This window comes from Neobacillus phoenicis (genome assembly GCF_047302305.1).
Classification (GTDB): domain Bacteria; phylum Bacillota; class Bacilli; order Bacillales; family Cytobacillaceae; genus Neobacillus.
In genome coordinates, this window is sequence record NZ_CP154847.1 from 1,151,617 (window position 1) to 1,612,989 (window position 461,373).

430 protein-coding genes, 1 tRNA gene, 3 rRNA genes, 1 other RNA gene, 3 pseudogenes and 6 riboswitches (2 of these 444 cut by a window edge) are annotated in these 461,373 nt (G+C 40.0%); of the genes and pseudogenes, 310 read left to right on the top strand and 128 right to left on the bottom strand.

The window, feature by feature from the left end:
* On the top strand, positions 1–631 hold the 3' portion of the coding sequence (locus AA0X95_RS06110) for a prohibitin family protein (RefSeq protein ID WP_413306629.1). The gene continues 176 nt to the left of window position 1, outside the view; the window shows 631 of its 807 coding nt (coding positions 177–807); its start codon lies off the left edge, out of view; its stop codon occupies positions 629–631.
* 58 nt (positions 632–689) lie between these two features.
* Here AA0X95_RS06110 and AA0X95_RS06115 read toward each other — a convergent pair whose 3' ends face one another.
* The gene (locus AA0X95_RS06115; RefSeq protein WP_413306631.1) at positions 690–2,042 is read right to left on the bottom strand and encodes an MDR family MFS transporter; all 1,353 of its coding nucleotides are present in this window, start codon (positions 2,040–2,042) and stop codon (positions 690–692) included.
* Between the two features lie 292 nt (positions 2,043–2,334).
* Between AA0X95_RS06115 and AA0X95_RS06120 the strand changes: the two genes are divergently transcribed.
* The 7 genes from AA0X95_RS06120 to AA0X95_RS06150 all read left to right on the top strand — a co-directional run bounded on the left by AA0X95_RS06120 (position 2,335) and on the right by AA0X95_RS06150 (position 8,507).
* Positions 2,335–2,778 (top strand): VanZ family protein, encoded by a 444-nt coding sequence (locus tag AA0X95_RS06120; protein ID WP_413306634.1) that lies wholly within the window; start codon positions 2,335–2,337, stop codon positions 2,776–2,778.
* Between the two features lie 174 nt (positions 2,779–2,952).
* Positions 2,953–4,287 (top strand): ABC transporter substrate-binding protein, encoded by a 1,335-nt coding sequence (locus AA0X95_RS06125; RefSeq protein ID WP_413306638.1) that lies wholly within the window; start codon positions 2,953–2,955, stop codon positions 4,285–4,287.
* Between the two features lie 59 nt (positions 4,288–4,346).
* Positions 4,347–5,207 carry a carbohydrate ABC transporter permease gene (locus AA0X95_RS06130; protein WP_413306641.1) on the top strand — a complete coding sequence of 287 codons (861 nt, stop codon included), beginning with the start codon at positions 4,347–4,349 and terminating at the stop codon, positions 5,205–5,207.
* Positions 5,208–5,218: 11 nt separating this feature from the next.
* Entirely contained in the window at positions 5,219–6,040 is an 822-nt protein-coding gene (locus AA0X95_RS06135) for a carbohydrate ABC transporter permease (RefSeq protein ID WP_413306643.1), read from the top strand.
* 15 nt (positions 6,041–6,055) lie between these two features.
* Positions 6,056–6,904, top strand: a complete 849-nt coding sequence (locus tag AA0X95_RS06140) for a MurR/RpiR family transcriptional regulator (RefSeq protein ID WP_413306645.1) — start codon at positions 6,056–6,058, stop codon at positions 6,902–6,904.
* A gap of 13 nt (positions 6,905–6,917) precedes the next feature.
* Positions 6,918–7,589, top strand: a complete 672-nt coding sequence (locus AA0X95_RS06145; RefSeq protein ID WP_413306648.1) for an N-acetylmannosamine-6-phosphate 2-epimerase — start codon at positions 6,918–6,920, stop codon at positions 7,587–7,589.
* 12 nt (positions 7,590–7,601) lie between these two features.
* Positions 7,602–8,507, top strand: a complete 906-nt coding sequence (locus tag AA0X95_RS06150; RefSeq protein ID WP_413306651.1) for a BadF/BadG/BcrA/BcrD ATPase family protein — start codon at positions 7,602–7,604, stop codon at positions 8,505–8,507.
* Positions 8,508–8,562: 55 nt separating this feature from the next.
* On the opposite strand, the gene AA0X95_RS06155 is transcribed toward AA0X95_RS06150, so the two are convergent.
* The 4 genes from AA0X95_RS06155 to AA0X95_RS06170 all read right to left on the bottom strand — a co-directional run bounded on the left by AA0X95_RS06155 (position 8,563) and on the right by AA0X95_RS06170 (position 10,434).
* Entirely contained in the window at positions 8,563–8,781 is a 219-nt protein-coding gene (locus tag AA0X95_RS06155; protein ID WP_413306654.1) for a spore germination protein, read from the bottom strand.
* Positions 8,782–8,869: 88 nt separating this feature from the next.
* Positions 8,870–9,076 carry a hypothetical protein gene (locus tag AA0X95_RS06160; RefSeq protein ID WP_413306656.1) on the bottom strand — a complete coding sequence of 69 codons (207 nt, stop codon included), beginning with the start codon at positions 9,074–9,076 and terminating at the stop codon, positions 8,870–8,872.
* Between the two features lie 257 nt (positions 9,077–9,333).
* A complete protein-coding gene (locus AA0X95_RS06165; protein WP_413306659.1) occupies positions 9,334–9,639 on the bottom strand; it encodes an ArsR/SmtB family transcription factor in 306 nt (101 codons plus the stop codon).
* A 30-nt stretch (positions 9,640–9,669) separates the two neighbouring features.
* On the bottom strand, positions 9,670–10,434 hold the full coding sequence (locus tag AA0X95_RS06170) for an SDR family NAD(P)-dependent oxidoreductase (protein ID WP_413306661.1): 765 nt from the start codon (positions 10,432–10,434) through the stop codon (positions 9,670–9,672).
* Between the two features lie 296 nt (positions 10,435–10,730).
* Here AA0X95_RS06170 and AA0X95_RS06175 point away from each other — a divergent pair, with 296 nt between their 5' ends.
* Both AA0X95_RS06175 and AA0X95_RS06180 read left to right on the top strand, forming a co-directional pair.
* Complete coding sequence (locus AA0X95_RS06175) at positions 10,731–13,193, top strand: Hsp70 family protein (RefSeq protein ID WP_413306664.1); 2,463 nt, start codon at positions 10,731–10,733, stop codon at positions 13,191–13,193.
* A gap of 27 nt (positions 13,194–13,220) precedes the next feature.
* Positions 13,221–15,164 (top strand): NAD-binding protein, encoded by a 1,944-nt coding sequence (locus AA0X95_RS06180; protein WP_413306667.1) that lies wholly within the window; start codon positions 13,221–13,223, stop codon positions 15,162–15,164.
* A gap of 144 nt (positions 15,165–15,308) precedes the next feature.
* Here the strand turns inward: AA0X95_RS06180 and AA0X95_RS06185 are convergent, their stop codons facing one another.
* Genes AA0X95_RS06185 through AA0X95_RS06195 form a run of 3 tightly spaced genes read right to left on the bottom strand, consistent with a single transcriptional unit; the run spans position 15,309 to position 19,491 of the window.
* Positions 15,309–16,124, bottom strand: a complete 816-nt coding sequence (locus AA0X95_RS06185; protein ID WP_413306670.1) for an SH3 domain-containing protein — start codon at positions 16,122–16,124, stop codon at positions 15,309–15,311.
* A gap of 9 nt (positions 16,125–16,133) precedes the next feature.
* Positions 16,134–17,138, bottom strand: a complete 1,005-nt coding sequence (locus AA0X95_RS06190; protein WP_413306673.1) for a hypothetical protein — start codon at positions 17,136–17,138, stop codon at positions 16,134–16,136.
* Between the two features lie 7 nt (positions 17,139–17,145).
* Positions 17,146–19,491, bottom strand: a complete 2,346-nt coding sequence (locus AA0X95_RS06195) for a toll/interleukin-1 receptor domain-containing protein (protein WP_413306676.1) — start codon at positions 19,489–19,491, stop codon at positions 17,146–17,148.
* A 160-nt stretch (positions 19,492–19,651) separates the two neighbouring features.
* Here AA0X95_RS06195 and AA0X95_RS06200 point away from each other — a divergent pair, with 160 nt between their 5' ends.
* The 5 genes from AA0X95_RS06200 (at position 19,652) to AA0X95_RS06220 (ending at position 23,062) form a co-directional block, all read left to right on the top strand.
* On the top strand, positions 19,652–19,945 hold the full coding sequence (locus AA0X95_RS06200) for a RyR domain-containing protein (protein WP_413306679.1): 294 nt from the start codon (positions 19,652–19,654) through the stop codon (positions 19,943–19,945).
* A gap of 188 nt (positions 19,946–20,133) precedes the next feature.
* Complete coding sequence (locus tag AA0X95_RS06205) at positions 20,134–21,123, top strand: DUF3231 family protein (protein WP_413306683.1); 990 nt, start codon at positions 20,134–20,136, stop codon at positions 21,121–21,123.
* A gap of 130 nt (positions 21,124–21,253) precedes the next feature.
* Positions 21,254–21,754 (top strand): sigma-70 family RNA polymerase sigma factor, encoded by a 501-nt coding sequence (locus AA0X95_RS06210; protein WP_413306686.1) that lies wholly within the window; start codon positions 21,254–21,256, stop codon positions 21,752–21,754.
* The gene (locus AA0X95_RS06215) at positions 21,744–22,769 is read left to right on the top strand and encodes an anti sigma factor C-terminal domain-containing protein (protein WP_413306690.1); all 1,026 of its coding nucleotides are present in this window, start codon (positions 21,744–21,746) and stop codon (positions 22,767–22,769) included. Before AA0X95_RS06210 ends, AA0X95_RS06215 begins: the two co-directional genes overlap by 11 nt.
* A complete protein-coding gene (locus tag AA0X95_RS06220) occupies positions 22,754–23,062 on the top strand; it encodes a hypothetical protein (protein ID WP_413306693.1) in 309 nt (102 codons plus the stop codon). The genes AA0X95_RS06215 and AA0X95_RS06220 overlap by 16 nt, the downstream gene beginning before the upstream one ends.
* A 34-nt stretch (positions 23,063–23,096) precedes the next feature.
* Here the strand turns inward: AA0X95_RS06220 and AA0X95_RS06225 are convergent, their stop codons facing one another.
* Together AA0X95_RS06225 and AA0X95_RS06230 are read right to left on the bottom strand one after the other, a co-directional pair.
* A complete protein-coding gene (locus AA0X95_RS06225; RefSeq protein ID WP_413306696.1) occupies positions 23,097–23,660 on the bottom strand; it encodes a DUF6241 domain-containing protein in 564 nt (187 codons plus the stop codon).
* Positions 23,661–23,916: 256 nt separating this feature from the next.
* On the bottom strand, positions 23,917–25,569 hold the full coding sequence (locus AA0X95_RS06230) for a M20/M25/M40 family metallo-hydrolase (protein WP_413306699.1): 1,653 nt from the start codon (positions 25,567–25,569) through the stop codon (positions 23,917–23,919).
* A gap of 338 nt (positions 25,570–25,907) precedes the next feature.
* Positions 25,908–26,090: riboswitch (Lysine riboswitch) on the top strand.
* Positions 26,091–26,171: 81 nt separating this feature from the next.
* Here AA0X95_RS06230 and AA0X95_RS06235 point away from each other — a divergent pair.
* The 4 genes from AA0X95_RS06235 (at position 26,172) to AA0X95_RS06250 (ending at position 28,849) form a co-directional block, all read left to right on the top strand.
* Positions 26,172–26,969: an ABC transporter substrate-binding protein gene (locus tag AA0X95_RS06235; RefSeq protein WP_413306702.1), complete on the top strand. Its 798-nt coding sequence runs from the start codon at positions 26,172–26,174 to the stop codon at positions 26,967–26,969.
* Between the two features lie 61 nt (positions 26,970–27,030).
* Entirely contained in the window at positions 27,031–27,714 is a 684-nt protein-coding gene (locus tag AA0X95_RS06240) for an amino acid ABC transporter permease (RefSeq protein ID WP_413306704.1), read from the top strand.
* Entirely contained in the window at positions 27,711–28,433 is a 723-nt protein-coding gene (locus AA0X95_RS06245) for an amino acid ABC transporter ATP-binding protein (protein WP_413306707.1), read from the top strand. Before AA0X95_RS06240 ends, AA0X95_RS06245 begins: the two co-directional genes overlap by 4 nt.
* Positions 28,434–28,582: 149 nt before the next feature.
* Entirely contained in the window at positions 28,583–28,849 is a 267-nt protein-coding gene (locus AA0X95_RS06250; RefSeq protein ID WP_413306710.1) for a hypothetical protein, read from the top strand.
* A 238-nt stretch (positions 28,850–29,087) separates the two neighbouring features.
* Here the strand turns inward: AA0X95_RS06250 and AA0X95_RS06255 are convergent, their stop codons facing one another.
* Entirely contained in the window at positions 29,088–29,927 is an 840-nt protein-coding gene (locus AA0X95_RS06255; protein ID WP_413306713.1) for a bifunctional 5,10-methylenetetrahydrofolate dehydrogenase/5,10-methenyltetrahydrofolate cyclohydrolase, read from the bottom strand.
* Positions 29,928–30,139: 212 nt separating this feature from the next.
* Complete coding sequence (locus AA0X95_RS06260) at positions 30,140–30,679, bottom strand: helix-turn-helix domain-containing protein (RefSeq protein WP_413306715.1); 540 nt, start codon at positions 30,677–30,679, stop codon at positions 30,140–30,142.
* A 210-nt stretch (positions 30,680–30,889) separates the two neighbouring features.
* On the opposite strand from AA0X95_RS06260, the gene AA0X95_RS06265 reads away from it, so the two are divergent.
* Together AA0X95_RS06265 and AA0X95_RS06270 are read left to right on the top strand one after the other, a co-directional pair.
* Positions 30,890–31,675 (top strand): dioxygenase, encoded by a 786-nt coding sequence (locus AA0X95_RS06265; protein WP_413306718.1) that lies wholly within the window; start codon positions 30,890–30,892, stop codon positions 31,673–31,675.
* A gap of 27 nt (positions 31,676–31,702) precedes the next feature.
* A complete protein-coding gene (locus tag AA0X95_RS06270) occupies positions 31,703–32,134 on the top strand; it encodes a DoxX family protein (protein WP_413306721.1) in 432 nt (143 codons plus the stop codon).
* Between the two features lie 413 nt (positions 32,135–32,547).
* On the opposite strand, the gene AA0X95_RS06275 is transcribed toward AA0X95_RS06270, so the two are convergent.
* The 4 genes from AA0X95_RS06275 to AA0X95_RS06290 form a co-directional block, all read right to left on the bottom strand.
* The gene (locus AA0X95_RS06275) at positions 32,548–33,456 is read right to left on the bottom strand and encodes a DMT family transporter (RefSeq protein WP_413306723.1); all 909 of its coding nucleotides are present in this window, start codon (positions 33,454–33,456) and stop codon (positions 32,548–32,550) included.
* A 157-nt stretch (positions 33,457–33,613) separates the two neighbouring features.
* Positions 33,614–34,537 (bottom strand): LytR family transcriptional regulator, encoded by a 924-nt coding sequence (locus AA0X95_RS06280; protein WP_413306726.1) that lies wholly within the window; start codon positions 34,535–34,537, stop codon positions 33,614–33,616.
* 169 nt (positions 34,538–34,706) lie between these two features.
* Positions 34,707–34,844: a hypothetical protein gene (locus AA0X95_RS06285; RefSeq protein ID WP_335531814.1), complete on the bottom strand. Its 138-nt coding sequence runs from the start codon at positions 34,842–34,844 to the stop codon at positions 34,707–34,709.
* Positions 34,845–34,867: 23 nt separating this feature from the next.
* Positions 34,868–34,953: riboswitch (cyclic di-GMP riboswitch) on the bottom strand.
* A gap of 253 nt (positions 34,954–35,206) precedes the next feature.
* Entirely contained in the window at positions 35,207–36,256 is a 1,050-nt protein-coding gene (locus tag AA0X95_RS06290; RefSeq protein ID WP_413306729.1) for an EAL domain-containing protein, read from the bottom strand.
* Between the two features lie 228 nt (positions 36,257–36,484).
* Here AA0X95_RS06290 and AA0X95_RS06295 point away from each other — a divergent pair, with 228 nt between their 5' ends.
* Positions 36,485–36,904: a VOC family protein gene (locus AA0X95_RS06295; RefSeq protein ID WP_413306732.1), complete on the top strand. Its 420-nt coding sequence runs from the start codon at positions 36,485–36,487 to the stop codon at positions 36,902–36,904.
* A 56-nt stretch (positions 36,905–36,960) separates the two neighbouring features.
* Here AA0X95_RS06295 and AA0X95_RS06300 read toward each other — a convergent pair whose 3' ends face one another.
* The 4 genes from AA0X95_RS06300 to AA0X95_RS06315 all read right to left on the bottom strand — a co-directional run bounded on the left by AA0X95_RS06300 (position 36,961) and on the right by AA0X95_RS06315 (position 39,988).
* The gene (locus AA0X95_RS06300) at positions 36,961–37,389 is read right to left on the bottom strand and encodes a MarR family winged helix-turn-helix transcriptional regulator (RefSeq protein ID WP_413306734.1); all 429 of its coding nucleotides are present in this window, start codon (positions 37,387–37,389) and stop codon (positions 36,961–36,963) included.
* A 38-nt stretch (positions 37,390–37,427) separates the two neighbouring features.
* Entirely contained in the window at positions 37,428–37,922 is a 495-nt protein-coding gene (locus AA0X95_RS06305; RefSeq protein WP_413306736.1) for a glutathione peroxidase, read from the bottom strand.
* Positions 37,923–38,276: 354 nt separating this feature from the next.
* Positions 38,277–39,485 (bottom strand): aminotransferase, encoded by a 1,209-nt coding sequence (locus AA0X95_RS06310; RefSeq protein ID WP_413306738.1) that lies wholly within the window; start codon positions 39,483–39,485, stop codon positions 38,277–38,279.
* A complete protein-coding gene (locus tag AA0X95_RS06315) occupies positions 39,482–39,988 on the bottom strand; it encodes an Lrp/AsnC family transcriptional regulator (RefSeq protein WP_413306740.1) in 507 nt (168 codons plus the stop codon). The genes AA0X95_RS06310 and AA0X95_RS06315 overlap by 4 nt, the downstream gene beginning before the upstream one ends.
* Before the next feature lie 157 nt (positions 39,989–40,145).
* Between AA0X95_RS06315 and AA0X95_RS06320 the strand changes: the two genes are divergently transcribed.
* Positions 40,146–40,700: a GNAT family N-acetyltransferase gene (locus AA0X95_RS06320; RefSeq protein ID WP_413306743.1), complete on the top strand. Its 555-nt coding sequence runs from the start codon at positions 40,146–40,148 to the stop codon at positions 40,698–40,700.
* Between the two features lie 106 nt (positions 40,701–40,806).
* Here the strand turns inward: AA0X95_RS06320 and AA0X95_RS06325 are convergent, their stop codons facing one another.
* The 4 genes from AA0X95_RS06325 to AA0X95_RS06340 form a co-directional block, all read right to left on the bottom strand.
* Positions 40,807–42,753 carry an FtsX-like permease family protein gene (locus tag AA0X95_RS06325; protein ID WP_413306746.1) on the bottom strand — a complete coding sequence of 649 codons (1,947 nt, stop codon included), beginning with the start codon at positions 42,751–42,753 and terminating at the stop codon, positions 40,807–40,809.
* The gene (locus tag AA0X95_RS06330; RefSeq protein WP_413306749.1) at positions 42,743–43,504 is read right to left on the bottom strand and encodes an ABC transporter ATP-binding protein; all 762 of its coding nucleotides are present in this window, start codon (positions 43,502–43,504) and stop codon (positions 42,743–42,745) included. The genes AA0X95_RS06325 and AA0X95_RS06330 overlap by 11 nt, the downstream gene beginning before the upstream one ends.
* Before the next feature lie 248 nt (positions 43,505–43,752).
* Positions 43,753–44,751, bottom strand: coding sequence for a sensor histidine kinase (locus AA0X95_RS06335; RefSeq protein ID WP_413306751.1), 999 nt, complete (start codon positions 44,749–44,751; stop codon positions 43,753–43,755).
* Complete coding sequence (locus tag AA0X95_RS06340) at positions 44,748–45,440, bottom strand: response regulator transcription factor (protein WP_413306754.1); 693 nt, start codon at positions 45,438–45,440, stop codon at positions 44,748–44,750. The genes AA0X95_RS06335 and AA0X95_RS06340 overlap by 4 nt, the downstream gene beginning before the upstream one ends.
* Positions 45,441–45,575: 135 nt before the next feature.
* On the opposite strand from AA0X95_RS06340, the gene AA0X95_RS06345 reads away from it, so the two are divergent.
* From AA0X95_RS06345 to AA0X95_RS06375, 7 genes are all read left to right on the top strand, one after another.
* Positions 45,576–46,847, top strand: a complete 1,272-nt coding sequence (locus tag AA0X95_RS06345; RefSeq protein ID WP_413306757.1) for an MFS transporter — start codon at positions 45,576–45,578, stop codon at positions 46,845–46,847.
* 634 nt (positions 46,848–47,481) lie between these two features.
* Positions 47,482–48,390, top strand: a complete 909-nt coding sequence (locus AA0X95_RS06350) for a hypothetical protein (protein WP_413306760.1) — start codon at positions 47,482–47,484, stop codon at positions 48,388–48,390.
* A 38-nt stretch (positions 48,391–48,428) separates the two neighbouring features.
* Positions 48,429–50,117 (top strand): hypothetical protein, encoded by a 1,689-nt coding sequence (locus tag AA0X95_RS06355; RefSeq protein ID WP_413306762.1) that lies wholly within the window; start codon positions 48,429–48,431, stop codon positions 50,115–50,117.
* A gap of 204 nt (positions 50,118–50,321) precedes the next feature.
* Positions 50,322–52,310 (top strand): S9 family peptidase, encoded by a 1,989-nt coding sequence (locus AA0X95_RS06360; protein WP_413306765.1) that lies wholly within the window; start codon positions 50,322–50,324, stop codon positions 52,308–52,310.
* Positions 52,311–52,653: 343 nt separating this feature from the next.
* Positions 52,654–53,538 carry an ABC transporter ATP-binding protein gene (locus tag AA0X95_RS06365; RefSeq protein ID WP_413306767.1) on the top strand — a complete coding sequence of 295 codons (885 nt, stop codon included), beginning with the start codon at positions 52,654–52,656 and terminating at the stop codon, positions 53,536–53,538.
* 1 nt (position 53,539) lies between these two features.
* Positions 53,540–54,772 (top strand): ABC transporter permease, encoded by a 1,233-nt coding sequence (locus tag AA0X95_RS06370; protein ID WP_413306769.1) that lies wholly within the window; start codon positions 53,540–53,542, stop codon positions 54,770–54,772.
* Positions 54,773–54,834: 62 nt separating this feature from the next.
* Positions 54,835–55,437, top strand: a complete 603-nt coding sequence (locus tag AA0X95_RS06375; protein WP_413306772.1) for a DJ-1/PfpI family protein — start codon at positions 54,835–54,837, stop codon at positions 55,435–55,437.
* Here AA0X95_RS06375 and AA0X95_RS06380 read toward each other — a convergent pair.
* On the bottom strand, positions 55,416–56,144 hold the full coding sequence (locus AA0X95_RS06380) for a CAP domain-containing protein (protein ID WP_413309865.1): 729 nt from the start codon (positions 56,142–56,144) through the stop codon (positions 55,416–55,418). The two genes, AA0X95_RS06375 and AA0X95_RS06380, sit on opposite strands and share 22 nt — an antisense overlap.
* A 398-nt stretch (positions 56,145–56,542) precedes the next feature.
* Between AA0X95_RS06380 and AA0X95_RS06385 the strand changes: the two genes are divergently transcribed.
* The 7 genes and pseudogenes from AA0X95_RS06385 (at position 56,543) to AA0X95_RS06415 (ending at position 66,195) form a co-directional block, all read left to right on the top strand.
* Positions 56,543–57,013 carry a hypothetical protein gene (locus tag AA0X95_RS06385; protein WP_413306775.1) on the top strand — a complete coding sequence of 157 codons (471 nt, stop codon included), beginning with the start codon at positions 56,543–56,545 and terminating at the stop codon, positions 57,011–57,013.
* 99 nt (positions 57,014–57,112) lie between these two features.
* Entirely contained in the window at positions 57,113–58,087 is a 975-nt protein-coding gene (locus AA0X95_RS06390; RefSeq protein ID WP_413306778.1) for a ribose-phosphate diphosphokinase, read from the top strand.
* 348 nt (positions 58,088–58,435) lie between these two features.
* Positions 58,436–59,299, top strand: a complete 864-nt coding sequence (proC, locus tag AA0X95_RS06395) for a pyrroline-5-carboxylate reductase (protein WP_413306781.1) — start codon at positions 58,436–58,438, stop codon at positions 59,297–59,299.
* Between the two features lie 32 nt (positions 59,300–59,331).
* Positions 59,332–60,156: pseudogene (gene proB, locus AA0X95_RS06400) on the top strand (glutamate 5-kinase); the annotation flags it as partial.
* Between the two features lie 26 nt (positions 60,157–60,182).
* On the top strand, positions 60,183–61,445 hold the full coding sequence (locus AA0X95_RS06405) for a glutamate-5-semialdehyde dehydrogenase (RefSeq protein ID WP_413306783.1): 1,263 nt from the start codon (positions 60,183–60,185) through the stop codon (positions 61,443–61,445).
* A 131-nt stretch (positions 61,446–61,576) separates the two neighbouring features.
* Complete coding sequence (putP, locus tag AA0X95_RS06410; protein WP_413306786.1) at positions 61,577–63,049, top strand: sodium/proline symporter PutP; 1,473 nt, start codon at positions 61,577–61,579, stop codon at positions 63,047–63,049.
* A 164-nt stretch (positions 63,050–63,213) separates the two neighbouring features.
* Positions 63,214–66,195 (top strand): EAL domain-containing protein, encoded by a 2,982-nt coding sequence (locus AA0X95_RS06415; RefSeq protein WP_413306788.1) that lies wholly within the window; start codon positions 63,214–63,216, stop codon positions 66,193–66,195.
* A 36-nt stretch (positions 66,196–66,231) separates the two neighbouring features.
* On the opposite strand, the gene AA0X95_RS06420 is transcribed toward AA0X95_RS06415, so the two are convergent.
* From AA0X95_RS06420 to proV, 4 genes are all read right to left on the bottom strand, one after another.
* Positions 66,232–67,533 (bottom strand): NCS2 family permease, encoded by a 1,302-nt coding sequence (locus AA0X95_RS06420; RefSeq protein ID WP_413306791.1) that lies wholly within the window; start codon positions 67,531–67,533, stop codon positions 66,232–66,234.
* Positions 67,534–67,734: 201 nt separating this feature from the next.
* On the bottom strand, positions 67,735–68,628 hold the full coding sequence (locus AA0X95_RS06425) for a glycine betaine ABC transporter substrate-binding protein (protein ID WP_413306794.1): 894 nt from the start codon (positions 68,626–68,628) through the stop codon (positions 67,735–67,737).
* The gene (locus tag AA0X95_RS06430; RefSeq protein ID WP_413306797.1) at positions 68,628–69,479 is read right to left on the bottom strand and encodes an ABC transporter permease; all 852 of its coding nucleotides are present in this window, start codon (positions 69,477–69,479) and stop codon (positions 68,628–68,630) included. The genes AA0X95_RS06425 and AA0X95_RS06430 overlap by 1 nt, the downstream gene beginning before the upstream one ends.
* On the bottom strand, positions 69,449–70,735 hold the full coding sequence (gene proV, locus AA0X95_RS06435; protein ID WP_413306800.1) for a glycine betaine/L-proline ABC transporter ATP-binding protein ProV: 1,287 nt from the start codon (positions 70,733–70,735) through the stop codon (positions 69,449–69,451). Before proV ends, AA0X95_RS06430 begins: the two co-directional genes overlap by 31 nt.
* Positions 70,736–70,991: 256 nt before the next feature.
* Between proV and cudC the strand changes: the two genes are divergently transcribed.
* From cudC to AA0X95_RS06450, 3 genes are all read left to right on the top strand, one after another.
* Entirely contained in the window at positions 70,992–71,528 is a 537-nt protein-coding gene (gene cudC / locus AA0X95_RS06440; RefSeq protein ID WP_413306802.1) for a choline uptake/conversion transcriptional regulator CudC, read from the top strand.
* 99 nt (positions 71,529–71,627) lie between these two features.
* Complete coding sequence (locus tag AA0X95_RS06445) at positions 71,628–72,104, top strand: hypothetical protein (RefSeq protein ID WP_413306804.1); 477 nt, start codon at positions 71,628–71,630, stop codon at positions 72,102–72,104.
* Complete coding sequence (locus AA0X95_RS06450; RefSeq protein ID WP_413306807.1) at positions 72,002–72,652, top strand: hypothetical protein; 651 nt, start codon at positions 72,002–72,004, stop codon at positions 72,650–72,652. The genes AA0X95_RS06445 and AA0X95_RS06450 overlap by 103 nt, the downstream gene beginning before the upstream one ends.
* Positions 72,653–72,893: 241 nt before the next feature.
* Here the strand turns inward: AA0X95_RS06450 and AA0X95_RS06455 are convergent, their stop codons facing one another.
* Both AA0X95_RS06455 and AA0X95_RS06460 read right to left on the bottom strand, forming a co-directional pair.
* Positions 72,894–73,088, bottom strand: coding sequence for an EAL domain-containing protein (locus tag AA0X95_RS06455; protein ID WP_413309867.1), 195 nt, complete (start codon positions 73,086–73,088; stop codon positions 72,894–72,896).
* Positions 73,089–73,541: 453 nt separating this feature from the next.
* Positions 73,542–74,126, bottom strand: coding sequence for a hypothetical protein (locus AA0X95_RS06460; protein WP_413306810.1), 585 nt, complete (start codon positions 74,124–74,126; stop codon positions 73,542–73,544).
* Positions 74,127–74,328: 202 nt separating this feature from the next.
* On the opposite strand from AA0X95_RS06460, the gene AA0X95_RS06465 reads away from it, so the two are divergent.
* Positions 74,329–75,300, top strand: coding sequence for an efflux RND transporter periplasmic adaptor subunit (locus AA0X95_RS06465; RefSeq protein WP_413306813.1), 972 nt, complete (start codon positions 74,329–74,331; stop codon positions 75,298–75,300).
* Positions 75,301–75,569: 269 nt separating this feature from the next.
* A complete protein-coding gene (locus tag AA0X95_RS06470; protein ID WP_413306815.1) occupies positions 75,570–76,136 on the top strand; it encodes a PepSY-associated TM helix domain-containing protein in 567 nt (188 codons plus the stop codon).
* A gap of 46 nt (positions 76,137–76,182) precedes the next feature.
* Here the strand turns inward: AA0X95_RS06470 and AA0X95_RS06475 are convergent, their stop codons facing one another.
* Positions 76,183–76,335, bottom strand: a complete 153-nt coding sequence (locus AA0X95_RS06475; RefSeq protein ID WP_413306818.1) for a hypothetical protein — start codon at positions 76,333–76,335, stop codon at positions 76,183–76,185.
* A gap of 201 nt (positions 76,336–76,536) precedes the next feature.
* Between AA0X95_RS06475 and galE (AA0X95_RS06480) the strand changes: the two genes are divergently transcribed.
* The 11 genes from galE (AA0X95_RS06480) to AA0X95_RS06530 all read left to right on the top strand — a co-directional run bounded on the left by galE (AA0X95_RS06480) (position 76,537) and on the right by AA0X95_RS06530 (position 88,206).
* Positions 76,537–77,508, top strand: coding sequence for a UDP-glucose 4-epimerase GalE (gene galE, locus AA0X95_RS06480; RefSeq protein ID WP_413306820.1), 972 nt, complete (start codon positions 76,537–76,539; stop codon positions 77,506–77,508).
* 362 nt (positions 77,509–77,870) lie between these two features.
* Entirely contained in the window at positions 77,871–79,145 is a 1,275-nt protein-coding gene (locus tag AA0X95_RS06485; RefSeq protein ID WP_413306823.1) for a dicarboxylate/amino acid:cation symporter, read from the top strand.
* A 177-nt stretch (positions 79,146–79,322) separates the two neighbouring features.
* Positions 79,323–80,630 (top strand): putative bifunctional diguanylate cyclase/phosphodiesterase, encoded by a 1,308-nt coding sequence (locus AA0X95_RS06490; RefSeq protein ID WP_413306825.1) that lies wholly within the window; start codon positions 79,323–79,325, stop codon positions 80,628–80,630.
* A gap of 18 nt (positions 80,631–80,648) precedes the next feature.
* Entirely contained in the window at positions 80,649–81,482 is an 834-nt protein-coding gene (locus AA0X95_RS06495) for a YitT family protein (protein ID WP_413306827.1), read from the top strand.
* Between the two features lie 69 nt (positions 81,483–81,551).
* Positions 81,552–82,067, top strand: a complete 516-nt coding sequence (locus AA0X95_RS06500; RefSeq protein ID WP_413306829.1) for a GNAT family N-acetyltransferase — start codon at positions 81,552–81,554, stop codon at positions 82,065–82,067.
* Positions 82,068–82,096: 29 nt separating this feature from the next.
* The gene (locus AA0X95_RS06505) at positions 82,097–82,834 is read left to right on the top strand and encodes a hypothetical protein (RefSeq protein ID WP_413306832.1); all 738 of its coding nucleotides are present in this window, start codon (positions 82,097–82,099) and stop codon (positions 82,832–82,834) included.
* Positions 82,835–83,004: 170 nt separating this feature from the next.
* Positions 83,005–83,736 carry a sensor histidine kinase gene (locus tag AA0X95_RS06510; RefSeq protein ID WP_413306835.1) on the top strand — a complete coding sequence of 244 codons (732 nt, stop codon included), beginning with the start codon at positions 83,005–83,007 and terminating at the stop codon, positions 83,734–83,736.
* Positions 83,737–84,438, top strand: a complete 702-nt coding sequence (locus AA0X95_RS06515; protein ID WP_413306838.1) for a response regulator transcription factor — start codon at positions 83,737–83,739, stop codon at positions 84,436–84,438.
* 47 nt (positions 84,439–84,485) lie between these two features.
* Positions 84,486–85,811, top strand: coding sequence for a hypothetical protein (locus AA0X95_RS06520; RefSeq protein WP_413306841.1), 1,326 nt, complete (start codon positions 84,486–84,488; stop codon positions 85,809–85,811).
* A gap of 81 nt (positions 85,812–85,892) precedes the next feature.
* On the top strand, positions 85,893–86,798 hold the full coding sequence (locus tag AA0X95_RS06525; RefSeq protein WP_413306843.1) for an acetamidase/formamidase family protein: 906 nt from the start codon (positions 85,893–85,895) through the stop codon (positions 86,796–86,798).
* 16 nt (positions 86,799–86,814) lie between these two features.
* Entirely contained in the window at positions 86,815–88,206 is a 1,392-nt protein-coding gene (locus AA0X95_RS06530) for an APC family permease (protein ID WP_413306845.1), read from the top strand.
* Positions 88,207–88,260: 54 nt separating this feature from the next.
* Here AA0X95_RS06530 and AA0X95_RS06535 read toward each other — a convergent pair whose 3' ends face one another.
* The 3 genes from AA0X95_RS06535 to AA0X95_RS06545 form a co-directional block, all read right to left on the bottom strand.
* A complete protein-coding gene (locus AA0X95_RS06535; protein WP_413306848.1) occupies positions 88,261–90,297 on the bottom strand; it encodes a molybdopterin-dependent oxidoreductase in 2,037 nt (678 codons plus the stop codon).
* A 117-nt stretch (positions 90,298–90,414) separates the two neighbouring features.
* Positions 90,415–91,473, bottom strand: coding sequence for a DUF4030 domain-containing protein (locus AA0X95_RS06540; RefSeq protein WP_413306851.1), 1,059 nt, complete (start codon positions 91,471–91,473; stop codon positions 90,415–90,417).
* Positions 91,463–92,032 carry a sigma-70 family RNA polymerase sigma factor gene (locus tag AA0X95_RS06545; protein ID WP_413306854.1) on the bottom strand — a complete coding sequence of 190 codons (570 nt, stop codon included), beginning with the start codon at positions 92,030–92,032 and terminating at the stop codon, positions 91,463–91,465. The genes AA0X95_RS06540 and AA0X95_RS06545 overlap by 11 nt, the downstream gene beginning before the upstream one ends.
* A gap of 236 nt (positions 92,033–92,268) precedes the next feature.
* Here AA0X95_RS06545 and AA0X95_RS06550 point away from each other — a divergent pair, with 236 nt between their 5' ends.
* The 4 genes from AA0X95_RS06550 to AA0X95_RS06565 all read left to right on the top strand — a co-directional run bounded on the left by AA0X95_RS06550 (position 92,269) and on the right by AA0X95_RS06565 (position 95,441).
* Entirely contained in the window at positions 92,269–92,775 is a 507-nt protein-coding gene (locus tag AA0X95_RS06550; RefSeq protein ID WP_413306857.1) for a hypothetical protein, read from the top strand.
* A 71-nt stretch (positions 92,776–92,846) separates the two neighbouring features.
* Positions 92,847–93,524 carry a response regulator transcription factor gene (locus AA0X95_RS06555; protein ID WP_413306859.1) on the top strand — a complete coding sequence of 226 codons (678 nt, stop codon included), beginning with the start codon at positions 92,847–92,849 and terminating at the stop codon, positions 93,522–93,524.
* Position 93,525: 1 nt separating this feature from the next.
* Entirely contained in the window at positions 93,526–94,851 is a 1,326-nt protein-coding gene (locus AA0X95_RS06560; protein WP_413306862.1) for an ATP-binding protein, read from the top strand.
* A 149-nt stretch (positions 94,852–95,000) separates the two neighbouring features.
* A complete protein-coding gene (locus tag AA0X95_RS06565) occupies positions 95,001–95,441 on the top strand; it encodes a ferritin-like domain-containing protein (protein ID WP_413306864.1) in 441 nt (146 codons plus the stop codon).
* A 220-nt stretch (positions 95,442–95,661) separates the two neighbouring features.
* On the opposite strand, the gene AA0X95_RS06570 is transcribed toward AA0X95_RS06565, so the two are convergent.
* Together AA0X95_RS06570 and AA0X95_RS06575 are read right to left on the bottom strand one after the other, a co-directional pair.
* Entirely contained in the window at positions 95,662–95,985 is a 324-nt protein-coding gene (locus AA0X95_RS06570) for a hypothetical protein (RefSeq protein ID WP_413306866.1), read from the bottom strand.
* Positions 95,986–96,378: 393 nt separating this feature from the next.
* Positions 96,379–96,939 (bottom strand): glycerol-3-phosphate acyltransferase, encoded by a 561-nt coding sequence (locus tag AA0X95_RS06575; protein WP_413306868.1) that lies wholly within the window; start codon positions 96,937–96,939, stop codon positions 96,379–96,381.
* 374 nt (positions 96,940–97,313) lie between these two features.
* Here AA0X95_RS06575 and AA0X95_RS06580 point away from each other — a divergent pair, with 374 nt between their 5' ends.
* Both AA0X95_RS06580 and rbsK read left to right on the top strand, forming a co-directional pair.
* Complete coding sequence (locus AA0X95_RS06580) at positions 97,314–98,237, top strand: serine hydrolase domain-containing protein (protein ID WP_413306870.1); 924 nt, start codon at positions 97,314–97,316, stop codon at positions 98,235–98,237.
* Between the two features lie 19 nt (positions 98,238–98,256).
* Positions 98,257–99,180: a ribokinase gene (gene rbsK, locus AA0X95_RS06585; protein ID WP_413306873.1), complete on the top strand. Its 924-nt coding sequence runs from the start codon at positions 98,257–98,259 to the stop codon at positions 99,178–99,180.
* Positions 99,181–99,746: 566 nt separating this feature from the next.
* On the opposite strand, the gene zupT is transcribed toward rbsK, so the two are convergent.
* From zupT to AA0X95_RS06600, 3 genes are all read right to left on the bottom strand, one after another.
* Positions 99,747–100,556 carry a zinc transporter ZupT gene (gene zupT / locus AA0X95_RS06590; RefSeq protein WP_413306876.1) on the bottom strand — a complete coding sequence of 270 codons (810 nt, stop codon included), beginning with the start codon at positions 100,554–100,556 and terminating at the stop codon, positions 99,747–99,749.
* A 189-nt stretch (positions 100,557–100,745) separates the two neighbouring features.
* Positions 100,746–101,681: a LytR family transcriptional regulator gene (locus AA0X95_RS06595; RefSeq protein ID WP_413306879.1), complete on the bottom strand. Its 936-nt coding sequence runs from the start codon at positions 101,679–101,681 to the stop codon at positions 100,746–100,748.
* Between the two features lie 226 nt (positions 101,682–101,907).
* Positions 101,908–103,296 (bottom strand): trypsin-like peptidase domain-containing protein, encoded by a 1,389-nt coding sequence (locus AA0X95_RS06600; protein WP_413306881.1) that lies wholly within the window; start codon positions 103,294–103,296, stop codon positions 101,908–101,910.
* A gap of 211 nt (positions 103,297–103,507) precedes the next feature.
* Between AA0X95_RS06600 and AA0X95_RS06605 the strand changes: the two genes are divergently transcribed.
* The 4 genes from AA0X95_RS06605 to AA0X95_RS06620 all read left to right on the top strand — a co-directional run bounded on the left by AA0X95_RS06605 (position 103,508) and on the right by AA0X95_RS06620 (position 106,725).
* Positions 103,508–103,894, top strand: a complete 387-nt coding sequence (locus tag AA0X95_RS06605) for a VOC family protein (protein WP_413306884.1) — start codon at positions 103,508–103,510, stop codon at positions 103,892–103,894.
* Between the two features lie 492 nt (positions 103,895–104,386).
* Positions 104,387–104,659 (top strand): hypothetical protein, encoded by a 273-nt coding sequence (locus tag AA0X95_RS06610; RefSeq protein WP_413306886.1) that lies wholly within the window; start codon positions 104,387–104,389, stop codon positions 104,657–104,659.
* A 234-nt stretch (positions 104,660–104,893) separates the two neighbouring features.
* The gene (locus tag AA0X95_RS06615) at positions 104,894–105,550 is read left to right on the top strand and encodes a 5-bromo-4-chloroindolyl phosphate hydrolysis family protein (protein ID WP_308082425.1); all 657 of its coding nucleotides are present in this window, start codon (positions 104,894–104,896) and stop codon (positions 105,548–105,550) included.
* On the top strand, positions 105,547–106,725 hold the full coding sequence (locus tag AA0X95_RS06620) for a toxic anion resistance protein (protein ID WP_413306889.1): 1,179 nt from the start codon (positions 105,547–105,549) through the stop codon (positions 106,723–106,725). The genes AA0X95_RS06615 and AA0X95_RS06620 overlap by 4 nt, the downstream gene beginning before the upstream one ends.
* Before the next feature lie 108 nt (positions 106,726–106,833).
* Here AA0X95_RS06620 and AA0X95_RS06625 read toward each other — a convergent pair whose 3' ends face one another.
* On the bottom strand, positions 106,834–107,607 hold the full coding sequence (locus tag AA0X95_RS06625) for a D-alanyl-D-alanine carboxypeptidase family protein (RefSeq protein ID WP_413306892.1): 774 nt from the start codon (positions 107,605–107,607) through the stop codon (positions 106,834–106,836).
* A gap of 234 nt (positions 107,608–107,841) precedes the next feature.
* A riboswitch (cyclic di-GMP riboswitch) is annotated at positions 107,842–107,926 on the top strand.
* Between the two features lie 50 nt (positions 107,927–107,976).
* On the opposite strand from AA0X95_RS06625, the gene AA0X95_RS06630 reads away from it, so the two are divergent.
* Entirely contained in the window at positions 107,977–108,156 is a 180-nt protein-coding gene (locus tag AA0X95_RS06630; RefSeq protein WP_309859069.1) for a hypothetical protein, read from the top strand.
* 46 nt (positions 108,157–108,202) lie between these two features.
* On the opposite strand, the gene AA0X95_RS06635 is transcribed toward AA0X95_RS06630, so the two are convergent.
* Entirely contained in the window at positions 108,203–109,255 is a 1,053-nt protein-coding gene (locus tag AA0X95_RS06635) for a multicopper oxidase domain-containing protein (protein ID WP_413306895.1), read from the bottom strand.
* Positions 109,256–109,464: 209 nt separating this feature from the next.
* On the opposite strand from AA0X95_RS06635, the gene AA0X95_RS06640 reads away from it, so the two are divergent.
* From AA0X95_RS06640 to AA0X95_RS06675, 8 genes are all read left to right on the top strand, one after another.
* The gene (locus AA0X95_RS06640) at positions 109,465–109,608 is read left to right on the top strand and encodes a hypothetical protein (RefSeq protein ID WP_413306897.1); all 144 of its coding nucleotides are present in this window, start codon (positions 109,465–109,467) and stop codon (positions 109,606–109,608) included.
* 474 nt (positions 109,609–110,082) lie between these two features.
* Positions 110,083–112,161 carry a glycoside hydrolase family 3 N-terminal domain-containing protein gene (locus AA0X95_RS06645; protein WP_413306900.1) on the top strand — a complete coding sequence of 693 codons (2,079 nt, stop codon included), beginning with the start codon at positions 110,083–110,085 and terminating at the stop codon, positions 112,159–112,161.
* A 158-nt stretch (positions 112,162–112,319) separates the two neighbouring features.
* The gene (locus AA0X95_RS06650) at positions 112,320–113,222 is read left to right on the top strand and encodes an ABC transporter ATP-binding protein (protein ID WP_413306903.1); all 903 of its coding nucleotides are present in this window, start codon (positions 112,320–112,322) and stop codon (positions 113,220–113,222) included.
* Entirely contained in the window at positions 113,223–113,960 is a 738-nt protein-coding gene (locus AA0X95_RS06655; protein ID WP_413306906.1) for an ABC transporter permease, read from the top strand.
* 51 nt (positions 113,961–114,011) lie between these two features.
* Positions 114,012–115,094, top strand: a complete 1,083-nt coding sequence (locus AA0X95_RS06660) for a sensor histidine kinase (protein ID WP_413309870.1) — start codon at positions 114,012–114,014, stop codon at positions 115,092–115,094.
* A complete protein-coding gene (locus tag AA0X95_RS06665; protein ID WP_413306909.1) occupies positions 115,091–115,693 on the top strand; it encodes a response regulator transcription factor in 603 nt (200 codons plus the stop codon). Before AA0X95_RS06660 ends, AA0X95_RS06665 begins: the two co-directional genes overlap by 4 nt.
* 155 nt (positions 115,694–115,848) lie before the next feature.
* The gene (locus tag AA0X95_RS06670; RefSeq protein ID WP_413306912.1) at positions 115,849–116,661 is read left to right on the top strand and encodes a UTP--glucose-1-phosphate uridylyltransferase; all 813 of its coding nucleotides are present in this window, start codon (positions 115,849–115,851) and stop codon (positions 116,659–116,661) included.
* Between the two features lie 5 nt (positions 116,662–116,666).
* Positions 116,667–117,941: a UDP-glucose dehydrogenase family protein gene (locus AA0X95_RS06675; protein ID WP_413306915.1), complete on the top strand. Its 1,275-nt coding sequence runs from the start codon at positions 116,667–116,669 to the stop codon at positions 117,939–117,941.
* A 253-nt stretch (positions 117,942–118,194) separates the two neighbouring features.
* Here the strand turns inward: AA0X95_RS06675 and AA0X95_RS06680 are convergent, their stop codons facing one another.
* On the bottom strand, positions 118,195–118,821 hold the full coding sequence (locus tag AA0X95_RS06680; RefSeq protein WP_413306918.1) for a LysE family translocator: 627 nt from the start codon (positions 118,819–118,821) through the stop codon (positions 118,195–118,197).
* Between the two features lie 217 nt (positions 118,822–119,038).
* On the opposite strand from AA0X95_RS06680, the gene galE (AA0X95_RS06685) reads away from it, so the two are divergent.
* Positions 119,039–120,025: a UDP-glucose 4-epimerase GalE gene (gene galE / locus AA0X95_RS06685; RefSeq protein ID WP_413306921.1), complete on the top strand. Its 987-nt coding sequence runs from the start codon at positions 119,039–119,041 to the stop codon at positions 120,023–120,025.
* Positions 120,026–120,066: 41 nt separating this feature from the next.
* On the opposite strand, the gene AA0X95_RS06690 is transcribed toward galE (AA0X95_RS06685), so the two are convergent.
* Positions 120,067–121,134: a glycosyltransferase family 61 protein gene (locus AA0X95_RS06690; protein WP_413306924.1), complete on the bottom strand. Its 1,068-nt coding sequence runs from the start codon at positions 121,132–121,134 to the stop codon at positions 120,067–120,069.
* Between the two features lie 110 nt (positions 121,135–121,244).
* Between AA0X95_RS06690 and AA0X95_RS06695 the strand changes: the two genes are divergently transcribed.
* Positions 121,245–122,267, top strand: coding sequence for a glycosyltransferase family 2 protein (locus AA0X95_RS06695; protein ID WP_413306927.1), 1,023 nt, complete (start codon positions 121,245–121,247; stop codon positions 122,265–122,267).
* Between the two features lie 39 nt (positions 122,268–122,306).
* Positions 122,307–123,308 carry a glycosyltransferase family 2 protein gene (locus tag AA0X95_RS06700; protein WP_413306930.1) on the top strand — a complete coding sequence of 334 codons (1,002 nt, stop codon included), beginning with the start codon at positions 122,307–122,309 and terminating at the stop codon, positions 123,306–123,308.
* A 58-nt stretch (positions 123,309–123,366) separates the two neighbouring features.
* On the opposite strand, the gene AA0X95_RS06705 is transcribed toward AA0X95_RS06700, so the two are convergent.
* Positions 123,367–124,377, bottom strand: a complete 1,011-nt coding sequence (locus AA0X95_RS06705; protein WP_413306933.1) for a glycosyltransferase — start codon at positions 124,375–124,377, stop codon at positions 123,367–123,369.
* Positions 124,378–124,406: 29 nt separating this feature from the next.
* Positions 124,407–125,372: a GDP-mannose 4,6-dehydratase gene (locus AA0X95_RS06710; RefSeq protein WP_413306936.1), complete on the bottom strand. Its 966-nt coding sequence runs from the start codon at positions 125,370–125,372 to the stop codon at positions 124,407–124,409.
* Between the two features lie 76 nt (positions 125,373–125,448).
* On the opposite strand from AA0X95_RS06710, the gene AA0X95_RS06715 reads away from it, so the two are divergent.
* Together AA0X95_RS06715 and AA0X95_RS06720 are read left to right on the top strand one after the other, a co-directional pair.
* Positions 125,449–126,147, top strand: a complete 699-nt coding sequence (locus AA0X95_RS06715) for a glycosyltransferase family 2 protein (RefSeq protein WP_413306939.1) — start codon at positions 125,449–125,451, stop codon at positions 126,145–126,147.
* Between the two features lie 2 nt (positions 126,148–126,149).
* Positions 126,150–126,827 carry a glycosyltransferase gene (locus AA0X95_RS06720; RefSeq protein ID WP_413306942.1) on the top strand — a complete coding sequence of 226 codons (678 nt, stop codon included), beginning with the start codon at positions 126,150–126,152 and terminating at the stop codon, positions 126,825–126,827.
* A 49-nt stretch (positions 126,828–126,876) separates the two neighbouring features.
* Here AA0X95_RS06720 and AA0X95_RS06725 read toward each other — a convergent pair whose 3' ends face one another.
* On the bottom strand, positions 126,877–127,128 hold the full coding sequence (locus AA0X95_RS06725; protein WP_413306945.1) for a hypothetical protein: 252 nt from the start codon (positions 127,126–127,128) through the stop codon (positions 126,877–126,879).
* Positions 127,129–127,468: 340 nt separating this feature from the next.
* Here AA0X95_RS06725 and AA0X95_RS06730 point away from each other — a divergent pair.
* From AA0X95_RS06730 to rrf, 3 genes are all read left to right on the top strand, one after another.
* Positions 127,469–129,006, top strand: a 16S ribosomal RNA gene (locus AA0X95_RS06730).
* A 206-nt stretch (positions 129,007–129,212) separates the two neighbouring features.
* A 23S ribosomal RNA gene (locus AA0X95_RS06735) occupies positions 129,213–132,151 on the top strand.
* 79 nt (positions 132,152–132,230) lie between these two features.
* Positions 132,231–132,347: ribosomal RNA gene (rrf, locus tag AA0X95_RS06740) — 5S ribosomal RNA — on the top strand.
* Together the 16S, 23S and 5S rRNA genes form the textbook arrangement of a ribosomal RNA operon.
* An 88-nt stretch (positions 132,348–132,435) precedes the next feature.
* On the opposite strand, the gene AA0X95_RS06745 is transcribed toward rrf, so the two are convergent.
* From AA0X95_RS06745 to AA0X95_RS06775, 7 genes are all read right to left on the bottom strand, one after another.
* A complete protein-coding gene (locus AA0X95_RS06745) occupies positions 132,436–135,270 on the bottom strand; it encodes a hypothetical protein (RefSeq protein ID WP_413306948.1) in 2,835 nt (944 codons plus the stop codon).
* Entirely contained in the window at positions 135,267–136,535 is a 1,269-nt protein-coding gene (locus tag AA0X95_RS06750) for a TRAFAC clade GTPase domain-containing protein (protein ID WP_413309873.1), read from the bottom strand. The genes AA0X95_RS06745 and AA0X95_RS06750 overlap by 4 nt, the downstream gene beginning before the upstream one ends.
* Before the next feature lie 11 nt (positions 136,536–136,546).
* Positions 136,547–137,188 carry a beta-mannanase gene (locus AA0X95_RS06755; protein ID WP_413306951.1) on the bottom strand — a complete coding sequence of 214 codons (642 nt, stop codon included), beginning with the start codon at positions 137,186–137,188 and terminating at the stop codon, positions 136,547–136,549.
* Positions 137,189–137,229: 41 nt separating this feature from the next.
* Entirely contained in the window at positions 137,230–138,504 is a 1,275-nt protein-coding gene (locus tag AA0X95_RS06760; protein WP_413306954.1) for a vWA domain-containing protein, read from the bottom strand.
* 12 nt (positions 138,505–138,516) lie between these two features.
* Positions 138,517–140,874, bottom strand: coding sequence for a hypothetical protein (locus AA0X95_RS06765; RefSeq protein WP_413306957.1), 2,358 nt, complete (start codon positions 140,872–140,874; stop codon positions 138,517–138,519).
* Between the two features lie 128 nt (positions 140,875–141,002).
* Complete coding sequence (locus AA0X95_RS06770) at positions 141,003–144,395, bottom strand: tubulin-like doman-containing protein (RefSeq protein ID WP_413306960.1); 3,393 nt, start codon at positions 144,393–144,395, stop codon at positions 141,003–141,005.
* 264 nt (positions 144,396–144,659) lie between these two features.
* Positions 144,660–146,438, bottom strand: coding sequence for a VWA domain-containing protein (locus AA0X95_RS06775; protein ID WP_413306963.1), 1,779 nt, complete (start codon positions 146,436–146,438; stop codon positions 144,660–144,662).
* Positions 146,439–146,824: 386 nt separating this feature from the next.
* Between AA0X95_RS06775 and AA0X95_RS06780 the strand changes: the two genes are divergently transcribed.
* From AA0X95_RS06780 to AA0X95_RS06790, 3 genes are read left to right on the top strand one after another with little or no spacing between them, the layout of a single operon-like run.
* Positions 146,825–146,974 (top strand): hypothetical protein, encoded by a 150-nt coding sequence (locus AA0X95_RS06780; RefSeq protein WP_413306966.1) that lies wholly within the window; start codon positions 146,825–146,827, stop codon positions 146,972–146,974.
* Positions 146,967–147,923, top strand: coding sequence for a hypothetical protein (locus AA0X95_RS06785; RefSeq protein WP_413306969.1), 957 nt, complete (start codon positions 146,967–146,969; stop codon positions 147,921–147,923). The genes AA0X95_RS06780 and AA0X95_RS06785 overlap by 8 nt, the downstream gene beginning before the upstream one ends.
* Positions 147,916–149,700 (top strand): hypothetical protein, encoded by a 1,785-nt coding sequence (locus AA0X95_RS06790; protein WP_413306972.1) that lies wholly within the window; start codon positions 147,916–147,918, stop codon positions 149,698–149,700. The genes AA0X95_RS06785 and AA0X95_RS06790 overlap by 8 nt, the downstream gene beginning before the upstream one ends.
* A 53-nt stretch (positions 149,701–149,753) precedes the next feature.
* On the opposite strand, the gene AA0X95_RS06795 is transcribed toward AA0X95_RS06790, so the two are convergent.
* Positions 149,754–150,053, bottom strand: a complete 300-nt coding sequence (locus AA0X95_RS06795; RefSeq protein ID WP_413306975.1) for a hypothetical protein — start codon at positions 150,051–150,053, stop codon at positions 149,754–149,756.
* A 496-nt stretch (positions 150,054–150,549) separates the two neighbouring features.
* Here AA0X95_RS06795 and AA0X95_RS06800 point away from each other — a divergent pair, with 496 nt between their 5' ends.
* A complete protein-coding gene (locus AA0X95_RS06800) occupies positions 150,550–151,455 on the top strand; it encodes a CPBP family intramembrane glutamic endopeptidase (protein ID WP_413306978.1) in 906 nt (301 codons plus the stop codon).
* A gap of 249 nt (positions 151,456–151,704) precedes the next feature.
* Here AA0X95_RS06800 and AA0X95_RS06805 read toward each other — a convergent pair whose 3' ends face one another.
* Positions 151,705–152,313, bottom strand: a complete 609-nt coding sequence (locus AA0X95_RS06805) for a hypothetical protein (protein ID WP_413306981.1) — start codon at positions 152,311–152,313, stop codon at positions 151,705–151,707.
* 691 nt (positions 152,314–153,004) lie between these two features.
* Here AA0X95_RS06805 and AA0X95_RS06810 point away from each other — a divergent pair.
* From AA0X95_RS06810 to AA0X95_RS06850, 9 genes are all read left to right on the top strand, one after another.
* Complete coding sequence (locus AA0X95_RS06810) at positions 153,005–157,306, top strand: bifunctional 2',3'-cyclic-nucleotide 2'-phosphodiesterase/3'-nucleotidase (RefSeq protein WP_413306984.1); 4,302 nt, start codon at positions 153,005–153,007, stop codon at positions 157,304–157,306.
* A gap of 307 nt (positions 157,307–157,613) precedes the next feature.
* A complete protein-coding gene (locus tag AA0X95_RS06815) occupies positions 157,614–160,382 on the top strand; it encodes a cell wall-binding repeat-containing protein (RefSeq protein WP_413306987.1) in 2,769 nt (922 codons plus the stop codon).
* 94 nt (positions 160,383–160,476) lie between these two features.
* A complete protein-coding gene (locus AA0X95_RS06820; RefSeq protein WP_413306990.1) occupies positions 160,477–164,967 on the top strand; it encodes an endonuclease in 4,491 nt (1,496 codons plus the stop codon).
* A gap of 153 nt (positions 164,968–165,120) precedes the next feature.
* Positions 165,121–166,650, top strand: a complete 1,530-nt coding sequence (gene murJ / locus AA0X95_RS06825) for a murein biosynthesis integral membrane protein MurJ (RefSeq protein WP_413306992.1) — start codon at positions 165,121–165,123, stop codon at positions 166,648–166,650.
* A gap of 233 nt (positions 166,651–166,883) precedes the next feature.
* Complete coding sequence (locus AA0X95_RS06830) at positions 166,884–168,965, top strand: cell wall-binding repeat-containing protein (RefSeq protein WP_413306994.1); 2,082 nt, start codon at positions 166,884–166,886, stop codon at positions 168,963–168,965.
* A gap of 70 nt (positions 168,966–169,035) precedes the next feature.
* A complete protein-coding gene (locus tag AA0X95_RS06835) occupies positions 169,036–169,749 on the top strand; it encodes a hypothetical protein (protein WP_413306997.1) in 714 nt (237 codons plus the stop codon).
* 33 nt (positions 169,750–169,782) lie between these two features.
* Entirely contained in the window at positions 169,783–172,026 is a 2,244-nt protein-coding gene (locus tag AA0X95_RS06840; protein WP_413307000.1) for a SpoIID/LytB domain-containing protein, read from the top strand.
* A gap of 109 nt (positions 172,027–172,135) precedes the next feature.
* A complete protein-coding gene (locus AA0X95_RS06845; RefSeq protein ID WP_413307003.1) occupies positions 172,136–173,980 on the top strand; it encodes a cell wall-binding repeat-containing protein in 1,845 nt (614 codons plus the stop codon).
* A gap of 100 nt (positions 173,981–174,080) precedes the next feature.
* Positions 174,081–177,596, top strand: coding sequence for a cell wall-binding repeat-containing protein (locus tag AA0X95_RS06850; protein ID WP_413307005.1), 3,516 nt, complete (start codon positions 174,081–174,083; stop codon positions 177,594–177,596).
* 183 nt (positions 177,597–177,779) lie between these two features.
* Here AA0X95_RS06850 and AA0X95_RS06855 read toward each other — a convergent pair whose 3' ends face one another.
* Positions 177,780–178,163, bottom strand: a complete 384-nt coding sequence (locus tag AA0X95_RS06855; RefSeq protein ID WP_413307007.1) for a hypothetical protein — start codon at positions 178,161–178,163, stop codon at positions 177,780–177,782.
* 39 nt (positions 178,164–178,202) lie between these two features.
* On the opposite strand from AA0X95_RS06855, the gene AA0X95_RS06860 reads away from it, so the two are divergent.
* Together AA0X95_RS06860 and AA0X95_RS06865 are read left to right on the top strand one after the other, a co-directional pair.
* A complete protein-coding gene (locus AA0X95_RS06860) occupies positions 178,203–178,436 on the top strand; it encodes a hypothetical protein (protein WP_413307010.1) in 234 nt (77 codons plus the stop codon).
* Between the two features lie 23 nt (positions 178,437–178,459).
* Positions 178,460–178,603: a hypothetical protein gene (locus AA0X95_RS06865; RefSeq protein ID WP_413307013.1), complete on the top strand. Its 144-nt coding sequence runs from the start codon at positions 178,460–178,462 to the stop codon at positions 178,601–178,603.
* Between the two features lie 83 nt (positions 178,604–178,686).
* Here the strand turns inward: AA0X95_RS06865 and AA0X95_RS06870 are convergent, their stop codons facing one another.
* Positions 178,687–179,991 (bottom strand): UDP-glucose dehydrogenase family protein, encoded by a 1,305-nt coding sequence (locus tag AA0X95_RS06870; RefSeq protein WP_413307015.1) that lies wholly within the window; start codon positions 179,989–179,991, stop codon positions 178,687–178,689.
* Between the two features lie 239 nt (positions 179,992–180,230).
* Here AA0X95_RS06870 and AA0X95_RS06875 point away from each other — a divergent pair, with 239 nt between their 5' ends.
* The 9 genes from AA0X95_RS06875 (at position 180,231) to AA0X95_RS06915 (ending at position 190,932) form a co-directional block, all read left to right on the top strand.
* Complete coding sequence (locus AA0X95_RS06875; protein WP_413307017.1) at positions 180,231–181,334, top strand: glycosyltransferase; 1,104 nt, start codon at positions 180,231–180,233, stop codon at positions 181,332–181,334.
* 5 nt (positions 181,335–181,339) lie between these two features.
* Positions 181,340–181,825: a PssD/Cps14F family polysaccharide biosynthesis glycosyltransferase gene (pssD, locus tag AA0X95_RS06880; protein WP_413307020.1), complete on the top strand. Its 486-nt coding sequence runs from the start codon at positions 181,340–181,342 to the stop codon at positions 181,823–181,825.
* Positions 181,822–182,301 carry a PssE/Cps14G family polysaccharide biosynthesis glycosyltransferase gene (gene pssE / locus AA0X95_RS06885; RefSeq protein ID WP_413307023.1) on the top strand — a complete coding sequence of 160 codons (480 nt, stop codon included), beginning with the start codon at positions 181,822–181,824 and terminating at the stop codon, positions 182,299–182,301. The genes pssD and pssE overlap by 4 nt, the downstream gene beginning before the upstream one ends.
* A 96-nt stretch (positions 182,302–182,397) precedes the next feature.
* A complete protein-coding gene (locus AA0X95_RS06890; RefSeq protein WP_413307025.1) occupies positions 182,398–183,723 on the top strand; it encodes a hypothetical protein in 1,326 nt (441 codons plus the stop codon).
* 253 nt (positions 183,724–183,976) lie between these two features.
* Positions 183,977–184,744, top strand: coding sequence for an N-acetylmuramoyl-L-alanine amidase family protein (locus tag AA0X95_RS06895; protein WP_413307027.1), 768 nt, complete (start codon positions 183,977–183,979; stop codon positions 184,742–184,744).
* A 182-nt stretch (positions 184,745–184,926) separates the two neighbouring features.
* A complete protein-coding gene (locus AA0X95_RS06900; RefSeq protein WP_413307030.1) occupies positions 184,927–187,224 on the top strand; it encodes an Ig-like domain-containing protein in 2,298 nt (765 codons plus the stop codon).
* A 269-nt stretch (positions 187,225–187,493) separates the two neighbouring features.
* Entirely contained in the window at positions 187,494–188,474 is a 981-nt protein-coding gene (locus tag AA0X95_RS06905) for a glycosyltransferase family 2 protein (protein WP_413307033.1), read from the top strand.
* Between the two features lie 38 nt (positions 188,475–188,512).
* Entirely contained in the window at positions 188,513–189,484 is a 972-nt protein-coding gene (locus AA0X95_RS06910) for a glycosyltransferase family 2 protein (protein ID WP_413307036.1), read from the top strand.
* Positions 189,485–189,510: 26 nt separating this feature from the next.
* Complete coding sequence (locus AA0X95_RS06915; protein WP_413307039.1) at positions 189,511–190,932, top strand: lipopolysaccharide biosynthesis protein; 1,422 nt, start codon at positions 189,511–189,513, stop codon at positions 190,930–190,932.
* 72 nt (positions 190,933–191,004) lie between these two features.
* On the opposite strand, the gene AA0X95_RS06920 is transcribed toward AA0X95_RS06915, so the two are convergent.
* From AA0X95_RS06920 to AA0X95_RS06930, 3 genes are read right to left on the bottom strand one after another with little or no spacing between them, the layout of a single operon-like run.
* Entirely contained in the window at positions 191,005–191,352 is a 348-nt protein-coding gene (locus AA0X95_RS06920) for an EamA family transporter (protein ID WP_413307041.1), read from the bottom strand.
* Positions 191,349–191,723: a DUF2304 domain-containing protein gene (locus AA0X95_RS06925; RefSeq protein WP_413307044.1), complete on the bottom strand. Its 375-nt coding sequence runs from the start codon at positions 191,721–191,723 to the stop codon at positions 191,349–191,351. The genes AA0X95_RS06920 and AA0X95_RS06925 overlap by 4 nt, the downstream gene beginning before the upstream one ends.
* 34 nt (positions 191,724–191,757) lie before the next feature.
* Positions 191,758–192,456: a glycosyltransferase family 2 protein gene (locus AA0X95_RS06930; protein WP_413307047.1), complete on the bottom strand. Its 699-nt coding sequence runs from the start codon at positions 192,454–192,456 to the stop codon at positions 191,758–191,760.
* A 276-nt stretch (positions 192,457–192,732) separates the two neighbouring features.
* Here AA0X95_RS06930 and AA0X95_RS06935 point away from each other — a divergent pair, with 276 nt between their 5' ends.
* Together AA0X95_RS06935 and AA0X95_RS06940 are read left to right on the top strand one after the other, a co-directional pair.
* Positions 192,733–194,106: a DUF2142 domain-containing protein gene (locus AA0X95_RS06935; protein ID WP_413307050.1), complete on the top strand. Its 1,374-nt coding sequence runs from the start codon at positions 192,733–192,735 to the stop codon at positions 194,104–194,106.
* 258 nt (positions 194,107–194,364) lie between these two features.
* Complete coding sequence (locus AA0X95_RS06940) at positions 194,365–197,190, top strand: Ig-like domain-containing protein (protein ID WP_413307053.1); 2,826 nt, start codon at positions 194,365–194,367, stop codon at positions 197,188–197,190.
* Between the two features lie 275 nt (positions 197,191–197,465).
* On the opposite strand, the gene AA0X95_RS06945 is transcribed toward AA0X95_RS06940, so the two are convergent.
* Positions 197,466–198,509, bottom strand: a complete 1,044-nt coding sequence (locus AA0X95_RS06945) for an LCP family protein (RefSeq protein ID WP_413307056.1) — start codon at positions 198,507–198,509, stop codon at positions 197,466–197,468.
* Positions 198,510–198,877: 368 nt separating this feature from the next.
* Here AA0X95_RS06945 and AA0X95_RS06950 point away from each other — a divergent pair, with 368 nt between their 5' ends.
* The 10 genes from AA0X95_RS06950 to AA0X95_RS06995 all read left to right on the top strand — a co-directional run bounded on the left by AA0X95_RS06950 (position 198,878) and on the right by AA0X95_RS06995 (position 208,844).
* Positions 198,878–199,663, top strand: coding sequence for a glycosyltransferase family 2 protein (locus tag AA0X95_RS06950; protein ID WP_413307058.1), 786 nt, complete (start codon positions 198,878–198,880; stop codon positions 199,661–199,663).
* A 136-nt stretch (positions 199,664–199,799) separates the two neighbouring features.
* Positions 199,800–201,161, top strand: coding sequence for a hypothetical protein (locus tag AA0X95_RS06955; RefSeq protein ID WP_413307061.1), 1,362 nt, complete (start codon positions 199,800–199,802; stop codon positions 201,159–201,161).
* Positions 201,158–201,994, top strand: a complete 837-nt coding sequence (locus tag AA0X95_RS06960; RefSeq protein ID WP_413307064.1) for a glycosyltransferase — start codon at positions 201,158–201,160, stop codon at positions 201,992–201,994. The genes AA0X95_RS06955 and AA0X95_RS06960 overlap by 4 nt, the downstream gene beginning before the upstream one ends.
* A gap of 13 nt (positions 201,995–202,007) precedes the next feature.
* Positions 202,008–202,715, top strand: coding sequence for a glycosyltransferase family 2 protein (locus AA0X95_RS06965; protein WP_413307066.1), 708 nt, complete (start codon positions 202,008–202,010; stop codon positions 202,713–202,715).
* A gap of 123 nt (positions 202,716–202,838) precedes the next feature.
* Positions 202,839–203,711 (top strand): glucose-1-phosphate thymidylyltransferase RfbA, encoded by an 873-nt coding sequence (rfbA, locus tag AA0X95_RS06970; RefSeq protein WP_413307068.1) that lies wholly within the window; start codon positions 202,839–202,841, stop codon positions 203,709–203,711.
* A 20-nt stretch (positions 203,712–203,731) separates the two neighbouring features.
* Positions 203,732–204,292 (top strand): dTDP-4-dehydrorhamnose 3,5-epimerase, encoded by a 561-nt coding sequence (gene rfbC / locus AA0X95_RS06975; RefSeq protein WP_413307071.1) that lies wholly within the window; start codon positions 203,732–203,734, stop codon positions 204,290–204,292.
* Between the two features lie 10 nt (positions 204,293–204,302).
* Complete coding sequence (gene rfbB, locus AA0X95_RS06980; RefSeq protein WP_413307074.1) at positions 204,303–205,325, top strand: dTDP-glucose 4,6-dehydratase; 1,023 nt, start codon at positions 204,303–204,305, stop codon at positions 205,323–205,325.
* Complete coding sequence (gene rfbD / locus AA0X95_RS06985; RefSeq protein ID WP_413307076.1) at positions 205,325–206,170, top strand: dTDP-4-dehydrorhamnose reductase; 846 nt, start codon at positions 205,325–205,327, stop codon at positions 206,168–206,170. Before rfbB ends, rfbD begins: the two co-directional genes overlap by 1 nt.
* 375 nt (positions 206,171–206,545) lie before the next feature.
* On the top strand, positions 206,546–207,610 hold the full coding sequence (locus AA0X95_RS06990; protein ID WP_413307079.1) for a glycosyltransferase family 4 protein: 1,065 nt from the start codon (positions 206,546–206,548) through the stop codon (positions 207,608–207,610).
* Between the two features lie 169 nt (positions 207,611–207,779).
* Positions 207,780–208,844, top strand: a complete 1,065-nt coding sequence (locus AA0X95_RS06995; protein WP_413307081.1) for a glycosyltransferase family 4 protein — start codon at positions 207,780–207,782, stop codon at positions 208,842–208,844.
* Positions 208,845–208,938: 94 nt separating this feature from the next.
* Here AA0X95_RS06995 and AA0X95_RS07000 read toward each other — a convergent pair whose 3' ends face one another.
* The gene (locus tag AA0X95_RS07000) at positions 208,939–209,577 is read right to left on the bottom strand and encodes a YigZ family protein (protein WP_413307084.1); all 639 of its coding nucleotides are present in this window, start codon (positions 209,575–209,577) and stop codon (positions 208,939–208,941) included.
* 259 nt (positions 209,578–209,836) lie between these two features.
* Between AA0X95_RS07000 and AA0X95_RS07005 the strand changes: the two genes are divergently transcribed.
* From AA0X95_RS07005 to AA0X95_RS07040, 8 genes are all read left to right on the top strand, one after another.
* Entirely contained in the window at positions 209,837–210,979 is a 1,143-nt protein-coding gene (locus tag AA0X95_RS07005) for a sensor histidine kinase (protein ID WP_413307087.1), read from the top strand.
* Between the two features lie 59 nt (positions 210,980–211,038).
* Positions 211,039–211,725 (top strand): response regulator, encoded by a 687-nt coding sequence (locus AA0X95_RS07010; RefSeq protein WP_413307090.1) that lies wholly within the window; start codon positions 211,039–211,041, stop codon positions 211,723–211,725.
* A 229-nt stretch (positions 211,726–211,954) separates the two neighbouring features.
* On the top strand, positions 211,955–212,794 hold the full coding sequence (locus tag AA0X95_RS07015; RefSeq protein WP_413307093.1) for a DegV family protein: 840 nt from the start codon (positions 211,955–211,957) through the stop codon (positions 212,792–212,794).
* Positions 212,795–213,095: 301 nt separating this feature from the next.
* Positions 213,096–214,103 (top strand): nuclease-related domain-containing protein, encoded by a 1,008-nt coding sequence (locus AA0X95_RS07020; RefSeq protein ID WP_413307096.1) that lies wholly within the window; start codon positions 213,096–213,098, stop codon positions 214,101–214,103.
* Positions 214,091–215,578 carry a DEAD/DEAH box helicase gene (locus AA0X95_RS07025; RefSeq protein ID WP_413307099.1) on the top strand — a complete coding sequence of 496 codons (1,488 nt, stop codon included), beginning with the start codon at positions 214,091–214,093 and terminating at the stop codon, positions 215,576–215,578. The genes AA0X95_RS07020 and AA0X95_RS07025 overlap by 13 nt, the downstream gene beginning before the upstream one ends.
* Before the next feature lie 29 nt (positions 215,579–215,607).
* Entirely contained in the window at positions 215,608–216,324 is a 717-nt protein-coding gene (locus AA0X95_RS07030; RefSeq protein WP_413307102.1) for a ComF family protein, read from the top strand.
* Between the two features lie 254 nt (positions 216,325–216,578).
* Entirely contained in the window at positions 216,579–217,127 is a 549-nt protein-coding gene (gene hpf, locus AA0X95_RS07035; protein ID WP_413307104.1) for a ribosome hibernation-promoting factor, HPF/YfiA family, read from the top strand.
* Positions 217,128–217,287: 160 nt separating this feature from the next.
* The gene (locus AA0X95_RS07040) at positions 217,288–218,646 is read left to right on the top strand and encodes a DUF5667 domain-containing protein (RefSeq protein WP_413307106.1); all 1,359 of its coding nucleotides are present in this window, start codon (positions 217,288–217,290) and stop codon (positions 218,644–218,646) included.
* A 64-nt stretch (positions 218,647–218,710) separates the two neighbouring features.
* Here AA0X95_RS07040 and AA0X95_RS07045 read toward each other — a convergent pair whose 3' ends face one another.
* Both AA0X95_RS07045 and secA read right to left on the bottom strand, forming a co-directional pair.
* Positions 218,711–219,679: a phosphotransferase gene (locus AA0X95_RS07045; protein WP_413307109.1), complete on the bottom strand. Its 969-nt coding sequence runs from the start codon at positions 219,677–219,679 to the stop codon at positions 218,711–218,713.
* A 66-nt stretch (positions 219,680–219,745) separates the two neighbouring features.
* On the bottom strand, positions 219,746–222,256 hold the full coding sequence (gene secA, locus AA0X95_RS07050; protein ID WP_413307111.1) for a preprotein translocase subunit SecA: 2,511 nt from the start codon (positions 222,254–222,256) through the stop codon (positions 219,746–219,748).
* 531 nt (positions 222,257–222,787) lie between these two features.
* On the opposite strand from secA, the gene AA0X95_RS07055 reads away from it, so the two are divergent.
* The 7 genes from AA0X95_RS07055 to AA0X95_RS07085 all read left to right on the top strand — a co-directional run bounded on the left by AA0X95_RS07055 (position 222,788) and on the right by AA0X95_RS07085 (position 231,667).
* Positions 222,788–223,939, top strand: a complete 1,152-nt coding sequence (locus tag AA0X95_RS07055; RefSeq protein WP_413307113.1) for a cytochrome c3 family protein — start codon at positions 222,788–222,790, stop codon at positions 223,937–223,939.
* A gap of 154 nt (positions 223,940–224,093) precedes the next feature.
* Positions 224,094–225,254, top strand: coding sequence for a NapC/NirT family cytochrome c (locus tag AA0X95_RS07060; RefSeq protein ID WP_413307116.1), 1,161 nt, complete (start codon positions 224,094–224,096; stop codon positions 225,252–225,254).
* Between the two features lie 99 nt (positions 225,255–225,353).
* Positions 225,354–226,055, top strand: a complete 702-nt coding sequence (locus AA0X95_RS07065) for a tetratricopeptide repeat protein (RefSeq protein ID WP_413307119.1) — start codon at positions 225,354–225,356, stop codon at positions 226,053–226,055.
* A 16-nt stretch (positions 226,056–226,071) separates the two neighbouring features.
* On the top strand, positions 226,072–227,037 hold the full coding sequence (locus tag AA0X95_RS07070; protein WP_413307121.1) for a 6-bladed beta-propeller: 966 nt from the start codon (positions 226,072–226,074) through the stop codon (positions 227,035–227,037).
* A gap of 93 nt (positions 227,038–227,130) precedes the next feature.
* Positions 227,131–228,309 (top strand): cytochrome c3 family protein, encoded by a 1,179-nt coding sequence (locus AA0X95_RS07075; RefSeq protein ID WP_413307123.1) that lies wholly within the window; start codon positions 227,131–227,133, stop codon positions 228,307–228,309.
* A 133-nt stretch (positions 228,310–228,442) separates the two neighbouring features.
* Complete coding sequence (locus tag AA0X95_RS07080; RefSeq protein ID WP_413307126.1) at positions 228,443–229,675, top strand: cytochrome c3 family protein; 1,233 nt, start codon at positions 228,443–228,445, stop codon at positions 229,673–229,675.
* 198 nt (positions 229,676–229,873) lie between these two features.
* A complete protein-coding gene (locus AA0X95_RS07085; protein ID WP_413309876.1) occupies positions 229,874–231,667 on the top strand; it encodes a cytochrome c3 family protein in 1,794 nt (597 codons plus the stop codon).
* Between the two features lie 30 nt (positions 231,668–231,697).
* Here AA0X95_RS07085 and AA0X95_RS07090 read toward each other — a convergent pair whose 3' ends face one another.
* Positions 231,698–233,638, bottom strand: a complete 1,941-nt coding sequence (locus tag AA0X95_RS07090; RefSeq protein ID WP_413307128.1) for an SEC-C metal-binding domain-containing protein — start codon at positions 233,636–233,638, stop codon at positions 231,698–231,700.
* A 306-nt stretch (positions 233,639–233,944) separates the two neighbouring features.
* Here AA0X95_RS07090 and prfB point away from each other — a divergent pair.
* A protein-coding gene (prfB, locus tag AA0X95_RS07095) for a peptide chain release factor 2 (RefSeq protein ID WP_413307130.1) occupies positions 233,945–235,046 on the top strand; the annotation gives its coding sequence in 2 pieces (ribosomal slippage) (positions 233,945–234,016 and positions 234,018–235,046; 1,101 coding nt in all).
* 136 nt (positions 235,047–235,182) lie between these two features.
* Here prfB and AA0X95_RS07100 read toward each other — a convergent pair.
* Complete coding sequence (locus AA0X95_RS07100; RefSeq protein WP_413307132.1) at positions 235,183–235,599, bottom strand: hypothetical protein; 417 nt, start codon at positions 235,597–235,599, stop codon at positions 235,183–235,185.
* A 219-nt stretch (positions 235,600–235,818) separates the two neighbouring features.
* On the opposite strand from AA0X95_RS07100, the gene AA0X95_RS07105 reads away from it, so the two are divergent.
* The 8 genes from AA0X95_RS07105 to AA0X95_RS07140 all read left to right on the top strand — a co-directional run bounded on the left by AA0X95_RS07105 (position 235,819) and on the right by AA0X95_RS07140 (position 244,854).
* On the top strand, positions 235,819–236,685 hold the full coding sequence (locus AA0X95_RS07105) for a YitT family protein (RefSeq protein WP_413307135.1): 867 nt from the start codon (positions 235,819–235,821) through the stop codon (positions 236,683–236,685).
* Positions 236,686–236,737: 52 nt separating this feature from the next.
* On the top strand, positions 236,738–237,079 hold the full coding sequence (gene cccB, locus AA0X95_RS07110; RefSeq protein WP_413307137.1) for a cytochrome c551: 342 nt from the start codon (positions 236,738–236,740) through the stop codon (positions 237,077–237,079).
* Positions 237,080–237,358: 279 nt separating this feature from the next.
* Positions 237,359–238,045 carry a cell division ATP-binding protein FtsE gene (gene ftsE, locus AA0X95_RS07115; RefSeq protein WP_413307140.1) on the top strand — a complete coding sequence of 229 codons (687 nt, stop codon included), beginning with the start codon at positions 237,359–237,361 and terminating at the stop codon, positions 238,043–238,045.
* Positions 238,035–238,928 carry a permease-like cell division protein FtsX gene (gene ftsX / locus AA0X95_RS07120; RefSeq protein WP_413307143.1) on the top strand — a complete coding sequence of 298 codons (894 nt, stop codon included), beginning with the start codon at positions 238,035–238,037 and terminating at the stop codon, positions 238,926–238,928. The genes ftsE and ftsX overlap by 11 nt, the downstream gene beginning before the upstream one ends.
* Before the next feature lie 99 nt (positions 238,929–239,027).
* Positions 239,028–240,305, top strand: coding sequence for a murein hydrolase activator EnvC family protein (locus AA0X95_RS07125; protein ID WP_413307146.1), 1,278 nt, complete (start codon positions 239,028–239,030; stop codon positions 240,303–240,305).
* Positions 240,306–240,450: 145 nt separating this feature from the next.
* On the top strand, positions 240,451–241,905 hold the full coding sequence (locus AA0X95_RS07130) for a S41 family peptidase (protein ID WP_413307148.1): 1,455 nt from the start codon (positions 240,451–240,453) through the stop codon (positions 241,903–241,905).
* A 309-nt stretch (positions 241,906–242,214) separates the two neighbouring features.
* Positions 242,215–243,408 (top strand): PDZ domain-containing protein, encoded by a 1,194-nt coding sequence (locus AA0X95_RS07135; protein ID WP_413307151.1) that lies wholly within the window; start codon positions 242,215–242,217, stop codon positions 243,406–243,408.
* A gap of 156 nt (positions 243,409–243,564) precedes the next feature.
* Positions 243,565–244,854 (top strand): MFS transporter, encoded by a 1,290-nt coding sequence (locus tag AA0X95_RS07140; RefSeq protein ID WP_413307154.1) that lies wholly within the window; start codon positions 243,565–243,567, stop codon positions 244,852–244,854.
* A gap of 46 nt (positions 244,855–244,900) precedes the next feature.
* On the opposite strand, the gene AA0X95_RS07145 is transcribed toward AA0X95_RS07140, so the two are convergent.
* Both AA0X95_RS07145 and AA0X95_RS07150 read right to left on the bottom strand, forming a co-directional pair.
* Complete coding sequence (locus AA0X95_RS07145) at positions 244,901–245,956, bottom strand: ABC transporter permease (RefSeq protein ID WP_413307157.1); 1,056 nt, start codon at positions 245,954–245,956, stop codon at positions 244,901–244,903.
* On the bottom strand, positions 245,953–246,678 hold the full coding sequence (locus AA0X95_RS07150) for an ABC transporter ATP-binding protein (protein ID WP_413307160.1): 726 nt from the start codon (positions 246,676–246,678) through the stop codon (positions 245,953–245,955). The genes AA0X95_RS07145 and AA0X95_RS07150 overlap by 4 nt, the downstream gene beginning before the upstream one ends.
* A 196-nt stretch (positions 246,679–246,874) precedes the next feature.
* On the opposite strand from AA0X95_RS07150, the gene AA0X95_RS07155 reads away from it, so the two are divergent.
* The 3 genes from AA0X95_RS07155 to chrA all read left to right on the top strand — a co-directional run bounded on the left by AA0X95_RS07155 (position 246,875) and on the right by chrA (position 249,150).
* Positions 246,875–247,486: a putative ABC transporter permease gene (locus AA0X95_RS07155; RefSeq protein WP_413307163.1), complete on the top strand. Its 612-nt coding sequence runs from the start codon at positions 246,875–246,877 to the stop codon at positions 247,484–247,486.
* 237 nt (positions 247,487–247,723) lie between these two features.
* Positions 247,724–247,852 (top strand): hypothetical protein, encoded by a 129-nt coding sequence (locus tag AA0X95_RS07160; protein WP_413307166.1) that lies wholly within the window; start codon positions 247,724–247,726, stop codon positions 247,850–247,852.
* Between the two features lie 113 nt (positions 247,853–247,965).
* Complete coding sequence (chrA, locus tag AA0X95_RS07165) at positions 247,966–249,150, top strand: chromate efflux transporter (RefSeq protein WP_413307168.1); 1,185 nt, start codon at positions 247,966–247,968, stop codon at positions 249,148–249,150.
* Positions 249,151–249,193: 43 nt separating this feature from the next.
* On the opposite strand, the gene AA0X95_RS07170 is transcribed toward chrA, so the two are convergent.
* The 3 genes from AA0X95_RS07170 to AA0X95_RS07180 all read right to left on the bottom strand — a co-directional run bounded on the left by AA0X95_RS07170 (position 249,194) and on the right by AA0X95_RS07180 (position 251,462).
* A complete protein-coding gene (locus AA0X95_RS07170; RefSeq protein WP_413307171.1) occupies positions 249,194–249,940 on the bottom strand; it encodes an amino acid ABC transporter ATP-binding protein in 747 nt (248 codons plus the stop codon).
* A 15-nt stretch (positions 249,941–249,955) separates the two neighbouring features.
* Positions 249,956–250,615, bottom strand: a complete 660-nt coding sequence (locus AA0X95_RS07175; protein ID WP_413307174.1) for an amino acid ABC transporter permease — start codon at positions 250,613–250,615, stop codon at positions 249,956–249,958.
* Between the two features lie 67 nt (positions 250,616–250,682).
* Entirely contained in the window at positions 250,683–251,462 is a 780-nt protein-coding gene (locus AA0X95_RS07180; protein ID WP_413307177.1) for an amino acid ABC transporter substrate-binding protein, read from the bottom strand.
* Between the two features lie 377 nt (positions 251,463–251,839).
* On the opposite strand from AA0X95_RS07180, the gene AA0X95_RS07185 reads away from it, so the two are divergent.
* From AA0X95_RS07185 to AA0X95_RS07375, 39 genes and pseudogenes are all read left to right on the top strand, one after another.
* Positions 251,840–252,028 carry a hypothetical protein gene (locus AA0X95_RS07185; RefSeq protein ID WP_413307179.1) on the top strand — a complete coding sequence of 63 codons (189 nt, stop codon included), beginning with the start codon at positions 251,840–251,842 and terminating at the stop codon, positions 252,026–252,028.
* Between the two features lie 329 nt (positions 252,029–252,357).
* The gene (locus tag AA0X95_RS07190; RefSeq protein WP_413307182.1) at positions 252,358–252,729 is read left to right on the top strand and encodes an ArsR/SmtB family transcription factor; all 372 of its coding nucleotides are present in this window, start codon (positions 252,358–252,360) and stop codon (positions 252,727–252,729) included.
* Positions 252,716–254,788: a heavy metal translocating P-type ATPase gene (locus AA0X95_RS07195; protein ID WP_413307185.1), complete on the top strand. Its 2,073-nt coding sequence runs from the start codon at positions 252,716–252,718 to the stop codon at positions 254,786–254,788. The genes AA0X95_RS07190 and AA0X95_RS07195 overlap by 14 nt, the downstream gene beginning before the upstream one ends.
* Positions 254,789–254,878: 90 nt before the next feature.
* Positions 254,879–255,808: a cation diffusion facilitator family transporter gene (locus AA0X95_RS07200; protein ID WP_413307188.1), complete on the top strand. Its 930-nt coding sequence runs from the start codon at positions 254,879–254,881 to the stop codon at positions 255,806–255,808.
* A 213-nt stretch (positions 255,809–256,021) separates the two neighbouring features.
* Positions 256,022–257,512: an FTR1 family iron permease gene (locus tag AA0X95_RS07205; protein WP_413307191.1), complete on the top strand. Its 1,491-nt coding sequence runs from the start codon at positions 256,022–256,024 to the stop codon at positions 257,510–257,512.
* A gap of 5 nt (positions 257,513–257,517) precedes the next feature.
* A complete protein-coding gene (locus AA0X95_RS07210) occupies positions 257,518–257,892 on the top strand; it encodes a hypothetical protein (protein WP_413307194.1) in 375 nt (124 codons plus the stop codon).
* Positions 257,893–258,014: 122 nt separating this feature from the next.
* Positions 258,015–258,538: pseudogene (locus tag AA0X95_RS07215) on the top strand (sulfite exporter TauE/SafE family protein).
* A gap of 165 nt (positions 258,539–258,703) precedes the next feature.
* Positions 258,704–258,988: a YhdT family protein gene (locus AA0X95_RS07220; protein ID WP_413307196.1), complete on the top strand. Its 285-nt coding sequence runs from the start codon at positions 258,704–258,706 to the stop codon at positions 258,986–258,988.
* Positions 258,985–260,436, top strand: coding sequence for a sodium/pantothenate symporter (gene panF, locus AA0X95_RS07225; protein ID WP_413307199.1), 1,452 nt, complete (start codon positions 258,985–258,987; stop codon positions 260,434–260,436). Before AA0X95_RS07220 ends, panF begins: the two co-directional genes overlap by 4 nt.
* Before the next feature lie 88 nt (positions 260,437–260,524).
* The gene (locus tag AA0X95_RS07230) at positions 260,525–260,764 is read left to right on the top strand and encodes a CsbA family protein (protein ID WP_413307202.1); all 240 of its coding nucleotides are present in this window, start codon (positions 260,525–260,527) and stop codon (positions 260,762–260,764) included.
* Positions 260,765–261,170: 406 nt separating this feature from the next.
* Entirely contained in the window at positions 261,171–263,150 is a 1,980-nt protein-coding gene (uvrB, locus tag AA0X95_RS07235; protein ID WP_413307205.1) for an excinuclease ABC subunit UvrB, read from the top strand.
* A gap of 7 nt (positions 263,151–263,157) precedes the next feature.
* The gene (uvrA, locus tag AA0X95_RS07240) at positions 263,158–266,031 is read left to right on the top strand and encodes an excinuclease ABC subunit UvrA (protein WP_413307208.1); all 2,874 of its coding nucleotides are present in this window, start codon (positions 263,158–263,160) and stop codon (positions 266,029–266,031) included.
* A 24-nt stretch (positions 266,032–266,055) separates the two neighbouring features.
* Positions 266,056–266,229, top strand: coding sequence for a hypothetical protein (locus tag AA0X95_RS07245; protein ID WP_413307211.1), 174 nt, complete (start codon positions 266,056–266,058; stop codon positions 266,227–266,229).
* Positions 266,230–266,349: 120 nt separating this feature from the next.
* On the top strand, positions 266,350–267,297 hold the full coding sequence (locus AA0X95_RS07250) for an ABC transporter permease subunit (RefSeq protein WP_413307213.1): 948 nt from the start codon (positions 266,350–266,352) through the stop codon (positions 267,295–267,297).
* Positions 267,294–268,199: an ABC transporter permease subunit gene (locus AA0X95_RS07255; protein WP_413307216.1), complete on the top strand. Its 906-nt coding sequence runs from the start codon at positions 267,294–267,296 to the stop codon at positions 268,197–268,199. Before AA0X95_RS07250 ends, AA0X95_RS07255 begins: the two co-directional genes overlap by 4 nt.
* A 50-nt stretch (positions 268,200–268,249) precedes the next feature.
* Positions 268,250–268,564 (top strand): DUF4870 domain-containing protein, encoded by a 315-nt coding sequence (locus AA0X95_RS07260; protein WP_413307218.1) that lies wholly within the window; start codon positions 268,250–268,252, stop codon positions 268,562–268,564.
* 39 nt (positions 268,565–268,603) lie between these two features.
* Complete coding sequence (locus AA0X95_RS07265) at positions 268,604–269,716, top strand: DUF4097 family beta strand repeat-containing protein (RefSeq protein WP_413307221.1); 1,113 nt, start codon at positions 268,604–268,606, stop codon at positions 269,714–269,716.
* Positions 269,717–269,730: 14 nt separating this feature from the next.
* Entirely contained in the window at positions 269,731–270,099 is a 369-nt protein-coding gene (locus AA0X95_RS07270; RefSeq protein ID WP_309859343.1) for a phage holin family protein, read from the top strand.
* Between the two features lie 312 nt (positions 270,100–270,411).
* On the top strand, positions 270,412–271,347 hold the full coding sequence (gene hprK / locus AA0X95_RS07275) for an HPr(Ser) kinase/phosphatase (protein ID WP_413307225.1): 936 nt from the start codon (positions 270,412–270,414) through the stop codon (positions 271,345–271,347).
* Positions 271,348–271,367: 20 nt separating this feature from the next.
* A complete protein-coding gene (gene lgt / locus AA0X95_RS07280; protein ID WP_413307228.1) occupies positions 271,368–272,183 on the top strand; it encodes a prolipoprotein diacylglyceryl transferase in 816 nt (271 codons plus the stop codon).
* Between the two features lie 37 nt (positions 272,184–272,220).
* Complete coding sequence (locus AA0X95_RS07285) at positions 272,221–273,165, top strand: nucleoside recognition domain-containing protein (protein WP_413307231.1); 945 nt, start codon at positions 272,221–272,223, stop codon at positions 273,163–273,165.
* On the top strand, positions 273,158–273,802 hold the full coding sequence (ppaX, locus tag AA0X95_RS07290; protein ID WP_413307234.1) for a pyrophosphatase PpaX: 645 nt from the start codon (positions 273,158–273,160) through the stop codon (positions 273,800–273,802). Before AA0X95_RS07285 ends, ppaX begins: the two co-directional genes overlap by 8 nt.
* 5 nt (positions 273,803–273,807) lie before the next feature.
* Positions 273,808–274,341: an acyltransferase gene (locus tag AA0X95_RS07295; protein ID WP_413307237.1), complete on the top strand. Its 534-nt coding sequence runs from the start codon at positions 273,808–273,810 to the stop codon at positions 274,339–274,341.
* A 98-nt stretch (positions 274,342–274,439) separates the two neighbouring features.
* On the top strand, positions 274,440–274,586 hold the full coding sequence (locus AA0X95_RS07300; RefSeq protein WP_413307240.1) for a hypothetical protein: 147 nt from the start codon (positions 274,440–274,442) through the stop codon (positions 274,584–274,586).
* Positions 274,587–274,734: 148 nt separating this feature from the next.
* Positions 274,735–275,907 (top strand): ATP phosphoribosyltransferase regulatory subunit, encoded by a 1,173-nt coding sequence (locus AA0X95_RS07305; protein ID WP_413307242.1) that lies wholly within the window; start codon positions 274,735–274,737, stop codon positions 275,905–275,907.
* Positions 275,900–276,538 (top strand): ATP phosphoribosyltransferase, encoded by a 639-nt coding sequence (hisG, locus tag AA0X95_RS07310; protein WP_413307245.1) that lies wholly within the window; start codon positions 275,900–275,902, stop codon positions 276,536–276,538. Before AA0X95_RS07305 ends, hisG begins: the two co-directional genes overlap by 8 nt.
* Before the next feature lies 1 nt (position 276,539).
* Positions 276,540–277,817, top strand: coding sequence for a histidinol dehydrogenase (gene hisD, locus AA0X95_RS07315; protein WP_413307249.1), 1,278 nt, complete (start codon positions 276,540–276,542; stop codon positions 277,815–277,817).
* 323 nt (positions 277,818–278,140) lie between these two features.
* Positions 278,141–278,728 (top strand): imidazoleglycerol-phosphate dehydratase HisB, encoded by a 588-nt coding sequence (hisB, locus tag AA0X95_RS07320; RefSeq protein WP_413307252.1) that lies wholly within the window; start codon positions 278,141–278,143, stop codon positions 278,726–278,728.
* Positions 278,729–278,824: 96 nt separating this feature from the next.
* Positions 278,825–279,451 carry an imidazole glycerol phosphate synthase subunit HisH gene (hisH, locus tag AA0X95_RS07325; protein WP_413307255.1) on the top strand — a complete coding sequence of 209 codons (627 nt, stop codon included), beginning with the start codon at positions 278,825–278,827 and terminating at the stop codon, positions 279,449–279,451.
* The gene (gene hisA / locus AA0X95_RS07330; RefSeq protein WP_413307258.1) at positions 279,448–280,173 is read left to right on the top strand and encodes a 1-(5-phosphoribosyl)-5-[(5-phosphoribosylamino)methylideneamino]imidazole-4-carboxamide isomerase; all 726 of its coding nucleotides are present in this window, start codon (positions 279,448–279,450) and stop codon (positions 280,171–280,173) included. Before hisH ends, hisA begins: the two co-directional genes overlap by 4 nt.
* 45 nt (positions 280,174–280,218) lie before the next feature.
* On the top strand, positions 280,219–280,980 hold the full coding sequence (gene hisF, locus AA0X95_RS07335; protein ID WP_413309879.1) for an imidazole glycerol phosphate synthase subunit HisF: 762 nt from the start codon (positions 280,219–280,221) through the stop codon (positions 280,978–280,980).
* Positions 280,977–281,603: a bifunctional phosphoribosyl-AMP cyclohydrolase/phosphoribosyl-ATP diphosphatase HisIE gene (gene hisIE, locus AA0X95_RS07340; RefSeq protein WP_413307261.1), complete on the top strand. Its 627-nt coding sequence runs from the start codon at positions 280,977–280,979 to the stop codon at positions 281,601–281,603. The genes hisF and hisIE overlap by 4 nt, the downstream gene beginning before the upstream one ends.
* A 150-nt stretch (positions 281,604–281,753) precedes the next feature.
* Positions 281,754–283,244, top strand: a complete 1,491-nt coding sequence (locus AA0X95_RS07345) for a tetratricopeptide repeat protein (RefSeq protein ID WP_413307264.1) — start codon at positions 281,754–281,756, stop codon at positions 283,242–283,244.
* Positions 283,245–283,458: 214 nt separating this feature from the next.
* The gene (gene trxB / locus AA0X95_RS07350; RefSeq protein ID WP_413307267.1) at positions 283,459–284,409 is read left to right on the top strand and encodes a thioredoxin-disulfide reductase; all 951 of its coding nucleotides are present in this window, start codon (positions 283,459–283,461) and stop codon (positions 284,407–284,409) included.
* A gap of 557 nt (positions 284,410–284,966) precedes the next feature.
* Positions 284,967–285,425, top strand: coding sequence for an NUDIX hydrolase (locus AA0X95_RS07355; protein WP_413307271.1), 459 nt, complete (start codon positions 284,967–284,969; stop codon positions 285,423–285,425).
* 86 nt (positions 285,426–285,511) lie between these two features.
* A complete protein-coding gene (gene rapZ / locus AA0X95_RS07360) occupies positions 285,512–286,405 on the top strand; it encodes an RNase adapter RapZ (RefSeq protein WP_413307272.1) in 894 nt (297 codons plus the stop codon).
* The gene (locus AA0X95_RS07365) at positions 286,402–287,388 is read left to right on the top strand and encodes a gluconeogenesis factor YvcK family protein (RefSeq protein WP_413307273.1); all 987 of its coding nucleotides are present in this window, start codon (positions 286,402–286,404) and stop codon (positions 287,386–287,388) included. The genes rapZ and AA0X95_RS07365 overlap by 4 nt, the downstream gene beginning before the upstream one ends.
* A 60-nt stretch (positions 287,389–287,448) precedes the next feature.
* Complete coding sequence (whiA, locus tag AA0X95_RS07370; RefSeq protein WP_413307275.1) at positions 287,449–288,399, top strand: DNA-binding protein WhiA; 951 nt, start codon at positions 287,449–287,451, stop codon at positions 288,397–288,399.
* A 57-nt stretch (positions 288,400–288,456) separates the two neighbouring features.
* On the top strand, positions 288,457–288,714 hold the full coding sequence (locus AA0X95_RS07375) for an HPr family phosphocarrier protein (protein ID WP_413307278.1): 258 nt from the start codon (positions 288,457–288,459) through the stop codon (positions 288,712–288,714).
* Positions 288,715–288,811: 97 nt separating this feature from the next.
* On the opposite strand, the gene clpP is transcribed toward AA0X95_RS07375, so the two are convergent.
* Positions 288,812–289,417: an ATP-dependent Clp endopeptidase proteolytic subunit ClpP gene (gene clpP, locus AA0X95_RS07380; protein WP_413307281.1), complete on the bottom strand. Its 606-nt coding sequence runs from the start codon at positions 289,415–289,417 to the stop codon at positions 288,812–288,814.
* Between the two features lie 206 nt (positions 289,418–289,623).
* Here clpP and AA0X95_RS07385 point away from each other — a divergent pair.
* The 15 genes from AA0X95_RS07385 to ssrA all read left to right on the top strand — a co-directional run bounded on the left by AA0X95_RS07385 (position 289,624) and on the right by ssrA (position 304,834).
* Positions 289,624–289,695, top strand: a tRNA-Arg gene (locus tag AA0X95_RS07385).
* Between the two features lie 231 nt (positions 289,696–289,926).
* On the top strand, positions 289,927–291,249 hold the full coding sequence (gene rpoN / locus AA0X95_RS07390) for an RNA polymerase factor sigma-54 (protein ID WP_413307284.1): 1,323 nt from the start codon (positions 289,927–289,929) through the stop codon (positions 291,247–291,249).
* A 73-nt stretch (positions 291,250–291,322) separates the two neighbouring features.
* A complete protein-coding gene (locus tag AA0X95_RS07395; RefSeq protein WP_413307287.1) occupies positions 291,323–291,580 on the top strand; it encodes a glutaredoxin family protein in 258 nt (85 codons plus the stop codon).
* Positions 291,581–291,714: 134 nt separating this feature from the next.
* A complete protein-coding gene (locus AA0X95_RS07400; protein ID WP_413307290.1) occupies positions 291,715–292,737 on the top strand; it encodes a sugar-binding transcriptional regulator in 1,023 nt (340 codons plus the stop codon).
* Between the two features lie 47 nt (positions 292,738–292,784).
* Positions 292,785–293,792, top strand: coding sequence for a type I glyceraldehyde-3-phosphate dehydrogenase (gap, locus tag AA0X95_RS07405; RefSeq protein WP_413307293.1), 1,008 nt, complete (start codon positions 292,785–292,787; stop codon positions 293,790–293,792).
* Positions 293,793–293,937: 145 nt separating this feature from the next.
* Positions 293,938–295,122, top strand: a complete 1,185-nt coding sequence (locus tag AA0X95_RS07410) for a phosphoglycerate kinase (RefSeq protein ID WP_413307295.1) — start codon at positions 293,938–293,940, stop codon at positions 295,120–295,122.
* Positions 295,123–295,158: 36 nt separating this feature from the next.
* Positions 295,159–295,920: a triose-phosphate isomerase gene (tpiA, locus tag AA0X95_RS07415; protein ID WP_413307298.1), complete on the top strand. Its 762-nt coding sequence runs from the start codon at positions 295,159–295,161 to the stop codon at positions 295,918–295,920.
* Entirely contained in the window at positions 295,913–297,445 is a 1,533-nt protein-coding gene (gene gpmI / locus AA0X95_RS07420; protein WP_413307301.1) for a 2,3-bisphosphoglycerate-independent phosphoglycerate mutase, read from the top strand. The genes tpiA and gpmI overlap by 8 nt, the downstream gene beginning before the upstream one ends.
* Before the next feature lie 50 nt (positions 297,446–297,495).
* Positions 297,496–298,794, top strand: a complete 1,299-nt coding sequence (gene eno / locus AA0X95_RS07425) for a phosphopyruvate hydratase (protein WP_413307304.1) — start codon at positions 297,496–297,498, stop codon at positions 298,792–298,794.
* A 368-nt stretch (positions 298,795–299,162) separates the two neighbouring features.
* Positions 299,163–300,080, top strand: a complete 918-nt coding sequence (locus AA0X95_RS07430; protein WP_413307307.1) for a haloacid dehalogenase-like hydrolase — start codon at positions 299,163–299,165, stop codon at positions 300,078–300,080.
* Between the two features lie 141 nt (positions 300,081–300,221).
* Positions 300,222–300,455, top strand: coding sequence for a preprotein translocase subunit SecG (gene secG, locus AA0X95_RS07435; protein ID WP_413307310.1), 234 nt, complete (start codon positions 300,222–300,224; stop codon positions 300,453–300,455).
* Between the two features lie 135 nt (positions 300,456–300,590).
* On the top strand, positions 300,591–301,337 hold the full coding sequence (locus tag AA0X95_RS07440) for an alpha/beta hydrolase (protein ID WP_413307313.1): 747 nt from the start codon (positions 300,591–300,593) through the stop codon (positions 301,335–301,337).
* A gap of 72 nt (positions 301,338–301,409) precedes the next feature.
* Positions 301,410–303,743 carry a ribonuclease R gene (rnr, locus tag AA0X95_RS07445; RefSeq protein ID WP_413309881.1) on the top strand — a complete coding sequence of 778 codons (2,334 nt, stop codon included), beginning with the start codon at positions 301,410–301,412 and terminating at the stop codon, positions 303,741–303,743.
* A 93-nt stretch (positions 303,744–303,836) separates the two neighbouring features.
* Positions 303,837–304,304, top strand: coding sequence for an SsrA-binding protein SmpB (smpB, locus tag AA0X95_RS07450; RefSeq protein WP_413307315.1), 468 nt, complete (start codon positions 303,837–303,839; stop codon positions 304,302–304,304).
* Positions 304,305–304,499: 195 nt separating this feature from the next.
* Positions 304,500–304,834: a transfer-messenger RNA gene (gene ssrA / locus AA0X95_RS07455) on the top strand.
* A 426-nt stretch (positions 304,835–305,260) separates the two neighbouring features.
* On the opposite strand, the gene AA0X95_RS07460 is transcribed toward ssrA, so the two are convergent.
* On the bottom strand, positions 305,261–305,575 hold the full coding sequence (locus AA0X95_RS07460; RefSeq protein ID WP_413307318.1) for an LAGLIDADG family homing endonuclease: 315 nt from the start codon (positions 305,573–305,575) through the stop codon (positions 305,261–305,263).
* Between the two features lie 470 nt (positions 305,576–306,045).
* On the opposite strand from AA0X95_RS07460, the gene AA0X95_RS07465 reads away from it, so the two are divergent.
* The gene (locus AA0X95_RS07465) at positions 306,046–307,302 is read left to right on the top strand and encodes an MFS transporter (RefSeq protein WP_413307321.1); all 1,257 of its coding nucleotides are present in this window, start codon (positions 306,046–306,048) and stop codon (positions 307,300–307,302) included.
* Positions 307,303–307,345: 43 nt separating this feature from the next.
* On the opposite strand, the gene arcC is transcribed toward AA0X95_RS07465, so the two are convergent.
* From arcC to AA0X95_RS07510, 9 genes are all read right to left on the bottom strand, one after another.
* Positions 307,346–308,308 carry a carbamate kinase gene (gene arcC / locus AA0X95_RS07470; protein WP_413307324.1) on the bottom strand — a complete coding sequence of 321 codons (963 nt, stop codon included), beginning with the start codon at positions 308,306–308,308 and terminating at the stop codon, positions 307,346–307,348.
* Between the two features lie 43 nt (positions 308,309–308,351).
* Positions 308,352–309,842 carry a YfcC family protein gene (locus AA0X95_RS07475; RefSeq protein ID WP_413307327.1) on the bottom strand — a complete coding sequence of 497 codons (1,491 nt, stop codon included), beginning with the start codon at positions 309,840–309,842 and terminating at the stop codon, positions 308,352–308,354.
* A 30-nt stretch (positions 309,843–309,872) separates the two neighbouring features.
* Complete coding sequence (locus AA0X95_RS07480) at positions 309,873–311,228, bottom strand: M20 family metallopeptidase (RefSeq protein WP_413307330.1); 1,356 nt, start codon at positions 311,226–311,228, stop codon at positions 309,873–309,875.
* Positions 311,229–311,292: 64 nt separating this feature from the next.
* Positions 311,293–312,303, bottom strand: coding sequence for an ornithine carbamoyltransferase (gene argF, locus AA0X95_RS07485; RefSeq protein WP_413307332.1), 1,011 nt, complete (start codon positions 312,301–312,303; stop codon positions 311,293–311,295).
* Between the two features lie 189 nt (positions 312,304–312,492).
* Complete coding sequence (gene arcA / locus AA0X95_RS07490) at positions 312,493–313,764, bottom strand: arginine deiminase (RefSeq protein WP_413309883.1); 1,272 nt, start codon at positions 313,762–313,764, stop codon at positions 312,493–312,495.
* 324 nt (positions 313,765–314,088) lie between these two features.
* A complete protein-coding gene (locus AA0X95_RS07495) occupies positions 314,089–314,787 on the bottom strand; it encodes a Crp/Fnr family transcriptional regulator (RefSeq protein ID WP_413307334.1) in 699 nt (232 codons plus the stop codon).
* A gap of 36 nt (positions 314,788–314,823) precedes the next feature.
* A complete protein-coding gene (argR, locus tag AA0X95_RS07500) occupies positions 314,824–315,279 on the bottom strand; it encodes an arginine repressor (RefSeq protein ID WP_413307336.1) in 456 nt (151 codons plus the stop codon).
* Positions 315,280–315,456: 177 nt separating this feature from the next.
* A complete protein-coding gene (locus tag AA0X95_RS07505) occupies positions 315,457–316,086 on the bottom strand; it encodes a DUF2085 domain-containing protein (RefSeq protein WP_413307338.1) in 630 nt (209 codons plus the stop codon).
* 63 nt (positions 316,087–316,149) lie between these two features.
* The gene (locus AA0X95_RS07510; RefSeq protein ID WP_308082580.1) at positions 316,150–316,368 is read right to left on the bottom strand and encodes a hypothetical protein; all 219 of its coding nucleotides are present in this window, start codon (positions 316,366–316,368) and stop codon (positions 316,150–316,152) included.
* 352 nt (positions 316,369–316,720) lie between these two features.
* On the opposite strand from AA0X95_RS07510, the gene AA0X95_RS07515 reads away from it, so the two are divergent.
* The 3 genes from AA0X95_RS07515 to AA0X95_RS07525 all read left to right on the top strand — a co-directional run bounded on the left by AA0X95_RS07515 (position 316,721) and on the right by AA0X95_RS07525 (position 319,141).
* Complete coding sequence (locus tag AA0X95_RS07515; protein WP_413307341.1) at positions 316,721–317,740, top strand: polysaccharide deacetylase family protein; 1,020 nt, start codon at positions 316,721–316,723, stop codon at positions 317,738–317,740.
* An 84-nt stretch (positions 317,741–317,824) separates the two neighbouring features.
* Positions 317,825–318,826, top strand: a complete 1,002-nt coding sequence (locus AA0X95_RS07520) for an AI-2E family transporter (RefSeq protein ID WP_413307343.1) — start codon at positions 317,825–317,827, stop codon at positions 318,824–318,826.
* An 81-nt stretch (positions 318,827–318,907) separates the two neighbouring features.
* Positions 318,908–319,141: a hypothetical protein gene (locus AA0X95_RS07525; RefSeq protein WP_413307346.1), complete on the top strand. Its 234-nt coding sequence runs from the start codon at positions 318,908–318,910 to the stop codon at positions 319,139–319,141.
* Positions 319,142–319,193: 52 nt separating this feature from the next.
* On the opposite strand, the gene AA0X95_RS07530 is transcribed toward AA0X95_RS07525, so the two are convergent.
* Positions 319,194–319,901: a DNA alkylation repair protein gene (locus AA0X95_RS07530; RefSeq protein WP_413307348.1), complete on the bottom strand. Its 708-nt coding sequence runs from the start codon at positions 319,899–319,901 to the stop codon at positions 319,194–319,196.
* A gap of 153 nt (positions 319,902–320,054) precedes the next feature.
* Here AA0X95_RS07530 and AA0X95_RS07535 point away from each other — a divergent pair, with 153 nt between their 5' ends.
* On the top strand, positions 320,055–321,029 hold the full coding sequence (locus AA0X95_RS07535) for a cation diffusion facilitator family transporter (protein WP_413307350.1): 975 nt from the start codon (positions 320,055–320,057) through the stop codon (positions 321,027–321,029).
* 51 nt (positions 321,030–321,080) lie between these two features.
* On the opposite strand, the gene AA0X95_RS07540 is transcribed toward AA0X95_RS07535, so the two are convergent.
* Complete coding sequence (locus tag AA0X95_RS07540; protein WP_413307353.1) at positions 321,081–321,593, bottom strand: acyl-CoA thioesterase; 513 nt, start codon at positions 321,591–321,593, stop codon at positions 321,081–321,083.
* 112 nt (positions 321,594–321,705) lie between these two features.
* Positions 321,706–321,909, bottom strand: coding sequence for a spore germination protein (locus AA0X95_RS07545; RefSeq protein ID WP_413307355.1), 204 nt, complete (start codon positions 321,907–321,909; stop codon positions 321,706–321,708).
* Between the two features lie 144 nt (positions 321,910–322,053).
* Between AA0X95_RS07545 and nadE the strand changes: the two genes are divergently transcribed.
* The 8 genes from nadE to AA0X95_RS07585 all read left to right on the top strand — a co-directional run bounded on the left by nadE (position 322,054) and on the right by AA0X95_RS07585 (position 330,481).
* Complete coding sequence (nadE, locus tag AA0X95_RS07550) at positions 322,054–322,875, top strand: ammonia-dependent NAD(+) synthetase (protein WP_413307358.1); 822 nt, start codon at positions 322,054–322,056, stop codon at positions 322,873–322,875.
* Positions 322,876–323,195: 320 nt separating this feature from the next.
* On the top strand, positions 323,196–324,044 hold the full coding sequence (locus AA0X95_RS07555; protein WP_413307361.1) for an MASE3 domain-containing protein: 849 nt from the start codon (positions 323,196–323,198) through the stop codon (positions 324,042–324,044).
* A 299-nt stretch (positions 324,045–324,343) separates the two neighbouring features.
* On the top strand, positions 324,344–325,765 hold the full coding sequence (locus AA0X95_RS07560) for an amino acid permease (protein ID WP_413307363.1): 1,422 nt from the start codon (positions 324,344–324,346) through the stop codon (positions 325,763–325,765).
* A 156-nt stretch (positions 325,766–325,921) separates the two neighbouring features.
* The gene (locus AA0X95_RS07565; RefSeq protein WP_413307366.1) at positions 325,922–326,755 is read left to right on the top strand and encodes an amino acid ABC transporter substrate-binding protein; all 834 of its coding nucleotides are present in this window, start codon (positions 325,922–325,924) and stop codon (positions 326,753–326,755) included.
* Positions 326,742–327,440, top strand: coding sequence for an amino acid ABC transporter permease (locus tag AA0X95_RS07570; RefSeq protein WP_413307369.1), 699 nt, complete (start codon positions 326,742–326,744; stop codon positions 327,438–327,440). The genes AA0X95_RS07565 and AA0X95_RS07570 overlap by 14 nt, the downstream gene beginning before the upstream one ends.
* 33 nt (positions 327,441–327,473) lie before the next feature.
* Positions 327,474–328,208: an amino acid ABC transporter ATP-binding protein gene (locus AA0X95_RS07575; protein WP_413307372.1), complete on the top strand. Its 735-nt coding sequence runs from the start codon at positions 327,474–327,476 to the stop codon at positions 328,206–328,208.
* A 185-nt stretch (positions 328,209–328,393) separates the two neighbouring features.
* Entirely contained in the window at positions 328,394–328,945 is a 552-nt protein-coding gene (locus tag AA0X95_RS07580) for an NfeD family protein (protein ID WP_413307374.1), read from the top strand.
* A gap of 15 nt (positions 328,946–328,960) precedes the next feature.
* Positions 328,961–330,481 (top strand): SPFH domain-containing protein, encoded by a 1,521-nt coding sequence (locus tag AA0X95_RS07585; protein WP_413307377.1) that lies wholly within the window; start codon positions 328,961–328,963, stop codon positions 330,479–330,481.
* Between the two features lie 44 nt (positions 330,482–330,525).
* On the opposite strand, the gene AA0X95_RS07590 is transcribed toward AA0X95_RS07585, so the two are convergent.
* Positions 330,526–331,164, bottom strand: coding sequence for a sensor histidine kinase (locus tag AA0X95_RS07590; protein WP_413309887.1), 639 nt, complete (start codon positions 331,162–331,164; stop codon positions 330,526–330,528).
* Positions 331,165–331,359: 195 nt separating this feature from the next.
* Here AA0X95_RS07590 and AA0X95_RS07595 point away from each other — a divergent pair, with 195 nt between their 5' ends.
* Both AA0X95_RS07595 and AA0X95_RS07600 read left to right on the top strand, forming a co-directional pair.
* Positions 331,360–332,070, top strand: coding sequence for a response regulator transcription factor (locus tag AA0X95_RS07595; RefSeq protein ID WP_413307380.1), 711 nt, complete (start codon positions 331,360–331,362; stop codon positions 332,068–332,070).
* A complete protein-coding gene (locus AA0X95_RS07600; RefSeq protein ID WP_413307383.1) occupies positions 332,048–333,421 on the top strand; it encodes an ATP-binding protein in 1,374 nt (457 codons plus the stop codon). Before AA0X95_RS07595 ends, AA0X95_RS07600 begins: the two co-directional genes overlap by 23 nt.
* A 33-nt stretch (positions 333,422–333,454) precedes the next feature.
* Here AA0X95_RS07600 and AA0X95_RS07605 read toward each other — a convergent pair whose 3' ends face one another.
* From AA0X95_RS07605 to AA0X95_RS07625, 5 genes are all read right to left on the bottom strand, one after another.
* The gene (locus AA0X95_RS07605) at positions 333,455–334,213 is read right to left on the bottom strand and encodes a (S)-benzoin forming benzil reductase (protein WP_413307386.1); all 759 of its coding nucleotides are present in this window, start codon (positions 334,211–334,213) and stop codon (positions 333,455–333,457) included.
* Between the two features lie 122 nt (positions 334,214–334,335).
* Positions 334,336–335,079, bottom strand: coding sequence for an ATP-binding cassette domain-containing protein (locus AA0X95_RS07610; RefSeq protein WP_413307389.1), 744 nt, complete (start codon positions 335,077–335,079; stop codon positions 334,336–334,338).
* Positions 335,076–335,774 carry an ABC transporter permease gene (locus tag AA0X95_RS07615; RefSeq protein WP_413307392.1) on the bottom strand — a complete coding sequence of 233 codons (699 nt, stop codon included), beginning with the start codon at positions 335,772–335,774 and terminating at the stop codon, positions 335,076–335,078. Before AA0X95_RS07615 ends, AA0X95_RS07610 begins: the two co-directional genes overlap by 4 nt.
* Before the next feature lie 72 nt (positions 335,775–335,846).
* A complete protein-coding gene (locus AA0X95_RS07620; protein WP_413307395.1) occupies positions 335,847–336,713 on the bottom strand; it encodes a substrate-binding domain-containing protein in 867 nt (288 codons plus the stop codon).
* The gene (locus AA0X95_RS07625) at positions 336,707–337,651 is read right to left on the bottom strand and encodes a substrate-binding domain-containing protein (protein ID WP_413307398.1); all 945 of its coding nucleotides are present in this window, start codon (positions 337,649–337,651) and stop codon (positions 336,707–336,709) included. Before AA0X95_RS07625 ends, AA0X95_RS07620 begins: the two co-directional genes overlap by 7 nt.
* A 244-nt stretch (positions 337,652–337,895) precedes the next feature.
* Between AA0X95_RS07625 and AA0X95_RS07630 the strand changes: the two genes are divergently transcribed.
* Positions 337,896–338,558 (top strand): FMN-dependent NADH-azoreductase, encoded by a 663-nt coding sequence (locus AA0X95_RS07630; protein WP_413307401.1) that lies wholly within the window; start codon positions 337,896–337,898, stop codon positions 338,556–338,558.
* Positions 338,559–338,698: 140 nt separating this feature from the next.
* Here AA0X95_RS07630 and AA0X95_RS07635 read toward each other — a convergent pair whose 3' ends face one another.
* Positions 338,699–339,481 carry an undecaprenyl-diphosphate phosphatase gene (locus AA0X95_RS07635; RefSeq protein WP_413307404.1) on the bottom strand — a complete coding sequence of 261 codons (783 nt, stop codon included), beginning with the start codon at positions 339,479–339,481 and terminating at the stop codon, positions 338,699–338,701.
* A gap of 204 nt (positions 339,482–339,685) precedes the next feature.
* Between AA0X95_RS07635 and AA0X95_RS07640 the strand changes: the two genes are divergently transcribed.
* Both AA0X95_RS07640 and AA0X95_RS07645 read left to right on the top strand, forming a co-directional pair.
* Positions 339,686–340,450: a DUF4931 domain-containing protein gene (locus tag AA0X95_RS07640; RefSeq protein ID WP_413307406.1), complete on the top strand. Its 765-nt coding sequence runs from the start codon at positions 339,686–339,688 to the stop codon at positions 340,448–340,450.
* Between the two features lie 107 nt (positions 340,451–340,557).
* Positions 340,558–341,727 (top strand): FtsW/RodA/SpoVE family cell cycle protein, encoded by a 1,170-nt coding sequence (locus AA0X95_RS07645; RefSeq protein ID WP_413307409.1) that lies wholly within the window; start codon positions 340,558–340,560, stop codon positions 341,725–341,727.
* 220 nt (positions 341,728–341,947) lie between these two features.
* Here AA0X95_RS07645 and AA0X95_RS07650 read toward each other — a convergent pair whose 3' ends face one another.
* A complete protein-coding gene (locus AA0X95_RS07650; RefSeq protein WP_413307411.1) occupies positions 341,948–342,916 on the bottom strand; it encodes an ABC transporter substrate-binding protein in 969 nt (322 codons plus the stop codon).
* A 246-nt stretch (positions 342,917–343,162) separates the two neighbouring features.
* Between AA0X95_RS07650 and AA0X95_RS07655 the strand changes: the two genes are divergently transcribed.
* The 5 genes from AA0X95_RS07655 to AA0X95_RS07675 are packed head-to-tail and all read left to right on the top strand — an operon-like array spanning position 343,163 to position 347,069.
* Positions 343,163–344,167 (top strand): FecCD family ABC transporter permease, encoded by a 1,005-nt coding sequence (locus tag AA0X95_RS07655; RefSeq protein ID WP_413307414.1) that lies wholly within the window; start codon positions 343,163–343,165, stop codon positions 344,165–344,167.
* On the top strand, positions 344,164–345,219 hold the full coding sequence (locus AA0X95_RS07660) for a FecCD family ABC transporter permease (RefSeq protein ID WP_413307417.1): 1,056 nt from the start codon (positions 344,164–344,166) through the stop codon (positions 345,217–345,219). The genes AA0X95_RS07655 and AA0X95_RS07660 overlap by 4 nt, the downstream gene beginning before the upstream one ends.
* Before the next feature lie 30 nt (positions 345,220–345,249).
* Positions 345,250–346,074 (top strand): ABC transporter ATP-binding protein, encoded by an 825-nt coding sequence (locus AA0X95_RS07665; RefSeq protein ID WP_413307420.1) that lies wholly within the window; start codon positions 345,250–345,252, stop codon positions 346,072–346,074.
* On the top strand, positions 346,067–346,861 hold the full coding sequence (gene fhuF, locus AA0X95_RS07670; RefSeq protein ID WP_413307423.1) for a siderophore-iron reductase FhuF: 795 nt from the start codon (positions 346,067–346,069) through the stop codon (positions 346,859–346,861). Before AA0X95_RS07665 ends, fhuF begins: the two co-directional genes overlap by 8 nt.
* Complete coding sequence (locus AA0X95_RS07675; protein ID WP_413309889.1) at positions 346,821–347,069, top strand: YusU family protein; 249 nt, start codon at positions 346,821–346,823, stop codon at positions 347,067–347,069. The genes fhuF and AA0X95_RS07675 overlap by 41 nt, the downstream gene beginning before the upstream one ends.
* A gap of 40 nt (positions 347,070–347,109) precedes the next feature.
* Here the strand turns inward: AA0X95_RS07675 and AA0X95_RS07680 are convergent, their stop codons facing one another.
* Genes AA0X95_RS07680 through AA0X95_RS07690 form a run of 3 tightly spaced genes read right to left on the bottom strand, consistent with a single transcriptional unit; the run spans position 347,110 to position 347,943 of the window.
* A complete protein-coding gene (locus AA0X95_RS07680) occupies positions 347,110–347,472 on the bottom strand; it encodes a spore coat protein (RefSeq protein ID WP_413307425.1) in 363 nt (120 codons plus the stop codon).
* A 16-nt stretch (positions 347,473–347,488) separates the two neighbouring features.
* Positions 347,489–347,782 carry a hypothetical protein gene (locus AA0X95_RS07685; RefSeq protein ID WP_413307427.1) on the bottom strand — a complete coding sequence of 98 codons (294 nt, stop codon included), beginning with the start codon at positions 347,780–347,782 and terminating at the stop codon, positions 347,489–347,491.
* A 29-nt stretch (positions 347,783–347,811) separates the two neighbouring features.
* The gene (locus AA0X95_RS07690; RefSeq protein ID WP_307285483.1) at positions 347,812–347,943 is read right to left on the bottom strand and encodes a YuzL family protein; all 132 of its coding nucleotides are present in this window, start codon (positions 347,941–347,943) and stop codon (positions 347,812–347,814) included.
* A 208-nt stretch (positions 347,944–348,151) separates the two neighbouring features.
* Between AA0X95_RS07690 and AA0X95_RS07695 the strand changes: the two genes are divergently transcribed.
* The 8 genes from AA0X95_RS07695 to AA0X95_RS07730 all read left to right on the top strand — a co-directional run bounded on the left by AA0X95_RS07695 (position 348,152) and on the right by AA0X95_RS07730 (position 355,821).
* Positions 348,152–350,536 carry a 3-hydroxyacyl-CoA dehydrogenase/enoyl-CoA hydratase family protein gene (locus tag AA0X95_RS07695; protein ID WP_413307429.1) on the top strand — a complete coding sequence of 795 codons (2,385 nt, stop codon included), beginning with the start codon at positions 348,152–348,154 and terminating at the stop codon, positions 350,534–350,536.
* A 38-nt stretch (positions 350,537–350,574) separates the two neighbouring features.
* The gene (locus AA0X95_RS07700; RefSeq protein ID WP_413307431.1) at positions 350,575–351,750 is read left to right on the top strand and encodes an acetyl-CoA C-acetyltransferase; all 1,176 of its coding nucleotides are present in this window, start codon (positions 350,575–350,577) and stop codon (positions 351,748–351,750) included.
* A 60-nt stretch (positions 351,751–351,810) separates the two neighbouring features.
* Positions 351,811–353,595 (top strand): acyl-CoA dehydrogenase family protein, encoded by a 1,785-nt coding sequence (locus AA0X95_RS07705; RefSeq protein WP_413307434.1) that lies wholly within the window; start codon positions 351,811–351,813, stop codon positions 353,593–353,595.
* A gap of 192 nt (positions 353,596–353,787) precedes the next feature.
* Positions 353,788–354,144: an arsenate reductase family protein gene (locus AA0X95_RS07710; protein ID WP_413309891.1), complete on the top strand. Its 357-nt coding sequence runs from the start codon at positions 353,788–353,790 to the stop codon at positions 354,142–354,144.
* Between the two features lie 86 nt (positions 354,145–354,230).
* Positions 354,231–354,614, top strand: coding sequence for a glycine cleavage system protein GcvH (gene gcvH / locus AA0X95_RS07715; RefSeq protein WP_413307436.1), 384 nt, complete (start codon positions 354,231–354,233; stop codon positions 354,612–354,614).
* 136 nt (positions 354,615–354,750) lie between these two features.
* A complete protein-coding gene (locus tag AA0X95_RS07720; protein ID WP_413307439.1) occupies positions 354,751–354,990 on the top strand; it encodes a YusG family protein in 240 nt (79 codons plus the stop codon).
* 147 nt (positions 354,991–355,137) lie between these two features.
* Positions 355,138–355,494: a toprim domain-containing protein gene (locus AA0X95_RS07725; RefSeq protein ID WP_307285499.1), complete on the top strand. Its 357-nt coding sequence runs from the start codon at positions 355,138–355,140 to the stop codon at positions 355,492–355,494.
* Between the two features lie 6 nt (positions 355,495–355,500).
* A complete protein-coding gene (locus tag AA0X95_RS07730) occupies positions 355,501–355,821 on the top strand; it encodes a thioredoxin family protein (RefSeq protein WP_413307442.1) in 321 nt (106 codons plus the stop codon).
* A 28-nt stretch (positions 355,822–355,849) separates the two neighbouring features.
* Here AA0X95_RS07730 and AA0X95_RS07735 read toward each other — a convergent pair whose 3' ends face one another.
* The 3 genes from AA0X95_RS07735 to AA0X95_RS07745 form a co-directional block, all read right to left on the bottom strand.
* Positions 355,850–357,175, bottom strand: a complete 1,326-nt coding sequence (locus AA0X95_RS07735) for a (Fe-S)-binding protein (protein WP_413307445.1) — start codon at positions 357,173–357,175, stop codon at positions 355,850–355,852.
* Positions 357,172–358,614: a glycolate oxidase subunit GlcD gene (glcD, locus tag AA0X95_RS07740; RefSeq protein ID WP_413307448.1), complete on the bottom strand. Its 1,443-nt coding sequence runs from the start codon at positions 358,612–358,614 to the stop codon at positions 357,172–357,174. Before glcD ends, AA0X95_RS07735 begins: the two co-directional genes overlap by 4 nt.
* Before the next feature lie 92 nt (positions 358,615–358,706).
* Positions 358,707–360,401 (bottom strand): L-lactate permease, encoded by a 1,695-nt coding sequence (locus AA0X95_RS07745; protein ID WP_413307451.1) that lies wholly within the window; start codon positions 360,399–360,401, stop codon positions 358,707–358,709.
* A gap of 321 nt (positions 360,402–360,722) precedes the next feature.
* Between AA0X95_RS07745 and AA0X95_RS07750 the strand changes: the two genes are divergently transcribed.
* From AA0X95_RS07750 to AA0X95_RS07775, 6 genes are all read left to right on the top strand, one after another.
* A complete protein-coding gene (locus AA0X95_RS07750; RefSeq protein ID WP_413307453.1) occupies positions 360,723–361,454 on the top strand; it encodes a FadR/GntR family transcriptional regulator in 732 nt (243 codons plus the stop codon).
* Positions 361,455–361,643: 189 nt separating this feature from the next.
* On the top strand, positions 361,644–362,360 hold the full coding sequence (locus AA0X95_RS07755) for a (Fe-S)-binding protein (RefSeq protein WP_413307456.1): 717 nt from the start codon (positions 361,644–361,646) through the stop codon (positions 362,358–362,360).
* A 79-nt stretch (positions 362,361–362,439) separates the two neighbouring features.
* Positions 362,440–363,867, top strand: coding sequence for a LutB/LldF family L-lactate oxidation iron-sulfur protein (locus tag AA0X95_RS07760; RefSeq protein WP_413307458.1), 1,428 nt, complete (start codon positions 362,440–362,442; stop codon positions 363,865–363,867).
* Positions 363,867–364,583 (top strand): LutC/YkgG family protein, encoded by a 717-nt coding sequence (locus tag AA0X95_RS07765; protein WP_413307461.1) that lies wholly within the window; start codon positions 363,867–363,869, stop codon positions 364,581–364,583. The genes AA0X95_RS07760 and AA0X95_RS07765 overlap by 1 nt, the downstream gene beginning before the upstream one ends.
* A 146-nt stretch (positions 364,584–364,729) precedes the next feature.
* Positions 364,730–365,512, top strand: coding sequence for a hydroxypyruvate isomerase family protein (locus tag AA0X95_RS07770; protein ID WP_413307464.1), 783 nt, complete (start codon positions 364,730–364,732; stop codon positions 365,510–365,512).
* Position 365,513: 1 nt separating this feature from the next.
* On the top strand, positions 365,514–366,410 hold the full coding sequence (locus AA0X95_RS07775; protein ID WP_413307467.1) for an NAD(P)-dependent oxidoreductase: 897 nt from the start codon (positions 365,514–365,516) through the stop codon (positions 366,408–366,410).
* Positions 366,411–366,552: 142 nt separating this feature from the next.
* On the opposite strand, the gene AA0X95_RS07780 is transcribed toward AA0X95_RS07775, so the two are convergent.
* Together AA0X95_RS07780 and AA0X95_RS07785 are read right to left on the bottom strand one after the other, a co-directional pair.
* Positions 366,553–366,930 (bottom strand): rhodanese-like domain-containing protein, encoded by a 378-nt coding sequence (locus AA0X95_RS07780; protein ID WP_413307469.1) that lies wholly within the window; start codon positions 366,928–366,930, stop codon positions 366,553–366,555.
* A 457-nt stretch (positions 366,931–367,387) separates the two neighbouring features.
* The gene (locus AA0X95_RS07785; RefSeq protein WP_413307472.1) at positions 367,388–369,376 is read right to left on the bottom strand and encodes an alpha-galactosidase; all 1,989 of its coding nucleotides are present in this window, start codon (positions 369,374–369,376) and stop codon (positions 367,388–367,390) included.
* 239 nt (positions 369,377–369,615) lie between these two features.
* Here AA0X95_RS07785 and AA0X95_RS07790 point away from each other — a divergent pair, with 239 nt between their 5' ends.
* The 24 genes from AA0X95_RS07790 (at position 369,616) to yunB (ending at position 396,948) form a co-directional block, all read left to right on the top strand.
* The gene (locus AA0X95_RS07790; RefSeq protein WP_413307475.1) at positions 369,616–370,326 is read left to right on the top strand and encodes a FadR/GntR family transcriptional regulator; all 711 of its coding nucleotides are present in this window, start codon (positions 369,616–369,618) and stop codon (positions 370,324–370,326) included.
* Positions 370,327–370,394: 68 nt separating this feature from the next.
* The gene (locus AA0X95_RS07795; protein ID WP_413307478.1) at positions 370,395–371,711 is read left to right on the top strand and encodes an FAD-binding oxidoreductase; all 1,317 of its coding nucleotides are present in this window, start codon (positions 370,395–370,397) and stop codon (positions 371,709–371,711) included.
* Between the two features lie 2 nt (positions 371,712–371,713).
* Complete coding sequence (locus tag AA0X95_RS07800; protein WP_413307481.1) at positions 371,714–373,066, top strand: (Fe-S)-binding protein; 1,353 nt, start codon at positions 371,714–371,716, stop codon at positions 373,064–373,066.
* Positions 373,066–374,532: an FAD-linked oxidase C-terminal domain-containing protein gene (locus AA0X95_RS07805; RefSeq protein WP_413307483.1), complete on the top strand. Its 1,467-nt coding sequence runs from the start codon at positions 373,066–373,068 to the stop codon at positions 374,530–374,532. Before AA0X95_RS07800 ends, AA0X95_RS07805 begins: the two co-directional genes overlap by 1 nt.
* 169 nt (positions 374,533–374,701) lie before the next feature.
* Positions 374,702–376,882, top strand: coding sequence for a malate synthase G (locus AA0X95_RS07810; RefSeq protein ID WP_413307486.1), 2,181 nt, complete (start codon positions 374,702–374,704; stop codon positions 376,880–376,882).
* A 32-nt stretch (positions 376,883–376,914) separates the two neighbouring features.
* Positions 376,915–378,117: an NAD(P)-dependent malic enzyme gene (locus tag AA0X95_RS07815; protein ID WP_413307489.1), complete on the top strand. Its 1,203-nt coding sequence runs from the start codon at positions 376,915–376,917 to the stop codon at positions 378,115–378,117.
* A gap of 14 nt (positions 378,118–378,131) precedes the next feature.
* Positions 378,132–378,911, top strand: a complete 780-nt coding sequence (locus AA0X95_RS07820) for a fumarylacetoacetate hydrolase family protein (protein WP_413307492.1) — start codon at positions 378,132–378,134, stop codon at positions 378,909–378,911.
* A gap of 75 nt (positions 378,912–378,986) precedes the next feature.
* Positions 378,987–379,763 (top strand): IclR family transcriptional regulator, encoded by a 777-nt coding sequence (locus AA0X95_RS07825; protein ID WP_413307495.1) that lies wholly within the window; start codon positions 378,987–378,989, stop codon positions 379,761–379,763.
* A gap of 410 nt (positions 379,764–380,173) precedes the next feature.
* Positions 380,174–381,868 carry an L-lactate permease gene (locus AA0X95_RS07830; RefSeq protein WP_413307497.1) on the top strand — a complete coding sequence of 565 codons (1,695 nt, stop codon included), beginning with the start codon at positions 380,174–380,176 and terminating at the stop codon, positions 381,866–381,868.
* Positions 381,869–382,052: 184 nt separating this feature from the next.
* Positions 382,053–382,406 carry a hypothetical protein gene (locus AA0X95_RS07835; RefSeq protein WP_413307500.1) on the top strand — a complete coding sequence of 118 codons (354 nt, stop codon included), beginning with the start codon at positions 382,053–382,055 and terminating at the stop codon, positions 382,404–382,406.
* A gap of 76 nt (positions 382,407–382,482) precedes the next feature.
* Positions 382,483–382,585, top strand: a riboswitch (SAM riboswitch).
* A gap of 60 nt (positions 382,586–382,645) precedes the next feature.
* The gene (locus AA0X95_RS07840; protein ID WP_413307503.1) at positions 382,646–383,962 is read left to right on the top strand and encodes an O-acetylhomoserine aminocarboxypropyltransferase/cysteine synthase family protein; all 1,317 of its coding nucleotides are present in this window, start codon (positions 382,646–382,648) and stop codon (positions 383,960–383,962) included.
* A gap of 136 nt (positions 383,963–384,098) precedes the next feature.
* Positions 384,099–384,206: riboswitch (SAM riboswitch) on the top strand.
* 162 nt (positions 384,207–384,368) lie between these two features.
* Complete coding sequence (locus AA0X95_RS07845; protein ID WP_413307506.1) at positions 384,369–385,394, top strand: methionine ABC transporter ATP-binding protein; 1,026 nt, start codon at positions 384,369–384,371, stop codon at positions 385,392–385,394.
* Complete coding sequence (locus AA0X95_RS07850) at positions 385,387–386,061, top strand: methionine ABC transporter permease (protein ID WP_413307508.1); 675 nt, start codon at positions 385,387–385,389, stop codon at positions 386,059–386,061. The genes AA0X95_RS07845 and AA0X95_RS07850 overlap by 8 nt, the downstream gene beginning before the upstream one ends.
* Before the next feature lie 20 nt (positions 386,062–386,081).
* On the top strand, positions 386,082–386,921 hold the full coding sequence (locus AA0X95_RS07855; protein ID WP_413307511.1) for a MetQ/NlpA family ABC transporter substrate-binding protein: 840 nt from the start codon (positions 386,082–386,084) through the stop codon (positions 386,919–386,921).
* A gap of 405 nt (positions 386,922–387,326) precedes the next feature.
* Entirely contained in the window at positions 387,327–388,112 is a 786-nt protein-coding gene (gene sufC / locus AA0X95_RS07860; protein ID WP_413307514.1) for a Fe-S cluster assembly ATPase SufC, read from the top strand.
* A gap of 21 nt (positions 388,113–388,133) precedes the next feature.
* Entirely contained in the window at positions 388,134–389,444 is a 1,311-nt protein-coding gene (sufD, locus tag AA0X95_RS07865; protein WP_413307517.1) for a Fe-S cluster assembly protein SufD, read from the top strand.
* On the top strand, positions 389,444–390,673 hold the full coding sequence (locus AA0X95_RS07870) for a cysteine desulfurase (protein ID WP_413307520.1): 1,230 nt from the start codon (positions 389,444–389,446) through the stop codon (positions 390,671–390,673). Before sufD ends, AA0X95_RS07870 begins: the two co-directional genes overlap by 1 nt.
* Positions 390,663–391,100, top strand: coding sequence for a Fe-S cluster assembly sulfur transfer protein SufU (gene sufU, locus AA0X95_RS07875; protein WP_413307523.1), 438 nt, complete (start codon positions 390,663–390,665; stop codon positions 391,098–391,100). The genes AA0X95_RS07870 and sufU overlap by 11 nt, the downstream gene beginning before the upstream one ends.
* Positions 391,101–391,154: 54 nt before the next feature.
* Entirely contained in the window at positions 391,155–392,552 is a 1,398-nt protein-coding gene (gene sufB, locus AA0X95_RS07880; RefSeq protein WP_413307526.1) for a Fe-S cluster assembly protein SufB, read from the top strand.
* An 81-nt stretch (positions 392,553–392,633) separates the two neighbouring features.
* Positions 392,634–393,479, top strand: coding sequence for a DUF72 domain-containing protein (locus AA0X95_RS07885; protein ID WP_413307529.1), 846 nt, complete (start codon positions 392,634–392,636; stop codon positions 393,477–393,479).
* Positions 393,480–393,503: 24 nt separating this feature from the next.
* Positions 393,504–394,325 (top strand): sulfite exporter TauE/SafE family protein, encoded by an 822-nt coding sequence (locus tag AA0X95_RS07890; protein ID WP_413307531.1) that lies wholly within the window; start codon positions 393,504–393,506, stop codon positions 394,323–394,325.
* Positions 394,326–394,334: 9 nt separating this feature from the next.
* The gene (locus AA0X95_RS07895) at positions 394,335–395,687 is read left to right on the top strand and encodes a bifunctional metallophosphatase/5'-nucleotidase (RefSeq protein WP_413307534.1); all 1,353 of its coding nucleotides are present in this window, start codon (positions 394,335–394,337) and stop codon (positions 395,685–395,687) included.
* Between the two features lie 72 nt (positions 395,688–395,759).
* Entirely contained in the window at positions 395,760–396,062 is a 303-nt protein-coding gene (locus AA0X95_RS07900; RefSeq protein WP_413307537.1) for a YunC family protein, read from the top strand.
* Between the two features lie 85 nt (positions 396,063–396,147).
* Entirely contained in the window at positions 396,148–396,948 is an 801-nt protein-coding gene (gene yunB / locus AA0X95_RS07905) for a sporulation protein YunB (protein WP_413307540.1), read from the top strand.
* Positions 396,949–396,972: 24 nt separating this feature from the next.
* Here the strand turns inward: yunB and AA0X95_RS07910 are convergent, their stop codons facing one another.
* Positions 396,973–397,965, bottom strand: a complete 993-nt coding sequence (locus tag AA0X95_RS07910) for a M23 family metallopeptidase (RefSeq protein WP_413307543.1) — start codon at positions 397,963–397,965, stop codon at positions 396,973–396,975.
* Positions 397,966–398,334: 369 nt separating this feature from the next.
* Here AA0X95_RS07910 and lipA point away from each other — a divergent pair, with 369 nt between their 5' ends.
* Positions 398,335–399,252 (top strand): lipoyl synthase, encoded by a 918-nt coding sequence (gene lipA / locus AA0X95_RS07915; RefSeq protein ID WP_413307545.1) that lies wholly within the window; start codon positions 398,335–398,337, stop codon positions 399,250–399,252.
* Positions 399,253–399,303: 51 nt separating this feature from the next.
* Here lipA and AA0X95_RS07920 read toward each other — a convergent pair whose 3' ends face one another.
* Positions 399,304–399,954, bottom strand: a complete 651-nt coding sequence (locus tag AA0X95_RS07920) for a YhcN/YlaJ family sporulation lipoprotein (protein WP_413307548.1) — start codon at positions 399,952–399,954, stop codon at positions 399,304–399,306.
* A gap of 113 nt (positions 399,955–400,067) precedes the next feature.
* Between AA0X95_RS07920 and AA0X95_RS07925 the strand changes: the two genes are divergently transcribed.
* Positions 400,068–400,343, top strand: a complete 276-nt coding sequence (locus AA0X95_RS07925; protein ID WP_413309894.1) for a YutD family protein — start codon at positions 400,068–400,070, stop codon at positions 400,341–400,343.
* A gap of 33 nt (positions 400,344–400,376) precedes the next feature.
* Here the strand turns inward: AA0X95_RS07925 and AA0X95_RS07930 are convergent, their stop codons facing one another.
* The gene (locus tag AA0X95_RS07930) at positions 400,377–400,661 is read right to left on the bottom strand and encodes a cytosolic protein (RefSeq protein WP_413307550.1); all 285 of its coding nucleotides are present in this window, start codon (positions 400,659–400,661) and stop codon (positions 400,377–400,379) included.
* A gap of 55 nt (positions 400,662–400,716) precedes the next feature.
* Positions 400,717–400,983: a DUF3055 domain-containing protein gene (locus tag AA0X95_RS07935; RefSeq protein ID WP_413307553.1), complete on the bottom strand. Its 267-nt coding sequence runs from the start codon at positions 400,981–400,983 to the stop codon at positions 400,717–400,719.
* 185 nt (positions 400,984–401,168) lie between these two features.
* Between AA0X95_RS07935 and AA0X95_RS07940 the strand changes: the two genes are divergently transcribed.
* The 3 genes from AA0X95_RS07940 (at position 401,169) to AA0X95_RS07950 (ending at position 403,759) form a co-directional block, all read left to right on the top strand.
* Positions 401,169–402,470 carry an EAL domain-containing protein gene (locus tag AA0X95_RS07940; RefSeq protein ID WP_413307556.1) on the top strand — a complete coding sequence of 434 codons (1,302 nt, stop codon included), beginning with the start codon at positions 401,169–401,171 and terminating at the stop codon, positions 402,468–402,470.
* Positions 402,471–402,488: 18 nt separating this feature from the next.
* Complete coding sequence (locus AA0X95_RS07945) at positions 402,489–402,926, top strand: DUF86 domain-containing protein (RefSeq protein WP_413307559.1); 438 nt, start codon at positions 402,489–402,491, stop codon at positions 402,924–402,926.
* A gap of 68 nt (positions 402,927–402,994) precedes the next feature.
* A complete protein-coding gene (locus AA0X95_RS07950) occupies positions 402,995–403,759 on the top strand; it encodes a TIGR01457 family HAD-type hydrolase (protein ID WP_413307562.1) in 765 nt (254 codons plus the stop codon).
* Between the two features lie 56 nt (positions 403,760–403,815).
* Here the strand turns inward: AA0X95_RS07950 and AA0X95_RS07955 are convergent, their stop codons facing one another.
* Complete coding sequence (locus AA0X95_RS07955) at positions 403,816–404,337, bottom strand: phosphatidylglycerophosphatase A (protein WP_413307565.1); 522 nt, start codon at positions 404,335–404,337, stop codon at positions 403,816–403,818.
* Between the two features lie 472 nt (positions 404,338–404,809).
* Between AA0X95_RS07955 and yutH the strand changes: the two genes are divergently transcribed.
* Positions 404,810–405,817, top strand: coding sequence for a spore coat putative kinase YutH (yutH, locus tag AA0X95_RS07960; protein ID WP_413307567.1), 1,008 nt, complete (start codon positions 404,810–404,812; stop codon positions 405,815–405,817).
* 90 nt (positions 405,818–405,907) lie between these two features.
* The gene (locus AA0X95_RS07965; protein WP_413307570.1) at positions 405,908–406,897 is read left to right on the top strand and encodes a 2-hydroxyacid dehydrogenase; all 990 of its coding nucleotides are present in this window, start codon (positions 405,908–405,910) and stop codon (positions 406,895–406,897) included.
* Between the two features lie 50 nt (positions 406,898–406,947).
* On the opposite strand, the pseudogene AA0X95_RS07970 reads toward AA0X95_RS07965, so the two are convergent.
* A pseudogene (locus AA0X95_RS07970) lies at positions 406,948–407,178 on the bottom strand (NifU family protein); the annotation flags it as partial.
* Between the two features lie 157 nt (positions 407,179–407,335).
* Here AA0X95_RS07970 and AA0X95_RS07975 point away from each other — a divergent pair.
* Positions 407,336–407,662 carry a YuzD family protein gene (locus AA0X95_RS07975; protein WP_413307573.1) on the top strand — a complete coding sequence of 109 codons (327 nt, stop codon included), beginning with the start codon at positions 407,336–407,338 and terminating at the stop codon, positions 407,660–407,662.
* A gap of 50 nt (positions 407,663–407,712) precedes the next feature.
* Here the strand turns inward: AA0X95_RS07975 and AA0X95_RS07980 are convergent, their stop codons facing one another.
* Positions 407,713–408,780, bottom strand: a complete 1,068-nt coding sequence (locus AA0X95_RS07980; RefSeq protein ID WP_413307576.1) for an NAD(P)/FAD-dependent oxidoreductase — start codon at positions 408,778–408,780, stop codon at positions 407,713–407,715.
* A 225-nt stretch (positions 408,781–409,005) separates the two neighbouring features.
* Between AA0X95_RS07980 and AA0X95_RS07985 the strand changes: the two genes are divergently transcribed.
* Together AA0X95_RS07985 and AA0X95_RS07990 are read left to right on the top strand one after the other, a co-directional pair.
* Entirely contained in the window at positions 409,006–409,245 is a 240-nt protein-coding gene (locus tag AA0X95_RS07985; RefSeq protein WP_413309896.1) for a YuzB family protein, read from the top strand.
* A gap of 130 nt (positions 409,246–409,375) precedes the next feature.
* Positions 409,376–409,741: a HesB/IscA family protein gene (locus AA0X95_RS07990; protein WP_413307578.1), complete on the top strand. Its 366-nt coding sequence runs from the start codon at positions 409,376–409,378 to the stop codon at positions 409,739–409,741.
* A gap of 36 nt (positions 409,742–409,777) precedes the next feature.
* Here AA0X95_RS07990 and AA0X95_RS07995 read toward each other — a convergent pair whose 3' ends face one another.
* Complete coding sequence (locus AA0X95_RS07995) at positions 409,778–410,776, bottom strand: NAD(P)/FAD-dependent oxidoreductase (RefSeq protein ID WP_413307581.1); 999 nt, start codon at positions 410,774–410,776, stop codon at positions 409,778–409,780.
* 463 nt (positions 410,777–411,239) lie between these two features.
* Here AA0X95_RS07995 and AA0X95_RS08000 point away from each other — a divergent pair, with 463 nt between their 5' ends.
* The 9 genes from AA0X95_RS08000 (at position 411,240) to kapD (ending at position 417,800) form a co-directional block, all read left to right on the top strand.
* Complete coding sequence (locus tag AA0X95_RS08000; protein WP_413307585.1) at positions 411,240–412,457, top strand: NAD(P)/FAD-dependent oxidoreductase; 1,218 nt, start codon at positions 411,240–411,242, stop codon at positions 412,455–412,457.
* An 82-nt stretch (positions 412,458–412,539) separates the two neighbouring features.
* Positions 412,540–413,034, top strand: a complete 495-nt coding sequence (locus AA0X95_RS08005; RefSeq protein WP_413307588.1) for an NUDIX domain-containing protein — start codon at positions 412,540–412,542, stop codon at positions 413,032–413,034.
* Positions 413,035–413,190: 156 nt separating this feature from the next.
* On the top strand, positions 413,191–413,316 hold the full coding sequence (locus tag AA0X95_RS08010; protein ID WP_335533025.1) for a YuiA family protein: 126 nt from the start codon (positions 413,191–413,193) through the stop codon (positions 413,314–413,316).
* A gap of 142 nt (positions 413,317–413,458) precedes the next feature.
* On the top strand, positions 413,459–413,782 hold the full coding sequence (locus AA0X95_RS08015) for a YuiB family protein (protein WP_308082658.1): 324 nt from the start codon (positions 413,459–413,461) through the stop codon (positions 413,780–413,782).
* A gap of 117 nt (positions 413,783–413,899) precedes the next feature.
* Positions 413,900–414,511 carry a 3D domain-containing protein gene (locus AA0X95_RS08020; RefSeq protein ID WP_413307591.1) on the top strand — a complete coding sequence of 204 codons (612 nt, stop codon included), beginning with the start codon at positions 413,900–413,902 and terminating at the stop codon, positions 414,509–414,511.
* A gap of 107 nt (positions 414,512–414,618) precedes the next feature.
* A complete protein-coding gene (locus AA0X95_RS08025; RefSeq protein WP_413307594.1) occupies positions 414,619–416,127 on the top strand; it encodes a leucyl aminopeptidase in 1,509 nt (502 codons plus the stop codon).
* 121 nt (positions 416,128–416,248) lie between these two features.
* Positions 416,249–416,482: a hypothetical protein gene (locus AA0X95_RS08030; protein WP_413307596.1), complete on the top strand. Its 234-nt coding sequence runs from the start codon at positions 416,249–416,251 to the stop codon at positions 416,480–416,482.
* A gap of 123 nt (positions 416,483–416,605) precedes the next feature.
* The gene (locus tag AA0X95_RS08035; RefSeq protein WP_413307599.1) at positions 416,606–416,989 is read left to right on the top strand and encodes a hotdog fold thioesterase; all 384 of its coding nucleotides are present in this window, start codon (positions 416,606–416,608) and stop codon (positions 416,987–416,989) included.
* A gap of 187 nt (positions 416,990–417,176) precedes the next feature.
* Positions 417,177–417,800 (top strand): 3'-5' exonuclease KapD, encoded by a 624-nt coding sequence (gene kapD / locus AA0X95_RS08040; RefSeq protein ID WP_413307602.1) that lies wholly within the window; start codon positions 417,177–417,179, stop codon positions 417,798–417,800.
* Between the two features lie 239 nt (positions 417,801–418,039).
* Here the strand turns inward: kapD and AA0X95_RS08045 are convergent, their stop codons facing one another.
* A complete protein-coding gene (locus tag AA0X95_RS08045; protein ID WP_413307604.1) occupies positions 418,040–418,420 on the bottom strand; it encodes a kinase-associated lipoprotein B in 381 nt (126 codons plus the stop codon).
* A 120-nt stretch (positions 418,421–418,540) separates the two neighbouring features.
* Here AA0X95_RS08045 and AA0X95_RS08050 point away from each other — a divergent pair, with 120 nt between their 5' ends.
* The 7 genes from AA0X95_RS08050 to AA0X95_RS08080 all read left to right on the top strand — a co-directional run bounded on the left by AA0X95_RS08050 (position 418,541) and on the right by AA0X95_RS08080 (position 423,074).
* Entirely contained in the window at positions 418,541–419,281 is a 741-nt protein-coding gene (locus AA0X95_RS08050; RefSeq protein ID WP_413307608.1) for a peptidylprolyl isomerase, read from the top strand.
* Between the two features lie 281 nt (positions 419,282–419,562).
* Entirely contained in the window at positions 419,563–419,775 is a 213-nt protein-coding gene (locus AA0X95_RS08055) for a hypothetical protein (protein ID WP_413307611.1), read from the top strand.
* 96 nt (positions 419,776–419,871) lie between these two features.
* On the top strand, positions 419,872–420,420 hold the full coding sequence (locus AA0X95_RS08060) for a superoxide dismutase family protein (protein WP_413307614.1): 549 nt from the start codon (positions 419,872–419,874) through the stop codon (positions 420,418–420,420).
* A 130-nt stretch (positions 420,421–420,550) separates the two neighbouring features.
* Positions 420,551–421,003 carry a hypothetical protein gene (locus AA0X95_RS08065; RefSeq protein WP_413307617.1) on the top strand — a complete coding sequence of 151 codons (453 nt, stop codon included), beginning with the start codon at positions 420,551–420,553 and terminating at the stop codon, positions 421,001–421,003.
* Between the two features lie 137 nt (positions 421,004–421,140).
* On the top strand, positions 421,141–422,334 hold the full coding sequence (locus tag AA0X95_RS08070) for an alanyl-tRNA editing protein (protein WP_413307621.1): 1,194 nt from the start codon (positions 421,141–421,143) through the stop codon (positions 422,332–422,334).
* A gap of 69 nt (positions 422,335–422,403) precedes the next feature.
* The gene (locus AA0X95_RS08075) at positions 422,404–422,781 is read left to right on the top strand and encodes a PH domain-containing protein (RefSeq protein WP_308082671.1); all 378 of its coding nucleotides are present in this window, start codon (positions 422,404–422,406) and stop codon (positions 422,779–422,781) included.
* 29 nt (positions 422,782–422,810) lie between these two features.
* Positions 422,811–423,074, top strand: a complete 264-nt coding sequence (locus tag AA0X95_RS08080; protein WP_413307625.1) for a DUF1871 family protein — start codon at positions 422,811–422,813, stop codon at positions 423,072–423,074.
* 162 nt (positions 423,075–423,236) lie between these two features.
* Here AA0X95_RS08080 and AA0X95_RS08085 read toward each other — a convergent pair whose 3' ends face one another.
* Positions 423,237–423,467: a helix-turn-helix domain-containing protein gene (locus AA0X95_RS08085; RefSeq protein ID WP_413309898.1), complete on the bottom strand. Its 231-nt coding sequence runs from the start codon at positions 423,465–423,467 to the stop codon at positions 423,237–423,239.
* Positions 423,468–423,650: 183 nt separating this feature from the next.
* On the opposite strand from AA0X95_RS08085, the gene yugI reads away from it, so the two are divergent.
* The gene (gene yugI / locus AA0X95_RS08090) at positions 423,651–424,052 is read left to right on the top strand and encodes a S1 domain-containing post-transcriptional regulator GSP13 (RefSeq protein WP_413307628.1); all 402 of its coding nucleotides are present in this window, start codon (positions 423,651–423,653) and stop codon (positions 424,050–424,052) included.
* A gap of 13 nt (positions 424,053–424,065) precedes the next feature.
* On the opposite strand, the gene AA0X95_RS08095 is transcribed toward yugI, so the two are convergent.
* Complete coding sequence (locus AA0X95_RS08095) at positions 424,066–424,284, bottom strand: hypothetical protein (protein WP_413307630.1); 219 nt, start codon at positions 424,282–424,284, stop codon at positions 424,066–424,068.
* A 112-nt stretch (positions 424,285–424,396) separates the two neighbouring features.
* Here AA0X95_RS08095 and AA0X95_RS08100 point away from each other — a divergent pair, with 112 nt between their 5' ends.
* Both AA0X95_RS08100 and AA0X95_RS08105 read left to right on the top strand, forming a co-directional pair.
* A complete protein-coding gene (locus AA0X95_RS08100) occupies positions 424,397–425,596 on the top strand; it encodes an ornithine--oxo-acid transaminase (RefSeq protein WP_413307632.1) in 1,200 nt (399 codons plus the stop codon).
* A gap of 24 nt (positions 425,597–425,620) precedes the next feature.
* A complete protein-coding gene (locus AA0X95_RS08105) occupies positions 425,621–426,892 on the top strand; it encodes a Glu/Leu/Phe/Val family dehydrogenase (RefSeq protein WP_413307634.1) in 1,272 nt (423 codons plus the stop codon).
* A 48-nt stretch (positions 426,893–426,940) separates the two neighbouring features.
* On the opposite strand, the gene AA0X95_RS08110 is transcribed toward AA0X95_RS08105, so the two are convergent.
* Positions 426,941–427,171 (bottom strand): DUF378 domain-containing protein, encoded by a 231-nt coding sequence (locus tag AA0X95_RS08110; protein ID WP_413307637.1) that lies wholly within the window; start codon positions 427,169–427,171, stop codon positions 426,941–426,943.
* Between the two features lie 139 nt (positions 427,172–427,310).
* On the opposite strand from AA0X95_RS08110, the gene AA0X95_RS08115 reads away from it, so the two are divergent.
* The 3 genes from AA0X95_RS08115 (at position 427,311) to AA0X95_RS08125 (ending at position 430,507) form a co-directional block, all read left to right on the top strand.
* Entirely contained in the window at positions 427,311–428,474 is a 1,164-nt protein-coding gene (locus tag AA0X95_RS08115; protein WP_413307640.1) for an iron-containing alcohol dehydrogenase, read from the top strand.
* A gap of 173 nt (positions 428,475–428,647) precedes the next feature.
* Positions 428,648–429,997, top strand: coding sequence for a glucose-6-phosphate isomerase (locus AA0X95_RS08120; protein ID WP_413307643.1), 1,350 nt, complete (start codon positions 428,648–428,650; stop codon positions 429,995–429,997).
* Between the two features lie 102 nt (positions 429,998–430,099).
* The gene (locus AA0X95_RS08125; RefSeq protein WP_413307645.1) at positions 430,100–430,507 is read left to right on the top strand and encodes a YugN-like family protein; all 408 of its coding nucleotides are present in this window, start codon (positions 430,100–430,102) and stop codon (positions 430,505–430,507) included.
* Positions 430,508–430,509: 2 nt separating this feature from the next.
* Here AA0X95_RS08125 and AA0X95_RS08130 read toward each other — a convergent pair whose 3' ends face one another.
* The 3 genes from AA0X95_RS08130 to AA0X95_RS08140 all read right to left on the bottom strand — a co-directional run bounded on the left by AA0X95_RS08130 (position 430,510) and on the right by AA0X95_RS08140 (position 433,474).
* Positions 430,510–431,490, bottom strand: coding sequence for a potassium channel family protein (locus tag AA0X95_RS08130; protein WP_413307647.1), 981 nt, complete (start codon positions 431,488–431,490; stop codon positions 430,510–430,512).
* Between the two features lie 111 nt (positions 431,491–431,601).
* On the bottom strand, positions 431,602–432,189 hold the full coding sequence (locus AA0X95_RS08135; protein ID WP_413307650.1) for a helix-turn-helix domain-containing protein: 588 nt from the start codon (positions 432,187–432,189) through the stop codon (positions 431,602–431,604).
* A gap of 16 nt (positions 432,190–432,205) precedes the next feature.
* A complete protein-coding gene (locus AA0X95_RS08140) occupies positions 432,206–433,474 on the bottom strand; it encodes an MFS transporter (protein ID WP_413307652.1) in 1,269 nt (422 codons plus the stop codon).
* Positions 433,475–433,634: 160 nt separating this feature from the next.
* Between AA0X95_RS08140 and AA0X95_RS08145 the strand changes: the two genes are divergently transcribed.
* The 4 genes from AA0X95_RS08145 to AA0X95_RS08160 all read left to right on the top strand — a co-directional run bounded on the left by AA0X95_RS08145 (position 433,635) and on the right by AA0X95_RS08160 (position 438,025).
* On the top strand, positions 433,635–435,353 hold the full coding sequence (locus AA0X95_RS08145; RefSeq protein WP_413307654.1) for a DUF6044 family protein: 1,719 nt from the start codon (positions 433,635–433,637) through the stop codon (positions 435,351–435,353).
* A 20-nt stretch (positions 435,354–435,373) separates the two neighbouring features.
* Positions 435,374–436,411: a glycosyltransferase gene (locus tag AA0X95_RS08150; RefSeq protein WP_413307656.1), complete on the top strand. Its 1,038-nt coding sequence runs from the start codon at positions 435,374–435,376 to the stop codon at positions 436,409–436,411.
* Entirely contained in the window at positions 436,380–436,811 is a 432-nt protein-coding gene (locus AA0X95_RS08155) for a GtrA family protein (protein WP_413307659.1), read from the top strand. The genes AA0X95_RS08150 and AA0X95_RS08155 overlap by 32 nt, the downstream gene beginning before the upstream one ends.
* A gap of 449 nt (positions 436,812–437,260) precedes the next feature.
* Positions 437,261–438,025: an alpha/beta fold hydrolase gene (locus AA0X95_RS08160; protein WP_413307662.1), complete on the top strand. Its 765-nt coding sequence runs from the start codon at positions 437,261–437,263 to the stop codon at positions 438,023–438,025.
* Positions 438,026–438,627: 602 nt separating this feature from the next.
* Here the strand turns inward: AA0X95_RS08160 and AA0X95_RS08165 are convergent.
* Complete coding sequence (locus AA0X95_RS08165; RefSeq protein ID WP_413299614.1) at positions 438,628–439,833, bottom strand: IS256 family transposase; 1,206 nt, start codon at positions 439,831–439,833, stop codon at positions 438,628–438,630.
* 545 nt (positions 439,834–440,378) lie between these two features.
* On the opposite strand from AA0X95_RS08165, the gene AA0X95_RS08170 reads away from it, so the two are divergent.
* The gene (locus AA0X95_RS08170; protein ID WP_413307664.1) at positions 440,379–441,005 is read left to right on the top strand and encodes a LysE family transporter; all 627 of its coding nucleotides are present in this window, start codon (positions 440,379–440,381) and stop codon (positions 441,003–441,005) included.
* Positions 441,006–441,035: 30 nt separating this feature from the next.
* Here the strand turns inward: AA0X95_RS08170 and AA0X95_RS08175 are convergent, their stop codons facing one another.
* Positions 441,036–442,364, bottom strand: a complete 1,329-nt coding sequence (locus tag AA0X95_RS08175) for an amino acid permease (RefSeq protein ID WP_413307666.1) — start codon at positions 442,362–442,364, stop codon at positions 441,036–441,038.
* Between the two features lie 35 nt (positions 442,365–442,399).
* A complete protein-coding gene (locus AA0X95_RS08180; RefSeq protein ID WP_413307669.1) occupies positions 442,400–442,564 on the bottom strand; it encodes a hypothetical protein in 165 nt (54 codons plus the stop codon).
* A 206-nt stretch (positions 442,565–442,770) separates the two neighbouring features.
* Here AA0X95_RS08180 and AA0X95_RS08185 point away from each other — a divergent pair, with 206 nt between their 5' ends.
* Positions 442,771–443,526 carry a yteA family sporulation protein gene (locus AA0X95_RS08185; RefSeq protein WP_413307672.1) on the top strand — a complete coding sequence of 252 codons (756 nt, stop codon included), beginning with the start codon at positions 442,771–442,773 and terminating at the stop codon, positions 443,524–443,526.
* 55 nt (positions 443,527–443,581) lie between these two features.
* On the opposite strand, the gene AA0X95_RS08190 is transcribed toward AA0X95_RS08185, so the two are convergent.
* Positions 443,582–443,779: a YozQ family protein gene (locus AA0X95_RS08190; RefSeq protein WP_413307675.1), complete on the bottom strand. Its 198-nt coding sequence runs from the start codon at positions 443,777–443,779 to the stop codon at positions 443,582–443,584.
* Between the two features lie 97 nt (positions 443,780–443,876).
* On the opposite strand from AA0X95_RS08190, the gene AA0X95_RS08195 reads away from it, so the two are divergent.
* The 8 genes from AA0X95_RS08195 (at position 443,877) to AA0X95_RS08230 (ending at position 449,815) form a co-directional block, all read left to right on the top strand.
* Positions 443,877–444,014 (top strand): hypothetical protein, encoded by a 138-nt coding sequence (locus tag AA0X95_RS08195; protein WP_413307678.1) that lies wholly within the window; start codon positions 443,877–443,879, stop codon positions 444,012–444,014.
* A 20-nt stretch (positions 444,015–444,034) separates the two neighbouring features.
* Positions 444,035–444,931, top strand: coding sequence for a cation diffusion facilitator family transporter (locus AA0X95_RS08200; RefSeq protein ID WP_413307681.1), 897 nt, complete (start codon positions 444,035–444,037; stop codon positions 444,929–444,931).
* A gap of 220 nt (positions 444,932–445,151) precedes the next feature.
* Entirely contained in the window at positions 445,152–446,090 is a 939-nt protein-coding gene (locus tag AA0X95_RS08205) for a magnesium transporter CorA family protein (protein WP_413307684.1), read from the top strand.
* Between the two features lie 174 nt (positions 446,091–446,264).
* On the top strand, positions 446,265–447,530 hold the full coding sequence (locus tag AA0X95_RS08210; RefSeq protein WP_413307687.1) for a S8 family peptidase: 1,266 nt from the start codon (positions 446,265–446,267) through the stop codon (positions 447,528–447,530).
* Positions 447,531–447,672: 142 nt separating this feature from the next.
* Complete coding sequence (locus tag AA0X95_RS08215; RefSeq protein ID WP_413307690.1) at positions 447,673–448,893, top strand: helix-turn-helix domain-containing protein; 1,221 nt, start codon at positions 447,673–447,675, stop codon at positions 448,891–448,893.
* A 10-nt stretch (positions 448,894–448,903) separates the two neighbouring features.
* Positions 448,904–449,044: a hypothetical protein gene (locus tag AA0X95_RS08220; protein ID WP_413307693.1), complete on the top strand. Its 141-nt coding sequence runs from the start codon at positions 448,904–448,906 to the stop codon at positions 449,042–449,044.
* A 120-nt stretch (positions 449,045–449,164) separates the two neighbouring features.
* Positions 449,165–449,332, top strand: a complete 168-nt coding sequence (locus AA0X95_RS08225) for a hypothetical protein (RefSeq protein ID WP_413307696.1) — start codon at positions 449,165–449,167, stop codon at positions 449,330–449,332.
* A 90-nt stretch (positions 449,333–449,422) separates the two neighbouring features.
* Positions 449,423–449,815 (top strand): cytosolic protein, encoded by a 393-nt coding sequence (locus AA0X95_RS08230; protein ID WP_413307700.1) that lies wholly within the window; start codon positions 449,423–449,425, stop codon positions 449,813–449,815.
* A gap of 231 nt (positions 449,816–450,046) precedes the next feature.
* On the opposite strand, the gene AA0X95_RS08235 is transcribed toward AA0X95_RS08230, so the two are convergent.
* On the bottom strand, positions 450,047–451,027 hold the full coding sequence (locus AA0X95_RS08235) for a nuclease-related domain-containing protein (protein ID WP_413307703.1): 981 nt from the start codon (positions 451,025–451,027) through the stop codon (positions 450,047–450,049).
* A 275-nt stretch (positions 451,028–451,302) separates the two neighbouring features.
* On the opposite strand from AA0X95_RS08235, the gene AA0X95_RS08240 reads away from it, so the two are divergent.
* The gene (locus tag AA0X95_RS08240) at positions 451,303–452,142 is read left to right on the top strand and encodes a pirin family protein (RefSeq protein ID WP_413307706.1); all 840 of its coding nucleotides are present in this window, start codon (positions 451,303–451,305) and stop codon (positions 452,140–452,142) included.
* Positions 452,143–452,199: 57 nt separating this feature from the next.
* Here AA0X95_RS08240 and AA0X95_RS08245 read toward each other — a convergent pair whose 3' ends face one another.
* Positions 452,200–453,711 (bottom strand): MDR family MFS transporter, encoded by a 1,512-nt coding sequence (locus tag AA0X95_RS08245; RefSeq protein WP_413307709.1) that lies wholly within the window; start codon positions 453,709–453,711, stop codon positions 452,200–452,202.
* Positions 453,712–453,911: 200 nt separating this feature from the next.
* Between AA0X95_RS08245 and AA0X95_RS08250 the strand changes: the two genes are divergently transcribed.
* Complete coding sequence (locus tag AA0X95_RS08250; RefSeq protein WP_413307712.1) at positions 453,912–454,778, top strand: aldose epimerase; 867 nt, start codon at positions 453,912–453,914, stop codon at positions 454,776–454,778.
* Positions 454,779–454,828: 50 nt separating this feature from the next.
* Here the strand turns inward: AA0X95_RS08250 and AA0X95_RS08255 are convergent, their stop codons facing one another.
* Positions 454,829–455,212 (bottom strand): VOC family protein, encoded by a 384-nt coding sequence (locus tag AA0X95_RS08255; protein WP_413307715.1) that lies wholly within the window; start codon positions 455,210–455,212, stop codon positions 454,829–454,831.
* Between the two features lie 20 nt (positions 455,213–455,232).
* Positions 455,233–455,796 carry an FAD-dependent oxidoreductase gene (locus AA0X95_RS08260; RefSeq protein WP_413307718.1) on the bottom strand — a complete coding sequence of 188 codons (564 nt, stop codon included), beginning with the start codon at positions 455,794–455,796 and terminating at the stop codon, positions 455,233–455,235.
* Between the two features lie 164 nt (positions 455,797–455,960).
* Here AA0X95_RS08260 and pxpB point away from each other — a divergent pair, with 164 nt between their 5' ends.
* Genes pxpB through AA0X95_RS08275 form a run of 3 tightly spaced genes read left to right on the top strand, consistent with a single transcriptional unit; the run spans position 455,961 to position 458,399 of the window.
* Positions 455,961–456,704 carry a 5-oxoprolinase subunit PxpB gene (gene pxpB, locus AA0X95_RS08265; RefSeq protein WP_413307721.1) on the top strand — a complete coding sequence of 248 codons (744 nt, stop codon included), beginning with the start codon at positions 455,961–455,963 and terminating at the stop codon, positions 456,702–456,704.
* Entirely contained in the window at positions 456,691–457,458 is a 768-nt protein-coding gene (locus AA0X95_RS08270; RefSeq protein WP_413307724.1) for a LamB/YcsF family protein, read from the top strand. Before pxpB ends, AA0X95_RS08270 begins: the two co-directional genes overlap by 14 nt.
* Positions 457,455–458,399: a biotin-dependent carboxyltransferase family protein gene (locus AA0X95_RS08275; protein WP_413307727.1), complete on the top strand. Its 945-nt coding sequence runs from the start codon at positions 457,455–457,457 to the stop codon at positions 458,397–458,399. Before AA0X95_RS08270 ends, AA0X95_RS08275 begins: the two co-directional genes overlap by 4 nt.
* 311 nt (positions 458,400–458,710) lie before the next feature.
* Here the strand turns inward: AA0X95_RS08275 and AA0X95_RS08280 are convergent, their stop codons facing one another.
* The 3 genes from AA0X95_RS08280 to AA0X95_RS08290 all read right to left on the bottom strand — a co-directional run bounded on the left by AA0X95_RS08280 (position 458,711) and on the right by AA0X95_RS08290 (position 460,906).
* Positions 458,711–459,115 carry a hypothetical protein gene (locus AA0X95_RS08280; RefSeq protein ID WP_413307730.1) on the bottom strand — a complete coding sequence of 135 codons (405 nt, stop codon included), beginning with the start codon at positions 459,113–459,115 and terminating at the stop codon, positions 458,711–458,713.
* 161 nt (positions 459,116–459,276) lie between these two features.
* Positions 459,277–460,473, bottom strand: a complete 1,197-nt coding sequence (locus tag AA0X95_RS08285; protein ID WP_413307733.1) for an MFS transporter — start codon at positions 460,471–460,473, stop codon at positions 459,277–459,279.
* A gap of 19 nt (positions 460,474–460,492) precedes the next feature.
* On the bottom strand, positions 460,493–460,906 hold the full coding sequence (locus AA0X95_RS08290; protein ID WP_413307736.1) for a MarR family winged helix-turn-helix transcriptional regulator: 414 nt from the start codon (positions 460,904–460,906) through the stop codon (positions 460,493–460,495).
* A 183-nt stretch (positions 460,907–461,089) separates the two neighbouring features.
* Positions 461,090–461,175: riboswitch (cyclic di-GMP riboswitch) on the top strand.
* Positions 461,176–461,254: 79 nt separating this feature from the next.
* On the opposite strand from AA0X95_RS08290, the gene AA0X95_RS08295 reads away from it, so the two are divergent.
* Positions 461,255–461,373: the start of a hypothetical protein gene (locus tag AA0X95_RS08295; protein ID WP_413307739.1), read on the top strand. It continues 145 nt past the right edge of the window; 119 of the gene's 264 nt are visible here — the first part of the coding sequence; it begins with the start codon at positions 461,255–461,257; its stop codon lies off the right edge, out of view.

Below are 461,373 nucleotides of genomic sequence, written 5' to 3' on the forward strand. Positions count from 1 at the left end.
CGTTCAACCGATTGAGGTACGGGTACAAAAAGAAGAAAGCTCTCAGACAGCCGCCTCCAAGGATCTCCAAACCGTTACCACAAATGTGGCCGTTAACTTTTCTGTTAATCCGGAAGCTGCGAATAAACTTTATCAAGATATCGGATTGGATTATCGTTCTCGGATTGTTGATCCCGCGATTGCGGAATCTTTAAAAGCCATTACCGCACAATATACAGCAGAAGAATTGATTTCGAAGCGTCCAGAGGTATCAGCAAAAGTAAAAGAGATGCTTGCTGCAAAATTAACAAAGTATTATATGATTCTAGAAGATATTAATATCAAAGAGTTTGCTTTTAGCGAAGAATTCAATAAAGCGATTGAAGCCAAGCAAACCGCGGAACAAAACGCATTAAGGGCGCAACGGGACCTCGAAAGAATCAAAATTGAAGCGGAGCAGAAAGTGGCTCAAGCAGGGGCAGAAGCAGAAGCCTTACGTTTGAAAAAGCAAGAAGTCACGCCAGAGTTAATCCAATTAAAACAAATTGAAGTTCAAGAGAAGGCATTGGAGAAATGGGATGGCCGCCTTCCAAGTGTCACAGGTGGAGCCACACCGTTCATTGATGTAAATGGGCTCGAGAAACAAAAATAAAGAGAGGGGACAGTCCCCCAGCGCTTTAATGCGCTGGGGGACTGTCCCCACATTTTTTTTAACTCATTTTCGGTTTAGCCACCATTCCTTGTTGCTCTGATGATGAGTCCTTCTGAACCAAGAAGGAGGTAAGGAAGGCCAAGATACTTCCCACGAATCCGAATATAAAGAGGTGGTGAATGCCTTCCATGAAGTTAGCACCGCTAGTTAATAATGCACCCATGATGGTAACACCAATCGCAGTTCCCATGTTCCGGCAGAACATAAAGAAGGAAGTGGAGATTCCTTTTTCCGTCGGACCGACGAGCTGTTGCACGCCAATCATGCCAACCGTAGTCAGAAGACCAAACGCTAAGCCTTGAACAATCATGACTAAGAAGACAAACCAAAAACCGTGGCTTGGGTCAAGCATTGTTAACAGGAAACCAGACAGGAACAATAACGCATTTCCGATGATTAACAAGATGCGATAACCGTATTTGAGAATCCACTTACCTGCAGGCACGGCCGCGGCCATCCAGCCGATAGCTGTTCCGAGTAAGGCCACACCGCTAAGGAACAGCGAAAGCCCAGCGATATTTTGCAAGAACAAGGGAACAAAGCTGGAAGCCCCAAATAAAGCGGTCGTCCCAATAAAGGCATTGATGTTTATGCGAGAAATCATCTTATTTTTAAACATAGACAGTGGAACAATGGGTGACTCTTGTTTCTTTTCGAAGAAGTAAAAAACCACTAAGAAGACAATTCCAATGATTGCGTATAGGTCGCGATTGTCCTTCACGATTGTATCTAATAGAAGGAACGTGACCCCAATCGCAAAGAGAATGGCACCGATGTAATCGACCTTCGCTTTTTTTGGCTGATAATTTTCTTTATAAGGCAGCAGTGTGATAAACGAAATAATACACACCGGCAGATTGACGAAGAAAATCCAGCGCCAAGTCATAAACTCGACAAAGAATGATCCTAGCAATGGTGCAAGCACGGCGGATAAGCCCCACATTGCCGTAAATAGCGCCTGGATTTTGCCTCGTTTTTCAACAGAAAACAAGTCACCAGCAATGATGGCAGGGAACGGCATCATGAATCCTGCGCCGATTCCTTGCACAGCACGGAAAAGGACCAATTGAACCATGTTGGCGGAAATCCCGCAAAGGAGCGATCCTACTAGGAATAGGAGGATTCCGGTACCAAATACTCTTTTACGTCCGAATAAATCTGATAATCTACCAGCCACAGGTGAAAGAATGGTGCTGGTAATCATGTAAGACGCGAACGACCACGCATAGAGGTCAAATCGGCCTAACTCCTTTGCTATGATGGGCATCGTCGTATTCATGATCGTCGAATCGATGGATGCAACCAGCATCGCAAGAACAATACTAACCATCACAGTTGTTCTGCTTTTCATCTATATAACCCCTTTGTTTTTTGAAAAAATTTTTTCGTACTGTAAAAATCTTGAACTTGAGATATAGTAAAACAAATTGGGGTGCCTGTCAAGAAGAATGCGGTAAAGCGCTGGGCCTAATTAATAGATATGTAGATATCTATATAAAATGTGTAGATATCATTGGATTTTGTGTAGATAAACGAGAAAAGTGTGTAGCTTTCCTCTGAAAACGTGTAGAAAATAGTTAACAAAACCAGTTTCCTGTAGAATAAGGGTATCTCATTTTTATGAAAGAAGGATGGTTTTGTACATGGGACAAAGAAAATGGTGGATCATAGCGGCCATCATATGGATGATGGCAATCTTTTGTGCGACCCAGCTTCCGTATTTTACGGGGGATAATACGTCAAAAACCATTGAAAAGGTAGTTGATACAGAACGTAAAAGCATCGATACACCAAGTGCGGACAATGAGGTGATTGAGGTGTTGAACTTACTAATTCGAAAGGCGACACATCTTACGGCATTTGGTTTCCTTGCCTTTTTGCTGTTCAAATCACTGGAAACCACTCGTTTTCCGTACATACTCGCATGGGTCCTAACGTCCCTGTACGCGATAAGCGATGAATACCATCAATCTTTTATGCCTGGCAGGATGGCATCTTATAAGGATGTCCTAATTGATGCCTGTGGGGCATTGGTTGTTTTGTCCATGGTTTATTTCTTTAGAAAAAAAAGGACGAAATCATATTAGAAAAAGAATGAAAGGACACTCGATGTGCCCTTTTATTTTTTTTGCCTATAGATAATTTTCACAATCATCCAAATTAAAATGGAGGAAATTTTCTCCACTCTTAAAGATAAAAAAGGTATTTACTTTTATTTTGCTAAATATAATTAATTTGACAATACAAAGAGGGGGTAGTTTATGAAGTCAAAAAGCTTACTATTCATTGTCTGTCTTTCACTGATTTTAGGATTGCTTGCTGCTTGTTCAGGCAAATCTAACTCTTCCAATACTTCCAATGGGGCTACGAAAGTGTCGATGGTATATTGGCCTGGACCTGAGTCAGATGCCATGAAGAAAGTAGTCGATGAATACAATAATGGCCAAGGGAAAAAGGACAAAGTAAACGTTGAAATGGTGTTGTTAAGTCGTGATGGAACGTATGAAAAGGAAGCAACTATGATGAGTTCAAAATCAAGTGAAGTGGATATGTATTTTACAGCTAGCTATATCATTGGACAACATGCTCCCTCTTTAGATCCATTAAATGATCAATTAAATTTAAAAAACTACTTGCCGTCTGCCGTAGATTCATTAACTGTTGAGGGGAAAACACTCGGGATTCCAATGGATGTAAGTAATCACTTTTTATTTTATCGTACTGATTTAATAGAAAAATTATTGGCAGACAAGGATTGGAAGGCGGCTTATGAAAAAGTAAGTGAAAAAGCCGTAGGTCAAAAATTAGAGCCAAAGGATCCAAAAGATTGGAACTGGGATGATTTTGTTGCAACGGCTGCTTTCTTTACCCAAAAAGAAAATAGTGATTCTCCAACAAAGTACGGGACAGCTCTTCAATTAAAGAGCTTGATTTTCAATACAATGATTTGGGATGACGTACTTTGGGGTAACGGCGGAAGCTGGTTAGATCAAGATGGAAACGTTACGTTAACTTCAGAACCTGCGAAAAAAGCGATGCAGATTTACCAAACAATATATAAAAATCAATATACTTCACCAAACTCCTCTGTTGCAGAATATGCGGAGACTCAAGAAGCAGTAAAATCCGGAAATGCAGCGTTTGCAATTCAATGGTCCGCAGCCTATGGAGAATTGAATGATCCAAAACGCTCACCAAATGTTGCTGGGAAAATTGGGGTCGCACCGATTCCTGGAGGAAAAACACATGTTCATGCACTTGCCGTTGGATTAAATAAATATAGTAAGCACAAAGAAGCAGCTCTAAAATGGATGGATTATTTAACCAAAGAACAAGCACTCACAACATATGCAAAAAACGGGGGAATACCGCCGCTTGCATCCGTCCTTGAAAATATGGGGTCAGACAACCCAGTTTTACCAATTATCTCAAAGCATATTGACGAATATGGATATTCTGTTCCAATCCTTCCGCAAACACAACCAATACTTGAGGCATTATCAAAAGAATTAAGTGGCGCTTGGGTTGGCCAAGGAGATATCGATCAAGCACTAGAGAAAGCACAAGAATCCGTAAAGTCCTTATTGAAAAAGTAAGGGATGAATGAGGGGAGGCAACTTGCTCTCCCTTTTTCTTTCTAAAATGAGGTGAGTATATGTATCAAAATCAAAAATGGGCGAGGTGGTTGTTAGCTTCTCCTTTAATTCTCTTTTTGCTGGTTCTTGTAGCATTCCCCGCCATTTACGGTATTTTTACAAGTACCCAAAACATGACAATCGGAAATCCGGATTTCTCGTTTACTGGAATTGAAAATTACATGAAGGTTCTTCAGAATGAGGATTTTTGGCAATCGATGTGGTTTACGGTCCGATTTACTTTTCTTACTACTGTTTTGGAATTAATCTTAGGTTTTGGTCTTGCCCTATTATTTGACCGGAGGTTTCCAGGAAAACGTCTATTGCTTAGTTTTATTCTTATTCCAATCATGATTGCTCCTTCCTTAATGGGGATCATGCTCCGATTAATCTTAAATGAAAATATAGGAGTGGCCACTTATTTTTTTACGAAAATGGGCCTGAACGTAAATTTATTTGATCCATCCACCATTGTACCGCTTCTGATTGTACTTGATATCATACAGTGGGTTCCATTTACCTTCCTCATTTTATATTCCGGTCTTCAAACGGTTGATCACGGTTTGTATGAAGCAGCAGCTATTGATGGGGCTTCTTACTGGAAAACGATTCAAAAGGTAATTCTCCCTATTGTTTCACCGATTTTGTTGATAGCAGCTTTTTTAAGGGGAATTGATTCATTTCGAACGTTTGATGTAATTTATGTGCTAACCAATGGAGGACCAGGAAACACCACCACATCAGCGAGTATTTTTATTTACAAAACTGCATTTAAAGATGGGAATATTGGTGAGGCATCGGCTGCCTCGATTCTTATTGCTCTCATGCTCCTAGTACTTCTGTCCTTTTTATTAAAACGATTGGGTGCCAAACAAGTTTAGGGGGGAACAGGTTGAAATCAACAAAAGGCTGGAGAATAACGATTACTGTCATCTTTATTGCATTCATCTTGAATATCCCTTTGATTAATACGATTTTTACCAGCTTGAAGACGGAAGGGGACATCTCTGCTCAGCCGCCAAAATTCTGGTTTACACCCACATTCGAGCATTTTCAAAATGTTCTCTATGCAGCCGGATATGATTTTCCTCAATTCTTTTTGAACAGTATCTTTTTGGCTGTGTCTACAAGTTTGCTAGTCATTTTAATTTGTTTACCATCAGCATATGCGATTGTCAGACTTGGATTTGGTCGGAAGCATCTAATGCCGTTTGCTACAGGTTTGAGGTTGTTTCCCCCGATTATTTTTGCTATTCCCTATTACATGATGTTTCAATATTTAGGACTTCTCGATACGGTTACAGGTCTAGTTCTTATTAATATCTTTTTAAATCTTCCACTTGGACTCCTTTTAATGATTGGATTTTTACGTGAGGTGCCAAGAGAAATTGAGGAATCAGCTGTAATCGATGGGTGCAATGTGTTTCAAATTTTATTGAAAATAATCATCCCTCTTATGGGACCAGGAATTGCTTCTGTTGGAATCTTAACATTTATTTTCTCATGGAATGATTATTTATTCGCTGTCATTATTGCTTTAAAAAATGCTACGCCTGTTACACTCGGATCGACGATGTTTATCACAAGCTGGGGGATAAAATGGGGAGACATTTCCGCTGCAACACTGTTGTCTATCCTGCCGCCGCTCCTATTTACCTTTTTTGCGCAGCGGTATTTAGTTAAAGGCTTGTCAGCCGGATCGTTAAAAGGGTAAGAAAGGATGAATCCTATGACGGAACAACAGACTACTTCAGCTGTTAATTTGATTTCTCACATACGAAGTGTGTACCCTTCTTTAACCAAAACAGAAAAAAAAATAGCTGCTGCAGTGCTGGATGAACCTATGGTTGTGATGTATGCAAGTATTACTGATTTAGCAGAAAAAGCAAGCGTAGGTGAAACCAGTGTTCTCCGATTTTGCAGAAGTGTGAATTATAGAGGATTTCAAGATTTTAAAATTGCTCTTGCTCAGTCTGTAACCTCAGAACTTGAGTCGGCTTCTCTATCCTTTGATAACAGGATGGAAGAATTGACAGAGAAAAATAAGCGGCTACTACAGGATACAGCTAATCTACTATCTGAATCAGAGCTTGATCATGCTGCAAACCTGCTTTTAAATGGAAAAAAGATTCTCTTTTTTGGAGTGGGTTCCTCAGGGGCGACCGCGCAAAACGCTCATTTTCGATTCCTACGCTTAGGGCTGCCGGTAGAGGTGGTTACAGATGGACATCTTGGTACTGTCAAAGCATCATTGCTTTCGAAAGAGGATGTCATAGTGGTGGTTAGTGTCTCGGGTAGTACTGTTGATTCAGTCGATGTTGCACAGGCAGCAAATGAAAACGGGGCAAAGGTGATTGTCATGACAAGTCATGCAAAATCACCAGCTACGAAATTTGCTGATGTATTGCTTTTAAGTGCATCAAGAGAAAAACCGACCGAAGGAAGTGCTTTTTCCTCCATTATTGCCCAGCTTCATATATTAGAAATTTTATTTGACTCTATTTTGTCAAAGATGGGTAAGAGAGGAAAAGAGTCTATGGAAATTACAGCAAAAGCGAGCAGTAGAAAATTATATTAAATGGGGTGATGGAATGAACTTAGAGAAATTGCGAAATCAGATGGTTGTTTCATGCCAGGCACATAATGATCATCCATTAAATAAACCTGAAGTATTAGCAAGTTTAGCTCTATGTGCAGAAAGAGCGGGTGCGGGAGCTATTCGCGCGGATCATCCTGTTAATATTCAAGAAATAAAAAAGGTCATTTCACTCCCTGTTATTGGTATATATAAGGTCCCTACGAACGTAAAAGGGAGATACTTTATCACTCCTAGTTTTGAGCACGCGAAGAACATTGTTGAGGCGGGTGCTGATATAGTAGCTGTGGAGGCTACCTATGAAAATCAACCCGATGACAAGGTATTAAAGGGATTATTGAAACGGATTCAAGAAGAGCTGAAGGTTCCTGTTATGGCAGACGTTTCGACTTTGGAAGAAGGGGAACGAGCATGGAATTCTGGGGCAGATTTGATTGCCACGACACTTTCTGGATATACAAGAGATAGTCATAACCGCTCTAAACCTGATTACCCGCTCATTCAATCCCTTGTAGATAAGGGCATCCGTACCGTTTGTGAAGGACATATTAGGACCCCACTTGAGGCTAAGAAAGCATTGGAACATGGAGCTTATTTTGTGGTCGTTGGTACGGCCATAACCGACCCGCTTTCCATCACACGATGGTATGTGGAAGCATGCCAATAGGGAGTAAATAGTATGATAAGTGTGGTGGTGGATGGTGGACAAACAAAAACGGAAGTAATGCTAATAGATGGAGAGGAAAGGGTGGAATCATGGTTGGAGCGACCCATTTTGCACCCTGCATCATCCGAAGGCATGACTCGATTGACTGAGATTGTAACGTCTCTATTAACTAAACTTACCTCCCTTCATAAGGGAAAGAATTCCTACCAACTGGCGTTTAGTTTAAGTGGGTTTCATGGTGAGGCATTCATTGTATCGCATATCCAAAATCTCGTTCAAACCTTTCCTTTGCTTATTACAAAGACTTTGGTTATTCCTGATTACGTTGGTAATTGGTCTTCTGTCACAAATGGTGGTCCTGGAATTGTTATCCTTAGTGGGGGCGGTACCATCGCTTATGGCGAAAATGAACAAGGGAAATCTTGTCGCCTTGGAGGGTGGGGGCATTTATTGGGGGATGAAGGAAGCGGGTATTGGTTTGGCTTAGAAACTATCAAAGCTGCACTGCGCTCCATGAATGGCCTTACAGATATTACTCCTCTTCAAGAAGTGGTGAAAGACTATTTTCATATAAATCAAGAATTTGAACTCACACATGCTTTGTATTCAGGTCGTTATTCCGACCAAGAAATTGCCTTTCTTTTACCTAAATTAGATGAAATTGTACAAAAGGGTGACCCTATTGCTATAGATATCATTCAAACCGGTGTTTCCTATTTAGTAAAGTTAGGAGTCAAAATGGTGGAAAAGTTGGGTGACATACCAATCTATACCTCTGGAGGAGTGTTCCGAGCGCTTTCCATTCAAAAAGAATTCCTTCATCAAATGCAGGTGAAAGGTTTATTAGTGAAAAATCATACGATTGTAAAACCTGCATATGGTATTTTGCGATATTTAGAATTACATAAAAAAGAATGAACGAGCACCCATCACCCTGCTCGTTTATTCTTTTATATTATGATTCCATCGCCTGCTAGTTATCATTCACGATTGGCTGATCCACTATGTCAGTATCTATCGTGTTGGTTGAACTTGCTCCTGTAATCGTGACAATGGAAGCGCCTGTATTGGAAGCACCTGAACCATGCAAGGTTTTAATCGCATTTTTCGGTGAAACAAATACCGCGCCGCCAAACTGTACGACTCCACCACTTATCGTTTCAATCTTCACTTGCCCAGGTCCAAAAGACATACAAAAACATCCTTTATGAGTAAATTCTTGTAATCTAATCTATGCTAGATACCAACCACTTGTTCATTGGTGCAGTCCACAAAAACTTCTAAAACCATCTCAGGCTCCTCCCAAAGTAGGACCAGAATACAAAGGTTAAGATGGATAAGGCAATGATGGTGATGAGCCAGGCTCGTTCAAATATGTTCCAGCCGTGTTTTTCCGCAAACCATTCCCCTAGTAAGATGCATAGATAAAAGATAATGAATTCTTTTACCCTCAAGAGGATAAAGCTTAGAAGTCCATGGATATCCACTCTCCGTTCCCCCTCGCTTGTACATCTATATTCCTATGTGAAGAGTTATATGTGTATAGTCACAGCTCGACATGTTTTTTGCGGGAAAGTAACAAGAAAAACAGTAACAATGAAGGTTGGTACGGTTTTTAATCAAACGTTTGATTAGTATAACACATATCGAACGAAGGTTGTTTTTACAGGGAATTTGCTTTTTAGAGTAACAGGATTTGGACTTTTTGAGGAGATTTGAAGATTTAATGTAAAAAAAAAGTGAGTCACAAAATGCACTCACTTTCAACGATCTCAATTAGCTGCTTTAATTGCGCGACACTCTGCTCCAGTGAAAGGGAATAATAGCGCTGTGTTCCTTTTTGGTCACTGACGACAAGATGGTTGTCGCGCATGATTTTTAAGTGGTGGGAGATGGCCGGGCGCGACAGGTTCGACTGCTCGGCGATCTCATTGACACTTAACGGCTCTTTTTCCGCAAGCAACAGGATGATGTCCTGCCTTGCTGGGTCCGCAAGAGCGGTGAATAACGGTATACATGAGCGAAATACATCGATTGCTTGTTGGGCCATGCCTAACATTTCCCCCTTTGTTTGTAAAAATTACTTTTCACCGGTTACATATTTGGATATCTTCGCGGCCAGGTTTCTTGGCATGAATTTTGCCCCAAGTACCCCAGCTTTATTTAAGCCTCCAGTCACAATAACGCGTTTCCCGTGCATCAATGCCTCGTATCCCTGCTTTGCCACCACATCAGAGGACATCGCTGAACTGAACATTTTCGAATTTTCCACACTTGCCACCACACCAAAGTTTGTTTTTGTAGCACCCGGGCAAAGGGTGGTTACTGTCACGCCAGTACCGGCAAGCTCCTCCACAAGTGCTTCCGAGAAAGAGAGGACATAGGCTTTGCTAGCAAAATAGACCGCCATCAATGGACCTGGCTGGAATGCGGCTGTACTTGCAACGTTTAGAATTCTGCCGCTCTTTCTTTGCTTCATTTTCGGCAGGAAGTAATAGGTGAGTTCCGTAAGAGCCGTAATGTTTAATTGAATCATATTTGATTGTTTCTCGAGTTCGAGCTCATCGAATTTGCCCATTAATCCGAAGCCGGCATTATTCACGAGAACATCAACCGATATTCCATTTTGTTCTACTTCTTCATACACTTCTTTCGCCGCGCCTGGCACACTTAAGTCCTTAGGAATAACGGTTACTTCTACATTTGAGTAGGTTTGTTTCAATTCATTTAAAGTGCTCTCGTTTCTTGCGACTAAAACAAGATTATAGCCATCCTTAGCAAACAGTTTAGCAAACTCATAGCCTAAACCGCTGGTTGCGCCGGTAATTAATGCCGTTTTTTTCATAAAATGAACCTCCATAAGTTGTGAATATATGTTTAAACGTTTAAATGTTTAAGTGTTTAAACATATAATAACCAAAAGACATCCATATGTCAACAGTTGCCAAATGGTTAAAATATGAAACCTTACAATCTGCCAATCGCATTACTAAGTAATAGTAGATTTAGGAGTGATTACATATGTATGAGCATAAGGTTGGAAATCAAGGGTTAATTTTCTTGTTACGGAAAAAATATCTGCACTATTGTTCAAATATTATTATAGAATAAAAGACAAATAGGTAAAAGGGATTGGTAGTAATGAATAATCAACCTAACATCCTTCATGTATCTAAAAAACCAGGGGTTAGATACGGCAGTATTAATGAAGCAATATATGAGGCCCCGGAAGGTTCGACTATCATTGTTGAACCTGGTAGATACGAAGAAGAGATTATTATTAATAAAAAAATACAAATTATTGGTAATGGTTCGATTGACATGGTGATTCTCGAAGCTAAGGAGACGGTCATATTAATTGATACAGAGGAAGAAGTTTTTATAAAAGGATTAACCATTTCACAATCCAAAAGTGGAATAGGACATGCGATTGAAATTCCTAAAGGTAAACCTGTGATTGAGGACTGTCACATTTATGCCGGAATAGCTGATTGTATAAATATTGCCAATATGGCAGATCCCGTCATTCGGCAATGCAAACTATCCAATGGAAAAGGGAAAGGGATTGTTTTTTCTAATTTTGCTAAGGGAACAATTGATTCTTGTGAGCTAAATGGTTTTTACTCTCCTGCTTTATGGATTATGGATGGCAGTCATCCAGTCGTCAAAAACTGCAAAATCTATGATGGAAAAGCGATGGGGGTTGTTTTTGACAACAATGGTAGAGGGATACTTACAAATTGTGAAATATACCAAATACATGAGAAATACCCAGCTATTTGGGTAAATGATCATAGCAATCCTGTAATAAGCGGGTCCTATATTCATTCTGGAAAAGGCAATGGTATCTTAGTAGAAAAAGAATCAAAGGCGGTTATTGAGGATTGTCAGATTGAACGTTTCGAAGATAAGGCTCTAGTTGCTGACGAGGGAAGTACGTTGACTATTCATCATAGTAAAAAAAACGATGAAATAGGAACCGAGTCATGTAATAACAAAATAAGCCAAAATGTTTTTGCTATTGATTTAGGTGTTTCCAATACCAGAGTTTGCTTTTTAATAAAAAATGAATTTAGCCCGGTAATTACTTTTCCATCTTTCTTATCATATATAGATGGCGACTGGGAGATTGGGAGTCTAGCTAAAAATGCAGCTTCTTCAAATACTCAAACCTTTTCTGGATTAATTCAGGGAATAGGCAAAAATAAAGCCTACATTATTGATGAAAAGAACTATACCGGCGAAGAATTGCTAGGTAGGTATCTAAATTGTATAAATGATTTGCTCGAGGAATCATTAGGGGAACGTATGGAAAAGTGTGTAATTACTTCGTCAAATTTAGATGATTACATTTTTACAAAAGCACTTAAAGATACTCTTAAAAGGTTTAGTGGATTGGAAGTATTACGAGTGATTGGTCAGGCGAAAGCACTAGGATTGGCCTATGGTAAGGAAATAAAAAAAGAGGATGAAACCATACTATTCGTAAATATCGGTGGAGGTTCTTTGGATATTGCAGTCATGAATATAGGTGAGGGTGTGCATGAAGTAGTCACTCATAGCGATGATTTTGAGCTTGGCGGTGAGCATTTTGATTTAGTTATCGTTCATCATCTATTAAAAGAGTTTAATGAGAAATATCAACTGGATCTTTCTAAAGATCCTATGGCTGTTAGACGTTTAAAGCATGCAGCTGAAAATGGAAAGATTGAACTGGCATCAATTTCCAGCACTAATATACTGTTACCCGATATTTACGTTAATGGTGAGCATTCTTACCGTATTGAGAGCACGTTAACTATTGATAAATTTGAACAATTAATTAGTCATTTAGTTGATAAAATAAAGTTAAAAATAGAAAATGTGCTTTTTGATAGTAAAATAGTGCCTGATGATATTGATAGAATCGTTCTAAGTGGAGGTTCCTCTCAAATACCAATGATTTCTACAATCTTTGGCAGTGAAAAACCGGTTGAAATTCTAGACGCTGATTTAGCTGTGAAAGGGACAGCACTCCAAGCAGGTCTATTAACTGGCGATTTAAAGGATATGGTTTTTCTAGATGCTACAGGTCATTCAATCGGCATCCAAACAGCCTCTCAATCCATAATGGAACTCGTAAAACCTTATACAACCATTCCTGCTAGTCACTCGAACGTGTTCACGACAACAAGGGATCATCAAACGGAGATGGATTTTCATATTTTGTTAGGAAATCAAACGCAGATATCAAAAAATAAAACACTGGTCTTTTTTCAAATTAAAGACCTTCCTAAAGCGCCAAAGGGAGAACTGCAAATTGAGCTTACGATTGAAATAGATAAGAATCATCTATTCCGAATTAAGGTGCAAGACTTGGTTTCAGGTCAGATTCTAAAGAGTCTAACTTTAACTAAAGAGGCTGCAAGGAATGATATACACTTCAAGAATGAAATTGCTTTAAAGAAAGGGACATTTGTAAATATAAGGGAAGAAAACCAAGTCGTTGAGAAAGAGGTATCTATAGACGAGATTCAAGATTTGGTAGAAGAACTCATTTCCATAATAGGAGTAGAGAAAGTGAAACAAAGTTTAAGAGAGCAAATAAATCTAGTGAAACATTAAGCTTCATAGGGGAACAGGGGTTAGTAAATGAAACGATTAGAAAAAATGAAAAAGATTCATGGAATATTGGCAATCATCATAACAGCATTGTTAGTATGGAAGATGAGGCAAAATGGCATGTATGTTGTCATTTTAATTGCTCTAATGTGGGCAACTATGGGTTTATACTGGGTGAAATTTTTACATGCTTACTTGCTAAGATCTATATCGTTATTACTTGCTATTGTCTCAGGGGTTTATGGGTATTATTTTGAGACATATCATGGATATTCCCATTCATTTTTGAATGCTATCTATTCTACCATACATTTGTTTTTTTTAAATGTCGATAATGTCTTTAATAAAGCTGCTGACCCATATGCTTCACTGCCTTTGTCAATTGAGGTAGCACGATGGTCAGCAGCATTTTATACTATATCAACCATTAGTAAGTTTGTACTGAGCTATTTTGGACAATCTGTTAGAGGGATTTGGCTTCGGTTTAAGGGCGGTCATATTATTATTGCTGGATTTAGTGAAAAAGCAGCTATTCTAATTGAGAACCTTAGAAAAGAAGGCTATTCTGTCACGGTAATTGAGGAGACTATTGATAATGAGCAAAAGAACCAGCTTTTTGATCTGGGAGTTTCTTTTTACACAGGTGAAATGACGGAGTATTCTTTGTATAAGAAGAGCGGATTGTCGAGGGCGGGTTATGTCATTCTGTTTCATGATGATGATTCAGTCAATCTTGATATCTATCTGGCTATGAGAGATTATTTAGAGGAAGATCTGTTGCCGGAAAAGTGTCGCTGTCCATTAATAGGTTTGTTTGGAGGGTCCAAACATAAAGACCCAATCACCATCCTACTACATTTAAATCATGCTAAATCACTTCAAGTTTATAATGGCTTAGTAATTGATGAGAGTGAAAAATACCGATCCTATTCCTTTTCTTCATATCAATTAATTGCTGAAAAAATGTTGAAGGAGCGACCGTTATACGAAGGAATTGAGGAACAACTTAGAGATCCAGCCGGCGATCCGCTTCATTTGTTACTGATTGGTTTTGGTAAAGTAAATCAGCAAATAGCATACCAAGCATTAAATGTTTCTCATTTTTTAAATAGAAAAAGGGTACGGCTTACAATACTGGATCGAAACATTGAAAAGGTAAAAAAGCAATGGGGGCATTTGGCAAAGTTTGCAGATCAAGTGGCTGATATCGATTATAGAAAGGTTGATCTTACGGTTCATAATATTAAGGAAGAGCTGGGGGAGATTAATGGAAGGGTTACCCATGTTTTCCTTGCACTTCGAGATGATTATTTGGATATGATAGAGGGGCTTGAATTGGTAGAAACTTGTCCAGATATCCCCGTTTATATAAAAATGAAAGATGACCGTAAAGTAAGTATGTGGCTACATAAAGACCAAAGTGAATTTAAACAGATACAAAGATTTTCCTACTTTCGTGAGGTTTTGAATAGTGAGTTTGTTTTAAATGTAAACTTGAAAAAGCTTGCGAAGCAAGCCCATGAAAACTATCAGCGTCGAAGAGAAGAACTGAACTTACCAACGAGTAAGGCATGGGATATGTTAGATGCATTTAAACAGGAGTCAACCCGTTATCAAATGCTTCATAATGATACTAAATTAATGCTTCTCGGGTTAACAAAGGTGCCGTTAAATGACCCGGAATACTCCCAGCAGGTGCTATCTGCGGAACAATTTGCTGAATATATCATTCCGTATATTGAACCTCTTGCTTACGTAGAGCACGAACGTTGGAATGCATTTCACCTTTTAAGAGGTTGGAAGGCTGCAGGAGAAATAAATGCACCAAGAGAAGAGTTGGATAGATTGAAATTACACCAATACCTAGTCCCGTGGAACGAACTAACAAACGAAATAAAACAATATGACCGTGACAGCATTATCTATCTAAATGAATATTATCGTGCACAAAACTATGGACTAGTTAAAATTTAGAGAATTCAACGTATTATAAATGATGTTCCGCTATCCGTCCTGGGAAGACATTTCTTTTTGTGGTGTCGGGGACCATATTATTTAAAATGTATTTTGAAGATGAAAAACCTGGGAATAAACTTATACCCCAGGTTCTTCTTCGTTTTATTGGGTTTGAATGGTTACTTTTGAGCTAACCCAGCCGGTAACTTTGCTGTTAGTTTGAATTTTATACCAAGTAATCCCTGATGTACTGACACTTGTTTCTCCTAGAAATACCGCTTTATCTCCAAAGGCTAGAACATCTAAAGATGAGCTTGAGCCATCAGGTGCTGTGCGTATATAGACACCATTTTTAGCATTGTTTGCTGGTGTTATATAGGCTGAGTTCTGCTGTGGTGAGGATGCTTCGGTTGTTTCCTCTTCAAATTTTGCAGCTAGTTCAGCCGAAAAACTAGCAAAACTTTTATAGTTATTAGGGTTAAATCCAAGTTTTACAAGATGCTGATTAATAAGGTTAACTTCAAATTTACTCCAAGAATTTCCGACAACACTCTCAGGGTTTACAGTTCCCCAGATTGGAAAAAGTAAAGCGCATATTCCAACTGAAAGAACGTACCTTTTTTTTGTTTTTGGATGAAAATTCCTTTTTTTGGTCAGAAAGTTATTTAATTTTGTAAAAATAAGAAGAAAAAAGGATAACAAAGCATCAAGCAAGCCTGTTCCAAAGAAAGGGTTTTTCCCTTTATTTCTTCTTCTGAAGATTATTTCACCGAGCTTCTGCTGACTTGAATTTAGCAGGGCTGTAACACCGCTCACTGATTTTCTAAATAGAAATATTAGAACCTTTAATATTAATGGGGAAAGAAAGCCAATTATTGCAATAAGTATTACCATTCTATAGGGTGCAGCCATCCCCATTAACTTGATGTAGAAACGATAAATATATTCCATAAATGACGTTTGAATTTTATCAATCAAAGTCACTGTCTATTCCCCTTTTTCGCTTTCTATTGTGATGATTTGAGATAGTTTAGAAAGTAATTCATCATCAGGTTTTTGCGGTGTAGGCTCTTCAATCTTGGTATAATCCTGTTGTTCATTTGCTGCAGCAGGATTTAAGGTATGGTTGGTTTGGGTTGGTTTGTTAAGTGAATTTAGCTTAATAATGTCATCAATGCTTAATCCTATTTTTAATCGTTCATTCACAGTTTGTGTATTTTCTCTCTGTTGCCTTTTTTGATCTTCTTGTATTTCTAAGAAAATAGCAGCGCGTTCTTCATCATTTCTTGCTAATGCTAATCGCGCCCCATAAATCCCGTATCTCTCTGTTAATTCAGAAAGCCTATCCATTTCTTCGAATGTAGCATTAGATTTGGCGCGGGATAGCTGGCTGTTAATTTCAATGTCTGTTTGGACTTTTTTCTGCTGGTATTTTGCTTCTTTTTCTAATGTATTTAATTTTTCTAAGTGTTCTTTTGATTTTGCACTCAGTTCCACATCCGCACTGATATCCAATAGTTTTAAGCCGATATTGTCTAAGTTTTGAGCAAGTTTTATATCTGTTGATAGGCCTTCGAGGGCTGGAGACATAAGATTATACTGTGAGATCGAATGCTTCTTTGTAATATCAGAGATGGCATAAAATAATTGTTTTTTTATGACATTGGAATAATCTTGAGAACGATTTCTTAGGACGAGTGCAGGGTCATTCACTTGAATCATTAAAGAAACTTGGACATTAAATGTTTCCACCGGATCTTGAGAAGGGAACTCTCCCTTATAATCCAAGGTTTTTGGTGTAGTATCGATACGAAACACCTTGTTGAATTTTCCATATCTAAGTTCAGAGCGGCTTAAACGCTGTCCATCCTTAATTGTAACCATCTCTTCTAGTGAATTAATATAGACAAAAGCAACAGTGGAACTTGAAAATGGCTGTTTTTCTGGAAACACACCGCCCTTTACATCATTTGATCCGAGAATAAAATTCATAGTAGTATTACTTCCTTTCAGAAATTTCAATAATTTTAGCAACAATAGGTACAGCGGCCTGTTTGTAAGGTCCTTGTAAGACTTCATAAAGGAGGGTCAAAATTGATTGTTTAAGTTCAGAGCCACCTTTAATTAATAAGGAAAAAGTAAAGAGTTTTAAAGATTCATAAAGGGCTGGATGGTCGTGAGCAATTTTAAAAAAATGTTTCATTACTTGCCCAGCCATTTCCCGTAATTTCCAGTGCTGAAGGCCTTCTGAAATCGCAAGAGGTAGCAACTCGTGCCGAATTTCGTTTTCATTCAGTAAAATGGTTAAATCCAAGTTATCCATATTCATTAAGAGAGAATAAAAGAGATTAAGTATTTCATGTTTTTGAATAGCATTCTTATCGTAATCTTCTAACCATATTTTAAACAAATATGGGACTGATAAAAGGTAAGTATCATCATGTTTTCCATACTCAAATAAATATTTCATACTTTCATAGACGACATCCCCTAATTGGCGTCCCTGAACGTGATAAATCGCTGCTAAGTTTACAAACGAGTTTGGGTAAAGATAAATTCCTATTGGTGTTCCGTATGCAACTGCTGCAGTCCACTGAAGTCTCGTATTATTACTTAATGAAGCCCAGTAATTAACTAATTTATCAATGTATACAAGATTTTCCTTGTATTCCGACATCTCTAAAAGAAGATTAATGGATAAGATACGATAATAGGCTTCTTTATGGTTAGCCCAAGCTTGAATGACCTTATTGTTAATTGTTAACGGGTCAATATTTGATAACTCTACTAAGGCGTTTATGATTTTTTCGTTTGTATATTTATTAGCCCCTGCAAGAAGTATTTCCATCCACTCTAGAATGACCTCTTTTAAATGCGGATAATTTGTCCAAATATAAATTAGGACCGCCGTGGCATCTTCTTTTGTTTTAAATCGAACAAATTGGTCTTGTAAATTTCCTGTTGTGGTATTTATAAAACTAGTATATGTTTCAGCGCTAATTTCATTAAGTTGTTGGATGAATGACTTTCCCAATGGTGCTTCTTGCGAAGGGATATTTTCTAATTGAGTTTCAGAAAGTAAGAATCCCTTTAATTCCTCTGTTCGGTCTACAAGAAAGGTGTACTGTGATTCATTAAAAACCGCCAATGAAAGGATTAGTGCATATTGCTCAATCGACCGATTTGTTTCAAACCAACCTTCTATTCGTTTATTAACATTTTGTGTTAAAGAAGAAAGGAAGTCTTTTGTCGAGAAATTTCCATTCACTATAGAAGAAAGTTTATTGACTAATTCCTCTGAATCTCGTGGTAAGAAGTCATTCGTGATGAAACTATTTAGATCCAAATCCTGCATTAATTGAGCAATTTGGGATTGTAATGAATCTGGGCTCGATACCAGATTTACATGGTTTTGGATTAGTCTTTGAATATCTGCTGGTGGTTCATGTTTGATAAAGTATTCAGAACCTTGCTCAAGCCTTGTTCCATTATTTGTGGTAATCACTAAGAAGGAATGAGAAGTTTGTATGTGTTCAGATAGCTTTTTTAAAGAAAATCCATTTATCGAAAGTAGTGTATCAGGTGAGATATTATCAATGATGTATCCTGCATTTTTTTCAAACGGCAGATTGATTAATTCTTCTAATGAAATATTAGGGAAAATCTGATAATGATTATCGATGTTTATTTCGTTTAATAGACACATGGCTGTCGTAAATTTACCTGTATGTTTTTCGCTTTGCAAAAATAGAATCCCTTTTTCTTTAAGAAGGTCTTTTGCTATTTCAAATTTGGGAAAGGGTACATGAACGGTCTTTGTCCGATATAATTCCTGAGTCTTAATTTGATAAATAAATGATTTTGCTTTTGCGCTTCCCCTTGTCCCTTTCACCTCATGAATGCTTTTTCCATAGTGAGGTATTACCGCATTGGTTTCGTATTGGTGTAAGCTGTACATGCTTCTAATCTTTTCAATTAGAATAGTAATGGAATCGTCTATATTATTCTCATTCGCTTCTAACCAATTAAGAGTAGATATGTAGAATCTCATCCACTCCGATAATGGAACAGAGTCAATTCTAAATGGAATAATTGTTTTATTATTCTCGGATGCAAGTGTCACTTCCCGTTTGACATGTTCAGACGAACCAGAATGCTGAGAAACAATAACAAGAACAAAGCGGAATTTATCAAGTGCTTGTGTGATTCTGGATGCGTAATCTCCACCAGGGGGGATATCGTTGGGGGCAAACCAGCAAGTAAATCCTTCTTCTAAGAGGGAATTATATACCTTTGTAGCGATTTCAGTATCTTTGGTTGAATAACTTATAAAAACTTCTCCCATTTTAAATTCCATCCCTTTTTATGTAAAAATAATGCGAAATCCCTCTAAAGGGACTGCTTTTTGTAAAAATATAATATCATAAAAAAGTATATAATTGGATGTGTTTAAAACTTTTTTCCTGTTTATACCTATAGAGAAGGAATGAGAGGGGGAAAACTGATTGAATTATCAACCAAAACCTTTAGATACCACAAAAATAAAGTTATCAAATGATATTCAGGAATTACAAGAAAAATTAGCTGAGAATATTCATGAAATATGGGCATTGCAAAGATTTCAACAAGGTTGGACATATGGGGCGGAACGAAATGATCAAAAAAAGGAACATCCGAATTTAGTTCCTTATAATGAACTAACTGAAGAAGATAAAGATTATGATAGAAGCACCGCTATGGAAACATTGAAGACCATTCTTTCATTGGGGTATACAATTCGAAAAAACGAGACTAAGTAATAGCAGGCAAAAAAGGAGATTGATATCGCTTAATATTCCGATTTCCAAATGGAAGTGAAAAATATAGTTTTTTTACAAATTGTGGAGGATTAATCGCCACTATTTTCTATTTTATCCAAAAAAAAGAATGATTTCTCTATGTGTGTGAACACTAACTAAAACAAATGTTGACCGAGGAGAGATTTCCCATGCCTGAAATGCCAGCTTTAGCGTCATCAGAGATCGGAACATTATGGATGACTTATCAACAAAAGACGATGATCAAGCATATGTTAGAGTACTTTATTGAAAAAGCAGACGACCAAGAGGCAAAAAAAATTATGAACAATTTACATGAAGAAATTACTCCCTATATAGAACAAATGGTGCGGATTTTTCAAAGTGAAGGAATCCCTACTCCGATAGGATTTACTGACCAAGATATCAATAAAGAAGTCCCGAAGCTCTATGATAATGGTTTTGATATCATGTTTGTCCGAATGACTAAAGAAATCAGCATGGCAATGCACACCTTAAATATCACAATGTCTTATCGCGATGATATGATTCATCTCTATAGGAACCTCACAAGTATGACACAAAAGTATTATCATCAATGTACTAAATACCTACTAGAAAAAGGGTTAATTCCCCGTTCGCCGTATGTTTCAACCACTAAGGAAGTGGAGTTTGTCAAAGATACCAACTATCTAGGTGGATTTAACCCGATTAGCGGGAAACGCTCTCTTAACACGGTGGAGTTGGCAAATATTTATCATGCCATCGAATCCAATGTGACGGGGATGCAAATGATTTACGGATTTGCCCAATGTGCGGAAAAAAAGGATGTGCGTAAATTTTTCACAAAGGGTGGAGAGATGGCAGCAGCCATCGTTAAAGAGATGAGTGAGGTCCTTTTAGAAAATAATATTCCCGTTCCAGCTACTGCTGGTGGGAATATCACTACTTCAACCCTTGCTCCTTTCTCAGATAAAATGATGATGTACTGCGTCAGCCTGTTCTGCAGCTTTTCTTTAGGCGGTAACTCTGTCGGAACGGCATTTAGCTTACGAAATGACCTGCCGGCGAAGCTGTCGATCTTCATGAAAGATATTTTTGAATACGCGCATGAGGGTGCAAAAATCATGATTAAGCACGGATGGATGGAGGAGCCGCCACAAACGGTGAAACCGAAATAAATGCAAGAGCCAGGAGAAGTGTGAATGCACTTCTCTTTTTTTGTGCTTTCGAAAATAAATTTAATATTTTTGTTAAAAATGCAACTTTCTGGTAATGTGAAACGTGGATTAGGTGAAAGGGGGATGAATCGTGCAGCTTGAGGATGTTTTTAAACAGAATCTGAATGATTTGTATCGATACTTATATTCCCTTTCTAAAGACCACTTTGTAGCAGAAGACCTCGCCCAAGAGGCTTTTTATAGAGCTTATGTGTCTCTTGAAGATTATGAAATTAAAAATATTAGAGCTTGGTTATTTAAGGTGGCTTATCATGCGTTCATCGATTTCCAAAGAAAAAATAAACGAGTCATTGTTGAAGATGAAATGGATAAGCACGTTGGCGTCAGTCAGGCCACACCGGAGAAGAAGATACTGGAAAAAGAATCGTTAAGCCAGTTGTTAAAGGACATAAGTGATTTACAAGAGAATGAAAAGCACGCGGTCCTCCTATGCGATCTGCATGATCTTCCCTACCAGGAAGCCGCAGATATTCTTGATTTAAAGTTAAACACATTAAAAAGCCACTTATTTAGAGGTAGAAAAAAGTTGATAGATAAAGTGAAAGGAAGGGAACGGACAGATGAGCGATAAGATGAATCCAAACGATGATGAACTCTATCAAAATTTTATTGAAAATACGAAACTGCAATATAAAACGAGTCATATTCTTACTGAAGAAGATCAACGAACCATTTTTAACGTGGGGAAAGGTCATGCACGATTAACGAATATTTTCATTAGTCTTGCCGTCTTGTTACTGATCATTCCAGTCATGACACTCATCACCTATTTCTATTACGCAATCGGAGGAAGGGCTGACAAGCTTATTGAAGTTGCCTCAAATACGATCTACGTAACGGAGCCTAATATCAATTTGGAAAAAATCAAAATTGAAGACGAGATTGGGTTATTTTCCATGCACATCCTGTTCGATGTCAATAAACGGATAGGAAATGAGGATTATAAAGCGGGAGACTATGATATTTTCTTCGCTTTAGATCAACCCAATTTTCCTAAAAAAACGTCCCTTTTAGAACGACCGCTACCTGAGATTCCTAGTGTAGAAACAGAAACATTGCTTCATCCAGATGCTAAGATTCCGTTTGATACCGGGGGAGAATGGAATATATTAAAGGGGCTTCCAGATGGCACAGTTGCCGAAGTGTATGTGTCATTATCCACCTTGCATAACCCTGAGGAGATCAAACAAATCATGCCAAAGGAAACAGAGGTGCGCTGGTTAGCAGTAGATACGGGGTTCGAAGCTAAACAAGTTGACAAGGAGGGTGTACCAATCACTGCCATCGGCTATCCTTTCCAAATTGACTCAACCATTTGGTCGCCTTTCAACGGCAGAGAACAAACCAATGAGGAAGTATTCATGGATATTCTTGTTCAACTTTCAAAGAATGAAGACGTGGCAACAAAAGTAGCCAGGGCCAAGTCGCTAGAATTAAAAGAACGGATTGCCTATTTAAAGAAACATGGTATTCAAGTATATGGCGCTGTAGTGACCGGACCAACGCCAGAACTTAGAAAATTGGAGCAGATGAAAGAGGTACGGGCTGTAAAGGTAGGGGAGGTAAAGCTATGGAACTGGAAATAAAAAAGAAGTCCACACTCAGTAAATTGGTTGGGCTTGCTGGCATTCTTTCGTTCGTTTGGGGGCTATTTTCACTTGCGGTTCTTAATGCAGCCTTATTATTAAAAACAGAAACCTTTCCCGATTTCTTTTTAATAAAGAATCCAATGTTTGGCATCATTCTTGGTGTAATCGGACTATTTACGAGAAGGCGGCCAAGGCTATATGCGTGGTGGGGATTGGGGATCAACGCATTTATTCTCCTCTTTACCTTTCTTATGTTTATGCTTGCCTGGACGATCAATGCGAAACCATAATTTACTGTAATGTTAAAAAAAGAAGTAAGCCCCGCTACTGCTGCGAGCTTACTTCTTTTGCAATGTCATCACCAAAATTATTCAAGATAAAGGTTTCTTCCTCTGCTTTACTTAAGATTCCATAGGCTTGCCCGACGGTGCCACCTTGGTATTGCCAGAAGTAGTTGTGATCGTCATCGACTGCCGCAAAATTACTCGCCTTCCATTTTTCAAGAATGGCCAGCAATTGGTCTTTTCGGTCAAAATCACTGTTGCTCACGATTTCATACACGCGATTAATGGTGTCAGGCACCATAGGAATGGCCCCCCATTTTTCTTCTGCCTTCACTTTTTGGTGCGTCATCTTGTGCATCACTTCAATGACCTGATATTCGGAGCTGGTGTTGTCGATGCCGATATCGTATTGAACGCCACCGATTTTATCTGTTTGTTCGCTTTCTTTATCCGCAGTCTTATCCACAAGAGAAGAAGAATCATCCACAGCTTTCTCTTGATTGCTTCCGGAGACGGCCTCGCTGTTGATTAATTTATTGGCTCCATAGATACCGCCAAGTAAAACTACCAAAATAATGGACGGAATAATCCATACTTTCTTCACAGCCATCCCCCCTGTTATGCCTGTTTTTCATATAATAAGAAAGTAAAAATGCGACTTCGAGAATTGTCCAGCTCCAGCGCCTAGCCCCTCGGGTCAAATAACCTTCAGCAATAAAAGTCAAAGAGCGACTTTTCTTGCTGAAGAACATTTGCCTGTCGGGGCTGACCAAGGCGCTTCCGCTTTTCTTACTCATTTTCCTTTTATTTTACATGTTTCTAGTAAAAAAAGCTTGTAGGAAGTCTACAAGCTTTAGAGATTATTTGTTTAATACCTTCTGAATCACAAGGTTAGTTAGGTTTGGTACGACTTCTAGTGAGTAGGTCATTTCCATTCGTTCTAACTTCTTGTGTGCATCTAAGCCGTATGGGCCGATGTTGATGACTGGTACGTTGATGTCGCGGATGTCTTGGTAATCCACAAAGAGCTTCGTGCCCCAGCCAGGGTTGTTGTTGGTTTCGGCCTTAATGCCCGCTTCATCATCACTTAACGCGACAAAGCTCATATCCGAGATATACGGGAAGAAGTTCCTTGTCACAATCGGATGTGGATAGTGTGGCTGCATTTCTTCCACCGCTTCATCCAATGCATGGATCAAGTTCAATTCATCCTCTGTTTTTCCGCTCAACTCAATCCTTGGAGAATATAAGGACGAGTAAAAAAGAATGATTGCCGGGCTCTTATCTTTCATCCATTTCCATGCTTCCTCTACTACTCTAGCAGCAAACATGCGCGTATCTAATTCCGGATTATTGACAAGTTTCCCCTTAAACTCATCCATATGTGCGGTGAACGTTTCACCGTTCTCAGTCACCAATAATTGCTTCATCTCCTCGTACGTCATGACTCTCGACTTCCAAGGATTCTGAACATATGGTTCTCCGCTCAATGCGCTGTATTGCTTATATCTTTCTTCAAAAGACGAGAGTGCATTGGTAAAAGCAATATCGGCCTGTTCTCTTAATTTTTCAAGCACGTCCTTTGGAGACCAGGAATGAATAAAGAAATTGTAATAGACATAGGCAGCTAACGCCGTTTGAACCGTATAAGACGGCTTCAAATCAGTTTGTTTTAACGAAACAGGCGGCACTGTCGTTTCTCCAAACGCTTCGTTACATAGCTCTGGATTGTAGTTGATTTGTCTCGTCAGTTCAGCCGCGATAAAGTTGGGATCTAATCCCTCAAAGGCAGAGCCAACATGCGTTTCTGCTCCCGTAATAAAAAATGACGGCAGCAGTTTTCCGACCGTGCCCTTATAGATATACCGATTGTCATCGCCTTCATAGCGCGGCGCCACGAAATCGGCATTAATCGCAGCAGAATAGGCGAAATCATGTTCATTTTTCCAGCGTTTCAATGTTTTTAAGGCAGAAAGTACACCGTGTGAGCTGTCTTCCTCATCACATTCCGCTAAAAGAACTAGATTTCCGTCTAGCTCTTCTGGATGCTCCGAGTAATATTTTAACAGATAGAGATGACTAGCGACGCCGCTCTTCATATCAAGGACGCCACGGCCAAACATCCAATCTCCGGACTGTAAATGATCCTTTGCAGAAGCAGGCAACTCTTCGTTTTTCAAGGATTCCATCAGCTCATCTGGATAGCAGGCCTGATCTTTCAGGTGGGTAAAATCATCAATGCCAACAGTATCCGTATGACCCATGAGGATGACGGTTCGATTGCTCGTTCCCTTTGTTCCTTTGACAAACGCCAGTACATTATAGCGCTCTTGATGATCGTTGTGTGTTTGCTCTAACACAAGATGACTTGGGTTTTGTGAAAAATAGGTCCAAGAAGAAATCATGGAATATAAAGCCTGGGCAATGGCTTTTTCGCCATAAGTATTAACGACACTTTCAATGTTTACGAGCTGTTTTGTGAATGCCAGTACATCTTCTCGACATTGCAACATACGCCTAACCTTCTTTTCTATAAAATTAGTATTTCTATCATTGTACTTGGAGAATTGTCCAGCTCCAGCGCCTAGCCCCTCGGGTCAAATAACCTTCGGCAATAAAAGTCAAATTTTTCTTGCCGAAGAACATTTGCCTGTCGGGGCTGACCAAGGCGCTTCCGCTTTTCTAATAAATTGGTATTTTAGAAAAATGTATCTCAGAAGTTAAAGCTCCGTCAAGACTTTTCATTTGGTTAGAAATTCCATTAAAAACATTATTGCATTTGTTGGAATATTTTATTATACTGAAAAAAGTTTCGTCAAACTAAATATAAAAATCCTCGTCTTTAAGCATTAGATGGGGTAGAGGTCGCGATTTTTATTAGTATCCTATGGGAGATTCAGTGAAATCTATGAAAATAGGAAAAAGGATCAATCGCCGAAGCTTCTGAAATCACTTTTTTCAGAAAGCTGGGTCTGCACTCGAATAGGGGCAGAACTGTCACAATTCCAAGGAATTGTGGAGAGCTATCTTCACCAATGCTGATCGATGAGGGTGTGCACGACACCGTCATACGCATATGTGACGGTGTCTTTTTATTATCAAAGGGGGAATATTTATGAAAAAGTTTGCAATTTTATTAGCTGCAGCGATGATGTTACTTTTATCTGCTTGCGGTACAGAGAAGGCTGACGGGGAAAAAGCAGCAAAAGCTAGCAGTGGCAAGCATGAATTAGTGAAAAAAGGGGCCTTAACGTTCTCAATGACTGGACAATATCCGCCGTTAAACTTTAAAAAAGACGGTAAATTAACTGGATTTGACGTTGAAATCGGAACAGAAATTGCGAAGAGAATTGGACTTGAAGCCAATCCTGTAACAAACCCATGGGAAACGATTATTCAAGGGTTAAAGGCGAAGAAATATGATGCAATTATCGGAAGTATGACAGCTACACCTGAGCGTGATAAGCAGGTTGACTTCACAAATCCATATTATCTATCTGGTGCACAGATTTTTGTAGCGGAAGGCAACAACGAGATCCAGTCTAAGGAAGACCTGAAAGGGAAAACAATCGGAGTTATTCAAGCGAGCACTTGGAAAGACATGGCTGAAGATCTATCTGACCAGGTGAAAGGCTACCCAACAGACGTCAACGCCCTTCAAGACTTAGCACTTGGCCGCTTAGATGCTGTTATCACTGACAAAATTGTTGGGGTAAGTGCAAAAAATGAAAAAGGCTTAAAAATCAAAGCAATCGGTGAATTGTTGAACGAAGACCGTGTAAGCGTAGCGGTTGCTGAAGGTAACAAAGAGTTAGCTGACAAAATCAACGAAGCCATCCAATCAATGATTGACGATGGCACATACGAAAAAATCAGCATGAAATGGTTCAACACCAACGTAATGGAAAAGTAAGAAATTATGTCGAAGGGGGACTGTCCCCCTTCGACATAATTTAATAAAGGAGGTAAGCCTCGTGGTTTTTTTAGATAATATTATTAGTATTTTTAGTGAGCATGGAATTGCTTTTTTGAAAGCTTCTTGGATGACGATCTCTATTACAGCAATCTCTTTATTATTTGCGATGGTGATTGGTATCATTTTTGCCGCCTTTAAGATCTCCACTAGTAAACTATTAAATCGCATTGCCGACATCTATATTGGGATTATTCGCGGCACCCCACTGATTGTTCAGATCATGTTCTTATATTATGGACTTGCCAACATCGTGAACTTGGATAGCTTCACGGCGGGGGCATTAGCATTGGGTGTTCACGCAGGAGCTTATATCGCAGAAATTTTCAGAGGAGCCGTTCAATCAATTGATCGTGGTCAGATGGAAGCGGCCAGATCGCTTGGAATGACCTACTCACTCGCGATGAGAAGAATTATTTTCCCACAGGCTTTCAAAAGATCAATTCCGTCCCTTGCCAATCAGTTCATTATCGGCTTAAAGGATTCTTCACTCGTTGCCTATATTGCGGTAACAGACCTTTACAACACGGCCCTTAGTGTTCAAGGGGAAAACTATATGCCGTTTGAAACGTATTTTGTCGTTGGAATCTATTACTTAATTATCGTCCTCATTTTCACATGGATTGCCAACCGTTTGGAAAAGAAACTGGATGTTAGTAAGCCGAAGGAGGTACGTGTCGCATGATTGATGTTCGTAATCTATCTAAATCCTTTGGGAAGCTGGACGTGTTAAAAAATATTGATTTACAAATCCATGAACAAGAAGTGGTCGTACTGATTGGTGCCAGTGGTTCTGGAAAAAGTACGTTGCTTCGCTGCTTAAACTTTTTAGAGGTGGTAGAGCAGGGAGAGGTTACGATTGATTCTGAAAAAATTGATCTCACCAAAACAAACTTGAATAAAGTGAGAGAAAAGGTAGGAATGGTGTTTCAGCACTTCAATCTTTTTCCGCATAAAACGGTGTTAGAAAACATTATCGAAGCCCCGATTTTTGTTCGAAAAGAAACGAAAGAAGCCGCCAGTGCAAAAGCGATGACCCTTTTGAAAAAGGTAGGCCTCGCCGATAAGGCAAACTACTATCCAGAGCAGCTGTCTGGCGGGCAAAAGCAGCGGGTGGCGATTGCAAGAGCGTTGGCGATGGAACCGAAAGTCATGCTGTTTGATGAGCCAACTTCGGCATTGGATCCTGAGCTAGTAGGGGAAGTGCTTCAGGTTATGAAGGACCTTGCTCGCGAAGGGATGACCATGGTTATCGTTACCCATGAAATGGGCTTTGCCCGAGAAGTGGCTGACCGCGTGATCATGCTGGCGGACGGCAAAATAATAGAAGAAGGACATCCAAGCGAGATTTTCGTGAACCCTCAGCATGAGCGGACACAGCGGTTCTTGAATCAAATCTTATAGAATCCCTTTTAAAATGACGTGTGAATTGCCACACGTCATTTTTTCACTTACTAAAGTAAAAGGCGCATTTCTTCGAGAAGGAGAAATTCGCTTTATTATTGAAGTATTGTTGTAGGTTGGTTTAACAAGATAAAAGAGGGAGTTGAAAAATGAAATTTAATAAAGAAGTAGTTAAAAACTTAGATCATGGATATGAAGATATAATAGAGTTATCTAGGAGTTGTAAATTTTCTGACTGTACTCATATAAACGAGATTGACTGTGCAGTTAAAAAAGCAATTTCTGAAGGTACTCTTCCAGAAGAAAGATTTAATAACTATTATAGTGATAAAAACGAAGCAGAATATGTTTCTAAACAAAAGAATAAAACTAAGGCGATCGATTACATGAAACAAAGGAAACTTTTTAAAAGGTAGGCTGTGTTAAAGAACATTGTTGATTTTTAACTCTGTTGATTGGAGCGGAAGGCGGCGAAGACTCCTGCGGGAGTACGGGGCAGGGGAGACCCCGCAGGAGCGAAGCGACGAGGAGGCTCCCCGGCACGCCCGCGGAAAGCGAAGCCGCCTGGAGCGGAAATCAACAGACAAGTTAAACAGAGCCAAAAGGTAAATAAATAGGAAGCTAATCTTAAAAAGACTAGCTTCCTATTTTTCTTTAATATCTATTTTTCTCAGCCGAATCCACCGTATGTTTCAAGAGCATGGAAATGGTAACAGGACCTACACCACCTGGGACAGGTGTGATGGCACTTGCCATCTCTAAACAAGATTCATAATCGATATCTCCAATATTCCCTTTGTTATATCCAGCGTCTAGGACAACAGCACCTTCCTTCAGCCATGACCCTTGAATAAATTTAGGCTTGCCTACCGCTGCCACAACAATATCCGCTTGTTTTATCAGATCAGGTAAGTTGGTTGTTTTGGAATGGCACGTTGTCACCGTCGCATTTTCATTAAGAAGTAACGCCGAAACAGGCTTCCCTAAGATCGGGCTTCTCCCCACAACAACGGCATGTTTCCCCTCCACTGGAATCTTATAATAGTGGATGATTTCCATAATCGCTGCTGGTGTACAGGAAGGATACTTTCCAAACCCTAATGCTGTCTGACCGTAACCTGCACTTGTCACCCCATCCACGTCTTTTTTGATATCAATGGCTTCGAAAGCCAGGCGTTCATCGATATGTGATGGGACAGGATGCTGCAGGAGGATCCCATGGACAGTTTCATCTTCGTTTAATTCTTTGATTGCTGCTAACAATTCTTCTGTCGTTGTTTCTTCAGGCAAATGAACTCGAATAGACTGGATGCCTAATTTTTCACAAGCATTCCCTTTCATTCTTACGTATGTTTCTGAGGAAGGATCATTTCCTACTAAAATGGTGGCAAGGCACGGGATGATTCCATTATCCTTAAGCGTTTCAATTCGTCCTTTTAATTTTTCTTTGATTTCTTTAGCTACAACAGTTCCATCTAAAATGATATTTTCCATATTATCGCCTCCGAAAAAAATAAAAAAGAGATAAGGAAATACATCCTTATCTCTGCCCAGACGACCCGACCATATAAGTACACAGCTTCCTTGTGGTTGTTTCCACAGATGTCGTCAGTTACTGTGACTGCTTTTGTTATATGAAAAAGATAACATAAAAAGAATAAATGTCAACCGTTTGAGTATGGAGGTTTTTACAATTTAATAAAATATTAGAAAACATCATTCCGTTCTGTATCGGAGTAAACGGAGATAAGCACAACCGCTTTTTCCTCGCCCACATTTTTAACAAAGTGCGGGACGCTCGCATTCCAGCTAAAAGTATCTCCTTCTTCCAAGATGAACGAATCTTCACCCTGTTCGGCAAGGACCTTCCCTTCTAACACTAAGTGGCTTTCTAAGCCTTCATGGGCATTAGCTTCACCCATGGATGCACCCGGAGGAAACTCGACCAACATCATGCGTAATCCGCCTTGCGACGTTAAATGCTCAATTTTTAAGTTGTTATACGTCGAATTCGTTCTTTCGGCCTTTTTAACGATGCGCATATGCTGCTTTTTTTCCAATAGTAAATAGGGTAAAGGTACTCCTAGGAAAGTTGCTATTGTTTGCAGTGTGCTTATGGAAGGAGAGGTATTATTATTCTCGACATTGCTGATAAAGCCCTTCGATAGCCCTGTTCCATCACACATCTGAGCAATCGTGATTTTTTTTCTGTTTCGTATTGCGCGAATCTTTGATCCAATATTCACGTAAGCCACCTCGAATGTTTCCTGATAAAAAACTTAATTCTATCTTAGCAAAAAAACAATTGACAATCCATAGTGTTTGGAGTTATCTTATAGATAATAATTATTCCTACTAGGAAACTTATTTTTTGACTATTAGTTTTCTAATATGGATATATTATTTTTATTAAAATTCACAAAACCCTTTATATAAAATTTTAAGGAGAGGATCATATGCTTCCATCATTATTTATCGCACACGGAGCTCCGTTACTTGCGATTGAAAACAATGAGTACACTCAGTTTTTAAATCAATTAGGACGTACTCTGCCAAGACCAAAGGCTATTGTTTTATTTTCTGCCCACTGGGAATCGAATATTCAACAGGTGAGCAGTGCCCCTGAATACCGAACCATTTATGATTTTGGTGGATTTCCTGAAGCCTTGTACAAAATAGAATATCCAGCTAAGGGAAATCATGACATTACGAAAGAAATTACCGAACTATTCACTAGCCAAGGCGTTTCATATGAAGTTGATGCGTCGCGCGGATTGGATCATGGTGCATGGGTCGTATTGAGGATGTTGTATCCAGATGCGGATATACCTGTGATTTCGATGTCGGTTAATCCAAACCTTTCACCTGCAGAACAGTATCAGATTGGAAAGTCTTTAGCAGATTTAAGAGAAAAGGATGTTTTAATCATTGCCAGTGGAGGAACGGTGCATAATCTCCGAGCGTTAAATTGGGATAAGGATCACACTGGCGAAATTGATGACTGGGCACTCGCGTTTGATGAGTGGTTAGCACGTCATCTGAAAACTTGGGATGTAGATTCACTTTTTAACTATCAGACGTTGGCGCGGACAGCAAACCTAGCTGTGCCTCCATATGGAACAGAGCACTTCATTCCTATTTTTTATGCGCTGGGTGCAGCGGATAATGGGAAAAGTGCAGAATTACTGCACCGCAGCTACCGATATGGAAGCTTAAGCCATAGTGTATGGCAGTTTAATTAATTTTAAAAAATACAGGAGGAATTTTTTATGAATAATAAATTTGAAGTCAGTACATTCATTTTACGAGTGGTTTTAGGGATTAGTTTTTTTATCCACGGGCTTACTAAGTTCCAAGGCGGAATAGAAAATATCGTTGGTTGGTTTGACAGTATCGGTTTACCTGGTGGATTGGCCTATGTAGTGGCAGTGATTGAGTTGGTTGGTGGATTAGCCTTAGTGATTGGTTTAGGCTCAAGAGTCGTGTCTATTCTTTTATCCCTCGTCATGGTTGGTGCCATGATTAAAGTAAAATTAGCGGTTGGATTTTTAGGAAATGGCCAAATGGCAGGGTATGAACTAGATTTAGCTTTCTTAGCGATGGCTGTAGTGATTGCGGTCAATGACAGCAAATTGTTTGCGCTTGACCAAGTGATTTTTAATAAGCAATCAAATAAAAGTGGAAATCAAAAAGTCGCCTAAGTAAAAAACCTGCTAGAATCCTTATTCTAGCAGGTTTTTTTAGGCTGTCGAAAACTTTAGATAGTCTTTATTTTATATGAATCTATTAATGATTCACTGCATTAATTTACTAAAATACTATTATAAAATAGGGCTTTCAATAAGTATGTTGATTTCCGCTCCAGGCGGCTTCGCTTTCCGCGGGCGTGCCGGGGAGCCTCCTCGTCGCTTCGCTCCTGCGGGGTCTCCCCTGCCCCGTACTCCCGCAGGAGTCTTCGCCGCCTTCCGCTCCAATCAACAGGCCAGTTAGCATGGACAATCTTATAAAAAAATCAGTATTTTAGTTCGGATAAAAAAATTGCGGGGATTTAATCTTTCTCGGCAATCTGAAAAAACCTGCTAGAATCCTTATTCTAGCAGGTTTTTTCATGGTTTTATTGGAAAGTTTCTTTTTCAATGACTTGTGGTAGCGGCTTTTGTTTCTGGGTCATAAAGAAGAAGACGCCGACCAGCACAAGCACACCTCCAGCAATTTGCCATGGAACAAGCTTTTCGTGTAATAAAATATAGGCTAAAATAGTTGACCCGACTGGCTCTCCTAAAATACTCATCGAAATCGTGGTGGCATTGACGTATTTGAGGAGCCAGTTATTTATTACGTGACTTACGGTAGGAACCGTTGCAAGTAACAGATAGATTCCCCATTCCTTCGCTGGATACCCTCCGAAGTCCACGCCTGTTAAAAAGTTATAAATGATTAAAATAATGGCAGCTGAGAAAAACACACAAAAGCTATATAGCCAATGAGATATTTTTTTCACGATGGTTTGCCCGATGAATAGGTAGCCTACAACCGAGATTACACTTAAAAAGGAAAGAACATCCCCCATAATGGCATCTTGGCTTAACCCGAAGTCTCCCCAGCCAATCATCATCGCGCCAATAATCGCAATCCCCATTGTCATTAAGGCAGATAAGGTGGTTCTCTCTCTAAAAAGTAAAAAGCCCCCTACTAAAGACACAATCGGCTGCAAGGCTAGAATGATGGTCGAACTTGCTACTGTCGTTAGTTTTAATGAGCCAAACCAAAGGACAAAATGTAAGGCTAAAAAGGAGCCTGAAAAAAATAAAAAGAACCAATCTTTCTTTTCTATTTTTTTAAATTCATGCCGGTGTTTCCAAACGATTGGGAGCATTAAAATACTCGCAAATAACATCCTATACATACTCAAAACTGATGCTGGTGCGTCTGACCATTTTACAAAGATAGCTGAAAACGAGATGGCTATAATGGAAATGGTAAGAGGCAGGGCAATAGACCTTGAAGCTTCTTCCTGTTTCATGTTCTCCCCCTAATACGATGCCTGCTATCAGGTCATTTACTCTTTATTTATGCTTTAGCATACTAAACTATTTATATATTATACTCGCGTTTTTCCTGAGGCTCAACTTGGGAAATTTCCAAATATAAAAAAACCGATTGGAAAAATTCCAATCAGTTTAATTAAGCTCTAATTGTGCTTTTAGTTCATTTTGAACTCTTTGCTTTTCCTCAGGTGAAACCAACCCGTAATAGATTTTGTTAATTTTTGTCCCTTGTTCTTTGATTTCCATTTGTTGTATGTTTTTTCCAGCTTCTTTATAATTTTTTTGTATGTCAATCATTTGGTCAAAGGTAAGGTTAGTTTTTACATTTTTACCAAGAGCAGTAAAGATGTCGGAGAAATTAGTCAAGCTAGCTAAGCTTGCACCTTCTTTAATAATCCCTTGAATAATCTGTCGCTGTCTCGTTTGGCGGCCAAAGTCGCCTCTTGGGTCTTCATGCCTCATACGAGTATAACTAAGCGCTTTTTCCCCGTTTAAATTCAAATCGCCTTTTGTAAAATGGAATCCATCCTGAGTAAAATCTAGATCATTTTGAACGGTCACACCGCCTACAGCATCAACAATATCTTTAAAACCTTCCATGTTCACCTTCATATAATAGTCAATTGGGATGTCAAGGAAGTTCTCAACAGTATCCATTGCCATTGGAATACCACCGAAAGCATAGGCGTGATTAATCTTATCCTCTGTTCCTTTCCCCGTAATTTCAGTACGGGTATCACGAGGAATGCTTAGCATTTTTACTGAGTTGTTGTTAGGGTTTACGGTTAATACGATTATAGTATCAGAACGACCTTTGTCCCCGCTACGCTCGTCTACTCCAAGCATTAAAACAGAAAATGGGTCTTTTTCTTTAAATGCAACCGGTTCTTGACGTTTTTCTGATTGTTTACGTTCAATCGGTTGGTGCATCGTTTCTACTGCACTTTTTAGTGATTTATAGATAGTATAGCTATAGGCCCCACCAGCTACCAACATTACTAAAACAATAATCCCGGTAACTTTTAACCACTTACTTTTCTTTTTTTTGGTTTTCATTCGACAGTTCCTCCAGTAAATTTACAAATTTCTGCAATTATTATATAATAGCAAAAAAATAGGAAATTGGATATTAATAAATTGTGAGTTCTTTCCTGTAGACAAATAATATTTTTTAAGATTACAAATGAAAATGAAAGGATTCTAACCTTTGTTAGAATCCTTTTGCTTATATTTGATTTGCAAGAATAGTTACTAATGCACTTAGTAAAATAGTACCGACCATGAAGGAAAGGTAAAGAAGACCTTTTTTTCTCTTCTTTTTTAAAAATACTTCTTCTGGTGTAAGCCAATTACTTTTTGACATCAACTTTTTGCTCCTTTTAGTTTGATGGTAGCTGGCTAACCTAGTCAAAAAGACTGAGGTCCCTATAGCTTTGCGTCATCACTTTTTAGTGATTTTGCCCTAATTTTTTTCTATTTCTATTATAAACATAAATATGTTATTTACCATAAAAAATTTTATTTTTTTGACTAATTATGTCGAATCTACTAATTTTTTAGATGGATATTAACTCCGTTAACCAATCTTGTTATTAAAATAATAAAATATACCCATTTAATTTACTTTGTAGTAGTGGTGGTTGTCACCTGTTAAATTATTCAATTTTTCTTTTGTATTGATTTTTGGATCAAAAAGCCCTGCCGGCGTGGCAGGGCTTGAGTTTTTTATATGGATGTAACTTTCCATTCCTTTTCAATGACCTCGACGGGTTGTTTCTGCGGCTTGGAAAAATAGTAGCCTTGGAACAGGTCATAGCCCATTTCTTTTAAGTAGTGTAGATCTTCTTCGACTTCCACACCTTCGGCAAGAGCTAAAGCATTCATTTTGTGGGCTATGGTCAAAACGGATTGTGCTACTTCTTGCTTCGCTGGATCCCCGCTAACGCCGTTTGTAAATTCAAAGGCAAGCTTCACAATATCCGGTTCCATTTGTGCCAGCTTCTCCACGTTATTGAAACCAACCCCCACATCATCAAGGGCGTACTTAAAGCCATGTGCCCGGTAATAATTTAAGATTGATTTTAAGTGCTCCAGATCCTCTACTTCGTCTGTTTCGACCACTTCGAACACCACTTGTTCCGGTTTAATATTCAATTGCTGGATTAAGGCAAAGGTGGTCGAGAGACAGTGCTCAGGGACATAGATAGCCGTGGGGATAAAATTGATAAATATTAGTTTATCCTGCACGATGGAGGCATTTCGAATCGATTGCATTCTACAGACACGGTCTAATGCAAACGTGCGATTTCTGACTCTCGCTGCTTCAAACATTTTAAAAGGCGGGATGATTTCTCCGTTATCATCGAGTCCACGAGACAAAAGTTCGTGACCAATAACATGAATAGTATCATTATCAACCCTTACTATTGGCTGATAATGGGTTCGAATGGAGCTGTTTTCTATTAATCTATCAATCCAACTGGCATCGCGTTCTTCTTTAAAGGAAAGAATGGGGCGCAACTCATGTAGACTTTTTAACGGATCCACTGAGCTAGATAGTACGGCGAAAATATGATGATGGTCCATATGGACTTCGAGATAATCAAGTACAGCAAAAAACACCGGCTCTTGTAGCCAAAACATCCGCTCGTTTATATATTTCCAAGATTGTTCAGAAAACTTTTGGAAATAAGTTGTTAATTTTGAGATCCTTTCATTCTCTGCAAAATAGACAGTATAGCCCCTCGCAGTCGGCAAACAAACTTCACATCCCATTCACTTTCTCCCCTTAACAAATCGTTATTCATCTATTATACGACAAAAAAGGACTATTTTCTTACTTTTCTGGAAGTGAAAGTGTCTTTTTGTGGTGCCTAACACCCACAGGTTTTTTCTGTTGGCATTTTTGGGAAAAATGGTATTGTACCTAAAAGAAATTTATGGTAACATAAATACGAACACAAGTTCTGTTTATGTTAAAAATCTATTAAAAGAGGTGTCTAAATGATTTTAGGAGTTTTCCCTTATTTGGTTTTAAACGGAAATGGACAAGAAGCAGTGAAGTTTTATGAACATGCATTGGATGCAAAGGTCATTTCAGTTCAGACGTTCGGTGATATGCCTGGAAAATCCGACATGCCTGAGGAAGCAAAAAATTTTGTTTTAAATGCTCAATTAAAAGTTGGAGATGTACACATTATGCTATCTGATAACTTTCCGGGGAATCCTTATCAACTAGGTGATCAAGTAACGATTGCTATTTCTATTAGTGATGTTGAAAAATCAAAAGAAGTATTCGGAAAATTAGAAGATGGCGGTAAAGTAATTATGCCGTTACAAGAAACATTCTGGAGTCCCTCTTACGGGCAAGTTACCGATAAATTCGGAATTACTTGGCAGGTTTCGACGGAACCAAAAAAGTAATAAAATTTAAAGGAAAGCCATTTAAAATATGAGCTTTCCTTTTTTAAACCCTCTTTTCACCCCTTTAGTTTGTTGGTTAATACATTTAATAGCTGCATAAGCTGTGCATATTCATCTAGTTCAATCTTGCAGGATAGAATTTCTCTCCCAACCATTGTCGTAATCTCTTGTTTTTGTTCATAGGCTTTCTTCTCTAAATGAATATACACCTTACGTTCATCTGTTTTGGACCGCTCTTTACGAAGCCAGCCATTGGCTTCCATCCGAGAAATCATCGGCGTCAGTGTTCCTGTGCCTAGATTCAACCGTTCTCCCAATTCTTTTACGAGAAGTCCGTCTTTTTCCCATAAAACCAAAAGAACCAAGTATTGAGGATAGGTTAATCCAAATGGCTGCAGTACACTTGTATAAAGTTTGTTAAATTCACTAGCCGTTTCATACACGGCAAAGCATAGTTGTTTTTCCAACGTTAAAAAGTCATTCATGATGATCTCACCTTAGTTATCATTTGAACTCAGTCATTTTAAAGTGATGCGGAAGTGGACAATAATTTAACTACATCTGCTTCAATTTTGTCTGGTGTCGTGGTTGGAGCATACCTTTCAATTACCTGACCATTGCTGTCGACAAGGAATTTAGTAAAATTCCATTTAATCATGCCGCCTAACAGACCCTTTTTCTGATCTTTTAAATACTTAAACAGTGGATCGGCATTGACACCATTTACATCAATTTTTGCAAAGATGGGGAAGGTAACCCCATAGTTCACTTGGCAAAATTGAGTAGTCTCTTCAATATTATCAAATTCCTGATTATTGAATTGGTCGCATGGAAAGCCCAGTATTTCGAGTCCATTTTCCTTGTGTTTATCATATAGTTCCTGAAGGCCGGTAAATTGTGGTGTTAACCCGCACTTACTCGCTGTATTGACAATCAGTAAGGGCTTGCCCTCGTAATCTCGTAATGATTTTTTCTCACCATTTGTCTTGTTAACTGTGAAATCATAAACTGTCTTCATCGTGCATTCCTCCCATACATTATTTGGTGGCAATTTTTTAATTCAAAGGCTGTGTTAAACATGAATGTTGATTTCCGCTCCAGGTGCTTCGCTTTCCGCGGGCGTGCCGGGGAGCCTCCTCGTCGCTTTGCTCCTGCGGGGTCTCCGCTGCCCCGTACTCCCGCAGGAGTCTTCGCACCTTCCGCTCCAATCAACATTTTCTATAAAAACAACATTAACTTTTAACACAGCCAATTCAAATAAAGATTAAATCGTTTATGATTTAATCTTACACGATTTAAATCGTTGCATCAAGAATAACGACCACTAAAAAAAGAAAAGCACAATTTCAAAGAGAAATTATGCCTTTTATCCCTATAGGGTACATTCTTCAATTTCTATTTTTGGACTCACGCCCCGGGATTCAATAAAACGTTTGATTCGTTTAAGGGCTTCTTGTAGCTGCGACATGGAGCTAGCGTAGCTGCAACGGATATACCCTTCGCCGCTGTCACCAAATACATGACCGGGAACAACCGCAACTTTTTCCTGCATCAAGAGTTCTTCGGCAAATTGCTCGGAGGTTAAGCCGGTTGCACGAATCGATGGAAATACATAGAACGCGCCGCCGGGAGTATGGCAATCGAGGCCCATTTGATTCAATGCCTGGACCACGTAGTTGCGTCTTCTTCTGTAGCTGTTGCGCATCGATTCCACTTCATGATAGGTATTCCTTAATGCTTCAATGGCACCGTGCTGAAGCATATTTGGTGCGCACATGGTTGTATATTGAAAAATCTTCAACATGACCTCGACAAATTCCTTCGGGGCTGCTAAGAAGCCTAATCTCCAACCTGTCATCGCGAACCCTTTTGAAAACCCGTTGATTAATATGGTTCGTTCATACATACCTTCGATGGAGGCAACGCTCGTAAAGGTGTCATCGTAGGTTAATTCAGCATAAATTTCATCTGAAACGACAAGGAGGTCATGCTTTTTAATAACCTGTGCGATATCTAAAAGATCATCCTTGGATAGCGTGCTGCCTGTTGGGTTGTTAGGTGAGCACAGGAGGATCGCTTTTGTTTTTTTCGTAATGGCTGCTTCGATTTGTGCAGCGGTTACTTTAAACCCATTTTCAGGTGATGTTGCTACAGGAATGGGTGTTCCACCGGCGATGGATACCAATGGGGCATAGGAGACAAAGGCAGGTTCGACAATTAGCACTTCATCGTTCTGATTTAAAATGGCCCGAAAGGCAAGGTCGATTGCCTGGCTAGCTCCAATCGTTACAATGATCTGATTGGTTGGGTCATAATCGACTCCAAAACGTGAGCCGAGATAAGAAGTAATCTCCTGCCTTAATTCGAGCAATCCAGGGTTTGCCGTATAGGAGGTAAAACCCTGTTCGATGGAAAGGATGGCTGCTTCGCGAATGCTCCAAGGCGTGACGAAATCAGGTTCCCCCACCCCTAAGGAAATGACACCTTCCATGCTTGCGGCAAGGTCAAAAAATTTGCGAATCCCAGAGGGCTGCAGCTCTTTAGCCGTATGGGAAAGGTAGCGATTATACTCGAGACTCATGGTGAAACCACCATTCTTCTATCTTTGTCCTCATTTTCACTGCTAAACAACACGCCATCATGCTTGTATTTCTTTAACATGAAATGGGTCGTGGTCGAAACGACGTTTTCAATCGTCGATAATTTTTCTGAGACAAAGGTGGCGATTTGGTTCATCGTCTTACCTTCAACTGTAATGGAGAGGTCGTAGGCACCTGACATGAGATATAAGGAGGATACTTCCGGAAAACGTGAAATCCGGCCGGCCACCTCATCAAAACCAACACCCCGCTTAGGTGTAACCTTCACATCAATCATGGCGACAACATTTTCCTGGCCTTCGACTTTGCTCCAATCAATTAAGGTTGGGTAGCTCATGATGATTTTCGCTTGTTCCAGCTTTTCGATTGTTTTTTTAACGGTTTCTTCGTTACATAATGCCATCGACGCAATGGTTTCTACAGAGATTTTGTGGTTTTCTTCTATGATTTTTAAGATTTCAATTTCCTCACTGCTAAGTCGCATGTGTGGTCCACCTCAACTTTCGTTTTTCACTTATTGATGATTTTAATCCCTTTTGCGATGGATGTCACGTTCATTTAGTGGAAAGATATATAAAATTTGAAAGATTAATATTATTTAAGTATATGGTAAAATTTGTACAGAGAGAGGGGGACAAGTCGTGTTTCATTTGCCAAAGGTAACCTTAAGGGAACTCAGAATAACCGATGCAGAAGAACGTTATCAGTGGTGCCTGGATGAAGAAGTGATTAAGTATCTCAATATGCCTGAAAAATATCCACCCTTTAGTAGGGATGAAACGAAAAATTGGATTGAGATGTGTATAAAGAAAACGAATGGGTATGAGCAACGGGCGATTCTTGACCAAGACGGGGTGCATATTGGCTGGGTAGACTTAAAGAATTTTGACCGTTTGAATAAGCATGCCGAGTTGGGGATTGCGATTGGTGATAAGAGGTATTGGGGGAAGGGCTATGGCTTGTCGGCCATGAGAGAAATGCTTGATTATGGATTTACTTATTTTGACTTAAACAAGATTTGGCTGCGGGTCGAAGTGGATAATGAAAAAGCAATAAGTTCATATAAACGAATGGGCTACGTGGAAGAAGGAATTCTTCGACAGGACCGCTTGCGCAAAGGTGTATTCGTTGACCGACTACGGATGAGTATTTTAAGAGAAGAGTTTAATAGGATGAAAAGAGGTATGGCTGAATAGTTGCCATACCTTTTCCCATGTAAACTGTGCGGCAATATAAGCAGAGTGGGGGACTGTCCCCGTTAGACACAATTAGGGTCAGATTCCATGTCTGACCCTAAAATATTTATAGTGCTTCTTTGATTACTTTCTTATAGTAGTTAACAGAGAGTACGCCAAATATGGAGTACAGAGCGGTATATAATACCATGACAATAATCATCGGTGTCCATAGTTCCGTTCCGAACAGGAACCAGCCGGATTGGACGGCGAAGTAGCTATGAACGAGCCCAATAATTAAAGGAATGCCGAAACTGAATAATTGTTTCATCGTAATCCCACTTACCAGGTCACCCTGCGAAAAGCCAAGTTTTCTCAAAATCGTAAAATGCGGCTGTTCTTCTTCACTTTCCCCCATTTGTTTAAAATACAGGATACAACCGGAAGTAACCAAGAATGTTAATCCTAAGAAACCGACGATAAACATGATAAGTCCCATCGTTTGTTTCTGACTGTTGCTCATTTCAAGACGAGAGTCAAAGCCTGGATTATCGGTAAACTTCATGTCTTTAAAGATCGCGTTCGCCGCTTCTAATTGGTCTTCATCTTTTAAAGTAAATCCAATAAACACAGATGATTCTTTTTGAAGTGACGGTTCGGCATCTTTCTGTAAACGTTCGAAAATGCTTTCATCCACGATGGCCACGGGCTGACCGCCATTCGTGTAATACCAAGAGACAAGGTGAAGATCCTTTAACCCTAAATAGTCTTGTGGAATGACTTCCGTTTTCCCTTTTAGCTCAATTTTGCCAGAGTCCTTCAAGGTCATAAATTTTTGCAGTAAATCGTTATAGCCAGTAAAGACGGTATCCGTTGGCCCCACATCCAGACCGGAGACTTCTTGATCGCTAATGACTGAAATCGACATACTCTTCGGGTCCTTTTTCATTCCCTCAAGATTTGAATCCATGATGGACTTCAGATTGGCGTTGATTTGGACAACATCAATTCTCTTCTCACTAACCTTTATATTCTTTGCTTTAAGTGCTTCCTTAAATTGCTCCGCCCCATCTGTTTTGGTAAAAGCGAAATCTGCTGCTACTTGATCTTTTGCTGTTTTTTCCGCTGAATAGTAGGAGATATAACTTAGACACAACAGGGCAAGTGCAAGGGCGGAAACAGTCGTAATGATGGTTAACAAAAGAGCGTTCGATTTCATCCTAAACATAATAGACGAAAGAGAAAGCACCTCGTGAATCTTAAGGTAGCCGTCTTTCTTTTTCCGAATGAGATGAAAAAGGAAACTAACAGTCCCTTTGTAAAACAGGTACGTCCCAATAATGACCGATGCCAAAATGCCTGTCATCGCCAGGAATAGCTCCATCATGTCGGTGAAATCGCCGGAAAACAACTTCGACGAAAGATAGTATCCGAATCCAATCAGAAGAATGCCAACTGTTCCCAGGACCATTTCCACCAAGGAGAGCTTTTTCGCTTTCCCTTCTGTCGATGAAAGGACTCTAAATAAGGCTAAAATCGTTTGTCTTTTAATGAAGACAAAATTCATCAGCAGAATGAACAGATAAATCACACTAAACACAATAAGGGATTGGGTCAATGCCTGGCTGGAAAAATGAAGGGTCGCAATCGCATCTACCTTCGTAATTTTAAATAAAATCATAATGATTAATTTTGAAACCGAGAAACCAATAAAAATCCCGACGATGAGTGAACCAAAGTAAAGTATAAAATTCTCTGCACTGAGAATGCGGAAAATCCTGTTCTTGGTCATCCCGATTAATTGAAACAAACCAATTTCCTTGCTTCGTCGTTTTAGAAAAATATTGTTGGCGTATAAAACAAAGATGCTCACAATCCCGACAAGCAGGATGGAGCCCGCTCGAATCGCTGCCGCTCCTTTAATCGTCCCTTTGGTATGATCCAAAGCGGGGTCATATTGCAGGGTGACGAACGAGAAATAAAGAGCGACGCTAAAGATTAACGCAAACACATAGAGAAAATAGTTTGTTAGATTCTTTTTGAGATTTCGAAGGATGAGTTGATTAATGCTCATATTGCACCCCGCCTAAGACTCCTTGGGTTTTCATAATATCCTTGAAGAACGCTTGCCGCGACTGCTCTCCTTTATTCAACTGTGTAAACATCTGACCGTCTTTTATAAAAATCACTCTGCCGCAATAGCTGGCTGCTACAGGGTCATGGGTAACCATCACAATGGTGGCTTGCCGTCTTTGGTTTAATTGGCTGAGCTTGTTTAACAAATCGGATGCCGATTTGGAATCCAGGGCACCGGTTGGTTCGTCTGCGAAAATAATGCTTGGTTCGTGGATGAACGCACGAGCCGCAGAGGTCCGTTGTTTTTGTCCGCCGGAAATTTCATTTGGGTATTTTTCTTTGAGTTCATAAATGCCGAGCTCGTCTGCCACTTCTTTGAATTTGGCGTCTGCTTCTTGTTTGGACACTTTAGCAATCGACAGGGGTAAGAGGATGTTTTCTTTGACTGTCAGCGTATCAAGCAGGTTATATTCTTGAAAAATAAATCCTAGATGATGTTTGCGAAATTCTGCCAGTTGCTTTTCCTTTAAGGTGGTCATTTCTTTGTCTTCGATTTGGATGGATCCTTGGCTGACCTGATCAATCGACGATAGAACATTGAGCAAGGTTGTCTTTCCCGAACCTGACGCACCCATAATACTCACGAATTCGCCTTTCTCAATGGTTACATCGATGCCTTTCAATACTTCCTGTTTATTGAATTTGTTGCCGTAGCTTTTATAAATTTTGCTTGCTTGTAGAATTGTCATTCCGATACACACTCCTTTATTCGATTACTTGATTTCCGCTCCAGGCGCTTCGCTTTCCGCGGGCGGTCCGGGAGCCTCCTCGTCGCTTTGCTCCTGCGGGGTCTCCCGTGACCAGCTTTTCCCGCAGGAGTCTTCGCGCCTTCCGCTCCAATCAGCAATGACTGTTAATATAACCTAATTATAAAAGGAGACAGAGCTCTCTTCCTTCGATTGGTCTAACAAAATAAGAGAAGCATGTGACAATGTTGTCACATGCCGAGGATGTTGTTGAAGTCGTTTCTTTTGGGAAAACGTAAGGTAAAGGTTGACCCTTTCCATAGTGTGGACTGAACCTCCATCGTTATCAGTAAGGGTTTGGATGCTTTTTTGGCGAGATAAAGTCCCATCCCTGTTGCTTTGTTGTCATGATGATTGATTGTAGAGGTAAATCCTTTTTCAAAAATGCGCGGTATATCCTTTGGATCAATCCCGCGGCCAAAGTCCTGGACTTCGAGGATGGTCTGGCCCATTTTTTCAAAACTTGTTATGAGAATATCCGAGGCCTCGCTATATTTGACCGCATTGGTTAACAGCTGCCTTACGATAAAAGCAAGCCATTTGCTGTCACTCAAAACAGAAGGGACCTGTAAATTGACGTCAAAGCCAATCCTTTTTTGCATACACCAGGATTGCAGTCCACGAATCTCTGTAAAAATAATCGATTTTAAGTCGGTCTGCTCGATATATAAATCGTTTTCCATAAAGGGAATGCGTCTTTGGTGCAGCTGTTGGTCTAGAAGGTGATGAATTCGTATCCACTCATAGGTTAATTTTGTTTTTAATGGTTCATCGTTCATGTGTTCAAGCATTAAATGCATCGCTGTTAACGGAGTTTTCACTTCATGTATCCAGGCAAGGAGGTCATCCTTCTCCTCTTCTAGCGTCATCTGGTTTTGCGAGGCTTCCTGCTTTAACCGCTTGGTCTGGTTCGTCAGCGTTTCTTCGATCATTTTTTCAAAAGGGCTGTTAGTTGAAGGCAATAAATCTAAGTCATTCTCCCATTCCTCCAGGCTTTTGAAAAACTTCGTCTCTCTTTGGTAACGAAGGAACAAAAATAGGATAAAAATAATACTTGATAAAAACACCATATAGAGGATGGGTGTGAACGGAATGGCAGAATCAATCGAGGCAACAAATAGGAAAAGCCCTTGGAATACAATAAAAAGGGCAATCCAGCTGCGCCGTTCTATTAAAAATCGCTTCATCATAAAAAGGCTGCCTCTTCAATCGCTATATATCCCTGGCCGACCTTTGTTTCAATATACTGACCAAGGCCAAGTTCCTCTAGTTTTTTTCGCAAGCGATTGATGTTAACGGTTAAAGTATTGTCGCTAACAAATCGCTCATCATCCCATAGGCTTTTGATTAGTTCTTCCCGGCTGACGATTTTATTTTTTTGCTCAATGAGCAATTTTAAAATAAAAATTTCATTCTTTGTCAGTTCAACCGTTCCCGTTTCATTACTGACCGTGTTGCGCGGATAATCGATCGTTGCCCCGCACCATGTTTTGAGTTCAGTTTGGTCTGTATTGTAATTGTACACACGGCGAAGAATCGCTTGTATTTTGGCAATGAGCACCTCAAAATGGAACGGCTTTTGAATGAAATCATCTGCACCAAGCTGCATCGACATGACCATATCGGTGGGATGGTCACGTGAAGATAGAAATAGAATCGGCACATTGGAATGGGCTCTAATCATTCGGCACCAATGAAACCCATCGTATTTAGGCAATTGGATATCAATAATGACTAAGTCCGGTTTGTGCTCGGTAAATTCCTGGAGTACCTTACTAAAGTCGGAAATCCCCACTACGTCGTAGGACCAGCCAATTAACCGCTCCTTTATTTCTTGGAATAGCGTTGTATCGTCTTCTATTAATAAGAGTTTAAACATATTACTCACCAACTTTTTTTAAACATAAGTAAATTGTATAGCAAATTTTTCCTGTAGGCTAGAGATTTCCCTGGCCTTCCATTTGGAAAAATTAGTGTATAATAGGTTGAATATCGCAAATGGGAGACGAGAATATTGGAAAAACAGAATAGCAGGTATAGATGGGTGGTTTTTGCCACGGTGTTATTTGTGTACTTTATCATTGTGAGCCAACGAACTGCCCCAGGATTGATTTCCGACCAATTAATGAAGGATTTTAATCTGACAGCATCGACCATCGGATTATTAGCAAGTATTCAATTTTTTGCTTACACTGGTCTACAGATTCCGATTGGAATCCTATCGGACCGTTTTGGGCCTAACTTTTTTCTTGTTATTGGAGCGCTTCTTAATGGAATAGGAACGCTGATTTATAGCTTGGCACCGAATGAGTTTGTCCTTCTGTTTGCTCGCTTTTTAGCGGGAATTGGGGATGCGACCATATGGGTAAATTTGGTGTTGATTTTGAGCCAGTGGTTTAAGGTAAATGAGTTTGTCAAGTTACTCGGTTTTGCAGGAATGGCGGGGAGCTTTGGGTTCCTGCTGGCAACGGTTCCGTATTCGGCATGGATTGCTGAAGCCGGCTGGCGAACCCCGTTTTTCACAACAGGTATTGTGTTATGTCTTGCCGGGATTCTTTTATATTATGTCTTGGAGAGAAAACCGAAGCAATTATTCAAGAATGACCGTAGAGCTGCTGGAAAAATGAAGAAAGAACGCGAAAAAACGCTCGTTCTGTTACGACGTATTTTTTCAGATCGGCAGGCATGGGCCACCTTCCTTTGCCACTTTGGAGTGGTCGGTACGTATGTTGGTTTCATCGGCTCATGGGCGGTACCTTACGGGATGCATGTGTATGGAATGACTCGTTCCGGTGCCAGTCAGCTTATTATGTTTGGGCTGTTTGGTGCTTTATTGGGGGCTCCGCTGACCAGTTGGATATCAAGCCGAGTTGGTTCGATTAAACGACCATATATTGTAGTTCATTTGGTTGTCCTGTTATGTTGGGCTTCGTTCCTAGTGCTTGGTGGTAAGCCAACCTACTCTATACTAGTTTTGATCTTTTTTCTGATTGGCTATGGGAATGGTGCGAGTGCGTTGACGTTTGCTGTCGTTCGGAAGTCATTTGATATTAAAGTAGTCGGTGTGGTTTCTGGGGTTGCAAATACCGGCGGTTTTTTAAGTGCCGTCCTGTTGCCAGGTATTTTTGGGAAGGTATTAGATCATTTTCATTCTTCTCCCGTTAGTGTGGGCTATCACTATGGATTTATCATTCCGGTGATTTTTTCAGTCATCGGTTTGATTGGAGGAGTCATGATTAAGGAACAACGCCGTGAAGCGAAACAGCGGAGGCAAGCCGTAGTATAGATTTTTGCGAGCTCCTCGAGATTAAGTTTCAAAAACACGTGAAAAGTAATGAATTGAAAAAATGCTGTGTTCCAATTAGGAGTACAGCATTTTTTGTTATTTATAAATAAAACCAATGACTATTTTTATCCATCCGAGAAAAGCAATCCACAGCGGGACACTTAAAGTTGTCCCCCACATTAACCCCACGAAAAAATTCCCCTTTTCTTCCATGAAATCCACTCCTACCTGAAAGTTGATGGTGCAATCATTGCTTTCATCAGTATGGTCATAATGTTGGGTTTTTTAACTATTCATATCGGTTTTACTGTAGGACTGGCCAATCTAGTGCTATATGTAACTTATTTTTAATGGATATATTCCCTTTAAACATATCAAATAAACTCTAAAAGCTAATGAAAATCTTGAAATCGAAAAAATAAAAGTTTCGACAAAGAGCGTTAGAAAAAATCTCATCCAATCCCAATAATAGTCTCTAGGTATTAAAAAATACCAAAATTAAGGGCAATTTGATTCATGCGCATTTAGGTGAAAAGAAGCGTTTCTTGCGAATCGTGCCGAAAACGGTCAAAAACTATTTTTCCGCCTCGAATGGTGTCCATGAAGGTACGATTCGTTGAAAGGGGGTGAAATCTTGCACATCCGCCATTTTCTTATCACGGGATTGATGGTCGGAGCAGCGATGTTTTTACCAGGTCAAGCATTTGCTGAAAAGAACGACTCAAATGGTCAACAACAATCTTCAAAAGGGTTCGTTCAAAGTCAATTTTCAGCCAAATCTGATCAAGCAACAGAAAAAACGAGTATTCCGGTAAAAGCAAAGAGCGCAAAATCCCAAGAAAAATCGATTGCGGTCCCTAACAATGCAAATTCGAATCAGGGAGTATCGAAACAGCAGGCATTCAAAAGTATTCCTCAACAGGCTGCTGCACATCAACCAACCGCCATGCCGAGTCAGGCAAAAGTAAAGGTAGAACTTCCGACAAAGAAGCCGGAGGTCAGCACATATACGCGCGGGAATGGAAAAGGCAGAGCACTACAGGAAAAGAAACAAGCAGTCCTTGAAGAAACAACCGTTTCCGATAAGGCTGTCAAAAAGCCTGATGCCAACGCTTTATATAAAGGGAGAGCGGTAAAAAATAAGACCCCAATAAAGAGAGACGACAACTCGTTAGACTCTGAACAAAAAGGTTCCTATGTACCGCTATCCAAAAAGGAAAGCAGTTTTGAAACCCCTGTGAAGGAACAGCAAAAGCAGAGACCCATTCCAGAGAGTAAGGAAGAAATTCCTAAAATCAGCCAATCATTAAGTGCCGGCCAACGGACGAATAGTTCAGGCGGGCCGTCCAATGATCGAGGCAATCTGGGAGTAAGTTCGTTGGGATTGATGGATAAATGGTTTGACTGGAATCATATTTATGACATCCAGCTTGCTCATCCTTTCCATTCACGGATTGCATGGATGATTCATCAATGGGAAAATGCTCCACCTTCACCACCACCGCAGAAAGCTCCTTTATTAGAAACGGTTACCCGCAGCTAAAAGCCAACGGAACACATAATAAAAGGAGCGAAATAAAAATGAAACATTATTTAAATTACAATAAAGTCTTTAAATCTCTTGTATTAGCTGGAGCAGTATCTTTTGGAGTTTTTGCTGGAGGACATTTTACTGAAGCAGCAGGCAATGGAAATGGTAATGCTGGGCACAGTGTTCACGTGAATAATGGAAATAGCATCAAGATGAACGGAAATGGCCATGCGGCAGTTAGGGTACAGCCAAAATTAGAAGTAAAGGCTTCTGTTAAGGCTCAGGTAGGCAAGGCTAGCAAATCACAAGCAAGTGTACACGCAAGTGAAACGGCGAAGATGCATGCTGCACCAAATTCAGCCGTTCACGGTAAAGTGGAACAACCTAAAGTAGAGACTACTGAAGAGACTCCAGTTCAACAACCTGCTACAGAAGAAGCTACTCAGGAACAAACAGAAGTCTCAACTGAGCCAGTTGTAACGACTGAACCAGTTGAAACAACTGAGCCTGAAATGACTGAACCAGCAGAAGTTGAAAAAGACGATGTTGCTGAGAAGGATGAAGAAAAAGAAGCAGCAGTTAAAGAGGATGAAAAAGACGCCGATCTTGATGCAGATACTGCAGTAAAGACGGAAGATAAAGAAGATGAAGATGAGCATTCTAAGTCTGAGAGAATGTTAAAAGAAACGCATGTCGTCGTTAAGTCAAATGACGAAGACGATGCACAGGCTGTTTTAGATGATGAAGATGATGCTGATGCTGAAAAAGTAAACCCTTCTGCAGCTAACAAAGCAAAGTCTCAAGCAAGTGCTCATGCTAGTGAAACAGCAAAATTACATGCTGCACCAAACTCTGCAGTATTAGCTGGTGAAAAAGAAGAAGCAACTGATGCTGTAACTGAGCAACCAGCAGAAGAGTCAACTGACGTTGTAACTGAGCAACCAGCAGAAGAGTCAACTGACGTTGTAACTGAGCAACCAGCAGAAGAGTCAACTGACGTTGTAACTGAGCAACCAGCAGAAGAGTCAACTGACGTTGTAACTGAACAACCGGCAGAAGAAGCAACAGAAGTTGTAACTGAACAACCAACTGAAGAAACTGCAGCTGTTGAAACAGAAGGTACAACTGAAGAAGAAGCAACTGTAGAAGCAGAAGATGCAACAGAAGAAACAGCGGTTGTTGAAGCTGACGATGCAACTGAAGAAGCAACAGACGTTGTAACTGATGAAACTACTGAAGAAGTAAAAGCAGAAGAAACTACTGAAAAAGTAAACCCATCTGCAGCTAACAAAGCAAAGTCTCAAGCAAGCGCACATGCTAGCGAAACAGCAAAATTACATGCTGCACCAAACTCTGCAGTATTAGCTGGTGAAAAAGAAGAAGCAACTGATGCTGTAACTGAGCAACCATCAGAAGAGACTACTGACGTTGTAACTGATGAAACAACAGAAGTTGTAACTGAGCAACCTGCTGAAGAAACAACAGAAGTGGAAACAGAAGGTACAAAAGAAGAAACAACAGCAGTAGAAGCTGAAGGTACATCTGAAGAAACTGCAACAGTTGAAGCAGAAGGTACAACACAAGAGACAGCAACAGTTGAAACAGACGATACTACTGAAGATGCAACAAAAGTAGTGAGCCCATCTGAAACAATTGAAAATGCAAAACTAGAATCTGCAGTCAATTCTTTAGTATTAATGGTGAAGAAATTGATCCAGATGCTTATGTTGAAGTGGTAATAGATTCAACCTTGCAGAAGTTGAAGCTTACAACGAAGCAGCATTCAAGCTAATACAAAGAATTAACTAGTTTAAAGAGAAACCGGGGAAATTTTCCTCGGTTTTTTGTATTTTCCATACACAATACCCTTTCTTACCAGAAGGGAAACATATTTCTATTGTCGAAATAAAAGAAGGTGAAGACTAATTTAATTGGAGGCAGCGATGATGGCAGGTAGAGGAGTCGAATCAAACGATTTATATCAATTGAAGTCAGTGGTGAATCCACAATTTTCTCCGAATGGTCAATCGTTCGTTTATGTGCAAACAACCATTGATCAAGAAACGGATGAGTATCAGTCACATATTTTTTACCAAACAATTGAAAAAGATGAACAGCCAGTTCAATGGACGTTTGGAAAAGGGAAAAACCATTCACCGTGTTGGTCTCCGAATGGAAGAGAGCTTGCGTTTGTCACTAACCGAAGCGGAAAAAATCAGATTCATATTCTAAGTACCAGTGGTGGAGAAGCAAGACAGCTAACGTTTCTCCCGAGTGGGGCGAGCAACCCAGTATGGTCGCCTGACGGAAAGAAGCTTGCTTTTACTACATCCATCAAACCAGAGCAAAGCATTTTTGATAAAAAAGAAGAGAATAAGCAAGAAAAACCAGTACCACTTGAAGTAACGAACATGCGTTATAAATCAGATGCCAGCGGTTTTTGGCAGGGGGACTTCAAGCAGGTTGTGATGGTTGATGTAAAAAACGGAGAATTAACGCAGCTTACTGAAGACCAACGCGATGTTTCACTCTATGCCTGGTCACCGGATGGAAAGTATCTCGCGGTTGGTGCGGATTTAGCAGAGAATGCGGATGACTCATTTATCTATGATGTATTTCTATTAGACATTTCCAAAAAAGAATTAATCTCTGTGACAGATTCTACTGGCTTTTTTGGTAGTGCCGCTTTTTCACCTGATGGGAAATATCTTGGGATGCTCGGGCATAAGCGGGAATTTGAGAATGCCACACATACGAAAATCTGGGTTTATTCCTTCCAAACGAAGGAAACGAAGTGCCTACCAGCCGATAGGAATCTACTAGTTGGGGATTTTATGACGGGAGACTTTCAACAGGGCGCGACATCCCCGGGATTGTTGTGGAACAGTGATAGCAGTGGATTCTATTTTGTAGCATCGGAAAAAGGAAACACCAATCTCTATTATAGCGATTTACATGGCCTCATCGATCCTGTCCTTGTGGGTGAGCACCACGTATACGGCTATTCCATTCATTCTGAATCGAAAAAGGCTCTTGCTGCGATAAGCAACCCAACTGAAATTGGCGATTTGTACTTGTTCAGTCTTACAGGAAAAGAAGGCACATTAGAAAAGCGAACAAAAGTAAACGACGCATTCTTATCCGAAACGACTCTGTCGCAACCTGAATCGATTGTGTTTGAAGGGGCAGACGGATGGAAGGTACATGGCTGGCTGATGAAGCCGGTTGGTTTTGAAAAAGGGAAGAAATATCCGTTATTACTTGAAATTCATGGCGGTCCGCATATGATGTACGGAAATACCTATATGAATGAGTTTCAAATTTTAGCGGCAAAAGGCTATGCAGTCTTATACGTGAATCCGAGAGGCAGCCATGGATATAGCCAAGAATTCGTTGATGCAGTTCGGGGAGATTATGGCGGCAATGATTACCAGGATATCATGCTTGCTGTAGATCATGTATTGGCAACGTATGATTTTATTGATACATCACGACTTGGTGTGACCGGCGGAAGCTATGGCGGCTTTATGACAAACTGGATTGTCGGTCATACGAATCGCTTTAAAGCTGCGGTGACCCAGCGATCCATCTCGAACTGGGTTAGTTTTTATGGCGTTAGCGATATCGGTTATTATTTCACGGAGTGGCAAATCAATGGGGATTTCCGCGATATTCAAAAGCTGTGGAAGCATTCACCGCTTGCTTATGTAGAAAAGGTTGAAACGCCGTTATTAATTTTGCATAGTGAGAAGGATTTCCGCTGCCCGATTGAGCAGGCTGAACAGCTATTTATCGCCTTAAAACGATTAGGCAAGAAAACGAAATTCGTTCGTTTTCCAGAAGAAAACCACGAGCTTTCAAGAAGCGGCAAGCCAAGCCTTAGAAAAAGCCGGTTGGATTATATCCTCGGATGGTTTGAGGAAAATCTCTAATATTGAACACAAAAAAGCCGTAAACTCAAAGATTACGGCTCTTATTTTATATATAAATACTTAAGGAGCGAGAATTGTACAAAAGGAAGTTAGGATCAATATTCTTATCAACATATCTAGCATGACAACCACTCCTTTAGGAATTGATTGATTACAAGACTAATTATATAGCCCGTATATTGAGTTTGTATATGTGAATTGTAAATTAATTGTTAATTACCGAGTGGGAATTTTTTGAAAGACAATACCATTTTGGAAAAAATTCCTTGATAGTGAACAATCTGTCATTTACGATTAAATAGGAATATTGTCCCGAACAGGGACGAATGAAGGGGGAAACAGGTTGTTAGAAGTACAAAACCTAGCAAAATATTATGGGGAAAAAGCCGCCGTAGAATCCTTATCGTTCACGGTATCAAAAGGCGAAGTGTTCGGCCTCCTTGGACGAAATGGGGCAGGGAAGACAACAACAATTAAAATGATGCTTGGTCTCGTTGCTCCCGATCACGGCCAAGTGTTATGGAATAGCAAAAAAGGCTTGAAACATACCTCATTCGGCTATTTACCAGAGGAAAGAGGACTATATCCCAAAACCAAGGTGATTGATCAATTAACCTATTTTGGGAGATTAGAAGGAATGAGTCGAACCGAGATTAAAAAAAGCATTGATTACTGGGTAGACCGGTTCGATATTGGCATGTACAAAAACAAGCTTGCGGGCGAATTGTCAAAAGGGAACCAGCAAAAGGTACAGCTGGCTGCGACGCTTTTACATAACCCAGAACTCATCATTTTAGACGAACCGTTCAGTGGACTGGACCCCGTTAACTCAAATCTTTTAACAGAAGTGATTTTAGAAGAAAAAGAGAAGGGCAAGGTTATCATCATGTCCAGCCACCAGATGGATCAGGTGGAGAAGTTTTGCAAAAATGTGGTGCTCTTAAAGGATGGCAAAGTTCTCTTAGGTGGAGAACTAGAAGCAGTAAAAGCTTCCTATGGGGTTATGTACTTGTCACTGTACGGGGATGTAGAAACATTGAAGGGATTCTGCCAGCAACATCAGTATTCTTTTGAACAGGAAATGAAACGTGTCATTGTTTCATTAACAAAAGATCAGGATCCACTTACTGTGTTGACGCAATTAAAGCAAGAGGGGATTCCTGTGAATGAAGTCACGTTCCTTCAGCCTACCCTTCATCAGATTTTCATAGATAAGGTGGGGTCATAGAATGAAAGCATTATGGATTTCTTACTTCTTTCATTTAAAAGAACAAATTCGTTCCAAAGGATTTCGGATTACATCGGTTGTGATTTCCGTTGTCATACTTGGGTTTTTAGCTTATAACCATTTCTCCTCGAATAAGGATGAAGTCCGCGTTTCTGTCGTCAATTTATCTTCTTATCAAATTGATGAAGCATTATTGAAAAAAAGTATTGATGGATTAACTCTCTTTACAAAGGAAGAAAAAGATATCAAGAAAGAGAAGAAACGAATTCAAGATCAGGACCTGGATCATTTAGTGGTCATTCGAGAGAAGGACTCCCTTCCGGTGCTCCAGTATTATTACCATCGTTCTCCTGATCCAGGGGTTCTCTATCCTTTTTCCGCTCAATTACAACAACAGTATATGGGAAAGGTATCAGCGGAACATTCTTTATCGAATGATGTCATGAATCAGTTGTTTCAGAATATTCCTGTAGACGAGACCATGCTGGCTAAGAATAACGGAAGCCTCGGTATTGTGTATGTCTTCATTTTCTTAATGTACACATTTATTCTCATGTTTGGTCAAGGAATTGCGATGAGTATCACGGGGGAAAAGTCGACCCGCGTGATGGAAGTGATGATTACAAAAGTGAAGCCGATTTATATGTTGTTCGCGAAGGTACTTTCCAATCTGACAGCAGGGTTAATTCAAGTAACCATCTTCTTTGTATCAGGATATATTGGATATTTAATAGGCTGGATTAAGTCAGACCAACTGAGCATCGTGGGCTTTACTTTCGACCTCTCGCAAATCGATGCCCCATTAGTGGCGTTGTTCGTTTTTTTCTTTACCTGTGGATACCTTGTGTATGCTCTATGTTTTGCCGCACTAGGTTCACTTATTTCACGAACCGAGGATTTAGGTAGTGTCATGGGACCGGTGATGGTGCTTGTCATGGGTGCCTTGTTTGTAGGAATGAAAACCTTGATGGATCCAACAGGTGGACTCGTTACCTTTGGGACGTATTTTCCATTCTTTTCACCTATTGTTGCCTTCTCCAAATATGTCCTAGGAGAAATGGAAGCTGGTCAACTTGCATTAAGCGGCAGCATTTTAGTAGCTTCGATCCTCTTAATCGCCTATCTGGCCGCTAGAATCTATGTAAAAGGTGTTATGGTTTACGGTGAGAAATTTAAATGGGGTAACTTGAAAGTGATGCTAGCGAAAGAGGCATCAAACAAATCGGTCAATTAATTTGAGGGGGCGCAATTCCAATTGGAATTGAGATCCCTTTTTTTAAAAGGGGCGCTAATATAATGAAAAAGACAGCGGTTCTACTCTATCCGCAATTTAGCGAGTATGAACTAAGTGCCGCGTTATCTATCTTAATGCAAGGCGAGAAACCGGTGATCATTGTTGGGTTAAATCATCATCCTATTCGAGGGGAAGCGGGACTTACGGTTTTGCCTGACGTGACTATTGAAGAGTTAAATGTAGAAGAAATTGATAGTCTATTACTAACAGGTTGTATGGATATTTTTGCATTAAAGGACGAAGTAAAACTATTTGAGTTTCTAAGTTTGTTAGAAAAGAAAGTATCTGTGATCGCAAGTATATCTAGTTCCCCGTTCCTCTTGGCAAAAGTAGGTCTATTAAAGGGGAAAAAATATACTGTTGGAATCACAGAAGAGGCCAGGATCCTATCTGGGGTTTTTGAAAGTGACAATTACTCAGATGAGCTGGTCGTTCAGGATGGGAAGTTGATCACGGCAAGAGGAAGAGGCTTTATTAGGTTTGGCAAGATGTTAGGGGAGGCATTGAACCTTTCCTTTGAAGCGATGGTATCGGGAATAGAAAAAGAGCTTGGGGTTTCCAAGCTCTTTCTCTATGGGGAACATTATTTCCCAATAAACTCTTGAGTCCAGTAATTTCCATCAGCTACATATCCAACCCCAATAGAAGTAAAGTTCGGGCTTAAGATATTTTTACGGTGACCTTCACTATTCATCCAAGCCGTTACAACTTCTTCAGGCGTTCTTTGTCCCATTGCAATATTCTCACCCGCATAACGGTAGGTAATGCCATATTTTTTCATCATATCAAACGGTGAACCGTAGGTTGGGCTTGTATGACTAAAGTAGTGATTGGTAGACATGTCTTGTGATTTATCGCGAGCCATTTTGCTCAGCGATAAATCTACTTTTAGCGCAGACAAACCATTCTTCGCACGTTCTTGATTCGTTAAATCAACCACTTTCTGCTCATATGCACTTAAGCTATAAGTAGATTCCGATGTAGTAGTAGTCTCGGCCTGTGCTGGCTCTTGCTGTACCGGAGTGGTTGAAGCCTGGGTTGTCTGCTCAGTTGTCGGAGCAGGGGCTGGCGTAGGCGCCGGTGCCGGAGTTGGCGCAGGCTGCTTCACCGTATTTTGAGTAACCGTCATACCAAGACTTGCTAAATATTTTTCAATGATACTATTAATCTCATCCATATTTGAAGCTTTATACACATACACCTTTTCCTGTGTTGTAGGGGTAAACGTTGCAGCATGTGCTTTATTTAAAATAGGGTTTGCCATTACTACGGCAGCCGCAGCAGCGACCGTTAACATTGCTTTTTTCTTCAACATACTAACATCCTCCTTAGGTTGAAAAACTGCTGTGAACTTAACAGCAACATCGTACCATACGATTTTTGTCATATTTAAGGTAGGATTTTACAGCTCAACTCCTTCTAGAGACCTTCTCCGATAAAAAGATGCCCAATTATGAGGTTCAAGGACTATTTTTTTAAAAAAATAGCACCCTCTTATTCTACTAGTTATTATAAAAAATACCATTAATTGTGCAGGGAAAGGGGGTTGACAACGTTCGCGTCAGAAGCGTTATTTTACAAATATTTCAGAAGAAAGACGAAGATTAAGCATATTTTACTAACCAAACCACCATAAAATTAAGCTACTATTTGGACATGGCGCTACATATTCTTTGATAAAAAGGGAGAAATTAAAGGAGAGTATGCACCATGCGGAAAAAATCAGCTTCAACCAAAAGATTACTACGCGGCATCCTGGTCCTTGCGGGCGTTTTTGCAGTTTTTCTAATCATACGATCAGTCTTCATCTCGTCCACCAATGAGGCGAAGGATGTGGTCGATGAATTTTATGGATATGAACAAGAGGGTGATTTTGCCAACTCTTGGGCGTTATTTCATTCCTCAATGAAGAAAAAGTTCAGCAAGGGAAACTACATACAGGACCGGGCCCACGTGTTTATGAACCATTTTGGGGTCGAGACCTTTTCTTATACAATTGGGGAGTTGGAGGAATTGAAGGATTGGAAAATGTCTAAAGCAGATCCTTCCCTGAAAAATGTCTATAAAGTACCGGTCACTCAAACCTACAAAGGAAAGTACGGGAATTTTGACCTGAAGCAAGAGGTATTTGTGACAGAGGAAAAGGGAAAGTGGAGGATTTTGTGGGATTATAACCAATAAGCTTGTAAATGTGGTACATATTGACAAGGTATTAATGGTATAAACATTTTAACGGACTAAACGATTATGGTAAGATAGGATAGGACCAAGGTTCAAATCATGAAGACAGCTGGAGGACTTACAGTGGCTTATCAAACAAAAGAATGTTTTAAAATGTTTACGTTAAATTCTAATCGTAAGCTGGCAGAAGAGATGGCGCAGATTCTAGGTTGTGAGTTAGGAAGAAGCTCTGTATCTCGTTTTAGTGATGGTGAAATTCATATTAACATAGAAGAGAGTGTTCGTGGAAGTGAAGTGTATTTAGTTCAATCGACTTCACAACCAGGGAATGAATATATTATGGAGCTCCTTATTATGATTGATGCATTGAAAAGAGCTTCGGCTAGAGCGATCAATGTCGTCATTCCGTATTATGGGTATGCTCGTCAAGACAGAAAGGCGCGTTCACGTGAGCCGATTACTGCTAAGTTAATTGCTAACCTTTTAGAAAAAGCGGGAGCGCATCGAGTTCTTACGATGGACCTGCATGCTCCACAAATTCAAGGTTTCTTTGATATCCCTGTTGATCAGCTTCTTGGTGTTCCGATTCTATCGGATTACTTTGAAAGTAAAGGATTAGAGGATATTGTCGTGGTGGCACCAGATAATGGCGGGGTAACGAGAGCGAGAAAAATGGCGAGCCGCTTACATGCACCGATTGCTTTTGTTGATAAGCGTCGCCCAAGACCGAATGTGGCTGAAATCATGAATATTGTCGGTAACATCGAAGGGAAAAATGCAATTCTAATTGATGACTTGATTGATACAGCGGGAACAATTACACTTGCAGCGAATGCGTTAATGGAAAAAGGAGCAAAAGCTGTCTATGCTTGCTGTACACACCCTGTTCTTTCAGGACCAGCTGTCAGTAGAATTGAAGCTTCACCGATTAAAGAGTTAGTCGTGACGAATACGATCGAGCTGCCAGAAGAAAAAATGATTGGTAAAATCACTTCGTTATCTGTTGCTCCATTGCTTGCGGAAGCGATTGACCGTATTCATAATGAAAAACCAGTAAGTCCTTTATTTGAATAAGAACGGCTATTACGATCCAATTCCTAACTTTTAGGGGTTGGATTTTTTTATGTTGTAGAGGGGAACAAGGAATGGTTTTGGGTGAATTTGGAATTTTACACACACTGATTTTGATCGCAATTGGTGTGATTTTTTAATAAAATAATTTCCAAATTCGAGCGTAAGGGGTCAAATTCGGGCGTGAGAGCCGATTTTCGTAAAATGACAGGTGGTATGTTGCCAGATGCTCACTAATTGAGTCAAATACACATAAATTTCCTTTTTTCCCTTGATATTGATTCTCCACATGTTAGTATAGTGGCAGTGAGAAAAGTAAGAACAAAATACGAACAATCAGGGAGAGATTGCATGTTAGATAAAAAAACAATCCTATTTATAGGAGCCGGATCGATGGCTGAAGCCATGATTGCAGGAATCGTGTCGGCCCAGAAACTACCATCCCGACAACTTATTGTTTCCAATCGAAGCAATACAGACCGCTTAGAAGAACTACAAGAAAATTACGGGATTATCGGGGTGCCTCGAGAACAACTAGACTTAGGGCAAGCGGATATTATCATCCTCGCAATGAAACCAAAAGATGCAGAAATCTCCTTACAATCTATTAAAAATTCACTTAAGCCTAATCAATTGATTTTGTCTGTTTTAGCTGGTGTCACCACATCCTTTATCGAGCAAATTGTCCCCACAGGCCAGCAGGTCATCAGGGTTATGCCAAATACTTCAAGCATGATTGGGGAATCGGCAACAGCAATATCTGAAGGGGAACATACCTCCAAACACAATCTTTTATTAGCCAAAGAAATACTACAATGCATTGGAGAGGTATACGTCCTTCCTGAAGAGAAGATGGATATTTTTACAGGTATTGCAGGCAGTGGCCCCGCCTATTTTTATTACCTCATGGAGCATATGGAAAAAGAAGGGCAGAAAGCGGGATTACAGCCAGAATTAGCCCGGCACATGATCGCCCAAACGATTCTTGGGGCGGCCAAAATGATTCAAGAACAAGAGGAGACCCCAGCTGAGTTACGAGAAAATGTGACTTCCCCAAATGGAACGACAGCAGCAGGCCTGAAAGCATTAAAAGAGCAAGGCGGAGGAAAGGCAATTGCTCAAGCCATTCAACAGGCTGCCTCCCGTTCGAAGGAAATCAGTGCAGAACTAGAACAGTCCATACAGACGACTGTATATCAATCAAAAGCGATGTAAAACCAACAAAATAGAGACAATGGAGTGATTTGATGATTCCGACCCTTAAGCAACCGCAGCGGGTAGTGATTAAAATAGGCAGTAGTTCGTTAACGAGCCGCCACGGTGAAATTAGTCGGAGAAAGCTTGAAAAACTAGCAGATGAAATTGTGTTTTTAAAGGACCTTGGATATGAGGTTATTCTCGTATCATCCGGTGCTGTTGCGGCTGGTTATCGAAAACTGGGGTGCTTACAACGGCCTGATACGTTACCGGAAAAACAGGCAGCTGCTTCTATTGGTCAAGGGTTACTGATGGAATCCTACTCTGAGCTATTTTTATCCCACGGGTATGTAGCCGCTCAAATTTTAATCACAAGAAGTGACTTCTTAGATGAAGACCGTTATAAGAATGTTCGAAATACCTTGAACGTGTTATTAGAGCGGGGGATGATTCCGATTGTTAATGAGAATGATACGGTAACCATTGACCGGTTAAAGTTTGGTGACAATGACACACTCTCTGCAAAGGTTGCTGGATTAGTAGATGCAGACCAGCTTGTGATCTTATCAGATATCGATGGCTTATATAATGCCAATCCGGCCAATAATCCACGTGCGAAGCGACTGGAGGTTGTTACGGAAATCACTCCTGAAATTGAGAAGGCAGCGGGTGACTCAGGCAGTTTTGTTGGCACAGGTGGAATGAAATCCAAAATCGAAGCTGTTAAAGTGGCGATGACCTTTGGTATACCCACTTTTTTAGGAAATGCTGCCCACAAACATGTGATCAGGGATGCGGTACAAGGAAGAGCAAAAGGAACGTATTTTAAAGGTGCTTTACCGTCTATCAGTCTTAACCAAAAGGAAAAGTGGATGGTCCTAAGATAAAAAGGAGGAATTAGATGTCACCTATAAAAGAGAGTTTAACGGTTGAAGCACAGGCCATTTTAGCAAAAAAGGCAGCAAAATACTTGAGTCTTTTATCAGCAGAAGATAAAAACAGGGCTCTACATAAGCTAGCTGCCAGATTAGAAGATAACTTTACATTCATCCTTAGCGAAAATGAAAAGGATGTGTCCAAAGGGCGGGAAAAAGGATACAGTGAAGCATTCTTGGATCGATTGTCCCTATCGAAAGAACGGATTTTTGATTTTGCTAACGGGTTACGAGTGGTGGCTGAATTAGAGGATCCGACGGGGAAAATTTTATCCAAGCGAACCTTGGAAAATGGCTTACAAGTGGAAAAGGTAGCAGTTCCATTAGGCGTCATCGGAATGATTTACGAGGCAAGGCCGAATGTAACGGTTGATGCCACTGGGCTGGCATTAAAAGCAGGAAACGCGATTATTCTGAAGGGCGGCTCCTCCGCGATCCAGTCCAACAAAGCGATTGTAGAAGTGATGCACAAGGCTCTTATGGAAACCAACATCCCAAAAGAAGCGGTCCAATTTATTGAAAGCACCGACCGGGAAGCCGCACAGCAGCTATTTACGATGAAGGAGCATATTGATGTTCTTATTCCTCGCGGAGGCGCCTCTTTAATCCGTGCGGTGGTGAACCAGGCGACAGTCCCTGTGCTGGAAACCGGTGTAGGAAACTGTCATCTTTACATTGATGCCGAAGCAGCTCCGGATAAAGCGCTTTCGGTGTTGGTCAATGCCAAAACGGATCGTCCAGCTGTTTGCAATGCCATTGAGACGGTTCTTATTCATCGAGATTGGCTTACCCATAATAAAGAAGAACTTATTCACACGCTAGAAGAGAATGCGATAAAGGTCCATGGTGATGAAACAGCAATCTCGATCATTCCTCATGCCGTGCCAGCGGAGGAAGAGGACTGGGCGAATGAGTACTTGAGTCTAGATATAGCGATGAAGGTGGTTGATCATGTGGATGAGGCCATTGCGCATATCGAACAATATGGAACGAAACACTCAGAAGCGATTATGACAGAAAACGTGCAAACAGCACACCGTTTCATGAAACTAGTGGATGCTTCCGCCCTTTATCATAATGCGTCAACGAGGTTTACCGATGGTGGTGCCCTTGGGTTAGGGGCAGAAATAGGCATCTCCACTCAAAAGTTACATGCAAGAGGTCCAATGGGACTGGAGGCTTTGACAACCATCAAATACATCATGAGTGGTAATGGGCAAATCAGATAAACACTTAAAGGAGGTGATTTTATGGAATTCGGACTAACAGAAGCTACCTGGGCGTGGTTAATGGTTCCCATGCCATTGCTAGTTGTTTTATCAGTTATTTCTTATTTAATAGAAAGGGAGAGGGTTCATACATGAGTATAAACGTACCTACGTTAACATCAATAATGGTTTATTTAGTTGGAATGTGGATTATCGGTTATGTTGCAGCCAAGATGACCAAAAACCTAACGGATTACGTGCTTGGCGGCAGAAGACTGAGTGCAGGAGTGGCAGCATTAAGTGCAGGATCATCGGATATGAGTGGATGGTTAATGCTTGGTCTTCCTGGTGCGGTCTATGTCAGTGGGTTCGGTTCGATTTGGCTTCCCATTGGATTAGCAATTGGTGCCTATCTAAATTGGCAATTTATCGCGAAACCACTTCGCGTGTATACAAAGGTGGCAAGTGATTCAATTACCGTTCCCGATTTCTTTGAAAATCGTTTCCACGATTCGTCGAAAGTCCTTCGTGTCGTATCTGCCATTGTTATTCTTGTCTTCTTTACATTCTATACTTCTTCCAGTCTTGTCGGTGGCGCGATTCTATTAGAAAAATCGTTCGGCGTGGACTATATTCTTGCACTATGGATTGGAGCAGGTGTGATCCTATCCTACACCTTCTTTGGAGGATTTTTAGCAGCAAGCTGGACCGACTTTTTCCAAGGAATCTTAATGTTCTTAGCCCTTATTGTGATCCCTATTGTTGCTATTCAAGAGCTTGGCGGCTGGCACGAAACGATTCAAAAAATCGGAAGCATTGACACTTCGTATCTCAATGTGTACTCAGGTGCGACAACCGTTGGGGTCATTTCCCTATTAGCTTGGGGACTGGGTTACTTTGGTCAGCCACATATTATTGTTCGTTTTATGGGCATTAAATCAACGAAGGAAATTCCAAAAGCTCGTCTAATTGGGATGGGCTGGATGATTGTTTCATTGTTTGGTGCCATGTTCATTGGGTTTGCGGGAATCGCCTATTTTGCCAATGCACCGCTTAAAAATTCAGAAACTGTCTTCATCATGTTCTCACAGGTTCTCTTTAATCCGTGGGTAGCTGGATTTTTACTTGCAGCCATTCTCTCAGCAATCATGAGTACAGTGGATTCACAATTACTCGTTTCTTCGAGTGCGTTAGCACAGGATTTTTACAAATCAATTTTCAGAAGAGACGCTTCCAAAAAGGAAGAAATGATTGTTGGCAGAATTGCTGTTCTGGGTATCGCAGTCATCGCAATCTTTTTAGGCTATAACCCTGATAGTAAAGTATTAGAGCTGGTAAGTTATGCTTGGGCTGGGTTTGGCGCAGCGTTTGGACCGGTTATTATTTTGAGCTTGTTCTGGAAACGTATGACGAGAAATGGAGCACTGGCTGGAATCATTGTCGGAGCAGTCACTGTGATTGTGTGGGCACAGCTATCTGGAGGCTTATTTGATGTATATGAATTAGCACCAGGATTCTTGTTCGGTGGACTTGCGATTGTTATCGTCAGCCTTCTAGGACGCGCTCCATCCATAAAAGTTCAAGAGGAATTCAGAACCTATCGTGCAAAGGTGAAGGAAGCATAAGTATTAATTCATGAGACTGATCCATATGGGTCAGTCTTTTTTAGATAGGCTGGGCTGACCAAGCGCTTCCGCTTTTCGTTGTTGGAAATAATTTGCCAGTGAGCAACCGCTGATTTGGTGCTATATTTAACCGTATATCATTCGGAATTCTGGGGTGGGTCTATTTGGGAACTGTTGCACTTCTTTGTGTTTTATTCAGTTTAATTATTATAATTGGTTGTTTTTATGTTTGTTGGCGAATTCTTACACAACAGAAAGAACGTAAGCAAACGGAAGCCAAGTTGATGGAAAGTGAAGACCGTTATCGAAGCTTGGTTGAGCTGTCACCTAAAGGCATACTAGTGTATCAAGATCATAAAATTGCTTACGCCAACTCAGCAGCTTTGAGCTTGTTAAAATCGACTGACGAACATGTACTAATAGGGAAATCACTTCTTGATTTGGTTCATCCTGAAAGTAAGGAAGAGTTGATTACCAATTTACAAAAAGTACTTAACGGTGAACTTGTTGCACTCCATGAATATAAATTTAATACGATGAACGGTGAGACCATTTTCATAGAGGCTGTTGGTTCAACGGTTATGTTTAATGGGAAACCAGCTCTTATGGCAATCGGTAGTGATATCACCGAAAAGAAGAACTTGCAGGAACAATTAAATATCAATGAACAGCGCTATAAATCCTTATTCGAGTATCATTCAGATGCCGTTTATAGCTTTGATTTAAATGGGAAATTTACTAGTGCCAACAAAGCATGTGAGACGATTTCGGGTTATAGTCCTGATGAACTCCTTTATAAACATTTTACAGATTTCATCTACGTAGATGATTTACAGAAAACCATCGATATCTTTGCATCCACCTATAAAAATGGTGGAAGTCCTCAAAATCATAACATTCGTTTGAATCATAAAAAGGGATATATGATTCACCTTAATGTTACCAGTGTACCGATCATAGTAAACGAACAGGTAGTTGGCATTTATGGCATTGCTAAGGATATCACAGAGCAAATTCACAACCAAGAAACCATCCGGCACTTGGCATACCATGATTATCTGACAGGTCTGCCAAATAGAAATCTTCTTGATAATCATCTATCCAAGGAACTTGATTTAACCGTTTATCAGAATCGAAAGCTTGCGGTATTATTTATTGACCTCGACCGTTTTAAAGCAATCAACGACACGTTCGGTCACTCAGTGGGTGATTTATTATTAAAAGAAGTGGCAAAACGTTTGAAATCCTCCGTCCTTGAAAAAGATCTGGTGTTCAGACAGGGTGGAGATGAGTTTATTGTTATTTTAGACGATGCTGACCGTAGGATTGCAGAAAAGGTAGCGATGCGTATTCTTTCAGTTCTGGCCTCACCATTTAGTTTAAACCAAAGCGATTTATTTATTTCTCCGAGTATTGGTATTAGTCTCTATTCAGAAGATGGAGAATCGATGGAAACACTGATTAAGCATGCAGACTTTGCTATGTACCAAGCGAAAAAGGCGGGGAAAAATACGTTTCGCTTTTATTCTAATCATGAAACAGTGGATGACATCAATCCCCTCCTTATGGAAATGGATTTGCATAAGGCCATCGAACGTCAAGAGTTTATTTTACATTATCAGCCTAAAATCAATTTGAAAACGGGCAAAGTAATTGGTGCAGAAGCGCTAATCCGTTGGAACCACCCTGAGCGGGGAATGATTCCACCTTCCCAGTTTATCCCCATTGCTGAAGAAACAGGATTAATTATCCCAATTGGTGAATGGGTTCTTCATGAGGCATGTATGCAGCAAAAGAAATGGATGGAGCAGGGATTCTCCAATATGGTTATCTCTGTGAATTTATCTGCCCGTCAATTCTCGCAATGCCAAATTGTCCAGGCGGTAAAAAAGGTTCTGGAAGAGACTGGTTTAGAACCTCAGCATTTAGAACTTGAAATAACAGAGAGTATGACAATGGATATTGAACGAACCATCATCACGTTACAAGAATTAAAAAAGCTTGGACTATTAATTAGTATTGATGACTTTGGGACAGGGTTTAGCTCGTTAAATTACTTAAAACAATTCCCGGTAGATACGTTAAAGATCGATCAATCCTTCGTCCGGGAGCTGTACAATCAAACGAATGACGAAACCATCGTCAAAACCATTATTACCATGGCCCATACCTTACAATTAAATGTTGTTGCTGAGGGAATCGAAACAAGGGAACAGCTGGTCTTTTTACAACAGCATCTTTGCGATACGGCACAAGGCTATTTCTTTAGTCAGCCAGTCCCGGTAAAAGAGTGGAATGAGGCGTTTTTTAGTACTATAGAAGAAACTGTGAGTAAGTTCGGCATCTCACAGGATACAACCAAACGAATGTGGATGGAAGAAACGGTACGGATTGCACGTCAGGAATTACAAGATACCCTTCAGAGACAGCAGGGATTGACCATTAAGTATACCAAGATAGATGAGAAATTTGTTCATACCTTGTGTGAAGGTACTTTACTTAGACGTTTTGGTTTACTACCAGAGCAGATTATTGGGAAAGAGTTGCATGAATTCCTTCCTGCAAAGCAGGCGAATGAAAAACTTCCATTTTATGAAAAGGCTTGGGCTGGAGAAGAAAATGTTACGTACGAAGCCAAGGTTAACGGGATTTATTATTTGGCTGCATTAAGCCCGTTGAAAAAATGTGGGAAAGTGGTAGAGGTCATCGTTTCGTGCAGTGATATTACGACTCTTAAAGAGACCGAGAAAGCATTAAGGGAAAGCCAAGAGATGTACCGACTCGTCGCAGATAATATGACAGACCTGATCACGGTTTTCGACCTGGATGGGAAAATTAAGTATGCCTCTCCTTCCCATAAATCAGTACTTGGATATCCAGCCAGTTACTATGAAAACTATAGTTCCATTTCAAATTTACATCCGGAAGACCAAACGTTTTACAAACGAACCTTTGTGAAAACGATTAACAGTAAGCAGCCGTGCATCATCCAATATCGGATATCGACCCATAACGGGGGCTGGAAGCTTTTCGAGGTAAAATTGACCCCGGTCACAGACGAACAAGGAAAGGTTATTCATGTAATCGGCGTGGCTAAAGATCTCACGGGTACTTTACAAGTGGATGAAGAATACAAAAGAGGCTGACATTTCAAATGTCAGCCTCTTTTGCGTCTTCATTATTTAATGTTGTAAAAATGCAAGTTGATAAAAGAATAAAACTGCGAATACATAAAGGAGAGGATGCACTTCGCGTCCTTTTCCTTTCACTACTTTTAACAATGGATAGCTGATAAAACCAAGGGCAATGCCTGTTGCGATACTTGATGTGAGCGGCATGCTTAAAATCGTCAAGAAAGCAGGAAAAGCTTCATCTAGTTCGTTCCAGCGGATTTTTGAAATACTGCCCATCATCAAGCTGCCGACAATAATTAAGGCAGGTGCAGTAATCGAAGACAACCCGGAAACGGCACCAACGAGTGGTCCGAAGAATGCGGACAAAATAAATAAAACGGCGACTGTCACTGAGGTTAAACCCGTTCGACCCCCAGCTGCAACACCGGAAGTGGATTCAATATAAGCGGTTGTCGGGCTCGTCCCAAACATGGCACCGATGGTTGTGGCAATGGAATCAGAAAGCAATGCTTGACGTGCACGCGGCAATTTTTCGCCTTTCATTAATCCTGCTTGATTGGCAACACCAATCATCGTACCAGTTGTATCGAATATGGTAACAAGGATAAAGGAAAAAACAACGGCATATAAGCTGTGATGAATGACATCAGTTAATGCTGTCAATGGGTTGGCGACCACTAGTCCTTCAGGAAGGGAAGGAAGCGACATAAATCCTTGATCGAAGTGCAATTGACCGGTAAAGAAAGCGATTAGCCCTGTAATCACCATTCCGAAAAATAATGCCCCGTTGATTCGCAGCATCATCAGAACCAGAGTGATGGCAAGCCCGAGAAGAGCCAACCAAGCAGAAGGAGCATGTAAATCGCCAAGTCCCACAAGATTGGTCGGATGTGCAGTGATGATTTTTGAGAGACGCAGACCAATAAAAGCAATAAATAAACCGATCCCAGCGGTAATTCCATATTTCAGGTTTTCGGGAATGGCCTCAATTAATTTTTCTCTTAACGGTGTGAGTGACAAAATGATAAAGATGACACCAGCGATAAAAACGGCTGCAAAGGCTGTTTCATAGTTGATATTTTGATGCGCGCCTACTACGGAATAGGCAAAGTAGGCGTTAAGCCCCATCCCAGGTGCGATGGCAATCGGATAGTTTGCGAAAAGGCCCATCCAAAGGGTTCCCAGCACAGCAGAGATAATAGTGGCAGTGAACACCTGCTCAAAGGGAACGCCAGCATCCGCAAGAATGACCGGGTTGACAATTACGATATATACCATGGTGAAGAAGGTCGTGATTCCTGCTAGTAGTTCTGTTTTTGTATTTGTTTGATTTTCTTTTAGCTTAAACATGAGGTTCCTCCAAAACACGAACGTTATATTGTAACTTTATCTATATTATTCGTTTTATGGTTATTTTTCAATAGGTTTTTTTAATTTCCCCTTTTCTACTTCTATTATTCTTCAACAAGTTTTACTAGATACGCATGAAAAAAAAGACCACCTCTGTTCAGTGACGAGAGATGGTCTTCTTTCTAATTATTATGAAGTGTTTTACTTCAAATCTTCAATGGAGTCAATGTCCATATACGCCGGGACTACAAGACCAAGTTTTGTTCCTTTAAGGTTTTCTCCTAGGTCTTCAAATTTTCCTTCGTATTTTTTATAGTAGTCAGCATGAGTAGATGGTAACCATCCAGCTACATGTGCATCAAGGCTTCCGTCTGCTACACCTGTCCACATTGGGCCAGCTTCTAATTGGGTAAGAGTAACTTTATAGCCTAGGTCTGTTAAGACTTTGCCAATCACATTCGTACTTGCGATTTCACTATCCCACGCTACATACCCAATGTTAATTTTGTCACCATCCACTTTGTTGGCACCATTAGTCCATTCACTAACCTTATCTGAATTATCCTTTACCCATTTGGAAGCTGCGTCTTCAGGGTCATCGCCATCAGCGATACTATTCATTACAGTATTCATGTCATCTGGTGTCCAATTAAATTGGTCAAGCACCTTATATGCATCAGGCATATCAGTTTTTAGTCCATTTCTTACAATGGTATTGATTGTTTCCTCTTGACCAAAAACGCCTTTGGGGTCATCTAAGTATTTTAAATCAAATTTTGCGAACATCCAATGAGGAGTCCAGCCAGTAACAATAACAGGTTCTTTCTTGTCATATGCTTTTTTTAGTGTGGCAGTCATTGCCGCACTAGAGCCTTCAACAAGTTTCCAATCGTTTAACTCATATTCATCGAGGACTTTAGCAGTCGCCTTCATGAGGCCGGCACCAGGATCGATTCCGATGATTTTATAATCTACACTGTCACCAACAGTGGTTTTCCCTTTGTCTTCCTTGTTACTAGCTTCATCTGATCCACAAGCGGCTAGTCCAAATGTTAGTAAGGCAGCTAATAATAAAAACATCCATTTTTTCAACATTAAGCATTTCCTCCTTGTTTTTTGGATTTTCCTATATTTTGAGTGACCCGGTCTAATATAATCGCAATGACGACAATAGAAAGGCCGGCTTCGAACCCTTTACCAATTTGAATTTGAGTAACAGCTCGGTATACATCGGCACCAAGACCTGGAGCACCAACCATAGAAGCAATAACAACCATGGAAAGGGCCAGCATGATACTTTGATTTATTCCAGCCATAATTGTAGGCATGGCTAGTGGAAGCTGGACTTTAAGTAATCGTTGGCTTGCCGTTGAACCAAATGCCTCCGTTGCTTCAATAATATCTGCGGGGACTTGTTGGATGCCGAGAATCGTTAACCTTATTGTTGGCGGCATGGCGAAAATAACAGAGGCTACGACGCCTGGGACCACCCCAATATTAAAGAAAAATATAGCAGGAATTAAGTATACAAAGGCAGGCATCGTCTGCATAAAGTCCAAAATAGGTGTCACGACCTGTTTGACCGTTTGCTTTTGTGAGGCCCAAATCCCCAATGGTATTCCTAAGACAATTGAAATGATAACGGCTGTTAATACAAGTGCAAGGGTTTGGAGCATGGGATCCCAGTAGCCAAGATTAGCAATTAGGAATAAACCTATAAATGTGAAGAGAGCGATTCCTTTATTTGAGACCTTCCAGGCAAGTAAGGTTAATAGAATAACAAATACATAGGAGGGAACAAAGCTGAATCCAAGAACCATTCCATCGACAATAGATTGAAGGACATTCGTTATGCCATCAAACGCTACCTCCAAGTTCTCGGTTAACCAGTTAACAAAGACATCTACCCATTCAGCTACTGGAATTTTTGGGAACCATTGTTCCATGTTATTTTCACCTCCTTGCTAACCTGATCGGCTGCTATTTCAGCCTTGGCTTGGTTGAGGTCGTTAATGGCGTCATTATTACCAGCGAGTGCACCAATGACGGCACCTCTTACAAGAATTCCATTCAGTCGGTTATGTTCATCTACAACCGCTACCGGAATAGAGGCCGAAGAAACTTTATCAAATAAATCAGTTAGCAGTGTATCAGGAGAAACTGTGGAAACGCCTGTCTGTAGGATGCTTAAAATACCTTCATTCCGATCAATGGCCTCTTTCGCATCAGAAGCTGTTATCGCCCCAAGTAATGTTTTCTTTCTATCTACGACATATATACTCGAAATTCCTAAATCTTTCATCATTTGCAGGGCAACCCTTGGGCCCTTTTCGACTGAAACGGCTTCTGCCCGCTTCATCACATGATTGGCAGTTAATACTTTCGATAAGTCAACATCTTCTACGAATCTCTCAACATAGTCGTTTGATGGGTTCATAAGGATTTCCTCAGGAGTTCCTATTTGAACAATGGATCCATCCTTCATTAATGCAATTCGATCGCCAATTCTAAGGGCTTCATCTAAATCATGGGTAATGAATACAATGGTTTTCTTCATTGTAGATTGAAGGTCAAGCAGTTCATCCTGCATGTCTTTACGAATAAGAGGATCTAATGCGCTAAAGGCCTCATCCATAAGTAAAATGTCAGACTCATTGGCTAATGCCCTAGCTAATCCTACCCTTTGCTGCATTCCACCACTTAATTGCTTAGGGTATTGATGCTCATAGCCTTCAAGTCCAACTAATTTTAATGCAACCATGGCTTTGTCCATACGTTTTTCTTTTGCTACTCCTTGGACTTCCAAACCGTACTCTGTATTTTCTAAGACAGTTCTATGGGGTAGGAGTGCAAATTTTTGAAAGACCATGCTGATCTTCTTTCTGCGAACTTCTCTTAGCTGCTCTTTGTTCATTTTTACTATATCCACACCGTCAATGAGTACTTGACCTGCTGTTGGATCAATTAGCCGATTGAGCATACGGACTAGGGTTGACTTCCCACTTCCTGATAAGCCCATAATGACAAAGATTTCTCCAGCTTCAACATCAAAGGTCGCTTGATTGACACCAACCGTTGCCCCTGTTTTCTTTAAGATTGATGTTTTGCTTTCTCCTTCCTGTAGAAGCTGAAGTGCCTTTTTGGATTTTCCAAAGACTTTTGTTACGTTGCGAACACTTATTTTTTTATCATGTTTACTCATTCATTCACCTCAATTGCTGTTACAGAAGTAGTAGGACTTTTTAATTGTAGTTCTTTTTGGATAAAAAGGGCAAAGTTGGTAATTGGGCATATTCTGCCGTAAAGTTCGTACAGAAAAAACTGTACGCGCTGAATGGATGGTATTCTTAAAATTCCTCGTTTATGCTCCTGATTCCTACTAAAGTGCCTGCTTTACTTTTAAAAAAATCATGATAGTCTTAATAGGTACATGTATTCAAAATGGATGTGATATCAAAATGAATGATGAAGAAAAGTTAGAACAGGCTCGTGAACGAGTGATTGAAGCGATATCTCAAAATATGAATTTATATGGAGTAACTGAATCCATTGGTCGATTATATGGGGCTTTATATTTTCAGGAGGGTCCATTAACATTAGATGAAATGAAAGATGAGCTCGGAATGAGTAAAACAAGTATGAGTACTTCGGTCCGAAGCTTGCTGGAATTAAAAATGGTGGGAAAGGTTTGGAAAAAAGGGGTCCGGAAAGACTTATATCAGGCTGAGCCAGATTGGTATCAAACCTTTATTGACTTTTTTTCTATTAAATGGAGAACTGGAATATCCATTAATGTTTCAGCGATGGAAAAGTCTCTCTCTGAATTTCAATCTCTTTTAGATGATGAAAATGTTGATACAAAGATCAAAGCAGAGGCAAAAATGGATATAGAAAAGCTAACTGATGCACTAGAATATTATGATTGGCTGAACAGGCTAGTCGATAGCTTTGAATCAAAGGAGATTTTTCAATATATCCCGAAAAAGAAAAGTTAGTTTTTGGGGACAGTCCCCCGGCGCTTTAGCGCAACGGGGGACTGTCCCCTTTTTATTTTTTTCACGAATGGAATTGGATTTTTGAGACACTATAACAGAATGGAACTCTCAATTTTTATCAGTTTGACTATTTTTCTAGTGCTTTCCTTTGTTGTTAAAAAACAGAAGCTAACGCTATTTGAAAATATGTTTCTCTATATCATTGTGGAATTTATGATGACCAGTTATTGTGCCATCCTTTATATCAACCTTGATGTTTGGCATGTGGCAAATAAGACAGGGCTGTTTATCATCTTTCGAATCTATGAAGCGATTGTGTACCCAGCTATTTGGCTTTGGTATTTTAATCTCCATCCGCAGCGTGTGTCGATGCTGTCTAGGTTGCTGTTGACGGTTTTATTTGTGGGAATAGAGTGTGTGGTGGAACAAGGGTTAGTCCGATTAGGGGTCATCAGTTATAAGGATTGGCAGGTTTGGCAATCGGTATTGGTGCAGATTTTTGTACTCGGGCTTACGACGGTTCTATTAACATGGTTCCAAGCGATTTTGAAAAAAGAAGGGATTCACAAACGATGATGCCTCTTCCTCAACACTTTGATGAAAATGAATGGTTCGTCTTGAGCTGTATTGTTGTGTCCTATTCCATTGTTCGATTTTTGCCGAAACGCTTTCCAAGAATTATTAGCGTTTTGCTTATGCTGTTTGGGCCCATTGTTGCCAGAATGTCTGATCATTTCTTAGCATCGCCGAAGCTGGACTTATATAACCTAATGGATACTCCGAACTATGACCTTTTTGATCTTTTTACCTATGTTTTATATGCTCCTTTTTCCTATTTGTTTATTTATTTTTATGACAGGTGGAATGTAAAAGGGGCGGGCCTCCTTTTTTATCTTTTCCTTTGGACCGTTGTCTCGGCTATATTTGAATGGATACATAAGTTATTCCATGTGTTTACGTACCATAACTGGAAGTTGTCGTACTCTTTCACCGTGTATCTTGTCGTCCAATGCTTGGAGTTGCTTTTTTATTATTTGCTGATAAGGACGTATGATGGTTTGTCGGAGAGGAAAGAGGGGGTTCAGAATGAGCATCTCATTAAGCGGATACCATCTAAATCGTAAAGAAACAGAGGCTGACTTCCCCAAAAGAAACCAACCTCTGTTTTTTTTATTAAGCTCTGTTAAACTTGCCTGTTGATTTCCACTCCAGGCACTTCGCTTTCCGCGGGCGTGCCGGGGAGCCTCCTCGTCGCTCTAGCTCCTGCGGGGTCTCCCCAGCCCCGTACTCCCGCAGGAGTCTTCGTGCCTTCCGCTCCAATCAACAGGGTTTAATATCAACAAAGTTCTTTAACACAGCCTTTTATTAAGAAATTTTCATCTGTTTTTCTAGTAAAAACTTTTCGAGTTCTGCAGCGGGAAGATGTTTACTAAATAAGTATCCTTGTGTGACAAAGCATTTATTTTTACGCAAAAAGGATGCATGTTCGGTAGATTCCACACCTTCTGCGATGACTGTGAGATTTAAATTTCTCCCCATATCGATAATAGTCTTAACAATGGGACCATCATATACTTACTCCCTATTAAAAATGTGATGTCTTGTCCTGAATCGAGTAACCAGTAAAAGTAAAATAAGCGGAGTTTTTCCGGTTATGCAAAGCGAAATCTCCCCATTTTCACACTTTTCGAGTAAATAGGCGGAATTTCTCCGCCTATTTAAGCTTTTTTTTAATAAGAATTACTAAATAAGCGGAATTTTTCCGTCTATTTATCAGATCGGGTACTTAACCTGCTCCCCCAACCGATAAGAACTGAACTTCTTGATTCTAGATGAGTGAATCAGCAGCTTATAAAGATCAATAAAATAGGTACTCAAAACGGCACTGCAAATGAAACCTTGATAAATAAAGAAAAAGACGTATGCCAATTCATACGTCAATTCTTGTGTCTTTTAATAAGTAAGCACCCGAAAACGGAACCCTTTACCTATAGGAAGAAGTGTTTTTAGATATTAAGGTGTATCGCCCAGACCGACGGTGATGGAGAAGACTTGGTCTTCATTGCCTTCGTGGTAATTAAAGATAACGACAAACTTCCCAACTGGCTCCATTTCAGGGAACAGCTTGGCTAATGTGTCACTATGATAAAGCATGACTTTTTGAGGTAAGTCTGACGTATCAGTGAATTCTTTTTCTAATTTTGCATCTTTCGGTATTAATTTTGCAGCTATTTGTTTAGCTTCTTCCATTGAACGAGTCTTTTGATCCGTCTTTTCAAATTGAACAGTGATGTCTATAGCGCGATTGTTGATAAACATTGAAAGCAAGTAATCATTTTTGAACCTGCCCATTTGTTCATTTCCTTTGTTCTCACCGTATTCCTTCGTGAAAGCATCTACTGTATCGCCTAGCCCCGGCTCGACAGAAATTTGTTCGGTTACTGTCTCTTTTTTTGTGGTTCTGTTTGTATCCTTCTGTGTAGTCGTTTCCTTTTTCGTTGTGTTTGTTTCTTTAGCCTTGTCCGAATCGCTGTTGTTACAGCCCGCTCCCATTACAGCTAAGCATACTAACAACACTATTAATCCCAATTTCCTCATATGTACCTCCATGTTGAAATATTCTAAACCTTCACATTCCATTCCTCATTATAATTCCACCACCCCAAACGTGCAACGCATTAGCCATTACGTTATTTTCTTAAGGTTAAGTTAAGGAATTCACATGATAATGGGTGCATCAAGTTATTTTATTCATGGATAGGGTGAGCGTAGGTAAGCCATGGAGGAGGAGTAGTGGTAGATGAAAAAGTGGATATGGATTGTAATTAGTATCTTGTTTATTGGGTTTGTGGGGTACCAGTGGTATAACTCGAGAACAAGTAGTCAGGAGACAAAAACCCAGGTTCGAACGGCTGTCGTCCAAAAAGGGAATTTAGAAGTAAAAATCAGTGGCTCCGGTTCCATTCAGCCAGTTACAAATGAAGACCTTAAATCAACCATCGATAACAACGAAATTGATGAAGTACTGGTTGCAGCAGGTGAGACGGTTAGTGCTGGAGATGAACTAATTACCTTTACTGATGATAGTGATCCGATTACTGCACCGGTTGATGGGATGATTACAACCATTGACGCTACAGCTGGGGACCGAGTGACGAATGGACAAGTAGTGGCGCACCTAACCAATTACAAGGATTTACAAACGGTTGTTCAAGTGGATGAATCGGACATTCCGAAGATAAAAGAGGGGCAGACAGTTGAACTATCGGTCAGTGCTTATCCTGAAAAGGCTTATACAGGTAAGGTTACTGCTATTGCAGACGAAGGAACATCAGCGAATGGATCCTCCACCTTTGATGTGACTATTCATATTGAAAACCCAGTCAATCTAAAAGTCGGGATGAGTGCGGAAGCCAATATTCTTACAGCTAGCAAAAAGGATGCACTTTATGTCCCTATAGATGCTTTATATACAAATAACAATGAGAAATATGTAGTGGTGGCTTCTGGAACAAGCAATGACCAAGCCAGTGGTGCTGTGACGCAACAAACAGTAAAAATAGGGCTTACAACAGAGGAATTTGTGGAGATTACTGACGGAGTAAGCGAAGGTGACGTCGTACAATTACCACAGCTTACATCAGGAAGTTCCTCAACGAACCAACGAGGCGGGATGATGCAGGGCATGGGTGGAATGGGTGGCATGCCGGACGGTAATATGCCTCCAAATGGAGGTGGAAAGGGAGGAGAAAGCACTGGACCTAGTAAATAATGAGATGCCATAAGGATTTATTTTTCCTATTAGGTAAGATTCTACACTTTTAAGAGGGATTTCTACACGAATATAAGAGAATTCTCCACAAATTAAAGAGAATTCTACACAAAAGCTAAGGAATTCTACAAAATTTAGATTTATTCTACAAAAATCCAAAGGAATTCTACAAAAATAAGATTTATTCTACAAAATCACAAACTAATTCTACAAATATTGTAAATATATTCCAAATATCCCTGAAAAACAAATAGAAAGGAGTAACTCATATGAAGAAAACGAGAACAGCACACTTATGGATTGGTTTAATCGCGTCGGTCTTAATTTTAATGGAGTCAATCACCGGATTAATCATGAATGAGCCATGGTTGATTGGTCAGTCGCAAATGGAGGGGAATAAAGGAAACTTCCAGCCCGGCCAGTTTAACCAAGGAAGAGGTACACAAGGCAGCACTTCGGATACAAATCAAGCAGGTGTCCCAGTCCCAGGGCAAACGCAGGAACAGACAAATGGTGGAAACCTTGCAAATAACCAGAATCAGCCTCAAGCAGGTGGACAAACGCAAGGCACCACAGGTAGCAACCCAACCGGCCAATTTCCCGCTCAAGGCGGACCTGGTGCTGGATTCCCAGGGAGAGACGGTGCTTCTCAAGGATCCCTCATGAGCATCATTAAAGGTCTCCACGAAGGACGAATTGGGAATACCGATGTGAAATGGTTGATTGACCTTACTGCCATTGCCATGATTTTCTTAACAGGATCAGGGATTTATCTATCCCTTAAAGTCCTTAGGGTCGGCAAAAAAAGAAGAAAAACAGAAGAGCAAGTCGCATAAAGGGTCGCTATTAGCGTCGTGGACTTTACGACAAAATTAAAAGGTGCTATGATTCATAGCACCTTAACAGTCTTTCTTGATGATATTTTGCTTTTTCAATAATTTGTTGTTTTAAGTTCAAATCTAAACAGTCCTGTGAAATACGGTGAAAGTAATGATAACGCCATTTGTGCCATTGAATGGTCAATTGCTGAACCATATTTATCACCTCATCAATTAGTTATAAATCGTCACGGTCATTAAGTGGATATAACTCTTACTATACCCTTCGTACGACATTTCAATCTTTTGTACATGGATATTAGGGAAAATTTTAGCAAGAACCAATAACGAGCCGTTCTTTTTTCAAAAATGTTATAATAGGAGAGGTTAATGAAATTCTAGCTAAGGGGAAATGAATATGATTCTCGTTGTTGGCGGAGCTGGTTACATTGGTAGCCATCTTGTGAAGGAGTTAGTAGAAAAAGAAGAGGTCGTTGTTCTCGATAACTTATCGACGGGGCACCGCGCGGCCGTTGATAGCCGAGCTATTTTTGTAAAAGGTGACCTTGGTAATGAAGAAGACTTGCAAATGGTCTTTAGAAGCTATCCAATCAAGGCTGTTATGCATTTTGCTGCATATAGTTTAGTTGGGGAATCAGTAGTGGACCCATTAAAATATTATGAAAATAACGTGGCTGCGACTTTAACTCTGTTAAAAGTAATGATGAAATTTAATGTGAAAAACTTTATTTTTTCTTCTACGGCCGCTACCTACGGAATTCCAGAAGTGGAGCTTATTGATGAAACGAGTGCAACTGCACCCATCAATCCTTATGGTCATTCTAAGTTAATGGTAGAAAAGATTCTTGCTGATTTCTCAAAAGCCTACGGATTGAACTATGTGGTTCTTCGCTACTTTAATGCCGCTGGTGCGCATAAATCTGCTGTTATTGGCGAAAGTCATGACCCAGAAACACACTTGATTCCAATCGTACTTCAGCAGTTGCTAGGACAAAGGGAAAAAGTAGCCGTTTTCGGCACCGATTATGATACTCCGGACGGGACATGTATTCGTGATTATATTCATGTCACTGATTTAGCGGAGGCACATATTCTTGCACTCGAAGCTTTGTTGACAGAGAAGAAATCGGCTGAGATATACAACCTTGGCAACGGACTTGGCTATTCTGTTAAGGAAGTCATTGAAACTTGTGAAAAAGTAACCGGTGTGAAGGCAAATGTTGAAATGGCAGACCGTCGTGCTGGTGACCCTGCCAGATTGGTAGCTTCATCACAAAAGATTTTCACCGAGCTAGGCTGGAAAGCAGAACGAAACCTCGAGCAAATCATCGCTGATGCATGGAATTGGCATCAAACTCAACAATACTAATAGAAAATTTGATGTTTCCAATCCTCTTGCACGCGTGCAGGAGGGTTTTTTATATCTAGGCTGTGTTAAAGAACATTGTTGATTTTTAACTCTGTTGATTGGAGCGGAAGGCGGTGAAGACTCTTGCGGGAGTACGGGGCAGGGGAGACCCCGCAGGAGCGAAGCGACGAGGAGGCTCCCCGGCACGCCCACGGAAAGCGAAGCCGCCTGGAGCGGAAATCAACAGACAAGTTAAACAGAGCCTATATCTAAAATAAATATTTCATTATTTAGACTTATCTTTGAATAATTATTTGATTTACCTCGTAGACAAACTTGGGTATGATTTTCTGTAGAAGTTAAGATAGAAAGGCTGTGGGATTTTGAAATTATTTTTAAAAAATTATCGATTTACGCTTATTTTGTTGTTGTCCATTATCATAGGTGGAGCAGCAGGATTGGTTTTCGGACCGAAGACCGCTGTTGTTAAGCCATTAGGGGACCTGTTTCTTAATTTAATGTTTATGATTATCGTACCATTAGTGTTTTTTAGCATTGCTTCTGCTATTGCTAATATGAACGGCATGAAACGTTTGGGAAAAATAATGGGTAGTATTGTTGTGGTTTTCTTAGTGACTGCCTCTATTGCTGCTATCCTCGGATTAGCGGGTGCGTCCATTATTCAACCCATTCAGCATGCGGATATTGCTTCCATTAAAGAGGTCATGAACCAAGCATCGGGGGAGACTGATGCGGAAAAGGTAACTTTTCTTGGTCAACTTGTAGCCACTTTTACTGTCTCTGATTTTAATTTATTGCTTTCAAGAAGCAATATGCTGCAGTTGATTGTGTTCGCGGTTCTTTTTGGAATCTCCACGGCAATGGTTGGGGAGAAAGCCAAACCTGTTACTACCTTTTTATCGGCGGCTACAGCTGTTATCATGAAGATGGTCAGCATTGTGATGTACTATGCTCCAATCGGACTAGGCTGTTATTTTGCTGCGGTTATTGGCGAGCTTGGGCCACAAATTTTAGAAGGATACGCCCGTTCGTTTGTTCTTTATTTGATTCTTACCGTCATTTATTATTTCGGCTTCTTCACACTTTACGCCTTTATTGCAGGTGGCAAGGACGGGGTGAAGCTATTTTGGAAAAACGCGATCACGCCTTCGGTTACCGCGCTTGCGACCTGCTCAAGTGCAGCGTGCATTCCGGTCAACTTGGCAACAGTTAGAAGGATGGGAGTACCAAAGGATATCGCAGAAACGATTATCCCACTGGGTGCCAATACGCATAAAGATGGTTCTGTCTTTGGTGGCGTGCTGAAAATTGTTTTCCTTTTCGCTTTGTTCGGGAAGGATTTAACGAGTATCTCCAATATTTTAAGCATTTTAGCTGTAGCCTTTTTAGTTGGTGCGGTGATGGGCGCGATTCCTGGCGGAGGAATGATTGGTGAAATGCTCATCATCAGCGTATATGGCTTCCCGCCAGAAACACTGCCAATCATTGCGGTCATTAGTACGATTATTGATGCACCAGCTACCCTGTTGAACTCAACGGGGAATACTGTCTGTGCGATGCTCGTCACACGACTTGTCGAAGGCAAGAACTGGATTAAACAGGCACTCACCAACAAGGGCGGAGAAGAAATCGCCTAAACACAGGAGTGTCTACTGGAAGAGGACAAGTGTCTTTCTTTGGTGCCTGACACCAATTAGTTAACACCTATTAATTCAACGAGGGGACAGAGTGAATAGCTCTGTTCCTTTTTTGTGTTTTGGGTTAAGATTTAATTGTTTAAACAATATGTCAATGAAAAAATGAGGTGTTCGTTTTTGGAGCATAATCCTACAGATAATAAGGGTAACAAGGCTGAACGGTGGAGTAGTGAATTACTAAAGGAGCGCCTCAACCTAACTCTTGCCTTCAGCAAAAGATATCAAATGTCGGCAGCGGTTTGTTATCTCCGACTACATCTTCCCTTAGAGTTAACCCAACATAAAGACGACATCGAAGAGGTCCTTGGTAGTAAGATCCTAATGAGATTAAAGCGGACGATTCGGGATATTGATACCGTTGTGAAAATAAATAGAACGGATTTTGTTATTTTGATTGCAGACATCACCGAACACGATTGTCAGGTCATAAGTGAGAGAATTCTAAGTTCGATTTCGGATACATATACGATCGACTTTCATCATTTTTCCATTAACAGCAATATGGGGATTTGTATGTTTCCATATGGTGCAGAGACACCTGAGGAGCTGCAGTCGATTGCCAAAACGGCCATGTATGAAGCTGAGGAGATGGGGGATAATCAATTTGCGCTTTATAAGGGGGAATTAAATCAAACGGCTCACCGGAAAGTGCTCATTGAAAATGATCTCCAGTATGCATTAAAGAAAGGCCAGCTCTATGTCCAATACCAACCACAGTTTCATTTGGGAAAGAAAACCGTCGAGGGAGTTGAAGCATTAATTCGCTGGAGTCATCCAAGTCTTGGAGACATATCACCTGCTGAATTTATTCCATATGCGGATGCTGCGGGTATGAGCCATAGTCTTTTTTTCTGGATGTTTGAGGAAGTATGTAAACAAATTCAAAGTGAAACCAATCGGAACTTGAAATATTCGATTAATCTGTCCGTGAATCAACTCCTCCTATCTTATTTTTTACCTGAGATCACTAAGCTAATTGGATGGTATTCGGTTTCGGCAAGCCAAATTACATTGGAAATTACCGAAAACATTGAGGTTTATACAGTAAAAAAGGTAAATGATACGTTACGGTCTCTGAAAGAGATGGGTTTTACGATGGCTTTAGATGATTTCGGGAACGGCTATTTCTCGTTTTCGGACTTTATTAAATTACCCGTTGATTTCATTAAGCTGGATCGCCATTTTGTTTTTAGTTTATTGAAAAACAAACAGCATGAAGGTGTCATTTCACCGATTATTCAGATGGCCCATATTCTGGGCTTGCAAGTGATTATTGAAGGAATTGAAGACCATACACAGTTTCAGGTGTGGGAAAATCTAGGTTGTGATATTATCCAGGGTTATTTTATTAGTAAACCGTTAAACTTTGAGGTGCTTAACGAGACAATCGTTGAGATAGAAACCAGGGTTAACACAAGTAATTGATTTAAGGGTGGCATGTATATGAGAAAAACTTGGAAGGATATTCTGCTTATTATAACGGGCGCACTTATTTTTGCCATAGGGGTCAACTTTTTCACCATTCCGAATCGGTTGTCTGAAGGTGGAATCTTAGGGATAACGATTATTGCCCACTATTTATTTGATTGGTCGCCGGGTGTGGTGAACTTTGTTTTAAATATTGTCCTGTTAGCCATCGGTTATAAATTTTTTGATAAAAGAACGATGCTTTATACATTATTTTCGATTGGGGCCTGCTCCGGTTTGTTGTATCTGACGGAAGATCTAGGAAGGCAGCTGACTAAGGATACTTTTCTGGCTTCTGTGTTTGCGGGGTTATTGGTCGGTGTCGGGTTGGGCTTGATTTTTCGCGCAGGGGGAACCTCCGGGGGATCAACTATTTTAGCAAGGCTTGCCAACCAGCTGCTAGGATGGAGCATTGGGAAGGCGATGCTCATTATTGATATCATTGTAGTGGCGTGTTCGGTATTTATTATTGGTCTTGAGAAGGCGATGTACACGTTACTGATTGTATATATTGGGGCGAAAGCGATTGATTTCATTGTCGAGGGATTGGATGAACGGGTGGCCGTATTAATTATCTCCAATTCACCAGAACTCGTTTTGGAGAATATTACGGGCAAAATGTCGCGGGGCTTAACTGTGCTAGACGGTCGCGGCGGCTACACAGGTCAAAACAAAGAGGTCCTTTACATCGTCATCAACAAACAAGAAATCGTCCAACTAAAAAGCATCATCCGCGACATAGACCCGAACGCCTACGTCACGATCCATAAGGTCCACGAAATGATGGGCAAGGGATACAAAGCGGGGTAGCAGGGGGACAGGCACCGTTTGTGGAACTTATGACTTTTAGTTGATTAATATAATGGGTGTGAGAAATTGATGGATCTTAAGATTGAGCTTTTATGTCAGCAGGACGCACGTGATTTGTTTGAGTTTGAGTACAAGAATCGAGCGTTTTTTGAGAGGATGGTTCCAAGTCGCGGGGATGCGTATTACCGCTTTGAGCATTTCAGTCATGTTCTAAGTGAACTTCTTCAAGAACAAGCAGAGGGAATCTCTTATTTTTTTTTAATCAGGGACGAAAATGATACCATTGTTGGCAGGATTAATTTAGTAGATACCGAAGTAAACGGTTCGATTCGAATGGGTCATCTTGGGTACCGGATCGGCGAGGAGTATAGTGGCATGGGGCTTGCCACCAAAGCGGTGAACATGCTCCTGAAGATGCTTCCAGATAAATATGGTATCCATGAAGTCCATGCGAAAACGACTGAAGACAACTTCGGTTCGCAAAAGGTACTTGAAAAAAATCATTTTGCCCTTGTTGCTGTCGATAAGGACAAGAACGCGAAAGAAGCCTTTAAAAATTATATTTGGAAGAATGAAAGAATTTAAAGATTAATTATGATTGGGAGAGAATAGAAGTGCAAGATATTCATACTGCAACCCCTCTAGCTGAAAGATTTGAGACAGCTTTTAATCGGATACATAAATGCCTTATGAAACTAGTTCGTAATGCAAGAAGTGATAGTTTTAAAGTATTATTGGACAGCGGAAATTCCCATGCCATTATTAGGACCCATCGGCATGATCTCTATCAATATGCAAAGCTTCGTAATGCTCTTGTCCATGAAAAAATAAAGGAACGCTATTATATTGCAGAGCCAAATGTGGATGTCGTGGCGCACATTGAAATGATTGCGGAGCAATTTGAAAAGCCTCCGACTGTTTTATCCATTGCCAGTTCACCTGTGCTCTATTACAAAGATGATACACCGTTAAAGGATATTTTGAAAGTTGTAGACAGGCTTTCATACACGATGTTTCCAATCTACGACTCAACAGGCGCGTTTAAATGGTTGCTCACTTCGGAAGGGATTATTCGATGGTTATCCAAACAGCCACTATCAGGTATCTCCATTGAAGACGTTCGTGTTCATGACCTTTTTGTTTATGAAAAAAAGCATGAAGTTGTCTTTGTAAAAAAAGGGACAGATATTTATGAAGTAGAGGAAGTTTTCGAAGATGCCTTTTTAGCCCAAAAGAAGTTAGAAGCTGTCATGATTACAGAAAATGGACTGGCAACGGAGAAGCCAATCGGAATCATCTCGTCATGGAACTTAGTTGAAATCGATGCGCTAGAGCAAGAGTTGCAAAAATAATAAAGGCAGTAAACGATAATCCTGAGTGTCTATCAAGGAAGTCCTTGAATGACCTCAGGATTTTTTGCAATGAACAGGCTTTATGGACGTCCGGAAGAACCTGGGTGATGACCTGTCTCGATTTTTCATTTACAATAATATTCAGAAAAAACTTTTGTGTGGTGTTGCATGTGTTTGTACTGGTGATGTTCCTTGGGGTATTAATGCCCATCGTCGGGTTCGTCGTTTTAGTGATGTTGGGATTGCTCGACCAAGAGCTGGATGTCCTGGAACTAGAAAATATTAAGGTCAGACTGGAAAAAGAGCTGAAGGAGAGTGAGTACCGGCAGCTGTCGGAACGGATTCAGCCACATTTTTTATTTAACGCCCTTAATGCGTTTTTATCGCTAAGTCGGATCGGCCGACATCAAGATATGACAGAAGGACTCGAACAGTTTTCGCTGTTTCTGCGTTACCGGTATCAGGATCATGAAGTGCTTGTTCCTTTTTCAACGGAGTTAGACCACACGAAAAACTACTTAGCTGTCCAACAGCTCCGTTTCGGGCAACGGTTAACTGTTACCTACGAGATAGATTCGACTTTGCTTGATAGTAAAATTCCTCCGTACACCCTGCAAACACTAGTGGAGAATGCCTTCAAGCATGGACTTGAGAAAAAGGCGGGGGACAAGCAATTGACGATTGTGTTCGAGCGGGAAGGAAATTGGGTGTCCTTAAAAGTGTTTGATAACGGTCCTGACCGAATACTTGAGCCTGCTTACTGGAAAGGAACTGGGCTACATAATATCGAAAAAAGGTTTCAGCTTATTTTCGATCTCCCGTCGACGATTCGATTATCAGAAACTAGGGATGGGCGGACATTAGCCCATGCCTATTGGCCATACTTACCTGGAGATGATTAAATGAACATCCTAATTGTTGATGATGAATACCTAGAAATTGAACAGCTGCGCTTTCTCATACACCGTAAATATCCATTATGGAATATCTTTTCAGCAGAGGATAGCGTGTCTGCCTGGAAAATAACGGAGCAGGAAAGCATTCATCTGGCCTTTGTTGATATCCGGATGCCAGGGGAAGATGGTCTGACCCTGGCCAAGCGGTTAAAGGAAAAACAAAGCGGCATTGAGATTGTCATTGTTTCTGCACACCAGGATTTTTCCTATGCCAAAAGGGCGATTCAAGCAGAAGTCATGGATTACCTGGTGAAACCTGTCATTGAGCAGGAATTATTGGCGGTGATTGAAAAGTACTTAGAGGTCAATAAACATGCAGTAGCAAAATCTGCTCATGTTCAATATGTGATCAAGAAAATCGAACTCCATTTTTCTGGAAAATTAAGCCTTCAGGAAATTGCAGATGAAATACCGGTGAGTGCCTCCTACCTGAGCCATTTATTCTCAGAGGAAATCGGCCCGACCTTTCAAGAGTATCTATTAACATACCGGATCCATCAAGCAAAAAAGTTAATCGTAAGTAAAACGGACTGGAGCATGAGCCGAATTGCAGAAGCTGCCGGATTCTCGAGCCAGCACCATTTTAGCAATATTTTTAAAAAAGTAGAGGGCATGACACCGAGTATGTATAAGGATAAACGGGGATAAGGTTCTCTTACCCAGGCGTGGAGCCCATTATTTAAGGAGAAAAACCAATGATTGATTGGTATGTCATTCTATTTTTAGCAATCGTCCTCTTGATTTTCCATATGGGGGAATTTGCCGGTCACAAGGATACAGCAGCCTATGTACGGCTCTCAGGAAAAAATCAAGTATCGACGGGGACCGTTTCGATGCTATTTCGGTTTCTAACCGGGACCTTTGTATTTATCCCCGTTTACTTAACTGCTAGCCGCGGATACATGGCTGGACTGATTCTATCTATAGCAGGGGTGGCTGTCCTGCTATGGTTTAGCAAAAAAGTTACCCAAATGAACGACGAATTTGCGGCTTTTCAACATATAGGAGCACTTTTACAGGAACGAATTCCAAATAAAGGAAGAGCCGGCGTTTATTTGATGCTCTTTCTTGCGGGGAGTGAAGGGCTGCTTCTTAGTACAGCCCTTGCTAACTCATTTATGAAGACAGTTTTTTCAATCCAACCAATATGGACGAGTAGCATTCTGTTCTTTTTTGTCTTTGTGTTTTCAGGTATGGGCGGTGCTGGCGGGGTTCAGAAAATGGGGCGCTGGCTGTTATTTGGCTTTTTTACTGGGATTACAATCCTGCCGGTGGCAACCATCCTCTACCATGGGGTTGCGTCTATCCATAAAAGATTTGTTCAGCTGCCGGGAGCTAGTTGGAATGGGGGAGAGTTAATGGTAGCTTCCCTTTTATTCATGGTATTCACTGCAGGACATTTGCTTGTTTACTACCTCATTTCAGGCGATTTATTAGCGGTAAAGCTTACGAGATTAAAAGCAACGATAGGTCTGACAGCGATTTGTTGGAGCAGCATGCCATTGGCTGTGTCTGTTATTGTGGTTTATTTGATGTCCCGAGATGGAGGAACGGGGATATCAGGGCTGTTGAATAGTATGGGTCATGCCTTTTCAACGCCTCTTTTATATGTCCTGGCGGTAAGTGTGTTATCCTGCTTGGCTTTAAGCCTTGGTGTATCTCTTCACCATTTGACGGGCATACTGATTCCTCTTTTTAAAGAAGAGCAAGGGGCATATAAGGGATATGGATCGAGCTTTGTTGTCTGCATTTTGTTCTATGGAGCGTCTTTCGCCGTGGACTTTACGACGGTGTTTATTTTCTATATTCATTTGTTTGTCTCGATCTGTTTACCATTATGGCTGCTTCTTGGTTACCGTGTACGCTGGGGATGGGAACTTTCCCTTGTGCTTATAGTTTCCAACGGATTGGGTCTATGGGTTTCTTTTACCAGTGAAGTCCTTACAGGGGTTAGTGTAAATTTAGGGATATCATGTACTGTATTATTCTTCCTATTTATCAGAAAAATTAGAACAATGTAAAAATACTGCAAAAACTCAACAAGAAACTGCAAAACAGCCGACCACCCCTCCGATATAATGAGAAAAAAGGGAGGCGAGCATATGGTACAAACGCTGGAAAAACAACAGTATTTTTATGCTTTTAGCAAAGAGAACAAGGTCGGATTACGTGTACCGTCTGGAGCACAGGTGGTAGTTGAAACCTTTGATTGCTTTCAGGACCAAATTCAATCGACGGAGACGGAATTTAATGCGATTGATTGGAATCAAATTAATCCAGCCACAGGAGCGATTTTTGTAGAAGGAGCACAACCTGGGGATGTTTTAAAAGTTAAAATAGATAACATCGAGCTTGGTGATAGCGGCGTACTAGCTACCGGACCGGGACTAGGCGTTATGGGGCACCGAATTGATGAGTTCACCGTTAAGATGGTGCCGATTGTCGATGGAAAAGCAGTGTTTAATGAACGAGTAAAGCTGCCATTAAATCCAATGATTGGTGTGATTGGGGTAGCACCTGAAGGGGAACCCGTTCCATGTGGGACGCCAGGTGCACATGGCGGCAATATGGATACAAAGTTAATTACAACGGGTGCGACACTTTATTTTCCTGTATTCCAAGAGGGTGCGCTGTTCGGCCTTGGCGATTTACATGCAGCGATGGGAGATGGAGAAATCGGCGTATCGGGCGTTGAGATACCTGGGAAAGTGATGGTTACGTTAGAAGTGCTAAAGGGGAAATCTATTCCGTTCCCATTTCTTGAAAATGAAGAAGGTGCGGCAGTCATAGTTTCGAAGGAAACGCTTGATGAAGCAGCCAAAACTGCCGTTGAGATCTTTGTGGATACACTGCTTCCGCATACGGATATGACGCTGGCTGAACTGACGATGCTCTTCAGTGCGGCTGGAGAGGTTCAGGTTTCGCAAATTGTTGACCCGCTCTTAACTGCAAGATTTGTGGTGCCAAAATCCATTCTCGAAGCTTACGATGTGAAGCTTTTCGGATAGGGAGGGGGAAAAGGATATGGAACCAGTTGTGCCAACAAAACAACAGTCAAAAGCTCATGGTGGACAGACAAATGTAGAACAATTCGGTTATAAACAGGAACTAAAACGTGCATTAACCTTTTGGGATTTGCTCATTTATGGACTTGTATTCATGGTACCGATTGCTCCGTTTGGAATTTATGGGTATGTCGCCCAGGGATCTAATGGGATGGTCGCCCTTGCCTATTTGGTAGGTATGGTCGGTATGATTTTTTCTGCGTTAAGTTATGCGAGGATGTCGGAGGCGTTTCCGATCGCAGGCTCTGTTTATTCCTATGCACAGCGCGGAATTAACGAGCACGTGGGTTTTTTTGCAGGATGGGTTATTTTATTAGATTATATTTTAATTCCCGCTTTGTTGTATTTAGTTAGTGCCGCAGCTTTACATGACATGGCTCCAGAGATTCCAATTTGGATTTGGTTGGTTGCGTTTATTGGGATTAACACAGTGATTAACTTTTTCGGGATTGAATTTACGGCTAAAGCCAATAAAGTTATTGTGGCGCTTGAATTAATTGTGCTTGTGGTCTTTGTCTTTGCTGCCATTATCGCAATTACAAAGGGAGTGAATGGAGCAGAATTTAATTTTAAGCCGCTATATGATAAAGAACATTTCAGCATGAGTGCTGTTATGGGTGCTGTTTCCATTGCGGTGTTAAGCTTCCTTGGATTTGACGCGATTTCGACGTTAGCGGAGGAAACAAAAGGCGGTAAGAAGGTCGTTGGCCGGGCGATTATTTTCTCGTTGTTAGTCGTGGGCGTATTGTTCATCATCCAGACATGGGTGGCAGCGTTAATTTGGCCGGATTATGCTTCTTTTGAAAATGCCGATGTTGCGTTCTATCAGATTGCTGAAATTGCAGGAGGTCCATGGTTGAAATGGACAACGATTTTAGCAACAGCCCTTGCTTGGGGAATTGCCGATGCACTGGTGGCCCAGGCTGCGATTTCTCGTATTCTATACAGTATGGCTCGCGACAAAAAGTTGCCAAAGATTCTTTCGAAGGTGCATCCGAAGTATCAAACACCGTATGTTAGTACATTTCTTGTCGCTACCATTTCACTTGTTGTGACGATTGGATTTGCGTCACAGATTAATAGTCTTACCTCACTTGTGAATTTTGGTGCATTGACTGCTTTCTTGTTCTTGCACCTATCGGTTATTAATTATTTTGTCCGTAAGCAAAAAAGTAAAGATTACTTGAATCACTTGGTGTTCCCGTTGATTGGCTTCGTGATTATCGGGTACGTGTGGTTCAACCTCGACCCAACCTCGAAAAAGCTCGGCTTCGTTTGGATGGCTATCGGGATTATCTATATGATTTACTTGAAGCTTGCGAAAAAGGATTCTACTTTGAATGTAGAATAGGCATCATTTTTATGAAACAAGGAAGGCAGCTGTTTTAAGAGCTGCCTTCTTTTTTCAGTGTTTGTGAATTCGCTCCAAGCTTACTCTTCCCGAAAAAAAGGTGGCGCCGCCGCCCATGTCGGCGATGCGGTCGGGTGTGAGTTGGTTGACTAGCTGTTTCGCTCCATCTCGGTCGGCCCAAAGTCCTTGGGTAACCACGACTCCGGGAAGAACATATTCCCCAACAGAAGCCTTTAGCACACACTCCCCGCGATCGTTCCACACACGAACCTGGTCTCCATACCCAATTCCTAACGAAAGGGCATCCTTTTGATTGATATGCACACGTGGTTCTTTTTCCAGTGTGACGTGTTTTAGATTAGTAGAAAAAGTAGAGTTTAAGAAATTGTGATTAGGTCCTGGAACAAATTGAAAGGGATGGTCCCCGTCATTTATCAATGGTACGTATGTTGGTAAAGGGGGGTGCCCAGCCTCACGCATTCTCTCGGAATATAACTCTATTTTCCCGCTAGGTGTCGCGAGTCTTCCAGGAAACATAGGTTTCACAGTTGCCTTCATGTATGAATGCTTAACGAGAGCATCATAATTGATTCCCTTCAAGCCAGGGTTCCGCGAATAATCAAGGGCTGTAGCAATCATCTCTGCTTCAGTCTCCTCTAAGGCAGGCTCATCCAACCCCATCCCTTTTGCTAGCAATTGGAAGACTTCCACATTTGATTTCGATTCTCCAAATGGCACCATCACAGGTTGCTGAAGCTGAATGTAATGGTGCCAGTAGGAAGTATAAAAGTCTGTATTCTCAAAGGAGGAGGTCGCTGGTAAAACAAGGTCCGCATACATGGCCGTTTCTGTTAAAAATAAATCATGAACCACGAGAAATAAGTCCTCACGTCTAAGTCCTTCGCGGACCTTCTGGCTAGATGGTGCAACTATGGCAGGGTTCGAGCCGTATACATACAGGGATTGAATTGGCGAATCTAGCGTCAGTAGCGCATCACCAATCTGATTCATATTAATCGTCCGTGTCGTTTTCTTTTTCAAAAGGTCCGGCCGCTGCAAACCATTTGTATTGAATGCGAGATACGCAGAATTTCCTTTAATCGCACCGCCGCCTTTTATTTGCCATTGGCCGGTAAGGGCAGGTAGGCAGGACACCGTACGGACGAACATGCCGCCGTTATCGTGATGCTGCGGTCCGTTTCCAATTCGAATAAAAGCAGGAGACGTTTTTCCATACAGGCGGGCAAGTTTGTAGATATCTTCTGCCGGTACGCCTGTAATGGTGGAAACTGTGTTTGGATCGTATTGGCTGACATGCTCGCGTAGTTCCTCATGTCCAACCGTATAGGTTTGTAAAAAGTCATGGTCCACCATGTTTTCCGCAAACAAAATATGCATTACCCCAAGGGCAAGAGCGCTGTCGGTCCCTGGTAAAATCGGAATAAACCAATCTGCTAATCTACCTGTTTGATTTTTGTGGACATCAATTACAATAATCTTTGCACCATTCTGCTTCCGCGCCTTTTGGGCAAGGGCTACCTGATGCATGTTGGTGCTTGCTGCATTAATGCCCCAAAAGATAATGAGTTTGGATTCGATGGTGTCCTCAGGATCGATTCCTAGGCTGCTGCCCATAGTATAGCTGTAGCCAACAGAGCCGGCGGATGAACAAATTGTCCGGTCCAACTGGGAAGCACCTAATTTGTTGAAGAAACGGCGGTCCATGCCCTCTGCGGTAAGCCGTCCCATGTTTCCATAAAAGCTGTAGGGAAGGATGCTCTCCGGACCATCGGATTCAATCAGATCCTTCCAGCGGGTTGTAATCGTACGGATCGCTTCATCCCAGCTGACCCGCTCAAACTTTCCTTCGCCTTTGGCTCCGACTCGCTTGAGTGGATAGTGTAATCGCTTTTCGTCATAAATCCGTTCAGTCATGTTGCGAACCTTGTTGCAAATATGCCCTCTCGTCACCGGATGCTCCGGATCGCCTTCTACCTTCACAATCTTTCCGTCCCTTTTATGCAAGAGCAGCCCACATTGATCAGGACAATCAAGGGAGCAAACAGAACGGAACACCCCATCTTGCTGCATAGACCAATCCTCCTTAGAACAAATGTAATCTTACCTCCTATCTTATCAGAAAATGTGTCAAAGGGGGTCTGTCCCCATGCCAAAGGGGGCCTGACCTGAAGTCACACCCCCTCCGTCTTAATTGATTTTCTTTTTATCTTTACTCAGAATGGTAATTTCGTATGGGTCGTTCCGGACTTCTTTGGTTAAGTCATCTGTTTGGATGAAGCTGTTGACCTCATCTTCAATACGTTTCGCGAGATCCTTTGCATCACCGTCGGAGGAATCGACAGATGTCTTAATCGTAATTTGTAGTGGAAGTGGGTGGAAGGAATAAGAAAAGCCACTCACTTTAAACTCTTTGTTCGCCATAAGACCGCCTACAAGAATACTAATAATATTATTTTTTCCCCATCGTAATTCTTGTTCACGCGCCTTCATATCGATTTTACTAATTCGATACTTAAACTTGCCGCCATATAAAGCGGTTGTGGTGTCAAGGAACTGCTTCAATTCTTCGGTTCTTGTTTCTGTTTTTGGAACCGCTACATAGATGAATCTCTCAAATTGATTGATTCTAGCCTCAACTGGGAAGGGCATCTCGTAATGATTTTTCTCAAGATAGGCGATAATCTGCTGCTGAAGGGCCTCACTATCCTTTTGGTACTTCTCTACTTTCGGATCTTCCTTTTCAGGAACAATGACTCTTTCACGCTTGGTGATAATATCAAAGCTGCCAAAATTATTGGCGATTAATGCTTTATTCACATTTTTCTCCACTTTGCCCTTGATGCTGTTGTAATCACTCTTTGAGTACCGCAATCCTAATTTTACTTCTTTATCAGGAATGGATAATTCAAAGGAGCCTAGCTGGTACCCTTTGTCATTGGCGACATCGCCAATCACTTCTGCCGCTGCATATTTATATTCTTCTTGCTGGATAAACAAATGGAAGTAAGGAATCTTTGCGGCTACCTTGGCCGCACCAAGTGACAAATTGGCAGACCCAATTAAGATGACAAAAATGGCGGCAGCGGTGATGCTTGAAAAGAGCACTTTTCTCGAAGCTCTCTTTTTTGTTCCCAATTGGTTTTCTCCGTTTTGCTGCTTGATTTTATTTAAAACATATTGCTTATGTTCGTTCTTAAATTGTAGTTCATCCAATACAGTTTTAGGGTATTTCACATTATTCTTCATAAATATTGCTCCCCTTTAGTGATGTTTTTAATGAATTTCTTCCGCGATGAAGCCTGGTTTTTACTGTATTGGTATTGAGATTTAAAAGTTTGGCAATCTCATCGACGGTACATTCCTCATAATAGTAAAGGGTAATCACTTCTCTCAATTTGAGTGGGAGAGAGAGCACCTGTTGAAAAATCATCTCTTTCTCTTCACTCTCAATCATTTTCATATCCGCGGTAGGTGCCCCACTTTTTAAAATCATTTGTAAAAGGTCTTTGTATTGAAGGTTTCTATACGACCAACTTTTCAAGACATCTTTGCATTTATTAACAGTGATGCGGTATAGCCAGGTTTTATAGGTCGACCGGTTCTGGAACTCGTCTAGGTGGTTATAGCAGCTGATAAATACCTCCTGTGAAATATCCTCTGCCAATTCCTTATTTTTGACATATGTAAACGCAAGTCGGACGACCATATCTCCATATTCATCCATTAACCATGCGAGTTGGTCATCCTTGGATAAATAGCTGATTTCATTAGGAGTTGAATGCTCTTTTCTTTTTATTACATACACTTCGATGTCCCCCTTTCCTACAAACTTAGACGAAGCGAAGTAGTTTAGGTTCCAATTAAATTCCTGTTAAGTTTAATTGTACCATTTCTATAAATGGTCTGTTGATTTCCGCTCAAGCTTCGCTTTCCGCGGGGGAGGTTATTTTTCACACACTTTTCACATATTTATTCCGGAGTTCTGCCTAACCCTTTGGCTATACTGGGAGGGTAAGTAAGACAAGCGAAGGAGTGTTGAAGATGAACTTGAAAAAGGGATTGGTTGTTGGAATTGGTGCCCTTTTGTTGTTAGGCGGTACCTATCAAATTCAGACTGCACATGCAGCTGATAACCCTCAAACCGTCGTGGCAAAAGAACATAAAGGGAAAAAGTTCGAGAAATTAAGTAAATACCAAGAGCAAATCCATCAAGTCAACCAACTGCGTGAAGAACGGTTAGACTTGAAAAAACAAATGGTCGAGAAGAAGGACCAGTTGATCGATCTATTTTTAACAGCAAAAAAGAGTGGAAATAAAGAGGCGCTGAAGCAGGTCAAGGAAAGTAAGAAACAGTTGAAAACAAAAAATGGCGAATTGAAAGCTCTATTAACAAAGGGAAAAGATGAGAGGAAGGCACTGAAAGAGGCTGTAAAAGCGGGCGATGCAACGGAGCAGTTCAACAAGGTCATTGCGGTTCAGAAACAAGTCAACGAGAAAATGAAAGAGCAGTTGGCACTGTTAGATCAAATGCTTGCCAGTTTAAAATAGAACCAAGCGAAGGAGATAGTGTGTTCATACTATCTCTTTTTACTATATAATTATGGCGAGGTGAAGCCGTGATGAAGCATATTTTTGTAATAGATGATGAAAAGAATATCCGCGATATTTTGCAAAAATACATGGAAAACGAAGGCTATAAGGTCACCCTTTTTTCAGATGGGGAGAATGTCTATCAGGAGATGTTGCGCTTAAAACCGGATTTGTTGGTGGTTGATATCATGCTTCCTCATATGGATGGGCTCGAGCTTTGTAAAGAAATTCGCAAATCGAGTGAAATTCCGATTATTTTTGTCTCTGCCAGGGACGGGGAGTTTGACCGGATTCTAGGACTAGAGCTTGGTGGAGATGACTATTTAACGAAGCCGTTTAGTCCAAGAGAACTGATGGTTCGAATTAAAAATATATTTAAACGGATGGAAAAAACAGCATTTAGTAAACCAAAAATGCTGACAATCCGTGATATTACAATTGATTTTGAGCGGAGATACATAGAAAAAGATAGTCTGGAAATCAAATTAACAGCCAAAGAATATGATTTATTTATTTTTCTAGCACGGAATAAAGGAAAGCCGTTCACGAGGGAAGAGCTGCTCGAGTTTATTTGGGGGTATGAATATACCGGGGATGGCCGACTGATTGATGATCTCGTAAAGCGCGTTCGTAAAAAGCTAGAGCAACACGAGTCTACGGTTGAACTATCAACGATTTGGGGTTATGGATACCGGGTGGATGATTAACATGAAAATTGGCGCAAAGCTCTTATCCACATATTTTCTATTAATTATTAGTATTTTCTTGATTACTAGTCTAACTTTTCATTTCATTGCCCAGCGTTATTTAATTCATGAAACCAAGCAGCAACTGCATAAGGAAGCCAGTGTGGTGAGTCAATTACTAGGGAAGACGGTTCTATCAAGTCTAATGGTTAAAGAACAGCTGGTGAATCGCAAGGCGCTAGTAGTGTCTGAACGGTTGCTGTCTTCGGAAATGATTATTTGGAACAAAAATGAGGAAATTATATATACAGATTTAAAGGATGCGACCCTCGCTGAATTTAGACTAGAACCGAAGGAGAAATTTGTTTCCGAGACCGTTGCGATTACTTCTAAGAATGGGAAGACGAAAGGATATGTCACCTTGGTGGAACGGCTGGATGAAATTAAAGAAATCAATCTTCTCATGCGAAGGTCACAGTTGATCAGCTTAATTATTTCAGCATTAATAGCGGTTGGTTTAGGGGTGTTTTTTGAAAAAAGCTTAACGAGGCCAATCCGGAGATTAACGGAGCATATGAAACAATTCTCACTAAAAGGAGAGAACAAGGAGTTAGAGCTGAAGTCAATGGATGAAGTAGGAGAATTAGCCGACAGCTTTTATGCATTGTCCCGCAGGTTGAAGCAGTATGACGTGGATCAAAAGGTTTTTTTTCAGAATGCTTCCCATGAGTTGAAAACACCGTTAATGGCGATTCAAGGAAATGCAGAGGGAATTTTGGACGGAGTGGTGACAGGTGAAGATGTAAATGCCAGTCTCAACATAATTATCGCCGAGAGTCAGCGGTTAAAAAGGATTGTCGAAGGTATCACCTATTTAGCAAAGCTGGAGAGTGTCGAGGAGAGCTTTGTATTTAGAGGAGAGTCGCTTGATGTAATAGTTGGTGAGGCAGTGGAGAGTGTCAGGTCCCTAGCAGAGCAACGAGGAATCGAGTTGGTAGTGGATAGTTGCGTGATGGAACCAGTTTTGGTGGATTGTGAAAAAATGAGAAGGGCGTTCATTAATTTGTTGGGGAATGCTATCCGGTATGCGAAATTCAAGGTTGCTGTGACATCCGAGGTGTTAAAGGACAACACGGGGATCGTTGTTGAGGTGTCGGATGATGGCAAGGGATTCGCTAAGGGTGAAGAGACAAAAGTGTTTCAACGTTTTTATAGCGGTGATGCCGGCGGATCGGGGATTGGCCTCGCAATTACGAAAGCAATTATCGAAGGCCATGGTGGTGTTATTACCGCGTATAATCGGGAACTGGGAGGAGCGGTTTTCAGGATTAAATTAATGAGAAAATGAAAGTAATGCTGAGTCTTTTTGGAGGTTTTTTGATACATCTTTCTTGCTTCTACCACTTTTGAAAAATGATTGACAAGAGCAAGCACCCAAAAACCTATTGTTTCGTAAGATATGGATAGGTATAAACAGGGAGGGAGCGAGCTTAGCTTATGTATCCTTATTCAAGTTACAATGATGCGTTGAGTAGACAGCAAAGTAAGTTGATTCAAGATATTGAAAAAGCGATAAATGGGGAATATAGTGCGATCAAGTGTTATGAAAAAATTGCTAAAATGGCAACAAAAGAAAAGCAGCGGAAACAAATTCTTGAAATACGTGAAGATGAGAAAAAACATTATCATCATTTTGTCAGGATTTATACTAGCCTAACGGGAAGGCAGCCTCAGCCAAAAATCACGGAGGAGTGTCCGAATACGTATGTAAAGGGTCTGGAGTTTGCGTTAGTGGATGAGCAAGAGACAGTAGATTTTTATCTGGATATAGCCGATGAAGCGACAGATCCTTACATTAAGGAAGTTTTTCGCCGAGCGGCAGCGGACGAGCAAAATCATGCGGTGTGGTTCCTGTATTATTTTACAAAAAATAAATAAGAAAAAAAACAGGGCTGACTCAGGAGGATATTCTCACGGGTTCAGCCCTGTTTTTTTGACATTATAGGAAAGTGTAAAATTCGACTTCGAGAATTGTCCAGCTCCAGCGCCTAGCCCCTCGGGTCAAATAACCTTCGGCAATAAAAGTCAAAAGGCGGACTTTTCTTGCCGAAGAACATTTGCCTGTCGGGGCTTACCAAGGCGCTTGCGCTTTTCTTAGTTAATCGTCACTTGAGTCTCCACCATAGTCCCCATCGTTGCCATTATCATTGTCAGAGTTTCCATTATCGGAATCATCGTGATCATCGGATTCATCGGAATCAATACTGTTAAAGGCTGAGGCGTGATAAGGGTCGTTGCTATAACTTTTAGAGGCAGCTGCAGCGGCTTGGCCTTTTGTTTCAAGGCTAGGGAAGATTAAAAACGCGGCAATGATCGCTAACGTACCAAAGAATTCCTGTACACCAAAAATAAGATACACTCCATACACGAAAAGGAAAATCCCAATCAACCATTGTATTATTCTAATCGCCTTCAGAAGCATCCCCCCCAGATGTAGTCAAAAAACAATCCGCCATATACAAATAAATATTACCGCCTAGGACTTTTTATACATTATTTAGGGAATCGTAACTTGATTGCAATAAAGCTGCGAGAAGGAAATAGTCACTTTATTGTTAGAGAGTTAGTCGGCATTAGTGAATATTTCTCGCTGAAAAAGTAAGAAGTAGTGCCTTCTTACATGGAGAGGTTCTATGCGCCCAAAACCCTTCACCATCAGGCAATTCGATCGCATAGCCCCAGTCTATGAGCCTAAACCCCTTCTCCACCAGGCAGTTCGGTCACGTAGCACCCGTCTACGTGGCGAAAGTGGTAATTAAAAAGAGAAAGGGGTAACGTAGAACGAGCATAAGAGCATGTTCCCAGTAACATGCCCTTATTTATTCAACCGCTCTTTAATATTCCCAGAATGCGCCAATAGAATAATCACCAAGAGACACCCGGCAATGACGCAGCTAATCCAACCAGTATGGTTGATTACTAGAAACACAGGAATAAGCAGAAATGCCCCCAATCCTGCAAAAGTAAAGCTTTTGGTAAAAGGATAAAGGACGAGGAATCCAATGACAATGACCGGGATTAGGAGTGGATCAAACATCACCATCCCCCCAATAAAGGTGGAGATTCCTTTTCCTCCCTTAAACTTCAACGTAACCGGCTTGAGGTGCCCGATAATGGCCATTCCTAATCCAAGCAGCTGTATAGGCGCAGAAAATTCTAAATAGCGAGCAAGCCATATGACAAGAACACCTTTTAAGGCATCTCCTAAAAAGATAAGAACGAATGCCTTTTTTCCATGGAGTCGCCCAGCATTCCTTGCCCCAACATTACCACTTCCATGAAGCCTGAGATCCTTATGATAAAGAATCTTTGTGATCAGATATCCAAACATGACACAGCCGATTAAATAGGAAATTACTAAATATAGATAAATCATTGGCTCACTCTCCAAATCTTTGAGTGTACCTGGTGTCAGGTAGCATGAACTTTTTCATGTGTAATCTTTTAAAAGAGTGTTGTTATTTGATTCGCTGATAAAAATTAAAATTCGCTGATATTTTGTTATATTCGCTGATAAAATTGAAAATTCGCTGATAAAGTTCCGAAATTCGCTGATAAATGCCTAAAACATAAAATTAGATATAGTTGTACGCAAAGCTGAACGTTTTTGAAGTGTGATTCTATGGCGAAAACAACAATATTTGTGAAAATAGCCTTAAAATAAAGGTCTTAGAGAGCATAAGTAGAATTGTTCTATCAAGTATTAAAGTAAGCATTTGCCTGCTGCTTTTATTTTGAGGTGAAAAAACAGTGATTTCAAATAATATTTTAACTGAATTAGAGAAAAAGATAAAAAAGGATAAAATCACATCATGTCTCATCCAGCGTGAGGATACTTTGGTTTTCGAATACTATAAAAATAGTAAAATGAAGGACAAACAGCACAAGGTCAACTCTGTTACGAAGAGTGTGCTCTCTATTTTAGTAGGGATTGCGATTGACCGTGGTGATTTAGAGGGAGTTCATCAGCCGATATCTGACTTTTTCCCAAACCTTACAGACTTGCAAAACCAATTGACGATCGAGCATCTGCTTACCATGACCTCCGGATTGGATTGGCCAGAATTTACGAACTGGGGTGGAAGGCCGATGCCTATGATTAATTCCCGAGATTGGGTTCAGTTTATCCTAGAAAGACCAATGGTTGAGGCTCCAGGAGAGAATATGAACTATAATTCAGGCTGCTCCCATCTGGTAAGTGCCATCCTCCAAATGGCGACAGGTCAGCCATTAACAGGATATGCGGATTCCTATTTATTTAAGCCCTTGGGCATTAAGGATTATATATGGTATTCAGATGCGAAAGGGATCGTAATCGGCGGATTTGGGTTGACGTTAAAGGCGGAAGATATGCTGAAAATAGGGCAGTTGATGCTACATGAGGGAGATTGGAACGGGCAGAGAGTCGTATCAAAGGATTGGGTGAAGGAGTCAACAAAACCACGGTTCCATCCCTATAATAAAATTGGTTCCTATGGCTATCATTGGTGGATCCTAACCGATGAGGATCGTCAACCAGCACAACCACCGGTCTATTTTGCCATGGGATACGGAGGGCAGTACATTATTGTCGCCCCTGAAAATCAACTTATCGTAACATTTACTAGTGACCTATACAACGATACATTTAAACCGTTAAAATATTTTAAGGATATAATAGTGTGCCATCATTGAGGATAAGGGAGGTTTCTTCATGTCAAAGGTTGTTGTAGTGGGAAGTTATGTAGTGGATTTAATGAGTCGTACTCCACATCTTCCAAAACCAGGTGAGACGGTTCTAGGTGGCCCGTTTAAGATGGGACCAGGTGGAAAAGGAGGGAACCAGGCAACGGCAGCGGCCCGCTCTGGTTCAGAGGTAACGTTTATTACCAAGCTGGGTGATGACCTTTTTGGCAGAGAGGCATTGGCCCATTTTACTGCGGAAAAAGTAAACACCAAGTTGATGAAAGTAGATCCTAATCAAACAACAGGGGCCGCATTGATTGCTGTTGATGACCGGAGCGAGAATAGCATTGTGGTGTCATTAGGGGCATGCGGTACGATTACGGAAGAAGAAGTAGTTGCTGCTGAAGAAACATTCAAAGAAGCTGACGTTGTGTTAGTTCAATTAGAAACCAGTATTGAGGCAGTGGAGACGACGGTACGTCTAGCCAAGAAATGGGATGTACCGGTGATTTTAAATCCTGCTCCCTATCAGGAGTTTCCAAGAGAAATCCTAGCAGATATTTCCTATATTACACCTAATGAAACAGAAGCATTTGAACTAACGGGAGTGGAAGTAACTGATGAGGCATCTGCTTTAGTTGCCGCACAGAAAATCTACAGCCAAGGTGTGGGTACAGTAATTATTACTCTAGGTTCAAAGGGCGCTTACCTTTATACTGGCGGCGAAAGTGGAGAACTGGTACCTAGCTTTAAGGTTGAAGCGGTTGATACAACAGGAGCTGGAGACGCCTTTAATGGAGGATTTGCTCACGCACTAAGCAATGGATTTTCCGTACGTGAAGCCATGGCCTACGCCAACGCCGTTGCAGCCCTTTCCGTCACCAAAATAGGAACTGCACCTGCCATGCCATACCAACATGAAGTAGAAGAACTACTAGCAAAAAAAGTGTAAATTAAGTGTCAGGCACCATCCGTGGACACAGTCCACGTGGAAAAGACAGCGGGCAGAATATGCTTGCTGTCTTTTTTTTAAAAGGTAGGCTGTGTTATAACTGAATGTTGATTTCACAGTGTTTAAAAATAAAGGGAAAAATTCCCCTTAAATTGGGAAATACCCATATTTCCTTTAAAATAAGAGTATTTTTTCCCTTTATCTGATCCAAATCGTTGTATTTTGTCTTATTTTAGAGCAGTTAAGGGGAATTTCTCCTCTTATTTCTGCTTATTAAGCTTACTTTTTATACAATAGAGGGAATTTCTCCCCTTATGATTCTCATACCTACACGAAAACAACAATGATTGATAACAGAGCAAAAAGGTAAGAAAAGCATAAAATTTGTAACAGTCTTTGATATTAGTTGTTTATGTCCCGACCCAATGGAAAGAAGCCCGGCCGGTAAATAGAAGAAGGTTCTAATGCCCGAGCTAAAGGAAAAAGTGCCCGACCGGCAAATAGAAGAAGTCTCTTTGGCCAGATTTGGGCGGTTGCTGCTCGGATGTTTCCGCTGTGACTGTTTGCTAGATAAATAGTAATAAGCTAAGAGCCATAACGGCCATCCCACCAATTAGACCATAGATGGATAAATGGGCTTCATCATATCTTTTGGCCGCCGGAAGTAATTCGTCGAGGGAGATGAAAACCATGATGCCCGCAACTGCAGCAAAAATAATCCCGAACATAATGTCATTTGGAAAAGGCATTAAGAATAGATAGGCCGCTAAGGCGCCAATTGGCTCTGATAAACCAGATAGGAAGGAAAGCTTAAAGGCCCTTTTTTTGTCACCAGTTGCGAAATAAACGGGAACAGACACGGCAATGCCTTCCGGAATATTGTGGATGGCAATGGCAACAGCGATGGCAATACCGAGCGCCGGGTCTTGTAAAGCAGAAGTGAAGGTGGCGATACCCTCCGGAAAGTTGTGAATACCAATAGCCAAGGCAGTAAAAGTCCCCATTTTTAATAAATCTGTTTTTTTACCTGGACTGGTAGGACTATTCATATCTTCAACCGTCTTCAATTCATGGGGATTGCTTTGTTTAGGAATAAACTTATCGATACTGGCAATCAGCAGCATGCCGCCAAAAAATCCACCAACTGTTATCCAGCTGCCTGGTCCCAAGCCTAAGGCGTTAACAAGGGCAACCTTTGCTTTAACAAAGATTTCAATCATAGATACATAAATCATCACACCTGCAGAAAATCCAAGGGTTACCGATAGGAATTTTGTATTGGTATGGGATGTGAAGAATGCAAGAATGCTCCCAATCCCGGTTGCAAGGCCAGCAAATAACGTTAATCCGAATGCCAACAACAGATTTTCAGTCACCTTCGATTCTCTCCCTCTTAGGTATTTATTAGAAAATCCTAATGAACTTTCCATTTTCAGCTATATTTTTATATGCACGAACACAGAAATGTTTCCTGCAAGCAACAAAGGGGCAGGAAAGAAAAACAACCTTACACTAACCAAAAAAGGCTGACTCTTTATGAGCCAGCCTGCAACGCTATGGAACTTCTATTGCAATTCTAATTGTTGTTTCAATTCTGTTTGAATTCTTTGTTTTTCTTCTGGTGAAACCAAACCATAGTAGATTTTATTAATCATCGTTCCGGTTTCTTTTATTTCCATTTGTTCAATGTTTTTTCCAGCGTTTCTATAGTTCTTTTTGATATCTACCATTTGCTCAAAGGTAAGATTGGTTCTGATATTTTTTCCAAGAGCAGTGAAAATATCCGAAAAGTTGGTTAGGCTGGACATACTCATTCCTTCATTAATTACCGCTTGGATGATTTGGCGTTGTCTGGATTGCCTTCCAAAGTCACCTCGTGGGTCCTCATAGCGCATTCTTGAAAAACTTAGCGCCTGTTCTCCGTTTAAAGTTATTTTTCCCTTTGCAAAATGAAAGTCATTTTGGGTAAAATCTAAATCATTTTGAACGGTTACGCCCCCAACAGCATCAACAATATCCTGAAACCCTTCCATATTTATTTGGATGTAATAGTCAATCGGGATATTGAGAAATTTCTCTACGGTGTCCATGGACATGGGAACACCACCAAAAGCATAGGCATGGTTAATCTTATCCTCGGTACCTTTCCCAACTATTTCCGTCCGTGTGTCACGTGGGATACTAAGCATCTTTACGGAATTCGTATTTGGATTGACAGTCAGAACGATAATCGTATCAGATCGTCCTTTGTCACCTTCCCGCTCATCGACTCCAAGCATTAAGACTGAGAAAGGATCTTTTTCCTCAAAGACGACGGGCTCTTGCCTTATGACTTGTATTTTCCGCTCGACGGGCTGATGCATTGTTACCACCGCAGTCTTCAGTGACTTATACACGGTAAAAGCATAAGCACCTCCCGCAATTACAAGTGAAAATAGGATTATTCCTGTTACCTTTAACCACTTTTTCTTTTTATTTTCTTTATAACGAACATTACGCATGAAAAAACCCCCAAATATGTAAGATGTTATGTCTTTTTCTAAGGAGAGAAAATTTATAATCGTGCGATATAAAGTGCTTTTTATTCTATTGTAACACCTATCATAAAAAAATCCATTGTTCATTATATTTTATTAAAAGAAAAGGAGGTGCAGGTTTAACTGCACCTCCATCATCTATTAAGGCCCTCGCAAATGTACCCAAAGCTACCTCTACGAGTCTACTTTCTTACTGCCAATTGTTATGATTATTGTTATTGTTGTCTTTGTTTTGTTTTCGTTGTTGTTCCTGTAAGGCATGGAGGATATCTTGAACATCAATTTTTCCATCGCCATTGAGGTCAGTTAAGCCGCCGTTACCAGGCAATGGTGGTGTTGGTCCAGCACCCGCTAGAGTTACATTCGTATTTTTCGGTCTAAAGGCAAAGGTAAACACCAATAGTACAAGAATAAGCAATCCTGCCACACCATCAACAATATAGAAGATTGTCGAGTAATCAGACCATAATGTTTTACTGCTATCGACCTTCTTCTCGGCATTGGCAATATACTGCTTGATTTCAGAGTGATTTGGATAAATCCGCTGCACTGCCTCAAATTTCTCTAAAGCATGCTTATAATAGCCGCCCCAGTATAATTCTAAGCCTTCCTGGTACAGTTTATCTGTTTCACTCTTCGTATTTCTTACACCAGCCTGGTTCACAAATTCCTTCACCGTGTTAACTGGTACGGCAAAGTTAAAGCCCTGCACTTCCTGACCGTTTACTGTATCTCCTCTAAAGGTAAGCAACCCAATAATTTCGCCCTTGTCATTAATAACAGGGCCACCGCTATTTCCATGAGTGGCTGCAGCATTAATTTGAATGACCGGACTTCCTTGGTCTGTCTTTTTTGAAGTAGCAGAAATTTGTCCTGCATTCATAGAAGAAACTAGAGAGGAGTCTGGTGACAGCAAATCAGAATCTGCCGCTGCCGGGTAACCGATGACCCAAATATTGTCTTGGTTTTGGATATTGTCAGAGTTTCCGAGTGGTAGAGTAGGTAAGTTTTTCCCTTCAATTTTTAAAACGGCGACATCTTTACCTTCATTAATTGGAGCACCGTAGCTCTTCACTTCGCCATCAAGGACGTCTCCACCTGGTAAAATAACCTTCAATACCTTTTTCACACCTGTGTATTGTGTGTAGTTCAGCATATATTCATAGGCGGTATCATAATCCACTTTAAAATAGTCTGCCATAATTCCAACAAGCTGTTCAAAGGCGGCATTGGCAATGTCTTCGTCCTTCATTTGCGTCGTTTCTACTACATGAGCATTTGTTACGATATAGCCATCAGAGCTAATAATTCCGCCAGAACCGGAACCACCAAGAACCGATTGATAGTTTAACTGCTCCAAAATGGCCATAACCTCAGGATCATTTGGATTATTAAACTGCCATTCTACAACTGCGTAATCAAGAATCCGAACAACAGCCGGTTTCGTGTATTCAGCTAACTTTTGCGCTTGAGCAATGTTGCCCGCCGCTGGTTTGATATTTATTAGGAAGAAGGAGGTAACAATTACTGCTATGAGGATTAAGCTTAAAGGTATGGTAAAAAGGGCCCTTTTCTTCAAAATACAATTCACCTCTTAATCGAAATTTACGATGCACTCTGCAATATATTCGAATATGAGTGAAAGGTAATATTGTACATTAAAATTTTATGAGAATTCATATAATTATAAAAACGGAAAATTCTACTACTTTTTATCAAATATCTAGGATAAGATGAGTATTGGATATAGGGCATTTTTTCTAGTCATTATAATTTAAGGTTGTGGGTATATGAAAATTACAAAAATCCATCATATTGCAGTGATTTGTTCGGACTATGAGCGGTCAAAGGATTTCTATGTGCGAATTTTGGGGCTAAGGCCTATTAGTGAAGTCTATCGGGAGGAGCGAAAATCCTATAAACTTGATTTAGAAGTCAATGGTCACTATCAGATTGAGTTGTTTTCCTTCCCCAATCCGCCGTCACGACCAAGTTATCCAGAAGCGGCTGGATTAAGACATCTTGCGTTTGAAGTTGAGAATATGGAGAGCGCTGTTTCCTATTTGGAAAGCCATCAAATCACGGTTGAACCTATCCGTATAGATGAATTGACGAACAAGAAATTTACATTTTTCGCTGATCCTGATGGATTACCGATCGAATTTTATGAGCGATAAGCGTTTACGAATAAGAAGCAGGGATCTCAAGTGGATCACCTGCTTCTTATTTGATATGTGTAGTCCCTCGGGGGTGGACATCTGTTCACGAGTGGTGCCTGACACCTGGAATACCGTATTCATGTGGGGACCAGGTGCCGTATCCGCCGACATTCGGGTTTGGGGGATAGGGGCCATAGGGATTTAGTGGGCCAGTTCCCGCTCCAGGATAACCTGGGGTACCTATCCCTAACCCAGGATATCCGCCGAAAGGCGCAGTAGAGCCTATCCCTGCTAGAGGAGGGACCCCAACACCCCCCAGATTTCCTACACCTGGACTATATCCATAATATCCCTGCCCAGGCCCATATCCGCCATAACCAGGCGCACCTCCGCCTAGAAGCCCCGAACCTAAATAGCCTAATCCGAGACCTAGGAGCCCTGCTCCTAATTGCCCCAGGCCAAGGCCGGAATCAGGGTGATGTCCTTAATTGTGATGGTCTCCGTGGTGAGATGGATAGTCGTGATGAAACTGGTTCCCATGGTAGGATGAACCACCATGATGTGGCTGACTTCCATGTTGTGGCGGGTACCAATGTTGTGAAGGACTTCCATGATGATCCTGACCGCCACCACTTTGGTAATGCTGCTGATTGCTTTGATGAGATGAGTTGCCAGAATGGTGGTGACCTCCGTGTTGTCTTAACAAAGGGGTTAGATGTGGGACGGGCATGTGATAAGGATGATACATCATTCCTCACTCTCCTCTTTTTCTTTATCCATTAGCCTATGTATCTTTTTCTATACTTTCTTGGGTAAAGGCCCATAAATGAAAAATACGTCTTAAGACTTAGATTTCTTTCCGTTTGTAGTCCATGGCAGGCAGGAACTTTTTCATGTATTGTTGAAGTAATAAATGGAAATATCTTTCTTTTGAATACGTTTTTTTAAAGTAAATGAAACATTCATTTACTTTTATTCGTATGAATAAAAAGGATATTAGTCAGGAGTCGATCTATTATGAATCCAATATTATCGTTAATTGTCCGCTCGTTCGTAGCTATCCCTATTACAGTACTCACATGGCTTATATGCTACATCCCACTAGGCCAAGGATTTTGGGCATCCACGTTTTTTGCTATCCTGGGTGGAATCCTTACCCATGTGGTCCTGGCGTTTTTTCAGAACATCCGCTTTTTAAAAAAGCATCAGCTGTCTAGAAAGGAATATCGCTATATTTTGAAAAACCTATCAGAGGCGAAACGGAAAATTAATCGCTTAAATAAAAACCTCTTTTCCATTCGGGACCTGTCCTCTGTGAAACAAAGAATTGATATTTTACGGATTACAAAGAAGATCCAGAAGATGACGATGAAGGAACCGAAGCGTTTTTACCAAGCGGAGCAATTTTATTTTTCTCATTTAGACTCTGTTGTCGAGCTTACTGAAAAATACAGCTTTCTTTCCTCCCAACCCAAACAAAACATGGAGATGGGGCAGTCCCTTATCGAAACACGTAGAACTTTAAATGAACTGACAAAGGTGCTGGAAGAGGATTTATATCATGTGATCTCCGATGATATTGATACATTGAACTTTGAAATTGATGTTGCCAAGCATTCGATTAATAAGCAAAAAGATGCTAAATTTCCTGAAGAAAATAGGTGGAAAAAATGAGTGAAAACAACCCAATGGATTTAAATAAAAGTGGAAATTTGCTAGATGATATTCTAGCAGACCCGTTTGGTGACCAAGTGGAGCTCGCTAAACAGCCAGTCCAGCAGTCCAGTGACGCCAAGCCAGTCAAATTAATTGATGTAATTCCAGCGGAGCATCGGGCCAAGGCCTACCAGATTGCGGAACAAATTGATCCGACTAACCATCAAGCAATGATTCAGTACGGAACCCAGGCGCAAGGTAAGCTGTTGTCCTTCTCACATACTATGCTTGAGCATGTTCAGAAAAAGGATGTCGGCGAAATCGGGGATATCATCAATGACTTGATGAAGCGATTGAATGAGGTGAATCCGGATGAATTAAAGGATGGGAAGCCCTCCTTGTTTGCAAGGATGTTTGGGAAAATTTCCGGATCGCTGCAAGAGGTGTTATCCAAGTATCAGAAAACAGGGGCGCAAATAGACCGGATTAGTGTGAAGCTCGATCGTAGTAAAAATGTTCTTTTATCGGATATCAAGCTGCTTGAACAGCTCTATGAGACCAATAAAGAATATTTCCATGCGCTAAATGTGTATATTGCTGCAGGAGAAATTAAGCTAGAAGAGATGCAGACAAAAACCATCCCGCAGTTGAAAAAAGCGGCGGAAGCGACAAATGACCAAATGAAGTTTCAAGAAGTGAACGACATGATTCAGTTTGCAGACCGTCTGGATAAACGTCTGTATGATTTGAAATTAAGCCGAGAAATCACGATTCAAAGTGCGCCGCAAATTAGGCTGATTCAAAATACAAACCAAGCGCTTGTTGAAAAAATTCAATCGTCGATCATGACGGCAATTCCTTTATGGAAAAATCAAGTAGCCATCGCATTGACATTGATTCGCCAGCGCCATGCAGTTGAGGCACAAAAGCAAGTATCGAAAACAACCAATGAGCTGCTGTTGAAAAATGCAGAAATGCTTAAGACCAATACCATTGAAACAGCAAAAGAAAACGAGCGTGGTCTCGTTGATATCGAAACCTTGAAGAAAACCCAAGAAAACTTGATTTCCACGCTAGAAGAAACGATGCGAATACAGGAAGAAGGTCGCCATAAGCGCCGCCTCGCTGAACAAGAACTAGCAAACATGGAAAACGACCTTCGCCTCAAACTACTAGAAATCAAGGGCAAATAAAAACACCCCGCTGCTTACCACAGCGGGGTGTTTTTGGCTTAGGGTGTCCGGCACCACTCGTGGACACTGTCATTCTCTGGTGCCTAACCCTCGCAATGACACCGGCAATTAGTTATTGACCGGGGTTGCTTTTAGGTATTCTTCAAGGGTGATGCCACTATTCATGATTTGTTTGGCGATGGATTTTCCGACGTAGCGAAGGTGCCAGGGTTCATATTTGTAGCCAGTTACATCGTCTTTGCCGTTCGGGTAGCGGATGATGAAGCCGTACTCAGCCGAATGCTTTTCGAGCCACTCGGCCTCCGGTGTTCCCGCGAAGCAATCCTCTGCTGCGCATTTTCCGTCACCTCCGGTCACATCGATGGCAAGTCCTGTCTCATGTTCACTAGTCCCTGGAATTGCACTATAGGTTCGGGCTGCTTCGTATCCATCTAAACTCACGTAATAATTGAATAAAACGGTTTGGGCCTCATGAGACCTGTAAGCAGAAACACCAAGAAGATCAACGCCATCCTTTTTTGCCCCAGAAAACAAATTTTCAATGGCGTCCGCTGCTTTTTCACGCAATTTTCGTTTCTCTGTCTTTTTTTCAAACGTAAATGGAATATCTGGATAGACTAAATCGGTTGGCCTATAACCATCAGGAAGTGTATGGTTCTTATTGATTAAAACAGGAATGGCTTCAGGTGTGGAGACCACTTGAAGAGCCTCATCATCAGGATGGACACTCTTTTTTTTCCTTGCAGACTTATTTGCACTTATAGTTGGTTGATTATTCCACTTTTCCTCGTCATTTTGCGAAAAATGATTTTTCAATGAGCAGCCAGCAACGACAAAAACCAAAATAATTAAAGATACAATGGTAACTTTCAATTTTGACATGGCAAACGTCCTTTTATAAAAGAATTCACTTCATTCACCATCATGGACACGTTAACAGACTTTAAAACGTCCTTCATCCATTCTGTCCACATAAGCTCGATCATGAATTATTTTTCTGTTTACCCATGTTTTATACTTTTATTAGATTGAATTAGTAATTTGTCCCAATATATAGGTCTAAAGACTCTTTTTTAAAATAATTATGTTGCTTATGATTTTTATAAACACATAAATCGTACGAAACGGCAAAACCATTGAAAAATGGTGACGCAAAACTAAAGGGGCTACTGTTTTTAGACAATGCCAGCCAGTTACCGAACACGACTTACTCCGTCGATTTATGTAAACCACAATTGAGGAGGTTTTCATGTGTTAAAATTGTTGATGAAGGGTATGTACTATTATCATTTATTCCAACACCGTCACAACGAACTACTGCAACAGGATTGCCTATGTGCAGAGTTAAAAATGAAACTTAAGGTAAAAGCAACGTATCACTATAGTAAGGCATTGGAGCTTGTTTCCAAGATGCAGGCGTTGCCACTGTGATTAAAAAGTAAAGCCTAGGCTCCCGTAGCCTAGGCTTTAAATATTTTTAATGAGACATTGTTTCACTTCCATCATCATGGCCGTCTTTGGTCACCTTTAGCACCCCAACAGCGCCTTTTGTCGCATGATTGAACTGATGGGTAACGAATGGATAGCTGCCTTCTTTTGTTACTGTAAATTCCACAACCGCTCCGCCACTTGCTGCAAGCAGGATGGTTTGCATTCCTTTCATTCGGTTATACGGATTTCCGTCCATGTACACATCATCAAAAAGGGTACCGACAACATGGAAGCTGCTAACTTCATTCGGCCCGACGTTCATCACATAGAACCGTACTTTATCCCCCACTTTTGCAAGCAGTGGTTTGTCAACAAGGGCCCCAACTGTACCGTTTGTATTGGTATCCCCATCTTTTAAAGCTTTAGCTGAAAAAACAACATATTTGGGTGTGCCATTTGTAAAGTCATTCAAGTCATTGTATTTATACCATTCATTCTGAACAATAACGAATTCGCGGTCAACATCACCATCCGTTGGGTAACCTGTATTCGGTTTGACGATAATCGTACCATGCATACCATTAGCAATATGTGAGAGAACGGGTTTCGTTCCACAATGATACATGAACACCCCTGGGTTATCAGCCGGGTAGCTAAACGTTCCCGTTTGGTTTGGCATAACATTAGCAAAATCGGTAGATGGTGCGGCATGTACTGCGTGCATATCCATGCTATGTGGAATGGATGGGTCTATGTTTTTTAAGGTAAAATTAATTTTATCCCCCTGGTTGACAACAATGACTGGCCCAGGTGCTTCGCCATTAAACGTCCATGCTTTATACATATCGCCTTTTGAAATTTCAATATCAGTGATTTGAGCAGTCATTTCCACATTTACTTCATGTTCACCGATGCGAGTTATTTTTATAGGAGTTGGTTTCTGATTTAAATTCTCATGGGGTCCGAAAACTTGTGAAACGTTTTTCTTACTTGCTTCGTCTTTTACTACTTTTTCACTTGTAGAATCTGTTTTACCACAGGCACTTACTAACATGACAGAAGAAACCAGAATTGCTGCAAATTTTGCGATCTTACTCATTTAAATCTCCTCCATTTATCCCCTAATTGTTTTGTCTACGCTTTCATTTTACTTCTTGGAAAAAACCCCCTAGTGATAATAATCACTCAATCCACATTTGATAGTGAACGTTTTGTGAATTGGTGAGCAAACTCGTATTAGCACTGTGTTAATGCTAAATAATCCCACTAGTGAATGGATACTCTATACATAAAAGGAGGGACTTTTACATGAAAAATAAGGGTGACAAAACAAGTGAAGGGCTAAATCAAATTTTTGAAATCATCAACGCTAAAGGCGATGAAGGGGAGCTTAAAGAGATTGTTGAAAAATCAGATTCCACCAGGACTGATAAAAAGGAACTAGTAGAGTAACAATTGTGAAGGGCCTGGTTAGGGTTAATTAGGTCCTTTGACTATACTCCTATCATTGTGGGTAAGTAGGATAAACTTGTGAATAAGTCTGAATTTTCGGGGATATCCACATTAAAAGTTGTGGATAGAAGTTGAATAAGTACCAATTTTCACTTAATTATCTACATTATTGTGGATAGAATTGTTGGTGAATGTGGACAATTATGATTTTTCTGTTGATAACCATTGTTGTTATGTGGATATTTAGTATAAAACTGTGGATAGACCTGTGAATTCATTCATTAGGTGTTGTGACTATCCGATTAGGCCAAAAGCGGCATGGACGTTTAATAATGAATTTAATATGATTTTCTTATACCGTTTTAACCTCAATTATTTATTCCACCATAGACCTTCAAATGTATTCATTCAACACCTACATCAAGGACCAAACACACTTTTTATTTTATAAAAATTAAATAAGGGAGAGGTTTCATGAGTCTATTTATAAGAAAGAAGTACCTTTTTGCAATAATCGTTGTTGTACTCATTTTATCAAGTGTGCCCCTGATTGGAGCAGGAAACGCAGAAGCACAGGAGTCAAAGGTAAAGGATTTAAATATTGACCTAAATGTACCGCAAGTAACAAGAGAGGTAAAAGACAAACAAATCAAATTAAACCCTTTGCATGTGTATGAGGATGGCCGCTTTATGTTAGCTTCCAACCTAACGTGGAAATCGTCCAATAAAAAGGTAGCATCCGTTACTAAAGATGGGTTAGTTACGCTCAAAGGACACAAGGGGAAAAGCTTTATTTCTGTCAGCGACGGAAGATATTGTGATCGAATTTCCATTCAATATAAGGAAAATCAAATTCTCGTGAAAAAAGAAAAAGGCTCCCGCTATAACCTTATAGGCCGGGCATTGAAGCAAATGACGATGGAGGAAAAAGTGGGGCAAATGCTGATGCCGGATTTCCGCAAATGGAATAACGTGGATGTTACGGAAATGAAGCCTGAAATTGCTCAACTGGTAAAAGATTATCACCTTGGTGGAGTCATTTTATTTCGGGAAAATACGGTAACAGCTGACCAAACCACCAAACTGGTTAGTGCTTATCAAGAGGCATCCGAAAAATACGGGATGCTGATTTCCATTGACCAAGAGGGTGGGATTGTCACACGTCTACAAACAGGAACCGATTTTCCGGGGAACATGGCACTTGGCGCTGCACGCTCTGAGGAACTAGCTGAAAAAGTCGGCAAAGCAATCGGCGAAGAACTGGATGCATTAGGTATTAATATGAATTTTGGACCTGTTTTAGATGTAAATATGAATCCGGATAATCCGGTCATCGGAGTTCGTTCATTCGGGGAAAATCCAGAGTTAGTCGGGAAATTAGGCAATGCCTATATTAACGGTCTTCACCAAACGGGAACGGCTGCTACTGCGAAGCACTTTCCAGGACACGGAGACACCTCGGTGGATTCGCATTTAGGCATTGCGGAAGTGCCGCATGATATGGAGCGTTTGAAAAAGGTGGAATTAGTACCATTTCAACAGGCTATGGATGCTGGAATTGACGCCATCATGACGGCACACGTTACTTTTCCTAAAATAGATGATACAAAAGCTATTTCGAAAGCGGATGGCTCAGAAATTGCGGTGCCCGCAACCTTATCTAAAAAAGTATTAACGGGATTAATGCGTGAAGAAATGGATTATAAGGGAGTCATTGTGACGGACGCCATGAACATGGGAGCCATTTCAACACATTTTGGTCCGGTAGATGCTGCGATTCGTGCGGTTCAGGCGGGTACAGACATTCTTTTGATGCCGGTTGGAGTGGCTGAAGTCGCGAATGGGATATATAAGGCTGTGAATGCAGGCGATATTTCAACGGACAGACTGGATCAATCAGTTGAGCGCATTTTAACATTGAAACTAAATCGAGGGATCGTGAAGGCCGAGGAAGAAAAGAGCTTGGATGAGAAGGTAGCAAATGCGATGAAAATAGTCGGTTCTGCTGAACATAAGGCTATAGAAAAGGAAGCAGCCGCCCAATCGATCACGCTAGTGAAAAATGATAGCGTGCTTCCGCTTAACCCAGCAAGTGGAGATAAGATTGCAGTTGTCGGAGGTTCTAACTTCTCTATGAATTTACTCGCTGACGAAGTGAAAAAGCATCATGGAAATGTAATTTATATCAATACTTCAAAGCAACTGACAGCTGCGCAGCTCAACCAAGTGAAAGATGCTAAATATATCATTGCCGGAACGTCTACTTTTTCAATAGGTGGCCGTGCACCTACAGCCGATCAAATGGTGATGACAAACCAGCTGATTGCGACAGGCATTCCTGTTGTGGCAGTAAGTGCACGAAATCCATATGACATCATGTCCTATCCAACAGTGGGAGCCTATCTTGTCCAGTATGGCTTCAAACCTGCGAGCTTCGAAGCAGAAGCAAACACCATTTTCGGTGAAAACCAGCCAACAGGAAAACTACCAGTGACCATCTACAACCAAGACGGAAGCGTATTATACGGCTACGGCCATGGATTAAATTATTAAGAAAGAGGGACAGTCCCCCGCTGCACTAAAGCGCCGGGGGACTGTCCCTCTTTTTGTATTTTAATGACATTTGTCATCTCATTTTGGTGACATTCCTTACTAAAATCTCCCACCTTCGAATCGTACAATGATATCAAGAAAGCAGGAGGTGTTCGAAAATGAATGAAATTTTACGCTTAACGAATGTGACAAAGTCATTTCAACATAAAAAGGCAGTTAACGATGTGAGCTTTACGATTGGAAAAGGAGAAGTAGTGGCCATACTTGGTCCAAATGGCGCCGGGAAAACAACCACCATCTCTATGATTCTAGGCTTACTCAAGCCAACATCAGGAGAGATAACCCTTTTTAACCGCCAACCGCACGAAAAGCAGGTCCGTGAAAAAATCGGTACTATGCTTCAAGAAGTTAGTGTCATGCCAGGACTGAAGGTACGCGAAATCCTCGCGCTAATCCGCAGCTATTACCCAGAGCCGCTTCCGATGGAGAAACTCATCCAGCTGACTGGCCTCACCGATCAGGATTTAAAAACGAGGGCCGAAAAATTGTCGGGAGGACAAAAGCGACGCTTAAGCTTTGCACTCGCACTTGCGGGAAATCCAGAACTGATCATCTTTGATGAACCAACCGTCGGCATGGATATAACAGCGAGAAACCGTTTTTGGCAAACCGTCCGGATGTTGGCGGCACAAGGAAAAACGATTATTTTTTCCACTCATTACCTTCAAGAAGCAGATGATGCGTCAGACCGGATTCTTCTTTTTAAAGACGGCTCCATCGTCGCTGATGGAACACCGACACAAATCAAAGCGAGAATCTCCAAGCAATCTGTTTCCTTTATGGTGGATCCTGAACGCTCATTGGAGCCATTGTATCAGCACAGTGAAATTGATGATATCTATCGAAAAAATAACCGGGTTTACGTGCAAACATCTAATACGGATCAGGTGTTGGAACTAATTTTTCAAGAGAAATTAGGAGCACATGACATCCAAATTGAACGTGGAAAGCTAGAGGAAGCGTTCGAGCAACTGACAAGCGAAACAAAGGAGGCAATATAGATGAAAACATTTCAAATGCAATGCAAAGTCGAAATCATCAGGGTTTTAAGAAATCGATATTTTGTCTTTTGGTCGCTCGTTATGCCGATTATCTTTTACTATATTTTTACCAACCTAGTGAATTCGGATGTGCCGAACAAAACCGAGTGGCAAGCCCATTACTTAATGTCGATGACTGTATTCAGCGTGATGGGTTCATCCATGATGACACTCGGTATCCGCATGGTGCAGGAGCGCTCGCAAGGCTGGTCCACATTTATTCGTATCACGCCGCTATCTGACACCGTCTACTTTGCGGCGCAAATGATTGGTCAGAGCGTAATTCACCTTTTTTCCATTACGATTATTTTTATCGCCGGTGCTCTAATTAATGACGTATCTTTAACAGCCATGGAATGGATCATGAGCGGTATCTGGATTTTGCTAGGCTCGCTGCCGTTCCTAGCGATTGGTACACTTATTGGCATGATGAAAAAAGTAGAAACAGCAGCCGGAATCAGTAATGTCATTTACATGGTACTCGCTGTGGCTGGGGGCTTATGGATGCCGCTGGAGGTCATGCCTAAAATGATGCAATCGATCGCTAAATGGCTTCCTTCCTACAATTTCGGTAACGGCGCCTGGGAGATTGTCCGTGGTAATCTGCCTGATTGGAAAAATATTCTTATTTTAGTCGCCTACTTAGCCGTATTCATGCTACTATCGAAATATATTAGAAGAAAACAAGAAGTGGTGTGATGCGGTGTGAATTTCTCTATTTTTCCAAGACAATTTGGATTCTTTCCTTATATGTTTCTTATATATCTAGGGTTTCCTATCTACTATTTAACAAAGGAAGCAGGAATGAAGCAGCTCATTGGCTATCTAATGGTGCTGCTTTTCTTAGTAACGTACCGCCAGCTTTATTTTTTAATGGGGAAAAAAAGCTTCTCTTACTGGCTAGCAGTCCAACTAGCGATTGTGTTTTCCTTTAGTCTGTTTTATCACTTAAACTACATGTTTTTAGGATTTTTCCCGGCGAATTTCATTGGCTGGTATCAGGATAAGAGGGTGTTTAGGAGAGGGCTGATCAGCTTAGTATGTGTTCAGCTCATTCCGTTCATCGTCCATGTGACCAAAACGGGGACCTTTTTTACAACCAAAGAGCTAATTTACTTCATTCCGTTTCTCATCATCATGCTGATCTCCCCTTTTGGCATTCGTTCGATGAATCGTAGAATGGAGCTGGAAAAAGCGCTCGACAAAGCGAATCAGAAAATTGAGGAATTGGTGAAGCGAGAGGAGCGAGTGCGGATTGCCCGCGATCTTCATGATACACTCGGACATACCTTGTCCCTTTTGACATTAAAGAGCCAGCTTGTTCAACGGTTGACTGCGGTTGATCCAGAACGGGCCCGTCACGAGGCAAAGGAAATGGAGGTCACCTCCCGCGCTGCACTCAAGCAGGTGCGCGAGTTGGTATCGGATATGCGAGCGTCGACCATTGCAGAAGAGCTCATCCAAGTACAGCAAATTTTACGTGCGGCTGGAATTACCTATCAGTACGATGGCGAGGTTAATTTTTCAACGATTTCTCCCTTCACGCAAAACATTATCGCCATGTGTGTGCGGGAGGCTGCCACCAATGTCGTGAAACATAGCCGCGCTACCCATTGTTCCATTTCTATTAAGCTTTTTTCTGAAAAAATGAACATTGTCATCCGTGATGACGGGATGGGTGTAAGCACTAGTCGAGTGTTTGGGAATGGTTTGCGGGGGATGGAAGAGAGGCTTGCGCTTGTTGAGGGTGTACTGACTCTATCAAACCATAATGGTGCCATCTTGGAAATAACGGTGCCAATTATAAAAAAAGCAGAGGGGGCAGCGGGATGATTCGTTTATTAATTGCAGAAGACCAACGCATGTTGTTGGGAGCGCTTGGCTCACTCTTGGAATTAGAGGCTGACATGAAGGTTGTGGGCCAGTCGATGAATGGAGCAGATGCTCTTTCCGCAATTTTGGAGCTGAAGCCAGATGTTTGCTTAATGGATATTGAGATGCCTGTGATGAACGGTCTTGAGGTGGCAGAGGAGCTCGCACGCCGGGGGGCTTCCAGTAAGATCATAATCTTAACCACGTTTGCTCGACCGGGATATTTCGAACGGGCCGTGAAGATCGGAGTCCATGGCTACTTGCTGAAAGACGGAGAGATCGACGAGCTGGCAGATGCCATTCGTAAGGTGATCTCTGGAAAACGTGTTTTCAGCCCTGAACTAGCATTTACAGTGATTCGGGAGGAAAACCCGCTCACCCCGAAAGAACAAGAGATTCTAAGATTAGCAGCCTTAGGGAAAACAACAAAAGAAATCACAGCTGAACTCTATTTATCTTCCGGCACTGTCCGCAATTACATCTCCGAAATCATTCACAAACTAGACGCTAAAAACCGAACCGAAGCCGCAACCATCGCCGAAAAAAAAGGATGGCTCTAAAAGAAGAGGGGACAGTCCCCCAGCGCTTTAACGCACTGGGGGACTGTCCCTTAATTTGTGGACAACCACCCATTTATCGCCCTTTCTAATGTGGACAACCTTCCTTCAAATAGGGACAAGAATAAATTAATACTAGTTCGTAAGGAGGGAAGGACATGGTACGAAAGGCAATTATACCCGCTGCTGGGTATGGAACAAGAACTCTGCCAATCACGAAGGTTCTACCGAAGGAGATGCTTCCGATTTGCGGGAGACCGGCAATTGACTATCTTGTCGAGGAGGCAATTAAATCAGGAATCGAGCAAATCCTAATTGTGGTGTCGAGGTCTAAAAATATGATTCTTGATTACTATGACCGGTCGGTGGAGCTGGAAACTTATTTAGAGGAAAAGGGAAAGAGTCATTTATTAAAAGAAATCATATTACCAGATGTACATTTTCAATATGTCAGGCAATCATATGCACGCGGTTTAGGTGACGCTATCCTACTGGGTAAACACTTTGTAGGGGATGAACCGTTTGCAGTTTTGCTACCAGATGAGATTATCCTTTCTGACAAGCAGCCACCATTAAGTCAGTTAATTGAGATGTTCAAAGAATACAAGGGAAATGTCGTTGGCGTCAAAAAGACGGCCCCATCCCTATTAAAAAACTACGGTGTCATTCACCCTCAAGCACTAAGGGAAAAAGAATACACGATCAAGGACATCGTTGAAAAACCACAGCAATCACCCCCGTCAGATTTAGCTGTAATCGGACGATATATTTTTAATCCTCCCATCTTTCATTATCTTGAAACCGTCACACCTGGTGTAGGGGGAGAAATTCAACTGACAGACGCCATTAAAGCGATGGCCAAGGATTATACAAGCTATGCATTAGAGATACAAGGTCAAAGCTATGATATTGCCAAAAGTAGTGAGTATATCAAACTGATTAACTATTTATGTGGACCAAGGGAGGATTAACCAACGTGAAAATCTTAATCGTTGGTACAGGATATGTAGGAACGACGACAGGTCTCATTTTTTGTGAAATGGGGCATCAGGTTACAGGACTTGATCTGGATGAGAATAAAATCAAAGCTTTGGAAGCTGGTAAACTACACTTCTATGAGCCGGGACTGGAAGACCTGTTAATTAAGCATATCGCTGCGAAAAATATTTCTTTTACAAAAAAGACCAAAAAGGCCGTTAAAGAAAATGATGTTATATTTATTTGCGTCGGCACCCCTCAAGGCACAGATGGAAGTGCAGACCTTACTTTTGTGAAAAATGTGGCGGAATCTATTGGAACGAATATGGACAACTACAAGGTGATAGTCACGAAAAGCACGGTGCCAGTCGGAACAGCAGAGCTAGTTACGAAATGGATCCGCGAAAAACAAAACGACCCAATTCCATTTGATGTTGTCTCCAATCCTGAGTTTCTCCGTGAAGGGTCTGCTGTTCTTGATGCACTAAACCCGGACCGTATTGTCATTGGTACAACAAGTGAAAAAGCAAGAGCCATAATGCGAGACCTGTATAAAGACTTTCACTGTCCAATCGTCGAAACGAACCCTAGGGCTTCCGAAATGATAAAGTATGCCGCTAACTCCTTTCTCGCCCTTAAGATCTCCTATATTAACGAGTTAGCTAGATTGTGTAATAGGCTTCAGATTAATGTGAATGATGTCTCAAAGGCGATTGGATTGGATCACAGGATTGGTCCTCATTTCCTTAATGCCGGATTAGGCTATGGAGGTTCTTGTTTTCCTAAAGATGTGAGCGCATTAATCCAAGTGGCGAGACAAAATGGCCGGCCGTTGTCCATATTAGAAAGCGCTGCTAAAGTGAACAAAGAACAAACAGATTATTTTATTGAAAAAATCAAGCAGGTTCTCGGAGGGAATCTCCAAAGTAAAACGATTGCTGTTCTAGGAGTAGCATTTAAAGCGAACACCGATGATACGAGGGAAGCCCCAAGTCTCGTTTTAATCAAACAATTACAAGAAGAGAAAGTGAATCTAAGGGTACATGATCCGATCGTAAAGCTAGAAAGCGGGCAGTTCCCAACAGTAGCGGAAACGGTGACAGGGGCGGATGCGGTTGTCCTATGTACTGACTGGGACGACTATAAAGCCCTCGATTGGGCCAGTCTTAAACCGTTAATGAATCAACCCTGTATATTCGATGGAAGAAACATGATTGATAAAAGATTGGTCGAAAGCCTGGGATTCAACTACTTAGGGATAGCTAATCATTAATATCCTCGCAAAAAAAAGAGCATTGATGAATGCTCTTTTTTGCATTATAAGAAAGTATAAAATTACTTCGAGAATTGTCAAGCTAAAGTCAAAGAGCGACTTTTCTTGCAGATGAACATTTGCCTGGCTACATAAGGCTATCGCCTTTTACGCATAAGTACGACTAGGTCTCTGTCTGCGCTCCGCTTGCCAATCGACCAGTCTTCTTTATCGGGGCTGATCAAGGCGCTTTCGCTTTTCTTGTGTTGTCGCGTTATTCCTGGCTTTTCAGTACCAGTTGTAGTCCTAAACCGATATAAATGGCTCCAACGACTTTCCCTTGCCAACGGGCGAATTTACTGTTCTTATTAGAAAATAGTCGTTTTCCAATAGAACTGGTAAGAAAGGCTAAAAGAGTCGTATACAAAATGCTCATTAGCACAAATGTGAGTCCAAGGATTAACAGTTGATAAACAACAGGAGTACCATTATTCCGGACAAATTGCGGCAGGAACGCTAAGAAAAAGAGCGCAGTCTTAGGATTCAGTAACTCGATCAACAAAGCCTGACGAAAAGACACGGCAGGATTTCTCTTTTTCTCATCGGCAGCAGGCTTCGCTTGCTGCCCTTTTGTTTTTTCAAGTAACGATTTTACTCCTAAAAATATCAAATAGGCGGCACCTAAATATTTAACAATCTCAAATGCGAGAGAAGAGGTCATTAAAATGGCAGAAAGCCCAAGAACCGCGGCAACCGTATGGATTAAGTCGCCAACTGCAATCCCAACTCCAGTAATAATTCCTGCTTTTCTCCCACCTCGCGCTGTCTGGGTAACCGTCAGTAAAACAGCAGGACCAGGTATCAAAAATAACACCAACACAACTAATATAAACGAGATCAATGTAATCGCTCCTGTTTATTGTAATTTTTAGAATACTTACCTCAATTATACTGCTTTAAAGTGGTGAACACATCTACAAAATAAATATTAATGAATGCAGGCGTGAGCGGTTTACACTTTTTCAAAGGTGTACAACCTTCCGTTCCTATCGTAGTAGAATAGAATAATTCAGTTCAAATAGCTGTAATGTTAGATTTTGATAAGAAGGTGAGGCTAAATGATTCTCGTAACAGGAGGAGCGGGGTATATTGGCAGTCATATCGTCCGTGACCTTGCAGATAGAGGGTATTCAGTTTTAGTTTTGGATAACTTATCAACCGGGCATTTAGAAGCAGTTGATAAAAGAGTATTGTTTATTCAGGGAGATGTAGGTGATGAGGCGGTTTTGGATAAGATATTTAAAACCTATCCCGTTCAAGCAGTCATACATCTCGCTGCCAGTTGTCTTGTGGGCGAGTCGGTTAAAAATCCTCTTAAATACTATCAAAATAACGTGGTTCAAACTGTCTGCTTGCTTGGTAAAATGATTGAGCATAATATCGGGAATTTTATTTTTTCGTCCACATGTGCAACGTATGGAATTCCCAATCAAGCCGTTATTCATGAACAACTACCTACCAATCCTATTAACCCCTATGGACATTCTAAATTAATGATTGAACAGATCCTGAACGATATTTCAGAGAGGCATCATTTTCGGTTTGTTGCCCTCCGGTATTTTAATGTAGCTGGAGCGCATAGCTCGGGTGAAATAGGAGAAGACCATGAACCTGAAACCCATTTAATCCCCAATATTCTAAGGCACTTACAAGGGAAATTCCGTTCGATTCAGATTTTTGGTGATGATTATGCGACACCAGATGGCACGTGTATTCGCGACTATATCCATGTGAGTGATTTATCTTCAGGGCATATTTTAGCATTGGAATACTTATTGCAAAACCCTGCACAAAAAATTACAGAAATCTTCAATTTAGGGAATGAGAAGGGTGTTTCTATTTGGGAGATGATCAACCTTTGTGAACAGGTAACTGGGGGTAAAGCTACTGTTCAAATTCAACCGAGACGACAGGGCGATCCTCCGCAACTAGTTGCCACATCACAAAAAATCCGTGATGTACTGGGGTGGAGCCCCAAGTATGATATCAAAAAGACGATTGAGTCTGCATGGAATTGGCATCAAAAGCATCCAAACGGCTATTAACAAAAAACTATCCGCTTGAATCTGAGTGGATAGTTTTTTGCTTAAATACGAAGTCCTCTTAAGAAAGCTTTAAATTTAGAAATGTTTACTGTTATGTTATCTAACCCAACCCAGTTATTTTCTAACTGAATATCATCCCGCTCACCTAATCCCCCAATAAAATAGTAATGCATCAAGTTTCCAAGTGAACTAATGACCCAATATAGGGAGGTGATGTAAGTTGGAGAGAAAATTTCAATTACTTTTGTTCCTGGCTGACAGAAGGTCAAGTTGACTAAGCCTGCCCCGTGAGCGGCAACAATGATTTCAGCCGATGAAAAAAGCTGGGCCTGTTCGGCTACGGATAGAGTTTCGAGTTCTACTTTTACAAAGCCGAATTTACTGAGTACATCCATTAAGGCATCTTCATTCGTAATTCTACGAGCCCATTTTCTACTTATATAAATACGTTTTCCCACTTTGTTAGTGGGTGCCTCTCCCGTCAAAAAGGTTTTTCGAAGAAACTCATACCCCCACTTTGTCGCGAATGATGGTTGTGAAGGTACAACTAGATTCTTAGATTGGATATGGAAATGGCAGTCTGTCCAAATGAATTGATGTTCCTTTATTCCCAGTTGATTTAACGTTTCGGATTGAAAGGGCAGATCCACCTGTTGCGATTTAACGATAAAGCGATCGACATCTATGCCACTTTGATGTAGTAAATGAACGCGTGGAATGACCTCATACATCCAATGATAGTAATTATTAGCTACTACATGTGTCAGATCCGCTACCTGCTCATAATAATCCGTAATCGGTGGTAGCATTTCTTTTTCGAAGATGGAATGTTTAGTACGTGGATGCACCATTTCTAAAGAAACATCCCATATTAAATGATTATCTGGGGTGATAATAGCCCCGTTTAAGCCCCACACACGACCGTTCGGAATAATTCCGACATTCCCGCCTTCTAGTACCTTTGGATACTGAGTGGGTGGACGTCGAATGCGTCTTGAAAAAGTGGTAGGAGGGTAGATTTCTTTTAAATATACCTTTGGTGAATTAACAGCTGAAGCCCAGTCTTTTATGGAATTATAGATACCTCTGGGAAGCTGGATACCAGACACGAACGTCACCCCCATTTTTCTCTCCATTTCACACAGGTGAAACCTTGTCATCATATACTGTCTTGGATACCAATTGCATCATTAAGTAAACGAAAGAAGGTGTTGAAAAAATGGATATTTTATACAGCGTTGTTATCCCTGTGCATAATCGTTCTGAGCAAGTACTATTGACGCTAACTTCATTTGAAAAACAAATAAATGCCAAGCCCTTTGAAGTGATTGTGGTAAATGACGCCTCTACCGATCACACAAGTGAAAAAATAAATGATTACGCTAAAAATGCACCGTATCCTATTCAGGTCGTGTCGCTAAAAGAAAGAAAAGGACCTGCAGGAAGAAACGACGGTATTGAGAAGGCGAATGGAAACTATATTATTTTTTGTGATGCAGATTTCCTAGTACTGCCTAATTTTATTGAAACGCATCATAAAATGCATCAGAACCATCCAATGACTGTTGTTTCAGGTACTCCCTACTGTTATAGGGGCCTTTACAGCCTCTATTTTCCGAATTTCACAAAGGAAGAATCTACTAAAATGAAGCAATCCTTGGAAAAGAACGGACTTTGGAAGGATAGCTATCTTAAAGCGTCTAAGGTAACAAATATTCTTACACAGGAAGATATTCGTAACCATTTTGAAAAAGTATACAAAGGTCTTTCCATCTATGAAGAAATTGGTGAAAGTATAAAAAAAGCATTCTTAGATTTAAAGAATGCGCCTTGGCTATTATTTATTACCCGAAATGTATCGGTTGAGAAGAAAGCCTTTCAAGAAGTTGGAGGGTTTGATGAACGGCTATTTAGAGGCGAGGACTGGGATCTTGGCTACCGCCTGTATAAGAAAGGGTATAAATTTGCAATCATTGAAAAGGAAATTGGATATCATCAGGAGCACCCCCATGAATACAGAAATCCTTTTAAACCCATGTTTTCATTTAGCAAGGCGCTCACGGAAAAGTTTGGGAAAGAGGACCCTGAACTTTTTATTTTAAGCTTATGGGATTCTTCAGACGATTTATGGACTGATATTCCTGTCTATAAAAAGGGACTAAGTTTATATTGCAGTAGTAAAAACTCGGATGTAGAGAGTGTAAAATACCTACTAAAAAAAGCATGCCAAAAAATTGAATAAACGACTTGTACTACCTATCAAAAAGGAGGGAGACCGGAAATGCTTGTTTCCATGGTAATGGCTGTTTATAACGGGCAAAAGTTCCTTAGAGAAGCACTAAATTGTGCATTAGCCCAAACCTATCCTAACTTAGAAATCATCATTGTGAATGATGGTTCCACAGATTCGACGGCAAAGATATTAGATAAATTAGATGACAGCAGGGTGAAGGTAATCCACCTACATCAAAATCAAGGTGCAGCAAATGCGTTGAATTTGGCTATTAGTCATGCGAAGGGCGAGTGGATTGCGATCCAAGATGCAGATGATAATAGTTTTCCTGATAGGATTAAAGAACAGGTACAGTATATACATGATTGTCCTGAGCTGGTTGGGGTTGGAACGCTAGTAAGATGCATTTCTGGTAATCCGGATGTTCCTGATGCTGTCTATGAAGAGTGGACAAGAGGTAGAAATAGAAACGTTTCAAGAAAAGCGATTAAAAAAGTAATCTATTCCACCTGCCCCCTAACACACAGTTCAGTTATGTTTTCCAAAAAGGTCTTTCAGAAAGTCGGAGGGTATGATCAAAGATTCAGAATTGCATATGATTATGATTTGTGGCTCAAATTAGTAGAGCACGGAGAACTAGAAAAAATTCCGCAAGTATTAATTGATTACCGCATTTATCAGAGTTCACTGTCACACAAGGATTTTGATGCAACGTCCGATGAAATACAACTAGCAGCCTCGAGAGCAATTTTTCGGTTGAAACAAAAGGGAAAAGACCATCAGCCAAAGGTTATATTAATGGGAGAAAAAACAACTTGTGAAAAATATTTAAGAAACATAGTCCCTTCCACTCATTTATTAGCTGAAACAATAATATATGAGAACTTTCGAAAAAAGCTTCCATCTATTATCCGAAAAATAAAATCAGGAAAATTAGATGCTATGATCCTCCTTAACTATAATCATAATCAAAAGATTCTCCGGAATTTAGTACGCAACGGGTTGAAATTAAATAAAGATTTTTTCGTCTTATTCAACCCAGAGCAATAAAAAAGAAAAGTAAAAGGCCTAATCACTCCGTTGATTTGGCCTTTTACTTTTCGAGAATTTAGACAAGAATATTATCATTGGTAAAAAGATTTACATTCTTACTTAGACGGTTTTTAATAAGTTTCTCAAAGGCCTTGGCTGATTCAACTGAATAATAATTATCCAATATTATGACAGCATGAGCCTTATCCTTAGCAATTTTTTTAATACAGTAACTACAATTTTCCTCGAGATGATCAGTAAAGTACTTCATAACTTTTAGTTTATTGGCTGGGGCAATTAATCTTCTAAAATTCTCAACCCCTTTTTTTGGCCCCATTATGATAAAAACAGGTTCATGACCGATTTTTGACCGAAGTAATTCTCTAATATATTTGGTTGAAATGATATTTACTTCGTTTATGGTAGCGAGCCAATCCGTATGAGAAAGGGAGTGTTCATGGATTCTGTATCTATAGAGGACATTTGGGACTATATCGATTGGTCCAAGTTGAAATAGGCGAAGCCACAGGTCATAGTCATAGGCTATTTTGTAGGTTGGATTATAACCGCCTGCGATATTGAATGCTTTTTTTGAAAATGCAACAGTGCCATGCATGATAGGGCACCCGTGAAATCTGATATCCATGATTTCCTTGCCAGAATTCAATTTATTATGATAAGCCTCTTGCGCTCGAGCTTTATCCCAATCAATATTTTGGCTATCCGAAAAGCATTCAATCTTGGTACAAATGAGAACTAAGTCTGGTTGGCTTTGAATCCTTTTGACTTGCTCCTCGATACGGGTTGGGTAGCTAATATCGTCACTGTCATGAATAAAAATCCAGTCATTACTAGCTAGGTTAATACCGATATTAAGGGACTTAGCTGCCCCATTGTTTTGTTCAGAATGAATTACTTTAACTCTCGCATCTTTTATTTCATCAAGGATTTCTTTAGAATTGTCTTTTGAGCCATCGTTTACGATTATTAGTTCAAAATCACGATATGTTTGATTTAATATACTATCAATTGCTTCTTTTAAATATCTTTCACTATTATAAACAGGCATAACTACTGACACTTTCATTAATCAATAAGCTCCTTTCTATGGGAAGGTTATTTTTCGGTTAGTTTTAGTTTGGCTCTATATTGGTGAATGGTTTCAAGTAAACCTTCCTCTAAGGATACCGTAGGCTCCCATCCTAATAACTCCGCTGCTTTATTAATGACAGGCTGCCTCACTTTCGGATCGTCTTCAGGTAGTGGCTGAAAAATAATTTTGCTTGTGGAGCATGATAGCTCCTTAATGAAATGGGCTAGGTCTAAAATGGTATATTCCGCGGGATTACCGATATTAATGATTTCTCCGTTTGCTTCCTCTTTTTCCATTAGCTGTTTTAAGCCGTTAATCGTGTCGGTGACATAACAAAATGACCGCGTTTGTAAGCCGTCACCATAAACGGTAATATCTTCGCCTTTCAGAGCCTGGGTAACAAAATTGGAGATTACCCTACCGTCATCGTTGGCCAGACCTGCAGAGTACGTGTTGAAAATGCGGGCTACTTTTACCTTTGTTTGATAATGGGTGTAATACACATAACAAAGAACTTCCCCTAACCTTTTTGATTCGTCATAGCATGCACGAGGCCCCCAAGTATTGACATTTCCTCTATAGGTTTCAGGTTGAGGGTGAATTTCAGGTTCCCCATACGCTTCGCTTGTACTAGAATAGACAATTTTTGCTTGGTATCGCTTTGCTAATTCAAGCATATTTTTCGTGCCAATGGTGTTTACATTAATCGTTTCAAAAGGTGTAGCCTGATAATATTTTGGAGCAGCAGGAGACGCGAGATGGTAAATTTCCTGTACATTACGAAAATCAGGATCGGCTAGCAGTTTTTGGGAACAGACATCTATTTCTTTAAAAATAAACCGGTCGCTAGGCAAGTCTTTTAAATTGGATAGCTTTCCTGACGATAAATTATCGATTCCAACCACGATACATCCCTCATCAAGCAAATTCTTAGCAAGATGGGAACCCAAGAATCCTGCTACACCGGTAATTAACACTTTCTTTTCCATAATTCACCTCTAGTTTTCACGTCTTTTACATACTATGAAATAAATAATGATTTGTTATAGGTAAGGAGTGAACATCTTGATATCCGTTGTGACAAGTACAATAAGAGAGAACATGCTCGACCGGGTCATTAAGAACTTTTCTAGACAAAATTTACAGGAAAAAGAACTGATCATCATCTTAAATAAGAATGATATCCATCTAGCTCCACCTACAGCCGCCAATATAAGGGTGTTCCGCCTCGATGAATCAATAACACTTGGAGAATGCTTGAACTACGGAGTTAGTTTGGCACGTTTCGAGGTCATTTCCAAAATGGATGATGATGATTATTACTCGCCCAATTATTTAGCCAACTCTCTCCGCCAGCTGCAGAAAACCAATGCAGGTGTTGTCGGAAAAGCAGCCATTTTTGTTTATTTTAAAAAAGATAAGCAGTTATCCATTTTCAGGCCAAGAATGAATCACTGTTTTTTAAAAAATAAAAAGGTATTTCTTGCCGGAGGTACATTGGTTTTTAAAAAGGAGGTATTTAAACAGGTAGAGTTCCAACACTTGAACAGTGGAGAGGACATACAATTTCAACAAGATTGCCTCGACCAAAGGTACCCTTTATATTCAGGAAGCTTTCATGATTATGTTTTACTGCGTTACGAGGATGATCATCATCATTCCTGGCAGGTTGAGAATCGTGCCTTTCAAAAACACTGTAAACCATTGCTTGTAACGGAGAGGTTTGAAGAGTACATCGAAAAAGGGGGAAGAGAATTATTATAACTGTGGTAGCCTGTACAAATCGAAAGGAATTCGTAGGGAATATCATCGACAACTTTAAAAAACAGACCTTGAAAGACAAAGAGCTTATTCTCATTGTTAATTCTTCGGCTATTCATGTAGATTTGCCGGAGTTTACAGTTCTTCACTTTCCAGAGAAAGTGAGTTTAGGGGAATGCCTGAATCGTGGTGTGAAGCTAGCAAAATATGATTATATTTCCAAAATGGATGATGATGATTATTATGGCGCTGATTATTTAAAAGAAGTGTTTGATGCTTTCGTTCATACAAATGCCGACATTGTCGGGAAAAGTTCGTTCTATCTTTATTTTAAAAGGAATCATGAATTGCGCTTATATAACCCCAACCGGGAGAATAGGTGGATTGTAAACAACGGTTCCTACAAATCATCCTATTTTTTAAGTGGTGCTACACTTGCTTTTAAAAAGAAAATTTTAGAAGAAATACATTTTCCTGATGTAAATGTTGGTGAGGATAGTGGGTTTCAGTGTCTTTGCTATGATAAGGGATTGAAAATATATTCATTAACAAAGGCGCATTATGCCTATTTACGTTACAATCATCCGCAACATCATCACTCAGATGCAAGCGAAGATGTATTAAGAAGGCGAAGCAAATTTGTAGCCACTACCAAATCACTAGAGGACTTTTTAGGAAAATAAAGTAATGGCAGTGAGATATGGTCACTGCCATAATACGTGTAAAATAAAATTAATCGTCAAGTAGATCAACGGAGAAGCTTTCGATATCTTTACAACGGATAACCGTTAATCGATTACTTACGAAAGTTGACATCACTTCTGGCTCAATAATTTTCACACAGCAATCCTTTACACGTTTTAGTTCTCCTGTTATGATGTCTCCAGCTTTGGTTCGAAGGGTTACTTCATCGTGTTTAAATTCCTTTAGTAGTTTGCATAGGCAATCCGTACAGCGGCACTTATCTTTTTTCTTACTACTCATTTTTTCCGCTCCTTCCTAAATGCTTTTCAACTTAATATATTCATTCGTGGAAGTATGGGTAGGGCAAGTGTCCTCGTTTTATGCATGAATTGTTAAAAGAGATATTTTTTATTGACAATGATAATTGAGGGTGTTAAGATATAAAAGTTGTCGCTGATAACTACTAATCTTGTAAAAAAAGAAAAATAGTTGTTGACAATGAGTTATGAAAAATGATAAGATATAAAAGTTGTCTCATCAAATTGTTCTTTGAAAACTAAACAAACAAAAACGTCAACAAACAATAATATTTTGTTTCTTAATTGAAACAAGCCAACGTAACAAAATGAGCTAATCAACTTTCTTGGAGAGTTTGATCCTGGCTCAGGACGAACGCTGGCGGCGTGCCTAATACATGCAAGTCGAGCGAACCACTTCGGTGGTTAGCGGCGGACGGGTGAGTAACACGTGGGCAACCTGCCTGTAAGACTGGGATAACTTCGGGAAACCGGAGCTAATACCGGATAATCCTTTTCCTCTCATGAGGAAAAGCTGAAAGACGGTTTCGGCTGTCACTTACAGATGGGCCCGCGGCGCATTAGCTAGTTGGTGAGGTAACGGCTCACCAAGGCGACGATGCGTAGCCGACCTGAGAGGGTGATCGGCCACACTGGGACTGAGACACGGCCCAGACTCCTACGGGAGGCAGCAGTAGGGAATCTTCCACAATGGACGAAAGTCTGATGGAGCAACGCCGCGTGAGCGATGAAGGCCTTCGGGTCGTAAAGCTCTGTTGTTAGGGAAGAACAAGTACCGGAGTAACTGCCGGTACCTTGACGGTACCTAACCAGAAAGCCACGGCTAACTACGTGCCAGCAGCCGCGGTAATACGTAGGTGGCAAGCGTTGTCCGGAATTATTGGGCGTAAAGCGCGCGCAGGCGGTCCTTTAAGTCTGATGTGAAAGCCCACGGCTCAACCGTGGAGGGTCATTGGAAACTGGGGGACTTGAGTGCAGAAGAGGAAAGCGGAATTCCACGTGTAGCGGTGAAATGCGTAGAGATGTGGAGGAACACCAGTGGCGAAGGCGGCTTTCTGGTCTGTAACTGACGCTGAGGCGCGAAAGCGTGGGGAGCAAACAGGATTAGATACCCTGGTAGTCCACGCCGTAAACGATGAGTGCTAAGTGTTAGGGGGTTTCCGCCCCTTAGTGCTGCAGCTAACGCATTAAGCACTCCGCCTGGGGAGTACGGCCGCAAGGCTGAAACTCAAAGGAATTGACGGGGGCCCGCACAAGCGGTGGAGCATGTGGTTTAATTCGAAGCAACGCGAAGAACCTTACCAGGTCTTGACATCCTCTGACACTCCTAGAGATAGGACTTTCCCCTTCGGGGGACAGAGTGACAGGTGGTGCATGGTTGTCGTCAGCTCGTGTCGTGAGATGTTGGGTTAAGTCCCGCAACGAGCGCAACCCTTGATCTTAGTTGCCAGCATTCAGTTGGGCACTCTAAGGTGACTGCCGGTGACAAACCGGAGGAAGGTGGGGATGACGTCAAATCATCATGCCCCTTATGACCTGGGCTACACACGTGCTACAATGGATGGTACAAAGGGCTGCAAGACCGCGAGGTTTAGCCAATCCCATAAAACCATTCTCAGTTCGGATTGTAGGCTGCAACTCGCCTACATGAAGCCGGAATCGCTAGTAATCGCGGATCAGCATGCCGCGGTGAATACGTTCCCGGGCCTTGTACACACCGCCCGTCACACCACGAGAGTTTGTAACACCCGAAGTCGGTGGGGTAACCGCAAGGAGCCAGCCGCCTAAGGTGGGACAGATGATTGGGGTGAAGTCGTAACAAGGTAGCCGTATCGGAAGGTGCGGCTGGATCACCTCCTTTCTAAGGATATAAGCTGGACATATGAGCCAGACAAAACATGTTTGTTTGATTGTTTCTTGTTTGTTTAGTTTTGAGAGTGCAATCTCTCAAATTTTTTTTTAATCGTTCTTTGAAAACTAGATAATTGTAATGAAGAAGTCAAGTAAAACATCGAGTAATCGCCATTTTAGTTTTCTCTCTATTAATTTAGAGAAACAAACCTTTTAGGTTAAGTTAGAAAGGGCGCACGGTGAATGCCTTGGCACTAGGAGCCGATGAAGGACGGGACTAACACCGATATGCTTCGGGGAGCTGTAAGTAAGCTTTGATCCGGAGATTTCCGAATGGGGGAACCCACTGTTCGTAATGGAACAGTATCTTTACCTGAATACATAGGGTATTGAAGGCATACCCGGGGAACTGAAACATCTAAGTACCCGGAGGAAGAGAAAGCAAACGCGATTCCCTGAGTAGCGGCGAGCGAAACGGGACATAGCCCAAACCAAGAGGCTTGCCTCTTGGGGTTGTAGGACACTCAACATGGAGTTACAAAGGAACGGGGTAGATGAAGCGGCCTGGAAAGGCCCGTCAGAGAAGGTAAAAACCCTGTAGTCGAAACTTCGTTCCCTCCTGAGTGGATCCTGAGTACGGCCGGACACGTGAAATCCGGTCGGAAGCAGGGAGGACCATCTCCCAAGGCTAAATACTCCCTAGTGACCGATAGTGAACCAGTACCGTGAGGGAAAGGTGAAAAGCACCCCGGAAGGGGAGTGAAATAGTTCCTGAAACCGTGTGCCTACAAGTAGTTAGAGCCCGTTAATGGGTGATAGCGTGCCTTTTGTAGAATGAACCGGCGAGTTACGATCCCATGCAAGGTTAAGTTGAAGAGACGGAGCCGCAGCGAAAGCGAGTCTGAATAGGGCGAATGAGTATGTGGTCGTAGACCCGAAACCAGGTGATCTACCCATGTCCAGGGTGAAGTCCAGGTAACACTGGATGGAGGCCCGAACCCACGCACGTTGAAAAGTGCGGGGATGAGGTGTGGGTAGCGGAGAAATTCCAATCGAACTTGGAGATAGCTGGTTCTCTCCGAAATAGCTTTAGGGCTAGCCTCACGTAGTTAGAGTCTTGGAGGTAGAGCACTGTTTGGACTAGGGGCCCTCATCGGGTTACCGAATTCAGACAAACTCCGAATGCCAAAGACTTATCCGTGGGAGTCAGACTGCGAGTGATAAGATCCGTAGTCAAAAGGGAAACAGCCCAGACCACCAGCTAAGGTCCCAAAGTTTACGTTAAGTGGAAAAGGATGTGGAGTTGCTTAGACAACCAGGATGTTGGCTTAGAAGCAGCCACCATTTAAAGAGTGCGTAATAGCTCACTGGTCGAGTGACTCTGCGCCGAAAATGTACCGGGGCTAAACGTAACACCGAAGCTGTGGATTGACATCTTAGATGTCAGTGGTAGGAGAGCGTTCTAAGGGCGTTGAAGCTAGACCGTAAGGACTGGTGGAGCGCTTAGAAGTGAGAATGCCGGTATGAGTAGCGAAAGATGAGTGAGAATCTCATCCACCGTATGCCTAAGGTTTCCTGAGGAAGGCTCGTCCGCTCAGGGTTAGTCGGGACCTAAGCCGAGGCCGAAAGGCGTAGGCGATGGACAACAGGTTGATATTCCTGTACCACCTCTTTATCGTTTGAGTGATGGGGGGACGCAGGAGGATAGGGTAAGCGCGCTGTTGGATATGCGCGTCTAAGCAGTTAGGCTGGAAAGTAGGAAAATCCGCTTTCCGCAAAGGCTGAGCTGTGATAGCGAGGGAAATTTAGTACCGAAGTTCCTGATTCCACACTGCCAAGAAAAGCCTCTAGCGAGATAAAAGGTGCCCGTACCGCAAACCGACACAGGTAGGCGAGGAGAGAATCCTAAGGTGAGCGAGAGAACTCTCGTTAAGGAACTCGGCAAAATGACCCCGTAACTTCGGGAGAAGGGGTGCTTTTTGAGGTGAATAGCCTCGAAGAGCCGCAGTGAATAGGCCCAGGCGACTGTTTAGCAAAAACACAGGTCTCTGCGAAGCCGCAAGGCGAAGTATAGGGGCTGACGCCTGCCCGGTGCTGGAAGGTTAAGAGGAGGGGTTAGCCTTAAAAGCGAAGCTCTGAATCGAAGCCCCAGTAAACGGCGGCCGTAACTATAACGGTCCTAAGGTAGCGAAATTCCTTGTCGGGTAAGTTCCGACCCGCACGAAAGGCGTAACGATCTGGGCACTGTCTCAACGAGAGACTCGGTGAAATTATAGTACCTGTGAAGATGCAGGTTACCCGCGACAGGACGGAAAGACCCCGTGGAGCTTTACTGTAGCCTGATATTGAATTTTGGTACAGCTTGTACAGGATAGGTAGGAGCCGTAGAAACCGGAGCGCTAGCTTCGGTGGAGGCGTCGGTGGGATACTACCCTGGCTGTATTGAAATTCTAACCCGCACCCCTTATCGGGGTGGGAGACAGTGTCAGGTGGGCAGTTTGACTGGGGCGGTCGCCTCCTAAAGAGTAACGGAGGCGCCCAAAGGTTCCCTCAGAATGGTTGGAAATCATTCGTAGAGTGTAAAGGCACAAGGGAGCTTGACTGCGAGACCTACAAGTCGAGCAGGGACGAAAGTCGGGCTTAGTGATCCGGTGGTTCCGCATGGAAGGGCCATCGCTCAACGGATAAAAGCTACCCCGGGGATAACAGGCTTATCTCCCCCAAGAGTCCACATCGACGGGGAGGTTTGGCACCTCGATGTCGGCTCATCGCATCCTGGGGCTGTAGTCGGTCCCAAGGGTTGGGCTGTTCGCCCATTAAAGCGGTACGCGAGCTGGGTTCAGAACGTCGTGAGACAGTTCGGTCCCTATCCGTCGTGGGCGCAGGAAATTTGAGAGGAGCTGTCCTTAGTACGAGAGGACCGGGATGGACGCACCGCTGGTGTACCAGTTGTCTTGCCAAAGGCATCGCTGGGTAGCTATGTGCGGACGGGATAAGTGCTGAAAGCATCTAAGCATGAAGCCCCCCTCAAGATGAGATTTCCCATAGCGTCAAGCTAGTAAGAACCCTGAAAGATGATCAGGTTGATAGGTCAGAGGTGGAAGCGTGGTAACATGTGGAGCTGACTGATACTAATCGTTCGAGGACTTAACCAAGTTTTAAGCGAACTCGCAATTTACAAACACTTCTTCTGCATTATCTAGTTTTGAGAGAACGATCTCTCTAACAAAATAGTCTGGTAATTATGGCGAGAAGGTCACACCCGTTCCCATACCGAACACGGAAGTTAAGCTTCTCAGCGCCGATGGTAGTTGGGACGAAAGTCCCTGTGAGAGTAGGACGTTGCCAGGCACGAAAAAGGACAGCTACATTAGCTGCCCTTTTTTGTGTTCAGAAAAAAAGTAGAGCACTTGACTAAAGGCTCTACTATAAAAAGTTATTATTGTTGGCTGGTGAAACTGTTCATGTCAGCAGAATAGGTGTAAATAACTTCTTTTTTATCACGAGTGAGAACGAGTGTCTTCTCATTCAGCCTAACATTAGAAAATCCACTTTCCTTAAGAACGGGAGAAAGGATCCCTTTTAATCCCTTCTTGTTAATAGAATAGATCCAGACAGAGGTATCAGCTGCTTGGTTCTGTGTGACTAATACAAGTTCAACATACTCATCCGATGGATCAAAGTCATATTCGATACCTGAAAGAGAATACCCATTTTTTAATAGTTTATTAAGGTCAATGGGGTCTGTCGCTGGTTTAGTATTAAAGATCAGCTGATAGGCTTCCCCATCGTTATCTGTCATTGTTACTACCTGATCTTGTCCAGAGATTGTACTTAATTGTTTTCCCCCGAGATTAAGGACAAATGTCTGGCCTGCTACTTCACCCTGAGAGGCCTCTTTGAATTCGCTAAGTGAGATACCTGCAGGTTTCTTCGGCACCACTGTCTCTTTTTTATTAGCTATTAAAGTCCCAGTGGTTTTCTCCACTTTTGCTTTCGGCTTTGGGTCATCAGCAAAGAATTTACTATAGCCATACCAAGTGCCTCCGCCAGCGCCACCTAGGATAAACAAGGATAAACCTAATTTCAGCCCATTCTTCTTTAGGAATTTTACCAAAGGACTAGCTGTTTCTATTTCCACTTCTTTTAGTAAATTTTTAAAACTGTAGTTTTTAATTAACATTAGCTCTTTTCTTAAGGAAGAATTCTTCCAAATAGATTGAGGATGGCTAATCAAATATTTTCTTAGTGAACGTCTGTAGTGTACATCCGTTTCAATTTTTCTAACATTCCCGCGAATAAACGACAAAAGTGTCTGATCCTCACCGTATCTAATCAAGTAATCCAGCAACCCCTGGTAATCGACACCATCATACTCCGAATCAAATGCGACAAAAAGGAGTGGGAAGTGTTCGGCAGTTGGCTTGTTTCGCAATAGCTGCTGTAGGGTGCTTCTAACGTGGGCACGAAGGGTTCCCGTTAATGGACGTAAATCATAGGTACCCGCCTGGGAAGGTATACTGATGAGCTGGTAAAGGGCATTAGTGATTTGATAATTTTCCTTTACCTTCACATCTTTTATATCCCTTACATTATGTTCCTTTGGAAAAATCATACCGAACGTCAGGATATCGTTCATCGTAAGTTCCTTCAAACGAATCGAACGTAGCAGGGCAAGTTTAGCACGTGCAAGCAGGTCATCTTTAAATTCGATAAACGCAGCACTCGGCTTCTCCATGCTAAAATTTTTCACCAATAGAACCGAATGAAATGGATTACTTGCATGGTTAATAGAAGAAACTACCTTACGAATAGCAACAGCCTTAAATTTCTCCACGTCTAAAAGAAAAGGAGTGGCAAGCAACAGGTGAAGCTCCTTTAAGACGTCTTCTGTATGCGTCACCTGCACTAAACGTTCATCGAGATATTGTTCAAGGAGCAGTTCATAATCTGGATGGTCATTCATAAACAACAAGATAGCCTGGTATCCCAGCTTGTCCTGTTCAATCACTTTCCATAGTTTATGGAAGAGAGGATCGTTTTGATAGTAGGCAATCGTATCTACAATCAACCCAAGAGCCTCATCGCTTCTCACAATTGAATTAATGGCAACGACTGCCTGAATATAATCAAGAGCCGTATTTTTATCAGCAGCTATTTTCTCCTCAGTCACTATTTGAATAAACAGTTCAGCCAAAGCTGGTTTTGCTTCACTATTTACCTTCAGAAACTTTAACAAACTATGTAAAAAACCGATTTTATTAGGTTGATAGAAAGCCGCGTTTTGATCGTTAAGAGTTAAATAAATAGCGGTTAATTGATAGTAGCTGGCTACCTCCAGCTTCTGATCTTCTCCTAGACCAGACAGGGAATTCTCAGCAAAATCGAAAAAATCTTCTATTCTCCTTGAGTGGGAAAAATGCTCCATGGCAAAATCTAAATACTCGTGCTTCTGGCCATCAATCTCCACTCCGGAAATTCTTCTCGCGGAAAGGTCAAAGATTAACTGTTTTTCAATAGAGCGGTCCGCCATATTTAGTGTCCCAGGTTCATAAAACATCACATTAATATAATTCTTCGTCTCAGGTGCACTGGTAAACGTCATTGCACCTAATTTACGACGATGAGCATATGGCAAATATACAGATATTAACTCAAGCAACTTTAGTGCATAGGTCGAATAATCCTTCAACGGAACAGTCAAGGAAATGAACACTTTTTTCTTTCCGGCAATCGAAGTCATAACCGCAAATAAAAGTTGTTTAAACTGACTCTCGCTCATCCCTAGCTTCTTCAACAATACTTCTTTATCTAGAAGAATATCCTTCGCATCTGATTCTATTTGATCATACTCAGGAAGGATTTTTCCATCTTTGATATCATAGGAAGTCACAAATCCTTTCCATTGAAACAGCTTTTCAGGGTGCTTGATCCATTCATCCTTCCGACTCGGAGGGATAATATAATTGTGCATAAAATAGGTGCTGCGCTGCCCAGTGAAATCGGCAGGGACAAATACAGCCTGACCAACGACAAGATGGCCTGTTTCAGGTTGAAAAATTGTCACAGCTTCAGGGAAGAGGGAGGCATCCTTTTCGCCGCGTTCCGTTAAAGCCTTTGGCGCGTGATACATACAAAATGGATGTAAATACTTTTTCACAAATGCATGTTCAAGACCATCGGATATGGCAATGGTGTCATAGCCATCGGTGGCATGAAAAATTCCGCCCCGCTCCCGTGTATACATCTGCTGCTGAATCAACTTCCCGGTCACTGAGCATTTCTCCCTTCTATATATCCAAGCTTATAAAGCAGCCAAATGAAAGGTTCATCCACACGAATCGGACTAATGATGCCGCTCACCTGTTGGTCGACTGGATTGCTTCCAAGTGCAGAAACTGCAAAATAGGAGGTATCTTTAAAATAAACATCAAGTGCATTTACAAACGGGGTATCCACTTTGGATAAAAATCGTCTGATTTCCCCATTAATATTTTCATATTCATCTAGATTTAAATAGCCCTTATGGGTGACATGACGGAATACATTGCTATTGGTACGAATATATTCCCCATCATCATGTTTTAAAGAATGCAATAGATCGCTTTTTGTCAACACCACTGCTGTAGGAATATCGGTTTTACTATTTTCTAAATGGGCAATAAAATCACCAAACAAGGAAATGACGACTTCACGCGGTTCGTCTCCCTGACCGACGATTTTCCCAGGGTTTTCTCCCATTTGATGGATTAGCTTTTCACGGATGGCGCGAATTTGCATCGGATCCACCAAGAAAAGGATACCGGCGGAGTTTTTAATATGGGCGGCATGAAGCTTAATGTATTCTTTATCTGTCATTCCTTCACCTGCGACATCGAAAAAGACAAGTGTCAACGGGGCATTGTCTTCATCCTTAAAAACAAATTGAAAGATAAACGGCTCTTGCCGATTGGTTTTCTCTGTTGATTGCAGCAGGCTGCCATTTTCAAACAAGGGAATCTCATAATTGGTTCGGAATCGTTTACTAATCTCATTATCTAGCGGAATACATGCTGCATGAAAGTTATTTGCCGTCACATGCTGCAAGGTATGAATCAATGACGTCATATATACGGACTTTCCAACAGAAGTCGCGCCAACAATCGAAACAATATTGCTTGGATGTTTACCGGCAGTAACCGGCAGGTCGTTATGGCAGGACGGACAGAGACGGTTCTTAGTCACGACCGAGTATTTATCGGAAACGCCCATGAGTACACGATCAGAATAAATCTTGTTTTCATCCGGAATCATGGAAGGATCGACAATGGCCTCTAACTCATCAATGGGAGCAAGACCAAATTTTTCCCGGTATTTGTTCAATAACTCATCTTCCTGTAATGCCAGTGCTTCATCATCGTCGCGGTGATGGGCCGCACGGAAGACGACCTCTTCATGATGAAATTTTGAAAAGCAATAAGGGCAGACAATATCGTAAAATGGTAATCTTTCTTTAACTGGTTGTTTTTTTTCAAAGATTCGTTTCAGTATGGTGAACATCATTAAGCCCCCTATTCAGGTATCAGTTCATACATTTCAGCTGATTTCTTTCCGTTACTAAAAAAGATTCGTATATATTCATCTTTATTGATTTCGATTTCAGGCGACAGTGTTTTTCCTGAAGGGAAGTCGCGAACAAAGGGATATACCGTTCCATCGTCAACAGACACCGGCATACTGCCGCTTTTTTTCACATACACTAACAGTTCTTTATCTAGCGGAAGCTCGGTCATAATACTCATCTTTACGCGTTTCTTTGGCTGAAAGAGTTTATTTTTATAGATGATGGAAAAATAAACTCTTGCCTTTGATCCAGACACATAGATGAGATTCTTTTCATTTTCCTGTCTAATGATGACGAGTTTCCCGTCCCGTTTTTGGCAGGGGAAAATGCGGTAGGCATAGCGGCCAATGCTATCCATTCTGCCAATATAGCCTTGATTGGCCTTATATTCCTCACGGGTGTAAAGCTTTAAATCTGCTTCATTCAGTTCACTAATGGGACAGACCTGGTCGGCAGCGGCTTTGTAAATGTAGACAAAGTCGATTTCCTTTGACCAAAACCAAGATAAATGTACCTCGGAGTCTCTTATTGTCTTGTTTATGTCTTTAATTTCAAGATCAGGGGAAGAAAAGGTTTCCCAGTTCAGCAAGCGATCACCCTCCATCTCGTTCTTGTTGTATCAACATTCTATTAAAATCCCTTTTTAAATGGCTCGAGCTTTGTACCAGAATTCTTTGCAGTATAGTTTGCTCCACCCGAATGACGGGATGTGCCACCAGCAAATTTTTCCCGTATTGGGATCACCATAGTGCCGAGTCCTGTTAACGCTGTTAAGAGAATAGCGGCCACGAGCCGATAGGAAAATCCGGACAGCATTTGATCTTGCAACCCTAGCTCGAGCACGAGACCAGCGAGTAGGCCAGAAATCAGGCCCATAATCCCATAGCTTTTTGCCAAATAGCGGTTATCAAAGAGAATGCCTAAGGCTAATCCAAACAAACCACCAATCAGGATCATGAAAAGTACACGAAGAACAGCGAGATAGAGGCTGTCTTTAAATAATCCGTGCCGTTCGGTCACAAGTAGACGGTCTTGGTTTTCTAAATAAATTCTCTCAAATACGCTTGTGAGTTCATTGGCCTTTTTGACGTCGTAGAAGGAACCACCGGTCCTAGAGGCAATTAACTTTAGGAGCTGGGCACCGCCCCGGTCAATTTTACTCATGCCAATGGTATTAATGATGATATCCTTGTCTTGAAAAGGCTCAACCACTGCATCCAGGTTCAGTTCGCTATAGCCATCAGAAAAAAGAATGACCATCGGTTTTCGACCGGCTTGCTGATGGTCGTTGATTTCCTTCATTGCCGTCTCTAAGGCCTTGCCAATATCGGTACTGCCACTAGCTTTCAAGTGATTGATTTGATCAATGGCATCCGTACGCTCTGCTTGATCGTTAATGTTAAACATTGATTTAGTAATAGACGTGTTTTCATTAAAAGAAATAACAGACGCACGATGATGTGGTTCCATCGTAGAAATGAGCTTTCCTGCTGCCTTCAAGCTTTCATGGTGTGGGTCGGTTTTATTCATGCTGTCCGAAATATCCATAACCATGACAATATCGTCGGGTGGTTTCACACTTGAAAAATTAAGAGAATAAAGAAATTGAAAAATAAGACCAGCAGCAAACAGCATCACGAGGGTGGACGGCACCAGAACCTTCCAGGATAATCCCGAATATTCTAAGCGCCAACTGCGCCCATTTATTATGGGTGTAATTAGCTCTGCTATGAGGAGAAAGAGCCCAGCAAATAAGGCCAGCTGGCCAAAATAGGCACCCATCAACAGAATATTAGGCCAAACACCATAGTAAGTGCCTATTAACCATTCGCCAAAAATAGCGCCAACAAAGCCTGCAATGACACTAAAAACAAAAAAGAGAAAACTAAATTTACGGACAGGCATGCGTAAGACTCCTTATGATATAGAGTTGGTTTCCATGGGTTGATGGTGAAAGACATAGCCATTTTTTGTATAGGCCTCATAGTATTTTTCACCATTGCGATAGTACATTAAATCTTTTAGCTGAAAGCCACCCATAATGGCCAGCTTTTCGATGCCGCTCGATTTCTTTTCATGGGCACAGCCGACTTTACATTGTCTGATTTCATGTTCTTTTTCTAAAGCGTAGGACATGAACTTGCTATAGAAATCGCCAAAAAAGTACTTTTCTTCGTAGCGATGACCCTGCGTATAGTTCAGGACCTCAATATGAATGGACGCGTGATCCTTTAGTCGTTGATATAACTGCTTGAATAAATCTTCTTTAGAAAGGATGTCACGGTTTTCATAGTGGGTTTTTACATTCGCCCGTTCTAACAATTCATCTTCAAAGCTACGATGGAATTCCTCCGCGGTTAATACCTCCCGATTACAGACGTACAGCAATCTCTTCAAGAGGGAAACAGGTCCATTTTCAAGCAAAGAGAGGAGATTTCCAAAAAAGCGCTCATCAGAAAAAAAGCTATCGCCATACTTTTCCTTCAGCTTCGCTGTAATCTGACTGATCATTTCTGCGTAATAATCGGCAATATTTTGATCCAGCTCCTCATCGGAATCATGAAGGCTTTCAGCCGCTGCTTGCTTTAGGCAAGACTCCACTTGATCGAAGAGCTCCATTTTTGTCCGGATATAGAGATGCTTTTCTGCAAGAACCTCTTGATATTGCTTTAAAATCGCCAGCTTTACTTCATACCTTAACAGTTCATACTTGAGCCCATAAACGCTGTCAAAAAAGTAGTGGACAAAGCTGGATAAATTTTTCTTGTCGGCAAAGGGGAAATAGCTCTTTTTAAAATCACCGCTGTCAACCGTTTGCTGGTAGAGTTGTTCAAGCCTGGCCTCTGCTTCGAGACGATCCTGTTTTGTATCCCGCTGCATTTTGGCGATTTCCTTCATTACACTACTTTCGGCATCAATAGAATCAGAGGTCCATACGTAGGCTGCAAACAATCCATATTGTTCATGGTTAATTACGTTTTCATAGAGAAAACGATGAATAGTAGATCTCAGGTCAAGCCCAAGTAAATACTCACGGATAGGTTCCTCGAAGTTAACTGTAAAGAAGCGCTCTGTTCCGCCTTCATATAAATGATCTTCCGCTTCCTTTAGTGACATTCGTTTTACCGCTTGATAGGAGTTTGTGGTACCCATTAATCCTGTCATGTTTTCAAGCTGATCCACTGGTGGCAGGCATTCGTGATAATACTTTTGAAAGGAAGTCTCAGATAGCCCGAATAGACTGAGTACTTTTTCGCGCGGCTCGGAACTGGTTGCCTTTAATGCAGTTAGCATCTCTTGGAAAAATAAACTAGCTGCATTGAGCGCAATAGCTTTATTGGGGCGATTCACCTTAGCAAAGCCGGCAGAAGCGTAAACGGGTTCCCTGGTGTTGCCCTTCATACCACGTTTAAAATCCTGATGATTATAACTGTCCATTTTTTCATGATAATCAGTTATCATTTTGCGGTTTTTTAACAGATTGAGATTACTGATGATCTCATAGTTTTGCTTCATGCTGTCAGTTGAAATCAAGCCATTTTCATTCTTATCACTTAATAAATACACTAAGTCGAAGAGGGGGGAAGGAGGGTGGCTGACCATCAGTCGTAAATGATCCTCGGTTAGCTGAAGTTCCTTCTCAAATGTGAAATCCTCTCTTTGATAGCTATCTAGTTCTTTGAAAAAACTGATGCCTAAAGAGGTGGAAAGGGCAAAAGTATCGCCGTCCTGTTTTTCCTTCATCAATCCATATAAATCAACTTCTACCAAGCGAAACGACTCTTGAAGAATGCTTTTTAGAAGCAACGTACACTCTTGAATAAGGATGTTGGCTGGGTCATCAATCGCTGTGATTACACAAAGATTGACTTTTTTTAATGAAGAATAAACCTTGCCGTACTCAGCGATCTTCATAGAAAGCTTACGAAAGGTTTGATTTAATTTAATAAGCTGGTTTTCATTATGGTAAAAGGCCTTATATAAATCTTTTCGCTGCTCCTTCCGATCCAACCCGTCACCTGGAAGCTGGAAGGATAACACGTTTGAGTTGGTAATGGTGGCAGATTGATAGGCATGAAAATATAAGACGCCGGAACTGTTTTGCCATTTTTCTTCATTGATGGTGATGATGGACTTTAGTGCTTCCGTTACCAGGTCACCTAGGAATAGAAAGACAATCGGATGGTTGACACTTCGCTGTTCATTTTCCGAAAGGCTCATTCTTTCCAGTTCGAGTGAAAATGTGTTGGCGTATTTTTGTAAAAGTTCTCTCAAGCTGTTTCCCTCCCATAGAAAACGTTCCCTGAGCTCTTAAAAAGCTGGGTTTGATAAGAGGCGGGCCACAAGCAAATGCTGCAAGTGGCCTGAATTAATATAGGACTATGAATTTTTATTGTTTCAGTCTATGACTTTAATTGACGAAGCATATCTGAAACCTTGATCATCATCTCTTTATAGAAGTTGTATAGCTCCTCGCCATTAGTAAAATCTTTGTAGTCGTAATCGAGCTCTTCTTTTTCTTTCTTGTAGGTAGCCGCCATTTCCTCTAATGCTGCCACCAGCTCGGTCGCACTTTCTTGATTGATTAACTCATTACTGCGGCGTTCAGATTTCTTTTCAAGCTGATCCATTTGTTTTGGACTTAAGGACTTAAAGGCTTGATAAATCTCATAATCTACGAATTTTGTTGTCTTCATTAGATTGACAAACGGCTCCCACGCATCTTCCTCAATCTCTTTATCGTATACATAAAGAGCTCCGCGCTTCCGAATGGTTTTGGTGTACACTGCCTGAATGAACTGATTCAGTGAAGCTTCTTTGTCCTTTTGTGAGGCAATATACTGCTCAATTTCAGTGGTTTTCTCCTGAATGAGGCTGTACTTTTGAACCTCCAGCTTCATTTTCTCAATCAGCTTAGGTGAGCGAATGAAGTTTTCTTTAGCTAACTCTTCGTTGGTGCTGCCGAAAATATCACTGGAACCCGCTGATTCCATCTTGCCGGCGAACATGTCTTTCAATACACGAAGAACTTGCTTCAAGTTCCCAAGGCTCGCTTTATCCAGCTGGTTAGGGTCCACATCATTTGCAGTAAACAAATCCGCTAGGCTGATTTCTTTTGTAAAATGACACTGGAATCTTGCACTAGTATTTTGTTCGGCTTTTTTTTCGGTAATAGCTCCGAATGTTTTTGCTTGGTCAAACAGGGTGCGGATTGCCCTATTGTATTGTTTTACTCGCTCGTTTTGGTACGTATCTCCCCAAGACTTTTCCGGAATCGGGGAAGGGAGGTAGGCCCAATTTTCTTTCGCTGTTTGTACAAGATGGCGGCCCACACCTTCTTTTTCTAAAATGGTTTTTTCGTACTGTGTTTCATAATTTGTTAGTGGTGAGTACGCAAACAATGGAATTCCGTTCTTTGTGTTTAGCCAGAAGATTCGATTCTTCAATTCGCTTTCCTTAATCGTGAAGCGGGAATGACTTAACGAATGACGTTCGAAATTTTTAATACCATTAAAAATATTCGGGGCCTTCACTGGTACAGAAACAAAGCCCCATTGCGGGAAGTGAAGCTGTCCGTTACTGTTAGCCAGGTGGAACACCGGAAGGGCATCCCGGTCTAAACGGGCGGCAATCTTATCTTCAATGATTTTATCAATCGGCTGATCGTCGCCGTACTTTAGTCGTAAAAAGTCTTCCATCGACTTAGTGATTAATTCACCAAATTGGTCTGTTAGGAATTCAGAAACGGTGCCCACAACATCCACATCGGTTTCCTTCACCCAGTAGGTCGATTTTTCAAGGAGCATCTCGGCCCATTGCTGGACTAATAATTCGCCGTCTTTCGAATCAAACATCCGCTGTATTTCACGTGCCACATCTGGAACACTGACAAGATGCCAGTAATACGTTACATCCTGTTCCCGTTTGACTTCTTCTCCATCGACAAGGATATCGGCATTCTTCTCGAAAATACCTTTCAACGTTTCGAGGATTTCTTTGTACACCTCGTAAATCTTGTTATTCTGGCTATTGAGGAGCGCATAGAGATCTTCATAGAATTCAATCATTTCTTCGATTCTAGCTTTTTCAGCACGGGCGTAATACTCGTTCAGCTTTGCTTCGATATAGGCATTCTTTTTGCGGTCCTTTGAAATAAAGGCGCTCCTTGCATCTTCTAGCTTGTTGTAGGCATATTCCTGTTCGGACTGAATCGCCCTCGGCAGGCGTTCGAGTCGGTCGCGGAGTCCTTCCACATAGGCTTGTAATGTTTTTAATAAGCAAAAGCCATCATTTGAATAAATTAAACGTGATGCGAAAATTGGCCCTTTTTTCGGATGGAGGAACAAACGCTCAATTTGACGGCGGAACTCCTCCATGATTTCGCCAGGGACCTGTTTTTTGCACTTGCGGTACTGTTCCTTCGCTTTTAGTAAAAATTCACGGTCCAGTTCTTCATCTAGATTGATGACCGATGTTTTAATGACGTTGTTATAAGAGAAACGGTCACTGTTTTCGAAACCGGACAACGGCTCAGGTACGCGCTCATTAAAGCGCTGATGGACGGAATCTGGGTCAATCCGAAGCTTTTCCGCAAATTGTTCGACGTCCGTCTGGTCAGGGTTAGAGTCAAACATGTTGTTCATTTTTTCAAACAGCTTATAGCCGACATAGGTCGTCATTTCCTCTAGTGGGATTTCTGCCATTGACGCACCGATAATGTTGTACTGGTAGTTAGCGGCATATGGCTTGGGCATCTGCGCAATATTCGTGCGGATGTTACTGATGTAATCATGGATGGCAAACTCTTCGCCCGATTGCTTTTCCTCGTTGGCCATGAAATTCGTAATGTTCTCAGCCGTGACGTTCATGCAGTAATCATACGCGTTCTCCAGCCATTTACCCTCCAGGTTCGTCCCGGAGATTAAGTGACACAGATTGAACGGAGGCATCGGTGAATTTACATCAAGCAAGCTGCCGTACTTCATTTTGAAGCGTTCGTTTCGTTCATCACAGTTCATCCAGTAGTCGAGTTCTTTTAGGGCAGCATAGCCATTTTTCTCAATATATTCAACCGTGTGCGAGCTTAAGCCTCGTTTGGACAAATTCACATCCGGCGTGAATAGATATCCGAGCATACTTACTTTATCGACACCGGTCGGACCGAATTTCCGCTCCATAATCCCGCGGGTGATATAGGCGATATCGAGATAACAGCCGCTGCCTGTTCCTCCGGAAAGACCCGTAAGGATGAAGACATAGAGGCGTTTGCTTGTGCCTTCTAGGACGGCTTCAATTTTTCGCTCGATAGTTTGGACGACTTGATTGATTTTTGTGAACAGAAGCAATCTTCCTGCCTGACGAACACCGGACGCACCGCTGATGCCATCGGTAATCAGTAGTTCAGGTGACAGCCATTCCTTTATGTAGGGCTCGATCGTACTGCGGTTTTGCAGCAAGCCGCCGATTTCCGGGTTAGAAAGGAGGACAAATTCTTTGTTCGGGTCGAGGCCGACGCCTTTATACTTTTTATTGCGGTCATACTCGTTGGTTTCAAATGCTAGGAATTCAATGTTGTTTGGTTTTTCTTTTTTCTTCTTAGATAGCGGATCTTGGGGAAGTTTGAAGCGGCGGTTGACTTGGTATTTGAGTCGTAATAGGGCATCAATTCCGGTGCCTCCTAAGCCGATGACCAGCATCGGGTTGTCTATTGTATCAACACGGATCTTTTCTGATATAATGCCTCCACCTAAGGAAACATCCAACTGCTGAATATGCTCTCTCACACTAGCTTTCATGCAAAAATTCCTCCCTGGCTGAAAAAATACAACTACCTATATAGACGCAAAATTACATCAAAAGATTCAAAAAATGGTGTCAGGTACCTTTTTTGTATGGCACGACTGATCTGTTGATTTCCGCTCCAGTCACGAGCGGTTCGCGGGCGTGCCGGGGAGCCTCCTCGTCGCTTTGCTCCTGCGGGGTCTCCCCTGCCCCGTACTCCCGCAGGAGTCTTCGTGACTTCCGCTCCAATCAACAGATCATGGCGCCGACATTTTTATTTAGCTGATGTATTCGATGTAGATGGATTTGTTTACTTTTTTTAGGACGATTCGTATGCGGTCGTTGCGTTTGATGTCACGCCCTTTTTTGGCGTCGATGGCGCGGCCTCCTTTTTCGATGGTACAGTCTGAGTTGTTGATCAAGAGAAGGGAGTCCCCTGATGCTGGTTTAAAATGGATTTGATCCGTTTCCGCAAACTCTGGTGATAGCGATAAAAGCTGATGGAGACGGAATTTCCCTTTAAAACCTTTCAATTTTTTATATTGTGGGCTGGTTCGTTCGCCCGTGTCCTCATCCTTGATCTCAACCACCATCTGGCCGCTGAATCCACGATTCGCTTGCTTCAATTTTGCTAACAACACATAAGCAAGTGCAGCTAGCAGTAGGACCCCAATCACGCCAAGACTCACATAAAGCCACGGGAATGGTGTTTCCTCTTCCGTTGGACTTGGTTTGGATACTGTAGGTACAGCTGCCCCAGATTGTTTAACCGTTAGCTTTTCTGGTGCTGTTTCGCGGAAGAAGCTGTTGTCTTCCGCTTTTACCACGACCTCATAGTTAGCAGAGTTTCCAAGCTTGAACTGTCCTGCAAAACCTTGCTCGGCGGATGTTAAACTAAATTCCTCCGTTTTCCCCGTATCGAGGTCTTTCACAAAAACGCGAGCTTTCATCGATTGATAAATGTTTTTATCCGCGATGGCTGTGCCATTATCCTCAAAGAAGGCACCAATATTAACTGTTTCGCCTGCTTTGTAGGTCTTCTTGGCAAGCGGCGTGAGTTTTAGCTGCAAATCGTAGTTAAACACCAGGTTGATATCGATTTTATCCTTAGGGACGCCTTTCACTTTCAGCGTCCAATCACCTTGGACAGGCTTCATCAGCTTAACCATCGAGTAGGTTTTCGATTTAGAAAGAAAGACTTGGTCTGAGGGAACGGCCAGCTCTTTTCCTGAAGGATCAAGCAACTTTACTTCTACCGGCTGACTTGAAATCAGAGAGATATTGGCTTCTAAAACATTTTCATTTGGTACATTGATTTTGATATCCTGATAATCGCCATTCGCCACCAATTGGTTCACAGGGACCATTTTCAGCTTCAAATGGTTAGCAAAGATTTCACTAAGAATTCTTGGGAGCTGATCCGCTGAGCTCGCTTCAAAAAATTCCCCATTCGTACTTTTGGCTACATTAGATAAGACATTCTTGTTCAGCTTGCCATTGGCATTTAACCCAATCGTAAAAATGGGGTAGCCCTTCGTCTTTGCAGCGGCAACCGCTTCATTAAGCGCATCCTCCGCTTGCTTTGCTGTCTTGGACTTCTTAGGGTCGAGCTCGTTGTTGCCATCGGCTAGCAGCACGATAAGAGGGAAGTAATTATCTTCATGACTCGAGTCCAATACCTTAACTGCTTCCTTCACCCCGGAAGAGATATCTGTATACGTGGACTTTTCTAGTGAATCGATAAAATCCTTCAGATCCTTCTTTTCCTGTTCGGAGCGAATTTTGACCAGTGCCTTTTCGCGCATGACCTCATCAGCATAGGAAATGGCCCCAATCTTATCGCCATTAAAAGAGGCCATATCAATAAACATCTTCATGGCTTCATTGCTAATATTATTTGGATCGCTGCTTTTCATGGAATTACTCACATCAACTACCAGCATTCCCTCGATACGAGAAGTGGAATGTAACGGACTTGCAGCGCGTACAGTATAAAAACTGATGTTGCAAAAAAGAAAAGTGACTACTATCAAACTACTAATCCATTTTTTTATCATCTGAAGTAACCTCCAACTTAGCAGTTTCCTTATAGTACAGGCTCTGATAAATTCGCCTGTTGATTTCCGCTCCAGGCACGAGCGGTTCGCGGGCGTGCCGGGGAGCCTCCTCGTCGCTTCGCTCCTGCGGGGTCTCCCCTGACCCGTACTCCCGCAGGAGTCTTCGTGCCTTCCGCTCCAATCAAAAGGGTGTGAAATCTATCAAAGCAGTTGTTTGAAAAATTACAAATTTCTTCATATTAAACTTATTTTACCACCGCTGTCATTATATTCCCAACCAATATTCGCTAGAATTATTAAAATCTTCCTATTATAATATAAAATAATGTATTTTTTGGAAAAAACGGTAGTATTCTGTAAAAAACTATCCGAAAAGGGGAAATAGAATGTATAGCATTGTATTTACTAGTGTTCTAGTTTTGATCCTGATCTGGAAAACCTATAAATTATTCAAAAATAAAAGAAACAGCGGCCACTTTGACGATGTGGACCAGGAATTAGTAATCATGCTGAACGAGGGTGAGTCGATTGGCTAAACAGGCGGTTCAGTTTTCCAAGAAAAAACGGACACAATACCGTTTTCAAAAGCTGAAAATGTGTAAAAAGTGCAATCGTTATTCTGTGCTAAAGGATGAAAACTGTCCAACCTGCGGCACGTCTTTTGTAGGAATCGAGAGTCTCGTCAAATCCATTTTTAAAAACAGGCTATTTACTGAAATAACGTGGATCTTAATCATTGTCAGCATTGGAATTATTGCTGCTCCAACGGTCAAGGCACTGTATTTCTCGCTCATTACCGGGCTTCTCTTTGTCATTAGCTATGTGATCCTAACGTCCATTTTCATGAAAAGCGAATATTTTATGCAGCTAAAGAAATTACTCAGGGTCGACTTAAAAAAGATTGCAGCAGGAATTCGGTTTGACAGTGATCTCGCAAAGCAGGATGTTAAGGAGGAAAAACTTGCCCCAGCCTATGAAAAACTCCGTGAAATCGGCGATTTTATCTATAATGACCAGGTGAAAATCCGCCGTGTGATGGCCTTGAACGAGATCATTCTTAGAAGCGATATGGAACTGGAGCTTGAACCCCTCGTTCCTTCATCATATGATAAGGATTTTGTGAAATATGCACTTGAGGTGGTAAAAATCAACCGGTCACTGATGACGAAAAAGGGAATTACTTATTTTATAAAGTACCGTGAAGCGATCATCAGAGATTTTGGGATGGAGTCCCTTATTTCAGTTGCAGGTACCACCTTACGGATGAAGCTGTATATTCAGGAGTTTGCCCCTTTTATCGAAGAATTCCTCGACTTTTTTCCAAAGGAAAGGATTCTGCGTTTATGCAGTATTTTACAGGCAAATCCCGAGGTGGACTGGGGGAGCCTTGAGAATAAAACAAGGCGTTTAGTTACAATGAAGTATCATTACGATCCTGATTTCAAGCGCTTTGCTTATGATGAAGGGGCAGTAAGTCATGTTTAAATTAACTGTTTATAAAAAAGTGAATCTATCGCGGAATTTCTATCTGATTTTCCTTAGCTTTCTCTTGGTACTAGTGGGTGGCAAAATTATTTTGGCGCATGAAAAACTTACGACCTATCAGGAAGCGATGCAGTTGTATCGTTCAGGAAACTTGGTAGAGGCAGAGAAGAAGTTACGGGCCGCCAAGCTCAATCTTTCGGTTACGGATCACAACAAAGATATTAATATGAAACTCTCCCTCCTTTCTCCTATTCGGGAAGTCATGGAGGACCTAGACGAAAAGGCAGCCAGTTATTATAAGGATAACGAACTTGACCTTCTCGTTGATATGTATGACCGCTGGCAAACAAACCAACAAAAATGGGTGTCAGGCACCAATATACAGAAGGACATGTATGGAGAGATGCTCGCTCTAACCAAGCTGGATCAGGATATGAAGGGCTATTTTTCGACTATAAAAAAGACTAATCTTGCAAAACTGGAAAATGGTGCTTCTATTGACCAATCAGCAGAGGAACAGATTTATACGAACGTAAACAAAATTCCAAACGAATATTTTGGTGGGGAGGCCGCTAAATCAAAGGAGATTATCACCTCGTTTCAAATGTATTACGAGGGAAAGGTAAACAAATTAACCTCTGCGAATGCGCCTGTTATAGAGATTGTAACTGAAGGAAACCGGCAACTTGGCATGCTCTCCAGGTTCTCGATTGAATCCGGCTGGCTGGTAAAAAAACTGGATACCTATCTGTTAAACGTTCTTACTACAGCAATTGCAAAAAAGGACTATGCCACGTTTGCCGAACAGGCGAATAGCACGAAGAAGTTGTCGTCGAATATGAAGGACGCTAAGGTTTTGGCTTATATTGAAAAGTCCAAATCGGACCTTCTTTCTAAAGCGAAAAAATTAACAGCGAGCAACAAGTATGAGGAGGCCATCAGCATCTACGAAGCGCTCACACCTTTGGAAAATACAGAGCAGCTAATTGCAAAGGCCAATCTTGCCTGGGATAAATATGAGCCGATTCGCGTTTTAAAGCGCTTGTATCCGGATAAGGAGTTTCCAAATTTCGTGAATGCGAGAAATAAATGGGGAGCTGACAGTGTTGTGGCTGCCATCTCTAAGGATGGAAAAATATATTTTGGCAGGCTTAAGGGTGAAGAACCGATGGTAGTGACTGAAGGGACGGTCAATGCGTCACCTGTGATCAATAAGCTGAGTTTCCAAAGCAGCTACAGTACATCCGACAATCCGGTCCTCTTTATTGATGCCAAGTCATCCGAACGAAAGCATCACTACCTAGCCTATGAAGTGGAATCCAGCTTGATTAAACCGATTCTTGATGTCGAAGCGGACAATCTAACGGTTGAAGCAAAACAGGTGTTATTGCTAGATAATCCGGTTGGTCAAGGAGCAGGGGAGCTCGCCTACTTTGAACCTGGCATAAATGGGGAATATCAATTTACTAAGATTAAAGTAGATTATGTGGATATTCAGGTAAGCGATATCGCGAGTTACTTTGGAAAAAAAGTTCGCTTTACTGCTTATGCTGCGTCAAAAACATCCAGCGGAGCTGCACTCGTCACTCTATCAGAAGGCTACAATTATAGTACCGGTAAGTATGAGAAATCGTATTTGATATTAAATGGGTCTGAGAATTTTACCATCTATACGAATTATACTGTCATCGGTGTATTTAACAGTTACACCACGATCACCAATGAAAATGGCGAACAGGTTCGCGTACCCGTCATCCAAGTTGAAAAAGTGGAATAATAAAAAAAGGGGTCAGGAACCACAGTTTTAGTGGATACTGACCCCTTTCGCCATTATTCTTTACTAGAGATAGGGATAAAGCGATTAAATATACCGACCGATGTGACTTCTCCCATCCCTACTTTGGAAAAGTCTGTTTTATAAACAGTGAAAATAAAATAATCCTCTTGTGTGGTGCCCATATCAAACATTGATTTTCCCGCTACAGAGAGTACTCCTTTTTGCAGTAGATTGGAAGATTGGTCCATTGCCTTGTGGTTCATCCAGTCCACATATTCTGAACGTGTAGGATTGGTTTCGGATAACACATAAATAACCACAATTAAAAGAATGATGGAAACAAGTCGTTTCATTTAACAATCTCCTATCCATATAGTTTCCGAACTGTAAATTTTTATATAAATAAGTATAAATTGGAAGGTTGTTTTTGTAAACAACCCCTATAACAAACAAGAAAATGGAAAGAACATTATGGTGATAATTGGCTAGGGATATGTTAAATTATTACTATTATATTCTTAAAGTTTGTCTGTTGATTTCCGCTCCAGGCACTTCGCTTTCCGTGGGTGTTTCGGCGAGCCTCCTCGGCGCTTGCGCCTGCGGGGTCTCCCCTGAACCATACTCCCACAGGAGTCTTCGTGCCTTCCGCTCCAATGAACAGAGTATAAAAATCAACAAGGTTTCTTAACAAAGTCTAAACTCAAAGGAGACAAATCCGTGTCGAGAAAAAAGAAGTGGACGATTGCCTGTTTCCTTTTCCTGCTTTTTTTAAATGGGTTCGGGATACTAGCAGTCAATCTATTAGGTAAGTAGGAAGACTCTACAAATTTACAGGCAAGGAATGACGTTATGATCTCTAATTTAGCAAAACCACTTTCGAAAAAACTACTTTTTGCGATGCTCATCGTGACGATCGGTGTGGAAGTCCTTCTTTATCTATCCAGGTACAGCTATATGGCAAGCTCACTGTATGATGGTGTCATGGTTGGATCCTTTTTTATCGGTTGGAAGCTGTATCGCCGACTCGCCAGCCCAGCGGATCCTCCCAAACGACCGCGGCAGATGATGATGCAATTTACCGGTGCTTTTCTTGTTTTCTTCCTGGGAAGTACGGTCATAAATATTTACTCAACGAATACATTTCAGGCATTTAGCGATGACTATGATCAATATGTGCAGGATTATGCGGAAACACAATCCTTTGACGTGAATGAGGATGAGGAAGGAGCACCAATTGACCCGGTATGGTCCTTTTTTGATAAGGTCGATACGATTGGCGCGGATTTATATGCCGATACTCTCGCTGGTTTAGAGGAAGTCTGGCGGTTATCCTATATGATTCTCTTCCTGATTGTTTTCAAGAAGCTTTTTCCTAAGCGCTGGGTGAGCGGGAGAAGGGATCTATTCCTCATGCTTTCACTATTTCTTACGTCGATTTTATTTGGCGTCGACCACACGCTGGATACGGAACAGCCATGGTCAATTCGAATCGGTGCCATCGTGACCTTCGCTAATATGGGGCTGTTATTCGGCTTAATTTTATTATGGACTCGTAACCTCTGGGTGACCGTCCTTGTGCATTCAATCTATGATATAACCGCCACGCTGTCATGGTATTATATCGATTACGCAGTTGAATATTGTGCGTTAGGTTTATTTATTGTTCATATGATTCTATTATCCATAGAAAAATTAAAGCATAGCCGTCTAAAGAAGAAAATGGGTACTAATGAACCGCTAGAAATAAGCAACTGACCAAATAAAACAAACAAAGGCTACCGTTCTAAACTTGCGGTAGCCTGTTTTTTATTGTTTGGAAATTATAAAAAGGCCCGAGTGTGGATAACTGAACTCGTTGTCCGAATCTAGCTCCAGCGCCTAGCCCCTCGGGTCAAATAACCTTCGGCAATAAAAGTCAAAAGGCGGACTTTTCCCACCGAAGAACATTTGCCTGTCGGGGCTGAACGAGGCGCTTCCGCCTTTTGTTCTTTCTTGCAAACATGTTTAGTATTGATAAGTTGCTGAATTCACCCGATATTGAACCGTTCCATCTTCTTGTGTATCGTACTGAATCTTTTCTCTATCAAATGCCTTTAGTAAACTATCGGCAGCCATTTCCTCTTTAATTGATAGTTCGATTATTTTTTTATTCAATTGGATGGAGTTGTTGTTATGTTTCTCAGTAAGATAGGAAATGATGTCACGGCGCTGCTGGATGACATCGAGCAAATCTGATTTATGCTCCCTCAAGCTGGCAGGTGCAGCTAAGGAATGAACCTTTTTCTGTATCTTTGCTTGTAATATTCCTGATTCTTGTAAACTGTTTGAATCTTTTTCAGTTATTTCATTAAATAGTTCCGCACTTTGTTTTGCATAACCCTGCTCAATTTCTAAGTAGGAAGCAATTTCTTCTTGCGTGTCAGTCGAAAAGTCTAGTAGTAGGATGAAGCTACTAATGGTCACTGCACATATTGCCACAATTACGATTATGTAAATCCACTTTTTACTATAGAGCTTTTTATCAGGAATGCCCTGTTCATTTTGATGCACTAGGGCCTTTAACTGTAGCTCCTCCAGTTCTTGCTTTACTTTTTGTTGTGCGGGAGTCAGCATTCTCAGCCCTCCGTTTTGTGTTATAGTTAGAAACTATTACTATCCTACTATAAAAAGACAACAAAAATCCATTTATTCCTGAATTTAACTAAAAAAATATATGAGTCTATGGAACTGCTTTTTATCTATAAAAAAAAGAGGTTGTGAAGCAACCTCTTAAAAGAATCGTCGTTTTCGAGGCATATTCCAGATCTTTATATAGGTATTCCCTTCAGTGCAACGAAACACTTTAATGCCGATTAGTTTCAGAGGAGTGAACTTTTCTTTCATATGCAAAAGTGGCATATTATCAACCTCCAAAAATAGTAGTAGTAGTTCAATAGTACCTTAATTTGGAAATTTTAACTACTTTTTTCTCTCGCTAAAGTCCAACATTATTTCCCGAAAAATGTCGATTAGTGGAATGGAGCACTTAAAATTCACTATAGTTCGTACTACCTATGTCCAAAAAACTAGAATTTTATAATAAATTCACGCTTTTAACAAAAATTTTACTTTTCGTTCATAATTTAGAAATATATAATAGAAGAGTGAGAGAATCTAAAATTCGACAGTTTTTTACGACAATAAGTAAAACGCTTTCATTTCTACTTTTTTAGAATTGTAAAAAATGTCGAAATTCTTAAAGGAGCTGATCTTGCAGATATTTTTCATGTAAGCTGTAAAACTTTGAATAAGAAAGGTGCAAACGATGAAGAAAAAAAAGCTAATTAATAAAGTTAGTAAACTAGCAACTGCAGCTTTAGTTCTCAGCACAGTTATAACACCATGGAATTCTTTTCATGCGAAAGCTGAAACCACACCAGGTACAGCGACACTTCGTATTCTAGAAACAACTGACCTGCACTCAAATGTAAGGGCATATGATTATTATCAAGATACAGATAAAAATATCAAATTTGGTTTAGCGAAAACAGCTTCCCTAATTGCTCAAGCTAGATCAGAAAAAGCGAACTCAATGTTATTTGATGCAGGAGATTTGATTCAAGGGAATCCACTTGCTGACTATGTTGCGAAGGTAAAACCTCTAGGAGAAAATGACACTCATCCAATCATCAGAGCAATGAATTACTTACAATATGATGCAGGAATTGTCGGAAACCATGAGTTTAACTATGGTTTACCATACATGAAACAAGTTCTAGATAAAGCATCGTTCCCAATTGTTAATGCCAATATTTATAAAGATAATGGTGCTGATGGAGATTCTAGTAATGATACAGAAAACTATTTTACTCCATATCAGATTCTAGACAAAGAAATAGTAGATGAAGTTGGAAACAAACATACTATTAAAGTTGGTGTCGTTGGCTTTGCACCACCGCAAATTTTAAACTGGGATCACGATAACCTTTATGGAAAAGTTACTGTAAAGGACATCGTCCAAACAGCTAATAAGTATGTAAAAGAAATGAGAGATAAAGGGGCAGAGGTAGTCGTTGCGATTGCACACTCTGGCTGTGACGTTACAAATGATGGTCAAGCGGAAGCAGAAAATGCCGTTTATTCATTAAGTAAGGTTCCTGGAATTGACGCTCTCCTTTTTGGACATGCCCATCAAAACTTCCCAGCAGGGAAAGAGTTCCATGTGAATGGAGATGCAGGTCAACCTGACCTACCTGGAATTAATACGACTAAAGGAACAATCAATGGTACTCCAGCTGTAGAAGCAGGCTATTGGGGGAACAATTTAGGTGTCCTTGACTTAGCATTAGTAGAACAAAATGGTAAATGGACTGTTGATAAAGCTAACTCCAAATCTGTTGACCGTCCTGTGGCAGCTGATACTCCTGAAGATCAGCATATCGTGACAGACGTACAGCCGGAACATGACGGTACATTAACTTATGTACGTGGTAAAGTTGGCGAAACTTCTGCACCATTATACAGCTACTTCTCTTTAGTACAAGATGACCCGACAGTCCAAATTGTAAATAATGCTCAAACTGCTTATGTAAAAAAGTGGATTGAAGACAAAAACCCAGAGTTAAAAGATCTTCCTATTTTATCAGCAGGTGCTCCATTTAAAGCTGGTGGCAAAAACGGTGGTCCGTCGTATTACACGAATATTCCAACCGGCGAGCTTTCTATTAAGAGTGCAAACGATTTGTACTTATATCCTAATACACTAAAAGCTGTAAAAGTAAATGGAGCGACAATCAGAGAATGGTTGGAGATGTCTGCAGGTCAATTCAATACGGTTGATCCTAAAAACCTTCACCCACAAAGCATTATTAATGAATCGTTCCCGACCTATAACTTTGACGTTATTGATGGCGTAAACTATCAAATTGATATTACTCAGCCACCTAGATACACAAAAGACGGAACAAGTAAACCAATGGCGAATCCAAATTCACATCGAATCGTAAATTTAACTTACAAAGGACAACCAATTAAAGATGACCAATGGTTTATTGTTGCAACAAATAACTATCGTGCCGGTGGTGGAGGTTTCTTCCCGGGTCTTGATGGTAAAGAAGAAGTTGTCGTTAACTCACCGGATGAAAGCCGCCAAGTGCTAATTGATTACATTAAAGCACAAGGAACTGTTAATCCAAGCGCAGATAATAACTGGTCATTCGCTCCAATGAATGATAAATTACAGTTAACATTTAAGTCTTCACCTAGTGCTAAGGTTTATGCGGATGCATCAGAAAATATCCATTCACTTGGTAATGTACAAGAAGACGGTAATACGTGGGGACTTTATTCTCTTGATAATAAGATCCATGTTCAATTATTAGGTATTAACGATTTCCACGGGCAGCTGGATACTTGGAGAGCTATTAAAGACAAAGATGGTAAAGTAGTTGATTACTCAGGTGGTATTGAGTATTTAGGTGCATATTTGAAGAAATATGAAGCTGATAACCCTGCTAATACTCTTATGCTTCAAGCGGGTGATCTAGTAGGTGCGAGTCCTCCGGTATCAGCACTTTTACAAGATGAACCAACCATTCGCTTTATGAATGAACTTGGTTTTGATGTAGGTACAATTGGTAACCATGAGTTTGATGAAGGCGTAGCGGAAATGAAACGTCTAATCTATGGCGGATACAATTCAAAAACTGCACAATATGAACAAAAATATGGCAAGTTTACTGGTTCTACGATGTCCTATGTTGTGGCAAACGTAGTGGACGAAAAAACAAACGAACCGATTTTACCTCCTTATGCAGTGAAAGAGGTTAATGGAGTTAAATTTGGTTTTATCGGTGTGGTAACTACTGAAACACCTTCTATTGTTACTGCAAGTGGTGTAAAAGGAGTAGTATTTACTGATGAAGTAAAAGCGATCAATAAATACACGAAAGAATTAAAATCACAAGGCGTTAAGAACATTGTTGTTCTCGCGCATAACCCTGGTACATCTAACACAGATGGAACCAATGCAACAGGTAGAGTCATTGATATGGCAAAAGATATCGACTCAGAAGTAGATGTTATCTATGGTGCACATGACCATAAATATCTGAATACAAATGTAGACGGTAAAATTGTTGTTCAATCCTGGTCATATGGGACAGCTTTCTCTGATGTTGATTTAACGATTGATCCAGTTACGAAGGAAATTGTTTCTGGAAGCGCGAAGGTTATCGACACACTTCATAGTAAAATTTCACCTGACGCAAAAATCAAAGCTGAGCTTGATGGCTATCAGGAAGATATTAAGCCAATAACTGGTCAAGTAGTTGGTGAAGCTGCTGTTGAACTAACTCGTGAAGCTAGCGAAGCCGGCGAAACAGCCCTTGGTAACCTAATTGCCGATAGTATGCGCACTACTACAAATACTGACTTTGCCTTTATGAATGTCGGCGGTATTCGTAATGATCTTAAAAAAGGTCAACTTACATGGGGCGATTTATTTAAGGTTCAACCGTTTGGTAATGATCTAGTAACTATGAAAATTACTGGTGACCAAGTAAGAACGTTATTAAATCAGCAATACAATGCTCCACCAAGTTACAATAAAATCATGCAAATCTCCGGCCTTCGCTATACGTGGAATGACAAATTACCAATTGGACAAAAAGTTTTAGATATCTTCCTTCCAAACGGTAAGAAAATCGATCCAACGGCCGAATATTCAATCACAGTTAATAACTTTATGGCTGATGGTGGGGACGGATTCGTTGTTTTAAAACAAGGTAAAAATCGTGAGACTTGGATGACAGATTTAGATGCATTTGTAAATTATGTAAAGGCGCAAAAAGAACCTATCTCAGCAAAAATTGAAGGTAGAATTCTACTTGCAGAATCTGCTACTCCAGATCCAACTCCAGCACCAGCAGCTCCGGTTGTTGTCGTTAAGCCAATTGTTAAAGCTGGAAAAGCAACTATTGATTCGAAGGATTTCACTAGTGCAATTGAAAAGGCTGTTAAAGAGAAAGCTGGCCTAACAATTGATCTAGGAAAAGAAAAGAATGTTAAAGTAGACTTAACACCAGAACAAGTTGCCCAATTAAAGGCTAATGGCGTTCCATTATTTATAAATAATGATGATGTAAAAGTAGCCATTCCTTTAGCAAATCTTTCTGGCAAGGACTTTGACCTTGTATTAAACCGTTATACAGATAATAGTGATGCGAAGAGCCCGGTGTATGACTTTACCATTATTATTGATGGCAAAGAGGTTCATCAATTTGCTGAGCCAATCACATTGACATTCGATGTTGATACTAGCAAGGTAAAAAATACTAATGATTTAAAGGTTTTCTATTACAATGAGACTACAAAGAAGTGGGAACTAGTTCCAGGTGCTGTTTATAAGGATGGAACGGTTGAAGTAAAAACTACTCACTTTAGTACTTTTGCTGTGTTTGAGGTAGCAGGAAATCAAACAGAAATTGCAGCAAGTTCTCCTAAACCGCTACCAAGTAATGTATTACCAAAAACTGCATCTAATATGTATAACTTGCTATTATTAGGAGTCCTTATTTTAGCATTTGGTGTAGCTTTAGTAATTAGAAGACGTAAATTACAAGCTTAATAGTCGAGAGACCTTTTACCGTTTTAATTTTAGGGTAGGAGGTCTTTTTTTTAGAAAAGAAAGTATACATTTTGAGGTCTACCACAGATTGCAAAGTTGGGAGGCAAAAGATGTTACCTACTAGAGAAAAATATTAAATAAAAGATAGATATTAGGTGCGAGAGCAGAAAGTTGATTAGTTATAAAAATTAATTAAATTTGAATTCTATAATTTTTTTGTAAAGTTTAAAAAAAAAGATATTTTATTTTGCTGAATCTAGATATAATAAATTTGTAAATACATATTTTGTCGAAAGGTGGAGGGACAGTGAAGAAAGGCACAAAGAAAAAGTTCAATGGACTAGTAGTTTCGGCATTGGCATTAGGACTACTTGCTAGTCCAATAGGCGGATTATCTGTTTCGGCAGAAAGCCAACCAACAAATGTTCTATCAAAAGATGCATTCGCGAAGTTGCAAGGTGAAAATCTAGTAAAATCTGAAAGAATAAATCGTTTAGAAGGGGCAGACCGTTATGAAACAGCGGTGCAAATTTCTAAACAAGGCTGGGAGGCGTCGGATTATGTTGTCGTTGTAAGAGGCGATGATTTTGCTGACGCATTGGCTGCAGCCCCATTAGCCTATCAATATAATGCCCCAATATTATTAACTCGTACTGATGAATTAACGGCAGCTACGAAGGAAGAGATTAAAAGACTAGGTGCTTCTCATGTTTACATAGTAGGTGGTACGAGTGCCGTTTCCACTAATGTATTTAAGTCGTTAAAAAATGACTTAAAACTTTGGGTTAAACGAATTGAAGGTGCAACCCGATTTGAAACAGCAACTGCTGTAGCTGCCGAAATGGGCAGTGATGCGACAACTGCTGTTCTAGTTAATGGGCGAAACTATCCGGATGCCATCTCTGTTGCCTCCTATGCAGCTAAAAATGGTCTGCCAATTTTGCTGACAGAAACAAATAGTGTTCCAGCTGCAACAGCAGAAGCTCTTAAAAATGTAGACGACACTATTATAATTGGTGGCACTGCGGTAATCAGTGAAGGAGTAGAAAATGCGGTTAAAAATCCACAACGGATTGGTGGAAAAGATCGTTTTGAAACTTCCTTGAAGATTGCTACTGAACTCGATCAACCAGGAGATACCGTTTTTATTTCCACTGGAAGACAGTTTGCTGATGCACTAGCCGGTTCTGTTCTGGCAGCAAACTATGGAGGGTCTATTGTCCTAACTGAAACGGATACACTTCCTGAAGGTGTGCTTGATTTTGCAAAAAATAAATATGTAACAATCCTTGGTGGAACTTCAGCTGTTTCCGATAATGTAATTAATACACTGAATTCTAAATATACATTGAATGTCATGCACACCAATGACACCCACGCTAACGTTGATAATGCAACAAATAAGGTGAATGTGGCGAAAAGAATGTCAGCGATTAATGAGGTTCGAGCAAAAGCTCCGAACGCCTTATTGCTTGATGCAGGTGACGTGTTCTCCGGTACATTATACTTTAACGAGTATAAAGGTTTAGCAGATTTAGAGTTTATGAATTATGCTGGCTACGATGCGATGACGTTTGGTAACCACGAGTTTGATTTGGGAACTGGTGTATTGGCTGACTTCGTTAAACAAGCTTACTTCCCATTTGTCAGCTCTAACGTGAACTTTACAAACGATGCCAACATGCAATCTCGTTTCCATAACGACACCATCACAGAAGAGCCTGATGCTGGCGAAATTTATGACGGTATCATCAAAGAGGTAAATGGTGAAAGAATTGGGATCTTTGGCTTAACAACTGCTGAAACTGAAACAATTTCAAGCCCTGGCGCCGGTGTTGATTTCGAAAACTACATCGAAGAAGCAAAAGCATCTGTTGCTGCTCTTCAAGCGCAAGGTGTTGATAAAATCATTGCGTTAACTCATCTTGGTTACGATGATTCTCTTGAGTGGGATAATGACCAAGAATTAGCAAAGCAAGTTGAAGGAATCGATGTCATCGTTGGCGGTCATACACATTCGAAACTTACTGGACCAGTATTTGATGAAACTGGCGAAGAGCCGACTGTTATCGTCCAAGCGAATGAATACAACAAGTTCTTGGGAACATTGGATGTAACATTTGATGCCGATGGTAAAGTTATCATTCCGGAAACTGCCGGAAAGCTTCTAGATATTAGCAAATACACAGAAGATCCGAATGTTTTAGAAATTTTAAATACAAAATACAAGCCGGCTATATCAGCAAAAGAAGCTACAGTTGTAGGTACAGCAGGAGTTGATTTAGTTGGTGGTAATCCACCTGCTCGTATTGGGGAAACAAACCTTGGCAACTTCATTACTGACGGTATGCTTGCAAAAGCAAAAACCATCAACCCTGATACTTTAATCGCTGTTCAAAATGGCGGCGGAATTCGTGTAACTCTTCCTGCTGGAAATATCACATTAGCTGATGTTTTCAGAGTATTACCATTTGGAAACACATTAGGCATTATGAACCTAAAGGGTTCTGAAATTAAGGAAGCTCTTGAGTACAGTGTAAAGGATGCTCCAAATGCTTTTGGCGGATTCTTGCAGGTATCCGGCTTGAAATTCACTTATGACAGCTCAAAACCAGTTGGTCAAAAAGTCCAAACAGTGGAAGTGAAGGGTAATAATGGTAGCTTTACAACATTAGACCTTGATAAAAACTATTATGTTGCAACCAACGTCTTTACGGCTAAAGGCGGAGACGGTTACACGATGTTCGCCAAAGCTTATGCAGAAGGGCGTGTAAGTGAACCTGGCTTTGTCGATTGGGAAATGTTTAATGACTACATTGCAGCCCAGCCAAACAAAACGGTTAATGCACAAGTAGAAGGACGTATCGTAAATGTTGCTCCACAAGTGGTTCCTGCAACATCATTCAGCGGTACTGCAGTAGCTCCAAAGGTATACGACGGAAACGTATTTGTTGATGTAACAGGTGTAACAAAGCTTGAATACGCAACAGTGAAAGGCAACCTTACTTTGAAAGGCAATGCAAATGTTGAAATTTCAAATGTAACTGTTGAGGGCGAAACACTTTTTGAAGATTAATAATTGGATAGAGTCCTCCAGCTTTCGGGCAGGAGGACTCAACACGGTATAGAACGATTTATCTGAAAAATCCGCCAAATCAGGAGGGGAAGTTTTGACTAAAAAAAGTAAAAAAAATCTGAATATCATGCTTGTTGTCATTATGCTCATCAGCCTAGTATTACCAAGCATGTATAGCATTCCTGTAACCGCTGCCACAACTGCCAAGGATCTATTCTTCTCTGAATATGTTGAAGGAAACAGCAGCAACAAAGCAATTGAGATTTATAATGGTACCGGCAGCAGTGTTGATCTGAAGGAATACGTTGTTGAGTTATATTCCAATGGTTCAACTACTGCCTCAAACCCATTGAATTTTTCTACGGTTTCCGATTCAATTCTTGAAAATGGAGAAACGTTTGTAATCGTTAATAGCTCTGCAGTACAAGCACTAAAAGACAAAGCCAACCTAATTCATAGTGTTACTAACTTTAACGGCGATGATGCTCTTGTTTTAAAACATAACGGGATTATTATTGATCGAATTGGTCAGGTAGGGAATGACCCAGGTACCGCTTGGGGAACCGATGTTAAAACTATCGATCAAACGCTTGTACGAAAAAGTTCCGTGACTATGGGAGATGCCAACCCAACTGATGCTTTTGATCCAGCAACTGAGTGGGATGGGCTGCCTGTTGATACATTTACTAACCTAGGTTCCCACACCATGGACGGCGGCTCTACTCCTGTAGAAACAAAAGTTGCCAATGTTACGTCTTCACCTACTGAAGGTGCAGTAGCATCTGGAACTCTAGTAACCCTAGAAACTACTACACTTGATGCAAAAATTTACTACACCACTGACGGTACTGAGCCAACAGAAACAAGCACACTTTACACAGCGCCAATCGAAATCACCAAAGATCTAACCATCAAAGCCATCGCTATAAAAACTGATTTGGAAAACAGCGATGTGTCCACATTCACTTATACTCTTTTACAAGAGAAGACAATTGCTGAAGTAAGAGCTATGGATTTACAATCGAACGTTCAAACAAGCGGTGTCGTAACAGCCGTTTTGGGAAGAGCGATTTACTTCCAAGATGCGACAGCCGGAATTGTCGCTTACACACCTACTGACAGCACCACGATTAAACAAGGAGATAAAATTACCGTATCAGGTAAATTGACAGAGTATTCAACACTCCTTGAAATCGAAGCAAATCATGAAAATATTGTCGTTTCAGGTAATGAAGCTGTTCCACCAGCAGAACTAGTGAAAGCAGCAGACCTGCAAGAAAGCAAGGAAGCAAAGCTTGTAAAGCTTCAAAATGTAACAATTGGTGCATTCTCAGGCGGTAACTATACTGCTACGGATGCTGACGGAACAAGTTTCCAAATCCGTCCGGGCAATGCAGCATGGTTGAAAACTGGTACTACTTATGAAGAAATCACAGGTGTTCTAAGTGCCTTTAACGGAGTTTATCAATTAATTACGCGTACTGAAGCTGACATTATTTTAGACTCCAGCATGGTTCAAGCTGTTGTTGCCACTCCGGGTGCTGGTATGGTAAAGGCAGGAACAGGAGTGACGTTGGCAACTGGTACAGCCGGTGCGACGATTCACTATACAGTGGATGGCAGTTTACCGACAACAGACAGCCCTGTATATTCACAGCTAATCGTTATCAATCAAGAAACAACGATTAAAGCAATTGCTGTAAAAGACGGCATGAAAAATAGCCTTGTTGCAACCTTTGATTATCTCATTCAAGATGGTGTGGTCCATATTTATGATCTTCAAGGAAAATCCCACACATCTAAATATAATGGCCTTAATGTTACAGATGTGGAGGGTGTTGTTACCTATGTAGATGGAACAAGCCGCTTCTTCATCCAAGACCTTGAAGGTGATGGAGATCCAAATACGTCTGATGGGATTCTAGTTTTTAAATCCAGCCATGGTCTTGCAATTGGTGACCGTGTAAAAGTAACCGGAAAAGTTACTGAATACTATGGTGAAGGTTATGCTGAAAAATCATCAACAGATTTAACGATATCCGAAATTGAAGCTTCAACAATTACTAAGAATGGAACAGCCCCGCTTCCGGCACCAATCAAGCTTGGTGTGGACCGGATAGCACCACCTGAAATCATTGACAATGACCAATTTGCTAAGTTTGATCCCGAGGAAGATGTCATTGATTTCTGGGAAAGCCTTGAAGGTATGTATGTACAAGTGGAAAATCCGAAGGTCATTGCCCTGCAAAAAGACGCTTTAGTTTGGGTGGTTCCAAAAGATTACCAAACAAACGTGGAACCAGGTGGATTAAGGATCACAGCAACTGACACAAACCCTGATCGGATTGCTCTTGACATAAGGAACGGTTCAACAGCTAATAAATCCTACCGGGCGAAAATGGGAGATAATTTTACTGGACCTGTTAGTGGTGTCGTGAACTACGGTTACAGCAACTTTAAAGTAATGACTCAAGAATCTTCGCTTCCAGTATTAAATGAAACACCAATCGTTCGTGCTGCTACAAAAATTGAACCAGCTGCCGATAAGTTAACGATTGCAACCTATAACGTTGAGAACTTCTCAACTGCAACTCCTGATGAAAAGGTATCAAAAATCGGAGATGCCATTGTCAATAAAATGAAGAGTCCTGACATTATCGGTTTAAATGAAGTACAGGACAACAATGGTGAATCTAATGATGGTGTTGTTGACGGTACGCAAAGTGCACAAAAGATTATTGATAAAGTAAAAGCACTTGGCGGCCCAACCTATGCTTATACAGAGGTTGCTCCAGTGAATAACCAAGACGGAGGTGCCCCTGGCGGAAATATTCGTGTAGCATTCCTTTATAATACTGAGCGCGTATCGTTAACCGCAGGAGCTCCGAAGGGGGAAGCAACACAATCAGTAGGGTTTGAAAACGGCAAGCTGACTTTAAACCCTGGGCGTATCGACCCAACGAATGAGGCGTTTAATTCAAGCCGTAAACCATTGGCTGCCCAATTTGAGTTCCAAGGTAAAAGTATCATCGTAGTAGCGAACCACTTTAACTCAAAAGGCGGTGACCAGCCGTTATTTGGGAAAAATCAACCGCCGGTATTAAGTAGTGAAATTCAGCGTCATAAAATTGCGGCGATTGTCAACAATTTCGTGAAGAATATTAAAGCAAAAGATGCCAATGCTAACGTTGTTTTACTTGGAGACTTCAATGATTTTGAATTCACCCAAACAATACAAATCGCAAAAGGTAACGAAATGACCGACATGATTGACTTCGTTCCTGAGAATGAGCGTTATAATTACTCTTACCAAGGGAATGCTCAAGTACTAGATCAAGTTCTAGTTACAAACAATATGGTTGCGAATACAACAATCGACATTTTACACATTAATTCAGGATTCATGGAAGTTCACGGTCGTGCAAGTGACCATGACCCTGTGATTATCCAAACACAGCTAAAAGCAAAAGAAGTCTTACCGCCAGTTACACCGCCGGCATCAACTAAGGTTTACAACTTAAAAGGCTTTAAAACAAAAAAATTAACCGTAACAAATGTTGGTGCTGACATTACTGTGAGCTCGGATTCCGTGATTACAGAAGGGATTGTGTTAAAGGGCTCTTACGCTAAGTTGCAAGGTGAAGGCTTAAAGAACACAGTCATTATCATTAGCCCAACCTCACCGGATGCAATCATTGATCTAAGTGGTTTAGAGGTTAAAGAGGTAATTATTGAAAATGCAAATATTAGCCAAATTAGAGGTGCTGAAAACGTTCAAAAATGGACGATTAAAGACGGCGTAGATGTGTCTAATATTAAAATTGCAAACGTAGGAGGAGAAGTTCTTACTTCTCCTTTTTTACTAGAGCCAGTAAATCAAGAACCAGGAAATAATGTGGATGCCTATTACCAAGCAGCAGCTGGTAAAACAGGTGCTGACTTAAAGGTAGCGTTACATAACATCATTAAAGTCCAAACAAAATTAACGTATTCCCAAGTGACAGAAGCATTAAAGAAAACCGATGAAGATCCCAATAATCCCAATAATGTAATCCTTCTTTATACAGGCCGTTCACAAGCTAAAACTACGTTTGGATCGGGTGTAAACGATTGGAACCGTGAGCATGTTTGGGCAAAATCACATGGTGATTTTGGAACAAGTGTAGGACCTGGAACAGACATCCACCATTTACGACCAACTGACGCATCTGTAAACAGTACACGAGGACATTTAGATTTTGATAACGGTGGTAACCCTCAAGGCGAGTGTACCGAATGCAAATACGATAGTGATTCGTTCGAGCCACCTAATCGTGTGAAGGGCGATATCGCAAGAATGCTCATGTATATGGCTGTTCGTTATGAAGGTGATGGAGGCGAGCTAGATCTTGAACTAGCTGATAAGGTGAATACCTATCCAACACCATTCCATGGCAAGCAATCTGTCCTGCTTCAATGGAGCAAAATGGATCCACCTGATGCTTTTGAAAAGCACAGAAATGATGTCATTCAATCAATTCAAGGAAACCGCAATCCATTCATCGATCACCCGGAATGGGCAGACCTAATCTGGCCTGCAAGCTAATCATTTTGAGGAATGGCATGCTAAAACCCAATACATTAAAAAAACTGAATGCTGGTTATCTTTAAATTAAGAGAAGAAATACGGCAGACCCATATTTATATGGGTCTTTTTTTGATATAATGGGGAGATTAAAAATAAAAGGAAAATCTGAATATGTCAAAATTACGCTTATCAGTTATTTTATTTTTTTTATCCACTGTGCTTTTGAAGTTCTCTAGTATGTTTCGTGACTTAGTAATATCAGGCTTATACGGTGATTCATATAAAGCAGATGCATACTTTGCATCCATGACCATACCTAATGCTATTATCCTTTTTATGTTAACGGGAATGAAGGATGCCTTTCTCCCTAGTTATTACACCTATGAAAAACAGGGGAAAGGTTTATCCCATCTAACGAATATTGTCAAAGGTACTTTTATTTTCTCTATTGTAGTTGCCCTGACAGGAACAGTATTTTCCCCACTTTTAGTAAAATGGTTATATCCTGAATTTGGCAAATATCCAGATGGATCTAGCGTTGCAGTATGGACGAGCGCATTGTACTTTCTTTCCATTATCCTAGTAGGGGTCAATGCAGTTTATGAAGGATATTTTGACTCTAAACGAAAGTTTTCCTTTTCGACCTTTTCACAAACAATCGTTGTGCTAACTACGCTTGTGTTTGCTTTATTATTTCATCGCAAAATGAGTATTTATTCAGTTCCATTTGGATATTTTGTGGGTACTGTATTGTCATTTTTACTCAAGGTAATAGTCCTAACACCCAAAAAACTGATAATCTGGTCCCAAAGACCAGAATGGAAAGAAATAAATGCATTTTATCGTATTTTTTGGCCAGTAGGTGTTACCATCGCTGTTGGGCAAATCAATTTAACAGTGAATATGCTTTTTGCCTCAAGAATGGGGGAAGGGGTTGTTTCTAATCTGAATTATGCATTTAGACTTATCACGATTCCACAAGCCCTTTTTGGAGTAACGATTGCGACAATCATTTATCCCTTTTTGGCAAAAGCCATTTCATCTGGAGATATGAAGCTGTTTAATCAGGGAATTGAAAAAGGGCTTACGAATATGTTTTTATTAATTGCTCCTGCAGTAGCAGGGATGATGATACTAATCGAACCAATTGTCCGGATCGTGTATGAGCGGGGAGCGTTTACTGAACAAACGACCATTTTAACAAGTCATTATGCATTATTCTATATGGGCTCTGTATTATTTTATAGTATCCAAGCCGTCGTAGCTAAGGGTTTTTATACATTAGGAAAAGGCAGTAGCTTTATGAAGATTGGTTTATTCTCGATTCTACTGAATGTTATTTCTAACTATATTTTTTCTAAAGGGCTTGGACCTTCGGGACTTGCTTTATCTGCTTCCATAATCGGGATGGTTTATTCCATTCTAACTTTTACTACACTAAATAGAATTTCAGGAGGCTTTAATTTAAAGTTTCTTGCAAGTGAATATTTAAAAATATTGGCGGCGACTTTTGTCATGTCTGCTGTTTTAATTGGTATGAAAACAACGGACTATTTAAAAACGAGCAATGATTTAATAGTACTAACAATCTTGATTCCACTAGGGGCATTGTTATATGTTTTGGTTTTATGGTTGTGTAAAACCAAAACATTGTTTGGATTACTTCGGAATGAAAAAATGTTTTTGTTGAAAAAAAAATAAGAAACTGATGTCCAATGATCCTATTCAATTCCTATCCAATCATTTAAGTCTGAATGAAATTCATTCAGACTATATTTTTATGTTGATTTTTCTGGATTGCTAGCTATTTAGATTGATAATTTACGAAAGAAGAAATTTGTAGAAACCGATAGAAAAATGTAATTAAAAATAGATTTATAGAATGGTATAATGTAGAAATGAAGGAAATTGTGTAATAAAGTGGAGGTTAACAGATGAGAGGAAAACAGTTTAACATTTTATTCTTTTTTATTCTATTACTATTTATATTTCCAGCTAGCAGCTATGCTGAAAAGTTAATAGTAATCGATCCCGGACATGGTGGGAGATACTCTGGAACATGCGGTTACTCAGGAAGTAGTACCGGATTATGTGAAGAGAACGTAAACTTACTGGTTGGACTTAGGTTGAAAGAAGTTCTGAAAAATACGGATGTCAAAGTATTTATGACAAGAGACACTGACAGAGAGTTCAGCAGTATTAGTCAAAGTGCAGATCTTATTGAAAGAATGAGAGTAGCAAATGGAGCTGTTGCCAATAATAATGATAACAGTTTGTTCATTTCTATACATCAAAATGCAAGTCCAACTAGTCCTTATGTCAAAGGAACAGAAACGTATTATTATGATGGGGTCAACCATTATCAGCCTGATTATCCTCCAGACCCTATCCAGATGGGATATTTATCTGAAAGCAAAAGGTTAGCAGAAACCGTACATCCAAAGTTAATCAGCGGTCTAGGGGCAGTCAACCGAGGCATTGCTAATGATCAGAGTTTTTACGTTATCAGGAATGCAAAAATGCCTGCCATTCTTATTGAGTTAGGGTATTTGACTAATAGGGATGAAGAAGCAATGTTAAAATCAGCTGATTATCAACAAAGAGCAGCTCAGGCAATTGCTAATGCAGTTATCGAGTACTTCAAAGTGTTTGAAGTTCATGATGAGAATGGCAAAATTGTTAAGATGTTCAAAACGCAACAGGAAGCTATTAACTATGCTAATCAACTGAACTATACTGCCAAGGTTTTCGATAAGGATAAACAATCCTATACCTATACGAATAGTAAATATGAAGTATACCATCGGACAAATGGGCTTTTAAAATCTCTTCCTACTGAAGAGTCGGCCATTACATATGCACAAGGATTGCGGAATACGCGTGTGGTATCAATGGATACGGGGAAAACTGTTTGGTCAAATTATCTAATTAAAAAATATGATGTGTATGTAAATAATCAAGTTAGCGCTAGCTTCTATGATTATGATTCTGCCCTTTCTTACAGCCAAGGGAAATCAAGTGTCAAAATTGTGAATAATAAAACAAACGATGTTTTATGGACGAATATTCCAAATCTATCAGTTACAAGGGATGTAAATGTTTCTAGTATGACAGGACAAGATCGATTTGATACAGCTATTAAGGTTTCTAAGCAACTATATCCAAATGGATTTGCTCAGGATAAGCAAAATAAAGTAGTTATTTTAACCACTGGTTATCAATTTGCGGATGCATTATCAGCAGGTCCATTATCAACGTATTATGATAAGGCTCCGATTCTCCTAACACATGCTAATGCATTGGATGAAGCGGTTAAACAAGAATTAATTAGACTTGGTGCTTCAAAGGTAGTGATTATTGGTGGTGAGGTAGCAGTTGCTAAATCTATTGAAGACACACTAACAAGTATGACCTTTGAGGTTGAAAGAATTTCGGGTGCAACTCGCTATGAAACAAACTTAAAAATCCTTCAAAAAATTGGGAATGTGAATGGTCTATTTGTAGTCTATGGAGAAAACTTCCCAGATGCACTTACTGTAGCACCAATTGCGGCTAATAAAAATTGGGGTATTTTACTTGCACAAAAGGATAAAGTGACACCAGTCCAAAACTTAAACTTAGACAACAAAAATGTAGTGATTGCAGGTGGAGCTGATGTTATTTCTGAAACTGTAAAACAACAGATTCAATCCAATTACCCTGCTAGCAGTATAGTTCGATTATCAGGAGTCGATCGTTATGCAACAAATGCAGTCATTAATCTGTACTTTGAGGATAGTTTACACTCAGATAAAGTCAATTTAACGACTGGAAAAGACTTCCCAGATGCATTAGCTTCTGCTCCATTATCTATTGGAAGCAACACACCTTTAGTATTAATTGGAGATTATTTAAACAGAAATGTCGAGTCTCAACTGTTGGAATATGGAAGTGACAACGAGGTAAACGAATTGGAAGTGATTGGTGGAGTTGTAAACAATCAATCCTATCAATCTGTGAAGAATAGGTTAAAATAGTAAATGGATTATAAAGGACTCGATAATATTTATTTATCGAGCCTTTTTTTTAAAAAAGGCGGTTTTAAACATGAGAAAAGTTCTAGTATTTTTGTTTACTTTAATAATTGTTATTTCATTAGCTGGTTGTAAAGAAGAAAAAGTCGACAAAAAAACTAAAAATGAAAATACAACTAATAAATCATCAGAACAAGTTGATTCTAGCAAGACGCAAAAAGAGGAAGAACAGGCTGCTCCAAATAATCAGCAGGTTACAAACAATCAGGAAGCCGAGCAGGGTATCAACCTTATTGAATATAGACCTGAGGTAGGGAGTAAAAAAAGCTTTACTGAAAAGGGTCAACTGATCTTTACTGAAGAAGTTATTGCAGCCAATGATGAGTATGTCCAAATGCTTTTACAATTAGGGGATAATAAAACAACTCAGATTTATCGTTGGACGAAGGATGAGATAACGTTAATTTTTGAAGAGAATAATATGAAAAATCCACAAAAAAATATATTAAATGAGTTTGAACCGATCGAAAAGTTTGAAACACTATTAAATAATGATTCTAGTAAAGCAACAACCTGGAAATTACTTGAGAGTGATAGAACAGAAACAGTTCCTGCAGGAAATTTTAACCATGTTCTTGTTATTCAAAAAGTAACAAATGAGGTAGTAAATGAGGAAACAACCTACACAAGATACTATGCACCAAAACATGGGTTAATTAAGGAAGAGTTTAAGCAAAGTGGAGAAAATGGCTATACAGCCACATCAGAATTAGAAAAGATTGAATAAGAGATAAATAACATCATTTGGGAGTGATACCGGTTGGCTTTTAGAAAAATGATAGGTTTTGTAGTTTTATTCGTTTTTTGCCTCTTTCCAACACTTACTAATGCTGAAACACAAGATCAGGTGTCAGTTAAACTAAAGAATTATATAGGTAATAAAACCGAAATAACACTAGCGATTAAAGGAAAATACGTAACTAATAATTCTGTTGAATTGAGTGAAGGGAAAAATTATACGATTAAAGTAGAAAACAACACGACGTTAGCACTATACGAAGATAATGCAAAAAAAGGAACCTATCAAAATAGTTTTCAAATTTCCCCGGTTCAATACGGTCAAGCTAACTATGCTATCATTAACGGCCGAAATTATTTAGGTAACCTTCAATTTACCATTGAAGGTCAAGCCTATATTAGACCTATTAATACCCTTCAGCTCGAAGATTACCTTAAAGGAGTGGTCCCGGCCGAGATGCCAGCATCATGGTCAATTGAGGCATTGAAGGCGCAGGCTGTGGCTGCGAGAACGTATGTGAAATCTAAATTAGGAACAGTGATTGACGATACCATTTCTTATCAAGCCTATGCTGGTTATAATTGGGGGACTAGTCCTTATAATAATTCTAATTCAGCAGTAGACCAAACAGCAGGGAAAGTTTTAAGATACAATGGAAATTTGATTTCAGCGGTTTATACTTCAAGCAACGGTGGATTTATTGAATCGAATGCTAATTATTGGGGAACTTCTCAGGTTCCGTATTTAACAGCTAAAAGTGATCCTTATGATCCAAAAAACCCGTGGAAAATAGCATTGAATAAACAACAAATTAATACTTCACAATTGGATCTAATCCACCCCGAGCAATGGTGGAACAGTACTTCTGAATCACAGGCAAGTTCATCGGAATTTAAAGGTATCAAAAATTATGTATTAACTAAAAGTGGTGCAAGGGATATTAAAATAACCGATATTTCGAAGGTCGGTTTTCCTGATGAATTTACAAAAACTGCTACAGGAGCTCCGACTCCTTATCGAACAAAAGGAACACTTCATGTTGAATACTTTATGATCGATGGTGCAGGAAATTATGCAAGGACTTTACCAGGTGAGCTGCCTGATAACTATGCTACAACCATCGCTGGCGGTACGCGATATGATACAAGTGTCGAAATATCAAAAACAGGCTGGCAAGGAACGGCTGATACTGTTGTCCTTGGCCGTGGTGATGTTCATGTCGATGCAATTACTGGTGCTGTTTTAGCGAAAAAATATGATGCGCCGTTATTACTAACAACATCTGCAGCTATACCGGATGTCGTATTAAATCGAATAAAAGAATTAAACCCTAAGAAAATCTATTTATTAGGCGGAGAAGCGGCAATATCAAGTAGTGTTAAACAAATGTTGGAAAGTCTGGGGTATCAAGTTGAACGTGTAAATGGGCAAACTCGCTACGATACCTCAGTTGAAATCGCAAAGAAAGCAGTGCCATACTCAGAGGTCTTTATTACAAATGGGGCAGATACCTCGCCGGATGCCCTTTCCATTGCTTCTTATGCAGCGAGTAAGCAAATACCTATTATTCTAGCAAACACAAATTGGTTAAGCGATAGTGCAGTCCAATTATTAAAAGATAACCAGATTAATAAAGTTACTTTAATTGGCGGTACCTTTGCTCTGTCTCCGTATATCGAAAGCCAGATTAAAGCACTTGGTATTAACAATATTGAAAGAATAAGTGGGGACACAAGGTACGATACTAGTATTGCGATTGCGAAGAAATATTCTTTTGATTTAAATAAAGTATATTTCGCACAAGGAAGAGTCTTTATTGACGCTTTACCAGGGGCTGTTCTAGCTGCTTACCAAAACTCTCCGGTTATCTTAACTGAAAAGGACAGTTTTCCTACCGTTTCAAAGCAATGGATCCAATCCTTAGGGGTTAGACCTAGCATTGTCTATTTAGGCGGAGATGCTGCAATTTCTCAAAGTGCCCGCGATCAAATAAAAGGGGCGTTAATAGGGGACATTAAGAAATTCACTTTTGAATTAAATAATGAAAAAATAAGTGTTCTTAGGAGCATGATGGGCGTGGCAAGTTTCAAAAGCTATCTTATTACAAACGTAGAGGAAAATTCGTCACAATTTATTATTAATGGTCTTGGTTATGGCCATGGAGTAGGGATGAGTCAATATGGAGCTAAATCCATGGCAGAAAAGGGCTTTTCTTATGACAAAATACTAGATTTTTATTATTCTGGAACAAGCTTAACAAATTAGTAGAAAAGGGCGGGAATCATATTCCCTCCCTTTTTTTGGTTATTACTAATATAATTCTATTTAAAGTCATGGTATCCTTATAGTAGATTTATTTTGAAAGGAGATACACATGTTAAAAAAATTTCTTATTGGAATGACTACAGCGGTATTCTTTGGGTCCGTGGGAGCAAGCAGTAGTTTTGCAGATACCATGCTTACAGACAACAATCATCAAAACCCATCAGTTCAAGAGATTAATAAATTGCTAACGGATTCAGCTCTACGCCATAATATCCCTCCGGAAATCGTCAAAACTTTAGCCTTTCAAGAGAGTGGCTGGAAGCAGTTTAATGATAAGGGAGAACCATATAGTAATGAAAATGGTGATGGCGGAATTGGGATTATGCAAGTCACTAATAACCCAAACTTTAACCAAAATTTATTGGAAACCGATATCCAGTATAATATTGATGCAGGGCTGCAAATCCTTGATGATAAGTTTGCAGGGAAAGATGGGAAGCTTCCTATATTAAATAGTAATGAACGGGATATTCTCGAAAACTGGTATTTTGCTGTTCTTGCTTATAATGGAAAGGTCCCGAAAAACAGTCCGGTTATCCAGTCAGATGGAAGCCGAAACTTAGCAAGCTATCAAGAGAGATTATTTGAACAGTTGGATTCATTTTATCCGGGAATCGATATGTCGCCCATTCCATTTGATTTCAAAGTTAGTGATTTTACCTATACAGAAAATCCCTACCTATTATGGTTTAATCGTGATTCTTATCAGCTTCCTTATCGTTTGCTGCATACAACAAAACATTCATTTAAGAGCAATGATATCGTTCTGTCTGCAGCTGGTGCAAACATTAGAATAGGACCAGCAAAATCTTATGATCCTATCAAAAAGTTGGCATCTGGAAAAAAAGAAGCTGTGACCATCTTAGATTCATTTGTGTATGATGAGTCCTTCAAGTTTGATCCAAATATAAATATCCTTGATAAATTAAATGTCTGGTACAAGGTAAAGCTTCACGATGGAACGATTGGTTACACAGCAGCTAATGAATTGCAGCAGCTAGGAAAAAGACTTTCCGGCTCAACCCGGTTTGAAACGGCAACTGCCATTTCTCAGGAAGGTTGGCCTAGCGGTGCAGATACGGTTGTCTTGGCGAGAGGATATGATTTTCCCGATGCCCTTGCCGGTACAACACTTGCTTACCAGCTTGATGCCCCTATGCTGTTAACTCATGATATGTATTTAACGGATACGACTAAACAGGAGATTCTTCGCTTAAAAGCGAAAAAGGTTATTTTACTTGGAAGTACTGATGCCGTTAGTATAAATGTGGAAAATGAGTTAAATGGAATGGGATTAGAAGTGCAGCGTATTGGTGGAGTGAATCGATTTGATACCGCTGTTCAAATAGCAGATAATATGCCCAAAAAAGGAAATACGGCAGTTGTCGCATTTGGCTATAACTTTCCCGATGCTTTGACGATTGCACCTTATGCAGCAAAAATGGGCTATCCTATCTTCCTTTCAAGAACTGATAACCTTGAAGAGGAAACGAAGAATGCATTAAAAAACTTTGACCATACCATCGTAGTGGGCAGTGAGGATGTACTAAGCGAAAACATTACGAAGGAGTTAAAGGATCCTGTTCGATATGGAGGAGCAACCCGCTTTGAAACTAATTTTACTATTGTCAATAACCTTTTCAGTGGCGAAAATGGAAAGGCCTATATTGCACAAGGGTATGGGTTTGCTGATGCTTTAACAGGAGCGGTACTGGCAGCGAAGAATAATGCACCGCTCTTACTTAGCAATCCAAATGCACCAATACAAGTACCGGACTCAATCAAGAATGCACTCTTGACGAAAAAACTACATTCCTACAACTTGCTCGGGGGCAGTGACGTATTAGGCGTGGAAAACGAACTGGCTGACATTTATCAACAAGTACAGTACTAAGAACTATGTCCTAACATTTTCAAAGAACCGTACATGGGGCGGGCGTAAAATTATTCGTTTTACTTGTCAGATATTATCTAAAAGGTAAGGAGAAAGAAATGTGAGGAAAATAAAAAAACGGACGGCATGTTTAATTATTACAATATTAATCTATCAATATTTAATCCCTAATTATTTATTTCTCTTACAACCTTCAGATGCTAGTGCGGAAGAAATTGCTCCACATCTAACAGAAGTACCTGAAGGCTATATTGGAATTTATTCTATCTCAGATTTAAATAAAGTTCGTGAAAATCTTAGCGGAAAATATATATTGATGAATGATCTAAATCTTACTGGCCCTACCTCAGAGGGCGGAGAACTATACAACAATGGAACCGGATGGACTCCAATTGGTTCGAAAACGGCTCCGTTCACAGGAACCTTGGATGGAAATGGATTTAGAATTATTGGGCTACATATTAATATGGAAACTACTCAAAATGATTACGCAGGACTATTTGGTTATGCCAACAGTGCCCAAATACTAAATCTAGGTATGGATAGCAGTTCCATAAAAATAGATAATCAATCAACCGATTCGTCAACCTCCAATGCCTATGCAGGTGGAATCGTCGGATATGGGTATGACATTACCATCACAAATTCTTATAATACTGGATCCATCCAGGCTATATCATTATTTGAGAGCTATGCAGGCGGTTTAGTGGGAGAGGTGGAAACGAGTTATAATAAAACCTCTACGATTACAAATGCTTACAATAAAGGTGAAGTAAATGCCAAAACCTATACGGGGGGTATTGCTGGAAACGTAACCCGCACAAATATAACGCAAACCTATAATACGGGGAATATTAGCCCTGCAAGCAACGGTAGTAAATATGTTGGTGGAATTGTAGGATATGGTTATTACGCCACTATAACTGAAACTAGTAATAGCGGGCAGATCAATTATGGGACTTATGGCGGAGGAATAGCAGGATATCTTTCCTCTTCAAAAATAGATATCTCTGACAATACCGGTGACTTAAATAGCACCATAAATTTTTCCACTGGCGGAGGAATTGCAGGCTCCATTACTTCTACAACCATTAGTCATTCCAAAAACAAAGGGAAAATCAGCAGTTTACCAGATTATTCTAATGGTGGTGGAATTGTTGGAGCTGCGAAGGGAAACTCTTCAATCGTAAAATCATATAACCAAGGAGATGTAACAGTTGGCTCCTCTGGGGGAGGAATTACCGGTGAAATGTATAATTCGATTGTCGTACAAGCCTACAATTCTGGAAATATAAAGGGATTTTATACAGGAGGAATTAACGGTTATGCATCTAGTACGACCATAAAGGAAAGTTATAATATCGGAATGATTAATGCGAAATGTTATTCCGGTGGTATTGCTGGAGATGTAACAACCTCAACAATACAAAATAGTTATAATGTAGGGAGGGTAAGTACCTCATACTGGAATTGTTCTAATGGAGCTATTGCAGGTGAATTTGAAGGAAACCTTTTGAACAACTACTTTTTGGATAATATGTCCAATGGTGTTGGAACAGGGAGTGCCGAGGGAACTTTTAAAAAGACTCTTGAAGAAATGAAATCTCCTTCGACGTTTAGTGGGTTTGATTTTACAACTATTTGGACAACAGGACAAAACTCACAATACCATTTCCCAGAGCTTGCTGGGATGGAACTTGCAGGTCTCGAAAGTGTCGTAAAAATTGAAATGAAATCCTTACCGGAAAAATTAAATTATATTCAAGGTGAAGATCTAGATTTAACAGGTGCATCCATCACTGCTTTTTCAAATTTCGGGAATACCTTTGATAAGAATGTGACCATGCAAATGGTTGACTCCTATTATAAAAATGAAGCCCGTACCCAACAGCCAAGAGTTACATATGAGGGGCTTTCGGTCTATTTTACTGTAACTGTCGAAAAAGATGTAACACCGCCAGCTATACCAGTTGTGAAACCGGTGACAGACCAGTCAACAAACGTGCAAGGTGAAGCGGAACCTGGATCTAAGATTACCGTTAAAAATGCCTATGGAAAAACCATCGGTACAGGAACAACAGTCGTAGATGGGACATTCGATGTATTGATTCCAGTGCAAAAACGACAAAGTTTGCTCTTGGTAACAGCAACGGATCAATTTGGCAATCAAAGTGGTGCAGCTGAAGTAGGGGTAATGGATGTCACTCCTCCAGCAAAACCGATTGTTAATCAAGTGACTGACCAATCAACTAGCATTACAGGAACAGCAGAAGAAACGACAATCGTTCACGCACAGGTCGGAAATGATGAATGGTCCAACATATCCTATGATGGTACATTTGAGATCAATATTCCGAAGCTAAAAGGCGGAACCATTATTGATGTATGGGTAAGTGATTTCTCCGGAAACGTCGGCGAAATCACGAAAGTAACAGTTGTAGACGAAACGGCACCATCAGTTCCAGAAGTGCACGAGATGACCGATTTTGATACAACACTAACAGGAAGTGCAGAACCTGAATCTACGGTTGTGGCAAGGGTGGACGGAAACGAACTTAGCCGTGCTACAGCTGGTTCAAATGGAGATTTTTCGATTCCTTTAGAAAAACAAGCAGCAGGAACTACCATTGAAGTAATCGCAATCGATGCCGTTGGTAACAAAAGTGTCCCAGCTTATATCCAAGTCAGCGATCTAAAGCCAGCGCTTAAAAAATTGGTTGGGGAGAATCGCTATTCGACAGCGGTAGAAATCTCGAAACTTGGTTGGTCTAAAGCTGACACTGTCTTTTTAGTGAATGGATGGGCAATTGCTGACGGGTTAACGGCTACACCATTAGCCTCAGCAAATGACGCACCGATTTTGTTGACAACAAAGGAGTCAATTCCTGATGAAACATTTAAGGAAATCCAGCGCCTTGACGTGAAAACAGTCGTTCTCATCGGGGGAACTAGCGTAATCTCTGATTCTATTAAGGACAGTTTTGAAGCAAGTGGAATAATGGTATCACGGATTGGCGGTGAAAATAGGTATGAAACGTCACTAATGATTGCTCAAGAGTTAGATAAAGTTTCTGAGGTGAACACCGTATATATGGCTTATGGATATGGCGAGCCGGATGCACTATCGATTGCCGCCCAATCCGGAAAATCGAAGCAGCCCATTATCCTAACCGAGAAACAGGCCGTGCCGACGAAAACAATTGATTGGTTAAAAGATGAGGGTTTACAAACTGCCTATTTTATTGGCGGCACTACCGTGATTGCCCCTGCAATTATAAATCAAATGAATCAAATAACTGCTCAAAATGTATTAAATAATCGATTAAGCGGGGATAACCGTCTGCAGACCAACGCAAAAGTGATTGAGACCTTTTACCCGCAATCGACCATGTCGACGATTATGGCTGCAAATTCCGACACGACTAAATTAGTTGATGCCTTATCTGCCGGACCATTAGCAGCAAAATATAACGTTCCAGTGTTATTAGTATCAAATTATGGATTAGACAGTGCACAAATAGGTGCCTTAGAATCAAAGAAAACCACCAATGTACATCAAATCGGCGGCGGAATTGAATCATCCGTGCTAAATCAATTAGTAGAGTTAATGAATTAGTTTCTTATGAAAAATGCCTCAAGTTGAAAAAACAACTTGAGGCATTTTTCTTTTTGCCTGATACTATTGAATAATAAATTCCTTTGTAAGACATAAAAATAGTGTGGTAGAGTAAAACCCTACATTGATCCTCTAAAGTCTACATAGGGATTCTTTTGTTTAATTTTATTAAATACAATTCTTCTAATGTGATCTTTTTAAAAAAACCATATGGTATCTCACCCAGAATTTCTTTCTCCAGTGGAATCGGTAAAGACAATGAAAATTAATAATTCCATCACTTCCGATGGCAGTTTCTACTTTTTTCTTTCTTAAGGAATCAATCTCCTGGAACTGGAATTTGATTGGTTTCTTAAAAAAAGTACGATACTCTAACCGATTATTGGTAATAACAACACGTTCATAAAAAAAATACGCAGATATAGCAAACAAAATGATAAAGGGAATAATAGCTGTAAAGAATACTGTTTTGATTGAAGGATTTTGATAATTAAATATAATCGTATTGAGTAAAATAATCATAATTCCACCAATAAACATTGGTAGGTTAAATCTAATTAAAGTCATATTAGCACTCCTTTTAAAGTAACAACAATTAAAGAGTATTTGCCAACAGATACAAGTTCTACACTTAATGGAAAAACAAAAACTATTGTAATCGGTGGGGAAGGTGTTATTAGTAATCAAGTATTTACTAAAATGCCTGGTGCACAACGAATTGCTGGTGAAAATCGCTATGCAACTGGAGCAAATCTGATTAATACATTAAATTTAAGTACGGAAAATGTTTTTATTGACAACGGCAGAGGGGTTGCAGATGCGTTAACTGGCAAGTTTTAGCTGCAAAAGAAGATGCATCTTTATTGTTGGTTGAAAAGAACTTTGTTCCCAATGAAATGTTAGAAGTAATTGCTAAGAATGGTGTGAATCATGTGACTATTTTAGGTGGAGAAGCAGCAGTAAGCCAATCTGTGTCTCAAACCCTTGTAACATTACCATCTAATTAGTAAATATACTTTTTACAATAAGAGCTTAATGATTATAAATAAAAAGCAAAACCCTCTCCCTAAAATGAGAGGTTTTGCTTTTTTTAATTAATAGTTGGTCTTCCAATTGAATAGTATTGGATTCCGTACTTTTGGGCTTCTTCAAGTTTAAAGCAATTTCGACCGTCAAATATGATAGGAACGGTCATTTTTTCTTTAATATCCTGTAATTTTATGTTTTTGATTTCATCCCATTCGGTTAAGATAAAACCCACTTCAGAACCATGTAGAGCTTCTTCAGAAGAAACCGCATAACTAATTTTGTCGCCGAAGAGTTTTTCTACTTTTGGCATTGCAATCGGATCATAAACGGTTACCGATGCACCATCAAGCAGCAAATTCTGTATTAATTGTAAGGAAGCGGCCTCACGGATATCATCCGTGTTGGGTTTAAAGGTTAGCCCTAGTACGGTAGCTTTTTTCCCAGCTAAAGAACCGAAATGTTCCTTTGCTTTATAGAAAAGAAGCTCTTTTTGCATGCGATTGACATCAATCACAGATTGTAAAATTTTAAAATCATAATCAAATTCTTTAGCCAAATGGTTCAGTGCATGGATATCTTTTGGAAAACAGGAGCCTCCAAAGCCTATCCCAGCTTTAAGGAAATTGATTCCAATTCTTTTATCCAGTCCTACACCTGTAGAGACATGGTCGATGTTAGCACCAATTCTTTCACAAAGATTTGCAATTTCGTTAATAAAACTAATTTTTAAAGCGAGAAAGGAATTAGATGCATATTTTATCATTTCTGCACTACGAATATCGGTTTGAACAAAGGGCAGATGAAACGGAGTATAAATTTCTTCAATTTTTTTAGCTGCTTCACTAGAGTTTGACCCGATAACAATTCGATCGCCATGAAAGGTATCGTGTATGGCAGTACCTTCTCGTAAGAATTCAGGATTAGAGACCATATCAATTTGAATGTGGGGTGAGACACGCTCTTGTATTAATCTACCAATGCGTTCATTTGTTCCAACTGGTACGGTACTTTTTATGACGACAATAGTATCTTCATTTATATATTCAGCAATTTGGATTGCTGCTTCTTCAAGGAAACTTAAATTCGCAGAACCATCTTTATTGGCAGGAGTTCCAACCGCGATAAAAATACAATTTGCATTGGAATATGCTTCCTCAGCACTAGAGGAAAATGTTAAACGGCCATGGTCTATATTTCGTTGAATAAGTTCATCTAAACCAGGCTCATAAATAGGTGATATGCCTTGATTTAATAAGGAGATTTTTTCTTCATCAATATCATAGCAAATGATTTGATGCCCTACTTCTGATAGGCAGGCACCTGTAACAAGACCAACATATCCTGTTCCAGTAATGGTTATATTCATGTTAATCCCTTCTTTATGTCAGTAGTAAGATCTATAGCAACTTTATTATTATAGCTTAAATAAATAAGGTTATATATTATTTTTTTAATATAAGATACAAACATTGAAAAAAGAAATAGATTTATTTTTCTTCATGTATAAATATTGGTATAATGACTTTATGTGATTTTAGAGGTAATCCCACAATGCATCTAATTGCAGTTGTAAACAGATAAAAGGATATATAAGGTGTTGAAAAAATGGATAGTAAAAAAATTCTTGTAATAACAAATATGTATCCTAGTAAAGATCATAAAAGTTTTGGTATTTTTGTAAAGAATCAGGTCGATGCTATTAAAAAGAGAAATTTTCAAGTTGATGTTATAGCCATTACTAATCCAAAGAGTGGAAAAGTAAGTGTAATAACCAAATACATAATTTGGATTTTGAAGGCGCTTTTGATTTTATTGATAAAAGGTAGTAAATATCAAGTTGTTCATGCTCATTATGTTTTTCCAAGTGGATACTTAGGACTCTTATTTAAAAAGCTATTTAAATCCAAGTTGGTAGTGACCGCCCATGGTGGTGATATTGACAAAATGGCCAATAAAAATAAATGGCTTTTTCAAAAAACTAAAACAATATTGGACCAAGCAGATCATGTTATCGCTGTAGGTGAAGCACTATATCATGAAATAGTGACGAACTTCTCAGTCAGTAAAGAGCAAATATCAATAATCAATATGGGTGTAAACCGTCAATTATTCAAGCCTATAGAAAAGCAGCTTGCTAAGGAAAATTGTGGACTAGAGAAAGAAGCTACGAATTTGCTTTTTGTTGGTAATATAATTGAACAAAAAGGGTTAATAGAATTGGTTGAAGCGATGGCACTTGTTTCTGAACAAGAAGGAGATGTACAGCTCTATTTAATCGGTGACGAGAAAGATCCAACATTCAAACAGAAATTGGAATTGAAAATAATAGAAAGTCAATTACAAAATAAAATAAACCTACTCGGAGTAAAGGAGCAATCAGAAATATCTACATGGATGTGTGCTGCTGATTGTTTAGTGTTGCCATCTCATATTGAAGGATTTGGGCTAGTTGCATTAGAAGCCATGGCATGTGGAACTCCGGTTATCGGGACAAATATTGGAGGGCTAAAGACTTTGTTGGCGAATGGTTCAGGGGTAGTAGTACCTGTGAAAAATTCAAAAGAGCTGTCAAAAGCAATTTTAAATGTCCTTTCAGCAAAAGATAAAAGAAATAGTATAATAAAAAATGGATTGAAAAAAGCAGAGGAAAACGACCAGGAACTCATACTTAATCGGGTAATGGAAGTCTATTTTCCTACTGGAGGGTAGGATATATGAACGGAAGATCGATAAATAGAAAAAAAGTATTATTTATATCTTCATTAGGTGGACACTTGACACAACTACTACAGTTAAAGTCACTTTTTGTTGAGTATGATTACCATATTGTTACAGAAAAATCTATTATCACAGAAGATTTAAGTAAGCAATACCAAATGTCCTTTTTGGCATATGGTGCAAGAAACTACTTATTTAAATATATTTTTAAATTCAGTTATAATATTTTTAAATCTTTATACTATTTTTTAAGGGAAAAGCCAGATGTTGTTGTAACAACAGGTGCGCATACAGCAGTGCCAACATGTTACATCGCTAAGTTATTTGGAAAAAAAGTGATATTTATTGAGAGTTTTGCAAAAACGTCAACTCCAACATTATCAGGGAAACTTGTTTATCCAATAGCTGATTTATTCATTGTCCAATGGGAGGAAATGTTAAAACATTATCCAAAGGCTGTTTATGGAGGGTCAATCTATTGATATTAGTAGTTTTAGGAACACATGAACTTCCCTTTGATCGCTTGTTGAAGAAAATAGACAAGCAAATTTTGCTGGGCAATATAAATGAGGAAGTTCTTGTTCAGGCAGGTCATACAAAATATTATTCGAAAAATATGCAAATTTTTGATTTTACTACCTATGAACATATGGCAGATCTTTATAGGAAAGCGAATTTTATCATTACCCATGGCGGTACAGGTTCGATTACAATGGGTATGAAAATGGGAAAAAAGGTCATAGCTGTCCCGAGATTAATTAAATATGGTGAGCATAATGATGACCATCAGCTTGAAATTGTGAAGCAGTTCCAGGAAACAGGACATATACTTTATTGGAGCGAACCGATGAGTTTATCAGAAGTTCTGCGTCTAGTTAAAAGTTTCAATCCCGTTAAGTTTGAGAGTGGTAACAAGAAAATTATATCTCTTATTAAGCAATTTATTGATGGAGCATAGTAAGATGAAATCTCTGCATAGAAGAAAGGAACCGCTTATTCAATAAAAGCAGAATTACTTATGCCCGCGTGTAAGACGGTGAGAGGAATTACGAGGATGAATAAATTTGAAAAAATATTATTAACGATTTTTCTTATAGAACTTTTTGTAGGTGGTGGAGGAAGATTAATCGACTTTGGCGTTATTTCCATACGCCAAGTCTTATTTATTTTATTAATCTTAACCTATATCTATCGTGTAATAAAAGAAAAGGCTTATACCAATAAAGCTATTAATACTTTTTTTCGCAGGGATCCGGTTACGGTTGGAATATATCTTCTAATTGGCTGGTTTTTCGTTAGTGCTGTAATTGGATACTGTAATGGAAACACTCCATCCATTATTTTAATGGATTTTTTTAGGGTGTCCTTTTTTGCAGCTTATTTCCCATTAGCCTATTACGTTTCTGAGGAGAGGTATTCTAAACAAAGAATTATTACATTACTAAAATATTGTGCTTTTTTTGTTGCTGTCTTTACTATGCTTTTAGCACTTTTGGGAAAGACCATGTATAGTTCGAATTTTGAATTATATAAACAGTTTTGGAAACATCTAATGAATGACGACTTGCTATTTAGACGGAGTCATAGTGTATTCTATAAAAGTCATTTCTATGTATTTATTGGATTGGTCTTATCTTTAAATGCTGTGTTATCAAAAAAGTTTTTAAAAATTGATCTTCTTAATATCCCTCTTTGTTTTATCTCTATTTTTTGGTCAGATACAAGAGGTTTTTTTATCGCGCTAATGGTAAGTATTCTTATGATCGTCATTATAGATGTAAAGTTAATAATTACCCCTGTAAAAGGGATGGCTGAAAAAATTAAAACAATGAGTAAAAATTCACAATTACTAATAAAGTCAGCTGTTTTATTAATGATCACATTCTCCGTTCCTTATTTGTATCAATATTTAACGTTAGAACGATTTGAACAAAGCACAGAAGCGCATAATCACATAAAAAATGGAGCAGTGAATGATACAAGTGTTGGTGCTAGGGTAGAGTTTTTGATAGCATCGAAGGAAAAATTATTAAGTAATCCTGTTCATTTTATTTTCGGCGAGGGATATGGAACATCAATTGCTGGTAGAGTTGAAGGAATTGAAATGAGCTTTCTGGATATTTGGGTAGAGCAGGGAGCGATTGGTTTAGGGATGTGGGTATTTCTGTGCCTACTTGTTATATACAATTACAATAGTGGACATAAGAATGGAATGGAGATAACGACAGAAGACGTCTCGTTAGTAGGAGCATTTGTTGGGGTAGTACTATTAACCAATATTAATCCGTTTATTAATAATCCAATAGGTATCAGTTTTTTCTTGTTGATATTGATATTTTCTAAACAAATTAAGAATAAGCAAAGATGGAACCCCATTTGAATTCAAATGGGGTCTTTATTGCGCTTTTGCAGCGCTTCGCTCTAAAGGGTAAGTCCATTGCATGCCGTTGTGGCGGAAAGGAATGTTTATATATCTGTGAGAGGCGCATGAAATTCTTTCAAATGCCTCCTCTATTTGGCTATTTATAAAGGTGTTAGGTCGAGAAAAATAATGTAATTGACTAATAAGATGTTATTAGCCCTAACGAATAGGAGGTTCTTTGCATATATAGTCCTTAAAGGAGAGGATATGTATGAAAATAATTCAACGCTTGATACCTGCATCTAATAAAGATACGCGCCCGGGAATAAAAATGGTTCCTAAATACATTACCATCCATGAAACTGATAATACAAGTCTAGGGGCAGATGCAGAAGCGCATGCAAGGTTACAGGAAAGAGGGAATGACCGTAAAGCATCTTGGCACCTTCAAATTGATGATCAAGAAGCAATACAGTCGGTTCCTTTTGATGAAGTAGCATGGGCAGCAGGTGATGGGCGAAATGGTTCAGGGAATAAAAAGTCTATACACATTGAGATTTGTGTGAATTCTGACGGAGATTATCGTAAAGCAGTTGAAAATACAGTAGATGTAACGAAGCAGCTTATGGTCCAATTTAATATTCCTATTTCAAATGTCGTTCAACACAATTATTGGACGGGGAAAAACTGTCCTAGGTATCTTAGGAATGGGGAAATGGGTGTTAACTGGAAGGACTTTATTAATTTGTTAAATAGTAAAGGTGGACTGACTACTCAACCACAGAGTCCGCTTGCTGAACCAGTTTTTGTTGACAGTAACACAATTATACAACGTGTCCGAGCTCTTGTAAGGACAGATATTCGAAAAGCACCTACTCATCACTCGGAATTTGTTCGGGACGCAATACCAGGAGAGGAATTTAACGTTTTTGCACGTGAAGGAGATTGGCATAATGTGGGGCGAGATAATTGGATTGATGGAAATGGTGGAAAGAACCTTTATTGGATTGATAATCCTGCACTAAAAGGCAAAGAATAGAAAAATCCTAGACAGAGCGGTAAGAAGTAATTATAACGATACCCTTCTCAACTTGAGAAGGGAGAATACATAAAATTATTGAAGACAATCTGTCATTCTACTATTTCAAATTTCAAAGCGGAATAAAAATCTTTGTTTACACTCATATTCCTGATAGAATAATAGTCAAAGGAAAATAGGAGGTGAGCAATATTAATATTCTGAAAAAAAAGATAATACCATTAATTTTTTGTTTTGGGATAATAAGTACAATTAGTATGTTTGTACCATCCACTACAAAAGCGGCTACCCTTTTGAATGCACCGCTTATTTATCAATTACCGGAATTAAAGAATGGTTGTGAGGTTACTAGTTTAGCTATGCTCCTTCAATATAGAGGCATTAATGTAAGTAAAATGACACTTGCAAACCAAGTAAAAAAGGATCCTACACCATATCACAAAGTTGGAAGCACGATTTACTGGGGAAATCCGAATACCGGATTTGTTGGTGATATTACTGGTAATTCAATCGGCTATTCTGTATACCATGGTCCGGTTTATCAGCTGGCTAGTCAATATACCAATATGATTGATTTAACAGGAAACTCATTCGATGTCATATCGAAACAACTAGACAGCGGTAACCCTGTATGGGTAATTACAACAAGTACATTTGATACTGTTCCTAGCAGTCAGTGGCAAACCCTACAAACTCCAACCGGTCCTATTTCAATGACTTTTCATGAACATAGTGTTCTTCTTACGGGATATGATAATAACTATGTTTATTTTAATGATCCTCTTGCAAATATAAAAAATCGGAGAGTTTCCCGTACTGCCTTTATTAGAGGCTGGGAGCAATTTGGTAAACAGGCAATGACATATGGATCAGCCATTGGAATGATAGATTCCCCTGTTTCAGGTTTAAAAGTAAATGATAATATTAACATTTCTGGTTGGTTTTTAGATGACGGTGGCGTTTCAAAAATAGAAGTGTTGGTAGATGGAAAAGTGACAGGCCAGGCGATTTATGGGGATGCCAGACCCGATGTACAAAATGCCTATCCTAATTATTATAATGGAAATGCAGGCTATCATTATTTGCTTGATATAACTCAGCTTTCTGGTGGTATTCATTCAATAACGGTAAGAGAAACTGGGAAAAGCGGTTATGTTACGACATTACCTGAAAGGACAATAACCGTTTCACCTGTCAGAGGTATTTTAGATAGCCCTACTTCTGATAGTCATTTAAAAGGTATACATAACGTATCAGGTTGGTTCTTAGATGAAAATGGCGTTTCAAAAATAGATGTGCTAGTAGATGGAAAATTAGCAGGGCAGGCGACTTATGGGGATGTACGACCAGACGTCCAAAGAGCATACCCAGAATATAATAATGGGAATGCAGGCTTTCATTACTCTTTAGATACAACCAATTTTAGCGATGGGCCCCATACTGTTACTGTAAGAGAAACATCTACGAGTGGCCGAGTAACGACTTTGGCTGAAAAACCTGTAACGATTTCAAATGTCAAAGGGTATTTAGATAATCCAGCCGATAACAGTAACATAAAAGGAAGCACTAACGTATCCGGGTGGTTCCTGGATGAAAGTGGAGTAGCAAAAATAGAAATTCTAGTGGATGACAGAGTAGCTGGTCAGGCTGTCTATGGAGATGCCAGAACGGATGTGAGAAAGGTTTTTCCGGAGTATAACAACGGAAATTCGGGATATCACTATTCATTTGATTCGTCAAGATTTAATGATGGACCCCATACTATTACGGTAAGAGAAACAGGAACAAATGGCAAGGTAACTACTTTACCGGAAAGAAATGTTACGTTTTCAAATGTTAAAGGATATATGGATAACCCCACACCAAGCAGCAAGTTAACAGGAATCACTAACGTCTCAGGCTGGTTTTTAGACACGAGCGGAGTGTCGAAGATCGAAATTCTAGTGGATGGGGCAGTAGTAGGTCAAGCTGTCTATGGGGATGCAAGATTAGATGTAAAATCCGCCTTTCCAGAGTATAACAATGTAAAATCCGGCTATCATTACCCATTGGATACGACACGGTTTAGTGAAGGAATTCATACCGTTACAGTGAGGGAAACTGGTGAAAACGGATTTGTAACTACATTATTAGAAAATAAAGTAACATTCACAAATACTGTAAAAAGTTATCTGGAAAATCCGACTTCAGACACCAAGTTAAAAGGAATTACTAACGTATCGGGTTGGTTCTTGGATCCAAGTGGTGTGTCAAAAATTGAAGTGCTCATCGACGGTGAAATTGCAGGACAGGCTTTCTATGGAGATGAGAGGGTAGATGTAAAAAATGTATTTCCTGAGTATAACAATGGGAATGCTGGTTTTCATTTTGCATTAGATACAACAAGATATATTCAAGGAATTCATACCTTAACAGTAAGGGAAACTGGGAAAAATGGTCAAATTAAGCTCATGCCAGAAATAACAGTAACGTTTTTCTAAAATAAATTAAAAGAGGAAAAGCTGGAGGTCAATCAGCTTTTCTTTTTTATATCTATTGAGAATGTCATAAGTTTGAAATGAGTGGTTATACTAGACCGGGTATAGTATAAAAGTTTATTTCTACAATCCTAAATTAATCTATGCTATAATACGTTGTATTTATATTAATAAAAATGCGGTTATGGACCATTGAAATGAGCAAGACCCTAATTAGGAAATGCTCTTTATTAAATACAAATTTTTTACAGATTTATATGGAGAGAAACTAAATGAATCCTAAAATTAGTATTATAGTTCCTGTTTATAATGTTGAATCTTACATTCATGCTTGTATAGATAGTATATTGGACCAGTCCTTTACAGACTTTGAACTAATATTAGTGGATGATGGTTCAAGTGACCGAAGTGGTTTTATTTGTGATGATTTTTCCGAGAAAGATAACAGAATCATTGTTATTCACAAAGAAAACGGAGGTCAGTCTTCTGCAAGAAATAGAGGAATAGATGCGGCCAAGGGAGATTATATTGGCTTTATTGATAGTGATGATTGGATACACAGAGATATGTACAAAATTTTGTATTCGTATGCTATTGAAAAAGATGCTGAAATTACTGCATGTAACTTAATGCAGTATGATAAAAACTCTGAAAGTCATTTATATAGTAATAATACGACAAATCAATTATTTGACAAAACTTCCGCAATGCACGAGCTTTATTTAAATGAAAGACTAACATTTAGTCCATGTAATAAATTATATAAAAAGGAAATTATCCAAGGTCTGCGATTTAAAGAAGGGTATATACTTGAAGACATGGACTTTGCTTATAAAATCATTCACCAAGCTAACAAAATATATTATACAGGACAGGCTTTATATAATTATCGTTTTAATGAAAAAAGCACGATGCGTAAAGCTTTTTCTAAAAAGCGTCTAGATGAATTTGAGGTAAGAAGGGATATGTATCTGTTCTATCTTAATAATTATCCTGATATAGCTAATGAATTATACGCAGAATGGTTTTTAACAGGGGTAATGTTATATATTAATATTGAAAAGTACTTTTTTAATGAAAAGAATCAATTTAAATATTTACTTGATTTGGATCGACAAAAAATAAGGACATTACTAACTAAAAAAAGTTATAATCAGAAGAAAAAAATTCTATTATCTATAGCGGTTATTTCTCCCCAAATCCTAGTAATGTTTTACCGCCTATACTGGGATAAAGTAAAGGGTGAATTATAATTATTAACCTCTACTAGTATTACTTTGGAGTTGAAAAAATGATAGGTTTTATAATTTTAAATTACAATACATGGGAAATGACTATACGTTGTGTAGAATCTATTTCTGAAACATGTAAAAAAAATCATACTATTTATATTGTGGATAATGGGTCATTAAATGACTCTTATCATCAGCTTAAGAAACGATATCGTGACCATAAAAATGTCGTGTTGATTCAATCTGAAAATTTAGGCTATGCGAAGGGAAATAATATAGGTATTAGACAGGCTATTAAGGATGGTCATGACATCATTACCATTGCTAATAATGATGTCATATTTCTAGATGAGAGTATTGAGCATATGCATAACTATCTTGAAAAACATGAAAATGTAGCGGTTGTATCTCCTTATATCTTGTCACCTGAAGGTGAGTTGCAAAACTTACCTTCTTTAAAGCCATTAGAAACATTGGATTATCTATTATTTAATACTAAGCTAAGCAAATTTGCCTCCCATAGTAAAAAAGAGCAATACAATGATAAATATTATTTATCAGCTGACTCTATAAAAGGTGACCCTATACCCATTTATAAATTTTCAGGTTGTTGTTTTATGGCAAGAAGTGAAATGCTATCGAAACTAGGCTTATTCGATGAACATACTTTTTTATATTATGAAGAGGATATTCTTTGTCATAAAATGTATAGATCAGGCTATAAAGCTTACTTTTTACCAGAATCTAAAATTGTACATCATCATGGACTGACCACGGGGAAAGACAACCTGTTTGTTGATACAGAAATGTTAAAAAGTGAGATTTATTTCTTGGCAAGAATATATCAATTAAATCTTTTCTGGCTGCTTTTCATCTATGCTGATCGCGCCATCACTCCAATAATGAAAAAAATTAAGAAACGATATAGGCTCACGTTTACAGAGTATTTAGTTTTTTTAAGAAAAACATGGTCGCATTTTGTTAAGTACTCAAAATATAGAAACAGCAAAAAATATAGTGAAAAAAATTGATATTACTAAGTAATAATGAGGGATGAGTGTTGAATAATAAGGCATTTACTTTTATAAAAAACTTTTCATACACCCTGTCATCGAATCTAATTTCAATACTAATCTCGACAGTATTAATACTTATTGTACCAAAGTGGATAGGCGTAGAAGATTATGGTTACTGGCAATTGTACCTCTTTTATTCATCTTATGTGGGTTTCTTGCATTTTGGCTGGAATGATGGTATCTATCTTAGATATGGTGGTAAGGATTATAATGATTTAAATAAAGAATTATTTTTCTCACAGTTCTGGATGTTAATTGTCTTTCAGGTATTGATAGGATTTGTTATCATTGGTGTTTCAGCCACTCTTAGTTTAGATGTTAATAAGTTATTTATTCTTCAAATGACTGCATTATGTATGTTACTTGTTAATGGAAGGCTGATGCTTATTTTTATCCTCCAGGCTACAAATAGGATTAAAGAGTATGCGCATATTACATTAATGGAAAGAATCCTTTACTGTTGCTTAATATTGCTATTCCTATTAGTAGGTATTAGGCAATATAAGGTGTTGATCTTTGCTGATATTATTGGAAAACTAGTAACATTAGTGTACGCAACATACTGTTGTCGGGAGATAGTATTCAATAAGGTGTCCTCTTTCTATTTCAATTTGAGAGAAACGGTTAAGAATGTTAGTGTAGGTATTAAGTTGATGTTTGCTAATGTTGCCAGTATGCTAATAATCGGGATTGTTCGATTTGGAATAGAACGTAATTGGAATGTATCAACATTTGGTAAGGTATCATTAGTCATGAGTATTTCTAGCCTAATGATGGTATTTATCGATGCTGTCGGTATAGTCATGTTTCCGGTTTTACGACGAACGAATCAGGATAAACTTCCAATGCTGTATACCACTATGAGAACATTTTTAATGGTACCTTTGCTAGGATTACTAATTGTGTATTACCCTATGAAGGTAATCTTGACTGTTTGGTTACCACAGTATTCTGAGAGTTTATTATATATGGCACTACTATTTCCAATGTGTGTATATGAAGGTAAAATGGCATTGTTAATTAATACCTATTTAAAAACGTTACGAAAAGAAAAGTTAATGCTTACTTTCAATTTAGCATCCGTAGTATTAAGTGCCATCCTTACAATCTTGTTCACCATAATGTTTAAGAGTCTGCCATTAGCAATTGTATCTATTGTTATCCTTTTAGCCTTCCGGTGTGTACTAGCAGAAATCTTTTTATCAAAGATCATTAATGTAACAGTGAATAAAGATATTATACTTGAACTTATACTTACAATTATTTTTATACTTTCAGGTTGGTTTATATCATCACTGTTAGGTGTAGGGCTTTATCTAGCTGCTTATGGATTGTATTTACTTATCCAGAAAAAAGACATACAAGCAACGGTTATTACTGTTAAACAGTTAGTGAGAGGGTAATAAAAAAGACGACTTTACCATTATGTTAAGGTTTTAATGGTAAAGTCGTCTTTTCAATGTAGGATTAGTATTTTATTTAACAATGATATAGACACCAAGTAGGATTACACATGTTCCAATCCAGCGTGATAAAGGGATTACTTCTTTAAAAATTAAAAAACCTACAAATAAAGAAATAATATAAGCTAAACTTTGCAGTGGGTAAAGATAACTTATTGGAAATTTAGATAATAAATACATCCAAATTATAGTTGCGATGATATATAAAGCAAATCCAAGTAGAATAAGAGGAGAAAAAACGATTTGAAAAAATTTTGATATTAATGATCCGTGTAACTCCAATTTTTCTAAACCCATTTTCCAAGCGGTTTGCCCAAAAACCAAGCATAATATATTCAGAAATATCAATAAAAATTTCATATTTTTTTCCTTTCGTGAAATTGCTGCTTTATTCCTTCAACTTCATTTTTTAGTATACCTACATCTTGTGCTAGTTGGCTTGTCTTACTAGATAACTTAGAAATTGTTAAAGTTAAAGAAAAAATTAGAAAAAACTGAAATACAAATGATAGTAGGAAAACTGCATTAACGGGCTCTTTAATACTTAAGAATTTTGCAGTATATACTCCAATTCCTGAGAATGCTGCTAGTAGCACATTTACAATACAGAAAAAAAGCCAAAGTAATGAGTACTTTAGTTCTAAATTATACTTTCGTATCATATTGACTATCAAAATAAAGGTACAAAGGGAAGCTATAAACAAAATAATTTGAAGTCTTGCAGTTATCATGGATTTCTCCTTTTGATGAATCGAAAAGTTTATTTTAGGTTAAACCGATTTTTCTTAGATTATCAATAATAATAGCTGTGGATACTTTTATCATATAATATACTGACTTAAATGCATTTATACTCGACTCTCCACCAACTCTTTCGTTCATTACAACGGGAATTTCCTCAATCTGGTAATTATTTCTTAGTAAATAAACAATAGATTCTGGCTCAGGATAATCTATTGGGTAACGATTACTAAAAAGTTCAATTACTTTTTTATTTGCTGCCCTAAATCCGGATGTAGGGTCTGTAATTTTTTTCTTTTGTAGAAGCTTTATTAATAAACTGAAGTAATTGATTCCAAGCCTTCTAAAAAACGATGATTGGAAGCCTTTGTGTTCTAAATATCTTGATCCGATTACAAGGTCTGCTTCTCCCGCAATAATTGGTTTAATAAGCTCCTTGATATACGAGGGATTATGTTGTCCATCACCATCAACTTGAATCGCGATATCATAACCGTTTAATAAAGCGTATTTATAACCAGTTTGTACCGCACCACCGATTCCTAAATTTGTTGGTAAATCTATAACCTTTAAACCAAAATCTCTACACACAATAGAGGTTTTATCTTTTGAGCAGTCATTTATAACAAGGATATCAACATTATTAATATTTTTAAATGATTCTACAACGTGTTTAATTCCTTGCTCTTCATTATAAGCAGGAACTATTACTAATACTTTCACAAATTATACCTCCTATAACGTAGAACCTAATCTAAATTCCCATTGAGCCAATTTACAACAATTTTCCCGAAAATAGGGCAAAATATGCACATGTTAGTATAGCATAAAATGCAAATAAAATCATCGGAAATAAAATAATATGATGAATAGACTTATTTTTATATATGGAATATGAATATAGCTATCAATTGTCGAACTAGGTTGACTTGGATGTCGATATTTGATTTTATTATTAGTATGGTTTTATTATATTTGACATAAAAAAGGAGAAACAAAATGAAACTTAATACTATGCTAAAGGGTATTGAAGAAAAATTGAAAATTCATTACCTGTTTCTAATAATAGCAATTCCTTTTGGTATCTATTGGTCCATTCTTCTGCCCCAATTCCAAGCTCCTGATGAAGCTGTTCATATATATCGCGCTTACGAAATATCAGAAGGACACTTTTTAAGCAAGCATGTAGATGGGAAAACAGGTGATTTTCTCCCTACCTCCATCCTTGAATTTGTAGAGACTTCCGGTCTTGGTGAATTACCGTTTAATTACCATTTGAAGGTTCAATCTGAAAAGATTAATGCAGCAAAAGAAATAAAATTGTCAAATGAAAGGAGTTTTTACTCTTTTCCATCAAGTGCTATTTATAGTCCGCTTCCATATTTACCGCAAGCTCTTGGAATGTTTATCGGACGTATTTTGGACCTTCCAATCTATTACATACTATTAGTTTCTAGATGGTGTAATTTATTAGCATATGTCGTTTTAAGTTTTTATGCTATTAAATTGATACCAAGGTTAAAAAGATTTTTATTTATACTTGCTCTTATGCCTATGACAGTTCATCAAGTATCTTCATTAAGTGCAGATGCTTCTACCTTTGGGTTTGCATTCTTGTTATCGGCTTATATATTTCGTTTAATCTTTTCATCGGAAAGTCAAAAAATCAGAAGGAAAGATGTAGCCATATTATTATGTTTGACAGTTGCTTTAACACTTTGTAAATCTGCTTATTTTACATATTTCCTTCTAGTCTTTTTAATACCAGTAAGTAAGTTTTTAAACAAAAAACAATATTGGGTTTACAATAGTTTGGTTTCAATAGCAAATCCATTGATTTTATTTATTTGGATGCAGTTATGTAAGAATACTGAAATGGCAACAGATCCGGTAAGTCAATTAAAAACAATTTTATTACATCCGCTTAGTTTCTTGAAAAAGGTAATTGGTACTTTTATTTACGATGATGCAATTTATTTGCAATTTTTTGGGGTTTTTGGTTGGCTTGATACGCCCATTCCTTATATTATTAGCTATTTACTAATTGTCTTTTTAACTATTGCATTTACATCAGAGGAGCGTTTGGAAAGCGAGAATAAAGAAACCTATATTCGTGGAACCATTCTTTTTCTATTTTTCCTGATTCAAGCTGCAATTGTTGTAACTATGTTATATTTAGGATTCCCTCAAACTAATCCGAAAATGGTTATTGGTGTACAGGGGCGCTATTTCATTCCTATATTTTTAATTCTTGCATTTGGTATGTATGTACTTTATCCATTACTAAAAAAGAGATATACCGTCTATTTCATAGTGGTGGTAATTTCATTAGCTATTTCGTCCTATTTTATGTACATTCGATTCTACATTTAGCATTCGTTTAACTTATTAACTCCTTATGATTAGTTATTGGGTGAGAGTTACCCAAGTATGAACATAAGGAGTTTTTCTGTTTCAAAAGACCTATTAGGATGAATATGTCACAATATCTCAGGATGAAATGTCGATAAATGTAAAAAAAATATTGTTTCGTTCTACTAATCATATTATTATTAAATAGAATAATTGTTTAAAAGTGGGGTGGAAGACATAAATTACAAGACAACAAAATATTTGATATGTGCATCTTTTTTGTCAATTCCTTTACTATTTGGTAGTAGCAAGGTATGGGGAGAAGGAACTACGCTTCCTCCTAAAGGGTATATTGATGCCCCAACATATGGAGCTACTCTTAAAGGGCAAAGCGAGGTAACTGGTTGGTTTTTAGATGGAAACGGAGTTTCAAAAATTGAAGTATTGGTAGATGGAAAGAGCATGGGGCTAGCGGATTATGGTATTGCTAGAACCGATGTGCAAAAGGCCTTTCCAGATTATCAAAATGGAAAATCAGGTTATCATTTCTCCTTGAATACTAAAAATCTAACCAATGGTCAACATTCTTTATCAGTTCGAGAGACTGGGAATAATAACGCTACAAATAATTTAAATAGCATAATAAATGTTGCAAATTCTATATTATCACCAAAAGGTTATATAGAATCCCCTGCCCCAGGTTCTAAAATTAATGGACTGACAAATATAGAAGGTTGGTTTTTAGATGGAAGCGGTGTTTCCAAGATTGAGATATTGGTAGATGGAAAAATCGTAGGAGATGCACAGTATGGTACTGCTCGTCCTGATGTAGCAAAGGCCTTTCCAGACTATCAGGAGGCTAATTCCGGATATCGATATAGTCTTGATACAAGGAATTTAACAAATGGTCAGCATTCGTTAACTGTTAGAGGAACGGGCAAAAATGGGGTATTAACTGTACTTGGCAGCCAAATGGTGGATATTCAAAATATATCTGCAAAAGGATATATGGAAACACCAACTGCAGGTTCTACAATTAGTGGACTAAGTAAGGTACAAGGTTGGTTTTTGGATGAAAGCGGCGTATCCAAGATTGAGATATTGGTAGATGGGAAAAGCGTAGGAGCTGCAGAGTATGGAATTGCACGCCCGGATGTAGCAAAGGCCTATCCTTTATATCAAAATGCTAATTCAGGATATCAATATAATCTTGATACTACTAGTTTAACCAACGGCCAGCATACAGTAACTGTAAAAGAGACAGGAAATAACGGAACGACAACAGTACTTAGTAATACAGTTGTGAACATCCAAAATATTCCATCTGTAGGATACCTCGAAACACCATCAGTAGGTTCCACCATTGGCGGAATAAGTAAAGTACAAGGCTGGTTTTTAGATAAAAGTGGTGTATCCAAGATTGAGATATTGGTAGATGGAAAAAGCGTAGGAGCTGCAGAGTATGGAATTGCACGCCCGGATGTAGCAAAGGCCTATCCTTTATATCAAAATGCTAATTCAGGATATCAATATAATCTTGATACTACTAGTTTAACCAACGGCCAGCATACAATAACAGTAAAAGAGACAGGAAATAATGGAGTCACTAGAATATTAAATAATCATTTAATAAATGTTCAAAATGTAAGTGCGAGAGGATCTATTGATTTACCAACGGGTGGTTCCACAATTAGTGGGGTAAGTAATTTACAAGGTTGGTTTTTGGATCTTAGTGGTGTATCCAAGATTGAAATATTGGTAGATGGGAAAAGTATGGGAGTCGCAGAGTATGGGTTTGCACGCCCGGATGTAGCAAAAGCGTATCCTATATATCAAAATGCTAATTCAGGATATAAATATGCGCTTGATACAAGAAAACTAACTAACGGTCAACACTCGCTAATAGTCCGAGAAACAGGAAATAATGGAGTAACTACAGAAATTGGTATTCAGAATGTAAAGGTTCAAAACCTACCAACAAAGGGTTCTATAGATACACCAGCCAATGCTTCTTCCGTGAAAGGTAACATATCTGTAAGTGGTTGGATTTTAGATGTTGGTGGTGTCTCAAAGGTCGAAGTTTTAGTTGATGGTAATATCTTAGGAGAAGCACAGTATGGAAGTGCCCGTCCTGACGTTGCACAAATTTTCTCAGAATACCAAAATGCAAACTCAGGCTACCAATTTACTTTTAATAGTTTACAGTTTACTGATGGACAACATACATTATCAATAAGAGAAACTGGAGCGAATGGGTCAACTTATATGCTTAACAACGTTATATATATATATAACGGAAATCCATATCTCCAGGTTGATCTAAGAAAACCATCCAATATAACAGCACAAGAAATTGTAGATTTCTTTAATAAAAAGCGTCCTGACAGTCCGTTAAAGGATTATGCTCAGAGTTTTATTGATGCTCAGAATAAATACGGTGTTAATGCACAGTATCTAGTCGCGCATGCTATTTGGGAAACAGGTTGGGGAGGATCTAACCTAAAGACGTATAAGCATAATTTATACGGTTACAGCGCCTATGATTCTTGTCCATTTACCTGCGGATATTATTTTCCTACAGGTGGAGACAGCATCAATTTTGAAGGGTATATCGTAAGAAGGGATTACCTAAATGAAAATGGAGCCTATTATAATGGTCCGACTCTAAAAGGTATGAATGTAAGATATGCAAGTGATCCTAATTGGGCTAACGGAATAGCTAACCTAATGTTGTCTATGAAACCATTTGACGCAGCAAGCTATATCCAATCGAATGTGTTACCTAGCTCACCTGTAGTCGCTCCTTCTTTTGGTAGAAATATACCTGCTGGTCAATCATATCCAACAAGTGTGATGATCGTGATGGATACGAATGCAACAGTTAATACAAATGGATTATCATTTAGAGCAATACCATATGTTCAGGCAGCGACATTAGTCAAAACGATTCCGTCTGGGACGGTTGTAAAAGTTCTTGGTTACAATACAGATGTTATATATGTACCAGGAGATACTTCGAAGTATCCATACGATAACAGATGGTATAGAGTTTTGGTTGATGGTCAAGAAGGTTGGGTATATGGAGGAGGAATCACTTTTAATTAATAGATTTGATTTTTCCGATAGAAAAACTGTAATTCAAAGGGGTTGACTCATTTATATGAGCTATCTCTTTTTTTTATTATGCTATTAATCTATCTTAATAGTTCCTCACAATAAAGTACCTACAGAATTTTATAGGGGCAATGATTTCTAATGGAAAGCATATTGCTAAGTTTGAGTACTTTAGCAATGATATAGAAACATGATTTTCAAACGTTTTTATTCTAAAAATATCTGAAAATAACAGAAGCTCCTGTATTCTACAGGAGCTTCTGTTATTAATTATCGTTATCGTTATCGTTATTTTTATTTTTATTTTTATATATTTGATTATTTGTATAAGAATTTGGGATAGCTGCAACCGTTTCTTGTGGCAATTCTAATTGTTCACGCAATTCATTTGAAATGCTTTGTCTTGTTTCATCCTCCACTTGGAAGTACCAGCCGCCGTTAATCATTTTTCCTTCACCCTGAATTTCAAGCTTTTCAATTGTTTCAGCAGCAGGTTTGTATGTTGATTGAATTCCAATCATATCATTCAAAGTTAAGTTTGTTTTAATATTATTTTCTAAAGCAGCAAGAATATCATCATATTTTGTTAAGGTAGAAATTGATTTACCTTTTTCAATAATCTTAGATATTACTTCTCGCTGTCTTTCTGCACGGCCAAAGTCACCACGAGGGTCTGCTTTTCTCATACGTGCATATTGAAGTGCTTTTGTTCCATTTAAATGTTGTGGACCTTTTCTAAGAGTTACTCCATCTAATTCAAATGCGTATTTATTATCTACGTCAATTCCGCCCACGGCATCGACTATATCTTTGAAACCTTCCATATTTACTTGAACGTAGTAATCGATCGGTACATTAATAAAGTTTTCAACTGTATCAATACTCTCCTCAATTCCACCGTAAGCGTAGGCTGCATTAATTTTATCCATGTGATTCTTGTTTGGATTGTTTTTATTAATAAGTTTCGTGCGCGTATCACGAGGGATACTTAATATTTTTGTGATCTTATTTTCAGGGTTTACCGTAATCACCAACATAGAGTCTGTTCGGCCTTTATCCCCTTTACGTTCGTCTACACCTACCAACAGAATCGAAATAGGGTCTAGTTTTTTGAATTCCACTTTTGTTTCTCTCTTCTTCGATACTTCACGTGATATCGGTGTATGCATTTTATCAACTGCTTTTGCAACATTGGAATACACATTATAGAAATAAACACCGCCGCCAATTAATAAAACAAAGAGGGTTACTAGAGTGATACGGAACCACTTTTTGGGCTTCTTTCTTCTTGTTACTCTTGAATTAATCATTATATATTATTCCCTTCTTAAAGAAGTATTAGACTGCTTCAAAGGCATTACAATCAAAATTATAATATCCATAGTTAGGAAGTTCAACTGGAAATAAAAAAAATCACCGATAAAAGTACAATTTTTGACACTATGATGCTATAATTTATTTTTGTTACGTCAGTTTGAAGTCGTTTTTAGTTATATTGTCGATTTTAATTCTTGGTTTTATAAACAATGAATGATTGGCCTCTTGTTGTAAAAAATATTTCTAATAAATGTTGGAAATTGTTTTTTCTCAATTATAGACGGTAAAATGTAAGAACCGTTACAACAAAAAAATTAATAGCTATAATGAACACAATATGTTAATGAAAGAGTGTGAAAAAATGGCTAATGCAAAAGTTGCGATTAGTATCGTTACATATAATAGTCAACATATTTTTAATGTGCTTGATAACTTAAAAAAGGAATTTGTTCAGGACAGAAATTTTCGCTTTGTTGTATTTGATAACAACTCGAATGAAGAGTATAAAAAGCAGTTAAAAGAATACCAAGACTTTGTGGATATTACATTTTATCAAGAAAACAAAGGCTTTGGATTTGGACACAATTATAATTTATTGAAGGCTGATGAAAAATATTTCTTAGTGTTCAACCCTGACATTATTTTAGTTAGGGAAGATTTATTAAAAATGTTAGAGATCATGGAACGTGACCATTCAATTGCCTTATTAGTACCTAAGGTCTTAAACTCAGATGGAACGCCTCAGCATTTAATGCGTGACCGGGTTTCCGTGTTTGACTATTTTTTAAGGTTCGTTCCCTTTAAATTTGTGAAAAAATTGTTTGCAAAACGATTAGCTATCTATGAGTTAAGAGATATTCCAGATGACCGTGATCAAGATATTCGGATAGGGTCAGGATGCTTTATGTTAATAAAAGGGGAGGACTTCAAAGAAGTCGGTGGTTTTGATGACCGTTATTTTATGTACTTCGAAGATTATGACCTCTGCGTAGAGTTGGGACGTAGGAACAAACGTATAGTCTATACTCCGTTTTCACAAGTCGTACATTATTATGAGCGAGGTGCACATAAGAATTCAAGATTATTTAAGATTTTTATGAAGTCAATGTATCTTTACTTTAATAAGTGGGGATGGAGATGGTTTTAAGTACTATAGGCAATTGGAAAAAGCTTATTTCATAAAAATTGTATTTAACAATGATAATAAAAAGAAACCGTTTATTTAATTTAAAGTGGTGAATATTCTGAATGATGATGTGCGGTAATAGGAGAGGGCTACTTTCATGAATAAATTTGAAAAAATATTATTAACGATTTTTTTTATTGAGATTTTTGTGGGAGGGGGAGGAAGGCTAATTGACTTTGGAGTCGTATCTATTCGTCAGGTTTTATTTCTTCTTCTCATTGCAACGTTTGTTATCCGAATTGTAAAGACCAAGGCTATCTTCAATAAGGAAGTAAATACATTCTTTCGAATGAATCCAGTAACAAATGGTATTTATTTATTACTCTGTTGGTTTGTCGTTAGTAGCATCATGGGATTTGTTAATGGTCATCCACTAGGAGCTATAGTCACAGATTTCCTTAGGGTTTTGTTTTTTGTAGTGTATTTTCCATTAGCCTATTACATTTCAAAGGAGCGTTTCTCACTCCAACGAATTATCACTTTGTTAAAGTATAGTGCATTAATGGTTGCAATATTTACAATAACTGTATCTTTACTTGGAAAAACTGTATTTGTTGATAATTTCAAACCATTTTATGATTTTATGAATTGGGTAATGAATGATGATTTGTTTTTTAGACCAAGTAACAGCGTGTTCTATAAAAGCCATTTCTTTGTATTAATCGGCCTTATTATCTCATTGAATGAGTTATTAAACAGAACCTATAGTAAAATGAATACCGCAATGGTTATATTAGGTTCAATTTCTGTTCTCTGGTCAGAAACAAGAGGGTTTTTACTTGCTTTTATGTTAAGTGTTCTTATGATTATTGTATTGGACGTTAAAATCATAGTTGATCCAATTAAAGGGCTTGCGAAGAAAATGCAAAAATTAATACAGTCAAAACAATTTATTCGCAAATTTGCCATTTCTATGGTTGTAGTAATTGCTGTTCCTTTCTTGTATAAATATATGACACTTGAACGATTTGAAACAACAACAGTAGAAAAAACGACAACTAATGATCAAAAGAAAACCAATAAAACGAATACGATAGCTGAACCAGAGGTAAATGATGTAAGTGTAAATGCTCGGATGGATTTTATTGTTGCATCAAAGGACATCTTAGTCCATCCAAGGAATTTGATTTTGGGGACTGGGTATGGGACAGAAGTTGCTGGTCGAATAACAGGTATTGAAATGAGCTTTCTTGATATATTAGTCGAACAGGGCTTGATAGGTTTAACAACATGGTGTTTCTTATTTTTAATTGTTTATTACAACTATTATATTGCATATAAAAAAGGTCAGAAGCCTAATACAATTGATATTTCTCTAATGGCTGCGTTTATGGGGATTCTTTTATTAACAAATATTAATCCCTTTATTAACAATCCTATTGGCATCAGTTTCTTTCTAATTCTGCTTGTGGTTTCCCAAAGGAAGAAAGAACTAATAATTAACGAGGAATTGCGATGAATATTACCATAGTAGTTGTCTTTTATAAGCAAAAGCCCGAGGAGAGCAAGACCTTTCTTAGTTTAAAATCAACATTGTTTTCGAAACAAGAATGTAAAAATAACATTGAGCTCATTTTTTACGATAATAGCCCAGTTAAGCAAGATATAAATCCCATTCATTATGAGGGGATACATATATCATACATTCATGATCAGCGCAATTTAGGAATCGCTGCTGCCTATAATCATGCCTGGACTGTAGCAAAAGAAAATGGCAGTGAGTGGCTCTTGCTACTTGACCATGATACCGATTTAACAGATAAGTACGTAAATGAGATTCTAAATTTGCCACAATTATCAAAAGATATTGTGGCCATTGTTCCGAAAATAATAAGTGAAGATAAAATGATTTCACCTGTATACAGTCACTCTCTTCGTCCTTTACAGGAGGAACTTCCTGTTTCAGGTCTTCAAGAAAAACCGGTGATGGCGATTAATTCTGGGGCACTAATCAAAGTTGATTTTTTAAATGCACTTAATGGTTTTAATCAAGACTTTCCTTTAGATTATCTAGACCATTGGTTATTCTTTGAGATTTATGCGAGAGGGAAAAAGGTTTGGCTACTAGATGTCATCCTTGAACATGAATTGTCCGTAATGGATTATAGCAGGGTTTCGTTAAATCGATATCAAAGTATCTTGAATTCAGAAATGAACTTTTATCAAAAATATAAAAAAGACTTGTATCCATCCTATCGAAAGCAGCTAGTTAAACGTTTCGTTAAACAGGTGTTGACTGTGAAAAATAAGAAAATCGCGATGCATACACTAAAACGGCTTTTATCGATGTAAAGGAGTTTTTTTAATGAAGATTTCTGTTTGTATGGCAACATACAATGGGGCTCAATTTGTTGTTCGGCAGCTTGACACAGTGTTGAAACAGCTTGGACCGGAAGATGAAATTATTATTGTTGATGATCGTTCAAAAGATGACACAGTTCAACTTCTAAAAGAAATGTATGGACAAAGGGTTTCGGTACATGTAAATGAAAAAAATATGGGTGCAATTAAAAGCTTCGAAAAGGCGATATCTTTTGCAACAGGAGATATCCTTTTCTTATGTGACCAGGATGATTTGTGGGAAGATAACAAGGTGGAAATGGTTTTAAAGGCATTCAGGGAAGAAAAAGCAGACCTTGTTGTCCATGATGCAACAGTTGTCAATGTAGACCTTGAAGTTATTAATCCATCTTGGAATGATTATAACCATAACAACATAAATCAGGGTATTTTTGGGAATATTTTAAAAAACGCCTATACGGGAGCATTCATGGCTTTTAAAAAGGAGATAGTTCATGCGATAATACCTTTCCCAAAGCAGATTGAAATGCATGATCAATGGATAGCCCTAGTTTGTATGATGAGAACGAAGAAAATAGTCTTTATCAATTACCCTTTAATGAAATATGTCCGTCATGGAGGAAATGTCACGGGGATGAAAAAGCGTTCCTTAACAGCTCAGCTAAAAGGTCGTCTTCGAACTATTTCTGCAATCATTACCTACAAGAAGTAGTCTTAATTACGTTTTTGTTACAATTTAGTTCTTGTTTGTCCTTTTGGGACAAGGTTCTTTATAATGGTGAAGGAAGATTGTGACGAATTTTGTTGAAAATTATAAAAAGAGGAGTTGGCTGTAGTGAAAGGGATTATTCTAGCAGGTGGAAGCGGAACAAGACTTTATCCATTAACAAAGGTGGTATCAAAGCAGTTATTGCCTGTTTATGATAAACCAATGATTTATTACCCATTATCCGTATTAATGCTAGCAGGTATTAAGGATATTTTAATTATTTCCACACCAGAGGATACAGCTCGTTTTGAGCAAATCCTAGGCAATGGGTCTGATTTAGGAATGAACTTTACATATAAAATCCAACCACATCCAGGTGGGTTAGCACAGGCATTTATTTTAGGTGACGAGTTTATTGGTGATGATAGCGTTGCTTTAGTACTTGGAGATAATATTTTCTATGGACATGGGTTAACCGATCTTCTAAGAAAGGCAGCAGCACGCGAAACTGGTGCTACAGTATTTGGTTATTATGTAAATGATCCAGAACGTTTCGGCGTGGTCGAGTTTGATGAAAACGGAAGAGCCGTTTCCATTGAAGAAAAACCAAAGGCACCAAAATCTAATTATGCTGTAACTGGTTTGTACTTTTATGATAATCGTGTCGTCAATATTGCAAAAAGTATTCAGCCATCACCAAGGGGAGAATTAGAAATAACCGACATTAACAAGGCGTACCTTGATATGGGTGAGCTTAGAGTTGAACTACTTGGACGCGGATATGCATGGCTAGATACCGGTACACATGCGTCACTTTTAGAAGCTTCTCAGTTTATTGAAACGGTAGAAAAGAGACAGTCATTAAAAATTGCTTGCCTTGAAGAGATTGCCTTTAAAATGGGGTATATAACTAAAGAGAAATTGATTGAACTAGCGGAACCATTAAAGAAAAATCAATATGGTCAATACTTAATAAAAATCGCCCAACAAGGAAAGTAATCGATAAGTGAGGTAAAAACATGAACGTAATTGAAACCAAGCTATCAGGTGTAAAGATTTTAGAGCCAAAAGTATTTGGTGATCACCGTGGATATTTTATGGAGAGCTACAATAAAGATTTGTTTGAGTCATTAGGTTTACATTATGATTTTATTCAAGATAATCAATCATTGTCTGCACCTGTCGGAACCATTCGTGGTTTACATTTTCAACTCAATCCGAAGGCGCAAACAAAGCTTGTTCGTTGTGTAACTGGTGCTATTTATGATGTGGCTGTTGATATTCGAAAAGGCTCGCCAACCTACGGACAATGGGTGGGTGTGATCTTAAGTGAGCATAACAAACGCCAGCTCTTAGTTCCTAAAGGTTTTGCCCACGGTTTTTGTACATTGGTGCCTGACACTACTGTTGCATATAAAGTTGATGAATATTATTCACCAGAGAATGATGGTGGAATCCTTTGGAACGACCCAGCTTTAGGTATTGATTGGCCAACTACAAATCCAATCCTATCTGATAAAGATACAAAACATCCAACATTAAGTGAAGCAACCCATTTAAATTTTGTGTACGAGAAATAGGAGGCATAATATGAAGTTATTAGTAACAGGCGGTGCCGGGTTTATTGGTAGTAACTTTGTCCGCTATATGGTAAATAAATATCCAAATTATCAAATCGTTAACCTTGATTTATTGACGTATGCTGGAAACCTTGAAAACTTGAAGGACATTGAGAATGCACCTAACTATAAGTTTGTTCGAGGTGATATCGCAGATCGTGATTTTATTCAAGGCTTATTTAAAGAGGAAAAGTTTGATTATGTATTAAACTTTGCTGCTGAATCTCACGTTGACCGAAGTATTACAGACCCTGGTATCTTTGTACAAACAAACATCCAAGGTACCCTTGCTCTATTGGATGCAGCAAAAACTTTTGGTGTAACAAAATACCTTCAAGTATCAACGGATGAAGTATATGGTACTTTAGGAGAAACGGGCTACTTTACAGAAGAAACTCCTTTAGCAGCTAACAGCCCATACAGTGCAAGTAAAGCTGGTGCAGACTTACTTGTCCGTGCATACCATGAAACATTTGGCTTGCCAGTAAACATTACACGTTGTTCAAACAATTATGGACCATTCCATTTCCCAGAGAAGTTGATCCCATTAATGATTATTAATGCGTTGAATGATAAAGAACTTCCGATTTATGGTGATGGACTAAATGTTCGTGACTGGCTTCATGTAGAAGACCATTGTCAAGCGATTGACCTTGTTTTACATAAGGGGCGAAATGGTGAAGTATATAATGTAGGTGGAAATAACGAGCGTACAAATATTGAAATCGTTAAGACGATTCTTAAGCATCTTAACAAACCGGAATCCTTAATGAAGTTTGTCAAAGACCGTCCTGGTCACGATCGTCGTTATGCCATTGATGCAACAAAACTTCGTACGGAGCTAGGTTGGTCACCAAAATATAATTTCGACACAGGTATTGAGCAAACGATTAATTGGTACCTAAATAATCAGGAGTGGTGGGAAAATATCATCTCCGGTGAATACCAAGAGTATGTTAAATCCCAATATGGCGACAGATTAGGTGTAGAATAATGAGGGTAGTCGTTACAGGTGCTGCTGGTCAATTAGGACAAGATGTTGTCTTGGAATTGGCTCGTAGGAATCACGAAGCTATTGGTACAGATCGTCAAAAATTGGACATAACCAATGAAGCAGATGTATTTAGTTTTATTAGCGAAGTTAAACCTGACATTATTATACACTGTGCAGCCTATACCAATGTGGATGCCGCGGAAGAAAATGAAGAAATTGCTTATCAAATCAACGCGTCAGGTGCTGCGTATCTTGCGAGAGCTTCTCAGCGTGTTGGTGCAAAAATGCTCTATGTTAGCACAGACTATGTTTTCGATGGTACTGCTACAGAGCCTTATGAAGTTGATGAGCAAACAAAACCATTAGGCGCATATGGAAGAACGAAATTAGCCGGAGAAGAACTGCTTCAGAAACACTTAAAAGAGTACTTTATTGTTCGTACTGCCTGGGTATTTGGAGCGCATGGTAATAATTTCGTTAAGACCATGCTCCGCCTTGGGGAAGAACGTGACGAGGTAGGAGTTGTGCATGATCAGGTTGGCTCCCCTACTTATACAGTAGATTTAGCAAGGTTTATGGTTGAGTTAATGGAGACAGACAAATATGGTATTTATCATGCTACAAACACTGGAGTTTGTTCATGGTACGAGTTTGCTGTTGAAATCTTTAAACAAGCTGGTTTGAATGTTACTGTAAAACCATTAACAAGTGACCAATTTCCACGCCCAGCGAAGCGCCCGCAATATTCTGTATTAAGTAAGAAAAAAATTGTTGAGAATGGGTTAACTCCTCTTAGAAATTGGAAAGAAGCACTATCTGCCTATTTAAATGAAACAAATAAATGAGAACAGGTATTTTTTATCTGTTCTTTTTTTCTTATTCTGGATAAAAAAAGATGATTTTTTATTAATTTATTTTTCATAAACGAAACTTTTTTTAGGATAAAACGTCTAAAGAATAGGAAGCGCAAATCGACATTAATTGGCGGTATTATTGGAAATTTGTCCTTTTTAGAACCTCCTTTATGCTAATTATACAGTTGTATTTAACTTTGTTTGCAATATAGCATAATGTAAATGGAGCAAAGTGGTTGTTTATTTCTAGAACTGTCTATGCTATAATCCATTAGGATATAAGTTTTTCGTAAAAAAATAATATAGATTTTATAGTCTTAAAATATAACACCTTAAAATAAAGAGACCGTAAATATGGAGGGCTGTATGTTCTATCTAACTCTATTAATCTGTTTTTTCTCGTCAATACTACTCACCCCTCTGGTGAAAAAACTAGCATTTAAAATTGGCGCAACTGATAAACCAAACCATAGAAAAGTACATTCTCGTATTATGCCAAGACTAGGCGGCCTATCTATATTTTTAAGTTTTATTATTGGTATATTAATCTTTCAACCTACTGATGAAAACCATTTGCCAATTGTGATCGGGGGCATCATTATCATTTTGACAGGAATGCTAGATGATGTAAAAGAAATTTCACCCAAAATTAAATTAGCTGGTCAAATTGCTGCATCAGCAGTGGTTGTTATATATGGTGGTCTGCAGGTTGAATTCATTAATCTTCCATTTGGCGGTATTATTGACTTTGGATATTTAAGTATTCCCTTAACAATGATTTGGATTATCGGGATTACAAATGCTATTAATTTAATTGATGGATTAGACGGTCTTGCTGGTGGCGTCTCCTCTATAGCCCTTATATCAATTGCTGGTATGGCTGTGGTTATGGGAAATGTATACGTTACAGTTATGGCCTTAATAGTAGCTGCAAGTACTATTGGATTCCTATTTTATAACTTTCATCCAGCAAAAATCTTTATGGGTGATACGGGAGCGTTATTTCTAGGTTATATCATTGGGGTTTTATCATTACTTGGATATAAAAATGTAACCTTCATTTCGTTGGTTATCCCTGTTATTATACTTGGTGTTCCAATTTCCGATACGTTTTTTGCGATTATTCGTCGTCTCGTAAACAAAAAGCCATTGTCTGCACCAGACAAATCACACTTACATCACTGTTTACTAAGAACTGGTTTTTCCCATCGACAAACTGTGTTGTTAATTTACGCAATGGCATCCGTGTTTGGTCTTGCTGCGTTCATTTTCTCACAAGCAACCGTTTGGGGATCTCTAATAATGATTTTAGTATTACTAATCGTTATTGAGGTTATAGTAGAAAAGATAGGACTAATCCGTGATGATTATAAGCCACTTCTAAACTTTATGAAGGGTCTTAAACCTATAAATACAAGGGATCGATATTAATTTACAAGAGGTTGTCTCATAAATGGGGATAGCCTCTTTTTTTATTATGAAACATTAACTTCGGTAGTAATATTGATATTATGTTTTCATGATTTTCCGGTTTTTACTATTTCTTCTTTGTTTTTGTTTTGATAATAATGGACAAAATGACTAACAAGGAGGATGTTGAATGCTTTTTCTTACCTTGATTATATGTTTTGTCCTTTCCATTCTTATTACTCCACTAATAAAAAGATTCGCCTTTGTCATTGGCGCAACAGACAAGCCTAATCTGCGTAAAGTGCATCAGTCCATTATGCCAAGACTTGGTGGCTTAGCCATTTTTATTAGTTTTATTGTAGGTGTTTTCTTTTTAAAGCCGGATAGCCCGAATTCAATTGCTATTTTGCTTGGGTGTGGAATAATTATCATAACTGGCTTTTGTGATGACATATTCGAGCTTCCTGCTAAGTATAAACTTCTCGGTCAGTTAGCTGCAGCATGTGTAGTTGTTTTTGTTGGGAACTTGCAAGTAGTGTTTATTAACCTGCCGTTCGGCGGACAACTACAATTTGGTTTTTTAAGCATTCCTTTCACCATTTTTTGGATTGTTGGCATTACAAACGCCATTAATTTAATTGATGGGCTTGATGGGTTAGCAGCTGGTGTTTCCTCCATTGCATTAATCACTATTTCCGGGTTAGCCCTAATTCAAGGGAATTTATTTGTAGCAGCTCTCGGTTCAATTGTTCTAGCAAGTACACTCGGATTTTTAATTTACAATTTTCACCCTGCAAGTATCTTTATGGGGGATACAGGAGCGCTTTTCTTAGGGTTTATTATTTCGGTCCTTTCACTTTTGGGCTTTAAAAATGTAACCTTTATTACCTTTGTTATTCCAGTCATCATTCTTGGTGTACCCATATCAGATACCTTTTTTGCGATTATCAGGAGAATCATCAACAAACAGCCCTTATCTGCACCAGATAAATCACACCTCCATCATTGCATGCTCAGGCTAGGCTACTCTCACCGCCAAACAGTGTTACTCATCTATACAATGTCCGCATTTTTCGGACTTGTCGCCTTCATATTCTCACAGGCGAGAATCGGTGGGGCTCTTGTCTTAATTGGAATTGTCATTCTAATTATTGAGATAATCGCGGAGAAAATTGGGCTAATGGGAAAAGACTACCGCCCGTTATTAAATATGGTTCAAACATTATTAACGAGCACTGCTAAAGACCGTTCGTAGGAAAAAGGGACTCAAAATTTGAGCCCCTTTCATTTTTTTCCCAATTGCCTTCTTTCTAAAGACCCACTATAATCCTCAGTAAGACATCCCTGTTTTACTTTTTGAAATCTTCTTCTAGATATATCGTATCACCTTTGGTCAATTTGCATTGGCCGTTCGTTAGTTCTACCATCCAATCCATGAAGACTTGGACCTGACTTTCATCTACGAACGTTTCAACCTCGACCACATCTAAATAGTGAATCTCTTTAATTGTGTATTCAGAGGCACGCAATTCCTTTTCAATTTTTCCAAGCCACGTATAGTCAATTTTCACATGAATAATCTGTGAAAGTCTTCTTTCGACTATACCTGCCGCATCTAGACCTTCAGATGTCGCCTTGCCATAAGCGCGGATTAGGCCACCTGCACCTAATTTAATACCACCAAAATAGCGGGTGATGACAACAACGGTGTCTTTTAGCTTTCTTTTTTTCAAAACTTCAAGAATAGGTACGCCAGCAGTTCCACTTGGCTCACCATCATCATTCGCTTTTTGAATGTGATCATGTTCACCAATGAGATAGGCAGAACAGTTATGTGTAGCATTCCAATGTTGTTTCTTAATTGCCTGAATGAAATCCTGTGCTTCCAACTCTGTTTCAGCCCTGTTAATATGTGCAATAAAACGGGACTTTTGAATGTTGATTTCATGTTCTCCTAATGTTTTTACAGTATAATATCGCGACAGCATGTAAGGCTCCTTTCGTTAAAAGAAAAAAATATAAAATATTGCTGTAATATACCTTTAATATGGTAGTAAAGTTCGAATGTTATAATAGGCCTAGTGGGTGTAATGCTTTTCTATTTTATTAAAGTATAGTTTAATAGGAATAAAGCAGTAATAATATTAATATTATACTACTTTCAAACTCATAATGAGGTTATTAGTATTCCACAAGTGTTAAATAAAATGTAAGGCCTAAAGGGAAAAAGATCCCCGGAGGAATGTGATGAAAATTAAGCAAATTGATATGAAATCGATTGATGAAATTCGTGAAGAAATGATTGAAACCGTCACCTGTAGTAAAAGTGATATTTTTCGAATTGGTGAGAAATGCCGTCATGACTATGAGGGTATGACAAATGAACTAGCTAATATTAAGCAAATGATGGTTAAGCTCATTGAAGAGGGAGACCAGCTGGAAGAGCAGGTCAAAGAGGCGCGTTTAACTTTATCAGAAGTAAGTATGAATTTTAAACATTATACTGAGGAAGAGGTACGTGAAGCCTACGAAAAGGCACATCAGTTACAAATGGATTTATCGATTAACTGGCAGTATAAAAAACAGCTGCTTGATAAAAGAGATGATCTTGAACGTAGACTCATTGGCTTAAATGATACAATTGATCGAGCTGATCAGCTTATTTCACAAATTTCTGTTGTTATGAATTATTTAACGAGTGATTTAAAACAAGTCGGTGAAGTATTGGAAGATGCTAAAGCCAAGCAAGACTTCGGTTTGAAAATTATTGAGGCACAAGAGGAAGAGCGAAAGCGATTGTCGCGGGAGATACATGATGGCCCAGCACAGATGCTTGCCAATGTTATCATGCGCTCGGATTTAATTGAGCGTGTCTTTCGAGAAAGAGGCCCAGATGAAGCTTTCTCTGAAGTCAATAGCTTCAAAAAAATGGTGCGTTCTGCACTATATGAGGTGAGAAGGATTATTTATGACCTACGTCCAATGGCACTGGATGATTTAGGTTTGGTACCTACCCTCAGAAAGTATCTACAAACAATCGAAGAATATCATAAGAATTCCAAAATATCATTTGTGAATTTGGGCCTAGAGCGCAGGCTTCCAACTAAGTACGAAGTCGCGTTGTTTCGAATGATTCAAGAATCCGTTCAAAATGCGCTCAAGCACGCGAATGCCTGTGAAATCAAGGTGAAACTAGAAATAACCACCAATGATATCACCGTTCTCATTAAGGACAATGGAGTGGGCTTTGATACCTCTGTTAAGAAACCTGAGTCTTTTGGAATGATTGGTATGAGAGAGCGTGTTGACCTGCTTGATGGGGATATTACCTTTGACTCAAAGATAGGCAAAGGGACGGCAGTTTGGATTCGAGTTCCGTTGACTAATTAATAAAGAACATTCGTTGACTGAAAAATATTAATACTGAGAAGGATTAGGGGGAAATGAGAATGTCTACTAAAATTGTCATTATCGATGATCACCAACTATTCAGAGAAGGCGTTAAAAGAATACTTGAATTTGAAAAATCATTCCAGGTTGTAGCAGAGGGTGATGATGGCAGTGAAGCATTAGGTCTTGTACAAGAATACGAGCCTAATGTTGTCATTATGGATATTAATATGCCCCAAATGAACGGGGTGGAAGCAACCCGTGAGCTAGTAGAAAAATATCCTGATACAAAGGTTATTATTTTATCGATTCATGATGATGAGAATTATGTCACACATGCTTTGAAAACAGGAGCATGTGGCTACTTATTAAAAGAAATGGACGCGGACGCTTTGATTGAAGCAGTTCGAGTCGTGGCTGATGGTGGTTCATACTTACATCCAAAGGTTACTCACAATCTAGTCAATGAATACCGTAGATTGGCAGCGGGTGTTTCTGGTAGTGGCGGTGGCTACGTACCAACACACGAAATTCGCCGTCCATTGCATCTGCTAACTCGCAGAGAGTGTGAAGTGTTACAAATGCTAGCGGATGGTAAAAGTAACCGTGGAATCGGTGAAGCCTTATTTATCAGTGAAAAGACAGTTAAGAACCATGTTAGTAACATTTTGCAAAAAATGAACGTTAACGACCGTACTCAAGCAGTAGTCGTTGCTATTAAAAATGGTTGGGTAGAAGTAAGATAATTTAGTTTGATAGTAAGTAGGGGTATGCTTTGAAAGCATGCCCTATTTTTGTTATATAGCGCCTTTTTATATAATGCATTTTCTGAGACTTTCATATAAAATAGACATTATGTAAGAAATGAATAATCGCTCATTATTGTAATTCAAGAAGAGCGGCATCAGGCAGGGTTGGAATTTTTGTGTGCAAAAATACCGGCCAGTTTAAACAGACAAGGATGGTAATTAATTTATGAAAACGGCAGTTGTCACGGATAGCACCGCCTACATACCAAAGGAATTACGTGAGAAATTTAATATACATATGATCCCGTTAAATGTCATCTTCGGTGATGAAGTTTACCGGGAAGAGGTCGATATTCATGCAGGCGAATTTTACGAAGAAGTAAAGACAAAAGAGCTGCCAACTACCTCCCAACCACCAATTGGTCAGTTTGTTGCATTGTTCGAACAACTAGCCAAGGAGTACGATGCGGTTATAAGCATTCATCTATCAAGTGGAATAAGCGGTACATATCAAGGGGCTGTAACTGCGAGTACGATGGTTGAGGGCATTGAGGTATATCCATTCGATTCGGAAATTAGTTGCATGGTACAAGGTTTTTATGCTATTGAAGCTGCAGAGTGGGCATCACGTGGTAGAGATGCTGCGGCCATTATGAAAAGACTCGAAGAAATGAAAAAATCGGCTCGTGCCTACTTTATGGTCGATGACCTCTCGCATCTTCAGAGAGGTGGGCGTCTCTCAAGTGCACAGGCATTTATCGGAAGTCTGCTGCAGGTAAAGCCTCTGCTACATTTTGAAAACAAGGTGATTGTTCCGTTTGAGAAAATCCGAACCCGCAAGAAAGCACTGAAACGCATGGTGGACCTGCTAGGCGAAGATGCGTTACAAGGTGGGAATTATCAAGCTGTTATTATCCACGCGAATCGAGAGGAAGAAGCGAAGGAGTGGCGGACAGAATTAGCCGCCCAGTATCCAAACGTAGATTTTTCTATTGGTTATTTTGGTGCAGTCATCGGTACCCATCTAGGAGAAGGGTCCATGGGAATGGGCTGGATGAAAAAATAAACATCTTCAATATGCTGCCATTCCGGCTTTAGGGCCGGAATGGTTTTTATTTTTTTATAAAAAGGTAATATAAAAAGTGGTTTGGCGGAATTATTGGGAAGGTTGGCGGAAATACGCCATGAGTTGGCGGAATCTAACGGAAAACTGGCGGAATAATACAGCAAGTTGGCGGAATCCAAACATAAACGCGCGGAATCCCCTCGACCAAGCCAACTAGTTCAAAGAAAAATATAAAACTTTCGACAATAAAGAAGGAATTCTTCCAGCATTTGTAGAAATTTATCAAAAAAGAAAAGGAGTGATGAAAAAATTGGTTTTAAAAGAACTTCCTTTACCACTGAGACTTATATTGACAAGCATAGTAAAGAAACGGTTAATAAAAGGTCACAGCAAACATTCAATTTTAGAAAAAGACCTAGCTAAACGATGGGCAGGATACTGGGGAGAAGTTGCCCTATCTAATTACCTCAAAGAACTCCCTCAAGAAAAATACTTCATCTTTTATGATCTCCAATTAAAACACAATGGTGTTCACTTCCAGATTGATTCATTACTAATTTCCCGTACTCATATCCTAATTATTGAAGCAAAGAATATTATTGGGATTCTACAGTTTGATAATGTCTTCAAACAGCTTATTCGAATCAACAATGATGGCAGCGAAGAGTCCTTTGAGGATCCGCGTGTCCAAGGTCAACGCCTTCAAACCCTTTTAAAAGGCTGGATGAAGTCAAATAGTTGCGATTTGCTTCCGATTGATTACCTTGTTTTTTTCAAGAGTGCGAACAATACCATTCTAAAAACAACCTCCAACGATAAAACGGATTTAAATAAAATTTGTAAAGGTAGAGACTTGTTTAATAAAATTTACGCACTGGAGCAACGATTCAAGAAGGAATTGATTGATATGGAGACACTTAACCAAATAGGAAAATTACTCCTAAGCGGTCATAGTCCAAAGGAAATAAAAATTTTAGAAGAATACCAGCTTACAGGAAAAGACGTCCTTAACGGAGTATGTTGTCCTAATGAAAAATGCCATCATACACCTATGGAGTATAAAAAAGGAAGGTGGGTTTGTTCGAAATGCCTCCAAACCTCGAAAGATGCCCACAAAGACGCACTTAGTGATTACTATTACTTAATTAAGAAGACCATTACTAACTCAGAACTTCGAATCTTTCTTCATCTACCTACAAGTGATACCGCTCAAAAAATTCTTAAAAGATTAAAATTGCAAGTGACAGGAAAAACGAGAGATCGTCTCTATCACCTCCGTCCAAAAGAGGTGACCCTATGCGTTTTATAGTAAAGGATGGACAATTACTCCCAGACCTCACTCACACTGAATCCCTTACCATCTCAAAAATTCCCATGATCCCACAACCGCCGACTAATCCACTATTCGCCTATAATCCCGACCTTCAGAAGTTACTATGTGGTAAACAACTTCTCTTTGAGGATCTACCAGTACAACTCACTGAAATTCAAACACATTATCAAAATGGCTATATATCTTACAGGAAGGGTATCACCAAAAATGGAAATAAGCTCATCTGTTCTCGGTGCGGAAATAAAGACCAGCAAAAATTTGCATCCTATCCATGCTCGAGATGTGGAGAACAGTGTCATTATTGCCGTCACTGTCTAATGATGGGGAGAATTAGCGAGTGTACACCTCTCATCGGCTGGTGTGGCCCTGATCCCGTCATACCGCTTCCTAAAAACATCATGGCCTGGAACGGAAGGCTCTCACCAGGGCAAATGACTGCTTCGAATCATGTGGTAGAGGCCATTCTGCAAAATCAGGAGCACTTGATTTGGGCCGTTTGTGGAGCGGGCAAAACAGAATTACTATTTGCGGGAATAGAGGCAGCAATCAGGGCTCTAAAAAGAATCTGTATTGCTACACCTAGGACAGATGTTGTATTGGAACTCACACCCAGATTAAAGGCAGCCTTTCCTGAACTGACTATTGCCTCCTTGTATGGGGGAAGTGAAGACCGCCATTTATTCGCTCCTCTTACCATTGCGACGATACATCAACTGCTTCGCTTTTACCACGCTTTTGATGCCATTATTTTAGATGAGGTCGACGCGTTTCCCTACACAGTGGAGGAATCCCTCCAGTATGCTGCCATCCAGTCACGAAAACCTGCTTCAGCCATGATTTACTTAACTGCAACCCCAAATGAAAAATGGCAAAGAGAATGTCGTACTGGGAAAAGGAATTTTACTACCATCCCAGCGAGATTTCATCGTCATCCACTTCCTGTTCCAGAATTTGTCTGGAGTGGCAATTGGCAAAAACTACTCAAAAAGGACAAGCTTCCTGCCATTGTACTTCGCTGGATGGAGAAACGTCTTCTTGTGGGCAAACAGGTGTTATTATTTTTTCCTCATATCCCTTTAATGGAAAAAGCATTAAAAATCCTTCAGCAAATGAATCCCGAAATTGAGGCAGTGCATGCAGAAGACCCTGAGAGAAAGGTAAAGGTTCAACGCATGCGAGATAAACAAATTCCCTTACTCTTAACGACAACAATCTTAGAGAGGGGAGTCACTTTCCCGAATATCGATGTGGCCGTTGTTGGGGCAGAGGACCCTATTTTTACAGAAAGTGCTCTTGTCCAAATTGCCGGAAGAGCAGGAAGGAGCAAGGAAAATCCTGATGGAGTAGTCACATTTTTTCATTACGGCAAGACCGAGGAAATGTTAAAGGCAAGGAAGCAAATTGTCTCTATGAATCGTGAGGGGAAGAAAAGAGGTTTACTTGATCCATAAAGGGGTATACAAAAGAAAGGAAGTAAAGCATGTATCCATTCCAATCTGACTATTGTCTCATTTGTCATTCGGTGATTATGCCAATTATAGGATGGAGAGCTATCTTCTCAGTGGAAAAAGAAAAGTATGTTTGCTCCACATGTGAAGGAAAACTTGAAAAACTGGAGGGGGAAACCTGCCGTATCTGCGACCGTCCCTTTGAACTGGTAGAGGAGAAATTTCAGATTGGCGATTTGTGTTATGATTGTTTCCGCTGGGAAGAAGAATCCGAGTGGAAAAGTCTTCTCGAAAAAAATCATTCCCTATTTCACTATAATGAGTTTTTAAAAGAAATCATTGCCCAGTTTAAATTTCGCGGAGATTATGTGCTAGCTAGAATATTTGTTGAGTTTATTCAAAAGGAACTTTCGAAAATGGATGTAGATGTTCTGGTACCTATTCCATTAAGTGAAGAGCGGCTTTATGAACGTGGCTTTAATCAGGCAACAGCTTTAATAGTTGAATCTGGCTTTGCACCACAGGAACTACTTACTAGAGTTCACTCTGAAAAACAATCGAAAAAATCAAGGTCGGAACGTATTCATGTTCCTCAAGTATTTAGAATTGCACCAAATACAGATCTAGCAGGAAAAAGAGTTGTCTTAATTGATGATGTATATACAACAGGATCTACCCTCCGACATGCAGCCAAGCTTCTAAACGATGCAGGGGCTGAAAGTATTCAATCATTAACTCTGGCAAGGTAAATAAAGTTGTATACTTAAACCTTTCCACTAAGCATATGGGTAGCAAATTCTACTGTGTAATAATATAATAAAAATGAATAACCATTCATTTTAGAAAATAATACCAACTAAGTCAAATCAGATTTGAATCATTGTCACTATTTGCTTGTTGTTTTTGTCAATAATTCGACAAAATTATTGTTCTGATTTAGCAGGATTATCATAGGGTAAAATAGAAATGTTAATACATAGCCTTAACTAAAGGAGGAGTCCACATGAACTATAACGTACGTGGCGAAAACATTGAGGTAACTCCAGCAATTAGAGAGTATGTAGAAAAGAAAATTGCTAAATTGGAGCGTTATTTTACAGAGGCACCAGATGCAAAGGTAAACGTGAATCTAAGATTCAATCAAGATAAAACATCTAAAGTAGAGGTAACCATTCCACTGCAACAATTAGTTTTACGTGCAGAAGAAACAAACGTTGATATGTATGCAGCAATTGACTTGATTACCGATAAGCTTGAGCGTCAAATTCGCAAGCATAAAACAAAGGTTAATCGTAAATTCCGTGAAAAAGGGGAATTCCCAATTACTTTTGCAACCGCTGAAAACACAGAAGTAACTGATTTAGACGAAGATGATCTTGAATTAGTTCGTACAAAACGTTTTGATTTAAAACCAATGGATAGTGAAGAAGCGATCCTTCAAATGAATTTACTAGGTCATAGCTTCTATGTATTCACAAATTCAGATACTAACCGTACAAACGTTGTTTACAAGCGTAAAGACGGTCGATATGGATTAATTGAAGCACATTAATGATAAATAGAACGCTGTCTCCACTTGTTGGAGGCAGCGTTTTTTCATTTGAAAGACTTTGAGAATTTTTGTAAAAAAATCTTTTTCAATGCACCACCATAAAAATGGTAGTACTAGACGAACCCTCTAGTATCAAATAAATAAGGGGCAATTTTTCGACATGAAATCTAAAAAGGTAGCACATTTAGTAACAAGTGGTATGCTCGCTTCAACAATTATTTTCTCTTTTGGTACAGGTTCAGCATTTGCAAATGGTGATGGAACTGAAACAACAAATGAAACAGGTACGGTAACTGAATCAGTTGAAAATACAACTGTTGATACTGGGGCAATAACTGACGAAAATGCAACGGAAGATACAACAGCAACAGATGCTGTTGAAACAGAAACTACTACTGACGATACAAACGCATCTACTGAGGAAGAATCAACTGAACAATCAGATGAAGCGGCAACAGAAGGCACAGAAGTAGCAGATCAAGATGAAGAAGATGCTCCTTCATTAATTCCTGGAGATTTCTTTTACTTTGTAAAATTAATGGCTGAAAAGGTTCGCCTTGCCTTCACTTTTGACGATTATAAAGAAGCACAGCTTTTAGCTAATTTTGCGGCTGAGCGTATTGCAGAAGCAAATGCATTATTTGCTGAAGGTAAAACAGATGAAGCAGCAGAGCTACTAAAAGAAGCGATTGCTACACAAGAACAAGCGAACGACAAAGTTTCTGAAGAAGCAACAACTGGGGAAGATACTGTAAGTGATACTGTAGGTGAAGTTTCAGATCAAGCAGAAGCTACTAATGAAACAGAAGCTACTAATGAAACAGAAGCTACTGATGAAACAGAAGCAACAGATGATACTGGGGTCAAAGTAAAAAGTAAACTTGCTCATAACATTGATGCTTTATTAATGGCTCTTGAACATGTTGAAAATCCTAAAGCTCAAAAATCCCTAATGAAAAACATTCAAAAATCTTTTGCTAAGTTAGAGAAAAAGGCAGCTAAGCTTGAAAAGAAAGATGCTAAGTTTGCTAAGAAGATGAAAAAGCTTGAAGATCAAGTGAATGGTGACGAATCTTCTGATGATGAAGTGGCAACAGATGAATCTACTACTGAAGAAACATCAACAGAAGTGGAACAAGAAACAACTATAACTGATCAAGAAACAACCACAACTGAACAAGAGAATGAAAACACAGAAGTAGCAAGAAAAGATGTAGAAAAGCAACAAGCAGCGGCTAAAAAAGCAGAAGAAAAGCAAAGAGAAGAAGCTAAAAAGGCTCAAGAAAAGCAAAGAGAAGAAGCTAAAAAGGCTCAAGAGAAGCAAAGAGAAGAAGCTAAAAAGGCTCAAGAGAAGCAAAGAGAAGAAGCTAAAAAAGCTCAAGAGAAGCAAAGAGAAGAAGCTAAAAAAGCTCAAGAAAAGCAAAGAGAAGAAGCTAAAAAATCTGAAGAGAAAAAGCATGAAGAAGATCACCATGAAAAAGGTGACGACAACGAACATCACGGCAAAGGTAACCATTAATATTACAAACAGGTGCAGCCTCATTGGCGCACCTGTTTGATTTTTAACAGGTAAGCTAACTTTTCTATAACTCCCTATCCTGCTCAAGATCCTTAAGAAAATGACTAAAGTTAGTTGAGTTTATCCAGTTCCTTCCCCAAACATCCTCATTTTTCAACATGGTTCCTAGCAACCAAATTCTCCGTACCGATATAAAATGAGGTAGACTCCGGATGTCTTCTTCGGACATGTTCCGCTGACTTAAATACCCATTCAAAAATGCATCCCAACAAGTTTTCTCAACAGTACGGTAATTATTTTTTAAATTCCACCAAAAGACGGCTATATCATAGGCACGGTAGCCAAAACCACAGCAGTCAAAATCAAATACCTCCAGCTGTTGGTTATTTAAGTGCATGTTAAAGTTGTGAAAATCACCATGGCAAAATCCGTATTCCAGCGTACTTTCTCTTATCGTATCTTCTAAGTTCGTAACAATTTCATTAAAGGTATGTATTTGGTTGGAATCTAAGTATCTTATGAATAAAGGTAAAAGGATAGAAACAGGCTCTGCTAACAAATGATTGATGTCCAAATCAAAACTTCTCTCTTGAGAGGAAACTAATGAACTGCTCTTATGGTGAAGTTCAGCTAATGATCTTCCGAGGATGCGACAGTTTTCCTCGTTGATTTCTGGTCTGTCACCAGGGGAATAAGTAAATAAGACCCCGTATCTTTTTCCTTCAGGGGCTAGAATGCCAACGGCAAAAATTCCATCTTTTGATTTAAGAGGAGCAGAAACGAGGAGTCCTTGTACTTTCAGCCAATTAAGAGCATCCAATTCAAACAGTATATCTGATTCGCTTCGCCAATTATGGCGATAGACTCTAAAGATATACTTTGCGTTTTGAGTGGTAATGACATATGAATCATTTAATCCTCTGGTAAGGAATTCACAGGATATAATCTCTGTTTCAAAATGATAGCCCTCTAGAAGTTCTCTTACTGATTGAGCTGAGAGAAGGGAGTGAGTGACTTTGATTCTATTATTCATTTTTACCTCCGGCATTTCAGATATTTAAAAAGAACCGACGAATTTTCGCCGGTCCCTCCATCATTATTACTTCGCTGATCCGCAGCAGTTTTTATATTTCTTACCACTTCCGCAGATACATGGATCATTGCGTCCGATATCCATTTGGTTTACTTTTGGCTTTTTCTTAACGGGTTCGCCGTCTTCCTTCGGATTTACCGCTTGACCTTTTGCCACCTCTTGGCGCTCAAGGTTGTTACGAATTTCAGCCTTCATGATGTACATAGCCGCTTCATCTTCAATCGATTGAATCATTGCTTCAAACATCGCAAAGCCTTCATGTTGGTATTCACGAAGCGGATCAATTTGACCATATGCACGTAAGTGAATACCTTGACGAAGCTGATCCATTGCATCAATGTGATCAATCCACTTAGAATCAACAGCTCTTAATGTAATAACCTTTTCAAATTCACGCATTTGCTCAGGAGAAAGGATTTGCTCTTTTTCATCGTAGCGCTCCTTGACTTTAGCAAAAATGGCGTCGACCATTTCTTCTGGATCTTTACCTTTCAAATCATCAAGAGTGATGTCACCTTCATGTAAAAGGGTCGCATGGACATACTCAACAATGGCTTTAAGATCCCATTCTTCCTCGTCTTCATGACGGGAGGCGTGAACATCTACATTACGTTGAATAGAGTTTAGAATCATTTTCTGCACAATTTCACGAAGATCTTCCGATTCTAATACTTCATCGCGCTGGCTGTAGATGATTTCACGTTGCTGACGAAGAACATCGTCATATTGTAGAAGCTGTTTACGGGCATCAAAGTTGTTGCCCTCAACACGTTTTTGAGCCGATTCCACCGCACGGGATACCATTTTACTTTGAATTGGCTGGGTATCATCCATACCAAGACGTTCCATCATTGCTTTCATATTATCAGAACCGAAGCGGCGCATCAGCTCGTCTTCCATTGATAAGTAGAACTGGGTAACACCAGGGTCTCCTTGACGTCCGGAACGTCCACGAAGCTGGTTATCAATGCGTCGACTTTCATGACGCTCCGTACCGATAACAGCAAGACCGCCTAAATCAATGACTCCTTCGCCAAGCTTAATGTCCGTACCACGTCCGGCCATGTTGGTAGCGATTGTAACAGATCCTTTATGGCCTGCTTCTGCAATAATTTCTGCTTCACGCTCATGGTTTTTCGCGTTCAAGACATTGTGACGGATACCCTTTTTCAATAAGTATCTAGAGATCAACTCTGATGTTTCAATGGCAACTGTACCGACTAAGACGGGCTGTCCCTTTTGATGACGTTCAGCAATATCTTCAACCACTGCACGGAATTTGCCTTCCATTGATTTATAAATTAAATCTGGACGGTCGTCACGAGCTATCGGTTTATTCGTAGGAATAACAATAACATTCATATTATAGATGTTACGGAATTCTTCTTCTTCTGTTTTTGCTGTTCCTGTCATACCGGCTAATTTTTCATACATACGGAAATAGTTCTGGAATGTAATGGTAGCCATGGTCATGCTTTCATTCTGAACTTCAAGTCCTTCTTTTGCTTCAATCGCCTGATGCAAGCCCTCGCTATAGCGGCGGCCCTTCATTAAACGACCAGTAAACTGGTCAACGATCACAATTTCTCCGTCCTGTACTACATAATCAATATCAAGATGCATGCTGACATTTGCTTTTAACGCTTGGTTAATATGATGGTTCAGCGTTACGTGTGCCATATCGAAAAGGTTCTCAATGCCGAAAGCTTTTTCCGCTTTACTGATTCCTTCTTCTGTCAGCATTACGCCCTTTGTTTTTTCATCGTACGTATAGTCAATATCCTTCGTTAGCATACGGACGAAACCATTGGCTTGAATATAAAGGACAGCTGATTTTTGTGCTGATCCTGAAATGATCAATGGTGTACGAGCTTCATCGATTAAAATAGAGTCTGTTTCGTCAATAACGGCATAAAAAAGTGGACGTTGCACCTTTTGTTCCTTATAAAGGACCATATTGTCACGCAGGTAGTCGAAACCAAATTCATTGTTTGTCCCATAGGTAATGTCAGCAGCGTATGCTGCCTGCTTTTCTTCCTTATCCATACTGTTCAGATTCAAGCCAACTGTTAGGCCTAGGAATTGATACAGCTGACCCATTTCTGTCGCGTCACGGCTTGCTAGGTATTCGTTGACAGTTACAACGTGTACGCCTTTACCAGAAAGAGCATTTAAATAAACAGGCATGGTAGCCGTTAAGGTTTTACCTTCCCCTGTCTTCATCTCCGATATGTTACCTTCATGGAGAGAAATACCCCCCATTAGCTGCACATGGTACGGATATAGACCTAGAACACGTCGGGCGCCTTCACGAACAATGGCAAAAGCTTCTACTAATAAATCATCAAGTGTTTCGCCCTTTTGATACCGTGCTTTGAATTCCTCTGTTTTTTCACGAAGTTGATCGTCAGTCAGCCTTTCCGTTTCTGCAGCGAGTGCATCAATTTTCACGGCAAGCTTGTCTAATCGCTTCAGTTCACGCTTGTTCAGATCAAACACTTTATTTAAAATCCCCATATCAGATGAACGCTCCTTTTTATCGAGACTAATACGTTTTTTTAAAAATAATTCTTTCAAAAATATTCGATAATTTCCTTTTTCATCTTACCACTTCCACTATAGAGTGACAACATTGTTAGAGTGGAAGCAAATTTTGTCATTCTACTATTATATCTCTTTCAGAGCAGAACTTCTATTTTGAAGGTTTCGCATTTTTGTCATATTTGACAATCTCATGGCAATAAATCTAAAAGCTATTTCAATATGAAACAGGAACAAACTGATATTAATAAAATTTGAATAAAAGTGCTTATTTTTGTATAAATACTAAATTTATGCAAGTTACTACTATTTGTATAGTGATAACTAAAAGCTTGATATAACAATGTTTTCATGTTTTTTTTAGAGTTAATAAATCTGTCACAGGTGTGTAGAAATATTCACAAATTGTACATTGGAATATACTCTTACAATGTTAGATACTACCTTTAGAGAGGTTAATCTGGAAATTAAATAGAGAATCAATCCAAGATGGGAAGGGTGAGTAATGTGGCCATTTGGGGGAAAAAGGAAAATAAAGATGCAGATCCCGAAACGAGAGAAAATAGAAAAAAAGCTGGGCCTATACGAAGCCTCTGGCAGAAGTTTAGAGGGATAGATTGGAAGAATCCAGTTAACAAATGGAAACTTTTATTTGTTTCACTGGTTGGTTGTATTGTTGTTTTTGGCGGTGGATATGGGGTTCTTTCCTTCACTAATTCGCCGTCATTTTGTTCTAACTGCCATGAGATGGCACCAGAATATTCAACTTTTACAGCAAGTGCTCACAACCAGATTTCTTGCGTTCAGTGCCATATTAAACCAGGTACGATTAATATGCTTACACACAAAGTCAAGTCGCTTAAAGAAGTCTATTATCATGTAACGGGCGTACCTAAACAAATTGTTCAAACTGAAGAAGAAGCAGTTTCTAATGGTAACTGCCAACAATGTCATTCTTTGAACAGGGTGGTTACTGGGCCTAATGGATTAAAGGTAGACCATCAAAAGCATATTAAAGAGGGTATTCCCTGTATTACTTGTCACTCCGGAGTGGTTCATGCACAAATAGCTGCTCGCGAGTTGAACGTTGAAAAAAACCATGATGCATGGACAAAACAAAATGCCGACAAGTTAATTGAAAAGAAATTTATGCAACCAAATATGGGAACCTGTATCGACTGTCATAACAAGGTAAACAACGGGGAAAAGCCTTGGGAAGAACCATCTTATAACGTACCTGTCAATCCTGAGGAACCAGAAAAAAAAGAAAATGAAAAGACTTCACCAGAAGAAACACAGAAGGTAATTTTAGAAGCTCTCAAGTCTAATACGGAAGCTAATGGAAGTAAGCTGAAAATACCTGTTGGCTGTTCAACTTGCCATAGTAAAGATATCAGTGTTCCCAAAAATCACTTAACTGCTGAATTTAATAAAAATCATGGCACTGAAGCAGTAAGCCAGTTAAACCAATGTTTAAGCTGTCACGAAGATTCTAAATGGTCAAGAGAAATTTCTAAGCAAGACATCAAGACGTTACTGAAATATAGTGATGTCACGAAAAAATATGTACCAAATTTAGCAACGGCAAAAGAAGAAGCAAACAATAATACGTTTTGTAAATCTTGCCATTCAACTACCTCTTCAAAACCTGGTACCTAAAGAGATGAGCCAAAACCAAAAACAAGGTGTCATTGTAGGCAATTAGAAGTTTTTGGTCAAAAAATAAAGAGGCGTAATGTTCATTATTCTTTAAGTATTGGGTATTTCAAACAAAAAGAGACTAGTAAAGTTGCCAAACTGGAGGGACATTGAAATGGAAGATCAAAAAACGAACCTGCCAGCCCCTGCCCGTTCACGGTATCGGTTGTATAAAATTCTGACCCTTTCATTATTAGCTGTAGTGTTATTAGTGTTGGCGGGATATGGAACCGTAGAAGCAACATCAAGCTCTACCTTTTGTTCCTCCTGCCACAACATGAAACCGGAATTTAACACATGGAAGGCATCATCCCATAGCCAAGTCGGATGTAAAGAATGTCACATACAAGACGGGGTTGTAAGTTATGCAAAAGCAAAATTAAACGGATTATCAGAAGTTTACAAATTGGCTACAGACACATATGCTGCACCAATTCATATGGCGAAAGAGATTCCGAATGAATCTTGTGAAAAATGTCACAATATGAAAACAACCATCGTTACAGCTTCGGGGGATTTAATTATCCCGCATAACAAGCATTTAAAAGATGATATTAAATGTGTTCAGTGTCACAGCGGTGTAGCTCATGGAAAAGTTGCAGATCGAAATGCAACCTTCAAAACAGATTACGCTAAATGGAATTCTACACTTGGTAAACAAATGATGAGTGATTTATCATTCACTCAGCCAACTATGGATGAATGTATTCAATGCCACAAAACACGAAATGTTTCTACAGATTGTGAGACTTGCCACTCAACAGGCATGAAACCGGAATCCCATAATGATCCAAACTTTTTAAAGGGAAACCACGGCAAGCTTGCAGAAAAGGACATTAAGGAATGTAACAGCTGTCACCAGTATATGTCGGAGAATCCTATAAAGGATTTCCAAGAAAAAACGGCTTCACAGGAATTAATAAATAAAAGTTCTGCTGAAAGTGCGCTTACTGCTGCAACTTATGCAAAGAAAAATACGTTCTGTCAGGAATGCCATTCTAAAAAACCAACGAGCCATAACAGCAAATTCTTTGCTACTCATGGAACAACTGCAAATAAAAATCTAGATACATGTAAAGCTTGCCACGATACAAGTAAGGCTGGTTTATCTAGTAAAAACAAGGTGATTTGTTCTTCTTGTCATACAAATAGTCATAAAAGAGTATCAGAGCTTTCAATACACCCTATACCATTAAATGGAATTAAGGGGCCTTCTGAGAAATGCTATACATGCCACAGTCAAAGCACTTGTTCATCATGTCATAAGGATGAATAGCGTAACATTTTATGCCTCTGATAGATTAAATTAATTATGCCAATCTTACAAATCTATCAGAGGTTATACAGATAAAAACTAAATTCGAGGTGGATCATTATGCCGGAGCTGTCAATAGATCAAAAGTTAGAGCCGACAGAAAGAACGGATTTTCAGAATAAAAAGAAGAATTTCACAAAATTGCAGGCCTCATTACTCATTGTTGCTACTTTAATTGTAAGTTTATTTGCAGGTTATTTTATAAGCGATAAATATGTGTGGCCAAATCAAGAAGAAGCTAGGATTCTGGAGCAGATTGATTACTATAAAGGATTAGTAGATAAAAAACCAAATGATCCAGGACACCGTGTGAATCTAGGCTACTCGTACTTCATTTATGGTGATAATGAAAATGCCATTAAGCAGCTGTTAGTCGCAACGAATCTTGATAACAAGAACTTTGGTGCCTATTTTAACTTAGGTCTTGTCTACAATGCAGAGAAGAGATACGACGATGCGGGAAGAATGGCTCAAAAAGCAGAAGCATTAGGACCAAAGAATTTTCAAGCACACTTATTGTCAGGTATGGTTTATAGAAATTTAAAACAGTATGATAAAGCACTTGAATCATTGAAAAAATCTCTTGAGTTAATGCCAACAAATACAGACTCTATTACTGAGATTGCTAGAGTGTATGAGGATCAGAAAAAGTATGAAGAAGCAGAGAAATTTTATAAAGAAGCTTTAAGCTACGACCCATTATATAAACCAGCATCAAAAGGATTGGAAAGAGTAGATTCAAAACTAAAGGACAACAAGTAGAAGGAGTTGACCACACTTGAAAAAGAGAACAGTTTTTTTATTAATGGGTAGCATTGTAGCACTCACCGCTGTTTTTTTTGCAGTAGTTTCTATACTTCATTTGGAAACGAAGATAAAACCCGCTGTTACAAATGTAGCATCAGGAGGAGGTTCAAAAGTATTTACAAACGCACTATATGGTGATTTTGAACAACCATTAAAAAAACCAATGGATGTTACAAAAGTTGGCGATTATGTTTATGTAACAGATGCTAATACTCAGCAGGTACAAGTTTTTAATAAATCTGGTGATTTTGCATTTAAATTTGGAAAATCAGGCGATAAAGAAGGAGAATTTCAATTCCCGTATGGAATTGATGGAGATGAAGAGCAAAACATTTATGTTGCTGATATGAATAATGGAAAGATTTCCATTTTTGATTCGAAGGGAAAATTTTTAAAATATTTTAATGATCAGGAAAAAGTACTTCAAGCACCAGGCGGGCTTCGTATTTTTAATAAGAAACTCTATGTAACGGATATAAAAGCAAACAAATTATTTGTTTTTAATCTTTCTGGGAAGAAATTAATGGAAGTTGGAGGACCTGGAGACGCAGAAGGAAAGTTCATAGCTCCTAATGCCTTAACAGTTGATATTGATAAAAATATTTATGTTACAGATTCAGGGAATAATAGAGTGGAAGTTTTTGATGAAAAAGGTAAGTTTTTAAGGAGTATAAATGGGTCGGAAGACGGAAAAGGAGCTCCTACCTTCCTAAACCCTAGAGGTGTGGGAATTGATTCTAAAGGTGATGTTTATGTGGTGAACAGTCTTTCCCATACTGTATATGCCTTTGATAAAAATGGGAAAGAATTATATGAATTAGGAGGAATGGGAACTTCAACTGATAAATTCTATCTACCAAATGGACTGTTTATTGATGACAGTGACAATGTATATGTAACAGATACAGTGAATCAGCGGGTTTCCATTTTTCAATAATATTTCCTCTAGTTTAAGGAGGTGATGGGAAAGGTATCACTTGCTAGAAGTTTTATAAAGAGAAAAAAAGAGAGAAATTTGGGAGGTTTTAGAATGAGCAAGATAAGAATAGGCTTATCAACCGCATTGATGCTTATCTTACTAGGCATGTTCAGCGCCGTGGCTTTTGCAGAAGATAGTTTTACGCCTACTTCTACTCACCCAGCAAAGAATATTTATTCAGCTGATGTCAACAACGATGGTTCAATAGGAACACAAAGAACCCATGGTAATTTCCAAAATAACACAAACTCCTGTGCAAACTGTCATAGTGTGCACAATGGTGAAAACGACATGTTGTTAATGAAAGAAGGAGACTCCGAGCTCTGTATGTCATGCCATGATGGTACTATGGGCTTTTATGACGTTACAGTAGCAAGTGGAGCAGGTGTATTTGATAAGGAAGATACAACACACATGAGTGTTTCCATGCACAATGTCGGTAAGAGTCTAAAAGTTAGCACAGCTCCTGGCGCTTTCAAAAATACATCAACAGAAGAATTAGAATGTTCTAGCTGTCACAATCCTCATGGTTCACCAAATGACAGATTATTGACCGAAGTGGTAAATACAACAACAGGAGCAACAGCATTTGCTACTTCTTTAGTAAATGGGGTGCAAACAGCGGTTCCAAAAGGTACACAAACAATTAAGCTTGATTTAACACCAGATCCAAATTTTGCAGCTATTAATGATGTAACCGGCCCTAACGGAGTGAAAATTACTAAATCAAACGGGCCTGTAAATGCAACTACTTATAATACTGTATATAGCACGGTTTACTACTCACAATTCTGCGGTGCTTGTCATGATGACTACTTCGCTAAGAGAAATGTAGGTGCTAAAGGGGCTACTCCTATTTCTGGAAAACCTAGCACAGCTACTGCTGCACATGTTACTTGGACACATACTACTAACAGTGAAAGACAAGGTCGAAACTGTGCTGCCTGTCACTATGCACATGGTACAGATGCCTCCACTATGATGGATGCTCTTGGTAAAACAGCAACCGATTATATGAAACCAGTTTCAGAAGGTGGAAAAGGCTGGACTCAAACACAGGCTGAGAATTACTTGAAAGATGTAAGTGCTCAAGGCTCAGCATTGAAGAAATTCACAAACAGAGCAGTATGTTTTGCATGTCATGGAACTAGCATTTCAACAACTATTGATTCTCAATATTTAGATGGATCTGGAAAATTGCTTGGAAGATCAAAAATTCTAGGTCAGTAATTAAAGGAATTTTATAAATTGAACAAGGTAGCAATACTCTATTGTTACCTTGTTCTAAATCACAGACAAGAAATGTCTTTGTCTACCGTATAAAAAGAGAGAGAATTAGAGGAAATTGGGAGGTTTTTAGAAAATGAGCAAGTTAAAAATCAGCTTGTCTGCATTTTTTATGCTAGTATTGTTGGGCTTTTTTGGCGGACTTGCATCAGCTGAAGGTTTTGACACTACTAATTTACAAAATCCAGCACCTACATTAAATAATGCAACAATTGATAACAATGGAAACACTAATTCACAAAGAACCCATGGTAACTTCCAAAATAACACTAACTCTTGTGCGAACTGTCATAGTGTTCACAATGGGGAAACTGATATGCTGTTAATGAAGAGCGGTGCATCTGAGCTTTGTATGTCTTGCCATGATGGAACATTAGGGTTCTATAATGTAACTAAAGTAAGTGAAGCAGGGGTTATGTATTCTCATGAAGATAGTGCATCCATGCACCATGTGGATTCAAACCTAGAGGAAAGTTCAGCTCCTGGAGCAACAGGAATTGAAAATGATACAAATGGCACAAGTTTGAAAAATACTTCTACTGCAACCTTTGAATGCTCAAGCTGCCATAATCCACATGGATCAGCTAACGACCGTTTATTAAATGAAAAAGTAGCTGGTAACCAATTTGGTGCTAAATACAATGTAACGATTGTAGGATATGCTGAAACAATTACAAAAGCAAGTTCAGTTCCACTAGGAGAAAAAGCAATTAAACTAGATTTACAACTTGATCCTGCATATTCAACTATCAATAATGCAACAAACTTGTCTGGTTTGAAAATCTACAAATCAAACGGTATCTATACAGAAGCCAATGGACTAACTGCTGGAGTATCAGTAGCAGATGTTAGAAACTACAGATTAAACTACTCTGCATTCTGCGGAAGCTGTCATACAGATTACTATAGAAGCAGAGAAGATGGCGCACAATCAGATGGAGTGCACTATGGACACTCAGCTAGTAGCACGAAGTCAGGTAGAGCATGTACTTCATGTCACTACTCACATGGTACTGACATTACAATGTTAAGAGATACAGCTGGAAAAACCATTGCTGATCTCCAAAAACCAGTTGCTGAAGGTGGTAAGGGCTGGTCTGCAGATCTAGCAAAACAATACATGAAAGATGTAAGTAAATCTGGCTCTAACTTAAAGAGATTTACAAACATGGCTGTATGTTGGGCTTGTCATCAATCTACACACCAAATTGCAAATACGCCAGGAACTACAAACTATCCAAATACAACAGATTATAAGAATTTCTTAGTTCCAGGTGGAGATTACTCAGGTAAATCTAAAATTAAATAATTTGACAGTATTACTAAGAAAACAAGGTGGCAATAACACTATTGTTACCTTGTTTTTTAATAATCAAACATGATAAGTCATTTGTCAAAAAGATTTAACTTACCCACGATAATTAATGTAAATTCATTTGATATACTTAAATAAAAAGGCTTGTTGTTTCAAAAAAGCCTACAGAAGAGGATGAATACCGTGAAACGGATGAACTTCAAACGAAAAATAATTTCATACATTCTTATATGGAGCGTTGTATTTGGTTCTCTCCTTTCCTATTCTCCTGTAACACATGTTCTTTCAGCAACGGGGGTACCAGAGATTATACTGGAATTACCTGTTGAAAATTCAATGTTTGATGTATCAAAGGTTGAGTTTACCGGAAAACTTTCAGATGATTTAACATCTCCAAACAAACTCTTATTAAAGGTTTTTGAATATACTGGTGTATCTGAGCAGCCGATTGATATTACGAGTGAAGGACTACTAACTCTCACACCGAAAGATCAATATGCTGAATTCTCTTATTCTAAAGATTTCAGTCAGGGAGATCATAAACTATCATTTATTGTTACAGATGAGGATGGATTTAGCAGTATATCTGAAAAAACCATTACAGTACAACTTTCAGGAATAACTGAGAATATAGATAATTTGGTTACACCTGTAATTGGAAAGCTATCAGTTACTCAATCGCCATCTGGAGTAAATGGAAACCAAACTACCAGTATAGTAAATACAGAAGCAACAATATCAGATGTAACTAATGATAGCAAACGTCCTTTTTTGGCAAAAATGTACTTAATTCCACGAGACACAGAAAGTAATTACAATCCTGAGGGGGAGGTTCCATCCACCTACCTTCCAGCAGAAGACATGACTCGTGTACCGTTGAATTATATCGTTTTGTTTGATATTAGAAGTTCTGTAGAATTTAATCCAACCCAACCCTTGATCTCATATTTTGGAGATAATAAAGGTAAAGAAAAGTTGATCAAAACAGTTGATTTATCCGGAGGAATGAAGTCCTATCTATACACCTATACTCCTGATAATGAGCTTAATCCAGCCCAATCTTATTCAGTTTATTTAAATCCTAATGAATTAATACCAAGGTTCTTAACCTTCACTACTGTTAGTAATAACTATGAAAATTACCAGTTTGAAGGTGACAAAGGAAGTACTGTTAGGGAGCATGACTATATTCACGGACCATTTTCGGTTGTAACCAATGCTTGTGATTTCTGTCATAGTGCCCATAATGGAAACAATGAATATCTTGAGGGAGACCCAAATAGTAAATACGGTGATGAACTATGTATGGCTTGCCATGATGGTACTAACGGTTCACCAAGTATAGATAGTAATTATGCTAATAATAAACACCATAATGATACAGGGGCTTCTTGCGCTACTTGCCATGATCCGCATAATCCTGGGACTAAAGATAATCCAAACAATCTTAAAAAGGCTACGTATAATGGATCTACCCAAGTTTTATCCTATAAAAAGTCAAGTGATGCAACTGGTTCAGTAAATGATTTCTCACAATGTTTAAGCTGCCATAATGGAACAAAGGCATCAAATATCGAACAATATTACAAAGATACAACCTTAAAGAGTCAGTCAGGGCACAATATCGTGGCAACAATGGATAGTGGAAGTTCTTTAAATGGTCAGATTCCTTGTGCTGAGTGTCATGAAACTCACGGTTCTTCTAATCTTAAAATGTTAAGAAAAGACCTTGGAAATATAAAAATTACGGATGATAAACAGAAATTTAAGTCTTCTGGTACTGAATGGAATGCCCTAAACGAACGGGAATTCTGTTTGAAGTGTCATAATAATTCAACACAGATTTACGGGAAAACTAGCCCAATCGATTTAACTATTTCTGGCCATCAAACTGATGAAACACAAGGATGCTCAAGCTGTCATGGAGGAGAAAGCAAATCCTTTATGGACGCAGCCCATGCTCCTAAAAAACTAACAACACCATAAAAAACGAGAGGTGCTGCACCTCTTGTTTTTTTACTTAATGCTCTTCAACCATTCCCCAAGCCCTTCAATCTTCCTCCACAAATGCAAATGCATATCCGCATAGACAATCGCTTCGTTTTCATCGCCAAAACCATAATAATCAGGCGGATAGGCTGGAAGTCGTTTTTTGCCGATTAAGTATGGAATGACATATTTGTTTTCTTTTTTAGCTGCCTTTTCCAGTAATTGAGCCTTCTTTGTAAAACCTTTTTCGCTCAGCTCAAGTAAGAGCTTATTGTATGCTCCATGTGCGGTTGCCTCATCATATTGCTGCAACAGGTTACCAGCCTTTTTATATTCACCTGCATCTACATATGCTACGAACAGGGAGTAGCGAACGCCCTGGTTATCCATAGGGTTTAATTCGAGGAGTTCCTCGTACTGCACGATGGCCTCGTTGACTTTCCCTAACAGAGATAGTGCTTCGGCATAATGCTGCTTCGCCCGCATAAACGGTCTTGTTTCAATTAATCCCCAAAAGAACCCCTTATTTTCCTTAAAAAACGCTTTACCTAGCTCCCTCTCTCCAGCCTGGATTCCTTTTTCATACATAAGGATGGCATCTTCAAGACTCTTCGTTTTTTCAGCCAAAATCACATAGGCATCGACACAATTTGGATTTATGGCCAATGCGTTTTCAGCCAGCTTATACCGATTTTTCCCCTCCGATTGAAGTGCATCGTATATTAGATTTCTAGCTCTTTCTTCATCCCGTTTTGATACTTTTCGAGCTGGCACTTTGGTATTCTTCTTTTTTACACTTTGACCACTAGAGTGAGGCTGACCAGGTTCAACCGCATCTGTAGGTTTTTTTGTAGGGAATTCAATTACGGATGCCCCTTCTAGTCGCGGAATAAAGGGAAGAGAAGGGTCGCTTTCTTCAGTCATCAGACCAAAATCTGTTAGTTGAGCGATATCCTCAGACAACACCCCGTCTAATTCAGAAACAATAGAAGAAATACTGCGTGCATTCACTCCATATTGCTCAGCCAGCTCCTTTTGTGTGTACATCACATTCATAGGTACAATCGTGGAAAGTAAATAGTGCATGGCAGCAGCATAAAGATTAGGGTTCTGTATTCGTTTTTGCTTTCTTTGAACATAATTGATCCAAAGAATGACCCCCATGTCTACAATGGGTGGTGGGACCAGGGGATTCAGTTTTTCCCTCAGGATGTCCACCACTTCTTTATAAACGGGGGCTGGCCATTCAATTTCATCTATTTCAAGTAATCCACCTATCATCGGCAGTTCACTCAATACCTCCAAAAAGTTGTCTGTTAAATATTCCTGTGGTGAGTCATATTCAGCATTCATGCTGCAATCCTCTATATAGGAGTAGGCATGTTCAGGAGTGAGCTCCGGTAAATCAAATGCTGAAGGGAAGAAGACAAAACTTTGATCATAAGGAACTAAGATCCCAATGATGAATGACCCCTCTTTAACAGTTGGAGACAAACTTGTTACAATGGTATCGAGTTGTTCAGAACTAAGTCCGTCCTCAACGGTCAGCTTATTTTCATCAATATTGATTACCTTGCCAGCGAGTGTTCTTGCAAATATCCAGGTTTGTAAAATTTGCTTAAGCTTAGGGCGTTTTATTTTACCAATTTGACTATGGATAAATTTTTCAATAATTGTTTCACCGTCGTCAAGACCTTCAAAGAGTGAAAACCAAATAGTATGAATCAACTCGAAAAATTCACGTTCCTGCTCATCATCTAATTCAATCATTTCTTCAAAACTTTCAAAATCATCTTGAAGAACGTGCCCGAAGTGATGGTAAGCAAAATGAAGGATTTGTTTTTGTAGCTCGTCAATTTCGCCTTCAATGATAGTAGTGATAGGAACAGCTTCACCTGCCCCACAGCAACGTTTATACTTTTTGCCGCTTCCGCACGGACAAGGGTCATTTCTGTTTATTTTCTCCATCTCACTCCACTCCTTCTATTTCTCTTTCTCTATTGTGGATATTACGAAGGTCTTCTTTTACAATGCAATTTCTTATATGTATGTTTCAATTCATACCCACTTCGTTCTTATTTTATAGTACCATTTTTGACAGTTTGATATATAAAAATACTTTTTGAAAAGTACTCTTTTTGAGGTTTTATTCTTATATTTTAGTCAAACTTTGAATTTTTTATGGTTATCACGCTATAATGAATGAGAACTTACCATCAAAAAAAGAATAAAATTATGATTGAGACGCAATTATTTACTATAGAGGTGACGAAGATGGAATTAGCAGAAATTCGTAATGAACTTGAGAAAACAGCTACAAAATTAGCGGACTTTAGGGGGTCTCTTTGACCTAGAGAACAAGGAAGCGAGAATTGCAGAGTTAGATGATGAAATGCTTCAGCCAGATTTCTGGAATGACCAAGAGAAAGCGCAAACGGTTATTAGTGAAGCGAATGCATTAAAGGATCAGGTGAATGAGTTTAATGAGTTAAATGAGTCATATGAAAACTTGGAATTAACTTATGAGCTGGTGAAAGAAGAAAATGATGAAGAGCTAAGGGCTGAGTTGGAAGAAGAGCTTCAGCAGTTAAGCGGACGTTTGAGTCAGTTTGAACTGCAGCTTCTCTTAAGTGAAGAGTATGATAAAAATAACGCTATTTTAGAGCTTCACCCTGGTGCAGGTGGAACGGAATCACAGGACTGGGGCTCTATGCTGCTTCGAATGTATACACGCTGGGCCGAAAAGAAGGGCTTTAAAGTAGAGACGCTCGATTATTTGCCTGGGGATGAAGCAGGGATTAAAAGTGTGACACTGGCCATTAAAGGGCATAATGCCTACGGATATTTAAAAGCAGAGAAGGGTGTTCATCGATTAGTAAGGATTTCACCGTTCGATGCTTCTGGCCGAAGACATACGTCGTTCGTTTCTTGTGAAGTGATGCCGGAATTTAATGAGGAAATACAAGTTGAAGTACGTACTGAGGACTTAAAGATTGATACGTACCGTGCCACAGGAGCGGGTGGTCAGCATATTAACACGACCGATTCGGCTGTTCGTATTACCCACATTCCTACAGGGGTTGTTGTAACATGCCAATCCGAGCGGTCACAGATTAAAAACCGCGAAGCCGCAATGAAAATGTTAAAAGCTAAGTTATATCAACGGGAAATTGAACGTCAGGAACAGGAACTTTTGGAAATCCGAGGCGAGCAAAAGGAGATTGGATGGGGAAGCCAAATCCGATCGTACGTTTTTCATCCCTATTCAATGGTAAAAGACCACAGAACGAGTACGGAAAGTGGTAATGTTCAAGCGGTCATGGACGGAGATTTAGATCAATTTATTAATGCTTACTTACGTTCAAGAATTTCATAAATTAAAATGTTAAAGCCTTTGTCCGCTGTTCGACAAAGGCTTCTTTTTTTGGAATATTTGCCATACGTGATGATGAGATAAGAGGGTTTAGAGGATAGTAAGTAGTTGACTGGTTGAGGTGTATTAGGAGAATAGCTTACATCCAATTGCCCCGCCGCATCTCTTCAGCGACAACATCAAACATCCGATCATGGTCCTCCAATTTGTTTTCAATATGTCTAAAGTGGCTTCTAAATTCAGACGCATTATTCTCGACGGTTTCCTGTAAAGTATGGATACTTTCTTCCACTCTGTCTAACCGATGATTTACACCGATAAATTGTTGGTCCATTGTGTCTAACCGATGATTCACACCGATAAATTGTTGGTCCATTGCGTCTAACCGTTGATTCATACCGATGAATTGTTGGTCCATTGCGTCTAACCGATGATTCACACCCATAAATTGTTGGTCCATTCCATCTAAACGTTGTTCAATTACATCGAATCGATGGTCAATTTTTTCAAATTGTTGGTTCATCTGATCCATCATTTGCTTTAATAATTTTTCCATTCTATTCACCTCCTTAACAACAAATTATACCATGTTTTGATGAAAAGATTATTTTTCCACAAAAATAATGAAAAACAAATTAACGGTAAATGCTAATAATAATTTTAACCCTTTACCACGTCAACTTACTGGTATTTACACCATAATTTACCCATGCTATACTCACTTTCGGTTACATGAATGAACATGGTAAATGGAAAGATAGAGGGGAAAGTTATTATGAATATATTAAGTAATCTGACAAAAACCTATCCTAGAACACGTTTAGCTGTAGATTATGTTTTAGTTTTAATTGGCTCAGCCATAATAGCATTAGCCTTTAATGTATTTTTGCTCCCCAACCAAGTAGCTTCTGGAGGAGTAAGCGGGATAAGTACGATTCTTAAAACAGTGGTTGGCTGGGAACCTGCATATGTCCAATGGGCCTTTAACATTCCATTATTTATTGCCGGCGTTATTCTTTTAGGAAAGCAATTCGGAGTAAAAACATTGGTAGGCACCATTTTTTTACCCATGGTCGTTTTCCTCACAAACAATTTAGAGCCATGGACACATGATGCACTTCTTGGTGCATTGTTTGGCGGAATAGGTGTTGGCCTGGGACTAGGCATTGTATTTAGGGGAAATGCATCCACGGGTGGAACAGATCTGGCTGCTCAAATTATTAATAAGTATACAGGCTTCACATTAGGTAGATGTGTAGTCATGATTGATGGATTAATTGTCCTTACAGCTGCCATTGTGTTTGATATTGAAAAGGGTTTATATGCATTGATTGCTCTTTATGTTACCAGTAAAACGATTGATTTGATTCAGGTTGGTTTTGGCAGGTCAAAAATGGCAATGATCATTACTAATAAGCAGGAAGAAGTTCGTGAAGGAATTTTGAATAAAATTGACCGTGGGGTGACAAAACTATCAGCATATGGTGGTTTTACTGACCATGAGCGGCCTGTTCTTATGTGTGTTGTTGATCAAACGGAGTTCACAAAATTGAAACAATTGGTCAAAACCCTTGATCCAACTGCATTTGTCGTTGTTATGGATGCTGCGGAGGTACTCGGGGAGGGTTTCAAACGCGAATAGTCATTGGTATAATAACACAGTGATGGTATTAATTTCTTGAGGGGGTATTGTGATGAAGAAAAAGCTACTAACATTGTTGCTGGGTACGTCCCTTGTCATGGGTCTTGCTGCTTGCGGGGGCGGCGATGACGAAACAAAAGATACTGGGAATGGCGGTACGGAAACTGCACAAGCGGGCGATGCGCAAAAGATTTACGACCAAAAATGCTCTAGTTGTCATGGTGGTGACATGAAGGGTGGAATGGGTCCAAACTTAACACAAGTGGGATCAAAGTACTCTAAAGATGAAATTCTAGATATTCTCAAAAATGGTAAATCTGGCGGGATGCCAGCAGGTTTAGTTTCAGGTGATGAAGCGAATCAAGTGGCTGACTGGTTGTCCGCTAAGAAGTAATACGATAAAAAAAGCGTTCTGCTGAAAGGAGCAGAACGTTTTTTTATTTTATTGTATACATATTGAAATTAGTTGATTTTGTCTGGTTTTGTCAGTTTTTGTATTCTTTGAAAAGAAACTGTAATAATTTTACCGCTTTTTTTAGCGATTTATGATGTTATAATAAGTCTATGCGAAATTATGCACATATTGTTGGTTATTTTGGTTTGTTTTGCAAATAAATAAAGATTCTTGTCGAAAATCCTTTTTCGATGAAATCTTTAACTATAGGTGATAACAATGATAGAACTACAAGAAGTATATAAGAAGTATCCGAATGGCGTTACGGCGATCAACGGGATTGACGTCCGGATTAATCAGGGCGAATTTGTTTATGTTGTCGGACCAAGTGGTGCCGGGAAATCTACCTTTATTAAAATGATGTATCGTGAAGAAGTACCTACCACTGGGACCATCATGATGAATGGCGTAAATCTCGCCAAGCTAAAGATGAAGAAGGTTCCTTTATTCAGAAGAAATCTAGGCGTTGTTTTCCAAGATTTCAAATTGCTTCAGAATCTAACAGTCTATGAGAATGTGGCTTTTGCGCTTGAGGTTATTGAGGCGCAGCCCAAGTATATTAGGAAGCGTGTAATGGAGGTTCTTGATCTTGTGGGTCTGAAGCATAAAATCAAAATGCTTCCTAGTGAGCTTTCTGGGGGAGAGCAGCAACGGGTTTCTATTGCACGTTCGATTGTCAACTCACCTAAAATAGTGATTGCGGACGAGCCTACGGGTAACCTTGACCCCGAAACATCATGGGAAATCATGAATATCTTTGAACAGATTAATGCTAGAGGAACAACGATTGTTATGGCAACTCATAACAGAGAAATCGTAAATACATTAAAGCATCGCGTTATAGCCATTGAAGGCGGGAAAATTGTGCGTGATGAGCAAAGAGGGGAGTACGGTTATGAAAATTAGAACTGTAGGCCGTCATGCCCGTGAAAGTGTAAAAAGTATTACAAGAAACGGCTGGATGACATTTGCATCTGTTAGTGCCGTTACTGTTACCTTAATTCTAGTCGGTGTCTTTTTCGTAATTATGATGAATTTAAATAGAGTAGCACAAACCATTGAAGAGGACGTAGAAATCCGCGTTCACATCGACTTTGCTGCAAATAAACAAGATCAGCAAGCATTAAAAAGTGAGATTGAAAAAATTCCAGAAGTAAAAAGTGTTACATTTTCACCTAAAACTAAGGAGCTAGATAACCTTGTAAAAAGCTTGGGTGAGGATGGAAAAGCATTTAAACTTTTTGAACAGGATAATCCTCTAAACGATGTATATATCGTAAAAACGAAAAAACCGACTGACACAATGAAAGTCGCTAAGAAAATTGAAAAAGAAAATTTTGTTGCTAAGGTAAAATACGGACAAGGTAAGGTTGAAAAGCTATTTAAGTTTATCAAGGCGAGCCGTAACGTAGGAATTGTATTAATTATTGGCTTGTTCTTTACTGCGATCTTCTTAATCTCTAACACCATTAAAATTACCATCATTGCAAGAAGAAGAGAAATCAAGATTATGAGATTAGTTGGAGCAACGAATTCATTTATTCGCTGGCCATTTTTCCTTGAAGGTCTATGGCTTGGTATTTTGGGCTCGATCTTGCCAATCATCTTGATTTCAATTGCCTACTATCGTGCGTATGATTACATTGGGCCTAAACTTGAAGGAACCTTCATCAAATTGTTACCAATTGACCCGTTTGTTTATCAGGTTTCCGGCATTTTGATTTTAATGGGAGCATTAATCGGTGTATGGGGTAGTGTTATGTCCGTTAGAAAGTTCTTGAAAGTGTAATTTTTTCAGGAAGGGCCGAACTCACGGTCCTTCCTATTTATTGGATTTCAAATATAGAAGAAGGTTTACATATAAAGAGATGGAGGGGAGTTAGCGGATATGAGAAAATCAATGATGACGCTGACCGTTGCTGCACTGGTCGGATTTGGAACCACGTTCGGAGGTTTTTCTACAAAAACAGAAGCAGAATCAATCTCCAAACTGAAAGGTCAACAAAATAAAGTCCAAAACGAACGGTCTGATGTGAAGTCAGATATGAATTCAGTAAACGATATAATCAATTCGTTAAAAAACCAGCAAGCAGATGTAAAAACTGAAATGAAACGTATTGATTATGCGATTGATGATGCAACTAATAAAATAAATGAAAAAACCGCTAAAATTGAGGAAACAAAGTCTGAAATTACAAGGCTACAAGAAGAAACAGAAGTTATAAAGGAACGGATTAAAGCTCGTAACGAAATATTGAAGGAACGGGCTCGTAACTATCAAGAGACAGGCGGATTAGTTAACTATTTGGATGTATTAATGGGTTCTTCAAGCTTCAGCGACTTTATCGATCGGGCAAATGCGGTAGCAACCATTATGCAGGCTGATCAGGATATAATTAAAAAGCAAGAAGTTGACAAACAGGAGCTTCAGGAGAAGCAAGCTCAAGTGAAAAATGATCTTGCTAGTTTAGAAACGATGCTAGCAGACTTACAAACATTGAATAAACAATTGGCGGCTCAAAAATCAGAGAAAGATAAATTATTAGCCTCTCTTGTTGATCAAGAAGAAGAAGAGCATGAACACATGATGGACTTGCAAGAGCAGGAGCAAATCCTTGCATCACAAGAGGCAGCAATCCAAAAAGCCATCAAAATGGAACAAGAAACCCAAGCTAGAGCGGCAGAAGAAGCGAGGAAAAAAGCAGCCAGTGGGGGAAGCTCAAGTAGCGGTGGAGCTAGTTCGGGTGCTGCACCTGGTGTATCTAGTGGATACTGGACGCAGCCTGCAGTTGGTGTGCTAAGCTCTGGGTTTGGAGGCCGTGGTTCAGAGATGCACTTTGGTGTCGACATCGCGAATGGAACTCAAGTCCCTATTGTTGCGGCAGCAGATGGGGTGGTTATAAAATCCTACTATTCTAGCAGTTATGGTAACTGTATATTCATCTCGCACTCTATTAATGGACAGGTATATACTACTGTCTATGCACATATGTCTTCACGAATTGCTGGAAACGGAGCAGTTGTGAAAAAAGGCCAACAAATTGGTGTCATGGGTAATACAGGTGCATCAAGAGGACAGCACTTACACTTTGAACTTCATAAAGGACCGTGGACACAGGACAAGCGTTATGCAATCAATCCAGTTGGAATTGTACCATTGCCATAATCAAAAGGAAGAAGCCCCGCGCTTCTTCCTTTTTTATTACACATATCTCGTCCCAATCAAACATATAAGTTAATAATCGGGCAGGATTTTTGGGCCTTTATAGAAAATTAGAAAGGACAGGCATACTTACATGAGGAGGATTGGGATGAATCGTAAATGGATTGCCTTATTAATGACTGCCTCTCTGCTTACAGGAGCAGGCGGTACCTACGCCGGAATGCAACTCTTAGACCAAAAGGTAGATTTACCTGTAAAGGAGCAAGCAATTCCAACAAAACAATCTGAAACAGATTCAACTGTTAATACGGAGGACCTGGAAAAAGTACAACAGGCCTATGACTTAATTTTAAGCCGCTACGTCGAAAAAGTAGACAATGAAAAACTCGTTGAGGGTGCCATTCAAGGGATGCTATCTGTACTAAAGGATCCATATTCAGTATATATGGATAAAGAGACAGCACAGCAATTCACACAAACGCTAGAATCCTCTTTTGAAGGTATTGGGGCAGAAGTGGGGATGGTAGATGGAAAAATTGTGATTGTTTCCCCGTTTAAAGACTCTCCTGCTGAGAAAGCCGGCATCAAACCAAATGATCAAATCTTAAAAGTGGATGGTAAGAGTGTAGAGGGGTTAGACCTAAATAAAGCAACATTAAAGATTCGTGGAAAAAAGGGAACAACCGTAACATTGGAGATTGCTCGAAAAGGATTAAAGGATCCACTATCGATTGATGTCAAGCGCGATGAAATCCCCCTCGAAACTGTCCATGCCTCTGTTAAGAAGCATGATGGAAAGAAGGTGGGGTATATCGAGGTAACCTCCTTCTCAGAAAATACGGCTCAGGATTTTAAAAAGGGATTAAAAGCATTAGAAAATGACCATATTAATGGGTTGATAATTGATGTGCGTGGCAACCCGGGAGGATTATTAGATAGTGTCGGTGAGATTCTAAAGGAGTTTATACCAAAAGATAAACCATATGTTCAAATCCAACAACGTAATGGCGAGAAAAAACGATACTTCTCGACTACCTCAAAGAAAAAGGATTATCCAGTGGTTGTTCTTGTGAATAAAGGAAGTGCATCTGCATCAGAAATATTGGCAGGTTCCTTGCAAGAGGCAGCAGGTTATCAGCTCGTGGGAGAAACCACATTTGGAAAAGGTACGGTTCAGCAGGCAGTGCCAATGGGAGATGGCAGCAACATTAAATTAACCTTATTTAAATGGTTGACTCCTGATGGAAACTGGATTCATAAAAAAGGAATTAAACCCGATGTAGCGATAAAACAGCCAGCAATTTTTGCGACCCATCCAATTCAAGTGGGTAAACCCCTTGAAAAAGATATGAATAATGAGCAGGTTAAGAACGCTCAAGAAATTTTAGCGGGATTGGGTTTTGCTCCCGGCCGAAAAGACGGGTATTTTAGTGCAGAAACGGATATGGCTATAAAAGGCTTCCAGCAGCAGAATGACCTCCCACCAACAGGGAAAATTGATGAAAAAACAGCATCTAAACTGGAAGAAGCAGCTGTAAAAGCTATGAAAAAAGAGAAAAATGATTTGCAGTTACAAATGGCATTGAGGTTAATCACAAAATAATGAAAGCAGGGGCTTTTAGCCTCTGTTTTTTTGTTTTGGCGGAATATATGTCAGGTTTGGCGGAATAATTGGGAATTTCCGCGGAAATAGTCATCAGATTGGCGGAACCTCCCCCAATTCGCGCGGAATTGCTACAAAAGTCGGCGGAATCCGTCGATAGTCCTATAAGAATCTGAACAAAAATCAAGAATGTTACGACATTTTTATTTTTTTAATAAACTAGCAATATGTTTTGTGGCTGTAATTTGGTAAAATAATCGTTAAGAGATTTTATTTACTAGAAACTTTAATAGAGGCAGGTGACAGGAATTGGTGCAAATATGGCTTGTGGAACTACTTAAAGGAACAGGCAAGTTATTTCTTCATCCTGTTTTATACTATCTCGTTTTCCTATCTGGAATACTAGGCGTAATGAGGGTGAAACGTGAGCGAAAAAATTTCCATATTAGGGCACACGATGCTTATTTTGAAATGAGACAGTTATTTCCACCAGGAATCATGGTCGGACTTGCCCTTTCCGTGATCATCGTAACAGTAGGAATCACCGTACCATTCGCGGCAATCCTTCTTATAGCTGGTTTTACATTCATTTGGTCACTAACCACAAATGTCCGGCTCATGTCGCCCGTCTATACGGCAGGCGCTGCATTTTTCACCATCATTTTAATGGCCGAAAATAATTGGTCAATCCCGCTTTTTTCAAAGGCTTTTCATTCTATCAGTGACAAGGTTTATCCTTCTCTTGTATTCGTCATGGGACTCATGTTAATTGCCGAAGGGATTCTGATTTTAAAAAATGGTAGTAAGGGAACTTCTCCTAAACTAGCAATAAGTAAACGAGGCCAAAGTGTTGGTGTTCATGAAGTAAAGCGACTATGGATGTTGCCTGTATTCTTGCTTATTCCAGGAGATGCACTTCAGCTACCATTCGATTGGTGGCCAGTATTTCACCTAGGAGCAAAGGAATACTCAATCATCCTTGTTCCGTTCGCCATTGGCTTTCAACAGCAGATTAAAGGAATGCTACCCAAAGAAGCAATACAGCTTCATGGGTGGAGGGTTAGTGTTCTAGGTGTTTTCATTACCATTTTATCTGTTTCATGTTTTTGGTACCCGTTATCATCGATCGTCATAGCTGCGGTTGCAGTGATTGGACGGGAAATCATTACATTAATGTCTGTCTTGAAGGATGATAATCTTCCGTTTTATTTTTCAAAAAAGAACAATGGTTTGATGATTATAGGAATTATCCCTGAGTCGCCAGCAAGTAAGATGGGATTGAAAGTTGGGGAGATTATTTCAAGAGTAAATGGAGCTCAAGTTCGAGATGAAGCCACGTTCTATGAAGCTTTACAGAAGAACCGTGCCCATTGTAAACTAGACGTCCTTGATTCAAATGGAGAGGTTCGATTCGTCCAACGTGCACTTTTCGAAGGTGATCACTATGAACTTGGAATCCTCTTTGTTCCAGACGAGCATAAGTTTGATGCGAAAATTGGATAACTATAAAAATTAAGTAGAAAGCCAAAGGACGAAATCCTTATGGCTTTTTTACTTGAAAATGAAGGTGAAATAATTCGTATCAATAATATCTTGTTTTATACTGTTGGGGGTATGTGGATGTTGGTTTTGATATAAATATGAAAGGCGGCTAAAAGAATGTCGCAAGGTGCCGGAAAAGCATTAAAAGGTCGATCTGCTTGGTTACAACCTTATCTTGATTCTCCCGAAAAACAACAACAATTATATAAACGAACATTAATGATCGTCGTCCTATCACAAATCTTTGGCGGTGCAGGGCTCGCTGCCGGTATAACCGTCGGAGCACTTCTTGCTCAGGATATGCTTGGTACAGATAGCTTTGCAGGACTTCCGGCTGGTTTATTTACATTGGGTTCTGCAGTCGCTGCCTTGCTTGTAGGAAGACTCTCTCAACGTTATGGACGTCGTTTCGGTCTAACAGCAGGATTTTTGACGGGCGGGATTGGTGCGATCGGTGTTGTCATTTCTGCGTTAGCAAATAATGTTTTTCTACTATTTGCCTCACTATTCATCTATGGTGCAGGGACGGCAACCAATCTCCAGGCACGATATGCAGGGACGGATTTAGCGAGTTCCACCCAACGGGCAACCGCTGTGAGTATTGCTATGGTTTCCACCACATTCGGTGCCGTTGCAGGGCCAAACATGGTGGGGATCATGGGGAGATTAGCACAATCTATTGGTGTACCTGCTTTAGCAGGGCCATTCCTTTTAGCTGCTACTGCTTTTATTCTGGCAGGTCTGGTACTGCTCCTTTTTCTACGACCTGACCCACTTCTAGTGGCACAGGCAATTGCAGTAGGTAAAAGAAACGGAACGGACAATTCGGTAGTTAACAACCAACTTACTATAAATGTCAATAATCGGGGAATTATGGTTGGGGCTACGATTATGGTCTTAACCCAGATAGTAATGGTTGCCATTATGACGATGACACCGGTGCATATGAGACATCATGGCCATGGTCTTAGTCAAGTAGGAATAGTCATTGGGTTTCATGTTGCAGCCATGTATTTACCTTCGCTTCTTACTGGGATTCTAGTAGATAAAATTGGTCGTACGATGATGGCGATTGCTTCTGGGGCTACTCTACTGGCTGCTGGGATTATGGGAGCCGTTGTTCCTGCAGATTCTATGGTTGGACTTGTTATTGCACTAGCTCTTCTAGGTCTTGGGTGGAACTTCGGTTTAATTAGTGGTACAGCGATTATCATAGATGCAACAACTCCCTCTAAACGCGCAAGAACACAGGGAACTGTTGATGTATTGATTGCTTTATCAGGGGCATCAGGAGGCGCTCTATCCGGAATGATCATGGCACAAACGAGCTATGGAACACTTTCATTGGCCGGTGGTTTCCTTTCACTTCTGCTGATACCAGTTGTGATTTGGTCTCGAAGAAAATAAGCTAACAAAAAGCCAAAGGGTTGCGCTCCTTTGGCTTTTATTATGTTTATAATTTTCGATATTTCTTTAAGGAAAAGATATTTAAGACTACGAAAATAACTGCAAAGATGAGCAATGCCAAGAGGTCACTACCGATATCGCTAATACTAGCTCCCCTATACATCACACCTTTTAGAGCATCCCCGGCATAATACAGGGGCATGATTTTGGCAATGCCTTGCAGCCAGTTAGCCATGCCTTCAATGGGAAAAATTCCTGCAAAAAATACCTGTGGAATAACGGCGATCGGAATGAATTGCATCATTTGAAATTCCGATGCTGCGAAGGTGGATAATAGGATTCCTAGCGACAAAGCAACCAAGGCTAGCAATAAGTTAGTCAGTAGTACATTCCATACCGAACCAACAAGAACAATGTCTAAAATATTGATAGAATATAAGACAACAATAATGGTTTGAATGACAGCGAAAATACCATAACCGATTAAATACGAAATGACAATTTCCCAACGACGAATCGGCGTGGACATCAGTCGTTCTAGTGTTCCGGTGGTTCGTTCGCGCAATAGTCCTATACCAGAAATAATAAAGACAAAGAAGAAAACGAAAAATCCAACCAATATAGGGCTTAGGACATCAAAGAAGATGGTATTTTTATCACCATACACATATTTAGTGTCTATGCTCGTGTGCATCATTTTTGCAGCAGTAGGATTTTGCTGGATTAATTTTGCCTGTGACTGTCCAGCAATCGCCTGGTTCACCTTCATTTGTAATCCCTTGGCTGCGGATGGATCATCATTTAATAAAGTTAACTTAAACTGTCCATTTTCCTGTTCCAATAAACCATCAAGATCATCATTAACAACGGTTTTTCCTGTTACATTTTCATAAGATTTAACCGTTATTTTTGCCTCTTTTAGAACTTTAACAAGCTGATGATCTACACCAATTACACCTAATTTAGGTTCAACAGTGCTCCCGTTAAATAAAAAGTACATCAGGGTTAAGATTAGTAAGGGAGCTACTAATAATAAAGCTAAAGTCCGTTTGTCCCGTAGCATTTGCTGACAGATTCTTTTTATTAATGCTGCGACTCTCATGTTTGCTTTACCCCCGCTCTTAAGAATACTTCATCAAAGTTATCGGTCCCGTATGCCGCCTTTAATTCCAGTGGAGAACCGCTTGTTAATATACGTCCATCTCGAACCATTGCGACATAATCACATCTTTCTGCTTCATCCATGACGTGTGTGGTCACGATAATCGTTTTTTGCTCTTCTTCAATTAATCGTAAGAATTCCTTCCAAATAGAGATTTTTAATTCAGGATCGATTCCCACAGTCGGTTCATCTAGGATTAAGATTTTTGGGTCTTGAATTAATGCAATGGCAAGGGATAGCCTTCGTTTCATTCCCCCTGAATAGGCTGCTACGCGTTTTTTTAGGTCGTCTGTCAGATTGACTAGGCTAGAGACGTAGGCAATCCGTTTTTTCTGGTCTGCCTTTTTTATTTTATAGAGGGAAGCAAATAGTTTTAAGTTTTCTTCTCCTGTTAAGTCCACATATAAGGCATCAGATTGGGCCATATAACCGATTTCCTGAAGCAGAGAAAGGTTAGGCATTTTTTGATCCAGTACATGTATAGACCCAGTATCTGCTTTTTCCATTCCGACGATCATTTTAACGAGAGTAGTTTTTCCAGCTCCTGATGGGCCGATAAATCCAAACAATTGTCCTTTTTCAATCGTTAGGTTTACATTGCTTAATACAGTTTTTTTTCCAAAGCTTTTACTGACTTGATTCACTTTTATGGTTGCTTCCATCCATCATTCCTCCTCGGATGCTTCCCGTGTATGTCTTTATTTTACAACTTGGAATGAGAGAAGCAATAAACAATAAACGACAAAGTGTTGATTATCTTTCGCTCAAGAATGTTTGAAGTGATTTATAGCCTTTTCATTGGTGAATTATTGAATAATTGGAAGCTGAGGGGCTAAACCTATAGGGGGAATTTTAAAGATGAAAGGTGGTTTAGCCATGAGTCTTAGCTTTTTAAATAATATGGAATTCAGACATTTGGAGTTGATTAGTATCGAGGGAGCTGCGAGCATTGTATTTTATTTCACAGTGTATTCTTTCATCGGCTGGCTGCTTGAAAATAGTTACAGCTACTTCACAAAAAAATATTTTTTCAAGGAGAATTTCCTATATGGACCGTTTAAACCGATGTATGGTTTTGCCCCGCTCCTTTTGGTTTATTTGATTACTCCAGCCACACATGGGGCTATTGTCCTGTTACTTTGTGTAATGATTCCAACAATAGTGGAATATGTAAGTGGTGCATTACTGCAAAAGCTTTTTCATAAGCAATGGTGGGATTATTCGGATACTCCGCTGCAACTTCACGGCCATATCTGCTTACCTTTTTCAATATGCTGGGGGCTTTTATCGTTCATTTGTTTACAGTGGGTTCACCCGGCATTTGTTTCTTTATATGAGGGTATCGGTTCTTATTGGGGGTGGATCTGGTCTGCTGTTGGTTTATACTTCCTGGCAGACCTTGTTTTAGCTATTCGAAAACACTCTCTACAGGAACTCCTAACCGAAGAACCAACCAATCCCATTCAATAGGATTGGTTGGTTCTTCTATTAATATCAACAGTTGACTTAGAGCGTTCAAATTTACTTAAAAAATAGCCCTACCGAGTCATAGAAAATTCCCTTCTTATCAAGTACCTTATAACATGTTATACCTTACACTCTCTTAAACTATGAAAAACGTGGCCATGTTTCTCAGGAAGGAATCTATTGATATGAGAGTTTTTGTGAAACTATTTGATATCTTTTCCCAAGAGAGTCGAGCACTGGTTGAATGAATGGAGTACGGTCTCTGGAATTGAAGCGAAAGTTTCTATTTTAATGGCGGATGGATATTTTACCCCCTCTGAAGAGGTTCAGTTATTTGGAATTGTTCAAGAGGGGCTTCCTATGCGGTGAAATACATTACTAGGTAAATTTTTGATTAAGAAGGGCTACCGGTTCTTCTTTTTTTAGTATGTAAAAATGTATACTTAAACATAGTTCGTTTGGAAAATTGGAGGTTGTACGTTGTGTCAAATAACAAGGGGAATTCTTTGCTTGAGATACTGTTAGTCTCGACAAAGCTGGGCCTCACCTCATTTGGAGGGCCTGTCGCTCACTTAGGTTATTTTTATGAGGAATATGTTCAAAAGAGGAAATGGATTGATGAAAAAAGCTATGCAGATTTGGTGGCACTGTGCCAATTTTTGCCTGGTCCCGCAAGTAGTCAGGTTGGTATCGGGGTCGGGGTAATCCGTGGTGGAATTATAGGAGGGATATTAGCGTTTCTTGGTTTTACGGCACCTTCTGTCATAGCATTAGTTCTTTTTGCATTGATCCTCCATGGCTTGCGAATAAATGATAGCGGCTGGATTCATGGATTGAAAATTGTGGCAGTTGCTGTTGTGGCCCACGCGGTTTTAGGGATGGCCCAAAAGCTAACACCTGATCTTAACAGGAAAGCCATTGCTTTATTTGCTTTGGTAGGTACGTTAATGTGGCAAACGGCTTACACACAGGTAGGTGTCATCATCTTAGCTGGTGTGGCAGGATTGCTGATTTACAAGAAACACGAAATCGAGAAGGCGGATGCTACGTTGGATTTTCCTATTTCTAAGCGGTTTGCGGTCATGTGTTTAATGTTGTTTTTCGGTCTGCTGATTCTATTACCTATCGCAAGGGAAGTAACTTCTATCCATTGGGTAGCCTTGTTTGATAGTTTTTACCGATCGGGCTCGCTTGTATTTGGAGGAGGACATGTGGTTTTACCTTTGCTTGAACGAGAGTTTGTACCGACTGGATGGCTAACGAAAGAGGAATTTCTAAGCGGCTATGGTGCAGCACAAGCGGTACCAGGTCCGCTGTTTACTTTTGCTGCATACATAGGTGCGGTTATCAATGGCTGGAAGGGGGGAATCCTGGCAACAGCAGCAATTTTTCTACCCGCATTCCTTTTGGTTTTAGGAACATTGCCTTTTTGGAATATGCTACGTCAAAATCCGAAAATCAAAGGGGCGTTAATGGGCGTTAATGCAGCCGTTGTTGGAATCCTTATTGCTGCTTTTTACATGCCAATCTGGACGAGTTCCATTTTTGATCCGATTGACTTTGCCTTTGCAGCGATTCTTTTTAGTATGTTGGTCTATTGGAAGCTGCCTCCGTGGGTAATAGTCATCACCGGCGCAGTTGGGGGTTCTGTTATTGCGCTGCTATAGACAAAAAAAAACGGCTGAAATCTCAGCCGTTTTTACATTTTATTTATTTTAAGCTTCGATTTAAGAAAGCTTTTGTCCGTTCGTTTTTTGGGTTCGTAAACAACTCATCAGGAGAACCAGATTCAACAATCTCCCCATTATCCATAAATACCACTCGGTTCGCCACTTCTTTAGCGAATCCCATTTCGTGTGTCACCACAATCATGGTCATATGCTCTTGAGCAAGATCCTTCATAACTTGTAGCACTTCTCCGGTCAACTCTGGGTCCAATGCAGAAGTCGGCTCATCAAATAGGAGAATTTCTGGATTCATCATTAATGCCCTGGCAATAGCTACTCGTTGTTTTTGGCCACCGGAAAGCTTTGCAGGGTAAGCCGTTGCGCGATCTGAAAGGCCTATTTTTTCCAGAAGTTCACGGCTTCTTTGCTGAATAGCAGAGGGAGATTCCTTTTTCAACATTTTTGGAGCGAGCTCCAAATTTTCCGTAACCGTCAGATGCGGAAAGAGGTTAAAATGTTGAAAGACCATTCCCATTTTGGCATTAATTTGTTTCATCTCTTGTGGTTTAGCGTACATACCGTCCTTCACTAAATGGCTGCCCGCAACCATAATGCTTCCGCCATCTATTTTTTCGAGATTGACTAAACTGCGAAGCATTGTGCTTTTTCCAGAGCCCGAAGGACCGATCACAGCAACGACATCATTTTTTTCTACATTAAAGCTAATCTGTTTTAATACATCCAAATTGCCGTACGATTTTTTGAGATTAGTAATTTCTATAATAGCCATGTTACCCACTCCTTCCTATTCAAATTTGAACCGTCTTTCTAGCCATTTAAAGAACATGGTTAAAATCAGTGTCATAATCAGATAAATAATCCCTGCAACAAAGAATGGCACAATGGTAAAATCACGGTTTACAGCGGTTTGAGCAAAGTGCAGTAATTCAGGAACGGCAACGGCATAGAGTAGCGCCGTATCTTTTACCAGTGTGACAGATTCGTTCGCCACCGCTGGAAGGGCGATACGGAACATTTGCGGCAAAATAACTCTCGTCAATGTCTGCCATTTATTTAATCCGAGGACTTGAGACGCCTCATATTGGCCTTTATCAATAGCAAGCAATCCCCCGCGAAAAATTTCAGCAAAATAGGCCGTGTAGTTCAAGATAAATCCTAGGCAAGCTGCGATGAAGCGGTCTAACACTAAGTATTCACCCACAACAGGAATCATAGGTAAACCAAAGCAAATAAATAGGAGCTGGAGCAATAAAGGTGTACCGCGCATGACATAAACATAGGCCTCTGCGATCAAGGATACCGGCTTAAAACGGCTGCCAACAGCAAGTGTTAATAGAAACCCCAGTGGAATGGACACCACAATGGCGATGAAAAACAAGAGGACGGTCATCTGTGCCCCTTCCAGCATGGGTTTTAGGATAGACATTATATAATCGAATGACATAGGAATTCCTCCAAAAACAAAACAGGCTTCCCAAAGGAAATCCTGTTCTGCCTTATATTCGTTTTGATTATTTTAATACTTTATCTTCGCCAAACCATTTCTTAGAAATTTGAGCAGCAGTGCCATCTTCATTCATATCATCAAGTGCTTTTTGAAGATTTTTCAATAATTCTTCATTACCTTTTTTCACACCAATACCATATTCTTCTGGAGCTAAAGATTCATCTAATACTTTAAATGCCTCTTGCTCTTTTGTCATATAATAATTGATTACAATTTCATCAATAACGACGGCATCTAAACGACCGCTCTTAAGGTCAGTTAAAGCTTGTACATTGTCCGCAAATTCTGTAACAGTTTTAATTTTAGACTTGATTGGTGCTGCGTCTAATGCATCTGCTGCAGAAGAAAGTGATTGTAAACCAACTACTTTGCCTTCTAGATCATCTAATTTAGAAAGGTTCGAATCAGCTCTTGTGACAACTACTTGTGCATTTTTTAAATACGGCTTCGTGAAAAGAACCTTCTTTTTACGCTCATCTGTAATAGTGTAACCGTTCCAAATGAGGTCAATGCGCCCACTGCTTAACTCTGCTTCCTTTGTGCTCCAATCGATTGGTTGAAATTTCACCTTTTTCCCCATCTTATCAGCTGCTGCTTTCGCTAAGTCGATATCAAATCCAACAATTTTGTTATTTTCATCTCTGAAGCCCATTGGTGCGAACTTGTCGTCGATTCCAATGACTAGCGTTTTATTTTCTTTTCCCTCTGCTGATTTAGAAGAACATCCTGTTACGAGAGAGAACATTGCAGCTATGACTAGAACAATAGTAGCTAAACGTTTCATATTAAAATACCACCTTATAATAATTGTTATTCGCTTTAGTGCGTTACCATGCTATTACACTACCATATTATCGAGATGTCGTATATAGCTTGATAAATAATAGAAATATTAAAAATATTTGGCTGGAAGTCCCGTTAAAGAATGGAAGAGAAGGTGGAGAGATAAGCTCGGTAGTTCAAAGGAAAAACGTTCATATTTTACAAATATATGAACAAGAGATTTTTGCGGCTTCACTTCATGAAAAATGCAAGAAATCTGCATTAAATCTGCAAATTTTCCCTCTACATTTAATGTATAAACATTTAATAGTTCATTAACTTTTTGGAGGTGGAAAGTTTGAAAAGGATTTTATTATTATTGTTGGCAGCAGAAGTGAAATGGAAGGGATGGACATAGTGGGAGGAAGCCATGATCATCACGGACCAGTGGTTGAAACACCGCCAAATTATAAAATACTAGGAACATATGGTGCGATGAATCTAGCATTTATCTTAATCGGAATTTGGAATAAATGGTTTCGCAGGATAGGGGACTTGCTGGAAACTATTCACGCTCTGGTGCTTTAAAAGTTCAGGCAACACCAGATATTTGTAAAACATGTAAGGTGCAATCTTGCTACAAAGGAACGGAAGGTGTGGAAGGATGTCCGATGTTCCAGTTTCCACGAACAAAGGAATCCAGTGCAGAATGTAATATTTGTGGTAACTGTGTGAAAAAGCTAACATCTACTTATTCTCACTTCCTATGATGCACAGAGTATAAAGAAAAAAGAGGTTGAATTCGATTTGGATTCAACCTTTTTTTATTTCTAAAAAAAACAAAAAAGTTTGACATTCAAACCACCGTTTGAATATGATATAGTCAAACGAACGTTTGAATGAAGAAGGTGGGCAATATGAAAGAACGCGATGTTTGCGAAATTACCTGTGTAGATAATGAAAAAACCGCTCGAGTCGGGCAACAGCTCGAAAAAGATCAACATATTACTGAAGTAACCAAGATATTTAAAGCTCTTTCCGATGAAAACCGGTTGAAAATAGCTTATGCTCTGACACTGGAAGAGGAACTTTGTGTGTGTGATGTGGCACATATCGTAGGGGCAACCACGGCTACAACCTCCCATCATTTACGTCATCTAAAAAATATTGGTCTTGCAAAATATCGGAAAGAGGGAAAGCTTGTGTATTATTCTCTTGATGACGACCATGTTAAACAATTAATTCATATTGCCATTGCGCATCAGGAGGAGGTGGATGGCCGTGAGTGAAACCATTGAAAAACAAGTCTATCGGGTACAGGGCTTTTCTTGAACGAGCTGTGCAGCGAAGTTCGAAAAGAACGTCCAACACCTGGATGGTGTGGTTGATGCAAAAGTAAATTTTGGAGCTTCTAAGCTCACAGTCTATGGAGATACCACCTTAGATGCATTACATGAAGCAGGAGCGTTTGAAAAACTAACGATCTACCCTGAAAAAGAGCAACCGCCAGTGGCAGTAAAGAAGCCACTTTGGAAGCAATATTCTCTTTTAGGGCTATCCTTGTTGTTTTTGCTAGCCGGGTACATTTTTTCATTGAACAGCCTATTTGCCGCGTCTATTTTACTAGGAGGCTTTCCGCTCTTTAAAACAGGGTTAAAGAATTTATTCCGGCTCGATTTCGATATGAAAACACTCATGACCGTCGCGATTATTGGGGCAGCCATTATCGGAGAGTGGAGTGAAGGGGCAGTCGTTGTAATCCTATTTGCCATCAGTGAAGTCCTTGAAGGCTATTCTATGGATAAAGCAAGAGACTCGATTCGGTCATTGATGGAAATGGCACCAACCGAGGCACTAGTGGTCCGAAACGGCAAAGAGATGTTTCTAAAGGCGGAAGATATTGAAGTTGGAGATCTTATGCTTGTAAAGCCTGGGCAAATGATTGCTATGGATGGGGTTATTTTAGAAGGGGCATCCTCCATCAACCAGGCGGCGATTACAGGCGAATCCGTTCCAGTTGAAAAAAATGTTAACGACGAGGTTTTCGCGGGAACACTGAATGTAGAAGGATTTCTAAAAGTAAAAGTTACTAAGCTGGTAGATGATACAACGATTGCAAAAATTATTCATCTCGTAGAAGAGGCACAAGGGGAAAAGGCACCATCCCAGCGCTTTGTAGACCGGTTTGCTAAATATTATACCCCGATTATTATGATTATTGCTGCGCTAGTGGCAGTTGTTCCACCGCTGCTGTTTGCTGCTAGCTGGCAGGAGTGGATTTACGAAGGGCTTGCGGTATTAGTGGTGGGTTGTCCCTGTGCTCTTGTCATTTCTACCCCTGTTTCCATCGTTACCGCAATCGGAAATGCTGCTCGAAATGGTGTGTTAATTAAGGGGGGGAACTTTTTAGAGGAAGCTGGTGCACTAAAGGCAATTGCTTTTGACAAGACGGGAACACTGACCAAAGGGGTTCCAGTTGTAACAGACTTCATTAACTATACAACCGATGAAGACTTACTTTCCATCGTTGCTGCACTTGAAAGTAGATCGCAGCATCCACTTGCAGATGCCATTATGAAAAAAGCCGCTGATGTTAACAGAGATTTCGAAGTCGAGGATTTCTTATCAGTATCAGGAAAAGGTATTACAGGTATAGTTAATGGAACTGAATATCGAGTTGGAAACTTGAAGTTATTTGATGAAGTTCCTGACCATATGTTGAATGAAATGACCTCACTTCAAGAACAAGGGAAAACCGTCATGATCGTTGGAACCACTCACGAAATCCTGGCATTGATTGCTGTTGCCGATGAAGTGCGTGAAAGCAGCCGAGAGGTAATTGAGCGCCTCCATCAGTTAGGGATCGAACATACAATCTTGTTAACAGGAGATAATCAAGCAACGGCTAAGGCGATAGGTCATGAGGCAGGAGTCACTGAAATGGAAGGTGAATTGCTGCCGCAGGATAAATTAGATTTTATTAAAAAATTAAAAAATCAGTTTGGTAGAGTTGCAATGGTTGGTGACGGCGTGAATGATGCACCGGCACTCGCAGCTGCTACGGTAGGAATTGCGATGGGTGGGGCAGGAACGGATACCGCCCTTGAAACTGCTGATATCGCTTTAATGAATGACGATTTAAAAAAACTGCCGTTTACCATCAAGTTGAGCAGAAAAACACTACAGATTATCAAACACAATATAACTTTATCGATTGTAGTAAAGATCTTGGCACTATTGTTAGTTGTTCCGGGTTGGTTGACATTATGGATAGCCATTTTTGCAGATATGGGAGTAACCTTACTCGTTACCTTGAATGGATTACGGTTATTAAGAGTAAAAGAATGAAGTTTAGAAAAAACTAACACAATCGGAATTCTTTCGTTTTAGAAAAAGATAAATTTGGAGCTACTAAAAGAGCTCTTTGGGGGAATTGACATGGGACATCACCATCATCATGGACATTCACACGGCCACTCACATGGTCATTCACATACAAGTAATAAAAAAGCATTGTTGAGTTCTTTCTTATTAATAGCTGCCTTTATGATTGTCGAGGTTATTGGTGGTTTGGTAACCAATAGCTTGGCGCTTTTGTCTGATGCTGGCCATATGCTTAGCGATGCAGCAGCACTAGGGCTGAGCTTCTTCGCAATCAAGCTTGGTGAGAAACAGGGATCACAGGAAAAAACCTATGGTTACAAGCGCTTTGAAATTATTGCAGCAGCATTGAATGGAATTACGCTTGTTGTCATTTCTCTTTATATTTTTTATGAAGCGATTCACCGCTTTTTTGATCCACCAGAGGTGCAAAGCAAGGGGATGCTAATGATCTCTGTACTAGGATTAATAGTAAACATCATTGCTGCATGGATTTTAATGAAGGGTGACAAGGAGGAGAATTTAAACGTAAGAAGTGCCTTTTTACATGTGCTAGGTGATATGCTGGGGTCTGTAGGAGCCATTGTTGCCGCACTTCTCATCATGTTTTTCGGCTGGGGAATTGCTGATCCGATTGCCAGTGTAATTGTGGCTGTTTTGATTTTAATCAGCGGGTATAGGGTTACGAAGGATTCCTTCCATATTTTAATGGAAGGGGCACCGGAACAAATCGATATGAATCAGGTAAAAATAGCATTAGGTAAAATTCCACTGGTGAAAGAAGTACATGATTTGCATGTTTGGACGATTACCTCCGGGTACCCGGTGCTAAGCTGCCATATTACGATGTGTGATGATGGTTTCCATGATGAAATCTTAGCCCAATCACAAAAAATTCTTCATGACGATTTCCACATTGAGCATAGTACCATTCAAGTCGAAAGAGCATGCGTAGGTTGTCCCAGCCCGCATGGAACTTGTAATTAAGGTTAAAGACATCTGTAAAAGGATGTCTTTTTCTTGTGTAATGGGAACACTATCAGTGATGAGTTAATTGATGGTTTTTACTCGAAAGTTCACATTTTACTATATTTAATAGTGAAATTGTAATTGACAATCATTATCAATGAAAATACAATAGTATACAGATAAATGAAAATGAGATTCATTATCAACAAGAAACCTTCAAGGTGGGATACGATGGGCAGAAACTTATTACATAAGATAGTCATCCTTCTACTACTATTCGGATTTGGAGTACAAAATCCTGCATTAGCAGCCGGGAGTGCCAAAGAAGATATCATGAAAGCCGAAGAACCGGTTGACCAAGCTATTGGCTACGCCACAGAAGGAAACCTTTCAGAGGCAGAGAAGGCATATGAACGATTTAATAAAACCTGGAGAGAAATTGAAGAGGGTATAAAAGCTGAGTCAGCTACTGCCTATCGAGATATTGAATCAAATATGGGCAAGGTTGTTTATGCCTTTACTATAAAAAAACAGGATCAGGTACTACAGGCTTTACAGGATCTAAAGGCAGTTAATGAGAAAGTAGCTAATGGTGGCTATCCAAAAGAGGCGGGCTTTAAGAAAGAAGATATAACCTTAGAAGAATTTATTCTTTTGTTACAAAATACAAAAAAAGAAATTAAAAACGAAAACCGAACTCAAGCCATTTCAAGCATTCAGGATGCCACTGATAGTTGGCTAAGCGTGGAAGGAATCGTGGTTGCACAATCAGCAAAAGTATACAGTGACTCGGAAAGAGATTTAGTTACGATCCAAGCAATGCTTACTGCTAATCCACCAAACTATGAGAAAGCAACTCAAACGGTCGATAACATGGTAAATTACCTTACACCATTAGCGAATAAATCTGAGTACACGTATTGGGATGCAGCGATGATCCTTATTCGTGAGGGATTAGAAGCGTTACTTGTAGTCATTGCTCTTATGTCTTTCGTAAAAAAATCAGGTCTGGCAAAGGGAAGAGGCTGGATTTGGGGTGGAGTGGCAGCTGGATTAGGTGTTAGTTTAGTTCTTGCCCTTATTGTTAAATTTGTCATTTCATCTGGTGCGTTTGGGAACAACAACGCTCTAATAGGTGGATGGACAGGCGTTTTTGCAGCAGTCATGTTACTGTATATGAGTTATTGGCTTCATAGTCAATCCAATATCGCTGATTGGAATCGCTATATTCGTGAAAAAAGTCAAACTGCTGTTACCACAGGGCGCATTGTCTCATTAGGTATTCTTGCTTTTCTTGCTGTATTTCGAGAAGGCACGGAAACAGTATTATTTTATATCGGAATGGCGAGCCAAATTAAGCTCCAATCCCTTTTGATTGGGTTTTTAATAGGAACTGCAATACTGGGTGTTTTAGCTTTCTTATTAATCTATGTGGGACTAAAATTACCACTTCGTCCATTCTTTACAGTATCAAGTGTAATCGTTTTTTATCTTTGCATTAAATTTACTGGCATGGGTATCCATAGCCTCCAATTAGCGGGCTTAATCCCAACCACAAATTCTCAAAGTATCCCGAGCATAGATTTCTTTGCTTTATATCCAACATGGGAAAGCACGATCCCACAGATAATTCTAATTCTTGGTGCAGTAGTGATTATTTTAGTAAAGAGAATGAAAAGTAAAAAGCTAAAAACAGAAAACAATAATTTGAAAGTAGGTTAATCAACATGAAAAAATTAACTTCAATGGTTGTAGCATTAGGTCTAGTAAGTGCATTAGTTTTAGCGGGTTGCAGTTCAACTGATAGTAAGGTTTCTGATGGGGTAAATGAAATGTTAGAGACAACTGGGCAATTATCAAAAGCAATTGATAATGGTGACCAGGCTAAGGTGAAGGAAGTTGGACCAAAATTGGAAGAGCAATGGTCATCATTTGAGGATGATGTGAAAAAAGATAATAAGGATTTGTATGAGAAGATTGAAAAATATCTTGATCCAACGATTGCTGGTTCAGAGGCAGACACATTAGATAAAGAAGCATTAAGCACATTGAACGATCAACTTACTGATGCTTTGAAAGAATTAGCTGATAAAACAAAATAAGAAGGTTGGAGGCTGACTTATAAGAGGTCAGTCTCTTTCTTATTTTGTAAGGAAGTCTCCATATTTTCTGCACGATTTTATGTTATGGTTTGTTATAAATCTATTGATTATAGGTGATTCGATTGTATAGTTTATTGAGTAAGATAAGTGGAGTATTAAGTGAACCGTTTTTTAACATGGCAAATAGCTTAGAATCGTGGCCGATCGTTTTTGCTTTAATCTTAGGGTTAGTAGGGGCCCTTGCTCCTTGTCAGCTTACGGGAAATATTAGTACTGTAACCCTTTATGGCAATCGTTCTATTCAAAGAAAAATAGCATGGAAGGATGTTATAAGTTTTACTCTAGGTAAAATAGTAGCATTTTCATTATTAGGTGCGTTGGTGTGGTTGCTGGGTAGAGAAATTGAACAAAATCTAACGTTATATTTTCCGTGGCTTCGAAAGATAATGGGACCTTTATTAATATTAGTTGGTTTATTAATGTTAGGCTTTATTAAATTTAAAGGGACATTTCATTTGTGTACCTCGGTGGTAGCGGCGTGATTATGAAAAAGGGGAGAAAGTTTGGAAGGGTCAGTCAATGGAGCGCAGGTGTTCTAATGCTGTTATTAGGTATTTTTGATACATTAACCTATTGGTCTTTATAATGTTAATTCTTTAATAATTATCTTAAAATGAAACATGATTAAGGCTAATGAGATTCGTCCCACTAGACACATTCTCATTAGTTTTTTCTTTATTTATCCACTATGTTTGGTAAAATGTTCAATATTAGTGAAACATAATATGAAAATATCAGAGGGGGAGTACTGTTGAAAAAAACAGTCAATCCAGAGGACAAGCGTTTTAAGATTGCACATAAAGAAGCATTGATAGGTGTCATCCTTGTTCTCATTAATTTTATCTGGTGGTATGGCTTTGGCTATGGCCTTGGCTCAGGTAACGTCAACAATTACTCATACATATTTGGACTTCCTGCTTGGTTCTTTTACAGCTGTATTGTTGGCTTTATTGTAATGGTCATACTGGTTATTTTGACCATCAAATTTTTATTCAAAGATGTACCCTTTGAAGAGGAAGAGAGGGAGAGCGAGTGAACTGGCCCGTTATCACACCATTGATCATCTTCTTACTCATTATTTTTGCCATCGGTCTTTGGTCAAACAAAATTGTGATTAAATCGAATTCATTCCTAGAGGAGTACTTTTTAGGGGAACGCCAAATGGGTGGCTTTATTCTTGCCATGACGATGGTTGCTACATACGGAAGCGCCAGCAGCTTTATTGGGGGCCCAGGGATTGCCTATACCCAGGGATTAGGCTGGGTCTTGCTAGCGATGGCTCAACTGGCAACCGGTTATTTTACTTTAATGGTATTAGGAAAGAAATTCGCGATAGTCGCTCGGCAGTATAAAGCTATCACATTAATAGACTTCCTGAAAGAGCGGTATAAAAGCAAAACAGTCGTGTTACTTTCTGCAGCAAGTATTATTATTTTTCTTTTTTCCTCAATGACAGCCCAGTGGATTGGCGGAGCCCGACTGGTTGAAAGCTTAACAGGCCTTTCCTATAAAACCGCACTGCTTATTTTTGCATTTTCGGTCCTTGTATTCGTGATTGTTGGCGGATTCCGAGCGGTTGCGTTAACGGATACGGTTCAAGGCGTTGTGATGTTTATAGGGACATTGATTCTGCTGATTGCAACCATTAAGGCTGGAGGCGGAATACCCAAAATTATTTCTGATTTAGCCGCAGAGAATCCCAACCTGATCAGCCCGTTTGGTGCCCAACATAATCTGACTCCGGCCTACGTTTCATCTTTTTGGATTTTGGTAGGGGTCGGTGTGGTCGGCTTACCGCAAATTACGGTGCGTGCGATGTCCTATAAAAATTCCAAGGCCATGCACAGTGCAATCATAATTGGTACTATTGTGGTCGGCTTTATCATGCTGGGCATGCATTTAATTGGTGTCTTTGCCCGGCCAGTTCTTCCGAATGTGAAAATTGGTGATACCGTTATGCCGTTGTTGTCGATGAAGGTCTTACCACCATATGTTGCAGGTATTGTCCTTGCGGCTCCTATGGCAGCGATCATGTCCACGGTAGATGCCTTATTAATTCTTGTAAGTTCTGCATTAGTAAAAGATGTTTATCTAAATTACATCAAGCCACATGCAGAAGACAACCATGTAAAAAAAGTCAGCTTCGGTGTCACGGCGGTGATTGGAATTCTTGTGATCCTGCTTGCTTTAAGTCCACCTGATTTAATTGTCTGGCTTAATTTATTCTCGTTCGGCGGTCTTGAATCAGTCTTTATTTGGCCTGTTGTTTTAGGTTTGTATTGGAGTAAGGGAAATAAGCATGGAGCGATAACATCCATGGTTGTGGGAATGGGGTCTTATATTCTATTAGATCGTTTTCATCCAAATGCCTTTGGTCTTCATACTGTAGTTATGCCAATCGTGCTCTCATTTCTTTGTTTTGTACTAGTAAGCCTGATGACAAGTCAGAAAGAAGCAGCGTCTCAAATGAAGCATGGATCATAAGGGCCGCTGAAATTAATATTTTTGTTGCAATTTTGTTGATAAATTTCTAGAATTAATTAACAGAAATTTATTGAATGAGGTGTACCCATTGGTAAATGTTATTGAATACTTGTCGGCATTTATTTTGCCAGGGTTACTAGTCCTGCTTTTTACACGGGTCACTTATAATCGACTAATCGGCCTAGTTTTAACGGTTGCACTGATTGCTGCCTCTGTATATAAAGGGTATACAAATACCTTCGTGTTAATCGTCATCGATGCTTTCTCATTGACCGCCGGTTTCTGGCTGGCTGCTAAAATGAAGCCAAGATCAGTAAAGAAGACCTAGTAATCTAACAAATCAACGTAGTCTGTCAGGAAACTGGCAGGCTTTTTTTATTCGTTAGGCTATGTTATAGCATAAATTGATTTTTGGACTCTGTTGATTGGAGTGGAAGGCGCGAAGACTCCTGCGGGAGTACGGGGCAGGGGAGACCCCGCAGGAGCGAAGCGACGAGGAGGCTCCCCGGCACGCCCGCGGACCGCTCGCGCCTGGAGCGGAAATCAACAGACTTGTTTAACAGAGCTAAAAAAATAAAAAAACGAATACTAGTTCGCATATTGTTGGTTTGTTTTTGGGGTATTGTGGTAGAATGTTAATATGAAAATTTAGAGGATACACTTTCCAGCACCATCCCGGTCATTATCAAGATTTTAAGCTGAAAAGTGATTTATTTAGTACGGGAGGAAATCGTGTGAAAGACCAATTTGAATTAGTCTCAGCGTACTCTCCACAGGGGGATCAGCCGGAAGCAATCCGCCAATTAGTCGAGGGGATTAGAAATAAAAAGCGTCATCAAACACTCCTTGGGGCAACAGGAACAGGAAAGACGTTCACCGTTTCAAACGTGATTAAAGAGGTAAACAAACCGACCCTAGTCATCGCCCACAACAAGACATTAGCAGGACAGCTTTACAGTGAGTTCAAGGAATTTTTCCCGGACAACGCGGTAGAGTATTTTGTCAGCTACTATGATTACTATCAACCAGAAGCGTATGTTCCGCAAACCGATACCTTCATTGAAAAAGATGCAAGCATAAACGATGAAATTGATAAATTGCGCCACTCTGCGACTTCTGCCCTATTTGAACGGAAAGATGTCATCATCATTGCCAGTGTCTCTTGTATCTATGGTCTCGGTTCTCCTGAAGAATACCGCGAGATGGTGCTATCTCTTAGAAGCGGAATGGAAATCGAACGCAATCACCTGCTCCATCGCTTAGTCGATATACAATATGAACGAAATGATATAGATTTTAAACGCGGTACCTTTCGGGTTAGAGGAGACGTTGTTGAGATTTTTCCCGTTTCCCGTGATGAGCATTGCGTGCGTGTAGAATTTTTCGGTGATGAAATCGACCGGATTCGTGAAGTGGATGCGCTCACAGGTGAAATTATTGGTGAACGCGAGCATATCGCCATTTTTCCAGCGTCTCACTTCGTTACACGAGAAGAGAAAATGCGCGTTGCCATTCAAAACATAGAAAAAGAACTAGAAGAACGCCTTGAAGAGCTGCGAGCGGACAATAAGTTGCTTGAAGCCCAACGAATCGAACAGCGGACCCGCTATGATTTAGAAATGATGAGAGAAATGGGTTTTTGTTCAGGCATTGAAAATTATTCAAGGCACCTGACATTAAGACCTGCAGGTTCAACACCGTATACCCTGCTCGACTATTTTCCAGAAGACTTTCTCATGATTATCGATGAGTCGCATGTTACCCTGCCGCAAATCAGGGGTATGTTTAATGGTGACAAAGCAAGGAAACAAGTCCTCGTGGACCACGGCTTCCGTCTGCCATCGGCTCTTGATAACCGGCCGTTAACGTTTGATGAATTTGATAAGCATGTTCACAACGCCATCTTTGTTTCGGCGACTCCTGGACCATATGAGCTGGAGCATACACCGGATATGATTCAGCAAATTATTCGCCCGACAGGACTCTTAGATCCGACGATTGAGGTTCGACCAATCGAGGGTCAAATTGATGACCTAATCGGGGAAATCCAAGAACGTGTGAAGAAAAATGAACGTGTCCTTGTCACCACTTTGACGAAGAAAATGTCAGAGGACCTAACCGATTACCTAAAAGAAATTGGGATTAAAGTTCAATATTTACATTCAGAAGTAAAAACGCTAGAACGAATTGAAATCATCCGCGAACTGCGAATGGGGAAATATGATGTTCTTATCGGAATCAACCTGCTCCGTGAAGGTCTGGACATTCCTGAGGTGTCACTCATAACCATTCTTGATGCGGACAAAGAAGGTTTCCTCCGCTCTGAGCGATCACTCATTCAGACGATTGGCCGGGCAGCACGGAATGCCAATGGGCATGTCATTATGTACGCTGATCGCATGACGAATTCGATGGAGCTAGCGATTAGCGAAACAAGGCGGCGCCGTGCCATCCAAGAAGAATATAACGAAAAGCATGGTATTACGCCAAAGACCATTCAAAAAGCAATCCGTGATGTCATACGTGCGACACATGCGGCAGAGGAGCAAGAAGAGTACAAACCAGCTGCATCATTCAGCAAGATGAACAAGAAGGAAAGAGAAAAGCTGATTGCTACGATGGAACAAGAGATGAAGACAGAAGCAAAGGCACTAAACTTCGAACGTGCTGCCGAGCTTCGTGACCTATTATTGGAACTTAAAGCGGAAGGATGACGTACACATGGCGATGGAGAAACTGGTTGTAAAAGGCGCCAGAGCCCACAATTTAAAAAATATTGATGTCACCATTCCGAGAGATAAGCTTGTAGTGTTGACGGGACTTTCCGGTTCAGGGAAGTCCTCGCTAGCATTTGATACGATTTATGCAGAAGGGCAGCGCCGGTATGTGGAATCCCTGTCAGCTTATGCCCGACAATTTCTGGGTCAGATGGATAAGCCGGATGTCGATGCGATTGAGGGATTATCCCCTGCCATTTCTATCGATCAAAAAACAACAAGCAGGAACCCACGTTCAACAGTCGGGACCGTGACAGAAATCTACGATTATTTACGTTTGTTATTTGCAAGGGTCGGACACCCAACTTGTCCGATTCATCATATCGAAATCTCCTCACAAACAATTGAGCAGATGGTCGATCGGATCCTGGAATATCCTGAACGAACAAAGATGCAAATCCTTGCACCGGTGGTTTCCGGAAGAAAAGGTACGCATGTAAAGGTCCTTGAGGATATTAAAAAGCAAGGCTTTGTTCGGGTCCGTGTAGACGGGGAAATGCTCGATCTCGGAGATGAGATCGAATTAGAAAAGAACAAGAAGCACTCGATTGAAGTGGTTGTCGATCGAATCGTGGTCAAGGAGGGCATATCTGCTAGAATTGCCGATTCACTTGAAACGGCTTTAAAGCTAGGTGAAGGAAAAGTCATTGTCGATGTGATTGGCGAGGAAGAACTGTTATTTAGTGAAAATCATGCCTGTCCGCTTTGTGGTTTTTCCATTGGTGAGTTAGAGCCAAGGATGTTCTCCTTTAACAGTCCGTTTGGTGCCTGCCCTGAATGTGATGGTCTTGGTTCCAAGCTCGAAGTGGATGTGGACTTAGTCATCCCTAACAAGGATCTGACATTAAAGCAGCATGCAATTGCCCCTTGGGAGCCGACAAGCTCGCAGTATTACCCACAGCTGCTTGAGGCAGTTTGTGATCACTTCGGGGTGGATATGAACATCCCCGTAAAGGACATTCCAGAGCATCTGTTAGAAAAAGTATTATACGGTTCAGGCCGTGATAAAATCTATTTCCGCTATGAAAATGATTTTGGTCAAATCCGTGAAGGGCATATCGAATTTGAAGGAGTCATCCGGAACGTCGAGCGTCGTTTCAAGGAGACAAGCTCTGATTATATACGGGAACAAATGGAAAAATATATGGCTCAGCAACCGTGTCCAACCTGTAAAGGATACCGTCTGAAAAAGGAAACTCTAGCTGTCCTAATTAATGGTCATCATATTGCTCAGGTGACCGACCTTTCGATTGAAGAAGCGCATCAATTTTTCTCTGAATTGAAGCTGACGGAAAAAGAGATGCAAATTGCGAAACTCATTTTCCGTGAAATCAGTGAGCGCCTCGGCTTCTTAATCAACGTAGGACTTGATTATTTAACACTCAGCCGAACGGCTGGTACGCTTTCCGGTGGGGAGGCGCAGCGGATTCGGTTAGCGACGCAAATCGGTTCACGTTTAACGGGCGTATTATACATTCTAGATGAACCGTCGATTGGACTGCATCAGCGAGATAATGACCGTTTAATCGGCACGCTGCAGCAGATGCGGGACATTGGCAATACCCTCATTGTTGTTGAGCATGATGAGGATACGATGATAGCCGCTGATTATTTAATTGATATCGGCCCGGGTGCTGGCGTGCATGGCGGACAGGTGGTGTCGGCCGGTACACCAGAAGAAGTCATGGCGGATCCCAATTCGTTAACAGGTCAATATTTGTCGGGTAAGAAATTTATTCCTTTGCCATTAGAACGCCGTAAGCCAGATGGACGTTACATCGAAATTAAAGGCGCATCTGAAAATAACTTGAAAAATGTTAATGTGAAAATTCCACTTGGCATGTTTATCGCTATTACGGGTGTATCAGGTTCAGGAAAAAGTACGCTCATTAATGAGATTCTTCATAAGTCACTGGCACAAAAGCTTCATCATGCAAAAACAAAGCCAGGCGAGCATAAGAGCATAAAAGGAATTGATTATTTAGAAAAAGTAATTGATATTGACCAATCGCCAATTGGCAGAACACCGCGCTCTAACCCAGCTACCTACACTGGTGTCTTCGACGACGTTCGTGATGTATTTGCCGCTACGAACGAAGCGAAGGTCCGTGGATATAAAAAAGGACGCTTTAGCTTTAACGTGAAGGGTGGTCGCTGTGAGGCCTGCCGTGGGGATGGAATCATTAAGATTGAAATGCATTTTTTACCTGATGTGTATGTTCCATGCGAAGTGTGCCATGGAAAGCGTTATAACCGTGAGACGCTGGAAGTGAAGTATAAAGGGAAAAATATTTCCGATATTCTTGATATGACGGTCGAAGCAGCCGTTGAATTTTTCGAAAACATTCCAAAAATCAGCCGTAAGCTGCAAACGATTTTGGATGTTGGTCTCGGATATATCAAGCTTGGTCAACCGGCCACAACACTTTCCGGTGGGGAAGCCCAACGGGTGAAGCTTGCTTCAGAGCTACACCGCCGTTCGACTGGTAAGTCATTTTACATTCTAGATGAGCCGACAACTGGACTTCATGTAGATGATATTTCACGTTTACTCGTTGTACTTCAGCGATTGGTTGAAAATGGGGATACAGTCCTTGTGATCGAGCACAATCTCGATGTCATTAAGGCTGCCGATTATCTGATTGATTTAGGACCTGAAGGAGGCGACAAGGGCGGAACCATTATTGCGTCTGGTACACCGGAAAAGGTAGCAGAAGTGCCTGAATCGTATACGGGTAAATACTTAAAACCAATCCTTGAGCGAGATCGTTTAAGAATGAAAAAACAAATAGAAAATAAAAGTGCAGTAGAAGCATGAAATATGAAAAAGAGCTGAAACCATTTGCTGGTTTCGGCTCTTTTTTTTGTTGCTGAAACCGTGTTTGGCGGGATTAATCTGAAAGTTGGCGGAAAGCTGGCCAAAGTTGGCGGAATAAATCCACAAACCGGCGGAATCTCGCCCAAAGTTGGCGGAATAAATCAGAAAACCAGCGGAATAACCCCGTCATCTCCTTAAAAAAGTTTCTAAATCCAGTCACCTTTCCTCTTTTCTTACGTCTACTTTTCTGTGGTTTAGTTCGAATATTGAAACACTTTTGAGATATTGGTAAAATATAGGAACAAAGGAGTTGGCAAAATGATTATTCGTTCCATTGTCTATCAGGCGATACTATGGTTAATTACTATATTTCTATTTTTAAGTCTCTTATTCTTACCGAGAACCACCTCCTATCAAACTGGATCCGGAGGCGAGTTTCTCAGTGCTGTCTATAACTATTCCTTTGACCAGCATGTGAATCAATTTGCAGAGTTTTTTCAATACATAAAGGAAAATGAGGGACTTGGTACAGTTTATAACGGCTACTCCTTAACAGAGAATATTTGGCGCACCTTCCAAAAAAGCATGCTCATCGTTATTCCTGCTCTCTTCCTTGGCTTTTTCCTTGGCGTCGCAAAGGGAATCTTTGATTTTAGAATACGTAGCAGAAGAGGGAAACTGTTTGGGGTAAGCACGACAAGATTCTTCCTCTCCATTCCAGATTTATTTTTAATTATAGCCCTTCAACTTCTAATCATGGAGGGGTACGAGGCAGGAATCCTTCCTCATATTGTGGTTTATGGCAGTGATCAGGTGAGTGTTGTTCTATTAGACATCCTTTTTCTAGCAATCTATCCGCTATTCTACATAGCCAATATCACCTATTTCAGCATTCGTGACGAACAAGGAATGGATTACATACGCACCGCTTTCTCAAAAGGGACCTCTTCATTTAAAGTACTTTATCGGCATGTATTAAAAAATTGCTTTGTCAAAATACTAAGCCACACCAATACAATTACGCTCTATACTCTATCAAACTTATTTATTGTAGAGTTTCTAACAAACTATCGAGGGGCCGCGTACTTTTTTTATGAGACGGTGACTTCCCCCGAGTTCTTCACGATCGGAATGAATATTCAAGTGAAGTTGTATCCTGCAGCAGGTTATATCATTCTCTTTACCGCCGTTATTTTTCTAGCGAAGGTTCTGAGTGAAATTGCTAAAGGACTCGTTTCTCCGTTAGAAAGGAAGGGAAACAATTGAAGAATTATAAACTGTGGATTAGCTCTATTTTTCTACTAGTCTTACTGATTGTTATATTTGCAGGCCCTTCCTTGCCGTTTGTCGATCATAAGTTAAAGCAAACCGGAGTCATTAAAACAGAGGAAGGGAAATTTTATCTGCCGCCATTCCCCCCTATGGAAGGATATCCGCTTGGTAGCAATCATGAAGGCGTGGATATCTTAAGTCTGCTGATAATGGGGGCAAAAGAGACATTGAGCATTGTGGTTTCAGTTGTTCTCATTCGCTATGTTTTGGCGATTCCGTTAGCAGTTGCGGGCTTCTATTCCAAGTGGTTAGAAAAAATCCTACAGGCATGGCAGCAGCTCTTTTCTTTTATGCCGCCCATCTTTTTTGTCTCCTTTTTTGTGACCTTGCCGTTTGTCTTTTTTTCACCTGACCGCGGATTTCGGGTGATTGTAATCTTAGCCGTTCTAGAAACGGGACGGGTCGCAGAAATTATCCTTCAACACATGAAGGAAACCAAGAGAAGGCCTTATATAGAAGCAGGGATTGCTGCAGGCGGTTCACCATTTAAGATGTTTAAAAACTACTATTTCCCTGCCGTTATTCCTCATATTATTATCTTAATTATTAATGATATGGGCCGGGTGCTTTTTCTAATTGCGCAGCTAGGCGTTGTCCATATTTATGTCACTCACAAATTTGTTACGGTGGAGAGTGGCGCTTATGAGGTCGTAAATACCTCGCTCGCTTGGCCTACCATGTTTTCGACCATTACAAAGGATATTTTTACCTATGAGTGGATTCCTTTCTCAGTTATCGGGGCCATTGCCGTTACCATATTTATTTTCAATATGTTTGCGGATGGCATGCAGCGGTTTTTTGAAAAAAAATATCGAACGTTTCGATCCGATTTATAGAAACTTTTTTCCTTTCGATTCGTACATAGTGGGTAGAGGTGATGTACGAAATGGAATCAAGAAAGGTTTTATCAAGCTTGTGTTACTTTAGTATTTTTTTTGCAGGATTTATTTTTCCGCTTGTGGTGTATTTCGCTAGCGGTGATCAAGTAACAAAAGCGCATGCGAAAAAATCGCTACTCTCCCATTTAATCCCGCTCATTCTAATGCCGTTTGTTGTGATTGCTGTCTTGAACGATTCCATCAACTTCCAGAATGAGATTCCTATTCTTACAATCATTAGCATAGTCGCTCTTGGAATCGCCGGAATCGCCGTCACGATCTGGAATATTGTAAAAGGCGTAAAGGTATTACTTGCTGAATAAACTTTAAGAGGGAAAAATTTTGAAGCTGAGGTGGAAACAATGAAAGAGGAAAGAATCCGAATTTTGAAAATGGTGGAAGAGGGCAAGCTGAAGGTGGAGGAAGCATTAACGCTGCTGGAGGAACTAGAAAAAGCGCAGCAGACGATGGAGCAGAAGCAGGAGCAAATGGTAAATGAGCTGTCGACGGCTGTTCAATTTGAAGAGGCCAAAAAGGAAGAAGCGTTTCAGGCGAAGTATCAATCAACCAAGGATAAGATTTTTGACTTTGTTGATTCCGCTTTGAAAAAACTCAAGGACTTTGATTTTGATTTGAATTTTGGCCAATCCGTCGATATTTCTCATATTTTTCAGCACGGGGATGCCACCATGAAGGATATAGATATTGATGTGGCTAATGGCACCGTCAAAATCGCTGCTTGGGATCAACCTGACGTACGAATTGAGTGTCAGGCAAAGGTCTATCGTGTAGAAAACCAAGACCAGGCACGCCAAAACTTCCTCCGTGATGTGCATTTTTCAATTGAGAATGAGAAGTTACGTTTTACGACACAGCAAAAATGGATGAAGGTCGATGCCCTTATTTTTGTACCAAGGGCTCAATATGACCGAATCCGGATTAGAATGTTTAATGGTACGGTTGTAGGAGAAGAGATGAATGTGGCCGACCTTCGTGTAAAAACCGCAAATGGAAAAATAAGTCTGAATCAGGTGAACGGAAAGAAAGCGGAATTGGAGACAGCCAACGGCAGAATCAAAGTGAACAGCAGTCTATTCGATGAGATCGAAGCAGAAACCATTCATGGTGCGATTATGCTAGAAGGTGAGTTTAAAAAGGTCGATACCCAATCCTTTAACGGCAATATTAGCTATAATGTACGCGGAAACAGTGCCGAATGGATCCAAGCAAAAGCGATCACGGGAGGCATTGACGTCTTTATTCCAGAGGGAATTCCTGTTAATGGTGAGTTGAAGACAAACTTAGGTGGGTTTCATGTGAACCTCGTTGGCGTTCAGGTGATTGAAGAAAAAACGGAAATGATTCAAAAATCCCTTCGCTTTCAATCGGTCAATCATCCTGATAAAATGATGAGAATCTATGCAGATACCAAAACGGGTTCGATCACGATCCACAAATCACTAGAAGAGAAGTAGGCGATTTTTTCATTATGAGATGGTTGATAGGATGTTTAATTAACGCAGTTTTGTTCATGGCACTTGCTGGTTATTTTCATGAAAGCTTTCAATTGACAGGATTTTGGGCCGCCATTCAGGCGAGCATTTTATTATCCATCTTAAATGTTCTGGTGAGACCGCTTTTAATATTATTTACATTACCTGTAACCATCTTATCAATGGGGCTTTTCTTGTTTGTGATCAATGCCATCACACTTGAATTAACCGATTATTTAATGGGTGAGGCATTTGAGATTCAAGGCTTCGGGATGGCACTGTTCTTCGCTGTCATGATGTCACTTGTAAATATCATCATTCATAAAACCATTTTAGATCCATCTAGGAAATCGAAGGATAAATGAGGGTGCAACTTTGCACCCTTTTTTTATTGTAGAGGGAACTATAAGAAGGTACTTGTGTGGATAAATAGACTAGTTGTCTGAATCTAGCTCCAGCGCCTAGCCCCTCGGGTCAAATAACCTTCGGCAAAAAAAGTCAAAGAGCGGACTTTTTCCGCCGAAGAACATTTGCCTGTCGGGGCTGAACGAGGCGCTTCCGCTATTTGTTCTTTGGTTCTTTTTCAAAAAATGCTAAAATAGGAGGTAATGAAATTTTTTGTATTATTTGTGAACTGTCGTTCATGAATAATTCCATTCAATGAAGGAGGAAGCTACTTGCCAAAAGTACGCACGAAAGACATATTAGAGAAATTTCAGCTTGAATTGGTCAGTGGTGAAGAGGGCATTAATCGTCCCATTACTACAAGTGATATATCGCGTCCAGGTATTGAAATTGCCGGCTATTTTGAATTTTATCCAGCGGAACGCATTCAACTACTAGGAAAAACAGAGCTATCCTTTTTCGAAGAGCTTTCTGAGAGTGAACGAATTTCAAGGATGGAGCGGTTATGTACCGATATTACTCCAGCCATTATTGTTACTAGAGATATTGAAGTCCCAGTGGAATTAATTGAAGCCTCGGAACGGGAATCTGTGCCTGTCTTACGGACAAGCATGAAAACCACCCGTTTCTCCAGCCGCTTAACGAACTTTTTAGAAAGTAAATTGGCTCCAACTACAGCCGTCCATGGTGTTTTAGTGGATGTGTATGGAATTGGTGTATTAATTACCGGTAAAAGTGGCGTAGGTAAAAGTGAAACGGCCCTAGAGCTAGTTAAGCGCGGCCATCGCCTAGTTGCTGATGATTGCGTGGAAATTCGCCAAGAGGACCAAGATACATTAGTAGGTACCTCTCCAGAGTTAATTGAACACTTATTAGAAATCCGTGGCCTAGGGATTATCAATGTTATGACCCTTTTCGGTGCCGGCGCTGTTCGCAGTAATAAGCGAATCACGCTCGTCATGAATCTAGAAATCTGGGATGCTAAAAAACAGTACGATCGTCTTGGATTAGATGAGGAGAAAATGAAGATTATTGATACTGAGGTCACGAAGATGACCGTCCCTGTCCGTCCAGGAAGAAACTTAGCTGTTATCATCGAAGTAGCAGCGATGAACTTCCGACTAAAAAGAATGGGTGTGAACGCAGCGCAGCAATTTACAGACCGTCTTTCAGATGTGATTGAAGACGGAGAACACGAAGATATTTAAAGGGTAAAGGAGAGAGAGAGATGAACGAAACGATTCAACCGCTAAATCCAATTGCCTTTTCACTAGGACCAATTGATGTGCATTGGTATGGGATTATCATCGGCTCAGGTCTGGCACTAGCCTTGTTCCTTGCGATTAGAGAAGGGAATCGCAGGGGACTGCCAAACGATACATTTGCCGATTTAATGCTTTGGGCGATTCCGATTGCCATTATTTCGGCACGCATTTATTATGTTGTTTTTGAATGGAAGTATTATATTAAACATCCGATAGAAGCACCGCAGATTTGGAATGGCGGAATTGCTATTCACGGTGCATTGATTGGAGCGGTTATCACAACCTATGTGTTTTCAAAAAAGCGTGGGATCTCCTTCTGGAAGATTGCAGATATCGCCGCACCAAGTATAATTCTTGGACAGGCAATTGGCCGTTGGGGCAATTTTATGAACCAGGAAGCACATGGCGGGGAAGTGACAAGGGCGTTCCTTGAAAACCTGCACTTACCGAACTTTATTATTAATCAGATGTATATCGACGGAACGTATTATCACCCAACCTTCTTGTACGAATCCATTTGGGATTTTGTCGGCTTTATCTTATTAATTTTACTTCGTCGTGTGAATTTCCGCCGTGGAGAGCTCTTCCTGTCCTATGTGATTTGGTATTCCATTGGCCGCTTTTTCGTGGAGGGAATGCGAACAGACAGCTTGATGCTTGGAAGTCTCCGAATGGCGCAAACGATTTCGATTGCTCTTGTGGTTGGGGCATTGGTTATTTTAATTTATCGCCGAACGAAGAAACTTTCAGAGGCACACTATTTAGATCAAGCAAATTAGATTATAGAGACTTGATCGAAAAAGGAGTATAGGGGAAATGCTATTAAGCTCATTAAAAAAGGGGCTGCTGGTTGGCTTAAAGACAACATGGACCTTAGGGAAAATTATATTCCCCGTTACCTTGATTGTGGCAGTGTTGCAGTATACACCTGTACTGCCCTGGATCATAAAATTAATTTCCCCACTCATGAAGCTTATTGGTTTGTCAGGGGATGCAGCCATTCCGCTTGTTCTAGGGAATTTTCTCAACTTATATGCGGCAATTGGCGCCATACTTACGCTGGATTTTTCGGTAAAAGAAGTTTTTATTTTAGCCGTCATGCTATCTTTTTCACATAATTTATTCATTGAATCTAGTGTGGCCATGAAAGCAGGAGTAAAGCTGTGGGTGGTCCTTGTAACGAGACCAGGACTTGCCCTTCTTTCAGCAGCAGTCATCAATCTTGTCTGGCATGGGGGCGGGGAAAAGGCTCAATATGGTTTAATTGAGCCAAGTCCCGTACACGCGGATGGTGTAATTGGAATTATTTTGGAGGCTGTTCAAAAAGCAGGACTCGGTATTTTACAATTAGCGATGATTGTCATCCCGCTTATGGTAGTCATTCAGATTTTAAAAGATTTTCAGTGGTTAAATCGCTTTTCAAAAACAATGGCGCCAGTCACGAGAACGCTTGGCATGAAGGAAAATACGTCTACCACGATGGCGGCCGGCCTGTTATTCGGTTTAGCCTATGGAGCAGGTGTGATGATCCAGGCGGTTAAAGAGGATGGAGTCAGTAAGAAGGATATTACATTGGCCTTTATTTTTCTCATGGCCTGCCATGCCGTTGTGGAAGATACATTGATCTTTGTTCCGCTCGGCATTCCTGTATGGCCGTTATTCTTAATCCGACTGGGTGTGGCCGTTGTGTTAACCCTAATAGTAGGAACCATATGGACACGCTCAGGACTAGTGAAAAGAAAGGAAGCTACCTATGACTAACAAAATTACAACCGTTCTTTTTGATTTAGATGGGACACTCATTGATACGAATGAATTAATTATCACGACTTATTTGCATACTCTTGAAAAATATTATCCAAGCAAGTACCAACGAGAGGATGTTCTGCCGTTCCTCGGACCTACACTTCATGAGGTGTTTGGCAACATGGACCCTGACCGGGTAGAAGAAATGGTCTCAGAATACCGTGCTTTTAATATTGCCAATCATGATGAACTTGTAAAGGAATTCGTTGGTGTTAAGGAAACGGTTCAGAGGTTGAAGGATCGTGGGTATAAACTTGGTATTGTTACTACCAAGCGCCATGATGTGACACTGAAAGGGCTGCGGTTGATGGAGCTAGAAGAATACTTTGAAGTGATTGTAGCTTATGATCATGTAGAAAAAGTGAAACCGGACCCAGAACCAATTTTCAAGGCGCTTGAACAGCTGAATTCGACGCCTGAAGAGGCGATCATGGTGGGGGATAATTTCCACGATATTTTGGCTGGTAAAAATGCGGGCACAACAACAGCAGGTGTGGCATGGTCCATTAAAGGTAGAGAATACGTGGCGAAGTATGAACCAGATTATTTGCTAGAGAACATGAAGGATTTATTAACGATTCTCGGAGAGTGAGAAACATGAGGAACACGACCCGCTACCCTGTTGAAGGTGCGAACTCCTTATGGCATGTCTATAAGACCGTGCCATTTTGGAAGGTTGTCAGAAACTTTATTGTAATTCAGTTGGCGCGTTATACGCCATTTCTGGGAATAAAAAATTGGCTGTATCGTACCTTGCTTGGGGTTAAGGTTGGCGAGCAAACCAGTTTTGCATTGATGGTGATGCTTGATGTCATGTTCCCGGAAAAAATCAGCGTCGGGCGCAATACAGTGATTGGGTATAATACGACTATCCTGGCCCATGAGTATTTAATTAAGGAATACCGGTTAGGGCCCGTAAAGATTGGCAGTGAGGTCATGATTGGTGCAAACTCCACGATTATGCCCGGGATTACGATTGGTGATGGAGCCATCGTATCAGCGGCAACGTTAGTGCATAAAGATGTTCCAGCTGGTGCATTCGTTGGAGGTAACCCCATGCGGGTCATTTATACAAAGGAAGAATTGGCCGAACGCTGGGCCAATGATCCGATATATGGCGGTCAAAAATAAACATTGAAGGAAGCCTAGTTTAAGGACTGGGCTTTTTTTTTTGAAAAAATTCAGCTGGGAATGGGAGGTTTGGCGGAATAAATGGGAAAAGTGGCGGAATGTTGCCGCAAGTTGGCGGAATAAATGGTAAAGTTGGCGGAATGTTGCCGCAAGTCGGCGGAATAAACGGTATAGTTGGCGGAATGTTGCACTTAGTTGGCAGAATAAATTTGCTTCCTGGTGGATTAATCCAATATCTGGGGTAAAATAATCACAAACTGTTCTGATTTCCAGAAAGAAGAACACTTTTTCATTGACGAACAGTATCACTAGAGGTAAACTACTAATAACTTTAATTCATTATCACATTAGCAGACTAAAGTAATTGCAATTTTACAATAAAGGGTGAACCGGATGAGTCGCTTATTTATGTTTGAAAAGCCGTTGGGGATGCGGGATACACTTCCAGAGCTTTATGAAAAAAAAGATATGGTACGTACATGCATGTCCGATACGATGAAACTTTGGGGCTATCAATTTATAGAAACGCCTACGCTTGAATACTATGAAACCGTTGGAGCAGCATCTGCCATTGCTGACCAGCAGTTATTTAAATTACTTGATAAAGAAGGACATACTTTGGTTCTTCGACCAGATATGACTGCACCCATCGCTCGAGTGGCAGCATCCAAGCTGTTAGAAGAAGACCTACCAGTAAGGCTTGCTTATTCAGCTAATGTGTTTCGTGCCCAGCAGCGTGAAGGTGGCCGGCCAGCGGAATTTGAACAAATTGGTGTGGAATGTTTGAACGAGGACACCGTCTCATGTGACGGTGAGGTCATTGCGTTACTCATTTCTTCCTTGAAAAAAGCAGGACTACCAACATTCCAAGTATCAGTAGGGCATGTTGGTTTTGCTCAGGAATTGTTTGTTCAAATTCTTGGAACCAATGGACGGGCCAATGCCTTACGTAAGTTTTTGTTTGAGAAAAATTATGTAGGCTATCGCGAGCATGTAAACTCTTTACAGCTTTCATCGATTGATAAACAACGTCTATTAAAGCTTTTACAATTAAGAGGCGGTGAAGAGGTCATCGGCCAGGCCTTGGATATAATTGAAAACGACAAGGGTAAAGAATCAATTGTTGAATTAAAAGAGCTTTGGGATGTCATTAAAGATTATGGCGTCGAAGATTATGTAAAGTTTGATTTTACCATTGTCAGCCATATGAGCTATTATTCGGGAATATTATTCGAAGCCTACGCTGGGAATGTTGGGTTTCCGATTGGGAATGGCGGACGCTATAGTTTAATAGAGAAGTTTGGGAAAAAAGCAAGTGCCACCGGATTTGCCGTACGAGTAGATATGCTACTCGAAGCACTCGGAGGCGGTTCAATGGAAAATACCACACACTGTATTTTTTTCAGCCAGGAACGCCGCAAGGAAGCCTTTCAGTTAGCATATGAGATGCATGAGCAGGGGAAAAAAGCAGTGCTACAGGATATCACAGGTGTCAATAATCTTGATGCTTTTACAAAAAGGTTTGCCGAGACAACCTATTTAATCGGAGGGCGCGGCGATGAGTAATCTACTAACAATTGCGATGCCAAAGGGACGGATTTTTGAAGAAGCTGTTGAATTGCTCCGAAAAGCAAATTATCAGCTGCCACCAGAATTTGATGACTCCCGAAAATTAATTATTGATGTGGAAGAAGAGGGCTTACGTTTTATTTTAGCAAAGCCAATGGATGTAGCTACTTATGTAGAGCACGGCGTGGCAGATGTGGGAATTGCCGGGAAGGATGTTTTGTTGGAGGAGGAGCGCGATGTGTATGAACTCCTTGACCTTAAAATCAGCTACTGCTATTTGGCAGTTGCCGGCTTGCCAAACACTAAAATGAATGATGTAGCTCCACGAGTGGCAACCAAATATCCGAATGTTGCGGAAGCCTATTTCCGCGAGCAGGGGGAACAGGTCGAAATTATTAAGTTAAATGGATCCATTGAATTAGCACCCATCATAGGATTATCCGACCGGATTGTAGATATTGTGTCAACGGGTAGGACCTTAAAGGAAAATGGGTTGGTTGAATATGAACGAATTGGTGACGTGACTTCAAGACTAGTCGTGAACCCTGTCAGCTACCGCATCTACGACAAGCGGATTGATGAGTTGGTGAGCAGACTGGCAGAAGTGGTGTCACAGGGGGTTTTGTAATATGAAAATACTAAAAGTGTCGGAACAGATTTCGATTAAGCGTTCGATTGAATCGGGGACCACTGAGCAGCTTGCTATCGTTAAGGGGATTATTCAGGAGATTCGGACCCGAGGTGATAAGGCGCTTAGAGAATATACGGAAAAATTTGACCGTGTGAACCTTTCTTCTTTCTCCGTGACCGAGGGAGAAATCGAGACAGCGTATCATAAGGTCGATGAAGGATTTGTTTCCATTGTTCGGGAGGCGGCGGAAAACATTCGTTCCTTCCATGAGAAACAGCTTCGTCCATCATGGATGACGACTGAGGAGAATGGAACGATTCTTGGTCAAAAAATTACCGCTCTTGATTCAGTTGGAGTGTATGTTCCAGGAGGTACCGCTGCCTATCCATCTTCGGTGCTGATGAACGTGATTCCAGCGAAGGTTGCAGGGGTGAAGCGGATTGTGATGGTTTCACCGCCAGATTCAGAAGGGAATTTACCGCCTGCTGTACTGGTTGCTGCAAAGGAAGCGGGCGTCGAGGAGATTTATAAAGTGGGCGGAGCGCAAGCAATAGCGGCTTTAGCTTATGGAACAGAGTCGATTGCTTCCGTTGATAAAATTACTGGCCCTGGGAATATTTTTGTGGCGCTGGCTAAACGCGAAGTCTTCGGTGATGTCGATATCGATATGATTGCCGGTCCTAGTGAAATTGCTATTTTAGCAGATGAAAAGGCACGAGCAGATGAGATTGCTGCGGATCTGTTGTCTCAGGCAGAGCATGACACACGCGCCTGCAGTGTGTTGGTTACACCATCTATGAGTTTAGCGGAAGAAGTAGCTGAAGAAGTGGAGAAACAGCTTGCGTTGCTGCCGCGAAAGGAAATTGCTGCCCGCTCGATTGAAGATTATGGTGCGATTTATGTGGCTGCTGATTTGGATGAAGCTGTTGAGACGGTTAACCAGTTAGCACCTGAGCATCTGGAGGTCATGACCGAGAACGCGATGGAGCTTCTTGGTAAAATTCGTCACGCAGGAGCGATTTTTATCGGGCGTTATAGCTCGGAGCCGGTGGGAGATTATTTTGCCGGACCGAATCATGTACTGCCAACAAATGGTACAGCGAGGTTCTCAAGCCCGCTGAATGTCGATGATTTTCAAAAGAAATCAAGCGTGATTGTCTATAGCAAAAAAGCGCTAACTGATAACGCAGCTAAGATTGCCGAATTTGCAAGAATGGAAGGGCTAGAGGCACACGCCCGGGCCGTGGAAATTCGATTAGAAAATGATAATAAATAGGATGAAGGACAAAATGAGCGGTTAGAACGGTTAAAATGTCCTTCATCAGGCGAATGAAGGACAAAACGACCTGATAGAAAGGTGAAAATGTCCTTCATCAGGCGAATGAAGGACAAAATGACCTGATAGAGAGGTGAAAATGTCCTTCATTAGGCGAATGAAGGACAAAATGACCTGATAGAGAGGTGAAAATGTCCTTCATCGGGCGTATGAAGGACAAAATCAACCACTATATAGACATAACTGTCCTTCATAACGGTACACCCCTAATAAAGTACATAAAAATCTTAAAATTAAAGCAATCATTACAGGAGGTCATCTTCATGGAACGAGTGGCAAGTATTGAACGGAACACGAACGAAACAAAAATTCAACTATCTTTAGCAGTGGACGGGGAGGGACAGTCCAACCTTGAGACAGGTGTCCCATTCCTCAGTCACATGCTTGATTTGTTCACCAAACACGGGCAATTCAACCTGACTGTAAACGCAAATGGTGATACCGAGGTGGATGACCACCACACAACCGAAGATATTGGCATCTGCTTAGGCCACGCATTAAGAGAAGCCCTTGGTGACAAACGCGGTATCAAGCGTTACGGAAATGCCTTCGTTCCAATGGACGAAGCATTAGCACAAGTGGTTGTCGACCTCAGCAATCGTCCGCACCTTGAAATGCGTGCTGAGTTCCCTGGACAAAAAGTTGGAACCTTTGATACAGAGCTTGTCCATGAATTTCTATGGAAATTAGCCCTAGAGGCGAGAATGAACCTCCACGTAATTGTTCATTATGGAAAAAACACGCACCACATGATTGAAGCCGTCTTTAAAGCTTTAGGTCGTGCGCTTGACGAAGCAACCACCATCGACCCGCGCATTAAAGGTATTCCTTCCACAAAAGGGATGCTATAAAAATAAGTTATCCACAAGGGTGTCAGGCACCACTCGTGGACACTGTCCACCGCAGGAGGACAGTGTGAAAAACGCACCTAGAAAGGAGGGGCACAGATGATTGGGATTGTTGATTATGGAATGGGGAATTTGTTTAGTGTGAGTAAGGCGTTGGAACGACTAGGTGCCGAGTATTTTATTTCGGCTGATCACCAGGAATTGCTTAGCGCAGATGGGTTGATTATTCCTGGTGTTGGTTCCTTCCGAGATGCCATGGAACGCCTCCCAGTAAACACGATTAAGGAATATGCGGCAACAGGTAAACCCCTTCTTGGCATCTGTCTCGGTATGCAGCTGCTTTTTGAAAGCAGCGAAGAAAATGGGCTCACAGAAGGATTAGGACTACTACCGGGAAATGTTCGGCGGTTTCCTGGCAAAACACCAGAAGGCGAATTCTACAAAGTTCCGCACATGGGCTGGAACAAGCTTGAATTCGTGAACGATTCACCACTTACAAAAAACCTGGAAGAGGATTATGTGTATTTCGTTCATTCCTATTTCGTAGACGCCCAACAATCGGACGTGTTGATTGCAAAGGCAGATTACCACGAGCAGGTTTCAGCAGTAGTGGGTAAGGACAACATCATGGGAATGCAATTCCATCCTGAAAAAAGCAGCAAACTCGGGATAGCCCTTTTAAATAATTTTTTACAAATGGTGGAGGAAAGGAAGGCAATTCGATGAGTATCACAATATATCCTGCCATTGATATGCGGGGCGGCAATTGCGTTCGTCTTCTTCAAGGGGATTATGATAAGGAAACAATCTACGGGGATTCTCCGTTTGATATGGCAAGAAGCTTCGCATCTAATGGGGCGAAGTGGATTCACATGGTCGACCTGGATGGAGCAAAGGACGGTAAAAGGGTAAACGACCGATTTGTCATTGAGACCGCACAAAAGTTGAACGTGAAGGTCCAAATTGGCGGTGGCATTCGCTCGGAGGAAGACATCCTCCATTATCTCGAAAACGGAGTGGATCGGGTAATCATAGGGAGTATTGCCGTTTCTAACCCGGATTTTGCAAGGGAAATGATTAAGAAGTACGGTGGAAAAATAGCGATTGGCATTGATGCCAAAAACGGCTATGTAGCCACACATGGCTGGCTGGATACTTCTGAATTCCGAGCACTCGATCTTGGCAAACGTTTTGCAGATGCAGGCGCGGAAACATTTATTTTTACCGATATTGCAACCGATGGTACGCTTTCTGGACCAAATATTGAGGCGGTTTGCCAGATGGCTGAAGTAACTGGAAAAAATGTCATTGCATCCGGCGGAGTAAGCAGTATCGAGGATTTGAAGGCTTTAGCTTCTGAAAAAGGCATTAGCGGGGCAATTGTGGGAAAGGCCCTCTATGAAAATCGTTTTACCTTGAAAGAAGCCTTGGCATTGGCCAAAGCATAATTTGAAAAGAAACATCACGAGGCACGGAAAAGGATGGTGCAAATGATGACATTAACAAAACGAATTATTCCATGCCTTGACGTGAAGGATGGACGTGTAGTGAAAGGAGTCCAATTCGTGCAGCTTCGCGATGCTGGGGACCCGGTGGAATTGGCGCGATTTTACGATGAACAAGGTGCCGATGAGCTTGTCTTTCTTGATATTTCTGCTTCCGTTGAGGGAAGAAAAACGATGGTCGAGGTTGTAAAGGCAGTCGCATCAGAGCTGGCAATCCCGTTTACCGTGGGCGGTGGCATCAACGCTTTAGAGGACATGAAGAGAATTCTTCGTGCTGGAGCGGATAAGGTCTCGTTGAATACAGCGGCAGTGATGAATCCTGAACTGATTGCTGAAGGCGCAGGTTACTTCGGTTCACAGTGTATTGTCGTAGCTATCGATGCGAAATATGATCCTGAAATCGGAACGTGGCGAGTGTACACACACGGTGGACGAACGCCTACGGAGAAAAAAGTGATCGATTGGGTTGTAGAAGCGGCCGAGCTTGGTGCAGGTGAGATTCTATTAACCAGCATGGACAGTGATGGGGAAAAGAATGGTTTCGACTTATCGTTAACCAAAGCTGTAAGTGAGGCAGTTACCATTCCTGTAATTGCTTCCGGCGGAGCAGGAAATGCCAAACACTTTGAAGAAGCTTATGTGAATGGGAAAGCAGATGCAGCCTTAGCGGCGTCGATTTTTCACTATAAAGAAACGTCCGTCAATGAAGTGAAGAGCTATTTGCGGGAAAAAGGAGTTGTCGTCCGATGAATATAGAAGAAATTCGATTTGATGAAAAGGGCCTTGTCCCTGCCATCATCCAGGATGCAGAAACGATGGAAGTCTTAACGTTAGCCTATATGAACAAGGAGTCACTTGGAAAAACGCTTGAGACGGGGGAAACTTGGTTCTTCAGCCGTTCACGCCAAGAGCTATGGCATAAAGGGGCAACTAGTGGGAATACACAATCAGTTGTCAGCATCAAATATGACTGTGATCAGGATGCACTCCTCTTGATAGTCAATCCGAAGGGGCCAGCTTGTCATACGGGGGCAGTTAGCTGCTTTACGGACGAGGTAGCGGATCGCAAGACAGGATTAGCCGATTATGCGATTCTTCAGAGTTTGGAAAAGGTCATCGTTCAACGCGAGCAAGAGCGTCCGGAGGGTGCCTATACGACATACCTTTTTGAAAAAGGCGTCGATAAGATTTTGAAAAAAGTCGGGGAAGAAGCGGCAGAGGTGATTATCGCGGCCAAAAACCGTGATCAAGAAGAACTGCGCTGGGAGGCAGCAGATTTACTCTATCACCTGCAGGTTCTATTGGTCGAACAAGGACTTCCATTTAAAGAAGTACTAAGAACCTTAGAAGAAAGACACAAGGACCGGTCCTAATGGGGCTGGTTTTCTTTTTCGCGTTAAGAATACTGGGAAGATAAATCTTCCATAAAATATTTCCACAAGTACACGTACTATAATCCCTTCTCGAACAACCAGTTAATATGTTATACTACCTAAGTTATATAGAAGAATGTGGAGGACTTCATGGAAAAAAAAGCGAAAGCAAGAATGCAAACGGGAAAAATACTTTCATTTGTTCCTACGGGGGAATATTATTTCACGAAGGGTTTGAAGGCATACCATCGAAGTGATTTTATAAAAGCAAAAAAATATCTTGGGCGAGCGATTCAGCTTGAGCCGGGTGAACCGATGATTACATGCCAGTTGGCGATCGTGTCAACAGAACTTGGCGAGTTTGAAAATTCCAACCGACTCTTGCATCTCATCCTTGAAGAACTCGATCCGGAAATGGCAGAGTGCCACTACTTTTTAGCAAATAATTATGCCCACCTGGGATTTTTTAAAGATGCGTATCATCATGCGCAGCTCTACATGCAGCTTGATCCAGAGGGTGATTTTTCTACTGACACGGAAGAGTTATTAGAGCTCCTAACCTTGGAATCAGAGCATCTAGAGGACGATTGGTATGAGCAGGATGATTTAATAGTCAAACAAGAACAGGCTCGTGACCTGTTAGAATCGGGATACTTTCCAAAAGCGATTGAGCTGTTAAAGGATGTCGTCAAGGAATACCCAGAATACTGGTCAGCATACAACAACTTAGCGCTTGCCTATTTCTATTTAGGTAAAGCCGAAAAGGCAGAAAGCATTTTAGATGATGTACTCGAGCGGAATCCAGGAAATTTGCATGCCCTTTGTAACCGCCTGGTGTTTGCACATTACCAAGGGAAATTAAAAAATGCTGCTAAGCTGGTTGAATCTTTGAAAAAAATTCAGCCTATGTTAAGTGAACATCAATACAAACTAGGCACTACCTTCGCCTTAGTGGGTGAATATGAACAGGCCTATTTGTGGTTAAAGAAGCTATACAAGCATGGCTATGATGGGGACGGTCCGTTTTATTATTGGCTTTCTTATTCAGCGTATTATACCGGCAACCAAAACTTTGCAAAAAGCATTTGGAAAAAGGTGCTTGAATGGAACCCTGACAAGGAAGGTTCTGAGCCATGGGGTGAAAAAGAAGTCGCAAATGGTTTTGAAGACCTATCCGGTTCAATTTTTCAAAAGCTTGAAAGCGACTATGTAGAAGAGCGATTATTTGCTCTGTTTCTCACAACCGTATCGAGTAAAAAGGAAGAAATCATTACGTCTAAGCGGCTTTTTCAAAATCAAAAGTTTACCACGTTGGAGAAGGAATACATCTCATTAATTCGTTCGGGCAAACAATCGACGACAGCAGATGCACAGGAAATTGCTGAGATTTTTTATGAAAATCATCAGCCAATTGGTACGATGGAGTCAGGTCTTTATTTGATGTGGTTTTCTGTTTTCGTTGAACTATCTAAAGCTAACATCAGCTTGAAAAATAAACGTGCCTGGGCTGGGGCAGTGGAATATGTATGGTACAAGTTGCGTAGCGAAAAGGTTTCGCAGCAAGAAGTAGCCAACCGCTACGGACTTTCATCTGCAACGATTGGTAAATATGTCAAACTAGTAAACGATTTTCTAAATTAAGCAGATAAATGGACGATAAACCGATTGTTTATTACGATTAAGTAGGGAAACATATACTTAATCGTTTTTTTTATATCTAGCTGCAGCGCCTAGCCCCTCGAGTCAAATAACCTCGCCCAAGTGAAGTCAAAGTGCGGACTTCATTTGGGCGAGAACATTTGCTTGTCGGGGCTGCCCAAGGCGCTTCCGCTTTTAAAATAAGGAGTGAAAACCGATGTCTGACGAAAAAATTTATGACGTTATTATTGCGGGTGCTGGTCCTGCCGGAATGACCGCTGCTGTTTATACATCACGTGCCAACCTATCCACACTTATGATTGAGCGCGGTATGCCGGGCGGACAAATGGCCAACACAGAGGATGTGGAAAATTATCCGGGTTTCGAGAGTATTTTAGGGCCTGATCTATCCACAAAAATGTTTGAGCATGCGAAAAAATTTGGCGCTGAATATGCCTACGGGGATATTAAGGAAATCGTTGATCACGGCGATTACAAACTCGTAACCGCTGGAGCAAAACAATACAAAGCGCATTCCGTTATCATTTCCACAGGTGCCGAATATAAAAAGCTTGGAGTACCTGGTGAAAAAGAACTTGGCGGCCGTGGCGTTTCTTATTGTGCCGTTTGTGATGGTGCCTTTTTCAAAGGAAAAGAATTATTCGTTATTGGTGGAGGAGACTCTGCTGTTGAGGAAGGCGTCTATTTAACTCGTTTCGCTTCTAAAGTGACCATTGTTCATCGACGCGATCAGCTTCGTGCACAAAAGATTCTTCAGGATCGTGCGTTTGCTAATGAGAAGGTTGATTTTATCTGGAATCACACAGTTAAAACAATCAACGGTAAAGACGGTAAGGTTGGCAGCGTGACGCTTGTTTCAACTGAAACAGGAGAAGAACAAGAATTGCCAGCAGATGGTGTGTTTATCTACGTTGGAATGGTTCCACTTTCAAAACCATTCGAAAGCCTTGGCATTACGAATCAAAACGGCTATATCGAAACGAACGACCGCATGGAAACAAAAGTGCCTGGTGTGTTTGCAGCGGGAGATATTCGTGAAAAAACATTACGCCAAATTGTAACTGCGACAGGTGATGGCAGTATTGCGGCACAGAGCGCACAGCATTTTGTAGAAGAACTGAAGGAAGAGATGAAGGTAAGAAAATAGGTGGTTACCATAATTGTGAGTGATGTTAACATAACATTCACAGAAACGTAATCCTGTTTTAACTCTTCTGTAACAGTAGTGAAATATAGATAGGGTATGATAAATAATAATTGACCCCCTTTAAAAATATATACCTTCCTGCACAAGCCCAGCAGCTTGTGCAATTTTTTTTGTCCAAGGCTGTGTTAAAGGTTAATGCTGTTTTTTAGACAATGTTGATTGGTGTGGAAGGCGCGAAGACTCCTGCGGGAGTACGGGGCAGGGGAGACCCCGCAGGAGCGGAAACGACGAGGAGGCTCCCCGGCACGCCCGCGAACCGCTCGCGCCTGGAGCGGAAATCAACATTCATGTTTAATACAGCCTTGTCCAAAAAATAAAGTGTCCGCAAAGCTAGTTTTCCAACTTAGTTATCAGAAATAATTAACAGAAATATCAAATTTGTATTCATTGTGACTGTATCTTAAAAATAGTATAATGAAAAGAATAAATAAAATGTTATATTAGGATATTTCGCATACTTGCACAAGCCTTTGTGCTTAAATAAAGAGGGTGGAAACATGCAGCGGGTCACCAATTGTGTATTAATAAAAGAGGATAAAATTTTGTTGCTGCAAAAACCGAGCCGCGGCTGGTGGGTGGCTCCAGGCGGTAAAATGGAGCCAGGTGAATCGGTTCGTGATTCTTGCATAAGAGAATATCGTGAAGAAACAGGAATCTATCTCAAAAATCCACAACTTAAAGGCATTTTTACTATGATCATGAAAGAAGGAGAACAACTCCTTTCAGAGTGGATGATGTTCACTTTTTGCGCCACTGAATCGGATGGGGTAGATTTAGAGGAATCGCCTGAAGGGAAGCTCGCGTGGCAATCAATTGACCAGGTAAAAAGTCTGCCGATGGCCGAGGGTGACTATCATATTATTGACTACATGGTTCATGGAAAAGGAATCATATACGGTACATTTACCTATACTAAGGAATTTGAGCTGATTGGTTACCGATTAGACCCGAGTTAATTGTAAACGCATTATTGACAAGCCATAGGCGAAATCAAGAGGCGTTTGGAGGAATAAGAAGATATATTTTGTGGGGGGAATGGGAAATGAGTACTGGTTCGACAAGTGAAACTCAAATGGTCATTATTACAGGAATGTCTGGGGCTGGAAAAACTGTAGCCATTCAAAGCTTTGAAGATTTAGGGTTCTTCTGTGTCGACAATCTGCCTCCTACGTTACTTCCTAAATTTCTTGAACTTATGAAGGAATCTGGGAATAAAATGAATAAAGTTGCCCTTGTAATGGACTTAAGAGGAAGAGAATTCTTCGATCATCTCTTTAAAGCACTTGATGAGTTAGCTGAAACCTCTTGGGTAACGCCGCAGATACTATTTTTAGATGCGGATGATTCTACACTAGTACGCAGATATAAGGAAACAAGACGGTCGCACCCGCTTGCTCAAACAGGTCTGCCTCTAGAAGGCATCACGCTTGAACGAGAGCTTTTGGAGGAATTAAAAGGCCGTGCACAGTTGATTTATAACACTTCTCAGATGAAACCGCGTGAACTGCGCGAAAAAATATTAACCGAATTTACGGCTAATAAACAACTAATCTTTACTGTCAATGTCATGTCGTTTGGATTTAAGCATGGGATTCCTATTGATGCTGATCTTGTTTTTGATGTGCGTTTCTTACCGAATCCACACTATATCGAGCATATGAGGCCAAAAACAGGGCTGGACGATGAGGTCTCCAGCTATGTCTTAAAATGGAACGAAACGCATAAATTCTTAGAAAAAGTCACTGACTTACTCACCTTCATGCTTCCGCATTATAAAAGAGAAGGGAAAGCACAACTGGTGATTGCCATCGGCTGTACAGGCGGGCAGCATCGTTCGGTTGCGCTAGCAGAATATATTGGTGACTTTTTCAAAAATGATTATAAGACGATTGTTTCCCACCGTGACATTGAGAGGAGAAAGGATAAAACAACATGAGTAATTACGGACAGCCTCGAATTGTCGTTATTGGCGGAGGAACAGGATTACCAGTTTTGCTACGAGGGTTAAAACAGTATCCTGTGGACATTACCGCCATAGTGACAGTCGCGGATGACGGAGGCAGCTCGGGACGTTTGCGCGATGACCTCCATATTCCTCCTCCAGGAGATATTCGCAATGTGCTAGCATCACTGTCTGATGTTGAACCGCTTGTGGAGGAAATGTTTCAACATCGGTTTAAAACGTCAAATGAACTTTCCGGCCATTCATTAGGAAATTTAATCTTGGCCGCGATGACTTCGATTACTGGGAATTTTGTTCACGCCATTCAGGAGATGAGTAAGATTCTAAATGTTCGTGGGAAGGTGCTACCTGCCGCGAATCAAAGCGTGGTTTTGCACGCCGAGATGGAAGACGGTGCGATTGTTTCCGGCGAATCAAAAATTCCTTATTCCGGTAAGAAAATTAAGAAGGTCTTTTTAACATCTAAAAAAAATATCCGACCATTGCCTGAGACGATTCAAGCCATTCGTCAGGCGGACTTAATTATTATTGGTCCTGGAAGCCTGTATACCAGTATTCTGCCTAATTTGTTAGTCCCGCGTTTAGGGGATGAAGTATGTCGTTCCCATGCCAAAAAGGTGTATATCTGTAATCTAATGACGCAGGCAGGGGAAACCCACGGCTATACAGCGAGCGATCATGTAAAGGCCATTTATGATCATATGAGCTGTGCGTTTATGAATACCATTTTAGTTAACAATGAAGAAGTGCCAAAGGATATTCAGCTTCGTTACAATGAAGAATTGGCGAACCCTGTGGAATATGATTTGCCCAGGCTTTATGAGCTGGGTCTTGAAGTGGTGCATGCAGATATTGCCTACCAGGAGAATGGTGCTTTAAGACATGATCCGAAAAAGGTAGCAAAAATTTTATATAATTTGTTATTAGATGAAACCAAAAAGCGTTATGAAGCGTAAATACTTGTAGGTTTTAAAAGTAAGAAACAAGATCATTATGAGGTTTTAGGGGGTGAGGGGATGTCTTTCGCTTCGGAGACGAAAAAAGAATTAACTAACCTGGAAGTGAAAACATGCTGCATTCAAGCTGAGTTATCAGCATTGATCCGCATGAATGGTTCCCTTTCCTTTTCAAATAGGAAGTTAGTTGTTGATATTCAAACCGAAAATGCTGCAATTGCTAGAAGGATTTATACCTTATTAAAAAAGAGCTATCAAGTACAGGTGGAGCTGCTTGTTCGAAAGAAAATGAGGTTAAAAAAGAACAATGTGTATATTGTGCGCTTGTCAGAACAGGCGAAGGAAATTCTCGAGGATACCAAAATACTCGGGGAAGGATTTACCATTATACATGATATTTCACCTGATTTAATAAAGAAGAAGTGTTGTAAGCGTTCTTATTTACGCGGAGCATTTTTGGCAGGTGGATCGGTCAATAACCCAGAAACATCTTCTTATCATTTGGAAATTTTTTCACTTTATAAAGAGCATAACGACTCTTTATGTGAATTGATGAATATATTTGGTCTTAACAGTAAAACGCTTGAGCGCAAAAAAGGCTATATTACTTATTTAAAAGAAGCGGAGAAAATTACCGAGTTTTTAAATATCATAGGTGCTCACAATGCCTTGCTGCGCTTTGAAGATGTAAGAATCGTAAGAGATATGAGGAATTCGGTCAATCGCCTTGTTAACTGTGAAACAGCCAATCTGAATAAAACGATTGGTGCCTCGATCAGACAGGTGGAGAATATCCGTTTCATTAATCAAACGGTTGGTCTTCAGATTCTACCCGATAAGTTAAGGGAAATTGCTGAGCTTCGTATGCAATATACGGATGTCACTCTGAAGGAATTGGGAGAGATGGTGTCTGGTGGCACAATCAGTAAATCAGGCATTAATCACCGCCTAAGAAAAATTGATGAAATAGCCGAGAAGCTACGAATGGGCGAAATCGCTACAAGGGATTAGTAACTGGTTAAAATTGTTTTATGATTATAGAGAATGGACACGAGGAGGAAATGCGAGATGTTGGCAAAAGAAGTAGAAGTTAAATTGAAGACTGGTCTACAAGCACGACCTGCAGCACTTTTTGTACAAGAAGCAAACCGTTTTTCAGCAGATATTTTTCTTGAGAAGGATGGTAAGAAGGTTAACGCTAAGAGTATTATGGGATTAATGAGCCTTGCTGTTGGCTCAGGCGTCGTGATTAATATTATAGCAGATGGTGATGATGAAGAAACTGCCATCCACTCTTTAACTGACTTTATCCAAAAGGAACAATAAATTAAAAAGGGTTCGACTCTCGTATATCTGAGTCTGAACCCTTTTTTTAATTACAATAATAAAAAAGCAACCGGCACATGGCCGATTGCTTAAGAGATTATTTTTTTTCAGCAGAATCAGAAGGCTTACGAGTAATAATGCTGTCGATTAGGCCGTATTCTTTTGCCCTTTCAGCAGTCATGAAGTTATCGCGGTCAGTATCACGTTGAATCACTTCAAGAGGCTGACCAGTGCGCTCAGCTAAAATGCCATTTAATTTTTCACGAAGGAAAAGAATACGCTTCGCTGCAATCTCAATTTCAGTTGCTTGACCTTGAGCACCGCCAAGTGGTTGGTGGATCATGACTTCTGCATTAGGTAGAGCAAAACGTTTGCCGTTTGCACCTGCAGCAAGAAGGAATGCACCCATAGATGCAGCCATACCGATACATACAGTTGAAACATCAGCTTTAATATATTGCATAGTGTCATAAATAGCCATTCCAGCTGTGATGCTTCCCCCTGGGCTGTTGATATAAAGAGTAATATCCTTCTCAGGATTTTCAGCTTCTAGGAATAATAATTGGGCAACAATGCTGTTAGCTACATGATCATCGATCGCGCTTCCAAGCATAATAATCCGGTCTTTAAGTAGGCGAGAGTAAATGTCATATGCTCTTTCACCACGGTTTGTTTGTTCAATTACTGTAGGGATTAAATTCATGTTTCTTCCTCCTTTTGAATAGAAAGGTAAAAATATTATGTATAGTTATCATACACTGGATGGTCAATAAAGGTCAAACGGTTTGACTTAAATTTGTTCGACAGCTTTCCCTAATTCATCATACCCACTTCACATGTTTTTAAACCCAATCCCTACTTGCAAATTACATAGTAATCGCATATAATATGTAAGTCGCTAATATATTTGCCCTCGTGGTGCAACGGATAGCACGTAAGATTCCGGTTCTTGAGATGTGGGTTCGATTCCTGCCGAGGGCGTCACCAAATACCTCTGTTCTTTGTCAAAGAACAGAGGTATTTTTTTGCGCGATTTAATTCCAATAAATGGCTAATTACACAAACCACCTTAAAAATAGCACAAAACCCCACGAAATTAGCACAAAACCCACTCAATTCGGCACAAAACCACCAAGCATACCCCTCTTTCTAATATTTCCAATACACCAATATCCCTCAATCGTGTAAAATAGGGTACATGGGGGGATCGGAATGAACTTAAAAGCGGGTTTATGGCAGCAGCAAACGTTAAAGTTGGCAATGACACAGGAATTATCTCAGGCAATTGCCTTACTACAGTATTCGGCTCAGGAGCTAACTGCCTTTTTAGAAGATAAGGTCCTTGAAAATCCCTTAATGCAACTCGAAAACAGTACGGTCAAGCCAATGAATCCCCTGATTGACCGCAATCGACGGAAACATCAAAAAGAGGAAAAGAACTGGATTGAGCAAATCGCCGAAAGACCGTTTTCTCTTGAAGAACACTTACTCTCTCAATTAAAAATAACCAACCTTTCAACAGAACAACTAAAAGTAATCCGACATCTCATTCTACATTTAGATGAAAACGGTTACTTTTCAGGTGACCTTAATGAAATTGCAGAAAGCTTACTTGTAGAAGTGGAGCTAGTAGAAGACTGTCTTGCGGTCATCCAAACATTGGAACCGGCAGGAATTGGTGCAAGAAACCTGCAAGAGTGCCTGTTGATGCAACTATATTATCAAAATCCAAATAATGAACTGGCCCAAACAATCATTACTCACTATTTTGTCCCTTTTGCTGAAAAGAAATGGAGACAAATTTCAAAAGAGCTCCAAGTAACTTTAAAGGAGATTCAAGATCTATTCGATCAGGTTCAACTCCTTAATCCAAAACCAGGGGCATTTTTAAGAGAAGAAGCACCCTCATATATCATCCCGGATGCCATAGTAGAGCGAACTGCGGCGGGGCTTGAAGTACGGATGTTTGACGATTCCCTACCGAGGATTAGCTTTAATGAATCTTATTTCAAAAAATTTAAGGATCAGGATCAGCAGGTTAGCAAATTTCTGCAAGATAAGGTTCAGGATTATCATTGGATTTTAAAGGCCATTGAACAACGGCGAGAGACACTAACAAGAGTCATCTCAAAAATCGTCGAAAAACAAACTGTATGCCTTCTTAAAGGGATGCAATATTTAGTGCCGATGACGATGAAGGAAATTGCCATGGAACTTGATATTCATGAATCGACCGTTAGCCGGGCAGTGCGGGAAAAATATATCCAAACTCCGTTAGGGACCTTTCCCTTAAAGTCCTTTTTTACAAGTACCATACAGACTGTTACAGACGAAGAAAGTACTTCATCAACCCAGGTGAAGAATGAAATAAGTCATTTAATAGAACAAGAGAATAAAGAAAAGCCACTATCCGACCAGGATATTGTTGGCCTTTTAAAGGAGAACAAGGGAATAGTGGTATCGAGACGTACCATTGCTAAGTATCGCGAACAATTAGGGATTCAATCTTCTTCAAAAAGAAAAAGATTTAAGTAATAAAGTGGATTTCTACTTTAAACATTGGTATTTTTTATTTGGCTAGAACGACAAGATGGAAAGGAATCAACTAATGGTACAAACTACGATAACCCTATATACAAGAAAAAGTTGTCCTTTATGTGATAAAGCGAAGGACACCCTCCTTGAATTAAAAGAGGATTGGAATTTTTATCTCGAAGAAATTGATATTGAAACAAGTGATGAATTAACGGAACGGTATGGACTCATGATTCCGGTGGTTTTCATAGACGGTGAAGAGGCTGGATATGGCTTCGTTAACAAATTTGACATTAGTAACCGTTTACATGAAAAAAAGGCGATTTTATAAGTTGAAATAGGTTTTCACTCCTGTTACAATGAAAAACGTAGTAGGGGTGATTTTTTTTACAGTAGGTGGGACACAATATGTCTATGGTGGACATTTTTTGACCAACTACATAGAATAAAAGGAGCATGAACATCATGCAGTCATTTATCGATATCCAAAAAAAATTAGTACCCGACCTTCTTCAAGTGATTCAGAAACGTTATTCTATCCTACGATACATAGGTTTTATGCAGCCGGTAGGTAGAAGAAGTTTAGCCGTCAGCCTAGAATTAACTGAGCGAGTCCTTCGCGGTGAAGTTGAATTCCTGAAAGATCAAAATCTTATATTCACAAATAATGTGGGAATGAGTTTAACCTCTGAAGGGAAAAATTTACTGGAAGATTTAGAAGGTTTGATGCGAGAGCTAAAGGGTATTGATGTAATGGAAATGGAATTAAAGCACCGGCTTGGCATCAAGAAGGTCATCATTGTCCCTGGCGATAGTGATGAGTCACCGATGGTCAAAGGAGAGCTTGGCAAAGCAAGTGCGATTTGCATGAAAAAGCTTCTAAGCGGGAAAAATATCATCGCTGTTACTGGCGGTTCAACCATGGCTGCTGTTGCAGAAAGATTAACACCTGATTTTTCCAAGAAGGAATTGCTATTTGTCCCTGCTCGAGGCGGAGTTGGTGAGGATGTCCATAACCAGGCAAACACCATTTGCTCGAATATGGCGAAAAATACTGATTCTAAGTATCGTGTTTTCTATGTACCCGATCAAGTCAGTTCAGAAATTTATGAATCCCTCATAAAGGAACCTGATATTCATGATGTTTTGCATTTGATTAAATCAGCAAGCATGGTTCTTCATGGAATTGGGGATGCTATCACAATGGCTGAACGACGGAAAACCAACCCGGATATTAAGAAAAAACTTGAAGATGGGAAAGCAGTCGGGGAAGCATTTGGCTATTATTTTAACGAAGAAGGCGAGATTGTCCACAAGGTACTTACGATTGGACTTCAGCTGGAAGACCTGGCAGAGATCCCACATGTGATTGCAGTTGCAGGAGGGGCCTCAAAGGCGAAAGCCATTAAAGCGTATTTTAAACAAGCACCAGCCTCGACGATACTTATTACCGATGAAGGTGTGGCAAAACGGTTATTGAAAGGGTAATTCCTTTTAAAAATATATCTTTTCCCATATAAAAGGAGGAAATTAACATGGCAGTAAAAGTTGGTATTAATGGATTTGGACGTATTGGTCGTAACGTATTCCGTGCGGCATTAAACAATAGCAATGTAGAAATCGTTGCAATCAATGACTTAACTGATGCAAACATGCTTGCGCATCTTTTAAAATATGATACAGTTCACGGAACTCTTCAAGAAGATGTAACTGTCGATGGTGAATACCTAGTAGTTGGCGGACATAAAGTAAAAGTTATCGCTGAGCGCGATCCTGCACAACTTGGTTGGGGAGATCTTGGTGTTGATGTAGTAGTTGAATCTACTGGCCGTTTCACAAAGCGTGAAGATGCAGCGAAGCACCTTGAAGCAGGCGCTAAGAAAGTTATCATCTCTGCTCCAGCATCTAACGAAGATATCACAATCGTTATGGGTGTTAACGAAGACAAGTACGATGCAGCTAACCACCACGTATTATCTAACGCATCGTGTACTACAAACTGCTTAGCACCATTTGCTAAAGTATTAAATGATACTTTTGGAATCAAGCGCGGTATGATGACAACTGTTCACTCATACACAAATGACCAACAAATCCTTGACTTACCACACAAAGACTACCGTCGTGCACGTGCAGCAGCTGAAAACATGATCCCAACTTCAACTGGTGCTGCAAAAGCGGTTTCTCTAGTTCTTCCTGAACTTAAAGGTAAGTTAAACGGTATGGCAATGCGTGTTCCAACTCCAAACGTATCTGTAGTTGACTTAGTTGCAGAATTAGAAAGAGAAGTAACAGCTGAAGAAGTAAACAATGCATTACAAGCAGCTGCAGAAGGTCCATTAAAAGGAATCTTAGAATACAGCGATCTTCCATTAGTATCTAGCGACTACAACGGAAGCACTGCTTCTTCTACAATCGATGCATTATCAACAATGGTTCTTGAAGGAAACATGGTAAAAGTATTATCTTGGTACGATAACGAAGTTGGTTACTCTAACCGCGTTGTTGACCTTGTTGATTATATCGCTGCAAAAGGACTTTAATTTTTAACTTGGATATGATTGGCATTCCAGTCATAAACAATTTATAATGTTAAATGGTATTCCAAAGGGGAGCGGGGAGGATTCCCCCTCCTTTTTTAATGAAATTAGAAGTATTTTGAAGAGCCAAACTAAGGAGGTCCTTTACATGAACAAAAAAACATTAAAAGATGTAGATGTTAAAGGTAAACGTGTTTTTTGTCGAGTAGATTTTAACGTCCCAATGCAGGATGGAAAAATTACAGACGAAACACGCATTCGCGCAGCATTGCCAACCATTCAGTACTTAATCGAGCAGGGAGCAAAAGTCATTTTGGCAAGCCATTTCGGCCGACCAAAGGGAAAAGTGGTCGAAGAAATGCGCTTAACTCCAGTCGGTGTAAGACTTTCAGAACTTCTTGGTAAAGACGTGAAAAAAGCAGATGAGGCATATGGCGATTCTGTTAAAGCGTTAATTGACACAATGGCAGAGGGCGATGTTCTTTTACTAGAAAACGTGCGCTTCTACCCTGGTGAAGAAAAGAATGATCCTGAGTTGGCAAAAGCATTTGCGGAGCTTGCTGATGTTTATGTGAACGACGCCTTTGGTGCGGCACACCGTGCGCATGCTTCAACAGAAGGAATTGCTCATAACCTGCCAGCTGTTTCAGGCTTCTTAATGGAAAAAGAACTTGAAGTACTTGGTAAAGCACTTTCTAATCCTGAGCGTCCATTCACAGCGATTATTGGTGGAGCGAAGGTTAAGGACAAGATCGGTGTTATTGAAAACCTATTAGAATTAGTCGACAACCTTATCATCGGTGGTGGACTTGCTTATACATTTGTGAAGGCACAAGGCCATGAAGTTGGAAAGTCTCTTCTTGAAGTAGATAAGATTGACCTTGCCAACTCATTCATGGAAAAAGCGAAGGAAAAAGGCGTTAATTTCTATATGCCAGTTGACGTAGTTGTTGCTGATGATTTTGGTGCAGATGCCAATTCAAAGGTAGTAGCGATTGAAGAAATTCCTGCAGATTGGGAAGCTCTTGATATCGGACCAAAAACAAGAGAGATTTACGCTGATGTGATTAAAAAATCTAAGCTTGTGATTTGGAACGGGCCGATGGGTGTATTTGAAATTGATAAATTTGCAGGCGGTACAAAAGCCGTTGCAGAAGCACTTGCTGAAGCAGAAGGTACATATTCAGTAATTGGCGGTGGAGATTCAGCAGCTGCAGTTGAGAAGTTCGACTTAGCAGATAAAATGAGCCACATTTCTACAGGTGGTGGCGCTTCCCTTGAATTTATGGAAGGCAAAGCATTGCCAGGCGTCGTTGCATTAAACGATAAATAATATTTGCTCCTACAACTATGAAAGGATGTGCTTTTAATGCGTAAACCAATCATTGCAGGTAACTGGAAGATGAACAAGACTCTTTCTGAAGCAAAAAGCTTTGCGGAAGAAGTGAAAGGACTTGTACCTGCTGAAGATAAGATCGATTCTGTTATTTGTTCACCGGCTTTATTTTTACAAAACCTTGTAGAAGTAACAGAAGGCAGCGATGTGAAAATTGGTGCTCAGAACATGCACTTTGAAGAAAATGGAGCGTTTACAGGCGAAATTAGCCCGAAAGCACTTGCTGATCTTGGAGTGAACTATGTCATCATCGGACACTCAGAACGTCGTGAAATGTTCAATGAAACCGATGAAACAGTGAACAAAAAAGCGCTAGCAGCGTTTAAATACAACTTAACTCCGATCATTTGCTGTGGTGAAACGCTAGAACAACGTGAAAATGGTGAAACCAATAAATTAGTAGGTGACCAAGTTGCTAAGGCATTAGCAGGTTTGACTGATGAGCAAGTGAAAGAATCAGTTATCGCTTACGAACCAATTTGGGCAATCGGAACTGGTAAATCTTCTACTTCAAAGGATGCAAACGATGTTTGTGCACATATCCGTCAAGTGGTGGCACAGCAATTCTCTCAAGATGTTGCTGATGCTGTAAGAATCCAGTACGGCGGCAGTGTGAAGCCGGAAAACATTAAAGAATACATGGCACAGCCTGATATTGATGGTGCATTAGTAGGCGGAGCAAGCCTTGAAGCACAATCATTTTTACAGTTACTGGAGGCAGGCAGTTATGAGTAAATCTCCAGTTGCTCTGATCATCCTTGATGGTTTTGGATGCAGAGGAGAGCAAAAAGGTAATGCGGTAGCACACGCTAAAAAACCTAATTTTGACCGTTTCTGGAGCAGTTATCCACATTCCCATTTAACAGCATCTGGTGAGGCTGTCGGTCTTCCTGAAGGACAAATGGGAAATTCTGAGGTAGGACACTTGAATATTGGTGCTGGACGTATCGTGTACCAAAGCTTAACTCGTGTAAACATTGCCATTCGTGAGGGCGAATTTGAAAAAAATGATACTTTTACAGGTGCAATGGAGCATGTAAAGAAAAACGGTACTGCCCTACACTTATTCGGCTTACTTTCAGATGGCGGCGTTCACAGTCATATTCAACATATGTTTGCCCTATTGAAACTAGCAAAAGAAGAAGGCGTTGAAAAAGTTTATATCCATGCTTTCCTTGATGGCCGTGACGTGGGACCAAAAACTGCAGAAAAATATATTCAGCAAACTTTGGATAAAATGAAGGAGTATGGCGTGGGTGAGTTCGCAACCATTTCAGGCCGTTACTATTCAATGGACCGTGACAAGCGCTGGGAGCGTGTAGAAAAGTCTTACCGTTCTATGGTGTATGGAGAAGGTCCTGCCTACACAAACCCAATGGATGTGGTAAAGGATTCCTATGAACATGGGATCTTTGATGAATTCGTGATCCCATCCGTGATTACAAAAGAAGATGGAAAGCCTGTTGCAACGATTCAGGACAATGATGCGGTTATTTTCTATAACTTCCGTCCGGACCGTGCGATTCAGATTTCTAATACATTTACGAACGCTGATTTCCGTGCCTTTGACCGCGGACCAAAGCATCCAAAGGATCTATTCTTTGTCTGCTTAACACACTTCAGTGAATCTGTTGATGGATATGTAGCGTTTAAACCTACAAACCTAGATAACACGTTAGGTGAAGTCTTGGCTCAAAATAACTTAAAGCAGCTTCGAATTGCGGAAACAGAAAAATATCCTCACGTGACGTTCTTTATGAGCGGCGGCCGTGAAGAGAAATTTCCTGGTGAAGAGCGGATTTTAATCAACTCTCCAAAGGTTGCAACTTATGACCTGAAGCCAGAGATGAGTGCTTATGAAGTAACAGATGCCTTACTCAATGAAATCCAAAATGATAAATTTGATGCGATCCTCTTAAACTTCGCTAACCCAGATATGGTTGGACACTCTGGAATGCTTGAACCGACTGTTAAAGCAATTGAAACTGTGGATGAATGCTTAGGAAAAATTGTTGATCTGATCCTTGAAAAAGGCGGCGCAGCAATTATCACTGCAGACCATGGGAATGCCGACGAAGTAATCACTTTAGAAGGCGAGCCAATGACTGCTCATACAACCAATCCGGTTCCTGTCATTGTAACAAAGCAAGGTGTGGAGTTACGTGACGGTGGAATCCTTGGAGATCTTGCTCCAACTATGTTAGATTTATTAAAGGTTGAAAAACCAGCCGAAATGACTGGAACTTCATTAATAAAATAATCGTTCGTTTTGACCGAACTAATTAAACTATTTTTAAGGAGAGATTTTAAATGCCATTTATTGCAGATGTATACGCTCGTGAAGTATTAGACTCCCGTGGTAACCCAACAATCGAAGTAGAAGTTTTCACAGAATCAGGTGCTTTTGGTCGCGCTCTAGTTCCAAGTGGTGCTTCAACTGGTGAATACGAAGCAGTTGAACTTCGTGACGGTGACAAGTCTCGTTACCTTGGTAAAGGTGTTCAAAAAGCAGTTGACAACGTAAACGAAATTATCGCTCCAATGCTTGTTGGCGAAGAGTACAGCGTACTTGATCAAGTGGGTGTTGACCATGCGTTAATTGAGCTTGATGGAACAGAAAACAAAGGTAAATTAGGTGCAAACGCAATCCTTGGTGTGTCTATGGCGGTTGCTCACGCTGCAGCAAACTACCTTGATATTCCTTTATATCAATACCTTGGCGGATTCAACTCTAAGCAGCTTCCAGTTCCTATGATGAACATCGTTAATGGTGGAGAGCATGCTGATAACAACGTAGATATCCAAGAATTCATGATCATGCCTGTAGGTGCACCAAGCTTTAAAGAAGCACTACGTATGGGCGCTGAAATCTTCCATACATTAAAATCAGTTCTTAAGTCTAAAGGTCTTAACACAGCTGTTGGTGACGAAGGTGGATTTGCTCCAAACCTAGGCTCTAACGAAGAAGCACTTCAAACAATCGTTGAAGCAATCGAAAAAGCAGGCTACAAGCCTGGCGACGAAGTTATGTTAGCAATGGATGCTGCATCTTCTGAGTTCTACAACAAAGAAGACGGTAAGTACCATCTTTCCGGCGAAGGTGTTGTGAAGACATCTGCTGAAATGGTTGACTGGTATGAAGAGCTTGCTAATAAATACCCAATCATCTCTATCGAAGACGGTTTAGATGAAAACGACTGGGAAGGTCACAAGCTTTTAACTGAGCGTCTTGGTAAAAAAGTTCAATTAGTGGGTGACGACTTATTCGTAACTAACACTAAGAAACTTTCTGAAGGTATCGAAAAAGGTATCGGTAATTCAATCCTTATCAAGGTTAACCAAATCGGTACTCTTACTGAAACATTTGATGCAATCGAAATGGCTAAACGTGCTGGTTACACAGCTGTTATCTCTCACCGTTCTGGTGAAACTGAAGATAACACAATTGCTGATATCGCAGTTGCTACAAATGCTGGTCAAATCAAGACTGGTGCGCCATCACGTACTGACCGCGTAGCTAAGTACAACCAATTACTTCGTATCGAAGATCAATTAGGTGAAACTAGCCAATACAACGGCCTTAAGTCTTTCTATAACTTAAGCAAGTAATTTTACTATTCAAAGGCACTCCGTTTTGCGGGGTGTCTTTTTCAATTTCCATAGGGAAGTTTCCAATGCCCATGGTATGTAAAAAAGTATGCGAGCGGTAAATAGAAGAAGGTTCTAATGCCCGTGATAAGAGAAAAGGTAAGAACGGTAAATAGAAGAAGTTTCAATTGCCCTGAAAAGGTTGTCTGACAACTAAAGGCTAATGGCTGTGGTAGGTTTAAGGTAACAGATCAGCTCTCTGTCTGAAAAAGCGACCAGTCTCCTTGATTGGGGCTGACCAAGGAGCTTGTGCTTTTCTTACTACCACAAATTGTCTATTTGTGGTATTTTTCATATAGATAGGAAAAATTAGTTGGGAGTTGATCTTTTTGAAACGTCTCTTGGATTGTACAGCTGCTGATTTTGAAAAAATGACAGGAAAAGAATTGAAGCAAAGTATCCTCGCATCAGAGGGAAGAACGATTGTGGCGGAGGTTATCGGAAGCATTACCCCTTATTATCCTGCCGTGACCAATGCTGAAATGGCGGCCGCATTTGGAGCAGACCTCATCTTATTAAACTTCTTTGATGTGTTTAATCCGACAATGGAGGGATTACCTGAAGTGGTGCCTGACACCATTGTGCGCACTCTGAAAAAGCTTGTAGGACGTCCCATTGGTCTTAATTTAGAGCCAGTAGATCTTACGGTGAAACAAGTTGAATCCTTAATTGAATTACCTGAAGGAAGACTGGCTACTGAAAAATCACTGCAAAAAGCTAAAGAGCTAGGTTTTGATTTTGTCTGTCTGACAGGGAATCCGAAAACAGGTGTGTCAAATGCAGAAATCACAAAGGCGATTCAAGTGGCTCGAAGCGTTTTTGGTGAAGACGGATTGATTATAGCCGGAAAAATGCATAGTGCCGGTGTTGCTGGTGAGGTTGGTGGCAGCTTGATGTCGACCGAGACCTTGCATTCGTTTATCGAAGCTGGAGCAGACATTATACTTATTCCATCACCAGGGACAGTCCCAGGCTTTACGATTGAAAGAACCGCCAAGTTGGTCGATAGTGTCCACGAAAAAGGCGCACTAGCCATATTGACCACTGGTACAAGTCAAGAAGGCTCAGATGAAGCTACCGTAAAACAGATAGCCTTAAACAGTAAAATGGCCGGTGCGGATTTATACCATATCGGAGATGCCGGAGCAGCCGGAATCGCAATCCCAGAAAACATCACAGCCTACTCCATTGTAGTAAGAGGAAAACGGCATACATATGTAAGAATGGCATCTTCTATTCTAAGATAGAATCAACACCTTGACCTTGGGGACAGTCCCCCGGCGCTTTAACGCAGCGGGGGACTGTCCCTAGAATAGTATTGTCTAATGGGAAATAATATGGTAAATTTAATATACTGTGAATTGTACGTCTAACAGGAGGTGGCTTACATGCATGCATTAGTCGTAACATTATTAGTTATCGTAAGTATTGGTCTTATTGCGGTTGTTTTACTTCAATCTGGTAAGAGCGCTGGATTATCTGGTGCCATTTCTGGTGGTGCTGAATCCCTATTCGGCAAGCAAAAAGCACGAGGAATTGACTTGATTCTACATCGTATTACGATTGTATTATCCGTATTATTCTTCCTACTTGCTCTTGCTGTTACTTACTTTAAAATCTAATTTTAACATTCAAAACCTGGCCACAATGCCAGGTTTTTTTGTGCTTTTAGGGTAATGAAGTCGTTTTGGTGGAATGTTCACCGCGTCATTGCTTAAACTAAACTAAGTGAATTGAAATAAAAGGAGTTTTTTAAGATGAAAGTTGCTTCACCGAAACCATTTACCTTTGAAGGAGGAAAACGAGCGGTATTGCTGCTACACGGTTTCACTGGAAACTCAGCTGATGTCCGGATGCTGGGACGTTTTTTAGAAAAGAAAGGCTATACCTGCCATGCACCTCACTATAAGGGACATGGGGTTCCACCTGAGGAACTCGTACATACTGGACCAAAAGATTGGTGGCAGGATGTCATGGATGGATATGAATTCTTAAAAAATAAAGGGCATGAAGAAATTGCAGTTGCTGGACTATCTCTTGGCGGCGTATTTTCCTTGAAATTGGGTTACACTGTACCTATAAAGGGTATTGTACCGATGTGTGCCCCGATGTATATAAAAAGTGAAGAGATTATGTACGAAGGAATCCTTGAGTATGCTCGCGAATTTAAAAAGCGTGAAGGAAAATCAGACGAGCAAATCGAAATGGAAATGGAAGAGTTTAAGAAAACGCCAATGAGGACATTAAAAGAGCTTCAGGCATTAATCGCTGATGTTCGCGGAAATGTGGACATGATTTACGCCCCAACCTTCGTCGTTCAGGCACGACACGACCACATGATTAATACGGACAGTGCCAACATTATTTACAATGAAATCGAGTCAGTCACAAAGGAAATTAAATGGTATGAAGAATCTGGACATGTAATAACGTTAGATAAAGAACGTGATCAGTTACATGAAGATGTCTATGCCTTTTTAGAAAAACTTGACTGGCACAATTAATAAAGCACCCACAAAGGAGGGATTGGCTTGGAAGATAACATACAAAAGCATGTTGACCGGCTTTTGCAATATATGAGGGATGAGGCCTACAAACCATTAACAGTCCAAGAGCTTGAGGAAGCATTTGGTATTCAGGATTCTAGTGACTTTAAAGAGTTTGTAAAGGCGCTTGTTCAAATGGAAGAAAAGGGTCTAGTTGTACGTACTCGCAGCAATCGTTATGGCCTGCCGCAAAAAATGAATTTAATCCGCGGTAAGCTGATTGGTCATGCGAAGGGATTTGCGTTTGTCACCCCTGATGAACCGGGAATGGATGACATTTTTATTCCGCCAAATGAAACGAATACCGCAATGCATGGGGATACCGTTCTCGCCCGTGTTTCTTCGGAAACATCTGGGCAGCGCCGGGAAGGAAGTATCATCCGCATCATCGAACGCGGCGTTCAGCAGGTAGTAGGAACCTATGTTGAAAGCAAAAGCTTTGGCTTTGTCATTCCAGATGATAAAAAGTTCGCAAGCGACATTTTTATCCCAAAAGCAGCTTCTAAAGGAGCGGTCGAGGGACATAAGGTAGTTGTTAAGCTTGTTACATACCCTGAAGGGAGAAAAAGTGCTGAAGGTGAAGTCATCACCATTCTCGGTCATAAAAATGACCCAGGTGTGGACATCCTTTCTGTCATACATAAGCACGGCTTACCGATGGCTTTCCCTGATGATGTACTGCAACAAGCAAATGAGGTGCCTGACACCATCGATGAAAGTGAATTAAAGAACCGCCGTGATTTACGGAATGAAACCATTGTTACGATTGACGGTGCGGATGCAAAGGACCTTGATGATGCAGTAACCGTTTCAAAGCTAGAGAACGGCAACTACAAGCTCGGGGTTCACATTGCCGATGTCAGCTATTATGTTAAAGAAGGTACACCAATCGATGTTGAGGCGGAAGACAGGGCGACCAGTGTGTATTTAGTAGACCGCGTGATTCCGATGATCCCACATCGTCTATCAAATGGAATCTGCTCATTGAATCCAAAAGTAGACCGTCTGGTTTTATCCTGTGAGATGGAAATTACATCAGAGGGCGCTGTTGTTTCGCACGAAATTTTCCAAAGTGTCATTAAAACAACAGAGCGGATGACCTACTATGATGTGAACATGATTCTTGCTGAACAGGATGAAGAGACAAGGGCAAGATACGAATCACTTGTCCCGATGTTCGAAATGATGGAAGAGTTGGCTGCAATCTTACGTAATAAACGGATGAAGCGTGGCGCCATCGACTTTGATTTTAAAGAATCAAAGGTCTTAGTAGATGATGAAGGAAAACCGACTGACGTCGTCCTTCGTGAGCGTTCCGTAGCTGAGCGTCTGATTGAAGAGTTTATGTTAGCAGCCAATGAAACGGTAGCGGAGCATTTCCACTGGATGGAAGTACCGTTTATTTACCGTATCCACGAGGATCCGAAGGAAGATAAGCTTCGGAAATTTTTCGAATTTATCACGAACTTCGGTTACATCGTAAAAGGGACAGCCAACGATGTTCATCCTCGAGCACTTCAAGAAATTATTGAAGAGGTTCAAGGAAAGCCGGAAGAAATGGTTGTTTCTACCGTTATGTTACGTTCGATGCAGCAGGCAAAATATAATCCTGAAAGTTTGGGACATTTCGGATTATCAACCGAGTTTTACACCCATTTCACGTCGCCGATTCGTCGTTATCCTGATACTATTGTCCACCGCTTAATTCGCACCTATTTAATTGAAGGAAAGCTCGATGAGACGACAAGGGAAAAGTGGAATGCCCGCTTACCTGAAATTGCCGATCATTCTTCAAAAATGGAGCGCCGTGCTGTGGATGCCGAGCGTGAAACGGATGAGTTAAAGAAAGCGGAATACATGGAAGATAAAATTGGCGTCGAATATGACGGCATTATAAGCTCGGTAACCAACTTTGGAATGTTTGTTGAGCTGCAAAATACGATAGAAGGTCTCGTTCATGTCAGCTATATGACCGACGACTATTATCGTTTTGATGAGCGCCATTATGCGATGATCGGTGAACGGACAGGAAAAGTGTTCCGAATTGGGGATGAAATTACCGTTCGGGTTGTAAAAGTCAATAAAGACGAGCGTTCGATTGATTTTGAAATTGTCGGAATGAAGGGTACCCGCAGAGAGCGGACAGAGACACCGAAGGTTTTCAAAACAGGTAGTGACACGAAAAAGCCACGCCGAACTAAGCAGCAAGAAGGCCGCGGTGGTGGTGGGGGTGGTCGTAATCGCGACCGGAATAAATCGGAAGCTGGCGGAGGCACTGGAACTGGGCAGGGTCAAAAGAAGAAGAAACGCAAGTTTTACGACAACGTACCTAAGTCGAAGAGTACGAAGCGAAAAAATAAATAAATGTGGAAAGAGAGCCTTAAGTACGAGGCTCTCTTTCAATTGTAGTCAATTGTAGGTTCTGTTAAAATGAAAGGTAAGATGAGGTGAAAAACGATGCCAAAAGGTGAAGGAAAAGTAGTTGCGCAAAATAAGAAGGCTTACCATGATTATTTTATTGAAGAAACATATGAGGCGGGAATTGTCCTTCAGGGAACTGAAATCAAATCCATTCGTGCGGGAAAAGTGAATCTAAAGGATGCCTATGCCAGAATTCAAAATGGTGAAGCAATCCTTTTTGGAATGCACGTCAGCCCTTATGAACAAGGAAATATCTTTAATCACGACCCATTACGAACACGTAAGCTATTACTTCACAGACGTGAAATCAATAAGTTGATTGGGGAAACGAAAGAGGCTGGTTATGCCTTAATTCCATTAAAGCTTTATTTAAAAAATGGTTTCTGTAAGGTTTTAGTTGGGTTAGCAAAGGGTAAGAAGAATTATGATAAGCGTGAAGTGTTAAAGCAAAAAGAGGCGAAGCGTGAAATTGAACGAGCATTCCGTGATCGTCAGAAGATGTAAGGCTTGGGTTCCGATTTCTTGAACTGGAAATTATTTTACAGATTGTTACAATTGAAAAATGTTTTGAGTGTGTTATAATAAGTTTGTCGCTAAGAGATGCGACATTAACTTTTGCTCTTACAAACGTTCGAGCAATCCTAACGTCTGATGCAGAAATCTTTAACTAGATTTCAGCTCATTTTATAATGGGGACGCTACGGATTCGACAGGGGTAGTTTGAGCTTAGGTTGCGAGTCGAGGGGATCGGCCTCGTTAAAACGTCAAAGCCATAACTGGCAAAACTAACAACAACTTCGCTTTCGCAGCTTAATACTGCATAGCGGTTCCTCCCTCCATTGCCCATGTGGTAGGGTAAGGGACTCACTCTAAGTGGGCTACGCCGGATTCCACCGCCTGAGGATGAAGGAAGAGAACAACCAGGCTAGCTGACCGGACGCCGGTCGATAGGCAAAAGGATCAGTGAAACGCCAATATATCGACTACACTCGTAGATGCTTAAGTGCCGATATCTTTGGACGCGGGTTCGATTAGTAATTAGTCGCCTTATGTGGTAACACATAAGTGAAAATTCGGCTTTATCGGTGAAACCTAAGTCGCACGATTTGCGATAGGGCAATGCCGAGCGGTATGTGGAGTAATCCAACAGCCGTGTATCGACTTATAGGCTGCCATCTTAGATGGTAGTACTAGGATGCGAAATCCATACCTTGAAGAGGTAAATTTATGTTTCGCATAAGACGCCGAAGGACCTGTTAAGGCAGGTTCAAGATATAGTCAGTGCCATGACGAAAGCATGGAAGAGCACGTCCCGCCGTCTCCACCATACATAGGTGGATAAAAAGACCAGTAGAAATGCTGGTCTTTTTTATATTTGAAAAAAAGTTTCTTCAAAAGCTAATTTCTTTTTGAGTAATAATGAATTGTATTTGCCGTTGCGAGGTGTTACTTTCTCATAATTATCGAGTATCCAAATAGCACGGTTTTTTTTTTTCTACACGAAGGTAGGGAAGAGTTTGCTTCAGAGTTGCTAAAACTCGTTCTTTTTTCTTGATGATTAAAGTGTATGAATCTTTATGCTTGTCGGGATTATAGTTCTTTTTATTGTTAATTGTCCCTCCAGTTAGAGTATGTACATAAGATAATAGTTCTTTATCTGTTGAAGCAATTGTAATACAGGGGCGCCGATGTTCTTTTTCATGCATTCGGGTTAATGTGATTGTTCCCTCTCCATCAATAATTCCAGCAATATAGGCAGCTTCCCAAGATTGCATGAAAACTCCTCCCCTTAATTTGAAAAACCCTTCAAAAAAGAAACGTATGTTCTATATTTATTTTACTCTTTCTAGTCCTAACTATCAACTTTAAGTAAAAATGTCTAAATGGCCGTAGTAGTTATGAAAAAAATCGAGAGTGGTAAATAAAGAGAGGATATATGCCCGTAACAGGAAAAAAATATTAGATCAGTCACTCCGCAAAGAAAACCACTTGATTTACATTACCAAATCCTATACAATCAACTTACCAAAAAGCGGAAAGGGTGACCTTGGGACGATGATCTTTTAATCCTATTTTTGATGAAAAAACTCGTTATCCAATACGATTATTTTTTCTGGATAGGATTAGTCTGTACTTTTATACAAGTCGGAAAGATCATTACTTCCCCATCAATCAAGGGATAGAATGTCACTCGAATATTGTATAGTACTGCCTCCTGTCCAGAACTTAAGCAGGAGGTTTTTATATGGATTTAATCAATAATGAAGTCACACCCGCATCACCAGGTAACTTATTTCGAAACAGAGTATTTTTAGCCATCATCATGTCAGGGCTATTCCTGCAAGTAGGAATCTGGGTCCGAAACTTTGCCGTCTTACTTTTTGTTATGGATCAAACAAATGGGGATGCATTTGCCGTTTCCATGATTTCAGTCGCTGAATTTGCACCTATCTTCATCTTTTCCTTTATCGGCGGAACCTTTGCGGACCGTTGGGCGCCGAAAAAAACGATGGTGTGGTGTGACATCTTAAGTGCCGTATCGATATTTGTTGTGCTGATTACCCTAGTATTTGGCACTTGGAAAGTAGTATTTTTCGCTACTTTAATCTCAGCCATTCTCTCACAATTCTCCCAGCCATCAGGGATGAAATTGTTTAAAATGCATTTGTCAGAAAACCAAGTCCAAGCGGCAATGTCGGTATATCAAACGGTTTTCGCTCTTTTCATGGTATTAGGGCCGATTATCGGTACATTCGTCTTTCAATCGTTTGGAATTGATGTCAGCATCGCTGTTACTGGAGTAGCATTCTTGCTTTCAGCAGGGGCACTTGCTTTCCTTCCAAAAGATCGTCCAATGGAGGAGGCAGGAGAGTCTACCTTGCTACAGGAGATGAAAAGTGGAATAAAGTATGTTTTAGGAAAAAGAGAATTAAGTCTATTAGGCCTGTGCTTTATGGCTGCAGGACTTGGAGTAGGATTTATTAATCCTCTAAACATTTTTCTTGTCACTGAACAATTAGACCTTCCGAAAGAGAACCTACAGTGGCTGCTTATGGTCAATGGAGTCGGAATGATCTTGGGCGGGGCTTGCGCAATGATATTTGCTAAAAATGTTCCTCCACAAAGACTGCTTGTGTTTGGAATGCTCGTTAATGGTCTAGGTATTGCTGTAATGGGATTTTCAACAAATCTATGGATCACTTTAATTGCAGAGTTTTTTAGTGGTCTCATGATGCCGTGCATTCAAATAGGAATCAACACCTTGATCTTGCAAAATACAGAAGAAGCCTTTATCGGCCGGGTAAACGGAATATTAAGTCCACTATTCGCAGGATCAATGGTCATAACAATGAGTCTCGCGGGAATTCTAAAAGAGCAATTTTCACTAGTTGCAACGTTTGAAATGTCAGCCGTCTTGTTTATCATTGGAGTTGTATGCATTTTACCTATCTACAATCAAAAAGTACAATCAAAGCCGGAAATCATTCAATCTACTGAATAAACATAGAGAAAACCCTCTTTGGCATCAAAGAGGGTTTTTCCTATTACGCCAAAACTTCCGCACCGCGCAAACTCACTACAGTTCCAGCCTTACCTTCAAGAGCATAAAATGCCTGGTCTAATGAAGTAATAATCGTTTTGCGGTCAGGACTTGTTGCCGCAAAATTAATGGCAGCCTCTACCTTTGGCAGCATGCTTCCAGGAGCAAAATGACCATTTTCTATAAAGTCCCTTAATTCAGCAATACTTACGTCTTCCAATTTCCGCTGTGTTGGCTTGTTAAAATCAATGTACACATTTTCAACCGCAGTTAAAATGATTAACGCATCCGCATCTACCAGCTCAGCTAACTTTTGCGAAGCAAAATCTTTGTCAATTACCGCCTCAATTCCGAGTAGCCCGTGTTCTGTTTCTAAAACAGGAATACCGCCACCTCCAACTGCAATGACAATGTTGCCTTTTTCAACTAATGAATTGATTACGGAATGCTCTAAAATACTCACGGGCATCGGTGAGGGAACCACCCGTCTCCAGCCACGTCCTGCATCCTCTTTAAAACAGGTATTCGTTAACTCCATGATTTCCTTTGCTTCATCTTCCCTATAGAAAGGTCCAATCGGCTTCGTCGGATTAAGAAACGCAGGATCCTGTTTATCCACGGCTACCCTTGTTACCACCGTGACCACATTTTTAACAATGCCTTGCTCTTTTAACACTTTATCCATCGCATTCTGCATCCAGTAGCCAATCATCCCCTGGCTCATCGCTCCGCATGTATCGAGCGGCATCGCCGGATTTTTCGTTGAATCAGCTGCTTTTTGCTGAAGGAGAATATTGCCAACCTGCGGACCGTTGCCGTGGGAGATAATAATATCAATCCCTTTTTCAATGAATTGAACCAGCTGCCGTGCGGTCTTTTCTAAAGCTAATTGCTGCGCTTCTGCGGTTGCATCCCCCGATTGAATGGCATTCCCGCCGAGAGCAATCACCACTTTTTGCTTTGTCATGATCAAACCCCTCTTCTTTTTGAAAAATAGTCCTTATAAACGATTAACTCATCATGGTGGCGATACTTAAAATCACCATCACAATCACAGAGAGTGACAATACTAATTTCCAAACATGTTTGAGGTAGGTGCTATATGGAACCCTTGCAATCGCCAGTGCTCCCATGATAACGGCACTTGTAGGGGTCAGTAGGTTCACAACCCCGGATGCACTTTGGTAAGCGGTAATCACTAAATGTCTACTGACTCCCGCAAAATCAGCCAACGGAGCCATAATCGGCATCGATAAAGTGGCGAGACCGGAAGTCGATGGCACAAGAAAGGATAGCGGTAGATAAAACAAGAATGATAAATTGGTAAAAAGCACAGAGCCCATGTTATCCAGCATTCCTTCGCCCCAATGAAGGACTGTCGCAGTCATTCCACCAGCATCCATGACAACCGTAATCCCACGAGATATGCCAATAATAAGGGCAACGCCTAACAAATCTCTTGCCCCATTCACAAACGTACTAGTAAACTCAGATTCTTTCATTCTATAAATAAAAGCAATGATGATGGAGGAGGTTAGGAATAACATCGTTAACTCACCAAACCACCAGTCACCAAGCGGTAGGACCCCTCCGAGTAATTTTCCAATGAACGGAATTTTAGCAACGGCCTTGGTGAAATCTTCGAAAATAGTAATATTAAATTTATAAGCCCATGGAATGACTCCTAAAATCATGACAACAAAGGTTAACCCAAATACCGTAAGAACGGCCTTATGACGACCGGTAAATGTCACTTCTTCTGCTTTCTGTGATAAAAAGTGCTGTTCATTTTCTGTTTTCATTTGAGCAATAAGTGACTTAGATGGGTCTGCTTTTACTTTTTTTGCATAACGCATGACGTAAATGATGGTGAAAATAAGCGTGACTACAAGGATAATGAGGCGAAGTGCCATTCCGTCTCCAATGGATATTCCGGCAAACCCAGAGGCGATTCCCGTAGCAAATGGGTTAACGGTGGAACCTAAACAACCAACCCCTGCACCAAGTGCGATAATCGAGACAGCAGTTAAAGCGTCATAGCCTGCTGCAATCAGTACTGGAATAAGGATTGGGTAAAACGCAATGGTTTCCTCTGCCATTCCGTAGGTGGAGCCACCAATCGCGAATAGAACCATAAGGATCGGAATCAGCCACTGCTCTCGCCCCTTTAGTTTTCGGATGACCCGAGTAATCCCAGCGTCAATTGCACCCGTCTTCATCACTACTCCCAAGAAACCACCAATTACTAGAACGAACAAAGCAATATCCTTCGCATCGAAAAAGCCGTTGATCGGTGCATTTAGAACCTCCCACACCCCTTGAGGTGTCTGTTCATCACTTGTCAGTTGCTGGTAGGTACCGGAGACAGGAATTTCCTTTTCAGTTGCTTTATCTACTTTAGTATCATAATGCCCACCTGGGATGACCCAGGTGAAGGCAGCAATCACAACAATAATCAAAAATAATAACGTATATGCGGTAGGCATCTTGAACTTTTTCATGAGTATTCCTCCATTAGTCAAATGGCATACCTATCGAGTTAATTCGTAGATGGCTTTTGCGTAAATCAACATCGCTGTAAACATTTTGTCCAATTCAATATGTTCATTCGGCTGATGCTCGGTTTTTGCTTGTTTTGGAAAAATGGCTCCATAGGCCACGAAGTTTTCCATGGCTCTAGCATAGGTGGCACCCCCAGAAGAAATCGGTTCGGAAAGGGTATCACCGGTCACTTCCTGGTAAACGTTCATTAAGGTCTTAATCAAAAATGAATCCTTTGGTAAATAAATCGATTTTAGATAGTCGAATTCTTTATAGGTTAATCCATATTCTTTTGCAGCCTGCGAGATCTGGTTCACGATTTCTTGTTTATCAGCAGTCACTGGAATGCGGATATCGATGGACAACCGCTCGATTTCCTCCGTTACCTCTATTTTTCCAACATTGAACTTTAATTTGCCTGATGGCTCATCTTCACAGTTACCGAAAATCCTAGTCGCAAACGCATCTTCTTTGATTAAGTCAGTAATAAACTCCATCGTTTTTGAGGTGAAGCCAACCCTTTTCAACCCCAGCATTAATCTGTTAATTGCATTAATTCCTTTTTCTGCTACTTGAGCATGAACGGCCTTACCAAGCACCACGATACTATCGGTAGCCAATTCGTATTTAAACCCTAATCCCTCAAGAGCGGCTCGAAGTTCATCTTGCTTTTCGCCGGAATACGGAGCGTTGTCAGGCACCGCATTGAAGGCATTGCCGGCTTGTAAACGTAGATGTGTTTCGTTAGATCCTTCTAAATGAAATTGAAGCAGGCCTTTCTCGGCATAAACTAACGGAAAGGTAGAGTCAGGAGTAAAGCCCATGCTTGGGATTTCCTCGAGTTCACAATAACGGTTCATACATCGCCACAGTGTTTCTTCATCCGTCCCGAAGATAAACCGAATTCTTTTGTTAAAAGAAACACCGAGATTCATTAACGCTTTTGTTGCAAAAAGGGCAGCCAGTGTCGGTCCTTTATCATCCTGTGTTCCTCTGCCGTACATTTTTCCTTCTATGATGGTTGCATCGAAGGGAGGCGTGTGCCAGTCTTCCAGCTTGCCTGCAGGAACCACATCAAGATGACCGAGAACACCAATCATTTCCTCACAGTCACCAATTTCGGCATAGCCGTAATAACCATGCGGATCAACATACGTCCGGAATCCAAGCTCTTTACAGATTTCTATTGTCTTTTTCAAAGCTAGATCAATATTTTTTCCAAAAGGAAAAGCATCCACCTGTTCACTGATAACACTAGGGATATTAACCAGCTGTTTTAATGCATGGTGAAACTCACCTTCTATCTTTTGCAGCTCAGAAATGAGTTGTTCGGAGATCTGATTCATGTTTTTCCTCCAATCGTTTGGTAAAAGAGGGGAGGAGGAGGGTGCATGCCCCCACTCCCAACCGCTACTCTAAATGTCCAAGTGTCGCAGCCATTACCGCCTTGATGGTGTGCATTCTGTTTTCCGCTTGGTCGAATACTTTGGAATGCTCGCTGCGGAAGACCTCATCAGTCACTTCCATTTCAGGGAGTCCATGTTTCGCGTAAATGTCCTTGCCGTAACTGGTTTCAAGGTCATGGAAGGCAGGGAGGCAGTGTAGGAAAATGACTTTGTCATTGCTGGTTTTCTTGATCATGTCCATCGATACCTGATACGGTGAGAGAATGGTAATTCGTTCTGCAAATTTATCCTCTTCGCCCATGGAAACCCAAACATCGGTATAAATGGCGTCAGCCCCGGCAACGCCTTCCTCCACATTGCTTGTGACAGTTACACGGCCGCCTGATTGCTTAGCAAATTTTTGCGCCAATTCAATTACCGAAGGCTCTGGGAACAGTGATTCAGGCGTACAGATGCGCACATCCATGCCAACAAGGGCACCGCCAACGAGCAGGCTGTTGGCCACATTATTTCTACCGTCACCAACATACACGAATTTAATTCCTTCTAAGTGGCCAAAGTTTTCTTTTACGGTTAAAAAGTCAGCAAGTGTTTGCGTTGGATGCCAGCGATCTGTTAACCCATTCCAGACAGGAACACCGGAATGCTCTGCTAACATCTCTACCTTTTTATGTTCAAAACCGCGGAATTCGATGCCGTCAAACATCCGGCCCAACACTTTAGCAGTATCTTCAATCGATTCTTTTTTTCCTAACTGGATATCATCTTTTCCTAAGTATTCCGGATGGGCACCAAGGTCCACGCAGGCCACTGTGAAGGCGCAGCGGGTGCGGGTAGAAGGCTTTTCAAAAAGCAGCGCGATGTTTTTTCCTTCTAAGTGGCGATGGGGTATGCCATGTTTTTTCTCATCCTTTAATTTGAAGGCAAAATCAATGAGATAAACAAATTCTTCTTTGGTAAAATCCTTTTCTGCAAGAAAGCTTCTTCCATGTAATTTTGGGGCAGTAACTAACATTAATATCGTCTCCTTTTTAGTTCTATTAAAATGGTCTGTTGATTTCCGTTCCAGGCACTTCGCTTTCCGCGGGCGTTCCGGGAGCCTCCTCGTCGCTCACTCCTGCGGGGTCTCCCGTGACCGCTACTCCCGCAGGAGTCTTCGTGCCTTCCACTCCAATCAACAGGCGTATCAAATTAACGTATGGATTTAACATAGTTCTTTTTGAAATGGACTTCGTATATCTTCACGGACAATCGGCATACTCATACAGCGTGGACCACCGCGTCCACGGGATAGTTCGGAGCTGGTGATTTCGAGTACTTCAATGCCATGCTGGCGTAATAAATCATTGCTAATATAATTACGGTCATAGGTCACCACGATGCCGGGTGCAATGGCTAATGTGTTCGAACCATCATTCCATTGCTCACGGGAGGCAGCGATTTCATCTCCGCCACCGCAAGGGATTAAAACAAGCTCGTTTAAATGTAAAACTTCTTTCAGTGTTTCCTGGAGATTCGTCCGGTGAGTAATGGTCACACGTTCGTCATCAGTGCCTTTTTCAAGAATATATACATTCATATTGCCTTGAGGCCCTTGGATCTCTGGGTGAATGGTAAACTTATCGTAATCAACCATTGTAAAAACGGTATCAAGATGCATAAAGGCACGGCACTTAGGGATTTCCACAGCTACCACTTTTTTTATTGAATTCTGCTTCTTAAAGAGGTTAAGGGCTAATTTTTCAATTGCGCGGGCAGAGGTGCGGGCGGATACACCAATCGCCACGACTTCCTCACTAAGAATCAACTCATCGCCGCCTTCAATTGAAAATTCAAAGTCACGGTCCAACCAAATAGGGATATCATGTCCGGCGAACCGTGGATGATGCTTAATGATGTACTGCATGAATAAGGACTCACGGCGTCTTGCCGGTTCACGCATTTTGTTGATGGATAAGCCATTGCCAATACACGCTGCGGGGTCACGGGTGAAATATAAGTTTGGCATTGGGTCTAAATAGAAGGGATAGTGATCATCCATGAATTCATAAAGGTGAGACTTTTTCTCGGGCTCAATTTCTCTCTTTAAAATCCCGCTCATCACCTTATCCATCATATCTGCAGTGGAAAAAGAGAGTAGGTATTCTTTTAATACGCGAGAGGCACCATTCACATTGGCCTTACTTTCTCGCAAAATATCGTCAACAAATTGCCCTTTTATGATTGGATTACTTAAGGTTTCAACCACTAATTTTTCAAGATAAAGAACTTCGATGCCTCGATTTTTTAATGTCTCGGCAAAATAGTCATGCTCACGCTGGATAATTGGCAAATAAGGAATATCATCGAATAAAAGGCGCTGTAGATATTCAGGCGTCAAATTTTCAACTTCTTTTCCAGGCCGCTTCAGCAACACCGAGCGAAGTGTTCCGATTTCAGATGTAACATGGATCGGGTGCTTTAACTTTGTCTCCATGTCCCTCTGAGAAGTGATTTCGGCTATACTGCTCATCTTTCTTCCTCCTTTTGATAGAATCCTTGCTACACCTTCATTCTAAGCATTGAAAGCGATTGCCTTTGTAAGGTTCATAACAAACGAAATGTAATAATCCTTACAGTTTTTTGTTAAACGCATAAACGGATATGTATAATTATGTATATATACATGTAAATCGGTTTTTTCGAATCCCATATGCTGAATAATGGCTGAATGACAAAAATCGGTCACAGTTAAAGTTCTAATATTGAGAAAATTAACTTAAGCAAACAAAAAAGGCTGACTCTCACGGAGCCAGCCCTTTTATATGCTTTTAAAATAGTCAGGTTGATGGATGGTTATTTTTTTTCCTGTAACGGATAGAATATTCTCTCGTTTTAATTGATTCATTAGTAAACTAACGGTTTCCCTGGTGGTTCCAGATAGTTTAGAAATGTTAGTGGCCGTGAGAGGGCAGGGGATGACGATTCCTTCAGCATCCTTTTCGCCAAGGTCCTCCATTAAAAACTGGAGCGAATGCAGCACGCGTTCCTGTGCGTTAGGAATGAGAATTTTTTGAACGCGTTTTTGATGAAGATTAAGAATGTCTGATAGTTTCGAGATGATATTGAGTAGTTGTTTAGGATTAGCTTTAAATAGTTCTTCCACAACGTGGGTTTGAATGAAGTACAAATGAACATCCGTAACGGCAATGGCCGTGTCCTGATACACCTGGTCCTGAAAGATGCCACCATAGGGAAACATCTGGTTCCTTTTAATAAAATCTAAATATAGCATGCTGCCATCCTGGCTGCTGCGTTCATACATGACATATCCTTCTAGTAAAAAAAAGATTTTATCACGCGGGTCTCCCTGCATAAAAAGGAGTTGATTTTTCTTGTAGGAGCGAAAATAGAAGTAAGGGAGATATTTTTTTAGTGTTTTTACGGGAAGACATTTTAATAGTTCAATTTGTTGTAAATCAGAAAGCACATCCAACTTTTCCACGTATGAGTTGAGCATCGTAACCCTCCTTTTGCGTGTGTGTAGTTCTAGCTTTTACTTTTGATAGACTTCAAGCTGCTCTTCGATGCGAAGTGCTTCTTGTGGTGAACGGCAAATAATCAAGCATGTATCGTTTCCACAAATGGTTCCTGCTTTCCCGTCCAAGTCCATGGAATCGAGCAGGGCACCGAACGAATGGGCATGACCAGGAAGTGTTTTGAGGATAATAAAGTAGTTAATGACCTCGATGTTAATAAGTGCATCCTTTAGTTTATGGCGGAATTTTTCCGTAATTAGATGATCATGATCTATCTTAAAGCTATACTTCAGACTGCCATCCTTGGAAGGTACTTTGACAAGCTTCAACTCTCGGATATCTCTGGAGATGGTTGCCTGAGTAACTGCAAGCCCGTTCTCTAAAAGCAATTGTCCTAGTTCTTCCTGCGTCTTTACCTCATGATCAGATATAATCTGCGAAATCAACTCTAACCGCATCTGTTTATTTATCATCGGCCCTGACTCTCTTTCTATAGGTATCTATACTCTTATCATATTGGTAATTGATGGGGATTGGTATGTATAAATGGTGAACAAAATATGTTATTGAAAAAATAAAAAAGATGAACTTCCTTTGAGTTCATCTGCCCTGAGTTATAAAATCGTTGTTTTTCTGTTTGTTGAAATTGATTATAGTACCCACGAATGTAAATTGGATAGAAATATAAGAATACATGAACCAATAAAAGTTGCAAGAATCATTCTTAATCGAAGATTGTGCACCCACGGAAAAAGTCCATAAGCAAACATACTAAACCAAATGATAATAGTAACAATAATAAAACTATTAATAGTATAATATGGGACCAAACCCCAGTAGACTACAATACTAATGAATACACTTAAAACTAGCGGTACAATCAGATCCCTGCTTCCCTTAACCACTGGCTCACTATCATTCTCCAGAGACCTTGACGAAAGCAACGGATAAAGAAAATAGGGCAAGACAAAACCAAAGCTGGTGCCTGTCACCATTCGTTTAATATTGTCACTTTCAAACAAATGCAAATAGGAGCCTAGGCCGTCAATCATCATGGGGACCATCAATAATAGAAGAAAGAAGCTTACTTTAATCGTAGGGATGGTGATTTTTTTCTTTCTTTTCGTGAGGTGCAAATACGTAAGTGAGGAAAAGATTCCAATATAAATACCTGTATCACGGGCGCAAACGGAAAGAGTTTCTCCTGAAATTTGGAGGGATCGATCCTCTAGTTGGTGACAGATGGCTCTTCCGAAGAAATCCAATAGTTCGTGTAACAACGAGTATCACTCCTATACGAAAAACCCAATTCTTGAAGAGATGAATTGGGTTTTTCCATCTTTTTAATACCCCGACATAAACGGTAAAAAGGAGAAGGCAGAAAGAGCGAACCAACAGATACAGCTCAATACGATCATACCTAAAGCAATGTATAAACAGGTTTTTCCGACAGCCTTCTTTTCAGGATCTTGATCGTTCATCCAAATAATTCCTAGCACGATCCCGACCACAGGAATAAGTATAGATAAGATATAAAAGAGTGCTTTTTGCCCACCTGACACTAACTTCACCTCCATAGCTCAAGAATAAGAGGAATTCGTCTAGTAAGAAAATCCCGTTCAATGATATGTATGTCAGTTCACAGGAGAATTTGCCTGTCCTCCTTTTTGAAATTTCTGATTTAAATTTTTGTCTACTGGTACATTTTTCAAATTTTGCTGTTATAATAGATTGGTAAAAAGTGGGGTATATAAGAATTAGGGAAATTGATCAGTTCCGACTTTTGGAGGATGGGCTGAGATAAAAGTAATATTTTAATAGAATTGTAATATTTTTAATAGAATAGTAACAATTCAGAAGAAGCTTCGTCTATAATGAAGAAAGAAATAAAACATCTAAAGAGGGTAATGAAACATGGGGGATCAAAAGCAAGGATGGACCAAAGGGACAATAGTTATTGTCATTATTGCTATTGGATTCTTATTTGCAGGGGTATTTGTGAACAATTATTTTAAGGCAAAAGCTGCCAGTAAACCTATTACTCAAGAAAAAAATGAATTTATGAATCATCCTGGTCAAACCTCAGAAACTATTGTTCAGAAAAACAAGGATTTACGGCTTGAGAAAGAAATGATTCACAAGAAACAAGAGCAAGCGATGGGCGGGAGAAATAAGCAAGAGCGAGAGGAAACGAAGGCTCCGGATAAAACAACTACAGATACTGCTACAACACAGCCTACAACACAGCCTACAACACCAAAAGACCAAGGAACAACAAAACCGCCATCAACGGAAACGAAACCAGCTAATGCACAACCACCGGCATCAGGAAAGAAAACGATCTACTTAACATTCGATGATGGTCCAGCTGCGTTTTCTGGGGAAATTATCGCGCTTTTAGAAAAATTCCATTACAAAGCGACGTTCTTTATGATTGACGGGAATATTAGAAGATATCCAAACGCGGTAAAATTGATGGTCCAATCTGGAGATACAGTGGCACTTCATAGTGTCTCCCACAATAAAAAAATTTTCTATGCATCTGCCACATCGGTGATCAATGAATTAACCCAAAACCGAAATACACTAAAAGAAGTTTCGGGGGTCGATTCCTATATTATGAGAACACCTTATGGCAGTGTACCTGGCATGACTGCTGAGTATCGGAAAGCAGTTACGGATAATGGCTATTTAATGTGGGACTGGAATATTGACAGTAAGGATTGGTATTATAAAGATGCACGCTATGTTGAGAGTGTCAAACAACAATTAACAAAGTTAGCTAACCATAATGGTCCAATCGTCATTCTTATGCACGAAAGAAAGGAAACGCTTGCGCATTTACCGGCCTTACTTGACTATTTAAGTAAACAGGGGTACGAAGGTAAAGCGATCGATAGCTCCATGACGCCGGTTCAATTTACGGTAAGATAGCATTTAGTCAGGACAAAATGCTTCCGGGTTTGATATAATTAACATGCAGTTAATAGTATAAATAATGGGGTTCGATAATTTCCTATGATAAATAAACTTTTGAGCAGCAGTGGTTTTAAGAGAATATCAATTTTTGTCCTAATTGCACTCGTCTTGTATGCGATGCAATCGATGATTAATTTAATCTTACTTACGTTTATTTTTACCTTTCTAATGGATCGGTTAGTACAATTCATAGAAAAGAAAATACCTCTCAATCGAAAGTTGATTGTTGTTACATCGTATGCGTGTATTGTCGGGCTGCTATCCTACGGGTTGGTGATGTACCTGCCAATGATTGCCGGAGAAATTACGGCGCTAATCAAGCAGTTAACTGCTTTTTACACGTCAAAGCATGATAATATCTTTTTAAATTATGTCGTCAAGCGAATTGAAGAAATTCAGATTTCTAGTTATCTGGAACAAGGCTTTCAGTTTGTATTAAAATATTTTACTGATATTAGTAAAATTACGTTACAAGTGTTGTTAGCTTTATTAATGAGTTTATTTTTCCTATTAGAAAAACCACGCTTAATTGAATTTACGAAGAAATTCAAGACGAGTAAAATTGCACCGTTTTATGCGGAAATTGAATTTTTCGCTAAAAAATTTGTTCGCACCTTCGGTAAAGTCATTGAGGCACAATTAATTATTGCTGTGGTCAACTGTATTTTAACGACGATTTCACTATGGATACTTGATTTTCCGCAACTAGGCGGTTTATCCATTATGATTTTCATATTGGGTTTAATCCCTGTGGCTGGTGTCATTATTTCACTTATACCGCTTGTCGTTATTGCTTATAGTATTGGCGGTATGATAAAGGTACTGTATGTGGGTATTGCCATTATGATCATTCATGGTGTGGAAGCCTATATCTTAAATCCAAATTTAATGAGTTCAAAGACAAATCTCCCCGTTTTCTATACGTTTATTGTGTTGATTTTTTCCGAGCACTTCTTTGGAATATGGGGATTGATTATCGGGATTCCGGTGTTTGTCTTCCTTTTGGATGTATTAGAAGTGACAGAGACGAAGAAAAAGTAAAAAAGCCCTTGTGTGGGCTTTTTTGTTTGTCCTATTTTCTGATATCCTTAAGGTATGATGTAGTTTTGAGGAGGATGTAAGTTGGGCGAGTGTAAGTTGGACCATTCACAGGAAGATGTTAAAAGTAAGTACGAGTCTCAGGCTAAATTTTTACCGGAGGACATGAAGCCATTATTTGATCAGTTCTTTGCGAGTGAGCATACGCAGGAGCTTTTGAATGAAGTGTTCCATTTGCTGAAAAAGTATGATTTAGCAGCGGCGGATGAGCAAAATACACGAAATGAGCGCTTGTATTTAGTGTTAAGGAACGTTTAATCATTGTGGTCGCGTAGAATCTTCTATGCGACCCTTTTGTCTGGTTCCTACATTAACAGATACACGTCTTCCTCTTGACCCCAATTCTATCACGCTGCTCAATCTTTTTAATATAATCGGTAGCCAGCGGTACCTTACAGGCAGTGTTTCCAACATCGACATGGACTTTACCAACAATGCCTGCAACCCGAATCGCTTCTTCGTAAAGCCCCACAACATAAGCCCCAACACAAATGACAAAATTATTCATCACATAGCGGACCCGATTCTTTTCCGAGTGGATCGTTGTTTCAACTTGTTTCAAGAGCATGCGAATTTCCTCCAGGTCCAGCTTTTCATCAGGTGTAATCGATAAATAATTAGAATATGTACTCCACCCGGCAACCGCGGTCATCTCTACTTCTGATTTCATCCATTCCCTTGCCAGTTCCATGGCGTAATTACTTTCTGCCGCCACGCTCGCCACCGTATATTCCGCGAGCATATACCAGTTGGCATTCTTCACCCACTCCTGAAGCGTTTCTTTCTCCATGAGCTTGGGATTTATAGAAAGTCCTGCTAAGTACATAGCGTCATGAATACCTGTGTTGTAAAGTGCCAACGCTAATTCTTGATCCTTTTTCACGTATTTTACAAGCTTTTTTAAATCTCCAACTTTTACACCAAATAAAGTTCCTTTAGCACCATGATTCATAAAAGTTTTCTTTGTTTGTTCTGACCCCAGTTCCTCGAGCTTTTGCATTAATTCATCTAATTTCATCTAGCGACATCAACTTCCTGTCATTTTTCTCCATAATAACATCAATTTTAAAAAATTTCCTTTTCCTGAAAGGTCCAGCAAGTTATTTATCATGAAATATGATATTTTTGAAAATAGTAAGAGTACATACTTTAGCAAAGAAAAGAGGATACGATGGGAGAAATAGTTCAATTATTAAAGCGTGGAAATAAATCAGCCATGCTTGCAGCTATTATTAATACGGTCATTTCAATTATTAAGGGTGTAGCCTATATGTATACGGGCAATGTAGCCATGTTTGCTGAAACGATGCACAGTTTAGGGGATGCTGCAAATCAGTTCTTTGTTTTTGTCGGCTCCGCTTTAAGTAAAAAAGCACCGACAGAAAAATATCCAAATGGATTTGGCCGCTTAGTCAACCTTGTCCTTTTAGGTGCTGTCCTAATCGTTGGAATCATGGCCTTTGAAACGATAAAAGAAGGCTACCATCATGTGGTACATCCAACGGAAGCTGGCGGCTTCGCTATAAATGTTATCGTGCTTGTGGTGGCAACGCTTTTAGAAATGTTTGTCCTGTTTAAGGCAATGAAGGAAATATTGCATGAAATTGAGGTGGAGGCAAGCGGTCTAAGTGTGTTTGGAAAAGCCTTTGCTAATTTGGGTAGAGCGAAACCAGCTACAAAGCTTGTCTTCATGGAGGATTTGGTTGCAACCTTGGGTGGTTTGTTAGCGATTATTGTGGTTGTTATTTCTCATTACACCGATTTGCACCAACTAGAGGGGATTGCTTCTATGATCATCGGGGCAATGATGTTTTTCGTGGTAGGAAAGGTGTTTTTAGATAACGCTGCAGGTGTTATTGGACAAGCGGATGAAGAGATGGAAAACAAAATTGGTGCACTTGTTATGGCTGACCCGGATGTGAAGGATATTCAAGGGATTACAGTTATCAAAGAGGGAGAAGACCTTCATGTTGAATTGGAAATTGAAGTCGATCCGAAATTAACGGTGGCAGCTGCCGATGATATTAAGGACCGTTTAGAAGAAAAAATCATGGCTGAAAAAGGCGTCGTGGATGTAACAATCGAAATTGATGAAGAAGATGGAGTTATGACCTGGAAGAGTAAGAGTGAATTAGGTACTGAATAAAGAAAAATAATAAAATGGGTAGCCACTGCTTCTGCTTGGCTACCCATTTTATTATTCCCACGGTTTGTTCGTTGTAAAAACCCCGGCCAAATCCTTACTGCTCTTTCGATGTTCCTTCCGCTTTTCCGCCCGATCTTTCCCCGTTTCAAACAGCTTCTTCTCTTCCTCTGTTTCAGGAATAATCCTAGGAACCTTTGTTGGCTTACCATTGTCATCTAACGCAACAAACGTTAAAAACGCGGTGGCAGCAATTTTTCTATCACCTGAAATCAGATTTTCGGCGATAACTTTGACGAAAATCTCCATGGACGAGGTCCCTGTATATGAAACAAACGTCTCAATGCAAACAGAGTCCTTCGGCGTAATCGGACTGAGAAAATCGACCGAATCAATCGACGCCGTCACGCATTCCGCCCGGGAATGTCTAACGGCTGAAATCGAAGCAATCATATCAATATCGCTTATTAACTTGCCGCCAAACAACGTATTATGGTTGTTTACATCATTAGGGAAAATCCTGCTCGTTCTTACCACTCTAGATTCATTACATGTCTTTGCTTCCATTATCATCACTCCACACTTTTGCACCCTAAAATAAAGATGGCCATGGGCATATTTTTTGTTAGTATGGCCACGATAGTAATACATTATAAACCCAATGTCCTTCGATGTGGAATTATTTGTTTACTTCAAAATCCTTACTTACACTTTGAAATATGTGTTTGGATATAATCGTGCAGTGGTCACCAATGTTAATCGTACAGCCAACTTGTTTGCTATTCGCCGTATTACTGTCTTGAACTGTTGGCCCTACATTAATATTTGCATTATTATTAATAGAATTCACTTTAAAACAGCCGATATTTATTGAAAACGACATACTCATCACCGTCCTATTTTTAGTTTATTTTTAAAAATGAAAGGTGATTGTCCGCATACCTAGAACGAGCAGTTAAATAATAAGCGAATGAAACGTAGTTGTGGTACAGTACATATATCAATATGTGGTAAGGGGGTACAATTAATGGAATTACAGGAAAAAATTATGAAGGATTTACATGTAGCACCTAGCATTGAACCAAAAGAGGAGATTCGGAAGAGAATCGACTTTTTGAAAAATTACCTGCTACAAACCAAGGCTAAGGGATATGTACTAGGGATTAGTGGTGGTCAGGATTCCACACTTGCAGGAAGATTAGCACAGTTGGCGGTAGAAGAATTGCGAAGTGAAGGAAAGGATGCTCTATTTATTGCCGTTCGTCTTCCATATGGCGTACAAAAGGATGAGGAGGATGCACAGCGTTCATTAGCGTTTATCCGTGCTGACCGTGAGCATGTTTTTAATATAAAAACAGCCGTGGATGAGGTTCAAAATGAATATAACGCTAGCATTGATGGTGAGCCGTTAAGTGATTACCATAAAGGAAATGTAAAAGCGAGAATGAGAATGATTGCCCAATATGCAATCGGTGGTATGGAGGGGCTGCTTGTTATTGGGACCGATCATGCAGCGGAAGCAGTGACGGGTTTTTATACGAAATATGGAGACGGCGGGGCGGACATCCTGCCATTGACTGGATTAAGCAAACGCCAAGGGAAGGCCTTGCTAAAGGAACTTGGTGCAGATGAGCGTCTCTATTTAAAAGTTCCAACAGCAGACCTCCTCGATCAAAAACCTGGTCAGGCAGATGAAACAGAATTAGGGATCACTTATGATGAACTGGATGATTATTTAGAAGGAAAACCTGTCTCCAAAGAAGTGGCTGAAAAAGTGGAAAAACGGTATCTGATGACAGAGCACAAGCGTCAGATGCCTGCTACTATGTTTGACGACTGGTGGAAATAAACATGAGAGAGACTGCATATCAATCCGGCAGTCTCTCTTTTTTTGTTGTTTAGCGAAAGTATAAAAAGGTCCTAGTGTGGATAACTGAACTAGTTGTTTGAATCTAGCTCCAGCGCCTAGCCCCTCGTGTCAAATAACCTTCGGCAAGAAAAGTCAAAAGGCGGACTTTTCCCGCCGAAGAACATTTGCCTGTCGGGGCTGAACGAGGCGCTTCCTCCTATTGTTCTAAAATTCATAAAACAGCTACAAGTATGACAGTCATATGTAGTTAACTGCTTTTATAATAAAGTAAAACAAGACGTAAAGGAGGTGTAATCTGTGTGAAAATAACGGAAGGAAGATTTATACTCTTTTCGATTTTGGCCATTGTCTTATTAATGGTGATGCATGTGTTTCAAGCACAAATTGCTGTCTTTTATAACCCCGCGAACTATGTTGGATTTCATATGCTTTTAGAGAGCTTTAGTATCGCTACTTCTGCAGCTATACTTTTGTATGGATTAAAAAGCTATGAGAAGAATCAGTCCAGTCGAATGCTCCTCTTATCTTTTACATTCTTTATAGTAGGGACACTTGACCTGCTCCACACTTTATCCTTTAAAGGAATGCCTTATTTCTTTACTGAAAGCTCTGTCGCTAAAGCCACCTGGTTTTGGGTTTCTGCAAGATTCTTTCAGTCACTATTAATTTTAGCTACCCTATTCATTCCTGAACGAAAATTATCAAGAGATTACCGCCCGCTTGCAATACTTGCTGGAACAACCATCGCAATAACTGTCGGCATCTTGATTATTTATTATGAAAAAACCCTTCCCATCCTGATGGTTGAAGGTAAAGGAACAACCCTTTTGAAAAATGGAATCGAATATGGTATTAGTTTTATTCTTTTTGTCTCTTTAATTAGAACATTGTATCAATATCATCTAGAAAAAAGTGAAGCGACCCTCTCGCTTGCGTTAGCTTTTGTTTATTTACTGTTAACAGAACTAGTTTTTACCATCTACCAAAGTGTATTTGATCTGGATAATTTTTTGGGCCATATTTTTAAATCACTAGGCTTCTTTTTCATCCTAAAGAGTTTATATTTTTCAAATCGGAAGATCACCGAAGAAGTATATGAAGAGGAAGAGAAGGATGAAGAAGATCCGAAAATGATGAATTGGATATAATGGTGAAAACTATCCTAATTTCCATTTACCTCATATTTAATTAACAATAAATTGAAGATATAATGGAAACTGTTATATAGAAAGTGTACAAATAGTAATGTGATCACTACGAATGATTACTTACTATTTTTTTTTGATGTTTTTAACTCGTTAACACTTTACTAAGATAAAATTTCCATTGACTTAATTCTATAACGCCCCTATATTTAATAGCGTTGATTAATATTTATACAATTAATTGTTGAGTTAAAACATTATTATAAAATAAAAATAATTATTTATAGAGAGGTGTTAACAACATGGGGAAAGCAAATAAGTTAGGTTTTTGGGTGCTAACCGCACTTGTTGTTGGTAACATGGTTGGTTCGGGTATTTTTATGCTTCCACGTTCTTTATCAGAATCAGCAAGTCCTGCCGGCGTTATTTCTGCATGGCTAGTAACTGGTCTTGGTGTATTGATGACTGCGCTGGTGTTCGGAAACTTGGCCGTACGTAAGCCTAATTTACAAGGCGGACCGCAAATATATGCAAAGGACTTGTTTAAGCAAGGTTCACATGCATCTACTTTATCAGGTTTTATGTCTACTTGGGGTTATTGGATTGGGAACTTAGCAGGAAACGTAGCCATGATTACAACCTTCGCTGGTTATTTATCTACCTTTTTCCCGATTTTAACAAGCCAGGCTGACTGGTTCACCATTGGTAACTTTACACTTAAGGTAGGTAATGGTTTAACCTTTATCGTGTGTTCTATTCTATTATGGGGAACACACACCATTATTCTTCGCGGGATGGAAAGTGCCGGTAAATTAAACTTTATGGCCACTGCTGCGAAGGTTGCAGGATTTATCTTATTTATTATCGTTGGACTGTTTGCTTTTGAAAAGAGTAACATGCTTCCATTCATGGCTGAAAGACTCGATGACGCTGGTCACTCGATTAATATGATGAAGCAAATTAACAACGCAGCAGTAAATACCTTATGGGCATTTATTGGTGTGGAATCAGCAGTCGTTTTTGCCTCACGTGCGAGAAAACAGACAGACGTAAAACGTGCGACAATCCTTGGATTATTTATTGCACTTGGAATATATGTCGGAATCAGTACATTAGTGATGGGTATGTTAGACCAAAACACACTTATTCATTCGGATAAGCCATTAATTGATGCAATTTCAACTGTTTTAGGACCAATTGGCGGGAAAGTGTTAGCAGCAGTGGGACTAATCAGCTTATTTGGATCAACGATTGGTTGGTTAATGTTAAGTGCAGAGGTGCCGTATCAAGCAGCAAAACAAGGCTTGTTCCTTCCAGTTTTCTTAAAAGAAAACAAAAAAGGCTTACCAGTCTTTTCAATGATTGTATCAAACGGTCTAGGTCAATTGTTCATTTTCTCTACGATTTCAAAATCAATCTCAGGTGCGTTTGATTTTGTTATTGTCATTGCCACTTTATCCTATTTAGTTCCATACTTTATCTCGTCTGTTTATCAATTGAAATTAGTTGTTACAGGAGATACCTATAAAGGGGAAAAATCTAGAATCACAGATGGAATCATCGCTCTCCTTTCAACGATTTATTCTGTTTGGGTCATCATCGCTGGTACGGCTGATATGAAAACATTCATGTACGGAATGATTCTATTAGCAAGTGGAATTCTGTTCTACGGACCACTTTTGAAAAAGAAAAATCCGAATAAGACGCAACAAATGGCTGCATAAATAACTAACCTATCAGGGATTCTCTGATAGGTTTTTTTTTCTTGAAAGGGGCAAAATAATTTTGATTCCTATCAATTATTTCTTTTGACAGATACCAATGGATGTAATATGATAATTAAATCCTACAAATACTATCAGAATTAGGGGGTTTAAAGATTGAAAAAGTTAACTGTACTATTTGCACTCTTATTAAGCTTCATGTTTGTTCTATCAGCATGTGGTAAAGACGAGAACGCTGATAAAGATAAAAAGGAATCAGATAAAAAGACAGCTGAAAAAGCTGACGGTGACTTATTGAAAAAAATAAAAGATGATGGAACAATCACTATTGGTACCGAGGGTACATATCCACCATTTACCTTCCATGATACAAGTGGAAATTTAACTGGATTTGATGTGGAGCTTGCTCAAGAAGTAGCGAAACGTCTGGGAGTGAAAGCAGAATTCAAAGAAACACAGTGGGATGCCATGTTCGCAGGACTTGATGCCAAGCGTTTTGATATGATTGCAAACCAAGTGGGAATTCGCCCCGACCGTCAAGAAAAATATGATTTCTCTGATCCGTACATTACGTCATCTGCCGTATTAATTGTAAGCAAGGACAATGATAAGGTAAAAGCCTTTGAAGACATTAAAGGATTAAACTCGGCTCAGTCCTTGACTAGTAACTATGCAGATATGGCGAAAAAACTGGGAGCTAATATTGTTGGTGTAGAAGGCTTCCAACAAGCGGTTGAACTGCTTGCTCAAAAACGTGTGGATGTAACAATTAATGACAAGCTAACATTCTTAGACTATAAAAAGAGCAAGCCGGATGCACCGGTTAAGGTGGCTGCCACTAGTGATGATGCTTCAACAAGCGGGTTTATGTTTAGAAAGAAAAGCGATACCCTGGTTGATGAAGTAAATAAAGCATTAAAAGATATCATCGATGATGGTACGTATAAAAAAATCTCAGAGAAATGGTTTGGTGAAGATGTACTTAAATAGTATTTTTACTGACCCAGAAAGAGCACAAAAGTTATTTGATATAGCAAAAAGTTCCCTTCAGCCAATGCTGGAGGGAGCTATTTTAAATACGATACCGTTGACCATTATTAGTTTTATTTGCGGTTTAATATTGGCTGTGCTGACAGCATTAGCTAGGATTTCTCATGTAAAGGTATTGCAAAGTATTGCTAGGGTCTATGTTTCAGCGATTCGAGGAACACCGTTGTTAGTGCAATTATTTATTATTTTTTATGGGCTTCCAAATCTTGGTGTTACCCTTGATCCTTTTATTTCAGCGGTCATTGGATTTTCTCTTAGTGTAGGGGCTTATGCATCAGAAATCATCCGGGCAGCGATTCTTTCTATTCCGAAAGGACAGTGGGAAGCGGGATACTCCATTGGTATGTCCTATACGCAAGCATTAAGAAGAATTATTCTTCCACAGGCGGCCAAAGTTTCCATTCCGCCTTTATCGAACACATTTATCAGTCTTGTAAAGGATACATCACTTGCTTCACTTGTGCTCGTAACTGAGATGTTTCGCCGCGCACAGGAGATTGCTTCAACCAATTATGAATTTTTATTGGTCTATTCCGAAGCGGCACTCCTCTATTGGGTCATTTGCTTTTTCCTATCCGTCCTTCAAGGTTTTATGGAAAGAAGACTGGATCGATATGGAGCTTAGCATGGGGATTAACGGAAAAAGGGGAGTGTTACGATGATTTCAATTAAGGGTCTATATAAACAGTTCGGTCAATTAGAAGTGTTAAAGGGAATTGACCTTGAGGTGGAGAAGGGAAAAGTGGTGGTTGTCATCGGGCCGTCCGGTTCCGGAAAGACAACTATGCTTCGCTGCTTGAATGTGTTGGAAACTCCGACAAAAGGGATCATTTCGATCGAAGGTCAGAGTCTTGATTTTTCAAAGCCAGTTGCGAAAAAAAATATTTCCACGTTCCGGCGATTAACCGGAATGGTGTTTCAAAATTATAATCTTTTTCCACATAAAACGGCCCTTGAAAACGTGATGGAAGGACCAGTGGTGGTGAAGGGTGAAAGTAAAGATGCTGCTCGAAAAAAAGCCCAGTCTCTATTAGAGAAGGTTGGTCTTGGGGATAAGATTGACTATTATCCTGCACAGCTTTCAGGTGGCCAACAGCAGCGGGTCGGTATTGCACGTGCGCTCGCGATGGAGCCAGAGGTTATGCTGTTTGATGAACCGACATCGGCACTTGACCCGGAGCTTGTCGGTGAAGTATTAAAGGTTATGAAGGATCTTGCCGCAGAAGGCATGACGATGATTGTTGTCACCCACGAAATGCGCTTTGCCCGTGAAGCGGCGGATGAGGTCATCTTTATGGACCAGGGAGTTGTGGTCGAAAGAGACAAGCCAGAGGTCATCTTCACCCATCCGAAAGAAGAACGAACCAGGAAGTTTTTGAATATGATTCAGTAAGGTGCTGTAGCTCGGGGAGCTATGGCACTTTTTTGTTCTACGAAAGTTCATAGAATATCCTCATTGTCCGACAGGAAATTGAGTATCAATATGGAATCCTTATATTATTCGGTAATTTTTTGAAGAAAAATGAAACTTTTTCCATTAATTAACCGTATATAAGGTACCTACATAAGAAGGGACTGATGCCTTTGGAACCTTTTAGCATTCCTTTAGAAACCATTTATTTGTATGGCTTGATTATCTCAGGAGTATTAACCATTCTGTATGTCTTGTTTGCGGATGTGTTTCATTTCCACGGTGCGGGAGATGGTGGACTTCACTTTTTAAATCCTGTCTTAATCTTTGCCTTTATCACGATCTTATCAGCAAGCGGCTATTTATTTGAAAAGCTATCATCCCTACATTATTTACTTATCTTAGGAATCTCAGCAGTTGCCGCTTTTATTGTCGTCACCTTATTAAATGTATTTGTTCTCGTACCTTTATCCTCTGCGGAGGAGTCTCTTGTCTACAAAGAATCAGACTTAAGGGGACGAATAGGGACCGTGATCACACCTATCCCTGCTGATGGCTTTGGGGAAGTGATGATTGATAGCACAAGTGGAAGAATTGCTAAACCAGCATCAAGCTTTGATGGAGAGCAAATCCCAAATGGCACAACTGTGCTTGTTGTACAGGTGAAAAATGGGGTACTTGAAGTCACTGTTCATCAGGAATTAGAGAGTTTTATTTAGAGGGGGTTTTAAGAAATGGAATTTAGCATTATTTGGGTTATTATCGGCATTGTTGCACTTATTCTCTTAGCGTTAATTGGCGTGTTTATCACAAAGTATAGAACAGCTGGACCTGACGAGGCACTTATCGTAACAGGTAGCTTCCTCGGTAACGGGAATGTCCATGTGGACGAATCAGGAAACAAAATCAAGATTATCCGCGGTGGCGGTAGCTTTATTTTACCAGTATTCCAACAAGCGAAGCCGCTTAGCTTGCTATCAAGTAAACTCGAAGTGACCACCCCTGAGGTATACACAGAGCAAGGTGTTCCCGTTATGGCAGATGGCGTAGCAATTATTAAAATTGGTGGTTCCATTAGTGAAATCGCAACGGCTGCTGAGCAGTTTCTTGGCAAGCCGAAGGAAGACCGCGAAAACGAAGCAAGAGAAGTCCTTGAGGGGCATCTACGGTCCATTCTTGGCTCTATGACGGTAGAAGAAATTTATAAAAACCGTGACAAATTTTCGCAGGAGGTCCAAAGGGTAGCATCACAGGATCTAGCGAAAATGGGGTTAGTCATTGTTTCGTTCACTATTAAAGATGTTCGTGATAAAAACGGCTACCTTGACTCACTTGGTAAGCCACGTATTGCGCAAGTAAAAAGGGATGCCGATATTGCTACGGCCGAGGCGGAGAAAGAAACACGGATAAAAAAAGCGGAAGCCGCTAAGGAAGCAAAACGTAGTGAACTGGAGCGCGCAACAGAAATCGCTGAAGCAGAGAAAACGAATCAGCTGAAAGTCGCTGATTTCCGCCGTGAGCAAGATATTGCCAAAGCCCGTGCAGACCAAGCGTATGATCTTGAAAGTGCACGTTCGAAGCAAGAGGTAATGGAGCAAGAAATGCAAATCAAGATTATCGAAAGACAAAAGCAAATTGAACTGGAAGAAAAAGAAATTCAGCGTCGCGAACGCCAATATGATTCTGAAGTGAAGAAAAAGGCTGACGCCGATCGTTACTCTGTTGAGCAATCAGCAGCAGCGGATAAAGCGAAGCAAATGGCGGAAGCAGAAGCGAATAAATACCGGATCGAAGCGATGGCAAAGGCGGAAGCTGAGCGAATCCGTTTAGACGGTTTGGCGAAAGCAGAGGCACAAAAAGCACAAGGTTCTACGGAAGCAGAAATTATTCGCTTAAAAGGTTTGGCTGAAGCGGAAGCAAAAGAAAAAATTGCCGAAGCATTCGAGCAGTTCGGGCAAGCGGCAATCTTGGATATGGTTATTAAAATGCTTCCTGAATATGCGAAGCAAGTGGCAGCTCCATTATCTAATATCGATAAAATTACGGTTGTGGATACGGGAGGCGGTTCAGGTGAAAACGGCGGTGCCAATAAAATTACCAGTTATGCAACGAACCTAATGGCGAGCCTTCAGGAATCCTTAAAGGCTTCAAGCGGCATTGATGTGAAAGAACTAATTGAAAACTATTCAGGTAAAGGCAATGTGAGAAAAAGCATTGAGGAATTAACAGACGAAGTGAAAAAGAAAGTAGAATAAACAACAAAAACTCCTTATCAATCATCGTGATAAGGAGTTTTTATTTAAATGATTATTTCAAAAGTCGTACCCTCATTCGGGCCGCTTGTTACCTCAATTGTTCCACCATGGGCATCGACCAACTGCTTCACAATAGCTAGTCCAAGCCCCGAGCCGCCAAGTGCCCGGGTTCTTGATTTATCCACACGATAGAAGCGTTCAAAGATGCGAGGTAAGTCTTCTTCGGGTATACCTTTCCCTTCATCTTGTACTCGTATATGAATTTTTCCACTAATCTGTTTTGCTTCAACTTTAATTAAGCTATGTGACTCTGAATATTTCCGCGCATTATCCAGCAGATTGAGGATGACCTGTTCAAATCGGATCGGGTCAATCGATAAATAAAGATTATCCGGGCAATCAAGAAAAAGGTCCATATGCTGTTCTTTCAATGCCGGCGAAACTTTTTCAATGATTCCTTGGAAATAGGGACGTAAATGAACCTCTTCTTTTTCAATAGAGAACGTATTTTCATCCATTTTCGCCAAATTAAAAAGTTCCTTCACCAGGTTGGATAACTTCAGTGACTCTTCATGGATGATGTTTAAATACTGTTTCCGATCCTGTTCATTCGTTTCCTTACGGCGGGCGATATCTGCATAGCCCTTAATATAAGTTAACGGCGTTCGCAGCTCGTGTGAGATATTTTAATTGATATTTTATTCATTCAATCAGCACCTCACTCTCCTTAGAATACTACAACAATCGAGTAGATGGAGATTCATATTGTAGCCAATTTTTAAAAATTGAAGATGTTTTGACTAAGTTGTAGCGAATTTGTGAAGTTACAAAAATCACAGACCCAAGATGATATAGTAAAGATATGGGGAGTGATTATAATGAAAATATTATTAGTGGATGATGAACGTAGAATTATAGAAGTTCTCGAGGCCTACTTAGAGAGAGAAGGCTATGAAATTCACAGTGCTGATAATGGGATAGATGCGTTAAAGAAGGCAAAAAGCATAAACCCTGACTTAATTATTTTAGACCTAATGCTGCCCGATATTTCTGGTGAGGAGGTCTGCCGTTTGGTGCGAAAAGAATCAGATGTCCCTATACTGATGCTTACGGCCAAATCAGCTGAGGATGACCGAATCAACGGGATTGTTATGGGGGCAGATGACTACTTAACAAAGCCCTTTAGTCCCCGGGAAGTGGTTGTACGCGTCCAGGCAATTTTAAGACGTGTCAAAAAGACGGAGAAAGTACAACTCCTTGAATTCAACGGAAAAAAACTAGTGGTTGACCTAATAAAGAAAGAAGTCAAAGTAAACGGAGAATATGTGACCTTAACTCCTATAGAATACAAGCTATTAACCAATATGGCGGAAAATCCAGGTCGCGTATACAGCCGAATGGATTTATTAGAGAAAATACAGGACGAGGGCATGTATTATGAAGGCTATGAACGCAGTGTGGATACACATATTAAAAACCTTCGAAAAAAAATAGAACAAGATACACGACAGCCGGATTTCATCGTGACTGTTTTTGGAATGGGCTATAAATTTGGAGGGGTACTAGATGCTGCAAACACTCCGGTCTAAAATCCTTTTTTATTTAGTTTTGATTTCAATGATCGGAATCTTAATCGTCAGCTTTTTTATTCAGTATGGGTTTGAAGAGAGCTTTAACAGCTATTTAGACAGAAACAGAGAAAAGAAGATTGATCGAATTATCACGGAAATTGAGAAGGATTATAGAAAGAATGGACATTTTACCAGTGATCCTGTGTATGGTCTGTTGCACGAGCATGCAATGACCGATCAGCTTTATTTCCAATTATATGATCGGTTTGGACAACTGCAGATGGATTCTTCTAATATCCGGAGCATGTTAAATAGCTTCGGTTTGACTGAACCAGCACCGCGTGGGGAGGAGTGGCATTCCAAAACCTATACACTGAAGGTGAATAATACCATCATAGGGAAACTGGTGGCCATTTATCCAAAAGGTTTAATTGATGATGAATATACGTTTATTCAAACCATTCAGCTCTACATTTACGCAGCGGTATGTTTAACGATTGTTCTAGCCATCGTCTTCAGTATGCTGTTTTCAAAAAAGATGACTTCTGGGCTAAAAAAGTTATCGTTTGCCGCAAATGAATTGCAGCAGCATAATTTGGACATCCGAATCCCGTTGTCAGGTCTGCCTACTGAAGTGAAGCAAATTGCCATCTCCTTCAATAACCTTGCAGAATCCTTGGCAAGGGAAGAAATGCTTCGGAAGCAGTTTACCGGTGATCTGGCCCATGAATTAAGAACGCCCCTAGCGACTTTGAGAAGTCAAATTGAAGCCTTTCAGGATGGGATTTGGGAGCCAACCCCACAGCGTTTGCAGGTAAGTCACGAAGAGCTAATGCGCTTAGTAAGACTAGTGAATGAACTAGAAAAATTACTAGCTGCTGAAAATCCGCAAATTAGGCTGGAAAAAATAGAATTAGAAGCTGGTAGTGTATTAGAGGCCCTATATGAAATGTTTATGCCAATATTTAAGGAGAAGGGGGTACACCTTCATATTGAGGAGCCTGAACAGGAGGAAATGTTTGAGGCGGACAAAGACAAACTCATGCAAATTCTGTCAAACATCTTAAATAATGCATTGAAATATACACCAGAAGGGAAGCATGTTACCCTTTCTGTCCAAACGGATAAGGAAGGCTATGTTGGTTTCAAAATTCAAGATGAAGGATCAGGTATGGCAGAAGATGATATCCCGCATATATTCGAACGGTTTTATCGCGGCGACAAATCGCGAGATCGCAAAACAGGTGGGGTCGGCATTGGTCTCTCCATTGTAAAGGCCTTAATGGATGCCCATAAAGGGTTAATCAAAGTAAAAAGTAAACTAAACAAGGGAACCAGCATCACCTTATGGTTTCCGCAGGAAGACTAAAAAAGGCCTTTGCAATATGCAAGGCCTCTTTGCTTACTCTATTAAATCCTTAATATTGTACACTTTTCCACTTTCTACATTTCCACTAAGCAGCAAGTCTATTAATGCATTTGCCACAGTGTCAGCCGATAAGAGAAGACTTTTCTCCTTGAATTCCTTGAAGCGCTCCAAATCTTTAAACGCTTCTTTTGAAGAAGAGCGAATGGTGGCCTGCATGTTGGTATCCATTACTCCTGGACTGAAGGCAATGATTTTGTTGTTCGTCTTCATTTCAGCCTGTTCGAGTGCTGCAGTCTGTGTAAACATATTAAGGCCCGCTTTAGAACTGCAGTACACACTCCAGCCTTCGATTGAACGGACGGCTGCCCCGGAGGTCACATTGATGACCTGTACCTTCGTATTTGTGACCTGTGCTTTATTAAAAAAGAGATTGGTTGTAATAATTGGAGCAATTAAATTGACTTGGATATTGCGGATGATCGGCGTGTGATCTAAATTTCCGACTGTCTGAATCGGTTCAATTACGCCCGCGTTGTTAAAAAGAAGAATCTCTTTCGGATCTTTTTCAAAAATCCAGTGGGCAATCTCCATGAATACTTCCTGTACTTCTTTTTCCAAAGAGAGATTGCAGGCATAATGTTGATAAAATAAACCATTTTCAGCAGCCATTTGTTTAATTTCCTTGTTTTCTGTTCTAGAAACAGAAACAACAGCAATTTGTTCTCGAATGAGGCGTTTCGCAATCGCTTCGCCTAGACCCTTGGATGCACCGGTTATAACTGCATATTTCATGGAATGAACTCCCCTTAAACCATAGATTTATATGTATTTGTAAAAAGTTAACTTCTACCACATTTTATTCCTGTCGCCGTTTTTAATCAAACAAAAAAGACAGTCCTTATGGGAACTGTCTTTTAACGTGCGACTGGGAAGAATTTTTTCCATTCATTTAAGAAAGGGGAGGTGGCGGCATTTGGGTGTTCGAGAACTCGCGAGGTGGGTCCTGTTTGCTTCACTTCACCATTGGCAATAATAGCAAGCTGCTTGGTAAGATAATGAATTTCCATTAAGTCATGGCTGACAAACACTGCCGTGGTTTTTGCTTCTTCGATAATTCGCTTGAAATCTTCCATTAACCTTATTTTTGTCGGAAAATCTAGAGCCGAAAATGGTTCATCGAGAAAAAGAATTTCGGGATCCACAATCATGGCCCGTGCTAAATTTACCCTTTGCGCCTCGCCACCGGATAGATAGAGCGCATTTTTTTTCGCTAGATGGGTGATGCCAAATACCTCCATCCAATAAGAGACTTTTTCCTTAATGATACTTTTTGGAACCTTTCGTAAGGTTAAGCCAATGGCGATGTTGTGAAAAACAGTCGCATCTAAAAGTAAGGATTGCTGGAGGGCAATTGAGAATTTCCTTCGTAACTCTAGCGGTGCATTTCCTTTTGGGATGGACTGTCCACGGTAAAGAATCTCACCGTTCGTTTGATTTTCAAGAAAAGCGAGTACCTTTAGCAACGTACTTTTTCCCGCACCATTCGGTCCCATAATGCCGAGGAAATCACCGTCATGAATCTGGAATTCAGGAATATTGAGAATCGTTCTGCCTTGGGCTTTAAAGTTAATATTTTTCAGTTCGATCAATGGGCTCATGAGAATCGCTTCCTTTGCTGTAAAAAGGTTAATAGGGCTGTAATCAATAGGGCAAGGGTCAATAAAATAAAAGAGAGAGCGAGAGCGATATCGAAATTACCCTTAGATACTTCCATCACAATCGTAGTAGTTAAAATTCGGGTGTCACCCTGAATATTTCCTCCTACCATCATAGCGGCACCCACCTCAGCAATGACCCGGCCGAAGCCAGCCATTACCGCAGCTAGAATCGCAATTTTTGATTGTTTGACGAGAATGACTAACGTTTGAAGCTTTGTTGCACCTAGGGCTTTGATTTGCAGAAGCATTTTATCGTTGATTTGTTGAAATGCTGAACAAGTCAAGCTTGTAATAATAGGCAGTGAAACTAACACCTGTGCCATGACAATGGCTGTGGGTGAATACAGCAGGGACCAATCACCTAACGGCCCTGATCGCCATAAAAACATGGTAATCCAAAGTCCGGCAACAACAGGGGGGAGCCCCATCCCCATATTAATAAATAATAGAAGTAATTTGCGGCCGCTAAATCTAGTTAATCCAAGTAGGATACCAAGGGGAAGACCAAGTAAGGTGCTAAATAGGATGGAAATTAAACAGACCTTTAGAGTCAGCCAAGTAATTTCAAATACCTCTGGGTCTCCTGAGAAGATCATTTCAAATGCTTTCTTAAGTCCATCTAGTAATAGTTCCATCCTAAGCTGCCCTCCAGGTCTTAAAAGGAGGCTGACTTTTGTGCTTTTAGTCAGCCTCCTCTCTATTAAAATCTATTCAGTATATTTATAGAACAAAGATTGACCATAGTCTTTCTTTCCAAAGTTTTCAATCACATCTTGAGTTTTTGAATCTACCATAAATTCTACAAATTTTTCGGCATCTTTGCTATTAATTTTATCATGCTTTTCAGGATTTACTTGCATTACATGATAAATGTTCATTAAATCCTTGCCGCCTTCAACCACAATTTGAAGCGTGTCTAAGTTTTTAGCTTGTGCAAGCCAAGTAGCACGGTCTGTTAGAACATAGCCTTTTTTCTCAGCCGCCACCTGTAATGTTTGGCCCATTCCTTGACCTGTAGAAACATACCAGTCACCTGCAGGCTTAATGTTCGCTAAAGTCCAAATACTAAGCTCTTTTTTGTTTGTACCAGAATCGTCCCCACGGGAAATAAAAGTAGCTTTCGTTTCAGCAAGCTTCTTAAACGCAGCAGTAATGTCATCACCGCTGACACCCGCTGGATTTTCTTTTGGACCTACTAGAATGAAGTCATTATACATGACGCGTTTATAGTTAATGGCATCACCAGCATCAACGACAGCTTTTTCGGCTGCAGGGGCATGCACAAGAAGGGCATCGGCTTCTCCTTTTGTTCCCATCTCTAAGGCTTGTCCAGTACCAACCGCAATGGTTTTTACTTTTACATTATTTTGCTTTTCAAACATGGGTATGAGGACGTCTAATAAACCGCTGTCCTGGGTACTTGTTGTTGTCGCAAGAATCATTTCTGTTGGAGCTGCCTTAGGTTCTACCTTTTTCTCCTTTGCAGCTGCATCATTTGTGTCGGATTTTCCGCAAGCGGAAAGGACTAAAAGCATTAAAGCAAATAAAAAGGCAACATAGCGATTTTTTAACATGTGGTTTCCTCCGGTAAAGTAGTTTGATAGATAACTTTTCCTAAATCTACGATAGAATAACCTTCTAATTCAGTTAAACTATCCTTGAACTCTGTGGTTTGTAAGTATTGAATTAACTCTGTTAGTTTCTGTTTGTTTTCCTCCGTGAAGCGGAACACAAGATCAAAATGTTCTTGAGACACGGGAATAAAATCAAGACCTAAATGACTGGCAGCGGACTGAATTCCAAAGGCAACATCAGCAATCCCTCTACTTATATAGGAAGCCGCCGACAGATGAGTCCACTCTTCATTGCTGTACCCGTTAATTTTACTAGGATTAATCCCATAGGTCGCTAGCTTGGAGTCTAGTAAAAATCGTGTTCCTGCTCCCTTTTGTCGGTTGATGAATTGGACATCATTTCTTACAAGGTCTGGGAAATCAAGAATACTTTTTGGATTGCCCTTTGCAACAATAAAGCCTTGCTGTCTTGCCGCCAATCGAAGGACCAGGATTGATTCATAGACAAAAAGCTGATGAATAAATGGCAGATTATATTCTTGGGATGTCGGATCTAATAGATGAATGGCGGCGATATCACATTGGCCGCGGTAAAGCATCATGAGGCCTTCTAAACTGCCTATGTAAGAAGGCTGAATTTGTAGATTTAATGCAGTGCCAGCCTGTTTAGCAAAATGCTCGACAAGAAAATCGTGACTTCCGGATAATCGAATAGAGAGGGAATGATTACCTAACTTGTTTGATAGTCCAGTATGACTTTTCTTAGCCGGAGCTTTCGTATTCTCTTTATACCTTTCAAGCTCGGCGTGCTCAATTCTCATTTTGTTTCCAATTTTGAATGCCTGCAGCTCACCTCTTTTAATTAACTCATAAACAGTATGTTTAGAGATTTGAAAGATTTGGGCCACTTCATCGGGAGTATATGCCTTTTCTTCCATGTGTCACCCACCTTTTCCAATTCCAAGTTAACTTTAATAAAAGATTATCATATTGGAAGTGACTTTTGTTAAGTTTTGTTAAGTTTTGTTTGGTTTCGTATAGAATTGTCACGAATTGTTCAAAGCAAGCTGTAAATTTCACATAAATATCACAAACTTCACTTTTTGTTCAATGGTGAGCATGGAAGTTTGTTGTAGTATAGTAGTAGAAATAATAAATTGTGGAATAAGGGAAGGGATGCACATGTCGAAGCTTTTGTATATTACGGCTAATCCGAAAAACGATATAAAGCTCTCAAAAGGTATGCAGATTGGGGAAGTATTTTTAGAGGAGTTTAAAAAGGAACAGCCAGATGTAGAAATTGAACATATGCACTTATATAGCATGGATATTCCCCAGATTGACATGGATTTACTCTATGCACGTGCAAAATTATCTTTTATGGGATATACAAAAGAACAGCTTACAGAAGACGAGCTGACAAAAATCGAAAAAATGCATGCGCTGGCTGACCGTTTTATTGATGCGGACTACTATGTATTTGTTACTCCAATTTGGAACCTTGGCGCACCGGCAATTTTAAAATCTTTCATGGATTGTTTATTTATTGCTGGAAAAACATTTAAATACTCTGAGCATGGTGCAGAGGGTCTTCTTACGGGAAGAAAGGCTATTCACATTCAAACACGTGGAGGCATTTATTCAAGTGGCCGGATGGTGGATTTTGAAATGGGCGATCGTTATCTAAGTAAAGCACTTGAATTCCTTGGCTTTGACTTGATGGAAACCGTTTTTGCAGAAGGAATGGACCATTTTCCTAAAATGATCCCGGAAATTATGGCAAAAGCGAAAGAACAAGCCGCAGAGGCAGCTCGCAAAATGGCAAAACAAGCTGAAACAGTATAAAAAAAGGCAGTTCGAGTCATCTCGAACTGCTTTTTTGTGACTAATATCTATTCTATTTGCGATAAAAGGTGGTTTATTTACGTTAATCCACCTTTTATTTGCGATAACCGACCTTTTATTTGCGAAACCGATTCAGCCGATTAAAACTTCCCTGTAAATTGGAAAAACAAGACGATAATACCAAGTGCCCATACATAAATAGCAAACGGTTTTAATGAATTCTTTTTCAAATAACCAATCATCCATTTAACGGCAATATAGCCAAAAATGGCAGACGAGATTATCCCCACGAGCAAAGCAGACAAGGAGATTTCCTCACCAGCGCCGCCTAACAAATCCTTCGTTTGCAGCACAATCGCACCAGCAATAGCAGGAGTTGATAAGAGAAAGGAGAAATAGGCCGCGGTTTCTCGATCTAATTTCCGCCAGAGGGCTGCTACTATCGTCATACCTGAACGAGAAATGGCCGGCATAATGGCTACCGCTTGAAAAGTACCAATTATCAACGCATCCTTATAACTAATATCGTCCATTTTCTTATACCCATTTTTTGCTGAATCTGCAAGCCACAGAAATAGTCCTGTAACGAGAAACTCCCAGCCAATCGTAACGCCCGTCTTGGAAATTTCATCAATATAATCTTTTAATGTAAGACCGAAAATAACGGCAGGAATCGTACCAACGATCAACAAAAAGGTTAACTTACTAAAGGGATTTTTGATGATTTTAATAAATTCATCCTTATAAAAAACAAAAACAGCAAGTAAGGTACCGACATGGAGCATGGTATCGAGTAAAAGTCCTGCCTCCTGCAACCCAAATAAATTTCTTCCTAAATAAAGATGGCCTGTACTGCTAATGGGCAAAAATTCCGTTAAACCTTGAATAATTCCGAGAATAAGTGCTTCCAGTTTTGTTAACATAGGTCCCCCCTCATTTCTACATAATAATAAGCCTGTACATTAAAAAGATATGCATAGAATAGCGGCTTCATGAAATTCCTCTTAATTTTAGGTTTATTTGACCAATTAGTTCACTGAAATTCTCTGACGAACAAACAAAATATGTGCAAATGGAGGGGAGACTCCCATAAAATAGAACTATAACGTTCGAGAGGAGAAACGCGTTTGGAACATTCACATCTGCATTTTAATACTTCTATTGGAGTCAAGAAGCCAGAAAATATCCGGAACAAACAACAGGCCTGCCCTTTTTGCGAACGTGACCAACTGACGGACCTTATTGCGGTTGATGGACCCATCATTTTATTGAAAAATAAATTCCCTGTTTTAGAAAATACTTTTCAGACCGTATTGATTGAAACAGATGATTGCCATGCAGAGCTTTCGACGTATTCAAAAGATCATTTACATCGGTTAATAAAATTCGGAATCAAGCATTGGCTTGAAATGGAGGAAACCGGCCACTATCGTTCGGTGATCTTTTTCAAAAATCATGGCCCATTATCAGGAGGAACACTTGCCCATCCGCATATGCAAATTGTTGGGTTAAATGATATTGATTACAAAGAAAAGGTTAGCCATGAAATGTTTGAAGGGCTCGTGATTGCAGAAGGGGAGGGCACGCGCTTTACACTTTCCACCAAGCCACGTGTGGGATTTTATGAGTTTAATATCGAAATGAATGATTCGAGTTACCAGGAAACTTTTTCTGAGTTCATGCAAATAGCGGTTCATTATATACTCAATCATTTTCCATTCAAGGCAACGAGCTACAATGTGTTTTTTCATCATATTGATGATAAAATCTACGCCAAGGTTGTTTCCCGTTTCATAACCACTCCACTTTACATCGGCTACGGCCTTCCACAAGTCCCAAGCAATCTAGAATGGATGGCAAACGAAGTAAAGCGGATTTACTTTAATAGCTAGGACATTGGTAGTAAATAAAACCATTCATGGTTTAGAAGTTGTGATTTGTCCTCATTAAAAATATAATGGAGGAATGGACAAGTTTTAATATAAGGTGGTGACCTAGTATGACTTCAAATAAAAATACAACTTCTAAACTTGATTATAATCTCGTTTTTATACTAATATTACTTTTTCTAGCCAGCTGTTTAGCGATCTATAGCGCCCAGGCAAGCGGACAATATAAGGAGAACTTTCTATTAAAGCAGATTGTTTGGTACGTCGTTGGTGGGGGGATTATCGCGAGTGTCATGACGCTTGATTCCGATCAATTACGTAAGCTAACCTGGTATGCGTATGGCTTCGGACTTTTCCTGCTTGCATTTCTGATTGTTGCGCCACCTAGCATTGCACCGGTCATTAACGGAGCAAAAAACTGGTTTAAGGTTCCGGGGATGGGTACTATCCAGCCGTCAGAGTTTGTTAAAATTTTTATTATTTTAGCTCTTTCTCGGACGATTGAGGACCATCATAACAAAAACCTGATCAAAACGATGCAATCCGATTTCTTGCTGTTAGTGAAGCTTGGAATGGTAACAATGGCACCGTTGATTCTAATCATTAAACAGGACTTAGGAACTTCTCTCGTTTTCCTTGCCATCCTGTTAGGGATGATTTTTATTTCGGGGATTTCCTGGAAGCTGCTCACACCATTGTTTTCAGTCGGTGTCTTGCTGATTGGAACGATTTTTTACTTCGTTCTTTGGAATCCAGAACTACTCGAAAAATATCTTGGAGTCAAGCAATATCAGTTCAATCGGATTTATTCCTGGCTTGACCCGTATAGCTATCAAGGATCGGATGCCTATCAGTTGACTAAATCGTTACTTGCAATTGGATCTGGGCAGACTGGAGGCAAAGGAACGGGTAACCGTGAAGTGTACCTTCCGGAAAGCCAAACTGATTTCATTTTTAGCGTCGTCGGTGAGGAATATGGTTTTATTGGAGCGAGTGTGTTAATCAGTTTATTTTTCTTATTGGTTTATCACATTACCAAGGTTGGAATGGAAACGAAGAATAACTTTTATACGTATATATGTGTAGGTGTAATCAGCATGATTACCTTCCACGTCTTTCAAAATATCGGAATGACCATTGGCGTCCTGCCAATTACGGGTATTCCATTGCCATTCATCAGCTATGGGGGAAGTGCCCTAATGGGGAATATGCTCGGACTGGGTTTAATCTTTTCCATACGGTACCATTATAAAAAATACATGTTCTCAACAACAGCATAAAACAGAAGAGAGCGGGGTCATGGCAGCCCCGCTCTATTTTTGTGGCTTCAAAATAAGGGTTTGGCGGAATAAATTGAAAGGTTGGCGGAATTGCAGCCAAAGTCGGCGGAATAACTCCAAAAGTTGGCGGAATCCCGCCTCAAGTTGGCGGAATCCCGCCGCATGCTATCAAATACAAAGAAGAAGACCGCCTGCATCCCAGGCGGTCCGAACATTTATCTTATTTTTTCAGGAAGATTTTCTCAACATCATCAAGCATTAGATTAGCAGCAATGACACCACCTGCTGTGTTCCAAATCGCATCGTTTACTTCGTGTACTTCACCTTTTTTCGCTACTTCAAGGTTTTTGAATAACGGGTCAGCAATCCATTCTTTTGCAAGGGTATTGCCTTTTCCATCACCTGTATCATAAGTGAAATAGAAGAGGATGTCCCCATCCATCGCTGGAATGCGCTCTTTCGTTACATTCTTTTCAGCAAAATCATCCACGTTTTGGCTCTCAGGACGAACAAATCCAAGGTCATTTAAGATCACACCTGAGAATGTATCTTTATGGTAAATACGAACTTCTCCAGACATAAAACGAACCATAGAAACTTTCATGTTCTTTTTGTCGCCAAGCTTTTCCTTAATGTCTGCAATTCGGGCATTGTACTTTTCTAAAACTTCATTCCCTTTATCTACTTTATTAACAGCTTTCGCATAAAGAGAATAGTTCGCTTTCCAGTCACCGCGTAAAGTTTCGGCAAAAACAGTTGGTGCAATCGCACTTAGTTGCTCATAAATTTTTTCTTGACGCATTTTATTACCGATAATTAAGTCAGGCTTCAATGCAGCAATTGCTTCAACGTTTACTTCACTTTCTGTACCCACAACTTTTGTATCCTTTAACTGATCGGCAATGTGCTCATACCAAGGGTCACCAGTCCAAGACTTAACCGCACCAACAGGAGTAACTCCCATAGATAAGAGGGCTTCTGTTCCTTCATTTGTAAGAATAACTACACGTTTTGGCGTACTTTTGATAGTGGTCGAACCCATTGCGTGTTCGACAGTATAGCTTTTTTCAGCAGTAGACTTTGGTGCTTCTTTCTTTTCAGTTGTTTTTTCTTCAGCACCGCCACAAGCTGCCAGTAAGAAAATGGCTAGGATGGAGAAGATAGATAATAAAGATTTTGTCATTTTCATATTGTATGTATCCTCCTTAGGTAAATGTAAATGATAATCATTTTCAATGACAACCTTATCATAAAATGAACAATTGGAAGATGTCAACGGTTTAATTGAAAATGATTTTCAAAATCATTTACAAATTTGTGAACAACAATAAAATGGTAAATGAAAATGATTTTCATAGTCATTGACAATCATTATCATTTAGAGATAGACTTAAATTAATTACTACTATAAACATGTTAGAAGGGTTTCAATCACATGCTGTTAAAAAGTACACCATTAAAATGGCTGGGACTAATCACTGCTATTTTGCTAATGCTGTTATTAATGTGTGCCAGTGTCATTTTTGGTTATACAGACACCAGCTGGCGGACAGCAATCGAGTCCTATACGAATTATAATGGGTCAAACGAACATATTATTATTCAAACTGTTAGATTTCCGAGAGCATTAATTGCTTCCGCAGTGGGGGCAAGCCTTGCCATTGCTGGAGTACTCATGCAAACATTAACCAAAAATCCTTTGGCATCGCCAGGAATCTTTGGGATTAATGCGGGAGCAGGGTTTGCAGTTGTTGTGGCCATTACTTTATTTTCAGTAACAGACCTTCAAGCATTCAACGGTCTCGCCTTCTTGGGGGCAGCTGTAGCCGCTGTCAGTGTATATGCCATCGGTTCCTTTGGTCGTGAAGGCTTAACACCGATGAAGCTAACCTTAGCTGGAGCAGCGATGTCAGCCATGTTTTCTTCTTTTACACAAGGCTTGCTTGTAGTTGATGAAGCGGCATTGGAGCAGGTATTATTCTGGCTGGCAGGGTCTGTTCAAGGAAGAAAATTGGAGACCTTGTTTTCCGTCTTACCTTATATTGGGGTTGGCTGGGTAGGTGCCGTGCTTATTTCTGGAAAAATGAATATCTTGTCCATGGGGGAAGATGTGGCTAAGGGGCTTGGGCTAAACACAGGTCTAGTCAAACTAGCTATCGGCGTCATTGTGATCCTACTTGCGGGCGGTTCGGTGGCAGTCGCCGGTCCGATTGGGTTTGTAGGGATTGTGGTTCCTCATATTACAAGGTCCCTTATTGGAATTGATCATCGTTGGGTGATTCCCTTATCAGGTATTTTAGGGGCCATCCTCTTATTAGCAGCAGATATTGCTGCAAGATATATCTTAATGCCATCTGAAGTGCCTGTCGGTGTCATGACGGCGGTTATTGGGACTCCATTCTTTATTTTTATTGCAAGAAGGGGGTTCAACGGACGATGAGCAAATATAAAAATTTCCGCTTATTAAATGATAGAATATCATTTTTAATCGACAAGAAAGCAGCTACCACTTTTATCATCCTGCTGATTGCAGCCTTCATTGTCTTTGTTATTAGTACAGGGACGGGAGAAATGAAAATTAACCCATTCACGGTGGTACAAGTATTGTTCGGCGGCGGTCCTGAAATGGAAAAGCTTATCATTACCTCCTTTCGATTGCCAAGAATCATTGTTGCCCTAATGGTTGGTATTTCATTAGCGGTTGCCGGTGGTATTTTACAAGGAATGATTCGAAATCCGCTGGCATCGCCTGATGTACTTGGAATTACAGGTGGCGCGGCTGTTGCAGTGGTTGGGTTTTTAGCCTTTTTTAGTGATAAAAATAATGCCTTAACAGTCAGTATTGCTTGGCTTCCGTTAGCCGCCTTTTTAGGTGCTGGGATTGTTGCCTTTTTAGTGTACATTCTTGCTTGGAAAAATGGAGTATCGCCTATCCGTCTTGTTTTAATTGGAATAGGGATTTCCACTTTGATGCAGGCACTAACGACATTGATGATGATTATGGGGCCGATTTATCAGGCAAGTCAGGCAAATATATGGATTACGGGTACGGTTTACGGTTCTAACTGGAAAAATGTTGCTACATTGGTTCCTTGGACGATTACGTTCCTCTTAATTGCTTTCTTTGCAGCGAGAACAATCAATATTCAAGAACTCGGGGATGAAGTGGCAACGGGGTTAGGTGGAAAAGTTCAAAAACAACGATTTTTATTGTTGATGATTAGTACTGCTTTGATTGGAAGCTCGGTCGCTTTTGCAGGGGGTATTGGTTTCGTTGGCTTGATGGCACCACATATGGCAAGGCGGTTAGTAGGCTCCTCATTTGGTGCGCTGCTTCCGGCTTCTGCACTAATTGGTGGCATCCTTGTTATGACAGCCGATTTGATCGGAAGAACCATGTTTTCACCTATGGAGGTACCTGCGGGTGTGTTTACAGCCGGTATTGGGGCACCGTATTTTATCTACTTACTTTTTAAAACAAGAAATGCATAGTAGAAGACAAACGTTAACGAAGGAGCTGGCATGAGAATGAATGCGATTGAAACGAAGAATTTATCACTTTCATATGGAGAGACCCTCATTATTAATGAGTTGGATTTGAAAATTCCGAAGGGTGAGATCACCGTTTTTATTGGAGCAAACGGGTGCGGGAAATCTACCCTTCTTCGTTCGATCGCCCGTCTCTTGAAGCCAACTTCTGGCGGTGTGTTGCTCGAAGGAAAAGCCATCGCAAAGCTTTCAACTAAGGAAATCGCCAAAAAGATGGCCATTTTACCTCAGTCTCCTTCAGCACCAGAAGGGTTAACCGTACTTCAACTCGTTAAACAGGGCCGTTACCCTCATCAATCGTGGTTAAAACAATGGTCAGAGGAAGATGAAAAAAAGGTCAATGAAGCCCTAAAGGCGACCCGTTTAGAGGATTTAAAAGAAAGAACAGTAGATTCACTTTCCGGCGGACAAAGACAGCGTGCCTGGATTGCCATGACATTAGCTCAGGATACAGATGTTATTCTTTTAGACGAACCAACCACTTACTTGGATATGACACATCAAATCGAAATTCTCGATTTACTGTTTGAATTAAATGAAAAGAAAAAGCGGACCGTTGTGATGGTACTTCATGACCTTAACCTTGCTTGCCGATATGCTCATAACGTGGTAGCTATTAAGGATAAAAAGGTGTATGCCCAGGGCAAGCCTGAGCATGTCATTAATTGTGGTCTTGTAAAAAATGTGTTTGGTATGGACTGTGAGGTCACGATGGATCCATTATTCGGAACACCATTGTGCATTCCTTATGGCAGGGGAAGATGTATTCTCGATAAGGCGGTGGCGATGAATGGATAAAGAGCTGATGGAAAATGAGCTTATTGGTTTGGAGAAATACAGGCTGGGCAGTGAAAGTGCGGATTCTTTTCCTATTGCTTCTCTGCTTGATGAGTCATTCCTTAAAGACTTTCTTGAAAAGTTAGCTCTGACCATTGGAGCACCTTCCACAAAGGTTGCTGCATCCATTTTTATTAAAAGATATGCTTTTTTAGCAGTAACGGTCCTTTATAGTATGAGTGTTTGGAATAAAAAGTTGAATGTAACAGTAGAAAATATATCAATGGAATCTCCTGAACAGGGGAAAGCCTGGCTCCCGTCTTTTTCGTTAAAGGATATGACTACACAGGATTGGAATGGAGAGAATCGCGCGCTATGGCGTGATACCGTGCTCCGGGACCTTTTCGCCAACAACATTTATCCAATCATAGTGGCATTAGAAAAAGCTGTAGGTATATCCAAGTTAATTATGTGGGAAAATATGGCTGTTTACTTGTTTTGGCTCTATGAAAAAGAATTGAAAGAGAACGAGAATAGTAATGTAGCAGACGACTTCCGTTATTTGTTACTAGAAGCAGAAGGTTCTTTATTCGGCCAATATAATTTAAATCCTCTGCAGCGATATTATAGTGAAAAGACATATGTAGAAGAGAGTGATGAACAGATCCGACTAAGAAAAACGTGCTGTTACTCATATCAGCTGCCAGCAGGAAAACGCTGTAAAGTTTGCCCATGTACGTATGTTGCTAAGGATGGAAGGTGTCATGATGGAGAAAGTATTTGTTCAGCAGTTCGAAGCTTTGCTTGAGAAGTATAGTGAGCTTTTGGTTGGAGAATCCAATGAGGAGACAAAGGAAAAGGTAAAGGCGTGGGCCTTGTATACGCATATTGCGAAGTCCATGCCTGCTTTAGCTAAGCATTGGAATGAGCTGTACCCTGATGGGAAAGAAGAAATGAAACAGATTGTTGGCGAAATCAAGCAGATGAACGAAAAGCATCGGAGATCAGCTCAATAAGTACATAAAAAACCCGGAGGCGGTGCCTTCGGGTTTTTGCTTACTGCATAGTAGTATTTCCGCCGCCATGCTGTGGCAGTTGGTTGGTATAACCTTGGAACTGCTGGTACGATTGCTGAAGCTTTTGTTGATCGGCAGCTTCAATTGCATACCAGCCTTTTCTAAACATAAGGTCGTAAAGGTCGCGTTGGCATTGCTGTGTTTCAGTGAAAATCTGCATCACATCCTGATACAAGCCTTCGTGGCTGGCTTCATGCAGTGCCATAGAATAAGCAGATGTCATATATTTTTCTGTTGTTAGTAAATCATTAATGAAATCCCGATCGTTCATTTGTGGAGTTTTAGGCACCTGTGATTCAGGGTTTTGAATTTTTTGCTGGTTTTGGTTTTGGTTTTGATTCATCAGTCTGTCCTCCTTCTTATTGCATATTATTTAATGGCTGTTGCTGTCCTGAATGCATGCCTAGATGGCCTAAAAGCTGTTGATAGTGACGCGCATGCATTTGACAAACCTTTTCTGCCTCGGATTTTATTTCAGGATCTTGGCACTGACTGGCAAAAAAGTGCGCTTTCTTCGCAGAGAGTAAATTCCATGACATCATATCTGTTAAATAAAGTGCATCCTTCGTAGATACTACACCCGGAGGCTGTTGCATAGTCGCTTGTTGGTTTTGCATGTTCATATTTGGCATGTTCATATTTTGTTGCTGCATAGAGAATCCTCCTAATCCTTGGATTTTAATTACCTTTTGAACTGATTGTTCTGGCTGTTTTTTTTGTCTAAGTGGGCTTCTTCATTTCCTGGCCCGCCATTTCCCTTGACACTTGCCGCACTAACTCCAGCTTTGGAAGGGTTCTTTTTCATTTTCGCCATCTTTATCACCTCAAGAATAGGATGCCCAGTGCTTAGAATTTATGTAAGGGGATACAAATGTTCAAAAAAATTTCAAATTTCCGCTATTAATGATTGCACAAATTTTCTAAATATTTTATTATAAATAATAACAAAACTCATTCAGAAATATTTTTTTTGACTAAAAAATGAATGAGTATTCATTCAAAGTTTGAAGGGGGAGACAGTGTTGAACCAATTGATTAAGAAAGCAGCTGTCCTAGGATCAGGAGTAATGGGCTCGGGGATTGCAGCACATCTAGCGAATATCGGAATTCCTACACTATTATTGGATATCGTGCCACGTGAATTAACGAAAGAGGAAGAAGCTAAAGGACTTACATTACAAAATAAACAAGTTCGCAATCGAATCAGCGCGACCGCTATTCAAAAGCTATTAAAGCAAAAGCCAGCGCCACTGACCTCCAAGAAAAATCTTGCTCTCATTGAAGCAGGAAACCTTGAAGACGATTTAGTGAAACTGAAAGATGTCGACTGGGTTATCGAGGTAGTTGTTGAAAACTTAAAGGTTAAACAGCAGGTTTTTGAAAAAGTGGATCAGTTCCGTAAACCTGGAAGTATTATTAGTTCCAATACATCTGGTATTTCTGTCGAGGCGATGGTTGAAGGCCGCTCAGAAGATTTCCAAAAGCATTTCTTAGGAACACATTTCTTTAATCCACCTCGTTATTTAAAGTTACTCGAAGTCATTCCAACTCAGTACACGGATCCAGAAATTCTTTCTTTCATGAAAACTTTCGGTGAAGATGTGCTTGGAAAAGGCGTGGTAGTAGCAAAGGATACGCCTAACTTTATTGCAAACCGCATCGGTACGTATGGTCTACTTGTAACGGTTCAAGAAATGTTAAAAGGCGGCTTAAGTGTTGGAGAAGTTGATTCCATTACAGGTCCACTGATTGGCCGTGCGAAAAGTGCAACATTCCGTACATTGGATGTCGTCGGATTAGATACCTTCTATCATGTTGCCAACAACGTCTACGAAAAAGTAGAAGGTCATGAGAAAGAAGTGTTTGAAATTCCTGCTTTCCTTAAAGCGATGGTTGAAAAAGGCTGGCTTGGCAGCAAGTCCGGACAAGGTTTTTTCTTGAAAAAAGGAAAAGAAATTCTTGAGTTAGATCCTGATACATTGGAGTATGGTCCACGTAAAAAGCTGTCTACACCATCTGTGGAACTGGCCAAACAGGAAAAAGGCTCAGGAAATAAATTGAAAGCGCTTGTTTACGCCAATGATAAGGCGGGGCAATTTTTATGGAATACAACCAAGCAATCGCTTGTTTACTCAGCAAAGCTATTAGGTGAAATTGCCGATGATATCGTAGCCATTGACCGTGCCATGAAATGGGGCTTTGGCTGGGATAAAGGACCGTTTGAGACATGGGATGCAATTGGTGTTGAAAAATCTGTTAAAAAGATGCAGGAAGAAGGAATCGAAGTACCTGTATGGGTGACTGAAATGCTTGAAAAAGGCTTTACCTCTTTCTATATCGAGGAAAATGGTGAGTCCTTCTTCTATCATAACGGTCAATATCGTTTAGTAGAATTTAATCCGAAGGTAATTGATCTTAAAAAGATTAAAAACCAAAAAGGTGTCATTAAGAAGAACAGTGGGGCGAGCCTAATTGACATTGGCGACGGTGTGGCACTCCTAGAGTTCCATTCACCGAATAATGCCATTGGTCTTGATATCGTGCAAATGATCAACTTTGCTGTGGATGAGGTGGAGAAGAATTATAAGGGCCTTGTCATCGGCAACCAAGGTAAGAACTTCTGTGTGGGTGCCAACCTCGCCATGATGCTGATGGAAGCACAGGATGACAATATTTATGAGCTTGATTTAGTGGTTCGTCATCTCCATAGCGCATTATTAAAAGTGAAATACAGCTCGAAGCCGGTAGTGGCGGCACCATTTGGTATGACACTTGGCGGCGGTGCAGAGGTTTGTCTGCCAACTACGCATATTCAAGCGTCATCAGAAACCTATATGGGACTTGTTGAAGTCGGTGTCGGCCTGCTTCCAGGTGGCGGAGGTAACAAAGAGCTTTATATCAAGCACTTAGAAAATCTCCCAAGCGGTGTTCCGTTTGATTTGCAAAACGTGGCAAATAAAGTGTTTGAAACCATTGCAATGGCTAAGGTTTCAACATCTGCTGAAGAAGCACGTGAAACAAATTTCTTAGACGGATCTGATGGCATAAGCTTTAATGGAGATCACCTATTGTATGATGCGAAGCAAGCCGTTCTAGCTTTACATGAACAGGGCTATAAGCCAAGAGTACGTAGAAAGGTTCCGGTAGTCGGTGAAACCGGTTATGCAACTCTTTTACTGGGTGCAGAAGCGATGCGCTTATCTGGCTATATTTCCGAACATGATTTGAAAATTGCTAAGAAGATTGCCTATGTCATTGCTGGTGGAAGAGTACCATTTGGAACGGAAGTTGATGAGCAATATTTATTAGATTTAGAAAGAGAAGCATTTTTAAGTCTAATTGCCGAGCCAAAATCACAGCAACGTATGCAGCACATGCTCGTTAAGGGTAAACCTTTACGTAACTAATAATATTTTTCTAATTTATAGAAAGCGAGGGAACTTGCATGAGAGAAGCGGTAATCGTGGCAGGAGCCAGAACCCCGGTAGGTAAGGCAAAGAAAGGAACGCTTGCCCATGTTCGTCCTGACGATTTGGGAGCATTGGTGGTAAAAGAAACATTAAGACGTGCAGGAAATTATGAAGGAAATATTGATGATTTAATCATTGGCTGTGCTATGCCTGAAGCAGAACAAGGCAATAACATGGCTCGTAATATCGGGGCACTTGCAGGTCTTCCACATACGGTCCCTGCCATCACAATCAATCGCTTCTGTTCTTCCGGACTACAAGCGGTTGCCTATGCAGCGCAGGGCATTATGACGGGCCAAATTGACACAGCCATTGCTGGCGGAGCTGAGTCCATGAGTATGATACCTATGATGGGGCATGTGGTTCGACCAAACATTAAGCTCGCAGAAACGGCACCGCAATATTACATGGGAATGGGCCATACAGCAGAAGAAGTAGCTAAAAAATATGGCATTAGCCGTGAAGACCAAGATGCTTTTGCGGTAAGAAGTCATCAGCGGGCAGCTAAAGCGATTGCAGAAGGAAAATTCGTCGATGAAATCGTACCAGTGGATGTGACCATTCGTACAGTTGGACATGACAATAAACTAATTGAAAAAACAATCCAATTTTCACAAGATGAGGGCGTTCGTCCAGAAACAAACCTAGAAACCTTAGGTAAACTACGTCCGGCGTTTTCTGTAACAGGAAGCGTAACAGCAGGTAATGCTTCACAAACAAGTGACGGAGCTGCTGCATTGATGGTCATGGACCGTGAAAAAGCGGAATCACTTGGTTTGAAGCCATTAGCTAAATTCATATCGTTTGCAGTTGGAGGCGTGCCACCTGAAATTATGGGTGTCGGCCCAGTGGTCGCTATTCCAAAAGCAGTGAAGCTAGCTGGATTAGAATTATCCGATATTAACTTGTTCGAATTGAACGAAGCGTTTGCTTCCCAATCGTTGCAAGTCATTCGTGAGCTAGGCCTAAATGAAGAGATTGTGAATGTAAATGGTGGTGCGATTGCCCTTGGACATCCGCTTGGATGTACTGGTGCGAAACTAACCCTTTCACTGATCCACGAATTGAAACGCAGAAACGAGCAATTCGGTGTAGTGACAATGTGTATCGGCGGCGGTATGGGCGCTGCTGGAGTATTTGAACTCTTGTAAAAAGGGCCAGGGGCAAGAGAAACTTAGCCCCTGGCTAATCAAAGATTAGGAGGAATAGAGATGGCAAACCAAACAGAAAAGATTATTAAAGGCGGTAGCTTTTTAATTGAGGATGTTTCTTATAATCAAGTATTTACACCGGAAGATTTTTCAGATGAGCACAAAATGATTGCTAAAACAGCAGAAGACTTTGTGGAAAACAAAGTGCTACCACAAATTGAACACTTAGAAAACCATGAGTTTGATCGTACGGTAAAGCTTCTAAAGGAAATGGGGGAGCTTGGTCTTTTAGCAGCTGATGTACCAGAAGAATTTGATGGTCTAGGTCTTGATAAAATTACTTCTTCATTAATTACTGAAAAAATGTCAAGGGCTGGCGGCTTCTCCCTTTCATATGGTGCCCATGTGGGTATCGGTTCATTGCCAATCGTATTATTTGGGAACGATGAGCAAAAGAGCAGATATTTACCTGGCCTTGCTTCAGGTGAAACGCTTGCTGCTTACGCATTAACTGAACCAGGCTCAGGTTCTGATGCCCTTGGTGCTAAAACAACTGCGAAGCTTAATGCTGAAGGCACACACTATATTCTAAACGGGGAAAAGCAATGGATTACAAACGCAGGCTTTGCGGATGTATTCGTTGTGTATGCAAAGGTGGATGGAGAACACTTCACCGCATTCATCGTTGAAAGAGGCTTCCAAGGCGTTTCAACCGGCGCTGAAGAGAAGAAAATGGGGATAAAGAGTTCTTCCACTCGTACACTCATTTTAGAAGACGTCCCTGTACCAGTTGAAAACCTATTAGGTGAATTTGGTAAGGGCCACGTGATTGCCTTTAATATCTTAAATATCGGACGCTATAAATTAGCTGTTGGCGGTGTAGGCGGATCTAAGAGTGCCTTCGAAATGACTGTGAAATATGCAAATGGCCGCAAGCAGTTTAAAACGCCAATCGCTCAGTTTAACTTAACTAAAGAGAAATTTGGTACAATGGCATCCAAAATTTATGCAGCAGAAAGTGCTGTTTACCGTACAATCGGCTTGTATGAGGATAACCAAGGTAAGCTGACTGATGAGGAAGCGAAAGACATTAAAAAGGTAGCCAATTCAATTGCAGAGTATGCGATTGAGTGTTCATTAAACAAATTCTTTAACAGTGAAGTGTTAGATTATGTGGTAGACGAAGGCGTTCAAATTCATGGTGGATATGGTTTCATGCAGGAGTATCCAATTGAGAGAGCATACCGTGATTCTCGTATTAACCGTATTTTCGAAGGTACAAACGAAATCAATCGTTTGTTAGTATTAGGCACATATCTGCGTAAAGCGATGAAGGGTGAGCTTCCATTATTCCAAAAAGCAATGGCTCTACAAGAAGAACTAATGATGCTTATGCCTGAGGAGCCAGGTGATGAGCCGTTAGCACAAGAAAAATATTTAGTGAAAAACGCGAAGAAGATCGGCTTACTAGCAGCTGGTTTAGCCGCACAAAAATACGGCAAGGCAATTGAAAAAGAGCAAGAAATTTTCGTGAACATTGCTGATATTGTATCCAATGCGTATGCTATGGAATCTGTCGTATTACGTACAGAAAAGGCAATCGCTAAAGATGGTGTAGAGAAGAGCAAACAAAAGCTTCTTTACACTCAAATCTTCTGCCAAGAAGCATTTAATAAAATTGAAGCAGATGCAAAAGAAACATTGGTTGCTGTTGAACACGGTGATACTCTTCGCATGATGTTATCTTCGCTTCGCAAGTTTACTCGCCACACGCCAATCAACGTAATTGCGAAAAAGCGCGAAGCAGCAGATGCCCTTATTGAAGCAGAACGCTATATCGTTTAAAATGAAATACGGGCTCCCTTTTTATCAAGGGGGCTTTTTATTTTTTTAAATAAAAGAAGGAGTATTTACGAAATTAGTCGAATTTTTTTATGTGGAACATATTTTTTGCATTAGGATTTTGTAAAACGTTATGATAATATTCAAATGACGTTAGTGCGTCATCTGAATTAGTGGGAAAGGGCGGTGAAACTTTTGTCTCTTACTTTTTACTGGTATCCAAAATGCGGCACATGTCGAAACGCAAAGAAATGGCTGGATGCCCATCATCTTTCCTATGAAGAAGTACATATTGTGGAACATCCCCCAAGTCGTGAGCAATTGCAGGATCTTTATCAAAAAAGCGGACTAGAACTAAAAAAATTCTTTAATACTAGCGGTATGAAATATCGTGAATTAGGTATAAAGGATAAAATGAAGTCAGCAACGGATGAAGAGCTGCTAGACTTACTTGCCTCCGATGGGATGTTAATCAAGCGGCCGATTTTAACGGATGGCGAACGAGTCACCGTAGGCTTTAAAGAAGAAGAGTATGAAAAAATGTGGCAATAAGCCTACTCTTCCTTTCCTGACTCATGGTAATCGATTTTATTCGATGATAAATTTTTTAGAAAAAAACAATGGAGGGATTTAAGCGAATGAGTACACCAAAAGAGTTACGTTATTCAGAAGAACACGAATGGGTAAAAGTTGAAGGGGAAAAGGTGCGCGTTGGTATCACTGACTTTGCACAGCATGAATTAGGAGATATCGTATTCGTTGAACTACCTGAAGTTGGTACAGAAGTATCAGCAGACGAGCCATTCGGAAGCGTTGAATCTGTTAAAACAGTTTCTGAGCTATATGCACCTGTTAGCGGAAAAGTGGTAGAAGTAAACGAAGACTTAAATGACAGCCCTGAATTTGTAAATGAATCTCCATATGAAAAAGCATGGATGATTGTCATCGAACTTTCTGATAGCAGCGAAGTAGAAAAGCTAATGACTGCTGAACAGTACGAAGAAATGGTTAAAGAAGACTAATCATCATTAGAAAAGCACCTTTTAGGGTGCTTTTTCTGTTAAAAATCTAGGGTTACCTCTTTTAATAATAATTTCCACGATTTCTTCTACTAAAGTGGGGAAACTAAACGTAAACATATTAAAAGAGGGTGGACATATGTCATTGAAACAACAAAAGGTAGATGTTACCGATCGTGTAGTAGGAAAAATTAAAAACGGTGAGATTGAGCTATTCTTAGAATCATCCTCGATTGGAAAAATTAAACTTCCAGAGAATATGCAGTATGAGCTAGAGCATCACTTTGAGGCCGACCAACAAAAGATATACCAGCATGTGACGGTTACCGATCAACCTGATGCGAAATATACCGATTGTGATGAAGGTGGATGGTGTTAACTCCAACGTTGTAGCCGTCGTGAGTATGAGCAGATACCTATTTTTAAGATGACAATAATGATATAGTTAACATACTAAGAAGAAGACACACGTAATCAAAATTTTAGAATATGTTAACATAAACAACTTCTATTACAGGTGATGGATATGAATGATTCGTATGTTGACAAAGTTCTTATTGTCGAAGGAAAGTCAGATAAAAATAAGGTAAAAAGTATAGTAAAGGAACCGGTTGAAATCATTTGTACGAATGGAACCATCAGTGTTTCGAAGCTCGATGAATTAATTGAGTTTCTTGAAGATAAGGATGTCTACATTCTTGTTGATGCAGATCAAGCAGGTGAAAAGCTTCGTAAGCAATTTAAGCGGGAGTTTCCACATGCTGAGCATATATATATCGATCGGATGTATCGCGAGGTCGCAACGGCACCAGTACAGCATTTGGCGACTGTTCTTTTAGGAGCGAACATCGATGTGCATACTGAGTTTTTAGAAATGGGATAATGAGTAATGAACGAATGGAATCAAAATAATTTCACTGATTTCCTTGAAAGGAAGTCAACTGGACTCGTATATTTTTACACACCTCTCTGCGGTACGTGCCAACTGGCATCAAAAATGCTGCAGGTGGTAGAGCAACTAGTAGAGATAGATATGGGAAAAATGAACTTAAATTTTTATCCTGAATTGGCAATGGACCTAGAGATTGAAAGTGTACCCTGCCTGATATTTGTTAGAGACGGATTGATAACAGAAACACTGTATGCTTTTCATTCAGTCCCGTTTTTATTGGATAAAATCAACTTATTTGTAAAGGAAGCAGATGCGTAGTGCATCTGCTTTTTTAATTTCATTTGTCTTATACTTTTACAGCTTCAAGAAGCAGATCGACAATATGGACGCCCCTCATTTTTAAGCTCAAACCTTCACGCTCGATTCCGAGCTTCATCTGCAGCAGGCAGCCAGGATTTGCAGTAACAATGGTCGTAGCCTGAGAAGATTTTGCCTGCTCCATTTTGTAATCAAGCATCTTCATCGACATTTCCGATTCAATAATATTGTAGATTCCAGCAGATCCGCAACAACGGTCTGCATCATTCATTTCCCTGTATTCTGTTCCCTTGATTGCCTGCAGTAGCAGCCTCGGAGCAGAGGCTGTTTTCATGACATTTCGGAGATGGCAGGAATCCTGGTACGTAATTACCTGATGTGGGAGCTCAAGCTCAACTTTTTCATGGAAACCAACAGCAACCAGAATCTCAGAGATATCCTTAATTTTACTCTTAAAGGCAGAGGCACGGTCTTTCCATATCGGGTCGTCCTTCAGCAAATGGTCATAATCAATTAGAAAGGCGCCACAGCCTCCGGCATTTGTAATAATGTAATCAACATTTAAGTCTTCAAATGCGTTAATATTCTTTTTGGCGAGCGCCTTCGCATCTTCCTTTTCACCGCTGTGTCCGTGAAGAGCGCCGCAACAGGCCTGGTCTTTCGGAATCACAATTTCACAGCCGGCTAGCTGAAGGAGCCTCGTCGTGGCATTATTCGTTTCTAGGAACATTGTATCCATCAGGCAGCCGCTAAAAAAGGCAACTCTGTTGGTTTTTGTGCCTATAGGCTCCAAATGTTCGGGACGGTTTTTCATTTCTTTCATTGTAGGTACTTTCGGCAAAACCTTCTCCATTGTGGCGAGAGAATCTGGCAGCAGATTCATCATACCAGTATTTCTCACAAAAGTCTGAAGGCCTGAACGCTGGTAAAAACCAAGAAGTCCTGTTAGATTCCGCATTCTGTTTTGGTGCGGAAACAAGCCCTTGAACACTGCTTTCCTTACCACTCTTACTGGCATCGAGAATTTTTTGTTCTGGTTGACAATATCCCGCGCATCCTCTAGAAGGTGGCCATAATTTACGCCAGATGGACAGACCGGCTCACATGCACGGCAGCCGAGGCAGAGGTCAAGTGACCTTTCAAAATCTTCATCCGGTTCAATAAGGCCATCTACCACTGCTTTCATTAAGGCAATACGGCCTCGTGGAGAATGAGATTCTTTATATCCTGATTCAATATAAGTTGGGCAAGTTGGGAGGCAAAATCCGCATCTCATGCAATTCAGGAGCTCATCTTCGTTCATCCGCTCCTTAAATTGCTGCTGAATTATTTCCTTTTCTTTCACTGTTGTCATTTCATTACCACCACTCGTTTCCTGCTGTCTTCCATGAATACTTTCCCAGGGTTCATGATATTATTGGGGTCCAAGGCATCTTTTACAGACTTCATCGCCGAAATACCAGCTTTTCCAAGCTTTAATTCAAGGTAAGGGGCTTTCATAATACCTACGCCGTGTTCTCCAGTTATGGTTCCGCCAAGTTCAATTGCTTTCTCGAATATCTCCGCAAATGCCTTTTCAACACGTTCCATTTCTTCATGGTTGCGTGCATCTGTAGGACAAGTGGGGTGAAGATTCCCGTCCCCTGCATGACCGAACGTACAAATATCCAAATTATATTTCACAGCAATCTGGTTAATTGCTTTCACCATTTTCGCAATTTCAGACCTTGGCACGGTAGCGTCCTCAAGTATAGTTGTCGGCTTCAAACGTGCAAGTGCAGAAAGCGCGGTCCTGCGAGCGGTCCTTAAAGCATCTGCCTCATGTTCAGTCTTTGCAATTTGGACAGACACTGCGCTCTCCTGCTTACAGATTTCAGACATCTTCGCAATGTCGCGTTCCACCACTTCAGGTGGGCCATCCTGTTCAATCAAAAGGACTGCTTCTACATTTGTCGGCAGGCCTACCTGCGCATAATCTTCTACCACTTTTAATGTCGGCTGGTCTAGAAACTCCAGTGTCGCAGGAATAATCTTGTTGGCAATTATTTTAGACACAGTTCTTGCAGCAGCCTCCATGTCCTGGTATAAGGCGAGCATTGTTTTTTTCGTTTCCGGAATCGGAATAAGCTTTAACGTAGCCTCGGTTATAATGCCTAGGGTTCCTTCTGAGCCGACATACAGACGTGTAAAGTCGTAACCGGCGACATCCTTAGCCAGCTTTCCTCCTGTACGGATAATTTCGCCATTTGGCAGTACGATTTCAAGGGCAATGACATAATCCCTTGTCACTCCGTACTTCAGGCCGCGGAGCCCACCTGAATTTTCATTGATTGTTCCACCAATCGTGGCTATTTTCATTGAACCTGGATCAGGCGGATAGAAGAGCCCCTTGGCTTCTACAGCTTTAATTACTTCATAGGCAATCACCCCTGGCTGAACAGTGGCTGTTAGATTTTCTTCATCTATTTCGAGGATCTTATTCATGTGTTTAAAAAGCATGACGATTCCTCCCATTATTGGGCAGGTCCCCCCGCAAAGGTTTGTGCCGGAGCCACGTGGAACAATAGGGATTTTATATTCATTGCAAATTTTGACCACTTCAGATACCTCTGCTGTATTCCTTGGACTTACTACAGCATCGGGTAGCGCCTGAAAATTTGGCGTAGAATCGTAGGAATAGACAAGCCTTCCTGTCTTTGTGTCGTCAAAATTTTCTGCTGTTACGATACTAATAATCTTGTTTTTTACTTCCTCTAATAGTTTGTTAGTTTCTTTCACAGTATTGGCTTTCATTTTGCTCCCCCGTTCTTGGATTCTAAAATTAACAGCTTCTGTCTATGAAAAGACAGAAGCCTAGTATATTTATGGTTGCAAAGTAAACTCTTTTACGGAATCATCCATGAAAGGACATTATTTTGCAGGAATGTGATAATACCTACCAATATAACAAGGAATAAGCTGTGCTTGATTGTAAAGCGGAACAAATCGGATTCTTTCCCTGCGAGTCCAACTGCTGCACACGCAACTGCAATGGACTGCGGGGATATCATTTTGCCGGTTACCCCTCCAGATGAGTTCGCAGCAATTGCAAGTACAGGGTCCATTCCAATAGAAGTGGCTGTGATTTTTTGTAGATTTCCGAACAGCAGGTTGGCAGATGTATCTGATCCGGTAATAAACACTCCGAGCCAGCCAAGGAATGGTGAGAAGAATGGGAACAATACCGATCCAGTTTTGGCCAGAGTCATTCCTAGCGTTGTGCTCATTCCAGATGCATTTGTAATATAGGCAAAACCGACAACAGAAGCAATTGTTAGAATGGGAAACTTTAATTCATTAAGCGTTTCACCGAATGTTAGAATCCAGTTTTTCCATGAGATTCCAACAATAAATTTAGAAATGATCGCAGCTATTAAAATAGCGGTTCCAGCTGCTCCAAGAATCTCCAGCTTGTAAACAGCAGCGACCGGATCCCCTGCAGCATTGAGCACTTTATTATTCAGTAGCGGTACTTCAGGCATGAATGTCAGGTTGTGCCCAATAGAGTTAACGATTTTAAGGATTGCATTGGCACCTTCATAATGCCCAGTAAGAGCTAGCTTGACAGTTGGGATTCCCCATACCGAAATGATGGCAGTCAGCACAAGGAATGGAGACCAAGCCTTGAAAATTTGTCCCCCCGTATTCGTCTTCTGAATGTTTCCAACCGGGGTTTTAGCAGCTGCTGTTGCTGCAAGTTCCTGCTCGGCAGCAAAACGGAAAACGGTCTTAGGCTTCCAAAACTTCAGGAAGATGGCCAAAGCGAACAAGGATACAAGGGAGGAAAGAATATCCGGAAGTTCAGGTCCCATGAAATTGGATGTTATATATTGAGTCAATGCAAAGGAAATTCCTGAGACGAGTATTGCGGGCATAATTTCCATAGCTCTTTTAAAGCCTGCCATAATGACAACTAAATAGAAGGGGATAAATACAGACAAGAACGGAAGCTGACGGCCGACCATTTTGGAGATTTCCATTGCAGGTACCCCTGTCGGACCTTCTACAGCAATAATTGGTATACCGATCGCCCCGAAAGCAACAGGTGCAGTGTTGGCGATTAGGCATAGGCCTGCAGCATATAAAGGATTAAAGCCGAGCCCAACTAATAGTGCGGCAGAGATCGCAACAGGGGCTCCAAAGCCGGCCGCACCTTCCAAAAACGCACCAAAAGAGAACGCTACCAAAAGTGCCTGTAAACGGCGATCTTCAGTAATAGACAGTACAGAGTTTCTAATAATATCAAATTGTCCCGTTTTAACAGTCAATTTGTACAAAAATACAGAAGAAATGATAATCCAGCCGATTGGCAGGATACCGTAAACAGCTCCCTGTGTCGTAGACATTACAGCCATTCCGGCAGGCATTTTAAAGGCTATAACAGCAATCAGCAATGCAACTGCAAGTGTTGAAAGTCCCGCAAGATGCCCCTTCATTCTTTTGATCGCCAAAGCCCAGAAAAAATATAAAATAGGAATTAGTGCAACAATGGCTGACAGAGCAAGATTATCTCCTACAGCGGTAAAATTTTGAGTAAACAAATAATATACCCCCTTAAATGATAAAACTGAGTGTTACAATACTATGTAAAGGTCCTCCCTCCGATAGTAGTAATCGCTTACATTTTAACATAAGGTCATCTGATGACTAGGTGATTAACTGCTACAGAAAAGTATAGGGGATATTTATTAGCTTGACAACATATTTATTTTACTTTGGTGAAAATTCCAAATATTAAAGTGGGTTTTCATAGTAATTCCTATAAAATCATTTTTTGGGGAATGAATAATAAAGACGGTCCTACCGAAAAGCTGTATAATTGGAGTGGAATTTACGTAAACGGAGACATGGGGGCAAACACATTGGAATATAAAAAGATAAAGCCAAAAAAAATATATGAAGAAGTCGCCGAAACAATATATGAATTGATCAGGTCTGGACAGCTGAAGCCAGGTGATAAACTCGATTCTGTTACGCAGCTTGCGGAGAATTTCAACGTTGGCCGTTCAGCAGTCCGGGAAGCGTTGACAGCCTTAAAAGCAATGGGTTTAATCGAAATCAGGCAGGGGGAAGGAACATATGTCAGGGAATTTGAGACTGAACAAATAACTTTTCCACTTTCAACAGCCATACTAATGAACAAGGAAGACATTGCCCATCTGCTTGAGGTGCGTAAAATTCTTGAACTTGGAACCGTTTTTGCCGCTGCCCAGAAAAGAACCGACTCTCAGCTTAAAGCAATGGAGACTGCTCTTGAAGATATGAAACTTGTCAATGGCAATGAAGAGATCGGAGAAAAAGCGGATTTAGCTTTCCATTTGGCCATCGCGGAGGGATCCCAAAATCCTTTGTTGACCAGTCTTATGAATCACGTATCAGGTCTAATGGGTGAAACAATGAAAGAAACCCGCCGACTATGGCTCTATTCTAAGCAAACTACTACCTACAGGCTGTATGAAGAGCATGCTTCTATATATCAGGCAATAAAGGAGCAGGATAAGGAATTAGCTAGATCACTGATGCTTGAGCACATTGAAAATGTTGAGAGTGTCCTCCATAATTTTTTAGCAAAAACCAAAGTAAAATCTGAATAACGACTGCACCTTCGTCTATGATGGAGGTCAGTTTTTTTTTTTTGTAAATTTCTGAAAACCGTTCCAAAAATAAATAAATCTATAGTATTATAATTTTTAATCGCATCTTCGCATTTCAGGTCATCTGATGACCAGTTAAGTTGAAAATGCAGTAAATGGCAAGATAGAACGTTTCAGGGAGAGATTAGAATGAAAGTGACTCTTTTTGCAACATGCCTTGTAGACATGTTTCAGAGTGATGTGGGAAAAGCAACTGTTGAGCTTTTGGAAAGGCTCGGATGTCAAATTGATTTTCCAGAATCCCAGGTCTGCTGTGGGCAGCCAGCATATAACAGTGGCTATGTTAAAGAATCAAAGGAAGCGATGAAGAGGATGATCGAAACCTTTGAACATGCCGAGTATATTGTATCACCTTCGGGTTCGTGTGCATTCATGTTTCATGAATATCCCCATGTTTTTAAAGGGGATCCTGTATGGGAGCCAAGGGCAAGTGCACTAGCCGCGAAAACGTATGAGCTTACACAATTTATTGTAGATGTATTAAAAATTGAGGACGTCGGTGCCAGGTTTGAAGGCAATGTGACTTATCATACCTCCTGTCACATGACAAGGCTGCTTGGAGTCAGAAAAGCACCGATGATTCTTTTGGAAAATGTAAAAGGCCTCAAGTTTACTGAGTTACCTGGAAAAGAGCAGTGCTGCGGATTTGGGGGAACCTTTTCTGTGAAAATGGCCCAAATTTCAGAACAGATGGTCGATGAAAAAGTTTTGCATGTAGAAGAAACTGGAGCTGATTACTTGATTGGTGCAGACGCAGGCTGCTTGATGAATATCGGGGGCCGAATTGAAAGAAAAGGGAAGCCAATCAAGGTATTGCATATCGCTGAAGTATTGAACAGCCGGTAAATTCCGATATATGTGTGGAAAATCCACAATTGCTTTGCAACAAGGCTTCTAGATTCCATAAGAATGGAGGGATTATTCGATGGCTATGAAAATCGGAAAAGATGAGTTTAAAGAACGCGTGGGAAAAGGAATCAATGATTCTTTCATGCGCGGTGCTGTTGCCGGGGCACAGGAGCGCATGGGTTCCCGCCGTCGTGATGTGACTGAAGAAATGGGGAACTGGGAAGAATGGCGGTCCCACGGGGAAGAAATCAGACAGCATGTGCTTGAAAATCTAGATTATTATCTAGAGCAATTGAGCGAGAATGTTGCCAAGCGCGGCGGTCATGTATTTTTTGCCCAAACAGCTGAAGAAGCCAACGATTATATCAAAGGTGTCATTGCCAAAAAGAATGCAAAAAAAGTGGTAAAGTCCAAATCAATGGTGACAGAGGAAATATCACTCAATGCGGCACTTGAACAAACTGGCTGCGAGGTGATTGAAACAGACCTTGGCGAATACATTCTCCAGGTAGATGATCATGAGCCTCCATCTCATATTGTGGTACCTGCACTGCATAAAAACAAAGAACAAATTCGTGATGTTTTCACGGAAAAGCTAGGATACGATAAAACTTCTAAGCCAGAGGAATTGGCTTGGCATGCTCGTCAGACACTACGGGAAAAGTTTTTATCAGCTGATGTTGGTATCACTGGCTGTAACTTTGCCGTTGCGGAAACGGGTTCCTTTAGCCTTGTCACTAATGAAGGGAATGCCGACTTAGTCACTGCGCTTCCGAAAACACAGATTACCGTAATGGGAATGGAAAGGCTAGTTCCGACCTTCGAGGAAATGGAAGTTCTCGTCAGCCTGCTTACAAGAAGTGCCGTTGGACAGAAATTAACAAGCTATATTACCGTGTTGACAGGTCCTAGGGAAGAGCTAGATACAGACGGCCCAGAGGAATTTCACCTTGTTATTGTAGATAATGGGCGATCGAATATTCTTGGAGGCGAATTTCAGTCCGTTCTCCAGTGTATCCGCTGTGCAGCCTGCATCAACGTTTGCCCAGTATACCGCCATATCGGGGGGCATTCCTATGGGTCAATCTACTCCGGCCCGATTGGGGCGGTGCTCTCACCACTTTTGGGAGGCTATGACGAATACAAAGAGCTTCCGTATGCATCAACATTGTGCGGAGCATGTACCGAGGTTTGTCCCGTGAAAATCCCGCTGCATGAACTGCTCCATAAGCACCGTCAGGTTATTGTGGAACGAGAAGGAAAAGCACCAATTTCTGAAAAACTTGCGATGAAAGCATTTGGCTTAGGAGCAGCGTCACCTGCCCTGTATAAAATTGGATCAAAAATTGCGCCTACGGCTATGAACCCATTCACTGTCGGCGACAAAATTTCAAAAGGGCCGGGGCCATTAAAAGCCTGGACAGAAATAAGGGAATTCCCGGCTCCAAATAAAGAAAGATTCAGAGACTGGTTTAAAAACAGGGATAAAGGAGGCAATGCGTGATGGAGGGAAGCATTCAAAATCGTGAAGTGTTTTTAGACAAAATTGCCAACCGCCTTGGGCGCTCCCGGTCAAATGAAGTAAAACGGCCAGACTGGAAATTTCAGCCTCAGGAGCAGGTGCTAAAGGATGCATCACCTGATGAACTTGTGGACGTACTAAAAAACCACTGTCTGAAAATCCACACAAGCCTTGTCCTTACAAATACAAAAGAGCTTTCTGAAAAACTGAATGAAACTGTTACCAACTATGGTGGCGGGCCCGTGATTGCCTGGAAGGATCAACGTTTTTCTGATTGGGGTCTTAACCCTTTAATGAAAAAGGAATGGCCTGAACAAAACATTGAGTTTTATGAGTGGGACCACTCGAGGGGCGAGGAGAATATCCGCCAGGCTGAAAGGGCAAACGTAGGAATCACAATCAGCGAAATTACCCTTGCTGAATCAGGCACCGTAGTACTGTTTAGCGATAAGGATAAAGGAAGGTCTGTTTCTTTCCTCCCCGCCACATATATCGCGCTTATTCCTAAAAGCAGCATTGTACCCCGCATGACCCAGGCAGCAAGAAAAATGCGTGAAATGCACTTAGCTGGGAAACAAGTTGCTTCGTGCGTTAATTTCATAACTGGTCCAAGCAACTCGGCAGATATCGAATTGAACCTGGTCGTAGGTGTTCACGGCCCGGTTAAGGCAACCTATATTATAATTGAAGATTTATAACAAATAGCATAAAGAGGAGCTAGTCTAATTTTAGGACCGGCTCCTTTTTATATTAAAGGTTCTAGCTTATTCTAAAAGGGAAAAAGAGGTTTTTGTAGAATTTTTACAGTACCGCTTTTCTTAAATATATTAGCTGGAGGTTATTGATGAACAAATTTTCTGTAAATCTTTCAACGATTTTTACTGAGGTTCCTTTTTTGGAGCGTTTTAAGAAAGCCCGGGATTTTGGCTTTTCTTATGTTGAATGCCAATTTCCATATATGTATTCAATGGGAGAAATCCGACAGGAACTTGTACAGCATCAATTATCAATGGTGTTATTGAATTTGCCTCCGGGTAATTGGGAAATGGGAGATCGGGGGATAGCAGCGGATCCAACTAGAGTAAACGAATTTAAAAGATCCGTACACGAAGGAATAAAGTATGCGACAGCTTTGAACGTTTCTAAGATTCACTGTATGGCAGGCATCGTCTCCGGAGTGAATGCCGAACTAGCAAGGGAGACTTATATAGATAACCTTCATTATGCTGGAACGGAAATGGTAAAGCATGGCCTAACGATTTTAATAGAACCGATTAACCAATACGATATGCCTGGTTATTTTTTGAATGATATTCGTGAGGCAGAACAGATTCTAAAAGAAGTGGCTTTACCTAATGTGAAGCTTCAATTTGATTTTTACCATATTGAAAGAGTAAATGGGTACTCGCTCTCAATCTATAAAAAATATGCTGATATTGTTGGTCATGTGCAAATAGCTGATGTTCCAGGACGGCACCAGCCAGGCACAGGGGAAATGGATTATCAACAGGTTATACACTATTTAAATGATACATACGAGGGTTTCATCGGACTAGAATATACTCCCCATGGAAAAAGCGAAGAAAGTTTCGAATGGTTATCGTGGATAGGTAAGGGAGGGAAATAGTATGAAAATCGGATTTATTGGAACAGGTGTTATGGGTTCCAGGATGGTAAAAAGGCTGCTTGATCATGGATATCAAGTGCATGTATATAACCGGACCAAGGAGAAAGTAAAAGCACTGGAAGAGCATGGAGCCATGTATGTAGAATCTATTTCATTGATTTCACTTAATTGTGATATCATTTTTACCTGTTTATCTATGCCTGAGGATGTATTGGAAGTTTATCTAGGAAACTCTGGAATCATCGAACATGCACGTCCCGGTACAATATGTATAGATCTAACATCAGTGGGAGCAGATACAAGTAAAGCAATCTCCGGGCAAGCCTGTGAAAAGGGAATATATTATCTCGATTCTCCAGTAAGCGGAGGGCCTGAAGGAGCAGAAAATGGGAATTTAACCATAATGGTCGGTGGCGAGAAACAGGCCATTGAATCAGTTTTACCTTTACTGAGCGTTTTAGGAGAAACGATTGAATATCTCGGTCCTTCCGGATCTGGGAGCATTGCCAAGCTTCTCAATCAATATCTCGTAGCTGTACATTCGCTTGCGGCTTCAGAAGTAATGGTAACTGGATCTGCATTTGGCCTTGATTCTGAACAGCTATACAATATTTTAAGGGTCAGCTATGGGGACAGTCGTATTTTGCGGAGGCATATGGAACAATATGTGTTTAACCGCCAATTTAAACCTGGTGGGGCAGTGAAATACGTCCATAAAGATGTCCGATTGGCAAATCAGCTTTTACATCAGGCGGGAATTAAACAATTTACTGGCCAAATGGCAGAGCAGGCATTTAACAATGCAGCAACTAAGGGTCTTAACGATCTAGACATGTCAGCAGTGATCCTGCCTCTGGAAGAGCAATGTGGGGTTGTTGTTAAGAAAACACGAAGTTAATAACAACTCTGGTTGGCGGCTCAAAATTAAGAGAACAACAAAAAAGCCTTCGATTCCTATAATTATTAGGTTCGAAGGCATTTTTTAATCGATTTGGGTGGCAGGCTCTTTCATATATCTATTAAGGTTTTTGTCAAATTACTTATTCTATTTCAATATCATATCCCCAGGTATTCATTCCGCCAGTCATATTGTAAATTTTAGAAAATCGATTACTTTTTAATATTTCACTGGCTTGGGCCGACCGAGTCCCACTTCGACAAACTACTAAATATGGTTTTTCTTTTTCCAATTCATTCAAACTATTTTCTAATTCTTGTAGTGGTACCAGCTTTGCATGTGGAATATGACCTTCTTGATACTCTTCGGGCGTTCGAACATCTAAGACTACTACTTCTTTTTTGTCTATTAATTTCTTTGCTTCCACCGATGATACATTCCTATATCCTTCGCTACTAATACCACAAGCTGACAGGATAATTAGTAAAATGACTGATGCTAATGATAAAAATATCTTCATGTTAATACCCCTTTAAAGAACAAGGGGTACCCCCTTTCTTTTGACAGTTTTCTTTATTATACCTTGAGGGGTATAGAAGTGACTGAGTTAAATTTGAACAATTATCAAACTATCAAGACAGGTTTCTCGTAATTAACAAAATCCGCGTCATGAAGGACAAAAATTGGTTGGATAATTAAAAAATTGTCCTTCATGTGGGTTATGAAGGACAAAAATGGGTTGGATAACTAAAAAATTGTCCTTCATGTGGGTTATGAAGGACAAAAATTGGTTGGATAATTAAAAAATTGTCCTTCATGTGGGTTATTAAGGACAAAAATTGGGTGGATAACTAAAAAACTGTCCTTCATCGGGGGTATGAAGGACAAAAAACGGTTGGAAACAAGAAAACTGTCTTTCATCCGGGCCCCCTGTAAGTAAACCCGTTACCTTAAAAACAGGGGGTGTGTTGTGGTGGTTAGACCGTTCGAGAAGGTCTATTTTTAACAGTAATGCTAGTAATAAATATGACTAACAATGTTAATGTTATAAATCCAAATAATGAAGCTGCGACCTGTACCGTTGATGGTTCGTCAGTCAAAGCTTCAGAAGATTGAGCACTATCACCAATTGCATTTACTGCCGTAACCGTATACACATACTGGCCGCCCGTGTGCAGTGTCGCTGTCTGATCCATAAAGTTTGGCTCCGTTAGATTTGATGCAACTTTAGTGTAACCGCTGCTAAATCCTAAACTATTGACTTTTTTCCGATAGACGGTATAGGAAGCTGCACCATCTGTTGGGTTCCAAGTAAGAGCAACAGATTTTTTATTTTTCCTAGTTGCCATAATCCAATCTGGTGTGGCTGGAACAGTAGTTAGTTTAGTATGAAAGGAGTATATCCCTTTCATAGCTTCGGAGCCTCCTTTTACTGCTGAAATTTTCCAGTAATAGCGTGTGTCGGTTTCAAGCCTTTTGACTTTTACAGACGTTGAAAAAATGATTTTATCATGAACAATATTTTTAAAGTCAGGATCATTTGCCACCAGAAGATGGTAACTGCCCGCACCAGCTTGAGCACTCCATTTGAACGTAACAGTAGAAGGATTGACCTCTTGGGCACCATTCTTTGGTGATACTTTAAGGGATAAATCAGGAACCACATGAATAATACGAGAATCATGCGTGCTCAGTTTGGCAGTATAACCTGAATTCATTTTTCCTAAATCTTGATGACTCCACAGATTACGAACGTTAGCAGCACCTTTAATTCCTAAATCGGACCACTCGACTGTTATATTCTCTGTGGAAGACCCTGTGTTAAAGATGCCCACATTGTATGAGCCGTCCGGCAGAGTTTGGTAGAATATTTGAGCAGTGTCTGTTTTGATTAAGCGCTTCCCTGCAACACCGCTTTGGTTTACACCAATAATTTCGTCATTGGTAAGAAGACCAATTCCATAATCGTCTAACTTCATCAAGTCATTGCCAATAACAAAATGAGAGGCAGCGATGGCCCATAGAGATACATACGAACGTTTTTCCTCGTCCGTTAAACCATCTTTACTTCCGTTAGCTACATTAAGTGAGTCAAAGTCATTCCAACCGCCTGGCCCTGCATGAGGCTGCCACTTTGCGGCATCAGCAAATCTTCTTGATACCTTTTTCCAATTGGTCAGCGTATCCCTCCCATAGGCTTCAACATCATGGTCTGTCCGCCAGCCGTTGGATAAATGCTGCCAAGTAGAAACATGTTTGATATCCAAGTTATTGGATAACTCGACGTGAATCGGTCTTCCAGTTTTCTTCAGCGCTTTTGCCCAGGCTTCAATATCTGGAATATCCTGGTTGCGTACGCCATCAATTTTTAGATAATCCACTCCATAGGAAGCAAACAGTCTTGCCCAAGAATCAATGAACTCTTGCGCACCAGGCTTTGAAAAATCAATGGCGTACATGTTGTCGAAATTAAAACTTACTTTCTGACCTATACTTAGGTCAACAATATCTTTTGCGTGGTACGGTGTACCTTCAATCGGAGTATTTTGATCAATCGCCCCTTTGGGAATACCCAAAGTGACATACAAACCGAACTTCAGCCCTTTCTTGTGTATATATTCGCCAAGAGCCTTCATACCGTTAGGAAATTTTTCGGGGTCGACTACCCATCTGCCATACTTGTCCACGGTAGTGGACCAATTTAGTTGGTAATAGTCGTCTAAGTTAACATATTCATAGCCGTGGGATTTAAATTTTGTTGCCATTACATCAGCAGCTGATTTGATCTTTTCTTCGGTTGGCTTTTTACGAATAGAGCTCCAGCTGCTCCAGCCCATAATTGGCCGTTGCGCTAGTTGATTATATTTTGAAGCTTCTGTTTCTTCAGGGGCTATTATGAAAACGGAAAAAATTCCGGAAAGGAAAATGAAACTTGATAACACTGTTGAAAATATTTTTTTAAACATAAGACCTCCTTAAATGATAGATTGATTCTTATTAACTTGATCAATATATTAATATCAACTCTATCATAATATAGAACACTTCATAGTTTAATGAACAATATGTTCCAACAATAATTTTATTTTAATTTTCATAACTAATATTTAATTCTGAAAATTTGTTGAATTTTAACTTTAAGAGTGTTTTAATAAATGTAAAGGTTTACTTATCAGATATGTGATATCTGAAAGGAAGGGGGGAGATGTGTGTGCAGGTTAAAAAAATCACGACAAAGAAGGTATCCGATTCGGTTGTAGAGCAAATGGAGGAGATGATTAAATCTGGCACGTTTCAGGCGGGAGAAAAACTACCTTCTGTCAGGGAACTTTGTGAGATGTTCGGTGTCGGCCGTTCTGCCGTACGCGATGCCATTACGACCTTAAAGGGTAAAGGTGCTGTCGATGTAAAGCAGGGGGAAGGAACTTATATACTTGAATTTGATTCAACCAGATTATTTAACAATCAACTGTTGCTACCACGCCCTAGAGATATCAGTGAACTTTTTCAAGTTAGGAAGCTTTTGGAGCCTGGTATTACTGAGATGGCAGCGAACAATCGTACTGAGGCGGATTTGAATTTAATGGAAAAGATTCTTACAAACCAAGCTACTAAAGGTTGGGAGGCGGATTATCTCTTACATACAGCAATTGCTCGGGCTGCGGGAAATGAAATTATCATCCAACTTTTGCAATTCATCTCGACAACAATGAAGAATGCCATGATCGACTTTCACAACTATATCGAGAAAAATCCAGACATCGCTCACATGATTGAAAAACAACATGCAGGAATCTATCAATCAATTAAGTTAGGAATGTCTCAGAAAGCGAAACAGATGATGATGGAGCATTTGAATTTTGTTGAAAAAGCGCTTTTAAAAAGTCATGTTTTTGAACAATCATCTAGTCGATAGAAGAAAACGTATTTTTTTGCAAGAAAACAGAAACATTGTTGCTTATTACGAAACAGGAGGTGTTGGTATTGATTACGGCAGAACTTTTAACAGAGCTAAAGGCCATTCTATCTGAAGAACAAGTCGTAGAGGGAGAAAATCATCCGCTGGGGAATAGTGGATGTGTGAAGGTTTTTCCAAATACAGAGGAAGAAATAGCTGCGGTACTTAAATATGCCAATGAAACTGATAAAAAGGTATGTATCGAAGGCAGCGGAACAAAAAGAGGGTTTGGCGGTTTGACTGAGTCAACCGATATTGTACTTTCTTTAGCTAATTATAAAGGGATTGTGGAACATGTTGTGGGTGACATGACGTTAACAGTGAAAGCTGGAACAACCTTTAAGGATTTACAAGAGTACTTGGCTCAGCACAAACAAAAAATCTCACTTGACCCCTACCTGCCGGAGTCGGCTACCATTGGTGGAATCATTGCATCTAATGAAAGCGGGCCCAAGAGGCTGGGCTATGGTTCTTCAAGAGATGTTGTAATCGGTTTAAGAGTTGTATACCCAGACGGTAAAGTACTACGGGCTGGTGGTAAAGTAGTAAAAAACGTTGCAGGTTATGATATGAACAAATTGTTTATAGGATCAATGGGTACGTTAGGTGTGTTATCTGAAGTAACGGTAAAGCTTCGTCCTCTCCCTAAATATGAAAGTTTACATTTATTATTTTTCCCTCAAGGAAATATGGAAGAGATTCGGGCGTTTGCTATAAAGCTCCTCGATTCTACAATCGAGCCTGTAACTCTTGAACTGTTAAGCCCAGCACTTTCGGAAAAATTGACAGGGAAAAGCTGTTTTACTTTAGCTATCGGACTAGAAGATGTTGAAACATCTGTACGATATCAAGAGAATTTGATTCAAAGCATGCAGCCTGCCGAGACAGATTTGAAAATTCTTGCACAGCAAGAAGCACAATCGTTTTGGAACCAATTTTATACCATTACTTCTACTTCCTCGACAAACAGCAGCAGTGTAACTCAGGCTTCTTTAAAAATTGGCGTTATAAATATGGACGTCACAAACGTGATAAAAGAAAGTCATCTCCTTAGTGATACTCATAATTTAGATGTTGATGCACATGGCGGTCTAGGCCACGGTTTATGCCAAGTAAACTTAAAAGGTGCAAAAGACGATGTTGTTTCAGCTATCCTGCAAATAAGAGCTACCGTAACAAAATTAGGTGGATACGCAGTAGTCAAGCATTTACCGTTTACTTTACGACAGGAAGTAAATGTTTGGGGTGAAAGGCCTGCACATTTCTTCCTATTGGAAGGAATCAAATCGAAGGTAGACCCAAATAGAATTCTTAATCCTAAAAGATTTGTGGGGGAGATTTAATCATGAGTCTAAAAGAAATGGATTTAACAAAAGATCCAGTATGTACCACCGGTTTGAGTAATTATCTCGAGAAAGATCATCCCGATGAAAGCAAATGGGCTGATTGTGTTCATTGTGGTATGTGCCTAGAATCCTGCCCAACCTATGAGATTACAGGTCAGGAGCAGCATTCCCCACGCGGACGGGTTCATCTGATTAAGTCGGTAGCGGAAGGTAAACTTACTGTTAACGAGCAGTTTATGGATCCTGTTTTTACTTGTCTAGATTGTCGTGCCTGCACAACTGCTTGTCCGGCAGATGTTGAAGTAGGCGGACTGATCGAAGAAGCCCGTGGTCAGGTGCGACAGGCTATGCCATTAAAAGGGTTGAAAGGAACCGTGAGCAAGGTGTTCCTACAAGGGTTATTCCCGCATCAAAACCGGCTGAATTCACTAGGAAGCCTGCTGCGTTTCTATCAAAAGAGCGGCATGCAGAAGGTAGTCCGAAAATCAAAGCTGATTAATATTATGCCACAGCATTTAGTGGACATGGAAGCAATCATGCCCGAGGTCAAGGAGCCGGTTCGTAAAAAGTACAAAAATGAAAAGGTTATTAAAGCCAAAGGTGAAACAAAGAATGAGGTATCATTTTTAACAGGTTGCGTCATGGATGTTATGTTTAGTGATATTAATGAAGCAACGATTAATGTATTAACCCGTAATGGTAATGATGTAACAATTCCGAAGAACCAAACCTGCTGTGGGGCTCTGCATGTACATGCAGGTGATCGTGAAACAGGAAGAAAGCTGGCAAAACAAAATATCGAAGCGTTTAAAGATTCCAATAAGGTGATTGTTAACGCAGCTGGCTGTGGTTGCGCACTTAAGGAGTATGCAGAACTGTTCCGTGACGATCCAGAGTGGCATGAAAAAGCAGAAGAGTTCTCGGCAAAAGTTGAGGACATTTCAAAATATCTACATGATACTGGTTACGAAAAACCTAAGGCGGAAATAAAAACTCGAATCACCTATCATGATGCCTGCCATTTGGCACACGGACAGGGAATACGCCAGGAACCTCGCGATCTCTTGCTCGATATCCCTGGAGTGGAAATGGTTCATATGCCAAATTCAGACCGTTGCTGTGGCAGTGCAGGAATTTACAATATTACCAATCCAGAAATGGCGTCTGCTGTACTTGAGAGCAAAATGCAAAATGTGCCTGAAGATGTAGAAATGATCTCTATGGGTAACCCTGGGTGTATGCTCCAAATGGCCATGGGAGTACAAAAACATGGAAGAAACCAAAAAGTAGTGCATACGATTCAACTGCTGGATTGGGCTTATCAAAAAGAGGACGGTAAGGGGGAACTATAATGGCAGTCAAAGGAATCAAATCAAACGATCGACATATTATGAATCTTGCAAACATTGTAGGGGATGCCCGCTCCATCGTTTACCATAAGGAAGATTTAATCGCTTATGATTGTGATGGCTTCACATTACATAAGCATTTGCCTAAAGCGGTAGTATTTCCAAAAAACACTGAGGAAGTGGCAGCGCTAGTTAAATATTGTTCTGATCATCAATTGCCATTCCTCGCCCGTGGTGCAGGAACAGGTCTAAGCGGAGGGGCTATCCCGTTAAATGGAGAGGTAATTATTAGTCTAGTTCGAATGAAAAAGTTGTTAAGTGTAGATTTCGAGAATAGACGGGCTGTCGTACAACCGGGTTTTGTCAATTTGAAGCTGACGAATTCAATTGCTGATAAGGGATATTACTATGCTCCCGACCCATCAAGCCAGTATTGTTGTACAATCGGTGGAAATGTTGCAGAAAATGCTGGAGGTGCCCACTGTCTTAAGTATGGCGTTACAACTAACCACATTCTTGGCCTTGAGGTAGTATTGCCAAACGGGGAAATTGTTGAGATTGGAGCTAACGGGATTCCTGATGAACCGGGTTACGATTTGCTTGGTCTGTTAACAGGATCTGAGGGGACACTGGGGATTGTTACGAAGATCACCGTTCGAATTCTGAAAAATCCTGAAGCAAAGAAAACTGTGTTGGCTTATTTTGATAAAGTGGATGATGGAAGCCAGGCGGTTTCTGACATTATTTCAGCGGGAATTGTTCCTGCTGCACTCGAAATGATGGATAAAACGGCAATTGAGGGTGTAGAAGCGGCAGCATTCCCAGTGGGACACCCAAAGGATATTGAGGCAGTGCTTCTTATCGAAGTAGATGGGATTGCAGAAGGATTAGATGAGCAAATAAATCAAATTCTGGAAGTCTGCAAAAAGAGAAACGTCCGTGAGGTTAGAGCGGCAAAGGATGAGGCAGAACGAGGCAGATGGTGGGCAAACCGGAAAACAGGATTTGGTGCAATGGGTGCAATTTCTCCGGATTATTTAGTCCAGGACGGTGTTATTCCTCGAAGCAGGCTGCCTGAAGTTCTTAGTAGAATAAATAAAATTAGCGAAGAATCGGGACTTCGGATTGCGAATATTTTTCATGCGGGAGACGGGAACCTTCACCCATTAGTACTATTCGATGCTAGAATCCCTGGGGAAAGTGAAAAGGCTTTAGAGGCAGGAAGTGCCTGTCTGCAAGCTTGTGCTGATGTAGGCGGTACCATTACCGGTGAGCATGGCGTTGGTATTGAAAAGAGAGAAGAAATGCGCTTTGTATTTACTGATGATGAAATTATCGCACAAACGAACATTCGTGAAGTTTTCAATCCTCATAATCTATTAAATGCAGGAAAGCTATTCCCAATGCCGGGACGCTGTGTGGAAATAAAGAGAGATCTAAAAGAAAAAGAAACTGTCATTTCACAATAATCGTATTTCAATAAATTTTGCCAAAATTAGTATTGAAATGCATTAGATAATCATGCTATTATTTTTTTAACAAATAATGAAACGGTGTTTCGTAATAACAAACAACATGATTTACACCATATCTTCTCCGACTCACTGCTTTCAATAGAACCTAAGGAGGAAAAGTACCATGACAAACTATGTAAAAAAAGGCAAACTTCAAGTGGCCCAAGAACTCTATGAATTTATTAATTCCGAAGCACTTCCAGGTAGCGGAGTGGATACTGAGCAGTTTTGGTCAGGTTTTGAAGCGTTAGTCCACGATTTAACTCCGGAAAACAAGGAGCTATTAGCCACTCGTGATGAAATTCAATACAAACTTAATACATGGTACCGCGAAAACAATGAAAACTTTGACTTCGATACGTATAAGTCATTTTTGAATGAGATTGGTTATCTTGAACCGGAAGTAGAAGATTTTAAGATTGGAACTGCTAATGTGGACGATGAAATCACCCTGCAAGCCGGCCCTCAATTAGTTGTACCTGTAAATAATGCTAGATATGCTATTAACGCTGCAAATGCACGTTGGGGAAGCCTTTATGATGCGTTATACGGTACAGATGCAATTAGTGAAGAAGATGGTGCGAGTCGTGAGGGTGGTTACAATCCTGTCCGTGGTGCAAAGGTAATTGATTTTGCCAGGAATTTTCTAGACAAAGCTGCTCCATTAAAAGATGGATCCCATAAAGATGCTGTGAGCTACACAGTTGTTGAAGGCAAACTAAACGTGTCATTAGGTAATGGTTCAATTACAAGTTTGAAAGATGAATCAAAGTTTGTCGGCTATCAGGGAAATCAGGAAGACCCATCTGCTGTACTGCTAAAAAATAACGGGCTTTATTTTGAAATACAAATCGATCGAAATCATCCAATTGGCAAAACGGATGGGGCTGGCGTTAAAGATGTCCTTTTGGAAGCAGCTATTACAACTATTATGGACTGCGAAGATTCTGTAGCTGCGGTAGATGCTGAAGACAAAGTGCTTGTATACCAAAACTGGTTAGGCCTTATGAAAGGGGATTTATCAGCTACTTTCACGAAGGGTAATAAGTCGATGACACGTACACTCAATCCAGATCGCAGTTACTTATCACCTGATGGTAAAGAAATTACCTTGAATGGTCGTTCCCTTCTTTTTGTCCGTAATGTAGGACATTTAATGACGAATAGCGCGATTCTGGATGAGAACGGTGAAGAAATTCAGGAAGGGATATTGGATGCAGTTATCACGAGCCTTGCTGCAAAACATACACTTCTAGGGAATGGCCCTTATCAAAACACAGCAAAGGGCTCTGTATATATCGTAAAACCAAAAATGCATGGTCCGAAAGAGGTCGCTTTTGCAAATCAACTTTTTGATAGAGTGGAAGATTTGCTTGGACTAGAACGGAATACCCTGAAAATTGGTGTAATGGATGAGGAACGGAGAACTACTTTGAACCTGAAGGCATGTATAAAACAAGTTAAAGATCGGATTGTCTTCATTAATACCGGATTCCTTGACCGAACAGGAGATGAAATTCATTCATCCATGGAAGCTGGTCCGATGATTCGCAAAAATGATATGAAGTCATCTAAATGGCTTAATGGCTATGAACAATCAAATGTGATCGCTGGACTATCAACTGGTTTTAAAGGCCGTGCACAAATCGGCAAAGGAATGTGGGCAATGCCGGATTTAATGGAAGAAATGCTAAAGCAAAAAATTGGCCATGTAAAAACCGGGGCAAATACAGCTTGGGTACCATCTCCAACTGCAGCTACATTGCACGCGTTACACTACCATGAAGTGGATGTAACAGAAGTACAGAATGAAAGTCTTGATAAGACAGCTGACTTCAGAGAAGACATTTTACACTTCCCTGTTGCTAAAAATCCTAACTGGAGTCCGGAGCAAATCCAAGAAGAGCTTGATAACAACTGTCAAACACTTTTAGGTTATGTTGTCCGTTGGGTCGACCAGGGAGTTGGCTGCTCTAAAGTTTTAGATATTAATAATGTTGGATTAATGGAAGACCGGGCAACACTACGAATTTCCAGCCAGCATTTGGCAAACTGGCTGCATCATGGTATTTGTACAAAAGAACAAGTTCTCGAAACTTTGCAGCGCATGGCAAAAGTAGTAGATATGCAGAATGCGGGAGATCCTTTATACCGCGACATGGCTCCAAATTATGATGACTCTGTGGCATTCCAGGCTGCATGTGATTTAATTTTTGAAGGCTATGATCAACCAAATGGCTATACTGAGCCAATTCTTCACCGTAGACGTATTGAAGCAAAGGCTAAATTTGCAGTAAAACAATAAAAATTCGGAATTGATATGGAGGCGTTAAGGCTATGCGAAACCTTCGGGATTTGTCGCTGGAACTTCACAAGCAGTCACAGGGGAAAATAAATGTTAATGTTAAGGTTCCGGTGGAAAATGCACATGATTTAAGTTTGGCCTATTCACCGGGGGTAGCAGAGCCTTGTAAAGAAATCTATCACAGTCCTGAAAAAGTCTATGACTATACCATTAAAGGAAATCTTGTAGCGGTCGTATCCGATGGATCAGCTGTTTTGGGACTCGGAAACATTGGTCCAGGTGCCGCCATGCCCGTTATGGAAGGAAAAGCAGCATTATTTAAGGCTTTCGCTGATGTTGATGCCTTCCCTATTTGCTTGAATACTAATGATGCGGAGCAAATCATTCAAACTGTGAAATTGCTCGAACCAACATTTGGCGGAATTAATCTTGAGGACATTTCCGCCCCTAACTGTTTCATTATAGAAGAAAGATTAAAGAAAGAAATGAATATACCGGTTTTTCATGATGATCAGCATGGCACGGCTATTGTCACAGCAGCAGGACTAATTAACGCACTAAAGGTTGTCGACAAACGCCTTGAGGATACAAGGGTAGTAGTCAATGGCGCAGGTGCTGCAGGGATTGCCATTACAAAACTACTTATGAGTATGGGTGTATGTGACATCATTTTGTGTGACACAAAGGGTTCCATCTATAAGGGCCGCCAAGTTGGAATGAACTCCATGAAAGACTCAATTGCTGAAGTGACGAATAAAGGCAAACTTCAGGGGCCTTTACATGAAGTAATTAAAGGAGCTGACGTGTTTATCGGTGTTTCTGTTGCAGGAGCTGTTACGCAAGAGATGGTCATGTCCATGAACCAGGATGCGATTATTTTTGCAATGGCTAACCCGGTGCCCGAAATCATGCCGGAAGAAGCCATTGAAGCTGGAGCTGCGGTGGTAGGTACAGGACGGTCAGATTTGCCGAATCAAGTTAATAATGTACTTGCATTCCCTGGGATTTTTAAAGGAGCGCTTAAGGTTCATGCGTCTGAAATTAATGAAGAAATGAAGTTGGCTGCGGTTTACGCCATTGCTAATTTAATTTCGTTTGAAGAACTTTCCCACGAATATGTGATTCCACACGCATTTGATAATAGAGTTGCTGAAGCAGTAACAATTGCAGTTGCGGAAGCTGCGATCAAGTCGGGAGTTGCCAGAAAGCAAATTGAACTAGAAAACATTGTTTGAGAGGGAGTTTTATAATGAAATTTACAAGATTTGCTCAAGGTTCGTCGATCTATACAGGTGTGATTACAGAGAACGAAATCAGAGAAATTGAGGGAGATATTTTTGCAGATTGGGAGTACACAGGCAAGATATTCTCCACTGCTGACGTGACATTACTTGCTCCTTTACAGCCAAATCAAATCATTGGAATTGGAGCAAATTACGTATCCAAGCTTGAAGACCTTCCTTCTGAGCTTCCGGAAATTCCAGTTTTCTTCTTTAAACCAACCTCATCTGTTATTGGACCTGAAGAAGAAATAATCATTCCAGAAGGTATCGAGAAGGTTAAGTTTGAATCTGAATTAGCGATTGTCATTGGAAAAGAGGCCAAAAATGTACCTGAATCTGAAGTGCTTGATTACGTGTTTGGATACACAGTTGGAAACGACGTAACGGCGCCTCAATTTTTTCATCAGGACGGACATTGGACAATCGGTAAATCCTTTGACACATTCACTCCCCTTGGTCCTGTTATTGAAACAGAACTGGATCCATTTGCAGTGAAGGTTGAAGCTAAACTGAATGGAATTGAAAAGCAAAATAGTGAAACCGAACTAATGATTATTCCAATCAGAAGAATGGTTTCTTATCTTACGAATGTGATGACTCTGAAGCCAGGAGATGTAATCCTGACAGGCAGTCCGGTTGGAGCAGAGTTTGTTGGTGCTGGAGATGTGATCGAATGCGAAATTAAAGGGATTGGAACTTTACGCAATACATTTGTAATTGCAAAAGAGCATGCAAACACTTATTAATACCCTGCAATGCCCGGTAAAAATATATGCTATAATGTAAGCTATTATGGGTCAGCAATTTAGAGGTGAACAATTGTGGAAAGAGAGAATATGGTTAAATCTGTAAGCCGGGCATTGGACATTATTACTCTTGTTAGTTTAAAAAAGGGTGGCTTGGGTGTTACAGAGATTGCGAAACAAATAGATATTAATAAAAGCTCTGTTTACCGAATTCTTTCAACACTTGTCCAGTATGGATATGTAGAGCAGGATGAGGATACAGGCAGATATAAGCTTGGTTACAAATTTTTAGAAATCAGTTCAAAGCTGCTAGAATCCATTGATCTAAGGGCAGAGGCAAAGCCTTTTCTACAACAGTTGGAAAATGAAACCAATGAAGTTATCCATCTTGTTGTTTATGATCAGGGAGAAGTGGTTTATATAGAAAAGTTAGAAGGAAATGAAACGTTACGGATGCATTCTAAAGTAGGCAAACGGGCTCCCATGCATTGTACCTCCGTTGGAAAAGCGATCCTTGCCTTTCTTCCTACTAGTATAGTACTGGATATTCTTGAACGTAAAGGAATGGCATTGCACACAGAGAAAACGATCACTAATAAAGACGATTTTATACGGGAATTGGCGGATGTGAAGCGAAATGGCTATGCTTTAGATCTAGAAGAAAACGAATATGGAATCACTTGCATTGCCGTTCCTATCTTTGACCATTTAGGCAAAGTCATTGCAGCAGCCAGTATCTCAGGACCGACGATGAGAATGACAGATGAACGAATGAAACTTCTTCAGTCACGAATGCTGCACATTGGTAAACAAATCTCAGCAAGACTTGGTTTTGAAAGCAGGATCAGTTAAGAGGAAAAACATTTGTCCAGTATAGATATATTGGGCAAATGTTTTTTAATTTTTATACTCATAATTTTCGGAAAATTATTGAAATTCAGACCGAAGTTTGTATAATTAAGTGTAGATAAAGCGGTGTTATACAACAAAAATAGTTATTGTTCTATAACAATGTTTGGTCCTCTGCAACAATTTCAAACGCTGTTCCTTAATAGGAAACGAAGAGGAGGGAGGGTTTCAGATTAAAAATTTATAAGAGGTTACCATGATTTATTAAGTAACCATTTTTATTACTTACATATTTTTCAGTCATCATAGTGCCTATTTATCTGTTCTATCAGAAACATTCAATCAATGTTTCTGTAAGAGGGAACATCGACTGTTCCTTGGAAACATAATATTTCTATTATGGGGGATTAACTATGACATTCACACAAAATTTTACAGCGGTTCAGGACAATTTGGCCTTGTCCGCTCTGGTAGCACTTATACCAATTTTATATTTTTTCTGGGCCCTAGCAGTTAAACGTATGAAGGGCTATTTGGCTGGATTAACGACCTTGCTAATTGCTTTAGTACTAGCAGTCGTTGCATTTAAGATGCCAGCTCAAATGGCAGTCATGTCTGCAACACAGGGTGCTGTTTATGGGATATTACCAATAGGCTGGATCATTATTACGTCTGTTTTCCTTTACAAATTAACCGTAAAGACAGGTCAATTCGATATAATACGTAATTCTGTTGTTTCACTCACAGAGGACAGACGTCTTCAAGCACTTTTGGTAGCGTTCTCATTCGGAGCCTTCCTTGAGGGGGCAGCGGGTTTTGGCGCTCCGGTTGCTATTTCTGCAGCGCTACTTGTTGGTCTTGGATTTAATCCACTTTACGCTGCTGGACTTTGTTTAATTGCCAATACTGCGCCTGTTGCATTTGGTGCAATCGGTACTCCCATCATTGCGGTTGAAGGACCTACAGGAGTTTCAGCAATAGAAATTTCCAAAATGGTTGGCCGTCAATTACCATTTTTATCATTATTTATACCGTTTTATTTAGTTGTAATCATGGCTGGGTTTAAGAAAGCATTGGAAATCATGCCTGCGATTTTAATTACGGGTATTTCTTTCGCAGTGACTCAATTCTTAAGCTCTAATTTCCTTGGCCCAGAACTTCCGGATATTTTATCAGCACTGGTTTCATTATTTGCTTTAGCGATCTTCTTGAAGTTTTGGAAACCGAAAACTATTTTCCGATTTTCAGACGAACAAGAAATGGCTGCTGCCCTTACCGCAAAAGCACCTAAATATCAGCAGGTAAAATATACAGGAGGCCAAATCTTTAAAGCATGGTCACCATTTCTTGTATTAACATCTTTTATTACAATTTGGGGAATTCCAACAATCAAGCTTGCATTGTCAGGACATTATGAAGGATCAAACGTTATTCTGAAAGCGGTTAACTCTTTAGGTCACGCGTTAACATTGTTACCTGAAGTACCCTTATTAAATAATAAAGTTATTAACTCTGCCGGAGCTCCAGTTCCTGCCATCTATAAACTTGAAATCTTAGGCGCAGCTGGTACATCGGTTCTACTTGCAGCTGCAGTATCGAAGTTTATCATTAAAATTTCATGGAAGGAATGGGTAGCAACCTTCGGGGAAACGCTTAATGAATTAAAATACCCTATCATTACAATCGGTTCAGTGGTCGGATTTGCTTACGTTACAAACGCATCAGGGATGAGTACGACCCTGGGAATGGCTCTAGCAAAAACGGATGTACTATTTTCCTTTTTCTCTCCAATCCTCGGTTGGTTGGGGGTGTTTATCACTGGTTCTGATACTTCATCAAACTTATTGTTTGGGAACATGCAAAAGATTACTGCGCAGTCCCTTGGTATGGACCCGATTTTAGCAATTGCTGCAAACTCTTCAGGGGGGGTAACAGGAAAAATGATTTCCCCACAATCTATTGCTGTAGCGTGTGCAGCAGTGGGTCTTGCTGGAAAAGAAGCAGACTTGTTCCGCTTCACATTTAAGCATAGTATTGTGTTGGTTGTCCTAATCGGAATTTTGACATTCCTGCAAAATAGTAGTCTGTTGAATTGGATGGTACCCTAAAAAATTCAGTAGATTAAGACCACCTTTATTTTCGGGTGGTCTTTTTTTTAGTGGCGCATAAATCCGACATATTTCTCAGGAAATTTTGCCTATCAGTCCACATATTGTCGAGTAATTATAAAAGGGTTTCCTGTCTAGTTTGCGGAATAGTTAAGGTATACACGTTTAGACCGGAGTGGTATTAATGATCGAAGCTATCCAAAAATTCCTCGTAAAAATGCAACAGCAGGAACATGTCTATCCTTTAATTCATCAAGCAGAGGTACAGGTAAATCTCCGTTGCGAGCATCAAGTAGTGCAATTAGTGATAAAAAACGGTGCTGTTTTTATTCTCCAAAATCCATCGGCGCAACAAAGCATCTACGAGATTAGTGGCAATGAAGCCGCAATGAAACAATTAATTGAAGGAACAACTAGATTACGGTTGCTAGAACAAAAACGGGAGATAAAAGTAGATACTTCGTTACGAATCGCATTATTACTTGAGTCCCTTTTTTTTCTCACAAAAGCACAGGAAGATCTTGCAAAAATTATATAAAAATCATTGACTTCAAAAGGGACATCCTGTAATGTATTATTTAAATATTCTATCAATTAAAACAATCACATAAACATTCTTATCAAGAGTGGCGGAGGGACTGGCCCTTTGAAGCCCGGCAACCGGTTTATACACGGTGCTAAATCCAGCAGAGCATAAAAAGCTCTGAAAGATAAGAAGAGAGCCCCCTCTTCTTATGAAGCGGGGGTTTTTGTTTATTTAAGGGAGGAGCTAGGATAATGGGAGAAAATCAAAAGAAGTATCGATTTGAAACATTAAGTGTTCATGGAGGTTTGGCTCCAGATCCAGTAACAGGTGCTCGTGCAGTTCCTATCTATCAAAACAATGCCTACCAATTTAAAAGTACTGAACATGCAGCAAACCTATTTAGTTTAGCAGAACCAGGGTACATATACACCCGTATTCATAATCCTACTACAACCGTATTTGAAGAAAGAGTAGCCTTGTTAGAAGGCGGTGTGGGAGCACTGGCCGTTGCAAGCGGTATGGCAGCAATTACCCTCGCTATTCTTAATGTGGCTGAGGCAGGAGATGAGATTGTTGCTGCTTCCAACCTCTATGGTGGAACGTATAATTTATTCGCAGTGACCCTTCCGAAATACGGAATTAACGTCAAATTTGTTGATGCTGAAAATCCGGAGAATTTCAGAGCTGCAATAACTCCAAAAACAAAGGCAGTTTTCGCAGAGACAATTGGAAACCCAAGCTTACGTGTGCTGGACATTGAAAAAGTGGCAGATATTGCACACGAGGCAGGCGTCCCATTAATTATCGACAACACCTTTGCAACTCCATACTTATGCAGACCGATAGAGTACGGGGCAGACATTGTTATTCACTCTGCAACAAAGTGGCTTTTAGGTAATGGGACAACAACGGGCGGCGTTATTGTCGATGGTGGGAAGTTTGACTGGAATTCTTCTCGATTCCCTGGCTTTACAACTCCAGATGCAAGCTACCATGATCTTGTCTATGCAGAAGCATTAGGCGCTGTAGCGTATATTGTAAAGGCACGTGTACAATTATTGCGAGACCTCGGTCCGGCACTGAGCCCACAAAATTCATTCCAATTTACACTAGGCCTTGAAACCTTGCATGTTCGGATGAAAGAGCATGTAGCCAATACGAACACAATCGTAGACTACTTATTAAACCACCCAGCAGTAGAATGGGTATCCTATCCAGGGCATCCATCACATCCAGACCATGAATTAGCGAAAAAATATTTATCTAAGGGCGCAGGCTCCATGGTTGTGTTTGGAATTAAGGGTGGGAAGGAAGCAGGAGCAAAGCTCATTGATTCACTATCCTTATGGGCGCACGTTGCCAATGTTGGCGATTCAAAAAGTCTAATCATTCACCCAGCCAGTACCACTCATCAGCAATTAGATGCAGAGGGTTTGAAGGCGGCAGGTGTGTCGGAGGACTTAATCCGTCTTTCTATTGGGATTGAAAATGTCGAAGACTTAATTGATGATCTCGAATCTGCGATTGAGACAGCAACGGGACTGGCATCTATCAAAGCAAATGCCTAAAATTTACCTAATGTGATAAGTAAGAATTAATAGATTTTTTTATTGACACCCTTTTTTATCCGTGATACGATAGCTTTCGTACTAAAATAACTACTGAAATTGACTAACGTCTTAATTGAATATAGAATGCTGTAAGCTCTTATCAAGAGAGGTGGAGGGATGTGCCCGATGAAGCCCGGCAACCGTCAATGTTACATTGAAATGGTGCCAATTCACACAAAGCGTTTGCTTTGGGAGATGGGAGAAAGGTCTATTTTACTAATGCCTTTCTGCCCGTGCAGAAAGGCTTTTTATTTTTCTAAAATAGAATCTTTTCAAGGAAACAGTCAAATTCTATAGGTAAATGACAGGATATAGTAGATTCTTTCTGAATTTTAGGTAAATAGGATAGAAGCGGGTGATTCAAATGATTTCAATAAAAAACGTCCGTAAGATTTTTCCTTCCAAACAAGGCCAGCTAAAAGCGGTCGATGACGTGAATTTAGAAATTCAAGAGGGGGAAATTTTCGGGGTCATAGGATATAGTGGTGCCGGAAAAAGTACGTTAATTCGAATGCTTAATGGGTTGGAGCTACCAACCGATGGATCAGTCACAGTAGCTGGTCGTGTCATTTCAAAGATTAAGGGCAGTGAGCTTCGTAAAGCACGTCAAGAGATTAGTATGATCTTTCAACATTTCAACTTACTTTGGTCAAGAACAGTAAGTGAAAATATTGCTTTTCCACTGGAAATTGCAGGTGTAAAGGGACCTGAAAGACAGAAAAGAGTTAATGAGCTCATCAAACTCGTCGGACTTGAAGGACGTGAAAACGCCTATCCTTCACAACTGAGTGGGGGACAAAAACAGCGGGTAGGGATTGCGAGAGCCCTTGCTAATAATCCAAAGGTTTTACTTTGTGACGAAGCAACTTCAGCACTGGACCCTCAGACAACAGATTCCATTTTGGATTTGTTAGTCGATATCAATAAGCGGCTAGGTCTGACCATTGTGTTGATTACACATGAAATGCATGTTATTCGAAAAATTTGTCACCGGGTAGCTGTAATGGAAAGCGGCCGTGTAGTGGAGCTTGGTTCCGTGTTAGAGGTGTTCCGTAATCCGCAGCAGCAAATTACGAAACGATTTGTTCAACAGGTGACAGAGCCAGAAGAAACAAAAGAAACGGCGGAACATTTGCTGGCAAGGTATCATTCCGGTCAGATCGTTCAATTGACTTTCATTGGCGAGTCAGCTGAGCAGCCGCTCATCTCTAATTTAATCAGACACCATGATGTTACAGTAAATATACTGCAGGGGAAAATTTCGCAAACGCAAAGTGGTTCATATGGAACTCTCTTTATTCATCTTGATGGTGACGAAAAAGAAGTAAACAAAGCCATAGACTTTATTCGTTCTCAGCAGGTTGGTTTGGAGGTGGTTACAAATGAATAATAGTGGAAAATATTTTGAAAATGTCGATTGGATCATGATGTGGGACGCCACGAAAGACACCGTTTATATGACAGCTATTTCGGTTCTCGTTACCTTTATCTTGGGGACATTCTTGGGCTTACTTCTTTTCCTAACAACGAAAGGGAATCTGTGGGAAAATAAGCCGATTAATACGATCATTAGTGGAATCGTTAATATTTTTCGTTCCATTCCGTTCATTATTTTAATTGTCTTATTAATTCCGTTCACCACCTTCCTATTAGGAACGATGATTGGGGAAGATGCGGCCTTGCCGGCACTAATCATTGGCGCTGCTCCCTTTTATGCTAGGATGGTGGAGATTGGCCTGCGTGAGATAAATAAAGGGGTTATTGAAGCAGCTAAATCAATGGGAGCAACAACAAGCACGATTATTTGGAAGGTGTTACTACCAGAATCCATGCCTGCTCTCATTTCCGGTATTACCGTTACAGCTATTGCTCTTGTGGGTTACACAGCGATGGCAGGAGCGATCGGTGCAGGAGGGTTAGGTAACCTTGCCTATAACTATGGTTTCCAACGGAACCAAAATGACGTAACTTTTGTTGCTACAGTCATTATTTTAATTATCGTGTTCATCATTCAGTTAATTGGTGATTTCATCACTTCAAAATTAGATAAAAGATAAAAATAAAAGGAGAGTTCAACATGAAAAAATGGTTATCCGTTTTATTAGCTTTAACATTAGCCCTAGCTCTTGCAGCTTGTGGTAAATCAGAAGAAAAATCAGAAGGTACTTCAGAAAAGGGCGGCACTACTAAATTAGTAGTTGGAGCTTCAACTGTGCCACACGCAGAAATTTTAGAACAAGCTAAACCATTATTAAAAGAAAAAGGAATCGACCTTGAAATTACAACTTTTACTGACTATGTGTTACCAAACAAAGCCTTAGCTTCAAAAGAATTAGATGCAAACTATTTCCAGCACATCCCTTACTTAGAATCTCAAAACAAAGAATTTAACTACGGATTTGTTAACGCTGGCGGCATTCACATCGAGCCAATCGGTGTTTATTCAAAGAAATACAAGAAGCTTAGTGACCTTCCAAAGGGTGCTCACTTAATCATGAGTAACTCTGTAGCTGACCATGGCCGTCTACTTTCTTTACTAGAAGCACAAGGCTTAATCAAGCTAAAAGAAGGCATTGATAAAACAAAAGCAGAATTAAAAGACGTTGTAGAAAATCCAAAGGATCTAAAATTTGATGCAAACTATGAAGCAAAGCTTTTACCACAAATCTTCAATAATGGCGAAGGTGATGCAGTATTAATTAACTCTAACTATGCAATTGATGCTGGATTAAACCCAGTGAAGGATTCTATCGCAATTGAAGACAAGGAATCACCGTATGTAAATGTTATTGCCGTTCGTAAAGGCGACGAAAATAAAGAGGCAATCAAAGCTCTTGTAGAAGTACTTCATTCAAAAGAAATCCAAGACTTCATCCTTGAGAAATATAAAGGTGCTGTTGTTCCGGTTTCTGAATAAAAATGATTCCCTTTTTAATAAGAAGGAAATAGTAAAAGTCAGTGAGCTATTCACTGGCTTTTGCTATTTCTGAAGTCATACATGAAACGTTTGGATTGGGTAAAAATAGAAGAGATATTACACCCAAATACACTTGGCAAAAGTTGAAAAAATAAGGTATGATTTTAATCGAGTGTATTTTTACATAAATGGGTCCGAGGATTTTTTTATCAGAAAATTCTTTAAAAATCACTTCTCATTCTCATTTAGCAATTACTTAATGAAAATACAGGTCTTGTTTGTACTGTTTAGGAGTTGCTAATACATTTCATTTGTTATAAGATTGTAATGAGAATAAAATGAGAATAGAGTTATAGACCAAACTCGGTCTACAAGATACAACACTTTCTTTTCGGAGGTATAGATATGGCTGGATCAACTTTAACGATCAAAGATTTACATGTAGAAATTGATGGGAAAGAAATTTTAAAAGGTGTTAACCTTGAAGTAAAAGGTGGAGAAATCCATGCAATCATGGGTCCTAACGGAACTGGTAAATCCACTTTATCATCAGCAATCATGGGTCACCCTAAATATGAAGTAACTAGCGGTAACATTACTTTAGATGGACAAAATGTTCTTGAAATGGAAGTAGATGAGCGCGCTCGTGCAGGTCTATTCCTAGCAATGCAATATCCAAGTGAAATCAACGGCGTAACAAATGCCGATTTTTTACGTTCAGCATTAAATAGCCGACTTGGTGAAGGTAACGAAATTTCTTTAATGAAATTCATTCGTAAAATGGATAAACAAATGGAATTCCTTGAAATGGACCTTGATATGGCGCAACGCTACTTAAATGAAGGTTTCTCTGGTGGAGAGAAAAAGCGTAATGAAATTTTACAATTAATGATGTTAGAACCAAAGATTGCAATCCTAGATGAAATTGACTCAGGTCTAGATATTGACGCATTAAAAGTTGTTTCAAAAGGAATCAATGAAATGCGTGGCGAAGAATTCGGATGCTTAGTTATTACTCACTATCAACGTCTTTTAGACTATATCACTCCTGACTATGTGCACGTTATGATGCAAGGCCGCATCGTGAAATCAGGCGGACCAGAGCTTGCACAACGCTTAGAAGCAGAAGGGTATGACTGGATCAAGCAAGAGCTTGGAATTGAAGATGAAACAGTTGGGCAAGAAGCGTAAGAGAGTGTTAGGAGGATTACAATGACAACAGAAACAAAATTACCATTTGATAAGGGTTTTGTAAGCTCCTTTTCGAAAGAAATGAACGAGCCTGCTTGGTTTGAAGAGTTCCGTCTCAAAGCATTAGAGAGTTTTGAACAACTGCCAATGCCAAGACCTGATAAAACAAAAATAGATAAATGGAATTTCACTCAATTCAATCAACATACTGTTAAAAGTGCTGCTTATTCTTCTCTTGATGAACTACCGGAGGAAGTAAAAGCTTTAGTTGATTTGGAAGCAGCTGATAAGAATCTATATATTCAACGTAATCAGACCCCTGCCTTCTTATCTTTATCAGAAGATCTAAAAAGTAAGGGTGTTATCTTTACAGACATTTTCACAGCAGCTAGAGAGCATGGAGAACTTTTGAAAAAGTACTATATGACACAAGCGATTAATGCTGACGAACATCGTCTTACTGCCCTTCATACGGCACTTGTAAACGGTGGGGTATTCTTATATGTTCCGAAGAATGTAGTCATCTCTGAACCAATTCAAGCGGTTTATGTGCATGATCAATCGGAGGCTAATCTTTTTAACCATGTCATCGTGGTTGCAGAAGATAGCAGCTCTGTCACATATGTTGAAAACTACATTTCAACGATTGAAGCTTCTAATTCTGTGGTAAACATTCTTTCCGAGGTTATTGCAAATAACAATGCAAAGGTTGTATACGGTGCAGTAGATTATCTTGCAAAAGGAACAACTACCTATGTAAACCGTCGCGGTGTAGCTGGAAGAGATGCACGTATTGAGTGGGCATTAGGGTTAATGAACGAAGGAAACACCATTTCTGAAAACACAACTAACCTAATTGGTGACGGTTCCTATGGTGATACAAAAACAGTTGTCGTTGGACGTGGAGAGCAAACACAAAACTTTACGACAAAGGTTGTTCACTTTGGGAAGAACAGCGAAGGGTACATCTTAAAGCATGGTGTTATGAAGGATAGTGCGACTTCCATCTTTAACGGTATTGGAAAAATTGAGCATGGTGCTTCTAAATCAAATGCCGAGCAAGAATCCCGCGTATTAATGCTTAGTGAAAAAGCACGTGGAGATGCCAACCCAATTCTTTTAATTGATGAAGATGATGTAACTGCAGGTCACGCAGCATCTGTCGGCCGAGTGGATAAAGTTCAGCTTTACTACTTAATGAGCCGTGGTATTCCAAAACAAGAAGCAGAGCGCCTTATCATTCATGGCTTCCTTGCGCCAGTTGTTAACCAGCTTCCAATAGAAGGAGTAAAGAAACAGCTGACTGAAGTGATCGAAAGGAAAGTACGCTAATGAATATCCAAGATATTCGTAAACAGTTTCCGATCCTAAATCAAGAGGTGAACGGCAAGCCGTTGGTGTATCTCGATAGCTCAGCTACATCACAGAAGCCGCTTCAAGTGATCGAGGCAGTTGATAAATACTATCGTGAAATCAATTCCAATGTCCATCGTGGTGTGCATACATTAGGAACAAGAGCTACAGATGCATACGAAGGGGCAAGAGAAAAGGTTCGCAAATTTATTAACGCTAAATCGATTCAGGAAGTTATTTTTACAAGAGGAACAACGACTTCTATTAATACGGTGGCTGCAAGCTATGCAGCCGCTAATCTTAAAGAAGGCGATGAAATTGTAATTACTTATATGGAGCACCACAGCAATATTATCCCATGGCAGCAAGTGGCCAGACGGACTGGTGCCCAGTTAAAATATATTCCGCTCCAAGAAGACGGAACGATTTCACTTGATGATGTGCGTGCTACTGTTACAGTTAATACAAAGGTTGTATCGGTGATGCAAGTATCCAATGTACTTGGCGTTATTAATCCGGTGAAAGAAATTGCTCAAATTGCCCATGAAAATGGGGCCATCATGGTAGTAGATGGTGCTCAGAGTGCACCTCATATGAAAATTGATGTACAGGATTTAGATTGCGATTTCCTTGCATTCTCTGGCCACAAAATGTGCGCTCCTACCGGTATCGGTGTTCTTTATGGAAAGAAACATTTACTAGAAAACATGGAGCCGATTGAATTTGGCGGTGAGATGATTGATTTCGTGCAATTGCAGGAATCAACGTGGAAAGAGCTTCCGTGGAAATTCGAAGGCGGAACACCTATAATTGCAGGTGCGATTGGTCTAGGTGCTGCAATCGACTTTTTAACTGAAGTAGGCTTAGAAAATATTGCTGAACACGAACATAAGCTTGCTGCTTATGCAATAGATAAAATGTCAGCAGTTGAAGGTATGACGATTTATGGACCGCTTGATGCAGCAAAGCGCGCAGGACTTATAACATTTAATTTAAACGATGTTCATCCACACGATGTAGCAACCGTGTTAGATGCTGAAGGAATTGCTGTCCGTGCCGGACATCATTGTGCCCAGCCGTTGATGAGATGGCTTAAGGCGTCAGCAACTGCTCGTGCTAGCTTCTATTTATATAATACTGAAGAGGATATTGATAAACTCGTTGAAGGGCTTGTCAAAACAAAGGAGTATTTCAGCGATGTCTTCTAATTTAGATGCACTATACCGTCAAGTAATTATGGATCATTATAAAAATCCTCGTAACCGTGGTGTGTTGGAGGATGGCAGCCATACGATTAATATGAATAACCCAACTTGTGGTGACCGCATTCAATTGAGCCTTAAGGTGGAAAATGGGATTGTGGTTGACGCGAAGCAAGAAGGGGAAGGCTGCTCCATTTCCATGTCATCTGCTTCGATGATGACTCAGGCCATTAAAGGGAAAAAGATTGAAGAGGCTTTAAAGATGTCAAAAATCTTCTCTGACATGATGCTGGGGAAAGAGTATGATGAAGACCTTGATTTAGGTGATATTGAGGCCCTTCAAGGGGTTGCCAAGTTTCCAGCCCGCATTAAATGTGCCACGTTAGCGTGGAAGGCAATGGAAAAAGGATTGAACGAAGAAGAACAAAAATAAACGAAACAGGGCAGTTATTTGGCCCTTTTCGTTTAAGAAATGGAGGATACGATAATGGCTAAAAAAATGCCAGAAATCGGTGATTATAAATATGGTTTTGCCGATAAAGACGTTTCCATATTCCGATCTAAGCGTGGTTTGACACGTGAAATAGTTGAAGAGATTTCTAAGCTGAAGAGTGAACCACAATGGATGCTCGACTTCCGTTTAAAATCACTTGAGCATTTCTATAATATGCCAATGCCACAATGGGGCGGAGACTTAGGTTCGTTAAACTTTGATGAGATTACGTACTACGTAAAACCATCTGAGAAATCCGAGAAATCATGGGACGAAGTACCTGAGGAAATTAAAGCGACCTTTGATAAGCTTGGAATTCCAGAAGCTGAGCAAAAGTACTTAGCTGGTGTTTCCGCACAATACGAGTCAGAGGTTGTTTACCATAATATGAAGGAAGACCTTGAAGAACTAGGAATCGTATTTAAGGATACAGATTCTGCGCTTAAAGAAAATGAAGACATTTTCCGTGAGCATTGGGCTAAGGTAATTCCGCCAACTGATAATAAATTTGCTGCATTGAATTCAGCTGTTTGGTCTGGTGGTTCTTTCATCTATGTACCGCCAGGTGTTAAAGTGGATACTCCATTACAGGCGTACTTCCGTATTAACTCTGAAAACATGGGGCAATTTGAACGTACGTTAATCATCGTTGATGAAGGCGCACATGTTCACTATGTTGAGGGCTGTACAGCTCCTGTTTACACAACGAACTCACTACACAGTGCGGTTGTTGAAATTATCATTAAGAAAGATGCTTATTGCCGTTACACAACCATCCAAAACTGGGCTAATAACGTATTTAACCTAGTAACAAAGCGTGCTGTATGTGAAGCAAATGCAACAATGGAATGGATTGATGGAAATATCGGTTCTAAGTTAACAATGAAATACCCAGCCGTTATCTTAAAAGGTGAAGGTGCTCGTGGTATGACTTTATCGATTGCGATTGCTGGTAAAGGTCAGCACCAGGATGCTGGAGCAAAAATGATTCACTTAGCTCCAAATACATCCTCAACGATCGTATCTAAATCCATTTCTAAGCACGGCGGTAAAGTAACCTATCGTGGAGTAGTTCACTTCGGACGCAAAGCGGAAGGTGCTCGTGCAAACATTGAGTGTGATACATTGATTATGGATAATCAATCTACATCAGATACGATTCCATATAATGAAATCCTTAATGACAACATTTCGCTTGAGCACGAAGCGAAAGTTTCTAAAGTATCAGAAGAGCAGCTTTTCTACTTGATGAGCCGTGGTATTTCTCAACAGGAAGCTACTGAAATGATTGTTATGGGCTTCATCGAGCCATTTACAAAGGAATTACCAATGGAATATGCCGTTGAAATGAACCGTTTGATCAAGTTCGAAATGGAAGGCTCCATCGGTTAATATTTTTAAAAAAGAAACCCGCCCGCTGGCTATAGCTGGCGGGTTTTTGTATGCTATTATTAATAACTGGGGGTGAATGAATTGATTTATATAGGTGTAACGGGCTGGGGAGACCATGACAGCTTATATCCAAGTGGAGCTTCCTCAAGGGACAAATTAAAGCACTATGCGGGTCATTTTCCGATCGTAGAGGTAGACTCTGCATTTTATGCGATTCAACCAAAACGGAATGCAGAAAAGTGGGTGCAAGAAACGCCGGAAAGTTTTCAGTTTATCGTAAAAGCCTACCAAGGTATGACAGGGCATATGCGAGGGGAGATTCCCTTTGAAGGCAAGCAAGCAATGTTTCTGGCGTTTAAAGACTCCTTACTACCATATATAGAAAAAAATAAACTCGCTATGGTCCTGTTTCAATTCCCCCCATGGTTCAGCTGCAAACGAGAAAATGTTGAATACTTGAGATGGTGTAAACATGAAATGGCTGACATCCCTTGTGCATTAGAGTTCAGGCATCAATCCTGGTTTGCGCCACCTTATAAACAAAAAACGCTTGATTTTATGAAACAGGGGAACTGGATTCATAGTATTTGTGACGAACCCCAGTCTGGAGAAGGTTCCATTCCCACCGTGTTATCAGCTGTAGACAATCAAAAGGTTCTTGTGAGATTCCATGGCCGCAATGTTCATGGCTGGCAAAAAAGGAATGCAGAAAATTGGCGTGAGGTGCGTTACCTGTATCGATACAACCAAAAAGAATTAGAGGAATGGCGAGAGTCGATAGAAAAGCTGTCGGAAGAGACTGAACATGTCTATCTTTTGTTCAATAACAATTCTGGCGGCGATGCAGCAGATAACGCGAAGGATATGATGAAACTATTAGACATAGACTACGAAGGACTCGCCCCAAGGCAGCTAGATTTATTTTAACAAAAGACATTAGAAGGTGAAGTTATGGAATGGATTATTTTAGTATTAGTAGGGATCCTTGCAAGCTCCTTAGGATCACTGATTGGAATGGGAGGAGGAATTATTGTTGTTCCGGCTTTGCTTTACTTAGCCACCCTGCCACAATATACACATCTAACACCACAGGTTGTTGTCGGAACCTCTCTTTTTACAATGATTTTTACAGGTCTCTCATCTACACTTGCTTACATGAAAATAAAGACCGTGGATTATAAGAGTGGATTTATTTTTCTTATTGGAAGTGGTCCAGGGAGCATTCTAGGTGCTTGGGTTACTGAAAAACTCGACTTGCATTCATTTAATCTTTATTTCGGATTATTTATTATTTTTGTTTCTTTTATTTTGATGATAAAGGATAAGTTGAAACCTCTCCCTTTTCAGAAAGATAAGGGGGTTGTCCGTCAATTTACCGATAATATTGGGAGAAACTTTGAATATGGTTTTAGTCCCATTGTAGCTATTCTCATTTCCTTTGTAGTTGGGTTTTTGTCAGGGGTTTTTGGGATTGGCGGCGGGTCATTGATGGTACCAACGATGATTATTTTGTTTTTCTTTCCACCGCATGTAGCTGTAGCCACGTCTATGTTCATGATTTTACCAACAGCGATCTTAAGTTCGATCACTCATATCTCTTTAGGCAATGTAAATTGGCTGTATGCATTGGCACTAGTACCTGGTGCATGGATGGGAGCAAAAGTAGGAGTATTATTAAATACAAAGCTAAAAAGCAAAACGATTGTCTGGATCATCAGAATAATCCTTATTGTTGTGGGTATTCGATTAATCTATCAAGGAATGATAGGGTAAAGGTGTAAAATGGAGACGATACATATTTTTCATACCAATGATTTACACAGCCACCTCGAGCATTGGCCGCGCATTCAACATTTCTTGAAGCTGCAGAGAGAGCAACTCACGAAAAAGGGAGAAGAAGTCTTCATATTTGATATAGGCGACTTTCTAGATCGATGGCACCCCTATACAGAAGCAACTAGAGGCAAGGGGAATATCAATCTCTTAAATGAATGTCAATATACGGCTGTCACGATTGGTAATAATGAAGGGATTAATCTCCCATTCGAGGATTTAGATCATCTATATGATGAGGCTAAGTTTGACGTCATATTGGCCAATCTTTATGTAAATCAAGACTATCCTTCTTGGGCAAAGCCCTATGAGATTTACAGGACAAGTAGGGGGACAAAGATTGGGGTCTTAGGATTAACCGCCCCATTTATCCATCTCTACGAACTGCTTGGCTGGAGAATGACAGACCCAATTGAAGAACTGAGTAACTGGATACAGCCATTAAAAGAAGAAGCGGACATCATCATCCTACTTTCCCACCTTGGCTTACATGAGGATGAACGAATTGCGGAACAATTTCCGGATATTGATGTGATCCTAGGTGCCCACACTCATCATGTCCTTGAGAAAGGAAAGGTAATTAATCAAGTACTTCTTGGGGCAGCCGGGAAGCATGGGAATTTCGTTGGTCATGTTACTCTTCACTTGAAGGAGAAAAAGGAACTCTCCCAAAAAGAAGCAACCCTATATGATTTTAACGAGTTGCCGGTTGTCTTGAATGAAGAGGAGAAAATTGCATCCTTTTTAAATAAAGGGCAGGGCATGTTAAGCGAAAAAGTCACGTTCATTACCGAGCCCTTACAAAGTGACCCCTTCCGTGAAACCAACTTCATACGAATGCTTTGTGAGGCGTTAAGGGAATGGTGTGGGACAGATTGTGCCTTTGTGAATGCAGGGCTCCTTCTGGGTCCTTTATCGGGTGAAGTCACTGAATACGATCTGCTCTCTATTTGTCCTCATCCCATAAATCCGTGTGTTGTTACATTAACGGGGAAAGAGTTAACGTCTATTTTAAAACAAACAAAGGATGAAGCCTTGCACCATAAACAAATAAAGGGTTTAGGCTTCAGAGGAACTGTGCTAGGGACCTTCGTCTATGATCAAATTACCACTAAAGGAGAAACAATCTTTGTTGCAGGTAAGGAATTGGAGCTCGAGCAGACATACACTCTAGCACTTCCTGATATGTTTACCTTTGGTCATTTTTTCAAAGACATTCTTCCGAAAAAAGAAAAGAAGTATTTCTTGCCTGAGTTTTTACGGGATATATTAAAATGGAAGCTTTCGGGTTCCCATTTATAATTAAAACACTAAGGATACACGCTTTTTCCAAACTCATCATAAAGTGATAGTGAGGAAAGGAGTGTTGGGAAATTGATTGATCTTTCGCCAATTGAAATAGACGGCCATACCTTCCTGGCTGTTTCCGTATTACTTCCAAAAACAACTTTGCTTGCTGTGACAAGCGATAAAGGATATATTATGTGCGGTGCTTTAGATGTGGGATTATTAAACGATAAATTAAGGGACCGCAAAATCATTGCCGGCCGCGCTGTCGGAGTGAGAACTATTGATCAGCTTCTGAATGCTCCACTGGAATCTGTCACAGTAGAAGCAGAAGAATTAGGTATTCATCAAGGGATGATCGGTAAAGATGCCTTATTGAAGATGGTTTAAAAAGCTTGCTGAAAACGGCAGGCTTTTTTTATTGGGCTAGTTCACCTTTTCTTTGCATACATATAGCATGAAGGGGTGATTGTTCTTGAGAAAATTACGCCGGCGTCTGCCTAAACGTGGACCGCTGCCTTTCCGATATGTCATGCTATTGACCTTTGTTTTTTTTCTCTTTTCCACTGCGACGGGCTTATGGCTTGTTAATAAGGGGATTGAGCCCACCTTAATGCGATATGCTGAATCAGAAACGAGGAATATTGCGTCTCTTGTCATCAACAGGGCAATTACAAAACGAACCACAAATGTGGGAGACAATAATGAAGTCATAAAAATCGTACCAGGCAGCAATGGAAAAGGGCAAAATGCGCAGTTGAATACGGATTTAATCAATCGGGTATTAGCAGAAACAACCGCACAAATTCAAAAAAATTTAAAAACAGCCAAAAGAGGCGAAATTGCCTTATTAGAGACAGATGTAGAAATTGAAACGGAAAATACGGAAAAAGAAGATGGAATTGTTTGGTACGTACCATTGGGGCAATCCACAAATATTTCGTTGTTAGGGAATATTGGACCAAAGATACCAGTTAAGTTCCATGCTATTGGAGAAGTGGAACCGGATGTCCATATCCAAACAAAAGAAATGGGAATCAATAATACTTGGGTCGAGGTTTCTGTGGATATAGTGGTTTCCGTTCAAATTATTACTCCTTTTGCGACGAAAATTACTAAGTTAAAGCAAAGCATACCTGTTGGAGGATCTTTAGTAGAAGGAGAAGTACCTCAATTCTATAATGGAGGCGGAGGAAGCATCACGCCATCTATTCAAGTACCAGCAAACAATACCGACACGAAAACTAAATCCGAAATGAAAAAATCAGGAAAGTAGCAAGAGGCTGACCAGCGTCAGCCTCTATTTTTTTCTTATACTCATCCGCTCTAGACGTTTCCATTTAGCTAAATGTGGATAAGGGTCAAACGACCATTCGGTTATTCCATTGTCTTTATACATACCATAATGTAAGTGTGGAGGGAATTTTCCTGAGGTTCCTGGAGGGCCGTATCCTGAGCTTCCAACACCACCAATGACCATTCCCGGCTCTACAATTTGCCCCACTTTTAAATCCTTTGCAAACCCGCTTAGATGGGCAAAGTAATGATAGGTATTATTAATATCCCTAATACCGATTCTCCAGCCACCAAACTTATTCCAGCCCTTCATTTCAATAATGCCATAGTTGGTAGCTCGTACAGGAACGCCATAGCCTGCAAAAATATCCGTACCTTCGTGAATTCTTCTCCCGCCCCAACCTCTTGCATCTCCCCAGGTACTTCTATAGCTATGATTGCTACGAATAGGCACAGGGAATACTTGAGTATCTAAATTGAGCCGTCCGAAGTGGCGATATATTTTTGCTTTATCAGCAATAATTCCGACCGTTTTATCACGATGGTAGTAATTCCAAAGTCCAATTTTTATATTATCTGGATCGACACCGTAAGAAAGAAGATAATGGGCAAATGCATACAAGACATCCTCATCGCTTTTAACGCTTGCTTTTCCATCCCCATCTCCATCCACACCCATACCATTGAAAAACTGGATGGCAGCAGGAGTTTCTTCCTCTGAGTTCGGATTGGTTAGGCCTGCCCACTCCTCAGGACGAAAGTAAATTCCGATTACACTATCTGGTTTAGGCAAGTCTTTGCGGACCTGTCGGATGCTTCTTTCGTATTGATCAATGGCTGCTAAATAATACCAAGGAATTTGTGTGACCGTTTCAACTTTTTTATATAATTTCATTCTTTCCTTATATGGATCGGGTTCCTCCGCATGAGCATCCCTTACTGCAAAAGAAGAGGTGAAGAATAAAAGGAAAGTTCCAATAATCAGAACAGCCCGCAACAGGAATCCTCCTTCCCAATTAATGTACAAGTTTAGTTTATGGATAATGAGGCATTTCATTATCGCTAATAATTGGTAATATAATGGCTGTGTTGAACTTGGATGTTGATTTCCGCTCCAGGCGAGAGCGGTTCGCGGGCGTGCCGGGGAGCCTCCTCGTCGCTTGCGGTCCTGCGGGGTCTCCCCTGTCCCGTACTCCCGCAGGAGTCTTCGCGCCTTCCACTCCAATCAACATCGTATATAAAAACAACATTAACCTTTAATTCAGCCAATAAAAATCTACTTGCTTGTCGTTCCTTTTCTAGTATGGTAAAGTGACAAAGAAGAACTCACTCACCATACATACTAATGGATTCAAGGGGTGTCAAAATGAGTAAAAAAGAAGAGATTCTACGAAAGCCTGACTGGCTAAAAATAAAGTTAAATACCAATGAGTCATACACAGGGTTAAAGAAAATGATGCGTGAAAAAAATCTGCATACCGTTTGTGAAGAAGCCCGCTGCCCTAATATTCACGAATGCTGGGCAGTAAGACGTACAGCAACTTTTATGATTCTAGGTGATACATGTACACGTGCCTGCCGTTTCTGTGCGGTTAAAACGGGTTTACCAACTGAATTAGATTTACAAGAACCTGAAAGAGTGGCAGACTCCGTTCAACTAATGAACTTAAAGCATGTGGTAGTTACAGCCGTTGCACGTGATGATTTAAAAGACGGTGGGGCCGCTGTTTTTGCTGAAACGGTTCGTGCCATTCGTCGTAAAAATCCGTTTACCAGTATTGAAGTGCTTCCTTCTGATATGGGGGGAAAAGAAGAAAATCTACAGCTATTAATGGATGCAAAACCGGATATCCTTAATCATAATATTGAAACGGTTAGACGCTTAACACCAAGAGTGAGAGCTCGTGCTAAATATGATCGCTCACTTGAGTTCCTCCGTCGTGCAAAAGAAATGCAGCCAAGCATTCCAACTAAATCAAGTTTAATGATTGGGATTGGAGAAACAAAAGAAGAAATTTTGGAAGTAATGGATGATTTAAGAGCGAATCATGTAGATATTATGACGATAGGTCAGTACTTACAGCCGACAAAAAGTCATCTAAAGGTTGAGAAATATTATAGCCCTGATGAATTTAAAGAATTACAACAGATAGCCATCAGCAAAGGCTTTAGCCACTGTGAAGCAGGTCCGCTTGTCCGTTCATCTTACCATGCTGATGAACAAGTGAACGCAGCAGCGAAACATAAGCAATTACTTGGTGAAAAAGAAGTGAAAGAAGCATAAAAATAGAGGAGAGAGGTTGAGAACGAGTTCAACCTCTCTTTTTTATTTTTACTACTTATGCATGTTAATTCTCTTGAGGTCCATATCATCAGGTGTTTCGCCATTTTCATTTTCACTAGCATTCAAGCGCATTCCCTGAGGGGATTTTTTCATTTGTGTAATCAGTTCTGTGACGGCATGACGTGCATTGCGGCTAGTAGAGTCAAGATTAGCCAAATTTTCTACATCGCGCATTAGCGCCTTATTATCCGTTACATATACGTGATAGTATCTGGGTACGACTGAAAATGCGGTTTTCTTCACCTGGTCAGCCGTCATATTGCGATCTTTTGAATCGGTAGTATAAGCAATCAACACTTCCTGATCAGTAACAAGTGTGGCTGCGTCATTAACGTTAGGAACATTTACACTATATTTACTAATAATATTGGCAAGCTGTTCACGGTCTAATGCGGTATAGCCGTTATTAGCCGTATTATCGTTCATCAATGGACTCTTTTGATGACGAACAAATCCATAATTGTCGCTAACATTACGAACTCCTCGGCTTGCGCCTTCATTGTATAGTTCATGTCGTTTGTTATTTACATTAATGGTATTTCCGCTTTCTTCATATACATCTCGATTTCCCGTATCCTTTGTGCACCCAGTTAATGCAGTTATGGTACATAATCCCGCGATTACGATTAATTTTTTCAACATAAACACCTCCTTTTATTAGAATGACCAATGTTCTGTTTTTTTTTCTTAGTAATTGATGGTGAATCGGTTATAATGGATAGTAGGAAATGGCTGGGATAACTGAGGTGAAAAGTATGATCGTAATAAACAATACCGTTTATGAAATTCTCCAGGAATATCGGGAAGGTTATAATGAAGAGGCTTTTAAATCAAGGTATAGCGATATTTTATCTAGGTATGATTATGTTGTAGGAGATTGGGGATACGGGCAGCTTCGCCTAAAGGGATTCTTTGATGACCAAAACCAAAAAGCTACTTTTGATACAAAAATCAGCACATTAAGTGAATACCTTTATGAATTTTGCAACTTTGGTTGTGCATACTTTGTTTTGAAAAAAGTGAAAAAATAAACCGAAGGATATCCTGATCCTTCGGTTTTCTCTTTATTCATTATAGGGAACTTGTATATCTGTTTCAGGGTCATCATGTGGCGGATGGGCCCCGTCCATTTGTCTTGGTAAATCTTCATGAAGTGATTTATATTCATAATTAAATGCACTATAGTAGCGCTGTCCTTTTTCCCAGGGGGTGCTTTTGTTCTCAACTGGATCATTTTTACCCCTCGGCGATCCGTATGGTCCCTCTGGAAGATCCTCTACAGTTAAGAAATTCCTTTGAGCTTCCACATTCGAGAAATCATGATACTGCTCAGAATCTTTATCTGCCATGATAAAACACACTCCTTTCCCCTATTATTTGAAAAGAAGTGTGTATTTATGAACTTTAAATTAACTCCATCAAAAAGCCGCGTAATTCTTCAGCATCTTCTTCACTTAACTGAAAAGCATATTCTAAATAACCCTCTTCTTGTAAATCATCTAATCCAATAATAGCAAAGCGGTTTCCTTGCATATCAAGTACCAAATGCTTTCCGTAATGACGGTCACTTTGGACAATAGCTAAATCAAATCGCTGGTTATCTCCAACAAAGCTAACAAATCTTGTTTTCGTATTTTCTGTATCATCGTATAGGAAAAAGCGTTCTTTCATGAAATGGTCTCCTTTAATTAAAACTGACATCTCCTATATAGTAACAAATAAATAGGGCGGAGGGGAGTAAAGAATATTTCGTGATTTTTTCCTAGAAATTTATGGTTAAAAAAACACGAATCATGTCAAATTATGCTACAATATACGTAAATCATGTATGTTGGCTTCTGAGAGGGATGAATTTAATGGTCCGTCGGTACAAAGAAAAGGTCAAAAGTGTATTGAAATGGGGAAAGATCATCTTGCCTCTTTCAACCATGCGCTTTTATCCTCCCCAATTTATTTTAAGAAATCCTGTGTTAGAAGGGGTTAAAGCTGCTTTTCATGAAGGACACGAGGTAGCAGTCGTTGTCTTTCATCTAAAAGATATGAATGAATTGTCAGAGCAGTTAGGACAGTCCCAAAGCCATCAATTTATCAAACATACAAAGAAATTTTTTCGCTCTGCTGTGGAGAAAGAAATAGACAAGCAAGATGTGATTACCCTTGATGATTTTTACGGTGATGGACTAACGTTATACATAAAAGTGGATTATACACGTCACTCTCTCTCCGAGATTGATTTAGCTATGAAGAAAATAGTTTATAACGTGGAGCATAACCTTCATAAGGCTTATCCATATATCCAGCCTATGTTTAAGACTGGATATATGTTTGTAGAAAAAAAACATTTCTCCATTCAGGATTCAATTGGAAAAGCGCAGAGGCAGGCTATTGCCATGGCTGAAAAACGAGTGAAATCTGAATTTAATGAAATGGTCTACTTAATGAAAAGGATTATTTCCAAAAAAGATATAAAATTATTAGCACAACCCATCATAGACGTGGCTACAAAAGAAGTACGCGCGTGGGAGATGCTGACCCGAGGTCCAACAGGGTCGGTCCTCGAAAGCCCGTTACCGTTGTTTTCGGTTGCAAGGCAAACAGGCTTGCTATATGACTTAGAAATGATTGTGATTGAAAAGGTGCTTGAACAAATAAAAGCTGCAAAGTGCAGGAAAGATATATTTGTGAATTGTACGCCGCTCACACTTGGAAATATCCGATTTACCCGCGATCTTAAAAAATTAATGCAGCAATATAAAGATATTCCTCCTCGACAAATTACCATTGAGGTAACGGAAAATGATTCGATTGAAGGCCTGAAAAACTTTATCTATAATATAAAAATGTTACGCTTAATGGGCTATAAAATTGCCATGGATGATACAGGCGCTGGGTATTCTAGCTTAAGTATTATTAGTGACATCATGCCAGATATTATTAAAATTGATCGTTCAGTGATTCAAAATATAGATAAAAATTCAATTAAGGAATCTATGTTAAAAGGGCTGATGTTGGTAGCTAGGGAAGCAGGGTCCCTAGTTGTAGCAGAAGGAATCGAAAATGAAAACGAAGCATCTGTGTTAACAAGAAACAATGTTGATTTGGCACAAGGGTATTTTTATGCACGACCTACAGCGTTGGTATCAGCTATTGCAACCTAGAAAAAGGAGTGGGACCCTATGTACTTTGTAGACAGGGAAAAAATAGAAGCAACATTAATTTACCTAGAAGAACTCATTCACCTCTTTTCACAGAAAAAAAATTGGTCATCGTCTTTGGAAAAAGCGGCTTTAGAGCGGTTAAATCACATGATGATTGAGTCGGTATTAGATGTCGGAAATGCCATGATTGATGGCTTTATCATGCGTGATCCTGGAAGCTATGAAGACATTATTGATATCTTAGTCGACGAAAAAGTCATTGTGGCTGAAACAGGAGAAAGTTTAAAAATTCTTATTCACTATCGTAAAAAACTTGTACAGGATTATATTAGTATCGATCATATAGAACTCAATAAACAGTTTTCAGCCAATCTTCAGGAGTTAGTCACTTTCGCTGCAAATGTTCGGGAGTATCTAGCCAATGAATTAGGACCTGTTTCTGCATTTAAAAACTAATTTGAGGTTGACACAGTCAACCTTTTTCTTTTTATAGTTTTGGGGGAAAATACAAAGGGAGTGATGATATGAAAAAGTATAAAGGCTACTTAATTGATTTAGATGGAACAATGTATAAAGGATCGGAGCGAATTGAAGCTGCCTCTGATTTTGTGAAAAATCTCCGTGACAATGGAATCCCGTATCTGTTTGTTACGAATAATTCATCAAGAACGCCTGCCCAGGTGGCTGAGAAATTGGTTAGTTTTGATATTCCTGCAGAGGAAAAAATGGTCTTTACTACGAGCCAGGCCACCGCAAACTTCATTTATGAACAAAAAAAGGATGCAAGTGTTTATGTTATTGGTGAAGAGGGGATACAGACCGCTATTGAAGAAAAAGGTTTTTCATTTGCGGGTGTTGATGCTGACTTTGTCGTTGTTGGCATAGACCGTGAAATCACCTATGAAAAATTAGCTGTTGCTTGTTTAGCGGTACGAAACGGGGCTACATTTATTTCCACTAATGGGGATATAGCAATCCCAACAGAAAGAGGGCTATTACCGGGGAATGGTTCCCTAACATCTGTTATTTCCGTTTCTACCCAGACCAAACCGATTTTTATTGGCAAACCTGAGTCGATTATTATGGAACAAGCCTTAAAGGTTTTAGGAACCGCTAAGGAAGAAACATTGATGGTAGGGGACTATTATGATACGGACATATTAGCTGGAATGAATGCAGGAATGGATACCTTACTAGTCCATACAGGAGTCACCACAAAAGAATTGCTCATCGGTTATGACCGCCAGCCAACCTTTGTTGTTGATACCCTCGATCAATGGAAACTATAAAGGAAAGGGGACAGTCCCCCACCGCTTTAAAGCGGCGGGGGACTGTCCCCAATTTTTTATTTCTCTTTTTCTCTTTCTTCCTCTTGTCGTGCGGCACGGTGTGCCAGTCTGCTTGAGGCAGCGGCGGCGATAGCGCCGACGATATCATCTAAAAATGTATGGCACTCACCCGTGGATTTATCATTTAAGTGCGCTAAAATCCCGGGCTTTAATTTGTCGATGTATCCATAGTTTGTAAAACCGATCGAGCCGTATACATTCACAATAGAAAACGCCAGGATTTCATCCACCCCATAAAGACTTTCGTCGGATCCAATGATTGATTGAAGAGGCTCCTCTAACATCCCTTTTTCTGCAAGCATATCAAGCTGTATTCCTGTGATTATGGCATTTTGTACCTCTCGTTTAGAAAGAACACGTTCCACGTTTGCTATACAGTCTTCCATTTTGAGGTTTTTATGGTACTTTTCCTGCAAAAAGAAGACTAAATCAGCCATATCCTGAACTTCAACGCCTCTTTCCTTAAGCCATCTGCGAGCTGTTTCCTCAGTAAGATCTACTTTTTTGTGGTCTGTCATCCTCTGATCACCTTTTCTTTGGATTTTCACTATATATATACTCTTTTTCCATAAGATATGCAATCTTATGGAAAAGGAATAAACCAAAATTTTATTTTCTCCTTCACCAAACTCCGCTATTCTTTTTAAAAAAAGTCTATGTTACAGCATAATGGTGATTTTTTGCACTCTGCTGATTGGAGCGGAAGGCACGAAGACTCCTGCGGGAGTACGGGGCAGGGGAGACCCCGCAGGAGCGAAGCGACGAGGAGGCTCCCCGGCACGCCCGCGGAAAGCGAAGTGCCTGGAGCGGAAATCAACAGACATAGTTAACAGACATCCATGCAAAAGAATTTGCACATCAATGAATGAAATAACTGCTAAAAGTTATCCACAGTTATTCAGGGTAGAGCTTAAAAAAAGGAAGGAACAAGTTTTTGAATGCCCATACATATATATGAGGTAAATAGATGTCTAGAGACGAGGTGCAGGTATGCTTCAAAAATTGCTCGAGAATCAATATGGGGTTACTGTTGAGGAATATGTGAAATTAGATAGGTATGATGCGCTAAGAGGAAATGGTTGGTTGTATTTAGTCTCCAATCCTTCTGGCAGGGAAGAAGCAGATGTGACGGAGCTTGAGAAAATTGCGGAACATTTAAGGAATTATGGCGATCAATATGTCCCCATCTTCTTGCCAACGAAGGAAGGTCAGTTAATTACCACCTGGGAGCAAAATAAATATTGTGTGTTAGCCAATCGGCAAATGGAAGAGCAGCGAAAAATCAAACTAGGCCGAAAGTTAGCTAAATTTCACGAACGTGGGCGCAGGGTTCCCTTTCAAATCGAAAGGTCGAGCAGAATTGGGGAATGGAAGTCCTTATGGGAAAAGCGTCTCGAACAGATGGAGAAAGTTTGGAACAATCTGCTTTTCCAAACACCAGAAGATGAATTCGAAAGAATGTTCATTGATTCATTTCCATACTACCTAGGATTAACGGAGAATGCAATTCAATATTTGGTTGATTCGGAGCTGGATGATGAGCCTACAGAAACAGATGGCGGGACTGTTTGCCATGAACGTTTTACCCAGCAAACCTGGGGTGGACATTACATGATTAAAAATCCCTTTGATTGGGTTTTTGATCACCGCAGCCGAGACTTAGCTGAATGGACAAGAGAAAGATATTTTCGCAATATCCAAACCTATGATGTAGATTTAAAACAGTTTTTTAACGAATATCAAAGTGTTTCCCCATTAACATCCTTTTCCTGGAGGTTGTTATATTCTCGATTGATTTTCCCACTTCACTATTATGATTGTATTGAAAGCTATTACATCACCCGTTCTGAACAGGATAAGAAGGTATTAGAGGAACGATTAAGCAAAATATTACGGCAAGCAAGTGAGTACGAACGATTTTTGGCCGGATTCTTCCAAATGGCTGGCGCACCGATTCGTCGGCTAAACCTCCCCCAACTGGAGTGGCTTGGAAAATAATTTATAGTATTCTGACTTGTAGAATAATGTTTAAAAAACTTATGTTAAAATAACAATGTGATTCAGAATAAATAAGGAAGTGTATGCAGCATGAAGCCATACGTTTTTATTACACGAAAGCTTCCAGACGAAGTTGTTAAACCATTACTGCAAAACTACGAAGTGAGCATGTGGGAACATGATGATATTCCTGTTCCAAAGGATTTACTACTTTCCGAAGCAAAAAAGGCGGATGCACTATTGACGATGCTATCAGATTCCATTGATGAAGGGATTCTAACAGCTGGAAAGAAGCTAAAGGTAGTCGCAAACCTAGCTGTGGGGTTTGACAATATTGATCTAAAGGTTGCCAGCAGAGAGGGAGTCGCAGTGTGCAATACACCTGATGTTCTAACGGATACTACTGCTGATTTAACCTTTGGACTGCTTATGGCAACAGCAAGAAGATTAATGGAAGCGGCAGAGTTTGTGAAAGATGGCAAATGGAAAAGCTGGAGCCCATTGTTATTAGCTGGACATGACATTCATCATAAAACAATCGGTATTGTTGGTATGGGGAAAATCGGTGAGACGGTGGCAAAACGGGCAACTGGATTTGAGATGAATATTCTATACCATAACCGAACACGCAAGTCAGAGGTTGAAAATCAGCTTGGAGCAGTGTACGTGAGTCTTGAGGAGTTAGTTGGAAAATCGGATTTTATTGTCTGCCTAACCCCGCTTACGAGTGAAACGAAAAATTTGTTTTCCCATGAAATGTTTAAGAAAATGAAGCGGTCTGCTATTTTTATTAATGCTGGAAGAGGTCCCGTTATAGATGAACAGGCCCTATTTGATGCTTTAGTTGCAGGAGAGATTGCTGGTGCGGGTCTTGATGTATTTGAGAAAGAACCGATTGGTGCAGATCATCCGCTATTACAGCTTCCTAATGTTGTGGCCTTGCCACATATCGGAAGTGCTAGTGTGGAAACAAGGATGGAAATGATGAGGCTCTGCTTGGCAAATATCCAATCAGTGATCGAGGGGAAGGAACCGAAGACATTGGTGAATAAAGATTGGAACCCCTTAGTCAGAGCTTAGAAACATAAGTAAAGCGATTGCCAACTTGGCAATCGCTTTTTAACATCTTATTAAAATACTTGTTCTACTTCAACAACGCCAGGAACTTCTTCTAATAATGCTCTTTCAATTCCAGCCTTTAATGTGATAGTTGAACTTGGGCAGCTTCCGCAAGCACCTAATAAGCGGAGCTTAACAATACCATCCTCTACATCTACTAATTCACAATCCCCGCCATCGCGAAGAAGAAATGGACGTAATTTATCTAATACTTCTTGAACTTGTTCAAACATTTGTTGTTCTTCCACTGTTAATCGACTCCTTTCCTACCTATATTATAATGTCATTAGTGCTAAAAATCCATTCTCAGAAATTAGTAAAGCACACATTTAAAGACATTTTCTTAGTTTTTATAGTAAGAATAAAGTACAATAAAAGAAAAAAAGGCAGGAAGTATACATGAATAGAATTGAAGTGGAAATCGTTCTTTATGGTGCAGAACAATTATGTCCTAGCTGTGTGAATTTACCTTCTTCAAAAGAAACCTTCGAATGGCTTGAAGCTGCAATTGCAAGAAAGTTTCCTAATCAGCCCGTTAAGATGGTCTATGTTGATATTCTTCAGCCTGCTGGTGATGAGGAGAAAGTTACTTTTGCTCAAAAAGTAATCGAGGAAGACATGTTCTATCCGGTCGTCGTGATTAAAGATAAAGTTGTCGGTGAAGGAAATCCACGCTTAAAAACCATCTTCTCAGAACTAGAAAAATACGGCTATCAAGCTATGTAAAAAGAAGCATTCCGCGGTGGAATGCTTCTTTTAATAACGTTGTACGAATTTTATCCGTTGTGAAATTTGTACATCCACAAAATTCCTGATTTCAATAAACGGGCAACACGTCCAGTAATGGCGTGATCAGCCATCAATCCAAAGCCATGCTTTTTGCCGAGAGAGCCGAGGATCCCCTTTAATTTAATGGGGGGGAAGGATGTAGGAGGCTCTTCACCTTTCCAGCGTCTTTTTAGCACCTCAACAATCTGCTCTGCCTGTCCCTCAGCCAATTGAGCACTAGGAGCATGTGGGAGGCTTGCACAGTCACCGACAACAAACACGTGCTCATCACTTGGCAAATGATGAAGTGGAGTAAGGACCATTCTTCCCATACGATCTTTTTCCCCGTCCATATCGCGGACAATTTTACTTGCTTGAATGCCAGCAGTCCATACAATGACATCACAATCAATAGGAACATCGTGATTGTATAACTTCTTTTCTTCTACTTTGGTGATATTTGAATTGTTAATGATTTCCACATTATTTTTAACAAACCAATTTTCCACGTATTTACTTAAACGTTCAGGAAAAGAGGATAAAATATGATTCCCTCTATCAAATAATTTGATCTTTAGGTCTTCTCGGCTTTCACTTAATTCGCTAGCTAACTCTACTCCGCTTAGACCAGCCCCGACAATCGCTACAACAGAACCAGGTCCGAGATTGTTTAAAACAGAGTAAGTATGACGTGATTTATCAATACTCTGTATGCTATAGGTAAATTGATCTGCACCTGGAACATCATGGTATTTGTCCTCGCAGCCAAGACCAACAACTAAATCATCGTAGCTGACTGCTTCAGCGTCCTTAAGTTCAATCTTTTTATCAGTCGTATTAATCCCAGTGACCTCGCCGTATTTTACGACTAAACGAGGGTGGTCCGGAAAAGCAACACGGATTTCTTTATCGGAAATCGTTCCAGCGGCTAATGCATAATATTCCGTTTTTAAGCAGTGGTAAGGGACTCGATCAACAAGTGTTATTGTTACGTCCTCTGGTAAATGATTTGGTAGAAGTTCGTTTAAGATCTTCATCCCGCCGTATCCACCACCGAGAATGACAAGGTTTTTCATTTTTAATTCCCCTTTGTTTATCCGGTTTTTCATAAAGAATGGTTAGCGCTTGCAATTATAAAATATTAGAATAATAATCTGTTTCTTTACCACATACGAGTATAACTAAAATGTGTACAAATAACAACATTTTTCATGCTATTCTTGACATTGAACCCTAGAACATGGTAATTGACGAAGTGGTTAAAATAGAGTAGCATATCTAGGTGTGGAGAGGTGAAAGTAGTGATTCAACCTATCATTGAATTCTGTATAAGTAACTTGGCAAATGGTGCTCAAAAGGCACTTGAAAAATTACAAAAAGATCCTGACTTGGATATTATTGAATATGGATGTCTCGGATATTGCGGGAAATGTGCGACCACACTTTATGCTCTAGTCAACGGAGAGGTCGTTACTGGTAACACACCAGATGAATTAGTTGATAATATTTACCAATATCTAGATGAAAATCCGATGTTTTAACTAAAGGGAGCAAGCCGCTTCCTTTTTTTCTTAAGTAGAATAGATTATTGTATGTAAATCTAAACAGTTGAGTCCTGTAATGTTAGTGTATATACTATATTAAAAGCGCAGGTAAAGGTGGGGAATTAGTATGAGTAAGGAAGTTGTTATACTTACTGAAGCAGCAGCACTTCATATAAAAGAAATGATGAAGCATAACGAGGAAGAAGGTGCTTTCTTACGTGTAAGCGTAAAAGGAGGCGGATGCAGTGGATTATCCTATGGCATGGGTTTTGACCATGAGATGGGCGAAGACGACCTTCAGCTCGAAAAATATGGCATTAAAGTGCTTGTTGATAAAGAAAGTGCTTTGATCCTACAAGGAACAAAAATAGATTATAAAGAGTCCATGATGGGCGGAGGCTTTACGATTGATAATCCAAATGCCATCGCATCATGCGGGTGCGGATCATCGTTTCGTACAGCAACTGCAACAGGAACTCCAGAAGAATGCTAGAACTAGAAAAAAGGCGCCCATTGGACGCCTTTTTTATCATTGCTTAAACATAGAAGAACTGTGTAATGGCTGTGCTTTTGCTTTTGGATCGATATATGTTTTGGCATTATTAACAGCTGTTGGCGCTTCACCAAAACCACAAGCAATTAATTTCACTTTTCCATCATACGTACAAATGTCTCCAGCAGCATAAATACCTGGTGTATTTGTTTCCATTTTTGAATTTACAAGGATGGAATTCTTTTCAATTTCAAGACCCCATTCTTTAATCGGGCCAAGGGAAGAAACAAACCCATAATTACAGATGACTGCATCTACATCAATTGTTTCTTTTTCTTCACCATTTACCGTGGAAAGAACCACTTGTTTAATTCCGTTCTCATCGCCAATTAATTCAGCAGGCACGTATGGAGTTTTCACATCCACTTTTGAATTATAAAGATTTTCCACACTGTGTTCATGTGCACGGAACTTATCGCGACGGTGAACAATTGTTACCTTCTCAGCAATTGGTTCAAGCATTAATGCCCAGTCAACTGCAGAATCTCCACCACCAAATACGACAACTTTTTGACCAGCAAACTTATTTAAATCCTCTATAAAATAGTAAAGGTTTTTATGTTCATATTGCTGTGCACTTTCTAATTCTAGACGGCGAGGTTGGAAAGCCCCATTTCCAGCAGTGATAATAACCGTCTTAGAATAATGTACTTCTTTATTAGTTGTTAATTTGAACGTTCCATCTTCCAGTTTTTCTAACTTTTCAACAGACTGCTCAAGAGCAATAGCAGGGTCAAACTTGGCCATTTGTTCTTTTAGGTTATTAATTAATTCTTGAGCACGGACTTTTGGGAAGCCAGCTACGTCATAAATATATTTTTCCGGATAAAGAGCCGATAACTGCCCACCAAGCTGTGGTAAGCTCTCAATGATTTTCACTGATGCTTGTCTCATACCGCCGTAAAAGGCAGTAAATAGACCAACAGGGCCTCCTCCGATTATGGTAATGTCATAAACTGTTTGATTTTCTTGCACTCCGTATCCCCCCAACTAGTAGTAACAAACTCCACTCACTATAATATCATAAAACTAGGAAATCCTCACAACTTTCTAGCAATTATTCAGAGTAGGAGTAATTTTTAAATAATAAAATATTGGTCATAATAAGGCCAATTTAATAATATTGTTAAGGTAAATATTTTAAAAATCCGCTTGAAAATAGTGTTAAAGTAGCATAAGATGTAATGTGGATACATTGTTAACATTCTGTGACAAAAAAGGCACATTTATGTGAATGATGTAACAGGTTCGAATATTCAGTTAAAATTTTTTTCATTCCCTATGTGCTTATTCGTTTGTTCTTTTTCTTTGAAGCCGTTCGTGAATAATATCACATACATTTTTACTCAAAGCAAAATAAAAATGGCTTAAGCAGTGGAAGATAAGAAAAAGAGAAATTTATTCAAAAATATTAATATAAAAGGTGGAAGTGATCACTTTGAGAAAGCCTAAAATCGTTATTATCGGTGCTGGTTACGGCGGACTTATGACAACAGTTCGTTTACAAAAGTTAATCGGTGTAAATGAAGCAGATATCGTATTAATAAATAAGAACGACTACCATTATGAAACAACATGGTTACACGAGGCTTCTGCTGGTACATTACATCATGATCGTGTTCGTTATGATATTAGAGATGTCATTGATCGTAGTAAGGTTGATTTTGTACAAGATACAGTGGTTGAAATCAACAGAGAAGAGAAGAAGGTTATTTTAGAAAAAGGTGAAGTCGATTATGACTACCTTGTGATCGCCCTTGGCGGCGAGCCTGAAACGTTTGGAATCAAAGGCTTAAAAGAATATGCATTTGGAATTACTAATGTGAATTCTTCCCGTCAATTACGTGAACATATTGAATATCAATTTGCTACCTATAATATGGAAGAAGAAAAGAATGACAATCGCTTGGTGATTGTTGTTGGCGGCGCAGGATTTACAGGAATTGAATTCCTTGGTGAGTTAACTAATCGTATTCCTGAATTATGTCATGAATATGATGTTGATTTCCATAAGGTAAAGATTATCTGTGTGGAAGCTGCTCCAACGGTATTACCAGGATTTGACCCAGAGCTTGTGAATTATGCAGTTTCTCAATTAGAGCGCAAAGGCGTAGAATTCCTTATCGGAACAGCGATTAAAGAAGCGACTCCTGAAGGTATTTTTGTTGCTAAAGGTGAAGATGAGCCACGCGAAATTAAGGCTGGCACAGTTGTTTGGGCAGCGGGTGTTCGTGGAAATGCAATCATTGAAAAATCTGGTTTTGAAGCAATGAGAGGTCGTGTAAAAGTACAATCTGACTTACGTGCACCTGGCCATGATGAGGTATTCATTATTGGTGACAGTTCTCTTGTAATCAATGAAGAAATCAATCGTCCATATCCACCAACTGCACAAATTGCTATGCAGCAAGGTGAAGTGGTTGCACGCAACTTAGCAGCGTTAATTCGCAACAAGACTGAACTTGAATCCTTCACATTCGACAATAAAGGTACAGTATGTTCTCTTGGCGAAGATGATGCAATTGGTGTTGTTTTCGGTAAAAAGCTTACAGGCGCTAAAGCTTCCTTCATGAAAAAGGTAATCGATAATCGCTCCCTTTATATGATTGGTGGAGCAGGTCTAGTATTGAAAAAAGGTAAATTTAACGTATTTTAATTGGCCGTAAGAAAAAGGACAGAGAATCTTCTGTCCTTTTTTTGGTATAGTAGATTAAATTGTTTTTGTAGGGAGTGTTGATATGAGCAGTCGTGAAAAACGCGGGAAGGTGTGGTTAGCTGTTTCTGGATTAGTTAAATCCAGTGAAGGCCATTGGCTCGTGGTAAAGAAAAGATACGGGGGCTTAAAGGGGCAATGGTCTTTACCTGCAGGTTTTGTTGAGGAGGGGGAGACCGCGGATGAGGCTGTGATCAGGGAAGTGAAGGAAGAAACTGGAATCAGCAGTACGGTTAAGGGGTTAATTGGATTAAGAACAGGTGTAATTAAAGGGGAAATAAGTGATAATATGCTTGTATTCTTGCTTGAACCCGTAGAACGGGAAGAAAGAATCATACATCAAGAGAATGAGCTGTATGAAGCAAGATTTATAGCTCCGAAAGAATTGCTTCTGGAAAAGGATGCGTCCATTCTTTTACATTATTTAATTGAACAAATGGAATTAACCAGTAAGCCCGGTGTAGATGATTTAAACCCTGGAAACCAATTTGGATATACTTCCTATAAATTATTTTTGTAATTTTTAGAAAATTTAAGCAACGCTTAGAAAATGAAAGAAAACTTACAATGTATCCGTTTTCTTAACCTTATTTGGTGAATTTCTACTCTTTTCTTTTTGCTCGTTTCTTGATATATTATCAGAAAATTAAGTAAATAATTTGAGGGGATGATCAAGATGACAGTGAAGAGCGTGGATACTAAAAAGTGTGATTATTGTTCAGGTAATGGATATTTTCAATTATTGCTTGGAGGATCGGAAACTTGTTCCTGCTGTGGCGGATCAGGGAAGAAAAAAGACTAAAGCATTATAAGAATGACAATAAACTGCTCTACATTGCTTCTTCGGATCACTTCGAAGAGCTATTTTTTTGTCTGATTTTTTGTTGACTCCCTTTTAGACATTCAGTACACTAAAAGTTGATGTATAGAGGGAGGAATCTCGGATGCAAATGAGCATTGTGGTGTTAATCATATCGATTGTGCTATTTTTTGTCTTATTTTTTGGAATTGGGTTTATCCTTAATATGCTGCTCAGAATGTCATGGGTAATGGCTATAGTGTACCCTGTGGTGGCAATTTTAATTGTAGATAAAGTCCGTTTTGTTGAATATTTTACAAATAGTAAAGTGGCCTTTCAGGAACTGGGGCAAAAGTTCGGTTCTTTAGCTACTGCAGATATTCTAATATTGGTAAGTGGCTTAGCAGGAGCCATTGCTGCTGGTTTTACAATCAAGTTATTACGTAAAAATGGATATCAGATGTTCTAAGACTTTTTACCTAAAGGTAAAAGGTCTTTTTTGTTTCCTGGAAAAAATTTCTCACTCCTTTTTTGAATATTTCCCTTCAGCTTGGGAATGAATATTTTGGGAGGAGTGAAAATTTTAATGAATAAAACAAAAAATTGGATTAAACGATTTGCTCTTGTATGTCTATTCTTAATGGCATTATTAGCAACCTTCCAATCCATCTCTGGCGTAAATGCGAGAACTCTAATTAATCATTTTGCGTCTGGACTTTCTGTAAGTGAAACTGCATCAAACACAACGTCGCCATCGTTAGAGGATGCTTTTGATTGGTCAAAGTACCCTAAACATACAGTTACGGCCACAGGATATACAGCAGGGATTGAATCAACCGGTAAGAGCAAAGGACACCCTGAGTATGGAATTACCTATTCCGGTGTAAAAGTAAAACGTGATTTATTCTCCACCGTTGCAGCGGATTTAAATGTGTTTCCTATCGGTACCATCCTATTTATTCCCGGGTATGGATATGGTGTGGTAGCGGATAAAGGTGGGGCCATTAAAGGGAACGAACTGGATCTTTATTATGAGACGGTTGAGGATGTTTATAAACAATGGGGGAAGAAACAGTTAGAAGTGTATGTTGTTCAAAATGGGAATGGGAAGCTTACAGAGGAACAGTTGCAGGCATTAAATGAAGATAAGGCTCTGCAGGTATTTCGTCAGCAGTATACAAGCTCAGAGAAAAGGTAAGAAACAGGCCCGTGCCTGTTTTTTTTTATAGAATGAAAATTTAGTATATCGAAATAAATAAACCTTTTCGATATAATAGAGAAGACTAACATGGAGGTGAAGTGGACATGTTTCACGTTAAAAGAGAATTGGATTTTACAACAGAGCATGAAGGCTTGGTTATCGGTTTGTTTGATAAACCCGAGAAATTTACAGGATCATTAGCCAACTTTGATGAGAGGTTTGATGGACAGCTTACCGAATTGGTTAAGTCCGGTGACCTTTCTGCAAAATTAAAAAGTATTACAAAAGTACATAGCTTTGGAAAAATTGCAGCAAGACGCATTTGGTTTGTGGGATTAGGAAAAGAAAAAGAAGCATCCTTTGAAAAGGTTAGAGATGCATTTGGTAAGCTTTTTAAGGAGATTAAAGCAAGTAAGCTTGTAGAAACTGCCATCTTTTTAGATTCGTTTATAACAGACAAAGTAGATGCTTTGGATGCTGCACACGCATTAAGTGAGGCGTTTGCGTTATCTACCTATCAATTCGAAGGATATAAGCAAAAGTCGAATGAGCCAGAAAAAAAATTAGAGAATCTGTCTGTTTACTGTAACAGCAATGAGGAAGAAGATGTGCAGGCATCATTGAATGTTGGTTATGCTTTTGGAAAGGGGACCAACTCCGCAAGGACACTTGTAAACACTCCAGGTAACTTACTAACTGCAAGTGATATGGCCAACTATGCTAAAGAGCTTGCGGCCAAGTATGATTTTGAAGTGGAGATTTTAGATAAGGCAGAGCTTGAAAAGCTTGGAATGGGTGCGTTTCTTGCAGTTAATCAAGGGTCAACGGAGCCGCCTAAAATGATTGTTTTAAAATATCAAGGAAAAGACGAATGGAAGGATGTCATTGGTCTTGTTGGAAAAGGAATAACTTTTGATACGGGTGGCTACTCGATTAAAACAAAGGCTGGAATCGTGGGCATGAAAACTGACATGGGCGGAGCGGCTGCAGTCCTTGGTGCGATGGAGATTATCGGAGAAATTAGACCAGAGCAAAACGTGGTAGCGGTCATTCCTTCAACAGATAATATGATCAGCGGTGGGGCGTTTAAGCCAGACGATGTCATTACGTCTATGAGTGGGAAAACCATAGAGGTGCTAAATACAGACGCTGAAGGACGCCTTGTGCTAGCAGATGCAGTTACATATGCGAAGCATCATGGGGCTGATTATTTAGTGGATGTTGCAACATTAACTGGTGGGGTTATTACTGCACTGGGTCTGCATACAACAGGTGCAATGACGAACCATGAATCATTATATGAGCAAGTACTGGAAGCTTCGATGGAAGCGGGAGAAAAAATGTGGCAATTGCCGTTGTTTGACACCGAGATTGAACGTGTAAGAAACAGTAAAGTAGCTGACTTGAATAACTCTCCTGGCAGTGAAGGTCATGCGTTGGTGGCTGGTGCGTTTATTGGCGAGTTTGCGGAAGGAACCCCATGGGTACACTTGGATATTGCTGGAACGGCTACTTCTTCGAAGGATTATGACCTAGGGCCAGCTGGTGCAACAGGAGTTATGACGCGTACGCTTGCCTTGTTTGTTGAACGATTTGAACCGATTGGAAAATAGACTGGAGAAAGCTTCATAATGGATTTAGAGGATTACATACGCTTTTGCCCACTCCAAACCCCATCCTTTTGCATATGCAATAGTGTAGGCAAGTATAGATGAAAAAAGGAGGTAATGGTGTATGTACCCTTATCGAAGCCCGTACCCGGTACATGATCAACGATTTATTGGCTTTGGATTGCCGTTAGCGATAGGTGGACTTAGTTTTCTAGGAGGCTTACTAGGAGGCGGATTAGGAGCATCTTTTGCAGCACGCCCTTTTTATGGCGGCTTCGGCTACCCTGGCTTCGGATATCCAGGCTTCGGATATCCAGGCTTCGGCTATCCACCTATGGGATTTCCAGGTTATTATTAGGAACAAGTTAAAAACAGCTCTCGAGGCTGTTTTTTTTCGTTTAGGTGATTAATAAAAAAGGAAATTTCTAAGAAATGGAGAATAGGTTTAAATAGAAATGATATACATATCGGAGGGATAGAAATGATAAAGGATACATTAATTGAAGCGCTCGGAATAGAAATTACTCAATTGGGAGAAGGGAAAGTCACTGCCACAATGCCGGTAGATGAGCGAACTCGCCAGCCTTTTGGCTTACTGCATGGAGGGGCATCTGTTGCCTTAGCAGAGACAGTCGCAAGTATTGGAGCTTATGAATTAGTGGATAAAGAAACAGAGGGTGTGGCTGGGTTAGAAATAAACGCAAACCATGTTCGTCCGAAAACCGAAGGTGTAGTTACTGCAGTAGGGACCATTCTTCACCAAGGGAAATCAACGATGGTTTGGGATATTAAAATCACCGATGAACAAGATCGACTGATTTGTGTTTCTAGATGTACAATGGCAGTGATTAAATTAAAAAAATAACATAACCAAATAAAGAATGGGAATTTTTCCATTCTTTTTTATGTCTATTGTACAAAAATTTAAAAAATTTAGATTGGATTCATGATATAATCAAAGATATAAAAAAAAATAGAAAAAAAGCACAATTTTTTGTACAGGTTTCTTTATATAATGATAGTAGATGGAAAAGATTGGTGGTGAAATTGAAATGAGAACAAAGAAGCAATATTTATTTATTGATTTTGAATTTACAATGCCAGAGCGAAATATGCGTATGAAGGACTTTTTTGCGGAGATCATCGAGGTGGGAATTGTTGCCGTAGTTGGTGATGAAGTGACGGAACAATTTTCTTCCTATGTTACACCACTTAAATTCCCGAAACTATCAGAACGCTGCAAATCATTCTTACATATTTCACAGCAGCAAGTTGATAAGGGGTTATCAATTTATGAACTTATAAAAAAGCTGGAGGAGTTCAATAAAAATAACTATGATACCACTATTGTTACTTGGGGAAATATGGATATGAAGGTCTTACGGCATAATTGTTTACAGGCGGGTGTGCCATTTCCTTTTAAGGCAGCTGAATTAGATTTGTCTATGGAATATAAACGGTTCTTTGGTGATCAAAATCAAACCGGCCTATGGAAAGCTGTTCAGGAATATGGCAAAGAAGGGACAGGCAGGCATCACCGGGCATTAGATGATGCGTTAACTACCTACAATATATTCAAACTTGTTGAAAAGGATAAACGTTACTTGGAAAAACCAAAACCAACAACTATTGGGGATCGTATTGATTTTTCGAAGCTATTAAATGAATTTGCATAAAAGGCCAAATCATTCAAACTGATTTGGCCTTTAGTATTCTATTTTATATTTATTTGGCTCTTTTAAACGTGTCTGTTGATTTCCGCTCCAGGCACTTCGCTTTCCGCGGGCGTGCCGGGGAGCCTCCTCGTCGCTTGCGCTCCTGCGGGGTCTCCCCTGCCCCGTACTCCCGCAGGAGTCTTCGTGCCTTCCGCTCCAATCAACATGTATTTTAGATCAACATAAGCATTAACATAGCCTTATATTTTATAGTCCTTTTCTAGTGCTGCGAGTGCTTTTAGGCTCATTTCGGCCCATTCTGATGGAGCTTCCTCGAGGTCTTTTTTCATTTTGGCCATAGCTTCTTTTAATGATTCCTGATAATCAGGGATTTCGCCTTCAAACTGTTTTACCATCTGTTTTGGAATATTAGCTTGCTCCCTAAAAGCGAGTGCCCGTCTTTCATGAAAAATTAGAACATCAGCATCCTTGGGATTATGTAAATCCCCTTGCATCGGATGTTTAAGAACACCTAAAACTCGTACTAAATAATGTTGAGGCCGAACCTCCGTTAATTCTCCAATATATTTCCCTGTTTTATAAATCCCTGTAACAATATCACCAATTTGCAACTCCGACACATCGATCACTCCTACCTTCTAATTGATTCTTCTTTCATTTTATTACGAAACATAGTAAATTAAAAACAATGTGTGAAATAATATTTATTCGTTTAAAGTGGATAATTGGAGGGAAGCTAAATGAGAAGGAAATTGCAAATAATTGTCACATTAATGACAATCGTTCTAGTATTGGCAGCATGTGGGACAAGTTCGGACAAGGAAGAAGCAAAAGTGAAAACTGCTACGCCAAAAACAGAACAAAAGAAAGGAGACGAACAAGTGTCAAATACAGTGTATCCTCAGTTAACTACTGAAGTAGCTGAGAATGAGAAATTGGTTGAAATGGAAACTTCCATGGGGAAAATCAAAATTAAATTATTCCCAGAATATGCACCAAAAGCAGTTGAGAACTTTGTGAAACACAGTGAAGAAGGGTATTACGACGGACTTATCTTTCATAGAGTTATAAACGATTTCATGATTCAGGGCGGAGACCCTAATGGGAATGGAACTGGTGGAGAAAGCATTTACGGTAATCCTTTTGAAGATGAATTCTCCAATAATCTATTCAATCTACGCGGAGCCCTTTCAATGGCTAACTCCGGTGCGAACACAAATGGCAGTCAGTTCTTTATTGTTCAAAAGACCTCTCTTGATCCATCTATGAAAGCGGAAATGGAAAAAGCGGGTTATCCAAAAGAAATGATAGAAGCCTATGATAAAAATGGTGGTACACCGTGGCTTGACCATCGCCATACCGTTTTTGGCCAAGTGGTTGAGGGGATGGATATTGTCGATAAGATTGCTAGTACCCCAGTAGATCCAAAGGATAAGCCTGAAAAAGACGTAGTTATTAAAAAAATAACCGTTTTAAAATAATGGCTGTGTTAAAGAACAGTGATGATTTTTATCCCCTGTTGTTTGGAGCGGAAGGCTCGAAGACTCCTGTGGGAGTACGGTTCAGGGGAGACCCCGCAGGCGCAAGCGCCGAGGAGGCTCGCCGAAACGCCCACGGAAAGCGAAGAGCCTGGAGCGGAAATCAACAGGCAATTTTAAAAGAGCCAAGATAAATGTAACTGTAAAATGATTCATTGGTAAGAAACGTTTTTTGTTGCTATAATTACTTTTTAGAGCCATTCCTTTTAGAAAGGGAGATAAAAATGTTTCTACCAACCGTTCTATCTTTGTTTTTATATTTTCCAGAAGATAAATCAGAATATATTCCTGCTGCCATTACGTTTGCTATCTTTTTAATTGGAGCTCTTCTGACGATGAGATTCATCATAAAGGTTTCCAAACGTGAGGCACAGAAGTCAAAAGAACTAGAGGATCAAATACTAAAAAATAATCAGTCCAATCAGAGAAACAGTTAACCATTGCTGTTTCTTTTTTTATACGAAAAGAGATGAATAGGTCTCCCCACTCAAGCCCATACTAAGCGCAAATTGTCTATTAATGGGGGAGTACATATGAAAAAAAGCTGGTTGATTGTTCCGTTTCTTTTGCTGACAGGATGCATGGAAAAGGAAGTGAAAAAACTGGATGTTGAAATGTTCAATGCTTCAGGGGACTCACTTGGAACAGTTACATTGGCCGAGCAATCCAGCGGTGTGAAAATGTCGGTAAATTTAAAGGGTTTGCCAGCTGGAGAGCATGCCATTCATATTCACGAAAAGGGGAAATGTGATGCACCTGATTTTAAATCAGCGGGAAATCATTTTAACCCAGAAAAAAAAGAACATGGACTCCTTCATCCCAAAGGGGCACATGCAGGAGACTTGCCAAATTTAATTGTAGAGGATAGTGGGTCTGTTACGGCAGAGCTAATGGCGCCAAATGTAACATTAAAGAATGGGAAGAAGTCGTTGTTTACGAAAGAAGGAACATCTATTGTCGTAACCGAAGGGAAGGATGATGGGATGACCCAACCAACGGGTGACTCTGGAAATCGAATCGCTTGTGGTGAAATTTCTAAGAATAAACAAGGACAAAAAAAGGCGCAGGAAGAAAAAGAATAAAAACGATGGCTATCTCTATCAGGGGATAGCTTTTTTATTTGTCAAAAAAATTTATTCAATATAGGTAGGAATCTAAGCTTATCCAAAAAGTGAGACATACACTACAGAGAGACGGTAAGGAGGCGATAAAATGGACAAAAGACAATTTGGCGGATTCCCAGGCCAAATGGGTTACCCACAAATGGGAGGCTTTCAACAACCTGGATTTGGACAAATGGGAGGCTACCAACAACCTGGATTTGGACAAATGGGAGGCTATCAGCAACCTGGATTTGGACAAATGGGAGGCTACCAGCAGCCTGGATTTGGACAAATGGGAGGTTACCAGCAGCCTGGATTTGGACAGATGATGGGAGGCTATCACCACCATCACGGCTATCCACAAATGATGGGAGGCTTTCCGCAACAAATGGGAGGCTTTCAACAACCGATGATGGGTGGGCAGCAAACAGGCTTACCACAAATGATGGGTGGACAGCAAACTGGATTCCCACAAATGATGGGCGGGCAACAGATGGGTGGATCGACTCAAGGACAGAAACCAACATCAATGGGCGGCCAACGGAAAAAAGACAAAAAATAATGAGTGTCATCTGAATACGTAGTTATAGGAAAACCTGTCAACTTTTTATAAGGGACAGGTTTTCCTATTTCTTGCTTTTTATCTTTTTTTTCAAGACAATGAATTCAACATAAATAAAAGAATTGGAGTGTAGTGACATGGAACAAAAGTTATATTATCAAGATGCGTACATACATACGTTTTCTGCCAAAATAGTAAAGCAAGAGCAAGATGAACAAGGACAGTGGTATGTTGTTTTAGACCAGACAGCCTTCTATCCAACTGGTGGAGGACAGCCTAATGATACAGGAAAAATTGCGGCCAAAAAGGTTATCAATGTTGAAGAAAAGGATGGAGAAATCCGACATTACTTCGAAACTCCATTAGAGAAAACGGAAGGAGTAATTGAAGGGAAAATTGATTGGAAAAGACGGTTCGACCATATGCAGCAGCATTGCGGGCAGCATATCTTATCAGCAGCCTTTGATCATCTTTTTCAATATAAAACGGTTGGTTTTCATTTAGGAGTAGAAACACTAACAATAGATCTTGAAACCGAGACTCTAACAGAACACGAAGTAAAGCGGGCAGAGGAGCTTGCAAATAAAATTATTTTAGAAAATAAAGAGATTGAAGTGAAATGGGTAACAGAGGAAGAACTGTCCCAATATGCCCTTCGAAAAGAGACGAAGGTAAAAGAGGATATACGGCTTGTGATTATTCCAGAATTTGATTATAACGGCTGTGGTGGAACACATCCTAAATCAACAGGAGAGGTTAGCGCGATAAAAATATTAAATTGGGAAAGACAGAAGAAGAAGATTCGGCTGCAATTTGTTTGCGGGAACCGAGTCATAAAACAGTTGGAGAGCAAGCAAAAGATTATGCTTGAATTAACTAAGCTACTAAATGCTCCCGAAAAGGAAATGGAAACTGCTGTCATTCGAATGATTGAGAATGCAAAAGGTTTGGAAAAAGCGTTAGAGCAAGTGCGGGAAAATTTACTTCAATATGAAGCTAAGGAATTATTATCCAAATCAGCTGGCACTCATCAAATAGTAGGTGAGGTATTTCAAAATCGCACCATCCAAGAGCTACAAAAGCTTGCTCGACTTATAACTGCAGAAAACGACCAGGTATTAGTTAGCTTTGTATCAACAAATGAAGGTAGAGTACAACTTGTGTGTGCTAGGGGTGCTGTTAGAGAAGAGAATATGAAAGGATTGGTTGGAGAAATTTTACCAATGATAAATGGAAAGGGCGGTGGAAATGAATCCTTTGCACAAGGCGGAGGAGATGCCCACCTATCAGCAGAAGAAATACTTGAACTTATCCTAGCACGTTTAAAATAGCTTCCTGTAAGTTTTCTTTGCTTGGCTAATTAGGTATACTTGGATTAGATACATGAGAGGGTGAAAATCGTGGGATTTTTAGATGGATTAATGGGAAATGCCTCAGAAGTAAATGCTGCAGAAGTACAGCGGGAATTCGGACGAGTTCTAGCACCGGCTGAACAAATTGAAAAGGCATATAAGCTTATTCGTGATATGTTTATTTTTACTAATAAGCGATTAATATTAGTAGACAAACAAGGACTAACAGGGAAAAAAGTCGAGTATCATTCGATTCCTTATAAAAGCATTACACATTTCAGTATTGAAACAGCAGGGAACTTTGACTTAGATGCAGAGCTAAAAATCTGGATCTCAGGGAATGCCCTTCCATTACAAAAGCAATTTAATAAAAACCTTAACATCTATGAACTTCAAAGTGTTCTTGCAGAATACGTTCTGAAATAATACGACGAAGATGAGTTGGAGAGAATAAGATGAGAAAAGAGCTTCAAACAAACTTGCAATATGTGGACGCATTGAATGAGTGGGATCCATTTCAATTAAACACGGGCGGCTATGAAACAGAGATTGCTGATACAGTGCAAGCAGTGCATGAATTAAATGATTCTAAAAAGCTGGCTGAGCGAATTCAAGCTATTTATGAGTTCTCATTCGAAAAACTAATCCCGATGGAAAGCTGCTTGAAAATGGCAGAGCAATTACTCGATATTAAAGCGAACGAATCTTGTTCTATCTAATAAAAAAAAGGACAAACCATTATGGTTGTCCTCTCAAAAAGGGGGAATACTAGAAAGCTTTATAGTTAAAGCTTTTCCAGATTCCTCTTTTTATATACTACTAAACAAGAAAAAATAAAAAAGCGGTATTTTTTGAACCCGCTTTTCAACTTGGATTAATAATCACTCACTATGGGCTAATAACTCAGCAGCAGGGATATCTAGAACAGTAGATAATTTCAGTATCGTTTGATTACTAGGAATTTGTTCCCCAGATTCATATTTTTCAATGGTTTGTGTCCCCACTCTAACCTTTTGTGCTAGTTCCTCTTGGGTCATGTTTACTCTTTCTCGGTAAGTTTTAATGGTGTGGCCGAGTGCATTCATACCGTTCACCTCTTTTAGAAAAAATATTTTCTCACTATTAGTATATCATTGTATATTTTTTTTACTTATTCCCTTTTTGAACATTCTGTTAAAAAATTCTTCCAGACCCAACAATCATGGAGAAGCTTTTTTGATTAAACCTATATAGTATGATATAATCTTATAATGCGTATATAAGGGTATAAATAATTATTACTTAGGAGTGTTTTCATGTCAGAAAAATTCGAAACAGGCAGTATTGTAACAGGTAAAGTAACGGGTATTCAACCATATGGTGCGTTCGTAGCGTTAGACGAAAATACACAAGGTCTTGTACACATCTCCGAAATCACGCACGGCTATGTAAAAGATATCAATGAACACCTTAAAGTTGGAGATGAAATCAAGGTTAAGGTATTATCTGTGGACGAAAGTGCTGGAAAAATTGGTTTATCTATTCGTGCAACAGAAGAAGCACCTGTTCAACAACAAGCTGTGAAAGCGAAGAAGCCTCGTAAACGCCAGGCAGCAGCAATTATTCCAGAAGCTGATGGCCAACAAGGTTTTAATACGTTAAAAGATAAGCTTCAAGAGTGGATTGATCAGTCACAACGCGAAGAAATAAAAAAATAAAGATTCTAAAAGCCTAGGCCTTGCTATGACACATAGCTTGGACTAGGCTTTTTTTTGTAGGCGCCGTTAAGCTTGACTGTTTATTTCCGCTCCAGGCGCTTCGCTTTCCGCGGGCGGTCGGGGAGCCTCCTCGTCGCTGCGCTCCTGCGGGGTCTCCCCCTGACACGCTTTTCCCGCAGGAGTCTTCGCGCCTTCCGCTCCAATCAATAATGTGCCAACTTATCCTATCCATCAGAAAAAGAAAAATAGAAAAAGTTTTTTAGAAGTGTTCATTCTTTTTTGGGGCTCGGCTACAATAGAACTGTACATACATAAATTTCAGGATTGAAATGGAGGAAAGAATTATGAAATCTAACGTTAATACAAGTGCATTGATTGAGAAAACAGAGAAATATGGTGCAAATAACTATCATCCGCTTCCAATTGTCATATCACGTGCAGAAGGTGTTTGGGTGGAAGACCCGGAAGGTAATAAATACATGGACATGCTTAGTGCCTATTCTGCGGTAAACCAAGGTCACCGTCATCCAAAAATCATTCAGGCATTAAAGGACCAGGCAGACAAGGTGACATTAACCTCACGTGCTTTCCATAATGATCAGCTTGGCCCATGGTATGAAAAAGTATGTCAATTAACGAATAAAGAAATGGTCCTTCCAATGAACACGGGTGCGGAAGCTGTCGAAACCGCTATAAAGGCCGCACGCCGCTGGAGCTATGATGTGAAGGGGATTGCCGAAGACCAAGCAGAAATTATTGCTTGTGTAGGAAACTTTCACGGAAGAACAATGACAGCCGTTTCATTATCCTCCGATCCTGAATATAAACGTGGATTTGGTCCAATGCTTCCAGGAATTAAGCTCATTCCTTATGGAGATTTAGAGGCCTTACAAGCAGCGATTACTCCAAATACAGCTGCATTCTTAATTGAACCGATTCAAGGTGAAGCCGGCATTGTCATTCCGCCTGAAGGGTTTATCAAGCAAGCAATGGACCTTTGTAAGAAAAATAATGTTCTTTTTATCGCAGATGAAATTCAAGCGGGACTAGCTCGTACGGGTAAAATGTTTGCATGTGAATGGGAGGGCATTGAACCGGACATGTATATTCTTGGAAAAGCACTTGGTGGGGGAGTATTCCCCATTTCATGTGTCGTTGCCAATAAGGATATCTTGGGAGTATTTAATCCTGGTTCACATGGCTCTACGTTTGGCGGCAATCCAATGGCTTGTGCGGTTTCTATTGCAGCCTTGGATGTGTTGGTTGAGGAACAGCTTGCACAAAAATCATTAGAGCTTGGAGAATATTTTATTAACAAATTAAAAGAGATTAAGAATCCTAAAATAAAGGACGTTCGCGGAAGAGGCTTGTTCATCGGAGTAGAATTGACAGAAGCGGCTCGTCCGTATTGTGAGCAATTAAAAGATTTCGGACTGCTATGTAAAGAGACTCATGACACAGTCATTCGTTTTGCACCTCCGCTCGTCATTACTAAAGAAGAGCTAGATTGGGCAATTGAACGGATTATCAAAGTATTAGGTTAAGATTAACAAAATAGGGGTGCAAAAATGGGGACTAATGATGGAGATGGAATGGAAAAGGAAAAAATCAATCCTCTTTCATCAACGCAGATTGTTATTCATGATGCATTAAAAAAGCTTGGCTACAATCAAGAAGTATATCATTTATTGGAAGAACCTTTAAAAACCATGACCGTACGAATTCCCATTCGTATGGATGATGGTTCTACAAAAGTTTTTACAGGATTCCGTGCCCAGCATAATGATGCGGTTGGACCGACAATGGGCGGTGTCCGCTTTCACCCCATGGTAAGCGAACATGAAGTCAAGGCACTTTCCATGTGGATGAGCTTGAAATGTGGGATTGCTGATTTACCCTTTGGTGGGGGGAAGGGCGGTATTGTATGTAACCCAAGGACCATGTCATCGGGTGAACTTGAACGTTTAAGTCGTGGATATGTTCGTGCAATCAGCCAAATTGTTGGGCCGACGAAGGATATACCTGCACCAGATATGTATACAAATTCGCAGGTTATGGCCTGGATGATGGATGAATACAGCCGTCTCCGCCAATTTGATTCTCCCGGCTTTATAACGGGGAAACCGCTCGTGCTTGGAGGATCGGAGGGTCGGGAAAAAGCAGGAGCAAAGGGTGTAACGATTTGTATTGAAGAAGCAGCCCAAAAAAGAGGAATTACTATAAATGGTGCCCGAGTTATTATCCAAGGTTTTGGAAATGCCGGAAGTTTTATTGCGAAATTTCTTCATGAAATGGGTGCCAGGATTATTGGGATTTCAGATGTCTATGGTGCACTTTATAATCCTGATGGTTTGCCAATTCAATATTTATTAGACCGCCGTGATAGCTTTGGTACAATAACTACCCTTTTTGAGGGTGTGATTTCCAATCAAGAACTGCTTGAACAAGAATGTGATATTTTAATACCAGCCGCTGTCTCGAATCAAATTACTGCTGAAAATGCACATAATATTAAAGCAAAGATTGTGGTGGAAGCTGCCAATGGACCTACTACATTTGAAGCAACAAAAATACTTACAGAGCGACAAATTATGCTTGTGCCTGATGTACTTGCAGGTGCAGGTGGTGTTACTGTTTCCTATTTTGAGTGGGTTCAAAACAATCAAGGATATTATTGGAGTGAGGAAGAGGTTGAGTACAGATTGAGGGAGAGGGTTATCCAATCCTTCCATGATATTTACGAGCTGGCCCTAGAACGAAAAATTAATATGCGATTAGCCGCGTATATGGTGGGCGTTAGAAAAATGGCAGAGGCATCCTTATTTAGAGGATGGATTTAAAAAACCTTGCATTCTCTTTTGAGCTGCAAGGTTTTTTGTGTTATTGATTTACACTCGATCCGTTTCTGGCTCTCTTACACGTTCTTCGTTCGGTTTAAAAAGAAGACCGAGGTTGATCAATCCAGCAATACCTACTAAACCATAGATAATTCTAGAGAGAGCTGAATCTTGTCCTCCAAAAATAGCAGCAACAAGATCAAATTGAAAGAAGCCAATCAACCCCCAGTTAATGGCGCCGATAATAGTAAGAACTAGTGCAATACGTTGAATAGAACTCATTAAGTTTTCCTCCTTTAGGATGGTTTCATTTAATAGTGTGATTCAATTTTTCAGAACTATTCATTGAGTAATAATCATTATTTTTGCAAAAAAAAAGATAATAACTAATAATGTTTAATGAAAAGGAGAGTGCATACAAATGGAAAATTTCACATTTTATAATCCGACAAAGTTAATCTTTGGTAAGGGGCAACTCGAACAATTAAAAAAGGAAATACCAGCATACGGAAAAAAAGTATTACTTGTATATGGTGGAGGCAGTATTAAAAAGAGCGGCCTTTATGATAATGTTACTGCTCTTTTAAAAGAAATAGGTGCAGAAGTATTTGAACTATCTGGTGTAGAACCAAATCCACGAATTTCAACTGCTCGTAAAGGAGTGGAAATTTGTAAAAAGGAAGGAATTGAGTTTCTTTTAGCCGTAGGTGGAGGCAGTGTAATTGACTGTACAAAGCTAATAGCTGCAGGGGCAAAATATGACGGAGATGCTTGGGATATAGTGGTTAAAAAGACATTTGCTCGTGAGGCACTTCCATTCGGAACCGTATTGACCCTCGCTGCAACGGGTTCAGAAATGAACGCAGGCTCAGTTATTACAAATTGGGAGACCAATGAAAAATATGGCTGGGGTAGTCCAGTTACTTTCCCTAAATTTTCTATCTTAGATCCAGTTCATACGTACACAGTGCCAAAGAATCAAACCATCTATGGAATTGTGGATATGATGTCCCATGTACTTGAACATTACTTCCATCTGGAAGAAAAAACAGAGTTTCAAGATCGCATGTGTGAATCCCTGCTCGTAACAATTATGGAGACTGCGCCAAAATTATTAGCAGACCTTGAAAATTACGATTATCGAGCGACAATTCTATATAGCGGTACGATGGCATTAAACGGCATCTTGAACATGGGTTATCGAGGAGATTGGGCAACTCACAACCTGGAACATGCCGTATCAGCTGTTTATGATATTCCACATGGTGGAGGCTTAGCCATCCTTTTCCCTCACTGGATGAGACATAACCTAGCGGTAAAACCGGAGCGCTTTAAGCAATTAGCTGTAAGAGTATTTGGTGTGAACCCTGAAGGAAAGACAGCCGAGGAAGCAGGTCTTGAGGGAATTCAAAAATTACGTGAATTCTGGAGCAGCATTGAAGCCCCAGCACGTTTAGCTGACTATGATATTGATGACAGCAAGCTGGACTTAATGGCTGACCGGGCAATGGCAAACGGTGAGTTCGGTAATTTTAAAAAGTTGAATAGAGAAGATACCTTAGCAATTTATCGGGCATCATTATAATTTGGGGAGACTCGGGGCGAAATTGTCCGAGTCTTTTCTTAATTTTCCTCACTAAGTGACAATTTTTTTAAAACTGTCGAAAATGGGTACGCTTACAAGAGGGGACCTTCCTTGATTATCCGCTCATCATTGGTTAAAGTGGTTATTGAAAATAAATTTATGGAGGATCATACATGACACACGTTCGTTTTGATTACTCAAAAGCACTTACTTTTTTTGGGGAGCATGAACTTACATACCTGCGCGATGCAGTGAAAGTAGCACACCATTCTTTACATGAGAAAACGGGAGCAGGCAATGATTTTTTAGGATGGATTGACCTTCCAACGAATTATGATAAAGAAGAGTTCTCTCGTATTCAGAAATCTGCTGAGAAAATTAAAGGCGATTCCGATATCCTACTTGTGATTGGAATTGGCGGATCTTATCTTGGCGCAAGAGCAGCCATTGAAATGTTGCAGCACAGCTTTTATAATGCGCTAACAAAGGAACAACGCAAAACTCCAAAAATCATCTTTGTAGGGAACAATATCAGTTCCACTTATATGAGAGATTTAATGGATCTTCTTGAAGGTAAAGATTTTTCTATCAATGTAATTTCTAAGTCTGGAACAACAACTGAACCAGCGATTGCTTTCCGTATTTTCCGCAAGCTTCTTGAGGAAAAGTACGGTGTGGAAGAAGCGAGAAAAAGAATTTATGCAACAACTGATAAAGCAAGAGGAGCTTTAAAAACTCTTGCAACAGAAGAAGGCTATGAAACATTTGTCATTGCAGATGATATCGGCGGTCGTTACTCAGTTTTAACCGCTGTTGGACTGCTCCCAATTGCGGTGAGTGGCGCTAATATTGAAAGAATGATGGAGGGTGCAGCAGTAGCACAAGAGGACTTCGGTCATTCAGAGCTAGAAGAGAACCCAGCTTATCAATATGCAGCTGTTAGAAATGCCCTCTACAACAAAGGTAAAACTATTGAAATGCTAATTAATTATGAGCCAGGCCTACAGTATTTCTCTGAATGGTGGAAGCAACTGTTTGGAGAAAGTGAAGGAAAAGATCAAAAGGGAATCTTCCCATCTTCAGCCAATTTCTCAACAGATCTTCATTCACTTGGACAATATGTTCAAGAAGGACGCCGCGATTTATTTGAAACCATTATTAAGGTTGATAAGCCGCGTCATGAGTTGAAAATTGAAGCTATTGAAAATGATTTGGACGGACTTAATTATTTAGCTGGACAAACTGTGGATTTTGTTAATAACAAAGCATTTGAAGGAACTATGCTTGCACATACGGACGGAGGCGTACCAAATCTGATTGTCTCTATCCCTGCAATGGATGAGTATACATTTGGATACCTTGTCTATTTCTTTGAAAAAGCTTGTGCGATGAGCGGCTATCTTTTAGGTGTAAATCCATTTGACCAGCCGGGTGTTGAGGCGTATAAAGTTAACATGTTTGCCCTCTTAGGCAAGCCAGGATTTGAAGAAAAGAAAGCCGAATTAGAAAAGCGGTTAAAATAATTGAAAAAAGAGTGCTGATGCCATTAAAGCGTCAGCACTCTTTTGTTATGAAACGGTTTAGTTTGGAGAAACTAACCGTAATGACTAAAGGGGGTAAAATGTATGATTCAATTACCATCAAAGGTAGAGGGGCTTCAGTTTGATTTATACAAGCTGGAACAAAAATTAAAGCCAATTGGATATTCAATTGGCGGCAACTGGGATTATGATCATGGTGCTTTTGATTATAAGTTAAATGATGAAGAGGGCTACCAATTTTTAAGGCTGCCATTTTCAGCAGTAGACGGACAGCTTGATGCCAGGAACTGTACTGTTGAATTAGGGCGACCGTTTCTATTGTCCCATTTATACGAAGGAAATCTAGACGATGATGCGTCTACAGGAACTTTTTCAGGTTCAATTAATCAATTTCAGGATCCAATTGATAAGGATGCCAGTTTCCCTGAAAAATATATAGAGAATGGAAAGAATCTTGTTTCCGAATTAGAGATGCTTCTTTTAACCGATTAAACTTATTTAAATGTTAACAATTCATCGTTTTTCTCAATTGAAATGGAGTGGGAAGGATTCAACATGGTTTCTTCCCCTCTTTTTACCCCAATTAACAGGAGCCCCTTTTGTAATAATTCTTGGCAGCATTCTCCAAAGTTTTTCCCAATAAATGCTTCATCCACCGGATGGGAGGATAATCTTCTTTCCTGTAGCTGATGTACCACATTTGACAACAATCCATCTCCATTAGAATGAAGGCTATTAATCATAAAGACACTTGTTAGTTTATTGGATTGGATGACTTCATCTGCACCAGCGCGTAACGCATTTATGACTTGTTCTGCCGTTAATATTTCGACGATGCATTTAACTTGGGAGCAAAGGCCTTTAATCGTAAGTAATGTTAAAATGCTATTCATATCTGCCTGAAGTTCTTCACTTCCCCTATCTGCTGTAATTAGAACTTTCTCAGCTCTCTCTATATCACTTTTAATAATCGTTTCATCAACATGTCCTTTACCTTGAATAAAATGAACGTATTTTGAATGGACTGGATTAGTTTCAAGAGTATCATCAATGAGGACGATCATTTGCGGAAATTGAATCAATTTATTAATCAACTCTTTTGACCGTTCATTCCAGCCGATTATAACAATGTGGCCATTCCCTTTAAAGGGGATTTTCCCTTCGGACAAGGCATCTTGTTTAGTCACAGCAGCGGCTGCTAAGGTTCCAAAATACGAGGAAACAAATCCGACACCAAGTAATATTAAAATTAACGCAGTAATTCTGCCTAAAAGAGAATGAGGTACATAATCACCATAGCCAACTGTAGAGGCAGTGATAATGGCCCACCATATTCCGTCAAAAACCGTAGGAAAGGTTTGCGGTTCTAACAAGTGAATGGAAACTCCAAATGTTAGAAAAACAAGGATGGCTATGAATAAAATACGAATAAGGAGCGGCATTCGTAAAAAACTAATATAAACTCTGTTCGGCACATTCGTCACCTCCCTTGGATACTATCTATTATTATCCAAAAATGTTCATCTCATTATTGGGCGACAGAAAGAGGCTGACTCCATTGAGCCAGCCTCTATAGCCATGAATCGTTACTGAGCATCCTCGACTCGATAACTTAACATGATATAAGCATATTTTGACTTTTTATTTTTGTCTTCTTCTGAAAGCTTTGGCAGACTGGAATCATCGAAGGAACCTTGCTGCTCACTTTCTTCGCGAATCGACCGCATCATTCGACCATGCGAGGTTTCCCATTCTCTGCCTGTCAAGGTGGGCAAACTAATCATTAAATTTACTTGCTTATCAAAATCTGACTTTCCTTTTTTTAATTCGGATTGAAGCAGCTTCAATCCAGGCTCAAGAAGTTTCATGATTTCCTCCATTACTGAATCATGATGTTCTCTTAATAATGCTTCATCCAATTCAAATCTTTTGCCTGCAACCTGGGTTCTTTGATAGTATTTTTCAATTAAATTCCCTTGCTGTTTGGTCTCCACTAATTCTAGTAATCCTGCCTCCTCCAGCTTTTTTACATGATAATATAGCCGAGATTGTTTTTCATTTAATTCCTCGGCAATTTGGCTGACGGTTACAGGTTTGCTAGCAATGTCAAGAATACTTCTTTTTCTTACATCTAACATCATTTTTGCAATTTCAATATCATCTATTTTTTCCACAAATGTACCTCCAAGATTAATTAACGACGGCAGGCTGCTTTTCTCTTCGGACAGCGTCTGCGTCACTATGTTCCGATAGGCTTCTATACCCCTTCAGTAATGGCATCAAAATCGCAACAACGACTAGAAGGATACCTGAGATAGCAGTACCATACAATACACCAATTTCTCTGGAAAGCCAACCGCCCACTAGAATTCCAACAATAGAGGAAGTGCTGGCTGTTATTCCTAATAAAGAGGAACCTCTTCCTCTAAATGCAGCAGGTGTCACTTTTAAAAATAAGCTGCTCAACGGGACATTTAAAAAAGCGTTTAATACACCTACCATTATACTCCAAATATAGACAGGCAGGAGGCCAAATTGTAAACGGAAGCTGTCAACAGGGATGATGACCACCATCCAAAGTCCAATTACAGCAGTACCTGCTAAAAATATAGTACTGGGCCTGATGCGCTTGAGTGCATATGGTGCGGCAAAACCTGCACCGAATATTACGCCAACAGCGGTAGCTGCTTCAATAAATCCAAAATGGAAGGCGGACACATGGAATTGATTAGTGAGAACGGCAATAAGGTTGGTGTTCAATATTCCGCATACAAGTGTAATAGGAACCAATAGGACTAGCAAAAAACGTAATGCCGGCATGCCTATGACCTCTTTTACACCTGAGCGAATTGACATGAAATAGGATTCTTTAACGCTATCTTTAGTATGTTTTATTCTGCCAAGATTTCGGAGGGAAAGGATGAAGATAGCTGATAGACCAAAAGTAACCGCATCAATGGAAAAAATAAAATTATAATTGTTTGTCATCATTAATAAGGCACCAACGGAAGGACCAATGATATCCATGGCTGCTCTTGTTGATTGTGACAGAGAGATTGCCTGCTGAATATTTTCTTCACCAACTAAATCCGGTATGGATGATGAGCGGGCAGGGTCAAAGAGTGCAGATCCAAGCCCTTGAAGAGCGATAAGTAAGATCAGGGTTAAGGCAGAATGGTGGAAAGGAATCAGTAAAAGTACGATGACCATCCGATATACATCGGCCCCGACCATTAACCATCTGCGATTGTATTTATCAGCTAATGGGCCTAAAAGAATGCCAAAAAAGGCCGTTGGCAGAAGTTGGGCAAAAATGACTAAACCGATCGCAAAGGGATCCTTTGTTAAGGTGGCGACCAAGTAAACAATGGCTATCCGTGTAAATCCATCGCCTAATTGCGATATAATCTGACCTAACCAAAACCGAAAATAGGCCCGGTTACTAAGAATCTTCAACATTGTTGATCATCCTTCCAAAATATATTTTATCGTTAAAAAAATTTTTAATGGTTAAATTTATTTTAGCGGTTATTTTTCAATATGTAAATAATGGAAAACGTCTATTTTTGTCGATGTATGGGGTAAAGGAATAATTTTCATCATATAAGTAAAATTTAAAATGGAGGTTCTCTTTGAGAAAAAGGTTTTGAGGTGTAGAAGAGTGATTAATGAAACGAAAAAGGAGCAGAGATATATACTCTTTGCTTTACTAGTTCTAGGGATCTATCTCTCTCCGCTCTTTATTTTACAGGAAAATGCCCATATCCGGGTTCATGACAATTTAGATTCAAACCTGGCCTGGTACAAGGTGCTTGCGAGGAGCGGGGAAATGTTTGGTGCAGTCGATGCAACCATTCCTCAGATCATCAATGGACAGCTTCAGAGAAATGCCTTTGGGACGGAATACAGCATCATCGTTTGGCTTTATGCACTTTTCCCTACGATGATTGCATATGGACTCAGTCAGGCAATAACAAGAGTTGTAGCTTTTATCGGAATGTATTTATTGTTAAAGAGACATTTCCTGCCTGGCGGGAAATGGCTGGACCTGCAAATTGGCTGTGCACTTGCGTTTGCATTAACGCCTTTTTGGCCGTCAGGGATGCTCAGCACCTTAGGGATGCCCTTGGCATTATGGGCTTTCTTAAACATTCGAGCAGGTGCCGGTACTTGGAAGGATTATCTTGTCCTTACGCTATTGCCGTTGTACGCTAGCATTGTTTTGGGCTTCTTCTTTTTTCTAAGTGCGATGGGAATCTTCTGGCTGGTAGATGGTGTACGTGGGAAGGGCTGGAATCTGCGATTTTTGACCGCTATTGCTTATATGACTGCTATATTTATGCTCGTGGAATATCGCCTCGTGTTTTCCTTTCTATATACAGCTGAGCCGAATAGTCGTGATGAATATTTTCATGCTCACTTGTCATTTTGGAGAGCTGTAAGGCTTACCTTAAAGAATTACACGCTAGGACATACTCATGTCATGACGGTACATACATTATTTATTCTGCCTGCAATGTTTATCGCAAGCTATTATATTTTTAGAAAAAAGCTTTGGAAGCAGGAAAGGCTTTTTGTGTTTTTATTTTCATTAAATATTCTGCTATCCATCTGGTATGCCTTTTGGTTTTATGAAGGCTGGGTTCCATTAACCAACCGTTTTCATTTTATGAATACCTTTAATTTTGCACGCTACCACTTTTTAAGACCGCTCGTCATTTATAGTGGGTTTGCTCTTGCCTTAAGAATCATCGCTTTACAGGGGGTAAGTTGGGCCAGAACTGCAAAGTGGTTGCTTCTCTTACAAATTCTTTTTTTAGGATTATTTAATGATGAAATTATTTATCAACAAAAGCCAACAGTCAAAGAGTTTTACGCTGTGGATCTGTTTAAGGACATTAAAGAGCATATAGGTTTAAGGCAGGAGGAATACCGTGTGGCAAGTATCGGAATCCATCCTGCCATCTCTCAGTATAATGGATTTTACACGATTGACACCTATAATAATTTTTATCCCTTAAGCTATAAACATCAGTTTAGAAAAATAATTGAAAAGGAATTAGCGAAAAATAAAACCATTCGCAAATACTTTGACCAATGGGGCGGTCGCTGTTATTTGTTCACAGCACAGCTTGGAAAAAGATATATGATAAAAAAGGATTCAAAGCGGCATCTGAAACACTTGCAGTTGAATACAAAAGTGTTTAAAGAGATGGGCGGAAGGTACATTTTATCAGCATTACCAATCGAAAATGCCGAGGAAAATCACCTCTCATTGGATAGAGTGTTTGTTTCTAAGACATCGGCATGGAAGATTTACTTATACAAGACTTTGTAGACACCGGGGGTTTTAAACAGATGATGGAACCAGTCCTTACTATTGTAGTACCATGCTATAACGAGGAAGAGGTCTTACCTGATACCATTGATCAACTTCAGTGGCTGTTAAAAGATCTGATAAACGAAGCACTTGTTTCAAAGAAAAGTAAAATTTTATTTGTTGATGATGGAAGTAAGGATCGTACATGGGAGTTAATTTATAAAGAAGGACTCCGGAGCGATTATGTTCGAGGGTTAAAATTATCACGAAATGTTGGGCATCAAAATGCCCTGCTTGCTGGGTTATTTGCTGCAAATGAGCTTTCTGATTGTGTCGTTTCCATTGACGCTGACTTACAGGATGATATTCAAGTGATCCGTGAATTTATTATTAAGTACCAAGAAGGTATTGATATTGTTTATGGTGTACGTAAAGGAAGGGATTCAGATACCTTTTTTAAAAGAAGTACCGCGCAAGGATTCTATAAGTTAATGAAAAAGATGGGGGTAGACCTCGTCTATAATCATGCTGATTTTCGTTTAATGAGCAAACGGGCTATAGAAGAGCTAGAACGCTTTAAGGAAGTGAATATGTTTTTAAGAGGAATCGTGCCACTGCTGGGATTTAAAACAGATGTCGTTTATTATAACCGGTTAGAAAGGCAGGCCGGTGAAACAAAATACCCGTTAAAAAAAATGCTAGGCTTTGCCTTTGATGGAATCACCTCCTTTTCGGTGTCGCCCATCCGGTTTGTGTTACTAATTGGATTTATTTCCTTTTTCATGAGTCTCTTATTTGGAGGGTATTTTTTAACTCTTAAAATGTTTGGTCATACAACCATGGGATGGACCTCGTTAATTACATCAATATGGTTAATTGGAGGATTGCAATTAATCGCAATCGGACTGATTGGTGAATATGTCGGGAAGATTTATAAAGAAACCAAAAAGCGGCCAAAATATATCGTCGATATCGATTCCTTTAATCTCCCAAAACCAAGGCACCATTTAGTTAATCAAACCAAAGAAGATGAGGTATTTAATCTTGATTTCAGAAAAGTATCTGATACCAACTAATCATTCACTTGTCCGTTTTTTGCTTGTGGGGTTGGTGAATACAGGGATTGGTTTGTCCATTATGTTTTTGTTGCTTAACGTTGTCGGAGCCAGTTATTGGGTCTCCACCTTTACTGGAAATGCGATCGGTGCATGTGTTAGCTTCCTATTAAATAGGGCATTTACGTTTAAAAGTACGGTTTCCTATCATAAAGGGCTGCCACGATTTATCATTGTTATATTACTATGTTATTTTAGCTCCTATTTTCTTAGTGGGAAAATGGGGGAATGGATCAGCCAATATTGTATCATCAGTCCTGAAATGGTGAAAAATGTTTCTGTTCTTTTAGGCAGTGTGTTTTATACCATCAGCAATTATCTAGGACAAAAATACTTAGTCTTTACAACTAAAACCGGCTAAAAAGAGATTTCTATATAATGGTAAGCTGTTCTCTTTTGGAGTACTCGCAGGTAAAAAACTCATATAAATACAGGTTAAATAGCAGAGCAATTCGCATAAGAATTCACTCTGCTATTTTTTGATTTGATGGTGGTTATGACAATCTTCATACCAAAATTAACATTATAAATAGCAGGTTAATTAGCAGGAGCATAATAAAAATTATGCTTCTGCTAATTGCAGTTCGAAAAGACTTGCTAATTTGATAACAAAAAAACGACAGTTACCCTGTCGTCATTAAAATTTCTTATTGAACATAAGTATCCGTTAGCTTAACAACACTTGTCAATAGATGTTAACTAAAGTAGAAACATTAGTTATCCGATGGATGAAAAAGCTGGTTCTAAATATATTCTAAAAAAACTTAAATATTATAATAAGTTAGAATATTCTAAAAAAGAGGTGATGATATGCCGTTTTCAACTTTAAGAAGTAAAAAAGTTTATTATGAAGAGTTAGGACAAGAGCAATGTGATACCCCTATACTTTTTATACATGGTGGTGGTGGAAACCATAACATTTGGATGGAACAAGTTAACTCCTTAAACTTACATAATCACGTCGTCGCCTTAGACCTCCCAGGACACGGTCAATCTGAAGGACCGGCTTGTTCATCTATTCAAGAATATGCAGATTGGGTTTGTGAATTTATCTCCAGCTATTTGAAAGGTAAGAAAGTTGTTATTGTCGGTCACTCTATGGGTGGTGCGATTGTCCAACAAATTGTGGTAGACGGATTTGACCAAATTGAAGGAATTGTAATGGTTTTTACTGGAGCTAAACTGGAAATACCACCTGAGTTTTTGGATCAGGTAAGAAAAGGGGAAATCAGCCAGGAATCATTTCTTGCTGCTTTTTCTCCTAAAACGGCAGAAACTGTGCACCAAAAAGTAGGAAGCTGTCTTTCTCAAACCACTTTGGAAAGCACTATTCTAGATTTTGAAGCTTTAAATCAATATGATTTTAGTAAATCGCTTGATAAGGTTAAAGTTCCTGCATTAATAATTGTAGGGGAAGATGATTTTCTCACTCCTCCAGACCTATCACAATTTTTGCATGAATCAATTGCAAATTCAAAATTAACAATTGTACCAGCTACTGGACACTATGTTGTAAATGAACAGCCTGAAACTTTTCAAAATTATGTTCAAACGTTCATAAATAACCTGACTTAAAACTCTTATAATCTCATACTAAAAGCAGTGAGATTTCGGGTGTGAAATCCACTGCTTTTATACTTGTTTTTATATACACTTTTTCCTATGTGGGTACTCCAAAAGAAACGGCTTAATATAATGGTTAACGGGTTTACTTTTGGGGTGCAAAACTTTAAAATGCAGCTCAATTCTCTAATTCATTCTCGTATTATTTAACAATTTAATTCACGAGAAAAATCACACTAGGACTTATCCTTCATAACCAGGATGAAGACATTTTTCTTGTTTCCCAACCAAATTTTGTCCTTCATAACCTAGATGAAGAACATTTTTCTTGTTTCCCAACCAAATTTTGTCCTTCATAACCTTGATGAAGGACATTTTTCTTGTAGCCCAAGGGAATGTAAATTATTTTGTGTAAATGGTTAAATCCTATATGATTTGACTATATTGAAACTAAAGTGTTCTTACCTACTAGGGGGATAGGGCAATGCTGGGGAGCAACCCGAGCACCTAGTAGGGTTCTGTACAAAAGGAGAGAGGATTTTTCCTCTCTTTTTCCTTTTGGGAGAACGAAAGCGATAAACCCTTAGGGCAGAGCCCTAACTTAACTACGTCAATTATTTCCCAAGCCGGCCCTCAAACATGATATCAAACTGCTGTCTACATTCTAACCATCCAGGAATAGGATTAGACCATTTATCTGTAACTCCAACAGTCGCAAGGTAAACAATTTTCCTTAATGCATTATCCGTTGGATAAGCAGTTTTTGTTTTTGTGACTTTCCTTAGTTGTCTATGGAATGCTTCAATAGTGTTGGTTGTGTAAATTAACTTTCTAATCTCTACTGGGTAAGAAAAGAAAGTCGTGAGTTCTAGCCAGTTGGTCTCCCATGATTTAATAACAGAAGGATATTTCTTTCCCCACTTTTCTTTAAACTCATCAAATTCCAATTCTGCTTGTTCAATTGTATATGCTTTATATACCTTTTTTAAATCGTCCATAAGTTCCTTACGGAATTTGTGAGGAACACACTTTACATTATTTCGTAATTGATGAATGATACAAGACTGAATATCTGTTTTCGGAAACGTGGCATTAATTGCCTCTGAAAATCCAGAAAGCCCGTCTTTACAGGCAATTAGGATATCTTGTACACCACGACTCTTCAAATCTTGGCAAACGTTCAACCAAAAACTAGCACTCTCATCTTCGCCGATCCAAATACCAAGAATGTCCTTAATACCATCTGTATTTACGCCTAAAACTGTATAAGCTGCCTTACTAACAATCCTATTTTCATGCTTAACTTTAAAGTGTATTGCATCCAAAAACACAATAGGATACACAGGGTCTAGTAGACGGGACTGCCATTCATAGACAAGAGGCAACACTTTGTCTGTAACCTTACTTACTAAACTAGAAGAGACGTTAATACCATAAATATCCTTCATGTGGTCCTCAATATCCCGTGTGGACATACCTTTAGAATAAAGGGCAATTATTTGATCCTCTAATCCATTAATAGAGGTCTCATATTTCTTTATAATCTGCGGTTCATATTCACCTTTACGATCTCTAGGGATATTTAACTTGGTTTCACCTAACTTAGATTTAATGGTCTTTTTACTATAGCCATTCCGGCTATTTCCCGTATTGATACCTTTAGAATCATGTTTGGAGTACCCAAGGTGCTCCTCAATCTCAGCCTCGAAAACCTGTTGGAGAGTCTCCTTGAAAAGGTCCCTAATCATGGCATGAATATCGTCCACTGTTTCACATTGACCTGCCAATTCTCTAATTGTCATATCCCTATAATTTTGCATAAATGATCATCTCCTTAATTGGTAAGTATAACCATTTACACAAAACTATAGACGTTCTCTAGCCCAACTGAGTTTTGTCCTTCATAACACGGATGAAGGACATTTTTTTGTTGCATAGCCTAGTTTTGTCCTTCATAACACGGATGAAGGACATTTTTCTTGTTGCATAGCCTAGTTTTGTCCTTCACAGCCCAGGTAAACACATTATTTTGATTAGCCCTGGATTTTCAATTTAATAAACACCTAAAATCACACTAATTTTCACAAGCCTTCCAATAATTATTTCAGCCCTGTGAATTGTCTTGTGATTTCATTTGTGAAAAGTTTGTAAAGGTTAATAGAAAACCTGCTTTACCAACAAAAAAACGCATTAGAATTCATATGTGAATTCCAATGCGTTAATATTTGCGATTTACTTGTTTGCACCTTTAAAGTAAACCCGATATATAATGGTAGGCTCTTTTTTTATTTTTTGTCGTACAACCCTCCCTAGCTGAATAAAAATGGGTAGACAGGCTTTTTATTCAATTTAGGGAGAGATAAAAATGAATGTATTCTTAAGCTATATCTTATTGGGGTTGTCGCTTGCTGCTCCTATTGGTCCTATTAATGCGGCACAAATTGACAGGGGAATAAGAAATGGCTTTATGCACTCATGGCTTATTGGGGTGGGGGCCGTTGTCGCTGATGGAGTGTATATGCTTGTTGTTTACATAGGTGTGGTTCAGTTTTTGGAGACAGCCTTTATGCAAACCTTTCTTTGGTGTTTTGGCTGTTTTGTTCTCATGTATACCGGTATTGAAACCTTCATGAGTGCAGGAAAAATTAACCTTGAGCATACAAGGGGAAATGAACCTCTTTTAAAGTCTTTTGTTTCTGGTTTCCTGATGTCTATATCGAATCCCCTAACGATTTTGTTTTGGTTGGGTATATATGGTTCTGTTCTTGCGAAAACAGCAGCAACCTATGAACGGAACGAGTTGATACTTTACAGCAGTGCTATTTTTATCGGTTTGTTACTTTGGGATATAACAATGGCAGGAGTGGCCAGCAGTTTTCGAAAGTTCCTGACCTCCAGATTATTAGTTAGTATTTCCCTTCTTTCTGGTGTGTCCTTAATTGGCTTTGGTATTTACTTCGGCATGCAGGCCTTTCAGGTGTTATTTGGATAAAACGAAAGCCAGCGAATATTCGCTGGCTTTCTATGCTGTTGGCCAAGGCTTAAGCACTTTCTTTTTACTCTTCTTTTTTTCTTTATTCCATCTAAATTGCATAATAAAAGTGATGACTCCTATGACGCATAAAAAGGCTAAGCTGATAAAAAATCCTGGCCTGCTAGTGTCATGGAACAGGGTTCCGGTAACAGCAATTAAAATAAATAGCGCACCAATAGAATAGAATATTTTATCTTTTACCTTCAGTTCCAAGATTTTTCTTGAGGAAGCTAATATAAAAATCCAATTATATAGAAGCATTAAACTTGCTGCTGTTGTGATATATTCGTAAATTTTATCAGGCATTACTAATGCTGCTACAATCGAGGCAGTAATTCCTATCATGGTGATCAACAATGTAAATAGAGGAACCTTTAATTTCCCCTTTTTAGAAAAGCATGCTGGCGCATCGCCTTCTTCTCCTAAGGTCATAAGAACACTGGTTACCCCATAAAGTGAAGCGGTCATTGTTGAAAACCCAGCAATAATTAACGCAGCATTAAAGAAGTGAGGCACAAACGAAAGGTGATAGGTATCTAAGGCAACGACAAAGGGACTTTCTTTCGTATTAAATTCCTTCCATGGAACCATAAGCACAGTCAGACCAATCGAAAGGACATAAATAAAGGTAAGTATAAATAGCATCACTTTTCCAGCTTTCGGTGCCTCTTCTGGATTTTTTAAATTGGTTGCCATTAATCCTAAAATTTCGATGCCTCCGAATGCGTAGAAGGCAAAAATGACGGCAGACCACAAACCTTTTAGCCCATGAGGAATTAAATCCTTCTTGGTTTCAGGATAAGAAATTGGCCGGTCACCGTCGATTACACCAAAAATAGCTAAAGCTGCAATAATGACAAACATTAAGATGGCAGAAATTTTTAAAATGGCAAGAATGTTTTCCATTTTATTTAAAAGACCTATTCCAATAAGAATAACGGTTATTCCAAGAACACCGTATATGGTGGCAAAAATCCATAAGGGTATTTTAGGAAACCAAAAGCGAGAAAAAATCGACAAGGCTGTCATTTGGCTTCCCATAATGAGTACTTCTGAGCTCCAATACACCCAACCACTGCTAAAGCCTGCCCATCGACCATAGGCTTTTTTTGCATAGGATCGAAAACCACCTTTAAGCGGCTCCTTAGATGTCATTTTAGAGAGTGCATCAAAGACAAAGTAGGTCCCAATTGCCGCAATGACAAATGCAATTAAGATGGATGGTCCCGTCATCTTTATAGCTAAGCTGGACCCAAGGAAAAATCCAGTACCAATGGTGCAGCCAACTCCGAAGAGAGAAAGCTGCCACCATTTCATATTGCTTTGTTCCCCTTCCGTCGATTTAGCTTTACTCATTGAAGGTCACGGCCAGTTGCTCCTGGCGATTTATCGGTATTATCTTGGTTATTATACTCAGGGTCATTTAAACCAGGCTTTTGTTCTTTGTCAGAACCTAGATATTCCCCTTCATGTTTTTGTTGAACACTTCTAAATTTACGAAAGTTTTCATTTACCATAAAAATCTCCTCTTTCTCATCATTTATATCCTTTAAGATGCGCGTGAAGACAAATCTTATTCGAATTCCTTGGAAGCATTACAGATTGAATTTTGCTGGAATTAAATATTTGTTACATAATCAAACGCGAAACAAATGAAAATATAAAGTATAAATGTTTGTTGAAAAAAGATTCACTTGCGCTTTTCATGAAAGGAGTTTTTCTTATGTTATCTACACAGCAGTTAGCTGAGTTACGTTTACAATTATTGCAGGAAAAGAATGATGTGGAAGAGCATTTAGAACAAAATGATCATCTCGGGTTGGAAAGAGGTCATTTTCATGAGTCAATGGGGGAATTGTCCAGTTATGATAATCACCCCGCAGATGAAGGAACCGAGCTTTATGAACGTGAGAAGGATATTGCTTTAAATGAACATTATGAGCTGCAGCTTAGAAATATTAATCACGCTCTTGAAGCCATGGAAAATGGAACATACGGAAAATGTGAAGTATGTGGTAGTGAGATACCGATTGAGCGTTTAGAGGCATTGCCAAACACTACTTATTGTATTGAACATAGTCCTGACCAAATTGTTTCTCACAATCGTCCGGTTGAAGAAGGGGTATTAATGCCGGACTTTGGGAAGTTTGATATGGATGAAAAGGATGAAAATGTCGCCTATGATGCAGAGGATTCATGGCAGGAAGTTGCTCAGTGGGGAACTTCTGAAACACCGTCAGATTTAGCCTTCCCACAGGATGATTATCAGGATATTTACGAAGAAGCAAACGAAAATGTTGGATATGTAGAAGACTTCGAAAATTTCGTGGGTACTGATATGTATGGAAAGAATATAACGGTTTATCCTAATCCACAGCATGAGCAATACGAAAATGCACTGGATGAAGAAGGAATCATGACTAGTTTCGGCGATTTACCAGCATATGAACATGATCCGTATGTGGATGACGACAAATAAACTGAAGTTCAAAAAAAGAAAACAGCTTTCGGTTGAGAGCTGTTTTCTCTGATTTTTATTTCTCGTCGTTATCGGCCTGTCCATTTGCGTCATCACTGACGGAACCAACTGCTCCTTCCATATAGGTATCGCTCACTTGTTCATGTGTGGTTGCAAGGCCAGATGAAAGGGCATCTCCTTTTTGATAGTCGCTTGTATCAAAAACACGACCTGCGATTTCTGCACTTTTGTTATTTGTACTCTTTTTTTCCAAATGAACCACTCCTTCATTAATTTTGGTACAACGGTATTTTTTCCCTTTTTACTCATGTATTACACATAAAAAAATAAATCTTTAGGGAGTGAATAAAATGAACAAAAAAAACGAATTTCCAACACGAGAAGAATTAGACGAAGCGTTTCATTTCTTGCATGATCAAATTAACAGGATTTCAGTGGTTGAGGAAGTCGAAATGATGATAGATGAGCAAGAAAATCTAAAAGGATAAGGCTAAAAAGGTGGTTTAGTATGGAAATGAGAGAAACCTTGGCTAAAAAAATTGCCTGGATTAGTGTAATCAGCAATATTATCTTAACGGTAGGAAAAATTGCGATCGGGTGGTATGGAAATAGTGATGCCGTCTTTGCTGATGGGATTCATTCCGCTGCCGATGTCTTTGCTTCGATTATTGTCCTGTTGGTAATTAAAATAGCGAATAAACCTGCAGACACGGAACATCCATACGGACATGGGAAAGCTGAGGTTATTGTTTCGGGAATTATAGGAATCTTACTCTTCCTTGTTGCTATATATGTCGTTTACGAGGGAATCAGCGGCTTTTTTCATGAAGTGGAGTCGCCGAGTTTACTGGCCATGTGGGTTGCTTTATTTTCGTATATAACAAAGATTATTTTATACAGGAGTTCACTTAGGGTTGCTCAGCAGCATAATAGTAAGGCGATTGAAGCCATTGCGTTTGACCATAAAGCAGATATTGTGGCGTCTATCGCTGCAGCAATTGGGGTCCTACTTTCTATTATTGGGGAACGAATGGATATTCACTTCTTACTTTATGGAGATAAGGCAGCAAGTATTTTTGTGGCCTACTTAATTTTTAAAATTGCTAAGGAAATGTTAATGGAGGCATTTGATATCTTATTAGAGCGTAATATCAATTCAGATACATTGCAGGAATACATTGAAGTGATCAATCATTTTGATGAAGTTAGAAGGATTGACCGCATAAGAGCGAGAGAGCATGGACATTATGTGTTAGTTGATTTACGTATCTCCATTGATCATTTTAAAACAATAAAGCAAGGCCATGATCTCGCCAAAACCATTAAACAAAAGCTGATGGATCAATTTGATAACATACATGAAGTGCTGATTCACTTAAATCCGTATTTTCCAGAAGATAAATAAAAAAACTCCTTTGTACTTTTGAGCGTTAGGGTTTATGATAGGAAAGGAATATAAAAAAGTTAGAGGGAGTTGATATTGTTGAGTTATTCCGTTGACCCGGACCCAAGTAGGCGAGGGGAAGTCAATGTCTTTGAATGGATTGAATTGAATAATAGCAAGAATATCAACTCTGGAAAAGGTTGTTGGCTTCCTCAAAACAAGTAGGCGAGGAGGTTTTTGCATGTTAGAAATTTTTAAAAGTACGGAAACAAAAGTGCTAGAAAAAGTTGATATCATTTCAAAAGGCTGTTGGGTTAATATGCATGCTCCAACAGCAGAAGAAATCAATCGAGTTTCTACTGATGCTCAAGTAGACGTTGATATCATCAAAGATGCATTGGATGATGAAGAACGTCCGAGGATTGAACGCGATGACGGCAGAGTATATATCATCGTTGACTTTCCGTATATCGTTAAGGATGAAACAGGCTATGAAGGGTATGAGACCATTCCAATTGGCATTATCCTAACAGATGAATGCCTTATCACTGTTTCATTGAAGGATACACCGATTTTAGAGGAATTTAAGAGAAACAGAGTTAAAGAGTTTTTTACCTTTAAGAAAACCCGCTTCGCTCTGCAAATCTTGTTTGTGATTTCATCCTATTATCTTCGGTACTTAAAACAAATTAACAAGAAAACCAATGAAATTGAACGAGTCGTTCACCAGTCATTGAAGAATAAAGAACTATATGCCTTTCTAGCTCTAGAAAAAAGTTTGGTTTACTTTACGACTTCATTAAAATCTAATAAGGTCGTCCTGGACAAAATTCTGCGCTTTAACTACTTAAAAATGTATGAAGAAGACAAAGATTTGTTGGAAGACGTAATTATTGAAAAAACACAGGCAATAGAAATGGCCGAAACTTACCGTTCAATCTTGAGCGGAATGATGAACGCTTTTGCATCGATCATATCTAATAATTTGAACATCGTTATGAAGTTCTTAACCTCCATTACGATTATTTTAGCCTTACCAACGATGGTAGCCAGCTTTTATGGAATGAACGTAGATATACCGTTTCAACATATTCGTCACCCCTATGTCATTCCACTTTCTATCTCGGTCTTTTTTGCCAGCTTAACTGCATTTATTTTTTGGAAAAAGAAATATTTCTAGATTGCCAGCCATTTTTTTGGCTGGTTTTTTTATTTTTTTTGATTGTTTATATTTGAAAATTAAAAATTTTCCCAACCTCCAGTAGGACTATTTGTCCATATATATTCAGAAAAATCAAAATATAATTAAGGAGTAGTGAGTGTGCTGTAAACAAAGTTTGAGAGGAGTAACTTGATGAAGAGAAAGAGAATTCTTGGGGCTACGGTAATGAGTGTGGTTATGGGAATTTCAATGTTTGCAACCGGGGCATTTGGTCAGCAAACAAGTGGTAAGGAGACTTACCGGGTATTAATTCAGGGACCTGCCTCCGAAAAGGCGAAAGCAAAGGCAAATTATGGAGTTCGCTGGGACTTTGACAGCAAAGGGTTTACAACAACAGTCAATGCACAGCAATACGAGGCACTTTTACACAATAAAAACTTAACGATTGAAAAAATTTCAGAAGTAAACGTAGGAACTATGAGAGAAGTAGCGGCAGCCAAACCGGGCGGAACAACAGGTGCAGTTCCTAGTGATCGAACACCATGGGGAATACAAGCGATCTATAATGATGCTGCCATCGCGGCTACATCCGGCGGAAGTGGAATCACAGTAGCTGTCTTAGATACAGGTGTAAATAAAAACCATGCTGATTTAGCCAGCAATGTAAAGCAATGTCAGGACTTTTCACAAACAAAAGTTTCTTGGGTAGATGGGACTTGTTCAGATGGTAACGGACATGGAACACATGTATCTGGTACGGTGCTTGCTAACGGTGGAAGCACAGGTAAGGGAATTTACGGTGTGGCTCCAGAAGCAAACCTATGGTCCTATAAAGTATTGAACGACCGTGGCAGCGGCTATTCGGATGATATTGCTGCAGCCATTAATAAGGTAGCAGATGAAGCTGTTCGTACGGGGTCAAAAGTCATTATATCTATGTCACTAGGGTCAAGCTCAAAGGATTCGCTCATCTCTAGTGCTGTGGATTATGCATATGGTAAAGGTGTGCTGGTTGTAGCCGCTGCGGGTAATGACGGCCCTGGAGACAATACGATTGGTTACCCTGGTGCATTAGTGAATGCAGTAGCCGTTGCTGCATTAGAGAATGTACAGGAAAATGGTACGTATCGTGTAGCTGATTTCTCATCGAGAGGAAATCCGGCAACCGACGGTGACTTCGTGATTCAAGAGCGTGATGTAGAGGTATCTGCACCAGGCCGAGCAATTGAGTCGACCTGGAAGGATGGCGGATACAACACCATTAGTGGCACATCGATGGCAACTCCACATGTTTCTGGTCTTGCTGCGAAGATTTGGTCAGCAAACCCATCTTGGTCAGCCAGCCAACTCCGTGCGGAACTGCAGAACAGAGCTAAAGCGTATGATATTAAAGGTGGAACAGGTGCAGCTACTGGTGATGATTACGCCTCAGGCTTTGGTTTCCCAAGAGTAAAATAATGATAAGGGCCATCTAGACTTGGTGTCTGGGTGGCTTTTAAATGTATTATTCAATCTTTTGAAAATAATCTGAAAAATATTTGAAAAATAAGTTACTATAGTAGTAAAATGGTAAAAAAAAGAAAGGCAAGCTGGTGGTTATATGGAATTCGGGGCATTGATAAAGTTTTATCGTACGCAAAGAGGTATCACTCAAGCGGAGCTTGCAAAAGGGATATGCTCTGTCCCGCATTTAAGCAAAATTGAGAACAACTCCAAAGAAGCGAATGAGGAAACGATTTCTCTCTTACTGGAACGACTAGATATTAGTTTGGAGGAGATAGAGGAGAAAGAGGATCAAATCAAAATCTTACTACGTGAATTTGCAGAAAAGATTAATTTTTATCAAAAGGATAAAATTGATGAAACCTTCCAACATTTAAAAGAAATTGAGCATATTATACCATTTTCTAAGTATATCTATGTTTGGGAATTATATAAGTTTAGATACTTAATCTTTAAAGGGTTAGTGGTTGATGCGGAAAATCAAAGGGATCTATTATACAAGCAAAAGAAGAATTTTTCCCAACATGAAGACTATTTATTTAGATACTATAATGCGGTATTTTTAATGTGGAAGGGTCAATATAAAAACGCAGATGATATCCTTGATGCATTGCATGCGGAAAATGGAAATGAAACAACAGATGGAGAATTTCTTTATCATCGTGCACTAATAAAAAGTTCCCTCGAGCAGTCAGGTCATGCTATCCACTTTGGAAAAATGGCGCTGCAGATCTTTATGAATCAGCATAACTTTTATAGGATTCTTCACACGTTGATGCTTTTAGGGATCAATTACACCCACTCCAATATTTATGAGGAAGCCCAAGGATGCTTTCAACATCTGATACGTAACGCAGAATTATTAAAGGAAGAGAGAATGCTTCCACAAATTTACCACAATATGGGTCATTTGCAGGATAAAATGAGAAATGTAAAGGGTGCACTCTATTACTACGAAAAAAGTCTCGATTTGCAACCCAATTTTAATCAACACTATCTAGTGACCTTATACGCCATAGGAGAAATTAACTATTCTCTCCATTCAGTTGAGAAAGCAAGAGAATGTTTTCAAGAAGTCCATTCCCTTGCGAAGGATTTAGGTGTGAAGAAATACAGGCTTTTAGCAGATTTTTATTTATTCCTTTTGACTTCTCCAGCAAAAGGGTTTAAATATTTAGAAACAAAAGTAATCCCTTATTTTGAAGAAGCAAATGAGCATATTGATGACCTTACCCGTTTTTATAAAATGCTTGCTGATTATTACAATGGTAGGGGAATGATTATTGAAGCAGTGAATTATTTAAATAAAATAACTTAGGAGGTTTATTATGAAAAAAATTGTTGTGCTATTAATGTCGGTTTCGATGCTTGCTCTCTTTACTTCAGCCAAGATTGTAGATGTTCAAAAGTCGGTTAATGTAGCCTATTCTGGCCCTTCTGAACATCCTATTCAACCGCCAATCGGTTGATCGTGGAAGCAAATCCCTGATAATATCAGGGATTTTTTTTTGTGGGAATGTAAGTGCATAAGAAGGTAGACAATAGGATTAATTTCATGAATTTAAATAATGGTAAGAGAGGTGATTGAAATGAAAAAACAAGAAAATGATCGGAAAAGTATAGAGGAAGAGTGGGAAAAGAAGACCATGCAAGAATTGTTTGGAATGGAGCCTGAGATGACTTTGCAATCAGCTCGTTTTGCTACAACTGAAAATCCGCTCTTAACCGAATATAATCTAGAGAGAAATGAAGAATAGATATTTTTGATAAAGAGAATGAATCCTGCCTTTTAAGGGGTATTCTAAGAATATGTGTTTTAATTCCAGTAGAAGGTTAAGGAGGACAAAATGAAATCATTTGTTGTTGGTTTTCATCAAGAAGATAACGTGGATGCAATGCAAATACAAAAGCTTAGTCAAGAGGAGTTTGAGAAGGCCACTGAGGGTGGGACAAGACATTTATTTGAACTCGACACAAACATTGGACTCTTTGTATTCTTTGATGGGGCAGATGTAGATGGAAATCTATCCTATATGGTGCTGCAGTATGAAGAAGAAAATGAAGAACCGTCTGCCTGCTATTCTTTCCAGTTAAAGGATTTCTACGAATTTATGGCGCTGTACTTAAATGATATTGATTACGAGGAAACAGGTGAAGAGGAGCAAGAATACGGTGCCATGCAACACTTAGCTCATTTAATCTTCCATATCGTTGAAGAAGGTAGAGATTTGAAGGTTTAGGAAGTAGAATTTGACCTTTTACTTAGGGTTTTCGCTATAAAAAGGTAAGGACGCCGGTCGTGGCGTCCTTTTTGTGTAAAAGAGTGTGTTTTATGTATTAAAAATAAAAAGATGTACCTTTAAAATTTTTTAATGAGCGAATCTATTGAGGTTATGAGCGTATTTCAATTTTTATGAGCGAATTTTTACTATTTATGAGCGAATCCACTAAATATATGAGCGAATTTAGTTTTAGGAAGGAAATTTATTCAAAAAGTAAACTCGAGCTTTATTTGTCCCAATGAAATCAAGGTTCGCGGAAGTTAATAATCTTTTCGCGAGATGCCTGTTAGATTTATTTAATCGAACAAACTTCCGAAACTCACTATTTGTTATTTTCAAATCAACCAACAAAAAATAGTCCATAAGTGCTTGAATATGTGCGTCTTTTGAATAGGCTTCGCAGGAGGGGCAGTACCACTGCTGTTTTTTACGAACAAGATGAAGATGCTTGCAGAAAGGACAGTGGACGCCAGTTAACAAATCTGTTTCTTGAATACCATATTTTTTTAGTATTTGAATAGTAGGAGGAGTATTCATTTTCAGTAGGAGTCTGCCAAACTTACGGAGATCTTTTTTAGTGAGGATGGGTTCAGTGAACGTTTTTTCCACTTGTTCAATCCGATTCAGCATCACATCAGCTTTACAAATTCGAGGTTTCACTTTATATGAATTTTTCCCTGTAACGATGTAGGAAGCGTAACTGTTACTGATGACAACCAAATCCACGATTGGAACAGGTGGGAAATGATGAGTCCGAAGCAGTTCTTGGATATATTTTTTGTGCCGTTCTGCTTGTGCAATCGGATAATCGTAACCTTTTTCTTTATCATTGTTATTTTGGATAAACTGTTCATTATCAGTATCGAAGGTTAATTTCCCAGCCATATTTTTCACATCAATAATTAGGCCGAATTCCGGAGTTAATAGAAAAGTGTCAATTTGACAGTTGTAATCACCGTCAGGAAGATTTAAATCGTGGAAAATCATGTACTTTTGTTGCGGAAGCGACCGATAATAGTAGTCAAGAGCTTTCTCACCTTGATAGCCAGCAGAGCGCCTTCCTGCTTCTTCTAAAATTTGCTGATATTTTTCGTGACTTAGAGGTAGACGACGCAATAAAGCCTGTAAGATGAGTAACCTCAACGGAATAGACCTTTCTTTTATAATCAAACATTATCACTCCTTTCATTTTAACTAATAAAATTCTAAAATAAATTGAAGAATCCTGCTGAATTTTATCGAAATTCGAAAAAAATTTACAGACTTAAATTTTATGAGCGAATCTACTGAACTTATGAGCGAATTCCACAGGTTTATGAGCGGATTTTTGCCAGATATGAGCGAATTTAAGTCACTTATGAGCGAATACCAAAACTAGTCCATTTTATTTGATAATACCCCCGAACAGCGCTACCATTAATTTGAATACTAAAGGAGGAAAAATAATGACTTCAATTCAACAAAGGGGTATCGAACGGATTTGGACGGTGGAACATCGCCAAAATAGTCCGATTCATATAGCAGGTATGGTGTTAGATCCAAATAAAATGAAAGAATCCGACCCTTTTCTTTTTTTAGCAGAGGATTGGTTTAAAAAAGGAACATTTGACTTCCACCCACACCGAGGAATCGAGACCGTTACCTACGTCATCGAAGGCAAACTTGAGCATCAAGATAATAAAGCCGGTAAAGGGGAGCTAGAACCCGGTGATGTTCAATGGATGACAGCAGGCAGAGGTGTCATTCACATCGAGGACCCAGCCGAGGGCGAGACCGTACATTCCCTGCAACTTTGGGTGAACCTGCCTCGTGAACATAAGATGGCAGAACCTTGCTATCAAAATCTTCGAGCTAAAGACATGCCAGTCCGTAAAGAAGACGGTGCCTTAATCAGGATTTTCTCTGGCTCCTCAGGTGGCATTCAGTCCGATACGAAAAACTATGTTCCAGTAACTATGGTTGAAATCAACGTGGAACCAGGTGCATCGGTCACACAGGACCTGCAGGGTGAGTACAACGGCTTCATGTATATTTTAGAAGGAAAAGGACTTTTCGGAAAAAATCAGACAGAGGCTGAGAAAGGTCATGTACTCTTGTTAGAAAAAAGTAATCCTAACCAAGAAAGTGAAGTCACAATAAAGGCAGTAGAAAACCTTCGGGTCTTGTTATATGCTGGAAAGCCGTTAAACGAACCAATCGTAGCCAGAGGACCATTTGTCATGAATACCGAAGATGAAATTCGCCAGGCATACCGCGACTACATGGCAGGCAAATTCGCAGAATAGAATAAAATAAGCACTAGGCCACCTCACATCTCATAAAGGTGGTCCAGTGCTTTTCTTTTACCCTTTAGCAGGCTTCTTATTCACTACTACACGCGCATTTCCCATAAAGAAGATAGTAACAGCTGCGATTGCAATTGGAATCAGCGTAAGCAAAAAGGTATGCGTAATGGAATCAGACATTGCGTGAACGATTTTATCTAAAACAAAATCAGGAATCTTTGAGCGCTGTTCAGGTTGGAAAATCTGTCGAGGATCCCCCATTTTGAAATTCCCGGCACCCTGCATCCCTTTAAATGCTTCCTTTAACTGATCTGTAAACATATTGGTTTGCAGCGTCCCGTAAATGGTCACGCCAAGAGTCATACCAAACGAACGTAAAAACGAGTTAGTAGAGTTAGCCGTTCCGCGATACTGTGGTTCCAAGTTGTGCATCGACGCCGTCGGCAATAAGGAGAACGAAAACCCTACCCCAAATCCAACAAGAATCATATAGATTGTTAGTAAGTAACGAGCCGTATCAATCGTCATCGTTCCAAGGAAGTACATACCAAGAACGTAAGATACAATTGAGATAAACATTAAGTTACGATAAGAGGTTTTTGCTAAGAAAATACCTCCTACTGAGCTACCTGCAACAGAACCTAACATCATAGGTGTTAAGATCAACCCTGCATTTTTAGCTGAGCCGCCATAAACAGCCTGGACGAAGATCGGAATGAAGACAGTCAGAATGATAAACGTCCCACCATATAAAAAAGAAAGAATCTGGGATGTCGCAAACAAACGTCTTTTAAAAAGCCAAAGTGGTAGAATAGGTTCTTCTGCCTTAAATTCCGCAATGAAAAAGGCAATAAAGAAAACAAAGAAGCTAGCAAATAAGCCAATGATTTGAACAGAGTCCCAATCGTATTCTTTGCCGCCCAACTCAAGAGCAAACATCAAGCTAACGACGGAAATAACAAGCGTAATCGCTCCAAGATAGTCAATTTTTTGCTTAGAGTGCTGTAAGGATTCATGATAATAACGAACAATTAAAATAATCGAAACAATACCAATTGGAACATTCACATAAAACACCCAGTGCCAGCTAATATAATCGGTAATATACGCGCCTAGCAAAGGTCCAAGGACGCTGGAAGCACCAAATACGGCTCCAAGAAGACCTGTCATTTTTCCACGATTTTCTGGGGGGAAGATATCAAACACGATGGTAAAAGCAATTGGCATCAAGGCACCGCCGCCAATCCCCTGAATCGCCCGGTATATACTTAGTTGAACAATTGACTGAGCAATTCCGCAAAGGGCAGAGCCAATTAGGAATACAACCAATCCGAAAATAAAGAAGCGTTTCCTTCCATACATATCAGAGAGCTTTCCAAAGATGGGCATCCCGGCCATAACTGCTACCATGTAAGCAGAAGTTACCCAAATAAATTTGTCAAACCCGCCAAGGTCGGAAACAATCGTACCCATGGCTGTAGCAACAATGGTGTTGTCCATAGCTGCCATCAAGATGGCAAGTAACAAGCCTGTGACAACGAACTTAAGATTATTGTCTTTCTTAATCAAATTAATCACCCTTTAATTTTCCAAATTGTAAGTAGGTTAAAACAAAAGATATCTCCTTTGCGGTTATTTTAAGGTTTGTCCAATAAAAAAAACTGCTAGATAGTTAGCTAAAGTAATTCTATAAGGCTGGTTGAAAACTTGTCAAATTATAACTAAAATGAATACAATATTGTTTTTACATAGAAGGGACGAATGGGGATATGTATCAGCTTAAGATAATGAAAGAGCAGGAACTCAGTGTATATGAACTAAGTAACTCCGAGTTAGGCAGCTGGCTAAAAGTTGTTCCTGAACGGGGGGGAATTATTACTAACTATGGGGTAAATGGTGAGGAAATACTCTTTTTAAATAAAGAAACACTGTATGATTTTAAGAAAAATATAAGAGGGGGAATTCCGATTCTCTTTCCGATTTCTGGTCAATTAGAAAATGGGGAATACGAGTGGAATGGTGCCGTTTATCAGATGAAAAACCATGGAGTAGCGAGGAATCATCCATGGGAAGTGCTCGATACCCATATAGATGAAACAAAAGCTTCCATAACCTTACGTTTAAGAAGTAATGAAGAAACAAGAACAGAATACCCGTTTGATTTTGAAGTACTATATACCTATACATTAACTCCTGACGAACTATACATTGATCAGGCATATCAAAATGTTTCTGGTGCTGCCATGCCGATCTATGCGGGATTCCACCCGTATTTCAAAACGGCCAGCAAAAACTTAGTTTATCATACCGACGCGAAAACCTATTTAGATTATAACGATATGAAAACAAAGTCCATTCAAAGCTCATTAGATTTAACCAATAAAAAAGAGTCACTCGTCCTCCTAGATGCCATCGAAAAGGAAATCTCATTTAAGCTTCCTGATCGCCAGATGTCCCTTACCATGACATACGGGGAGGAATTTAAGTACGTTGTTTTATGGACCGAACAGGATCAAGAATTTGTCTGTGTTGAACCATGGATGGCAATGACCGATGAACTGAATCAGAAAAAAGAATTAGTGATGGTGAATCCAGGGGAAACGCTGCAAACCACACTTACGATTTCGATAAAATAAAAAAAGGGACTTGAGTCCCTTTTTATATAAAAATATCCCAAGTTTTAGATCTACCGTTGGAAAAATTCGACCTTCTCACCATCAGGGCCTTGTATAAAGAAGTTACGATAGCCGTTAGGGAGAGTGCTAACATCTTCACTAAGAAAGGATACGTCTAGATCCTTTAAACGTGCGAATTCTTCTTCAATGTCATCCACTAAGAAGGCGATATGATTCACGATTCCTTCGTTTGGGAGATTAGGCTTTCCACCTAGGACTAATTCCAACTCTGTTTCGTCAGAGCCATGAAACCCAAGGAAGGCTAAGGTAACAGCGCCGTTTGCAATAGTGAATCTGTCTTTCAAATCCAAGCCAACCACTTCTTGATAAAACGTAAGGGCTGTTTCTAGGTTAGTTACGTAAACACCCACATGGTCCATTTTCTTAACTGCCATTTGGCACCCACCTATCTGTCTTAGGCTTTTAATACATCGTGGTCAACGTAGCGTTCACCGTTTAATTCACTAATTACATTGATCGCTACTTTCGCACCGTCGCCAGCAGTAATAATCGTATGCATGCTCACTCCAGCAACTGTACCTGCTGCCCAAATGCCTTCAATATTTGTTTTTCCAGCAGCATTCACGTCAAGGATTGTCTTGATTCTAGGCTCTGTTCCAGGCTTTGTTGTTAATCCAACTGCTTCAGCAAGGTCAACAGACATTCCCGTAGCTAGAATCACATGTTTTGCTTCGTATTCACCTTGATCTGTTTCTACTTTAAAACCGCTTTCAGTTTTGCTGATAGTTGAAACAGTAGCTTGGACAATTTCTGCACCAAATTTGCTGGCTTGTTTTTTTCCAGTTTCAACAAGGTCAGGTCCTGTAATTTCTGTTACACCATAATGATTTTCAATCCAAGCACGCTTAGTCACACTTTTATCATTATCAACCACTACGGTTTTCTTTCCAGCCTTTGCTGTAAAAATAGCAGCGCTCGCACCGGTAGGTCCAGCTCCGACAATTAACACATCAAACATTTCCAAAACCTCCAATTTTTAAATAGTCACAAAATAAATGTAGCTTAACAAATAGGGAATGTAAAATAAACTGCTCGTTTCAAGATATTTGGTAAACGAAATGTAAAAATAGGTTGAATTATTCTAAGCAAGCAGATAACTTAAAAGCAAAGCAGAACTAAGGGGTGAGAATCATAGAAATCAAACCACTCGGGGATACAGCTATAGTGATCTATTTTGGAGTGAAAATTAGTGAAAAGATTCATAGGGAGATTCGCCAATTTATTGTCGGACTGAACCATACTAGGGTGAAGGAGATCATAGAATGGGTACCGTCCTATACATCCATTGCCATCTATTATCGTCCGGAGGAGATTAGCTATCACACCTTAGTGGAAAAGGTAAAGGACATTTATACCACTTCAAAGCATAATGAACCCTATCATCCCATTGTGTATGAAATCCCCGTATACTATGGAGGTGAAACAGGTCCAGACTTAGCCTATATTGCGCAGCATTGTCAAATAAGTGAAAAGGAAGTTATTTCACTGCACAGTAATAAGGAGTACCTAATTTATATGTTGGGCTTTATACCGGGATTTCCCTATCTCGGAGGGCTATCATCAAAGCTTTCGATCCCAAGGCTTGAACATCCAAGGAGAAGTGTCCCTGCCGGCTCAGTGGGGATTGGCGGTAACCAAACAGGCATCTATCCTTCAGTGGTACCTTCGGGCTGGAGGATTCTTGGTATAACACCACTAAAGCTGTTTACTATTGAAAATTCCACTCCGGCCCTTGTTGCACCAGGCAATTATATAAAATTTATTCCAATCAATTTTGAAGAATATAAAACTATTAAACAATTGGTCGATAGGAAGGAATACAAAGTGAAAACCTACGGAAGGGGGGAGAAACATGAAAATTATTGATCTCAATAGTGATATTGGTGAAAGCTTTGGAGCATTCAAAGTAGGAAATGACGTAGAGGTGTTAAAGTATATATCTTCTGCAAATATAGCCTGTGGCTATCATGCGGGTGACCATAATGTCATGTTTGAAACAGTCAAACTTGCCCAAAAAAACGGTGTGAAAATAGGGGCGCATCCAGGATTTCCTGATCTTGCTGGATTCGGCCGAAGAGAAATGAATCTTTCCACGAGGGAAATATACAATCTAATCATTTATCAAATGGGGGCCTTACAAGCTGTATGCAAGGCAAATGGAGCGTCTCTTTCCCATGTCAAACCCCATGGTGCCTTATATAACATGGCGGGTCAAAGGAGGGAGATAGCAGATGCGATTGCTGAGGCGATTGTTGCCCTCGATTCAAAACTAGTACTGTTTGGTTTGGCGGGAAGTGAATTAATAAAAGCAGGGCGGCAAAAAGGGCTTCAGGTTGCGGAGGAAGTGTTTACAGACCGTACCTATCAGCCAGATGGAACATTGACATCAAGAAGAGAAAACAACGCATTCATTCATAATTCTTGCGAAGCCATTCAGAGAGTGGCTCGGATGATTACTGAAGGGAAAGTGAAAGCAGTAGATGGAACCGACCTTGATATTCAGGCTGATACAATATGTGTACATGGCGATGGACCAAAAGCTGTAGAGTTCGTATCCGAGTTAAGGAAGGCATTGGCACAAGAAAATATCTTTCTTCGAAAAAGCTGGAGCGAACAATGAAAACAGCTATTTTTAAAGTAATAAAACCAGGATTGCAAACGACTATTCAGGATTTGGGGAGAGTGGGCTATCAACAATTTGGAATCAGTCCATCTGGGGCAATGGACCCTTACGCCATGCAGGTAGCGAATATCCTGGTTGGAAATCATCCGGGGGAGGCGGTACTGGAAGCGGCGTTAATAGGACCTGTTTTAGAAGCCTGCCAAAACATCGTCATTGCTATTTGTGGCGGGGACTTTTCGCCGAGGGTAAATCATCGAGAAGTGCCCATGTGGAAGAGCTTTTTGTTGAAAAAAGGAGAGACTTTATCTTTAGCGCCGTGTAAACAAGGTGCACGGGTTTATCTTGCCATAGCTGGTGGAATCGATGTACCTGTTGTTTTAAAGAGTAAATCAACCTCTTTAAATGGAAGGTTTGGAGGATATGAAGGACGCCCTTTACAAAAGGAAGACTTTTTATATGGTGATCCTGTTATTAGGAACTCATTTAAATCACTGTCACCGGAGTTTATTCCAAGCTATAAAAAGCAGCTAACTGTAAGGGTTATTCTTGGTCCACATGAGCAGAGGTTTAGCTCTTCAAGTGTCGAGCGATTTCTCTCAGAAGAGTATGTTGTGACACCGCAATCGAATCGAATGGGTTATCAGCTAATGGGACCAAAGCTTGAACACGTTCAAGGGCCGGATATCATCTCCGATCCCATTCCATTAGGTGGAATCCAAGTACCTGCCAGCGGCCAACCCATCATCCTCATGGCTGACCGACAAACAACCGGCGGCTACACTAGAATAGGAACAGTAATATCAGTCGACATCCCATTACTCGCTCAGGCGGTGCCTGACACCAAAATCCATTTTGTGGAAACCTCTCTTGAGGAAGCACAAAGATTATATGTAGAAAGACAGATTTTCCTGAAGCATTTGTCTCTTGCTGCAAAATAAAAAGAACCATCTTTTCCGTCCTGGGATTGATGGTTCTTGTGTTTAAATTGGTATAAATGATCTTTTTTCGTTTTTGTTGCTCTTGTTCTCATATCGGTAAAAACAAATGGGCTTCGCTTTGCTTCCGGATTCATTTTTCCCTCGCGTGACAGTTTTTCACGTTGCTTTTTGGCTCTTGATTTCGCCATTCTCTTCACTCCTTACACCATGTTTATACTAGTATATACCAATTATTTAAAGTGTAAATAAAAAAGCAAAATGACATTTCCAAAATAGTCATTTTGCCCTTTTTAGGTATATGTAGGGGAAATCTACCTGCAATACCATCTTTTCCAAATTTCTGCAGAGTCTATACAACCGTCGTCATTGCCCCAGCTTCCCTTACTTTCTCTACATTCATCATCATGGCCACCACCGCCATCATGATCGCCATCACCGTTCCACCATTTGCAAAAATCATCCCACCAATCATCATCGTCATGGTGGTCATCATCATATCGATCGTGATAGCCATCATTATTCCAGCTATAAACATGATAATCACCAGCTTTATAATCCTTATTGAAAAAGGAGAAAATATTCGCCAGTGAAAAGGTTTGTAAAAATCCGTACTGGGAAATTGATTTAGTTGTATTATCAGAGGCATAGGCAGAAGTAGGAAGCATGATTGCACATACTAGTAGCAGGATAAAGACTAAACCCTTTATTGTTTTCAAAATTAGAATACACCTCCTTTTTTGTGAATTCCTTATTTAATACGAAAATGTTCCTTATAAAGAATTTTATTATATTTTACTATTTTTGTAAATGAGTTTAACGAAGGGTTGTATAATAAAAAATCCCCCTATAAATGTAAGTAGGGGGCAAAACGAACAAATTAATTCTCTTGTTTTTTCAATTTTGGTACAGACGCTTGTTTCTTGGTATGCAGAAAGTAATAAAGTACTGCACCGATTAAAATATAGAAGGAACACATGAAATATAACGAGCTATAATCTATTTTAGCAGCAAGTAAACCTACAACGAAGGAGCCTAGAGCAATACCTGTATCATAGATAGATAAGAAGGTCGCTGTAGCTAAACCTCTTTTTCGAGGTTCCGCATCTTGGATAGCGATGGTTTGGAAGGTAGGAAAAAGTGTTCCCCATCCTAATCCAATCATACCTGCTGAAATGAGGAATGTGACTGCACCACTGCTTTGGCTTAAGACAAACATCCCAATTGAGAAAAGCAAAATAGAAGGATAAGATATAACGTTTGGTCCATAAAGATCGAGCCATTTTCCAGTGAATGGTCTAGATAGTAAAAGAACCATTGCATAGACCACAAAGAAGAGACTAGACACACTAGCCAAATGAATTTCATTTGCATAAATTGAAACAAATGAAAGAAGGGCAGAATAGACAATCGCTAGGAAGCTTCCAACAATCGAAATAGGAATGGCAGATGTCTCAAAAAGATTTTTAAAAGAAAAAGCAGAAGCTGCTTTTGGCTGATCAAGCTGCTCTGAATGATTCAATTTAACAATTAGTCCTGTAATAAGAGAACCGAAAGCAACAATAACGCTGAGAATAAATAGGGTGTTTGGTCCCCATTGTTGAATAGCCATTAATCCTACAAATGGTCCTAAAACCATGGCCATATTCGTTGACATGACGAAATATCCCATACCTTCTCCCCTGCGTGAAGCTGGAATAATATTAGCTACAATGGTTCCGACTGCTGTTGTTGCCATACCGAAACCAACACCATGAAGCAGACGAATAACTAGAAAACCGCCGACTGTTTTAGGGATAAAGTAAAGAAGAGAGGCGGCAGAGAAAATAATGAGCGCCGATAAGAGCACTTTCTTATTACTCGCGCGTTCGAGCCACTGTCCAGCAAGCGGACGTGAGATGATGGCGGATAGTAAAAATACGGTCGTCATTAATCCCGCGACAGATGCACTGCTATGTAATTCATCCAAGGCATAGGTGGGAAGCGTGACGAGCAGGATATAAAAAGTTAAGAAAAGAAAAAAATTACTTAAAGATACACTAATAAAATCCTTCGTCCATAGTTTGGGTTTGTTCATAGATGTGATGCACACTCCTTTATAAAAGATGCTTTAACCAGCTAGATTGCAGTGACAGTAATTCCTCTTGAGATGTTTGTGGAAAATGCTTCAGTAATGTTTGGTTGACCTCGTTCACAACACTTTCCCATTCGGGATATAATTTCAATGCCTCTTCTGTTAATTCGATATACTTTGACCGTTTGTCCTGACCTTGAACTTGCTTCACATATCCTTGTTTGACGAGACGCTGTATGGTTCTAGTCATTGGAGGTGCTTCAACAAATAGATAATCACAAAGTTCTCGTTGGGTTAACGATCCTTTGGTTTTTAAAACAAAAATAACGGCCCATTGCGAACCGTACAAGCCCATTGGCGATAAAGCTTCATTGAGTTTATTGGTGAGATGGCGTGAAAGCTGGTGAAGAGTATGGAATAATTCGTGGGTTATCATAAATGCACTCCGATACTTCAAATAATTAGTTACCTAGGTAACTATAGTGTATTTATTATTAAATGTCAAGAAATGTACACAGGGGCATAAATACTCATAATTTGTTAAAAAAATCAATTTTTTTGTAAAAAATTGACGAAAAACGTTGAATTGTTCCTAGTTAGATTTTACTATTAAGGTATAAAGTGAAAAAGGCAAACTTTTTGAAAAAAAAAGGACGCAAAGCCACGAGTCTAAGGTCATATGACTATGATAGTCGGGTTGCCAAAAAGAACAGAATCTAATGTTTAAATAAAACTTCTACGGCATTACGGTTTGTTAGTCCACCTCTTTTTGGAGGCTTTTTATTTGTTGGAAAATAAACATAAAGGGATGGGTGGGAAATTGAAGATGTTTTTTGGTTCTATTGAATATTTTGAGAAGGAAATCACGAGGTTTGCAAAAAAGGAACGCTCTGTTCATTTGTC

Excerpts from the sequence above, each read along its gene's own strand:
- AA0X95_RS06115 (WP_413306631.1), bottom strand. The coding sequence starts at position 2,042 with ATGAAAAGCAGAACAACTGTGATGGTTAGTATTGTTCTTGCGATGCTG.
- AA0X95_RS06120 (WP_413306634.1), top strand. The coding sequence starts at position 2,335 with ATGGGACAAAGAAAATGGTGGATCATAGCGGCCATCATATGGATGATG.
- AA0X95_RS06125 (WP_413306638.1), top strand. The coding sequence starts at position 2,953 with ATGAAGTCAAAAAGCTTACTATTCATTGTCTGTCTTTCACTGATTTTA.
- AA0X95_RS06130 (WP_413306641.1), top strand. The coding sequence starts at position 4,347 with ATGTATCAAAATCAAAAATGGGCGAGGTGGTTGTTAGCTTCTCCTTTA.
- AA0X95_RS06140 (WP_413306645.1), top strand. The coding sequence starts at position 6,056 with ATGACGGAACAACAGACTACTTCAGCTGTTAATTTGATTTCTCACATA.
- AA0X95_RS06145 (WP_413306648.1), top strand. The coding sequence starts at position 6,918 with ATGAACTTAGAGAAATTGCGAAATCAGATGGTTGTTTCATGCCAGGCA.
- AA0X95_RS06150 (WP_413306651.1), top strand. The coding sequence starts at position 7,602 with ATGATAAGTGTGGTGGTGGATGGTGGACAAACAAAAACGGAAGTAATG.
- AA0X95_RS06155 (WP_413306654.1), bottom strand. The coding sequence starts at position 8,781 with ATGTCTTTTGGACCTGGGCAAGTGAAGATTGAAACGATAAGTGGTGGA.
- AA0X95_RS06165 (WP_413306659.1), bottom strand. The coding sequence starts at position 9,639 with ATGGCCCAACAAGCAATCGATGTATTTCGCTCATGTATACCGTTATTC.
- AA0X95_RS06170 (WP_413306661.1), bottom strand. The coding sequence starts at position 10,434 with ATGAAAAAAACGGCATTAATTACCGGCGCAACCAGCGGTTTAGGCTAT.
- AA0X95_RS06175 (WP_413306664.1), top strand. The coding sequence starts at position 10,731 with ATGAATAATCAACCTAACATCCTTCATGTATCTAAAAAACCAGGGGTT.
- AA0X95_RS06180 (WP_413306667.1), top strand. The coding sequence starts at position 13,221 with ATGAAACGATTAGAAAAAATGAAAAAGATTCATGGAATATTGGCAATC.
- AA0X95_RS06190 (WP_413306673.1), bottom strand. The coding sequence starts at position 17,138 with ATGAATTTTATTCTCGGATCAAATGATGTAAAGGGCGGTGTGTTTCCA.
- AA0X95_RS06195 (WP_413306676.1), bottom strand. The coding sequence starts at position 19,491 with ATGGGAGAAGTTTTTATAAGTTATTCAACCAAAGATACTGAAATCGCT.
- AA0X95_RS06205 (WP_413306683.1), top strand. The coding sequence starts at position 20,134 with ATGCCTGAAATGCCAGCTTTAGCGTCATCAGAGATCGGAACATTATGG.
- AA0X95_RS06215 (WP_413306690.1), top strand. The coding sequence starts at position 21,744 with ATGAGCGATAAGATGAATCCAAACGATGATGAACTCTATCAAAATTTT.
- AA0X95_RS06220 (WP_413306693.1), top strand. The coding sequence starts at position 22,754 with ATGGAACTGGAAATAAAAAAGAAGTCCACACTCAGTAAATTGGTTGGG.
- AA0X95_RS06230 (WP_413306699.1), bottom strand. The coding sequence starts at position 25,569 with ATGTTGCAATGTCGAGAAGATGTACTGGCATTCACAAAACAGCTCGTA.
- AA0X95_RS06235 (WP_413306702.1), top strand. The coding sequence starts at position 26,172 with ATGAAAAAGTTTGCAATTTTATTAGCTGCAGCGATGATGTTACTTTTA.
- AA0X95_RS06245 (WP_413306707.1), top strand. The coding sequence starts at position 27,711 with ATGATTGATGTTCGTAATCTATCTAAATCCTTTGGGAAGCTGGACGTG.
- AA0X95_RS06250 (WP_413306710.1), top strand. The coding sequence starts at position 28,583 with ATGAAATTTAATAAAGAAGTAGTTAAAAACTTAGATCATGGATATGAA.
- AA0X95_RS06255 (WP_413306713.1), bottom strand. The coding sequence starts at position 29,927 with ATGGAAAATATCATTTTAGATGGAACTGTTGTAGCTAAAGAAATCAAA.
- AA0X95_RS06265 (WP_413306718.1), top strand. The coding sequence starts at position 30,890 with ATGCTTCCATCATTATTTATCGCACACGGAGCTCCGTTACTTGCGATT.
- AA0X95_RS06270 (WP_413306721.1), top strand. The coding sequence starts at position 31,703 with ATGAATAATAAATTTGAAGTCAGTACATTCATTTTACGAGTGGTTTTA.
- AA0X95_RS06275 (WP_413306723.1), bottom strand. The coding sequence starts at position 33,456 with ATGAAACAGGAAGAAGCTTCAAGGTCTATTGCCCTGCCTCTTACCATT.
- AA0X95_RS06280 (WP_413306726.1), bottom strand. The coding sequence starts at position 34,537 with ATGAAAACCAAAAAAAAGAAAAGTAAGTGGTTAAAAGTTACCGGGATT.
- AA0X95_RS06285 (WP_335531814.1), bottom strand. The coding sequence starts at position 34,844 with ATGTCAAAAAGTAATTGGCTTACACCAGAAGAAGTATTTTTAAAAAAG.
- AA0X95_RS06290 (WP_413306729.1), bottom strand. The coding sequence starts at position 36,256 with ATGGGATGTGAAGTTTGTTTGCCGACTGCGAGGGGCTATACTGTCTAT.
- AA0X95_RS06295 (WP_413306732.1), top strand. The coding sequence starts at position 36,485 with ATGATTTTAGGAGTTTTCCCTTATTTGGTTTTAAACGGAAATGGACAA.
- AA0X95_RS06300 (WP_413306734.1), bottom strand. The coding sequence starts at position 37,389 with ATGAATGACTTTTTAACGTTGGAAAAACAACTATGCTTTGCCGTGTAT.
- AA0X95_RS06305 (WP_413306736.1), bottom strand. The coding sequence starts at position 37,922 with ATGAAGACAGTTTATGATTTCACAGTTAACAAGACAAATGGTGAGAAA.
- AA0X95_RS06310 (WP_413306738.1), bottom strand. The coding sequence starts at position 39,485 with ATGAGTCTCGAGTATAATCGCTACCTTTCCCATACGGCTAAAGAGCTG.
- AA0X95_RS06315 (WP_413306740.1), bottom strand. The coding sequence starts at position 39,988 with ATGCGACTTAGCAGTGAGGAAATTGAAATCTTAAAAATCATAGAAGAA.
- AA0X95_RS06325 (WP_413306746.1), bottom strand. The coding sequence starts at position 42,753 with ATGAGCATTAATCAACTCATCCTTCGAAATCTCAAAAAGAATCTAACA.
- AA0X95_RS06330 (WP_413306749.1), bottom strand. The coding sequence starts at position 43,504 with ATGACAATTCTACAAGCAAGCAAAATTTATAAAAGCTACGGCAACAAA.
- AA0X95_RS06335 (WP_413306751.1), bottom strand. The coding sequence starts at position 44,751 with ATGATGAAGCGATTTTTAATAGAACGGCGCAGCTGGATTGCCCTTTTT.
- AA0X95_RS06340 (WP_413306754.1), bottom strand. The coding sequence starts at position 45,440 with ATGTTTAAACTCTTATTAATAGAAGACGATACAACGCTATTCCAAGAA.
- AA0X95_RS06355 (WP_413306762.1), top strand. The coding sequence starts at position 48,429 with ATGAAACATTATTTAAATTACAATAAAGTCTTTAAATCTCTTGTATTA.
- AA0X95_RS06360 (WP_413306765.1), top strand. The coding sequence starts at position 50,322 with ATGATGGCAGGTAGAGGAGTCGAATCAAACGATTTATATCAATTGAAG.
- AA0X95_RS06370 (WP_413306769.1), top strand. The coding sequence starts at position 53,540 with ATGAAAGCATTATGGATTTCTTACTTCTTTCATTTAAAAGAACAAATT.
- AA0X95_RS06375 (WP_413306772.1), top strand. The coding sequence starts at position 54,835 with ATGAAAAAGACAGCGGTTCTACTCTATCCGCAATTTAGCGAGTATGAA.
- AA0X95_RS06385 (WP_413306775.1), top strand. The coding sequence starts at position 56,543 with ATGCGGAAAAAATCAGCTTCAACCAAAAGATTACTACGCGGCATCCTG.
- AA0X95_RS06390 (WP_413306778.1), top strand. The coding sequence starts at position 57,113 with ATGAAGACAGCTGGAGGACTTACAGTGGCTTATCAAACAAAAGAATGT.
- proC (WP_413306781.1), top strand. The coding sequence starts at position 58,436 with ATGTTAGATAAAAAAACAATCCTATTTATAGGAGCCGGATCGATGGCT.
- AA0X95_RS06405 (WP_413306783.1), top strand. The coding sequence starts at position 60,183 with ATGTCACCTATAAAAGAGAGTTTAACGGTTGAAGCACAGGCCATTTTA.
- putP (WP_413306786.1), top strand. The coding sequence starts at position 61,577 with ATGAGTATAAACGTACCTACGTTAACATCAATAATGGTTTATTTAGTT.
- AA0X95_RS06420 (WP_413306791.1), bottom strand. The coding sequence starts at position 67,533 with ATGTTTAAGCTAAAAGAAAATCAAACAAATACAAAAACAGAACTACTA.
- AA0X95_RS06425 (WP_413306794.1), bottom strand. The coding sequence starts at position 68,628 with ATGTTGAAAAAATGGATGTTTTTATTATTAGCTGCCTTACTAACATTT.
- AA0X95_RS06430 (WP_413306797.1), bottom strand. The coding sequence starts at position 69,479 with ATGGAACAATGGTTCCCAAAAATTCCAGTAGCTGAATGGGTAGATGTC.
- proV (WP_413306800.1), bottom strand. The coding sequence starts at position 70,735 with ATGAGTAAACATGATAAAAAAATAAGTGTTCGCAACGTAACAAAAGTC.
- cudC (WP_413306802.1), top strand. The coding sequence starts at position 70,992 with ATGAATGATGAAGAAAAGTTAGAACAGGCTCGTGAACGAGTGATTGAA.
- AA0X95_RS06445 (WP_413306804.1), top strand. The coding sequence starts at position 71,628 with ATGGAACTCTCAATTTTTATCAGTTTGACTATTTTTCTAGTGCTTTCC.
- AA0X95_RS06460 (WP_413306810.1), bottom strand. The coding sequence starts at position 74,126 with ATGAGGAAATTGGGATTAATAGTGTTGTTAGTATGCTTAGCTGTAATG.
- AA0X95_RS06465 (WP_413306813.1), top strand. The coding sequence starts at position 74,329 with ATGAAAAAGTGGATATGGATTGTAATTAGTATCTTGTTTATTGGGTTT.
- AA0X95_RS06470 (WP_413306815.1), top strand. The coding sequence starts at position 75,570 with ATGAAGAAAACGAGAACAGCACACTTATGGATTGGTTTAATCGCGTCG.
- AA0X95_RS06475 (WP_413306818.1), bottom strand. The coding sequence starts at position 76,335 with ATGGTTCAGCAATTGACCATTCAATGGCACAAATGGCGTTATCATTAC.
- galE (WP_413306820.1), top strand. The coding sequence starts at position 76,537 with ATGATTCTCGTTGTTGGCGGAGCTGGTTACATTGGTAGCCATCTTGTG.
- AA0X95_RS06495 (WP_413306827.1), top strand. The coding sequence starts at position 80,649 with ATGAGAAAAACTTGGAAGGATATTCTGCTTATTATAACGGGCGCACTT.
- AA0X95_RS06500 (WP_413306829.1), top strand. The coding sequence starts at position 81,552 with ATGGATCTTAAGATTGAGCTTTTATGTCAGCAGGACGCACGTGATTTG.
- AA0X95_RS06515 (WP_413306838.1), top strand. The coding sequence starts at position 83,737 with ATGAACATCCTAATTGTTGATGATGAATACCTAGAAATTGAACAGCTG.
- AA0X95_RS06520 (WP_413306841.1), top strand. The coding sequence starts at position 84,486 with ATGATTGATTGGTATGTCATTCTATTTTTAGCAATCGTCCTCTTGATT.
- AA0X95_RS06525 (WP_413306843.1), top strand. The coding sequence starts at position 85,893 with ATGGTACAAACGCTGGAAAAACAACAGTATTTTTATGCTTTTAGCAAA.
- AA0X95_RS06530 (WP_413306845.1), top strand. The coding sequence starts at position 86,815 with ATGGAACCAGTTGTGCCAACAAAACAACAGTCAAAAGCTCATGGTGGA.
- AA0X95_RS06535 (WP_413306848.1), bottom strand. The coding sequence starts at position 90,297 with ATGCAGCAAGATGGGGTGTTCCGTTCTGTTTGCTCCCTTGATTGTCCT.
- AA0X95_RS06540 (WP_413306851.1), bottom strand. The coding sequence starts at position 91,473 with ATGAAGAATAATGTGAAATACCCTAAAACTGTATTGGATGAACTACAA.
- AA0X95_RS06550 (WP_413306857.1), top strand. The coding sequence starts at position 92,269 with ATGAACTTGAAAAAGGGATTGGTTGTTGGAATTGGTGCCCTTTTGTTG.
- AA0X95_RS06555 (WP_413306859.1), top strand. The coding sequence starts at position 92,847 with ATGAAGCATATTTTTGTAATAGATGATGAAAAGAATATCCGCGATATT.
- AA0X95_RS06560 (WP_413306862.1), top strand. The coding sequence starts at position 93,526 with ATGAAAATTGGCGCAAAGCTCTTATCCACATATTTTCTATTAATTATT.
- AA0X95_RS06565 (WP_413306864.1), top strand. The coding sequence starts at position 95,001 with ATGTATCCTTATTCAAGTTACAATGATGCGTTGAGTAGACAGCAAAGT.
- AA0X95_RS06570 (WP_413306866.1), bottom strand. The coding sequence starts at position 95,985 with ATGCTTCTGAAGGCGATTAGAATAATACAATGGTTGATTGGGATTTTC.
- AA0X95_RS06575 (WP_413306868.1), bottom strand. The coding sequence starts at position 96,939 with ATGATTTATCTATATTTAGTAATTTCCTATTTAATCGGCTGTGTCATG.
- rbsK (WP_413306873.1), top strand. The coding sequence starts at position 98,257 with ATGTCAAAGGTTGTTGTAGTGGGAAGTTATGTAGTGGATTTAATGAGT.
- AA0X95_RS06595 (WP_413306879.1), bottom strand. The coding sequence starts at position 101,681 with ATGCGTAATGTTCGTTATAAAGAAAATAAAAAGAAAAAGTGGTTAAAG.
- AA0X95_RS06605 (WP_413306884.1), top strand. The coding sequence starts at position 103,508 with ATGAAAATTACAAAAATCCATCATATTGCAGTGATTTGTTCGGACTAT.
- AA0X95_RS06610 (WP_413306886.1), top strand. The coding sequence starts at position 104,387 with ATGGATAGTCGTGATGAAACTGGTTCCCATGGTAGGATGAACCACCAT.
- AA0X95_RS06615 (WP_308082425.1), top strand. The coding sequence starts at position 104,894 with ATGAATCCAATATTATCGTTAATTGTCCGCTCGTTCGTAGCTATCCCT.
- AA0X95_RS06620 (WP_413306889.1), top strand. The coding sequence starts at position 105,547 with ATGAGTGAAAACAACCCAATGGATTTAAATAAAAGTGGAAATTTGCTA.
- AA0X95_RS06625 (WP_413306892.1), bottom strand. The coding sequence starts at position 107,607 with ATGTCAAAATTGAAAGTTACCATTGTATCTTTAATTATTTTGGTTTTT.
- AA0X95_RS06635 (WP_413306895.1), bottom strand. The coding sequence starts at position 109,255 with ATGAGTAAGATCGCAAAATTTGCAGCAATTCTGGTTTCTTCTGTCATG.
- AA0X95_RS06640 (WP_413306897.1), top strand. The coding sequence starts at position 109,465 with ATGAAAAATAAGGGTGACAAAACAAGTGAAGGGCTAAATCAAATTTTT.
- AA0X95_RS06645 (WP_413306900.1), top strand. The coding sequence starts at position 110,083 with ATGAGTCTATTTATAAGAAAGAAGTACCTTTTTGCAATAATCGTTGTT.
- AA0X95_RS06650 (WP_413306903.1), top strand. The coding sequence starts at position 112,320 with ATGAATGAAATTTTACGCTTAACGAATGTGACAAAGTCATTTCAACAT.
- AA0X95_RS06655 (WP_413306906.1), top strand. The coding sequence starts at position 113,223 with ATGAAAACATTTCAAATGCAATGCAAAGTCGAAATCATCAGGGTTTTA.
- AA0X95_RS06660 (WP_413309870.1), top strand. The coding sequence starts at position 114,012 with ATGTTTCTTATATATCTAGGGTTTCCTATCTACTATTTAACAAAGGAA.
- AA0X95_RS06665 (WP_413306909.1), top strand. The coding sequence starts at position 115,091 with ATGATTCGTTTATTAATTGCAGAAGACCAACGCATGTTGTTGGGAGCG.
- AA0X95_RS06670 (WP_413306912.1), top strand. The coding sequence starts at position 115,849 with ATGGTACGAAAGGCAATTATACCCGCTGCTGGGTATGGAACAAGAACT.
- galE (WP_413306921.1), top strand. The coding sequence starts at position 119,039 with ATGATTCTCGTAACAGGAGGAGCGGGGTATATTGGCAGTCATATCGTC.
- AA0X95_RS06695 (WP_413306927.1), top strand. The coding sequence starts at position 121,245 with ATGGATATTTTATACAGCGTTGTTATCCCTGTGCATAATCGTTCTGAG.
- AA0X95_RS06700 (WP_413306930.1), top strand. The coding sequence starts at position 122,307 with ATGCTTGTTTCCATGGTAATGGCTGTTTATAACGGGCAAAAGTTCCTT.
- AA0X95_RS06705 (WP_413306933.1), bottom strand. The coding sequence starts at position 124,377 with ATGAAAGTGTCAGTAGTTATGCCTGTTTATAATAGTGAAAGATATTTA.
- AA0X95_RS06710 (WP_413306936.1), bottom strand. The coding sequence starts at position 125,372 with ATGGAAAAGAAAGTGTTAATTACCGGTGTAGCAGGATTCTTGGGTTCC.
- AA0X95_RS06725 (WP_413306945.1), bottom strand. The coding sequence starts at position 127,128 with ATGAGTAGTAAGAAAAAAGATAAGTGCCGCTGTACGGATTGCCTATGC.
- AA0X95_RS06750 (WP_413309873.1), bottom strand. The coding sequence starts at position 136,535 with ATGTTCACCATACTGAAACGAATCTTTGAAAAAAAACAACCAGTTAAA.
- AA0X95_RS06760 (WP_413306954.1), bottom strand. The coding sequence starts at position 138,504 with ATGCCTGTCCGTAAATTTAGTTTTCTCTTTTTTGTTTTTAGTGTCATT.
- AA0X95_RS06770 (WP_413306960.1), bottom strand. The coding sequence starts at position 144,395 with ATGAAAGCTAGTGTGAGAGAGCATATTCAGCAGTTGGATGTTTCCTTA.
- AA0X95_RS06775 (WP_413306963.1), bottom strand. The coding sequence starts at position 146,438 with ATGATAAAAAAATGGATTAGTAGTTTGATAGTAGTCACTTTTCTTTTT.
- AA0X95_RS06780 (WP_413306966.1), top strand. The coding sequence starts at position 146,825 with ATGTATAGCATTGTATTTACTAGTGTTCTAGTTTTGATCCTGATCTGG.
- AA0X95_RS06790 (WP_413306972.1), top strand. The coding sequence starts at position 147,916 with ATGTTTAAATTAACTGTTTATAAAAAAGTGAATCTATCGCGGAATTTC.
- AA0X95_RS06795 (WP_413306975.1), bottom strand. The coding sequence starts at position 150,053 with ATGAAACGACTTGTTTCCATCATTCTTTTAATTGTGGTTATTTATGTG.
- AA0X95_RS06800 (WP_413306978.1), top strand. The coding sequence starts at position 150,550 with ATGATCTCTAATTTAGCAAAACCACTTTCGAAAAAACTACTTTTTGCG.
- AA0X95_RS06805 (WP_413306981.1), bottom strand. The coding sequence starts at position 152,313 with ATGCTGACTCCCGCACAACAAAAAGTAAAGCAAGAACTGGAGGAGCTA.
- AA0X95_RS06810 (WP_413306984.1), top strand. The coding sequence starts at position 153,005 with ATGAAGAAAAAAAAGCTAATTAATAAAGTTAGTAAACTAGCAACTGCA.
- murJ (WP_413306992.1), top strand. The coding sequence starts at position 165,121 with ATGTCAAAATTACGCTTATCAGTTATTTTATTTTTTTTATCCACTGTG.
- AA0X95_RS06830 (WP_413306994.1), top strand. The coding sequence starts at position 166,884 with ATGAGAGGAAAACAGTTTAACATTTTATTCTTTTTTATTCTATTACTA.
- AA0X95_RS06835 (WP_413306997.1), top strand. The coding sequence starts at position 169,036 with ATGAGAAAAGTTCTAGTATTTTTGTTTACTTTAATAATTGTTATTTCA.
- AA0X95_RS06845 (WP_413307003.1), top strand. The coding sequence starts at position 172,136 with ATGTTAAAAAAATTTCTTATTGGAATGACTACAGCGGTATTCTTTGGG.
- AA0X95_RS06855 (WP_413307007.1), bottom strand. The coding sequence starts at position 178,163 with ATGACTTTAATTAGATTTAACCTACCAATGTTTATTGGTGGAATTATG.
- AA0X95_RS06870 (WP_413307015.1), bottom strand. The coding sequence starts at position 179,991 with ATGAATATAACCATTACTGGAACAGGATATGTTGGTCTTGTTACAGGT.
- AA0X95_RS06875 (WP_413307017.1), top strand. The coding sequence starts at position 180,231 with ATGGATAGTAAAAAAATTCTTGTAATAACAAATATGTATCCTAGTAAA.
- pssD (WP_413307020.1), top strand. The coding sequence starts at position 181,340 with ATGAACGGAAGATCGATAAATAGAAAAAAAGTATTATTTATATCTTCA.
- AA0X95_RS06890 (WP_413307025.1), top strand. The coding sequence starts at position 182,398 with ATGAATAAATTTGAAAAAATATTATTAACGATTTTTCTTATAGAACTT.
- AA0X95_RS06895 (WP_413307027.1), top strand. The coding sequence starts at position 183,977 with ATGAAAATAATTCAACGCTTGATACCTGCATCTAATAAAGATACGCGC.
- AA0X95_RS06905 (WP_413307033.1), top strand. The coding sequence starts at position 187,494 with ATGAATCCTAAAATTAGTATTATAGTTCCTGTTTATAATGTTGAATCT.
- AA0X95_RS06910 (WP_413307036.1), top strand. The coding sequence starts at position 188,513 with ATGATAGGTTTTATAATTTTAAATTACAATACATGGGAAATGACTATA.
- AA0X95_RS06920 (WP_413307041.1), bottom strand. The coding sequence starts at position 191,352 with ATGAAATTTTTATTGATATTTCTGAATATATTATGCTTGGTTTTTGGG.
- AA0X95_RS06925 (WP_413307044.1), bottom strand. The coding sequence starts at position 191,723 with ATGATAACTGCAAGACTTCAAATTATTTTGTTTATAGCTTCCCTTTGT.
- AA0X95_RS06935 (WP_413307050.1), top strand. The coding sequence starts at position 192,733 with ATGAAACTTAATACTATGCTAAAGGGTATTGAAGAAAAATTGAAAATT.
- AA0X95_RS06945 (WP_413307056.1), bottom strand. The coding sequence starts at position 198,509 with ATGATTAATTCAAGAGTAACAAGAAGAAAGAAGCCCAAAAAGTGGTTC.
- AA0X95_RS06950 (WP_413307058.1), top strand. The coding sequence starts at position 198,878 with ATGGCTAATGCAAAAGTTGCGATTAGTATCGTTACATATAATAGTCAA.
- AA0X95_RS06955 (WP_413307061.1), top strand. The coding sequence starts at position 199,800 with ATGAATAAATTTGAAAAAATATTATTAACGATTTTTTTTATTGAGATT.
- AA0X95_RS06960 (WP_413307064.1), top strand. The coding sequence starts at position 201,158 with ATGAATATTACCATAGTAGTTGTCTTTTATAAGCAAAAGCCCGAGGAG.
- AA0X95_RS06965 (WP_413307066.1), top strand. The coding sequence starts at position 202,008 with ATGAAGATTTCTGTTTGTATGGCAACATACAATGGGGCTCAATTTGTT.
- rfbC (WP_413307071.1), top strand. The coding sequence starts at position 203,732 with ATGAACGTAATTGAAACCAAGCTATCAGGTGTAAAGATTTTAGAGCCA.
- rfbB (WP_413307074.1), top strand. The coding sequence starts at position 204,303 with ATGAAGTTATTAGTAACAGGCGGTGCCGGGTTTATTGGTAGTAACTTT.
- rfbD (WP_413307076.1), top strand. The coding sequence starts at position 205,325 with ATGAGGGTAGTCGTTACAGGTGCTGCTGGTCAATTAGGACAAGATGTT.
- AA0X95_RS06990 (WP_413307079.1), top strand. The coding sequence starts at position 206,546 with ATGTTCTATCTAACTCTATTAATCTGTTTTTTCTCGTCAATACTACTC.
- AA0X95_RS06995 (WP_413307081.1), top strand. The coding sequence starts at position 207,780 with ATGCTTTTTCTTACCTTGATTATATGTTTTGTCCTTTCCATTCTTATT.
- AA0X95_RS07000 (WP_413307084.1), bottom strand. The coding sequence starts at position 209,577 with ATGCTGTCGCGATATTATACTGTAAAAACATTAGGAGAACATGAAATC.
- AA0X95_RS07005 (WP_413307087.1), top strand. The coding sequence starts at position 209,837 with ATGAAAATTAAGCAAATTGATATGAAATCGATTGATGAAATTCGTGAA.
- AA0X95_RS07010 (WP_413307090.1), top strand. The coding sequence starts at position 211,039 with ATGTCTACTAAAATTGTCATTATCGATGATCACCAACTATTCAGAGAA.
- AA0X95_RS07015 (WP_413307093.1), top strand. The coding sequence starts at position 211,955 with ATGAAAACGGCAGTTGTCACGGATAGCACCGCCTACATACCAAAGGAA.
- AA0X95_RS07020 (WP_413307096.1), top strand. The coding sequence starts at position 213,096 with ATGAAAAAATTGGTTTTAAAAGAACTTCCTTTACCACTGAGACTTATA.
- AA0X95_RS07025 (WP_413307099.1), top strand. The coding sequence starts at position 214,091 with ATGCGTTTTATAGTAAAGGATGGACAATTACTCCCAGACCTCACTCAC.
- AA0X95_RS07030 (WP_413307102.1), top strand. The coding sequence starts at position 215,608 with ATGTATCCATTCCAATCTGACTATTGTCTCATTTGTCATTCGGTGATT.
- hpf (WP_413307104.1), top strand. The coding sequence starts at position 216,579 with ATGAACTATAACGTACGTGGCGAAAACATTGAGGTAACTCCAGCAATT.
- AA0X95_RS07040 (WP_413307106.1), top strand. The coding sequence starts at position 217,288 with ATGAAATCTAAAAAGGTAGCACATTTAGTAACAAGTGGTATGCTCGCT.
- AA0X95_RS07045 (WP_413307109.1), bottom strand. The coding sequence starts at position 219,679 with ATGAATAATAGAATCAAAGTCACTCACTCCCTTCTCTCAGCTCAATCA.
- secA (WP_413307111.1), bottom strand. The coding sequence starts at position 222,256 with ATGGGGATTTTAAATAAAGTGTTTGATCTGAACAAGCGTGAACTGAAG.
- AA0X95_RS07060 (WP_413307116.1), top strand. The coding sequence starts at position 224,094 with ATGGAAGATCAAAAAACGAACCTGCCAGCCCCTGCCCGTTCACGGTAT.
- AA0X95_RS07065 (WP_413307119.1), top strand. The coding sequence starts at position 225,354 with ATGCCGGAGCTGTCAATAGATCAAAAGTTAGAGCCGACAGAAAGAACG.
- AA0X95_RS07075 (WP_413307123.1), top strand. The coding sequence starts at position 227,131 with ATGAGCAAGATAAGAATAGGCTTATCAACCGCATTGATGCTTATCTTA.
- AA0X95_RS07080 (WP_413307126.1), top strand. The coding sequence starts at position 228,443 with ATGAGCAAGTTAAAAATCAGCTTGTCTGCATTTTTTATGCTAGTATTG.
- AA0X95_RS07085 (WP_413309876.1), top strand. The coding sequence starts at position 229,874 with ATGAACTTCAAACGAAAAATAATTTCATACATTCTTATATGGAGCGTT.
- AA0X95_RS07090 (WP_413307128.1), bottom strand. The coding sequence starts at position 233,638 with ATGGAGAAAATAAACAGAAATGACCCTTGTCCGTGCGGAAGCGGCAAA.
- AA0X95_RS07100 (WP_413307132.1), bottom strand. The coding sequence starts at position 235,599 with ATGGAAAAATTATTAAAGCAAATGATGGATCAGATGAACCAACAATTT.
- AA0X95_RS07105 (WP_413307135.1), top strand. The coding sequence starts at position 235,819 with ATGAATATATTAAGTAATCTGACAAAAACCTATCCTAGAACACGTTTA.
- cccB (WP_413307137.1), top strand. The coding sequence starts at position 236,738 with ATGAAGAAAAAGCTACTAACATTGTTGCTGGGTACGTCCCTTGTCATG.
- ftsE (WP_413307140.1), top strand. The coding sequence starts at position 237,359 with ATGATAGAACTACAAGAAGTATATAAGAAGTATCCGAATGGCGTTACG.
- ftsX (WP_413307143.1), top strand. The coding sequence starts at position 238,035 with ATGAAAATTAGAACTGTAGGCCGTCATGCCCGTGAAAGTGTAAAAAGT.
- AA0X95_RS07125 (WP_413307146.1), top strand. The coding sequence starts at position 239,028 with ATGAGAAAATCAATGATGACGCTGACCGTTGCTGCACTGGTCGGATTT.
- AA0X95_RS07130 (WP_413307148.1), top strand. The coding sequence starts at position 240,451 with ATGAATCGTAAATGGATTGCCTTATTAATGACTGCCTCTCTGCTTACA.
- AA0X95_RS07140 (WP_413307154.1), top strand. The coding sequence starts at position 243,565 with ATGTCGCAAGGTGCCGGAAAAGCATTAAAAGGTCGATCTGCTTGGTTA.
- AA0X95_RS07145 (WP_413307157.1), bottom strand. The coding sequence starts at position 245,956 with ATGAGAGTCGCAGCATTAATAAAAAGAATCTGTCAGCAAATGCTACGG.
- AA0X95_RS07150 (WP_413307160.1), bottom strand. The coding sequence starts at position 246,678 with ATGGAAGCAACCATAAAAGTGAATCAAGTCAGTAAAAGCTTTGGAAAA.
- AA0X95_RS07155 (WP_413307163.1), top strand. The coding sequence starts at position 246,875 with ATGAAAGGTGGTTTAGCCATGAGTCTTAGCTTTTTAAATAATATGGAA.
- AA0X95_RS07170 (WP_413307171.1), bottom strand. The coding sequence starts at position 249,940 with ATGGCTATTATAGAAATTACTAATCTCAAAAAATCGTACGGCAATTTG.
- AA0X95_RS07175 (WP_413307174.1), bottom strand. The coding sequence starts at position 250,615 with ATGTCATTCGATTATATAATGTCTATCCTAAAACCCATGCTGGAAGGG.
- AA0X95_RS07180 (WP_413307177.1), bottom strand. The coding sequence starts at position 251,462 with ATGAAACGTTTAGCTACTATTGTTCTAGTCATAGCTGCAATGTTCTCT.
- AA0X95_RS07185 (WP_413307179.1), top strand. The coding sequence starts at position 251,840 with ATGGAAGGGATGGACATAGTGGGAGGAAGCCATGATCATCACGGACCA.
- AA0X95_RS07190 (WP_413307182.1), top strand. The coding sequence starts at position 252,358 with ATGAAAGAACGCGATGTTTGCGAAATTACCTGTGTAGATAATGAAAAA.
- AA0X95_RS07200 (WP_413307188.1), top strand. The coding sequence starts at position 254,879 with ATGGGACATCACCATCATCATGGACATTCACACGGCCACTCACATGGT.
- AA0X95_RS07205 (WP_413307191.1), top strand. The coding sequence starts at position 256,022 with ATGGGCAGAAACTTATTACATAAGATAGTCATCCTTCTACTACTATTC.
- AA0X95_RS07210 (WP_413307194.1), top strand. The coding sequence starts at position 257,518 with ATGAAAAAATTAACTTCAATGGTTGTAGCATTAGGTCTAGTAAGTGCA.
- uvrA (WP_413307208.1), top strand. The coding sequence starts at position 263,158 with ATGGCGATGGAGAAACTGGTTGTAAAAGGCGCCAGAGCCCACAATTTA.
- AA0X95_RS07250 (WP_413307213.1), top strand. The coding sequence starts at position 266,350 with ATGATTATTCGTTCCATTGTCTATCAGGCGATACTATGGTTAATTACT.
- AA0X95_RS07260 (WP_413307218.1), top strand. The coding sequence starts at position 268,250 with ATGGAATCAAGAAAGGTTTTATCAAGCTTGTGTTACTTTAGTATTTTT.
- AA0X95_RS07265 (WP_413307221.1), top strand. The coding sequence starts at position 268,604 with ATGAAAGAGGAAAGAATCCGAATTTTGAAAATGGTGGAAGAGGGCAAG.
- AA0X95_RS07270 (WP_309859343.1), top strand. The coding sequence starts at position 269,731 with ATGAGATGGTTGATAGGATGTTTAATTAACGCAGTTTTGTTCATGGCA.
- lgt (WP_413307228.1), top strand. The coding sequence starts at position 271,368 with ATGAACGAAACGATTCAACCGCTAAATCCAATTGCCTTTTCACTAGGA.
- AA0X95_RS07285 (WP_413307231.1), top strand. The coding sequence starts at position 272,221 with ATGCTATTAAGCTCATTAAAAAAGGGGCTGCTGGTTGGCTTAAAGACA.
- ppaX (WP_413307234.1), top strand. The coding sequence starts at position 273,158 with ATGACTAACAAAATTACAACCGTTCTTTTTGATTTAGATGGGACACTC.
- AA0X95_RS07295 (WP_413307237.1), top strand. The coding sequence starts at position 273,808 with ATGAGGAACACGACCCGCTACCCTGTTGAAGGTGCGAACTCCTTATGG.
- AA0X95_RS07300 (WP_413307240.1), top strand. The coding sequence starts at position 274,440 with ATGTTGCCGCAAGTTGGCGGAATAAATGGTAAAGTTGGCGGAATGTTG.
- AA0X95_RS07305 (WP_413307242.1), top strand. The coding sequence starts at position 274,735 with ATGAGTCGCTTATTTATGTTTGAAAAGCCGTTGGGGATGCGGGATACA.
- hisG (WP_413307245.1), top strand. The coding sequence starts at position 275,900 with ATGAGTAATCTACTAACAATTGCGATGCCAAAGGGACGGATTTTTGAA.
- hisD (WP_413307249.1), top strand. The coding sequence starts at position 276,540 with ATGAAAATACTAAAAGTGTCGGAACAGATTTCGATTAAGCGTTCGATT.
- hisB (WP_413307252.1), top strand. The coding sequence starts at position 278,141 with ATGGAACGAGTGGCAAGTATTGAACGGAACACGAACGAAACAAAAATT.
- hisH (WP_413307255.1), top strand. The coding sequence starts at position 278,825 with ATGATTGGGATTGTTGATTATGGAATGGGGAATTTGTTTAGTGTGAGT.
- hisA (WP_413307258.1), top strand. The coding sequence starts at position 279,448 with ATGAGTATCACAATATATCCTGCCATTGATATGCGGGGCGGCAATTGC.
- hisF (WP_413309879.1), top strand. The coding sequence starts at position 280,219 with ATGACATTAACAAAACGAATTATTCCATGCCTTGACGTGAAGGATGGA.
- hisIE (WP_413307261.1), top strand. The coding sequence starts at position 280,977 with ATGAATATAGAAGAAATTCGATTTGATGAAAAGGGCCTTGTCCCTGCC.
- AA0X95_RS07345 (WP_413307264.1), top strand. The coding sequence starts at position 281,754 with ATGGAAAAAAAAGCGAAAGCAAGAATGCAAACGGGAAAAATACTTTCA.
- trxB (WP_413307267.1), top strand. The coding sequence starts at position 283,459 with ATGTCTGACGAAAAAATTTATGACGTTATTATTGCGGGTGCTGGTCCT.
- AA0X95_RS07355 (WP_413307271.1), top strand. The coding sequence starts at position 284,967 with ATGCAGCGGGTCACCAATTGTGTATTAATAAAAGAGGATAAAATTTTG.
- rapZ (WP_413307272.1), top strand. The coding sequence starts at position 285,512 with ATGAGTACTGGTTCGACAAGTGAAACTCAAATGGTCATTATTACAGGA.
- AA0X95_RS07365 (WP_413307273.1), top strand. The coding sequence starts at position 286,402 with ATGAGTAATTACGGACAGCCTCGAATTGTCGTTATTGGCGGAGGAACA.
- whiA (WP_413307275.1), top strand. The coding sequence starts at position 287,449 with ATGTCTTTCGCTTCGGAGACGAAAAAAGAATTAACTAACCTGGAAGTG.
- AA0X95_RS07375 (WP_413307278.1), top strand. The coding sequence starts at position 288,457 with ATGTTGGCAAAAGAAGTAGAAGTTAAATTGAAGACTGGTCTACAAGCA.
- clpP (WP_413307281.1), bottom strand. The coding sequence starts at position 289,417 with ATGAATTTAATCCCTACAGTAATTGAACAAACAAACCGTGGTGAAAGA.
- rpoN (WP_413307284.1), top strand. The coding sequence starts at position 289,927 with ATGAACTTAAAAGCGGGTTTATGGCAGCAGCAAACGTTAAAGTTGGCA.
- AA0X95_RS07395 (WP_413307287.1), top strand. The coding sequence starts at position 291,323 with ATGGTACAAACTACGATAACCCTATATACAAGAAAAAGTTGTCCTTTA.
- AA0X95_RS07400 (WP_413307290.1), top strand. The coding sequence starts at position 291,715 with ATGCAGTCATTTATCGATATCCAAAAAAAATTAGTACCCGACCTTCTT.
- gap (WP_413307293.1), top strand. The coding sequence starts at position 292,785 with ATGGCAGTAAAAGTTGGTATTAATGGATTTGGACGTATTGGTCGTAAC.
- AA0X95_RS07410 (WP_413307295.1), top strand. The coding sequence starts at position 293,938 with ATGAACAAAAAAACATTAAAAGATGTAGATGTTAAAGGTAAACGTGTT.
- tpiA (WP_413307298.1), top strand. The coding sequence starts at position 295,159 with ATGCGTAAACCAATCATTGCAGGTAACTGGAAGATGAACAAGACTCTT.
- gpmI (WP_413307301.1), top strand. The coding sequence starts at position 295,913 with ATGAGTAAATCTCCAGTTGCTCTGATCATCCTTGATGGTTTTGGATGC.
- eno (WP_413307304.1), top strand. The coding sequence starts at position 297,496 with ATGCCATTTATTGCAGATGTATACGCTCGTGAAGTATTAGACTCCCGT.
- secG (WP_413307310.1), top strand. The coding sequence starts at position 300,222 with ATGCATGCATTAGTCGTAACATTATTAGTTATCGTAAGTATTGGTCTT.
- AA0X95_RS07440 (WP_413307313.1), top strand. The coding sequence starts at position 300,591 with ATGAAAGTTGCTTCACCGAAACCATTTACCTTTGAAGGAGGAAAACGA.
- rnr (WP_413309881.1), top strand. The coding sequence starts at position 301,410 with ATGAGGGATGAGGCCTACAAACCATTAACAGTCCAAGAGCTTGAGGAA.
- smpB (WP_413307315.1), top strand. The coding sequence starts at position 303,837 with ATGCCAAAAGGTGAAGGAAAAGTAGTTGCGCAAAATAAGAAGGCTTAC.
- AA0X95_RS07460 (WP_413307318.1), bottom strand. The coding sequence starts at position 305,575 with ATGCAATCTTGGGAAGCTGCCTATATTGCTGGAATTATTGATGGAGAG.
- AA0X95_RS07465 (WP_413307321.1), top strand. The coding sequence starts at position 306,046 with ATGGATTTAATCAATAATGAAGTCACACCCGCATCACCAGGTAACTTA.
- arcC (WP_413307324.1), bottom strand. The coding sequence starts at position 308,308 with ATGACAAAGCAAAAAGTGGTGATTGCTCTCGGCGGGAATGCCATTCAA.
- AA0X95_RS07475 (WP_413307327.1), bottom strand. The coding sequence starts at position 309,842 with ATGAAAAAGTTCAAGATGCCTACCGCATATACGTTATTATTTTTGATT.
- AA0X95_RS07480 (WP_413307330.1), bottom strand. The coding sequence starts at position 311,228 with ATGAATCAGATCTCCGAACAACTCATTTCTGAGCTGCAAAAGATAGAA.
- argF (WP_413307332.1), bottom strand. The coding sequence starts at position 312,303 with ATGTTAGTTACTGCCCCAAAATTACATGGAAGAAGCTTTCTTGCAGAA.
- arcA (WP_413309883.1), bottom strand. The coding sequence starts at position 313,764 with ATGGAGACAAAGTTAAAGCACCCGATCCATGTTACATCTGAAATCGGA.
- AA0X95_RS07495 (WP_413307334.1), bottom strand. The coding sequence starts at position 314,787 with ATGCTCAACTCATACGTGGAAAAGTTGGATGTGCTTTCTGATTTACAA.
- argR (WP_413307336.1), bottom strand. The coding sequence starts at position 315,279 with ATGATAAATAAACAGATGCGGTTAGAGTTGATTTCGCAGATTATATCT.
- AA0X95_RS07515 (WP_413307341.1), top strand. The coding sequence starts at position 316,721 with ATGGGGGATCAAAAGCAAGGATGGACCAAAGGGACAATAGTTATTGTC.
- AA0X95_RS07520 (WP_413307343.1), top strand. The coding sequence starts at position 317,825 with ATGATAAATAAACTTTTGAGCAGCAGTGGTTTTAAGAGAATATCAATT.
- AA0X95_RS07530 (WP_413307348.1), bottom strand. The coding sequence starts at position 319,901 with ATGAAATTAGATGAATTAATGCAAAAGCTCGAGGAACTGGGGTCAGAA.
- AA0X95_RS07535 (WP_413307350.1), top strand. The coding sequence starts at position 320,055 with ATGGGAGAAATAGTTCAATTATTAAAGCGTGGAAATAAATCAGCCATG.
- AA0X95_RS07540 (WP_413307353.1), bottom strand. The coding sequence starts at position 321,593 with ATGGAAGCAAAGACATGTAATGAATCTAGAGTGGTAAGAACGAGCAGG.
- AA0X95_RS07545 (WP_413307355.1), bottom strand. The coding sequence starts at position 321,909 with ATGTCGTTTTCAATAAATATCGGCTGTTTTAAAGTGAATTCTATTAAT.
- nadE (WP_413307358.1), top strand. The coding sequence starts at position 322,054 with ATGGAATTACAGGAAAAAATTATGAAGGATTTACATGTAGCACCTAGC.
- AA0X95_RS07560 (WP_413307363.1), top strand. The coding sequence starts at position 324,344 with ATGGGGAAAGCAAATAAGTTAGGTTTTTGGGTGCTAACCGCACTTGTT.
- AA0X95_RS07570 (WP_413307369.1), top strand. The coding sequence starts at position 326,742 with ATGTACTTAAATAGTATTTTTACTGACCCAGAAAGAGCACAAAAGTTA.
- AA0X95_RS07575 (WP_413307372.1), top strand. The coding sequence starts at position 327,474 with ATGATTTCAATTAAGGGTCTATATAAACAGTTCGGTCAATTAGAAGTG.
- AA0X95_RS07580 (WP_413307374.1), top strand. The coding sequence starts at position 328,394 with ATGCCTTTGGAACCTTTTAGCATTCCTTTAGAAACCATTTATTTGTAT.
- AA0X95_RS07585 (WP_413307377.1), top strand. The coding sequence starts at position 328,961 with ATGGAATTTAGCATTATTTGGGTTATTATCGGCATTGTTGCACTTATT.
- AA0X95_RS07595 (WP_413307380.1), top strand. The coding sequence starts at position 331,360 with ATGAAAATATTATTAGTGGATGATGAACGTAGAATTATAGAAGTTCTC.
- AA0X95_RS07600 (WP_413307383.1), top strand. The coding sequence starts at position 332,048 with ATGCTGCAAACACTCCGGTCTAAAATCCTTTTTTATTTAGTTTTGATT.
- AA0X95_RS07605 (WP_413307386.1), bottom strand. The coding sequence starts at position 334,213 with ATGAAATATGCAGTTATAACCGGTGCATCCAAGGGTCTAGGCGAAGCG.
- AA0X95_RS07610 (WP_413307389.1), bottom strand. The coding sequence starts at position 335,079 with ATGAGCCCATTGATCGAACTGAAAAATATTAACTTTAAAGCCCAAGGC.
- AA0X95_RS07615 (WP_413307392.1), bottom strand. The coding sequence starts at position 335,774 with ATGGAACTATTACTAGATGGACTTAAGAAAGCATTTGAAATGATCTTC.
- AA0X95_RS07620 (WP_413307395.1), bottom strand. The coding sequence starts at position 336,713 with ATGTTAAAAAATCGCTATGTTGCCTTTTTATTTGCTTTAATGCTTTTA.
- AA0X95_RS07625 (WP_413307398.1), bottom strand. The coding sequence starts at position 337,651 with ATGGAAGAAAAGGCATATACTCCCGATGAAGTGGCCCAAATCTTTCAA.
- AA0X95_RS07630 (WP_413307401.1), top strand. The coding sequence starts at position 337,896 with ATGTCGAAGCTTTTGTATATTACGGCTAATCCGAAAAACGATATAAAG.
- AA0X95_RS07635 (WP_413307404.1), bottom strand. The coding sequence starts at position 339,481 with ATGTTAACAAAACTGGAAGCACTTATTCTCGGAATTATTCAAGGTTTA.
- AA0X95_RS07645 (WP_413307409.1), top strand. The coding sequence starts at position 340,558 with ATGACTTCAAATAAAAATACAACTTCTAAACTTGATTATAATCTCGTT.
- AA0X95_RS07650 (WP_413307411.1), bottom strand. The coding sequence starts at position 342,916 with ATGAAAATGACAAAATCTTTATTATCTATCTTCTCCATCCTAGCCATT.
- AA0X95_RS07655 (WP_413307414.1), top strand. The coding sequence starts at position 343,163 with ATGCTGTTAAAAAGTACACCATTAAAATGGCTGGGACTAATCACTGCT.
- AA0X95_RS07660 (WP_413307417.1), top strand. The coding sequence starts at position 344,164 with ATGAGCAAATATAAAAATTTCCGCTTATTAAATGATAGAATATCATTT.
- AA0X95_RS07665 (WP_413307420.1), top strand. The coding sequence starts at position 345,250 with ATGAGAATGAATGCGATTGAAACGAAGAATTTATCACTTTCATATGGA.
- fhuF (WP_413307423.1), top strand. The coding sequence starts at position 346,067 with ATGGATAAAGAGCTGATGGAAAATGAGCTTATTGGTTTGGAGAAATAC.
- AA0X95_RS07675 (WP_413309889.1), top strand. The coding sequence starts at position 346,821 with ATGGAGAAAGTATTTGTTCAGCAGTTCGAAGCTTTGCTTGAGAAGTAT.
- AA0X95_RS07680 (WP_413307425.1), bottom strand. The coding sequence starts at position 347,472 with ATGAATCAAAACCAAAACCAAAACCAGCAAAAAATTCAAAACCCTGAA.
- AA0X95_RS07685 (WP_413307427.1), bottom strand. The coding sequence starts at position 347,782 with ATGCAGCAACAAAATATGAACATGCCAAATATGAACATGCAAAACCAA.
- AA0X95_RS07690 (WP_307285483.1), bottom strand. The coding sequence starts at position 347,943 with ATGGCGAAAATGAAAAAGAACCCTTCCAAAGCTGGAGTTAGTGCGGCA.
- AA0X95_RS07700 (WP_413307431.1), top strand. The coding sequence starts at position 350,575 with ATGAGAGAAGCGGTAATCGTGGCAGGAGCCAGAACCCCGGTAGGTAAG.
- AA0X95_RS07705 (WP_413307434.1), top strand. The coding sequence starts at position 351,811 with ATGGCAAACCAAACAGAAAAGATTATTAAAGGCGGTAGCTTTTTAATT.
- gcvH (WP_413307436.1), top strand. The coding sequence starts at position 354,231 with ATGAGTACACCAAAAGAGTTACGTTATTCAGAAGAACACGAATGGGTA.
- AA0X95_RS07720 (WP_413307439.1), top strand. The coding sequence starts at position 354,751 with ATGTCATTGAAACAACAAAAGGTAGATGTTACCGATCGTGTAGTAGGA.
- AA0X95_RS07725 (WP_307285499.1), top strand. The coding sequence starts at position 355,138 with ATGAATGATTCGTATGTTGACAAAGTTCTTATTGTCGAAGGAAAGTCA.
- AA0X95_RS07730 (WP_413307442.1), top strand. The coding sequence starts at position 355,501 with ATGAACGAATGGAATCAAAATAATTTCACTGATTTCCTTGAAAGGAAG.
- AA0X95_RS07735 (WP_413307445.1), bottom strand. The coding sequence starts at position 357,175 with ATGACAACAGTGAAAGAAAAGGAAATAATTCAGCAGCAATTTAAGGAG.
- glcD (WP_413307448.1), bottom strand. The coding sequence starts at position 358,614 with ATGAAAGCCAATACTGTGAAAGAAACTAACAAACTATTAGAGGAAGTA.
- AA0X95_RS07755 (WP_413307456.1), top strand. The coding sequence starts at position 361,644 with ATGAAAGTGACTCTTTTTGCAACATGCCTTGTAGACATGTTTCAGAGT.
- AA0X95_RS07760 (WP_413307458.1), top strand. The coding sequence starts at position 362,440 with ATGGCTATGAAAATCGGAAAAGATGAGTTTAAAGAACGCGTGGGAAAA.
- AA0X95_RS07765 (WP_413307461.1), top strand. The coding sequence starts at position 363,867 with ATGGAGGGAAGCATTCAAAATCGTGAAGTGTTTTTAGACAAAATTGCC.
- AA0X95_RS07770 (WP_413307464.1), top strand. The coding sequence starts at position 364,730 with ATGAACAAATTTTCTGTAAATCTTTCAACGATTTTTACTGAGGTTCCT.
- AA0X95_RS07775 (WP_413307467.1), top strand. The coding sequence starts at position 365,514 with ATGAAAATCGGATTTATTGGAACAGGTGTTATGGGTTCCAGGATGGTA.
- AA0X95_RS07780 (WP_413307469.1), bottom strand. The coding sequence starts at position 366,930 with ATGAAGATATTTTTATCATTAGCATCAGTCATTTTACTAATTATCCTG.
- AA0X95_RS07785 (WP_413307472.1), bottom strand. The coding sequence starts at position 369,376 with ATGTTTAAAAAAATATTTTCAACAGTGTTATCAAGTTTCATTTTCCTT.
- AA0X95_RS07790 (WP_413307475.1), top strand. The coding sequence starts at position 369,616 with ATGTGTGTGCAGGTTAAAAAAATCACGACAAAGAAGGTATCCGATTCG.
- AA0X95_RS07800 (WP_413307481.1), top strand. The coding sequence starts at position 371,714 with ATGAGTCTAAAAGAAATGGATTTAACAAAAGATCCAGTATGTACCACC.
- AA0X95_RS07805 (WP_413307483.1), top strand. The coding sequence starts at position 373,066 with ATGGCAGTCAAAGGAATCAAATCAAACGATCGACATATTATGAATCTT.
- AA0X95_RS07810 (WP_413307486.1), top strand. The coding sequence starts at position 374,702 with ATGACAAACTATGTAAAAAAAGGCAAACTTCAAGTGGCCCAAGAACTC.
- AA0X95_RS07815 (WP_413307489.1), top strand. The coding sequence starts at position 376,915 with ATGCGAAACCTTCGGGATTTGTCGCTGGAACTTCACAAGCAGTCACAG.
- AA0X95_RS07820 (WP_413307492.1), top strand. The coding sequence starts at position 378,132 with ATGAAATTTACAAGATTTGCTCAAGGTTCGTCGATCTATACAGGTGTG.
- AA0X95_RS07830 (WP_413307497.1), top strand. The coding sequence starts at position 380,174 with ATGACATTCACACAAAATTTTACAGCGGTTCAGGACAATTTGGCCTTG.
- AA0X95_RS07835 (WP_413307500.1), top strand. The coding sequence starts at position 382,053 with ATGATCGAAGCTATCCAAAAATTCCTCGTAAAAATGCAACAGCAGGAA.
- AA0X95_RS07840 (WP_413307503.1), top strand. The coding sequence starts at position 382,646 with ATGGGAGAAAATCAAAAGAAGTATCGATTTGAAACATTAAGTGTTCAT.
- AA0X95_RS07845 (WP_413307506.1), top strand. The coding sequence starts at position 384,369 with ATGATTTCAATAAAAAACGTCCGTAAGATTTTTCCTTCCAAACAAGGC.
- AA0X95_RS07850 (WP_413307508.1), top strand. The coding sequence starts at position 385,387 with ATGAATAATAGTGGAAAATATTTTGAAAATGTCGATTGGATCATGATG.
- AA0X95_RS07855 (WP_413307511.1), top strand. The coding sequence starts at position 386,082 with ATGAAAAAATGGTTATCCGTTTTATTAGCTTTAACATTAGCCCTAGCT.
- sufC (WP_413307514.1), top strand. The coding sequence starts at position 387,327 with ATGGCTGGATCAACTTTAACGATCAAAGATTTACATGTAGAAATTGAT.
- sufD (WP_413307517.1), top strand. The coding sequence starts at position 388,134 with ATGACAACAGAAACAAAATTACCATTTGATAAGGGTTTTGTAAGCTCC.
- AA0X95_RS07870 (WP_413307520.1), top strand. The coding sequence starts at position 389,444 with ATGAATATCCAAGATATTCGTAAACAGTTTCCGATCCTAAATCAAGAG.
- sufU (WP_413307523.1), top strand. The coding sequence starts at position 390,663 with ATGTCTTCTAATTTAGATGCACTATACCGTCAAGTAATTATGGATCAT.
- sufB (WP_413307526.1), top strand. The coding sequence starts at position 391,155 with ATGGCTAAAAAAATGCCAGAAATCGGTGATTATAAATATGGTTTTGCC.
- AA0X95_RS07890 (WP_413307531.1), top strand. The coding sequence starts at position 393,504 with ATGGAATGGATTATTTTAGTATTAGTAGGGATCCTTGCAAGCTCCTTA.
- AA0X95_RS07895 (WP_413307534.1), top strand. The coding sequence starts at position 394,335 with ATGGAGACGATACATATTTTTCATACCAATGATTTACACAGCCACCTC.
- lipA (WP_413307545.1), top strand. The coding sequence starts at position 398,335 with ATGAGTAAAAAAGAAGAGATTCTACGAAAGCCTGACTGGCTAAAAATA.
- AA0X95_RS07920 (WP_413307548.1), bottom strand. The coding sequence starts at position 399,954 with ATGTTGAAAAAATTAATCGTAATCGCGGGATTATGTACCATAACTGCA.
- AA0X95_RS07925 (WP_413309894.1), top strand. The coding sequence starts at position 400,068 with ATGATCGTAATAAACAATACCGTTTATGAAATTCTCCAGGAATATCGG.
- AA0X95_RS07930 (WP_413307550.1), bottom strand. The coding sequence starts at position 400,661 with ATGGCAGATAAAGATTCTGAGCAGTATCATGATTTCTCGAATGTGGAA.
- AA0X95_RS07935 (WP_413307553.1), bottom strand. The coding sequence starts at position 400,983 with ATGAAAGAACGCTTTTTCCTATACGATGATACAGAAAATACGAAAACA.
- AA0X95_RS07940 (WP_413307556.1), top strand. The coding sequence starts at position 401,169 with ATGGTCCGTCGGTACAAAGAAAAGGTCAAAAGTGTATTGAAATGGGGA.
- AA0X95_RS07945 (WP_413307559.1), top strand. The coding sequence starts at position 402,489 with ATGTACTTTGTAGACAGGGAAAAAATAGAAGCAACATTAATTTACCTA.
- AA0X95_RS07950 (WP_413307562.1), top strand. The coding sequence starts at position 402,995 with ATGAAAAAGTATAAAGGCTACTTAATTGATTTAGATGGAACAATGTAT.
- AA0X95_RS07955 (WP_413307565.1), bottom strand. The coding sequence starts at position 404,337 with ATGACAGACCACAAAAAAGTAGATCTTACTGAGGAAACAGCTCGCAGA.
- yutH (WP_413307567.1), top strand. The coding sequence starts at position 404,810 with ATGCTTCAAAAATTGCTCGAGAATCAATATGGGGTTACTGTTGAGGAA.
- AA0X95_RS07965 (WP_413307570.1), top strand. The coding sequence starts at position 405,908 with ATGAAGCCATACGTTTTTATTACACGAAAGCTTCCAGACGAAGTTGTT.
- AA0X95_RS07975 (WP_413307573.1), top strand. The coding sequence starts at position 407,336 with ATGAATAGAATTGAAGTGGAAATCGTTCTTTATGGTGCAGAACAATTA.
- AA0X95_RS07980 (WP_413307576.1), bottom strand. The coding sequence starts at position 408,780 with ATGAAAAACCTTGTCATTCTCGGTGGTGGATACGGCGGGATGAAGATC.
- AA0X95_RS07990 (WP_413307578.1), top strand. The coding sequence starts at position 409,376 with ATGAGTAAGGAAGTTGTTATACTTACTGAAGCAGCAGCACTTCATATA.
- AA0X95_RS08005 (WP_413307588.1), top strand. The coding sequence starts at position 412,540 with ATGAGCAGTCGTGAAAAACGCGGGAAGGTGTGGTTAGCTGTTTCTGGA.
- AA0X95_RS08010 (WP_335533025.1), top strand. The coding sequence starts at position 413,191 with ATGACAGTGAAGAGCGTGGATACTAAAAAGTGTGATTATTGTTCAGGT.
- AA0X95_RS08015 (WP_308082658.1), top strand. The coding sequence starts at position 413,459 with ATGCAAATGAGCATTGTGGTGTTAATCATATCGATTGTGCTATTTTTT.
- AA0X95_RS08020 (WP_413307591.1), top strand. The coding sequence starts at position 413,900 with ATGAATAAAACAAAAAATTGGATTAAACGATTTGCTCTTGTATGTCTA.
- AA0X95_RS08025 (WP_413307594.1), top strand. The coding sequence starts at position 414,619 with ATGTTTCACGTTAAAAGAGAATTGGATTTTACAACAGAGCATGAAGGC.
- AA0X95_RS08030 (WP_413307596.1), top strand. The coding sequence starts at position 416,249 with ATGTACCCTTATCGAAGCCCGTACCCGGTACATGATCAACGATTTATT.
- AA0X95_RS08035 (WP_413307599.1), top strand. The coding sequence starts at position 416,606 with ATGATAAAGGATACATTAATTGAAGCGCTCGGAATAGAAATTACTCAA.
- kapD (WP_413307602.1), top strand. The coding sequence starts at position 417,177 with ATGAGAACAAAGAAGCAATATTTATTTATTGATTTTGAATTTACAATG.
- AA0X95_RS08050 (WP_413307608.1), top strand. The coding sequence starts at position 418,541 with ATGAGAAGGAAATTGCAAATAATTGTCACATTAATGACAATCGTTCTA.
- AA0X95_RS08055 (WP_413307611.1), top strand. The coding sequence starts at position 419,563 with ATGTTTCTACCAACCGTTCTATCTTTGTTTTTATATTTTCCAGAAGAT.
- AA0X95_RS08060 (WP_413307614.1), top strand. The coding sequence starts at position 419,872 with ATGAAAAAAAGCTGGTTGATTGTTCCGTTTCTTTTGCTGACAGGATGC.
- AA0X95_RS08065 (WP_413307617.1), top strand. The coding sequence starts at position 420,551 with ATGGACAAAAGACAATTTGGCGGATTCCCAGGCCAAATGGGTTACCCA.
- AA0X95_RS08070 (WP_413307621.1), top strand. The coding sequence starts at position 421,141 with ATGGAACAAAAGTTATATTATCAAGATGCGTACATACATACGTTTTCT.
- AA0X95_RS08080 (WP_413307625.1), top strand. The coding sequence starts at position 422,811 with ATGAGAAAAGAGCTTCAAACAAACTTGCAATATGTGGACGCATTGAAT.
- yugI (WP_413307628.1), top strand. The coding sequence starts at position 423,651 with ATGTCAGAAAAATTCGAAACAGGCAGTATTGTAACAGGTAAAGTAACG.
- AA0X95_RS08095 (WP_413307630.1), bottom strand. The coding sequence starts at position 424,284 with ATGGATAGGATAAGTTGGCACATTATTGATTGGAGCGGAAGGCGCGAA.
- AA0X95_RS08100 (WP_413307632.1), top strand. The coding sequence starts at position 424,397 with ATGAAATCTAACGTTAATACAAGTGCATTGATTGAGAAAACAGAGAAA.
- AA0X95_RS08105 (WP_413307634.1), top strand. The coding sequence starts at position 425,621 with ATGGGGACTAATGATGGAGATGGAATGGAAAAGGAAAAAATCAATCCT.
- AA0X95_RS08110 (WP_413307637.1), bottom strand. The coding sequence starts at position 427,171 with ATGAGTTCTATTCAACGTATTGCACTAGTTCTTACTATTATCGGCGCC.
- AA0X95_RS08115 (WP_413307640.1), top strand. The coding sequence starts at position 427,311 with ATGGAAAATTTCACATTTTATAATCCGACAAAGTTAATCTTTGGTAAG.
- AA0X95_RS08120 (WP_413307643.1), top strand. The coding sequence starts at position 428,648 with ATGACACACGTTCGTTTTGATTACTCAAAAGCACTTACTTTTTTTGGG.
- AA0X95_RS08125 (WP_413307645.1), top strand. The coding sequence starts at position 430,100 with ATGATTCAATTACCATCAAAGGTAGAGGGGCTTCAGTTTGATTTATAC.
- AA0X95_RS08140 (WP_413307652.1), bottom strand. The coding sequence starts at position 433,474 with ATGTTGAAGATTCTTAGTAACCGGGCCTATTTTCGGTTTTGGTTAGGT.
- AA0X95_RS08145 (WP_413307654.1), top strand. The coding sequence starts at position 433,635 with ATGGAGGTTCTCTTTGAGAAAAAGGTTTTGAGGTGTAGAAGAGTGATT.
- AA0X95_RS08150 (WP_413307656.1), top strand. The coding sequence starts at position 435,374 with ATGATGGAACCAGTCCTTACTATTGTAGTACCATGCTATAACGAGGAA.
- AA0X95_RS08160 (WP_413307662.1), top strand. The coding sequence starts at position 437,261 with ATGCCGTTTTCAACTTTAAGAAGTAAAAAAGTTTATTATGAAGAGTTA.
- AA0X95_RS08165 (WP_413299614.1), bottom strand. The coding sequence starts at position 439,833 with ATGCAAAATTATAGGGATATGACAATTAGAGAATTGGCAGGTCAATGT.
- AA0X95_RS08170 (WP_413307664.1), top strand. The coding sequence starts at position 440,379 with ATGAATGTATTCTTAAGCTATATCTTATTGGGGTTGTCGCTTGCTGCT.
- AA0X95_RS08175 (WP_413307666.1), bottom strand. The coding sequence starts at position 442,364 with ATGAAATGGTGGCAGCTTTCTCTCTTCGGAGTTGGCTGCACCATTGGT.
- AA0X95_RS08180 (WP_413307669.1), bottom strand. The coding sequence starts at position 442,564 with ATGGTAAATGAAAACTTTCGTAAATTTAGAAGTGTTCAACAAAAACAT.
- AA0X95_RS08185 (WP_413307672.1), top strand. The coding sequence starts at position 442,771 with ATGTTATCTACACAGCAGTTAGCTGAGTTACGTTTACAATTATTGCAG.
- AA0X95_RS08195 (WP_413307678.1), top strand. The coding sequence starts at position 443,877 with ATGAACAAAAAAAACGAATTTCCAACACGAGAAGAATTAGACGAAGCG.
- AA0X95_RS08200 (WP_413307681.1), top strand. The coding sequence starts at position 444,035 with ATGGAAATGAGAGAAACCTTGGCTAAAAAAATTGCCTGGATTAGTGTA.
- AA0X95_RS08205 (WP_413307684.1), top strand. The coding sequence starts at position 445,152 with ATGTTAGAAATTTTTAAAAGTACGGAAACAAAAGTGCTAGAAAAAGTT.
- AA0X95_RS08210 (WP_413307687.1), top strand. The coding sequence starts at position 446,265 with ATGAAGAGAAAGAGAATTCTTGGGGCTACGGTAATGAGTGTGGTTATG.
- AA0X95_RS08215 (WP_413307690.1), top strand. The coding sequence starts at position 447,673 with ATGGAATTCGGGGCATTGATAAAGTTTTATCGTACGCAAAGAGGTATC.
- AA0X95_RS08220 (WP_413307693.1), top strand. The coding sequence starts at position 448,904 with ATGAAAAAAATTGTTGTGCTATTAATGTCGGTTTCGATGCTTGCTCTC.
- AA0X95_RS08225 (WP_413307696.1), top strand. The coding sequence starts at position 449,165 with ATGAAAAAACAAGAAAATGATCGGAAAAGTATAGAGGAAGAGTGGGAA.
- AA0X95_RS08230 (WP_413307700.1), top strand. The coding sequence starts at position 449,423 with ATGAAATCATTTGTTGTTGGTTTTCATCAAGAAGATAACGTGGATGCA.
- AA0X95_RS08240 (WP_413307706.1), top strand. The coding sequence starts at position 451,303 with ATGACTTCAATTCAACAAAGGGGTATCGAACGGATTTGGACGGTGGAA.
- AA0X95_RS08250 (WP_413307712.1), top strand. The coding sequence starts at position 453,912 with ATGTATCAGCTTAAGATAATGAAAGAGCAGGAACTCAGTGTATATGAA.
- AA0X95_RS08255 (WP_413307715.1), bottom strand. The coding sequence starts at position 455,212 with ATGGCAGTTAAGAAAATGGACCATGTGGGTGTTTACGTAACTAACCTA.
- AA0X95_RS08260 (WP_413307718.1), bottom strand. The coding sequence starts at position 455,796 with ATGTTTGATGTGTTAATTGTCGGAGCTGGACCTACCGGTGCGAGCGCT.
- AA0X95_RS08270 (WP_413307724.1), top strand. The coding sequence starts at position 456,691 with ATGAAAATTATTGATCTCAATAGTGATATTGGTGAAAGCTTTGGAGCA.
- AA0X95_RS08275 (WP_413307727.1), top strand. The coding sequence starts at position 457,455 with ATGAAAACAGCTATTTTTAAAGTAATAAAACCAGGATTGCAAACGACT.
- AA0X95_RS08285 (WP_413307733.1), bottom strand. The coding sequence starts at position 460,473 with ATGAACAAACCCAAACTATGGACGAAGGATTTTATTAGTGTATCTTTA.
- AA0X95_RS08290 (WP_413307736.1), bottom strand. The coding sequence starts at position 460,906 with ATGATAACCCACGAATTATTCCATACTCTTCACCAGCTTTCACGCCAT.